The organism is Halomonas sp. B23F22_10 (assembly GCF_043496975.1).
Taxonomy (GTDB): Bacteria; Pseudomonadota; Gammaproteobacteria; order Pseudomonadales; family Halomonadaceae; genus Halomonas; species Halomonas smyrnensis.
Genome location: NZ_JBIEKF010000003.1, coordinates 164,889 through 575,820, shown reverse-complemented (window position 1 = coordinate 575,820; position 410,932 = coordinate 164,889). Strand labels below are relative to the sequence as shown.

Below are 410,932 nucleotides of genomic sequence, written 5' to 3'. Positions count from 1 at the left end.
CCTGGGCGCTGATGTCCCAGCCGGCATTAGCCGCGGTGTTGGCCGAAGCAATCGCCTCGTCGATGGTGTCTTCGCCGGTACCGCCCACATCACTCATGGTGAAGTCGTTGCCGGTGTAGTCGGCATTGCCGCCCAGCACGTTGCTGGCCAGGCTGTCGCCCGCCGCCTGCAGCTGGCTGCCGTTGATGGCATCGCTGCTGATGGCGTTCACATCTCCGTCGGCCACGTTGGCAATAACCTGATCACCGGCATCGATGCCACCGGAGGTCACGCTAGGGCCACCGGTAATGGTCATGCCGGCGGCGCCGTACTCGGTGCTGTTAGTGCCATCGTTGACGGTGAGGCCGCCGGTGTCGAGCACGCTATTGCCGGTGGTGACACTGTCCAGCTCGGTTAGGTTGCGCGCCATTACCAGGTTGAGCTGATTGCCGTCGCTATCCACGCGCAGGTTGGCGCCACTGGAAGCCTCGCCCGACGCCAGCCCACCGGAAACCGTCAACGGGGTGGTGTCTCCCAGCGTCTTATCGATGGCGCCGCCGGTGTTACCGGCAAAGCTCAGGCCGTCGGCCTGGGTCGCGATCTCATTACCGTCATAGGTGACGGTATCCCCGGCCACGACGAAGGTATCACCACCGACCGTCAGGTTGTTGGTCGTGACGCTGTCACCATCGATAACGGTATCGCTACCGACGCTGACGCTTCCGTTGACGCCGATATCCTCCGCGAGGTTGAACACCAGATCGGTGCCCGTGCGGCTGATGGCGATATTGCTGTCGGTGCTGCTGAAATCCACCGAGCCGCCGGGCGCGACATTGGCACCGGCGTCGTTGTTAGCGGTGACATCCCAGCCCTGGGCGGCATACTCGATGGCATCGTCGACGGTATCCTCACCGGTGCCACCCACATTGTTCATCGTGACCTGGTGGGTCTGCGGATCATAGGCGGCGTTGCCACCCATCACGTCGGCCACGGAACCGCCGGCAGTATCCAGGTTGTCGGCCAGTGCATCGACTGCCTGGTTGGTGCCATAAAGTTGGCTGCCGTTGACGGCGTCGGTACTGGTAGCGCTGACGCGTCCGGCGGCGACATTGGTAAGAGTACGCTCCTCACCCAAGCCCCCGACGCTAACAGTCGCTACAGGAGAGGTACCCGCGAAGTCGTAGGTATTGTTGTCGACCGTCATTTCGTCAGTGGGGACCGGCGCCGCTGTGACAGCGTTGCTCCCCAGCGCCACCGAGCCCTGGTGGTTGGCCAGGGCTCCATCGCCGATCGCCGTGGCGGACTGGGCGTCGGCGCGCGCCCCGGAGCCCATGGCCAGGGCCTCGGTGGCCTCTGCTTCGGCGCTCTGGCCAAAGGCGGCGGCGTTCAGCGCGGTGACCCCCGCGCCGGCCCCGACGGCCAGGCCGCCCTGGGCGGTGTCCGAGGCTTCGGCCCCATCGCCGATCGCCGTGGCGGACTGGGCGCGAGCCTGGGCCTCGACGCCGAGCGCCAGCGCATGCTCTTCGTCCGCACGGGCCTGATTGCCGATCGCGATACCTCCAGTGTTGCGCAGAGGGTCGAGGTTATTGGGATCTTCGAAGCCGGCCTGGGCTCCAGTGCCCATGGCGATACCGTCGCTGGCATATCCACGCGCATCCGTACCTGATGCGATGGCATTGGCTCCACTCGCGGAAGCCCTGGTGCCGCTGGCCTGAGCGCTGACACCACTGGCGCTGGCATCGGTGCCGCTGGCCTGAGCATTGGTACCGCTGGCGCTGGCATCGGTACCGCTAGCCTGAGCGTCAGCGCCACTGGCGTTGGCATCGGTGCCGCTGGCCAGAGCGTTGGCGCCACTGGCGCTGGCACGGGTGCCGCTGGCCTGGGCGCTGACACCACTCGCCCGGGAGCCTGTACCGACAGCCATGGCGTCATCCGCCGTTGCCTCGGCATTATCACCCTGAGCCATAGCTCTTTCGGCATTTACGAGGGAATTTCTGCCGATGACGATCCCTTCGCGCGCTGTCGACTGGGAGTCCGTACCAATGACGATCGAGTTTTGGACATTAGTACCATCCTGGTCGTCCGACTCAGAGCGGGTACCAATAACGATCGAGTTTGTGCCACGGCTTTGTGAGTCCGCGCCAATGGCCACGCCGCTTTCGTCGCGCGCTTCGGTCTGTTGGCTGCCGATGACGACCGCATTATCGTTTAGCGCCTGGACATCGTGGCCCAGAACGACCGAGGAAGCCCCTTCCGCCGATACGCTGGAGCCAATCGCTGTCGCATCGTCGGCCCCATTACTGGTAGAGGCATCCGGACCAATCGCTAATGACCTGACGCCTAGCGCCCCACTGTTATCCTTGTTGTTCCTGTCGGTGCCGCCGTCCTCGATACTGACATAAGACAGCAAGTTCTGATCGATCTGGTCCTGAAGATCCAGGATCACGCCATCGGCGAAGTCAGGATCCGTCAGGTCGATATTATTCACTGCATACTGTAGCTGCCGTACGTTTACCGCATCAGTGTCCTGTGCGCCATCCTCCACATTAACGATACGCCGCGTCAGGCCTGTCTCGCTATTCCCCACAGAAACGGCGCTGCCCGAGAACGCACGATTGGTGAGATAGCTACTTCCATTAACATCACTTTGTAAGGCCTGGGTGCCAGAGCCCAGGGCAACATAGCCGGTTGCTGCGTCAGCGTTTTCACCCAAGGCCACGCCTGCGCCACTCGTTGCTGCACCACTACCCAATGCAAGACCGTTGGCGCCGGAAGCGACAGCCTCGTGACCGATGGCAACGCCATCGGTACCCGCCGAGGCATCCTCGCCGATGCCGACAGCGCGATTCTTCCCTCCCCCATCAGCGTTGTTAGCATTCAAACCAATGCTGATATTACTGTCACCTTCCAGGCTGTTGCCAGCCCCGGAGCCGAAGGCAATGTTGTCGTTCCCATCGGCAGCGTTGCCCGCACTGCTTCCCATTGCCACATTACGTTGGCCGGCAACGTTCTGGCCAGCCTGGGCGCCGATGGCGATATTATTTACCTGATCGCCGGCTGAAACAGCGTTTGTACCGACGCCTGCTTCTTCACCGATCGAGATGTTGTTTGTGGCGGACGCTACGGCAGCTCTGCCTAAGGCAATGCTATCCACACCACCTGCTTGCGCCCCAGCGCCTGCGGCGAAGCTGTTGGCACCGCTTGCGGTGGCATTATTGCCGCCAGCGAAGCTGTTGGCACCGCTCGCGGTGGCGCCGGGGCCAATGCTGACGGCACTGCCCGTGGCGGTCGCGTTGCGGCCGATGCCGACCGCATCGCTTGCCGCACTGGCTCTATCACCAATGGCAACGCTGGAATCACCGGCTGCGATGGTGCCGACCCCCAGCGATACACTGTTCGTGCCCGAGGCAAGGTTGGCGCCGGACTTCAACGCATTGATAAACTGATTGACGCCGTCTTCGTCCACCGCCACACCGGCAATTTCGGTAATTTCGTTTGGACCGGTGGGGTTGTAGGTCCCATCGGTGTCGAGCGGCGTGCCGGTTGCCGTCACCGGTACGCCGTTGATTGACGTCAGGTCGGCGCCATCATTGGCCAGATCCAGAGTCGTGATGGGATCGCCAGTCGCACCAATGGAGGTAGCATTATCGCCCAGGGCTAGAGTTTGCTTGCCTAAGGCAATCGAGTTTTCGGCCTTCGCCTGCGCTTGATTGCCTATGGCCGTTCCGGACTCCAAGGCCGCATTGGCCTGGTTCCCCACCGCCAGGCTGTTACCCGCCTCGGCACGGGCCTGGTTGCCCAGGGCAATGCCGTTGTCTGCCACGTCGCTGGTCGTGGCACCCAATCCTGCGGCTAAGCTGTTGGTGCCGCCAGCGACGCTGCTAGGACCAATGGCGACGGATTCAGAGCCGTTAGCCTGAGCATCAATGTCGTCGGAATTCACACGAAAATATTTGACGCCTGGGGAGTTCTCATCGACACCCAGGTCAGTCAGAGAATCGTTGATTGTATTGATGTCGGTTTCATTGTCACCGACTCGGGTGTCGAGATTGCCAAGATCGGCATCCAGACCCGCAATATCAGTTTCATTAGTGGTAACGCGACCATCGAGGTCCGCAATATCAGTTTCATTGGTGGCAACGCGACCATCTAGGCCCGTGATGGCCGACTCATTGGCACCGACTCGGGTGTCGAGATTGCCAAGATCGGCATCCAGACCCGCAATATCAGTTTCATTAGTGGTAACGCGACCATCGAGACCCGCAATATCAGTTTCATTGGTGGCAACGCGACCATCGAGGCCCGTGATGGCCGACTCATTGGCACCGACTCGGGTGTCGAGATTGCCAAGATCGGCATCCAGGCCCGCAATATCAGATTCATTAGTGGTAACGCGACCATCGAGGCCCGCAATATCAGTTTCATTGGTGTCAACGCGACCATCGAGGCCCGTGATGGCTGACGCATTGGTACCGATGCCAGCAATATCACTGACTGTGGCAACATCCTCGCCACCCACGGTGAGCGACCCAGTGATAGTGGCGGCTCCACTCACCTCCAGAGCACTAAGAATCGCGTCGTCGTTGACCGTCAGGTTGTCGAAAGTGGCGTCCTCTGCGGTGGCCGTAGCACTCACCCCACTACCGACCAGCCCTATCGCCACGACCAAGGGGCGCAAGATGCCTACAGGTGAGGCTTTCACAGCTACCGCTGGCGCCGCCTGGAGCCGCTGCCCGCTTGACTTGCCCCTTGAGTGAGCCGCTTCCGAGGCAATTGTCAAACGCCCTAGGGTGCTGTTCCAGATAATCTTAAAGATCTTGTTCATGTTCACCTACGAATCGAAGCATCGTTTTAATTGACTGGCGCAGCCTGGACGTGTGCGGCAGCGAGCAAACCATCTCGATAGGCAATCGGCAGGCCCACGAGCCTACCTCATGCTTTTCTTTTATATTCAAATAGTTATCTTAACAGCGCATGCAGAACACCGGAGCCACCGGCAGACTGACAGCTGGTGTCTCAGTCGACATGACCCACCAGCTTTCGATTGGAGAGATCACTATCCATCAGAGCATTACGTTAAATTGCATTAGACAATATCATAGCCTCCGGAACACAACATCACTCACCTTCACAAACCCCGCTGAACACCTCATGTACACGATGGGCCCGACGAGCCAAAGGGGGCCAAGGTCAGACCAGCATCGGCGTATGGCTCTCGGGTCATGGCGAGGTACCGTAGCCCCCAGACATCCAGCGCCGGGCCCAACTCCTCCATCAGGCAAAGCGACTGGGAATGCTGCTCCCGCGTCTCACATGGACGGATGCCGTCATCGACCTCTTACGTGAGCAAGGCGGCGACCACCTCCATGAAGCGTGTCGTGCTCGCGCTGTTCGGTGGCGAGATCCATGTCGTGCCGCGAGGCCGGCCGAAGACCGACCCGCATCGGTACGGCCATCTCCGTCCTTACCCGCCGCACCAGTGGCTGACTGCCGACGACGAAGAGATCCACCGGAAAGGCGCTATGCATGGCATGCCCTACACAGCTGGCATGACTGAAGGAGGCGCGCGACTGGCCAGCAGGACATCGAAGGCCCCCGGCAAGGCCGCAAAGAGGCATGCGTGACGCCGGCGGAAAAGTGCTTGTCGAGATAGCCCTCCACTACCAACGCATGATTGCTGCCCTCAGACCCGGGTGGCGAAACGCCAGCTCAGCCCCCTTGAACACGCCAGATCATGAACAGGAGGACCGCGCCGGCCATCACCAGCAGCAACCGACACCCGGCGTTCCGTCGTGACCCGCACCTCCTCCGACCGTGAGGCGAAACAACGTAGTGAAACGCTCAGGGAGTCATCGAAGAAGAGCAATGCCAGACAGGCGAAGATCGTCTGGCCGGCTTCTTACCGGGGCATGTAACCGCCCATAAAGGTGCTCCAGCAGAATCACGAGGTACGGCATAAGAAGCGCGGTGATCATTACCTCGCGCGCTAAGGGGTAGCCCTTCTTGGACATCGGCTTGAGGCCGTGGCGTGTCCTGTCGGCGTCGAGGCCCAACCACACGGTGGCGAAGTCGAGAATCGCCGGCACGATCCGTAATGCACTCGGCACTGAGGGCAGTCTGCGCGAACCAGCCAATCCAGCGGCGGCCTTCAACGAGACCGCTCCGGAAGACCTGACGAGGGGCATGGAGAGCCACGCCACGCGCGCCCTTCAGGAGACGATGAGGCCGATGGAAAGGCGGGGATGCCAGCATGTCGGATCGACACACGGACTGCACACCGGCGCCGAGTGCAGTGCCGACGAGATGGCCAAGGGGTCATCCTGGCCAACGCCGTGGCCCCCGGGCCGGGTGGCATACGCCAAGGAGGTCACCCGGACCATGCCGCGTCTGGTCGCGCACGACAACACCTTCACACCGGCGAAACCCTCGTGGTCGATGGCAACGTCGGCTTGGCTATCTAGCCCCGCAGCCGCCCGTCCTCGAGCCGGCAGTGGCGGTCGGCCAGGGCCTCGATGTCGTCGCGGTCGTGGCTGACCAGCAGCACCGCCACGCCGGCCGCCTTCTGGCGGCGCACCAGCTCCCACAGCCCGCGCCGGGTGGCGTCGTCGAGCCCGGTGAAGGGCTCGTCGAGCAGCAGCAGCGGCGCGCCCCGCAGCAGCGCGCGCAGCAGCGCCACCCGCTGGCGCTGGCCGCCGGAGAGCTCGTCGGGCAGCCGGTCGTGGAGGCCCTCGAGGCCGACCTCGGCCAGCCCCTCGCGGATGCGCGTCTTCTGCTCGCCGGTGAGCCTCATGTCCGGCGCCAGGCCGAGGCCCACGTTGAGCCACACCGGCAGGTGATCGAACAGATTGTGCTCCTGGAAGACGGTGGTGATACCGCGCTCCCAGGGCGGCCGCGCCAGCAGGTCCTCCCCCGCCCAGTCGAGCCGCCCGCCGCCGGGCTCGAGAAAGCCGGCCAGCAGCGCCAGCAGCGTGCTCTTGCCGGACCCCGACGGCCCCTCCACCGACAGGCATTCCCCCGGCGCGAGCCGGAAGGCGAAGCGGAAGTCCGGCGTCTCGCCGGGATCGCAGCGCCTGTAGTGGAAGGTCAGGTCATGGCAGTCGAGCATCGGCGCCTCCTTGCGACGAGGCCTGTTGTGGGGGACGGCATCGGGCATCGCGCCAGGGATAGCGTGGCGTGCGCCGGGTCAGGCGGTCGAGCGCGGCGAACACCAGCGCCACCAGGGCCAGCAGCAGCAGCGCGGTGGCCGCCGCGCCCTGCCAGCGGTAGCCGCCCAGCTGCTGGAACAGCAGCATCGGCAGGGTCGGTGCCGCGGGGCTGCCGAACAGCGCGATGACGCTGAAGTCGCCCAGCGACAGCGTCATCGCGTAGGCCAGCGCCAGGGCCAGCGGGCGGCGCAGCCGCGGCCACTGCAGCCAGCGAAGCCGCGCGACGCCACGCACCCCGAGCTGGTCGGCCAGCCGCCGCTCCGGCGCCGAGAGCCCCGGCAGCGCGCCGCGGATCACCTGCATGGCGAAGGGCAGCGCCATGAAGGCGTTGACCAACACCACCAGGGCGTAGCCCTCCCAGCCGCTGCCGAGCCGCGGGCGCAGCAGCAGGAACAGCCCGGTGCCGAACACCAGCGCCGGGATCACCAGGATCAGCTGGCCGCCGCCCTCCATCAGCGCGGCGAGAAGCGGCCGCCGCCGGTCGCGCAGCCACTGGCGCCCGGCCAGCAGCGCCACGGCCAGCGCCAGCGCGCCGAGCCCGGCGCCGAGCGCCATCGAGAGGCTGCGCAGCGCCGCGGGCCACAGGCTCGCGCCGTGCGGCATTTCCGGCAGGCCGAGCACGCCGGCCACCAGCACCGCCGCCAGCGGCGGCAGCAGCAGCGCGGCCAGCCCGGTGAGCCAGAAGGCATCGGTGAGCCGCGAGAGCCCCCGGGCATCGCGGCGCCACCAGCGCCCCGCGGGCCGGCCGGGGCGCGCCCCCACCGCCAGCGACGGGGTGCCGCCGCGGGACAGCGCGAGCAGCCACAGCGACAGGCAGATCGTCAGCTGAGTCAGCGCCAGCAGCGCGGCCAGGGCCAGGTCGTGGTCGAACTTCATGGCCTGGTAGAGCGCCACTTCCAGGGTCGAGGAGGCCGGCCCGCCGCCCAGGGTCATGACGATGGCGAAGCTGGTGAAGCACAGCGTGAACACCAGCGCCGCGAGCCGCGGCAGCAGCGGCGCCAGCCGCGGCCACTCCAGCGCCCGCCACAGCGCGCCGCGAGACAGCCCCAGCTGGCCGGCCAGGCGCCACTGGGCCGCCGGCGCCTCCTCCAGGGCCTGCAGCATCAGCCGCGCGGCCAACGGCAGGTTGTAGAAGACATGGGCCAGCACGATGCCGGAGAGGCCGTAGAGATAGTCGTCGGGCAGCCCGTCGAGGAGATCGCGCAGCGGCGCCAGCCAGCCGCGCCGGCCGTGCACGGCGACCAGCCCGAACAGCGCGATCAGGCTCGGGATCACCAGCGACAGCTCCATGGCCCGCAGCAGCAGGCGACGGCCGAGGAAGCGCGGCCGCCGGGCCAGCGCCAGGGCCACGGGAATCGCCAGGCCGATCGACAGCAGCGTGGACAGGCTCGCCTGCCACAGGGTGAAGCGCAGCACGGCGGCGAGCCACGGCTCCTGCCACAGCATCGCCGGATGCAGCTCCCGGGCCTGCCACAGCAGCGCGCCGAGGCTGCCGAGCCCGAGCCCCGCCACCGCGACGAGCGCCGCGATGCCCGCTGCCAGGGGCCAGCGCGAATGCGTGGCCCAGCGCGTGGTCGGGCTCATCGGGCGGCGGCGTTGCGCCACTCGCGGATCCACTCGCGGCGATGCGCCTTCACCGCCTCAGGCGTGAAGGTCAGGCTCTCGGGGGCGATCAGCCGCTCATAGACCTCGGGCAGCTCGTCGCCGAGGTCGATGGCCGGATGCATGACGTTGCCCAGCGGAATATGGCGCTGGAAGTCCGGCGTCAGCATGAAGGCCAGGAACTCGCGGGCGAGCGCGGGATGCTCGCTGGTCGCCACCCGGGCCGCGGTCTCCACCTGCAGGTAGTGGCCGTCGTCGAACTCGGCGGCCTGGTAGCGATCGGTGCCCTCGACGGCCATGTGGTAGGCCGGCGAAGTGGCATACGACAGCACCATCGGCGCCTCGCCGTTCATGAACAGCGAGAAGTAGGCCTGGCTCCAGCCGTTGGTGACGGTCAGCACGCGCTCGTTGAGGCGCGCCCAGATCTCGGGTGCCCGCTCGCCGTAGACCTTCCTGATCCACAGCAAGAGCCCCTGGCCGGTGACGCTGGTGCGCGGGTCCTGGAGGATCACCTTGACGTCGTCCGGGGCGTCGAGCAGCGCCTCGAAGCTCCCGGGCGGCGTCTCGAGCTGCTCGGTGTCGTAGACGAAGGCGAAGTGGCCCCAGTCGTAGGGCAGGAAGGTGTCGTCGCTCCAGTCGACGGGCAGGTCGAGGGCGCCGGCGTCGACGCCGTGGGGCACCAGCAGGTCCAGCGCGCGAGCCTCGGCCATCAGGTTCATGTCCAGCCCCAGCACCACGTCGGCGGCGGTGTCCTGCCCCTCGAGACGCAGCCGCTGGAGGATGTCGACGCCGCCGGGCAGCGCGACGAACGCGAGATCGCAGCCGCAGCGGGCCTCGAAGGCCTCCTCGATGCCGGGCCCCGGTCCCCACTCGGAGACGAAGGAATCGTAGGTGTAGACGGTGAGGGTCTCGTCGGCCTGAGCGACGCCGACGGCCAGCAGCGCGGCCAGCGACGCACCGACGGCCTGAACCTTGGGAGCCATGGACATTCCTGTTTGTTCGAGAAGGAGGAAACGAGAAGTGGAGAGTCGGACACGAAAACGCGCCCGCCATTATGCCATCGGCGGGCGCGATACGGAGTAAGGACAGTCGGAGCGATCTGAATAAGCTTCGGGGCTTGTCCGGCGACAGGTCTCCGCAGGGCGCTGTAAACCCTTCCCTGGGCGCTACCTACGCCCTGCTTCGCTATCGCGTCCTGCTCCGCTTGCAGGGCCGGTGCTGGCCATCCATGGCCAGCCCGTTCGAAGCAGTGCTTCTCACCCATGGCGTAGGCCCCTCGCTACGACCTGTCCCTGGCGCCCCTTCTGGCTCGACCTCAGCGCCTTGTTATCCGAACACGACCTTCGCCACATCCCGATAATGCCCCGCGAAGTGCACCGTGACGTCCTCCTTGAGGTAGTCCGGCAGCTCCTCGTAGTCGCGGCGGTTGGCCTCGGGCAGGATCACCTCGAAGATCTCGCTGCGCCGGGCGGCGATCACCTTCTCGCGGATGCCGCCCACCGGCAGCACGTGGCCGGTCAGGGTCAGCTCGCCGGTCATCGCCAGCGGCCGGTCGATGGGCCGGTGCTTGGCCAGCGACAGCAGCGCGGTGGTCATGGTCACGCCGGCCGAGGGGCCGTCCTTGGGCGTGGCGCCCTCCGGCACGTGCAGGTGCACGAAGGCGGAGTCGAAGAAGTCCGGGTCGGCGCCGTACTCGCCGAGATGGCCCAGCGCGTAGCTGTAGGCGATGTTGGCGGACTCCTTCATCACGTCGCCGAGCTGGCCGGTGAGCTTGAAGCCGCGGTCCAGGGCGTGCACCTTGCCGGCCTCCACCGACAGGGTCGCGCCGCCCATGGCGGTCCAGGCCAGGCCGGTGACCACGCCCTCGCCCTTCATCACCTTCTCCTTGCGGAAGGTCGGCGCGCCGAGGAACTCCTCGAGGTTCTTCACCGAGACCTTGACCGTCTGCTGGTCATCCTCGAGCAGCTTGACCGCCGACTTGCGCACGATGCGGTGCAGCTGCTTCTCGAGCTGGCGCACCCCGGCCTCGCGGGCGTAGCCCTCGATCACCTGGCGCAGCGCGGCGTCGGTGAGATTGAGGCGCTTCTTGGGGATGCGATCGCGCTCGAGCAGCTTGGGCCACAGGTGATGCTTGGCGATGGCCATCTTCTCCTGGGCGATGTAGCCGGAGAGGCGAATCTGCTCCATGCGGTCGAGCAGCGCCGCCGGGATCGAGTCCAGGGTATTGGCGGTGCACACGAACAGCACCTTGGACAGGTCCAGCCGCACGTCCAGGTAGTGGTCGAGGAAGTCGACGTTCTGCTCCGGGTCGAGCACCTCGAGCAGCGCCGAGGCCGGGTCGCCCTGGAAGGACTGGCCGAGCTTGTCGATCTCGTCGAGCATGATCACCGGGTTCTCGACGCCGACCTCCTTGATCGCCTGCACCAGCTTGCCGGGCATGGCGCCGACGTAGGTGCGGCGGTGGCCCTTGATCTCGGCCTCGTCGCGCATGCCGCCCACCGAGAAGCGATAGAACTCGCGACCCAGCGCCTCGGCGATGGAGCGCCCCACGGAGGTCTTGCCGACGCCCGGCGGGCCCACCAGCAGCAGGATGGAGCCGCCGACGTCGCCCTTGAAGGTGCCCTCGGCGAGGAACTCGACGATGCGCTCCTTCACGTCCGAAAGGCCGTCGTGGTCGCGGTTCAGCACCTCGCGGGCGTGGCCCAGGTCGAGCTGGTCGTCGCTGGTCAGGCCCCAGGGCAGCGAGGTCAGCCAGTCGAGGTAGTGGCGGGTGGTGCCGTACTCCGGCGAGCCGGTCTCCAGCACCGAGAGCTTGTCGAGCTCGTCGTCGATGCGCTCCTGCACGCGCTCCGGCACCGCCTTGTCCTCGAGGCGGGCGCGGAAGGTGTCGACGTCGTTCTCGCGGTCGTCCTTGGAGATGCCCAGCTCGCGCTGGATGATCTTGAGCTGCTCGCGCAGGAAGAACTCGCGCTGGCGCTCCTGCATCTGGGCGTTGACCTGCTCGCTGATCTCGCTCTGCAGCCGGGCGACGTCGATCTCCTTGCGCAGCAGCGGCAGCACCTTCTGCATGCGCTCCATCACCGGCAGCGACTCCAGCACGTCCTGCAGCTCGGGCCCCTTGGCCGAGGTGATGGCGGCGGCGAAGTCGGTCAGCGGCCCCGGCTCGTGGGGGCTGAAGCGGTTGAGGTAGTGCTTGAGCTCCTCGCCGTAGAGCGGGTTGATCGGCAGCAGCTCCTTGATGCCGTTGATCAGCGCCATGGCGTAGGCGCGGGTCTCCTCGTCCTCGGCGTCTACCGGCTCGCGGGGATAGCTGACCTCGACCAGATAGGGCGGCTCCTTGGACAGCCAGCGCTGGATACGGAAGCGGCGCATGCCCTGGGCGATGAACTGCAGCTGCGAGTCCTCGCCCTGCAGCTTGTGCACCTTGACCGCGGTGCCCATCTCGGGGAAGTCGCCGGGGCTCAGGTCCTCGACGCCGGCCTCGCCGACGAAGGCCAGGCCGACCATGTGGTGCGGCGTGTTGCCGACCCGGCCGATGGTGTCCTCCCAGCGCTCGCGGTTGATCACCAGCGGCTGGACCTGGGCGGGGAAGAAGGGGCGGTTGTGGATCGGCAGCAGATAGAGCCGCTCGGGCAGGGTATCGCTGGCCGGCACCACCGCGTGGCCGGCGCCCTCGTCGAGGTCCAGCTCGCCATCCGTGTCGGCCTGGACCCATTCCAGGCCGTCCTGTTCGTAGCGCTGATCGTCTTCGCTCATGCGTACCTCATCCTGAAGGGACGGGACTTCTCGACCCGTGATGCTTCCGCAATGCGGGCGACGAGGCCGAACTTCAAGTCATCGCCAACGTTCGAGCACCGGCGGCAGCGGCCGGCCGTTGATTCTCACCTTGCCGCCGACCACGTCGATCTGCAGTTCCCGGGTGTCCAGCGGCAGCCCCAGCCCCAGCGCGATCACCGGCGGCAGCGGCTGCCACAGGAAGTCGCCGTCGAGCCGCTCGCGCCAGGCCGCGCGCTCCGCCTCGGTGTCCAGCGCCAGCGGCTCGAGGGCGTCGAGATCGCGGGCATCGAAGACCAGCACGCCCTCGCCGTCCAGCGACAGCCCCAGCATGGGGCTCTCCAGGTCGGCCTCGAGGATATCCAGCCGCGGCGAGTCCGCCAGCAGCGCGCGCAGCGCCGGGGTCAGCGCCTCGCTCAGGGAAGGATCATCCGCCGCGGCGTGCCCGCGGAGCGCCTCGTAGTGAAGCCGGGCCGCCAGCGCGCGCAGGGCGTCGGCGTCGAGGCGCGACAGCTCGCCGGCCAGCTCGCCGGTCAGCAGCACCTCGTCGCCGGAGAGCACCTCGCCGACGTCGAGCCGGGCCTTGAGCCGCAGCTCCTCGGCGTCCAGCACGGTGCGCGCCGTCAGGCCGAGCTGCTCGGCGTCGAAGGCCAGCTCCGGCGAGCGCCAGGCCAGGTTCTGGATCCGCAGATGATCGTGCTGGTTGAAGTGGAAGACGTCTCGGGTGTAGGCGAAGCGGCTCTCCAGCACCAGCGGGCCGGCGCTGAGGCGGCTCTCGCCGTCATCGAGGTGCAGCTCCGCCAGCCGCGCGCGCAGCCGCCAGTCGCCGACGTCGCCGTGCACGGCGACCCGGCCGCCCTGCAGGGTCAGGGTGCGATCCTGCTGGCGGAAGACCACCGGGGCGAGTTCCAGGGTGGCATCGAGGGTCGAGGAATAGGGGCGGAAGTGGGCGTCCCAGCGCGGCGGCGTGGCGCTCACCGCGCCGTGGTCGGGCTCGATCTCGGGCGTATGGGGCCGCAGGGTGCCGTCCAGGCGAGTCTCCAGCACGCCATGCCGGGCGCGATAGACGAGGTCGAGATGCCAGGCGTTGCCGAACAGCGGCGCCAGGTGGATCACGCCGTGGGAGGTCAGCCAGCCGCGCTCGACGTTGCTGCGCCGCAAGCTCAGCTCGCCGCCCTGGCGAAGCTCGGCGACGACCCGCGTCAGCTCGCGCTCGAACAGCAGGCCGGCGAGGGTCTGGGCCACGGCCCAGGCCAGGGCCAGCACCGCCAGCACCGGCACGATCAGGCGCTCCTTGCGCATCGCTCACTCCTTGTCGACGAGACGCCCTGCCCCGGGCCGAGGCGTCGACCTCAGTGGAGCCAGAACCACAGGTGCATGGTACACCAGGCATAGGCGCTGGCGAGGACGTCGTCGATCATGATGCCGAAGCCGCCGGCCACGCGGCGGTCGGCCCAGCGAATCGGCCAGGGCTTGAAGACGTCGAACACCCGGAAGACCACGAAGCCCCACAGGGCGGCCTCCCAGGAGAAGGGCACCGCCATCATGGTCAGCCAGTAGCCGACGAACTCGTCCCAGACGATGCCCGAGTGGTCGTGGACCCCGAGGTCGCGGGAGGTCTTTTCGCACAGCCAGATGCCCCACACGAAGGTGATGGCCACCACGAACAGGTACCAGCCGAGCGGCAACTCGGACATCAGCCAGTAGAAGGGAATGGCCGCCACGGTGCCGACGGTGCCCGGGGCGAAGGGGACGGCGCCGCTGCCGAACCCGAAGGCGAGGAAGTGGACCGGCCGGTGCCAGACGCTCTGGGGGGCGCGGTTCATGGCGTGTCTCCTGAGAAGTGCTGCCAGCCCGCGGCGCCGTCCGGCGCCGCGCCGGTGATGCCGGGGGCCTCGCGCACCCGGCCGATCGCGGTCAGTGCCAGGCCCTCGGCCACCAGTCGCGCCCGAGCCGGCTCGAGGTGCGCCTCGGGCAGCGTCACCAGCAGTTCGTAGTCGTCGCCGCCGCGAAGGGCCGCGTCCATGGCATCGTCGTCGCCGAGCGCCGCCGCCAGCCCCTCGGCCAGCGGCAGCGTCTCGGGCGTCAGCGCGGCGCCCACGCCGGAGGCCGCGCACAGATGACCGAGATCGGCCAGCAGGCCGTCCGAGACGTCGATCGCGGCGGAGGCCAGCTCGCGCAGCGCCAGGCCGGCGGCGAGCCGCGGCTCGGGGCGCAGGTAGCGGCGCAGCAGGGCGTCGTCGGGATCGCGCGCGCCGGCCTGCCAGCGGGCCAGGCCGCCGGCGCCGCCGCCGAGGGCGCCGGTCACCGCGATCACCTCGCCGGGCCGGGCGCCGGCGCGGGTCAGCGCCTCGCCCTCGGGCACCTCGCCCATCACCGTCACGCCCACCGCCAGCTCGCCGCGGGTGACGTCGCCGCCGGCCAGCGCCACGCCGCTGGCGTCGCACAGGGCATGAAAGCCGGCCGCGAACTCCGCGACCCAGGCGTCATCGGCCTCGGGCAGGGTCAGCGACATCAGGCACCAGCGCGCCCGGGCGCCCATGGCGGCCAGGTCGCTGAGGCTGACCGCCAGCGCCCGATGGCCGATGGCCCTGGGCGGGGCATCGGCGGGAAAGTGCACGTCGGCCACCGAGGTGTCGACGCTCACCGCCAGCTGCATGCCGGGCGTGGGCGCGAGCAGCGCGCAGTCGTCGCCGACCCCGAGGCTGACGCCGACGGCGCTGGCCGCGGGCGTCGGCGCGAGATGACGGGCGATCAGCTCGAATTCGCTGGACATCGGATCGAGGCCTTCAGCGACGACGCGCGGAGACCTCGGCGCCGCGCAGCTTGGCGGCGAGCTTGTCGAGGATGCCGTTGACGTACTTGTGCCCCTCGGTGGCGCCGAAGGACTTGGCCAGCTCGACGCCCTCGTTGATCACCGCGCGGTACGGCACCTCGGGACGCTTGGCGAGCTCGTAGGCGCCCAGGCGCAGGATCGCCAGTTCGATCAGGTCGAGGTCCTCGAGGCGGCGGTCGAGCAGCGGCGCGATGGTGGCATCGAGCTCGCGGCGATTACGCGCCACCTCGTGCAGCAGCTGGTGGAACAGCGCCAGGTCGGCGATGCCCATCACCTTGTGCCAGTTCTCGTGATCCTCCAGATCCTCGTCGGCGATCTGGCTGCGGAACTCGGCCTCGACGGCGGCGATCGGCTTCTCGGTCAGCTGCCACTGGTAGAGCCCCTGAACGGCCAGTTCACGGGCCGCATGACGGGCCAGCTGTGCCTTGGACGGCTCGCGACGCTGTTCGCTCATCAGGCGTTCTCCCCTTCACCGAAGCGGCGCAGCAGCGAGACCATCTCCATGGCCGCCATGGCCGCCTCGGTGCCCTTGTTGCCAGCCTTGGTGCCGGCACGCTCGATGGCCTGCTCGATGGAGTTGACGGTCAGCACGCCATTGGCCACCGGAGTGTCGAACTCCAGCTGCAGGCGGTTCATGGCCGAGTTGCACTCGCCGGCCACGTGCTCGAAGTGCGGCGTGCCGCCGCGGATCACCGCGCCCAAGGCAATCACCGCCTCGGGGCGGACCACCTGGAGCACGCGCTTGATGGCCAGCGGCAGCTCCCAGGCACCCGGGGTGTGGACGATGTCGATGTTCTCTTCGTCGACGCCGTGGCGCGTCAGGCTGTCGACGGCACCCTCGACCAGGCTGTCCACCACATGATGATTGAAGCGGCCCACCACGATCACGTAGCGGCCATCGACGTTGACGAAGCTGCCTTCGACTTGGGAAATCGGTTGCATGGTCTCTTTCCTGCTGAACCCGATGAAAACGGAATCGCCGGGGCGCGCGACGAACGGCGCCCCGGCGAGATGTCGGATGAGGGCGTCAGGCGCCGTCGTCACCCTCGGCGGTCGGCGCCTGGCCGGGCTCGAGGCGCTCGACCACTTCCAGGTCGAAGCCGGAGAGCGCCGAGAACTTCCACGGCGAGCTGAGCAGGCGCATGCGGCCCACGCCCAGCTCGCGCAGGATCTGCGACCCGGTGCCGATGGTGAGATAGTTGCCGGCACCGTCGGAATCGGTGGTGCGCGGCGCCCGGCGACGCTCCAGAAAGACCTCGAGCAGGTCGTGAAGATCCTGCTGCGGGCGGCCGTCGTCGAGCAGCACGAAGACGCCGTGCTCGGCGCGGGCGACCTCGGCGATCGCCTCGTGGGCGGTCCAGCTGTCGTGCTCGCCCTTCTGCAGCAGCAGCAGGTCGCGCATCACGTTGGACAGGTGCACGCGCACCGTGGTCAGCGACTCGGGCGCCGGGCGCCCCTTGACCAGCGCCAGGTGATGGGCGCCCTGGATGCGATCGCGGAACACGTGCAGCGTCAGCTCGCCGTGGGGGGTCTGTACCGGCATCGACTCCAGCGACTCGACGGTCTGCTCGTTGTGGATGCGGTAGTGGATCAGGTCGGCGATGGTGCCCATCTTCAGCCCGTGTTCGCGGGCGAAGGTCTCGAGCTCGGGGCGGCGCGCCATGCTGCCGTCCTCGCTCATCACCTCGCAGATCACGCCGCTGGGATCCAGCCCGGCCAGGGCCGACAGGTCGCAGGCGGCCTCGGTGTGGCCGGCGCGACGCAGCACGCCGCCGGGCTCGGCCATCAGCGGGAAGATATGGCCGGGCTGAACAATGTCGTTCGGCTCGGCGTCGCGGGCCACCGCCGCCTGGACGGTGCGCGCGCGGTCGGCGGCGGAGATTCCGGTGCTGACGCCCTCGGCGGCCTCGATGGAGAGCGTGAACTTGGTGCCGAAGCCGGAGCCGTTGTCGCGCACCATCAGCGGCAGCTGCAGACGCTCGCAGCGCTCGCGGGTCATCGGCAGGCAGATCAGCCCGCGGGCATGGCGCGCCATGAAGTTGATGTGCTCGGCCTCCACCTTCTCGGCGGCCATGATGATATCGCCCTCGTTCTCGCGATCCTCATCGTCCATCAGGATCACCATCCGCCCCTGGCGGATGTCCTCGATCAGTTCGGCGATGGGGGCCAGGCCCCCGGAGGAGGAGTGCTCCATGGAATCTCCATTGACTCTGCTGCGGTCGTCGCGATGCGACGACACCGAAGTCGCCGTCGGGCGTCGTCCGCTCGAAACCGCGTCAGGGTACCGTGGCGTGACCGCCGGCGCTAGTAGTGGCTCGCCCGACGACGCCCATCGGGCGGTCGGGCGGCGTACTCGGAACGGCACGTCGCGGGCGGCGCCGGGCTCAGGCGGGGCGCGCGGTGATGCGCCAGTCGCGGCCCACGGCGCGGATGTCGAGGATCTCCAGCGGCTTCTGTTCGGCCATGGTCTCGAGCCCCGGCAGCGCGAACAGCGGGCGCGCCTCGCCGCCGAGCAGGGTCGGGGCGACGAACAGCTGCATCTCGTCGACCAGTCCGGCGTCGAGCATGGCGCCGGCCAGGGTCGCGCCGGTCTCGAGCAGCGCCTCGTTGACCGCCTCGCGCTCGGCGAGATGCCCCAGCAGGGCCGCCAGATCGACGCGCCCATCCTCCCCCGCCGGCAGCACCAGCACCTCGGCACCGGCGGCCTCGAGGCGGCCCCGCCGCTCGGCGTCGTGGTCCTCGACGGTGGCCACCAGGGTGCGGCCCGGCTCGCGCAGGCAGGCCGCCGCCTCGGGCAGGCGCAGGCGGGAGTCGACCACCACGCGCAGCGGCTGGCGGGCGGCGATCGCCTCGGCGTCGGGCAGCTCGAGCTGATCGGCGCGCAGGGTCAGCCGGGAATTGTCGAAGATCACCGACTCGACGCCGGTGATCACCGCGCTGGAGCGGGCCCGCAACCGCTGCACCTGGCAGCGCGCCCGGGGCCCGGTGATCCACTGGGACTCGCCGGAGCGCATGGCGGTGCGGCCGTCGAGACTCATCGCCATCTTCAGCCGCACGAAGGGCCGGCCCCGGGACATCCGCGAGACGAAGCCGGGGTTCAGCGCCCGGGCCTGGGCCTCGAGCAGGCCGACCTCGACCTCGATGCCGGCCGCGCGCAGCCGGGCGATGCCGTTGCCGGCCACCAGCGGGTTGGGGTCGCGCATGGCCACCACCACCTTCGCCACGCCGGCCTGGACCAGCGCCTCGGCGCAGGGGCCGGTGCGGCCGTGGTGGGAGCACGGCTCCAGGGTGACGTAGGCGGTGGCGCCGCGAGCGGCCTCACCGGCGTCACGCAGGGCGTGAACCTCGGCGTGGGGCTCGCCGGCGCGCTGGTGCCAGCCCTCGCCGGCCCGGCGGCCGTCGCTGACAAGCACGCAGCCCACCCGCGGGTTGGGATCGGTGGTATAGAGGCCGCGCCGGGCCAGCACCAGGGCACGGGCCATCCAGCTCTCGGGGGAACGAACCACGGCGCTCATGATTCTCCGGATCCGTCGGGCTGGAAGCTCGGCTCCTGGGCCAGGCGATCGATCTCGGCGCGGAACTCGTCGATGTCCTGGAAGCGGCGATAGACCGAGGCGAAGCGAATGTAGGCCACCTGGTCGAGGCGCTTCAGGGCATGCATGACCTCCTCGCCGACGTTCCGGGCGTGGATCTCGCGCTCGCCGCGGGCGCGCAGGGTCTGGCGGATGCGCTCCACCGCGGCCTCGATCGACTCGGCGCTCACCGGGCGCTTCTCCAGGGCGCGCAGCATCCCGGCGCGCAGCTTGGCCTCGTCGAACAGTTCCCGGGACCCGTCCCCCTTGATCACCCGCGGCATCACCAGCTCGGCGGTCTCGTAGGTGGTGAAGCGCTCGCCGCAGGCCGCGCACTGGCGCCGCCGCCGCACCTGATCGCCGTCGACGACCAGTCGGGAATCGGTCACGCGGGTGTCGGAGGCGCCGCAGAAGGGACAGTGCATAAGCAGGGTTCCGGGAGGTCGGGGACGATGAAGGATGTCGCCACATTGTAACGGTTTTGGCCCCGCGACGCCCAGCGAACCCCGGGGCCGTCTCGCTGTCAGCAGAGGGCCACCCTTTCATGGAGGAACGCCATGCGCGCCCTGCCCCGCCGCCTGCTGCCGGCCGCCCTGCTGCTGCCCCTCGTCGCGTCCGCCGACGAACTCCCCGCCCCGCTCCAGGCCCTCGAGGCCGAAGGTCTCACGATACACGGCCGCTTCGAGGCGCCCGACGGGCTGACCGGCTACGCCGCCAGCGCCGGCGGCCAGCCGATGACGGTCTTCGTCACCGAGGGCGGCGAGCACGCGGTGATCGGCAACCTGGTAGACGCCGAGGGCGAGAACCTCTCCCGCGCGCCGCTGGATCGCCTGGTGCGCGCGCCACAGGACGCCGAGACCTGGGGCGAGCTCGAGCGGAGCGCCTGGATCGCCGACGGCCGCGACGACGCCGACCGCATCGTCTATGTGTTCACCGATCCCAACTGCCCCTACTGCCGCCAGTTCTGGCAGGCCGCCCGCCCCTGGGTCGAGGCCGGCAGGGTCCAGCTGCGCCACGTGATGGTCGGCATCCTCGCCGCCGACAGCCCGCGCAAGGCGGTCTCGCTGCTGGCCGCCGACGATCCCGCCGCGGCGCTGGCCGACCATGAGCGCGGCGATACGGTCGCGATCCTCGACGCCCTGCCCCGCCGGCTGGAGCTGGCGCTGCAGGAGAACCACAACCTGATGGACGACCTCGGCCTGGTCGCCACCCCGGGCATCGTCTATCGCCCGAACGGCCCTCAGAGCAGCGGCCGGCTGGAGACCGCCCAGGGCATGCCGCAGGAGGACACGCTGGGCGAGATCCTCGGTCCTCGCCCCTGATCGCGACGGCCCCCGATCACGCCGTGAAGGCTTGCCGTCATGTCTCCCTTTCCGTCATCCGGCCGGGCGCCGCGTTCGCCGCGGCCTCGCCTTCATGCAGCGCCTGCCAGGCATCGAAGGTGCTCAGGAACACCCGGCCGCCGAGCTCGTGGCAGAAGTCGGTGGCCGCCAGGCGATCCATCACCGGCCCCTTGACCTCGGCCAGGTGCAGCGCCACCCCGGCGTCCTTCAGCCGCCGGTTGATCGCCTCCAGGCTCTCCAGCGCCGAGGCGTCGATCACGTTGACCGCCTGGCAGGCCAGCACCATGTGCGCGAGGCCCGGCTGGCGGGCCGCCAGCGCCATCACCGTGTCCTCCAGATAGCGCGCGTTGGCGAAGTAGAGGCTCTCGTCGACGCGCAGGATGGCCAGGCGCTCGTCGGTCTCCACCTCGTCGTAGCGCTGCACGTTGCGGAAGTGCTCGCTGCCGGGCACCCGCCCCACCACGGCGCTGTGCGGGCGGCTGGTGCGGTACAGGTGCAGCCCCAGCGACAACGCCACGCCGGCCAGGATGCCGCTCTCCACGCCGTGCACCAGGGTCAGCGTCAGGGTCGCCAGCATGGCCACGCCGTCGGCCCGGGAGTAGGCCCAGGTGCGGCGGATGGCGGGCAGATCGATCAGGGTGCCCACGGCGACGATGATGGTGGCGGCGAGCGTCGCCTTGGGCAGGAAGGCCAGCGGCGCGGTCAGCGTCAGGGTCGCCACGGCGATGCCCAGCGCCGTGAAGGCGCCGGCCAGCGGCGTGGCGGCCCCGGCCTCGAAGTTGACCACCGAGCGCGAGAAGCCGCCGGACACCGGCGAGCCGCCGCTGGTGCCGGCGCCGAGGTTGGCCAGCCCCAGGGCGATCAGCTCGCGGTTCGGGTCGATGCGCTGGCGGCGCTTGGCGGCCAGGGTCTGGGCCACCGACACCGACTCCACGAAGCCCACCAGGCTGATCAGCAGCGCCGCCGGGGCCAGGTTCGACCATAGCCCCGGCTCGAGGCTCGGCAGCGCCAGCGCCGGCAGCCCGCTCGGCACCACGCCGACCAGCGCCACGCCGCGCCCGCCGAGCCCCAGCGCCCAGGCCAGCAGGGTGGTGACGATCACCGCCGAGACCGGCGCGGCCTTGGCCACGAGATCGGCGACCGTGGCCGACAGCCCCAGGCGGGAGAGCCCGCCCTTGAGATAGCGCCGGCACAGCACCAAAAAGCCCCAGACGCCTACGCCGATCGCCAGGGTGGCCGGATTGACCTCGCCCAGCGCGGCGATGAGCGCCAGGACCATCTCGACCAGGGTGTGGCCCGAGGCCTCGACGCCGAGCAGGTGACGCAGCTGGCTGGCGGCGATCAGGATCCCCGAGGCGGTGACGAAGCCCGAGATCACCGGGTGGCTCAGGAAGTTGGCGAGAAAGCCCAGCCGCAGCAGTCCCATGGCCACCAGCATCGCCCCGGAGAGCGCCGCCAGCACCAGGGCGGCGCCCACGTACTCGGCGCTGCCCGGCGTGGCGATGGTGGACAGCGCCGAGGCGGTCATCAGCGAGGCCACCGCCACCGGCCCCACCGCCAGGGTGGCGCTGGTGCCGAAGATCGCATAGAGCACCAGCGGCAGCATGCTGGCATAGAGCCCCACCTCCGGCGGCAGGCCGGCCAGCAGCGCATAGGCCAGGGCCTGGGGCACCAGCATCAGGGTGACGATCACCGCCGCCAGCAGGTCCCGGGCCAGGGTGTCGTGCCGGTAGCCGTGCAGCCAGCCGAGCAGCGGAATCCAGCGTGACGGGATCATCGGCCGCTGGCGCTCCGGGTGTCGCCGGATGCCACCCTCGGCGCCCGCCGGGCCGGCGCGGCCAGCCACTCGTGGCCCTTGAGCATCAGGTTCCAGTACAGCCAGGGCAGCTGTTTAGCCTTGAGCCACCAGGCGCGGCGGGTGGCCTTCGTGCCATCGTTGACCCAGCGCGGGAAGGTCGGCTGCAGCGTGCCGCCGTAGCCGAACTCGGCCAGCACGATGCGCCCGCGCTCCACGGTCAGCGGGCAGGAGCCGTAGCCGGTGTAGGCCGCCTCGAGCGGGGTCTCGTCCAGCGAGGCGAGCAGGTTCTCGGCCACCACCGGGGCCTGCTTGCGCACCGCCGCCGTGGTCTTGGCGTTGGGCGTGCCGCTGACGTCACCGAGGCCGAACACCGCCGGATAGCGCACGTGCTGGAGCGTCTCGGCGTCCAGGTCCAGCCAGCCGCCGCCGTTGGCGAGCCCGGACTCGGCGACGAAGCCCGGCGCCTTCTGCGGCGGCACCGCGTGCAGCATGTCGAAGCCGCGCTCCTCCTCATGCTCGCCGTCTGCGCCGCCGACCGCGAAACGGGCCGTGCGCGAGGGGCCGTCCACCGCCACGAGGCGTTCGCCGTAGGCCGCCTCGATGCCGTAGCCGTCGATGTAACGCTCAAGCGCCGGCACGTAGTCGGGCACGCCGAACAGCACGCCGCCGGCGTTGCAGAAGCGCACCTCGATGTCGTCCAGCCGCCCCTGGCGCCGCCAGTGATCGCAGGCGAGATACATCGCCTTCTGCGGCGCGCCGGCGCACTTGATCGGCATCGGCGGCTGGGTGAACAGCGCCCGACCGCGCTCGAGCGACTGCACCAGCGACCAGGTGTAGGGCGCCAGGTCGAAGCGGTAGTTGGAGGTCACGCCGTTCTCGCCGAGCGTCTCCTCCAGGCCGTCGATGGCGCCCCAGTCGAGCACCAGCCCCGGCGCCACCACCAGCCGGGCATAGCCGAGCCGCCGGCCGTCGGCCAGGGCGACCTCGGCGGCTTCGGGGTCGACGCGCTCGACCCGGGTGGCGTAGCGGGTCGCCCTGCTCGGGATGACATCGTCCATCGGGCGGCGGGTGATGTCGGCGGAGAAGACGCCGCCGCCGACCAGCGTCCAGCCGGGCTGGTAGCTGTGCATCTCGGCGGGTTCGACGATGGCGATGTCCAGGTCACCGCGACGCTTCAAGAGGCTGGCGGTGACGGCGATGCCCGCCGCGCCGCCGCCGATGACGACGACATCGTGGCGGCGTGACGGGGATTCCGGGGTCGGGTGAGGCATGGCGGGCTCCAGGTGGCGTGATCGGGATCGGGCAGCGGCTCAGAAACGGTTGAGCGGCACCTTGAGGTAGACCTGGCCGTTGTCCTCGGCCGGCGGCATCTCGCCGGCGCGCATGTTGACCTGCACCGAGGGGATGATCAGCCGCGGCATGCCCAGGGTGGCGTCGCGCTCGGTGCGCATGGTCACGAAGTCGTCCTCGTCGACGCCCTCGTGGACGTGGATGTTATGCGCGCGCTGCTCGGCCACGCTGGTCTCGTGCTGGAACGCCTCGCGATCCGGCGCCTTGTAGTCGTGGCACAGGAACAGCCGCGTCTCGTCGGGCAGCGACAGCACCTTCTGGATCGAGCGATACAGGGTGCGGGCATCGCCGCCGGGGAAGTCGCAGCGCGCGGTGCCGTAGTCGGGCATGAACAGGGTGTCGCCGACGAAGGCCGCGTCGCCGATCACGTAGGTCAGGCAGGCCGGCGTGTGGCCCGGGGTATGCAGCACCCGGCTCTCGAGGCCGCCGATGGCGAAGGTATCGCCCTCCTCGAACAGGCGGTCGAACTGGCTGCCGTCGCGGGCGAACTCGGTGCCGGCGTTGAAGGCCTTGCCGAAGATCTCCTGCACCTCGACGATGCGCGCGCCGATGCCGGTGCGGCCGCCGAGCTTCCGGTACAGATAGGGCGCCGCCGAGAGGTGGTCGGCGTGGACGTGGGTCTCGAGCACCCACTCGACGCTCAGCCCCTCGCGCTCGATGAAGTCGATGATGGCATCGGCCGAACGCACGTCGGTGTGGCCGGCGGCGTAGTCGAAGTCGAGCACCGAATCGAGGATGGCGCAGGCCGTGGAGTCCGGGTCACGGACCACATAGCTGAAGGTGTTGGTGGGCTCGTCGAAGAAGGCCGTGACGATGGGCTGCTGGGACATGGGGTGCCTCCGTTGGCAGCAGAGGGTGAAGAGCGACGGACGCGGCGCGTCCCGATGCCGGTTGGCGATAGCCGCAGCATATCAATATATTTTGTTCTAACGTTATATTTATTTTTCATATATAGCGCAGCGGCAGATAGCACTGCGCCATAGCCGGATGCCGAATGAGGGCAATCAGCCCCAGAGCCTGAGCCGTTTCGGAAGAGCTGGAGAGGAATCGGAGCGCGATGCGCCGGCGCCGGGTCGCGATCTCCGCCTCGATGCCGACGCTCACCGGCCGGGGCTTTCGCGTTCCAGGTTATCGCGCGGGTGATGGACGATGCGCCCGCCGGTGCCCGAGCCGGCGATGATGACCCCGCCGAAGCGTCGAACAGGCGGGGTTCGCGGCCGCCTATTGCCGTGAAACGGTAGCCAGAAAGCAGCGCGCCCCGCCCCGGACGAACCGGGGCGGGGCGTACGCTTGCGCGTCAGGCCTGGGTCAGGCGCCGATCAGCGGTAGACCGGCAGACGGCCGCAGACGGCCTCGACCTTGCCCTTGACCTCGGCCTCGATGGCGGAGGTGTCCTCGCCCTTGGCCAGCACGTCGAGGATGTCGCAGATCCAGCCGGCCAGCTCGCCGCACTCGGACTCGCCGAAGCCGCGGGTGGTCACCGCCGGAGTGCCGATGCGCAGGCCTGAGGTCACGAACGGGCTCTGCGGGTCGTTCGGCACGGCGTTCTTGTTGACGGTGATGTGGGCGCGGCCCAGGGCGGCGTCCGCGTCCTTGCCGGTCACGCCCTGCTTGACCAGGGACAGCAGGAACAGGTGATCCTCGGTGCCGCCGGAGACGATGTCGAAGCCGCGCTCGATGAACACGCCGGCCATGGCCTTGGCGTTCTTCAGCACCTGCTGCTGGTAGGTCTTGAACTCGGGCGCCATGGCTTCCTTGAAGCAGATCGCCTTGGCGGCGATGACGTGCTCCAGCGGGCCGCCCTGGATGCCCGGGAAGACCGCGGACTGCAGCTTCTTCTCGATGTCGGCGTTGCCCTCGGCGGACAGGATCAGGCCACCACGCGGGCCACGCAGGGTCTTGTGGGTGGTGGTGGTGACCACGTGGGCGTGGGACATCGGGCTCGGGTAGACCCCGGCGGCCACCAGGCCGGCGATGTGGGCCATGTCGACCAGCAGGTAGGCGCCCACCTCGTCGGCGATCTCGCGGAACTTGGCCCAGTCGATGATCTGGGAGTAGGCGGAGAAGCCGGCGATGATCATCTTCGGCTGGTGCTCGCGCGCCAGCTCGGCGACCTGCTCGTAGTCGATGCGGCCGTTCTCGTCGATGCCGTACTGCACGGCGTTGTAGTGCTTGCCGGAGAAGTTCGGCTTGGCGCCGTGGGTCAGGTGACCGCCGGCGTCCAGGCTCATGCCCAGCACGGTGTCGCCCGGGGTGACCAGCGCCTGGAAGACGGCGCCGTTGGCCTGGGAGCCGGAGTGCGGCTGGACGTTGGCGTAGGTGGCGCCGAACAGTTCCTTGGCGTAATCGATGGCCAGCTGCTCGACCACGTCGACGTACTCGCAGCCGCCGTAGTAGCGCTTGCCGGGATAGCCTTCCGCATACTTGTTGGTCAGCTGGCTGCCCTGGGCCTCCATGACGCGGGGGCTGGCATAGTTCTCGGAAGCGATCAGCTCGATGTGCGCTTCCTGACGCGTGCTTTCCTTCTGCATCGCATCGAACAGGGCATCATCGAAACCGGCAATCTGCATGTCACGGCTGAACATCGGCGGGAAACCTCGCATCAACGGGGAAATCGAAGGCCGCCATCATACCCCAGGGTATGGCGGCTTTCACATGAAACCCCGTCATGCGGCGCCCCATGATTTCTCATGCGCGCTTCAGAATTTCTGAAGGCTCCCTCGCCGCGCGGCTCAGCGCGTCTCCACCGACATCGAGAGCTTGCTCGGCAGGCCCAGCGGGTCGGCGGCGAGCACGTCGGCGTCGCTCTCCGGCGGCAGGGTCAGCGCCACCTCGAGCTCGCTGGCCCGGCCCTCCATCATGTCCACCAGGCCGTCCAGCAGCCGGCCGAACTCGGGCCCGAGCATGGTGCCGAAGCCCTTGGCCTGGGTGCGCGCCTGTTCGAGGAACTCGGCCTCGCTGACGCCGCGGCTGGCGGCCATCACCGCCGGCATGCGCCCGAACAGTCCCAGCTCGACGAGGGTGGTCTCGATGCGTCCGCCGAGCAGGGTGACCCCGCTCAGGTCGGTCATCTCGGCCAGATAGGCGGCCGGCTCCACGCCGTCGGGCAGGCGCACCGGCAGCTCGCTGTCGAACGTCCAGCGGAAGGCGTCGGCGGCGGTGATCGTGCCGTCGCCGGAGAGCAGGCTCTTCTGGCCCAGCGCCTCCCAGCCGCCGTCGAACTCGGCGTCCAGGCGCAGCTGCCCGCTGCCGCCGGTGAGCACGTTGCTGGCCAGGCGCAGCGGGGTGCGCTCCTCGGCCGGGGCCAGCTCGATCATCCGCGCCAGGTCCAGCTCGAGGGCCTCGAGCCGGGCGCTGCCCTCGCCGTCGTGCATGTCGCCGTCGACGCTCAGCCGCGCCAGATCGGCCACCAGATGATCGGCGACGATCGACAGGTCGTTCAGCTCGAGGCGATCCAGCGTCGTCGCCTCGGGATCGCCCGGCGGGTGGCTCAGGCCCTCGAGGCTCAGCGAGGCCAGGGTGAGGTCTCCCGCCCCGATATCCTCCAACCCCTCGGCGTGGCCCTCGATGCCGCTCATCTCCAGGCGGCCGACGCCGGTCGCCGTGAGACCCTCGGCCTCGAGCCGCTGCGCCGACAGCCAGCCGCTCGTCGGCGCCTGCGGGCTCAGGGTCTTCTTGCCGTCGGCGGAGGTGATCGCCGCCGACGCGAGCGCCAGGCGCAACCCTTCGGCGCTCAGCCCGTCGGCCTCGAAGGCCGCATCGCCCAGCCGGCCCTCGCCCCAGGGCAGCGGCCCGCCGGGGCCGTCGAGGCGCAGCCGGTCGGCGGTGAGCACGCCCGCGTCTCGGCCACCGCGCTCGAGCCGCAGCCCCTCCATGACGATCGCCTCGGGGGCCTCGTAGTCGCCCTCGACCACGTAGCGGGCGACGTCCAGCCGCGAGCCGTCGGCGTCGACGAGGCTCAGGTCCTCGGCGCGGGTCTCGCCGCCGAGCAGGCTATCGGAGACCTCGCCTACCGAGAACTCGCCGGCGGCGGCGAAGCGCTCCTGCAGGTCGGCCTCGAGGCGCTCGGCATCGGCCTGGGCCAGGCCGCACGGCAGCGCGGCGAGCACGGCGGCGAGCGCGGCGGCTCGCGACGGGGCCTTACGTATCAGGGACTTGCGCATCAAGACGTTACGTAGCAAGGGCTTGCGCATGGGGGTCACCTCCCTGGTGATCGCGCCTGGGGGCGTCAGCGCGGTTCGGCGAGACGCGCCTCGAGCAGGCGGTTGACGTGGTCCAGCACCGCCAGTCGGGCGCGGCGCTTGTCATTGGCGTCGATCAGGGCCCAGCCCCCGTCGACGTCATGAGTATGCACAAACATGTCGTCGATCGCCCGCCGGTAGTCGTCCCAGCGCTCGCGATTGCGCCAGTCCTCCTCGGTGAGCTTGTGGCGCTTGTGGGGCGTCTCGGCGCGCGAACGGAAGCGGCGCAGCTGCTCGTCCCTGTCGACCGCCAGGAACAGCTTGCCGAGCACCGCGCCGTGGGCCAGCAGCTGGCGTTCGAAGCGGCGGATCTCGTCATAGCCGCGGCGCCAGGCGGCCGGCTCGGCCAGGCCCTCGACGCGCTCCACCAGCACCCGGCCGTACCAGGAGCGGTCGAAGATCGCCACCCGGCCGTCCAGCGGCAGCCGGCGCCAGAAGCGCCAGGCCCAGGGATGGGCGCGCTCCTCGTCACTGGGCGCGGCGATGCGATGGACGCGATACTGGCGGGCATCGAGCGCCGAGGTCAGGCGATGGATGCAGCCGCCCTTGCCGGCGGCGTCCTGGCCCTCGAAGGCCAGCACCACGGGGATCCGCCGCCGCTGGACCTCGCGGGCGTTGCCGGCCAGCCGGGCCTGGGCCTCGGCGAGGCGCTCCCGGTAGGTGGCCTTGTCGATGGCCTTCCGCGACGCGGCGGCAAGGTCCGAGAGCCGCGGGGGCGCCCCGATGCCCTTGGTGGGACGAAAGCCCGGCGCCTTCACCGCGGGCAGCGGCCCGGCCATGGCCGCCACCAGCCGGTGGGCCAGGGCCTTGATCGGCGTCTCGCCGGGGCCACCGGCCAGGCGGTGCCAGGGCGCGTGATCGGCCTCGGTGGCCTCGCGCATCGCGTGGCCAAGCCTGGACAGGGCGTCGTACTGGAGATGGCGCTGCCAGTCGTGATCCTTGACCTGCCAAGCCCGTTCGGGGTCGTGCCACAGCGCCCTCAGATGGCGGCCCTGGACGTCGCGGTCGATGTCCAGCCACAGCTTGACGATCGCCACGTTCTCGGCCGCCAGCTCGGCCTCGAAGGCGCGGATCTCGGCCAGCCGGTCGCGGAAGGCGCCCTCGCCCAGGCGCTGCTCGGTGCGGGCGAACAGCGCATCGCCGTACCAGCCGTGGACGAACACCCCGACCCGCCCGCGGGCCGGCAGGCGGCGCCAGTAGCGCCACCAGTAGGGACGCTCGCGCTCCTCGCTGCTCGGCGCCAGGGCGTGCACCTCGGTCAGGCGATTCTCGAGGCGATGGTTGAGCTCGTTGATCAGCGCCGTCTTGCCGGTGGCGGCGTGGCCGGTGACCACCAGCACCACCGAGCGCGAGGCCCGGCGGGCCAGCTCCAGCTGGGCCTCGAGCAATGCATAGCGCAGCGATTCCTTCATTCCGTCTTCCTCATGCCTCGCCCAGCAGCCCCAGACTCTCGGCGGGCGCCCGTCGCCGGATGCCCCGCGACAGCCACTGGCCGATGGCGCCGACCAGCAGCGCCCCGCCCAGCGGCAGCGCCAGCCACAGCACCGGATGCCAGCGCGGGGCGAGGTCGAGCCAGCCGCCGTAGAGCCCGGCCGCGGCCAGCTCGGCCAGCGCCGCGGCCAGCAGGCCGCTGGCCAGCCCCAGCAGCGCGAACTCGGCGCCCTGCACCCGCCGCAGCAGCCGGTCGCCGGCGCCGAACACCCGCAGCAGCCCGGCCTCGTGGGCGCGCACCGGCAGGCTGGCGGCCAGGGCGGCGTGCAGCACGCTGACCCCGGCCAGCAGCACCAGCACCAGCACCAGCTCCACGGCCCGGGTGACCTGCGACAGCACCTCGCGAACCCGCTCGAGGATCGCCTCCACGTCGAGCAGGGTGACGCCGGGGAAGTCGCGCACCAGCCGGCCCGGCAGCGCGCGCTCGTCGGGCGCCAGGTGGAAGGCGGTGATGTAGCTGTGGCCGAAGCGCTCGAGCACGCCCGGCGGGAAGATCACGTAGAAGTTGGGCCGGAAGCTGTCCCAGTCCAGGTCACGCAGGCTGGTGATCTCGCCGTCGATGGTGGCGCTGCCGACGGTGAAGGTCAGCACGTCGCCGAGCTCGAGCCCCAGCCGGCCGGCCAGCCCGCTCTCCAGCGAGATCGGCACCGGCGAGGCGGCCTCGCCGCCGGACGCCGCCTCGGCGTCGAACCACTCCCCCGCCACCAGCCGGTTGCCCTCCGGCGGGTCGGCGCGCCAGGTCAGGTTGAGCTCGCGGCGCAGCGAGTTGGCGCCGCGCGCCTCCGCCGGCACCGCCTCGCGGGGCGGGGCGCCGTCGATGGCCGTGAGCCGGCCACGCACCATGGGATAGAGGTCGCTGCGCGACTCGGCGCCCTCGTTCAGGGCCGCGGCGAAGGCGTCGCGCTCGCCGGGCTGGATGTTGATGGCGAACTGGTTGGGCGTGTTCTCGGGCAGCTGCTCGCGCCAGGCGTCGAGCAGGTCGCCACGCACCAGGGCGATCATCGCCATGGCGAACAGCGCCACCGAGAACGCCAGCAGCTGGCCGAGGCTGGCGGCCCGGCGCCGCGCCAGCTGGCGCCCGCCCAGGCGCAGCGCCTGCAGGTATCCGGCCCCGCCCTGCGCCGGCAGCCGCGAGCACAGCGCCAGCACGCTGCCGAGCAGCAGACCGCCCAGGCCCCACAGCACCGCCAGCGCCAGGCCGCCGCCGAGCAGCAGCGCCAGGGCCAGGCCGGGATCGCCGGAGTAGAGCCACAGCAGCGCGCCGAACACCAGCGCCGCCGCGCCCACCACCCACCAGGCGGAGGCCGGCAGCGGGTCCAGCTCGCGTCGCAGCACCTTGAGCGCGCTGACCCGCCGCAGGCGCAGCAGGGTCGGCCCGGCGAAGCCGGCCAGTACCGCCAGCGCGGTCAGCACGCCGAGCGCCAGCGGCATCAGCCCCGGCGGCGGCAGTTCCACCGCCAGCAGCCGGCCGAGCAGGGCCAGCAGCAGCGCCTGGCCGGCCAGCCCCAGCAGCGCGCCCAGCGCCGAGGCCGCCAGCGCCAGCCACAAGAGCTGCAGGGCGAACAGCCGCACCAGCTCGGCCTGGCGGGCGCCGAAGCAGCGCAGCAGGGCCGCGGTGTCCAGATGGCGCTCCACGTAGCGTCGGGTGGCCATGGCCACCGCGACGCCAGCCAGCAGCACCGCGGCGAGCCCGGCCAGGCTCAGGTAACGGTCGGCCCGGGACAGCGCGCTGCCGAGGCGCGGCCGGTCACGACGCACGTCCTGCACCTCCACGCCCTCGCCGCGCAGCCGCTCGAGCCGAGGCGTGATCGCCTCCACGGCCTCGGGCGGGCCGGCGGCCAGCAGCTCGTACTCGATGCGCGAGCCGGGCTGGATCAGCCCGGTGGCCTCGAGATCGTCGACGTGCACCATCAGCCGCGGGTTGAAGCTGGAGAAGCCGGCCGAGGGGTCGGCCTCGCGCTCGATCACCCCGCTCACCGCAAGCTCGGCCTGGCCCAGGCGCAGGGTGTCGCCGAGCTCGAGCTCGAGCAGCTGCGCCAGGCGCGGGGCGACCCAGGCGCCGCCGCGCTCGGGCCCGCGGGGCAGCGCCTCGGGGCCGTCGCCGCGGTCGACCACGGACTCGCCGTAGTGGGGATAGGCGTCGTCGACCGCCTTCACGCCCACCGGCTGGAAGGCCTCGCCGGCGCTGACCATCGACACCATGTCGACCTGATCGGAGAGCGAGAGGCCGGCGTCCTCGAAGGCGCGGCGCAGCTCGGGATCGAAGGGTCGCGACTGCTCGAGCACCACGTCGCCGCCCAGCAGCTGGCCGGCCTGGCGGGTCAGGCCACGCTCCAGGCGGTCGAGGAAGAAGCCGATCATGGTGGCGGCGGCCACCGCCAGGGTCAGCGCCAGGAACAGCGCACGCACGTCGCCGGCCCGCAGGTCGCGCCTGAGCCCCTTCCACGACAGGCCGATGGCGTGGCGCATCATGCCTCGGCCTCCTCGCGCGCGATCGCCTCGAGTCGCCCGTCGGCGAGCCTGAGACAGCGATCGCAGCGCCGCGCCAGGGCCAGATCGTGGGTGACCAGCACCAGGGTGGTGCCGGCCTCCCGATTGAGGGCGAACAGGCTGTCGATGATGCGCTCGCCGGTGGCGGGATCGAGGTTGCCGGTGGGCTCGTCGGCGAACACCAGCTCGGCGCCGGTGACGAAGGCACGGGCCAGGGCCACGCGCTGCTGCTCGCCGCCGGAGAGCTGCTTGGGCAGGTGGTCGAGGCGCTCGCCGAGCCCCACCCGGCCGAGCCAGTCGCGGGCACGGGCCTCGGCGTCGCCGTCCGGGGCCAGCTCCAGCGGCAGCAGCACGTTCTCCAGCGCGGTCAGGGTCGGCAGCAGCTGGAAGTTCTGGAACACGAAGCCGACCCGCCCGGCGCGGAGCCCGGCACGGCCGTCCTCGTCGAGCTCGCCGAGGGGCTCGCCGAACAGCTCGAGCTCGCCGCCGCTCGGGGCATCGAGCCCGGCCAGCAGGCCGAGCAGGGTCGACTTGCCCGCCCCGCTCTGGCCGAGGATGGCCAGTGTCTCGCCGGGGAACACCTCGAGGGCAAGATCACTCAGAATGGTCAGCGAGCGTTCGCCGCTCTCCACCCGCTTGGTCAGGTGGGCAGCGCGTAGCATAGGATGAAGGTTTGCTGACGAGGAGTCGGACATGAGGTCGGTCATGAGAAAGCGCATCCCTGTTGGTCGAGCCCAAAGCGTCCTGACGGCGTGCCTGCTGTGGACGCTGCTGGTGCTGGTGGCCGCTCCGGCGGCGGCCGCCGAGCGCCCGCGGGTGCTGGTGATGGGCGACAGCCTGAGCGCCGCCTACGGCATCGAGCGCGAGGCCGGTTGGGTCAGTTTGCTGGCCCAGCGGCTGGAGGGAAAGGCCCGGGTGATCAACGCCAGCATCAGCGGCGAGACCAGCGGCGGCGGCGCGACCCGGCTGCCGGCGCTGCTCGAGGAGCACGCCCCCGACCTGGTGGTGCTGGAACTGGGCGGCAACGACGGCCTGCGCGGCCTGCCGCCGCGGCAGATGCGCGCCAACCTGGCCGGCATGATCGAGCAGAGCCAGGCCGCCGACGCCGAGGTGCTGCTGCTCGGCATCGACATTCCGCCCAACTACGGGCCGGCCTACCGCGACGCCTTCACCGGGGTCTACGCCGCTCTCGCCGAGCGCTATGACGTGCCGCTGGTCCCCTTCCTGCTGGAGGGCGTGGCGCTGGACGACTCGCTGATGCAGGACGACGGCATTCACCCCACGGCGGACGCCCAGCCCGCCCTGCTCGACAACGTCTGGCCGGCGCTGGTACCGCTGCTGGAAGAGGAAGGCGTGGCGCTGGCGGCGCGCGATCATTGAAGCGATGAGCGGTTCCGGCGCCGGCGCTCATCGCATCGGCGCAAGTTCGGTCAATCACCTGACGGCGCAGCCGGCGCCTTCTGCCACTGCTGCAGCGCCAGTCCGCCGAGGATCAGCACCAGGCCGACCAGGGTCGAGGCCAGGATCGGCTCGCCGACGACCAGGTAGAGCAGCATCAGCGACACCGGCGGCGACAGGAAGATCAGGTTGGAGACCTTGGCGGTGCGCGACACCGTGCCCACCGCCAGCTGCCACAGCACGAAGGCGATGCCCATCTCGAACAGCCCCACGTAGACCCCGGCGGCGAGCCCGTCGAGGCCGTGCCACTGGAGCCCCGGCCCGAACAGCAGCAGCCCGGTCAGCACCGGCACCCCGACGCTGAAGTTCTGCCACTGGGCCACCAGCGGCGGGCGCCGATCGCGCACGTTGAGCAGCCAGTAGAGCGCCCAGATCAGCGTCGAGACCAGCGCCAGGCCCACGCCCAGCGGGTCGGAGAAGGCCACGTCGAACACCGCACCGCGGGTGGCGATCACCCACACCCCGGCGTAGGCCACCAGCCCGGACAGCGCATCCATCAGGGTCAGGCGCTGGCCGAGGATCGGCACCGCCAGCAGCGCCATGGCCAACGCCCAGGTGTAGTTCAGTGCCATCGCCTCCTGCCCCGGCAGGCGGTCATAGGCGGCGAACAGCACCAGATAGTAGGCCACCGGATTCATCAGCCCCGCCCAGGCCGCGGTGCGCCAGCCACGCTTCAGCGCCTCGCCGAGCAGGCCCCGGCGCACCACCAGCGCGCCGATCAGCGCCCAGGACACCAGCGCCGCGAGCCACATCAGCTCCAGCGGCGTCATCCGCTCCAGCGCCACCTTGAAGGCGGTGGCCACCGTGGACCACAGCGCCACGGCGCCCAGCCCGTAGAGCATGGCGCGACGATCCGTTGTCATAAGCTCTCCCTGCCAGGTATCGAGCCGGCGGCCGGCTCAGCGATCGATGTGTCCCAGTTCCCGCGTCGGATCGAGGCGGTCGCGCACGCGCTGCTTCAGCGTCTTGCTGTCGGGGAAGCCGCCGTCGCGCTTGCGCTCCCACAGGCTCTCGTCGTCGCAGAAGATCTCGAAGTAGCCGCCGTGGGACGGCACCAGGCTGACCTCCTCGAGGTCCTCGCCGAAGGTGGAGAGCAGCTCCTGGGCATACCAGGCGCTGCGCAGCAGCCATTGGCACTGGGTGCAGTAGTGAATGCGAATACGTGACACGATGCCCTTCCTGTCGCAACAATAAGCGCTTCATCCTACCAGCGAGGAGCCCCCATGGCCGCCCCCGAGATCAGCCAGACCCGCCTCTACGAGCGGCTGACCGGCGACGAGGACAGCCGGATGTGCAAGGACATCCCCGACGAGGCCTGCCAGGAGCAGCCGCGCAACTTCTTCCTTCATCTGATGGCATCGCTGGGCAACAAGCTGGCCGACGAGCTGGCCAGCGCCCGGCTGGTGCTGCCCTGGCTGCTCGGCGCCATCGGCGCACCGGTCTGGATGGTCGGGCTGCTGGTGCCGATCCGGGAGGCCGGCGCCCTGCTGCCCCAGGTGTTCGTGGCCGGCTTCATCCGCGGCCGCCCCGAGCGCAAGGGCGTGTGGGTGGCCGGCGCCCTGCTCCAGGCGCTGGCCGCGGCCGCCCTGGCCCTGCTGGCCTGGTTCGGCCAGGGCGGGCTCGGCGGCGCCCTGGTGCTCGCCGTGCTGGTGATGCTGTCGCTGGCCAGGGGCCTGTCGTCGATCGCCACCAAGGACGTGCTGGGCAAGACCATCGCCAAGCGGCGCCGCGGCACCCTGATGGGCTGGAGCGGCAGCCTGGCCGGCGCCGCCACCCTGGCCGCCGGTCTGGTGCTGATGATCTTCAGCGACCGCCCCGGCGAGCTCGCCCTGGCCGCGCTGCTGGGGGTGGCCGCCCTGGGCTGGGGCGTGAATGCGCTGTGCGCCACGCGTATCCACGAGGTGCCCGGCGCCTCGGAAGGCGGCGACAGCATCGCCTCGACACTGCGCGAGGGCCTGCGGCTGCTGCGTCAGGACCGCACCTTCCGTTACTTCAACCTGTCCCGGGCGCTGCTGCTGTCGAGCGCCCTGGCGCTGCCCTACGTGGCCCTGCTCGGCCAGCGCCAGAGCGGCGCCGAGCTCGGCGACCTGGGCGTGCTGGTGATCGTCTCCGGCCTCGCCGGCATGGTGGCGAGCCCGCTGTGGGGCAAGCGCGCCGACGACTCCAGCCGCCGGGTCATGCGCCTCGCCGCCCTCGGCACCGCCCTGTGCTGCGCGGCCGGCGCGCTGCTGGCCTGGCTGCCGCTGTCCTGGACCGCCAGCGTCTGGCCCTATGCCGGGCTCTACGCGTTGCTGGTGATCGTCCACGCCGGGGCCCGGCTGGGGCGCAAGACCTACGTCGTCGACCTGGCCGGCGCCGAGGATCGCGCCCTCTATGTCGCGCTCTCCAACACCCTGACCGGCGTGCTGATGCTGATCGTCGGCGCTCTCGCCGGGGCGCTGGCCCAGTGGCTGGGCAGCGGCGCCCTGCTGCTGGCGCTGGGCGCCACGTCGCTGGCCGCCGCGGCCAGTGCCCAGCGCCTGCCGGAGGTCGAATGAGCGCGCCCGACATTGAAATCCGGCCGGCGGCTGGCCATGATATTCCACAAAAGGGGCATGCATGCTGCCTGCTCCACCAAGACCCCGTGACAGGAACGCCTCGATGAAACGCCCCTCCCTGATCAGCCCGGACCTGCTGGAACGCATGGTCGATGCCTCCGAGGACGGCATCGTCGTCGCCGAGCGGGAAGGCGACGAGAACATCCTGATCTACGTCAACCAGGGCTTCGAGCGCCTGACCGGCTACCGGGCCGACGAGATCCTGTATCGCGACTGCCGCTTCCTGCAGAACGACGATCGCGACCAGGCGGCCCTGGGGGAGATTCGCCAGGCCCTGGCCGAGGGGCGTCCCTGCCGCGAGGTGCTGCGCAACTACCGCAAGGACGGCACCCTGTTCCACAACGAGCTGTCGATCACCCCGGTGTTCGACGAGCAGGATGAGCTGACCTACTTCATCGGCGTGCAGAAGGACGTCACCGCGCGCGTCGAGGCCCAGCAGGAGCTGGCTCGCCTCAAGGAAGAACACGGGCTGTCCTGATCCCCTCGGCCTCCGCCGCCCCGCCGAACGCTGCCTTGCCTCGCCACGCCCCCATGCGACACGCCGTGTCGCACGGGGGCTTGCAACGAATCCCGTCCCGTCTTATACAGCCCTCAGGTGCCCGACGACGGCGCCCTGGGGCCTCGCGCAACGCGAGGTGTCGGATCCGTTTCGCCGCCCCGCGCGGCCGGCCATGGGAGGACCTCGCATGCGCCACAACAGCCATCACGAAGCACCCCTTCACGACGACGCCTATGACGACGACCACGACGAGGCCGTCAACGATGACGACTATCGCCGCGCCCGGCCGGCCAGCCGCGCCGAGCAGCGGCTGGCCAGGCGCCGTCTGGAGGCGCTGCTCGAGGAGCGACGCCTGAGGCGCAGCATCGACGACGACTGGGATCTCGACGAGGAGGAGTGAGGCGGCCGGCTGGCCTTTCCGGGGTGCGGGCTCTATCATCGTGGGCCAGCGGAGTCCGCACTCAAAACCTCCAACCCGCACTCCACAACCCGCTTTTCCAACCATTAGTGAGATTCCATGGCGCAATACGTCTACACCATGAATCGGGTGGGCAAGGTCGTTCCGCCCAAGAAACAGATTCTCAAGGACATCTCGCTGTCCTTCTTCCCCGGCGCCAAGATCGGCGTGCTCGGCCTCAACGGCGCGGGCAAGTCGACCCTGCTGCGCATCATGGCCGGCGTCGACACCGAATTCGAGGGTGAGGCCCGCCCGATGTCGGGCATCAACGTCGGCTACCTGCCCCAGGAGCCGGAGCTCGACGACGAGAAGAACGTCCGCGAGACCGTGGAAGAAGCGCTGGGCGCCATCAAGGAAGCCCAGGAGAAACTCGACGGCGTGTATGCCGCCTACGCCGAGCCGGACGCCGACTTCGACGCCCTGGCCGCGGAGCAGGCCCGCCTCGAGAACATCATCGAGGCCGCCGACGCCCATAACCTGGAGCGCAAGCTCGAGGTGGCCGCCGAGGCCCTGCGCTTGCCGCCCTGGGAGGCCCAGGTGGGCCACCTCTCCGGTGGCGAGCGCCGCCGCGTGGCGCTGTGCCGCCTGCTGCTCTCCAGCCCCGACATGCTGCTGCTCGACGAGCCGACCAACCACCTGGACGCCGAGTCCGTGGCCTGGCTCGAGCGCTTCCTGCACGACTACAGCGGCACCGTGGTGGCGATCACCCACGACCGCTACTTCCTCGACAACGTGGCCGGCTGGATCCTCGAGCTCGACCGCGGCGAGGGCATCCCCTTCGAGGGCAACTACTCCCAGTGGCTCGAGGCCAAGGAGCAGCGCCTGCAGCAGGAAGCCAAGCAGGAAGCCTCGCGCCAGAAGGCCATCAAGCACGAGCTCGAGTGGGTGCGCTCCAACGCCAAGGGCCGCCAGGCCAAGAGCAAGGCGCGTCTCAACCGCTTCGAGGAGATGCAGTCCGGCGACTTCCAGCAGCGCAACGAGACCAACGAGATCTACATTCCGCCCGGTCCGCGCCTGGGCGACAAGGTCATCGAGTTCCACGGCGTGTCCAAGGCCTTCGATGACAAGCTGCTGTACGAGAACCTGGACTTCGCGATTCCGCCCGGCGCCATCGTCGGCATCGTCGGCGGCAACGGCGCCGGCAAGTCGACCCTGTTCAAGCTGATCAACGGCACCGAACAGCCGGACACCGGCGAGGTGGTCAAGGGCGAGACCGTCGACATCGCCTACGTCGAGCAGCTGCGCGACGCGCTCGACAACAAGCAGACGGTCTGGGAAGCGGTGTCCGACGGCCAGGACATCCTCAACATCAACGGCTACGAGGTGTCCTCGCGGGCCTACGTCGGCCGCTTCAACTTCAAGGGCAACGACCAGCAGAAGCGCCTGTCAGACCTGTCCGGCGGTGAGCGCGGTCGCCTGCAGCTGGCCCAGACGCTGAAGCAGGGCGCCAACGTGCTGCTGCTCGATGAGCCGTCCAACGACCTGGACATCGAGACCCTGCGTGCCCTGGAAGAAGCCCTGCTGGCCTTCCCCGGCTGCGCCCTGGTGATCTCCCACGACCGCTGGTTCCTCGACCGCATCGCCACCCACATCCTCGCCTTCGAGGGCGAGTCGCACGTGGAGTTCTTCGAGGGCAACTACACCGAGTACGAGGCGGATCACAAGAAGCGCGTCGGTGACGAGACCCCGCATCGCATGAAGTACAAAAGGATTGATGCCTAAGCCGACAGCCTAGCGCTGGAAGCGGGACGACACCCCCACGGCCGCGAGGTCGTGGGGTTTTTGCGTTGGCCCCGGGGCTGGACAGCGGCGACCGAAGCCGCCATAAGGAGACAAGGCGGAGCGCGGCGCCGCGAATGCCGTCATCCTGGCCGCGCGAGGATCGGCCATGTCACCGAGGCTTCTGCTGCACCCCGTTCAGCTGTTCCGGCGCTTCGCCAGCAGCATCGCCTACCTGCCGACACTGGCCGCTGCGAGCTACGGCCTGTTGGGCCTCGCGATCCTGCTCAGCACCACCCTCGACGTCGGCTTTCCCGACGGCCTCGAGGCCTGGATGCCGCCGCTGCCCGACGGCGCCCGCGGGCTCTTGACCGCGCTGCTCGGCGGCATGGTCTCGCTGATGGTGTTCAGCTTCTCCATGGTCATGTCGATCCTGTCCCAGGCCGGCGGCCATTTCTCCCACAAGCTGGTGTTCGGACTGATCGGCGAGCGCCGCCATCAGCGGGTGCTGGGCCACTATCTCGGCACCATCCTGCTGCTGCTCCTGCTGCTGATGGCGCCGGACGATGCCCGGGGCTGGATGGCGCCCGCCGTCTATCTGGCCTGCGTCCTGGTCGTGCACTGCCTGGGGCTGTTCGTCTATTTCATCCACAACGCCTCGCAGTCGGTGCAGATCGACGCCGTGATCCGCGATCTGCACGACGCGACGCTGCGGGCCATGCAGCATCAGCAGGCGCGTCAGCGAGGCGAGCGCTGGCGCTTCATGGACGCGCGACCGCTGCCGCGAGCGCCCTGCCACGAGATCCGGATGCACCGGGAGGGCTATGTCCAGGGCGCCGATCTCGCCGCCATGGCGAATCTGGCGGCACGGGTGAACGGCCGGCTGCACCTGAGCTTTCGCTTCGGCGACTACCTGATCGAGGGCGCCCCGCTGGCGGTGCTGGAGGCCGAGGAGGCGCCGGATGCGGCCTGGGAGGCAGCGCTGCAGGAGTGCCTGGTGCGACTGGACGGCGAGTCGGTGAACGAGCACTACGTGCACGGCATGACGCAGCTGATGGAGGTGGCGCTCAAGGCCCTGTCGCCGGGCATCAACGATCCGGGCACGGCACGGCTGTGCCTGCATCGCCTGACCGACCTGCTGCGGCATCATCTGGCCTGGCAGCCGCCCAACGCCCTGCTCGACGCGCAGCAACGGCTGCGGGTGAGCTGGCCGCTGGAGGGCGTCGACGGCCTGCTGCATCGGCTGTTCGTGCCGCTGCTGCACTACGGCGGCGACGATCAGAGCGTGCTGCTGGGGCTGCTCAAGGCGCTGAAGGCGCTGTCACTCGAGGCCGACGGCACCCGGCTCACCGCCCTGCAGGCCATGGCCGAGCGCGTCGTGGCGCGGCTAGATAGCGTTTCCCGCCATGCCATGGACCGGGCCTTCGTCGGCGAGCGGCTGACCCGGGGACGGCACCGGCTGGCGCTGCCCCGCGAGCTGCCGTCGATACCTAGGGAAGGCGGCGATGCTCAGTAGAGCTTCGGCTCGCCCTTGGGGCGGGTCTTGAAGCGCCGATGCAGCCACAGGTACTGCTCGGGATGACGGCGGATGGCGGCCTCGATGACGGCGTTGACCTGAGTGGCATCGGCCACCTCGTCGCCGCTGGGGAAGCCGTCGAGCGCCGGCAGGTACTCCAGGGTATAGGTGCGATCATCGGGATTGCGGTGGAACACCAGCGGCATGACCGGCGCCCCGGTCATGCGGGCGATCTTGGCGGTCAGCTTGATGGTCGCCGCCTCGACGCCGAAGAAGGGGGCGAAGACGCTGGCGTCGCGGCCGAAGTCCTGGTCCGGCGAGTACCAGACGTTGTGGCCGGCCTTGAGCCGGCGCACCACGCCGCGTAGGTCGTGGCGGTCGATGGCACGGCCGAAGATCCGCGAGCGGGCGCGGGTCATGAAGCGCTCGAACAGCGGGTTGTCGTGGGGCCGATAGACCACGTCCGCGGGGAAGAACAGCGAATGAAGGGCCCCGCCCATGTCCAGGGTCGAGAAGTGGATGCCGATGATCAGCACGCCCTTGCCCTGGGCTTGGGCGCGCGCCATGTGCTCCTGGCCCTTGAAGGTCACGCGGTGGCGCAGGTGCTCGGGAGAGCGGCACCAGCCGGTGGCCGTCTCCAGGATGCCGATGCCGTTGGCGATGAAGGCCTCGCGCACCAGCCGGGCGCGCTGCTCCTCGTCCAGCTCGGGGAAGCACAGCCGGATGTTGGTCTCGGTGATGTGCCGCCGCCGCCCGGCGAAGCGCCAGGCGGCCAGGCCGATGGCCCGGCCGATCCACAGCTTGAGCCGCCACGGCAGCCAGGCGGCGACGCGCATGGCACCGATGGACAGCCAGGTCGGCCAGTAGCGGGGATGGGCGAAGGAGGTCGGTGTCTCGGTCTCGTCCTTGGACATGGGGCGCTCTTGCTCGGGTTCAGCCCCCATGATAGCGCCTCGGCACCCGTGGCAGCACCCCGGTGAGCAGCGTATAGCTGATGGTGTCGCAGTGGCGGGCCACCTCGTCCACGGACAGCACCTCACCGTTCGACGCCCGCCCCCACAGCACCACCTCGCTGCCGATATCGGCCTCGGGCAGCGCGGTCAGGTCGACGATCAGCATGTCCATGGAGACCTTGCCGGCGATGGCGGCGCGCTGCCCGTCGACCAGCACCGGCGTGCCGTCCATGGCGTGGCGATCGTAGCCGTCGCCGTAGCCGCAGGCCACGACCCCGATGCGCGAGGGCCGAGACGCCATCCAGCGGCCGCCGTAGCCCACCGGCTCGCCCGCCTCCAGCTCGCGCACGGCGATGATCTCGGAGCGCAGCGTCATCACCGCCTCGAGCCGCCGGCTGGCCTCGGTGGGCGCCTCAAGCGGATCGCTGCCATAGAGCATCACGCCGGGGCGATTCCAGGCGCCGTGGACCTCGGGGCGCGCCAGGGTCGCCGGGGAATTGGCCAGGCAGGTGGGCGCGCCGAGCCGCTCGGCCAGGGTGGCCAGCAGCGCCGACTGGCGGCGGAAGTAGGCGGTATCGACGGCGTCGGCGGTGGCGAAGTGGCTCATCAGGTGCAGGTCGGTGACGCACGCCGGCGCCTCGCTGAGCCGCCGCCAGGCCACCTCAGCCTGCTCGGGGGTGAAGCCCAGCCGGTGCATGCCGGAATCCACCTTCAGCCACACCGGAATCGGCCGCGCCGGGCGATGCGCCAGCAGCGCGTCCAGCTGCCAGTCGCTGTGCACCGCCACCCACAGGCCCAGGGCCTCGACGCGTTCGAGCTCGCTGGCCTCGAAGATGCCCTCCAGCAGCACCACCGGCGCCGCGATGCCGGCCTCGCGCAGGGTCTCGGCTTCCTCGATGCAGGCCACGGCGAAGGCCGGCGCCAGCCCTTCCAGGGCCCGCGCGCAGGCCACCGCCCCGTGGCCGTAGGCATCGGCCTTGAGCACCGCCACGGCCTGGCTGTGGGGCGCCAGCTCGCGGGCCAGGCGGTAGTTGTGGCGCAGGGCGTCCAGGTCGATGTCGGCGCGCAGCGGTCGGGCCATGCGGGGAGTCTCCGGAAGGGGAAAAAACCCATTATTTTGCAAACCGGCGCCATTTTCACGGCCCTGACGACTAAAATATTTTTATCCCACCATATTTATTACTGCTTTTTTGTATGTAAGCAGGCTTTTCAACCAAGTAGTTACTAAAAAGCAGAAAGCCAGGGCAGGGCCCTGGCTTTCGCTGGAGAAACATCGCTTCAGGAAGGCAGCGTCACTCGAATATCGCGTCGAGATCGAGCCCCTGCTTGTCGAGCATGCGGCGCAGCTTCTTCAACGCCTCGACCTGGATCTGGCGGACCCGCTCCCGGGTCAGGCCGATCTCCTCGCCGACCTGCTCGAGGGTCGAGGCCTCGTGACCGCGCAGGCCGAAGCGGCGCACCACCACCTCGCACTGCTTGTCGGTGAGCTCGGCCAGCCAGTCGTCAACGTGCTGCTTGACGTCGCCGTCCACCAGGGTCGATTCCGGCCCCAGCTCGTTGTCGTCGGTCAGGGTCTCGATCAGCGGCTTGTCGCTCTCCGCCCCCACGGGGTAGTCGACCGAGGAGACCCGCTCGTTGAGCCCCATCATCTTCTTGACGGTTTCCACCGGCTTGTCGAGATGCTCGGCGATCTCCTCGGCGGTGGCCTCGTGGTCGAGCTTCTGGGTCAGCTCGCGGGCCGCCCGCAGGTAGATGTTGAGCTCCTTGACCACGTGGATCGGCAGGCGAATCGTGCGGGTCTGATTCATCAGCGCCCGCTCGATGGTCTGGCGAATCCACCAGGTGGCGTAGGTGGAGAAACGGAAGCCGCGCTCGGGGTCGAACTTCTCGACCGCACGGATCAGCCCCAGGTTACCCTCCTCGATCAGGTCGAGCAGGGTCAGGCCGCGGTTCAGGTAGCGCCTGGCGATCTTGACCACCAGGCGCAGGTTGGACTCGATCATCCGCGACCGGCCGGCGGGATCGCCCTTGCGGGCGAGGCGGCCGTAGAAGACCTCCTCCTCCGGCGTCAGCAGCGGCGAGAAGCCGATCTCGTTGAGGTAGATCTGGGTGGCATCGAGGCTGTGATGATAGTGGCGATCCTCACGGCTCAGCGCCTTCTCGAAGGCCGCGTCCGCATCTTCGGGCGCGGCGGTCTCGAGCTCGACCTCCTGCTCACCGGCTTCTTCGGCCGATTCCATGTCCACCTCGTTCAGGTCCCGTTCAAGCATGCTCATCGATTGTTACCCCATGGTTGTATCGAGCACCGTGTCATGCTCGAAACGATCGATGTCAGAGGTTGTCATTGTATGGTGTTGCTTTGCTGACTCGAGCGGCTTGCCGACCCTTTCCTTCAACGCTTGAGCTCAACGCTTCGGCAGATACTCCAGCGGATCCTGAGGCTGGCCGTCCTTGCGCACCTCGAAGTGCAGCCTGACATCCTCGGCGTCGCTGTCGCCCATGGTGGCGATCACCTCGCCGGTCTCGACAACGTCGTTTTCCTTCACCCTCAGGCTGTCGTTGTGGGCGTAGGCACTCAGGAATTCATCGTTGTGCTTGAGCAGGATCAGGTTGCCGTACCCGCGTACGCCACTGCCCGCGTAGACCACGATGCCCGGCCCGGCCGCCTTGACAGGTTGCCCCTTTTGTCCGTCGATATCAATGCCGGCGGTGATGGTGCCACCCTCGCCGAACGTCCCGATCACATCACCGCTGGCGGGCCACTGCCAGGGCACGTCATCCACCGGCGTATAGCTGCGTGACTCGCGGGATTCGGCCTCCGGCTCGCCGGCCACCCGGGTGCCGGCATCGGCCTGCGGCCGGGCGTCGGACTCGCTCTCGGCGGCCTGTCCCGACCCGGCGTCGGAAGCCGTCTGGGCCGCGGCCTCGCCTTCCGTCCCCGCCTGATCGCGCTCCTCGCGGCTGCGGCGCTCGGCCTGGTCGCTCTCGCTCAGGGTGCCGTCGGCGCCCGGGCTCTCGGGATCGTAGACCGGCCCAGGCCCCTGGACGCCCTCGCCGTCGCTCGCCTGGCCGCCGTCGGAGGCGGCCTCGGCCTGCGCCTCGTCGCCGCTGGACTGGCTGCTGCCGTCGGGCAGCAGCCAGTCCAGCGACCCGTCATCCTGGCTCGCGCCGCCGAGCCCGGTCGCCACGGCGCCGCCGGCCGCCCCGGCGCTCACCGCCGAGCCGGCGTCGTCGCCGCGACCATCGGAGCCGGCGCCGGCACCGCCGCTCAGCGTCAGCTGCTGGCCCGGCTGGATGTTGTAGGGCGGCTCGATGCGATTGAGCCGCGCCAGGTCGCGGTAGTCCATGTCGTGGCGCCAGGCGATGCCGTAGAGGGTATCGCCGGCCTCGACGGTGTAGCTGGCCGGGCGCTCGGCCGAGCGGCTGGACGACAGGTCCTGGACCTGCACCGGCGACGGGGCCTCCTGGGAGGCGGCGCAGCCCGCCAGGGTCAGGGCCAGCCCTGAAATCAGCAAAACCTTATGCATCGGAACCTTCCTCCTTGTCCTCGTGTCGGCCGCCCAGGGCAGCGCTCTGGTCGCCATTCTGGGTCCTGCCGATGCTCCACACCAGGGCAGCACCGGCCAGCATCAGCGCCACCACCACCGCCAGATGGGCGGGATCGCCGGTGACCTCGGTAAACGCCGATGGCGTCAGATAGCGGTAGTCCAGGGGGATCATCTGGCCGTCCGGCCCGAGCTGGTAGCTCACCAGCTCGCGCCAGGGCCACAGCACCGGCAGCGAGCCGAGGATGAACCCCACCAGCAGCTGCAGGGTGGCGGTGTGAAAGCGCACCAGCAACCAGCACAGCAGCCGCGAGAAGGCGAACAGCCCGATCAGGCAGCCGCCGCCGAACAGCAGGATCGCCCCCAGGTCGAAATCGCGGATCGCATCCATCACCTTGCCATAGAGGCCCATGGTCAGCAGCAGGAAACTGCCCGAGACCCCGGGCAGCAGCATGGCGCTGATGGCGATGGCGCCGCCGGCCACCAGCATCAGTTCGGGGCTGCCCAGCCGCCCGATCAGCGGCATCAGCGCCGGCAGCAACTGGGCCAGCAGCAGCCCGATGGCCAGCGGCAGCAGGTGCCAGAATCGCCAGTCGGCGGGATGCCGGCCGACCACCAGCGCGGAGGCCGCCACCAGACCGAAGAAGAAGCCGTTGAGCGGCAACGGATGATCCTCCATCAGCCACACCACCAGGTGGGCGACGCTGATCAGGCTGGTCACGATGCCGGCCATCAGCGGCAGCAGGAAACCGAGATTGAGATGAGTGACCAGCCCGGCCATGCCGCCCTGTCGCCAGGCGCCGAAGGCGCTGGGCCCGAAGCGACGCACGGTCAGCAGCAGCTCCTCGTAGATGCCGGTGATGAAGGCGATGGTGCCGCCGGAGACGCCGGGCACCGCATCGGCGGCTCCCATGCCGGCGCCCCTCAGCAAGAGGCCTAGTTGACGCTTCAAGAACTTACTCCCTGAGAAAACACTGATGTATGACGACGCCTACGGGCGCCCCATGGCATAGATCAGCGCTTTCGCCGTTGCGGCGCCCTCCCTGACACCGGTTTCCAAGACCGCCTAGCGGATCACGCCCTCCAGCAGCGGCACGAAGCGCACCGGTTCCAGGCGCTCCTTCTCGAACCGGTCGCCCTGGCGGCGCACCCGCACCAGCCACTGGCGCCCGTCGCGCTCGGCCAGCGGCGCGATCATCACCCCGCCGTCGGCCAGCTGGGCCAGCAGCGGCTCGGGCAGCGAGCCGGCACAGGCGGTCAGCAGGATGACCTCGAAGGGCGCGGCCTCGGGCCAGCCGTGGCCGCCGTCGGCCAGGCGCAGGTGCGCGTTGTGCACGCCCAGCAGCCGCAGCCGCTCGCCGGCGCGACGATGCAGGGCATTGATCCGCTCCACCGACCAGAGTTCCGCCACCTGCCGCGCCAGCACCAGGGTCTGGTAGCCGGAGCCGGTGCCGATCTCCAGCACCCGCTCGGGCGCCTCCTCGCGCACCAGCTCGGTCATGCGCGCCACGATCCATGGCTGCGACAGGGTCTGGCCGTGGCCGATGGGCAGCGAGGTGTCCTCGTAGGCGCGATGGGACAGCGCCTCGTCGAGGAACAGGTGGCGCGGCTCCTCGGCCATGGTCTCCAGCACCCGCCGGTCGGCGATGCCCTGCCGGGCCAGACGCTCGACCATGCGGTCGCGGGTACGCTGGGAGGTCATGCCGACGCCCTTCAGCAGCTCCGGTCGCAGCCGGCGGCGGGAATCAGGTGAGTGCATCCAGCCATTCCTGAACGTCGTCGCGCGCCGCATGCCGGGTCAGGTCGAGCTGCAGCGGCGTGATGGACACGAAGCCGGCCTCCACGGCGGCGAAATCGGTATCTTCTCCGTCATCGGCGCTCTCGCCTGCGGCGGCGATCCAGTAGCGCTTGCGTCCGCGCGGGTCGAGCACCTCCAGCGGCTCGGCGGCCGGACCCCGGTAGCCCTGGCGCGTCACCTTGAGCCCGCGGATCTCCTCCCAGGGCAGGTCCGGCACGTTGACGTTGAGCAGGCTGCGCGGCGGCAGCGAGAGCCGGTCGGCGGCGCCGACCAGGCTCGCCGCCACCCGGCCGGCGGTGTCGAAGTAGCGATGGCCGACCAGCGACATGGCGATCGCCGACATGCCCAGATTGCGGCCTTCCATGGCGGCGGCCACGGTGCCGGAATAGAGCACGTCGTCGCCCAGGTTGCCGCCGTGGTTGATGCCCGAGATCACCAGGTCCGGACGCTCCTCCCAGACCCCGTTGACCCCCAGGTAGACGCAGTCCGCCGGGGTGCCGTCGACGCTGTAGAAGCCGTTGTCGAGGGTCGACAGCGCCAGCGGGCGGGTCAGGGTCAGGGAATTGCTGGCACCGCTCTTGTCGCGGTCGGGGGCCACCACGCGCAGCCGCGCATGGGGCGCCAGGGCGTCATGCAGGGCGCGCAGGCCCGGGGCATGCACCCCGTCATCATTGGACAGCAGCAGTCGACGCATCCGCGGCTCCTTGCTCGGGCCCCGGCCGGGGCGTGTGGTAACTCAGGGTCGGGTGGGCGATCAGCTCGCGCAGCACGGCGGTGGCGAAGGCCCCACGGGGCAGCGTGAAGGAGAACCAGGCCTCGCCCTCGCCGGGCGCCAGCCGCGGTGCGGCCAGGCGCAGGCGCAGCGGCCGGCGGGCGGTCTTCACTCCGGCGCGAACGAGGCCGTCGCACAGCGCGGGATGCGCCTCGGCCAGCGCCAGCTCGCGCGACTGGGCCTCGCCCTGGGCCACCGAGCGGCCCTGCCCCCAGAGCACGCCGCTCGGGTGCAGGTCGAGCCGCTCGGCGCGCTCGAGCAGCGAGTCGTCGACCGTCTCGGCCACGAACTGGCTCGACGTACCGTCGAGGATCACCGCTTCGCCCGGCAGCGGCGTCGCCCAGCTGCCCTCGGCGATGCGCGCGGCCAGCAGCTCGTTGAACAGGTAGCTGCGCGCCGCAGAGAGCAGCATGCCCTCGCGGTCGTCGCGCTTGCGCCAGCCCCGGGCCAGCACGCTGGCCGCGCGATGGAGATTGCGCCCGTCGGGGCCGAAGCGCTGCGGACCGAAGTAGTTGGCGGCGCCGTGGTGGCACAGCCAGGCCCAGCGCTCGGCGAGATGCGGGTCCTCCAGCGCCTCGCCGGTGACGCGCAGCCGGAAGCGGTTGGCGGCGTGCACGCCGCGCTTGAGCTTGCGCGGATGGCGGGTCGCCTCGAGCAGCGTCAGCGGCAGGTCGGCGAGCCGGGCCTCGAGATCGTCCGGCGCCTCGCGGCCGGGCAGATGCACCGAGAACCACTGGCGCGTCACCGCGTGACGATCCTTCATGCCGGCGTAGCCGACGTCGCGCTGGGTGACCTCGCAGGCCTTGGCCAGGCGGCGGGCGACCATGGCGGTGGTCAGGTCGCGCTTCTCGATCCACAGCCACAGGTGCTCGCCCTGCCCCTCCGGTTCAAAGCCGAGCTGCTCCTCGACCTGGAAGTCCTCCGGCGTGGCGCGGTAGCCGCCGGGGCGCGGCGCGCCGAAGTGCGCGTCCAGCACCCGCGGCCAGTTCGGCGGCCAGGCGATCGGGGCCTGCGGTCGGTCGGACGTCGCCTCAGACATCGTCGCGCTCCTGCATCAGCAGCACCACCGCCTCGGCGGCGATGCCCTCGCCGCGGCCGGTGAAGCCCAGCCGCTCGGTGGTGGTCGCCTTGACGTTGACCGCCCCGCCCGCCACCGCCAGGTCGGCGGCGATGGCCTCGGCCATGGCCTCGACGTGGGGCGAGAGCTTCGGCGCCTGGGCCATCACCGTGGCGTCCAGGTTGCCGACCCGGTAGCCCGCCGCATGCACCTGCGCGACCACCCGACGCAACAGCTCGCGGCTGTCGGCGCCGGCCCAGGCCGGATCGGTGTCGGGGAAGTGGCGGCCGATGTCGCCCAGCGCGCAGGCGCCGAGCAGGGCATCGCAGATCGCATGCAGCAGCACGTCGCCGTCGGAGTGGGCGACGAAGCCGCGGTCGAAGGGAATGGCGACGCCGCCGATCCGCAGGTGGTCGCCCTCGCCGAAGCGGTGGACGTCGAAGCCATGGCCGATTCGCATCATGCGGTGTCGTTCCTGTCGGCGGAGGGATCGGGCGCTTCCTGGGCGGCGAGGACCGCCTCGGCCAGCGCCAGATCCTCCGGATGAGTGATCTTGAGATTGTCGCGGCGCCCGCTCACCAGGCGCGGCGAGAGGCCCAGCGCTTCCACCGCCGAGGCCTCGTCGGTGACGGCGACGCCGCGATCGGCGGCCTCCTGCAAGGCCCGGCGCAGCAGCCCGTAGCCGAAGCCCTGGGGCGTCAGGGCGTGCCACAGGCCGTCCCGGGGCTCCGTGCCGCCGACCCGGCCGTCGCCGTCGTCGCGCTTCATGGTGTCGGCCACCGGCGCGGCCAGCAGCCCGCCCACGGCGTCATCGGCCACCGCAGCCGCCAGCCGGCGCAGGTCGTCGACCCGCACGCAGGGCCGGGCCACGTCGTGCACCAGCACCGGGTCGGCCGCGCCGGCCTCGTCGGCGATGGCGGCCAGGGCGTTTGTCACCGAGTCGACGCGCTCGGCGCCGCCGGGCACCCGCCGCCAGTCGGCGAAGGGCACCGCGGCCGGGTCGAAGCGTTCGTCGTCGGAGTCCAGGCACAGGCACAGCCGCGCCTCGGGGAAGGCCTCGTGGAGCCGCGCCAGGGTGCGGGCCAGCACCGTGCGCCCGGCCAGCGGCAGATACTGCTTGGGCAGCGCGGCCCCCATGCGTCGGCCGCGACCCGCGGCGGGCACCACCAGCCAGAGTCGCTCGCTCATCGCGCCGTCCCTTCGCCGTTCTCGCCGGCGTCGGGCACCCAGAAGAACTGCTCGTCGCGGCGCACCATGCCGATGTCGCTGCGCGCCCGCTCCTCGATGGCGTCGAGGCCGTTCTTGAGGTCCACCACCTCAGCGGCGAGGCGCTCGTTGCGCGCCCGCAGCGGCGCATTCTCGGCCTCCAGGCGGTCCACTCGCTGGCGCACCTCGGCCAGCTCGCGCAGTCCGCCCTCGCCGAGCCACAGGCGATACTGCAACAGCGCCTGGAGGGCGATGAGCACGATGGCCAGCCACTTGAGCATGAAGAGGGTCCGTCACCAGGGAATTCGAGGGCGTAGTATGCCATCTTCCCCGGGCCGCCTCATCCATCAAAGCCCCGGCATCCGACGGGCATCAGCCGCCGTCGTCGAGACGGAACGGCAGCGCCCGCTCGGCGGCCGCGACGTAGGCCGCCACGTGCTCGGCCTCCTCGGCGCAGAAGCGCGCCACCCCGGCACGCAGCCGCGGATCGGCGACATGGTGCAGCGAGGTCAGCCGCCGCGGCGCGAAGCCGCGGGCCAGCTTGTGCTCGCCCTGGGTGCCGGGGTCGAAGCGGGTCAGGCCACGGGCCAGACAGTGCTCGAGGCCCTGGTAGTAGCAGGCCTCGAAGTGCAGGCCGTCGGCCTCGATCTCGCTGCCCCAGTAGCGGCCGTAGAGCGTGCGACTTCCCTGCAGGCACAGCGCCGCGGCCACCGGCCGCCCCTCGAGGCGCGCCTGGACCAGCACCAATGCTTCGGGCAGGTCGCGGCGCAGCCGGGTGAAGAAGTCCCGGTTGAGATAGCCCCGCTGGCCGCGCTCGAGATAGGTGATCTGATAGCAGCGATAGAAGTGCGCCAGGTCGACCTCGCCGATCGCCTCGCCTTCCAGCCGCTGCAGGGTCAGCCCCTGCTCGGCGACCCGGCGCCGCTCGCGGCGAATGGCCTTGCGCCGCTTGGAGGTCAGGGCGGCGAGGAAGCCGTCGAAGTCGCCGTAGCCCCGATCCTGCCACTGGAACTGCACCCCGGCACGGGCGATCAGCTCGGGGCGGGCCTGGCGCCAGGCGGCGACCTCGTCTTCCTCGGCGAACAGCAGGTGCCAGCTGGACAGCGTCGCGCCTTCCCAACGCTCGGCCAGCAGGCGACGCGCCTCGCGCGGGTCGACGTCATCGGCCAGCGCCAGCCGCGGCCCGGGCGCCGGGGTGAAGGGAATGGCGCTGAGCCCCTTGGGATAATAGCGCCCGCCGGCCCGCTCCCAGGCATCGGCCCAGACCCAGTCGAAGACGTACTCGCCGTAGGAATGATGCTTGTGATAGTACGGCAGCAGCCCGACCAGCGCCTCGTCGCGCCACAGCGTCAGGTGGCGCGGCATCCAGCCGCTCTCCTCGCTCGCCGCCCCGCTAGCCTCCAGGGCGTGCAGGAACTCGTGGCGCAGGAACGGATGATCGTCGCCTACCAGGGCGTTCCAGGCCGCGGCCGGTACGGCGGCCACGGCGGACTGTTCGACGACACGCAATCGACTCATGAACTCTCCCGACAGGGCCGGCTGACGGCGGCCGGCGCAGCGCCTACCCTAGATGACAGCATGATCGGGGCACGGAGACTGCCCCGTTCCGCCCTGAGCGACGAGGGGGTCTTGACGCGCCTGTCATGGTAAATTAATTACAACTATAGCCGCATGCCCCGGCTCGCCCCCGGTTTTCGGGCGACACTTTTGTTAAACTTACGAAAATACTTCCTTCACTTTCGTTGCCGAGGTGCCCCATGGCTCACGCTTCCACGCCACTCAACGCCACCGTCCAGCAGGTCACCCAGCGCATTCGCGAGCGCAGCGCCGAGCGCCGTGCCCTCTATGAGCGGCGCATGGCCGACCAGCATCGCCGCGGCGTGCACCGCGGCGAGCTGTCCTGCGGCAACCTGGCCCACGGCTTCGCCGCCTGCGGCAGCCAGGACAAGAATTCGCTGAAGCTGATGAACGCGGCGAACCTCGGCATCATCTCGGCCTACAACGACATGCTCTCGGCCCACCAGCCGTTCGAGACCTTCCCCGAGACCATCAAGGCCGCGGCCCGCGACATGGGCTCCACCGCCCAGTTCGCCGGCGGCGTGCCGGCCATGTGCGATGGCGTCACCCAGGGCCAGCCGGGCATGGAGCTGTCGCTGTTCTCCCGCGACGTGATCGCCATGGCCACCGCCGTGGGGCTCTCGCACAACATGTTCGACGCCGCCCTCTACCTGGGCGTGTGCGACAAGATCGTGCCGGGGCTGTTCATCGCCGCGGCGCGCTTCGGCCACCTGCCGGCCATGTTCGTGCCCGCCGGCCCGATGCCGAGCGGCCTGCCCAACAAGGAGAAGGCCCGCGTGCGCCAGCTGTTCGCCGAGGGCAAGGCCAGCCGCGACGACCTGCTGGAGGCGGAGTCCGAGTCCTACCACAGTCCGGGCACCTGCACCTTCTACGGCACCGCCAACTCCAACCAGCTGATGATGGAGATGATGGGCCTGCACCTGCCGGGCACCTCCTTCGTCAACCCGGGCACCGAGATGCGCGAGGCGCTGACCCGCTTCGCCACCGAGCAGGCGATCCGCAACACCGAGCCCGGCGGCGACTATCGTCCCTTCTACCAGCAGATCGACGAACGCGCCATCGTCAACGCCGTGGTCGGCCTGCTGGCCTCCGGCGGCTCCACCAACCACACCATGCACCTGGTGGCCATGGCCGCGGCGGCCGGCATCACCCTGACCTGGGACGACTTCACCGACCTCTCGGCGGTGACGCCGAGCCTGATGAGGGTCTACCCGAACGGCCAGGCGGACATCAACCACTTCCAGGCCGCCGGCGGCATGAGCTACCTGTTCCGCGAGCTGATCAGCGCCGGCCTGATCCACAGCGACATTCCCACTGCCTTCGGCACCGACATGACCGCCTACACCCAGGAGCCCTTCCTGGAGGACGGCAAGCTGGTGTGGCGCGAGGGCCCCGAGGCCAGCCTCGATACCGAGGTGCTGCGCGGCGTGAAAGAGCCCTTCGCCCCCACCGGCGGCCTCACCGTGCTCGACGGCAACCTGGGCCGCGGCGTGATCAAGGTCTCCGCGGTGCAGGAAGAGCATCGCCTGGTCGAGGCCCCGGCGCGGATCTTCGAGGACCAGAACGAGCTCAAGGCGGCCTTCGACGCCGGCGAGCTGGACCGCGACGTGGTCGCCGTGGTGCGCTTCCAGGGCCCCAAGGCCAACGGCATGCCGGAGCTGCACAAGCTGACGCCCTTCCTCGGCGTGCTGCAGGACCGCGGCCACAAGGTGGCACTGGTCACCGACGGCCGCATGTCCGGCGCCTCCGGCAAGGTCCCGGCCGCCATCCACATCAGTCCCGAGGCGCTGGACGGCGGACCGCTGTCGAAACTGCGCGATGGTGATATCGTGCGCCTCGACGCCAATGCCGGCACCCTGGAAGCCAAGGTCGACGCCGCCACCTGGGCCGACCGCGAACAGCGCGTGGTCGAGCTGGAGCACTACCACGTCGGCCTCGGCCGCGAGCTGTTCGGGGGCTTCCGCCACCTGGCCATGCGCGGCGAGGAAGGCGCCGGGGTGTTCGGCGGCTTCGAGGCCGACGACCTGGCCCGCCAGGCCGGCCAGATCCACGACGAGGACGCCTGAGTCGTCCCCCGGATTGCCCTGTGCAACCCGGGGACGATCGTGGCCCTAGAGATCGGGAGCGGGGAACCAGGCCCCGCTCCCGCACTGTTTGCAAGAGACGAATGTGACGATGACCCGACCCGCACTGATCGGCGATATCGGGGGCACCAACGCCCGCTTCGCCCTGGTGACCCCGGGGGCCTTCGAGCCCCACGACATCCTGAGCCTGCCCTGCGCCGCCTATCCCGGCCTGGTCGAGGCCATACGCGACTACCTGGAACGGGTCGGCGCCGTGGGCGACGCCGCCCCGCTTGAGGCCTGCCTGGCCTTCGCCTGCCCGATCAACAGCGACCGGATCAAGATGACCAACAATCCCTGGTCATTCTCCCGCGCCGAGGTGCAGGAGGCGCTGGGGCTCGAGCTGTTCAAGGCGATCAACGACTTCACCGCCCAGGCCCTGGGCGTGCCCCACGTGGCCGAGGACGAACTGGTCGAGGTCCAGCCCGGCGAGGCGGTGCCCCATGCCACACGCCTGGTGATCGGCCCGGGCACCGGGCTCGGCGTGGCCGGCGTCTTCCCCGGCCGCCATGCCTGGATCCCGCTGCCCACCGAGGGCGGCCACGTGACCTTCGCCCCCACCGACGAGCGTGAACACAACCTGCTGCGCCACTTCCGCAACCGCTACGGCCGCATCTCCGTGGAGCGGCTGCTGTGCGGCCAGGGGCTGCTCGACCTCTACCTGGCGCACTGCTCGCTGAAGGGCGCCAATCCGGCCTGCACCTCGCCCGCCGAGGTCACCGAGGCGGCCGCGAGCGGCGACGCCGTGGCTCGTGATACCCTGCTGCGTTTTCTGAAGATCCTCGGCGACGTCAGCGGCGACGCCGCGCTCACCCTCGGCGCCCGGGGCGGGGTCTACCTGTGCGGCGGCATCCTCCCGCGGCTGCTCGATTGGCTGCCGCAGAGCCGCTTCCGCGAGGCCTTCGCCACCAAGGGCCGCATGAGCGTCTATACCGCCGACATCCCGGTCCGGGTGGTCACCGCCCCCTGGACGGGCCTGCTGGGCGCCGCCGAGGCCCTGCACAATGAAGAGGTCGAGTAACTCGACGGAAGAGGTCGAATCAACCGGCGCCACCGCGTCGATCGGCCCGATGGAGGAGATTGCATGATTCCCGCATCCCTGCGCGCCCTGCTGGACGCCACCGACGGTCAGCGCCGTGCCGAATGGGCCGGCCGCGAGGTCTGGCTGGCCAATGAGGCCTGGGGTGAACTCGTGGTGTCGCTTCAGGGCGCCCAGGTGCTTCACTTTCTACCTGTGTCGCCCGAAGACGCGACAGCCGCGGGCGCTTCACCGTCGCCGCTCTCTAACGCGTCCGAAGACACGCGAACGCGCACCAGCCCTCCCAGCCCGGATCAGAGCGAGGAAGCCCTGGTGCCCGGCGGCTGGCTGTGGGTCACCCCCACGCCTCAGGACAAGCCCGGCGCCATCCGCGGCGGCATTCCGCTGTGCTGGCCGTGGTTCGCCGACGAGCACACCGCCGACGAGTCCGAGGACCGCTCCGGTCCGATGCACGGCCCGGCGCGCAAGGCCGACTGGCGCCTCGACGCCGTGGACGAGCACGAGGAAGGCGTCGAGCTGCACCTCTCACCGCTGGAGCGCCTGCACTCCCAGCTGGTGCCGCGAGCGGTGATCCAGGCCAACGCCAACCGCCTACACGTCGAGCTGATCACCGAGCACCGCGGCGAGACCCCGGTGAAGATCACCGGCGCCCTGCACAGCTACCTGGCGGTGAATGACGCCCAGGCCTGCCGCGTCGAGGGGCTGGCCGGCGCCCGCTACCTGGACAAGCTCGCCGACTTCGCCGAGCGCGAACAGCAGGGCACGCTTGGCGTGCGCGGCGGCCTCGATCGCATCTACCACACCAACGCCGAGCTGGCCCTGGACGACGGCCACCGCCGCCTGCGCATCGCCCGCCAGGGCAGCGACTCCGCGGTGGTCTGGCATCCCGGCGACGATCGCCCGGCCGACACCTCCGCCGCCGCGGCCCGTCGCTTCCTGTGCGTCGAATCGGCCAACACCCGGCTCGATCCGGTGTGGCTGGTGCCCGGCGCCCAGCACCTGCTGGGCACCACCCTGTCATTGGGGGCGTCGGCATGAGCGGCCCCACCTTCGATGTGCCCTTCGCGCTGGGCATGATGAACCTGCACCAGGCGACGGAGCTGCACGCCGCCGAACGGCTGGCCGACTGGATCGAGGCGCGCCTCGATCAGGGCCTTCACTGGTTCGACCATGCCGACATCTACGGCGATCGCGCCGGCGAGCGGCTGTTCGGCGACGCGCTGCGCGCCCGCCCCGGGCTCGCCCGCCGGGTGCGGGTGGTGACCAAGACCGACATCGTCACGCCCGAGCGCGATGCCTCAGCGTTCGCCGTCAAGCACTACGACAGCTCGCCGGCCTACGTGACCCGAGCCATCGACGCCTCCCTCGAGCGGCTGGGCGTGGAGCGGCTGGACCACTTCCTGCTGCATCGCCCCGACCCGCTGATGGACGCCGAGGCCACCGGCCGCGCCCTGGACGACGCCATCGCCGCCGGCAAGATCGGCGCCGCCGGCATCTCCAACTTCCTGCCGGAGGCCTGGCGCCGGCTGCAGGCCAGCATGCACGCGCGCCTGTCGGCGCACCAGCTGCAGCTGTCGCTCGACCATAGCGCGCCGCTGTTCGACGGCCTCTACGACGCCGTGATCGGCGACGGCCAGGCCCCCATGGCCTGGTCGCCGCTGGGCGGCGGACGGGCGCTGGACGGCCCGGCGGCAGCGCTGCTGCACTCCCAGGCCGAGGTCCTCGACGTCAGCCCCGCCGGGCTGGCCCTGGCCTGGCTGCGCGCCCTGCCCGGGCGACCGCTGCCAGTGATCGGCAGCCTCAGGCCCGAGCGCATCGAGATGCTGGATCGGGACGCCTCGCTCGAGCTGTCGCGTCCGGCCTGGTTCGCGCTGCTCGAGGCCGCCCGCGGCCACGAGGTGGCCTGAGCCGCCCCATTCATCACAAGGACCCTCACCATGCTGCCCGTTATCGCCTTCGGTGAAGCCCTCGTCGACATGCTCTCCAGCCGCCTGGGCGCGGCCGACGAGGACGCGACGGAGACTCTCCTCCCCGAAGCCTTCACCCCCTACGCCGGCGGCGCGCCGGCCAACGTCGCCGTGGCCTGCGCTCGCCTCGGCGTGCCCAGCCGCTTCCTCGGTATGCTCGGCGATGACCACTTCGGCGACTTCCTGGCCGCCGAGCTGTCCGCCCAGGGCGTCGACGTCTCCGGCGTGACGCGCACCCGCGAGGCACGCACCGCCCTGGCCTTCGTCTCCCGCGACGCCGCGGGCGAGCGCACCTTCGACTTCTACCGGCCGCCCGCCGCCGACCTGCTCTACCGCCTGGAGCACCTGCCGGCCGGCGTGTTCGCCGAACCGGCGATCCTGCACCTGTGCAGCAACAGCCTGACCGACCCGGAGATCGCCGAGACCACCCTGGCGATGGCCGAGATGGCGGCCCGGGCCGGCTGTTTGATCAGCGTCGACGCCAATCTGCGCCATAACCTCTGGGCCGAAGGCCGCGCCGACAGCGCCCTGGTCACCCGGCTGCTCGACAGCGCCGACCTGCTCAAGCTGTCCCGCGAGGAGGTGGACGACCTGCGCGGCGACCACCCCGAGGACGACTGGCTGGCCGAGCGTCTGGCGGCCGGCGTCAAGCTGGCGGTGATCACCGACGGCGGCGAGCCGGTGCGCGCCCTGGGCGCGGGGCTCACGCTGGCGGTCGCCCCGCCGAAGGTCAACCCCGTCGACACGACGGCGGGAGGAGACGCCTTCATCGGCGGGCTGCTGGCGGCGCTGGCCGAGGGCGGCTTCGCCGACGGCTGGCATCAGGACACCGCGCGCCTGGAAGGCGCGCTGGCCTTCGCCTGCCGCTGTGGCGCCCACGCCGTGACCCGCCCGGGCAGCTACGTCGCGCTGCCGACCCGGGCCGATCTCGTCGAGGCCTGATCGCTCCGCCGCCTCCTCAGGAGGCGGCGCCCTCCTGCGCCCCCGCCCGCCAGCGCATCCGCCGGGGCACCGTCCGCCGCCCCGGGGCGCCCTCGCCCCGGGCCGCGGCCAGCGCACTCTCCAGCGTCGCCTCGGCCATGCGGTCGTGGTCCTGCTCGGCGGAGTTGACCGCCACCGGCAGGAACTCCAGCAGCCGGCTGTCGCCGAAGGTCGCCAGCCGCAGCGAGGCCGGCAGCCCGCCGGCCTCGAGCAGGGTATCGAGCACGCCGTCGAACAGCGAATAGGACGCCGTGACCAGCGCGTCCGGCAGCCCGTGCTCGTCGATGACCCGACGCATCAGCCGCGCGCCCTCGGCGCGATCGTAGCGCTCGCCGGACAGCATCTGGGCCATCCCCTCGCGCCCGGCCAGCGCCCGCTCGAAGCCGCTGCGCCGCTCCTCGGTGATCGACAGCCAGGGCACCGCGTCCAGCCACACCACCCGCGACCTCCCGGGCGACAGCACCGAGGCGGCGAGCCGCCCGGCGGCCTCGGCGTCGTTGCTGACCACGCTTGGGAAGCGCGCGGCATCGAAGCCGCGGTCGACGGCCACCACCGGCAGCCCCTCGGCCTGCAGCTCGGCGTAGAAGGGATCGTCCATGGGCAGGCTGCTGGCGGTGATCAGCACCTCGCAGCGCCGCGCCCGCAGCGCCAGCGCCAGGTCGCGCTCGACCTCCGGCCGGTCGTCGGAGCCGGCGATCAGCAGCTGGTAGCCCGCCTCCCGGGCACCGCGCTCCAGCCGCTTGGCCAGCCGCGCGTAGGTCACGTTCTCCAGGTCGGGCACGATCAGTCCCAGGGTCCGGCTGGAGCCACGGCGCAGCGCCGCCGCCTGGGGATCGACCCGGTAGCGATGATGTTCGACCACCGCCATCACCCGGTCGACGGTGTCCTGGCTGATGCGCCGTTTCTCGGCCTGGCCGTTGATGACATAGCTGGCCGTGGTGCGCGATACCCCGGCCAGTCGAGCGATTTCCGCGAGCGTCATGGATCCCCCTGAACTGGACGTGGCATTCTACGCGGGAGCGCCGCGCCACCATCCCCTGCCAAAGTCGTAGCTATTAAGACTTGCCAAGCCGGATCAAGCATTCCAGCATTCGTCTATCGAAGGTGACACGATTCACCTTTCCCGCACAAGCCACCGCTACGCCCCGGGAGCCATGGAATGGCCCGGCGTCGCCCCCGACGAACCGGAGACATCGATGTTGACCCTACGCCAGGATGACGTCCTACTCGGCTGCCGGGCCGAGCACTGGCGCGACGCGCTGGATCAGGCCGCCGAATCGCTGCACGCCGCCGGGCTGGTCGCCCCCGAGTATCGCGACGGCCTCCACGCCCGGGAAGCACAGTCCTCGACCTTCCTCGGCAACGCCATCGCCATTCCCCACGGCACCCCGGAGAGCCGCGAGCACGTGCACGCCACCGGCGTGCGGGTGCTGCAGTTCCCCGAGGGCATCGAGTGGCACGACGGCCAGCGCGTCCACGTGCTGGTGACCATCGCCGCCCAGAGCGACGAGCACCTCGACATCCTTCGCCAGCTGACCCACGTGCTCGACCAGGACGGCATCGCCGAACGCCTGGCCGGCGCCGAACGGGCCGCCGAGATCGCCGAGCTGCTGTCGAAGGCGGTGGTCGAGGCCCGGCTCGACGCCGACACCCTGTGCCTGGGCTTTCCCGCCCGCGACCATCACGAGCTGGCGCTGGCCGGCGCCGCCCGGCTACGCCAGGCCGAGTGCGTCGACGCCGCCTTCGTCGCCGCCGTGGCCGAGGCCGCCCCGCGCGCCCTGGGCCGCGGCCTGTGGCTGGTGGCCAGCGACCGCGGCGTCGGCGTGCCGGCGCTGGCGCTGGCCACCCCCGCCGAGCCGCTCACGGCCGACGGCGCCCCGGTGCAGGGCGTGTTCTGCCTGGCGGCCCAGGGCCAGGCCCACCGCGGCCTGCTCGAGCGCATCCTGGCGCTGCTCGAGAGCGACGCCCCCGAGACCCTGCACCGGCTCGACGCCGACGCCCTGCTGGCGCGGCTGGCCGGCGAGTCCGCCGCCGCCAGCCAGCGCCTGGCCACGGTGCTCAATGCCCACGGCCTGCACGCCCGCCCGGCCAAGCAGCTGGTCCAGGTCGCCCGCGCCCAGGGCACCGCGGTGCGCGTGCGCCTGGCCGAGGGCGGCAGCGAGGCCGTCTCGGCCGCCAGCCTGACCAAGGTCATCAACCTCGGCGCCCGCCGCGGCCAGCAGCTGATCTTCACCGCCGAGGGCGACACCGCCGAGGCCGCACTGGAGGCGGTCTGCCGGGCCGTGGAGGACGGCCTCGGCGAGCACGTCGAGCCCTTCGACGCCTACCGCGAGCCGGCAGCCACGGCACCGGAGAACGCCCCGGCGCTGGAGCCGCTGACCGACGACGTCGCCCATCCGGCGGTGGCCGCCTCGCCGGGGCTCGCCATCGCTCCGGCCTTCGTGCTGACCACGCCGAGCTTCGACTACCCGGCCCGCGCCGCCGATCCGGCCGCCGAGCGCCGCCGGCTGAATGAGGCCCTCCGCGAGGGCGGCGAGCAGCTCGAGGCACTGATCCAGCACGCCCGCGGCGGCGAGGTCTCGCAGATCCTGTCGATGCACGAGGAGATGCTCGGCGACCCGGAACTCCATCAGGCCGCCCGCGAGGGCATCGACGAGGGCGCCTCCGCCGAAGCCGCCTGGTGGGAGGCGATCGACACCGCCGCCCAGGCCCAGGAGCGCCTGGCCGACAAGCTGCTCGCCGAACGCGCCGCCGACCTGCGCGACGTCGGTCGCCGGGTGCTGGGCATCCTGTGCCGGGTCGAGCTGCCCGAGCCGCCGGATCATCCCTACATCCTGGTCACCGACGACATCGGCCCGTCCGACGTGGCGCGCCTCGACACCAGCCGCGTGCGCGGCCTGCTGACCGCCCGCGGCGGCGCCACCGCCCACAGCGCCATCCTGGCCCGGGCGCTGGGCATCCCCGCCGTGGTCGGCGCCGGCGAGCGCATCCTGTCGCTTTCCAACGGCACCGAGCTGATCCTCGACGGCGAGCGCGGCCGGGTGACTCCGGCGCCCGCCGCCGAGCGCCGTCAGGCCGCCGAGCAGCGCCTGGAAGAGCGCCGCCGCCGCGAGGCCGAGGCCTGGGAGGCCCGCTTCGAGCCGGCCCGCACCCGCGACGGCCATCGCGTCGAGGTAGCCTCCAACCTCGGCAACACCGCCCACGCCGCCGATGCCGTGGAGCGCGGCGCCGAGGGCGTCGGCCTGCTGCGCACCGAGTTCGTGTTCATGGCCCACGCCTCGCTGCCGGACCTCGCGACCCAGATCGGCGAATACCGCGAGGCCCTCGACGCCCTCGACGGCCGCCCGCTGGTGGCCCGCACCCTCGACGTGGGCGGCGACAAGCCGCTGCCCTACTGGCCGGTGCCCCAGGAGAGCAATCCCTTCCTCGGCCTGCGCGGCATCCGCCTGGCGCTGACCCGGCCCGAGGTGCTCGAGACCCAGCTCCGCGCGCTGCTGATGGCCGCCGCGCCCTCGGCCGAGCCGAAGCGCGACGCCCGGCCGCTGCGCATCATGCTGCCGATGGTCAAGGACGTGGCCGAGTTCCGCGCCGCCCGCGCCATCCTCGACCGGCTGCTCGAGGAGCTGCCGGCCGGCGAGCGCAGCGACGACATCCAACTCGGGGTGATGATCGAGGTACCCTCCAGCGCCCTGCTGGCGCCGACGCTCGCCGCCGAGGTCGACTTCTTCTCGGTCGGCACCAACGACCTGACCCAGTACACCCTGGCCATCGACCGCGACCATCCCGAGCTCTCGGCCCAGGCCGACGGCCTGCACCCGTCGGTGCTCAAGCTGATCGAGATGACCGTGGCCGCGGCCCACGCCGAAGGCAAGTGGGTCGGGGTGTGCGGCGAGCTGGCCAGTGACGCCACCGCGGTGCCGGTGCTGGTCGGCCTGGGCGTCGACGAGCTCTCGGTCAGCGCCCGCCAGGTGCCGCTGGTCAAGGCGCGGCTGCGCGAGTTCGACCTCGAGGAGGCCCGCGCCCAGGCCGCGCTGGCGCTCGCTCAGGCCACCGGCGAGGCGGTCCGCGACGCCCTGGAGGCCCGCTGATGGCCCGTCTGCTGACCCTGACCCTGAATCCGGCCCTGGACCTGTCGATATCGCTTGAGCGCCTGACGCCCGGCGAGGTCAACCGAACCAGCGCCACCCACCTCGCGGCCGCCGGCAAGGGCGTCAACGTGGCCCGAGTGCTGGCGGCCCTCGGCCATGACGTCTGCGTCTCGGGCTTCCTCGGCGCCGACAACGACGGACCCTTCCTGCGCGCCTTCGAGGCCGCAGGGCTCGAGGACGCCTTCCTGCGCGTGCCCGGCGAGACCCGCATCAACGCCAAGCTGGCCGAGGCCGACGGCCGGGTCACCGACGTCAACGGCCCGGGCCCGGCCATCAACGCCGAGGCCTGGCAGGCGCTGCACGACCGGCTCGAGACGCTGGCCGCCGATGACGCCCGCCGCCCCGAGGCGGTGGTGATCGCCGGCAGCCTGCCGCCCGGCGTCACGCCCGAGGCGCTGGCCGAGCTGATCGCGCGGCTGCGCGGCGTCGGGCTGCCGGTGTGGGTCGATACCAGCGGCCCGGCACTGGAAGCCGCCATCGCCGCCGGCCCCACCGCGGTCAAGCCCAACGAGCAGGAGCTGGCCGCCTGGGCCGGCATGCCCCTCGACGACGAGGCCGCGCGCCTGGCGGCCGCCCGCCGCCTGCACGAGGCCGGCATCGAGGAGGCGGTGCTCTCCGCCGGCGCCGAGGGCGTGCTGTGGGTCAGCCGCCGCGGCGCCTGGCAGGCGCTGCCGCCGGCCATGACCGTGGCCAGCACCGTGTGCGCCGGCGACACCCTGCTGGCCGCGCTGCTGCACGGCGTGCTCGAGGGCCACGCGCCCGACGAGGCGCTGCGCCTGGCCACCGCACTGTCCGCCGAGGCGGTCCGCCATGTCGGCGTGGGCGACGCCCGCGCCACCGATTTCCCGTCACTCCAACAACAGACGCGCGTCCACCGCCTTGGCGGCGACGACGCCGGGGGAGCCCTCGCATGAATGCCATCCTCATCACCGCCTGCCCCAGCGGCATGGCCACCACCTTCCTCGCCGCCCGGCGCCTCGAGCAGGCCGCCGAGAGGCTGGGCTGGCAGACCACCGTGGAGATGCACGGCGAGCTTGCGCCGGTGCAGCCGGTCTCCGCCGAGGCCATCGCGGCCGCCGACCTGATCGTCGTCGCCGCCGACCATGTGCCGGACCCGCAGCGCTTCAAGGGCAAGCCGCTGTTCCGCGCCACCATCGACCAGGCGCTGCCCGACCCGGGCGGCTTTCTCGAGCGCGCCCGGCGCGAGGCCGAGGCCTTCGTGCCCGGCGGCGAGACCCATGCCACCCCGGCGCCCGACACCGGCGCGGCCGGCGGCCGATCCATCGTCGCCGTCACCGCCTGCCCCACCGGGGTCGCGCACACCTTCATGGCGGCGGAAGCCCTGGCCGAGGCCGGCAAGGCGCTGGGCCATCCCATCCGCGTCGAGACCCAGGGCTCGGTGGGCGCCCAGGACCAGCTGACCGAGGCGGAGATCCGTGACGCCGAGGTGGTGATCCTGGCCTGCGACATCGAGGTCGACCCGACCCGCTTCGCCGGCAAGCGGATCTATCGCACCTCCACCGGCAGCGCGCTGAAGCAGCCGAAGCCTACCCTCGAGGCGGCGCTGGCCGAGGCCGCGGTGGAAGACGGCAGCGCCCCGGCGGCAGGCGGCGAGGCCAGGAAGAGCCTCAAGGAGCGCGGCGTCTACAAGCACCTGCTGACCGGGGTGTCCTTCATGCTGCCGATGGTGGTCGCCGGCGGCCTCTTGATCGCGCTGTCGTTCGTGTTCGGCATCGAGGCCTTCCAGGAGGAAGGCACCCTGCCCGCGGCGCTGATGCAGATCGGCGGCGGCACGGCCTTCGCGCTGATGGTGCCGGTGCTGGCCGGCTATATCGCCTATTCCATCGCCGACCGCCCCGGCATCGCCCCGGGCATGATCGGCGGCATGCTGGCCTCCGAGATCGGCGCCGGGTTCATCGGCGGCATCCTGGCCGGCTTCCTCGCCGGCTACGTGGCCAAGGCGGTGACCCGCTACGTCAGGCTGCCGGCCAGCGTCGAGTCGCTCAAGCCGATCCTGATCATCCCGCTGGTGGCGAGCCTGGTGACCGGCCTGACCATGATCTACGTGGTCGGCGAGCCGGTGGCGGCGATCCTCTCCGGGCTGACCACCTTCCTCGAGAACATGGGCTCCACCAATGCCCTGCTGCTGGGCGGGCTGCTGGGCGCCATGATGTGCTTCGACATGGGCGGACCGGTGAACAAGGCCGCCTACACCTTCGGCGTCGGCCTGCTGGCCTCCGAGACCTATGCCCCCATGGCGGCGATCATGGCCGCGGGCATGGTGCCGGCGATCGGCATGGGCATCTCGAGCTTCGTCGCCAAGTCGAAGTTCTCCGAGCCCGAGCGCGAGGCCGGCAAGGCATCGTTCGTGCTGGGCTTCTGCTTCATCAGCGAGGGGGCCATTCCCTTCGCCGCCAAGGATCCGCTGCGGGTGATCCCGGTCAGCATGGTCGGCGGCGCGGTGACCGGCGCGCTGTCGATGCTGTTCGGCGCCAAGCTGATGGCCCCCCACGGCGGCATCTTCGTGCTGCTGATCCCCAACGCCATCACTCCGGTGCTGCTGTACCTGGCGGCGATCGTCATCGGCTCGCTGATCACCGGCCTCGGCTACGCAGCGCTCAAGCGCGGCAGCCAGACGGTGGCGGTCGAGGCCGGCGCCTGACGCCTCGCTGCACGACACCCGACACGACAACGCCCCGGCAGGCCGTCTTGGCCTCCCGGGGCGTTGTCGTCTTCGGGCGAGCGTCGTGTGAGGGCTACTTCACGTGCACCGCCAGACACTCCCGCAGCATGCTGCACTCGGTCTGCTTGTGGCGGGCGAAGGCCAGCAGGGCCGTCTCGAGTTCCGGCGTGGCGTTGGTATCCAGCAGCAGGCGCGACAGGCGGCTGGCCTCGTCGGCGGCGTCCAGCGCCTCCTTCAGCGCCTGGTCGACGCCCATGGCCTCGACCGAGGGAATCGCGGACGCCTCGTCGCGGCTGACGCAGGCGGTCAGCTCCATGCGCTCTGCGGCCTCAGTCAGGGCCTCGAGCTGCTGCTCGCATTCGGCGCCAAGATCGGCCACCACGCGGCTGATGTCGGCGTGGCGCTTGGCCAGCGCCTGGGCGAGCCGGCGGTAGCGCTGCAGATCCCGACTCTCGAGGCCACTGGCCAGCGTCAGCCGATCCTGGGCGAGCAGGGTAAGCGGGGCGATATCGTTCATGGGTCGCTTCCTCGTGTTGTCGAAGGGACTGGCGCCGCGACGCGGGCGACGTCACCCTGACAAAGCAAGGGGCGGGCCAACTTCTCCATCACGCTGATTTCACGTGCATTAGACTAATGTCGATGCCTCGGGAGCGTGGACCGCGCACCGCCGTGGACGCGACACGCCCTGCCCTGATCGCCCGTGGTGCAGTCGTCTCCGGTGTCGAACTAGACCAGCTTGCCGGGGTTCATGATGCCCTGCGGATCGAGGGCCGCCTTGATCGCCCGCATCACCGCCCAGCCCTCGCCGTGCTCGGCCTCCATGTAGGCGCGCTTGCCGGAGCCGATGCCGTGCTCGCCGGTGCAGGTGCCGCCGGCGGCCAGGGCCCGGGCAACCAGCCGACGGTTGAAGGCCTCGAGGGTGGCGAGCTCCTGCTCGCTCTCGCGATCCACCATCACCACCAGATGGAAGTTGCCGTCGCCGACGTGGCCGAGCAGCGGCGCGACCAGGCCGCTCTCGCTGACGTCCTGGCGGGTCGCCTCGATGCACTCGGCCAGCCGCGAGATCGGCACGCAGATATCGGTGGCCAGGAACTCCATGCCCGGACGCAGCGCCTTGGCGGCGTAGGCCGCGTCGTGGCGCGCCTGCCACAGGGCGTTACGCTCTTCCTCCCGGGTCGCCCAGGCGAAGTCGCTGCCACCGAGCTCCTGGCACAGCTCGGCCATGGTCTCCGCCTGCTCCTTCACCCCGGCGTGGGTGCCGTGAAACTCCAGGAACAGCGTCGGCTTCTCGGCGTAGTCGAGCCCGGAGAAATCGTTCACCGCCCGCATGGCCAGCGCATCCATCAGCTCGATGCGCGCCATGGGGATGCCGTACTGGATCGAGGCGATCACCGCATCGACCGCCCCGCCGACATCCTCGAAGGCCACCGTAGCCGAGGAGATCCCCTCAGGCAGGCCGTGCAGCTTCACCGTCAGCTCGGTGATGATGCCGAGCGTGCCCTCGGCGCCGATCATCAGGTGAGTAAGATCGTAGCCGGCGGCGGACTTGCGCGCCCGGGTGCCGGTCTCGACGATGCGGCCGTCCGGCATCACCACGGTCATCGACAGCACGTTCTCGCGGATGGTGCCATAGCGCACGGTGTTGGTGCCGCTGGCCCGGGTCGAGGCCATGCCGCCCATGCTGGCGTCGGCGCCGGGGTCGACGGAGAAGAACAGCCCGGTGGCGCGCAGGTCGGTGTTGAGCTGGGTGCGGGTGACGCCGGGCTGGACGGTGGCGTCCATGTCCTCCGGGCGCACCTCGAGGATGGCGTTCATCGCCGATAGGTCGACGCACAGCCCGCCGCGCTCGGCGATCACCTGCCCCTCGACCGAGGTACCCACACCGTAGGGCACGACCGGCACACGGTGCGCGCCGCAGGCGCGTACCACCGCCGAGACCTCCTCGGTGGTGTGCGGGAAGCACACCGCGTCCGGCGCGGCGGGATGATGCCAGGACTCGTCGTGGCCGTGCTGCTCGCGAATGCCCGCCGCGGTGGTGAGACGCTCGCCGAGCAGCGGTTCGAGCTCGGCGACCAGCGCCGCCAGCGCCTCGGCTCCGGGACGCGGGCAGACGTCGGCGTGAGCGGGACCTTGGGATGGCTCGGCGGTCGGGGCAGCAGAGAAGGACATCGGGGGCTCCTGGAAGGGGTGGCGCCGGCTCGACGAGGAGCAGGCTATCGAAGACACAGCATACCGCCCCCGCGCACGCCGGGCCATCACGCTTGGCGCCTGATTTCCCCAAAAAAAAAGCCCCGGCCATGAAGCCGGGGCGCAAGGACAGCCAGTGGCTGTCGAGAGAGAACCCGATAGGGTCGACCGAAACACTCAGTGGTGGAAACGCTCCGCGGCCTCCTGGGCCAGCCTACGGATGGCGTTCCAGTCCTCGGCCTCGACCAGCGACTTCGGCGTCAGCCAGGAGCCGCCCACGCACATCACATTGGGCTGGGACAGGTAGTCGCTGGCGTTGTCCAGACTGATGCCACCGGTCGGACAGAAGCGCGCCTCGGGGATCGGGCCGGCGAAGGCCTTGAGCGCCTTGACGCCGCCGCTGGCCTCGGCGGGGAAGAACTTGAAGCGGCGATAGCCGTACTGCCAGCCGATCATCAGCTCGGAGACGGTGGCCACGCCGGGCAGCATCGGCACCGGGCTTTCCACGCCGTAGCGGTAGAGCGCCTCGGTGGTGCCCGGGGTCACCACGAAGTCGGCGCCGACCTGCTCGGCCTGGCGATACTGCGCCGGGGTCAGCACGGTGCCGATGCCGACGCTGGCCTGGGGCAGCGCCTCCTTGATGCGGCGGGTGGCCTCCAGCGCGCAGTCGGTGCGCAGGGTCACCTCGAGCACGCTGAGGCCGCCTTCGACCAGGGCGGTGGCCAGCGGCACGGCATCTTCCACGCGCTGGATGGCAAGCACCGGGATCACCTCGGCCTTGAGGCAGATGCTGTCGATCTCGGTGGTGCGGGTGGAAGGCAGCTGCTTGTCGATGGTCATGGTCATGGCTCCAGAAAGGGGTCCGGGGCTCAGGGCGCCCAGTAGATGCCGAGCGGGCCGGCCAGGAAGGCGCGGATCGGCAGCGCCCGGGTGTCGTCGCCGGCCAGCGCACGGCCCAGCACCGTGCGCTTCTCCTCGCCGGTGATGTGCAGGAAGTGACGCGGGCAGCGGTGCAGCCGGTCGGCGCTCAGGGTGATGCGCGGCTGGGGCTGGCTCGGCGTGCGCACCGCCACCACCGAATCGGCAGTGGACAGCGCCAGGCCAAGCTCCTGGCTGTCCGGGAACAGCGAGGCGGTGTGGCCGTCGCCGCCCATGCCCAGGATCACCACGCTGGCCGGCCAGGTCAGCGCCGCGAGACGCTCGCCGACCTCGGCCACGCCCTCCTCCGGGGTGGCGGCGGCGCTGGTCAGCGGCACGAAGGTGGCCGCGGCGGCCGGCCCCTGCATCAGGTGGGCGCGCACCAGGCGGGCATTGCTGTCGTCGGCGTCCTCGGCGACCCAGCGCTCGTCGGCCAGGGTCACGTCGACGCGGGACCAGGGCAGGTCCATGGCGGCCAGGGCCTCGAAGAACGGCACCGGGGTGGAACCGCCGGACACCACCAGCAGGGCGCGCTCGCGCTCGGCCAGGTCGGCCCGGAGGGCCTCGGCCACGGCCTCGGCGAGCTGCCGGGCCAGTTGCTCACGGGATTGGCTCATCTCAATCGTCCTCGTTCCTGCCGGGCTTAGTAGTCTTCATACCAGCTGCGGCCGTCCTGGGTGATCATGGCGATGGAGGCCACCGGGCCCCAGGAGCCGGCCGGGTAGCGGCGCGGCGGCTCGGCGCGGTTGTTCCAGGCCTCGATCAGGCTGTCGCACCACTGCCAGGCGTGCTCGACCTCGTCGCGGCGCACGAACAGGTACTGCTGGCCCTTCATCACCTCGAGCAGCAGGCGCTCGTAGGCGTCCGGGATCCGCGCCTTGGGGAAGGCGCTGTTGAAGTCCAGGTGAAGCGGGCCGCGGCGCAGGCGCATGCCCTTGTCCAGGCCGCTGTCCTTGGTCAGCACCTCCAGCGCGATGCCCTCTTCCGGCTGCAGGCGGATCACCAGCTTGTTGGCGGCCAGGTCGCGCTGGTCCGGATCGAAGATGTAGTGCGGCTGCTGGCGGAAGTGGATGACGATCTGCGACATCTTGCCCGGCATGCGCTTGCCGGTGCGGAGGTAGAAGGGCACGCCCGCCCAGCGCCAGTTGGCCACCTCGGTCTTCATCGCCACGAAGGTCTCGGTGTGGCTCGAGGTGTTGGCGCCTTCCTCGTCGAGGTAGCCCGGCACGGACTGGCCGTCGATGGTGCCGCCGATGTACTGGCCGCGGACCACGTCGCGCCCCAGCATCTCGTCGGTAAACGGCTTGAGCGCCTTGAGCACCTTGACCTTCTCGTCTCGGATGGCGTCGGCGTCGAGGTTGGCCGGCGGATCCATGGCGATCAGGCACACCAGCTGCAGCAGGTGGTTCTGCACCATGTCGCGCAGCTGGCCGGCCTCGTCGAAGTAGCCCCAGCGCCCCTCGATGCCGACCTTCTCGGCCACCGTGATCTCCACGTGGGAGATATGGTTCTGGTTCCACTGGGTGCCGAACAGCGGGTTGGCGAAGCGCAGCGCGATCAGGTTCTGGACCGTTTCCTTGCCCAGGTAGTGGTCGATGCGGTAGATGCTCGACTCGGGGAACACCGCGCCGATGGCGTCGTTGACCTCGGCCGAGGACGCGAGGTCATGGCCGATCGGCTTCTCCACCACCACGCGGCTCGTGGCGTCGAGGCTGCCGCTGGCGTCCAGGTGACGGCAGATGTCGCCGTAGATCTTGGCTCCCACCGACAGGTAGACCACCATCGGCTGCTCGGCGCCCTGGCGCCATTCGCGGATGCCGGCGTAGCCCTCGGGCTGGGTGAAGTCGAGCTGCAGGAAGTCGAGCCGCGCCATGAAGCGGGCCAGCGCCTCGCGGTCGAGCTCCTCGGCCTTGACGTAGGTCTTCAGGGACTTCTCGACGCGCGTCTTGAAGGCGTCCACGTCCAGCTCCTGACGGGCCAGCCCGAGCAGCCGCGTGGCGGGATCGAGCAGCCCCTCGCGCTCCAGGTGGAAGAGCGCCGGAAAGAGCTTGCGCTGGGCCAAATCGCCGAGCGCTCCGAACAGGGCCAGATCGATTGCCGTGCCGAAATCGCCGAAGGAGCCTCCTTCCTGGGGCCGCTTGTGTTGGCTCATGACCACCCTCATCTGGTTAAATTAACAAAATAATAGCCTATCGCGCCGACCATCTCCAAAAACTTCTGTAAAATTACTACTAAATGCGGAGAGGTCCGAGCGGTCACGGCTGGCCGTTACCCGCCCGCGCGCGCTAGGATAGTGGACATAATGTAGTTAAATCACCACATCATATCGACACACCGGCGGCGACCGACGCCGCTACCGCTTCACGGAGACTCCCTCGCGCATGGTCAGTCACGATCTGCTGGACCGCATTCGCCGTCGCCTCGATGAGCTCAACCGATCCGAACGCAAGGTCGCCGACGTCATCCTCGCCGACCCCACCGCCGCCACCAGCATGAGCATCGCCAGCCTGGCCCATGCGGCCTCGGTCAGTGAGCCCACGGTCAACCGCTTCTGCCGCAGCTTCGACGCCAAGGGCTATCCGGACTTCAAGATCAAGCTGGCACAGAGTCTGGCCGGCGGCACGCCCTACGTCACCCAGGCAGTGGAACCCGGCGATGCCGCGGCCGAATACACCGGCAAGATCTTCGGTGCCACCATCGCGGCGCTGGACATCGCCCGGCGCGAGGTCGACCCGGCGCGGGTCGAGCGGGTGGTCGACTACCTGACCCAGGCCAAGCAACTGCACTTCTTCGGCCTGGGCGCCTCGGGCGCGGTGGCCCAGGACGCGCAGCACAAGTTCTTCCGCTTCAACATCCCGGTGTCGGCCTATATCGACGTGCTGATGCAGCGCATGATCGCCGCCGCCTGTCACACCGGCGACGTGGTGGTGATCATGTCCTATACCGGCCGCACCCGCGAGCTGGTGGACATCGCCCAGGTGGCGCGCAACAACGGCGCCGTGGTGCTGGGCATCACCGCGCCGGACTCGCCGCTGGCCGACGAGTGCACCGAGACCCTGGCGGTCTCGGCGCCGGAGGACACCGACCACTACATGCCGATGACCTCGCGGATGATCCAGCTGGCGCTGATCGACGTGCTGGCCACCGGCGTGACCCTGCGCCGCGGCGAGGACTTCCTGCCCCATCTAAAGAAGATCAAGGACAGCCTGCGCGAGACCCGCTATCCGATGGGCGACGCAGGCTGAAGAAGATTTGCAGTGCCTGATTGGCTGTTTGAGGATGGGCTGATCCGGCAACAAGTCTCCGCGAGGACGCTGTAAACCCATCCTTGGGCGCTTCTTTTGCCATCCATGGCAAAAAAACCTCGCTTCGCCTTGTCCCCGGCGCCCATGAGAGATGGCCGGTATCAGCTCAATCGCAGCGTTGGCTCGGCGAGCCCCGGCACCGCGAGATCGGCGACGAACAGATCGCCGGCGCCGGGCTCGCGGGCCCGCTGCTCGGCGCTCATGCCCTCGCGGGCGGTGGTGATATAGAGCGAGGCCAGCCCCGGGCCGCCGAAGGCCGGGCAGGAGGGCTGGGAGACGGGAACGGAGATGGCGCCGATCTCACGGCCCTCGCGGTCCAGGCGCACCACCCGGCCGGCGCCCCACAGCGCCAGCCACATGGCGCCCTCGGCGTCGATCACCGCGCCGTCGGGATTGCCCTCGCGCCGAGTGACGTCCCCCCACGGCTCGGGCTCGCCGACCGGCCAGCCCTCGGCGTCCAGCGCCCAGCGATAGACGATGCCGCGCGCCGTGTCGGCGAAATGGGCGTGCTCGCCCTGAGGCGAGAAGCAGATCGCGTTGGGAATCGTCAGCCCGCTCCTGAGCCGCGAAAGCTCGCCGCGATGCAGCCGGTAGAGGCTGCCCGCGCCGTCCTCGGCGCCCCGGCCCATGCTCGACAGCCACAGGCTACCGTGACGGTCCACCCGCGCGTCGTTGCTGCGGGTGGCGGCGTTGTCGGCCTCGAAGCCCATCAGCCGCTCGATCGCGCCGGAGGCGGGATCCTGGCGGCTCAGGCGATCCTCGCCCACCACCAGCATCCCGCCGTCGTCGAGCGGCGCGGCCAGCGAGGCCATGTGGTCGAGGTCGATCACGCCGGTCTCGCCGCTTGCCACCTCGAGCCAGTGCAGCCGCCGGCCGAGGATGTCGCACCACACCAGGCGGCCGGAAGCGGCGTGCCACTGGGGCCCCTCGCCCAGCTCGCAGCCGCTGGCCGCCGCCATACGCGCCGCATCGCTCATGCCGCCGGATCCGCGGCCCGCCAGGCCTCGACCAGCTGGCGCGCCCGCTCGCCGACCTCCTCGGCGCCGAGGCCCGGCTTGTAGAGGGCGCTGCCGAGCCCGGCGCCGTCGACGCCGGCGGCTCGCCACTGGCCGAAGTTGTCGACGCCGATGCCGCCCACGGCATAGAGCGCGGTGCCCGCCGGCAGCACGGCGCGCACCGCCTTCATCCCTTCAAGGCCGACCTGCACCGCCGGGAACAGCTTGAGCGCCGTGGCGCCGGCATCCAGGGCGTCGAAGGCCTCGGAGGGCGTGACGATGCCGGGATAGGACGCCATGCCCAGCCGGCGAGTCTCCTCGATCACCGCCGGGCGGCAGTTGGGCGACACGATCAGCCGGCCGCCGACGGCCTGCACGTCGCGCACCTGCTCGGGCGTCAGCACGGTGCCGGCGCCCACCGCGGCACGATCGCCCAGCGCCTCGGCCAAGCGGCGGATGCTCTCCAGCGGCTCGGGGGAGTTCAGCGGCACCTCGAGGCGGTCGAGGCCGGCGGCGAGCAGCGCCTCGCCGACGTCGACGGCCTCGTCGGGGGTGATGCCGCGCAGGATACCGATCAGCGGAAGGGACATGGGACGAGACTCCTGTTCAGTCATGGTCAGGGACAGCGGACGCGAGGGCGGTGTGGGCCAGGCCGAGGCCGGCCAGCACCGCGCGCTGGTTGGCGATGATCTCGCTCGAGTGGCCCAGCGCCGAGAGCGCCAGGGCGTAGCGGCGGCACAGCGCCTCGCCGCCGATCAGCCGCACGCTCTGGCCCGCGGTGAGATCACGGCAGGCACCGGCCAGCTCCAGGCCGATGGCGAGCCCGGAGAGCCTGGCCGCCAGCACGGCGCCGCGGGCCTCGCCGTCCGGCAGGGCATCGTCGAGCAGATCCATGGCGCGCAGCCCGAACAGCGTCCGGGTGAAGGCCTCCGGCGCGGCGGCCGCCTCGGCCACCGCGGCGGTGAAGGCCTCGCGGCAGGCCGCGTCCTCGAGATCGTCCTCGCAGAGCGAGTGGGCCAGCACCGACTGGCTGGCCAGCAGGCGATAGAGCTCGCCGGTCAGGTAGGTGTGGAAGCCCTGCACGCGCCCGCCCTCGAGCGTCGCCCACTTGGCGTGGGTGCCGGGCAGGCAGACCAGGCCGGAGACGCCGGGCGCGAGGGCCGCGAGCCCGGCGAGCTGGGTCTCCTCGCCGCGCATCACGTCGAAGCCGCCGGCGTCCGCGCCCTGGCACAGGCCGGGCAGCAGGCGCACGTCGAGGCGCGCGTCCTCGACGGCCGGGCGCACCGCGCCCTCGGCCAGGGCATCGAGCGCGGTGGGCACCGGCCGGTACGGCGCCTCGCGCCAGCCCTGACGGGCGCCGGCCATGCCGCAGACCAGCACCGTGATGCGACCCTGGGCGGGCAGCCAGTCGCCGATGACGGCCAGCAGGGCCGGCTCATAGTCGGCCGGGGACAGGCCCAGCATGCCGCGGGCGGCCTCGGCCTCGGCCAGCACCTCGCCGCCCGCGCCCAGGGCCCAGGCGCGCAGGTTGCTGGAGCCCCAGTCGACGGCGACCCAGGCCAGCCGCGTGGAAATCGCTTGCGTCATCTCGGCCTCGCTTACCATTCGGCGATGGAGCCGTCGTCATGGGTCCACACCGGGTTGCGCCAGCGATGGCCCACCTTGGCGCGCTCCTCGACGAAGGCCTCGTCGATCTCCACGCCCAGCCCCGGCCCCTGGGGAATGGCGCAGAAGCCGTCCTCGATGCCGAGCGCCGACTTGTCGACCAGGTAGTCGAGCACGTCGTTGTCCTTGTTGTAGTGGATGCCCATGCTCTGTTCCTGGATGAAGGCGTTGTGGCTGACCGCATCCACGTGCAGCGAGGTGGCGAGCGTCAGCGGGCCGAGCGGGCAGTGCGGGGCCATGGCCACGTCGTGGGCGGAGGCCAGGGCGGCGATCTTCAGGCCCTCGCTGATGCCGCCGCAGTGCGAGAGGTCGGGCTGGACGATGTCGATCATGCCGTCGGCCAGCAGGTCGCGGAACTCGAAGCGGGTGTGCAGGCGCTCGCCGGTGGCCAGCGGATAGCCGAGCCCGCCGGCGATGTGCTTGAGGCAAGGCAGATGCTCGGGGGCCACCGGCTCCTCGACGAACATCGGATGGAAGGGCTCCAGCTCGCGCAGCAGCGCCTTGGCCATGGGCCGGTGCACGCGGCCGTGGAAGTCGATGCCGATGCCGACGTCCGGGCCCACCGCCTCGCGGGCCTCGGCGACCCGCGCCACGGCCTCGTCGACCTTCTTGTGGGAATCGACGATCTGCAGCTCCGGGGTGCCGTTCATCTTGAAGGCGGTGAAGCCCTGGTCGACCAGCGCCCTGGCGCCCTCGCCCACGTCGCTCGGCCGATCGCCGCCGGTCCAGGCATACATGCGCATCTTGTCCCTCACGGCGCCGCCCAGCAGCTGGTGCACGGGCACGCCCAGGTCGCGGCCCTTGAGGTCCCACAGCGCCTGGTCGATGCCGGCGATGGCGCTCATCAGGATCGGCCCGCCGCGGTAGAAGCCGGCGCGGTACAGGGTGTTCCACAGGTGCTCGATGCGGTGCGGGTCCTGGCCGATCAGGTAGTCGGACAGCTCGTGGACCGCGGCCTCGACGGTGGCGGCGCGCCCCTCGATGACCGGCTCGCCCCAGCCGTAGACGCCCTCGTCGGTCTCGATCTTGAGAAACAGCCAGCGCGGCGGCACCTGCCAGGTCTTGAGTCGGGTGATCTTCATGGATGGCTCCTTTCTGAAAGCATGAACGGTCAAGCGTGAACGGCCGCCGCGGGGCGACCGCCGGTATCAGTCGGCGCGGGCGCCGGTCTCGGTGTCGACGCCCAGGTCGCGGGCGGTGCGGCCCAGCACCTCGCGGGCGGCCCGGGCGGCGCGCGGCCCGTCGCCGCCCCTGATCGCCTCGAGCACCGCGCCGTGGCGTTCCAGGCTGTCGCCGAGGCCGTCGTCCCCGCGGGCGGGACGCTGGGAGTGCTGCACCAGGGCCAGGATCGACGGCCGCAGCAGGTGGCCCATCTGGCGCCAGATCAGGTTGTGGCTGGCCTCGTAGATGGCCTCGTGGAAGGCCACGTCGTACTCCACGTGCTGGGCGGCCTGCTGCGAGGCGTCGGCGGTCGCCGCCATGCCGCGAAAGGCCGCCTCCAGGCGGGCCAGATCGCCGGCATCGGCGGCGCGGGCGGCCAGCTCCGCCACCACCGGCTCCGCGGAGTAGCGAAAGGCCAGCAGCTCGCGCACCAGCTGCGGCTGGGGATGCGCCAGGCCGACCAGCCAGTCGCTCATCTGCGGATCGAGCAGGTGCCAGTCGCCGACCTCGCGCACCCGGGTGCCGCGCCCGGCGGTGCGCTCGAGCAGGCCGGCGGCGGTCAGGCTGGCCAGGGCGTTGCGCACCAGGTTGCGGCTGACGGCGCAGTGGGCGGCGATGTCCAGCTCCTTGGGGAAGACGTCGCCGGACTGCCAGTCGCCGCCCAGCAGCGCCCGGGCCAGTCGCCTCGCCAGCGCATCGGCATCGCCCTGATGCGGACCCAGTGCCTCGAGACTCATCGATCGCTCCCCATGGCCGAGTGGCGTCAGCGCAAAATGTCTGACATTTATCGCGAGAGTGTAAGCCCAACCACACCCCCGCGTCATGCGCCTTTGGTCCAATGGCTCCCGGTCGACGGACTTGCCATGCCCGCCACCAGCCACAACAATACCCCTCCCGATTCCTTCCAGGAGACCGCCCATGCGCTGGATCGCCGCTTCCGCCGCCGCCCTCGCCCTGCTCGCCCAGGGTGCGGCCGCCGATACCTTCCGCTTCACCGCCATCCCCGACGAGGACCAGTCGCGCCTGGTCGAGCGCTTCTCCAAGGTCGCCGACTACCTCGAGGAGCGGCTCGACGTCGAGGTGGAGTACGTGCCGGTGAAGTCCTACGGCGCGGCGGTCACCGCCTTCCGCAACGACCAGGTCCAGCTGGCCTGGTTCGGCGGTCTCTCCGGCGTCCAGGCGCGCCGCCTGGTGCCGGACTCCCAGGCCATCGCCCAGGGCGCCGAGGACGCGGCCTTCGAGACCTACTTCATCGCCCACCGGTCGACGGGGCTGGAAGAAGGGGACGAGCTGCCCGACGCGGTCGAGGACATGAGCTTCACCTTCGGCTCCAAGACCTCCACCTCCGGGCGCCTGATGCCCGAGCACTACCTGCGCCAGCGCTTCGGCGAGGCGCCGGACGAGATCTTCTCCCGGGTCGGCTTCTCCGGTGACCACTCGCGCACCATCGCCCTGGTCGAGGCCGGCACCTACGAGCTGGGCGCGGTCAACTACGCGGTGTGGGACGCCGCCGTGGAGGACGGCCGCGTCGACACCGACCAGGTGCAGGTGATCTGGACCACGCCGAGCTACCCGGACTACCAGTGGACCCTGCGCGGCGACGCCGACGAGCGCTACGGCGAGGGCTTCTCCGACCGGGTCCGCGAGGCGCTGCTGGAGATGGACGACCCCGAGCTGCTCGACAGCTTCCCCCGCTCGGCCTTCATCCCCGCCGACAACGCCATGTACGCGCCGATCGAGGACGTGGCGGAAGAGCTCGGCCTGCTGCGCTGATGGCGCCGACGGAGCCCACGCACGAGAGGCTGCTGACGCTCGATGGGGTCGATCTCGGCCACGGCGAGCGGGTGGTACTGCCCCGGGTGCATCTGCACCTGGCGCGCGGCGAGCGCGTCGCCCTGCTCGGCCCCAGCGGCGCCGGCAAGTCCACGCTGCTGGCGGCGCTGCGGGAGCGGCTTGGCGGGGCGGTCGCCTGGTGCCCGCAGCATCACGGCCTGGTGCCGGGGCTCGCGGTCTATCACAACGTCTACATGGGCCGGCTCGCCGAGCATTCGGCGCTGGCCAACCTGTGGAACCTGGTGCGGCCGCTGCGCGGCCCCTGGGGCGAGGTGGCCGCGCTGTGCAAGCGGGTCGGCCTGGACGGGCTGATGCGCCGCCCCGTGGGGCAGCTGTCCGGCGGCCAGCGCCAGCGCACCGCCATCGCCCGGGCGCTCTACCAGCAGCGGGAGGTGTTCCTCGGCGACGAGCCGGTGGCCAGCGTCGATCCCCACCAGGCCCACCGCCTGCTGGGACTGATCGAGCAGCGCCACACCACCAGCGTGATCGCCCTGCACCAGCGCGAGCTGGCGCTGACCCGCTTCGACCGCGTCTGGGGCCTGCGCGACGGCCGGCTGGTGATCGACGCCCCGGCCTCCACGCTGAGCCTTGATGACCTCGACGCCCTCTATCCGGACGCCGACGACACCGCCGCGTCAGCCGAGGCACCCGAGCCCGCGGCGCCCCCGCCGGCGTCCCTGCCCTGCTCCCGGGGTCGCGCATGAGCGATGCCGCCCTGCCGCGCCGGCCGGCCTGGCTGGCCGGCCGCGCCACCGGCCCGCGCCTGGCCCGCCATACCCTGACGCTGATCGCCCTGGCGCTGCTGCTTGCGCCGCTGGCCGATCTGTCGGTGGTCACCCGCGACCCCTGGACGGAGCTCGGACGGATGCTCCAGGGCCTGGCCTGGCCCGACTTCGCTTCCGTCGAGTCGCCCTTCCATGCCCTGGGGCTGACCGTCTCGGTGGCGCTGTGGGGCACGCTCGCGGGCGTGGTACTGGGCTTCCCGCTGGCGCTGCTGTTCGCCCGCTCGCGGCTGGTGCGCGCCGGCTGCGCCTTCGTGCGCGCCATCCACGAGCTGTTCTGGGCGCTGCTGTTCCTGCAGGTGTTCGGGCTCTCGGCACTGACCGCCCTGGCGGCGCTGGCGATTCCCTACGCCGGCATCTTCGCCAAGGTGTTCGCCGAGATCCTCGAGCAGACCCCGCGCGCGCCGGCCGATGCCCTGCCGCCCGGCGTCGGGCGGCTGTCGCGCTTCCTCTACGCCGAGCTGCCGCTGGCCTGGACCCAGCTCGCCGCCTACACCCGCTACCGCTTCGAATGCGGCCTGCGCGCCAGCGTGCTGCTGGGCTTCGTCGGCCTGCCGACGCTCGGCTTCCAGCTCGAGACGGCCTTCCGCGAAGGCCGCTACCCGGAGGCCGGCGCCCTGCTGTGGTGCTTCTACCTGCTGATCGCCACCCTGCCCTGGTGGAGCCACCGGCGGCTGGTGCCGCTGCTGCTGGTCGGCGGCGCCTTCCTGCTCGGCCCCTGGCCGGCGGTGGACGGCGGGCTCTTGTGGCGCTTCGTCAGCCAGGACCTGTGGCCCGCGCCGCTGCTGGCCGGCGACGGGGCGGGGCTGGTCGACTGGTTCGCCAGCATCCCCGAGCTCGCTCCGGCCATCGGCAACACCCTGCTGCTGGCGCTGCTCGGCACCGTCGGCGCGCTGCTGGTGGCGATGGCGCTGTGGCCGCTGGCCAGCCGCCACTTCGGCCATCCCGCGAGCCGGATGGCCGGCCGCGGGCTGCTGGTGCTGCTGCGCTCGACGCCGGAGCTGATGCTGGCCTTCGTCTTCCTGCTGCTGCTCGGCCCCTCGCTGCTGCCCGCCTGGCTGGCCCTGGCGCTGCACAACGGCGCCCTGATCGCCTTCCTCGTCGCCCGCCACGCCGACGGCCTGGAGCCCGGCATGCCGGGGCTGCCCGCCTCGGGCCGGCTGGCCTACGAGCTGCTGCCGCGGGTCTATCCGAGCCTGCTGGCCCTGCTCTACTACCGGGCCGAGGTGATCCTGCGCGAGACGGCGATCCTCGGCATGCTGGGGGTGGCGACGCTGGGCTACTACATCGACGAGAACTTCCAGTACCTGATGTTCGACACGGCGGCCTTCCTGCTGCTGGTGACCGCCGGCCTCAACATCGCCGTGGACGCGCTCTCGCGCCGGCTCAGGCCGCGGGAGGTGCCGCAGGAAGACCCCTGCCTGCGCTGAACCGATCCCTCCGCCGTCCCGCCAACGAAAAAGGCCGACGCGTTCGCGTCGGCCTTTTTCCGTTTCATGGCCGCTCCTCGGGAGCGGCGGCTCGAACGCCGGCTCAGGCGTCCTTCACCAGCGCGGTGACCGTGATCTCCACGCGCAGCTCATCGGCCGGCATCGGGGCACAGACGCAGGTGCGGGCCGGGGCATGGCCCTCGGGCACCCAGGCGTCCCACACGGCGTTCATGGCCGCGAAGTCGCCACCGTCCTTGAGATAGATCGTCGCCGAGAGCAGATGCTCGCGGTCGGAGCCGATCTCGGCGAGCAGCGCATCGACTCGCGCCAGCATGCTCTCGGTCTGCGCGGTGATATCGCCCTCGCGGGCCTCGGGGCCGGCCACCTGGCCGCACAGCCAGGCCACGCCGTTGTGGATCACGGCACGGCTCATGCGGGCCTTGGTGTCATGGCGCTGGATGGTCATGGCATCGCTCCTGAAGTCGAGAAAAACGTGCCCATGATCTTACCGCAGCACGAGGGCGGACGAGCCGTCATGCTCACCAAAATTCTTCCCCATGACAGTGATATTCGCCAACTTTTAAAACCTGGTCAGAAATATCATTCGCATGGACGGCGCAACCTTCATGCATCCCCTGTCTTCGTCGGCATCACGACCGCCGAGCGCTCGTCGCGCTGTAAGCCATTCCCCGGCGACCCGACAGAGAAGGGCGCAACGCGACATCGCCAAGAGCGCACCCGACGACCCAGAGGAGAGATCCCATGAAGCGTTCCACCATGCTGGCTGCCGTGTTCACCACCGCCATCGCCCAGGCGGGCGTCATGAGCGCCGCCCAGGCCCAGGAAGGCGAAGCCATGGAGAAGTGCTACGGCGTGGCCCTGGCCGGCCAGAACGACTGCAAGGCGGGCCCGGGCACCACCTGCGCCGGCACCTCCACCGTGGACTACCAGGGCAACGCCTGGACGCTGGTGCCGGAAGGCACCTGCACCAGTATCGAGACGCCCCACGGCATGGGCAGCCTGAGCGAGATCGAGCGTCCCTGAGCCCAGCCCCGATCGGAAGCCCTCCCGGCCCGCCGCGCGGCGGGCCGGCCCCCGAGGAGATCGCCATGTCGCTGCCCCCTTCCCTCTCATTGCCCCCCGGTGCCGTGGGCATCGGCCTCAAGCCGCAGCATGCCCCGGCGCTGCTCGCCGCGCCCCGGCGTGCGGACTTCCTGGAAATGCACGCCGAGAACCACATGAGCGCCGGCGGCCCCGACCGCGAGCGGCTCCAGGCCCTGGCCGAGCGCTACCCGCTCTCGGTGCACGGCGTGGGGCTGTCGCTGGGCGGCGCCGCACGCCCCGATGCGGCCCATCTGGCGCGGCTCGCCCGGCTGGTGGACAGGCTCCAGCCGGCGCTGGTGTCGGAACACCTGGCCTGGAGCCGGCTCGACGGCGACTGCTACAACGACCTGCTGCCGGTGCCGCTCACCGAGGAGAGCCTGGCGCTGCTCGCCCGCAATATCGACATCGTCCAGCAGGCCCTGGGGCGCCGGCTGCTGATCGAGAATCCCAGCCTCTACGTGACGATCCCGATCAACACCCTCGACGAGGCCGACTTCCTCACCGAGCTGGTGGCCCGCACCGGCTGCGGGCTGCTGCTGGATCTCAACAATGCCTATATCAGCGCGTTCAACCTGAACCGCGACCTCGACGCCTACCTGGGCGCCCTGCCCTGGCACGCCGTGGGCGAGCTGCACCTGGCCGGCCACAGCCTGGATACCGCCGTCGATCCGCCGCTGCGCATCGACGATCACGCCGGCCCTGTCACCGAGGCCGTCTGGTCGCTGTATCGCCGCTGGGCACCCTCCGCCCCCGAAGCGCCGACCCTGATCGAGTGGGACGCCGAGGTGCCGACGCTGGAACGCTGGCTCGAGGAGGCCGAGCGGGCCCGCGCTCATCGAGCCGCCGACCTGCCGGCGGCGTCGAGGGCCACGCTGACGAGGATGCCGGCATGAGCGCCCTGGCCGAGTGGCAGCGACGCTTCGCCGCCGCCCTGCGCGCCCCCGATGCCGCTCCCGTGGACGACGGGGCCGCCGAGCTGGGCCGATCCGCCGGGCTCGACGTCTATCGCAACAACGTGCGCCAGAGCCTGATCGAGGCGCTGGCCACCGCCTTTCCCCATACCCGGACGCTGCTCGGCCCGCGCTACTTCGCCGCCGCGGCCGGCGACTACGCCCGCGATCACCTGCCCCGGGAGCCGCGGCTGTCGCGCTACGGCGCCGGCTTCGCCGACTTCCTGGACGACCTGCCGCCGCTGGCCGGTTATCGCTACGCGAGCGACGTCTGCCGGCTGGAGCGCGCCCGGCTCGACGTCGGCCCTGCCGCCGAGGCGCCGGTCCTGGACGCCACCCGGCTGGCCGAGCATCCCGACCCGGCACGCCTTTGCGTGACGCCGCGGCCGGCCACCCGGCGGGTGCGCTGTCGCTTCGCGGTGGGCGCGCTGTGGCAGCGGCTGGAGCGGGGCGAGGCGCCGGGCGAATCCGTCGCCGCCGGGGAGGAGGACTGGCTGGCGGTGCGCCGCGGCGAGCAGGTGCTGCTGACGCCCGTCGACGCCGTCACCGCCGCGCTGTATGGCAGGCTTCGAGAACCTCGAGACACGGCGCTGGGCGACGCGCTGGCGGCGGTCGCCGAGGCCCACGGCGAGACGGCGGCCGGCGAGGCGCTGGGCACCCTGCTCGGCCTCGGCGCGCTGTGCGAGCGCCATGCCGCGCCCGATGATGACGAGCCGAACGAGGAGGCCGCCCCATGAACATGCCGATATCACCACTCAGGTTCTACTATCGACGCCTGGAGCCGGCCCTCGATCGGCTGCCCGTCGATCTCGTGGCCCTGCTGGCACGCCTCGTGCTCGGCAGCGTCTTCTTCCGCTCGGCGCTGACCAAGGTCGACGGCGTCACCATTAGCCAGAGCACCTTCTTCCTGTTCGAGCACGAGTACGCCCTGCCGCTGATCTCGCCGGTGCTCGCCGCCTGGCTGGCGACGCTGGCCGAGTTCGGGCTGTCGCTGCTGCTGTGGGCGGGCCTCGCGACCCGCCTGGCCGCCCTGGGGCTGCTGATCATGACGCTGGTGATCCAGACCTTCGTCTATCCCGATGCCTGGGTCACCCACGGCCTCTGGGCCACGGGACTGCTGACCCTGCTGCTGCGCGGCCCCGGCGCGCTGTCGCTGGACCGCCTGCTGGGCCGTCGGGTGTCGGCGGCCTGACGCGGCTCGCCCCGGCCAGGGCCATGCCGGGCAGCGCCTGGGGCCCTCCGCGGGGCGATGGCTCATGGTGTGCGTCCGGTGCCGACGCACAACGCTGGCAAGACGCGATGATACGAAAAGGCCCCGCCGTGGCGGGGCCCTGAAGAGCGATGACGCGGCTCAGCGCAGCAGCAGCACCGGCTCGCTGGCGTGGCGCAGCATCTCGGTGGTGGTGCTGCCCACCAGCAGGTGGCGGATGCGGGAATGGCCGTAGGCGCCCATCACCACCAGATCGATGTCGTGCTCCTGCTTGTAGGCACGCAGGGTCTCCTCCACCTCGCCGGCGCGGATCGCGCCCTCGGCCTCATGGCCGGCCTCGCGCAGGGTGGCGAGCGCCCAGTCGAGCTGGGAGCGGTTGTCGCCGGTCTCGGCGCCGACGATCACCACGTGGCAGGCGATGCCGGAGAACAGCGGGCTCTTCGCCAGCAGCTCGACGCCCTTGCGCGTGGTGTTGCTGCCGTCGAAGGCGATCATCACCTTCTCGGGGCGCTTGAAGGCCTGGGGCACCACCAGGATCGGTCGATGCTGGCCGCGCACCACCCGCTCGAGGTTGGAGCCCAGGTGCTCGCTGTCCTGATGGGCGCTGCCGCCGCGCTTTCCCACCACCAGCAGGCGGATCTCGTCCTCCAGCTCGGCGAGGGTCTCGACCAGGGTGCCGTTGCGCTGGCGGCTGCCGGGCTCCGCCACGCCGTCCGCGACGGCGCGCTCCTGGGCCGCCTTGAGCATCAGCCGGCCCTGCTCCTGGGCCACCTTGGCGCGCTGCTCGTCGAGCTGCGACAGCTCCTCGAGCAGATGCTCGCGGGAGCCGAGCCCGATGTTGCCGGAGAGATCCGCCTCGGCGGTCTGCGGATGGTTGTCGACCACGTGCAGGAAGGTCAGCGGCGCCTCGAGCGCCAGGCTGGCCCAGGCGGCGTAGTCGCAGACGCCCTCGGAAAACTGCGAGCCGTCGATGGCGGCCATCACCTGTTCTGTCATCTGTCTGTCCTGAAGCTGGCGTGGATTGTCTGGCTTTCGTTCTACACCATCCGGCCGCCCCGTCACAGGGGCGGCCGCCGACGGGCGGCTCAGTGGCCGCCCATCAGCTTCTCGACGGCTTCCGGGTCGTCGTGGATGGCATAGCGGTCGACGATGGTGGCGCTGGCCTCGTTGAGGCCGACCAGCTCGACCTCGGTGCCCTCGCGGCGGAACTTGATCACCACCCGGTCCAGCGCCTGCACGGCGGTGATGTCCCAGAAGTGCGCCCGGGACAGGTCGATGGTGACCTTCTCCACGCTCTCCTTGAAGTCGAAGGCGCGGCCGAAGCGCTCGGAGGAGGCGAAGAACACCTGCCCCACCACGCGATAGACGCGGCGGCTGCCCGCCTCGGCCTGCTCGACGCCGATGTAGAGGATGTTGCCGACCTTGTTGGCGAAGAACAGCGCCGCCAGCAGCACGCCGACGAACACGCCCATGGCCAGGTTGTGGGTGCCCACCGTGACCGCCACGGTGGCCAGCATCACCAGGTTGGAGGACAGCGGGTGCTTCTTCAGGTCGCGGATCGAGGTCCAGCTGAAGGTGCCGATGGAGACCATGATCATCACCGCCACCAGCGCCGCCATGGGGATCTGCGACACCCAGTCGGAGAGGAACACCACCATGATCAGCAGCATCACGCCGGCGAACAGGGTGGAGAGGCGACCGCGGCCGCCGGATTTGATGTTGATCACCGACTGCCCGATCATCGCGCAGCCCGCCATGCCGCCGAGCAGGCCGGTGCCGATGTTGGCGATGCCCTGGCCCTTGCACTCGCGGTTCTTGTCGCTCTCGGTGTCGGTCAGGTCGTCGACGATGGTGGCGGTCATCATCGACTCCAGCAGGCCCACCACGGTGAGCATGATGGCGTAGGGGAAGATGATCGACAGGGTCTCGAGGTTGAGCGGCACGTCCGGCCACAGGAACACCGGCAGGGTGTCGGGCAGCTCGCCCATGTCGCCCACGGTGTTGATGTCGAGGCCGGTGATCATGGCCACGGCGGTCAGCACCAGGATGCACACCAGCGGCGACGGCAGCGCCTTGCCGATCACCGGCAGGTAGGGGAAGAGATAGATGATGCCGAGGCCGGCCGCGGTCATGGCATACACGTGCCAGGTGACATTGGTCAGCTCCGGCAGCTGCGCCATGAAGATCAGGATCGCCAGGGCGTTGACGAAGCCCGTCACCACCGAGCGCGAGACGAAGCGCATCAGGTCGGCCAGGCGCAGGTAGCCGGCGACGATCTGCAGCGCGCCGGTGAGCAGGGTCGCGGCCAGCAGGTACTCGAGCCCGTGCTCCTTGACCAGCGTGACCATCAGCAGCGCCATGGCACCGGTGGCCGCCGAGATCATGCCCGGCCGGCCGCCGGCGAAGGCGATGATCACCGCCATGGAGAAGGAAGCGTAGAGGCCGATCTTGGGATCGACGCCGGCGATGATCGAGAAGGCGATGGCCTCGGGAATCAGCGCCAGGGCGACGACGATGCCCGACAGGAGATCGCCCTTGATGTTGGAGAACCAGTCTTGCTTGAGGGATCGAGTCATGCTGCGGTCCAGTCGAGGGTGGAGGTGGATGCCATGAAGGCGTCAGGGTCGTGTCATGCGCAGCCCTTCCCGGCCTCGCGAGGAGGCCGATGCCGTGGCGCCGGTCGAGCGCCGAGGCCGGTCAAGCGCGCGGTGGCGCCATGAGAAAGAAGCTGACGGTGCAAGCGGGCGCGGGGCGCCCAGGACATCGAGACGATGCCCGGCCGCGATGACATCGTGACGACATCATCGCGGCCCGAATTCGGGAGGGAAAGGCTAGGGCGGCGTGGCCAGCCCGGAACGAGAGGGCATCACGGTATGTCGGTTCCCTTGCGTTGGATCGACGAGGCACCGGGCTGATCCGGCTATCCCGTCAGGAGCGCGGGAGTCTACCAGACCCGCCGGATCGCTGCATCCGGCGAGACCCGAAGATCGACGAGGGGCGCCGGGGACAGGTCGTAGAGGGGGTTTTTGCCATGGATGGCAAAAGTAGCGCCCACGGATGGGTTCACAGCGCCCCTCGCAGACCTGTCGACGGATCAGACCCGAGGACACGATGACTGTTCATGCTGCCGCCTGCCATCACTGATTCCCCTGGTCACCGACGGCGCCGGCCATCGACTTGAAGGCGTCCACCAGGTCGATGGGCAGTGGCACCACGATGGTCGAGGCGTTCTTGTTGCTCATGTCGCTCATGGTCTGCAGGTAGCGCAGCTGCAGCGCCATCGGATTGGCGGACATGACGTTGGCGGCCTCGAGCAGCTTCTGCGAGGCCTGCAGCTCGCCCTCGGCGTGGATCACCTTGGCGCGGCGCTCGCGCTCCGCCTCGGCCTGGCGGGCGATGGCGCGGATCATGCTGTCGTCCAGGTCGACGTGCTTGATCTCCACGTTGGCCACCTTGATGCCCCAGCTCTCCGCCGAGGTGTCGATGATCTCCTGGATGTCGTCGTTGAGCCGGTCGCGCTCGGAGAGCATCTCGTCCAGGTCGTGCTTGCCGAGCACCGAACGCAGCGTGGTCTGGGCCAGCTGGCTGGTGGCGTTGACATAGTGCTCGACCTGGATGATCGCCCGCTCCGGGTCCACCACCCGGAAGTAGAGCACCGCATTCACCTTCACCGTGACGTTGTCCTGGGAGATCACGTCCTGCTCGGGCACGTCCATGGTGATCACCCGCAGATCGACCACCTGCATCTTCTGGATGCCCGGGATGATGATGAACAGCCCCGGTCCCTTCACCGCCTGGAAGCGCCCCAGGAAGAACACCACGCCGCGCTTGTACTCCGGCAGGATGCGGATCGAGGCCGCGATCAGCATCAGCACCAGCACCAGCGGCACGAGATAGGAAATCAGCATGTCGTGTCTCCATCAGTTTCGGGACGTATCGGTTTCAGGGTCGAGACATCACGCGCTATCGGCGGCCGCGGCCTGAAGCGACTCGACGTCGACGGTGAGCCCGTCGATGGCGACCACCCGCACCGTCTGTCCGCGGCGCAGCGGCTGCTCGCTGCGGGCGTTCCAGCGCTCGCCGTGCAGCCGCACATGGCCGTCGCCCTGGAAGTCCTCCAGCGCCACCGCCTCGGTGCGGATCAGCTCCTCCTGACCGGTGCGCGGCGTGCGCCGCCGCAGGCCCAGGAAGCGGGTCATCACCCACAGCATCAGGCCCGCCGCCACCAGGGCCACGCCGCCGATCAGCGGCAGGGAAATATTCAGGGTATCCGCGTCCATGAGCATCACCGATCCGATCACGAAGGCCACGATGCCGCCGATGCCCAGGATGCCGAAGCTGGGCATCAGCGCCTCGCCGACGATCAGCCCCAGCCCCACCAGGATCAGCGCCAGGCCGGCATAGTTGACGGGCAGCACCTGGAAGGCGAACAGCGCCAGCAGCAGGCAGATGATGCCGATGGTGCCCGGCACCAGGCTGCCGGGGTTGGAGAGCTCGAAGATCAGGCCGTAGAAGCCGATGATCATCAGGAAGTAGGCCACGTTGGGGTTGGTGATCACCTCCAGCAGCCGGGTGCGCCAATCGGGATCGAAGCGTTCGACGACCAGGTCCGCGGTCTGAAGCGTGACGGTGCCGTTCTCCATCACCACCTCGCGGCCGTCGAGCTGGGCGAACAGATCGTCGAGGTCGCTCGCCAGCACGTCGATGACGTTCCGCTCCAGCGCCTCCCGGGCGGTGAGATTGACCGCCTCGCGCACCGCTTCCTCGGCCCAGTCGGCGTTGCGGCCGTGGCGATCGGCCAGCGAGCGGATATAGGCCACGGCGTCCTCCAGCACCTTGCGCTCCATGGCGGTCTCGCCGCGGCGCTTGGGGGCGGCCTGCTGATCACCCGCCGCCGTGTCATCGCCCTCCCCGGCCGAGGCCTCGCCTGCCTCGTCGCCTGCCTCGTCGCCCCCCTCCGTCGCGGCGGCCGACTTCGCCTTGGCGTCGGACGTGGGCGCCGCTTCCTGCGCCTCGGCGTCGTCCGGCGCTTCCGGCTCGCCGATGCCGGGCAGCCCGCCCCCGCCGCCGATCTGCACCGGCGTGGCCGAGCCGAGATGGGTGGCCGGCGCCATGGCCGCCACGTGGCTGGCATAGAGCAGGTAGGTGCCGGCGCTGGCCGCCCGGGCCCCGCCGGGCGAGACATAGAACGCTACCGGAATCTCCGAGGACAGCATCGCCGAGATCATGTCGCGCATGGAGGCGTCGAGGCCCCCGGGCGTGTCCAGCCGTACCACCACCAGCCGCGCCTCGCGCTCGGCGGCGATCTCCAGGCCGCGCAGGAAGTAGTCACCGGTGGCCGGGCCGATGGCGCCGTCGAGCGTCATCACCAGGGCCGTGCCCCGCTCCTCCTGGGCGCTCGCCTGCCAGGCGGCGAGCCCGCCCAGCAGCAGGCAGGCCAGGCTGAACCAGAGCAGCACGCGATGCGGCAGGGACGATCGAAACATCATGGGCACCTCGCCCGGGCTCTCGGAATACGGGTGAGGGCTGGCCACACCGCGCAAGATCCCTATCATTGGCACCTGCCGATCAGTGTAGTCGTCGCACCCGAAGAAGGCTCGGCGCGGGCCTTCCCCCCGCCAGACAGCGGCATCGCCGAGACACGCGGCCGGCCGCGCAAGGCATACGCCCCGTCGATGACGCCACGAGCCTCGCCGCGAACGCGCCGATGCCCTTCCCCCTCGTTGCCCGCTGCGACTCGCGCCCTGCGGCCGGTCGCAGCGCCATCTGTCGTCGCCGTACTGCCCCGGCTCGGCCCATGGCGCGACGGAGACCCGGCGCCGGCCCACTGGCGTGATCTCCTGCGGGCCAGGCGGGCGTGCAGCCGCATCGTCGAGGTGCGTGTAAGGTGAGGCGCCCTCATGCGACCATCCATGACCATCGTCCCCGAACAAGGAGCGTCATGCCGGACACCGACTCTCGCCGCGACACGCCGCGGGTCCCGTCGACCCTCCGCGACCCGCTGGCCGCGGCCCTGGCCCGCACGGGCCTCGACGCGGGCATCGCGGCGCTGCGCCCGATGGCCGACACGGGCCTCGCCCACCACCATCTGTGGCTCGAGCGGACCGGGGGCGACTGGGTGGCGCGCCAGCCATCGGCGGGCGCAGGATGCGCGGCGGCGCGGCGAGGACTGGTCCGCGGCGCTGAGCGACGACGCCCTGATCGCCCACGTGCGCGAGCGCGTGGACCACTACCTGTCGGTGGCCGCCATCGAGCACGTGCGCGGCGAGCATCGCGACCTGCAACGCCGCCTTGCGTCCTGACGCATGCCCCCTTGCCCCCTGTTCACCTTCACCAAGAGGATCCACGATGCGCGCACCCTCTCTCCGGCTGGCCGCCCTGCTGCCGGCCCTGCTGACCAGCACGGGGCTCATGGCCGCCCCCGACCCGACCGACTGGCCGGCCGTGCTCGAGGAGGCCCGCGGCCAGACGGTCTACTGGTACGCCTGGGCCGGCGACCAGCGCACCAACGACTACATCGACTGGGTGGCCGGGCGCGTCGATGCGCGCTTCGGCATCGACCTCGAGCACGTCAAGGTCGGCAACACCGCCGAGGCGGTCTCCCGGGTGCTGGCGGAGAAGCAGGCCGGCAACGACACCGCCGGCAACGTCGACCTGATCTGGATCAACGGCGAGAACTTCGCCGCCATGAAGGAGAACGATCTGCTGTTCGGCCCCTTCGCCCGCGCGCTGCCGAACTTCGCCCTGACCCGCCCGGCGGATAACCCCGAGGTGATCACCGACTTCACCCTGCCCACCGAGGGCTACGAGTCTCCCTGGGGCCGGGCGCAGATCACCTACTACTACGACAGCGACGCCTTCCGCGGGAATGGCGACGCCCATGACACGCTCCCCCAGGACATCGAAGGGCTGCTCGCCTGGGCCAAGGCCAATCCGGGGCGCTTCACCTACCCGCGCATTCCCGACTTCACCGGCAGCACCTTCCTCAAGCAGGCGCTGATCGAGCTCACCGACCGGGACAAGGCACTCTACGCGCCGGTCGAGGAGAGCGACTTCGCTGCCGTCACCGCCCCGCTGTGGGACTACCTGGATGCCCTGCACCCGCACCTGTGGCGCGGCGGCCGCCAGTTCCCCGCCAGCGGCCCCGAGATGCGCCGCCTGATGGGCGACGGCGCGCTCTCGCTGGCCTTCACCTTCACCCCCTCGGAGCCGGCCGCGGCGGTGGCCGACTACGAGCTGCCCCCGAGCACGCGCAGCTACGTGCCCGACAGCGGCACCCTCGGCAACGTGCACTTCGTCGCCATCCCCTACAACTCGCCCCACCAGGCCGGCGCCATGGTCATCGCCGACTACCTGCTGTCCCCGGAGGCCCAGGCGACCAAGCAGGACCTCGACGTCTGGGGTGACCGCACCGTGCTCGACGTCGCCCGGCTGCCGGCAGAGGACCAGGCACGGTTCGCACTGGACGCGGAGAACCCGGCGATGCTGCCGGCGGGCGCCCTCGCGCGCACCCTGCCCGAGCCGCACCCCAGCTGGATGACGTCACTGCAGGACGCCTGGCAGGCGCGCTACGTCGGCCGATGAGGACGAGCGCTAGCCCCTGCGGTGCGGGCGAGGCGGGGCCGGCCCGATGATGCTGCGCCTCGCCCCCGCACTGATCGTCACCCTGCTGGTCGCGCCGATCCTGGCGGGCCTCGCCATGGCCCTGCTGCCGGCCTTCGGCTACCTGCCGGCGCTCGGCGGCGAGGGCCTCTCGCTGGCGCCCTGGCGGGCGCTGGCCGCCCAGCCGGGCATCGGCCGCTCGGTCGCCATCAGCTTCGCCGGCGGCCTCGTCGCCACCGCCCTGTCGCTGGCCGTGGTGCTGCTCTACCTGGCCGCGGCGAGCGGCAGCCGGCTCGATCGCTGGATCCGGCGGCTGGTCTCGCCGCTGCTCTCGATTCCCCACGCCGCCGCGGCCTTCGGGCTGGCCTTCCTGATCGCCCCCACGGGGCTGCTCGCAAGGCTGGCCTCGCCGGCACTGACCGGCTGGGAGCAGCCGCCGGACCTGCTGATCGTGCAGGATCCCTGGGGGCTCTCGCTGATCGCGGGACTCGTCATCAAGGAGGTGCCCTTCCTGCTGCTGATGAGCCTGGCCGCGCTGCCCCAGCTCGACGCCGAGCGCCGGGTGGCCATGGCCCGCTCGCTGGGCTACCGCCCCGCCATCGCCTGGCTCAAGGTGGTGGCGCCGGCGCTCTATCCGCTGATCCGCCTGCCGGTGTTCGCGGTGATCGCCTACGCCTCCTCGGTGGTGGACGTGGCGATGATCCTCGGCCCGACCCTGCCGCCGACGCTCGCCGTGTCGATCCTCACCTGGTTCAGCGACCCCGACCTCGAGCAGCGCTTCCTGGCCTCGGCCGGCGCGATCCTGCAGCTCGGCGTCACCGCCGCCGCGCTGCTGGCCTGGTGGGGGCTGGAGCGGCTCATGGCAAGGCTGATGACGGGCTGGATCGCCCGCGGCGGGCGCGCCCGGGGCGAGGCCGGCCTGCGCCTCGCCGGCAAGCTGCCGATCCTGCTCGCCACCGGGATCGCCTTCGCCGGCGTCGGCGGCCTGGCGATCACCTCGGTGGCCGGGTTCTGGCGCTTCCCCGACGCCCTGCCCCGCACCATGACGCTGGATCACTGGGCCCAGGCGCTGCCCGCCCTCGGCGAGCCCCTCGCCTCGACGGCGCTGATCGCGCTGGGCGCCACCCTGCTCGCCGCGGTGCTGGTGCTGGCGGCACTCGAGAACGAGCAGCGCACCGGGCGCACCGCCTCGAAGACGCTTTGGCTGCTCTACCTGCCGCTGATCGTGCCGCAGATCGCCTTCCTGTTCGGGCTGGTGGTGGTGATGGAACAGCTCGGTACCCGGCCGTCCCACGGCCTGATCGTCTTCGGCCACCTGCTGTTCGTGCTGCCCTACGTCTTCCTGTCGCTCTCGGAGGCCTACCGGCGGATCGACCCGCGCTGGGCCCGGCTCGCCCTGACCCTCGGCGCCTCGCCCAACGCGGTCTTCTGGCGGGTCCGGCTGCCGATGCTGCTGGCCCCGCTGCTCACCGCCTGCGCGGTGGGCCTGGCCGTGAGCATCGGCCAGTACCTCCCCACCCAGCTGCTCGGCGCGGGCCGGGCGAGCACCGTCACCACCGAGGCGGTATCGCTGGCCGCCGGCGGCAACCGCCGGGTGATCGGGGTCTGGGCGCTGGTCCAGGCGGGCCTGCCGCTGGCGGGCTTCGCGATCGCCATCGGACTGCCGAAACTGCTATGGTCACACCGCCGCGGCATGCAGGGAGCCCCATGACCACGCCCCATCGACTCGCACTTCGCGACCTCCACATCCGCCTGGGCGACACGCCCCTGGTCGCCCTCGACGCCGAGATCGGCCCGGGCGAGGTGCTCACCGTCATGGGCCCCTCCGGCTCGGGCAAGTCGACCCTGCTGGCCTTCCTGGCCGGCTTCCTGGCGCCCGAGTTCACGGCCGCGGGCCGCATCCTGCTGGACGGCCGCGACCTCACGCCCCTGCCCGCCGAACGCCGCGGCATCGGCCTGCTGTTCCAGGACCCGCTGCTCTTCCCCCACCTCTCGGTGGCCGGCAACCTGCGCTTCGGCCTCGCCGGCCCCGGCGCCGACAAGGCCGCCCGGGTCGAGCAGGCGCTCGCGCACGTCGGGCTGGCCGGATTCGGCGAGCGCGATCCGGCCACGCTCTCCGGCGGCCAGAAGGCGCGGGTGGCGCTGATGCGCCTGCTGCTCTCGGCCCCCAGCGCGGTGCTGCTCGACGAGCCCTTCTCGAAGCTCGACACCCACCTGCGCCAGGCGATGCGCCGGCTGGTCTTCGAGCACCTGCGCGAGGCCGGCCTGCCGAGCCTGCTGGTCACCCACGACCGCGAGGACGCCGAGGCCGCCGGCGGGCGGGTGATCGAGCTCTCGCCCGCGGGCCGGTGAGGCGATGCCCGGCCGATCCCTCTGGAGCACCGCGATGTCGACCCCGCTCCGGCTGAGCATTGTGCTTCCGACGCTGAACGAGGCCGCCATCATCGAGGCGACCCTGACCCACCTGCAGGCGATGAAGGCGGGCGGTATGGAGCTCCTGGTGGTCGACGGCGGCAGCCGCGACGAGACGCCGGCCTGTATCAGGGCGTCGACTGGGGCATGGATCGGGGCATGGCCCAGACCCGCGAGCGCGCCATGGCGATGGGCTGGCGCCTCGCCTGCACGGCCCGGCTCTGGAACGTCGACCGCCCCGAGGATCTCTCCCGGCTGGACCGCCTGAGCGCTTCGCTCGGCATCGACTTCCTCGCCCCCCGCCATCAGGGGCGCCGCGACTCGCGTCCCACCCTGTAAGGAAGGTCGGCACGCCACGACTCAAGACTCTCCACAATGCTTTAAACGGAGTCTCACTACACGACGGCAAAACCCTGCTGGTAGACTCGTTCCCCATCACGGCGACACGCGATGGGGATGGCGACCGAGCGATGGATGACAAGGCACACCGAATGGAGCGGCTCACGGCAGTGAGGCCGCGACTGGTCTCCTTCGCCCTCATGCATCTGCGGGATCGAAGCCGGGCAGAGGATGCCGTACAGGAGGCCATGATGTCCGCCATCGAGAAGAACGACAGCTTCGCCGGGCGCTCGGGCTACGAGACCTGGGTCTTCGGCATCCTCAAGTACAAGATCCTCGACGCCATGCGCGCCCAGAAGCGCCATGGGCAGTGGCAGCCGCTGGCGGACGAGAACGACGAGGAGGCGATCGACCGCCAGTTCCAGCAGAGCGGCCACTGGCGGCCGGATGCCAGGCCCCAGAGCTGGGGCGAGCCCGAGGCCGCCTTCGAGAGCGAGCACTTCTGGCGCGTCTTCGACGCCTGCATGATCGCCCTGCCCGACAGCGCCGCACGGATCTTCTCCCTGCGCGAGCTGATGGGCCTCTCCACCGAGGAGATCTGCCGGGAGCTCGAGATCAAGGAGAACAACTGCTGGGTCATGCTGCATCGCGCCCGGCTGAAACTGCGCGCCTGCATCGAGCAGGGCTGGCTCGAGGGAGATGCCTCATGATGATGTGCAAAGAAGCAACCCGCCTGATGTCGCTGCGCCAGGACCGCCCCCTCAGCTTCCAGGAGCGGCTCTCGCTGCGGCTGCACCTCGCCATGTGCGGCGCCTGCCGGGAGTGCAACCGGCAGTTCACGCTGCTGCACGAGGCCGGCCGGCGCTTCGGCCCCGAGGACAGCGACGAACCGCCGGCTTGAGTCAGCGGCCCGCGGCGGCCCCGGCCAGGCCCTCGAGCACGCCGGCGATCTTCTCCAGGGGCAGCTCACAGCCCTCCAGGCCGTGACGCTCGGCCAGGTAGTGGGGCGAGTTCCACTCCAGGCGCACGCCCTCGTCGGTCTCCCTCACCACCATCTTCTGCGGCAGGTCCAGCGCCGTGCTGCCCTGGCACTGCATCATGGGCGTGCCCGCCGCCGGGTTGCCGAACACGAAGGTGCGGGTCGGCGGCAGCGCGAGATCCACGCGCTGCGCATTGGCCGCATGGTCGACCACGGTCATCAGGGTCAGCCCCTTCTCCTCGATCGCCGCGCGCAGCCGCTGGTCGACGCGCTCGAACGCATCGTCCGATTCGAGATGCATGATGCCGTGGGTCTCCGCCTGCACGACCGGCGCCGCGGCCAGCAGCAGGCCCAGGGCCGCCCCGATCACTGCTCTGCTCATGATGTCTGTTCCTTCTCGTGGATGGCCCGCACAGCGTGGCCAACCCCCGCGACCCTGGCAAGTCCACCCGCCGGGGCGGCCGATCGGGGCCGCCGACGGCGGATAGGTGGGGCCCAGGGCGCGGCCGTCGGCCGACGACGCTGTAAGGATGGCCGGGCGTCCTCGACCGAGCCCGGTTCCCCGATCCCTGGAGTGCCCCCATGACGATTCGATCGCCACGCGTTTCCCCCCAGACATGCCCGGGTCGCCCGACGGGCCGCCGGCGGCTCGCCGCACTGCTGGCCGGACCGCTGCTGGCCGGGGCAGGCCTCACCGGAGCGGCCGACGACCTGCACTTCTCGCCGAAGGCGATTCACGACTGGCCGACCCGAGCCTTCGCCGGCGAGACCGAGTACCGGGTCGTCGACCTGGCGGGCACCCGGGCGCTTCGGGCCCGCGCCAGGGGGCAGGCCTCGGCCAAGTACCTGGAGCGCGAGATCGACCTCGAGGCGACGCCCTATCTGCACTGGTGCTGGCGCGTCTCGGAGACCCATCCGGGGCTCGACGAGACGCGCCAGGACGGCGACGACTACCCGGCCCGGGTCTACGTGGCCCGCAAGACGGGGCTGCTGCCCTGGCAGGTGGAGTCGGTGAACTACGTCTGGGCCTCGACCCAGCCGGCCGACAGCGCCTGGCCCAACGCCTTCACCGATCGCGCCCGGCTGTTGGCGCTGCGCAGCGGCGACGCGCGAGTCGGCGAGTGGGTGGCGGAGGTGCGCGACGTCGGCGCGGACTACCGGCGCCTGTTCGGCAGCCGCCCGGCCAGCATCGACGGCCTGGCCCTGATGAGCGACGGTGACAACGCCGGCGTCGATGCCACGGCCTGGTTCACCCACCTCGCCCTCTCCGCCTCGCCCACGCCGCCCGACTGCCCCGGATGAGGCCGGCTCAGGTCAGCCGATCGGCCAGCGCATCGAGGCCGGCCACGGTGAAGTCGGGCTCGATGCCCCAGGGGTCGAAGGGGGCCTCCGGGCTGCGCCTCACCCAGGCCGCGTGCAGGCCCGCATGACGCGCACCGATCACGTCGAAGGCGTTGCTGGAGACCAGCCAGGTATCGTCCGGCTCGGCCTCGAGGCTCTGGCGAAGGTGGAAGTAGACCGACGGATCGGGCTTGAAGCGCTTCACTTCGTCGACGCTGACGATCTCCTCGAAACGATCGCGCAGCCCCGCCGCGGAGAGCAGGCGGGTCACGGCTTCCTGGCTGCCGTTGGAGAAGGCCACGCAGCTGATGCCGGCCTCGGCCAGCCGCGCCAATGCCGGCGCGGCATCGGGGAAGGCCGGCAGCTGAGCGTAGCGGCTCATCAGGTGGTCCTTGTCGGCCTCGGACAGCCGGGTCTGCAGCGCCCGGTCGGTGTACTCGAGTGCCTCCCGGGTGCAGCGGGCGAAGTCCACGTAGGTCCCCATCAGGCCACGCCGGAAGCTGTACTCGAGCTGCTTGTCGCGCCAGCGGCGCGAGAACTCCGTCGCCTGCTCGGGGGCGGCCAGCTGCTGCTCCAGCTCGGTCACTATGCCGTGGGTATCGATCAGGGTGCCATAGACATCGAAGGCCAGTAGCGTCGCCATGGGCGTCTTCCTCCATACGAAAAACCTTCCCAAGACTGGGGCAGCATCGCGCCCGGCACAAGGGGACGAAGGGCGAGTGCGGCGCCCGGAACCAGAAACGCCGCGGGCGGGGCCGCGGCGTTTCTGGAGGCAGGAGGCGATCAGGCGGTCTGCAGCACGCCTTCGCGGGTCAGCTCGTCGGTGACCTTGTTCACCGCGCGCTCGGTGCGGGCGATGATCTCGTCGACCTCATCGCGGGTGGCGACCAGCGGCGGGGCGAAGCCGAGGATGTCACCCTGCGGCATGGCGCGGGCGATCAGGTTCTCCTCGAGGGCGGCGGCGGCGATGCGCGGCGCGACCTTGAGCGACGGATCGAAGTGGGTGCGCTTCTCCGGGTCGGCGGAGAACTCCAGCGAGGCCAGCATGCCGACGCCGCGCGCCTGGCCGACGATCGGGTGGTCGCCGAAGGTCGCGGCCATGCGCTCCTGCAGGTAGGCGCCGGTCTCGGCGGCGTTGGCGGTCAGGCCTTCGCGCTCGATGATCGCCAGGTTGGCCAGGCCGGCGGCACAGCCCAGGGCGTGGCCGGAGTAGGTCCAGCCGTGGCCGATCGGGCCGTATTCGCCGGTGCCCTGCTCGAGCACCCGCCACACGCGGTCGCCGACGATCACGGCGGAGAGCGGCTGGTAGGCGCTGGTCAGGCCCTTGGCGGTGGTCATCAGGTCCGGCTTGATGCCGTAGTGGTGGCTGCCGAAGTCGGCGCCGATGCGCCCGAAGCCGCACACCACCTCGTCGGCGATCAGCAGCACGTCGTACTTGTCGAGCACGGCCTGGATCTCGTCCCAGTAGCCTTCCGGCGGCGGCACGATGCCGCCGGTGCCGAGCACCGGCTCGCCGATGAAGGCGGCCACGGTGTCCGGGCCCTCGGCCAGGATCATCTCCTCGAGCCTGGCGGCGCAGTGCCTGGAGAACTCGCGCTCGGTCATGCCCTCCTGCTCGGCGGCGCGGTGGTAGTAGTACGGCGCCTCGGTGTGCAGGATGCCGTCCATCGGCAGGTCGAACTGGTCGTGGAAGGCCTTGAGGCCGGTCAGCGAGCCGGTGGCGATGCCGGAGCCGTGGTAGCCGCGCATGCGCGAGATGACCTTCTTCTTCTGCGGACGACCGAGCACGTTGTTGTAGTAACGCACGATCTTGAGCTGGGTCTCGTTGGCGTCACTGCCGGACATGCCGTAGTAGACCTTGGACATGCCGGGGCCGGCCAGCTCGAGGATCTTCTCGGACAGGGCGATCTGCGGCTCGTTCGAGTGCCCCACATAGGTGTGGTAGTAGGACATCTCGAGGGCCTGCTGGTAGATGGCCTCGGCCACCTCGGTGCGGCCATAGCCGATGTTGACGCAGTACAGGCCGGCGAAGCCGTCGATGAACTCGCGGCCGTCCTTGTCGACGATGTTGATGCCCTTGCCACCGGTGATCACGCGGCCCGGCGCGTCGCCGTGGGCGAAGTCGCGCAGGTGGGTGGAGGCGTGGAAGGTCACCTTGCGGTCGCGGTCGATCAGGTCCTGATGGGTGGTCATGCGTGTCTCCAGTAGGACTCCCCGACGCCGTCGGGGAGGAGGTTCGTCGTTCGTCATGCGCGGACCGGCCACCGCCGATCCTCTTCCTAAACCCGCGCCGCTCGGGCACAGCTTGCTGAAAAAACTTCTGCCTCAAAACAAGAGAGCTCTGCGAGCGACGGCCAGACAAGGCGGATCCTGGAGAGAACAGCGGAGTTTACGTTCCGTAAATGAGCATGTTCGATCGGACTCGCGCCCGAGACAGGATCCAACGCCGTATGGCCGAGCGCAGCTAGCTCCCTGATACCGAGCCCAGGGCGCCGAGACAGTAGTACTTCGTCTCCAGATACTCGTCGATGCCGGTCACGCCGCCCTCGCGGCCCAGGCCGGACTGCTTGACGCCGCCGAAGGGCACCGGCGGGCCGGTCATCTTCACCGAGTTGACCGAGACCATGCCGTACTCCAGCGCCCGCAGCAGCTTCCAGATGCGCCGGATGTCGTGGGTGTAGACGTAGGCGGCCAGGCCGTACTCGGTGTCGTTGGCCATCTCGATGACCTCGTCGTCGTCGCGGTAGGCGGTGATGCCCGCCACCGGGGCGAAGTTCTCCTCGCGCCAGACCTTCATCTGCGGCGTCACCCCGGTCAACAGGGTCGGCATGAAGAAGTTCTCGCCCGGCGCCCGGTTCTGGTCGCCGGCCACCAGGGTGGCGCCGCGGGAGACGGCGTCGTCGACGATGGCCGCGGCCTTGTCCACCGCCTGGCGGTGGATCAGCGGCCCCAGGTCGACCTCGCCGTCCAGGCCGTTGCCCACGGTCAGCGCCGCCATGCGCTCGGCGAACTGCTCGACGAAGGCGTCGTGGATCGACTCGTGCACCAGGATGCGGTTGGCCGCCAGGCAGTCCTGGCCGGCGGTCTGGAACTTGGCCGCCACGGCGGCGAAGGCCGCTTCCTTGGGGTCCATGTCCGGGCCGACGATGAAGGGCGCATTGCCGCCGAGCTCCAGCGACACCCGCTTGACGGTATGGGCGCACTGCTCGATCAGCAGCCGGCCGACCCGGGTGGAGCCGGTGAACGACAGCGCCTTGATGCGATCCTCATCGCACAAAAGCTTCGAGACCTGGGCGGCATCGCCCAGCACCACGTTGAAGATGCCGGCCGGAATGCCGGCGCGCTCGGCCAGCTCGGCCAGCGCCAGCGCCGAGAACGGCGTCTCGTGGGCCGGCTTGACGATCACCGGGCAGCCGGCGGCCATGGCGGCGGCGGCCTTGCGGGTGATCATCGCCAGCGGGAAGTTCCAGGGCGTGATCAGCGCGGCGATGCCCACCGGCTCCTTGAGCGTGCCAAGCGCGGCGTTGGGAATGTGGCTGGGAATGGTCTCGCCGAAGGTACGCTTGCCCTCCTCGGCGAACCAGCGCACGAAGCTGGCGCCGTACTCGACCTCGCCGCGGGCGTCCGGCAGCGGCTTGCCCTGCTCGCGGGTCATGATCAGCGCCAGATCCTCGCGATGGGCCTGCAGCAGGTCGTACCAGGCCAGCAGACGCTCGCAGCGCTCGTCGGCGCGCAGCGCCCGCCAGTGCACGAAGGCCGCCTCGGCGGCGTCCACGGCGGCGCCGATCTGCGCCGCCTCGAGCAGCGGAATATGGCCCAGCACCTCACCGGTGGCCGGGTCGACGACCGCATCCTCGCGGCCCTCGTCGCCGTGGGTCCACTTGCCGTCGACATAGGCGTACTGCCGGAACAGGCGCGGGTCGTCGAGCATGTTGGACAGCGTCATAAGCACCTCCCCTGAAACGCCGATGCAGGATCGTATCGGCGATGACATGGCTCCGCGGCGGTTGCCGCGCGATGAAGTCAGGGTAAGGCAGGAAGGCGGGCGGGAGTTTTTGAAGTCGAGCGCCGGAGACGTGACGTTTTTTCGTTCCGGCGCCAAAGAGTTGCGATTTTTTTCGTCCTGCCCTCAGTAGGCCGGCGGCGCTGCCAGGGCGGCCTCGGTGAACACCAGCAGGCCGAGCTCGGGGCGATAGCCGTGGATCTCCTTGACGTCCAGGGCCTGCAGGAAGTGCAGGATCTCCTCGCTGACCACCTGCCCCGGCACCAGCACCGGAAAGCCCGGCGGGTAGGGAATCACGAAGCTCGCCGAGACCACGTCGCGTCCCTGGCGCGCCTGGGCCTGCAGCTCGCCGTTGTCGAAGCGCAGGTACTCGGTGTTCTCCTCGTCGTAGCTCAGGAAGTAGGCGCTGCGGATGTCTCCCTCGGGGGTCTCGGGGCCGCGACGGAAGGCGTCGTGGAAGCGGCTGAAGTCGGGCAGCGGCGGCAGCTCCCGGGTCAGCGAGTGGACGCGGTGCTCGATGATCTTGCGTTCGGGACGGCTGCTGTCCTCCCAGCGGTTCTCGAACTCCTTGGCCAGCTTGATCAGCACGTCGAGCAGGTAGGCGATGGAGCCCCGGGTGGTGCCGATGTTGGTCATGAACAGCACGGTGTTGCGCGACGTCTTGTTGATCTGGATGCCGTACTTGTTCATCAGGTATTCGTTCTTGAAGGCGTCGCCGTCGACCCCGGTCGCGCCGATGCCGATGGTCACCCGGGAGGGGTCGACCACGAACTCGTCTCGCGCCCAGGCCTCTTCCATCTGATTCCAGCCGGTCACCGGATCGTAGTAGGACTCGACGCCGGACTCCCGATACTCCGCGGGCACCATATCGGCGTTCTTGAGCACCCGGAAATACTTCTGCAGCAGCGGATGATTATACAGCTGCTCGCGCAGTGACAGTGCCGCCTCGACCTGGGCGTGCACCAGCTCGAAGCCTTCCATCTCGGCCTGCATGCGCCCCACGTCCAGCGAGGCCAGGATCTGGTAGTTGGGCGACGTCGAGGTGTGGGTCATGTAGGCCTCGTGGAAAGGCGCCTCGACGCGCTGACGATAGTCCTGATCGTAGACGTGAATCATCGAGCCCTGACGCAGTGAGGTCAGGGTCTTGTGGGTGGAGTGGGTGGCGTAGGTGCGAATGCGCACGAGATCGGGGTCCGGCAGCAGCGGACGCTCGAGCCAGGTGGCGTCGTCGTCGGGGTCGAGGGCGTCGAACTCGGCCTTCCAGGCCGCGTACTCCTCGCGATAGGCCTCGCTGCGGTAACGGTCGCGCAGCGTGCGCGCCGCGTGCATGGCGGTGCGCGGCCGATAGGTCGGATTGAAGGAAGCGAAGGCGAACCAGGCCTCGTCCCACAGGAACACCAGATCCGGCTTGATCGCCAGGCACTCCTCCATCACCCGGCGCACGTTGTAGACCACGCCGTCGAAGGTGCAGTTGGTCAGCAGCAGCATCTTCACCCGATCGAGTTCACCGGCGCGACGATAGGCAAGCAGGGTCTTCTTGATCTCGTGCAGCGGCACCGCACCGTACATCGAGTAGTCGTTGAGGGGATAGGAATCCAGATAGCTGACGTGGGCCCCGGCCAGCACCATGCCGTAGTGGTGCGACTTGTGACAGTCGCGGTCGACCAGCACGATGTCTCGAGGCTTGATCAGCGCCTGGACCACGATCTTGTTGGCGGTCGAGGTACCGTTGGTCACGAAGAAGCTCTGGCGGGCGCCAAAGGCTCGGGCGGCGTATTCCTGGGCCTTCTTGATCGGCCCGAAGGGCTGCAGCAGCGAGTCCAGGCCACCCGAGGTCGCCGAGGTCTCGGCGAGGAAGATGTTGATGCCGTAGAAGTCGATCATGTGCCCCGCCCAGTGCGAGCGGGTCACCGACTTGCCGCGCGAGATGGGCATGGCATGGAACACGCCGGTAGGCTTCTTGCTGTACTCGCGCAGCGCATCGAAGAAGGGCGTGCGATAGCGCTCGTCGATCGCCCGCAGGATGGTGTGATGCTGCTCGATGTAGTCGGTCTCGCGGTAGAAGATCCGCTTGAAGTAGCGAATGTCGCTGCTGGCGGTACTCTCCACGTCGCCGCTGCTGACCAGGAACTGGTCCACCTCCGGACGCAGCTCCTGGATCATCGAGCTGAGCAGGATGCTGCGCTCCGCCTCGGAATGCGTCTCTATCGACTGCTCGGACAACCCCTCGAGATAGCCGCGCAGGGCGCTGAGGTTGTACTTCGACTTGAAGGGAAAGTCGAAGCGGATCAGGCAGGCCTGGATGTTGGGATTGACCAGCACCGCGATCAGGGCATCCTCGAAGCTGCGGGCGGTGACCACGTCATAGACGAAGCGGTCCTCGGGCCGGCGCAGGTTGTGGAAGGCCTCGCGCACCACCTCCTCTTCCTGGGGCGAGCAGTTGTCGACGATCAGCAACTCGAAGTAGGGCTGAGCCGAGCTGTTGGAGGCCGGGTGGCCGCGACGCAGCTGGTTCAGGGCATCCAGGGTTTCCAGATCCTCGGCATCGGCGTCGGTCTCGCTGAGGTCGACGTGGCGACGCCGGTAGGACTCGCTGATCAGCGCCCGCACCAGGCGCTTGACCACCTTTTCGAGCAGCTCGTACTCCTCGCGGTCGAACAGCGCCCAGATGTGCCGGAAATCCTCCTTTGAGGGGAAGGCGTGGTAGTCCTCGATGATCTCCAGGCGAGTCAGCTTGACGTCGATCGCCTTGACCAGCTGGCGCTCGCCTCCCTCTCCCTTGAGTCGCACCAGCTGGCCGAGGTCGCGCTTGAGCGCGTTCCAGGTATCGGCGCGCAGTTGGGAAATCTTGTGATAGAACCCCAGCGCGGTGTAGGACGTTTCGGTGTGGCTGCTCTCGTGCATGGCGGTCCCCTTAGTGGCTCTTGTTCTGCACCCTCTCAGCCCGTATAGAGCCCCCGCGCCCCGTAGCGCACGGTGATGCGTTCCTCAGAAAAGTCGTCGAAGCCCAGCTCCAGGGCGAGTCCCGGCCAGCGGAAGCCGACTCGCCCCTCGGTCGGGCGATAGACGGCGGTGTAGATGGTACCCAGGCCGCGGCCGTAGTCATGACGAAACAGCGGCGGCGAGGCGAAGGCGGAGATGAGGCGCGCCTCGCTGGTGTCCTCGTCGTCCACCAGGATCGACAGCTGGCGCTCGCGGATCAGCGTCTCCGACGCCAGGGCATGGGCGTACCACTCGATCTTCTTCTGGTGGTTGGTGGCCACCGGCACGCGACGGATGCTGGCGCGGCGGTCGGGAGCGATCATCGCCGTCACATAGCGACCGCTCCGGTCGGCGACGGTGATGTTGTAGGCCATGTGCGTCGGCACCCGCTTCAGCACCTCGGCGGCCTGGGGCACGTCGTCACAGGTCTCGAGCACGTAACGCAGGATGATCGGCGCGCCGAAGCCATCGCCCACCGCCTTGCGGCCGCCGAAGGCCAGGGAGACCGTCAGCCCGGCATCGTTCATGCCGTCGAGCACACCCCACAGGCAATCCGACATGGCGATCACCCGACGCTGGTTCCAGCGGCTGTAGAGGATGGTGCCCTCACACAGCTCCGGCGGGTAATCGTAGTTGCGGGCCAGCACCGTCGCCGACGGCCGGGCCAGCACCGCCTGGGAGCAGCCAGTGATATAGGCCGGCGGCCGGTACAGGCTCAGCAAGCGAGCGCTGAGGTCGCCCCCGCCGGCCAGCTCGCACAGGGTCCGATAGGTGTCCACCAGCTCGGGCATATGGCGACGCAAGGCGTTGTAGCAGGCCAGATAGGCCGGCCGCTCACGCTCGCCCTCGCTCAGGTACCACTGCTCGTAGGCCGGCCAGTGGTAGTCGAACAGCGACCGCCACTTGGCCCCCGGGGACGCCTCCCGCACGGTGCGAAAGTCCAGCATCTTGTCCGACCCGCCCCCCGACCCGCCCGGCGGCGGGCCAGCGTGGTGTCTCCCGCTCATAGGATCTTGAAGTTGCCGCCGCCGATGGCATGGCTGACGGCGACCTCCTCCACCACCGGATCCTGAAGGGGCTGGCCGGAGAACTCACCGCGAATGCCCTCGATCCACGCCTTGGCCCGCTCGGTGAGCTGGAAATCGTCGTCCATCAGTCGACCGCGGGTGATCAGAATCCCCAGGTCGGCCCCCTCGTAGCGGAAATCGCCCTCGCCGCTGATGCGCAGGAAGAAGGCCTCGCACTCGTTCTCGGCGGCATGAGGATGCGAATCGTAGTGGTCGTAGGCGATGCGGCCGTCCTCCCCCATTCTCCACACGCCCGAGGCCGGCGCGGCGGTCAGCAGGTCGACGCTCTCCTCGGTGTGCTTGATGACCAGCTGGCTCCAGCTGTCGATGCTCTCGGGATGCGACCAACGATCATTGATCTCGGCGATATCGAGCTCGAAGTCCAGGTCCGAGAACTCCAGCAGGTGGAACAGGAACAGCGGGATGTCGGAGTGGGCGAAGGCCGCCACGTTGGTCAGCGAGCTGGCCCCGGTGACCCGCGGGTTGAGCTCGCCGAGATAGACATCGCCGCCGTCCATGTCGATCAGGAAGTCGAGCTCGAAGTAGCCCCGGTACCCCTCCTCGCGCAGCGCCTCGCCGAACTTGAAGGTGTACTCCCGAGCCTTGTCACGCACCGACTGGCTGAAGGCCCCGGCGAACATCTCGTTGCCGCACCAGCCGCCCTTGTAGGGCGTCAGCGACTTGAAGCCGACCAGCTCGGTCATCAGCGGGCCGACCACGGTGCCGCTGCGAGTGGCACAGGCCTCGATGGCCGAGCCGCGGCAGTTGATGCGCTTCATGATCTTGACCTCGGGCTCGGCCTCGATCTCCTCGGCGACCTTGTAGTAGTCCTCCTCGCTGGCGATGAAGAAGGTGGTATGCCCCGAGTCGCCGTAGGCGGTCTGCACCACCAGGTCGGTACCAAGCTCGCGGCTGGCCTCCAGCAGCTCCTGGTAGCTGCCCACCTTGGCCAGCACGTTCGGCACGCTGGGCACCCCGGCCTTGTTGCCGATGCGCACGGTCTCGATCTTGTTGTCCATGCGCGAGCGCAGCGCCGCCGGCGGGAAGGCGACCTTGAGCCCCAGCTGGTCGCAGATCTCCTCGGTGTGCTCGTCGAACATCAGGAAGGTGGCGATACCGCCGTCATCCCCCTGGGTACGAGAGTGGATGAAGTCGATCACCTCCTTGTGCTCGAGGAGGTAGTTGTTGATGTCCTCGATGCCCTCGAAGTCGCGGGGAAACTTCTCCCGGGGCACGAAGACGTTGCGTTGACGCCGGTCGAAGCAGTCGATGTAGTTGATGTGGCGAAAGCTACCGACCCAGTCGCCGATCCCCAGCAGGTTGAAGTTGGTCGCCGAGATGAAATAGATCGGTCGCTTGTTGTTGAGAAAATGGCGACGGACATCGGCAATACTAGTTATTTTGCTGCTCATTGTGATCGCTCCCTGAAGGTCTTCGGAAGCCCCGCGTCCCGCCGCGGCAGGGGCGGAGCGCTCGGGCTGGTCGGCGCCGGCATCACCGGCGGCCGCGGACGAATGGAACAGGCGACGCAGGCCATCGAGGATTCGGGCGAACATGGGGGCTCCTCAGTTCCGGAATTGTTCCTGCGAGACGGTCAGTAATCCTCAATATTAGTTCGTTGTGGCTTTTCGAGTGGCCCCAGGGTATCGAGGAAGGGCGAGGAGCCGCCCTCGTGACGATACAGCGTGAAGTCGACGCGCCGATCCCGAAAGCTCTTGAGCGGCTGGCCGAGGCCGCGCAGGCCGGTTTCGCGCTCGCGGCGCACGCGGCCCAGGTCGACCTCCACGGGCATGATCTCCTCGCCGGTGCCGGCCTGGTGGATGACGTCGCCGGACGGCCCGACCACGATGGAGCGCCCGTTGCCGATGGCCCCCGCACCGTTGATGTCAAAGAAGTAGCACTGGTTGACCGCGGCATTGGTGCGCGCGATCGACAGCTCGATGTCGCGGTCGATGGTGTCGGTCATGGTCGGATGCAGGATCACCTCGGCGCCCATCGCCGCCAGGGTGCGGGTGGTCTCGGGGAACCACATGTCGTAGCAGATCGACACGCCGAAGCGCCCCACCTGCGGCACGTCGAAGACGACGAACTCCTCGCCGCTCTCCACGCCGGCCTCGTAGGGGCGGAACGGAAACATCTTGCGGTAGCGCGTCACGACTTCACCGCGGGGGTTGATCACCGACAGGGTGTTATAGATGGCATCACCGGCCTGCTCGAACATCGAGCCCGGAATCAGCCAGATGCGGTGCTTCTCGGCCAGGTGGCAGAACACCGCCTCGGCGTGACTGGGCATCGGCTGGGCGTGATGCGGCGAGGCGCCCAACGGCATCAGCTCGCTGAACAGCACCATCTGCACCTGGGGAAAGCGGCTCATCAGCACATCGATGCGATGGCGCATGGCGTCGGTGTTGTCACCGTGATGCAGGGCATGCATCTGGACACCGGCAATCGTGAAATAGGACATGTCATACCCTCTGCGTCAGGCGATCTCGAATCACTGCAGGCGGCCGGCGCCACGCATCGTGCTACGCCGGAGGGATCGCCCGGCGTGGGGGAAACCCCACCACTCCTCTAGCTTATGCCACGCGCGGCGGCGAGAATCAACGCAGCAGGAACGCCGCAGGCTGCCGCCCTCAGTCCGATACGAAGTCACCGGCGGCGAATCCGCTATCGGGCCGCTTGACGCGCTTGGTGACGATGTAGGTGAAATAGCGCTCGATGCCGGCGTCGGACATCAGCCAGGCGTCGATCAGGCGCTGATAGGCGTCGATGGAGGCGGCCTCGAACTTGACCAGGTAATCCACGCCGCCGCCCACGGCCACGCACTCGACGGCCTCGGGGGTGTCGCGCACCAGGGCCTCGAAGCGGGCGAAGCTCTCGGCGTTGTGGCTCTTGAGTTCGATCTGTACCCACACCGGGGTGCGCGGCCGCAGCACGTTTGGGTCGATCCGCGCCCCGTAGCCCTCGATGATGCCGGCCCTCTCCAGCCGCCGCACCCGCTCCCAGCAGGGGCTGACCGAGAGGTTGATCGCCTCGGCCAGCTTCGACTTGGTGATGCGCCCCTCGCGGGACAGGATCTCGAGGATCTTGAGATCGTAGCGATCGAGCTTCATGTCAGACCACCATCCCAGCTGATTGCGCTCGGCCATGCCGCGTTGAACAGCGTCTCAAGATGCTCATTTACCCCCCGTAAACTCCGCGCTTTCGGCGCTGTTCGCCTTGCCTGGCCGTCGCTCATTGGCGCTGGGGCTGGGTCTGACCGGCGTCGAGCGCATCGACCACCTCGGCGATCACCGCGATGGTGTCGCCCATGTTGACGTTGGCCGGGAAGCGGCGCGCCATCAGCAGGCCGTCGCGCTCGGCGCGGTACTCGATGGGCGCGGCGCCGCTGCGGGTCATGTCGTAGACCCGGGCGATCACCTGGCCGCGCTCCACCGTCTCGCCCAGCGCCACCGTCAGCTCGAGCAGCCCGGTGTGCTCACTCTGCACGTAGCAGCTGGCGTCCGGCATGTCGAGATAGACCTGGGGCTCGGTGGGCGCCTCGATCTCGCCCTCGACCAGCCCGAAGTGGACCAGGAAGTTGTGGATGCCGCGCTCGGTGATGGCCAGGCTCTGCGGCGTGGAGGTGCCGCCGCCGCCAAGCTCGGTGGCCACGAACACCTTGCCCTGGCGCTCCACGGCGGTGTCGAACAGCGCCTCGGCGTCGAGCTCGAACATGATCATGGCGTAGGGCGCGCCGAACGCCTTGGCGCCGTCCAGGGCGCGGCGCTGCTGCTCGGCGTCGTCGAGCACGTGGGAGGCGGCGAAGGGCACGATGTCCAGGGTGCGGCCGCCGGAGTGCAGGTCGAGCACCGCGTCGCTCATCGGCACCAGGATGCGGGTGAAGTAGTCGGCGATCTTCTCGGTGACGCTGCCGTCGGGGTCGCCGGGAAAGCTGCGGTTGAGGTTGCCGCCGTCCATCGGCGAGGTGCGCTTGCCGGCCTGGGCCGCCGGGGTGTTCATCATCGGCACGATGATCACCCGGCCGCTGACGTCATCGGCGGCGAGCGAGCTCGACAGCTTCTGCAGCGCGGTGATGCCCTCGTACTCGTCGCCGTGGTTGCCGCCGGTCAGCAGCGCGGTCGGGCCCTCGCCGTTCTTGACCACGGTGATCGGGATCATCACCGCCCCCCAGGCCGACTCGTCGTTGGAGATCGGCAGCTTGAGGAAACCGTGCTGAACGCCGTCGGCCTCGAAGTCGACGGTGGCGGCGATGGGGCTCGGTCGCTTGCTCATGGGATGCTCCTTACTTGACGAACAGCTGGCGGGGGAAGTCGGCCAGCGTCTCGCAGCCGTTTTCGGTGATCAGGATGCTCTCGGTGATTTCCAGGCCCCAGTCGTCGACCCACAGGCCGGGCATGAAGTGGAAGGTCATGCCCGGCTCGAGGACCGTCTCGTCGGAGGGGCGCAGGCTCATGGTGCGCTCGCCCCAGTCCGGCGGATAGCTGATGCCGATGGGATAGCCGCAGCGCGCGCCGCCGCGGTCGAAGCCGTACTTGTCCATGGCCGCGCCCAGCGCCATGGCGATGTCCGCGGTGCGGTTGCCGGGCTTGGCCACCTCGAGGCCGTGCTCGATGCCCTCGAGCAGCGCCGACTCGGCGCGCACGAACTCCGCCGGCGGCCGTCCCAGGAACACGGTGCGCGACATCGGCGCGTGGTAGCGCTTGAACACCCCGGCGATCTCGAAGAAGGTGCCCTCGCCCTCGCGGAACGGCGTGTCGTCCCAGGTCAGGTGCGGCGCGGCGGCGTCCTTGCCGGTGGGCAGCATCGGCACGATGGCCGGATAGTCGCCGCCATACACCTTGCCATGTTCGTCCTTCCAGCCCTCGATGCCGACCCGGTAGATCTCCGAGACCAGCTTGCTCTTGGGCAGGCCCGGCTCGATCACCTCGAGGATGCGCGAATGCATGCCCTCGACGATGCGCGCCGCGATGCGCATGTATTCGATCTCCTGAGCCGACTTGATCGCCCGGCACCAGTTGACCAGGCCGTTGGCGTCCATGAAGCGAGCGTGGGGCAGCTCGCGCAGCAGCGACTGATAGGCCTTGGCCGAGAAGTAGTAGTTGTCCATCTCCATGCCCACCACGCCCTGGTGCCAGCCGCGATCGGGCATGATCGACTGGGCCAGGTATTCCATGGGGTGCATGTCCGGATTCTGCACGTAGTGATCCGGGTAGTAGGTGAGGTTCTCGGGGTCCATCCAGCAGGTGCGCAGCGCCCCGTTGGCGTCCATGCGCCGGCCGTACCACACCGGCTCGCCTTCGAGCCCGAGCAGCACGCACTGGTGCACGTAGAAGGACCAGCCGTCGTAGCCGGTCAGCCAGGCCATGTTCGAGGGGTCGCTGATGATCAGCACGTCGATGCCGCGGCTCGCCATCTCGGCGCGGACCTTCCACAGTCGGCCGGCGTACTCCTCGCGAGTGAAAGGGAGGGAAACCTGAATCATGAAATCGCTCGTCCAACGATCACGTCACCGATACCGGCCATCTCCATGCCGGGAGATGCCGGGGCGCCAAGGCGGTTGACGGCCATGCGAGGGGCCGCTTGAATTGTCATGATTGATGACATCACAATGCATGACAATTTCAGTCAATGTCTTTCTGCCGATACTAGCACCCCCACTTGGCCGACGGTCAAAGGCTTTATTGGATCATGACAATCGACCTGACTCCCTTCCTTCAGGACAGCGGCCCCAAGTATCTGGCCATCGCCCGCGCGCTGTCCGAGGCGATCCGCCAGGGCGAGCTCACGCCCGGCACTCGACTGCCGCCCCACCGCCGGCTGGCCGAGACGCTGGGCGTGAGCGTGCAGACCGTCTCGCGGGCCTACGCCCAGGCCGAGAAGATGGGCCTGGTGCAGTCTCGCGTGGGCAGCGGCACCTGGATCAACGCCCTGGACGACGCCCGGGAGTCGGCCTACCTGCGCGGCCAGGAGCCGCGCCAGGAGAGCACGCTGGTCGACCTCTCCATCGCTCACCCGGTGTGTACGCCGAGCCACCAGCTGCGCTTTCGCGAGACCCTGGCCTCACTGGCCGAGCAGCTGCGCCCCGAGGTGATCGCCGCCAACCGCCCCATCGCCGGCCTGCTCCACCAGCGCGAGCGCGCCAGCGACTGGCTGGCCGATACCCTCGGCGTGCCCGGCGGCCCCGAAGACCGGGTGCTGTGCAACGGCGCCGCACACGGCCTGATGCTGGCCATCTCCACCGTGGTCCAGCACGGCGACCTGGTGCTCACCGAGGCGCTCACCGACCACGGCCTGATCGCCCTCTCGCGCACCCTGGGCTTCCAGCTGCGCGGCGTGGCCATCGACGAGCGCGGGGTGATTCCCGAAGCCCTCGACCTGGCCTGCCGGCGCCTGCGGCCGCGCGCCGTGTGCCTGACCCCGACCCAGCTCAACCCCACCGGGGCGACCATGGACGAGGCCCGACGCGATGCCGTGGCGCGGGTGCTCGACCACCACGGTGTATGGCTGATCGAGGACGACGTCCACGCGCTGCTCGAGCCACCTGGGCTCACGCCGCTGGCCGCCCGGCTGCCGCACCTGTGCTTCCACGTCACCAGCCTGACCAAGGTCGCCCTGCCGGGGCTGCGCGCCGGCTATCTGAGCGTGCCCCGCGGCCAGCTGCACCACACCCTGCCGCGCATGCGCGCCACCACCTGGATGGCCACTCCGCTGATCTTCGAGCTGGCCGACGCCTGGCTCGCCGACGGCACCCTGGCGCAGCTGGCCGACGAACAGCGCCAGCGGCTGAGCGAGCGCCAGCGCCTGGCCGGCCGCCTGCTCGGCGGCCACGAGTTCAGCGCCCGCCCCTCCAGCCTGCACCTGTGGCTGTCGTTGCCCGTGGCCTGGCGGCCCGAGGAGCTGCAGCAGCAGGCCGAGCAGGAAGGCATGACCGTCACGACCGCCACGCCCTTCATGGTCGAGCAAACTCCGGCGCCGCGACGCATCCGCCTGAGCCTCGGCGCCGAACCGGACCTCGACCGCCTGGAGGGCGCCCTGTCGCGCCTCGCCGCGCTGCTCGACGAGGCACCGCCGCCGATGCAGATCATCTACTGACACGAAGGAGAACGTCATGCGAGTCCTGGTCCACACCGACGCCGCCGAGGCCTGGCGCGAGGCCCTGGCCGAACGCCTGCCCGACGCCGAGATCCTCACCAGCGCCGCCCCCGCCGACGAGCGCCGCCGCGCCGACTACCTGGCGGCCTGGAAGCCCTCCGCCGCGCTGCTCGGCGAGCTCACCGCGCTCAAGGGCATCGTCAACCTCGGCGCCGGGGTCGACGCCCTGCTCGACAATCCCGCCCTGCCCCGGGGCGTGCCCATCGTCAAGCTGCGCGACGCCGGCATGGCCGGACCCATCGCCGACTACGCGCGCTACGGCGTGCTGCACTTCCAGCGCGACTTCGACCGCTATCGCCGCCAGCAGGCACGCACCGAGTGGCGCGAGTGTCCGCCGGTCGACAAGGCCGACTGGCCGGTGGGGGTGCTGGGACTCGGCGCCATCGGCGCCAGGGTGGCGCAGGCGCTGGCCGACGACGGCTTCCCGGTGCACGGCTGGAGCCGCTCGTCCAGGACGCTGTCCGGCGTGCGCTGCCATCACGGCGACGACGGCCTGCGTGAACTGCTGCCCGAGGTGAAGAGCCTGGTGCTGCTGCTGCCCGACACGCCGGCGACTCGCGGCATCATCGACGCCGAGGCCCTGGCCGCGCTGCCCGAGGGCGCCAGCCTGATCAACCCGGGGCGCGGCAGCCTGATCGACGAGGCGGCGCTGCTCGACGCCCTGGGCGACGGCGAGGCGGAAGGCCGGCTGCGCGGCGCGCTGCTCGACGCCTTCCCCGAGGAGCCGCTGCCGGCATCGAGCCCGCTGTGGTCGCATCCGCGGGTGCTGGTCACCCCGCACATGGCCGGCCCCACGCCGCTCGGCGAGGCGCTCGATCAGGTGGCCGAGGCGCTGCGCGCCATGGATGCCGGCGAGGACGTCGAGACCATCGACCCCGAGGCGGGTTACTGATGCCCGACACGGACGCCGCCTCGGGGCATACGCTGAAGGGAACGTCAGCGACCCCGAAGGAGGAAACGATGCCGCAAGCCCAGCTGGACTACGGCCCCGCGGACGCGCTGCTGGTGGTGGACATGCAGAACGACTTCTGCGAGGGCGGCGCCCTGGCCGTCGCCGGCGGCAACGCCCTGGTGCCGGGCATCAACGCCGAGATCGCCGCCGCCCGGGCCGGCGGCGCGCCGATCGTCGCCTCCCGGGACTGGCACCCCATCGATCATGTCAGCTTCGTCCACCGCGGCGGCCCCTGGCCGGTGCACTGCGTGCAGGACACCCCCGGCGCCGACTTCCACCCAGAGCTCGACCTCGACGCCGATACGCTCCGCGTCAGCAAGGCCACCGCCTTCGACGCCGACGCCTACTCGGCCTTCGACGGCACCGGCCTGGCCGACTACCTGCGCGAGCGCGGCGTCACCCGAGTGATCGTCTGCGGCCTGGCGCTGGACGTCTGCGTGCGCGCCACGGTGCTCGACGCCCGCCGGCACGGCTTCGAGACCCTGCTGCTCGAATCGCTCAGCGCGGCGGTGGACCCGCAGGCCGTGGCCGACTGCCGTGCCGCCTTCGACGGGGCCGGCGCCAAGGTCATGCCGTGAGGGGCGCGCCATGCCATATCGGCCCGCCGAGCGTCGACGAGCTGTCCTGCAGGCGGGACGCATGTGCCGGGCAGAAGCTCAAGCACTCCCCCGGCGGGATCCATCGGCCCGGGCGCCAGCCAGTCTTCCGCCGGATCGACGAGGCGCCCTGACGTCCTTGCCGGGGGCGGCGCCGCCTTACAGCAGCTCGTTGAAGCGCGCCAGCCAGGCCGGATGCGCCGGCCAGGCCGGGGCGGTCACCAGCTTGCCGCTGACGATGGCCTCGTCCATGCCGATCTCGGCGTAGTCGCCGCCGGCCAGGTGCACCTCCGGGGCGCAGGCGGGATAGGCCGAGACCCGGTAGTCGGCCAGCGACACCGCGGCGGCCAGCAGCTGGGCACCGTGGCAGATGGCGGCCACCGGCTTGTCGGCGTCGAAGAAGTGGCGCACCAGCTCCAGCACCCGCTCGTCCAGGCGCAGGTACTCCGGCGCCCGGCCGCCGGGAATCACCAGCGCGTCGTAGTCGCCGGCGGCGACCTCGGCGAAGGTGGCGTTGAGGGTGAAGTTGTGCCCCGGCTTCTCGGTGTAGGTCTGGTCGCCCTCGAAGTCGTGGATGGCGGTGCGGATGCTGTCGCCCTCGCGCTTCTCGGGGCACACCGCATCCACCCGGTGGCCCATGGCCTGCAGGGCCTGGAACGGCACCATGATCTCGTAGTCCTCGACGAAGTCGCCGGCGATAAGCAGCAGTCTGGCCATGACAACACCTCCTGTGAAAGACGAAAATGAAAGCCTGCCCCGCCAGCCTAACCGCTCATCGATGACGCGGCCATGCCAGCGAGGCGTCAACGAGATCACCGTCGAGCATGCCCGGCGAGAATACCGGCGGGGAACCCGGCGGCCGCCGCGCCCTCTCAATCGAGCCACCCCGATGTTCTTTCCCGCGAGGAATTCCCGATGACGTTTCGCCCACCGCGCCGCGCCCGGCTGCTGGGCCTGGCGCTGTTGATCACGGCCCTGCCGAGCCTGGCCGCCACCGCGCCCCAGCCCTTCGACGCCCGCTACCACCTGGAGGTCTCGGGCTGGCCGGATATCGATATCGACCACCGACTGTCGCAGCAGGCCGGCCACTGGCAGAGCGAGATGCGCGCCAGCCTGCCCGGCGCCAAGGGCCACGAATGGGGCCGCTTCCGGCTCGACGACGAGCGGGTCAGCTCGCTGCACTACGCCGCCGGCTACTCGCTGCTGGGCATCAGCCGCGCCTACTCGCTGGAACGGGACGATCTGGCCCCGCTGCCCGATCGCCAGAGCGCCCTGGTGGCGCTGGCCCGCCGCGTCATCGACGACGCCGACGACCAGGGCCGGCTGCGCTATCGCGACCACCGCGGCCGCGAGGAACGGCTCGACTATCGGGTGCTGGATCGCGCGCCCGTGACCCTGCCGACGGGTCGCTTCGAGGCGGTGCGCGTGGCGCTGGCCGAGCCCGACGAGGACGACCGCCGCATGGAGATCACCTTCGATGCCCGGCGCCCGGGCCTGCTGCTGGGCATGGCCTACTACCGCGACGGCGAGCGCAAGAGCCGCCTGTCGCTGACCCGGCTGGGCGACGACTGAGGCCGCTGCCCCCGCGCCAACAAGCTGCTAGAGTGGCCGATTTTGGCCGTCGCCGACGGCCAGCACGGGCAAGAATCGCGCAAGACATCGGAGAAGGAACTCTCGCATGCTCACCGGACTGCTGATCGTCCTGCTGCCACTGATCCTCGGCTATCTGGTCCGGGTGCGTCGCGACGCCGTCATGGCGGCGATCAACCGCGGCGTCAGCGCCTCGATCTACGCCATCCTGCTGCTGATGGGCGTGAGCCTGGCCGGGCTCGACGACCTCGGCGGCCAGTTCTCGCGCATGGGCGGCCAGGCGCTGCTGCTGCTCGGCGTGACCTCGGCCTTCAACCTCGTCGCCCTGGGCTGGCTGTCGCGGCGGCTGCGCCTGGCCGTGGACTCGAGCCAGGCGGTGGCCGGCGCGCCCACCAGCAAGCTGGCCGCCATGGCCGGCTCGCTGGCGCTGGTCGGGGTGGTGTTCGCCGGCATCGTGCTCGGCCTGGCGATCCATGTTCTGTTCGGCGGCGCCGAGGCGCCCTTCGCCTGGGCCGAGCGCCTGTCGGAATGGGTGCTCTACGCCCTGCTGGCGCTGATCGGCTGCCAGCTCAGGAACTCCGGCATGCCGCTCAGGCAGATCCTGCTCAACCGCCACGGGCTGGCCATCGCCGTGACCCTGGGGGCCAGCTCGTTGATCGGCGGGCTGGTCGCCGCCCCGCTGCTGGACCTTTCCTGGAACGAGGGCCTGGCCATGGCCGCCGGCTTCGGCTGGTACTCGCTGTCGGGCATCCTGATCGGCGACGCGCTGGGGCCGCTGCTCGGCGGCGTGGCCTTCTTCAACGACCTGGGCCGCGAGCTGCTGGCCTTCGTGCTGATCCCGCTGGTGATCGGCCGTCACCCGGCGCTGGCCATCGGCTACGGCGGCGCCACCTCCATGGACTTCACCCTGCCGGTGATCCAGCAGCACGGCGGCGTCAACTGCGTGCCGGTGGCGGTGGTCTCGGGCTTTATCCTCTCGCTGCTCTCGCCACCGCTGATCCTGTTCCTGCTGACACTGTAACGCTGGCCTCCGACGCCCTCCTCTCGCTGCGTGCTCCACCCTGCCCGCCGCCGATCCTGTAGTTTCTTATCCGGCGCCATTCACCATGCCCGCCCGCGCCACGGCACGGGCGGGCATACCGCCGATGATGCGGTCCTCGGTCACTGTTCATCAGCGGCATGGGCGGCTATGATAGGCTCCTAACTAAATCGATGCAGAGGCGACCCCGTATCGCCGCCAGAGAAGCGAGCCATTCCGTGTCTTCGTCACGCCGCATCACCCTGAAGGAGCTGGCCCATCACCTCGGTGTGTCCACGGCCAGCGTGTCCAACGCCTTCAACCGCCCGGACCAGCTGTCTCACGACCTGCGAGAACGGATCCTCGCCGAGGCCCACCGGCTGGGCTACCGCGGCCCCGACGCCAAGGCCCGCAGCCTGCGTACCGGCCGCTCACAGATCGTCGCGGTACTGCTTGCCGATAGCCTGGCCTACAGCCTCAACGATGCCGTGGCCAGCGAACTGCTGTCGGGCATCGCCGAGGTACTGGACGCCCATGGTCACACCCTGCTGCTATCCGGGCGACAGACGAACGATCGAATACCGGGCTCGGCGGGCATCGCCGACGGTTTCATCGTCTACGGCCTGATGCCCAGTCCCTCGCTGCTCGGCGACCTGCCCTCGCAGCACCCCCAGGTGGCGGTGGACTTCGACATCTCGGGCCAGGCCAGCGTCCACGTGGATAACGAACCCGCGGCACACGCCATCGCCTGCCATGCGCTGAGGACGCCACCGCGTCGTGCCGGCATCATCAACCTGCGCCTCACTGAGCAGGCCTGCAACGGCCGCATCGGCCCCGGACAGACCCTGCTGTCGGCCAGTCAGACCATCACCCGCGCTCGCCTGGACGGCTTCTATCGAGCCTTCGACGAGCACGGGATCGACACCACGGCGGTGCCGATGTGGAACGTGGAGGAGAACACCCACGAGGTCTGTACGCCGGTGATCGAGGGAATCCTCGATCTTCCCGACGAGGAGCGCCCCGACCTGCTGATGTGCATGTCCGACCGCATCGCCCTGACGGTACTGACCCTGGCCGAGCGGCGAGGCCTGCGGGTGCCCGAGGACCTGCGCATCACCGGCTTCGACGGCATCGCCGAGGGCCAGTATCGGGCTCCGTGCCTGACCACCGTGCGTCAGGACAGCGTCGAGAAGGGCCGCATCGCGGCACGCATGGTGCTGGGGCTGGAGCCGGAAGCGTCCCGCCTGCTCGGCACCGAGTTGCTGATCGGCGAAAGCTGCCCCTGAGCGGACTTGCACCGGAATTGCATCCTCCCGGTGACCCGGTGCGCTACGCTAGGACACTTTGCCCGTTCAGCCGAGAGCCCGTGCCATGTCCCTTCGCCACGCCCTGAACCCGGCCGTGTCCCGACTCGGCGTCAAGCTGTTCGCGATCATCCTGATCGTCAACGTCGCCATCTCGGGACTGGTCTTCATCGCCGTGTCGAGAAGCCTCGACCAGGGCTTCATCGAGTACCTGAACCGCACCCAGACCCATCGCGCCGAGACCCTGGCCACCGGGCTCGCCGACGAGTGGGCCCGGCGCGGCGACTGGCAGTGGCTGCGGCAGTCGCCGCGGGCCTGGCACCATCTGGTGCGGCGCCAGCTTTGGCCCGGCGAGGCACCGCCGGAGGGGCTCGAGAGCCGCCTGGGCGATCCCAAGGACTTCGTGCTCCATGACGCCAACGGCCTGCCGGTGATCGGCCTGCCGCCGGACAACGACCTGGAGGCCGCGGAGCTGCGCTGGCTGCCCATCGTCAGCGACGGCGAACGCGTCGGCACTCTGGGCTACCGCCCGCCGCAGCAGCTGATGGCGCGCATGGACCGCCTCTTCCTCACGCAGCAGCAGCGCAACCTGGCGATCATCGTCGCCGCCCTGGGGCTGGCCTCGCTGCTGCTCGCCGGCGGGCTGTCCTGGTGGCTGGGGCGCCGCGCCCGCGGCATGACGCTGGCCACCCGCCGGCTCACCGAGGGCGACTACAGCATCCGCCTGCCCGAGCGCGGCCGCGACGAGCTATCGAGCCTGGCGCGGGACTTCAACGTGCTGGCGGCCACCCTCGAGGCCAGCCGCGAGGCGCGCAGCCGCTGGGTCTCGGACATCGCCCACGAGCTGCGCACCCCCCTCGCCGTGCTGCGCGGCGAGATCGAGGCGATGCAGGACGGCATCCGCCCACTGGATCTGGACAGCCTCGGCTCGCTGGGCCAGGAAGTCGACCAGCTGGAGCGCCTGGTGGCCGACCTGCGGCTGCTGTCCCAGAGCGATGCCGGTGCCCTGGAGGTGCAACTGGCACCGCTGGACCTGGCCGCCAGCCTGGGCGATCGCCTCGCCGAGGCCGGCACCTGGCTGCATGATGCCGACATCACGCTCGAGACCGACATCGAAGGCCCGGCCTGGATCCGCGGCGACACCCAGCGCCTGCGCCAGCTGTGGACGAACCTGCTCGACAACACCTGCGCCTATACCCACACGCCAGGACGGCTGCGGGTCACACTCACGCAAACAGGCGACCATTACCGGCTGTGCTGGGAAGACAGCGCGCCCGGCGTGCCCGAGGCGGAGATGCCGCGGCTCACCGAGCGCCTCTACCGGGTCGAGGGCTCGCGCAATCGCGCCAGCGGCGGCAGCGGCCTGGGCCTCTCCATCGCCATGGCCCTGGCGCGCGCCCACGGCGCCGAGATGACCCCCAGTGCCTCGTCGCTCGACGGGCTATGCTGGACCCTGACCTTCCCCGCCATCGCCGATCATCAGCTCAGGGAGGAAGACGCATGAGCACAACGGAACTCGCGACCGATACCGTCCTGATCGTCGAGGACGAACCCAAGATCGCCCGCCTGGTGGCCGACTACCTGACGGGCAGCGGCTTCGCGCCGCATCACCTGGAGCACGGCGACGCCGTGATGCCCTGGCTGGAGGAGCGCGAGGCGCTGCCCGAGCTGGTGCTGCTGGACCTCATGCTGCCCGGCACCGACGGCCTGACCCTGTGCCGCGAGATCCGCCAGCGCTGGCCCGGGGTAGCGATCATCATGCTCACCGCCCGGGTCGAGGAGGTCGACCGCCTGCTGGGCCTGGAGCTCGGTGCCGACGACTACATCTGCAAGCCGTTCAGCCCCCGCGAGGTGGTGGCCCGGGCCCGGGCCGTGCTGCGCCGCAGCCGCGCCGCCACCGCGGCGCCGGAGGAGGCACCGGAGGAGGCCCAGCTGAGCCTCGACGACGAGGGCTGGCGGGCGCTGGCCGACGGCCACGACCTGGCGCTGACCGCGGTGGAGTTCCAGCTGCTGCGGGTGATGATGCACTCCCCGGGGCGCATCTTCTCCCGCGAGCAGCTGATGGATCACATGTACCGCGACCATCGCATCGTCTCCGAGCGCACCGTGGACAGCCACGTCAAGAAGCTGCGCAAGAAGATCGCCGAGGTCTGGCCCGAGCGCGAGATCATCCGCTCGGTCTACGGCGTGGGCTACAAGTACCAGCCGGAGGAATGATTCCCGGGCAGCGTCCTCGATGTTTGCACGCTGACTGCAAATCGCTTGCACGCCCAAGGGCGACAGTGAAGGCGTCCATTCGCGGCCAAAGAGGATTGCCCGAGATGAAAAAGACCAACCTGACCCGCACGCTGTTCGCCCCCGCCCTGCTCGCCGCCGCCATCGCGCCGCTGGCGTTCACTGCCAACGCCGGCCAGGGCGGCCCCCATGGCCAGCCCCAGCCGAACGGCGTCCACGCCGAGCAGCACGAGGCACTGTTCGACCGCGCCGGCATCGACGCCGAGACCCGTGACGAGCTCGCAGAGGCCGAGCAGGAACATCGCGAGGCCATGCGCGAACTGCGCCACGACTACCGCGAGCAGATCGACGAGATCCTCGACGATGAGCAGCGCGCCGCGCTGGACGAGGCCCGCCAGGAGATTCACCAGGAGCATCGCGCCGAGCGGCGAGACGCCATCGAGGCACGCATCGACGCGGTGGTCGACGGCTGGGACCTCGACGACGAGACCCGCCAGTCGCTGGACGAGCTGCGCCACGCCTTCATGGAGGATGCCCAGGCGCTGAAGGCCCAGTCGTTCGACTCCCGCGACGAACGCCGCCAGGCCTGGAAGGCGATGCGCGACCAGCACCACGATGCCTTGGCCGAGCTGCTGAGCGAGGAACAGATCGGCGAGCTGGAGCAGGCCATGCGCCCGCCCCATGACGGTCACGGCCATCGTGGCGAGCGCGGCCATCACGGCAAGCCGGGCCCGCACGGCGGTCCCGATCAGGACGAGCAGGCTGCCGAATAACGCCTTAACTTCAAAACGTTATACTCCACCCACGCCCGGCCACTGGTCGGGCGTTTTCGTGCCCGGAAGATAAAGAATACTTCGCCTTGGGCGCCTTGCTGTTGCAGGCGCCGGGGGATGTGCGTATTTTATTTGAACGTTCATTCAAAAAAAGAAGTCGCCCTGCGACAGGAGTCATTTGCGAATGTCGGATAACACCGCCCATCCCGAGCGACGAGATCGCATCAATCGCACCGTCTTTCACGGCAGCGTGGCAGGCATCCTGATCTTCCTGGTGCTGACCATGACGTTCACCGAGGAGGCCGGCGCCTTTTTCGACGCCGCCCTGGCCTGGGTGAGCGACACCTTCGGCTGGTACTACCTGCTGGCCGCCGTGGTCTACCTGGTGTTTGTGATCGCCATCGGCTGCTCCCGCGTCGGCAACATCCGACTCGGCCCGGACCACGCCCGGCCCGAGTTCTCGTTGCTGTCCTGGGCCTCGATGCTGTTCGCCGCGGGCATCGGCATCGACCTGCTGTTCTTCTGCGTGGCCGAGCCGCTGTCGCACTACCTGGCGCCGCCGGACATGGCGCCGGAGAGCGCCGCGGCCATGCGCGCCGCCGTGCCTCAGACCTTCCTCCACTGGGGCCTGTCCGGCTGGGGCATGTACGTGCTGATGGGCATGGCGCTGGCGTACTTCAGCTATCGTCATCGCCTGCCGCTGGCCATCCGCAGCGCCCTCTACCCGCTGCTCGGCAAGCGCATCAACGGCCCGATTGGCAACGCCGTGGACATCACCGCGGTGATCTCTACCGTGTTCGGCATCGCCACCAGCCTCGGCATCGGCGTGATGCAGCTGAACTACGGCCTGACCTTCATGTTCGGCGTGCCCGAGAGCCTGACGACTCAAGTGGTGCTGATCGTACTGGTGATGATCCTGGCCACCATCTCGGTGATCACCGGGGTCGAGAAGGGCATCCGCCGGCTGTCCGAATTCAACATGGCGCTGGCCGTGGCGCTGCTGCTGTTCGTGCTGTTCGCCGGCAACACCCTGCACCTGCTCGACGCCATGGTGCTCAACGCCGGCGACTACCTGAGCGGCTTTGTCGGCAAGAGCTTCGACACCTACGCCTTCGCCGGCGAGGATGCCCAACAGTGGAAGGGCTGGTGGACCATCTTCTTCTGGGGCTGGTGGATCGCCTGGACGCCCTTCGTCGGCCTGTTCCTGGCCCGCATCTCGCGCGGCCGCACCATCCGCGAGTTCGTGCTGGGCGCCCTGCTGCTGCCGCTCGGCTTCATGATGGCCTGGATGTCGATCTTCGGTAACAGCGGCATCGAGATGGTCGCCAACCAGGGCCTCGTCGAACTGGGCGAGCAGGCGCTGAACGCGCCTCAGACCACCATCTACACCTTCCTCGAGCAGTATCCCTACATCGGCATCACCGCCTCGGTGGTGACCATCCTCGGCATCGTGTTCTTCGTCACCTCCGCCGACTCCGGCGCGCTGGTGCTGGCGAACTTCACCTCCATCCTGTCGGACGTGAACCACGACGCCCCGATCCGCCTGCGCGTGTTCTGGTCGGCCACCATCGGCCTGGTGACCGTGGCCCTGCTGATGGCCGGCGGCCTCTCGGCGCTGCAGAGCGCGGTGGTGATCACCGCCCTGCCCTTCTCGCTGGTGATCTTCGCCATCATGGCCGGCATGAGCCGCGCCCTGAAGCTGGAGTGCACCAAGGCCGACACCCGTCGCCAGCTCGGCGGCACCGGCATCCAGGGCGACTGGCGCGAGCGCCTCGACCGGGCGCTGGACACCTCCAACCGCGCCGGTGCCGCCGCCACCCTCGAGCACGCCATCCGGCCGGCGCTGAACCAGTTCGCCGAGGAGCTCGAGCGTCGCGGCCAGCCGGCCACGGTGACCGAGGAAGAGGTCGAGGGCGAACCGTTGCGTCAGCTGACCCTGCAGGTGGACTTCGACGACGCCGCCAGCTTCGTCTACCAGGTGCGGGCCCACCGCCTGCGCACCCCGAGCTTCCTGCCGGTGGACGACGACTACTACGTGCGCTTCGACGTCTACCTCAACGAGGGCGGTCTGGAGCAGGATCTCAACGGCTACAGCCGCGCCCAGGTGATCCACAACGTGGTCACCGAGTACGAGAGCCACATCTACTTCCTGGCCCGCGCCGGTCAGGAAAACGCCAACGTCCAGGCGATGCCGGGCTCCGTGGGCGAGCCGCCCCAGGATCTCAATCCGGCCTGAGCCTGACGCTCCGTGCCCTGACGACGGCGACCCTCGGGTCGCCGTCGTCGTGTGTGGCCCACCCACAGGAGCGCGGTCGATGACGCCCGCGCCCGACCCGGCCCTACGTCAGGTAGAGCCGCCTCGCGCTGCCATCCCGCAACGGTTACCCTGACGGTGCCCAGCCAGGAGACCGTCATGAGCGACACCCCGCCCCTCACCGACCCGACCCGCATCCGCTACTACCACGCCCACCTCTACTACCGCGACGCCGCCGGCCTGGCCGAGGCGCGCCGCATCGCCGAGGTCGCCGCCGCGCGCTTCGAGATCCGCGTCGGGCGCTTCCACGAGCGGCCGGTGGGGCCCCATCCGCTGTGGAGCTGCCAGCTCTCCTTCGCCCCCGAGACCTTCGGTGCCTTCATCCCCTGGCTGGCGCTGAACCGCGGCTCGCTGGACGTGCTGGTCCACCTCGGCACCGACGACGATCTCTTCGATCACACCCAGGGCGCCATGTGGCTCGGCCACAGCCACCCCCTGGACCTGAGCCAGTTCGGCGACCAGACCTGACGGGAGACCGACGTGTTGACACTGCGTACCCCCCTGATCGGCCTGCTCCTGGCGGGGCTCGCCGGCTGCGGCAACGACAACGAGGTCGGCGACGTCTCGCTGGGCCTGTTCACCACCAAGGACATCAAGATCGAGAGCCTCGTCGATCCCAAGATTCCCGGCGTGACCTGCCATCTCAGCAACATCGACGCCGACCTGGACCTGGCCGATCCGTCCGACACCAGCCTGGCCTGCCGCCAGACCGGACCGATCACCGCGGACATGCTCACCGACATCGATACCTCGCCGTCCGGCGAGCTGCTCTACCGCCGCTCCCAGAGCGTGCTGTTCAAGAGCCTGAAGCTGCGCCGCATCTTTGATGCCGAGAGCCAGTCGCTGCTGTACCTGGCCTACACCACCAAGGAGAGCAGCGGCAGCTTCAAGCACGCCCTGAGCAGCGTGCCGCTGTGGGGCACCCAGGCCTGGCAGGCGGCCGCGTCTCCCTGACGCCGCTGCCCCGAGGCCGAAAAGCCCTCGCCCGAGCCAGCACGGGGCCAAAAAAAGCGGGGCGCGACCCGAGTCGCGCCCCGCCTCGTTCGGGGTCCGCTGACGACCCGCCCCACGGCGGCGTTCACGGTCTATCGTTGTCCTGCTGGACGGGGGATGCCCGCCGCCATCGGGCGGCGGACTGCGTCAGGGGGGAGTGCCCCGGGGCTGCGCCCGGGGCGGGACCTGCCGTCATCACGGCGCCATGTCGCGGGCGCGGCGATCGGCCGCCGGGGGCCTAGAAGAAACCCAGCGGATTGATGTCGTAGCTGACCAGCAGGTTCTTGGTCTGCTGATAGTGCTCGAGGGCGACCTTGTGGGTCTCGCGGCCGACGCCGGACTTCTTGTAGCCGCCGAAGGCGGCGTGGGCCGGATACTGGTGGTAGCAGTTGGTCCACACCCGGCCGGCCTGGATGCCGCGGCCCATGCGGAAGGCCACGTTCATGTCGCGACTCCAGACCCCGGCGCCGAGGCCGAACTCGGTGTCGTTGGCGATGGCCAGCGCCTCCTCCTCGTCCTTGAAGGTGGTCACCGCGACCACCGGGCCGAAGATCTCCTCCTGGAAGACGCGCATCTTGTTGTGGCCCTTGAGCAGGGTCGGCTGGATGTAATAGCCGCTGTCATAGGCCGGATCGAAGCGCTCCTTGTCGCCGCCGGTCAGGAACTCGGCACCCTCCTCGCGGGCGACGTCCATGTAGGACATGATCTTGTCGAACTGCTCCTGGGAGGCCTGGGCGCCGACCTTGACGTCGGTATCCAGCGGGTTGCCGCGGGTGATGGTCGCGACCTTCTCCATCACCTTGGCCATGAAGGCGTCGTACATCGACTCCTGGATCAGCGCCCGCGACGGGCAGGTGCACACCTCGCCCTGGTTGAAGAACGCCAGCACCAGGCCCTCGGCGGCCTTGTCGATGAACTCGGGCTCGGCGTTCATGATGTCGGCGAAGTAGATGTTCGGCGACTTGCCGCCCAGCTCCACGGTGGAGGGGATGATGTTCTCGGCGGCGCACTTGAGGATGTGCGAGCCCACCGGGGTCGAGCCGGTGAAGGCGATCTTGGCGATCCGGGTGCTGGTGGCCAGCGCCTGGCCGGCCTCGGCGCCGTAGCCGTTGACCACGTTGACCACGCCCGGCGGCAGCAGGTCACCGACCAGCTCCATCAGCTTGAGGATCGAGGCCGGGGTCTGCTCGGCGGGCTTGAGCACCACGCAGTTGCCCGCGGCCAGCGCCGGCGCCAGCTTCCACACCGCCATCAGGATGGGGAAGTTCCAGGGGATGATCTGGCCCACCACACCGAGCGGCTCGTGGAAGTGATAGGCCACCGTGTTGGCGTCGATGTCCGCCGCGGTGCCTTCCTGGGCGCGGATGCAGCCGGCGAAATAGCGGAAGTGGTCCACCGCCAGCGGCAGGTCCGCATTGAGCGTCTCGCGCACCGCCTTGCCGTTGTCCCAGGTCTCGGCCACGGCCAGCGCTTCCAGGTTCTGCTCGATGCGATCGGCGATCTTGAGCAGGATATTGCCGCGCTCGGCGGCCGAGGTCTTGCCCCAGGCCGGGGCGGCGGCGTGGGCGGCGTCCAGCGCCTTGTCGATGTCCTCGGCGGTGGAGCGGGGAATCTCGCAGAACGGCTTGCCGTTGACCGGGCTGACGTTGTCGAAGTACTGGCCCTTGACCGGCGGGACGAACTCGCCGCCGATATAGTTGCCGTAGCGCGCATCGAAGCTGACCACGGACTCGGGGCTGCCGGGGTTGGCGAAGATCATGGCGTGTCTCCAGCGGTTGTGATTATGTGAGTACCCTCCCAGTCTTGGCCAGCCCCGGCGTCTGAGACATACTGCGATGGCAGGAGAGCGCCTCCTCCTTCGGTAGGAGACCCGGAGGCACGACAGGCAGGCGGCCGAGCGATCCAAGGAGTCCCGAATGAATACCCTGATGGTGGCCGACGACCACCCGCTGTTTCGCGAGGCGATCGGCGCGGCGATCCGCGCCGGCCTGCCCAGCTGCCGGCTGCTCGAGGCCGGCAGCCTCGACGACGCCCTCAAGGGCATCGCCGAGGAAGAGGAGGACATCGACCTGCTGCTGCTCGATCTGGGCCTGCCCGACGCCGCGGGGCTGGCCGGCCTGGAACGGCTGCGCGAGGCCTGCCCGGCGCTGCCGGTGGTGGTGGTCTCCGCCGAGCGCGAACGCAACCTGATCCTCGAGTCCATCGCCCTGGGCGCGGTGGGCTACATTCCCAAGTCGACGCCGCGGCGCGCGATGCTCGAGGCCCTGCGTCAGGTGCTGAGCGGCCAGATCTACCTGCCGCCGGACATCATGCGCCGACCGCCGGCCCCGACCGCGGACGATCACGACGCCTTCGCCACGCCCGCCGCCCCGAATGCGCCCTCGCCGCTGGACAGCCTCACCGACAAGCAGCTCGAGGTGCTCGCCCGCCTCGCCCGGGGCGACGCCAACAAGGTGATCGCCCGTGACCTCGACATCGCCGAGACCACGGTCAAGACCCACGTCTCGGCGATCCTGCGCAAGCTCAACGTCGGCAGCCGGGTGCAGGCCATCCTGGCCGCCGACCAGGGCGAGCTGGCCGCCCGGCTGGCGCGCCTGTCGCCCGCGGCCCGGCACCACGACTAGGCGATGTCTGGAACGCCTAGGCGCTGCCCGCCTCCAGCCGATTCGCGATCAACAGCCTCAGCCGCAGCGGCTTCACCGGCTTGAGCAGGCAGTCGTAGCCGCGCTCCCTCGCCCGCTGCTTGAGCTCGCCGTCATGGCTGGCGGTGATCACCACCACACCGAGCCTGGGATGCCTCCGGCGCAGCCGGTCCGCCACGCTGAGCCCGTCGGGGCCGCCCGGCGCCAGGTGATAGTCGACCAGCAGCAGATCGGCACGCTCGCGGCGGCTCACCGCCTCCAGCGCCGCCGGCGTGGCCGCGCAGCGCACCCGGCAGCCCCAACCCTCCAGCAGCGCCGCCATGCCCTCGAGGATCGCCGGGTCGTCATCGAGCACCCAGATTCGCGCCCCGGACAGATCATGCATGCCCTGCGGCGCCTCCGCCGGCGGCGTCTCGATGCGCCGGCCGTAGGGCACCCGGATCGAGAACAGCGCCCCGCGCCCCGGCCGCGAGGCCAGGTGCAGCGGATGGTCGAGCATGGTGGCGATGCGATCGACGATGGCGAGCCCCAGCCCCAGGCCGCGATCGCCCTCGGCCGGCTCGGTCACGGCGCGACGGAACTCGAGGAAGATCGCCTGCTGCTGGGCCTCATCGATGCCGGGCCCGGTATCGCCGACCAGGATCTCGAGCCCATCGGGGCGGCGCCGGCAGCCCAGCAGCAGCCGGCCGCGCTCGGTGTAACGCACCGCGTTGGTCAGGAAGTTGCGCACCACCCGGGCCAGCAGCGCCAGATCGGAGCTGACCACCGCCTCGCTCGGCACGTAGCGGAACTCGAGCCCGCGGGCGCCGGCCAGCTGGCGGAATTCCTCGGCGATCACGTCGAGCAGCTCGGCCACCGGGAAGGCCGCGATGTCCGGGGTCAGCACGCCCGCGTCCAGCCTCGAGATGTCCACCAGGGTGCCGAGCAGCGACTCCACGTCCCTGAGCGAGCGGCCGATATGGCCGACCTGACGCGCCGCCGCCTCGGGCAGCGCCTGGTCCTCCAGGGCGCTGGCGAACAGCCGTGCGGCGTTGAGCGGCTGCAGCAGGTCGTGGCTCACGGCGGCCAGGAAGCGGGTCTTGGAGCGGTTGGCCGCCTCGGCCTCGGCCCGGGCCTCCTCCAGCGCCTCGAGGGTGCGATGCAGGCTGTCGGTGCGCTCGCGCACCTGCTCGGCGAGCAGCACGGCGCGCTCGAAGGCGCCGTAGGGCGCGCCGTCGGCCATGCCGGCGGATTCCACCCGCTCGATCAGCGCACCGCAGATGCGCCGCAGCCGCGCGTTCTCCTCCACCAGCGCCCGCTCGCGCTCGGTGTCGGGCTCGATGTCTGGCCGCTCAGCCCCGAGATCCAATCGCCACCCCTGTGAAGGTCTGGTTGATGTGCCGCCCCTGGTGCTGCTCGCCGTAGGTGTTGAAACCCACCACCCGGGCCTCGGCCAGCAGCCGCGAGGCGTCCTCGACCCGGCCCAGGGCCTCCAGCTCCAGGCGCCGCAGGAAGCAGTCGCAGCCGAGGATCAGTGCCGGTGGGCCGAGGCGACGCCCCAGGCCGTCCAGCACCCCGGCCAGCTCCTCGAGCATCGGCGCCGGCTGCATGGCGGTGAGCACGATGCCGTTCTCCACCGCACAGTAGAAGCGCAGCCCGCCGTCATCGTCGACCCGCTGGATCGAGCGCACGTAGTGGTCCTCGCCGATGCGCACCGCCAACGGGTGGCGGGCGAACACGCCGGCGTCCAGCGCCGCCACCGGCCGCCCCACCAGGCGCGCGTATTCCTCGGCGGCGGGCGCGGCGTTGAGCTCCAGCACCCGACGCCGCTCGCGGTCCACCGCGGTGACCACCAGCTTCTCCCGGCGAGGGCGCAGATGATGGGTGGTGAAGACCTCGAAGGGCCGGCGGCTGGCGATCATGACCACCACCGCCGAGGCGTCGTGGAAGCCGCCCTCGGCGTAGACGTAGGTGTGGCTCAGGCGGTTGTCGTCGCCGGCCGAGCCGCCGAAGTTGGGAATGCCGCCGAGCGCGGCCTCGAGGGTCGAGAGCACCTGCTCCTCGCTACTGGAGAGGCCGTCGAGCAGGGTCAACACGAAGGGGCGCGCCTCGGCGTCGGGCGCCCGGCGCCGGCAGTCGGCGAGCAGGCCGTCGACCAGCCGCTGCGCCTGGGGCAGCGCGAAGGCATCGAGATCGGCGACCCGCGCACAGCCGATGGCGAAGTCGTCGCGATCGAAGCCGATGGCCACGATGCAGCCCCGACCGTAGCCCGCCGGGGTGATCTCGCCGGCGGTGGTGCAGCCGGCCAGGGGCACGGGGGCGAAGGCTCGCTCCAGCGCCTCGCCGAGCGCCGCCAGGGGGTAGTCGGCGCTGCAGAAGAACAGCACGAAGCCGAGCCCGGGGCCGGCCAGCGCCTCGGCCAGCTCGGCGGCGGCCCGCTCGGGGTCGAGGCTGTCGCTGGCGGCCGTGCGCGGCGAGGCCGTCGGGGAAGAAGAACCGGGGGCGTCGAACATGGCAGCCTCGCGAGGACGGGATGGGCGCAGTGTAGGCGGGCGCCGCCCCGGCCCACAATGCGCGGATGGCATGAGGCCCGGCCCGCTCGTGGCGATGAGGCCGGCCTCAGGTCGCCGCGACCTCGCCGTCGAGTGCCGCCAGGGCCTCGTCCAGCCGCTGGCGCAGCGCGGCCAGGGCGGCGTCCTCGCCGTCCAGGGTGGCGTCGCGGGCGGCATGCTCCAGCCGCGCGGCCAGCGCCGCGACCCGCACGGCGCCGAGGGTGGCGGACTCGCCCTTGAGCTGATGGGCCAGATGCTGCACCCGCTCCGCTTCGCCGGCCTCGAACGCCACGGCCAGCGCCGCGAGACGGTCCGCGGCGTCCTGACGATAGCGCGCCACCAGCGTCGCCAGGGCCTCGGCGTCCAGGCTGTCGCGCAGCGCCGCCATCACTTCGTCGTCCAGGGTCGGCTCCGCCGTGGCGGGCGCGGCGTCGGGCGCCGGCATGGCCGGCCGCGGCCGGCCATCGCGGCAGGCCAGGTGACGATGCAGCACCTTGAGCAGCGAGGCCTGCAGCAGCGGCTTGGCCAGATAGCCGTTCATGCCCGCCGCCAGGCAGCGCGCCTGATCGCCCAGCGGGCCGCCCGCGGTCATCGCCACGATCGGCATGTCGGCCAGCCAGCCGCCGCGGGAGCGGATGCGCCGGGTGACCTCCAGGCCGTCCATGTCCGGCATCTGCACGTCCATGAACACCAGGTCGAAGCGCTCCCGGTCGATGCTGGCCAGGGCCTCGGCGCCGGAGCTCGCCAGGCTGGCACGACAGCCGAGCTTGGTGAGCATGGCCATTGCCACTTGCTGATTGACCGGGTTGTCCTCGACCACCAGCAGGCGGGCGTCGCACAGCGAGGCGGTGTCCATGGGCCGCGCGGACGCCGGCGCGTCCGACGGGGCGTCCGCCTCGATCAGCGGCACCCGGAACCAGCAGCGGCTGCCCTCGCCCGGCCGGCTGTCGATGCCGATCTCGCCGCCGAGCGCCTCGACCAGCCGCTTGCTGATCGCCAACCCCAGGCCGCTGCCGCCGAAGCGACGCGCCGTGCCGGGATCGCCCTGGCGAAAGGGTTCGAACAGGCGTGCCTGCTGTTCGGCCGTGATGCCGCAGCCGGTATCGCTCACCGCGAAACACAGCCGCCCCTCGTCGTCACGTTTCGCCTCCACGCGCACCGCGCCGCTATCGGTGAACTTCACGGCGTTGGACAGCAGGTTCAGCAGCACCTGGCGCAGCCGTCCGGCATCGCTGATGACATGGGCCGGCAGCGTCGTATCGAGGCCACACTCGAGCCGCAGGCCCCGAGCCTCGGCGTGGGGGCGGAACAGCGAGACCGCGCCCTCGACGAGCTCGGACAGGGCCAGGGCGCGATGCTCGAGCTCCAGACGGCCGGCCTCGATCTTGGAGAAGTCCAGGATGTCGTTGATCAGCTCCATCAGGCGACCGGCGCTCTCGTGGATGGTATCGGCGTAGTGGCGGGCACGCTCGGGCAGCGGCTGCTCCACCAGCAGGTCGCTCATGCCGATCACGCCGTTGAGCGGGGTGCGGATCTCGTGGCTGACGGTGGCCAGGAACTCCGACTTGGCCTGGCTGGCCGACTCGGCGCGCCGGGCTGTGGCCTCCAGCTCGCGGCTGAGCGATTCCAGCGCGCGGCGCGCGGCGGCGTTGTCGCGGGCCTCGCGGATCAGGAAGGCGACCACCAGCATCGCCGCCACGCTCATGCCCAGGATCAGCGCCAGCAGCAGGCCATAGAGCCACTGCAGGCGATCGCGCTCGTGGGTCGACACGCTCGCCAGGTGGCTGTTGAGGGTGATGATCAGGCGTTCGGCGGGCTGACTGATACGGCCCAGGTGTTCGATCAGGTCCTGACGCGCGACGGGCCCCAGGGCGTCGAGGACCTGCAGCCGCGTATCCAGTGCCTGCAGCTGCTGCTCGATCTCGTCGACCAGGCGGTCGGAGGCGGGAATGCGCTCGATCAGCGCGGCGATCTTGCCGCCGCGCAGCAGCATCAGCCGGCTGTAGAGCAGCTCGAAGCGCAGTCGCGCTTCATCGAGCGCCTCGGGATCGGCGTCGCTCAGGGCCAGGTAGCTGCGCAGCTCGACGGCGTCACGATCCAGCTTGTAGGCGTGCCAGACGGTGTCGCCGCCGACCCGCCACACCAGGCTGTCCTGGCGCCAGGCGACCAGCCCGACCATCAGGATGGCGGCGACGAACAGCAGCAGGGCCGCGACGACGCCGAGCTTCAGGCGCAGCGGAGAATGGCGCACCGGGCGGCTCCTCGTCGGTCAGTGGATCTCGATGCGCGCCACCTGCCAGACCGAGCGAAAGCGGATTTCCTCGTTGCGCAGTTCGGGGCGTTCATCGAAGGGATAGAGCACGAACAGCGGGCCCAGGCGGCGGATCGGCATGGGTTCGCCGTCACGCGTCATCGCCAGGATGACGCCGTAGCGGCTGAAGTCGCTGACCGGCACCTCAGCCTCGAAGCCGTTGAGCGCCATCACCCGGGCCTCGTCGCCCCGGGCCCCCACCGCCTCGAGAAGCGCCTCGCCCAGCGGCCCCGCGTAGCGGGCCGAGTCCTCGTGCCAGGGAGTATGGGTCTCGATGGTGCGCGACGGCAGCGCCTCGAGCATGGCCCGGTCGAAGCGCGCCTCGCCGTCGCCGTTGGTGCGCGAGATGTCACCGCTGACGGTCAGCATCACGCCCCCCTCGGGCTCGGGCAGGGATTCGGCGGCGGTCGCCACCAGGCTCCAGGATAGGGCCAGGATCAATGGCAGCAGGCGTCGAAGGCGCATGTCGGGGCTCCGGTTTTACGGTCTCGGCGCCAAGATTACGCGAATCCCGCCACGCCGTCAGGCGCCGGCACCCACCCCGCCCCGGCACGCCCTGCCCCGGGCACGCGCGGCGTCAGGCCGCCTCGTCCCCCTCCACGAGCTCGATCCGTACCAGGTCCTCGTAGGCATGCCAGCTGGCATGGCCGAGCACCGGCAGGATCAGCGCCAGGCCGATGTAGAAGGTGGCCACGCCGACCATCACGCAGCCGGTGATGATGGCGGCCCACAGCATCATCGGGCGCAGGTTGGAGGCCACCGCACGGATGCTGGCCTCGATGCCCTCCATGAAGGTCAGGTCCTGATCCATCAGGGTCGGAATCGCCACCACGCTGATGGCGAAGGCGCCGAAGGCCAGCAGCGCCCCGACCGCCGTGCCCACGGCCAGCATGCCGAGCCCCTCCGGGGTGGTCAGCAGCGTCGCATAGAGGGTCGCCGGGTCGGGCGCGCCGAGGCCGAAGAACAGCGCGAACAGCAGGGTGGCGAGACGAATCCAGGCGAGGAAGAAGATCATCATCATCACGCCCATCATCGCCAGCGATCCGACATGGCCGGTCCAGGCCCCGAAGGCGTCGCCGAGGGTCGGCTCGCGCCCGGCCTCCAGCGACCGGCTGATGCCGTAGGAGCCCACCGCCACCAGCGGGCCAAGGAACATGAAGCCGGCGATCAGCGGCAGCAGCCAGTGCCATAGCCCCAGCACGAAGGCCCCGGCGGTGATGGCGATGCTCAGCCCCACCCAGAACAGCCCGTAGGCCAGGCTGACCGCCGTGGCGCGTCGAAAGTCCGCGACGCCTTCGGCCAGCCAGATTCGCGGCTTGTCCATGCCGACCGACCGAATGCGGATTCGCACCCGAGAACCCTCCTTACCGCCGCTCTTCGTGGCTGCTGCACACATGGTGACACCCCCGTTTGCCGACGCTGAAGTCCCGGACTCGCCGGGCAGGACGGGCGGTCGCCAGCGATTCCAGGCCCGGCATCACGCCCCGTCACTGGTTACTCTAGCCGTTCCCCCGCGCCCCCGCCGTGATTCGGATCATGCCGCCGGATGGCAAAACCCGAGCGGTGAAACGACGACGCCCACGCCCCCGGGCGGGGACGTGGGCGTCGCGGGCGCCGGGCGCGGGCGTCAGCGCACGATCATCACCGACATCTTGCTGTGGTGCACCACGTGCTCGGCGTTGGGGCCCAGCACGTAATCGGCGAACTTGCGCTTGTTGTGGGACGCCATCACGATCAGGTCGACCTCGAGCTTCTTGGCCGCCTTGATGATCGCCTCCCAGGGCGAGCCGTCGACGATCACGCTCTGAACCTGAACATCATCCGGCACGTGCTGCTGAATGAACTCGTGCTGCGCCTTGGTCACCTCCTCATGGGCCTTGGCGGCGAAGTTCTCGGGGAAATAGGCCCCCACCAGCGGCATGCGATAGTCCGGCAACACCGTTACCACGTGCAGCGAGGCACCGAAGCTCTTGCACAGCGCCAGCGCCGTCGGCAGCGCCTTGGTCCAGGAGGACTCCTCGTTGAGGTCCACCGGCAACAGGATCTTGCTATACATGGGTCACCTCCATCAGGCAGAGACCGGCTTGCCGCCGTGATCGCGGCGCCGTCGCTGCAGCATCACCACCAGGGCCAGCACCAGGAAGGCGGGAATCCACATCCACTCCTTGGTCCAGCGATCCACCGGCGCCTGCACCTGGATGATCTCCTGGTCGAAGTCGAAGCCGAGCTTCGCCGCCTCGCTGCCGTAGGTCACCATGTCGACCACGGCACGATCGTCCTCGACGTTGAGCATCAGCCCCAGGTTCGACAGCCGATCCTCGCCGGTCTCGCCGTCCGGCACCGGCAGGGTCATGTAGGTGGTCATCGGATCGCCGTAGGCGTCCAGGCCGCTGATCTGGATCCGCAGCGAGGAATCGGGGTCCGCGTTGCCCAGCGCCTCGACGAACTGCGCCGGCGGCACGTCCTGGTAGGGATCATGGATCATGTCCATCCAGAAGCCCGGGCGGAACAGCGTGAAGGCGACCAGCAGCAGCAGCAGCGACTCGTACCAGCGATTGCGGGCAACCATGAAGCCCTGGGTCGCCGCGGCGAAGATCAGCATCGCCACCGTCGCCACCACGAAGATCAGGATGCCCTGGAGCAGCGAGACATCGATCAGCAGCAGGTCGGTGTTGAAGATGAACAGGAACGGCAGCGCCGCGGTACGCAGGCTGTAGTAGAACGCCTGGAAACCGGTGCGGATCGGGTCGCCCCCGGACACCGCGGCCGCGGCGAACGAGGCCAGCCCCACCGGCGGCGTCACGTCGGCCATGATGCCGAAGTAGAACACGAACAGGTGCACCGCGATCAGCGGCACCAGCAGGCCGTTCTGCTCGCCGAGCTGCACGATCACCGGCGCCAGCAGCGCCGACACCACGATGTAGTTGGCGGTGGTGGGCAGGCCCATGCCGAGGATCAGGCTGAGCACCGCGGTGAGCAGCAGGATCAGCAGCAGATTGCCCATGGAGAGGATCTCCACCACGTCGGCCAGCACCAGGCCCACGCCGGTCTGGGACACCGCGCCGACGATGATGCCCGCCGTGGCGGTGGCGATGCCGATGCCGATCATGTTGCGGGCACCGCCGACCAGGCCTTCCCAGAGGTCATGGAAGCCCTCGCGAACGTCCGCCGCCAGATTGCTGCGGTGGCGGAACATGGCCGTGATCGGGCGCTGGGTGATCATGATGAAGACCATGAACACCGTGGCCCAGAAGGCCGACAGCCCCGGTGACAGGCGTTCCACCATCAGGCACCAGATCAGCACGATCACCGGCAGGATGTACTGCAGGCCGACCATCACCGTGGGCCGGGTCTGGGGCAGCTTGTAGACCGGCTCGTCGGGGTCGTCGAGCTCCAGTTCCGGATAGCGCGAGGCCACCTTGAGCAGGCTCACGTAGACCGCCGCCAGGGCCACGGCCACCACCCAGGGGGTGGCATCGCCGAGCACCGGCTTGAGCCAGCCCAGGCCGTAGTAGACCACCAGTGCGGTGATCATCATCAGCAGCAGACCGGCCAGGAAGCCCACCGCCTTGCGCACCAGCGGCTTCGGCGGATTGCTGCTCTGAAGGCCCTGCATGTTGGCCTTGAGGGCCTCCAGGTGGACGATGTAGACCAGCGCGATATAGGAGATCAGCGCCGGCAGGAAGGCGTGCTTGATCACGTCCACGTAGGAGATGCCGACGTACTCGACCATCAGGAAGGCCGCGGCGCCCATCACCGGCGGCATGATCTGGCCGTTGACCGAGGACGCCACCTCCACCGCCCCGGCCTTCTCGGCGGGGAAGCCGACGCGCTTCATCATCGGCACGGTGAAGGTGCCGGTGGTCACCACGTTGGCGATCGAGGAGCCGGAGATCAGGCCGGTCATGCCGGACGCCACCACGGCGGCCTTGGCCGGCCCGCCGCGATAGTGGCCGAGCAGCGAGAAGGCGACCTTGATGAAGTAGTTGCCGGCCCCGGCCTTGTCGAGCAGGGCACCGAACAGCACGAACAGGAACACGAAGCTGGTCGACACGCCCAGCGCGATGCCGAACACCCCCTGGGTGGTCAGCCACTGGTGATTGACCAGCCCGTTGAGGCTGACCCCGCCGTGGGCGAGGATGCCCGGCATCCAGGGGCCGGCCAGGCTGTAGACGAGAAACACCAGGGCCACGATCATCAGCGGCGGCCCCAGGGCGCGGCGCGTCGCCTCGAGCAGCAGCACGATGCCGATCACGCCGACGATCACGTCCTGGGTGATCGGCGCGCCGGGGCGCTGGGACAGCTGCTCGTAGAACATGAACATGTAGGCGCCGCAGAAGGCCGCGGCGAAGGCCAGCCCCCAGTCCAGCAGCGGGATGCGATCCCGCGGCGAGCGCTTGAGGGCGGGATAGGCCATGTAGGCCAGAAACAGTGCGAAGGCCAGGTGGATGGAGCGCGCCTCGGTGGCGTTGAAGACCCCGAAGCCCAGCACGAAGGGAATCGGCGAGGCGATCCACAGCTGGAACAGCGACCAGACCGCGGCAATGCTGACCAGCAGCTTGCCCGGCGTTCCGGCCGGCTTGCGCGCCCCCGAGTCGCTGGAGGCGACCATATCCTCCAGATCGACCTCGGCGCCCGGCGCCCTTGTCTTGTCGTCAGTCATAAGCGTGCCCTGGTTGATGTGGATGACGCATGGAGTGCACGACGCTCTCTTTCACTCTTCTTTTCGGAATCACAAACGCAATGCGCGGCCCTCGGCGAGGGCCGCGCATGCCTTGGCGAATGATGCAGCTTCAGCGGCTGACGATCACTCGATCCAGCCCTGTTCGCGATAGTAGCGCGCGGCCCCCTCGTGCAGCGGTGCCGAGAGCCCCTGGGTGACCATTTCCTGCGGGTCCAGGTTGGCGAAGGCCGGGTGCAGCTGCTTGAAGCGATCGAAGTTGTCGAAGATCGCCTTGACGGTCTGGTAGACCACCTCGTCGCTGGTGTCGGAATCGGTCACGAAGGTGGCCGCCACGCCGAAGGTCTCGACGTCGTCCGGGTTACCCTTGTAGAGCCCGCCCGGAATCACCGACATGGAGTAGTAGGGATACTCCTCGACGATGCCCTGGACGTCCTCGTCGTTGAGCGCCACCAGGCGCGAATCGACGGTGGTGGTGGCTTCCTGGATGGCACCGTTGGGGTGGCCGACCACGTAAGCCATGGCGTCGATGTTGTTGTCGGCCAGGGCGGAGGCCATCTCGGCGGCGTCGAGCTGGGAGGCCAGCGAGAAGGAATCCTGGGTCCAGCCCTTGGCGTCCATCACCACTTCCATGGTGTTGCGCTGGCCGGAGCCCGGGTTGCCGATGTTGACGCGCTTGCCTTCCAGATCGTCGAGGGTCTCGATGCCGGCGTCGGCGCGGGCCAGGATGGTCAGCGGCTCGCCGTGAACGCGGAACACGGCCCGCAGCTTGTCGTAGGCCTCGTCCTCGAAGTTGCCGGTGCCGTTGTAGGCCTGGTACTGGACATCGGACTGCACCACGCCCATGTCCAGCTCGCCGGACTTGATGCCATTGACGTTGGCCACCGACCCGCCCGTGGAAGGCGCATTGCACTTGATGTTGGCGTCGTCGAGACGGTTGACCAGGCGGCAGACGGACTGGCCGACCACATAGTACACGCCGGTCTGGCCGCCGGTGCCGATGGTGATGAACTGCTCTTCGTCCTGCGCCATGGCCGGCGACGCGAACATGGCAGCACCCAGCAGCGCACCGGAGAAGGCGGCGGTGGAGAAAGCATGGCGTTTCATTGACGCACCTCGTTGACGTTGTTGGCAAAACATTTGGCAAAGCCATTCGATCGACGGCGCATCCTGAGCCAGTTCGATCTATTCGACAATACCTACTTTAGCGAAAAAACGTCTGTCCGATGGAGTTTATTGCTTCCATCCCAGTGTAGTTGCCGTCAACGCTCGTCACCCGCCGTCCTGGTCAACGCGTCGCCGGCGACGGCCGCGCAGAGTGCCCGACTTGTCGGACCGCCGGCGCGGCCGCCAGACTGAAAGGACCATGAGCGCCCACGAGGACACCCACATGCACGCCAGCGCACCCCGCATCGAATGTTGCCAGGGCGACATCGCCCGGCAGCACGACGTCGAGGCGGTGGTCAACGCCGCCAACGCCCGGCTGCGCACCGGCGGCGGCGTGGCCGGCGCCCTGCACCGTGCCGCCGGCCCCGAGCTCGCCGAGGCCTGCGCGCCCCTGGCGCCGATTCATCCCGGCGAAGCGGTGATCACCGACGCCTACGGCCTGCCCAATCGCCATGTCATCCACTGTCTGGGGCCGGTCTACGGCGTCGACGAGCCCTCCGATACGCTGCTCGCCGACTGCTACCGCAACGCGCTGGAACTGGCACAGCGGCATGGCATCGAGCGCCTCGCCTTCCCGGCGCTGTCCACCGGCGCCTTCGGCTATCCGGCCGCCGAGGCGGCGCGCATCGCCCTGTCCACCGTGCTGACCACCCTGCCCCACTGCCCGGCGATCAGGCGGGTGCGCTTCGTGCTGTTCGACGCCGCCGGCGCCGAGCTGCATCAACACACCCTGAAGACCCTGACCGAGGCCTGAACCGCAAGTACGCGAAGGCTTGTCTGAAAAGTCGGCGAGCGAAGGCGAGACAAGGCAAAAATCAGCGAAAGGCCGGAGTTTACTTGCTGTAAATGAGGACCTTGAGCTGATTTTTAACGCCGTATGGCCGAGCGCAGACATTTTTCAGGCATAGCCTAGATGTTGTAGCCGAGCAGGGTCGGCAACCACAGGGCAAGCTGCGGGAAGATCACCACCAGCGCCAGCGCGCTGGCCATGGCCGCCACGAACACCAGCGCCCAGCCCACGGTCTGCTCCAGGCGCACCCGCGCCACCTCGGTGGTGACCATCAGGTTGACCGCCACCGGCGGCGTGAACTGGCCGATGGCGATGTTCATCGCCAGCAGGATGCCGAACCACACCGGGTTCCAGCCGAAGTGCTGCATCACCGGCACCAGGATCGGCATCATGATCAGGTAGATCGAAATCGCATCCAGCAGCATGCCGGCCAGCAGCACCGCCAGCATGATCAGCACCAGCAGCAGCGTGCCGCTGTCCGACAGCCCGATCACCCACTCCGCCAGGTGGCGGAAGGTGCCCAGCATGGTGCCGGCCCAGGCGAAGATGCCGGCCAGGGCGATGATCAGCATCACCACCCCGGAGATCACCGCGGCCTCGCCGAGCAGCGCCCAGAGGTCGCGCCAGCCGAGCTCGCGGGTCAGCCACAGGCCCACCACCACGCCATAGGCCACCGCCACCACCGCCGCCTCGGTGGGCGTGAACAGCCCCGAGCGCAGCCCGCCGAGGATCAGCACCGGGGCGAACAGCGCCGGAATCGCCTGACGGAAGCTCTCGCCGATCGGCGGACGCTCCGTCTCGCCGGGCGCCTCCCAGCCGTGACGCCTCGACAGCCACCAGGCCGGCACCAGCAGCGCGGCCCCGGCCAGCATGCCCGGGAAGAGACCGGCGGCGAACAGCGCGCGCAGGTCCACGCCCGGCACCACGATGGAATACAGGATCAGCGCCACCGAGGGCGGAATCAGGATCGCCGTGGAGGCCGACGCCGCGATCAGCGTCGCCGAGAAGGGCCGGGGATAACCCGCCCTGGTCATGCTGGGCAGCATCACCATGGCCACCGCGGCCGCGTCGGCGGGGCCGGAGCCGCTCATGCCGCCCATGATCATGCACACCAGCACCGCCACCAGCGCCAGGCCGCCGTGCCGCGGGCCGATCAGCGCCTGGGCGAAACGCACCAGGCGCGCCGCCACCCCGGCGCGTTCGAAGATCAGCCCGGTGAGGATGAACAGCGGAATGGCGATCAGCGGGTACTTGGCGACGCTGTTGTAGGTGTTGGTGCCGAGCGTGGCCAGCATCGCCGGCGACAGCCCGGCGACGATGCCCACCGCCCCGGACAGCCCCAGCGAGAAGGCCACCGGTACCCCGGCGATCAGCAGGCCGGCGAAGGCCAGCAGCATCCACAGGTCAGGACTCATCGTCGAGCCCTCCGCGCAGGCGGTCGAGGGTCTGCTGGCACTGACGCCACAGCATCAGTCCGGCCAGCAGCGGCAGCCACGCCAGGTACCACCACTGGGGCAGCCCCAGGCCCGGCGACAGGGTCTCCCACTGGTATTCCTGCCACGCCAGCTGGCCGCCGTACCAGGCCACCAGCCCCAGCACGGTGAGGCCACACAGGCCCTGGAACAGGATCAGCGCGCGCCGCGGCCCCGGCGGCAGGGCCCGCTCCAGCAGCGCGATGCGGATATGGCGATGGCGGCGCAGCGCCACCGAGGCGCCGGCGAAGGTCAGCAGCACCAGCAGGAACACCGAGAACTCCTCGGTGAAGGCGAAGGAGGCGTCGGTGATGTAGCGCACCACCACGTTGGCCAGGCTGATCAGGCCGATGATCAGGATGGCCAGGGTCGCGAGCACGCGCTCGAGTCTTGCGTCGGGACGTTTCATGACGGGGGATCTTGAAGGGTGAGGAACGACGACGTCGCCCGGCCGGAGCCGGGCGACGTCTCATGGGGTGAGGCGAGCGTCAGGGCGCGTCGATGTCGCGGCGGGCGGCCTCGACGATCTCCTCGCCGATGCGCGGCACCCACCGGTCGTGGACGCTCTCGGTCGCCTCGACGAAGGCCCGGTACTGGCCGTCGTCGAGCTCGGTGACGCTCACGCCGCGCTCGCGGATCGCCGCCAGCCGGTCGGCCTGCTCGCCGCGGCTCTTGGCGATCTCCCAGGCGCCGGCCTCGACCGCGGTCTCGCGCAGCATCTGCTGCTGCTGCTCGGACAGCGAGCCCCACACCTGGCGGTTGGCGGCGAACACCAGCGGGTCGTTCATGTAGTTCCACAGCGTCAGGTGGGCCTGGCCGACCTGATCGATGCGCGCCACGTCGAACACCGACAGCGGGTTCTCCTGGCCGTCCACGGCACCGGTGGTCAGCGCCGGCTTGGCATCGGCCCAGCTCATCTGGGTCGGGTTGGCGCCCAGCGCGGAGAAGGTGTCCTGGAACAGCGGCGAGCCCACCACCCGGATCTTCAGCCCCTCGAGATCGCTCGGCGCCTCGATGTCGCCGCGGGAATTGGAGAGCTGGCGGAAGCCGTTCTCGCCCCAGCCCAGCGGCACCACGCCCTTGTCCTCGATGGCGGAGAAGATCATCTCGCCGGCTTCGCCGCCGGTCACCGCGTCCACGGCATCCTCGTCGGGCAGCAGGAACGGCAGCGAGAAGAGGTTGAGCGCCGGCACCTGGGGGGACCAGTTGATGGTCGAACCGACCGCCAGGTCGATCAGCCCGGAGCGCATGGCGGAGAATTCTCGGGTCTGGTCGCCACTGACCAGCTGGGCGTTGGGATAGACGCGCAGGGTCAGCTCGCCGTCGGAGCGTTCCTCCACCAGTTCCGCCCATTTCTCGGCGGCCTGCCCCCAGGGGAAGGCGTCGGACAGCACGGTGGAGACGGAAAGCTCGCGGGCCTGGGCGGTCAGGGTCGAGGTCAGCAGGGCGGCGCCGGCCAGGATGGCGGCGAGACGCCCGAGGGAGCGGGAGGTGGGCATAGCGTGTCCTTGTGTCCGCTTTGGCAGCGGTTATCGGCGTTGTCGGTATTTCGCAACAAAAGAATATGCCTGCAAGCCCCCGCCACGACAAGGGTCGACGATGGTCGACGCACGACGGCCACCACGAAAGGCTCCCCACGTGGCGGGGCTTGCCACCGAGCCCCTGGGCGTGGGGCTGGAGCATCAGTACCGTGAGAACACGTTCGGCCCCGAGGACAGCGACGCGTCGCTGCCCCAGGCCATGATCCGCGGGACCTCCTGATGCCGTGCCGCGCGGCACCGGCACGGCGATTCCTGCTAGGCTGTGGCTTCATTCCACGACCGATCAAGGAAGAGCCGTGCCCCTCAAGGACCTGGCCCTGGGACTGGGCGTCATCGTTATCTGGGCGCTCAACATCATCGTCATCAAGCTCGGAGTGACCGAGCTTCCCCCCTTGCTACTGACCACCGTGCGCTTCGCCCTGGTGGCCGCCCTGCTGGTGCCCTTCCATCCGGTGCCACGGGCGCGCCTGCCGTTCCTGGCGCTGCTGTCGGTGACCTTCGGCACCCTGCACTTCGCCCTGCTGTTCATCGGCCTCGGCCAGGCCGAGGCCGGCACCGGCGCCCTGCTGGTGCAGATGGGCACCCCCTTCGCCACCCTGCTGGCGGTGATCTTTCTCAAGGAGAAGCTGGGCCCGCGGCGGCTAGCGGGCCTGCTGCTGTCGTTCGCCGGCGTGGTGGTGCTGGCCGGCGGCCCGACGCTGCCCGCCCCGTTGCCTACCGCCCTGCTGCTGGCCAGCGCCCTGGCCTGGGCGGTGTCGCAGCTATTGATCAAGCAGGGGCCGCCGGTGCCGCCCATGGCGCTGGCCGGCTGGATCGCGCTGTTCGCCACCCCGCAGGTGGCGCTGGGATCCTGGTGGTTCGAGCAGGCGCACTGGGCCGCCCTGACCGAGGCCGGCTGGCGCGGCTGGGGAGCGGTGTTCTACACGGCGGTGATGTCGTCGATCGTCGCCTACGGCATCTGGTACGGCCTGCTGCGGCGCCACCCGGTCAACCGCGTGGTGCCGCTGATGCTGCTGATGCCGGTGCTGGCGGTGGCGCTGGGCGTGCTGCTGCTGGGCGACCCGCTCGGCCCCAACAAGCTGATCGGCGGCGGCCTGGTGGTGGCCGGCGTCGCGCTGATCGTGGTCCGCCTCGGCGGCCGCACGCCGCGCCGTGCACCAGAGTGATACGGACGGCTCAGCCGCTCGGCCGAGTCTCGCCGCCGGTGTCGGAGGCCTCCTGGGACTCGGCCTCGACAGCGGCCCCGTCACGGGACGGTGACTCGGCGATGGCGCATTCGCCGCCGTCGCCGGGCCAGCTGACGCAGTCGCCGACCGCGATGCCGTGCGCCTCGAAGACGCCGGCATTGACCTCCAGCGCCGCTCGATAGGACGCATCCGGGCGCGTCACCGGGCAGTCCTGGGCCGACGCCGAGGCGCAGGGCGCCATGCGGCGAATATCGACGATGCGCCCGGCCTCGTCGATGAAGGCGATATCCAGCGGAATCAGGGTGCGGTACATCCAGAAGCCGTTGCGCGACGGCTGAGTGCGGTCATAGAGGAACAGCATGCCGGCGTCCTGCGGCAGATGCTCGCGCCCCATCAGCCCCTGGGCGCGCTCGCCTGCACGGCGCGCCACCTCGACGGTCAGCCGACGGGGGCCCGCCTCGCCGTGCACCGTCAGCGGCACCCGCGGCAGGCGCGCCTCCTGGGCCATGGCGAGGCCGGTCCAGGAGGCAGCCAGAGGCAGCGCGGGCAACATGGAAAGCGCCTGGAGCAGGCGGCGACGGGTCGGATTCATGACACTCCTCTCAGGGGGATGCGGCGCGGTTGCCGAACAGGGTAGCCGATGGCGGCGCCGGGTCGCCCCGGCGCCTCATCCCTGCGCCTGGCCCAGGATCGACTTCAGATCGATGCGCGACTCCCGCGGGCTCAGATCCAGCAGCGCCTCCAGCCCAAGCAGGTGATCGTGGATCGCGCCGCGGGCGGCTTCCGCCTCGCCCGCGGCCAGCAGCTCGACCAGCCGCTCGTGCTGGGCCTCCTGATAGCAGGACGAAAGCCCCGAGCGCTTGTAGAGCGCCACCACGATGGAGGTGCGCAGCACCAGGTCGGTGAGCATGCCGCCCAGCACCCGGTTGGGCGAGTGCTCGGCCAGCAGGTGATGCAGGTTCAGCGAGTGCTCGATGCGCGCCGGCTCGTCGCCGCGGCGATGGGCCTCGGTCTCCTCGTTCGCCTGGAGCCTGAGCGCGTCCAGCGTCTCGGCGGAAAGCCGGCCGGCCAGCAGCGCGACCACCTCGCCCTCCACCAGGCGGCGGGCGGCGAAGGTCTCGCGGGTCTCCTCGATGCTCGGCGCCCGCACCCGCGCCACCTGGTTGGGGCGCTGGTCGACGACGTGCTCCGAGGCCAGCCGAGTCAGCGCCTTGCGCACCACCGAGCGGCTGACGCCGAACACCTCGCCCAGCGTCACCTCGGGCAGCTTGGTGCCCGGCGGCAGCCGCTGCATCAGCACCGCTCGGCGCACCTTGTCGGCGATATCGCGGTCGCCGACGCGGGCACCGTTCCTGACGTCGGCCTGCAACTCCTCGTGCCAGGCTTGGCTCATGACGTGGGTCTCCTGATCGTCCGCGCGGACTGTCGCATGTGGGCGGATGGCTGACTGTATCGCATACCGGCATTGTATACAGAAAATGCCCCGACCGTCGGCAACGGTCGGGGCGATATCAGGTGACGCCACGATCACCGGGGACGTTTTCGCACTAGTCGTCGCGATGCCGCTCGTTGACGTCGAGGATCTTGAGGGTATTGGTGCCACCGTGGGCGTTCATGTGATCGCCGCGGGTGAGGATGACATGATCGCCCGGCTCGGCCACGCCCTGCCCCACCAGCAGCGCCATGGCGCGGTCGTTGAGCTCGGCGGCCGACATCTCGCTGGTGTCGAAGGGCAGCGAGATCACCCCGCGATACAGCGCCATGCGCCGCTGGGCGACCGGATTGTGCGCCAGGCCGACGATCGGCAGCCCGGAACGGATGCGCGAGGCGATCAGCGGGGTGTAGCCGGTGGCGGTCATGCAGGCGATGGCGGCCACGCCCGACAGGTGGTTGGCGGCGTACATCGCCGACAGCGCGATGGTCTCGTCGATCTTCGAGAAGCCCTCGTGGATGCGGTGGCCGGAGGACTGGGCGATGCGCTCGCGCTCGGCGCCCAGGCAGACCCGGGCCATGGCCTCCACGGTCTCGACCGGGAAGTCGCCGGCGGCGGTCTCGGCGGAAAGCATCACCGCGTCGGTGGCGTCGAGCACCGCATTGGCCACGTCGAACACCTCGGCGCGGGTCGGCAAGGGCGAGTCGATCATCGACTCCATCATCTGGGTCGCGGTGATCACCGCACGGTTGTGGCTGCGGGCGTGCTTGATGATGCGTTTCTGGGTGCCGATCAGCGCCTCGTCGCCGATCTCCACGCCGAGATCGCCGCGGGCCACCATCACCGCCTCGCTGGCCTCGATGATGCCGTCGAGCGTTTCGTCGTCGGCCACCGCCTCGGCGCGCTCGAGCTTGGCCACCAGGCCGATCTCCCGACCTGCATCTCCCAGAAGGGTTCTGGCTTCCTGCATATCGGCGGCGCTGCGCGGGAAGGACACGGCCAGATAGTCGACGCCGATGGCCATGGCGGTCGCGAGGTCGGCCTTGTCCTTGTCGGTCAGCGCCGGGGCGGAGAGCCCGCCGCCCTGCTTGTTGATGCCCTTGTTGTTGGACAGCTCGCCGCCCACCACCACCGTGGTGTGGATGGCGCTGCCGTCGACGCGGGAGACGTCGAGCACCAGCCGGCCGTCATCGAGCAGCAGGCGGTCGCCGGCGCTCACGTCATCGGCCAGCTCGCGATAGTCGCAGCCGACGCGGCTGGCGTCGCCGGCCTGGCCGTCGAGGGCCACGTCGATGACGAAGGGCGCGCCTTCCTCGAGCACGACCTTGCCCTCGGTGAAGCGGGCGATGCGGATCTTCGGTCCCTGCAGGTCGCCCAGGGCGGCGACGCTGCGGCCCTGGCGGGCGGCGATCTCGCGCACCGCGCTCAGCCGGCGGCGATGGTCGTCGGGGGCGCCGTGGGAGAAGTTGAGGCGCACCACGTCGACGCCGGCGGCGATCATCTGCTCCAGCACGCCCTCCCGGTCGCTGGCGGGGCCGAGGGTGGCGACGATCTTGGTGCGGCGGATCGGCTCGTGGATCGGGGCATGGGGCGGCAGTGTCGTCATGAATTCCTCGGCAGTACCAGGAGGGCACGAAAGTCGTTGACGTTGGTGCGCGTGGGCCCGGTCACGATCAGGTCGCCCAGCGCCTCGAAGAACGAGTAGGCATCGTTGCGCGACAGATAGGCGTCGGCGTCGAGGCCGCGCTCGTTCATGCGCGTCCAGCAGCCGGGCCCGAAAATCGCCCCGGCGTTGTCCTCGGAGCCGTCGATGCCGTCGGTGTCGATGGCCAGGGCGTGAATGCCGGGGGCGCCCTCGAGGGCCGTGAACAGCCCCAGCAGATACTCGACGTTGCGCCCGCCGCGGCCGTCTCCGGCCACGGTCACGCTGGTCTCGCCGCCGGACAGGATCAGCAGCGGCCGCTCGAGCCCGACCTGGGCCTCGAGGGCCAGGCGGGCGTGCTCGCGGCCGAGCTCGCGGGCCTCGCCCTCGAGGTCGTCGCCGAGCAGGCGCACCTCGACCGCGTCGGCCTCGGCGGCGGCCCGGCCGGCCGCCAGGGCGTCCCGGGCGCGGGCCAGGATCTCGCTCTCGTCGCGGGCGAAGCCCGGATCGTCCGGCCGCGGCGCCTCGTGGTTGGCCTCCAGCTGTTGGCGCACCGCGGCGGAGACCTCGATGCCGCGCCGTTCCAGGATCGCCAGCGCCTCGTCGGGGGTGGAAGCATCGGGCAGCGTCGGCCCGGAGGCGATCAGCGAGGCCTCGTCGCCGGGCACGTCGGAGATCAGCCAGGTCAGCACCCGGGCCGGATGGGCGGCGGCGGCCAGGCGGCCGCCTTTGATCGCCGACAGATGGCGGCGCACGGTGTTGATCTCGCCGATCGGGGCGCCGCTTCTCAGCAGCGCCTTGTTGATGGCCTGCTTCTCGGCCAGGCTCACGCCGGGCGCCGGCAGGGTCATCAGCGCCGAACCGCCGCCGGAGATCAGCGCGATGACCAGATCGTCCTCGCCGAGACCGTTCACGGCCTCGAGCATGCGCCGGGCGGCCTTCTCGCTCAGGTCATCGGGCATCGGGTGCGAGGCCTCGAGGATCTCGATGCGGCGCCCGGCGTCGCCCCCTCCCGGCGGCTCCTGTTTCCGTGCGTCCGGCGCCTGGGGGCCATGGCCGTAGCGGGTCACCACCAGGCCGGACAGCGGCGCCTCGGGCTGATGGGCGTCCCAGGCGCGCTCCAGGGCGACGGCCATGGCCGCCGCCGCCTTGCCGGCGCCGACCACCAGGGTGCGGCCGGCCGGCGGCTCGGGCAGCCGGTCGGGCAGCAGGGTGTCGGGGTGCACGGCCGAGACGGCGATCTCGCCGAGCCGCTCGAGCCAGGCGCGCGCCGCCTCGGGGCGCTCGGCGAAGGCCTGCGGGGAAACGGTCCGCGGGGAAGGGGCATTCATTCAGGGGTCTCCTTGGCAAAAGGGCCCGGTGACGAGCCAGGGGTCCATAGGGGAAGACTCGCCACCGGGCAAGGAGCCGTCAAGCGACGACTCCGGCAGACGACGACCCGACGCCTGCCTTCAGGGAGCAGTCACCTCCCCATCCTCCATCGCTCGAAGACGCCGTTCGACGCCGCCGGGCGGTGGCATGGCATCACTGGCTGCCGATCTCGTGGTCGGCCAGCGCCTCCAGTGCGCGGGCGATGCCGGCGTGATCCCAGTCGGCGCCGCCGTGGGCGACGCAGGCCTGGAACAGCTGCTGGGCGTTGGCGGTGCCAGGCAGCGCGAGATCGAGGCTGCGCGCGCCTTCCAGCGCCAGGTTGAGGTCCTTCTGGTGCAGCTTGATCTTGAAGCCGGGATCGAAGGTGCGGTCGATCATGCGCTGGCCGTGGACGTCGAGGATCTTCGACTGGGCCAGGCCACCGAGCAGCGATTCGCGAACCTTGGCCACGTCGGCGCCGGCCCTGGAGGCGAACAGCAGGCCCTCGGAGACCGCCTCGATGGTCAGCGCGACGACGATCTGGTTGGCCACCTTGCAGGTCTGGCCGGCGCCGTGGCCGCCGATATGGGTGATGGTCTTGCCCATCACCTCGAGCAGCGGCTCGGCGCGGGTGAAGCCTTCCTCGGTGGCGCCGACCATGATGGTCAGGGCAGCGTTGATGGCGCCGCCCTCGCCGCCAGACACCGGAGCGTCGACGTACTCACCGCCGGCCTCATGGATGCGCCTGGCGAAGTCCTGGGTGGCCAGCGGGGCGATCGAGCTCATGTCGATCACCAGGGTGCCGGGCTTCAGCCCCTCGATGACGCCGCCCTCGCCGAACAGCACCTCCTCGACGTCCGGGGTGTCGGGGACGATGGTGATGATCACCTCGGAGGCCTCGGCGACCGCCCTGGGATTCTCGAGCTCCTGCATGCCCTTGCCGGCCAGGGTCTCGTCCAGGGGGCCGCGCTTGACGGTGGTCAGTGCGTGGCCGGCGTCCAGCAGGTGGCTCGCCATGGGACGGCCCATGATGCCCAGTCCGATAAAACCGATCTTGCTCATGATGCGTCTCCCGTTTGTCTCTGTTGTCGTCGTGATCTCGAAGGCAGCACCGCTGCCGGGTTTTCATTGGGCAGGCCTCGGCCACGCCACCAGATGATGAGCGCCGGGGGCAAGACAAAGCGAGGGTCCTACGCCAGGGATGGCGTCGGTAGCGCCCAGGGAAGGGTTCACAGCGCCCTCGCGGCGTCTTGGCACCGGGAAAGCTCATCCCGGCATCGGCACGACGCCCTCAACCTCTAGCCGCATCCAGCCAGCCAAGCCCCTCCTGGGTGCTCCCGGCCGGCTTGTACTCGGCGCCGATCCAGCCCGTATAACCCAGTCGATCGAGGTGGTCGAAGAGGAAGGGGTAGTGGATCTCGCCGGTGCCCGGCTCGTGGCGGCCCGGGTTGTCGGCCAGCTGCACGTGGGCGATGCGGTCGATGTTCGCCTCGATGGTCGGCGCCAGGTCCCCTTCCATGATCTGCATGTGATAGATGTCGTACTGCAGCTTCAGGTTGCCGCTGCCGACCTCGTCGAAGATGGCCAGGGCCTGGGCGGTGCGGTTGAGGAAGAAGCCCGGAATGTCGCGGGTGTTGATCGGCTCGGCGACCAGCAGGATGCCGGCGGCCTCGAGCCTGTCGGCGGCGAAGCGCAGGTTGTCGATCAGCGTCCGGCGGGCCTGCTCCATGCTGACGCCGGCGGGCTGGATGCCGGCCAGGCAGTTGACCTGGGTATTGCCGAGCACGCGGGCATACTCGATGGCGCGGTCGACGCCGGCGCGGAACTCCTCGACGCGGTCCGGATGACAGGCGATGCCGCGCTCGCCGGCCCCCCAGTCGCCGGCCGGCAGGTTGAACAGCACCTGGGTCAGGCCGTGGTCGTCGAGGCGCTTCTTGATCTCGGCGGCCTCGAAGTCGTAGGGAAAGAGGTATTCGACGCCCTTGAAGCCCGCGTCCGCGGCGGCCTGGAAGCGGTCGAGGAAATCCACCTCGGTGAACAACATGCTGAGATTGGCGGCGAACTTGGCCATGTGCTTCTCCCTGTGTCTTGTCGTGTGTGTCATCGATCTTGCCGATGCGCCCGCCGCCGGCCACCAGCGGCGACCAGCCTAACGCTTCCTACCGCAGGGCGGCGATGGAGCTCGGCGCATCGGCGACGCTCTCGGCCAGCGCCTCGAACTCGTTGATGCCGGTCAGGTCGGCGCCCATGGCGATGTTGGTCACCCGCTCGAGGATCACCTCGACCACCACCGGCACCCGGTACTGTTTCATCAGCTCGCGGGCCTCGGCGAAGGCCTCGCCGATCCGGCCGGGCTCGGTGACGCGGATCGCCTTGCAGCCCAGGCCCTCGACCACGGAAACATGGTCCACCCCATAGCCGTTGATCTCGGGGCAGTTGATGTTCTCGAACGACAGCTGCACCTGGTAGTCCATGTCGAAGCCGCGCTGGGCCTGGCGGATCAGCCCCAGGTAGGAGTTGTTCACCAGCACGTGGAGGTAGGGCAGGTGGAACTGCGCGCCCACGGCCAGCTCCTCGACCATGAACTGGAAGTCATAGTCGCCGGAGAGCGCGACGATCTCGGCCTCGGGATCGGCCCGACGCACCCCGAGCGCGGCCGGGATGGTCCAGCCCAGCGGGCCCGCCTGGCCGCAGTTGATCCAGTGACGCGGCCGGTAGACGTGCAAAAACTGGGCGCCGGCGATCTGCGACAGGCCGATGGTGCTGACGTAGCGGGTGTTCTTGCCGAAGGCCTTGTTCATCTCTTCAAAGACCCGCTGCGGCTTGACCGGCACCTCGTCGAAGTGGGTCTTGCGCAGCAGGGTGCGCTTGCGTTCCTGGCAGGCCTCGGCCCAGGCGCGACGATCCTTCAGCCGGCCCTCGGCCTGCCACTCACGGGCCACCTCGATGAGACGTTCGAGCGCCGGTTTGGCGTCGGAGACGATGCCGTAGTCGGGGCCGAAGATGCGGCCGATCTGGGTCGGCTCGATGTCCACGTGAACGAAGGTGCGGCCCTCGGTATAGGTCTCGAGATTGCCGGTGTGGCGGTTGGCCCAGCGGTTGCCGATGCCCATCACGAAGTCGGACGCGAGCAGGGTCGCGTTGCCGTAGCGGTGCGAGGTCTGCAGGCCGGCCATGCCCGCCATCAGCGGATGATCGTCGGGAATGGTGCCCCAGCCCATCAGGGTCGGGATGACCGGCACCCCGGTCAGCTCGGCGAATGCGGTCAGCAGCTCGCTGGCGTCGGCGTTGATGATCCCGCCCCCGGCGACCAGCAGCGGCCGCTCGGCCTCGTTGAGCATGGCCAGCGCCTTTTCGATCTGGGCGCGGCTGGCGGATGGCTTGTAGGCCGGCAGCGGCTCGTAGGTGTCCGGATCGAACTCGATCTCGGTCATTTGCACGTCGATCGGCAGGTCGAGCAGCACGGGGCCGGGACGCCCGCTGCGCATCAGCTGGAAGGCCTGCTGGAAGGCGCGCGGCACCTGGGCCGCCTCGCGCACGGTGGTGGCCCACTTGGTCACCGGACCGGCGATGGCCTGGATGTCGACGGCCTGGAAGTCTTCCTTGTGCAGCTTGCTCACCGGCGCCTGGCCGGTGATGCACAGGATCGGGATGGAATCGGCGGAGGCCGAGTAGAGGCCGGTGATCATGTCGGTGCCGGCCGGGCCGGAGGTGCCGATGCACACGCCGATGTTGCCGGGCCGGGCACGGGTGTAGCCCTCGGCCATGTGCGAGGCGCCCTCGACGTGGCGGGCCAGCACGTGGTCCACGCCGCCGACCGAGCGCATGGCGGCATAGAAGGGGTTGATGGCGGCGCCAGGCAGGCCGAAGGCAACATCGATGCCTTCCTTCCTGAGCACGTGAACGGCGGCTTCCGCGGCGGTCATGCGAGCCATGACGAGATCCTCCAGTGGCGTTGTTATATTTTCTGGAAAATATTTCTGTATACAGAGACTAGGCCCGACGCCGGCACCCCGTCAACGAATTATGGAAAATTTTTCCAATAATTCATCAAGGCGAAATAATCCCTTTTATTTCATTCAGATAAGAGAGAGTAAAACAGGAGGATTGTTGACAACGACCGTGCCGGTTCACCGGTCCCGATAACGGCCCCAGGCCCGATACAGGCGAGGGCATCGATGACCGGATCGCGAGCTGAACGAGGCCCCGGACGACGACACCCGCCAGAAGGCGGGTGTCGTCATACCGTGGCGTGCCGGGCCGATCGTGGGCTCAACGGCGCTTGCTGTACGGCAGCGCCATATGGCGGTTCACGTCCTTGTAGAGCAGGTAGCGGAAGGGCCCCGGGCCACCCGCGTAGCAGGCCTGCGGGCAGAAGGCGCGCAGCCACATGTAGTCGCCGGCCTCGACCTCGACCCACTGCTGGTTCAGGTGATAGACCGCCTTGCCCTCGAGCACATAGAGGCCGTGCTCCATGACGTGGGTCTCGTCGAACGGGATCACGCCGCCGGGCTGGAAGCTGACGATGTTGACGTGCATGTCGTGGCGCAGGTCGTCCTGGTCGACGAAGCGCGTGGTGGCCCACACCTCGTTGCAGTCCGGCATCACCGACGGCTCGATGTCGTTCTCGTTGGTGACGAAGGGCTCCGGCACCTCGATGCCGTCGACGAATTCGTAGGCCTTGCGGATCCAGTGGAAGCGCACCGGGGCATCGGACTCGTTGCGCAGCTGCCAGTCGGTGCCCGGCGGGATGAAGGCATAGCCGCCCGGCTCCATGCGGTGCGGCTCGCCGGCCAGGGTCAGGGTCATCTCGCCTTCGACCACGAACAGCACGCCCTCGGCACCCGGGTCGGTCTCGGGGCGCTCGCTGCCGCCGCCGGGCGAGACCTCCATGATGTACTGGGAGAAGGTCTCGGCGAAGCCGGACAGCGGACGCGACAGCACCCACAGGCGAGTGTTGTCCCAGTGCGGCAGCTTGCTGGCCACGATGTCGCGATAGACACCCTTGGGAATCACCGCGAAGGCCTCGGTGAACATGGCCCGGTCGGTGGTCATCACCTTCTGGCCCGGATGGCCGCCCTGGGGGGCATAGTACTGATGCGAGTGCTGGCGCTGGCTCATGAGATGTCCTCTTGTGATCTGTTGTCTTGTCCCGGGATCGACGCGCCGGCCTTACGGCAGGGTCACGCGGATGTCGATGGGGTGCTCGTCGCAGTTGTTGCCCTCGCCGCCCCGGTCGACGACCAGGAACTCGCCCTCGCGCTCCAGCACCGACTGGATGGCGTGCCAGGTGCCGGCCGCGTAGTTGACGCCCTGGCGGCCGTCGGTGACGAAGGCACGCACCTCGGCGGGGTCGATGGCCTCGCCGGGCGGGGCGACGACGACGAGAAAGCGCTCCTGGTGCAGCGGCATGAAGGCCTGGCTGCCCTGGGGGTGACGCTCCAGGAAGGCGAGCTCCAGCGGCAGCGTGACGGGCTGGCTGACGAAGATGCTGATCAATGTGCGCGCCTGCTCGCCCAGCGTCTCGACCCTCGCGAGGTCGTGATAGCGGCGGGTGCGGCCGGCGTTGATGGGGAAGTAGTCGGACGTCCGGGTGTCGATCACCTCGCCGAACGGGGCGAAGTCCTCGGGCGTCAGGGGACGGGCTTGGAGTTCGAGCATGCTGCCTCCTGTCACAGGGGAATGTGGTTTACCGGTCATGGCAAGACAATCGAGACGACCGGCCCACCTCATCGAGGCAGTGGCGTGTCGCGGCACCGAACGACGGGGACGTTGACCTTCCCGGCTGACAGCACCATCATCTTACCCCTTGAAACTATAATTTCAATATTGCACGAATGCTGAAACATTAATTGTAAAAATGTTTTCCAGGCCGCCGGACGAGACACCTTAACGCCTGATGCGACAGGCGCTCGACGGCACCTGCCCCCCTGAGGCAAGCGCACGACAGCATCGTGCAGCCCCGTCATCCCGAGTCCGCCTCGAGACGTCCAGCCTCAAGGCGGCTCGCCAGACCAACAACAACACGAGGTCCTTATGTCCCGACACACCCCTTCCAGCAGCGCAGTGGCGTCCCGAGCCCAAGGGCACAAGCGCGGCTTCCGGATCCCTCATATCTACGTGATCCTGTTCGTCTTCATCGCCTTGGCCGCCCTCGCGACCTACTTCGTGCCGGCCGGCGTCTATGAGCGCATCCCCGGCCCCAGCGGGCGCACCACCATCGATGCCGAGTCCTTCCGGTTCGTCGAGTCGACGCCCGTCGGCCTCACCGACTTCATGCTGGCCATCCCGAACGGCCTGATGAGCGCCGGCCAGGTGGTCTTCTTCACCTTCATGATCGGCGGCATGTTCATGGTGCTGCACCGCACGGGGATCATCGAGATCGGCGTCGACAAGCTGAGCCGCCGGTTCGCCAACCGGAGCCTGCTGCTGATCCCGGTGCTGATGACCGTCTTCGCCGTCATCGCCACCATCATCGGCACCCAGGAGCTGGCCCTGGTCTATGTACCGGTCATCCTGCCGCTGATGATCGCCCTGCGCTTCGACTCGGTGACCGCCGCCGCCGTGGCGCTGTGCGCGACCACCGCCGGCTTCACCACCGGCATCATCAACCCCATCAACACCGGGCTCGGCCAGCAGCTGTCCAACCTGCCGCTGTACTCGGGCTTCGGCCTTCGGGCGCTGGCCTTCATCGTGGTACTGGGCGCCGGCATCTTCTTCGTCATGCGCTATGCACGAAAGGTCCGCCGCAACCCCGAGCTCAGCCTGATGGCCGAAGACGCCACCGAAGCCGAGAAGCGCGTCCAGTTCCAGCATGCGACCGACGAGGGCGCGCTGACCGCCACGGCTCGCCAGAAGTGGGCGACGCTCGCCACCTTCGCCTTCCTCGTCCTGCTGGTGTACGGCGTGCTGGCGCAGGGCTGGTTCATGATGGAAATGGCGGGCCTGTTCATCATCATGGGCATCGCCGTCGGACTGATCGCCGGCCTGACCACCGAGGACATCTGCGAAGGCTTCAACAAGGGCTTCCGCGACGTGCTGGTCGGGGCCATGATCGCCGGCGTGGCGCGCGGCGTCGCCGTGGTGCTCGAGGACGGCCAGATCATGGATACCCTGGTCTACGGGCTGGGCAACCTGGTCGGCGAGCTGCCCACCCTGCTGTCCGCCATCGGCATGTACTTCGCCCAGCTCGGCTTCAACTTCGTGGTGCCCTCCGGCAGCGGCCAGGCCCTGGTCACCATGCCGATCATGAGCCCGCTGGCCGACTTGATCGGCGTCACCCGGCAGACCGCGGTGCTGGCCTATCAGCTCGGCGACGGCATCGGCAATATTCTCTATCCGACCTCCGGCTACTTCATGGCCACTCTGGCCATCGCCGGTGTGCCCTGGCAGAAATGGGTCAAGTTCTTCCTGCCGCTGTTCGGCATCTGGGTGCTGATCTCGCTGGGCTTCCTCGCCTTCGCCCAGGCCACCCAGTGGGTCGGCTGATCAGCCCCTAGCCCTACCCACTCTCACCATGCGCCGTGCCCCTTCGCCCGATTGTCCGGGCGAGCGGCACGGCGCCTTCGTTGAGGCGGCCCTCCGTTGAGGCGGACCTCAGCCCTTGGGGGCCGGATGATGCTCGGCCCAGTGCCGGGCGATATCCACCCGGCGGGTGACCCAGACGCGATCGTGGGCCTCGATGTGATCGAGGAAGCGCTGCAGGGCGCGGAAGCGACCGGGGCGGCCGAGCAGCCGGCAGTGCATGCCCACCGACAGCATCTTCGGCGTGTCCTCGCCTTCCGCATAGAGCACGTCGAAGGCGTCGCGCAGATAGGTGAAGAAGTGGTCCGCGGTGTTGAAGCCCTGCGGCGCGGCGAAGCGCATGTCGTTGGTGTCCAGGGTGTAGGGCACCACCAGATGGCTGTGCTCGCGGCCCTGGCTGTCGGCCTCGCGGGTCCAGAACGGCAGATCGTCGCCGTAGTAGTCGCTGTCGTAGAGGAAGCTGCCCTCGTCGAGCACCAGGCGCCGGGTATTGGGGCTGTCACGGCCGGTGTACCAGCCCAGCGGCTTCTCGCCGTAGAGCGACTGGAAGATCTCGATGGCGCGGCGCATGTGATCGCGCTCGACGCTCTCCGGCACGTTCTGGTAGTGGATCCAGCGATAGCCGTGGCAGGCGATCTCGTGGCCCAGCTCCTTGAAGGCGTGAGCCACCTCGGGGTGGCGCTCCAGCGCCATGGCCACGCCGAACACCGTCAGCGGCAGGCCGCGGCGCTCGAACTCGCGCAGGATGCGCCATACGCCGGCCCGGGAGCCGTACTCGTAGATCGACTCCATGCTCAGGTGGCGGTCCGGGTAGGCATCGGCGCCGATGATCTCGGAGAGGAACTGCTCGGAGCCCTCGTCGCCGTGAAGCACGCAGTTCTCGCCGCCCTCCTCGTAGTTGAGGACGAACTGCACGGCGATGCGCGCCTTGCCGGGCCATTTGGCCTCGGGCGGAGTGCGGCCGTAGCCGATCAGGTCACGGGGATAGTCGCGTGTCGCGGTCATGGCGACGCCTCCATGTTGTTGTAGGGGGTTGTTGTAGATCGCCTTTGTCGCCGTCGTCGCCGACGGCCCTCACGCCTCGGAGCACCATGATGAGCAATAAGTGTATACAATTAAATTCTAGGGTGTGCTCACCTTGCTTGCAAGGAGCCTGCGCCGTCCTCGGCGCAGCCCGACGCTCGCTTCGGCATCCGAGATGACAATCGCGGCGCCCATGGCGACCGCCTTCGGCCAGCCCTTGCGGCTCACCCTCTACTTTGTATACAAAAAAATCCGGATTGCCAATCCCCTCCCGGTTCTCGCCCGGACTCTCACGCGGCTCTCCATACGGCGCTCCAGAAGCACCGCCCTCCCCCACTGACGGGTCAGCGATGGCGTCCGGACGGCACAGGGCACCAAGCCCGACGGGTGATGGCCTCGATGAACGCCCGATCATCAGAAGGCTTGAGGCCCATTAAATGTATACAGCTATTGTCGCCATAAAAAAATCCTGGGGCATTCCCAAGCCACTGTTTACCAACGGGAATAAAGCACTCCACCGGCGCCGGATGCGCCTTGATTTCCGACGGGGATAGGGACTATTTTGTGTACAAAGAAAATCTCCCTTGTTCACAAAGACAATCATCGTCGGAGATCCCATGCAGATTCGCGTTATCAACCCCAACACCACCCGCGGCATGACCGAGACCATCGGCAACGCCGCCCAGGCCATCGCCTCCCCCGGCACCCTCATCAGCGCCACCCAGCCGGCCCATGGCCCGGTCTCCATCGAGAGCCACTTCGACGAGGCGATCAGCGCCACGGGCGTGCTCGAGGAAGTCGCGGCGGGCGAGCGCGATGGCGTGGACGCCTACATCATCGCCTGCTTCGGCGACCCCGGCCTGCTGGCGGCCCGGGAGCTGACCCGGGCGCCGGTCATCGGCATCGCCGAGGCGGCCTTCCACATGGCCACCCTGATCAGCACCCGCTTCTCGGTGGTCACCACCCTGGGCCGCACCGGCATCATCGCCGAGCACCTGCTCGAGCAGTATGGCTTCGGCCACCACTGCCGCCGGGTCCGCGCCGCCGAGATCCCGGTGCTCGACCTGGAGGACGACGGCGATGCGGCGCTTGCGCGGATCATCGAGGAGGGCCGCCGCGCCCGCGACGAGGACGGCATCGGCGCCCTGGTGCTGGGCTGCGGCGGCATGGCCGAGCTCACCGATGAGATCTCCGAGGCCGTGGGCCTGCCGGTGGTCGAGGGCGTGACCGCGGCGGTCAAGCTGACCGAGGCGCTGGTCGGCCTGGGGCTTTGCACCAGCAAGCATGGCGATCTGGCCTTCCCGCGGCCCAAGCCCTTCATCGGCCGCTACGCCCACTTCTCGGACCAGGACGCGTCGGGCAGCGACGAGACACGCTAAGCCCCGGCGCCGGGTAACGGCGCCCACCACCGCCTCGGGCGGACAATAACCACAATCACGGCACCCTTAGCGAGGATCCCACCATGAGCCTCTCGACTTCACGCTCCCACGCGGACGATTCCGCCCCTCACACCAAGGGGGCCGGCCACGAGTCGCTGGCTCCACAGCAGACCCGCATCATGGGCCGCGGCTCCTACCTGCTGGCCTGGTTCGGCGGCTGCGTCTCGATCGGCACCTTCACCATGGGCTCGAGCGTGGTCGGCACGCTGAACCTGCTGCAGGCGACGCTCGCGATCGCCATCGGCTGCTTCGTGATCGGCATCGCCCTGGCGCTGAACGGCGCCGCCGGCTACAAGTACGGCATTCCCTTCATGGTCCAGGCGCGCAGCGCCTTCGGCTTCTCCGGCACCCGCCTGCCGGGGCTGGTACGGGCCGTGCCGGCCATCGTCTGGTACGGCTTCCAGAGCTGGATCGGTGCCGGCGCCCTGAACATGGTCTCGGCGACCCTGTTCGGCTTCGACAACCTGATCTTCTTCTTCATCGCCTTCCAGTTCCTGCAGATCGGCCTCTCGGTGCTGGGCTTCCAGGGCATCAAGTGGCTGGAGAACATCGGCAGCGGCTTCATCCTGGCCTCGCTGGTCTACATGTTCTACAGCACCGTACAGCGCTACGGCGACGAGCTCTCGGCCAGCATGCTGACCATGGACGGCTCCTGGGGCCTGCCCTTCTGGGGCGCCACCATGCTGTTCCTGGGCATCTACAGCACCATGATGCTCAACGTCAGCGACTACTCCCGCGAGCACAAGGAAGGCAGCGGCCCGGGCCTGCTGACCACCCTCTACGCCATGTCGATCCTGCCCTGCACCCTGTTCATGGGCCTGATCGGCTACATGGTCTCCGAGGCCACCGGCGTCGCCGACCCCATCCAGGTGTTCGCCAACGCCGTGGACAACACGCCACTGCTGATGACCACCCTGCTGTTCATCGCCTTCGCCCAGGTGACCACCAACGTGCTCAACAACGTGGTGCCGCCGACCTACGTGCTGATGGACGCCTTCAAGCTGAAGTATCGCACCGCCACCGTGATCGTCGGCCTGCTGGCCTTCGCCACCTTCCCCTGGGAGCTGGTGCAACCGGACTCCGCCGACGGCCTGCAGCTGTTCGTGCAGACCTACTCCGCCTTCCTCGGCCCGATCTTCGCCATCCTGGTGGTCGACTACTACCTGGTGCGCCGCCGTACCCTGGACCTCGGCAAGCTCTATGACGCGCAGGGGCCCTACCGCGGCGTCAACCCGGCGGCCCTGATCGCCACCGCGGTGGGCATCGCCGCCGCCCTGACCTTCTCCTCCGTCTCCTGGTACGCCAGCCTGATTCCCGCCGGTGTCACCTACTTCCTGCTGATGAAGCACTGGCGCCCCTGCCAGCGCTTCCGCGACTGATCCTCGCGCCCGGGCGGCACGCCCGGGAAACGCGGCCCTCCCCTCCGGGGCGGGCCGTTTTCCTAATAACGACAACAAGGCCATCCCATGACGGACCTGAGCGACAAAGCGCTGGAAATCCGGCGCATCGATCCGCGCCTCTACAACGACGACCTGGCCCCGATCAAGAAGCGTGATCGCAACTGGGGCTGGTTCGAGATCTTCAACGTCTGGTCGAACGATATCCAGAGCCTGTTCGGCTACACCCTGGCGGCCTCGCTGTTCATCTCCTACGGGCTCAACGGCTGGGCGGTGATGGCGGCGATCATCCTCGCCGGCGTGGTGGTGATGGGCCTGGTCAACCTCACCGGCAAGCCGAGCGTCAAGTACGGCGTGCCCTTCCCGGTGATGATCCGCGCCAGCATGGGCGTGCACGGCGCCAACCTGCCGGCCATGCTGCGCGCCGTGATCGGCATCTTCTGGTACGGGGTGCAGACCTACTTCGCCTCCACCGCCATGAAGCTGCTGCTGACGTCGCTGTTCGGCGATCCGGGCGGCACCCTGCTCGGCATGTCGGCGCTGGGCTGGCTGTCGTTCGTGATCGTGTGGGCCTTCCAGATGGCGATGTTCTGGGCCGGCATCGAGCGCATCAAGCACTTCCTCAACTGGGCCGGGCCGCTGGTCTACGTGGTGATGGTGGCGCTGATGATCGTCGTCTGGGTCAAGGCCGGCGACGAGCTGCTGCCTGCGGTCGGCACCATCTTCGAGGGCCAGAGCGACTATCACGGCAGCGCGATCGGCGCCTTCCTGGCCATCACCGGCACCATGATCGCCTACTTCGCCGCGGTGGTGATCAACTTCGGCGACTTCACCCGCTTCGTGAAGAGCGAGCGCGAGATGAAGCTCGGTAACCTGGTGGGCCTGCCGCTCAACGTGGCCTTCTTCTCGTTCATCGCCCTGATCATCACCGCCGGCACCCTGGTGCTGTTCGGCGAGACGCTGACCAACCCCTCGGACATCATCGAGCGGGTCGACTCGCTGCCGCTGACCATCGTCGCCGCCCTGACCTTCTTCGCCGCCACCGTGGGCATCAACCTGGTCGCCAACTTCATTCCGCCGGCCTATGACCTGGCCAACCTGTTCCCGAGCAGGGTCAGCTTCCGCCTGGGTGGCCTGATCACCGCCATCATCGCCTTCTTCGTCGGCGCGCTGTGGGTATCCTTGATCAGCGATATCGGCGTCGCCGGCTTCGTCAACGCCCTGGGGGCCGTCGTCGCGCCCTTCTACGGCATCATCGTGGTCGACTACTACGTGGTGAAACGCCAGCGCCTGGACCTGCAGGACATGTTCTCCAGCGCCCCGGACGGCGCCTATCACTACGTGAAGGGCTGGAACAAGCGCGCCATTGCCGCCTTCACCCTGGCCGCGCTGTTCTCGATCGCCTCGGTGTGGCTGCCGGCGCTGGAGGCCCTGGGCGGCTACGCCTGGCTGGTCGGCGCCGGGCTCGGCGGCGGCTTCTACTACCTGCTGATGCGCAGCCAGCGCCTGCCGGCCGCTCAGCCCGCCTGATCCCACCGCCCGCACCGGCAACGTCCGCCTCGGCCGCTGAAATCTCAATTTCAGCGGCCGAGCTTCTATGTTAGCGTTCGAGAAAAGATCGAGGTGCCTCCCGCGACCCGATCATCACGCCTCCAGGCCAGCCAGAGGACCCGGTGATGTCCGGCTCTCATTCCCAGCCCCCGCCACGGCCTCGCTCGCTCGAGGCCCGCATCCAGGAACACCTGCCGGAGCTGCCTTCCAGCGAGCGCAAGCTCGCGGAACTGATCCTCGATTTTCCCGGCGAGCTGGCGGCCTATAACGCCACCGAGCTGGCCAAGCTGGCCGGCGTTTCCAAGGCCGCCGCCTCGCGGCTGTTCAAGCGCCTGGGCTTTCGCAACTTCGAACAGGCGCGGCGCCTGGTGCGCGACATCAAGCAGTGGGGCTCGCCCATCTACCTGCATGAGCGGGAGCAGGATTCCCCGCCCGTTCCCTCCGAGAGTCGGGCGTTTCTGGACGACCACGTCGGCGCCCTGACCCGCACCTTCGACCAGCTAGCCGATCACGACATCACGGACGTCCTCGAGCATATCGTCGACGCCAGGCGCCTGTGGCTGATGGGCTATCGCAACAGCCACTTCATGGCCGCCTACGCGCGCTGGCAGTTCATCCAGTTCCGCTCACAGGTTCACCTGCTGCCCTTGCCGGGCGAGACCCTGGGCGAGCACGTCAGCGAGTTCGCCTCCGATGACCTGCTGATCGCCATCGGCATGCGCCGCCGCGTGCCGGAGCTCGAGCGGGTGATGCAGGCCGCTCGCGAACGCGACATGCCGGTGCTGTACCTGACGGACAGCCTGGCCGGCGACACGCCGCTGGCGACCTGGACGCTGCCCTGCGATATCTCCAGCGACTTCCTCTTCCACAGCTACGTCGGCCCCGTGGGGGTGCTCCACTATCTCAGCGTCCAGGCGCTGCGGCTGGCAGGCAAGGCGGGGCGCCAACGCCTTGAAGACATCGAGATCGCCCACGAGCAGATGCGCGACTTCGAGCCCTGAGCCTGACCCCCGAGACAAGGCGCCCCCGGGCCCTGGATGACTTCCGGACACCGGGGCGCGTTGCTTCGAGGGCGTCGGTACGGGGGACTCAGCCGGAGAAGATCTCGTAGAGATCCGGGGACTCGTCCTCGGGCTCGTGGATCGACAGCGAGGCCTCGATGGCCTTGAGGTGGCGGCTCATGAAGGCGCGGGCGCGTTCGCCGTCGCCGCCTTCGAGATGGCGCAGCAGGCCGTCGTGGTCGTGGGACTCGCAGCCCAGATGGCCGGCGTTGCCGTAGACGGCGAGGATCAGCGAGGAGCGCGAGCACAGCTGCTCGACGAAGGCCGCCAGGGTGTCGTTGCCGGAGAGTCGCGCCAGTTCGCCGTGGAAGGCGGCGGAGAGCTTGATCGCGCTACTCTGCTCGCCGGCCTTGAGCGCCTGGCGCTCGCGGCGCTCCATGTCGCGCAGCCGCTCCAGGTCGGCGGCGGTGATGCGCCGGGCGACCTCCGGCATCAGCCCGCATTCGACCATCTGCCGCGCGTCGAAGACGTCCTTGGCCTCCTCGGCGGTGGGCCGGGTCACGCTGGCGCCGCGCCTCGGGGTGAGCGTCACCAGCTGCTCCAGGGCCAGGCGCTGCAGGATCTTGCGAATGCCGGTGCGGCTGATGCCGAACACCTCCGACAGGGCGTCCTCGCGCAGCCGCGCCCCCGGCTTGAGGCGGTGCTCGATGATCGCATCGCTGATCGAGCGATGGATCGCCTCGTGGCGCTCGGCGCCATCGCCGTTCTTGCCGGGACGCCCGCTCCCCGAGGCCGGCTTGCGCTCGGCATCGACCTGGCGCTGACTCATGGACTGCTCACCTCCTGACGACTCATGACGAACATTGTATACGCTTTTTCCCCAACGAGACGACCGCCGCCCGTCGGCGACGGGCGGCGGTCGATCCCGCGAGAGGTCGGGGCTCAGGGCGTCCAGGCGGCGATGCTGGCCCGTTCCTCGTCGGTCATCTGGGTCAGGTTGCCCAGCGGCATGTAGCCGCTCGCCACCACCTGCTTGACCTGATCGGCCTGGCGCAGCAGCTGCTCCCGGGTCTCCAGGGCCACGCCGGCGGGCGGCGCGGTGAAGGCCTCGTGGGTGGGTTGCTGGGCGTGGCAGGACGCACAGCGCCGCTCCATGATGCCGTGGATCTCGTCCACGGGGCCGCCGGACGCGACGGTGGCGTCCTCGGCGGCGACGGCCTGACCATCGGTCTCGACACTCGTCTCACCACCGGCCATCGGCGCGGCATTGCCGGCACCGCTCGGCGCACCGATCCACACCGCCACCAGGATCAGCGCCACCCCGGCCGCCGGATAGGCGGGCCTGGTCTGGCCGGCGTGCATCAGCACGAAGAACTGGCGGATCAGGGCGCCGGCGAAGATGAACAGCGACATGATCACCCAGGACAGCTCATGGGTGTAGGTGAAGGAGTAGTGGTTGCTGAGCATCAGCAGCACCACCGGCAGCGTGAAGTAGGTGTTGTGCACCGAGCGCTGCTTGCCGCGCTTGCCGTCGAGCGGGTTGGGCGTCTCGCCGGCCTTCATCGCCTTCACCATGCGGCGCTGGCCGGGGATGATCCAGAAGAACACGTTGGCCGACATGGCGGTGGCCATCACCGCGCCGGTGAGCAGGAAGGCCGCGCGGCCGGCGAAGATCTGGCTGCTCAGGTAGGCGACCACCACCATCAGCACCGCCACGCCGAGGCTCAGCAGGCCGTCGCGCTCCATGTTGGGGCTGATGCGCTTGCACATCTCGTTGTACACCACCCAGCCACCGAGCAGGAACGCCAGCGCCACGATGTTGGCCTGCCAGCCGGTCAGGTTGGCGGCCCATTCCCAGCTGCTGCCCGGATTGACCAGATAGAAGCCCGGATTGGCCATGTACAGCAGCACGAACAACCCGAAGCCCGACAGCCAGGTGGTGTAGGCCTTCCAGAACGACCAGTGCAGGTCCGCCGGCAGCTTGGCCGGCGCGCTGGCGTACTTCTGGTTGTGATAGAAGCCGCCGCCGTGCACGGCCCACATCTCGCCGAACACGCCCTTCTGCTGATCCTCCGCCGCCTTGGGCGGCCGCAGGCTGTTGTCGAGCATCACGAAGTAGATCGACTCGCCGATCCAGGCCACGGCGGCGATCACGTGCAGCCACCTCAGCAGGAGGTTGGCGAAGTCCAGAAAGTAGGCTTCCATCGGTCAGGCCTCGTTGGAATGGTGCGATTGTTGTTGAGGTCAGGGAACGTGCGGTGCAGAACGGGCCGAGGACAAGGCATCGCGAGGCGCCATGAATCCTTCCCTGGAGGCTACATCCGCCGTCCCTGGCGGATAACCCTCGCTCCACCTCGCCCCCGACGCCGTCATCGTCGCCTCTCAGCTGCCCCGGTAGGTGGAGTAGCTGTACGGCGACAGCAATAGCGGCACGTGATAATGCTGCGAGGCATCGGCGACGCCGAAGCGCAGCGGGATCGCATCGAGGAAGCGCGGCCCGTCCGCGGCCACGCCGCGGCGGTGCAGGTACTCGCCGGCATGGAAGAGCAGCTCGTACTCGCCGCTGACGAAGGCCTCGCCTTCCAGCAGTGGCGCGTCGCAGCGGCCGTCGTCGTTGGTCACCACCTCGCCGAGCCGCTGGCGCTCGCCGTCCGTCAGGCGGTAGATCTCGATGCGGATGCCCTCGCCCGGCAGGCCGAGGGAGGTATCCAGCACGTGGGTGGTGAGATAGCCCATCGTCGTCTCCTCGCGTGTTGTCGTGTGCCGCGTCGCCGTTCCGGACCAATACCGAACGCCGATCCGGCCGGCGTATCTTGTGATGACGCCCCATGGCGCGGGCATCACGTCTATCAACAGTTCTAGCCTTGGATAGCGTACATTTCAAACACTTTATTGTATACAGTTTTATCGCTACCCTGAGACGACCCACATCGACGTCCCTCACGGAGACACGAGCATGAACCACAAGACGCTTTCCCCGCGCCCGAGCCAGCTGGACCGCGCCGACTTCGTCGCACAGTTCGGCGATATCTACGAGCATTCGCCCTGGGTGGCCGAGCTGGCCTGGCGGCGCGGCCTCGGCGCCGAACAGGACACCCCCGCGGGCCTCGCCGCGGCCATGGGCCGAGTGCTGAACGAGGCGGAGCCGGAGCGCCAGCTCGAGGTGATCCGCGCCCACCCGGACCTCGCCGGCAAGGCCGCCATCGCCGGTGATCTCACCGACGACTCCACCCGCGAGCAGGCCGGCGCCGGGCTCGACCAGTGCACGCCCGAGGAGATGGCCCGCTTCGAGCGCCTGAACGCCGCCTACAAGCAGCGCTTCGGCTTTCCCTTCGTGATGGCGGTCAAGGGCAGCGACCGCCACACCATCCTGGCCGCCTTCGAGACGCGCCTCGAGCACGGCCTCGACGAGGAGCGCCGCACCGCCATCGAGCAGATCAACCGCATCGCCGCCTTCCGCCTGGAGGCGCGGGTGGGCTGAGCGCTCGCCGCTGCCCACCGCCTCATCAGCAAGGCGCCGCCGGAATCCCGACGGCGCCTTTTTCGTGCCGGCGGATGAGTGAAGGCGTCAGTCGCCGGCGCCGGAGGCGACGCGACCGCCGTCCACCCGGGGCTCGCCACGGGCATCCCGTTCGGCGGCGGCATCCGCCTCGGCGATGGCCTCGCGCTCCCGGGCCTCGTCGGCCAGGGTGGTGCGCGGCAGCACCAGGTTGAGCACGAAGGCGGTGATCGCCGCGACCACGATCGGCGCCCCGCCGATGACGTTCTGCAGGGTCTGCGGGAACTCGGCGATGGCCGAGGGCACCGCGGCGATGCCCAGGCTCAGCGCCAGGGCCAGCCCGACGATGGTCATGTTGCGGGCCGACATCTCGTCCTTGGTCAGCAGCTGGATGCCGGTCATGGTGATCATCCCGAACACCGTGATGGTGGCGCCGCCCAGCACCGGGTAGGGAATCGTTGTCATCAGTGCACCGAACTTGGGGCTGAAGCCGGCCAGCAACATGAAGACGCCGGCGATCGCCAGCACGACCCGGCTGATCACCCTGGTCATGGCCACGATGCCCACGTTCTGGCTGAAGGTGGAGGTCGGCAGGGCGCCGAAGAAGGCGCTGGCGGCGGTGGTCAGGCCGTTGCCGAGCAGGCCACCGGTCAGCTCCCGGGTCTTCAGCTCGCGGTTCATGCCGGCCACGCTGGTCGCCGACAGGTCGCCGATGGTCTGCACCGAGTTGATCACGCAGATCACCACCAGCGAGACGATGGCGGCGGAGTGGAACTCCATCTCGAACGGCATCAGCGTCGGCACGGCGATCCAGGCGGCGCTGGCCACCGGGCCGAAGTCGACCATGCCCAGCGGCAGCGCGACCAGGTAGCCGACCAGGAGGCCGACGATGATCGCCGACAGCTTGACCACCCCGCGGCCGAACTGGGAGGCCAGCAGCACCGTCACCAGGGTCAGCGCGCCCACGCCCCAGTTCTTCAGCTCGCCGAACTGCGGCGCGTCGACGTTGCCGCTGCCGGCGATGTAGCGGATGGCGATGTCGTACAGCGACAGCCCGATCACCAGCACCACGGTGCCCGCCACCACCGGCGGGAAGAGGTGGCGGATGTACTGGATGAAGTAGCCCACCACCATCATGGTGATGCCGCCGATCAGCTGGGCGCCGAGGATGCCCTCGATGCCGAACTGGCCGCCCACGGCGATCAGCGTCGGCACGTAGGCGAAGCCCACGCCGAAGATCGCCGGCAGCCGGGCGCCGAACTTCCACACCCCGTAGAGGTGGAACAGGGTGCAGACTCCCGAGGCCAGCACCGCGATCTGGATCAGCTGCAGCTTCTCCGCCGGGGTGGCGCCGATCACCCCGGCGATGATGATCGGTGGCGTGATGACGCCGGCGATCATCGCCAGCACGTGCTGCAGGGAGATCGGCAGCGCCTTGAGCAGGCGCGGCCGGCCGTGGAAGTCGAATAGCGAGGTGTTGTTGGCATTGCTCTGCATGGTCTCGGCCTTCGGTGTGGTGTTGTTGTGCGTTCAGCCGTCAGCGTCGCGCCGGCAGGTTGGATCCCGGCACATGGATACACATTAATCGGTATCGAGAAATACCATAGCGATTAAAACTGTATACAATCAACCAGACCTTGGACGCGAATGCCCGTCGACTGAACTAGACTCGAAACCATGCAGGCGATAGCGGAGGCCGCCATGTTTCGTGACCGCCGGGATGCCGCCGAACAGCTGGCCCATCGGCTGGCGCCCCTGAGGCAACAACGCCCCCTGGTCCTCGCCATCCCCCGCGGCGGCGTGCCCATGGGGCGGCTGATCGCCGATGCGCTGGAGGGCGAGCTGGACGTGGTGCTGGTACGCAAGCTCGGCGCGCCGGGCCAACCGGAGTACGCCATCGGCGCGGTGGGTGAAGAAGAACGCGTAAGGCTCGAGCCGGCGGCAGCCCACTATGACGAGCGGCAGATCGCCAGCGAGATCGAGACCCAGCAGGCGCGGCTGGCCGACCGCCGGCGACGCTACACTCCGGTGCGCGCGCCTATCGATCCGGCGGGGCGCGTGGTGGTGGTGGTCGACGACGGCAGCGCCACCGGTGCCACCATGGCCATGGCGCTGGAGACCCTGAAGCATCGCCGGCCGGCGCGGCTGATCGCCGCCCTGGGCGCCGCCCCGCCCGAGACCGTGGCCCGCCTGGAGGCGCTGGCCGACGAGGTGATCTGCCTGGAGGCCCCGGCCAGCTTCGGCGCCGTCGGCCGGTTCTTCGCCGATTTCGGCCAGGTCAGCGACGACGAGGTCGTGCGCCTGCTCGGCACCGAGCACGGCTGAGCCTTTGCCTGTCCGCCCACCGCTTCAAACACAAAGCGTTCAGGCACGAAAAAGGGCCATCGCATGGCGATGGCCCCAACGGCCCGGCGGGGCTCCTGTTTCGATCGGCGTCCGGCAGGCATCGAGGCCAGCCGAACGCCGCGGATGATCGTTTACTGCGAGCCGAGCGCCTTGAACTGCTGCTCGGCCAGCTTCTGGGTCTTCTGGGCGTAGTCCTGGCCCAGGCTCAACAGGGTCTCGGCGTCGGACTTCAGTCGATCGCCGAGCGACTGCATGGCCTGCTGCTGCCCCTCCAGCGTCTTCTGGACATCTTCAGCACTCTGCACCGACAGCCAGTCGCGGGCCTGGGCCAGCGTCGCCTCGGAGAGCGATTCGGCGATGCCGAACTGGGTCGCCACCAGCTTCTCGGCGGTCTCGAGGTTGAGGGCGCCATAGGCGCGCATCGGGGTCATGAAGAGGGTGTCGAACTGTTCGCCGGTCTTGGCGGTCGCTGCCTGGGTCATGCTCCACCTCCGATTGGGATGAACAGCGGGCGAAGGCCCGTGTTGCATTGCAACATAGCAGGCACTTTTGTGCACTGCAACATGCAGCATTTATCATCCCATCGAAGACTCGCCCAGACACCACTGACCGGCCTGAGAACACCCGGCCAACGTCTCTCACCCGCTGACGGAGCGATATCGTTCCCAGAAGAATGTCCCCACGACCAAAATCGAGGGGACATCATCGGGATGGAGGAGCGCTTCGGTATCAGCCGATACGTTCGAGCTCGCCGGCATGGCGATGGGCGCGTTCGACATAGCCCTGGGCGTTTTTTCTGAGGCCCTCCACCGCCTCGTCCGACAGCTCTCGCACCACCCGGGCCGGCGCGCCCACGATCAGCGAGTTGTCCGGGAAGCTCGCGCCCTCCTTGACCAGGGCCCCCGCCGCCACCAGGCAGTTACGGCCGATGACGGCGCCGTTGAGGATCACCGCCTGGATGCCGATCAGGCTGCCGTCGCCGATGGTGCAACCATGCAGCATGGCCTGGTGACCGACGGTAACGCCCTCTCCCACGACCAGCGGAAAGCCAGGGTCGGCATGCAAGACCGCCCCGTCCTGGATATTGCTGCCGACGCCGACCTCGAGACGGTCGGTGTCCCCACGCAATACCGCCTGGTACCAGACGCTGGCCTCGTGCCTGAGCGTCACCCGGCCGATCACATCGGCGGTCTCGGCCACATAGACGCCCTCCGCGATGTCCGGCGCCTGCCCTGCGTATCGATAGATCGCCATGCGGCATGTCCTCGAATCGGTGGTTCGTATGGTGCGTCGAGACCGATCAGGCCGACCGGCGCGCGAAATAGGCTTGCACCTCCGCCACCACGTGACGCACGTCTGACGTGGAGACATCCAGATGCGTGACCAGCCGCGTTCGCGGCTGCGCGGCGATCAGCACGCCGCGGGCGGCCAGAAACTCGCCCAGCGCCCGGCAGCGCGCCTCGGGCAGGGCAAGGAACACCATGTTGGTGTCGCAGGCCTGCACCTCGACACCGTCGATTCCGGCCAGCCCCTCGGCCAGTTGGCAGGCATGGGCATGGTCCTCGGCGAGCCGCTCGACGTGATGCTCCAGGGCATGCCGGCAGCCCTCCGCCAGCAACCCGACCTGACGCATGCCGCCGCCCAGCGTCTTGCGCCAGCGCCGGGCCCGAGTCGCGAAGGCCGCGTCACGCGCCAGCAGCAGCGACCCTGCCGGCGCCCCCAGTCCCTTGGAAAAGCAGACCGACACGGAATCGAAGCCGTCGCAGAGCGACGCCAGCGGCACGCCCGTCGCCACCGAAGCGTTGAACAGCCGCGCGCCATCCAGGTGGGTCGTCAGGCCATGGGCGCGTGCCAGCGCCGTGGCGCTGGCCACGTAGCCTTCGGGCAGCGCCTTGCCGCGGAAGGTGTTCTCCAGCACCAGCAGTTTCGTACGCGCATGGTGGATGTCATCGCCCTTGATCGCGGCCTGCACCTGATCCAGGGGCAGGCTGCCGTCGGCCGCATGCGCGATGGGCTGAGGCTGGATGCCGCCCAGCACGGCACCGCCGCCGCCTTCGTCCCGATAGATGTGAGAGAGCTGGCCGGCGATGACCTCCTCGCCGCGCTGGCAGTGCGTCAGCAGGGCCGCCAGGTTGCTCTGGGTCCCCGAAGGGAAGAACACCGCGGCGGCCATTCCCGCCCGCTCGGCCAACTGCTGCTCGAAGGAAGAGACGCTGGGATCGTCGCCCCAGACGTCATCGCCCACCGCCGCGCGGCTCATGGCCTCGCGCATCGCCGGCGTCGGCCGGGTCACGGTATCGCTTCGCAGATCGATCATCGCTGCATGCTCTCCTGTCGCGGTATCGGCATCAGGCCAGGGCCTGTTCGAGCAGTCGCGCCACGTGCACCGCCTCGCGAGCGGCACCATCGCGGATCTGATGGCGACAGCTGGTGCCATCGGCGACCAGCACGGCATCGTCCTCGGCGCCGCGGATCGCCGGCAGCAGCGACAGCTCGGCCATCTTCATCGAGGCATCAAAGTGCTCCGCCTCGTAGCCGAAGCTGCCGGCCATGCCGCAGCAGGAGGACTCGATGGTCTCGACCTCGAGGCCGGGGATCCAGCTCAGCACCTGCTCGATGGGCCGCACGGCATCGAAGGCCTTCTGGTGGCAATGGCCATGCAGCATGGCCCGGGCATACCCCGGTGTCTTGAGGTCGAGTGACAACTCGCCGGCCTCGCGGGCCTCGACCAGGAACTCCTCGAACAAGTAGGCCGCCTCGGACAGCACCCGGGCCTCCTCGCCGAAGCCGTACTGCAGGAACTCGTCGCGCATGCTCAACAGGCAGGAGGGTTCCAGTCCGACGACCGCCACCCCGCGCCGCACGAAGGGCATCAGGGCATCCAGGGTACGGCGGGCCTCGGCCTTGGCCTTGTCGAACTGCCCCGACGATAGATAGGTCCGGCCACAGCACAGCGGCCGCGCCCCCTTTGTCACGTTGAGGTGAACCCGGTAGCCGGCCGCCTCGAGCACCCGCTTGGCGGCGCGGGCATTGCCGCCTTCCATGTAGTTGTTGAAGGTGTCGACAAACAGCAGCACCTCGCGCGTCTCATTGGACACCCCGTCGCCGGCGGCGAGCGCGTGTGTGGCGAGAAAGTTGCCGTCGAAGGCCGGCAGGGAGCGCTCCGGCGCGAGCCCCAGCGTCTTCTTGATGCAACGCGCGACGAAAGGTACCCGTTCGGCCACGTCGAGCAGCCCCGACAGACGGCTGGCCCAGGCGGCGTAGCGGGGCATCTCGCCAATCATGCAATCTCGCAGCGACAATCCACGGACCCTGGCCCTGGCCGTGCGCGCCTCGATCTTGAACTTGGCCATGTCGACTCCGGTCGGGCAATCGCGCTTGCAGCCCTTGCAGGAGACACAGAGATCCAGGGCCTCCTTGACGTCGTCACCGGCCAAGCCCTCCTCGCCGAGCTGGCCCGAGAGCACCAGGCGTAGGGTGTTGGCACGCCCGCGGGTCAGGTGCTGCTCGTCACGGGTGATGCGATAGCTCGGGCACATGGTGCCGGCGTCGAACTTGCGACAGTGGCCGTTGTTGTTGCACATCTCCACCGCCATGGCGAGGCCATGGGTCGCGTCCCCGCCGCTGCCCTGCGCGCTCTGTTCTCCCGTCAGCGGATCGCGTTCGACGTTCCAGGCCGACCAGTCGAACACCGGCGTGAGCGGGATCGCCTGGTAGTCCTTCGGGAAGCGGAAGTAGCGCTCGTCGTCCATCTTCGGGGTATCGACGATCTTGCCCGGGTTGAACAGGTTGTCGGGATCGAAGAGGCGTTTCACCTCCTTGAAGGCGTCGTTGACCGTCTCGCCGAACTGCCAGGCCACCCATTCGCCCCGGCACAGGCCGTCGCCGTGCTCGCCGGAATAGGCGCCCTTGTACTCGCGCACCAGGGCGGAGGCCTGTTCGGCGATCTCGCGCATCTTCTCGGCGCCGTCGCGACGCATGTCCAGGATCGGCCGGACGTGCAGGGTGCCGACGCTGGCATGGGCATACCAGGTGCCCTCGGTGCCGTAGCGATGGAAGACCTCGGTCAGCTTGTCGGTGTACTCGGCCAGGTGCTCGAGGGGCACCGCGCAGTCCTCGATGAAGGAGACCGGCTTGCCGTCCCCCTTCATGCTCATCATGATGTTGAGCCCCGCCTTGCGCACGTTCCACAACGCCTTCTGCTCGGCCGGCTCGGGCATGTCGATCACGCAATCGGGCAGCCCCAGGTCGGCCAGCAGCTCGTTAAGTCGCCTGAGCGAGGCCAACTGGGCACCGTGATCCGCCCCGGCAAACTCGACCAGCAGCACCGCCTCGGGCCGGCCGATCAGCGCCTTCTCGATCACCGGACGGAAGGCCGGGTTCTCTAGCGAGAGGTCGATCATGGTGCGATCGACCAGCTCCACGGCGGTGGGATCGAGAGTGACGATGTGCTGGGTGAAGTCCATCGCCTGGTAGAAGGTCGGGAAGTTCACCACCCCGAGGACCTTGTGTTCGGGCAGCGGCGAGAGCCTGAGGGTGAGAGTCCGGCTCACCCCCAGGGTGCCCTCGGAACCCACCAACAGGTGGGCGAGGTTCGACCGGCCGTCGGGGTCGTAGGTCTTGGGGTTCTGACAGTCGAACAGGTCGAGGTTGTAGCCGCCGACACGGCGCAGCACCTTGGGGAAATGCTCACGGATCTCGGGCCCCACCCGCTCGGCGATGGCCCTCACCTCCTCGGCCAGCCGATGTGCCCGCGTGCCCGGGACCAGCTCGTCGACGAAGCCGAAGCTCGCCTCGCTGCCGTCGGCCAGCAGGGCGTCGACTCCCAGTACGTTGTGGACCATGTTGCCGTAGCGTATCGAGCGCGAGCCGCAGGAATTGTTGCCGGCCATGCCCCCCAGGGTGCACTGGGCTGCGGTGGAGACATCCACCGGATACCAGAGGCCATGGGGCTTGAGCCAGGCATTGAGATGGTCGAGCACGATGCCCGGCTCGACCACCACGGTGCGCGCCTCGGGATCGAACTCGACGATGCCATTGAGATGACGGGTGGTATCGAGGACCAGGGCTTCCCCGACCGTCTGGCCACACTGGCTGGTGCCGGCCCCGCGTGCCAGCACCGGCACCCGGGCATCGCGGGCGATGTCCAGCGCCATCCGGAGGTCCTCCTGGTGGCGGGGAATCGCCACGCCCACCGGCGTGACCTGGTAAATGGAGGCGTCGGTTGCATAGCGCCCTCGCGAAGCCTGATCGAACAGCACCTCGCCTTGCATCTCCCGCGACAACCGGGCGGCCAGCTCCGTGACCGGCTTGATCCGGGCATCGCGCGACCGGGAATGATCCTTCAGGGACGTCATGGCGGTCTCCTCGGCAGTGATCAGTGATCGGCCTTGAGCGGATGCGTGGCGAAGTATTCCAGTGCCGCGGTCACCCCGCTGCCCTTGAGGTCGACCCCGGCCAGCTTCATCCCTGCCTCGCAGCCGCCGAGGGTGGCAATCAGGGTCAGGTCGTTGCAGTCGCCGAGGTGGCCGATGCGGAACATCTTGCCCTTGGCCTTGCCCAGGCCCATGCCCAGCGACAGATCGAAGCGCTCGTAGATGATCTTGCGGATCGCATCGGCATCGACCCCCTCCGGGACCACCACCCCGGTCAGCACCGGCGAGTAGACCGCTGGGTCCTGACACTGGACCTCGAGCCCCCAGGCCTCGACCGCCGCGCGCACTCCGGCGGCCCAGCGCTGGTGGCGGGCGAACACGTGCTCCATGCCCTCCTCGAGGAGCATGTCGAGCGCCTCGTTGAGGCCGTAGAGCAGGTTGGTACTGGGGGTATAGGGCCAGTAGCCATTGCGGTTGGCCTCGAGGATCTCGTCCCAGGCCCAGAAGCTCTTGGGCATGGCGTTGCGACGGCTCGCCTCGATGGCCTTGTCGGACACCGCATTGAAGCTGATCCCCGGGGGCAGCATCAGGCCCTTCTGGGAACCGGAGATGGTCACGTCCACGCCCCACTCGTCGTGACGATAGTCGGCGCTCGCCAGGCCCGAGATGGTGTCCACCAGCAACAGCGCCGGATGTCCGGCGGCATCGATGGCGCGGCGTACCGCAGCGATGTCGCTGGTCACCCCGGTGGAGGTCTCGTTGTGGACCACGCAGACGGCCTTGATCGCGTGATCGCGATCCTCCCTGAGGCGCATCTCGATCATGTCGGCCTGCACGCCGTGGCGCCATCCCTCGTATCCCGGCAGCCCCAGGAACTCGGGCTCGAGCCCCAACCGACGCGCCATCTTCTGCCACAGGGTGGCGAAGTGCCCGGTCTCGAACATCAGCACACGGTCGCCGGGCGACAGGGTATTGGCCAGCGCCGCCTCCCAGGCGCCGGTACCGGAGGCCGGGTAGATGATCACCGGGTTGTCGGTCTTGAAGACACGCTTGACCTTGTCGAGCAGTTCGAGACCCAGGGCGCCGAACTCCGGCCCGCGGTGGTCGATGGTCGGCAGGCTCATGGCGCGCAGGATGCGATCGGGCACCGGCGACGGTCCGGGAATCTGCAGGAAGTGTCGGCCGGAAGGATGGAAGTCGAGGTTAAGCATGAGAGTCTCTCCAGGATTTTTGTATTTTGGATAATGAATTCAATATATCTCGCAAGACGTCACACGATGCAGCCGTCGCGGCGCAGGGCGTCGAGTTCCTCACGAGAGAGTCCCAGCCCCGCCAGCACCTCGTCGGTGTGCTGGGCGAACAGTGGGGCCGGCTGGCGGATCTGCGACGGGGTCCGGGAGAACTTGCTGGGGAAGCCGACGGTCTTCATCTTGCCGATTCGGGGATGGTCGAGTTCCTGCACCATGCCCCTGGCCAGGTAGTGCTCGTCCTGCATCGCCTGAGCGAAGTCGTTGATCGGCCCCGCCGGCACCCCGGCGCGGTCGCAACGCTTGAGCCAGTCGTCGACGTCGTGATCGGCCATGATCGACTCGAGGATCTCCTCCAGGGCCGCGACGTTCTGGCCACGGGCGTGATTGGTCAGGAAGCGCTCGTCGGCCATCAGGTCCTCGCGCTCCAGCACGTCCCGGGCGAAACGCTCCCAGGTGCGCTGGTTGGCGCAGCCGAGCATCAGGTAACCGTCGCGAGCCTTGATCGCCTGGTAGGGAGCCGAGACGCGATGCCGCCAACCGGTGGCCTCGGGGACCTTGCCTTCGGCGAAGTAGGCCGCCGCCTCCCAGGTGAACCAGGGCAAGCCGCACTCGGTGATGGCGATATCGATGTGCTGTCCCTCGCCGGTGTTCATCTTGTGGATGCAGGCGGCAAGGATCGAGTAGATGGCGGTCAGGCCGGCGCCGATGTCATAGACGGCGATACCGGTCTTCAGCGGGCGACGTCCCCGCTCGCCGGTCATCGACATCAGTCCGCTCATGCCCTGGGCCACCAGGTCGAAACCGCCCTTGTGGCTGCTTGGGCCGGTCTGGCCATAACCGGAGATAGAGCAGTAGACGATGCCCGGATTGATCTCCTTGATGGTCTCATAGTCGATCTTGAGCGACCGGGTGACCCCGGTCCGGTAGTTCTCGACGATGACGTCGGCCTCGCGGGCCAGGCGATAGAAGATCTCGCGCCCCCGCTCCTCCTTGAGGTTGAGCGAGATGCTCTTCTTGTTGCGGTTGATCTGCGAGAAGCAGGTCGACTCGTCGTTGACATAGGGCCCCATCTGGCGGCTGTCATCGCCCCCGTTGAGCTTCTCGACCTTGATCACCTCGGCGCCCATATCGGCCAGCACCATGGTGCAGTAGGGCCCGGCCATGATCTGTGAGACGTCCAGTACCTTGATATTCTGCAGCGGAAGCATCGGCCTTCCCCCTTGTGTTTGATATCCGACTAGCGCCCGGTCCATTCGAAGGACGTCTTGTTGACGAAGCGATCGACGGCCGCCTTGAAGTCGTCACTCATGTAGCAGGTCGCAACCCAGTCATCGCCGGCCTCCAGGGCGAGACGCCGCTGGGCCTGGACGCGCCCGACCAGCGCCTTGCTGGCCTGCAGGGTGAGAGGCGCCCGCCGGCCGAGCTCGGCCGCCACCTCGGCGACCTCCTCCGCCAGGCGTTCCGGCGTGCAGATGCCGTTGACCAGACCGGCCTGGCGCATTTCCTCGGCCTCCAGCAGCCGCCCCAGCATCAACACCTCCTTGGTGCGGGCCACCCCAAGCATGTCGACCAGGCGCGAGACGTTGGTCGTCGACAGGGTATTGCCCAGGGTCCTGGCGATGGGGACACCAAACTTCAGCGTCGGCGTGCAGTAGCGAAAATCGCAGACCATGGCCAGCGCGGCGCCGCCGCCGACGCAGGCTCCTTCGATCATGGCGATGGTCGGCTTGCCGAGGGTCTCGAGCTTGCCGACGATCCGCTCGATGCGACGCTCGTAGTCGAGCGCATCATCGGGCTCGGAAAAGCCGGCGAACTGGGTGATGTCGGTCCCGGCCACGAAGGCCTCGCCACCGACCCCGTGCAGGACGACAGCATGGACCTCCGAGTCCATGGCGAGACGCTCGCAATGACGTTCCAGGGCGTCATACATTTCCCAGGTCATGGCATTGCGACTCTCCGGGCGATTGAAGCCGATCCAGGCCACCCCATCCCGAACATCGAACAGCACACTTTCATGATTCATCGTGGACTCCCTTGGATCAGCCGTAGACGAGATTGACCAGCGCCAGGGCGAAGGCCGGCACATAGGTGTTGAGCATCAGGATCGCGAACAGCACGCCGATGAACCACAGGTTGGTTCGCGTGGTGGCCCAGATGTCCGAACGCGCGATCGAGCAGGACGCGATCAGCACACTCGCCACCGGCGGCGTCTGCTGGCCAATGGCCAGATTCAGGGTCACGATCAGCCCGAAGTGCAGCGGATCGATCCCTACCGCGGTGACCAGGGGCAGCACGATGGGCACGACCAGGATGATGGCGGCCGCAGAGTGCAGGAAGATACCCAGGATCAGGAAGATGACGTTGAGCAGCGCCAGAATGATGTACTTGTTGCTGGTCAGCTCACCGATCGAGTTGGCCATCTGCTGCGGGATCTGGGTCTCGGTGAGATACAGCCCCACCACGGCGGAGCTGGCCACCAGCAGCATCACCACGGCGGTCTGCACCCCGGCATCGACGCAGGACTTGTAGAAGATTTTCAGGTCGAACTCGCGATAGATCACCGCGCTGATGAAGATCGCCACCACCACGGCGAGAGCGGCGCCCTCGGTCGCGGTGACGATGCCGCCGAAGATCCCGCCGAGGATGATGACGGGAATGACCAGGGCCCATGCGGCACCCTTGAAGGCCTCCCAGAGGCGCTTGGTCTGAAACTTTCCTTCGGAAGGAAAGCCATGCTTGCGGGCAAGGTAGTAGCACATGGCGGCCAGGCCCATAGCGCCGAGCAGCCCTGGGAAGATGCCAGCGATGAACATCTTGACCACCGACTCACCCGACATGACCGCATAGAGAATCATCGGGATAGACGGCGGCAATATAATCGCCAGGCTGGCGGCCGACGACGAGATGGCCGCGGAGAACTCCTTGGAATAACCCTTGTCGCGCATTGCCGGAATCAGCAGACTGCCGATGGCCGACACGCCGGCCACCGCCGAGCCCGAGATCTCGGCGAAGAAGATCGAGGCGCCGATGGTGACCATCGACAGCCCGCCCTTGATGAAGCCGACCATCGCCATGGCCAGGTCGATGAGGCGGCGCGAGATGCTCGAGGCGTTCATGATCGCCCCGGCCAGGATGAACAGCGGGATCGCGATCAACGGGAACTTGGTCGCCCCGTCGAACATCACCATGCCGATGTTGGGCAAGGCGAAGACGCCGAAACTCGCCACGGTCGCCAGGGAGCCGACGATCCCCAACGCCACGGCGACCGGCACGTTGATCAGGATCAGCAGTATCAGCCCCACGAACATACCTAATATGATCATCGTTACTTCTCCAGTGGTTCGCGGATGCCCGTCAGGCCCGGCCCGTGGCCCGGCGTTCGCTGTCGATGTGTGAGCCCTCGGCGGCCGAATCCGGGTCGATGCCGGCCTCTTCGAGTTCATGGTCGACGAAGCCTTTCCCGCGGGCGCTCTCGATCACCTCGGGCAGACGCAGCAGCTGGGCGATGATGAACAGTGCCGAGCCGATGGGAATGACTGATTGGGTAAGCTGCAGCGAGACATTGGTCAGGCTGACCAGGGTGGAGCCCTCGAGGATCATCACGACCTGGTAGCCGGTGTAGGCCAGCAGCACGAAGAAAGCCGCGGTGATGGCCTCGGCCAGCAGCGCCACCGGCAGGCGGATGCTCGGGGGTGCCATGTTGATGATGCTGGGGCAGGTGATGTGCGCGCCCTTGGCCGCGGCGAGCGCCGCCCCGTAGTAGGTCAACCAGGCCAGCCCCACGGAGGCGACCTCGTCGTACCAACTGAAGGGAGAGCCCAGCAGGCGCGACATGAAACCGATGATGATGACCCCCGACAGCGCCACCACGTTCAGGAACACGATGATTTCCAGCAGCCGCTGATAGGCCGCCTTGAACTGTTTCAAGGACACGTTCGTGACCTCCGAGAAGAAAGCGGGTAGGGAAAGGGCGGGCCCCGCCGCGATGCCGTCACCTGGCCGGGCCTGCCATCGTCGCTGACTCGGAACGGGTTCAGCGCAGGGCGTCGACCTTCTCGATCATCGCCAGGCCACCGTCCACTTCGTTGCCAAACTTCTCGTAGATGCCGGAGGACTGCTCGACGAAGGCGGCCGTATCCACCTCGTTGATCTCCAAGCCCTCCTCCTCGAACTTGGCCAGCAGGCTGTCATCCAGGGCGGCGCCCTGCTCCAGGGCATATCCCTCGACCTCCTCGGCGGTCTCGACCAAGACCTGGCGCACTTCCTCGGGAAGACGATTCCAGCTGGCGCCGGCCAGCACGTAGGCCGGGGTATAGACGTGGTTGGACACGGACAGGTAGTCCTGTACCTCCTGGAAGCGCTGGGAGTAGATCTGCACCAGGGGGTTTTCCTGGCCGTCCATCGCGCCCGTCTGCAGGGCCACGAACGCCTCGGAGAGGGCCATCGGGGCAGGGTTGGCGCCGTAACTCTTGAACATCTCAACGCGCCAGACGCCGTTGGGAGTTCGCAGCTTGACGCCTTCTAGGTCGGAAGGGACATCGATGGGTCGAACGTTGTTGGTGATCTGACGGAAGCCGTTCTCCCAGATGCCGATGATCTTGTAGTTCCGGCTCTCGGCCGCCTCATAGAGCTCATCGCGCAGGAAGTCGTCACGTACCCGACGCAAGTGGTCCCGGTTCTCGATGAGATAGGGCATCTCGAACAGCGAGAACTCAGGCGCCACGCTACTCATGATCGACGACGGCAGGGACAGGTCGAGGGTGCCGAGCTTGAGCTTGTTGAGCATCTGTGAGTCATTGCCCAGCTGACTGGACCCGTAGGGCACCACCTCGGCCGTGCCTTCCAGGCGCTCGTTGGCCAGTCGCGCGAACTCGTTGGCGGTCTTCTCGAACAGCGAACCGGGCCCCCCGACGTGGCCGAACTTGATCTCGATCTCGTCGGCATTGGCGGCCTGGGCGCCAAACGCCATGATGCTGGCGGCGAGGGCTGTCTTGAGGAATCTCATTACGCACTCCACTCGTGGTTTGTTGTTGTCGTCATATCGTGGTCGCGGCCGTGTCTCGAGGCTCCTCGGTGGTACCCCAGCGACAGGCATCGATCTTTCGAGACCACGTGCACTGAATTTGAATTCAAAATTCAAAATGCGAAATTAAACTTTCGTCTCGAGGTCTTGACACTAAATAAATTACGCTTCCACAACAGCAGTTTGGGAGTGACGACGGCAAGGAAGGGAGATCAGGGAGGCTTGGGGAGGGAGCCGTGTCACGACCATCGATCACGCCGTGGCACGGCCGGGGGGGGGAGGGGCTGGTGTCAGCCGGGCTCGATCCCTGCTTCCAGGCCCGCCGCCTCGATGCCGGCGATGGCCGCCGCCTCGTCCTCGCCGGAGGAGGCACCGCTCACCCCCACGGCCCCGATGACCCGTTCATCGGGATCCAGGATCAGCACACCCCCCGCCACCGGCACGAAGCGCCCCTCGGAAGCCGCCGCGACGCTCGCCAGGAAGGCTGGACGCTCGGCGTTGCGGGCACCCACTACGCCACTGGCCGCCCCGTTGCCGAGCGCGGCGAACGCCTTGCCCTCGGCGACGGGATAGCGCAGGGGCGCGCAGCCGTCCTCGCGTTCGGCCGCTACCGGGTGGCCACCGCCATCCAGCACCACCACCGTCAGTGGCTCCATGCCCGCCTCTCTAGCCCTGGCGATAGCGCCATCGATGATGCTGCGGGCCTGTTCTCGAGCCAGCAGCACCCTGCTGCGATATACCTTGCCTGCCATGTGCAATCTCCTCTCGGTGTCGTGGTGTCGCATGCTTTCGCATGCCGACGAACGCCATCCGGCATCCCTCGATCCATCCGGATGGCTATACCTTGCGGAATTTTGAATTCATAATTCCTTTTACACGACATCAACGACTTCGTCATTATGGCTAGAATGGCTACATCGGCAGGGCCTTCAGGTCGCCGTCGAGGCAGCTCAGCAAGGAATTCGACCATGAGCAAGATCCAGCATCGCAATCTTTACCGTGAAGTGGCCGATCGCATTCGGGAGCTGATCGAGCACGGCGACCTGATACCGGGAGAGCGCATCTCCGAACGCGAGCTCTGCGAGAAGTTCGGCGTCTCTCGCACCCCACTGCGCGAGGCGCTCAAGGTGCTGGCCACGGAGGGACTGGTCGAGCTCTTGCCCAATCGCGGCGCGAGGGTGATGAGGCTGACGGTGAAGATGGTCAAGGACACCTACGACCTGATGGGCGCCCTGGAGGGCCTGTCCGGGGAATTGGCCTGTCAACAGATCAGCGATTCGGATATCGCCAAGGTCGGCGAGCTGCACGACAAGATGCTGGAGCACTATCGCCGCCGGGAGCTCACCGAGTATTTCCGCGTCAACCAGCAGATCCACGAGAAGATTCTGGCCGCTTCCGACAACGAGATCCTCATCGAGATGTACAACAATCTCAGCCACCGCGTGAAGCGCGTGCGCTACTCCAAGCAGATGAGCGATGACTTCTGGGGCCAGGCCGTGCATGACCACGAGGAGATGATCGGAGCTCTGCGCCAACGCGACGGTCGACGACTGGGCCAGATCCTGCGGGACCACCTCTGTAACAAACTCGAGGCCGCGTCACTGGCGGGCATCCTCGATGATACCCCTGATCAGGATGTGACAGCGCACTGAAATCCTCGGCAACAGGCGCCTGCTGATAATGCCATGATCTCTGCATCATTGATGGCATCGACGGTAGGAAAAAGGGTAACGACCCGCGGATACGAATCGTCATCGTGATCCACCTGAATGGCTCTCCTCCCCTTTCCCGGCAAGGCCACAGAAGGGCCGCCCGGCATGATGCATTGAGACGCGAACGGCCCTGTGGATCAGACGCACCGAGGTCATGCGGAAGACCTTTCCCTGAAAGAACGTCTTCCGCCAATGGCCTACTTTCGTTAAAGGGCGATCTCTCTCCCTCAGCGATAGGCCCCCTCGATATCGGTGACTCGCAGCGCCTCGCGGCCCAGCCCGTCGTACAGGTCGAGCATGCGCTCGCGCCAGGCATAGACCGGGTCGGCGTTGGAGACCAGATCGGCGCTGGAGACGCAGTGCGCCCACATGAAGAAGCCGAACACCAGATAGTCGGCGCCGCCCGGGGCATCGCCGTCCAGGAAGTCGGCTTCTTCCAGGCGGCCGCGCAGCGGCGCCAGGGCGGTGTCGAGCTGCGAGAGCCCCTTGGCCGGTGAGTGGAACTCCTCGAAGCTGCATCCCAGACGTGCCTCGCGGGTCTCGCGGAAGTAGGCGCGATCGTCGGGGTGAATGGCGTTGAACAGGTCCATGACGACGGTACGCAGGATCGCCGGCGCCAGGGAACGCTCGGCGTAGTGCTTGAAGAAGCGGGCACGAGCCTCGGCCGGCCCCTCACCGAGTAACGGCGACTCGGGATAGGCGCGATCCAGATAACGCATGATCTCATAGCTGTCATGGACGACCTCATCGCCATCGACCAGCACCGGCACCTGCCCCTGGCCCGAGAACGCCAGGGCCTCCTTTTCGCTGAATCGCCAGGGCCGCGTCTGGACATCGAGCCCTTTATGAGCCAAGGCGTACCGGGCGCGCCAGCAATAGGGCGAGAACCGCAGCCGTTCGTCGATGCCGCACAGATCATAGAGCTCGCGTGTCATACCAACTCCTTGTCGCTGGGGTAAAGCCCGATGATGACAGGCCGACGCCCTTCCCGCACGCCGCCGGCGACTCGTCGGCCGTTGTCTATTGGTCGAAGCATCGCGCCGGCCAACGGTCGTTCGCCTTCATCCCTCAGAGCGTTAACCCATTGATCCAAAAAAGCTTTTGTGAAACCAGAACGAGCTTCTCGATCCCGACCCTATGGTAATACCAATTTACCCTGGATGGTCAATTCGTGCCGCCGGTCGTAAGGTTCCGCGGATCGTCGCCCTCGCGCGGCCTACAACAACACCATCATCGATGAGGGACCTCATCCATGCACGACTCACTACTGGCGCTACTGGCCTTCACCCCCCTGCTGCTGGCGGGGATCCTGCTGATCGGTCTGCGCATGGCGGCACGGGTCGCCATGCCGATCGTCTTCGCCGTGACCGCCGTCATCGCCCTGTTCGCCTGGGACATGACCGCCACCCGGGTGCTGGCCTCGACCCTGCAGGGCCTGATGCTGACGGTGGCGATCCTGTGGATCATCTTCGGCGCCATCCTGCTGCTCAACACGCTCAAGCATTCCGGCGGCATCACCGCCATCCGCAACGGCTTCTCGGGCATCAGTCCGGACCGTCGCGTCCAGGCCATCATCGTCGCCTGGCTGTTCGGCTGCTTCATCGAGGGCGCCTCGGGCTTCGGCACGCCGGCCGCGGTGGCCGCCCCGCTGATGGTGGCGCTCGGCTTCCCGGCGCTGGCGGCCGTGGTCGTCGGCATGATGATCCAGTCCACCCCGGTCTCCTTCGGTGCCGTGGGCACGCCGATCGTGGTCGGCGTCTCGGGCGGCCTGGACAAGAGCAGCATCAGCGCGACCCTGGAGGCCGGCGGCGCCAGCTGGCTCGAATACTTCCACCTGGTGGCCGGCCAGGTCGCCATCATCCACGCCCTGGTCGGCATGTTCATGCCGCTGCTGATGGTCGCCGTGATGGTGCGCTTCTTCGGCGCCAACCGCTCCTGGAAGGAAGGCCTGGCCATCGCGCCCTTCGCGCTGTTCGCCGGCATCAGCTTCGTGGTGCCCTATGCGCTGGCCGGCGTGCTGCTGGGGCCGGAGTTCCCGTCGATGATCGGCGCCATGGTCGGCCTGGCCATCGTCGTGCCGGCCGCCCGCCGCGGCTTCCTGATCCCCAAGGAGAGCTGGGACTTCCCGGAATCCAACGCCTGGCCTGACCACTGGATCGGCAAGCTGGTCATCAAGACCGACGAGGTGGTCGGCAAGACGCCCATCTCCACCGCCATGGGCTGGCTGCCCTACGTGCTGCTGGCCGTGCTGCTGGTCGCCTCGCGCACCATCGACCCGCTGAAGGACGCGCTGACCTCGGTCAGCCTCGGCTGGAGCAACATCCTCGGCGAAGCCGGCGTGTCCGGCAGCATCCAGCCGCTCTACCTGCCCGGCGGCATCCTGGTGGCGGTCGTCCTGCTCACCGCGCTGCTGCACCGCATGCGCCTCGGCGAGCTGCGCGCCGCCTTCGGCGAGTCCACCCGGACCCTGGCCGGTGCCGGTTTCGTGCTGGTGTTCACCATTCCCATGGTGCGCATCCTGATCAACTCCGGCGTCAACACCGCCGATCTGGTCTCGATGCCGGTGGCCATGGCGAGCCTGGTGGCCGACGGCGTCGGCGGCATCTATCCGCTGTTCGCCCCCGCCGTGGGCGCGCTGGGGGCCTTCATCGCCGGCTCCAACACCGTGTCCAATCTGATGCTGTCGGACTTCCAGTTCAACGTGGCCCAGCAGCTCGGCGTGTCCACCGCCATGATGGTGGCCCTGCAGGCCGTCGGCGCCGCCGCCGGCAACATGATCGCCATCCATAACGTGGTCGCCGCCTCGGCCACCGTGGGCCTGCTCGGCCGCGAGGGGATCACCATCCGCAAGACCATCCTGCCGACGATCTACTACGTCCTGGCCGCGGGCCTGATCGGCCTGATCGCCATCCAGGCGTGGAGCATCACCGACCCGCTGCTGGCCCTCGGCTGAGCCGGCGACCGCCCGCGGCCCATGCCGCGGGCGGTCACCGAAGCGGCTCGTTCATTAGTCTAACGAGCCTCGGGCGCCTGGCCGGACAAGCGGCAGGCGCCTTTCACTAAGCCCTTGATTGTCCATGAACATTGGCGGAAGCCTGCGAACCCACCGCTGGCGCCAACTGGTATGACCAATGACCCAGCGTAGCCATCCGCGCCCCCGGGGTCGTATCGTTCTGCTATCAGGCATTCCTTGGCGCCCTTGCGGCCACCCGCGCTCGCGGTCCCCTGAGCGTGAACAGGGAATGGTGTGGAAAATATTTCTGTAAACGCACGAGGCGTGTTCTGATCGCTATCATGCCATCGCTGCCTCATCCGCCGGAGCCGTCATGAACATCCACTACGACGCACGACTCGATGGCGAGCTGCCCCGCCGGGACAAGGCGGAGGTGCTCGCCAGCCTGCAGCAGGCCGTTCCCGGCCTGACGCTGCTCCATCGCGAGGAAGACCTGCATCCCTTCGAATGCGACGGCCTGGCCGCCTACCGCGTCATGCCCATGCTGGTGGCTCTGCCGGAGACCCTCGATCAGGTCGAGGCGCTGCTCAAGGGCTGCCGGGCACTGGGCGTGCCGGTGGTCACCCGCGGCGCCGGCACTGGCCTCTCCGGCGGCGCCCTGCCGCTGGAGCAGGGCGTGCTGCTGGTGATGTCGCGCTTCAGCAAGATCCTCGAGGTCGACCCGGATGCCCGCATCGCCCGCGTCCAGCCCGGCGTGCGCAACCTGGCCATCTCCGAGGCCGCCGCGCCCTTTGGCCTCTACTACGCGCCGGACCCCTCCTCCCAGATCGCCTGCTCGATCGGCGGCAACGTGGCGGAGAACGCCGGCGGCGTGCACTGCCTCAAGTACGGACTGACCGTACACAACGTGATGAAGGTCGAGATCATCACCATCGAGGGCGAGCGCATGACCCTCGGCAGCGAGGCGCTGGACGCCCCGGGCTTCGACCTGCTGGCACTGTTCAACGGCTCGGAGGGCATGCTGGGCGTGGTCACCGAGATCACCGTCAAGCTGCTGCCCAAGCCCGAGACCACCAAGGTGCTGATGGCCAGCTTCGACGACGTGGGCAAGGCCGGCCGCGCCGTGGGCGATATCATCGCCGCCGGCATCATTCCCGGCGGGCTGGAGATGATGGACAACCTGGCGATCCGCGCCGCCGAGGACTTCATCCACGCCGGCTATCCGGTCGAGGCCGAGGCGATCCTGCTGTGCGAGCTGGACGGCGTGGAAGCCGACGTCGACGACGACGTCGAGCGGGTCCGCGAGGTGCTCGAGAAGGCCGGCGCCACCGACATCCAGCAGGCCCGCGACGAGGCCGAGCGCGCGCGCTTCTGGGCCGGGCGCAAGAACGCCTTCCCCGCGGTGGGCCGCATGTCGCCGGACTACTACTGCATGGACGGCACCATCCCGCGCCGCGAGCTGCCCCGCGTGCTGCAGGGCATCGCCGACCTGTCCGAGGCCTACGGGCTTAAGGTCGCCAACGTCTTCCACGCCGGCGACGGCAACATGCACCCGCTGATCCTGTTCGATGCCAACCGCGAGGGCGAGCTCGAGCAGGCCGAGGCGCTGGGCGGCAAGATCCTCGAACTGTGCGTGGAAGCCGGCGGCTCGATCACCGGCGAGCACGGCGTGGGCCGCGAGAAGATCAACCAGATGTGCGCCCAGTTCGGCAGCGACGAGCTGACCACCTTCCACGCGGTGAAGGCGGCCTTCGACCCCGAGGGCCTGCTCAACCCGGGCAAGAACATCCCGACCCTGGCGCGCTGCGCCGAGTTCGGCGCCATGCACGTGCACGGCGGCGAGCTGCCGCACCCCGAGCTGCCCCGTTTTTGAGGAATGATCATGGCCACATCCACATCCCCGCAGGACCGGGACATCAGCACCGAGCTGGGCGAGCGCGTCCGCCAGGCCAACGCCGCGGGCACGGCGCTGCGCATCGTCGGCGGTGACACCAAGGCCTTCTACGGTCGGCCCGTGGAGGGCGAGACGCTCTCCACCCGCGAGCATCGCGGCATCACCGGCTACGACCCGGTGGAGCTGATCGTCTCGGTGCGCGCCGGCACGCCGCTGGCCCAGCTGGAAGCGGCGCTGGCCGAGAACGGCCAGATGCTGCCCTTCGAGCCGCCCCACTTCGGCGACGCCGCCACCGTCGGCGGCACGGTCGCCGCCGGGCTCTCCGGCCCGCGCCGCCCCTGGGCCGGCGCCGTGCGCGACTTCGTGCTCGGCGCCCGGGTGATCACCCACACCGGCGACGAGCAGCGCTTCGGCGGCGAGGTGATGAAGAACGTCGCCGGCTACGACCTGTCGCGGCTGATGGTCGGCGCCCAGGGCGGCCTGGGGCTGCTCACCGAGGTCACGCTCAAGGTGCTGCCGCGCCCCTCCGCCCGCCACGGGCTGCGCCTCGAGATGCCGCTCGACGAGGCCCGCGAACGCCTTGCCGAATGGGGCCGCCACCCGCTGCCGCTGACCGCCGCCGCCTGGCAGGACGGCGCCCTGCACCTGCGCCTCGAAGGCGGCCCGGGCTCGGTGGCCGCCACCCGCGAGCGCCTCGGCGGCGAGGACCTCGATCCCGGCTTTTGGGACGACCTGCGCGAGCAGCGCCTGCCGCTCTTCGCCGGCGATGACGAGCGCCCGCTGTGGCGCATCTCGCTGCCCCAGCGCGCCCGGCTCGAGGCCGACGGCCTCGACGAGCAGGCCATGCTCCACGACTGGGCCGGCGCCCAGCGCTGGCTCAGGACCGAGCTGCCCGCCGAGGCCCTGCGCGAGGCCTGCGCCGCCGCCGGCGGACACGCCACCTGCCTGACGCCGGGCGCCGCCGAGCCCTTCACCCCGCTGCCCGAGGTGATGCTCAAGTATCACCGCTGCCTCAAGGCCGAGCTGGACCCGAAGGGCATCTTCAATCCGGGCCGACTCTACGCGGAGCTCTGACATGCAGACGCACTTCACCGAACAGGATCTCGAACAGCCGCACATCCGCGAGGCCGAGCGGGTGCTGCGCACCTGCGTGCACTGCGGCTTCTGCAACGCCACCTGCCCGACCTACCAGCTGCTGGGCGACGAGCGCGACGGCCCCCGCGGACGCATCTACCTGATGAAGCAGATGCTGGAGAACCCCGAGGACGACGTCGTCACCGAGGAGACCCGGCTGCACCTGGACCGCTGCCTGACCTGCCGCAACTGCGAGACCACCTGTCCGTCCGGCGTGGAATACCACAAGCTGCTCGACATCGGCCGCGCCGAGATCGAGCGCCGGGCGCCGCGGCCCGCCGCCGAGCGCGCCCTGCGCTTCGGCCTGCGCAAGGCGCTGGTCGAGCCGGCCCGCTTCCAGGCGCTGCTCAAGCTCGGCCAGACCTTCCGCCCGCTGGTGCCCGGCACGCTGCGCGACAAGATGCCGCCGGCGCCGGTGGATGCCGGCAGCCGCCCCGAGGGCCGCCGCCACGAGCGCCAGATGCTGATCCTCGAGGGCTGCGTGCAGCCGGGGCTCTCGCCCAACACCAACGCCGCCACCGCCCGGGTGCTCGACCGCCTCGGCATCGGCTTGACCCCGGCGCCGGAGGCCGGCTGCTGCGGCGCCATCGACTACCACCTCAACGCCCAGGACGCCGGTCGCGCGCGGATGCGCGCCAACATCGACGCCTGGTGGCCCCATATCGACAAGGAGGGCGAGCCCGGGGTGGAAGCCATCGTGCAGACCGCCAGCGGCTGCGGCGCCATGGTCAAGGAATACGGCGAGGTGCTGGCCGACGATCCCGACTACGCCGACAAGGCCGCGCGCATCAGCGCCCTGGCCAAGGACCTGGTGGAGATCCTGCGCGACGAGGACCTGGAGCCGCTGACCCTGCGCGAGCACAAGCGCCTGGCCTTCCATTGCCCCTGCACCCTGCAGCACGCCCAGAAGCTCGGCGGCAGCGTCGATACCGTGCTGGCCAGGCTCGGCTTCTCGCTGACCCCGGTGCAGGACGCGCACCTGTGCTGCGGCTCGGCCGGCACCTACTCGGTGACCCAGCCCGAGCTCGCCACCGAGCTGCGCGACAACAAGCTCGACGCCCTGGAGGCCGGCGATCCGGAGGTGATCGTGACCGCCAACATCGGTTGCCAGACGCATCTGAACGGTGCCGGTAGAACGCCGGTACGGCACTGGATCGAGATCGTGGACGAGGCGCTGGCGTGATCGTGACGCGCGCTCATTCCTTCAGCTGCCAGACGCATCTGAACGGTGCCGGCAGAACGCCGGCACGGCAATGGATCGAGATCGTGGACGAGGCGCTGGCGTGATCGTGACGCGCGCTCATTCCTTCAGCTGCCAGACGCTCCTGAACGGTGCCGGCAGAACGCCGGCACGGCACTGGATCGAAATCGTGGACGAGGCGCTGGCGTGATCGTGACGCGCGCTCATTCCTTCAGCTGCCAGACGCTCCTGAACGGTGCCGGCAGAACGCCGGCACGGCACTGGATCGAGATCGTGGACGAGGCGCTGGCGTGATCGTGACGACTCGGCGAGTCTCACTTGCAAGCAGTCATCGAGAAGAGGAAATTACCATGCAAACCAAAGCTGTACTGACCCTGGACGACGTCAACGCCCTGCTCGACGCAGGCCAGAAGGAAGCCGAAGCCAACGGCTGGGCCGTGACTATCGCCGTGGCCGACGACGGCGGCCATCTGCTCGGCCTGCGCCGCATGGACGGCGCACCGCCCTTCAGCGCCGGCGTCGCCACCGAGAAGGCGCGCAACGCCGCCATCGGCCGCAAGGAAACCCAGGCCTTCGAGGACATGATCAACAACGGCCGCACCGCCTTCGTCACCGCGCCGATGCAGGCGCTGTTGGCCGGCGGCGTGCCGGTGCTCGTCGACGGCCAGGTCGCCGGTAGCGTCGGCATCTCCGGCGTCAAGCCCGACCAGGACGTGCAGGTCGCCAAGGCCGCGGTGGCCGCCCTGGCTTGACTCGCCGAACGCCCCTCTGCATCGTCCCTGGAACCCCGGCCATGCCGGGGTTCCGACGTTCCGGCGCCGAAGTTTTTCCACGCGAGTCTTGCGCATTAGCCATTTTTTGAATAGGTTTTGTATAGCATTCGATGAAACGCACGGATGCCTACCACGCCCATAAAAGGACGAGAGGTGCACCATGAAACGTAACGCGACTGCTGCCATCACCCTTAGCGCACTGATGATGCTCTCAGGCTCCGCTCTGGCGGCGCATCACGAGGAACATGAGATGGCTCCCGACAACGGCGTCGACAGTGCCAATGACGTGGAGCAAGGCACCATGGAAGGTCACGACGGCGCCATGAGCGACGATGCCATCGTTGAAGAGGGGGGCACGGATAGCGCCAACGATCCCTCGCAGGAGGCCGACACTCATACCGAGGGCAGCGTCAACGACGACATGACGACCGAAGGCGGCGTGGATTCTGCCAACGACCCCGAGGACTGAGGGTCGCGCAGACCAGGGAAGGCGAATGCCCCAGACCCCGGCCACGGCCGGGGTTTTTCATTTCCGGGACGGTACCGGGCCCGGACAGGCTCAGCTGGCCATCATCCAGGCCACGAAGGCCCGCTTGGCGTCGCGCCGATCCTCCGGCTTAACGTCGATCACTCCATAGCCGTTGGCGGTGCCCAGCGAGAGCCCATGCAGTCCCGTCAGCATGCCTCGCTCGATCAGGTCGTCGACCGGCCCCTGCCCGGCGATCGGCGCTCAGCGTCAGCAGCGGCCCCTCGCCGAGGCGCTTCAGGCCGGCGTCACGGCCACCGCGGTCCCCTTCTCGGTGGTGATGATTCTGATGTGCTATACCATCATCAAGGCGTTGAACGGAGAGCTGCGCCGCCTTCCCTGATCCGTCCACGACCCATAGGCGACTCCCCCCGGTGCTGATCTTCGCGTGATGGACAGCTCCAGGGGGACCGTTGTGTTGAGTGCTCATATTGACGCCGTGAACCCAGCCTTTCCGCCATGGCAGGGCGCCGTCGTCGCATCGTCTGTCCGTGCGCATGCAATAGCTGACTTGTGAGAGACTCACGCGGCCAATGTGTTTCCATCCACAGGAGCAACCTTCATGAGTACACCAAGCGAGCCGGCTCCCCCTCCGGTGTCGGACGACATGCAGACGGACTATACCGTCGGCCAGGACAATATCGAGGGTAACCTCGGCCCCATCGGCTTCGATATCCACAACCGGGTCTTCGCCATCTCGGCGCTGGCCTCGATCGCCTTCATCGTCCTCACCCTGCTGTTTCCCGAGCGAGCCGGCAGCCTCTTCCAGTCCATCGTCAGCTTCTCCACCGGCACCCTCGACAGCTACTTCATGCTCGTGGTGGACGGCTTCATCGTCTTCAGTCTGGCGCTGGTGGTGCTGCCCTACGGCAAGGTCCGGCTGGGCGGGCCCGAGGCCACGCCGGAGTACGGCTATCTCTCCTGGTTCGCGATGCTGTTCGCCGCCGGAATCGGCATCGGGCTGCTGTTCTTCGGCGTGCTGGAACCGGTCTACCACGCCAACGTCTCCTCGCCGCTGGGCACCCCCTCGCCCTTCGGCACCGACGGCACCCTGAATCCGGACGCCATCGCCGACGCCACCGCCATGGGCCTGGCCGGCACCTACCTGCACTGGGGCATCCACGGCTGGGCCGTCTACGTGGTCATGGCACTGGCGCTGTCGATCTTCACTTACAACAAGGGCCTGCCCTTCTCGATACGCTCGGCCTTCTTCCCGATACTGGGCGACCGCGTGTGGGGCTGGCCGGGTCACCTGATCGACATCCTGGCGGTGTTCTCCACCCTGTTCGGCCTGGCCACCTCGCTCGGCCTCGGCGCCCAGCAGGCCAACGCCGGCATGAACTTCGTCTTCGGCCTCGAGGTCAGCATCACCACCCAGGTGATCGTGATCGTGGCCGTCACCGCGGTGGCGCTGGTGTCGGTGTGGCGTGGCCTGGACGGCGGCGTGAAGCGGCTCTCCGAGATCAACATGGGCATGGCCGTGCTGTTCTTCTTCTTCGTGCTGTTCGCCGGCCCGACCCTGGCCTCGCTCACCGGCTTCTGGAACGGCCTCGAGACCTACGTGACGGAGTTCCTCCCGCTGTCGGCGCCGTTCGGCCGCGAGGACGACGCCTTTCGCCAGTCCTGGACCATCTTCTACTGGGCCTGGTGGGTCAGCTGGGCGCCCTTCGTCGGCATGTTCATCGCCCGCGTCTCCCGGGGCCGCACGGTGCGCGAGTTCGTGATCTGCGTGCTGCTGATCCCGAGCCTGTTCATCTTCATCTGGATGGGCGTGTTCGGCGCCACGGCCCTCGATCAGCTCTACTCCAACCCGGCCGGCAGCCTGGTCAAGGAATACGTGATCGACAACTACAACCCCGAGCTGTCGCTGTTCGGCATGCTCAACGAGCTGCCGCTGTCGGGCCTGATGTCGACCCTGGGCATCATCCTGGCGCTGATCTTCTTCGTCACCTCATCGGACTCCGGCTCGCTGGTGATTGATACCATCACCGCCGGCGGCAAGATCGACGCGCCGCGCCCCCAGCGCATGTTCTGGGCCACGGTGGAAGGCCTGATCGCCATCGTGCTGCTGATCGGCGGCGGGCTCTCGGCGCTGCAGGCCGGGGTCACGGCCACCGCGATCCCGTTCTCGGTGGTGATGATCGTAATGTGCTACACCATCATCAAGGCGCTGAACGGCGAGCTGCGCGCCCTGCGCTGAGGCCGCTCATCCTCTGACGCCGCCCCCTGGCCAACGCCGCATCGCGGTGGCCGACCCAGGGGGCGGCTCGCGTCTGGCCCCCTGCCGTCGACGACCTTATCATCGAAGGCTCATCTTCAGGCCGCTCACGACCACCCCTTCATCGACGCGAGGATGCCATGTCACCGTTCGTCTTCCTGCTGCCGCTCGGCGCCGTGCTGATCTGGTCGGGCAACATGACCATCAATCAGCTCACCGTCGGCGCCATCGCCCCCAGCAGCATCGCCTTCCTGCGCTGGCTGCTGGCGCTGGCGGTGATGACGCCCTTCGTCGCCCCCGCCGCCTGGCGCCATCGCGCCACCATCCGCCGCGAATGGCCGAAGCTGGCGACGCTGGGCCTGCTGGGCATGGGGCTGTGGCAGGGCCTGGCCTACGTGGCCGCCGAGACCACCTCGGCCACCAACATGGGCATCCTGGCCGCCATGGTGCCGCTGATCACGGTGCTGCTCAGCGCCCTGATCCTGCACGAGCCGCCGAGCCTCGGCGGCGTGGCCGGCGGTGTACTGGCGCTCGTTGGCGTGAGCGTGCTGCTGGGCCAGGGCGAGCCGCTGTCGCTGCTCGATCTGAGGGTCGCCACCGGCGACGCCCTGATGGTGGTGGCCGCGACCTGCTACGCCCTCTACGGTGTGATGCTCAAGCGCTGGACGATCGACCTGCCGCCCTGGGTGCTGCTCTACGCCCAGGTGGTCTTCGCCGTGCTGCTGCTGCTGCCGCCCTATCTGGCGGGGCCGATGACGCCGGTCAGCGCCGACAACATCGGCCTGATCGCCTACGCCGGCATTCCCGCCTCCATCGTCACCACCTACCTGTGGATGCACGCCATCCGCCGCATCGGTGCCAACCGCTCGAGCATCTTCATCAACCTGATGCCGCTGTTTAGCGCCATCATCGCCATGCTCGCGCTGGGCGAGACCGTGTCCGCCTTCCACTTCCTGGGCGGCGCCCTGATTCTCGCCGGCGTGGTGATGGCCCAGACCCTGACGCGGCCGCTGGTCAGCCGCGAGGGGGCGCGGCGCACGGGCTAGTCGATCCCGGCCGGGCGCCCTGGACAAGGCCCGCACAGGCCCTAGGATGAAACCACAACAACCACGGAGAACGGCGGAGATGGCCGGAGGCTGGTCGAAGGACGGCGACGTCCAGCAGCAGATAGACGACAGCGTGCAGGACGAACTGGAGCGCGCCCGGCGCTCGATTCCCCGCGGCGAGAGCGCCCACGAATGTGACGAATGCGGCGACCCGATCCCCGAGGCACGGCGCCAGGCGGTGCCCGGCGTGCGGCTGTGCCTCGCCTGCCAGGCCGAGCGCGACGGGCGCCAGGGGCCGGGCGGCGGCTTCAATCGCCGCGGCAGCAAGGACAGCCAGCTGCGCTGACACGGCGGAACACGAGCTCTGGAGCCGGGAGGCGGTTCGTAGAGGGGTGTGGCGATTCTCGCGCAGGGCAAGAGTAGCGCCCAGTATCCCCACTACGCCTGTCGGCCCGAGGGCAAGAGGCTGCTAAACTGCGGCTTTCGTTCCCCGACCGGAGAGCCCGCGGCATGTCCCTCGATGATCTGCACCTCAATCTGCGCAACCTGACGCAGGACGACTACCCGCAGCTCAAGACGCTGATGGACGCCGTCTATCACGACATCGGCGGCGCCTGGCCCGAGCACACCATCGACAAGCTGATCGAGGAGTTTCCGGACGGCCAGATCGCCATCGAGGACGACGGCCAGCTGGTCGGCGTGGCGCTGACCGTGCAGGTCGACTACGACGACTTCTCCAACCCCCACCAGTACGACGACCTAATCGGCCAGCGCGAGATCATCCTCAACGATGACGAGGGCGACGCCATGTACGGCCTCGACGTGCTGATCCACCCGGACTATCGCGGCTATCGCCTGGGCCGGCGGCTCTACGAGGCGCGCAAGGACCTGTGCCGCTCGATGAATCTGCGGGCGATCCTCGCCGGCGGTCGCATCCCCCAGTACCACCAGTACGCCGACGAGCTCTCGCCCGCCGAGTACCTCGACAAGGTGGCGCGCAAGGAGATCCACGACCCCATCCTGTCGTTCCAGCTGGCCAACGACTTCCAGGTCAAGCGCCTGCTGCGCAAGTACCTGCCCGAGGACGAGAAGTCCCAGGGCTACGCGACCCTGCTGGAGTGGAACAACATCCTCTTCGAGCCCGCCGAGCGGGTGCTGGAGAGCCGCCGCACCCAGGTGCGGGTCGGCGCCGTGCAGTGGCAGATGCGCGAGTTCGACTCGGTCGAGGCGGTGCTGCAGCAGGTCGAGTACTTCGTCGACGCCCTGGCCGACTACCAGAGCGACTTCGCGGTCTTCCCCGAACTGTTCAACGCCCCGCTGATGGGCCTGCAGGATCGCGCCGCCCAGCAGGACCAGATCGCCGCCATCCGCTTCCTGGCCGGCTTCACCGAGCGCTTCAAGACCGAGCTCTCGCGCATGGCCGTGGCCTACAACATCAACATCGTGGCCGGCTCGATGATCGAGTTCGGCGAGGAGGACCGGCTCTACAACGTCGCCTACCTGTGCCACCGCGACGGCTCCGTGGAGCGCCAGGCCAAGCTGCACATCACCCCCCAGGAGCGCCGCGACTGGGTGATCGAGGGCGGCGACGAGCTGCAGGTGTTCGATACCGATGCCGGCCGGGTCGGCATCCAGATCTGCTACGACGTGGAATTCCCCGAGCTCTCGCGGCTGCTGGCCGATCAGGACATGGACATCCTGTTCGTGCCCTTCTGGACCGACACCAAGAACGGCTACCTGCGGGTGCGCCACTGCTCCCAGGCGCGGGCCATCGAGAACGAGTGCTACGTGGTGCTGTGCGGCAGCGTCGGCAACGTGCCGTCGATCGAGAACCTCGACATCCAGTACGCCCAGTCGTCGGTGTTCTCGCCGTCGGACTTCTCCTTCCCCCACGATGCCGTGCTGGCCGAGACCACGCCCAACACCGAGATGATCATGTTCTCGGACCTGGACCTGAACCGCCTCAAGGTGGTGCGCAACGAGGGCTCGGTGACCAACCTCAAGGACCGCCGCCAGGACCTGTTCGACCTGCGCCTGCGCGACTGGTCGTGGAAGTCAGGGGGCCGGCCATCCGGCGCCCGCGACACGGACGAAGGCTGAGGCCGTGCTGGAACGCCTGAAGCGCTGGCGGGCGGCACGCTTCGAGGCCCGCCATCCCTTCCCCGCGGCCGAGTGGCACGAGGCCCGGGCGCGGCTGCCGCTGCTCGCCGCGCTGCCCGACGAGGCCGCCGAACGCCTCGGGCACCGCGCCTGGCATTTTGCCCATGCCAAGCGGCTGAGCCGCCATCCCGAGCTCGACGCGTCGATCGACTTCGACGTGCCGGCACGGCTGGCCATCGCCGCCCAGGGCTGCCTGCTGACCCTGGGCTGGGACGAGGCCACCCACCGCGAGGCCTTCGCCGGGCTGCACGAGATCCTGATCGTGCCCGACGCCTTTCATCGCCGGGTGGAGGAGATGGACGAGTTCGGGGTGATGCACGAGTACGACGACGAGCGCGCCGGCGAGACCTCCCACCAGGGGCCGGTGGTGGTCGCCTATCCGGACCTGATGGCGAGCGGCGCGCTGGACGGCTTCAACGTGGTGATCCACGAGCTGGCCCACAAGCTCGACATGGCCAACTCGCTGGACGCCGACGGTTTCCCGCCGCTGCCGGCCGACATGGCCGCCCGGGACTGGCATCGCGTGTTCACCGCCGTGTGGGACGACCTCCAGGCACACCTCGCCCGCGGCGAGGCCACGCCCATCGACGACTACGCCGCCAGCCATCCCGGCGAGTGCTTCGCGGTGAGTTGCGAGACCTTCTTCGCCGCCCCCGAGGCGCTGGACGCCGCCTATCCCGAGCTCTACGCCCTGCTCGGCCGCTACTTCCGCCTCGACCCGCTGTCCTGGCGCTCGCCGCCCTCCGCCTGATCATCGCCCTCCGCCGCGTCCGTCCGCGAGCGGGCGAGCGCCGGCGGCCGGGCCGGCCAACGCAGTGCGGCCTCGAGGCCGTGCGGGTGGCAGTTGCGCAGCGTCAGCCCGGCCCGCTGGCGCTCGGCCAGCTGCTGCACGATCGCGAGCCCCAGGCCGCTGCCGGTGGTGCGCTGGTCCGCGGCGCGGCGGAAGCGTTCGGTGATGGTGGCGAGCGCCTCCTCGGGAATGCCCGGGCCGCTGTCGCGCACCGCCAGCACCGCGCCGTCGGCGGTCTCGGAGAGCGTGATCGCCACCTCGCCGTGCTCCGGGGTATAGCGCAGGGCGTTGTCCAGCAGGTTGCGGATCAGGATGCCCGCCTCCACCGGATCGGCACGCACCCATAGCGCCAGGACGCCGTGCAGGGTCATCTCCTGATGCCGGGCCTGGGCCCAGGGCCACAGCTCGGCGACCAGCTCGAGCACCAGCGGATAGAGATCGATGTCGCGGGCCTCGCGGGCCTCCCGGCGGTCCAGCCGCGCCAGCACCAGCAGCTGCTCGACCACTCGCTGCAGCCGTTCCACGCCGCGATAGGCCTTGTCCAGCGAGTCCCGCTCGCCGGCCCGGGCATTGTCGAGGTGGATCTTCAGCCCGGCCAGCGGCGTGCGCAGCTCATGGGCGGCATCGGCGGTGAAGCGCCGCTCGCGCTCGAGGGTCTCGCGCAGGCGGGCGATGAAGTCGTTGAGCGCCTCGCGCAGCCCCGACAGCTCGCGGGGCACGCCGACATCGATGAAGGCCAGGTCGCGGTCGTCGCGGCCGGCCACCTCCCGCGACAGGGTGCCGATCGGGATCAGCCCCCGGCGCACGATCCAGCCCATGGCGACCAGCAGCAGCGGCAGCGCCAGCAGCATCGGCACCAGGTTGCCGAGCGCCACCTTGCGCTCGAGCTCGTGCATGAACTCGATGCTGACCCCGGAGCGGATCCACAGCCCGCTGTCCTCGTCGAACAGCGAGAACACCCGCCAGCGGCCGCCGTCGTACTCGGCCCAGGCGTAGCCCTGCTCCTCGGGCGGCGGGAAGGGCCCGGCCCCGCTCCAGGGCGCGCCGGTCAGGTAGGGGCGGCCGTCGCGGTGCCAGAAGCCCAGCGACAGCTCGCGTTCCTCGTGATGATAGAGCGCCGCCCCCCGAGCGGCGGCCTCGCGCGGCGCCTCGCCATCCGGATAGAAGCTCGCGAGGCGCTTCGGATGGCTCATGCGCTCGGCGATCCGACGATAGGTGGCCTCGGAGTCATTCGGACCGATCAGGCTGGCCACCACCCGGTTCTGCAGGCTGAGCTGGGCGTCGAGGATCTCCTCGGTCTCGTGGGCGGTGATCAGGTAGGCGGCGGTGACGACCAGCAGCGTCACCCCGGCGAGGGCCAGCGCCAGGGTGCGGCTCAGGTAGCGGCGAATCGACCTCATGCGTCAGCGGCATTCAGCCGATAGCCGACGCCCCGGATGGTGGTGATCAGCCCCTTGTGGAACTTCTTGCGCAGGTGGTGGACATGCACCTCCACGGCGTTGGAGGCCACTTCCTCCTCCCAGCCGTAGAGCAGGTTCTCCAGCCGCGGCCGGGTCATCACACGGTCGGCGTGGCGCGCCAGCTCCAGCAGCAGCGCGTACTCGCGGCGCGTCAGCGTGATCTCCTCGCCCTGCCAGCTCACCCGGTGGCGAGCCTCGTCGATGCGCAGCTCGCCCACGTCGAGATACTGCGAGGCCCGGCCCTCGGCGCGGCGGGTCACCACCCGCAGGCGGGCCAGCAGCTCGGCGAGATCGAAGGGCTTGAGCACGTAGTCGTCGGCGCCGCCGTCGAGCCCGGCCAGGCGCGAGTCGATGTCATCGCGGGCGGTGAGGATCAGCACCGGCAGCGAGCCGCGGCCGCGCACCGCCTCGAGCACCTTCAGCCCGTCGACGTCGGGCAGGCCCAGGTCGAGCACCATCACCGAGAAATCGTCGTAGCGGGCCGCGGCCATGGCCTCGCGGCCGTTGTCCAACCAGTCGACGGCATAGCCCTCGCGCTGCAGCGCGGTCTTGATGCCGTCGCCCAGCAGCGGGTCGTCTTCCACCAGCAGCACGCGCATGCGCCTCTCCTTTGCCTGTCCCGGTCGTGACGGTGAAACCATTGTCCGGGCGATGTCTTAAGCCTTGCTTAAGCTCCCCGTTCAAGACTCGTGCACCTCTCGTCCTGCCACGCGATACGGCGCTCAATCGTCCAGCCCCTGCGCCAGCCACGCCCACAGCCGCTCGGCCTCCGGCCGCGGCTGGCGCCGGGCCGGGCGCACCAGCCAGAACCCCTCGTCGCTCTCCACCGGCCAGTCGAGCGCCGCCACCAGGTCGTCGCGCCCCTCCACCAGCCGCTGATGGGTCAGGGCCACGCCCTCGCCCAGCGCCGCGAGCGACAGCGACATGCTCTGGGTATCGCAGGTCAGCGATGCGCAGCGCGAAGCCAGGGTCGGCATCCCCACCGCCTCCAGCCAGGCCGGCCAGCCCACCTCGAACCCCACGGCGTGCAACAGGGTGTGCGCCGCCAGGTCCGACGGCGCGGTGATGCGCTCGGCCAGCGCCGGGGCACACACCGGCAGCATCGTCTCCCGGCCCAGGGAAACCGCCTCCATCCCCGGCCAGCTGCCCTGCCCGTAGCGGATCTCGAGATCGGCGCCCTCGGCGCCGAAGTCATCCGGCCAGATGGCGCTGATCAGCCTCAGCGCCACTTCGGGATGCTCGCGGCGAAAGGCGCAGATGCGCGGCGCCAGCCAGTACTGCTGCATCACCGGCGTGGTGCGCAGCGTCACCGGCGCCTCCCCGCCGCCGCCGAAGACCTCCTCGGTGCCCTCGGCCAGGCGCGTGAAGCCGTCCTGCAGGCACGGCAGCCAGGCCTGCCCGGCCGGCGTCAGGCTGAGGCTGCGCGGGTGGCGCACGAACAGCTTCTGGCCCAGGCGATCCTCGAGCAGGCGCACCCGCTGGCTGATCGCCGCCTGGGTCACGCCGAGCTCCTGGCCGGCGGCGGTGAAGCTCAGGGTGCGCGCCGCTGTCTCGAAGGCCTGCAGCCACAGCAGGGGGGGAAGCCGACTCATGAATAACCTACGTATAAATTGAATGGGGCCATAGGGGCCAGATTAATCGTTTGTCGGCGAACCGGCCAGCCGCCACCATGAGCACCTTCACAAGGGAGGAGCCGATCATGACCGATACGCCGATTGCCGACGCACGCGCCGTCCTGCCCATGGGCGAACTGACCCCCCACGCCGAGGGACCGGCGCTCATCGAGGCCACGGCGGTCGGACGACAGCTGGCCCTTGGCTGGGGCAACGGCGACCGGGCCCGGTTTCCGCTGACCTGGCTGCGCGACCACTGCGCCTGTGACGAATGCCGCCATCCGATGACCCGCGAGCGCCTCTACATGGCCCTCGAGGTGCCGGAACAGGCCCCGGCGACGGCGCTCGAGGACGGCAATCTGGTCCTCACCTGGGCCGACGGTCACGTCAGCCGCTTCGACGCCGTCTGGCTGCATCAGCGCCGCCCGGGCCAGGCGCGGGAGGATGCCGTGCCGACGCGCCGTCCCTGGGCCCACGACTACCGCCCCACCCGCGTCGACCACGCCGACTTCGTGGCCGGCGCCGAGGGCGAGCGCGCCTGGCTCACCGCCCTGCTTCGCGATGGCCTGGTGCTGCTCGAGAACGGCCCGCTGGCCGACGAGGAAGTGAGCCGCCTGGCGGGTCGCATCGGGCCGCTGCGCGCCACCAACTTCGGCGCCCGCTTCGACGTCAAGTCCAAGCCGAACCCGAACAACGCCGCCTATACCGCCATCGGCCTGGCCCTGCACACCGACCTGCCCAACTGGCGCAACCCGCCGGACATCCAGCTGCTCTACTGCCTGGAAAATGATGCCGAGGGCGGCGAGTCCACCTTCTTCGACGGCTTCGCCGCGGCGGAGGCGCTGCGCGTCGAGTCGCCCGAGGCCTTCCGGCGGCTGGCCGAGACGCCGATCGACTTCCGCTTCCAGGACGAGGAGCACGACCTGGTGTGGACCGCGCCGGTGCTCGCCCTGGACGAGCAGGGCCGGGTCGTCGAGGTCCGTCTCAACAACTGGATCCGCGACACCCTGCGCCTGCCCCTCGAGGAGATCGATGCCTGGTACGACGCCTACCGCGCGTTCTGGGCGCTGGCCCAGGATCCCGAGAACCGGCTCGAGTTCTCCCTGGCCCCGGGCGAGATGGTCGCCTTCGACAACCGCCGGGTGATGCACGGCCGCAACGCCTTCGATCCCGGTACCGGCCGGCGCCACCTGCAGGGCACTTATCTGGACCTCGACATGTGCGAATCCCGTCTGCGGGTGCTGGCCCGCGAGGCCTGATCCCCCTGCCGTCCTGGCCGTTGCCCGACACAACATCAATCCGGTAGCGGCCTCCCCCATCACAAGGAGATCCCATGCGTCTTTCGCCGACGACCCCCGCCCTGCCGCTGATCGCGCTGCCCCTGACCCTGGGCCTGGCGAGCCCGGCCCTCGCCGACGACGCGACCCTGGACATCGGCGTGCCCCCCTGGCCCGGGGTCACGGTCAAGAGCGAGATGGCAAGCCAGCTCCTCGCCCCGCTGGGCTACGAGACCCGCACCCACGACGTTGGCCTGCAGGTCGTCTACCAGGGGCTGGAGACCGGCGACATCGATGCCCTGCTCGGCGGCTGGATGCCGGCCCAGCAGAAGATGTTCGCTCCCCGCGAGGAAAGCGGGGTGATCGAGGGCCTGGTCAACAACGTCGAGGGCGCCCAGATGACGCTGGCGGTCCCGGACTACCTCCATGATCAGGGCATCACCAGCTTCGCCGACCTGGATGCCCATCGCGAGGCCTTCGACGGCAAGATCCATAGCTTCGGGGCCGGTTCCGCCGCCAGCGATAGGCTCTACCAGGCCATCGACGACGACGCCTGGGGACTGGGCGACTGGGAGGTGGTGGACACCAGCGTGATCGGCATGCTCGGCGCCGCCAGCAGCGCCATCGACCGCGAGGCGCCCATCGTCTGGGTCGGCTGGACGCCGCACTGGATGAATCTCGCGCTGCCGATGCGCTACCTCGACGATCCCAAGGATCTGTTCGGCGAGGACAACGGCGCGACCGACGTCCTGACCGTGCTGCGCAGCGACTACGGAGACGCCCATCCCAACCTGGAACGCTTCTTCGAGCAGTTCACCTTCGCCGCCGAGGAACAGAGCTGGATGATCCAGCAGTTCGGCGAGGAGGAGCGCGAGGTCGAGGCGGTCGCCCGGCAGTGGCTGCAGGAGCACCCCGAACGCGTTGCGGCCATGCTCGAGGGCGTGACCACCTCGGACGGTGACCCGGCCTGGCCGGCGGTGCAGGCCAGCCTCTGATGGCCCGGTGCAGACCGGCGGCCCGGTCCTTTGGCCGGCGCCGCCTCTGCCGTATGCTAGGGCGCGATATCCTTCAGGAAGCTCGCGCCCCATGTCCCGATCCCTCGGCCTCCTCACCGCCGTCCTGACCCTGCTCATCGCCCTGGGCCTGCTGTGGCAATGGCTGGCCATGCAGGACCTGCTCACCGTCGACAGCCTGCTGGCGCTGGCCAAGGGCTCGGTGGCCTGGCGCGACGCGCCCTGGGCGGTACTGGTGGTGATGGCGGTCTACGCCGGCGCCTCGCTGGTGATGTTCCCGCTGAGCCTGCTGGTGGCGCTGACGGGGCTGCTGTTCGGCCCCTGGTGGGGCTTCGGCTACGCGCTGGCCGGCACGCTCAGTGCCTCGGTGCTGACCTGGTGGGTGGGCCGCAAGCTGGGCCGCGATGCCCTGCTGCGCTACGGCGGACAGCGCCTCAAGGGCCTGTCGCGTTACCTCTCGGGGCGTGGCATCCGCACCATGACGCTGGTGAACCTGCTGCCGCTGGCGCCCTTCACCCTGACCAACATGATGGCCGGGGCCTTCCACCTGCGTTTTCGCGACTACATGATCGGCTCGACCCTGGGCATCCTGCCCGGGCTCGCCGGCGTGACGCTGCTCGGCAGCCAGCTCGGACAGCTGGCCGCCGCCGACAGCCGCCAGGACGTGGTCATGGCCCTCGGCGGGCTGGTGCTGGGCGCGGCGCTGCTCTACGGGCTCAAGCGCTGGGCCGATCGCCGCCGGCGGCGCTGACAGGCGCCGTCCCGGGGCATTGACGAAGGGGCCGCCGAGACGGACATTCCTGGCTCGGAAGGCGGCTTACTTGGAGGGCAGTTCGGGCTCGTCGGAACGGTTGCCGGGCCACCAGGAGGGCCGCTCCTGCTCCCACTCCTCCTGCACCAGGTGGCGCAGGATCCGCCCGCGATAGCGCAGCATCTGCCATTCGGCGCCCAGCCGGCCGCGCACGCGGTCCCAGCCGCCGTCGTCGGCGTGGGTGAAGGGCCCGCCGCTGGCGATCGCCCGCCGGTAGACGGCCAGGCAGCGCTCGGCGCAGAGCCGCTCGTCGTAGTCCGCGGCGGTGGCCAGGGCGCCGTGCTGCAGCGGCAGGCGCCGCACCGGGTCTCCGAGCGCGTCGAGGGCCGCCGCCATGGCCTCGGCGTCGTCCTCGGCCAGCAGCCGGCCGTTTTCCTCGTCCGCCACCACCTCCACCACACCCGGCGCTTCGACCGCCACCACCGGCAGGCCGGCGGCCATGGCCTCGGCCACCACCATGCCCTGGGTCTCGCTGTGGGAGGCGAAGGCGAAGACGTCCATGGCGTGATAGGCGTCGATCAGCGCCTGACCCTGCAGGCGGCCGGTGAAGTGGACGCGCTCGTCGACGCCCCACTCCTCGGCGACCATGGCCATGCCCTCGGCGGCGTCGCCGTCGCCGACCACCAGGAAGCGGGCCTCCGGCCGGGCGTCCAGCGTCCGGCACACGGCCTCGGCCAGGAACACCAGGTTCTTCTCGTGGGCCAGCCGCCCCAGATGGCCGATCACGTAGGCGCCCTCGGGAATGCCCTGCGCTTCCCGGCAGCCGGCCCCGTCGCCGCCGGTGAAGCGCGCCGTGTCCACGCCGCTCGGCACCACGCGGATCTCGGGATTGCCGTCGCGCGCCAGCAGCAGGTCGCGGATGCTCTCGCTGGGCGCGATCACGGCGTCGCACAGCCAGGTGTACTGGGTCGCCAGCGCCACGGCGAAGCGCTGCATGCGCGGCGAGTCGCCCGGCACGTAGTGGGTGTAGTGCTCGTAGAGGGTGTGGTGGGTGAACACCAGCGGCAGGCCGTAGGTCTCGGCGGCCCGGGCCGCGGTGTCGCCGAGCAGGAAGGGGTGATGCGTGTGCACCAGGTCGGGCTCGAAGGCCTCGATGGCGTCATACAGCTGGCCGGGAATCGGCACCGGCAGCGAGAAGTCGCTGCCGTTGAAGTGCTGGACCGCCGCCACCCGCACCACGTCGGCCTCGAAGTCCGGCTGTCCCTCCAGGCGCGGGGCCACCACCAGCACCTTGTGGCCGGTGGCCTGGAGCTGTCGCTTGAGTCGCTGCACGGACTCGCTGACGCCGCCGACGATGGGCAGATAGGTGTTGGTGAACATCAGCACATTCACGGTGGCGACTCTCCTTGCCTGGCTTGCGAAAGCACGTCCTGTGCCGGCACGCGTCCCGGCATCTCCTGCTCAAGATAGGCGATGAAGGCACGAATCCGCAGCGGGACGTGGCGGCGCCGATCATACACGGCATGGAAGTCCGCGCGCACGCCCTGCCACCCGGGCAGCAGTTCGACCAGCCGCCCCGCCGCCAGATCCTCGTGCACGTCCCACCAGGAGCGCAGGGCGATGCCCTGGCCGTCGCGGGCCAGGCCGCGGATCACCTCGCCGTCGTTGCTGGCCATGGGGCCGGTGACCTTCACCGCACGCTCCTCGCCGGGCGCCTCGCGGCGCTCGAAGCGCCACACCGCGTAGTCGCTGGCGATCTCGCGCAGCACCAGGCAGGCATGCCGGACCAGGTCGCCGGGCTCGCGCAGCGGCGGCATCGTCGCCACATAGCCCGGCGCCGCACACAGCACCCGCCGGCTGGCCAGGATGCGACGGGCCACCAGCCGCGAGTCCGGCGGCTCGCCGACCCGGATGCCGATGTCGATGCCCTGGTCGGCCAGCCCGAGCGGGAAGTTGGTCAGCTCGAGGCTCGCCTCCAGGCGCGGGTGCCGGGCGCGGAAGGCCGACAGCAGCGGTGCCACGTGGCGGCGCCCGAAGCCGAAGGTGGCGTTGATGCGCAGCGGCCCGGAGAGCTCGGCGCGATGGTCGCCGAGGGTCTCCTCGAGCTCCGTCAGGTCGTCGAGGATGGCCCCGCCGCGGGCCAGATAGCGCTCGCCCTCGGCGGTCAGCGTCAGGCGCCGGGTGGTGCGCGCCGCCAGCGAGACGCCCAGGCGCGCCTCGAGCCGCTGCAGGCGCTTGCTCACCGCCGACAGCGACAGCCCGAGCTCGCGGGCGGTGGCGGTCAGGCTGCCGGCCCGGGCGAGGCGCTGGAAGAAGGCCAGATCGTCGAGGGGCGTCACCGCATTCTCCACCTGAAATCAACAATGGCTTGAATGTTACCCCGATTATCTCCGCCCTGTCCGCCGCTAGACTGGGTGCAGGCTCATTCCAAGACAGGAGTTCCCATGACCCAGCGCATCGCCGTGCTCGCCGGTGACGGCATCGGCAAGGAAGTCATGCCCGAGGGCCTGCGCGCCCTGGAGGCCGCCGCCCGCCGCTTCGACCTCGACCTGACCTTCGAGGCCTTCGACTTCGCCAGCTGCGACTACTACCTCGAGCACGGCCAGATGCTGCCCGACGACTGGCACTCGACCCTGGTCGCCTTCGACGCCCTCTACTACGGCGCCATCGGCTGGCCCGAGACGGTGCCGGACCACGTCTCGCTGTGGGGCTCGCTGCTCAAGTTCCGCCGCGAGTTCGACCAGTACGTCAACCTGCGGCCGTGCCGCCTGCTGCCGGGCATCGAGAGCCCGCTGGCCGGGCGCAAACCGGGCGACATCGACTTCTACGTGGTACGCGAGAACACCGAGGGCGAGTACTCCAGCGTCGGCGGCACCATGTTCGAGGGCACCGAGCGCGAGGTGGTGATCCAGGAGACGGTGATGACCCGCACCGGGGTCGACCGGGTGCTGAAGTACGCCTTCGACCTGGCCCAGACCCGCCCACGCAAGAAGCTGACCTCGGCCACCAAGTCCAACGGCATCGCCATCACCATGCCCTGGTGGGACAGGCGCGTCGCCGCCATGGGCGAGCGCTACCCGGAGGTGGAGGTCGACCAGTTCCACATCGACATCCTCACCGCCAACTTCGTGCTGCACCCGGACTGGTTCGACGTGGTGGTGGCCAGCAACCTGTTCGGCGACATCCTCTCCGACCTGGGCCCGGCCTGCACCGGCACCATCGGCGTCGCGCCCTCGGCCAACATCAACCCCGAGGGCACCTTCCCGAGCCTGTTCGAGCCGGTCCACGGCAGCGCCCCGGACATCGCCGGGCGCGGCATCGCCAACCCCATCGGCCAGATCTGGTCCGGCGCCATGATGCTCGAGCACCTGGGCCACCCGGAGGCCGGCGCGGCCATCCTCGCCGCCATCGAGGCGGTGCTCGCCGAGGGCGACGCCGCGACGCTGACGCCGGACCTCAAGGGCCGCGGCACCACCGAGGAGCTGGGCCGCGCCATCGCCGAGCGCATCGCCGCCGACGCCTGAACGACGACGCCCCGCATGGAGCGGGGCGCCAGAAGAGCGAGGCGATGGCCGACTAGCCGGCCAGCTTCGCCGCGATGCCGGCCACGTGCTCGCCCTGGAAGCGCGCCAGCTCGAGCTCGGTATCGCTCGGCTGGCGCGAGCCGTCGCCGCCGGCCAGGGTGGCGGCACCATAGGGCGAGCCACCCTTGACCTCGGAGATGTCGAACTGCGCCTCGATGCCATAGCCCAGCGGCACGATCACCATGCCGTGGTGGGCCAGGGTCGGCCACACGCTGAGCACGGTGGACTCGTTGCCGCCGCCGGTGCCGGTGGATGTGAAGACGCTGGCCACCTTGCCGCGCAGCGCCCCCTTGGCCCACAGGCCGCCGGTCTGGTCGAAGAAGGTGCGCATCTGGCCGGACATGTTGCCGAAGCGGGTGGGCGTGCCGACGATCAGCGCATCGTAGTCGGCCAGCTCCTGGGGGCTCGCCTCGGGGGTATCGAAGGTCTGGCCGCCGGCCTTGGCAAACGCCTCGGTGCCCATGGTCTCGGGCACCCGCTTGAGGTCGACCTCGACGCCGTCGACCCGGCCGGCCCCCTCGGCCACGGCCCGGGCCAGGGTGTCGACGTGGCCGTACATCGAGTGATAGAGCACCAGTACCTTGGTCATGAATCTGCCTCCCGCGAAGGAATGTCCTGCGCGTCCAGGGCACGAGGGTGTCGCGAACGCGCCCCCTGCAGTCTAGACATCCCTCGGCGATCTGCGCCTGGTGGCGTCGCCGGATCGCGCTTATGCTGGCCGCAACGCACTCGACACGGAGGTCCCGATGCCCCATCCCACCCGTCACTGCCCCGCGCCCGACGCGCATCCGCTCGCCATGCCCCGCGCCCGGGCGCTGCTCGGCGCCGCCCTGCTGCCGCTCGGGCTCGCCGCCTGCACCGGCGTGCCCCAGGGCACCCAGCCGGTCGACGGCTTCGACGCCGAGCGCTATCTGGGCCGCTGGTACGAGGTCGCCCGCTTCGATCACTCCTTCGAGGAGGGCCTGGACTGCGTCACCGCCGACTACGCCCGCCGCGACGACGGCGGCATCCGGGTGATCAACCGCGGCGTCGACCTGGACGCCGGCGAGGTCGACGTCGCCGAGGGCAAGGCCTATCCGATCGGCGAGCCCGGCCAGGGCCGTCTCAAGGTCAGCTTCTTCGGCCCCTTCTACGCCGGCTACAACGTGCTGGCGCTGGCCGACGACTACGACTGGGCGCTGGTCGCCGGCCCCGACCGCGACTACCTGTGGATGCTCTCGCGCACCCCCGAGCTGGCGTCGGACACCTACCGCGACCTGGTCGAGCGCGCCGAGGCGCTGGACTTCCCGGTGGACGAGCTGATCGAGGTGGAACAGGGCGAGGCCGCCTGCGCGCCCTGGCGCCGCGAGAGCTGATCGCGCGCCACGCGAAAATGTACAACATACGTTTGTCGTAGTTACACATTCACGCACTTCACGTCATCCTCATGGACGCACTCCGAACCCCACACGTGCTTCACATGAGGTGACACATGACGATAGGACGCCGTCAGTTCCTGGCCGGGACCGCCGCCTTGACCGCCGCGGCGGGCTCGCCCTCGCTGTTCGCCCGCGCCGAGCCGCCCGCGCGCTATCCCAACGACTGCTGGCAGGTGCTCGACGAGCGCTTCGAGCGCTACATGCTGTTCAACTCGCCGCTGGAGCGGATCTGGAGCGGCGGGCTGTGGCTCGAGGGGCCGGCCTGGAACGCCGTGGGCCGCTACGCGGTGTTCAGCGACATTCCCCGCGCCCGCCAGATGCGCTGGGACGAGGCCAGCAACACGGTCAGCGTGCTGCGCCACGAGGTCGGCCACTCCAACGGCCACGCCTTCGACGACCGCGGCCGGCTGATGGCCTGCGAGCACTCCCCGGCCCGGGTGGTGCGCTATGAGTGGGACGGCGGCGTGACCGTGCTGGCCGACGGCTGGCAGGGCAAGCGCCTCAACGCGCCCAACGACCTGGTCACCCTGCCCGGCGGCGGCGTCATCTTCACCGACCCCGGGTACGGCGCCCACGTGGACTACGAGGGCCACAAGCGCGAGCTGGAACTCGAGCCAGCGGTCTACTACGTCGACGACACCCTGGACGAGCCACGGCGCCTGACCACCGCACCCTACAAGCCCAACGGCATCGCCCTGAGCCCGGACCGGCGCACGCTCTACGTCACCGACACCGCGCCCTCGCACCATCCCGACCAGCCCGCCGCCATCTTCCGCTTCACGCTCGCCGAGGACGGCACGGCCGTCTCCGAGGGCGAGCGCCTGCTCGAGGGCCAGGGCGAGGGCTACGACGGCATGGCCGTGGACGAGGACGGCAACCTCTGGGTGGGCACCTCCGGCGGCGAGGGCAAGGACGGCGTCAGCATCTTCACCGCCGAGGGCGAGCGCCTCGGCCGCATCCTGCTGCCCGAGGTCTGCGCCAACGTCTGCTTCACCGGCGAGGACCGCAACCGGCTGATGATGACCGCCAGCCGCTCCGTCTACACCCTCTACACCGGCGCCCGCGGCGCCTGATCCCGCCCCGCCACGCGGCTCGAGGCGCGTGCGGCGCGCCATTCATCCGGCGCCCGCCCCCGATGGCCGGGCGCCGGCTTTTCACTCAGGCACCGGCTCTTTCATCAAATCGACAGCCGGCCTTGCGGCGGCCGGCGCGGCACCGGAAGGTAGGGTCAGACTCCGTCTCCACAACGACATAACAAGGATTCTGCCCCATGCCCCGCATCACGCTGCCCGAGGCCTGTCCGGCCGCCGCCGGCCGCCCGCCGATCTCGCGAGGTCGACATGCTGGCTGAGTGGCTGTCCCTCACCCTGGACGGGGCCGCCGCCGCCCCCGAGGGCGAGCTGCCCGGCGGCCGCTACCGCATCCACGGCCCCGGCCTGCTCGAGCTCCTGCCCGCCTCGCCGTCGCCCACGGCTCCGGCGCTGGTGCTCTCCGCCGGCATCCACGGCAACGAGACCGCGCCCATCGAGCTGGTCGGCGACCTGCTGGCACGGCTGGAGGCCGGACGGCTCACGCCGGCCAGCCCGACGCTGGTGATCCTCGGCAACCTCGAGGCCATCCGCGCCGGCAGCCGCTTCGTCGAGACCAACCTCAACCGGCTGTTCCGCCGCGACCTCGGCGCCGAGGGCCATGAAGCGGACCGCGCCCGCGAGCTGATGGCCGCGGTGGACGCCTTCTTCGCGCACCACAGCGGGCGCCGCCGGATCCACCACGACCTGCACACCGCGATCCGCGACAGCCAGTATCCGCGCTTCGCCGTGGAGCCGTTCGCCGAGGCCGCCACGCCCGACGAGCAGTGGCGCTGGCTGGCGGGTGCCGACATCCAGGCGGTGCTCCACCAGCACACCCACAGCTGGACCTTCTCCCACTATTCGAAGCACTACCACGGCGCGGCGGCCTTCACCCTGGAGCTCGGCCGCGCCCTGCCCTTCGGCGAGAACGACCTGGCGCCCCTGGCGCCCATGGGCGCGCTGCTCGCGGCGTTGATCGAGAACCGCCTCCCGGCGGAACGCCCGACGGCCGACATGGCCTTCTTCCGCGTCGAACACGAGCTCAAGCGCCACGCCGAGGACTTCCGGCTGTGCTTCGCCGACGACACGCCCAACTTCACCGAGTTCGCCCCCGGCACCCGGCTGGCCGAGGATGCGATCGACGGCCCCTTCACGGTCGGCGAGGCGCCGCTGCGGGTGGTGTTCCCCAACGCCGCCGTCGAGATCGGTGCTCGCGCCGCCCTGCTGGTCAGCGCGGTCGCAGCGCCGGACGAGAGCGACTGAGCGGCACGGCAGTCTGGCAGGATGCCAGCTGACTATCGGACCAAGGTCGAACGAGCGCAGAGGCAAGAAGGCCTGCCGTTCACGGTCGAGACTGGTAGAATCGCCCCCTTTTTCACGCCGGACCGTCTCGAACGGTCTCTGGGGCCCTGCCCGAAGTCGCGTCGCCGGTGCGATTTCCGGCAGCGCCCAGGTGATCCCTTCGAACTGGAGCCTTTTCCATGGCCGACACCCCGATTCCGCTGGAAGTGCGCAACATCAAGAAGCGCTTCGGCGACAACGACGTCCTCAAGGGGCTCTCCCTGCAGGCCCACAAGGGCGACGTCATCACCCTGATCGGAGCCTCCGGCTCCGGCAAGAGCACCTTCCTGCGCTGCATGAACCTGCTCGAGCAGCCCGACGAGGGCGAGCTGATCGTCCACGGCGGGACGATCCGCTTCAAGGAGACCAAGCACGGCCGCGAGCCGGCGGACTGGAAGCAGGTCGTGGCCATGCGCGCCCGGCTCTCCATGGTGTTCCAGAGCTTCAACCTGTGGGCCCACATGACGCTGCTGGAAAACGTCATCGAGGCCCCGGTGCAGGTGCTCGGCAAGTCGAAGCAGGACGCCATCAAGCACGCCCGCGAGCTGCTCGAGCGGGTCGGCCTGGGCGAGCGCGCCGACTACTATCCGGCCCAACTCTCCGGCGGCCAGCAGCAGCGCGGCGCCATCGCCCGGGCGCTGGCCATGGACCCGGAGGTGATGCTGTTCGACGAGCCGACCTCGGCGCTCGACCCGGAGCTGGTCGGCGACGTGCTCAAGGTCATGCGCGACCTGGCCGAGGAGGGCCGCACCATGATCGTGGTCACCCACGAGATGGCCTTCGCCCGCGACGTCTCCACCCAGGTCGTCTACCTGCACCAGGGCCAGGTCGAGGAAGCCGGACCGCCCGAGCAGGTGCTGGGCAATCCGCGCTCCGAGCGTCTCAAGCAGTTCCTGGCACCCAAGCACTAAGGCGCCCGCACGAGGAGATCACCCATGATCGATCTGCACGGCTACGGCCCGCGCCTGTTCGAAGGCGCCCTGATCACCGTCGAGCTGGCGGTGCTGTCGCTGCTCCTGGCCATCGTGCTGGGGCTCACCACCGCCAGCGCCAAGATGTCCCGCCACTGGGGCCTGCGCCAGCTCGGCACCCTCTATACCACCGTCATCCGCGGCGTGCCGGACCTGGTGCTGATGATGCTGCTGTTCTTCGGCGGCCAGATCGGCATCAACATGGTCACCGACTGGCTCTACTACCAGTTCGACGTCGACATCTTCATCAACGTCAACGAGTTCGTGGCCGGCGTGGTCACCATCGGCCTGATCTTCGGCGCCTACATGGGCGAGACCTTCCGCGGCGCCTTCATGGCCGTGGACAGCGGCCAGATCGAGGCCGGCCGCGCCTACGGCATGCGCCCCTGGCTGGTGTTCCGCCGCATCCGCTTCCCGCAGATGATGCGCCACGCCCTGCCCGGCCTGTCCAACAACTGGATGGTGCTGCTCAAGACCACCGCCCTGGTCTCGGTGATCGGCCTGTCGGACATGGTCCGCGTCGCTTCCGAGGCCTCCAAGGCGACTCGCGAGCCCTTCACCTTCATGATCATCGTCGCGGCCGTCTATCTGCTGATCGCCAGCGTCTCCGAATGGGGCTTCGCCCGCCTGCAGAAGCGCTATGACATCGGCTACGGGGAGGCGAACTGATGGACGCCCTGATGAACTGGCTCGAGGCCCGGCTGGCCGACAACAGCATCTTTACCCTGCAGACGCTCGGCTACTACGGCGACGGCCTGGTCACCACCGTGCAGCTGGTGTTCCTGTCGCTGATCATCGGCGTGGTGCTGGCGGTGCCGCTGGCCATCGGCCGCGGTTCGAAGAAGGCCTGGGTGCGCCTGCCGATCTTCTTCTACTGCTACGTGTTCCGCGGCACCCCGCTGCTGGTGCAGCTCTACCTGATCTACTACGGGGTGGTGTTCGTCGAGGGCATCCAGGAGACCTGGCTGTGGGTGATCCTCGAGAAGCCCTTCGTGCCGGCGCTGATCGCCTTCACCCTGAACACCGGGGCCTACACCACCGAGATCTTCCGCGGCGCGATCAAGTCCACGCCCAGGGGCGAGATCGAGGCGGCCCGGGCCTACGGCATGTCCTGGGGACTGATGATGCGACGCATCGTGCTGCCCAGCGCCTTCCGCCGCGCCCTGCCGGCCTACGGCAACGAGGTGATCTTCATGCTCCACGCCAGCGCCATCGCCAGCGTGGTGACGCTGATGGACCTCACCGGCGCGGCCCGCTTCGTCTACGCCCGCTTCTACGCGCCCTTCGACGCCTTCCTGTTCGTGGCGGCGATCTACCTGTGCCTGACCTTCTCGATCATCTTCTTCTTCCGTCGACTGGAGAATCGGCTGCTCGCGCACCTCAAGCCGGCGGGCCACTGAGACAAGCGTCAAACGAACGTTGGGAACCAACGTTCGTTCCCGAGCTTTCGACCCGCCCGACCTTCCGCTAAGGTGGGCGGGTCATCCCGCAATCGCCGCCCACATGGCGGACCATCAACAACAAGGGGAGTCCCTCCATGAAGTTTCAGAAGATCCTGAGCCTCGGCGTGCTGAGCGCCGCCATGATCGCCGGCACCGCCAGTGCCGACGTCCGCGACATCCGCATCGGCGTCGACGTGCCCTACGAGCCGATGGAATTCCGCACCCCGGACGGCGAGCTGACCGGCTTCGACATCGACCTGGGCAATGCCCTGTGCGCCGAGATCGGCATCCAGTGCGAGTGGGTCGTCCAGGGCTGGGACGGCATCATTCCCGGGCTGAAGGCGCGCAAGTACGACGCCATCATGTCCTCGATGACCATCAACGAGCAGCGTCGCGAGCAGGTGCTGTTTTCCGATCCCTACATCACCCCGCCCTCCGCCTGGTTCGCCCCGGCTGACAGCGAGATCACCACGCCCGACACCGAGTCCCTGGACGGCAAGTCCATCGGCGTGCAGCGCGGCACCCTGCAGGACAACTACGTCACCGACATGTACGGCGACGTGGCCGACGTGAACCGCTACGCCACCGCCGACGACATGGTGCTGGACATGGATGCCGGCCGCCTGGACATCGCCTTCCTCGATTTCCCGATCGGCAAGTCCACCCTGATCGACAGCGAGGCCGGCGACTACAAGACCGTCGGCGAGACGATCAGCGAGCCGGTGGAATACTTCGGCGAAGGCTTCGGCATCGCCTTCCGCCAGCGTGACGGCGAGCTGGCCGAGGCCTTCAACGAGGCGCTCTCCACGCTCAAGGCCAACGGCACCTACGACGAGATCGAGGCCAAGTACTTCAGTGAATAAGGTCTTCAGCGAGTAAGGTCTTCGACGAGCAGGCGCCGGGACACACCGGACGCCAGGCTCCGAAACGCCAGCGGCCCCGACACTGTCGGGGCCGCTGGCGTTTCGGAGGGATATCCTCCCGCACCAACCGTATTCAAAGTCGGGGATGCACCCCCGCCACGTGGTCACCGTCGGCCGAGGCGTTGGCCACGGCGTCTTCCGGCGGGTGCGCCAGGGCATCGAGGATCCCGCACTCGGCGGCGGAATGTTGCCCCTGGCAGCGCGCGCGTAGGGCCTGCAGGGCGCCTTCCAGGGCCTGAAGCTGGGCGATGCGGGCGGCCACGTGATCGAGGTGGGCGTCGATCAGCGCGTCGGCCTCGTGGCAGGGTCGGTCGGGATGATCGTGGCAGTCCAGCAGCGCGCGGATCTCGTCGAGCGTCATGTCCAGCGCCCGGCAGTGGCGGATGAAGGCCAGCCGTTCGACGTGAGCCTCGCCGTAGAGGCGATAGTTGGCCTCGCTGCGGGCGGGTTCGGGCAGCAGCCCCTCGCGCTCGTAGTAGCGGATGGTGACGACGCGGCAGTCGGTGCGCCGCGCCAGCTCGCCGATCTTCATGAACAGGCTCCGATAAGGGCGTGGTCGGTCGTGACACTTCCTATAGTGACTATAGGCATTGCATGAGACAAGCCGACATCAACAGCTTTCACACCGATGCCGGTCGGCGACACCCTGTGCAGAAAATCGACAAGGCACCGCCAAGCCTCGAACTCGCTCGCCTGGCGCCGGTCATCGATAGGGTCACCCACCACAGGAGATCGCGATGTCCCTCGCCGCCAACGCCGATGCCAGCATCGCCCGCCCCTCCTCGGCCTGGACGGGCTGGGGCCAGTGGCTGGCGCTGATCACCATGACCCTCGATCACCTGTCGCGCTACGCGGTGCCCGAGGCCTGGGGGCTGGGCTGGATCGACTCCTCGCTGGGGCGCATCGCCTTCCCGCTGTTCGCCGCCATGGTCGCCTGGCACGGGCTGTTCAACACCCGCGATCCGCTGCGTTACGCCCGGCGCGTGCTGGTGATCGGCCTGGTCGCCCAGCTGCCCTATGCCCTGATGCCCCGCGACATCGACGGCCTGATCCTCAATATCTGCTTCACGCTGTCGCTGGGCCTGATCGGCGGTGCCTGGCTTCTGAGCCTGCCGGCACGGCGGGCGCGCGATCTCGCCGCCTGGCGGCTGACCGCCGAGACGCTGGCCGCCCTGGCGGTGTGGGCGCTGGCGGGCCGGGTCGTGGAGTATGGTCATCTGGGCCTGCTGATGATCCCGCTCTACATGCTGGCCATGCAGCGCCTGCACGCGGCCGGGGGGACGGCGGGCGAGCGCCTGCTCGGGCTCGTGTCGGCGCTGCCGGTGGTGGTCACCGCCGGGCTGATGAACAGCTCCGAGATGGCCAAGGCCTTCACCGTCGCCACCTGCCTGGCGGTCCTGCTGCTGGCCGCCGGCGCCCACCGGCTCTCGCCCCGGGTGCCGTGCTCGATGCCGCGCCGCCTGTGGCTGGCCTGGTATCCCGCCCACTTCGCGGCCATCGCGCTATGGCTGGCTATCGCCACCTGAGCCGGCCTCGCCGGCGATGACGCCGACCGCCTCCAGCACCGCGCCCGGCGAGGGTCCGGCCCGCAGCATTCGACCTCGCGGTGGCAGGCCCCGATGTCTCGACCGGCCTTCAGGGCATGCCAGCCCGCGAAGGCGCGCCGAGGCGGATCAAGCAAGCGGCTCGCGGCTGGTGCCCTCGGCCCGGCACTCGACGAGGAACACCTTGAACGCCTGCCACAGCAGGCTGCGATAGCGGTCGGGGTGCCACACCAGCGAGAAGGTGCGGCGCAGCACCAGGGCACTGTCGAGCGCCACCAGCTCGCCGCGCTCGAGCTCGCCGGCCACGCTCAGCGCCGACAGGCAGCCGAGGCCCAGGCCCGCCAGCACCGCCTGCTTGATCGCCTCGTGCTGACCCAGCGCCATGCGCACCCGGGGCGTCAGGCCCAGGTCGCGCATGGCCTGCTCGAACACCTCGCGGGTGCCGGAGCCTGGCTCGCGCAGGATCCAGCCGGCCTCGGACAGATCGCCGTCCTCGAGGCCGCCGCCGCTCGCCAGCGGGTGGCCGGGCGCGGCCACCACCACCAACCGGTCCTCGCACCAGGGTTCGCTGACCAGCGCCGGCTCGCGGCACTCGCCCTCGATCAGGCCCAGATCCGCCTCCAGCCGCAGCACGTCGCCGACCACCTCGTGGGTGTTGCGCAGCCCCAGGCGCAGCTCGGCGTGTGGATGCGCCTCGCTGAAGCGCCCCACCAGGCCGGGCAACAGGTAGGTGCCCACGGTGGCGCTGGCCGAGATGCCGAGCGTGCCGCGCAGTTCGCCTTCCGGTTCCCTAGCCGCGGCGACGAAGCCGGCCAGGCCGTCGAGCAACTCCTCGGCCCGTGGCAGCAGGCTCCGCCCGAGGTCGTTGAGTACCAGCCGACGGCCCGGGCGCTCGAACAGCGCCATGCCGAGCTGGCGTTCCAGGTCGGAGAGCGCCTGGCTGGTGGCCGACTGGGACAGCGCCAGTTCGGCGGCGGCACCGCTCACCGTGCCGCGCCGGGCCACGGCGGCGAAGACCTGGAGCTGGCGAAAGCTGACCTGTGGCGTCATATCGGTTTTTCCGAAAAGCAGGTTCGTTATTAGCTGATAACCAAAATCGCTATTAGCGCATAGCATGGCCGTCACCCACAACATCCCGGAGCGTGACCCATGTGGCAAGGCCTCGTCCTCTGTACCCTGCTGACCGCCGGCGGTACCGCCCTTTCCCGGCTGCCGATGCTCGCCGAGAGCGGGGTGAGCCCGTTGGTGATGGCCCTGCTGCTGGGCATCGTGGCCGGCAACCTGCCCCTGCCCCGGCGCCTGTCTCGCCACCTGAGCCTGGCCGGCCCGGGGCTCGCCTTCGCCACCCGCCGACTGCTGCGCGGCGGCATCGTGCTGTTCGGCCTCTCGCTGACGCTGCAGCAGGTCATCGGCCTGGGGCCGAAGGTGCTGCTGCTGGACGCGCTGGTCATCGGCGCGGTGCTGGTGACCGGCTACCTGATCGGTACCCGGTGGCTGGGGCTCGACCGCGAGACCACCCTGTTGACCAGCGCCGGTAGCGCGATCTGCGGCGCCGCCGCGGTGCTGGCCACCGAGTCGACCATTCGCTCGCGTCCCGCCGCGACCTCCATGGCGGTGGCCACGGTGGTGCTGTTCGGCTCGCTGGCGATGCTGGTCTACCCCCTGCTCTACCCGCTGCTGGGCATGGATGAACAGCTGTTCGGCATCTATATCGGCGCGACCATCCACGAGGTCGCCCAGGTGGTCGCCGCCGGCGAGGCGGTGGGCACCGATGCCCTGGCCAACGCGGTGATCGTCAAGCTGGTTCGGGTGATGCTGCTGGTGCCCTTCCTGCTGATCGTCGGCCAATGGTGGCTGCGCCGCCACGCGGCCTCAGGCGCCGAGGGCAAGGCCCGCCTGGTGATTCCCTGGTTCGCCTTCGGCTTCATGGCCATGGTGGTCTTCAACAGCGTCGTGCCCCTGCCCGCCGCGCTCCATGTGGCCCTGGTGCAGCTCGGCCAGCTGGCCCTGACCATGGCCATGGCCGCACTGGGCTTTGAGACACGCCTGGAGAAGCTCAAGGCGTTGGGCATCAAGCCCTTCATCCTGGCCCTGATCCTGTTTGCGCTGCTGGTGAGCGGTGGCGGCCTGGCCAGCTGGCTGCTGATGGGCTGACCGGCGGGGACGCTCGACGGCGCTTGACTCATCGCCATCACGCAGAAGGCCGCGCCCGAGGGCGCGGCCTTCTCCTTTCGGCCGATGAGGCGAGGCCTCACTCGAAGCTGAAGCGCGGCGCCGGGGCGTCGGGCAGCAGGGCCGCGCAGGCGCGGACCTTCTCCAGCAGCGCATCAAAGGTCGGCGCCACCAGGTTGACGTGGGCCAGCTTGCGCCCGGGGCGCTCGCCCTTGTCGTAGCGATGCAGGTGGGCGTCGTCGATCTCGAGCAGCTTCGCCGCCTCGCCCTCGCGGCCGATCACGTTGACCATGCAGGTCGGCGCGCGGGCCGCGGTGCTGCCCAGCGGCAGACCCTGGATGGCGCGCAGGTGGTTCTCGAACTGGCTGGTCACCGCGCCGTCCTGGGTCCAGTGGCCGGAGTTGTGCACCCGGGGCGCCATTTCGTTGGCCAGCAGGCCGCCGTCACGGGTCTGGAACAGCTCCAGGGTCAGCACGCCGACATAGTCGAGCTCGTCGAGCAGCGCCCGAATGTAGCCGTCGGCGGTCTGCTGGACGGCGTCGTCCAGGTCCGGCATCGGCGCGACCGAATAGCGCAGGATGCCGTCGACGTGGACGTTCTCGGCCATCGGATAGAACACCACCTCGCCGTCGCGGCCGCGCACGGCGATGATCGACACCTCGCGCACGAAATCGACGAAGGCCTCGACGATCAGCCGCGGGTGGTTGATCGAGCGCCAGGCCTCGGCGGCATCGGCCGGGTCCTTGATCACCGCCTGGCCCTTGCCGTCGTAGCCCTCGGTGACGGACTTGGCGACCACCGGCGTGCCCAGCTCGCGCACCGCGGCCTCCAGCGCCTCGGCGCTGTCCACCAGCCGATAGGCCGGGGTCGGGATGGCCAGCCGATCGAACAGCGCCTTCTCCTCGGCGCGGTGCTGGCAGACGCGGATCGCCTCGCTGCCGGGATAGACCGGCTTGCGCTCCTCGATCGCCTGGACCAGCGGCACCGGCAGGTGCTCGAACTCGTAGGTGACCAGATCGACCTTCTCGAGGAAGCGCTCGAGGTGCTTCTGATCCCCCTCTTTATCGAGGTTCAGCACCATGACGTCACCGATGCCCGCGCTGGGGTTGCCGGTGGTGTCGAGGAAGGTGAAGCGGTTGGCCAGCGGGTAGCCCGCCAGGGCCAGCATCCGGCCGAGCTGGCCGGCTCCGAGTACGCCGATGTTCATCGTGGTTGCCTCGCTCGTCACTCGCGATCAGGGAAGGGGGCGCGGGTCGGGATTGTCCAGCACCGTCTGGGTCTGCTCGGCGCGGAAGGCCTCCACGGCCTCGCGCACCTCGCCGTCCTGCAGGCCGACGATCTGGGACGCCATCAGGCCGGCGTTGGTGGCGCCGGCCTTGCCGATGGCCAGGGTGCCCACGGCGATGCCGCCGGGCATCTGCACGATCGACAGCAGCGAATCCAGCCCCTTGAGGGCCTTGGACTCCACCGGCACGCCGAGCACCGGCAGCGCGGTCTGGGAGGCCACCATGCCGGGCAGGTGGGCCGCCCCGCCGGCACCGGCGATGATGACCTGCAGGCCGCGCTCGGCGGCGGACTTGGCGTAGTCGAACAGCAGGTCCGGGGTGCGGTGGGCCGAGACGACGCGGGTCTCGTAGGGCACGCCGAGGCGCTCGAGCATGGTCACCGCATGCTCCATGACCGGCCAGTCGGACTTCGACCCCATGATCACGCCGACCCGCGGCGTCTCCTTCGATGCTGTCATCCTGGGCTCCTGAAAAACGGGAATGACACCACCTCGCAGCCGATGCCGCGGGCGGATGATGAAAATTGGAAGCCCACTATTCTAACAGAGCCGCGCCTCGCCGACCTCTCCCACAGCGCCGGGAAAGGGGGCGATCGCGGCAGGAGGTCCCGATGCGCATCGTTCCCTTGCGGCACGCCCGTCGCCACCAGGCGACAGCGGGTTTCAACCTTCCTGCAGATTGACTTGTTAGGGTGATGATCGAAGCGGTCGACAGGGACGCGACCACACACCCCCTCACGGCACACGTGTTGAAGGAGACCGAACATGAAGCGTCAACTTTTCATTGCGGCAGCCCTGACCGGCACCCTGGCGCTGGCCGGCTGTGACCAGGCCGACGACAGCGAACAGAACGCGGCCAATACCGCCACCCAGACCGAACAGACGACCGCTGGCGAACAGGTCCAGACCGACCAGCAGCAGGCCAGCAGGACCCTCGAGGGCGTGATGGAGTTCGTCGCCACCGATACGCCGCTGCCGGACGACGCGCAAGTGAAGGTCAGCTTGCTCGACGTGGCCCGGGCCGACGCGCCGGCCACCACCATCAGCGAGACCACGGTCGACGTGACCGGCAACGACCCGGTCGAGTTCAGCCTCGACTACCCGACCGCCCAGGTCGACCCGGGCCATGCCCACGCCGTGCGCGCCGAGATTCGCGACGACGACGGCAACCTGCTGTGGACCAGCCCGCAGCGCCATCAGGTCGAGGTCGGCCCGGACGCCGAGCAGGCGCCGATCACCGTGAGCCTGGAGCCGGTGGCCAGCCAGGGCTCCATCGCCGGCCAGGCGCTGGAGGACACCGAGAACGCCGCGGACCAGGCCGGCGATGCCGTGGCCGACACCACCGGTGATGCCGTCGAGGCTGCCGGCGATGCCGCCGACGCGACTCAGGACGCCGCCGGCGATGCGGTCGACGCCACCCGGGACGCCGCCGGCGATGCCGCCGAGGCGACCGAGGAGACCGCCGAGGACGCCGCCGCCGCGAGCGAAGAGGCCGCCGAGGAGGCCCACGAAGAGGTGGAGGAAATGATGGAGGACGACTCCCAGTCGGCTCAATAAGCCATCGCGCTCCATGACACGGCCCCGCCCGGATCGCCCGGGCGGGGCCGTCTGTCGTCTGGCCGTGTCTCCGGCCGCAGGGGAAGCCCTCAACCGGCCACGGCGGCCTCCCGCCTGCTAGCGACCCAGTTCCCGACCAGCGCCAGCACCATCACCGCCGCGCCGGCGGCCTCGGCGATCAGGCTCGGGTAGAAGACCCCGACGATGGCCGGCAGCAGCACCAGCCGCACCGGCGTCGACATGCGCGTGAACAGGTAGCCCTCCAGCGCCGCGGCGAAGGCGGCCAGGGCCAGGAAGGCCGTCAGCGTGGTCCAGGCCAGCAGCGGCAGCGGGCCGCCCATGATGATCTCCGGATTGAAGACCATGAACAGCGGGATCAGGTAGAGCCCCTTGGCGAACTTCCAGGCCTGGAAACCGGTATCCATCGGCTTGGCCCCGGCGATCGCCGCCCCGGCGAAGCCCGCCAGCGCGATGGGCGGGGTGACGTTGGAATCCTGGGAGTACCAGAACACCACCAGATGGGCGATCAGCAGCGGCACGCCGAACTCCGAGGTCAGCGCCGGCCCCACCAGCACGATCAGCACGATGTAGCTGGCGGTCACCGGCAGCCCCATGCCCAGCACCAGGCTGGCCAGCAGCACCATCACCAGCGCCAGCAGCAGGTTGCCGTCGGAGAACGCCATCATCATGGCCGAGAACTTGAGCCCCAGCCCGGTGAGGCCCACCACCCCGACGATGATGCCGGCCACGGCGCAGGCCATGGACACCGCCACGGCGTTGCGCGCGCCGAGCTCCAGGCCCTCGATCACCTTGAGCCCGCCGAGCTTCAGCGCCTGGACCAGCGCCGCCCCGGTGACCGGCTCGCCGCGCCTGGGCGCGACGAAGCAGAACCACACCGCGAAGCGCAGTGCCGCCACCGCCAGCATGGTAAGGATGGCGTAGTAGCCCACCCGCATCGGCGACATGTTCATCACCAGCAGCCACACCAGCACCGCCAGCGGCAGCAGGAAGTGCCAGCCGGCGCCCATCACGTCGCGCAGCTGCGGCAGCTCGCTTCTGGCCATGCCCTGCATGCCCTGCTTGAGGGCGATGATGTGCACGAACAGGTAGACGGTGCCGAAGTACATGATCGCCGGCAGGATGCTGACCTTGACCACGTCCAGGTAGGGCATCCGGGTGTACTCGGCGATCAGGAAGGCGCCGGCGCCCATCAGCGGCGGCATGATCTGGCCGCCGGTGGAGGCCGCCGCCTCGATGCCGCCGGCCTGGTGGGGCTTGTACCCCAGGCGCTTCATCAGCGGGATGGTGAAGGCGCCGGTGGTCACCACGTTGGCGATGGCGCTGCCGGAGATCGAGCCCATGCCGGCCGAGGCGATCACCGCCGCCTTGGCCGGCCCGCCGCGCTGGCGGCCGGTGGCGGCGTAGGCCAGGTCGATGAAGAACTTGCCGGCGCCGGTGATCTCGAGGAAGGCGCCGAACAGCACGAAGATGAAGATATAGGTGGCGGCCACGCCCATGGGCAGCCCGAAGATGCCCTCCTGCCCCAGGTAGAGCTGGCCGACCAGGCGATCCAGCCCGTAGCCGCGGTGCTCGAGGATGCCGGGCAGCCATTCGCCCAGCCAGGGCAGCTCGCCGCGGGGGCCGGAGAAGGCGTAGAGGATCGCCAGCACGCCGATCACCGTCATGCCGAGCCCCACCGCCCGTCGGCTGGCTTCCAGCACGGTGACGGTGGCGATGATGCCGACCGTGATGTCGGTCTGGCTCCAGAAGCCGGCGCGATTGATGATCTCGTCGAGATACAGCGCCATGTAGCCGCCGGTGATCACCGCCCCGGCGAAGAACGCCAGGTCGATCGCCCCGCCCAGGGGGCCCCGCCCGTGCCGGGCGCCGAACACCGGAAACATCAGGAACGCCAGCATCATGATCAGCGCCAGGTGGATGCTGCGCTGGTAGAACAGCCCCAGCGGCTCGATGCCGGCGGAGTAGAGCTGGAACAGCGACAGCGCCACGGCCACCAGGCTGATCAGCCACAGCACCGGGCGCGAGTGTGGCGCCTGGCTGCCGGGGACAATGGGGGATGCACCCGCTTCGCTCATGGGCGTGTCTCTCTTGTTGCAGTGGGATGGAAGCAAGCCGTTGCTCGACGCTGCGGGTCGTTCCTCATCGGGCGCCCCCGTCGTCGGGCGTCGCGGCCTCCAGGGCCAGCGTCACCCGCTCGTTGGCGGCGAGCCCACTCAGGCTCACGACCATCGGCGACTCGGCCGCCTCGGGATATCCCTCGCCGGCGGCGCAGTCCCGGGCGTTCGCCAGCAGGGTCGCCAGACTCGTGCCCTCGGGACGGCTGACCAGGCGATGATCGACACGCGGCGACCCGACCCGGAGCCGATAGGCATCGCCGGGCACCGGCTCGTCGATGGCCTCGATCCAGTAGCCGCCGTGGCCGTCGGAGACCTGGCGGCCGCGGCCGGGAATGTGGTCGAGGCCGGCGGCGAAGTCCGGCAGGTGGCTGCGCGTGAGCACCATGTGCCCGGCAACGTTGCGATAGCAGTCGAGGACGGTGAAGCCCTCCACCGAATGGTTCCAGGCCAGGCACCAGCCCTCGCCTTCCGGCATCGGCAGGCGAACCAGCGGCCGGTGCTCGGCGTCGCGGACCGTCAGCGCATGGCCGGGGCAGCCGGCCAGCGCCGGCGGCGCCAGCCCGCCGAGCAGCAGCGCCAGCGGCAGGGCCTTTGCCAGGGACCGCCACGACGACGGGGCGAGCCTGACGGCTCGCCCCGGGGTCATCGAACACCTCATCGCGGCGCCCCTCAGGGACGCTGACGGTCGGCGATCTCGGCGCCGACTTCCTCGTAGTAGCGCAGCGCGCCGGGATGGAAGGCGATCGGCGTGGACTCGACGCTGAACTCGACGGTGGTGTCGTTGGCCGCCGGATGGATGGCGATCAGCTGGTCGGTGTGCTCGAACAGCGTCTGGGTGATCCGGTAGGCCAGCTCCTCATCCATCTCGCTGCTCACCGCCAGCACGTTGGGGATGCCGATGGTCTGCACCGCCTCCTCCATGCCCTCATAGAGGCCGGTCTTGAGTTCATAGGCGGCGAACACCGGTTCCTCGGCCTGGGCGTTGGCGATCTCCTCGTCGGAGAGGCCGACCAGGCGGATGTCGCGGGTAGTGGCCAGGTTCATGATCGAGCTGGTGGGCGGCCCCACGCTCCAGAAGCCGGCGTCGATGTCGCCGTCGCGGATGGCGTCGGCGGTCTCGTTGAAGTTGAGGCGGCGGGCGTCGATGTCGTCATAGGTGATGCCGTTGGCCTCCAGCAGGGTGCTGGCGTTGATCTCGGTGCCGCTGCCCGGGGCGCCCACCGAGACGATCTTGCCCTCGAGATCGGAGAGCGACTCGATGCCGGAATCGGCCATGGTCACGATCTGCACGGCGTTGGGGTAGATCGATGCCAGGGCGCGGATGTTCTCGAGCTGGCGGCCCTCGAAGTCGCCGGTGCCGTTGTAGGCCTGGTAGACGGTGTCGGCCAGCGCCAGCGCCAGGTCGGAGTCGCCGCGCCAGACCAGCCCCATGTTCTCCACCGAGGCGCCGGTGACCTCGGCCACGGCGTCATAGCCCTCGACGTGCTCGTTGATCAGCTCGGCGAGGCCGCCGCCGTAGGGATAGTAGGTGCCGCCGGTGCCGCCGGTGGCGATGGACAGCTGCTGCTGGGCCAGGGCCGCGGGGGCCGCCACCAGCAGAGTGGCGGCGAGGGCCGTCTTGAGTGCGCGCATGAAGCCTCCTGCAGACGATGCGAGGGAATTGTTGTGCTTGTTCGAGCGATGCCGGCTCGGTCGATAACTGGCCGGCGCGCCTGGAAAAACGCTAGCAGGCCCCGCGCGTCGGGGCCACACCACCAACGTCGATACGGCGACGACTTTAGCGCTTCCTGCGCGCGGGCCGGGGCCCGCTCTTCAACGCCGTCTTCACTCGCCGACCAGCTCCTTCACCTTGGCGACGATATGCGCACCGATCGGCAGCGCCGAGGTGGCCGCCGGCGACGGCGCGTTGCCCACGTTCACCGTGCGCGGCGTGTTGACGAACAGGAAGTCGTCGATAAGCCGGCCATCCCGCGACACCGCCTGGGCGCGCACCCCGGCCGGATAGGGCTCCAGGTCCTCGAGGGTCAGGCTCGGGCAGTACTTGCGCACCAGCTCGAGATAGCCGCGCTTGTGCAGCGAGTTCTTCATCTCCACGAGCCCCGGGCGCAGGTTCCTGCCCAGCACCCGCAGGATGCCGGGATCGGTGAACATGCGCGCCAGGTCGACCGGCGAGACGTCGCGCCGGCGGTAGCCCTCGCGCTTGAACGCCAGCACGGCGTTGGGCCCCACGGTGACCGAGCCGTCGATCATGCGCGTCAGGTGCACGCCGAGAAACGGCATCGACGGGTCCGGGATCGGGTAGATCAGGTGATTGACGATGGCGTTGTGCCGCTCGGGCAGCCGGTAGTACTCGCCGCGGAAGGGGCAGATGGTGAAGCCCGGATCGCGGCCCAGCATGCGCACCACCCGGTCGGCCATCAGCCCCGAGCAGGTCACGAGATAGCGCCCGCGGAACTCGCCGGCGGCGGTCGTCACTACCACCTCCTGGCGCCGCTCCTCTAGCCCTTCGACCTCGGCGCCGTAGCGGATCTCGCCGCCCAGGCGCTCGAACTCGGCAGCCATGGCGCGGGTCACGGCGCGATAGTCGACGATGCCGCTGGAGGGCACGAAGATGCCGCCGACGCCGGTGATGTTGGGTTCGCGCTCGGCCAGTGCCTCCGGGCCCAGCCACTCGCGCTCCAGGCCATTGGCCTCGGTGCGCTCCCACAGCGCCTGCATGCGCTGCATCTCCAGGTCGTTGGTGGCCACCAGCAGCTTGCCGCAGCTGTCGTAGGGAATCTCGTGGGCGTCGCAGAAGGCCTTGGTGGCGCGGTTGCCCTCCAGGCAGAAGCGCGCCTTGAGGCTGCCCGGGGTGTAGTAGACCCCGGCATGGATCACGCCGCTGTTGTGGCCGGTCTGGTGGCAGGCCGGCTCACTCTCCTTCTCCAGCACCAGCATCCGGCGGTCCGGATAGGCCTGCTGGAGCTGCATGGCGGTGGACATGCCGAGAATGCCGCCGCCGATGATGATGAAATCGTACATGCCGTCCTCGTTCCTGCTGTAGGGGCGTCCATTAGGCGCGTTTTCCGGAGCCCTCGATAGGCCCCGGGAGCGGCCCGTGGCCCGCGGCGTCTTCAACGCTGACGCTAGCGGCGCAGCGTGGCGGCGTGAGTGAAGTAACCGCGCTGGCGCATCAGCTCGCGGCGAAGCTCAGGGTGCGACGTGAAACGATCCCGGCCGTGCAGCCAGAAGTGGTTGTTGATCAAAAGGAAGCTGCCCACCGGATTGGGCACCGAGAGGATCCCCGCGCTGCCCTCCAGCGACGCGGAGAGATCGCACAGCCAGTTGCCCTCCTCGAAGTCCTTCGGCTGCACGAACTGGTCGATGTAGGACATGACCGGCCGCCCCTCGCGATCCACGTCGAACACCGGATGGAAGACATCCGCGGCGACCTTCTTGCTCGGCGGCGCCGCCCAGCGCATCTCGCGGTGCGCCAGCGGATGGCGATAGAAGCGCTCCAGCCCCTCCCAGTCGTCCAGGTGCAGCAGCAGCGAATCGCCGCCCTGCATGTGCTGCTCGTCGATCTTCATCATCAGCACGTAGTCGGTGTCCTGCTCGACGAAGGTGCCGTCGTTGTGCAGCTCCATCACCCGATGCGGCTGGCGCAGGTAGCTGTCGGACTCGTCGACGTTCCTGACCACGAAGCGCGCATAGAACTGGCCGCTCATGGCATCGAAGTTGGAACGCCCCATCAGGTGCGCCACGGCGGTGGCGAACTTGACCATCTCCTCGGCCTGAGCGACGTCGTCCAGGCCCTCGGGCACCACCTGCAGCCCGCCGGTGGCGCGATCCACCAGGGTATTGATCAGCACCGGCTGCAGGGTGTTGCCGCACAGGTCATCGAGGATCTTCGCCACCCGGAAGCGCAGCATCGACTTGTACTCCAGCGCCTGCACCGGCCACTCGGCCACGGCCTCGACGAAGGCCTCGACGACCTCGCGGGAGAAGGTCATCTGCAGCAGGCGCGGCGACTGCGCCGACGGCGTCAGGGTGAAGCCCTGCGGATCGGCGGGCAGCGGCATGGCGAGTGCGGGAATCCGGGTCAGCGCGGTCATCGGGGTCTCCAGGGGGGCGAGGATCGATGAGTCAAAAATATCTACATTTTTATAAAACATCAACAAAATGCCGTCTTCACCCCGTAGCAGCATCGGAGAAGAGCGGCAGCACCAGCAACGAAAAGACCCCGGCCACAGGGCCGGGGTCTCGCTCAGCAGGCGGCGATGTCAGGCCCGTCAGGACGAGGCCTGGGCCAGCTCGCGCTGCATCATCCGATCGCTGTAGTCGACGCCGTAACGCGCCCGCGACCAGCCGTAGAGCGCCAGGCCGACCAGCATCCAGCCGGCGAACAGCGCCCACTCGAAGGGCGACAGGGCCGACGGGCTGCCGGGCAGGTAGAGGCCGATCAGCGCCAGGGAGAGGATCACCGACAGCGCCCCCACGGTCTTGCCACGGCGCACCTTGAAGGGCCGCACCAGTTCCGGCTCGCGGCGACGCAGCAGCACGAAGGACAGCGACACGAAGAGGTAGGCGATGACGATGCCCAGCCCGCCGGCGACCACCAGCCACACCAGGGCCGGGCGCCCCAGCAGCGGAGCGGCGGCGGACAGCGCCCCCATCACCAGCACGGCGTTGGTGGGCGTGCGATGCTCCGGGTGCAGCCGGGCCAGGAAGGCCGGCAGCATGCCGGAGTGCGCCAGGGCATAGATCGCGCGGGAACCGCCGATGAAGAAGGCGTTCCAGCTGGTGATGATGCCGGCGATGCCGGCCAGGATCATCAGGTTCTCCGCCCAGGGCGTCTGGAAGACCGCCTGCATGGCCGCCGGCACCGCCAGCGAGCTCTCGGACAGCGCCGCCGGATCCAGCATCAGCGCGGTGCCGAGGATCATGAGCCCGTACCAGAACACCGCCAGCACCACCGAGATCATCAGCACCCGGCCGATCTCCTTGAACGGCAGGTCGATCTCCTCGGCGGCCTGGGGAATGACGTCGAAGCCGACGAACATGAACGGCACCATGATGATCACCGTCATGATGCCGCCGATCACGCCGCCCTCGACGTTGAACAGCGGTTCCATGGTGGTGGTGCTGCCCTCGAACAGCGACCCGGTGATGAACATCACGCCGACCGCCAGGATCAGCAGGGTCACCACCTTCTGTACCAGCGCGGCGGTGCGCACGCCGAGGTAGTTGATCCAGGTCATCGCCAGCGCGCCGACCACGCCGACGGCCACCCAGGTCGCCTTCACGTCCCAGCCGGCGATGGTCCACATCTGCCCCACCGCATAGTCGGGAAACAGATGCTCGACCACGGTGGGCAGCGCCACCGCCTCGAAGGACACCACGCTGACATAGCCCAGGGTGATGGCCCAGGTGCACAGGAAGGAAGGGAAATGGCCCATGGCACGATAGCTGTAGACGTGCTCGCCGCCGACCTGGGGCATGGCCGAGGCAAGCTCGGCATAGGTCAGCCCCACCAGCACGATCACCGCGCCACCGATCAGGAACGCCGTGATGGCACCCAGGCTGCCCGCCGACTGAATCCAGTTGCCGGTCATCACGATCCAGCCCCAGCCGATCATCGCGCCGAAGGCCAGGGCCAGCACGTCCTTGCGCGCCAGCACACGCGAGAGGTGCGTTGTATCGCTGTTCATTTTACAGTGTCCTTGAGTCGCGACATGAAACGTTGTATTTATCAAACGCTGTTGAAAATAAACAACAATTGCGACGAATTCAAACCCTTTCCCAGGGCAAAGAAGGCCTTACCGTCGCGGTTTTCGCCATCGAGAAATCTCGTGCGCGACGCCGCCCCCTCTGCCGGCCACTCTCCCCCTTTCGGGCACTAGCGAAACGCGTCAAAAGGCTTCATGCTGTAGCGGTCGATTCTGTCCTGTGGAGCATCATGAGCACGGCAAGCTTTTCCAACGCGGAACTCCTCGACCCTCCGCGACGATGCCCTGACCTCGACGTCAGGGACCTGGAACAACGTACGCGCCTCATGCGCATCATCACCCGGCTGATCGCCGTATCGGATCTCGGCAACCGCGAGATCGCCCGCCGCGCGGGCCTGCCCATGCAGAAGATCAGCGACCTCCTCGCCGGCCGCCTGGAGCAGCTCACCCTCGATGAGCTACAGGCACTGCGCAACACCATCGACCACGAACTCACGCCACCCTAGCCGCCCGGCGATCCATTCGCCCCGCGACCAGGGTTCGGGCCGGTCCTGCCGGCCCCTCTGCCTCATGGATTCGAGATCAGGGAGATTCCCGATGCGCCACCTCTTGACCGGCCTGCTGCTGGCCGCCTCGCTGCCCGCCCTGGCCGATGGCCAGGCCACCCTCGAGAGCCGCTCCGACCAGGGCAACGCCACCATGGAAGTCAGCTGGGCGGGCGATGACCTGCGCATGGACTTCCCCCAGCAGGCCCAGGCGGGCTTCATGCTGCTCAAGAACGGCAACGGCTACATGGTGACCCAGATGCAGGGCCAGACCCTGGTCATGGACATGGCCCGCCTCAAAGAGATGGCCGAGAGCATGGGCAACGACCAGGCCATGGCCGGGCTGACCAGCCAGCAGGCCGACTCGATCGAGTCGCTCGAGGCCACCGGCGAGCAGGAAACCATCGCCGGCCTCGAGGGCGAGGTCTACCAGCTGACCTGGACCGACAAGGCGGGCAACGCCCATGACGATACCCTGGTGCTGAGCGACGACGATCAGGTCCGCGAGCTGATGAGCGCCTTCCACGCCTACCAGCGGACCATGACCGGCGAACCCGATCCCATCGCCACGGCGCTGGAGGAAGAAGGACTCGGCATGCTGCGCTTCGGCGACCGCTTCCGGATCGCCTCGCTGTCCGACGAGACGCCGGCCGCCTCGGCCTTCGATCTGCCCGAGAACGCCATGACCTTCGACGACATGATGGGCGACGCCCTCTCGCAGTGAGCGCGGCCGCCACCGGGCTTTGCCTTACCGGCCCGCCACGAACGACGCCGCCCCTCGGGGCGGCGTCGTCGTGTCTGGCATCTGTTACCCGTGGCGACGCTAGTCGGACCGGTCAGTCACCGCCCCGGTCGAGGCGGAGCTGACCGTGCGCGCGTACTTGGCCAGCACCCCGCGGGTGTAGCGCGGCGCCGGCCGCTGCCAGGCCGCGCGGCGCCGTTCGAGCTCCTCGACGGTGAGCGCGACATTGATGGTGTCGGCCTCGGCGTCGAGGGTAATGGTGTCGCCGTCCTCGACCAGCGCCAGGGGGCCGCCATCGAAGGCCTCCGGCGTCACGTGACCGACCACGAAGCCGTGGCTGCCGCCGGAGAAGCGGCCGTCGGTGATCAGGGCCACCTCGCTGCCGAGCCCGCGCCCCATGATCGCCGAGGTCGGGGTGAGCATCTCGCGCATGCCGGGCCCGCCGCGGGGCCCCTCGTAGCGGATCACCACCACGTCGCCGGCCACCACGCTGCCGTCGTTGATGCGCGCCTGGGCCTCCTCCTCGGAGCCGAACACCCGGGCCGTGCCCGAGAAGCGGGTCCCCTCCTTGCCGGTGATCTTGGCCACCGCCCCCTCCGGGGCCAGGTTGCCGTGCAGCACGCGCAGGTGGCTCTGTGCCTTCAGCGGCGCCTCGAGGGGCGCGATGATCGCCTGGTCCTCGGGATAGGGCCCCACCTTGGCCAGGTTCTCGGCCAGCGTGGCGCCGGTCACGGTCAGGCAGTCGCCATGCAAGAGCCCGGCGTCGAGCAGGATCTTCATCAGCGGCTGGATGCCGCCGATCTCGACCAGCTCGCTCATCATGTACTGGCCGCTGGGGCGCAGGTCGGCGAGCACCGGCACCCGCTTGCCGATCGCCGTGAAGTCGTCGAGGGTGATCGATACGCCGATGGCGTCGGCCATGGCGATCAGGTGCAGCACCGCATTGGTCGAGCCGCCCAGGGCGATCACCACGGTGATGGCGTTCTCGAAGGCCTCGCGGGTCATGATGTCCGAGGGCGTGATGTCGCGCTCGAGCAGCGTCAGCACCGCCTCCCCCGCCGCCCGGCTGTCGTCGCGCTTGTTGCGCGACACGGCGTTCTGCGCCGAGCTGCCGGGCAGGCTCATGCCCAGCGCCTCGATGGCCGAGGCCATGGTGTTGGCGGTATACATGCCGCCGCAGGCGCCGGGCCCGGGAATCGCCGTCTCCTCGATCCGCTTGACGTCGATGAGGTCGAGATCGCCGCGGCTGTGGGCGCCCATGGCCTCGAACACCGAGACGATGTCGGTATGCCCCTCGCCGGGCAGGATGGTGCCGCCGTAGACGAAGACACTGGGCCGGTCGAGCCGCGCCAGGCCGATCAGGCAGCCGGGCATGTTCTTGTCGCAGCCGCCGATGGCCACCAGGCCATCGAAGCCCTCGCAGCCGGCCACCGTCTCGATGGAATCGGCGATCACCTCCCGCGACACCAGCGAGTACTTCATGCCCTCGGTGCCGTTGGCGATGCCGTCGGAGATGGTGATGGTGTTGAAGATCACGCCCTTGCCACCGGCCGCATCGGCGCCGGCGCTGGCCTGCTCGGCCAGCTCGCCGATATGGCTGTTGCAGGGCGTGACGCGGCTCCAGGTGGAGGCGATGCCCACCTGGGGCCGGGTGAAGTCGTCGTCATTGAAGCCTACCGCGCGCAGCATGGCGCGGCTGGCCGACTTGCCGACGCCGTCCACCACCGGGGCGGAATGGCGGCGGCGTGGATCCTGTGGTGTATCACTCATGGCACGGCTCCTTCGTCAGGTCGGGATGACCCTCAGAGGGTGGCGGTCATCCGCCGGCCTGGCAACCGTTCAGGCCGTGCACCGCGCCGCCGGACGCCGCCAGGCCACCAGCAGCGCCACCGCACTGGAGGCCAGGAGCGCGCCGAGAAAGGGCGGCAGGGTCGGGACCCCGCCGGGGAAGCTCGCCGCCAGCAGGCCGTCGAGGGCACTGCCCGAGGCGACCCAGCCCGGCAGCACCGCCCCGGCCAGCCCGGCGAGGCCGCCGGCCAGCGCCGCCGCGGCGCTCATCCGCGCCCACAGCCCCAGCAGCACCGGCACCACGATAGCCGCGCACAAGAGATCGGCGATCAAGAACAGCCGCAGCACCGAGAGCCCCTGCAGGGCGATCGCCACCACCGGCACCATCAGCGCCACGGTGACAAGCCGCGCCGCCTTGAGCGACAGGCCACGGTGGCCGCTGCCGGCCACCACCAGCGAGGCGATGCCGTTCTGCAGGGTATCGACGCTGGAGGCCACCAGCGTCACCGCCAGCACCAGCGCCGGCAGCGCCAGCCAGCCCGGCGCCTCGGCGAGCAGCGCGAAGAACGGGATCGGCGGCTCGCCCAGCGACACCCCCGCCATGGCGGCCAGCATGCCGAGGCCGCCGACCACCGCCACCACCAGCACCGTGACGGCCCCGCCCAGCCAGGCGCCGCGTCCCAGCGCCCGGTCGTCCCGGGCCGCCCACACCCGCTGCCAGTAGCCCTGATGAAAGAGGTTGGCCGCGGTCACCGCGATCACCAGCGTCAACGCCACGGACAGGGCGTCGGCGGCGGGAATCGACGGCAGCGCGGCCCCGGCCGGCAGTTCCGGCAGCCGGGCCAGCGCCACGCCGCCCACCAGCACCAGCAGGGCCAGCAGCAGCCAGGCCTGCCAGCGATCGGTGGCCAGGCTCGCGCGCAGCCCGCCCAGCGCGGTGTAGAGCAGGGTCGCCGCCGCCACGCCGACCACTACCAGCGACACCGGGACGTCCGACAGCAGCCCGGTGATGGCGCCGATGGCGGTCAGCTCGGCGGCCAGGAAGCAGCCCATGTACAGCACCGAGACCAGCGCCACCCAGCGGCGGATGCCGGCGCCGAAGCAGGCCTCGGCGTACTCGCCGATGCTACGCCCCTCGGGCAGCCGACGGCGGATGGCCGGGCCGAAGGCGCCGAGCACGATGAACGGCAGCGCCGAGCCGATGGCATAGCCGGCCAGGCCCAGCGGGCCGACGAAGGCGCCGATCTCGGGCGGCGCGAAGAGGATCCAGGCGCCCATGCCGGAGGCCAGGAAGGAGAGCCCCAGGGTCGGGGCCGACTGGGAGTTGCGGGCGGTGACGTAGTCGTCGAGCGGACCGTCCGCCCGACGGGCACGCAGGCCCAGAACGGTGAAACACAAAAGCGCCGCGCCAAGCACGGCTGACGTCAGATAAGGCATGTCGCACTTCCTCCGCCGGCATGAACCGGATCAGGTTCCAGGGTCAGCGACGCACGCTCTCTCAGCCCCGCCGATGCCGGCGAGACTCCCCTGGCGACAGTGAATGGATGGTGGTGGCGATCCTCAAGGCAGGGCCTACATGGCCGATATCAGGATAGCCGCGCCAGCATGACACATCCTTCCCGCCATTCGAACAACCAGCCCGGGCCCCGCCGGCGACGCTTCCGGCGAGAGCCAGCTGCTGCTACACGAGAGTCAGCTGGCGCCGCTGGGTGAGCTGCTGGAGATGGCGCTGGGCTGATTCAGCGCCCTTCCCGGCAGCCAACAGGACGGCCCCGCCTCTCTCGAGACGGGGCCGTCGCTCACCGCCGAGCGGGAGGGGATCAGCTCAGCGAGATGGTGCTGTTGATACCGCCGGAGACGTTCTCGGGCTCGAACCAGCGGGCGGTGACGGTCTTGGTCTGGGTCCAGAAGGCGATGGCCTGCTTGCCGTTGGGGCCCAGGTCGCCGAGCTTGGAGCCCCGCGAACCGGTGAAGCTGAAGTAGGCCACCGGCACCGGGATCGGCACGTTGATGCCCACCTGGCCGACGTCGATCTCGGTCTCGAAGCGCCGCGCCACCCAGCCGGAGTTGGTGAAGATCGAGGTGCCGTTGCCGTTGGGGTTGGCGTTGATGAAGGCGATCGCCTCGTCGAGGGTCTCCACGCTCACCACGCACAGCACCGGACCGAAGATCTCCTCGCGGTAAATGGTCATCTCCGCGGTCACGTCGCTGAACAGGGTCGGACCGACGAAGTTGCCGTCCGGATAGCCCTCGACCTCGCAGCCGCGGCCGTCGATCAGCAACCGGGCGCCTTCCTCCTCGCCGGTGGCGATCAGGTCCTCCACCCGCGCCTGGGCGGCCGGCGAGACCAGCGGGCCGAGGTCGGCGTCGCGCTGGGTGCCGGGGCCGACCTTCATGTGGCGGGCGGCCTCGGCCAGCTCGTCCAGCCACTCGCGGGCCTCGCCCACCAGTACCACCACCGAGTTGGCCATGCAGCGCTGGCCGGCGGCGCCGAAGGCCGAGCCCAGCAGGTTGTTGATGGCCTGGCTGCGGTTGGCGTCGGGCATCACCACGCAGTGGTTCTTGGCCCCCATCATCGCCTGGGCGCGCTTGCCGGCCTCGGAGGCGCGGCGATAGAGCTGGGTGCCGACGTGGGTCGAGCCGATGAACGACATCGCCTTGATGTCCGGGTGATCGCAGAGGCGGTTGGCCACGTCCGGGCCGCCGTGCACCACGTTGAGCACGCCGTCCGGCACGCCGGCCTCGTGGGCCAGCTCGACCAGCCGCATGGTCGAGCTCGGATCCTGCTCGGAGGGCTTGAGCACGAAGGTGTTGCCGGTGGCGATGGCCAGCGGGAACATGAAGCACGGCAGCATGATCGGGAAGTTGAAGGCGGTGATCCCGGCGCCGACGCCCAGCGGCTGGTTGAGGGTGTAGACGTCGACCTCGGTGGCGGCGTTCTCGGCCAGCTCGCCGAGCTGCAGCGAGGTGATCGAGCAGGCGTGTTCCACCACCTCGAGCCCGCGCCCTACCTCGCCGGCGGCGTCGGGCAGGGTCTTGCCGTGCTCCTCGGTGATCAGCGCGGCCAGCTCCTCGGTGTGCTCGCGGATCAGCGCCTGCAGCCGCAGCATGATGCGCTGACGCTTGGCCAGCGGGGTGCGGCGCCATTCGCAGAAGGCGGCCCTGGCGCTGGCCACGGCACGATCGACCTCCTCGAGGGTGCAGAACGGCACCCGGGCGACCACCTCCTGGGTGGCCGGATTGAGCACGTCGCGCCATTCCTGGCTCTGCGAGGTGACGGCCTGGCCATCGATATACAGCGGGATCTCTCTGACGGGCATCTAGCGGCTCCTTGGCGACCCCGGGAGAGGCTTCCTGCCCTCCCCGGGCCCGCGGTTCGTGATTGTTATCCGGGGTCCGGCCCCGTCGAGGCCTCGACGGGGGCGGATCGAGAACGGCGAAACGCTCATGCAGGCTCACGATTTCCAAGCCATCGAGTGTAGGTAGGCCGCAAATCGCCAGGCAACCGGGGGGCGACCAATGGACGAGTCGCCGCCTCGCGGAACGCCTCCGCCCTGTCATCGTCGAAGGACGATAAAGGTTTGCTATCAATGTCTTCGGGAAAGAAAAATGGCGGTCTCTTGTGCCGTCACTAAACTGGTTGAGAAAGGCTGGAACCCGCTCGAAAACGGCGCTGTCGATGATCGATGACGGACCAGCGATGCGACCCCTGCTCGTCAGGAGCAGCACAACACGCGATCGAAGGAGAGCAAGATGGGTGACGCTACGCAGCAAGGCGGAGCAGGCAAGTGCCCGGTCATGCATGGCGGGATGACCGAGACCGGCGACTCGGTCATGGATTGGTGGCCGAATGCCCTGAATCTCGACATCCTGCATCAGCACGATACCAAGACGAACCCGCTGGGTGCCGACTTCGACTACCGTGAAGAACTCAAGAAGCTGGACGTCGAGGCGCTGAAGAACGACCTGCGCCAGCTGATGAACGACAGCCAGGACTGGTGGCCGAGCGACTGGGGGTCCTATGTCGGCATGTTCGCCCGCGTCGCCTGGCACGCCGCCGGCTCCTACCGCCTGGCCGATGGCCGCGGCGGCGGCGGCACCGGCAACCAGCGCTTCGCGCCGCTGAACTCCTGGCCGGACAACGTCAACACCGACAAGGGCCGCCGCCTGCTGTGGCCGATCAAGAAGAAGTACGGCAACAAGATCTCCTGGGCCGACCTCATCATCCTGTCGGGCACCATCGCCTACGAACAGGCCGGCCTGAAGACCTTCGGCTTCGCCTTCGGTCGCGAGGACATCTGGCACCCCGAGAAGGACACCTACTGGGGCGCCGAGAAGGAATGGCTCGCCCCCTCCGACGAGCGCTACGGCGACGTCGACCAGCCAGAGACCATGGAAAACCCGCTGGCCGCCGTGCAGATGGGCCTGATCTACGTGAACCCGGAAGGCGTCAACGGTCAGCCCGACCCGCTGAAGACCGCCGCCCAGGTGCGCGAGACCTTCGCTCGCATGGCGATGAACGACGAGGAGACCGCGGCGCTGACCGCCGGCGGCCACACCATCGGCAAGTGCCACGGCAACGGCAACGCGGACGATCTCTCCGAGGATCCGGAAGCGGCGGACGTCGAATACCAGGGCATCGGCTGGATGAACACCAAGGGCCGCGGCATCGGTCGTGACACCGTGGTGTCCGGCATCGAGGGCGCCTGGACCAGCCACCCGACCCAGTGGGACATGGGCTGGTTCGAGATGCTCTTCGGCTACGAGTGGGAGCTCAAGAAGTCGCCGGCCGGCGCCTGGCAGTGGATGCCCATCGACATCCGCGAGGAGCACATGCCCGCCGACGTGGAAGACCCGTCGATCAAGTGCCTGCCGATCATGACCGACGCCGACATGGCGATGAAGATGGATCCGGCCTACAACGCGATCTGTCAGAAGTTCATGGCCGACCCGGAGTACTTCTCCGAGACCTTCGCCCGCGCCTGGTTCAAGCTGACCCACCGCGACATGGGCCCCAAGGCCTGCTATCTCGGCCCGGACGTGCCGCAGGAAGACCTGATCTGGCAGGACCCCGTGCCGGCCGGCGAGACCCAGTACGACATCGGCCACCTGAAGGCCAAGATCGCGGCCGCAGGCCTGCCGATGGCCGATCTGATCGCCACCGCCTGGGACAGCGCCCGCACCTTCCGCGGTTCCGACAAGCGCGGCGGCGCCAACGGCGCCCGCATCCGCCTGGCGCCGCAGAAGGACTGGGCCGGCAACGAGCCCGAGCGCCTGGCCAAGGTGCTGTCCGTGCTCGAGCCGCTGGCCGAAGAGGCCGGTGCCTCGATCGCCGACACCATCGTGCTGGCCGGTAACGTCGGCGTGGAACAGGCCGCCAAGGCCGCCGGCACCGAGATCTCCGTGCCCTTCTCGCCGGGACGCGGCGATGCCAGCGACGAGATGACCGACGCCGACAGCTTCGAGGCGCTCGAGCCGCTCGCCGACGGTTTCCGCAACTGGCAGAAGCAGGACTATGTCGTCGCCTCCGAGGAGATGCTGCTCGACCGCGCCCAGCTGCTGGGCCTCACCGCGCCGGAAATGACCGTGCTGGTCGGCGGCATGCGGGTCCTCGGCACCAACCACGGCGGCACCCAACACGGCGTGTTGACCGACCGCGTGGGCCAGCTGACCAACGACTTCTTCGTCAACCTGACCGACATGGCCTACAGCTGGAAACCCGCGGGCCAGGGGCTCTACGAGATCCGCGACCGCAAGACCGACCAGGTGAAGTGGACCGCCACCCGCACCGACCTGGTGTTCGGCTCCAACTCCATCCTGCGCGCCTACGCCGAGGTCTACGCCCAGGACGACAGCCAGGCCAAGTTCGTCGAGGACTTCGTGGCCGCCTGGACCAAGGTGATGAACGCCGATCGCTTCGATCTGGCCTGATCGCCTCTCGCCGCCGCGCCCGCGGCGGCCCATGAAGACATCGCGCCGGCCCTCGTGGCCGGCGCGCTTCGTTGGTCCGCCCCTTTCCCCTCACCCTTCGCCCGCGGGCGCCTGGGCCGCCTCGGGCGGGCGACCCCTCGACCACCGGACCAAAGGACATTAGACGGTAGTACCAGATCCGCCTAGGCTGACCCCTTCATCGTGTCATCGCCCAGGAGCCGCCCCGTCATGTCGTCCGTTCTCGGTGTCGTTTTGCCCATCTTCGGCCTGATCCTGGCGGGCTACCTGTGCCGCCGCACCGGCCGGCTGGGCGAGACCGCCGCCGCCGAACTCAACCGCTTCGTGGTCTGGCTGTGCCTGCCGGCGCTGCTGTTCCGCACCACGGCCAGCGCCCGCTGGGAAGAGATCTGGCATCCGGGCTTCATCGCCGCCGTGACCCTGCCGACGCTGCTGCTGTTCGCGGTCACCGTGGGCTATCGCCTGCGCGGCCGGCGTCGGCTGGTCGACGCCAGCATCGACGGCCTCGGCGCCGCCTACGCCAACACCGGCTACGTGGGCATCCCGCTGAGCCTGCTGGTACTGGGCGAGGCGGGCCTGGCACCGGCGCTGGTCGCCACCCTGATCGTGGTCTGCGTGCTGTTCGCCATCGCCGTCGTCTGCATCGAGGTCGGCCTGCAGGACGAGCCCTCCTTCGCCCGAGCACTCGGCAAGGTGTTCAAGGCCCTGTCCAGGAACCCGCTGGTGGTGTCGCCGCTGCTGGGCGCGCTGTGGGCGCTCGGCGGCCCGTCGCTGGCCGGCCCCTTCGACGACTTCCTGCGCCTGCTGGGCGATGCCACCACGCCCTGCGCGCTGGTCTCGCTGGGCCTGTTCCTGGCCCAGAAGCAGAGCGGCTCCGCCGAGGGCGCCTGGGGGCTGGTCGGCCTCAAGCTGCTGGTGCATCCGCTGCTCACCTGGGTGCTGGCGTTCCACGTCTTTGCGCTGCCGCCGCTGTGGGCCAAGTCGGCGCTGCTGATGAGCGCGCTGCCCACCGGCACCGGGCCCTACATGCTGGCGGAGTTCTACGGCCGCGAGGCGGCGGTCGTCTCGCGCACCGTGCTGCTCTCGACGCTGGGCTCGGTGTTAACGCTGTCGCTGTGCCTCTATTGGATCTAGCGGCAGGCTCGAGGCGATGTGATCCGTGTTGGCGATATCACCCGGGGGCGGGAGGCCGGCGCTGCCGGTGATAGAGGCACGTCGATGCCTCGAGCGTCAAAGACGCCCGGCGAACATTCATTCAATTGCTGCAAGTATCAGGTTGGATGAATTTCAATCATCTTGAAGCCGGAAAACCTTCATTGGTGACGGGGCCTGTACGACTGCCAGAATGCGGCCTGACTCAAGACACCTGCCACCGCGGAGGCATGCATCCATGGCACACGACCTGATCACCCAACGACTCGACCGGGGCCCCCTCATCTGTGCCGAGGGCTTCCTGTTCGAGCTTGAACGGCGCGGTTATCTCTCCGCCGGCGAGTTCGTACCCGAAGTGGCGTTGCTGCGCCCGGACGCGCTGGAAGCGCTGCACCGGGACTTCCAGCATGCGGGGTCGGACGTTGTTCAGGCCTTCACCTACAACGGCCACCGCGAAAAAATGAAGGTCATCGGCAAGGAAGATTTGCTGGAACCGCTGAATCGGGCCGCGTTGAAGATTGCTCGCAAGGTGGCCGATGAAAAGGCCGGTAACCTGATGGCCGGCAACATTTCCAACAGCAACGTCTGGGACCCCGAGGATCCGGCCTCCCAGCAGAGCGTGCGCGACATGTTCGACGAGATGGTGCAGTGGGCCGACGAGGAAGGCGCCGACTTCATCATCGCGGAAACCTTCTACTATGCCGGAGAAGCCGAGGCGGCCCTGGAGGCGATCAAGGCCAAGGGGCTGCCCGCCGTCGTCACCCTGGCGCCGATGGCCGAGGATCGCATGATCGATGGCCCCGGCATCGTGGAAACCTGCCTCGCCCTGGAGCAGAAGGGCGCCAGCGTGGTCGGCCTGAACTGTTTCAGAGGGCCGGATACCATGCGGCCCTGGATCCAGCGGATTCGCGATGCCGTGGCCTGCCATGTGGCGGCGCTGCCGGTCACCTATCGCACCACCGAGCAGGAGCCGACCTTCTTCAACCTCTCCGACCCGCAGGGATGCGGCTGCCCGGCGCCCCATGGACGACCGTTCCCGACCGCCCTGGACCCGATGTTCTGCAACCGCTACGAACTCGGCGCCTTTGCTCGCGACGTTCATGCCCAGGGGGTCAACTACCTCGGCGTCTGCTGCGGCGCATCGCCGATGCACGTGCGTGAGGTCGCCATGGCGGTGGGACGCGAACCGGAAGCCGCCCAGTTTGCGGAGCGCATGGAGAACCACTTCATGTACGGCTCCCATGATCGCCTGCCGGACCACATCGCCGCCCTGGGGGATAAGGCCTGAAGGGACCGTTACCCTGAACCAGCGTACGGCAGCCAAGGAACCCGCATGGAATTCTCGCAAGGCGCCCAGGGGCGCGATCAGGCACTCGTCGAACTGTTCACGGCGACCTTCACCGCCGCCGAGGGAGCGTCGGAAGGCACGCTGATCGGCGACCTGGTGGGTAACCTGCTGTCTCGCACACCCGCGCCGGATCGGCATGTCTTCACCGCCGCGTCCGATGGTGCGGTCATCGGCGCGGCGATCTTCTCGAGGCTGACCTACGACCAGGATGAGCGAAGCGTGCTGGTGCTCGGCCCGGTAGCGGTGGCGACCGAGTGGCAAGGCCAGGGGTCGGACGGCAGCTGCTGACCCATGCCCTGCAGGCGCTGCGTGAGGCGGGCATCGACATCGCCGTGACCTATGGTGACCCGAACTACTACTCGCGAGTCGGCTTTGCGCCGGTCACCACGACCATCATCCCGGCGCCGTTCGCGCTGCAATACCCCGAGGGCTAGCTCGCACAACCCCTCACCGAGGCCGAGATGACGCCGCTGAGGGGCAGGGCCCGCTGTGTCGAGGCGTTCAACGACCCGGCCTTCTGGTGACAGACGCGCCGGGCGAGGCGTGACATGCCGACGGCCCCTGTCGCGGTGACGATGCGCTCGCGTCAGGTGCCGCAGAAGGTCCGCAGCACCCTCTCGTCGTTCTGCGGCGGGCGGGTGTAGTCGACCTCGCCGGTCGGCGCCTCGAAGGGCCGGGTGATCGCCGCCAGCAGCGCCTCGAAGGGGCCGAAGTCGTCGTTCTCGGCCGCCGCGATGGCCTCCGCCACGCGATGGTTGCGCGGGATCACCGCCGGATTCACGCCGCGCAGGCGCCGCGCCAGCTCGGCGGCATCGGCGTCCTCCCGGGACAGCCTCTCGCGCCAGCGTGACAGCCACGCCTCCGGCGCCTCACGGTCGCCGAACAGCTCGGCCGCCAGGCGCGCCTCGCCCTCGGGGCCTTCCAGGGCATCGGCCAGGCGGCGGAAGCTCAGGGTGAAGTCGGCGCGAGCGGCCTGCATCGCCGCGAGCCAGTCCTCGACCAGGGCGGCGTCGCCCTCCTCCTCCGTCACGAGGCCCAGCTTGGCCCGCATCACCCGCATCCGGCTGGCCTCGAAATGATCCTCGAAGGCCTTCAGCACCTCGGTGGCGCGCTCGATGGCCCGCTCGCGATCCTCGTCGATCAGCGCCAGCAGCGTCTCGGCGAAGCGCGCCAGGTTCCACTGGGCGATCGGTGGCTGATTGACGAAGGCGTAGCGGCCGCGCTCGTCGATGGAGCTGAACACGGTGCGCGGGTCGTAGGCGTCCATGAAGGCGCAGGGGCCATAGTCGATGGTCTCCCCGGAGATCGCCGCGTTGTCGGTGTTCATCACCCCATGGATGAAGCCGACTCCCATCCAGCGGGCGACCAGCTCGGCCTGGCGCTCCACCGTCGCCTCGAGCAGGCCCAGATAGCGCTCGCCCTCGTCCCGGTCGGCGAGATGAGGATAGTGGCGCTCGATCGCCTCGTCGGCCAGCAGCCGCACGGCCTCCTGGTCATCGCGGGCGGCGAAGTACTGGAAGGTGCCCACCCGCAGGTGGCTGACGGCGACGCGGGTCAGCACCGCGCCGGGCTCCGGCACGCGACGATAGACCGTTTCGCCGGTGGTCACCGCGGCCAGCGCCCGGGTGGTCGGCACGCCCAGGGCATGCATGGCCTCGCTGACCAGGTACTCGCGCAGCACCGGGCCCAGCGGCGCCCGGCCGTCGCCGCCGCGGGAGAACGGCGTGCGCCCGCTGCCCTTGAGCTGGAGGTCGCGCACCCGGCCGGCGCGGTCGGTCACCTCGCCCAGCAGCACCGCCCGGCCGTCGCCGAGCTGGGGCACGAAATTGCCGAACTGGTGGCCGGCGTAGGCCAACGCCACGGGCTCGGCGCCCTCGGGCAGGGCGTTGCCGGACAACAGCTCGGCGGCCCGTTCGGGGTCGAAGGCGTCCAGATCGAAGCCCAGCGACTCGGCCAGTGGCCGATTGAAGGCCACCAGCTCGGGGCGCTCGACGGGCGCCGGCTGGGCGGGCGCCCGCAGCCGGTCGGGGAAGCGCGCATAGCGCAGCGTGAAGGGGGGAAACATGGCGCCTCCTGAATGCGAATTGCCCCCAGCCTACAGCGACCGGGGGCCTGCACCCAAGGCGTATCGGCGCGATTCAGAACGGCGCTGAACGTGGAACACGCCGGGGACGGGGGGGCCTACGCCAGGGAAGGCGTCGGTAGCGCCCAGGGAGGGGTTCATAGCGCCCCTCGCAGCCCCGTCGACGGCGAACACATCGGTTCCCGTTTACAGAGAATCGACGAAGGTGGCGTGATCCCGGGCCACGCAGTCGGCGTAGCCGAAGGCCAGCGTCGAGATCATGTCCACGAAGTGCTCCTGGCCGCCCTCGACCCGGTCGGTCACCGCCCGGGCGAAGACGCCGGGAGCGTCGGGATTCAGCGCCTGGGCGCCGCGCAGGTGCTCGCGGGCCAGGATCCGGCCCCACTGCTTGGCCAGCTTGCGATAGGGCTTGTCGCCGTCGATCTTGTGGGTCGGGAAGTCCTCCTTGAACGGCGAGCGCTCGCGCACCGAGAACACCGTGTCGCCCAGATGCAGCCAGCCCAGGTAGAGGTCCGGGTGCTCGGCGATGGCGGTGAAGGCGGCGGCGTGGCGGGCGCCCTCGTGGGCGAAGGCCCGGCGCCAGTCGCGCTTCTCGGCGGCGTTCATCATCCGCCAGCCCTCGGGCGCGGTCTGCTGCTTCACGTCGAGGATCACGTCGTCGTGAACGTGGTCGCGCCCGCCCTCGATCAGCACGTAGTAGCGCTCGAGCCCCAGCGAGCCGGTGCCGGCGTCCAGGCGCCGCGCCATGTCCTTGACCCGGAAGTGATCCTCCTCGGCCTCGGCGCGGGCGCCGCGCAGCGTCTCGCGGTATTCCTCCTCCACGGCCTTGCGCAGCTGGCTGGCCAGGTGGGCCGGCAGCCGGGCCAGCTTCTCCGGGCGCTCGTCGACGGCGAAGCGCCGGCCGTCGTCGCCGAGCACGGTCCACTTGTCGAGCATCTTGGCCCGGCTCTCCTTGCGCGCCACCTTCTCCAGGAAGGGCTCCAGCGGCCCCTTGGCGGTCTCCAGGGTCACCGCCCCCGGCACCTCGCCCTCGGCGTGGTCGTCGAGCTCGTCCAGGTAGGCCTCGATGAGCGTCTCGAGCGACTTGTCGATGCCCTTGCGCGAGAGCCCGGCGTTCTCCCGCGCGTCCAGCACCAGGCTGATCGCCAGCCGCCAGAGGTCGTACTGGTAGTCGCCGACCATGGCGTCGTCGAAGTCGTCCATGCCGTAGCGCACGGCATCGTCGTGGTGGCCGTAGGCGCCGAAGTTGTAGACGTGAGCATCGCCCTGCAGCCAGGTCTGGGTCTCGGGCAGGCCGCCGTAGAGGGCGAAGCGCCAGTCGTGCCAGACGTCGCTCCAGTACAGGTGGTTGGTGCCGCGGAAGAAGCGATACGGCGACTCGGCCAGCTTGGCGTACTTGGCCTCGCGGTCGTCGTCGTCAAGCGAGGCATTGGCGGCGGTGATGGCGTCGAGCACCTGGCGGGGGCGATTGTGGCGGGTCAGCGGTGGCGTCATGAAGCTTCCTTTTCCGACATGGACGGTGCGACGAACGCCGGCGGGCGCAGCGTTCAGTCAAGCAAGCCCCGGCGTCGACGGCAAGGGTTACAAATGATCGAGCACGTCGAAGTGATCGCAGCCGGCCAGATCGGTCAGCTCGACCACGCCACCGGCGGCCTCGAGCGCGACCGCGAAGTCGCGGCCCTGGGAGCGAAACGCCGGCGGATCGCGCTCGGCGATCACCACCCGGCACGGCGGCAGCCCGGCGAGATCGCCGAAGCGCGGGCTCAGCGCCCGGGCCCGCGTCCGATCGAGGCCCAGCGGCGCGTTGATGTAGGTATCCACCAGCGGCGTGAGATCATAGACGCCGCTGACCAGCAGCAGCTCATCGACCTCTCCCTTCGCCTCGGCGGCTACCCGACACGCCAGCTGGGCGCCGGCGCTGTGGCCGCCGAGGATCACCCGCCCCGCGCCGCCGCGTGCTTCCAGCGCCTCCCGCGCCATGGCGAGCCCGCGGGCGCACTGGGCGATCATGGTCTCGATCGCGGTCCCCGGCGCCAGCCCGTAGCCCAGCGAGGCGAAGGCCATGCCCCGGGCCAGATAGCGCTCGGCGAGGAAGTCGCTGGCGGTGTGATCGAGCTCCTGCCAGTAGCCGCCGTGGATGAAGGCCATCAGCGGCCAGGAACCCCCACCCTCGCTTTCAGACATGCGTCCGCTTACGCCCTCGGGAAGGAACAGGTCCAGCCGGGCGTCGGCATCGTCACCGTCGACCAGTTCGAGCGGCCGATGGCGGGCCGCCAGCGCGCGGCCGGCGTGCGCCTGGCGCGCCAGCGTCGCCTCGACGCCACGGGCGAAGCGACTCGGCGAATAGGCATGATCCCGCGCCGCCTGCACGTCGCGACCGGCCATCAGGTCACCGCCCCGCGCACGTGGAAGCGAGGCTCGCGATACTCGCCGCCCTCGACCACCTCGCGGAAGTGCCGCGCCGCCTGCCAGACATCCTCGAAGCTCAGGTAGAGCGGCGCGAAGCCGAAGCGCATCAGCCCCGGCTCGCGGTAGTCGCCGATTACCCCGCGACCGATCAGCGCCTGGACGATGGCGTAGCCGTTGTCGGCATCCACCAGCGACACCTGGCTGCCGCGCTCGGCGGCCGGCGGGGTGATGTCCTCGATGCCGTGCGCCTCGAACAGGTCGGCCAGGCCGTCGCGGAACAGCGTGCCCAGCGCCAGGCTCTTCTCCCGCAGCGCCGCCATGTCGACATCGCCCCACATCGAAAGCGAGGCCTCCAGGGCGCTGTAGGCCAGCGCGGAGTGGGTGCCGGTACGAAAGCGGGTGATGTCGCCGGCCGGGGCATAGTCGGCGTCGAAGGCGAAGGGCGCGGCATGACCGTGCCAGCCCGAGAGCGGCTGCCAGCCCCCGTCCTGATGGTCGCGATGCACGTAGAGGAAGCCCGGCGCGCCGGGGCCACCGTTGAGATACTTGTAGGTGCAGCCCACCGCGTAGCGGGCGCCGCTGCCGGCGAGGTCCACCGGCAGCGCGCCGGCCGAGTGGGCCAGGTCCCAGATCACCTCGCCGCCGGCCTCGTGCACCCGCCGCGTGGTGGCCGCCATGTCGCGCAGCCGGCCGGTGCGATAGTTGACCTGGCTGAGCACCACCACGGCCACGCCGTCCAGGTGCTCGGCGAGCTCGGCGCCCTCGGGCAGCACGCGATGCTCGACGCCGCCGAGCCGGCAGAAGCCCTGGGCGATGTAGCCGTCGGTGGGGAAGTTGCCGCCCTCGCTGAGCACCGCGCCACGGTTGCCATCGCCGCGCCGCTCGAGGATATAGCCCAGCAGCTTGAACAGGTTGAGGGTGATGTTGTCGGTGACCACCACCTCGCCGTCGCGGGCGCCGATCACCGGCGCCAGCCGGTTGCCGAGGCGCTCCGGGGCGTCGAACCAGCCCCGGTTCCAGCCGCCGATCAGCTCGTCGCGCCACTGATCCAGGGTCGCGGCGACGGCCTCCCGGGCGGCCGTCGGCTGGGCACCGAGGGAGTTGCCGTCGAGGTAGATCACCCCGTCGGGCAGGGCAAACAGGGGCTTGAAGCCCGCCAGGGGATCGTGGCGGTCGAGCTCGCGAACGCGGTCCAGGCTGACGCTCATGTCGGGTCTCCGCAGGGTCAAGGGAAAGGCCTGCGATCATTCTAGGCGAGGACGGGCGACACCCGCCCGACCCTCGGCGCCCTCTCCGAGGCCGTCACTGCTCCCCCTCATCCCAGACGTTTCTTCTCTATTTTCGAGACACTAGCGTCCGTTGCCCGCCATCTTGATGACGATTGGACATCTTGTCGTCGAGTCAGTAGGGTAATGGCGCCTCGGCCGGTAACATCGACACCGCGCCCGAGGCGGTCACCCTTCGTGACCGACTGGTCTCGCTTCACCGCAGACTGGATCACCCCGCTTTCGACTGTCCGTCGTCGACGTCATCGATAGAGAAGGAATCCATGTCGCCCCACTACAGTGAACAGGGCCGCTGCATGCCGCGCCGCCCACCCCCAGCCTCTCCCTTCCCCGGGTAACGCCACGCGGCGCCGCCTCGAGCGGCCCGAGCGTCATTCCATCGTCGCCTCATCGGCTCACGCCCCGATGACGTCATCGCGTGCGCGATCAACACGACCCAACCGACCATCGCGTCCGGCCGGCACCCCTGCGTGGCCGTTTCGTGACGCGCCCCTTCCACTCACCGAGGGATTGCTTTTGAACAGCGCATCGCTTCATCAATTCTCGACCCCGACCATCCTCCTGTTGATGCTCGCCTTCTACGGCGGCACCTACCTGCTCACGCTCGGCATCCGCAAGAAGAAGGAAGACGCCGACGCCTTCATGGTCTCCAACCACCGCATCGGCTTCGGCATCGGCGCGGCCAGCATGACCGCCACCTGGATCTGGGCCGCCTCCTTCTACGCCGCCGCCACCTCCGGCTACACCTACGGCGTCTCCGGCCCCATCCACTACGGGCTCTGGGGCGCGCTGATGATCCTGTTCATCTACCCGTTCGGGCGCCGCTTCCGCAAGCTCGCCCCCAACGCCCACACCCTGGGCGAGCTGATCCACGCCCGCCACGGCAGCTCCAGCCAGCTGATCCTGGCGTTCTCCAACGTGCTGGGCAGCGTGATCAGCCTGATGGTCAACTTCACCGCCGCCGGCGCCCTGGTCTCGGTGCTCTCGCCGCTCTCCTTCCAGGCCGGGGTCATCATCGCCGGCGTCGGCGTGCTGCTCTACACCCTGTGGTCGGGCTTCCGCGCCTCGGTGCTGACCGACTTCGCCCAGCTGGTGGCCCTGATGGCCATCGCCGTGGTGATCATCCCCGCGGTGTTCTTCGCCATGGGCGGCCCCGGCGAGCTGGTCGCCGGCCTCGACAACCTGACCGCTGAGCAGGCCGACTTCTTCTCGATGGACGCCATCCTCAACCAGGGCGCGCCCTTCTTCGTCGCCGTGCTGGCCTACGCCATCGGCAACCAGACCATCTCCCAGCGCCTGTTCGCGGTGAACGAAGAGCACATCAAGCCGACCTTCCTCACCGCCACCGTCGGCTATGGCGCCATCGTCATCGGCCTCGGCATGATCGGCCTGATGGCCCTGACGCTGGGCATCGAGCCGCTCAATGGCGACATGAACAACCTGATCCCGCAGATGGTGTCGAGCTACCTGCCGCCGGTGTTCATCGCGCTGTTCTTCATCCTGGTGATCGGCTCGCTCTCCTCCACCGCCGACTCCGACCTCTCGGCGCTGTCGGCGATCATGATGGCCGACGTCTACGGCAAGAACCTGGCCCGCGGCAAGGCCGACCCCCAGCGCATGCTGCTGGTGGGCCGCCTGACCATGATCATCGCCACCGCGGCGGGCATCGTCTTCGCCAGCTTCTCGCTGGATATCCTGGTGATGCTGGTGTTCGTCGGCGCGCTGTGGGGCGCCATCGTCTTCCCGGTGATCGCCAGCTGCTTCTGGGACCGCATCACCAATGCGGCCTTCACCACCTCGGTGCTGGTGGCCATGGTGATGTTCTGCCTGGCCCGCTTCGAGTGGCTGCCGCTGGCGGGCGCCACCGGCCTGCTCTTCGAACTGCTGGCGAGCATCGGCGGCGGCGTGATCATCGGCCTGATGGTGTTCGGCTTCCTGGGCCGCACGATGGGCTTCCTCGCCGGCATCCTGGCACTCGCGGCCATGCTGGTCTTCGCCACCGGCTTCCTGCGCGAATACACCGTGCTGCTGGCCTCGCTGACCGCCTACGGCACCAGCACCCTGGTGTGCGTGGTGATGAGCCTCGCGAGCCGTCAGGAGCGCTTCGACTTCGCCACCATCGGCGAACGGGTCGGCGACTATGACCATATCCAGGGCGCGCCCGCGGAGGCATCGCGCCACCAGCCGACCCCGCCCAAGGACGCCGCCCCCCTGGCCGGCCAACGCTGAGCCGGGGCCCATCCACCATGGCGCCGGGTGCCGGCGCCGCCACGAGGAGAACCGCCATGAACTTGCTCTATGGCTTCTATGTGCTCGTATGGCCCGCCCTGACCCTGGGCGTGCTGGTACTGATCTGCCGCGCGGTGCTGCGCGACCGCCGCGACGCCAGGCGCGAGCAGCGCGAGCTCGTCTGACGCGGAGGTTGGCGATCCCCTGATCGCCGCCCTGCCAAGGACCCCGCCGGCCACTGCCGGCGGGGTCCTTTTCGTTCAATCCAACGACACGGGAGGCTAGACTGAGACACCGGCACCACGCGACGCCTCCGGGTCGCCTCAACGGGGGGCCAAGCCGATGACCGACGATGCCCTGGACGACTTCCGCCCGCCGGAGGCCGAGGCCCTCGGCCAGCGCCCAATGGAAGGCCACCGGGCGCGGCTGCGCTAACGGTCGACGCGCACTCGACGCACAATCAAGCAAAGACGCCGCATGACCTGCACGAAGCGTCCGGCTTGACGTCCGTTTCCGGCGAGTCTCGCCGCGCTGGCGCGTTACACTGCGATCAGGAACCGAGACCGAGGAACGCCGCCATGCTGGATGCCGCTCAGTGCCGCCAGGCGCGCCTGGCCCGGGATGCGCGCTTCGACGGCCGCTTCGTGGTCGGCGTGACCAGCACCGGCATCTACTGCCGACCGATCTGCCCGGCCATTCCGTCGAAAGACACCCGGGTGCGCTACTTCGATACGCCCCTGGCCGCCGCCGAGGCCGGCTTCCGTCCCTGCCTGCGCTGCCGGCCGGACAGCGCCCCCGACTCCCCCGCCTGGCGCGGCACCCGCACCACGCTCGAGCGAGCGCTGCGGCTGATCGACGACGGCGCCCTGGGCGACGGCTCGCTGAGCGACCTGTGCCAGCGACTCGGCGTCGGCGAGCGTCACCTGAGGCGGCTGTTCCACGACGGACTCGGCGTCTCGCCCAAGGCCTACGCCCAGTATCGCCAGTGCCTGTTCGCCAAGCAGCTGCTGCACCAGACCACGCTGCCGATCACCGACATCGCCTACGCCAGCGGCTTTCGCAGCCTGCGACGCTTCAACGATGCCTTCGTGACCCGCATCGGCCTGGCGCCGCGGGAACTGCGCCGAAGCGCCGCCGATAGCGTCAACGGCGGCCAGAACGGCGGCCAGAACGGCGAGCCGCTGACGCTGTGGCTGGCCTATCGCCCGCCCTACGCCTGGCCGGCGCTGCGCGACTTCCACGCCGGCCGTGCCATTGCCGGCCTGGAGTGGGTCGGCGAGGCATATTACGGCCGGCATATCCGCTGGGGCGGCGCGCGCGGCTCGTTCACCGCCGAACACGTCCCGCAGCGCCACGCCTTCCGGGTCCGCCTCGTGCTCGACGACCTGCGCGCACTGTCGCCGGTGGTGCGGCGCATCCGCCGGGTGCTGGACCTGGACGCCGACACCACCACCATCGAGACCCATCTGGCCGGCGCCTTCCCCGGCCTTGCACTGGTCGAGGGGCTGCGGCTGCCCGGCATCTGGTCGCCCTTCGAGGCCGGCATCCGCGCCATCCTCGGCCAGCAGGTCTCCACCGACGCCGCCCGCGGCCTGGTCACGCGACTGGTGGAGGCGCGGGGCGAGCCGACCGAGCACGGCCATCACTTCCCCGTGCCCGAGGCCATCGCCGACAGCGAACTCGACGAGCTGCGCATGCCCGGCGCCCGCAAGGCGACGCTCAGGCGCTTCGCGAGCTGGTACGCTGAAGGCGAAGCCGACGACGATCCGCAGGCCTGGACGACGCTGAAAGGCATCGGGCCCTGGACGGCGAACTACGCGGCGCTGCGCGGCACCGGCGCCCCCGATATCTGGCTTGCCGGCGATGCCGGCGTGCGCCGCGCCCTGCCCCGCCTGGCGGGCGCCGAGCCGGCCCGGGGAGCGCCCTGGCGCAGCTACCTGACCCTGCAGCTCTGGTCTTCCACCCCCTGAGGTTCATCCCCCTGAACAACAAGGAGCCAAGCCGATGACCGACGATGCCCTGGACTACTTCCGCCCGCCGGAGACCGAGGCCCTCGGCCTGATCCGCCTCGGCGCCTCCGACGCCGGGCTGACCGAGATCGCCTTCGTCATAGAAGAGGACGAGCCGGCCCGCCCCAACGCCCACACCGAGCGGGCCCGCGCCCAGCTGGCCGAATACTTCGACGGCCTCCGCCAGGCCTTCGACCTGCCGCTGGCGCCGCAGGGCACCGACTTCCAGCGCCGGGTCTGGCAGGCGCTCTCGACCATTCCCTTCGGCGAGACCCGCTGCTACGCCGAGATCGCCGAGCAGCTCGGCTGCAAGGGCGGCCAGCGCGCGGTGGGCGCGGCCAATGGCCGTAACCCGCTGGCCATCGTGGTGCCCTGCCACCGGGTGATCGGCAGCGACGGCCGTCTCACCGGCTACGCCGGCGGCATCGGCCGCAAGCAGTGGCTGCTGGCGCATGAGGCCGGCGAGATTCCCTTTTCCTTGAACTGAGCCGCGCTGAACCGAGCCCCCGGCACCGGGCTTCTCTGAACCAGGCTTCCCTGCACCGAGCCGGGCCCCGGATCGTTTCGCCGTCGCGATGCCCCGCCTCGTGCGGGCCTCGTGGCGGGCTTGCCCACGATTTTCTTCCATCCCGCCCGATCGCCCGCCACGAGCGCCTTCCGGCGTCTTTGCTGCATCGCAGCTGATGCCTTTGTCTAAGCCGCCCGGTTTGACAGTAGTATTTCACTTCGCCTATTGAAATATATATCAGCACCGCTGATAGACACTTCACACAAGAAAGCTTCGTACCACAGCCGCTCTCGCGCTGTTGCTGTAAAGAGAAGTCGCTCCCAACCAACGGCCCATAACAACAACGCCAATCTGGAGACGCCATGAAACGCTCAATGCTCCCCCTCGTCGCGGGCACCGCCCTCGCCGCCTCTCTCGCCGGCACCGCCGCCTCGGCCGACACCGTGCTGCGCGCCTCCCACCAGTTCCCCGGTGGCCAGGGCGACGTGCGCGACGAGATGGTCCAGCTGATGGCCGACAAGGTCGCCGAGGCCGACGTCGGCCTGGAGATCGAGGTCTATCCCGGCCAGTCGCTGTTCAAGGCTCGCGAGCAGTGGGCCGCGCTGTCCCGCGGGCGCCTGGACATCACCGCCCTGCCGCTCGACTACGCCAGCGGCCGCCACCCGGAGTTCTCCGCCACCCTGATGCCCGGCGTGGTGCGCAACCACGAGCACGCCCGCCGCCTCAACGACTCCGAGTTCATGGACATGATCAAGCACGTCATCCAGGAAGGCGGCGCCCGGGTGCTGGCCGATGCCTGGCTGGCCGGCGGCTTCGCCTCCAGCCAGCAGTGCATCACCTCGCCGGACACCGTCGAGGGCCAGACCTTCCGCGCCGCCGGCCCGGCCTTCGAGGAAATGCTGGCCGGCGCCGGCGCCTCGATCTCCTCCATGCCGTCGTCCGAGATCTACACCGCCCTGCAGACCGGAGTGCTGGACGCCGCCAACACCTCCTCGATGTCCTTCGTCTCGTATCGCATCTACGAGCAGGTGAGCTGCATGACCGCGCCGGGCGAGCACGCCCTGTGGTTCATGTACGAGCCGATCCTGATCTCCGAGCGCAGCTGGCAGGGCCTCAGCGAGGAACAGCAGCAGGCGCTGACCGCCGCCGGCCAGGCCGCCGAGGACTTCTTCGCCGAGGAGGCCGCCGGGCTCGACCAGAAGATGGTCGACGCCTACGAGGAGAACGGCGTCGAGGTGGTGACCATGAGCCAGGAGGACTATGACGCCTGGCTGGAGATCGCCAAGCAGACCTCCTACCAGAACTTCGCCGAGAACGTCCCCAACGGACAGGCCCTGATCGACGCCGCCCTGGCCGTCGAGTAACCGGGTTTTTGCCCCACGACACCGGCCCCGGGCCGGTGTCTCTGACTCCGGGAGGACGACATGGCCATGGCCAATACCTCACCCCTCGCCCGACGCCTGCCGCTGGTCGGCGGCTACATCCGCCTGATGGACGGCGTCTCCCGCGGCGCCGCCTACGTCGCCTGCGCGCTGTTCCTGGCCGGCGTCGGCGCCATCTGCCACATGGTCTTCGTGCGCTACGCGCTGGGCATGAGCACCAGCTGGCAGACCGAATTCACCATCTTCTCGGTCACCGGCGCCATGCTGATGGGCAGCGCCTACGTGCTGATGACCGGCGGCCACGTCGCCATCACCCTGCTGCCCGACCTGGTCGGCGGGCTCGGCCGCAGGCTCATGCTGCTGCTCGGCTCGCTGGTCGGCCTGGCCTTCTGCGCCGCGCTGGCCTACGGCAGCTGGGTCTACGTCGCCGAGGCGTATCACGGCCAGTGGACCACCGGCACGGTGTGGAACCCGCCGCTGTGGCCGGCCCTGCTGCCGGTGGCACTCGGCGCCACCCTGCTGACGCTGCAGTACGTCGCCGAACTGCTGCGCGGCGAGGAGAACTGACATGGATCCGATCACGCTGGGCATCATCGTCGCCGTCGGTCTCATCGTACTGATGGCCATCGGCACCCCCATCGCCTTCGCCCTGGGCGGCGTCTCGCTGATGGCGCTGCTCTACGACCGCGGCATGCCGGAGCTGACCTACTTCGGCGAGACCTTCTTCGAGCGCATCGCCGAGTTCGGCTTCGTCGCCATCCCGATGTTCATCCTGATGGGCGCCGCCGTGGCCTCCTCGCCCACCGGCCGCGACCTCTACCGCTCGCTGGACCTGTGGATGGGCCGCCTGCCGGCCGGGCTCGCCGTCTCCAACATCGGCGCCTGCTCGATCTTCGCCGCCCTCTCCGGCTCGTCGCCGGCCACCTGCGCGGCGATCGGCAAGATGGGCATCCCCGAGATGCGCACCCGCGGCTATCCCGACGGCGTGGCCGCCGGCTGCATCGCCGCCGGCGGCACCCTGGGCATCCTGATTCCGCCCTCGGTGACCATGATCATCTACGGCATCGCCAGCGAGACCTCCATCGGCCGCCTGTTCATCGCCGGGGTGGTGCCGGGCTTCATGCTCGCCGGGCTGTTCATGGTCTGGACGATCATCGCCTGCAAGCTGGCCGGGGGCTATCAGAACCCCGCGGCCGAGGCCGCCGGCCGGCTCAAGGAGACGGTCAAGGCCAACGTCGACTCCAACCTCAAGGCGGTGGTGCGGGTGCTGCCCTTCCTCGCCGTGGTGGCGGGCATTCTGTTCGCGCTCTACGGCGGCGTGGCCACGCCCTCCGAGGCGGCCGGCGTCGGCGCCTTCCTGTGCCTGGCACTGGCGATCCTGATCTACCGCATGTGGCAGGCCGGGCCGATCAAGCTGATCATGCGCGACTCGCTGCGCGAGAGCGTGATGATCATGCTGGTCATCGCCTGCGCCGAGGTCTTCGCCTACGCCCTGTCGTCGCTGTTCATCACCCAGACCGTGGCCGGCGCCATCGCCGATCTGGAGGTCAACCGCTGGGTGCTGATGGGCGTCATCAACGTCTTCCTGCTGGTGGCCGGCTTCTTCCTGCCGCCGGTGGCGGTGATCGTGATGACCGCGCCGATCCTGCTGCCGATCATCCTGGCCGCCGACTTCGACCCCTACTGGTTCGCGGTGGTGCTGACCATCAACCTGGAGATCGGCCTGATCACCCCGCCGGTGGGCCTCAACCTGTTCATCATCAAGGGCATCGCGCCGGACATCTCGCTGCGCAGCATCCTGACCGGCAGCCTGCCCTACGCCCTGTGCATGGTGCTGGCGATCGTGCTGCTGTGCCTGTTCCCGGGCATCGCCCTGTGGCTCCCCGACCTGATCATGGGCTGAAGGAGACGCCGCCATGAACATGACCTTCCTTCAGGAACTGCTCAACAACATCACCCAGCGCGACGCCCTGCGCTGGCGGCGTTCGGACGGCGACGACGCCCCCAACCCGGACGCGCTGGTCGAGGCCTGCCGCGCCCTGCTCGAGAGCGACGGCGAGGCCTCGAGCATCACCCTGGCCAGCCGCGCCCTGGCCATGTACGCCCGGCTCGACGCCGACCCGCGCAGGCACTTCTTCATGCGCCTGGCCGAGGAGTTCGCCGCCGACCCCGAGCGCATCGACGAAAGCTACGCCGCCTATCGCGAGACCCGCGACAACGCCTCGCTGGAGGCGCTGTTCGAGGCCTGCGAGCCGAAGCGCCAGGAGCTGTTCCGGCGCCTCAACCTGGCCCCCGAGGGCACCTACCAGCTGGTGCGCATGCGCGAGCAGCTGCTGGCCCTGCGCCGCGAGCATCCCGAGCTCGCGGCCATCGACGCCGACTTCGCCCACCTGTTCGGCTCCTGGTTCAACCGCGGTTTCCTGATGCTCAAGCGCATCGACTGGAACACCCCGGCCTCGATCCTGGAGAAGATCATCCGCTACGAGGCGGTGCACGAGATCCAGGACTGGAACGACCTGCGCCGCCGGCTCGACGCCCGCGACCGGCGCTGCTTCGCCTTCTTCCATCCGGCCACCGGCGACGAGCCGCTGATCTTCGTCGAGGTGGCGCTGTGCAAGGGGCTGCCGGAGCGCATCCAGCCGATCCTGGCCGGCGATCACGACGACAAGGGCCACGTGGAGGAACCCGAGGACGCCGACAGCGCCGCCTTCTTCGGCATCAGCAACTGCCAGGTGGGGCTGCGCGGCATCTCGTTCGGCAACTTCCTGATCAAGCAGGTGGTGCAGGAGCTCAAGCAGGAACTGCCGCAGCTCAAGCACTTCGTCACGCTCTCGCCGGTGCCGGGCTTCGCCCAGTGGCTGGCCGAGCGCCAGGACGACACCACCCTGCCGGAATCCACCCGCGAGGCGCTGGCCGAGCTCCAGGCGCCCGGCTGGCACGAAGACGCCGAGCGGGCCGAGGCGCTCAGGGCCATCGTGCGCCCGCTGGCCGCCCGCTACCTGGCCGAGGAGAAGAACCCCAGGGGCCTGCCGCTCAACCCGGTGGCCCGCTTCCACCTGGGCAACGGCGCCGAGCTGCATCGCATCAACTGGCTCGGCGATACCTCGGCCAAGGGCCTCGAGCAGGCCGCCGGGCTGATGGTCAACTACCTCTACGTGCTCAACGACATCGAGCGCAATCACGAGAACTACACCGCCAACGCCACCGTGGCGCGTTCCGGCGAGGTCAAGGACCTCGTGCGCAAGGCCCGCAAGGCGCAAGGCAAGGGAGACACCGCCAGATGACCGATAACAACAACCTGTTCAAGACCTTCGCCGCCCGCATGCAGGCCCGCGGCGACGCCGACTTCATCACCACCCGCGACGGCCGCCGCTACTCCCACGCCGACGCCCTGGCCGAGAGCGCCAGGCTGGCCGGCGCCCTGGTCGCGCTCGGCGTCTCGCCCGGCGACCGGGTCGCGGTGCAGGTCGAAAAGAGCCCCGAGGCGATCCTGCTCTACCTGGCCACGCTGCGCGCCGGGGCGGTCTACCTGCCGCTCAACACCGGCTACACCGGGGACGAGATCCGCTACTTCCTGAGCGACGCCGAACCGGCGCTGTTCGTGTGCCGCCCGGCAGTGCTCGAGGAAGCCCGCGCGCTGGCCGCCGAGACCGGCTGCCCGGCGGTCGAGACCCTCGGCACCGCCGCCGACGGTTCGCTGATGGAGCGCGCCGCGGCAGCCACGGCCTTCGACGACGCCGTGCCGCGCACGGACGACGACCTGGCGGCGATCCTCTACACCTCCGGCACCACCGGGCGCTCCAAGGGCGCGATGCTCACCCACCGCAACCTCGGCTCCAACGCCGCGGCGCTGGTCGAGGCCTGGCGCTTCACCCCCGAGGACCGGCTGATCCACGCGCTGCCGATCTTCCACACCCACGGCCTGTTCGTGGCCTGCAACGTCACCCTGATGGCCGGCTCAAGCCTGCTGTTCCTGCCGAAGTTCGACGCCGACGTGATCTTCGAGGAGCTGCCCCGCGGCACCGTGATGATGGGCGTGCCGACCTTCTACACCCGGCTGGTAGCCGACGATCGCCTCACCCCCGAGGTCACCGCCAACATGCGCCTGTTCGTCTCCGGCTCGGCGCCGCTGACCGCCGAGACCCACGAGCTGTTCGCCGAGAAGACCGGCCACGCCATCCTCGAGCGCTACGGCATGACCGAGACCAACATGAACCTCTCCAACCCCTACGACGGCGACCGCCGCGCCGGCACCGTGGGCATGCCGCTGCCCGGGGTGGAGATCCGCATCGTCGACCGTGACGGCGGCAAGGAGGTCGCCGACGGCGAGATCGGCATCCTCCAGGTGCGCGGCCCCAACGTCTTCCTCGGCTACTGGCGCAAGCCCGAAAAAACGAAGGAAGAGCTGCTCGAGGACGGCTTCTTCATCACCGGCGACCTGGTCACCCGCGACGCGCGCGGCTACGTGCAGATCGTCGGCCGCGACAAGGACCTGGTGATCTCCGGCGGCTACAACGTCTACCCCAAGGAGGTGGAGCAGGTCATCGACGAGATGGACGAGGTGCTGGAATCCGCCGTGATCGGCCTGCCCCATCCGGACTTCGGCGAAGGCGTCACCGCGACGGTGGTGTGCCAGCCCGGCGCCCGGCTCGAGGAGGCCCAGGTGATCGCCCACCTGCAGGGCCGGCTGGCCAAGTACAAGCAGCCCAAGCGGGTGTTCTTCATCGACGCCCTGCCGCGCAACACCATGGGCAAGGTGCAGAAGAACGCGCTGCGCCAGCGCTTCGACGCCACCTATCGCTAGGCCTGCGAGGCGGGCGACACCCCGCCAACACGCACACGACGGCACCGCCATGGCGGTGCCGTCGTCGTGGTGGCGGATGAGGCACCGTCGCGGTCGCGGGTCCGTGCAACCCTGCCGACGACTCAGCTGTCAGGATACAAGTCAACACGAAAGGGCTACTCCCGACGAACCGAGCCTATTACCCCATGAAAGGCGCATCCTTTCATTTCGGACTTCCCAAACGCGGCTCTTGTTATCCAGCCATGCTGAATCAAATCATTAGCAGCATCTCACTCGGCGAAAAAGACGTTGAGCACATGATCAAGATGTATTTCCATCGCTCTGCGCGCCAAAACCGGGTCGCGCTCTTCAATGGCGCGCACGATCCTCTCGTGATCTCCCTGCGAATGCTGGGCCATGTCGGTCTCCATAAACAGATCCTGTAGGCGACGGAACATGACGCCGTAGTGATGCCCCAATAGATGTTTGATCAACAACGCATAAGCAGAATTACCCGAGGCCTCGGCAATTCGGATGTGTAATAACCGATCACCGGCAATATTTCCGCCACCATGTTTATTGTCTTCGATATTGCGCGCCAATGCCTGGCGAATGGCCGCGAGGTCATCCTCATTGGCATTTTTCGCCGCAAGTGCAGCAGTTTCCGGCTCAAGGTAGCGTCGGGCCTGAAGAAGTGAAAAGGGTGGAATCTCCTCTTCAAGATTGATTTGAATCTCACTAGCAAAATCGGGGTCCAGGGCCCAGGGCTCCTTACGTGCCGCCGCCTGCATGACCGAGCCCGACGGCATAGCATCGACTTCCTTGACCAGTACCCCATGCCCCACACGCACCTCGACGAGGCCCACAACTTCCAGGGCGATCAGCGCCTCACGCACCGATGCTCGACTGACGCCCATCTGCTGGGCTAGATCTCGCTCTGGGGGTAACAGTGTCCCCGGGGGGAACTCACCGTCACTGATAAGTTGTTGCAACTGATCGGCTATTTGCCGGTACAGACGCTGTGAACGAATGGTTTGAATCGGCATCGCGTCGTCTCTCCGCACCGCGTTGCGACTAAAGTTGATGGCAATTGACTTGCCGCCGAGACATAGCCCAGTAGATGATGGCCTGACCATTGGTCAGGCCTCTGGATCTTCGAATAGCTAACCGAGGTATGTTCCCACGTTCAGCAGGGATTCGCCACACTATGAGCCTTCAACACAAGACCGCACTGGTCACAGCGGCCGGACAGGGCATCGGCCGAGCCACGGCGGAACGCTTTCTCGCCGAAGGAGCCAATGTCATCGCTACCGACATTGACCCCGGCTTGCTCGACGATCTCGAAGGTGCCTGGGTACATCGGCTAGACGTCAACCAGCACACTGACATCGCGACGCTGGCCGGTAAGTACGGCGGTATCGATATCCTGTTCAACTGCGCCGGTATGGTGCCAGGCGGCTCGATACTGGAGTGCAACGATGCCACCTGGGAGCGCAGCTTCGCCCTCAACGTGACAGCCATATTCCATATGATTCAGGAATTTCTCCCGGGCATGCTGGCGCGCGGTGGCGGCAGCATCATCAACATGGCCTCACTGGCATCGAGCATCAAGGGCGTGCCCAACCGCTTCGCCTACGGCACCACCAAGGCCGCTGTCATTGGCTTGACCAAGTCGGTAGCTGCCGACTACATGACGCAAGGCATTCGCTGCAACGCTATCTGCCCTGGCACCGTCGAATCGCCCTCTCTGCATCAACGCATCGAGGCCCAGGCCCGGCAGCAGGGGCGCGACAAGGCAGAGGTATTCCAAGACTTCATCGACCGCCAACCGATGGCTCGACTGGGGCGTCCAGAGGAAGTCGCCGCGCTTGCAACCTTCCTGGCCTCAGACGAGGCGGCGTTTATCACCGGTACTGCGCAGCTAATCGACGGTGGCTGGGCCAATTGAGCTCGTAGCCATATTCGACTCACCCACGGACCTCACAAAGGACATCGCATGAAACTGCTACGCTTCGGCCCCCCGGGCCAGGAAAAACCCGGTCTGCTGGACGCCAACGGAAAAATTCGCGACCTCTCGTCGCTGATCAAGGATGTCGCCGGCGAGTCCCTCGACGACGTCACACTGGCCAGCGTCGCGCAAGCGGATCACGAGAGCCTGCCAGAAGTTCCCGAGGGAACGCGCTTGGGGCCGTGCGTGGGTCAGGTCGGCAAGTTCATCTGCATCGGCCTCAACTACTCCGACCATGCAGCAGAGACCGGTGCCGAGGTCCCACTAGAACCCGTGGTCTTCAACAAGTGGACCAGCGCCATCTGTGGCCCCAACGATGACGTGGAAATACCACGCGACTCACAAAAGACCGATTGGGAAGTCGAGCTGGGCGTCATCATCGGTAAGGGTGGGCGCTACATCAACGAGGCCAATGCATTGGATCACGTCGCCGGCTATTGCGTGGTCAACGATGTCTCCGAGCGGGAATTCCAGCTCGAGCGCAGCGGAAGCTGGGACAAGGGCAAGGGGTGCGACACTTTCGGCCCGCTTGGCCCCTGGCTGGTCACCCGCGACGAGATCGCCGACCCCCAATCACTCGACATGTGGCTGGACGTCGACGGCAAGCGCTATCAGAGCGGTAACAGTCGCACCATGGTCTATCAGATTTCCTACTTGGTCGCGTATCTGAGCCGCTTCATGAGCCTGCAACCCGGCGATGTCATTTCCACCGGCACGCCACCGGGCGTAGGCGCGGGTCAGAGTCCGCAGGTCTTCCTCAAACCAGGCCAACGCATGCGCCTCGGAATCGAGGGGCTGGGCGAACAACACCAGCTTGTCGTGCAGGCCTGACCTCTCACAGAAACAGATAGAACGTCGTCTTTACGACCTATGTCTATGGGCGATAAGCCGCTCACAACTTGAGCCCACAGCCCCGCTGGGGCATGTTAAATGCCAATTGGCCTGACCTCTGGACTAAATGACCTTTTCTATTGGTCGGTCCATTTAACCGATAAAGGATATAATCATGCGTGCGCTTGTCTGCACTCAGCCCCACTCTCTGGAACTGCGCGAGATCCCCGAGCCCCGGTGCGCCCCGGGCGAGGCCATGATCAGAGTGCGGCGCGTCGGTATCTGTGGCACTGATATTCACGCCTATGGTGGCAACCAACCCTATTTCGAGTACCCCCGAGTACTGGGCCATGAGCTGTCAGGCGATATCGTGGCGACAGGTGAGGGAGTCGACAGCGAGCTAATCGGCCAGAGTGCATATGTCATTCCCTACCTACATTGCGGGGAATGTCGCGCCTGCCGCCAGGGCAAAACCAATTGCTGCCAGAACATGCAGGTAGTCGGAGTGCACCGCGATGGCGGCATGGCCGAATACCTCAGTGTACCCGCCGATCACTTGGTGACCTCTGACACCCTCGAGCCCGAATCCCTGGCACTGATCGAGTGTCTGGCGATCGGCGCACACGCCGTGCGCCGGGCAGCTGTCGAGGCCGAAGAGCTGGCAGTAGTGGTTGGCGCCGGCCCGATCGGAATGGGCATCCTTCAGATTGCCAAAAGCCGGGGCGCACGCACCGTGGTAGTCGACACCAACCATGAACGCCTGGCCTTCTGCCGCGACACCCTCGGTGCCGATTGCGTTCTTCATGCCCTAGACGACAACGTGGAAGAACAGCTTCTGGCACTCAACAGCGGTGCGCTGGCCGATGTGGTCTTCGACGCTACTGGCAATCCCAAGGCGATGAATCGTGGATTCGACTTCGCAGGTCACGGCGCCCGCTACGTGCTGGTCAGCGTGGTCAAGGCCGACATCGCCTTCCATGATCCGGATTTCCACAAGAAGGAACTGAGCCTGCTGGGCAGTCGCAATGCCACAAGAGAGGACTTCGAGACAGTGGCACGCCTCATGGCCGAAGGCAGACTGCAATCCACGGCCATGATCACCCACACAGGCGCCTTCGACGCACTGCCCGAGCTGATGCCCGCCTGGTGCCAGCCTGAAAGCGGTGTGATCAAGGCCATGGTGGAGCTAGATACCACGTCGCGGAAGGGGCACTCATGAACCGGACCATCGTGTCGGATACCACCCAACGCCCTTGTCTGCGCGTGCACGCCGACGACAACGTGCTGGTCGCACTGCGTGACCTGGCGGCCGGCATGGATATCGAAGACAGTGGGCAGAGCGTCACACTCTCCGAGACCGTGCGGCACAAGCACAAGTTTACGCTTCACGCCATGCGGCCCGGCGATCTCGTCGTGATGTATGGCGTAACCGTAGGACGCGTCGTCCAACCCATCGCCGAGGGGAGCGCCATCACCACGGCCAACGTCGAACACTCCACCGCCGACGCCGCCCCCCAAGATCACCGCGAGCACTGGGACGCTCCAGACGTCAGCGCGTTCACCGGGCAGACCTTCGATGGCTACCATCGCCCAGATGGTCGTGTGGGCACCGCCAACCATTGGCTGGTCGTCCCCCTGGTGTTCTGCGAGAACCGCAACATCGAAGTCCTGCGCCAATGTGTCGAGGATGCCATCGGCGACGATCCCTATCGGGACTACAAGCACATGGCCCGCAGCATGCTTCACGGCAACACGCAGGCGGCACCGGAACCGACAACCGACGCCCCCCTATTCCCGAATGTCGATGGCGTGCGCTTTTTGACCCACACGCTTGGCTGCGGCGGCACCGACGACGATGCCCAGGCGCTGTGCCAGCTACTTGCCGGCTACATCTGTCATCCAAACGTGGCCGGCGCCACAGTCCTCAGCCTGGGATGCCAGAAGGCCCAGATCGAGATGCTCAAGGAGGCGGTGGCCCAGCGCGACCCCGAGAACCTGCGCCCTGTGCACTACTTCGAGCAGCAGGCCACTGACACAGAACCCGAGCTGATTCGTCAGGCGCTGGGCAGCATTTTCGACGGCCTAAAAGCCGCCAATGCCGTCGAAAGGGGCCCAGCTCCACTTTCTGAACTTACCATCGGCGTGGAATGCGGCGGCTCCGACGGTTTCTCCGGCCTCTCGGCCAACCCGCTGGTCGGCGCTGTCATCGACCGCATGGCGGCGCTAGGTGGCAGCGGCATCCTCAGCGAGTTCCCAGAGCTGTGCGGTGTTGAGCACGAACTGGTGGCGCGTTGCCGCGATGAAGCCACAGCGTTGCGCTTTCAGCAGCTCATGGAGGCCTACCAGCGCCACGCCGCCTCGGTGGGCGCACACTTTTCCATGAACCCCTCGCCAGGCAACATTCGTGACGGTCTGATCACTGACGCCATGAAGTCTGCCGGCGCGGCCAAGAAAGGTGGCGACAGCCCCATCGTCGACGTGCTGGACTACACCGAGCCCCAGGTGCGCAAGGGCCTCAACCTGCTCTGCTCGCCGGGTAACGACGTCGAGTCAACGACCGCCCTCGTTGGATCCGGCGCCAACTTGGTGATGTTCACCACCGGCCTAGGTACCCCCACCGGCAACCCCATCACGCCGGTCTTGAAGCTCGCCAGCAACAGCGAGCTAGCAACGCGCATGAACGATGTCATCGACTTCGACGCAGGCCCCATCATTCGTGGCGAGGCAGATATCGCCGAACTCGCCGACGAACTTCTGCGCCTTTGTATCGACACTGCCTCGGGGCGTTATCGCACCAAGGCCATGCGTCTCTCGCAGCTCGATTTCATACCCTGGAAGCGCGGAGTTTCCCTGTGACAACGCCAACGCTAGCCAAGGCCGGTATCGTGCAATTCGGCACCAGCCGCTTTCTGCTGGGCCACGTGGCCGCTTTCGTGCATACCTCGCTGGAGGCCGGACATACACTTGATGACATCCTCGTGGTACAGACTTCCTCGCGCGAGGCCGGCAAGCAAAAAGCTCGCGATCTAGACACGCACCGGCAGTATCCGCTGGCGATTCGCGGTCGTCGCGGAGGTCGCGACATCGACGTCCGTGAGACCATCACCAGTGTTACCGGCTGCTGGATCGCCGACGAACAGTGGGAAGCGCTGGAAAGGCATGTCGTCGAGCACGCCCGCTTCATAGTGTCCAACACCGGTGACAGCGGCTACCGCGTCGATGACGACAGCGCCTTGGCAGACGTGCCAACAAGCTTTCCCGGCAAGCTTGCCAAGCTGCTGCATGCACGCTACTCCGCGGGGCGCAAGGGGCTGACCGTGCTGCCCTGCGAGCTGGTCAGCCGCAATGGCGAGCAGCTCCTGACCCTGGTCCGGGAACTGGCGCAGCGCGACTACTCCGATGTCGGCTTCGATACCTGGCTGACGACAAGCTGTCTTTGGGTCAACACCCTCGTCGACCGCATCGTCTCGGCGGCGTTGGAACCAGTTGGAGCTGTCGCCGAACCATATGCGCTCTGGGCCATCGAGGACCAGGCCGGCCTAGAACTGCCCTGCCAGCACCCTGATGTACAGCGCGTGACGTCCCTGGCCCCCTACGAGATGCGCAAGCTGCACATCCTGAACCTGGCACACACTTATCTCGTTCATCGCTGGCAATGTGAGCCGCAATCGAGTATTCGCTTCGTGCGGGAAGCCATGGACGTCCCTGCATGGGTAGCAGAACTACGCCAAGTACTCGACGAAGAAGTACTACCTACCCTCGCAGAACACATCAGCCTGTTCTCTCTAGAGGCCTATCGCGACGACACGCTAGAACGGTTCGCCAACCCTTATCTCGACCACGCCCTGCAGGACATCGCTCAACACCATGCCACGAAGTGCCAGCGACGTCTGCAACCCGTGGTCGAATCAGCGCGCCGACAAGGCATCGCCACGCCGCGACTCGATGAAGCCATATCGAGCGCACAATCCACGACGCATTCCCGATAACCCTACCTCAAGATCGACAATAACTAAGGAGCACGACAATGCGTTTCAAGAAACTCAATCTTATTGCCACCAGCCTATCCATCGCCGGCCTCAGCGGCTTGAACTTCGCCCAGGCTGCCACAGAAATCCGTGTCGCCTACGGCAACCAGCCGGGCGAGCCGGTCGATGTCGCCGTCAAGGAATGGGCCGAAAACGTCGAACAGGCCAGCGATGGCGAACTCACTCTCAGCACCTTCCCTGCCAGCCAGCTCGGCTCCGAGACAGATGTCATGGAACAAGCTCGTTTCGGCTCACCAATCATCACGATCACGGCCTACAGTAACTTCATGAGCTCGATTCCCGATCTGTCGGTACTGGACGCTCCCTACCTCGCTGACAGCTTCGACGACAAGCTTCAAGTCTTCGACTCCGAGTGGTTCGCCGAGCAGAGTCAGAAGGTCGAAGAAGCCGGTTATCACATCGTCATTCCCAATGCTGTATATGGCACGCGTCACCTGCTCTCTCGCGAGCCCGCCACCACACCCGAGGAACTCGAGGGTGTAAAGATCCGCGTTCAGAACTCGCCAATGTACGTCGAGGCAATGCGGTCCATGGGCGCCACGCCAACTCCCATGTCCTTGGGCGACGTCTACCCGGCACTGGCCCAGGGCATGGTCGACGGGGTCGAGAATCCGACTCCAGTCCTGTTCGGCGGTAAGTTTCAAGAAGTCGTCCAGCATCTCAATCTGACCGGCCACATGAATACCGTCGCGCCGTTCGTCACAGGCAAGTCTTTCTGGGAACAGCTCAGCGAGGAAGAGCGGAACATCCTGTCCGAAACGGGGCAAGACATGGCAGTGCATCTGCGTGAACTTGTCGAACAGGAAAGTGAAGTCGCCCTAGAGAAACTCCAAGATGCCGGCGTCGAGATCCACGAAGTAGATACACAGCCGTTTCGCGAACGCGCCGCGGAGCAAGTGCCCGCCGCTTTCCCGCAGTGGAGCGATGACCTGTACGGGAAGATTCGTCAGATTATCAACGGGTAACCATTGAACTATCACCGGCACCAAACGGTGGTGTCGGTACTCGTATCACGCACGGCAACGCCTGCGTTGCCGTGCCCGAGGAGCCTCAAATGAAACGCGTATTCCATTGGATCGACCGCATCATGCGTCTCGATGAAGTACTGGCCAGCGCGGCGCTCTTCGCGATATTTCTCGTCGCCATCGGCAACATATTCATGCGTTATCTCTTCGATACACCACTGGCCTGGACCGAGGAGGTCCTGCAACTACTCATGGTATGGGCTACCTTCCTTGGCGCCAGCGCCCTGGTAAGACGCAACGGGCATGTGGTCATCGGCATGCTATCTGACAACCTTCCTGCGTCTCTCGCCCTCTGGAACGACCGCCTCTTCAACGTTGGCATGATCTTGATCGCTGCCATAGTGCTCGGTTATTGGGGGCTTCAACTTCTGCCCTATTCCAATTTTCGCAGCACCCCTATGCTGCAGATTCCGTACATGTGGATCCACGTCGCAATCCCGGTCAGTGCTGTTGTCATGGCCTACCACTGCATCGTCCGCCTGACGCGCACTACTTAAAGGATACTCACAATGGCAGTAGGTATAGCACTCGCAGCACTGTTGCTTTTTTTTGTGCTGGGCACCCCCGTCGCCTTCGCACTTTTCCTGTCGACATTTCTGTATTTCCTGGTCGGCGCTGACCAACCCACCATGCTTCTCATTCAGCGCCTAGCCGGGGGGCTGGAGTCCATTTCTCTGCTGGCGATCCCATTTTTCATCATGGCGGGAGTGTTCATGAACTACTCCGGCATCACCGACCGGCTGCTGAAACTGGCCGAGCTCATGACCCGGCGCTTGCATGGCGGACTGGCTCAGGCCAACGTGCTGCTAAGCACCTTCATGGGCGGGCTCTCCGGCTCCAACATCGCCGATGCCGCCATGAATGCCAAGCTGATCGTGCCCAGCATGACGGCGAGCGGCTATCCCAAGCCTTTTTCAAGCTCCATAACCGCCGCCTCCTCACTCGTGACCTCAACCATTCCTCCAGGGATCGCGCTGATCGTCTACGGCTACGTCAACAACGTGTCGATCGGCCGCTTGTTCCTGGCCGGAGTGGTGCCCGGAATTCTGATGGCGGCATGCATGATGCTTCTGGTATCACGCCAATGCATTCGGCGGGGCTACCAGCCGCCACGTAAGGAACGTGTCTCACGGCGTGAATGGATCAGCGTGACACGTGCAGGCATTATCGCCTTACTCTTGCCGGTCGTGGTCATCGGTGGCATTCGCGTCGGCGTATTCACGCCAACCGAAGCCGGCGCCATGGCCGTGCTATACGCTCTGATCGTGGGGATGTTCGTCTACAAGGAAATGAACGTGGGCAACGTCGCCATGGCTACGCGAGAATCGCTATTTGCCTCGGTTAATGTACTGTTCATCATCGCCGTGGCATCGGGATTCGCTCGCTTTCTAACCTGGGAGCACATCCCCCAGGACATCGCCATGCTGCTCTCGTCCCAAGTAGGCAGCGCGGTAGCTTTCCTGCTACTCGCCAATATCATCCTGCTAGCGTTGGGAATGTTCCTGGAAGGCAACGCCATTCTCATCGTGCTATCTCCCCTGCTTGCCCCCGTGGCGGCCCAGTTCGGCATTGACCCGGTACATTTCGGCATCATCTTCATCCTCAACGCATCCATTGGCACGATCACTCCCCCCTTAGGTACAGTAATGTTCACCACCTGCAGCATTACTGGCGTCAAGGTGCCCGACTTCATACGTGCCATCATGCCCTACTGGCTATTACTGGTCGGCCTGCTCCTAGTCGTAACCTTCGTGCCGGCCGTTACCCTCGCGCTTCCCAACTCGGTCTTTTAAGCTCAAGGAAGCACACGTGGTACCTCTCGACTGCACACACTATTTATCAGCAGACCTGACAGGGAAGTTCCGTTGAGCCATATCTGGTGAGGTGCATGATCCATAGCCTGAACACTTCTTCCAGGACGTGATGGTCTGGCAGAGCTCAACCACCTGGAAACAGCCTGGCATCACTCGCCAGTGATATCTCACCCTCCCGACACACGACGGCACCGCCATGGCGGTGCCGTCATGTGTCGGGAGGGTGACAGCGCCTACACCGGCAGATGCAGGATGGCGCCGCGCAGGGCCGAGGCGTCGGCCCACAGCTTGCCGAGGGTCAGCGGCAGGGTGAAGCGCCGCCGGCCGGCGCCGCCGGGATTGAACAGCAGCCGGCCGTCGCGCCATGCGTTCCGGGCCTTGTGGGAGTGGCCGTGGAGCACGGCGGCGCAGGGCGTCTCGACAGCGAAGTCGGCGATGTCGTGCACCAGGTGCAGGCGCCAGCCGTTGACCGTGAGATCGCGATGCCAGGGCAGCCGCTCGGCCCAGCCCGCGGTGTCGACGTTGCCGCGCACGGCGAGCACCGGGGCCAGCTCGCCCAGCCGCGCGAGGATCGCCGCATCGCGGTCCCGGCTGCCCACGTCACCGAGATGCAGGATCAGCCCGCAGCCCTCGAGCATCGTCAGCGCCTCGTCGCGCAGCGTGCCGTGGGTGTCGGCGATCACACCGATCGGGGCGTCGAGCACGAAGCGCTCGTGATCCATGGAGAGCCTCCCTTCAGGTCGTTTCCAGCGCGGCATACCAGTCCGAATAGGGCGTGTTCTCGACCTTGCACTGGGTGTAGTCCGGCGCGCCGTCTTGCCACCACACCGGCCCGCGTTCGCCCAGCGCCCGCTTGGCCTCGTCGACCCGAGCGCGAGCCTCGCGCTCGGCCTGCGGGTCGTGGGCACGCTTCGCCTGGGCCACGCCGCGTCGGGCCCGCATCAGTTGCCGCACCCACGCCTCACGCTGCGCCTCGGGCAGTTCGGGATTCGTGCAGCGCCACAGGCGGCCGCGGACCACGATATAGCGTCCGTCCGGCGTGGTCAGCGGCGTCGATGAGCTCATGGTGTAAGGTGCCTCCCGGCCAGATGCGTGTTCGGGACTTGCCAGGCAAGGCCGGCATGCCTTCTCGACTCGTGCCCGCCGCGGAGGTTCATCCGGCCCTCGGCCCGCTTCATGCTCCCGGCGTTTTGCGGCACCATTGAACCCCGTTTCATCGCCGCGAAGGATTCGCCATGCGCGCCACCGCCAAGACCGAACTGACGCCCGGCTTTATGGTGATCCACGGCAATCGCCTGGAGGCGCTGCGCGACCTGGCGGTGGAATGGCTGCGCAATCACCCGCTGGGGCCGCTCGAGGACGAGGTGATCCTGGTGCAGAGCAACGGCATCAGCCAGTGGCTGAAGCTGGCGCTGGCCGCCGATCCGCCCGCCGGCGCCGGCATCGCCGCGGCAATGGACGTCACCCTGCCGGCGCGTTACCTGTGGCAGGCCTACCGCGCGGTGCTGGGTGCAGACGCTGTGCCGCCGGCCTCGCCGCTGGACAAGCCGCGCCTGATCTGGCGGCTGATGCGCCTGCTGCCGGAGCTCACGGATGACGAGACCTTCGCCCCGCTGGCGCGCTTTTTGGCCGACGACGAGGACCGCCGCAAGCGCCACCAGCTGGCCGAGCGCCTGGCCGACCTGTTCGACCAGTATCAGGTCTACCGCGCCGACTGGCTGGCCGCCTGGGCCGAGGGCCGCGACGAGCTGATCGACGCCCGCGGCCAGGCCCGGCCGCTCGCCGAGGACCAGCGCTGGCAGCCGGCCCTGTGGCGGCGCCTGCGCGACGACATCGGCGAGGACGGCCTCGCCACCAGCCGCGCCTGGGTGCATACCCGCTTCCTCGAGGCGTGCCGCACGCTCACCCCCGAAACGAGACCACAGGGCCTGCCACGCCGGGTGGTGGTATTCGGCATCTCCTCGCTGCCCCGCCAGACGCTGGAGGCGCTGGCCGCGGTGTCGAAGGTCACTCAGGTGCTGCTCTGCGTGCATAACCCCTGCCGCCACTTCTGGGCCGACATCATCGAGCACAAGGACCTGCTGCGCGCCGCCCGCCGGCGCCAGCGCCACCGCCCCGGCATGCCGCTCGCGCTCGACGACACCCAGCTGCACCTGCACGCCCAGCCGCTGCTGGCCGCCTGGGGCAAGCAGGGCCGCGACTACCTGCGCCTGCTCGACGAGTTCGACGACCAGGACGCCTACCGGGCGCTGTTCGACGCCGAGGCGATGCGCATCGACCTGTTCGACTCGCCCGCCGACGGCGAGGCGCCGGGCCTGCTGCAGCAGCTGCAGGACGACGTGCTGGAGCTGCGCCCGCCCCAGGAGACCCGCGAGGCCTGGCCGGCGGTGGACCCGGCCGTTGATCGCAGCCTGCGCTTCCACGTCGCCCACAGCGCCCTGCGCGAGGTGGAGATCCTCCACGACCAGCTGCTGGCCGCCTTCGACGCCGACCCCACGCTGCGCCCGCGGGACGTGCTGGTGATGGTGCCGGACATCGACACCTACGCCGCCGCCGTGCAGGCGGTGTTCGGCCGCCTGCCGCCGGAGGACCCGCGCCACATTCCGTTCACGCTCTCCGACCAGACCAGCCGCCATCGCCAGCCGCTGCTGGTGGCGCTGGAGGCGCTGCTGCACCTGCCGGAGGCGCGGCTGACGGTCAGCGACCTGCTGGACCTATTGGAAGTGCCCGCCCTGCGCGCCCGCTTCGGCCTGGACGCCGACGCCCTGCCGGTGCTGCGGCGCTGGATCGAAGGCGCCGGCATCCGCTGGGGGCTCGACGCCGAGCAGCGCGCCCGGCTCGACCTGCCCGGCGGGCTCACCGCCAACACCTGGGCCTTCGGCCTGCGCCGGCTGCTGCTCGGCTACGCGGTGGGCGACACCGCCGACGGCCCCTGGCATGACATCGAGCCCTATGGCGACATCGGCGGCCTGGAGGCGGCGCTGGCCGGCCCGCTGATGGACCTGCTCGACGCCCTCGAGGCCCAGTGGCGCGCGCTCACAGAGCCCGCCGACGTGCCCACCTGGTGCCGCCGCCTGCGCGGGCTGCTCGCCGCCTGCTTCGCCGCCGAGGACGAGGCCGACCTCGCCACCCTGAGCCGCCTGGAGGAGGGCCTGGAGACCTGGCAGGAAACCAGCGAGGACGCCGGCCTCACCGAGGCGCTGCCGCTCTCGGTGGTGCGCGAGCACTGGCTCGGCCAGCTCGACGAGGCCAACCTCTCCCAGCGCTTCCTGGCCGGCGCGGTGAACGTCGCCACCCTGATGCCGATGCGCGCCATCCCCTTCCGCCACGTCTGCCTCCTGGGCATGAACGACGGCGAGTACCCGCGGGTGCAGCGCCCGCTGGACATCGACCTGATGGGCCACGACTACCGTCCCGGCGACCGCTCACGCCGCGAGGACGACCGCTACCTGTTCCTCGAGGCGCTGCTCTCGGCCCGCGACAGCCTGATGGTCAGCTGGGTCGGCCGCAGCATCCACGACAACGAGCCGCGCCCGCCCTCGGTGCTGCTCGGCCAGCTGCGCGACCATCTCGCCGCCGGCTGGACACTCGCCGGCCACGAACACGAGGACGACGCCGGCCAGGCCCTGGTCGACGCCCTGACCACCGAGCACCCGCTGCAGCCGTTCAGCAGAAAATACTTCCGTGCGGGGTCGGGCACGATAGGAAGCCGCGCGGGGTCGGGCGCGGTAGAAGGCTTTTCAGATAACCCGGGCCTGTTTACCTACGCCCGCGAGTGGCGGGCGGTGCACGCCGGCCGGCCGACGCCGGAGGCCGCCACCGACGGCGAGCTGCCGCCGATCGAGCTCGACACGGCGCTGACGCTGTCGCGCCTCAGCGGCTTCCTCAAGGACCCGGTGAAGGCCTTCTTCACCACCCGGCTCGGCGTCTATCTCGAGCGCGAGGCGCTGGAGAGCCCCGACCACGAGCCCTTCGCCCTGGACGGCCTGGACCACTGGCAGCTGCAGCAGGCGCTGATCGAGGCCGGGCGCCGCGCCGTCGATGCCGCCGAGCCGCCGATGCCCGCCGTGCACGACACCCTGGCGCGGCTGGAGCGCGAGGGGCGCCTGGCCATGGGCGGCTTCGCCGAGCTGATGCGCGAGCATCTGGTCGAGCCGCTGGACGGCCTGCTCGGCGACTACGCCGACCAGCTCGAGGCCTGGCCCCACGCCTGGGAGACGCCGGCCGCCGTGTCGCTGGAGCTCGCCACCGATACCGTTCCCCTTCGCATCGAGGACTGGCTGGACGGCCTGCGCGAGAACGCCGCCGGCGAGCGCTGCCGGCTGGTGCTGATGACCAGCAGCCTGGTCAACAAGGGCAAATACCACTGGAAGCACTGGCTGGCCCCCTGGGTCGCTCACCTGGCCGGCCAGCTCGCCCTCGGCCCCATGACCACGGTGCTGCTCTCCCGCGCCGGCGGCGGCACCCTGGCGCCGTTAGAGGCGGCGGACGCTCGCGCGCATCTGGAGGCCATCGCCCGCGCCTGGCGCGCCGGCATGGCCGCGCCGCTGCCGCTGGCGCGGGACACCGCCTTCGCCTGGCACGAGAAGGGCGGCGATCCCGGCGCCCTGGCCCGCGTCTTCGGCGACGAGGCGAAAGCGGAAGAAGCCGATCACAAGGCCTGGAAGGCCGCCGTCACCGCCTTCCATGGCACCGGCTTCAACGGCGACCATGGCGAGCTTGGCCGCGATCCGTACCTCGCCCGCCAGTGGCGCGACCTCGAAGGTCTGGTGCGCCATGAGGCCGCCGGCCGGCGCTTCACCGAGCTGACCGCGGCGCTTTACGCGCCCCTTCACGATGCGGTGAAAACCAGGAAGAACGGGAGCAAGGGCCAGGGAGGCAAGGCATGAGCACAGTAGACACCCTGCACACAACCGAGACGCCTCGGCTCGATCCCGTGGCGTTGCCGCTCACCGGCAGCCGGCTGATCGAGGCCAGCGCCGGCACCGGCAAGACCTTCACCATCGCCCTGCTCTACCTGCGGCTGGTGCTCGGCCCCCGGAACGAGGACGACGCGGCCAGCTTCCCGCGGCCGCTGACGCCGCCGGAGATCCTGGTGGTCACCTTCACCAACGCCGCCACCCAGGAGCTGCGCGACCGCATCCGCGCCCGGCTGGTGGAGGCGGCGGACGCCTTTTCGCTCTCTACGTCGCCCGATGCCGCGACCGAGACGCTACTTCCGCCGGCCGACGCCGCGCCCGAGCTGTTTCCCAACGAGACCGGCGACCTGTTCGCCGAACCGGAACCGGAATTGGGGACAGACCCCGATTTCGGAGAAATCGGGGTCTGTCCCCAATTCCCCTCCAGCAGCGACCCGCTTCTGGCCCTGCGCGACAGCTACCCCCGCGAGAGCTGGCCGACCTGCGCCCGCCGGCTGCGGCTGGCCGCCGAGTGGATGGACGAGGCCGCGGTCTCCACCATCCACGCCTGGTGCCACCGCATGCTGCGCGAGCACGCCTTCGACAGCGGCAGCCTGTTCGCCCTGGAGATGGCGCTGGATCAGTCGGAGATGGACCTGGAGATCGCCCGGGACTACTGGCGCAGCTTCTACTACGACCTCGACCCCGAGGCGCTGGCCATCGTCGCCCGCTACTGGACCACGCCGGACGCCCTGAACGACACCGCCGCCCGGCTGCGCACCCACGCCGCCGCCCTGCCCGTGGCGCCGCCACCGTTTGAGGCGCTCTCGAACTACCGCGAGCAGCGCGCCGCGGCGCTGGCCGAGCTGAAGGCGCCCTGGCCGGCCTGGCTCGACGAGCTGGAAGAACTGCTCGAGGCCGCCGCCCAGCGCAAGGCCTTCAACGGCCAGAAGCTCAACGCCAGGAGCCGCGCCAACTGGCTCGCCGCCCTGCGCGACTGGGCCAATGACGCGGAGCTCGCGAGCCCCGACCTCACCCCGGCCGCCTGGAAGCGACTGACGCCGGACGGCATCGCCGAGATCTGGAAAGAAGATCCCGTGCCCAACCTGCCGGCGCTGGAGGCCCTGGCCGAGCTGCCGGAGCGGCTCGCCGAGCTGCCCGACCCCTTCGCCGACCTGCTCGCCCACGCCGTGCACTGGATGGCCGCCCGCCGCGAGACCGTGCAGCGCCGCCGCGCCGAGCTCGGCCCCGACGACCTGCTGCACCGGCTGGACGCCGCCTTCGCGGGCGAGGCCGGCGAGACGCTTTCCGCGCGCATCCGCGAGCAGTTCCCGGTGGCGCTGGTCGACGAGTTCCAGGACACCGACCCGGTGCAGTACCGGCTGTTCGACCGGGTCTATAAGATGGCGGCGAATCGAGGCGATAGCGCGGCGTCGGGCGCTGAAAATAGCGCGGCGTCGGGCGCTGAAAATAGCGCGGCTTCGGGCGCTGACAAGAGCGCGGTGCTGCTGATCGGCGACCCCAAGCAGGCGATCTACGCCTTCCGCGGCGCCGATATCCACACCTACCTCCAGGCCCGGCGCGACACTGCCGGCCGCCACGTCACGCTGGGCACCAACTTCCGCTCCGCCACGCCCATGGTCGAGGCGGTGAACCGGGTGTTCGCCCACGCCGAGCAGAGCGAATCCGGCGCCTTCCTGTTCCGCCGCGGGAACGATAACCCGGTCCCCTTCGCCCCCGTCGACGCCAACGGTCGCAAGGACTCACTCACCCGGCACGGCGCCGCACAGCCGGCGCTGACGCTCTGGCATCTGGCCAGCGACGACACCCTGCCCAAGGGCGCCTACCTGGCCGAGCTGGCCGGGCGCTGCGCCACCGAGATGGCGAGCCTGCTGCGCGAGGGCCAGGCCGGGCAGACGGGCTTTACCAAAGACGGAAAGCTCAAGCCCCTGGCGCCCTCGGACCTCGCCGTGCTGGTCAACAACGCCAGCGAGGCCCGCGCCATCCGTGCCGCCCTGCTGGCCCGCGGCATCCGCAGCGTCTATCTCTCCGACAAGGAGGGCGTGTTCGAGACCGAGGCCGCCGCCGAGCTGGAGGGGTGGCTCGCCGCCTGCGCCGCGCCGGACGACGAGCGCTGCCTGCGCGCCGCGCTGGCCACGCCGAGCCTGGGGCTCTCGCTTGCCGAGCTCGACGCCCTGAACGGCGGCCCCCAGCAGGACGAGCTGGCCTGGGAGGCGCGGGTGATGCAGTTCCGCGACTACCACCGCCAGTGGCAGCGCCGCGGCGTGCTGCCCATGCTGCACCGGCTGCTGGCCGACTTCGCCGTGCCCGGCCGGCTGCTGGCGGTGCCCGAGGGCGAGCGACGGCTCACCGACCTGCTGCACCTCGGCGAGCTGCTGCAGGAGGCCAGCACCGAGATCGACGGCGAGCACGCCCTGCTGCGCTTTCTCGCCGAGTCCCGCGCGCATCCGCACGCGCAGTCCGACACCCACCGCCTGCGCCTGGAGAGCGACGCCGACCTGGTGCAGGTGGTCACCATCCACAAGTCCAAGGGCCTGGAATACCCGCTGGTGTTCCTGCCCTTCATCGCCGCCTTCCGCCCGGTGAAGCAGGGCGACCTGCCGCTGCGCTGGCACGACGACGACGGCCACCTGCGCCTGACGCTCTCCGCCGACGAGGCCATCCTCGCCCGCGCCGACCACGAGCGCCTGGGCGAGGATCTGCGCAAGCTCTACGTCGCCCTGACCCGCGCCCGCCACGCCACCTGGCTCGGCCTGGCGCCGCTGGAGGCCATGGAGCGCAGCGCCGTCGGCCACCTGCTCAAGGGGGGCGAGGCGCTCTCGCCCGACAACCTGCGCCCGGCCCTCGAGGCGCTGGCCGATGGCGAGGGTCGGGTCGCGGTGCAGGACGCCCCCGAGGCCGATGCCACGCCGGTCGAACTCGCCGGCGACGACGCACCGCTGGGTGAGGCCCGCGCGCCCACCCGGGCGATCCGCGAGCACTGGTGGATCGCCAGCTACTCGGCGCTGCGCACCGGCGCCACGCCGGATGACGAGGGAACGGACGACGCCGCCGCCGAGGCCGAGCCGTCGCCCGAGCCCACCACCGCCGACGAGGCCACGGCAATGGAGGTGATTCACGAGCCCTTCGATGCCAGTGCCGCCACGGTGAGCGAGGGCTCGCTTCACCGCTTCCCCCGCGGGCCCTCGGCGGGCACCTTCCTGCACGGCCTGCTGGAATGGGCCGGCGAGGAGGGCTTCGCCCGGGTCGCCGAGGACGACGCGCTGCGCGCCGACACCCTGGCCCGGCGCGCCAACCGCCGCGGCTGGGAGGGCCAGATCGCCGCCCTTTCGCAGTGGCTGCCGGAGCTACTGACCACGCCGCTGCCGGTGCCGAAGCCGGGCGATGGCGAGGCCGCACCGTTGCGCCTCGATGCGCTTGCCGGCTACCGGGTCGAGCTGGAGTTCTGGTTCGCCGCGCACAGGGTCAACACCCGCAGGATGGACGCCCTCGTGAGCGCTCACACACTCGGCGGGCGGCCTCGGCCGGCGCTCGAGCCCGACACCTTGAACGGCATGCTCAAGGGCTTCATCGACCTGGTGGTGGAACACGAGGGGCGCTTCTACGTGCTCGACTGGAAGTCCAACCACCTGGGCGCGGACGATGCCGCCTACACCGAGGCGGCGATGGCGGAGGCCGTGCTCGAGAAGCGCTACGACGTGCAGTACTGCCTCTACCTGCTGGCCCTGCACCGGCTGCTCGAGGCCCGGCTGCCGGACTACGACATCGAGCGCCACCTGGGCGGGGCGCTCTACGTCTTCCTGCGCGGCACCCGCGCGCCCTCCCGCGGCGTGCACGCCGAACGCCCGCCGAGCGAGCTGATCCTCGCGCTCGATGCCCTGTTCCGCGCCGCCGAGGAGGCCAACCCATGACCCCGGATACCCCGAATCACGCTACCGATCAGGCGCCGGAATCCGCCGCCTCTGAGCGCGCGCTAATTCAAGCGCCCGAACATGCGCTGAGCGATCACGCGGCGCTGTTCGCCCTGCTCGACCGCTGGGTGGATCGCGGCTGGCTGCGCTCGCTGGACCGCGCCTTCGCCGCCTTCCTGCATCGCGAGGCGACGGCGGCCAACGGGGTAAGTGAGGCCTCACCCCTGCTGTTGCTGGCGGCGGCACTCGCCAGCCACCAGCTCGGCCGCGGCCACGTGTGCCTGGACCTGGCCCAGACGCTGGCCAACCCGGACCTGGCGCTCTCGCTGCCGCCGGAGGGAGACAGCCTGGACGACCCGCCCCCGCTGCCCAGCCGGGTGATGGCCGCGCTGGAGCTCGACGCCTGGCGCGCCGCGCTGGCCCAGCCGGAGCTCGTCGCCGAGGGCCCCGGCAGCACCCCACTGGTGCTCGCCGGCACCGATGCGCGCCCGCGGCTCTACCTGCGCCGCTATTGGCAGCACGAGCAGGATATCCACAGCCGGATCTTCGCCCGGCTCGCCGCGCCCTCCCCCGATGGTGACGGCGCAGAGGCCTTCGAGGCGCCGGACGCGGCCCGCCTGCGCCCGATCCTCGATGCGCTCTTTCCCGAGCGGGGCGATGCGCCGCCAGCCATCGACTGGCAGAAGGCCGCCTGCGCCCTGGCCGGCCGCTCGCGCTTCTCGGTAATCACCGGCGGCCCCGGCACCGGCAAGACCACCACCGTGGTGCGCCTGCTCGCCCTGCTCCAGGCGCTGGCCATGGGCAATAACGAAGACGAGGAAAGCGAAGCGGACGGCGCACCGCCCCTGCGCATCCGCCTGGCCGCGCCCACCGGCAAGGCCGCGGCGCGGCTCAACGAGTCCATCGCCGGCCAGGTGGCGCGGCTGGACCTCGACGGCCTGGCCGACGATCCCGAGCGGCTGCGCGAGGTGATTCCGAAGGACGTCAGCACGCTGCACCGGCTGCTGGGCTCGCGGCCGGACACCCGACGCTTCCGCCACGACCGCCACAACCCGCTGCCGCTGGACGTGCTGGTGGTGGACGAGGCCTCGATGGTGGACGTGGGCATGATGGCCGCGATGCTCGAGGCGCTGCCGCCCCGGGCGCGGCTGGTGCTGCTGGGCGACAAGGACCAGCTCGCCTCGGTGGAGGCCGGCTCGGTGCTCGGCGACCTGTGCGCCCGGGCCGAGAGCGGCCACTACACGCCGGCCACCGCCGAGTGGCTGAGTGAGGCCACCGGCCAGCCGCTGCCCATGGAGACGCGGGACGCCGACGGCCAGCCCCTCGACCAGGCCATCGCCATGCTGCGCGTTAGCCACCGCTTCACCGCCGACAGCGGCATCGGCCAGCTGGCCGCAGCGATCAACCTGGAAGCCGAACCCGCCGCCAAGCGCCGCGCCATCGGCGACGCCCTGAGCGCCGGCTTCGCGGACCTCTCGCACCACAAGCTTGCCGCCGACGACGAGCGCGGCCTGGCTCGCCTGGCGGTGACCGGCTGCCCCGAGCGCTTCGCTCGCCATCAGCCCGGCGCCCGCGCCGCCATCGCGCCGCCGATGGGCTACCGCCACTTCCTGAGCGTGATAGCCGAGGGCCGCCCGGGGGACGACGCGGATCAGGACGCCTTCGATGACTGGGCCCGCGCCGTTCTGGCGGCCCACGGCGACTTCCAGCTGCTGTGCGCGCTGCGCCGCGGCCCCTGGGGCGTGGAAGGCCTGAACGAGCGGGTGCGCCAGGCGCTGGAGCGGGAGAAACTGATCGACAGCCAGGACGGCCGCCAGCGCTGGTACCCCGGCCGCCCGGTGCTGGTGACCAAGAACGACTACGGCCTGGGGCTGATGAACGGCGATATCGGCATCACCCTGGATATGCCGCGCCCGGATGCAAAGCACTCTTCACAGCGCCCGAACAATGCGCCTGCCGACAACCGCCGCCTGCTGCGGGTGGCCTTCCCCGCCGGCGACGGCACCGACCGCATCAAGTGGGTGTTGCCCTCGCGCCTGCAGGCGGTGGAGACGGTGTTCGCGATGACGGTGCACAAGTCCCAGGGCTCGGAGTTCACCCACGCCGCCCTGGTGCTGCCCGACGCGCCGAACCCCATCCTCACTCGGGAGCTGGTCTACACCGGCATCACCCGCGCCCGCCACTGGCTGACGCTGGTGGAAACCGGCCGCGGCCAGCTGATGGACGCGGCGCAGCGGCGGGTAATGCGGGTGAGTGGGCTGGGAGCGTCCGGGAAGGCATGAGCATCAGTCGGAATCTGGCACCTGACGCTCACTGCCCTGGTGACCATAAATCACCACGCTCACTCTTTCTTCATGGTTTTCCGAGGAAAGGGTGAATTTATTACCAAAGAAAAGCGTCGCTTCCCCCACTTCATTCGCCGACATGTGGCAGACCTCCCCACCAAACACGACACCGGGCTCTCGAAACGGCGTCATGCTTCTTGATGGCTTGCACTCGACGCTTGCCACGTTGGGTGCCGATGTCTTGACCCCAGGATAGTAACCCCACCACCCGGGAAATCCGTTCCCGACCGACAAGATCTCAACCACCTCCCCCTTCTCGACCCGAAGCAAGGGGGCGTCGCTCGACGCGTCTAACTGGGTGACATAGCTGTTCCTTACCCCTGCACATCCTTGTAGAAAAGACACAGCGGTAGCAACAAGGATCATGGTTTTTATATTTCTTTTCATTCATTTTCCCTTATAAAAAGAATAGCAGAAATACTGACGTCGCGAGCTTCATGTTAAAGCGAGAAATACCCCCCCACATTGCAGGAGACCTGACGACTCGATACTAGCACGCGGCCTGCTGCAGGCAGCCTTTTCTACCAGCGATAGCACCGAGCCCATCAAGTGGGTGCTGCCCAACGCGCCGAACTCCATCCTCACCCGGGAGCTGGTCTACACCGGCATCACCCGCGCCCGCCACTGGCTAACGCTGGTGGAAACCGGCCGCGGCCAGTTGATGGACGTGGCGCAGCGGCGAGTGATGCGCGTTAGTGGGCTGGGGAGTTGATAACCATAAGCTCCCTTATTAAAGCCGACTTGTAGGTCAGCTTTCGGCCAGAAGCGATATTTAAAAGCAACTTGAAGAAAAGCTCGCTTCGATTGCTCGCTTTTATGTCAAGCCACAGAAACTTTAATTAAAAAAATAAAAAACCACTAAAAACCATCAACCAAGGCCATTCCCCCTCAGAAAATCCACGTTGGTTTTCCGCATATAAAATTGCACACCCTCGTACATCCCATTTACCCTTTATAGCAATAGTCGATGACTTCTTTGAACCCCACTTCTTCACGCGCCAGCCTAACTTCCAACTCATTCAGGCGTTCAACGCTGGACAATTCATCACTTGACGAAATCTTAACCGAGAAATCAGATTTGTAACCTTTCCCAACCCTCGACAGCTCAATACTTAGCTGTTTCAAAATTTCGTCTCTTAGCAATAGTTGGTTTCGGCGAAAGCGGATGAGCCTGTGACAATCGAAGAAATCTGATCGCTTTGACGAGTCATGTTTCCTACCGTTCCATCCGGTGCTTTGCGTGGCACGATACAAAGCACGATCTTGTATTTCCCTCCAAACTCGAAAATCGAAATAGGTAGTCGGATTCGGATTCTCATACGTCGCCTGAGGGTGAAAATTGGTTGCCTCAAACTCGTGCTTATCAATGACGGCCAAGGTTTTATTCTGTGCGTTTAGCATGCGCTTGAATGATATGGGCATATCAAAGCGCATGAGTTTGGCTCCATCCAAGATCCGCACTTCCCTTGGCAGTTGTTCATCATCTCGGCCCCAGTGTCTTTCTCTAAATTTTGGCAACCACTGAATATGCGTACCAAAGAGACGCACAACACCGGCTGATCTAAACGAAACTACGTGAACTTTTTCATCACCTTCATCTTTGTAAAGAAAATAAAATGCTCTACCGAACCAAATTAGCGACTGACCTATCTCTTCCACTAATTCACGTATTTTTTTGTCAATCGAATGTGATGCGTATCTCGTCCTAGCATTGGAAAGTAGTTTTTCCACAACTTCCTCGGAATTCGAAACAATCTCAAAAAAATCACCATCCCGATAGTTTGATGGATAAAAAATTCTCGCAAAGTCCTCATCAAACATACGGCGATTGAAATTTGAGCTTTTTGTATCAGAATTAACAAACAGGCGATCAATCAAGCCAACCTCATCTTCACAATAGTGATTTCGGCGCGAAGGCTCAGATCTAAAAATTTTCACAACATTACTCCTCGCCATCTTTACTAAAACGATCAGCAAGGGCGGTTATTTGATCATCAACCTCAAAGTCCATAATTTCTATTTCTGGAATAACGTGTAACGCAAAAAATAGATGGGAAGCATCAGAAAGTGACATTAGAAACTCTCTCACAATTTCATTCGGGTGCTGGCTCCCTCTCCCCATACTCATTTGGTCCCCATACCCATCATTTCTCACGCGATTTTCGAACGACATTTTCCAATTAGTCCTGATTAGACTCCGCGGAGACGCCCTCATACTAAACCTGAACGGATTTGACAACAGCAACATCCGCTTAAGGTATTTTTGCTTATCAGAAGAACGCTTAACCCAAGAATCAAATTGTGCAAGGGCACTCTCCGACAATTTATCATTCTCAAAATAAGCACCATAGAGAATTGCAAACCCCAAGACAGACGCCAAGTCATTAATAACTGTAGAAATGAGATGAAGTCTAAATTCGTCATTTACATCAAAATCTGGATCCACAAACTTCGAATCCGCTGCTAGAAACGCTAACCCAAGAAACATCGGGACAACCTTTCCTAGCTTACTTTCTTCATTATGTTCAATCGCGCTTATGCAAGACTCGGCCAATTCGAAATAGATTTGCCCAAAGTGATCGGGGACTTCGTCGTTATGTTTTGGTTCAAATATATGCCCCACCATACTTCCATTGCTGAGCCTAGATATTGCACCATCTCTCGCAAAAGAAAACTGATCGGTCATCTCAGCGAAATTGATTTCGCATAACGCGTATTGCTCTTCACTGTAATGTCTATAACTCTGATATCGATCCACAAGGTGTTCAAGCTCATCAAACCAAGCCGGCAACTTCCAATGGCTATGCAAGCTTGCAAGGACAACCTGCGTTGCAGCCTCTGACATTTCCAAGCTTGCCATCAAATCCACAAAATCGGGGATCATATTTTGATAGAAATCGCATACAGCAGGCAGTACGTTTGAGTAGTGCAGTAAAAGCTTTTGGACAGCCAACTGTTGGACATATTTTGGCTTGGACAGTCGCTGTCCTTCGACATCTTTTTCAAATTCAATGCGTTCAACTATAAAATCGAGCTCAGCTTGAAGAAAGGCGGGCAAACGGCGTAGAGATTTCTTACTCCACTCATCCGCCTCAAAAAACTGCTTTAGCTCTTTTTCAAAGGTAATCATTCTGCGTAAAGTTTCTAAACAGAGATTATTCCCCAGCGCAGCCCATGTGTCTGCCAACCCAATTTTAAGCTTTGCTGTTTCAGCATCCGCCACATTGACCGATGAACGAAAAGCTTGCTCAATGACACTCTTGAACCTTTTAACCTCCTGCATTCCAACATCAAAATGAAACCATACTGCATAGTCTGATAGGCGGGTTGAGAAACGGCCAATTAGTTGCAATGAAAGATCGAAGTCACCAACTTCTAATGCTAGCTCAATGTGACTTGCCAACCTATTAACGATCTCGTTTTCAAGCCACCGATGATCTGGCTTTTCTTCCATCAGCATTTCCTGGCTGCTCGTTTTCAGCGCCCTAGAAGTCGTACTATCACCAGCTAAAAACCATTGCTTGTGCTTATTTCTCCGCGGAAACCAGTAGCTCTCTTGATCAATAGCGTGTTTCTGACGAAGGTAGTGCAAAAGCAAGGCTGTGTAAGCATCACTAAGTGCAGGAAGATTGTCTTGCAAGCTCTCCTTTTCTGCCTTAATACGATCATCAATATAGGAAAGCTGCTCAAGTGCTTGTCGCGCAGCCCTAGAATGATGATTGGCCAAAAAAATTGAATTTCGGTGGCTTGCAGCACCTTCAATGTGGCGAACAAGACTGGGAATAATTTCGCTTTGAACCAGCACTTTTAGATCAAAAAAGTTAAACAACCTCTGACCCAATGGAAACAACGCCAAAGCGCTCAATAAAGTCAAAATTGTACCGAAGCAATAAACTAAGAAACCAGGTTCTAAACCAAACGAATTCAAGCCAGTCGCTACTAAACAGAAAATCGTCGTAAGCACTAAAAGCCGAGAATATAAACTTCCTACCTGCTCATTGGTGAGCATTCGTATGATATCACGGCGAAGCCTAGTGTATCCGGCGCTTAGAATAATGCCAATTGTAGCGAAATATATCGAAAATATTGCGGTAAGCAGCTGAGAATACAGCCTAAGCTGATCGATATTAAAACCTTTATCATCATCACTTAGTTCTGGGATCCAAGACAGGTTGTCACTAATATAACTCTCGATAAAACTTAGAACAACCAAAACCAAAACGACCCAAAACAGACTTTTCAAGCCGACCCATGCAATAGAGAATAAAATACCGAAATTTGTCTTTGCTTCGGTGGCTGAGACGCTTCCCTTATGCGCACTTCGCTCGAACAAAAAACCTATCTTCACCAACCATGTTCTGAAATACCAAAACCAAGGCTTAGAGCTTAAAAAAACCTTTATCCGATCAATCAAAATTCACTCACCCTCAATGCTCACTACTCACATATGGCTGACAAAAAACCAATTGAAAAAAATTGGCAAAATATCCCGGCCAACGCTTAGGCACCCAAAACTATTTCCACGCCCTCCACTTAACAATACCAACATAGAAGTGAGCAATGACGCTAATTTTTTATCATTTTTAACCAGTGCTCACACTTATTTCCAAAAAGTTTAACCCCAATAAAACCCAATAAACCAAACAGATTTCTTCAGTATTGTGGCTGCAATAAGCAGCAACATATTTTTCAACATAAAACTCAGCAGCAGGCATATCATTGAGGGTCATAGATATCTCCACTTTATTCAAAACTATTTCGCCGAAGTATCAACGGCTCGTCAGAAATATCTGCTTGGAAGAGCACATATAGTTGGTACCAGCCCGGCTTTCATAAGCTTTAGCCAGATATTGACGATGTTGATAGCTACGCTTGCGCAATTCGATAGCTTTACGGGTATCAGCAATCAGGGGGTCGCCACCACGTATGCACACCCGCAGAGACTGCGGATGCCGTAGAGTGCAAGATTCAGTGATTTGATCGGCCATCGGCAGTTCCCTTGCTATTGGCTGATCCATCAGCGTAGGGCGATAGAGACAGAATGTCAGCGCTTGAGGACAATTTTTCTTAGGTCAATTGGTCTAGGTTCGTCCTACCCTGACCACGCCTCGCTCGCTCACAACAGACAACCACGCGCTTGGCGCGAAGGTCCCCGTCCGCCATGATGGTGGCCTTTATCAGCTGCGGGAGACTTCGGGATGAACCAGACACCACGCGCGCCGGCGCCGCTGACGGAGATCGGCGGCCGCTCCGTGCTGTTCGTGATGGCGGCGGACGCGGAATACGGCCCGCATCTGAAGGAGCGGTTCGTTGCCTTCATGACCGGCGTGGGGCCGGTGGAGGCGGCGGTGGAGCTCACCGCGGCGCTGGCGGAGCTTGCGGCGCGCGGGCAACGGCCGGACCTGGTGGTGTCGCTGGGCTCGGCGGGCAGCCGGGCGCTCGAGCAGACCGAGGTCTATCAGGCCACCTCGGTGGCCTACCGCGACATGGACGCCTCGCCGCTGGGCTTCCAGAAGGGCGTCACGCCCTTCCTCGACCTGCCGGACATCCTGCCCCTGCCGCTGCGCATTCCGGGGATTCACGAGGCGTCGCTCTCCACCGGCGCCAACATCGTCTCGGGCGCGGCCTATGCGGCCATCGCCGCCGACATGGTGGACATGGAGAGCTACGCCTGCCTGCGCGCCTGCACCCGCTTCGGCGTGCCGCTGGTGGTGCTGCGCGGCATCTCGGACGGCAAGGCGGAGCTCAACCACGTCGACGACTGGACGGAGTATCTCCATGTGATCGACGAGAGGCTGGCCGCCGCGGTGGATAGGCTGGGCGAGGCGCTCGGCGAGGGCTTGTTACCGGGCTGAGGCGCCACCGTCGAGGCCAGGGCGCGGCGCGTCACGGCGTGGGCACCAGCGCCATGTGCAGCAGCGGATAGGGCTTGCCCAAGCCGTCGAGCGGCGAGCGGTCGGTGACGGAAAAACCCTTGTGGCGGTAGAAGCCCAGCGCCTGCGGGTTCTGTTCGTTGACGTCCACCCGGGAGGCGTTCTGGGCGGTCACCGCGTCATCCAGCAGCAAGGCGCCGATGCCGGCGCCGCGCGCCTGGGGCGCGACGAACAGCATCTCGATCTTGCCGCCTTGCACGCCGCAGAAGCCCAGGATGTCACCGCCCTCGCCCTTGACGCAGGTCAGGTCGACGGCGCCGAAATACTGCTCGTAGATGAGCGGCTTCAGCTCCAGCAGGTCGTCTTCCCGCAGGAAGTCGTGCGTTGCCCTGACCGAGGCCTCCCAGACCTCCAGCAGCTCGCGGTAGTCTTCCTTTTCCACACTCTCGACGTACATCCCACACTCCCCTGTTTCTTATTCCCTATCCGCCATGGCGTCGTGCGCCGCCTCGTGGCGGCCGGGTCGAGACAAGGGCCCGGCGCTCGGGCGACGTCGCAGCGGCTGGCGCGCCGATAAAAGACGCCATGCCGCCCACTGCTGTCAACCGACGCCACCGTATCCCGCACTCGTGGAGGCCATTCCCATGACATCGCCGAATCCCCTGACCGACCGGCTGGGCATCCAGCCAATCATCCAGGCGCCCATGGCCGGCGTGGCCACGCCGGCGCTGGCGGCGGCCGTGTCGAATGCCGGCGGCCTGGGCTCGCTGGGCATCGGCGCCAGCGGCGTCGACAAGGCTAGGGCGATGATCGAGCGCACCCGGGCGCTGACGCCCCGCCCGTTCAACGTCAACGTCTTCTGCCATGCGCCCGCGCAGCGCGACCCGGCCCGGGAGGCGGCCTGGCTGTCGCACCTGGCGCCGCTGTTCCGGGAATATGACCGCGAGCCGCCGGCGGGGCTCGACGAGATCTACCGCAGCTTCGTGGAGGACGAGGCGGCCTTCGAGATGCTGCTCGAGACGCGCCCCGCCGTGGTCAGCTTTCACTTCGGCTTGCCGCCCGAGGAGTGGATACGCGCGCTGCGGGAGGCCGGCATCTACACGCTGGCGACGGCGACCAACCTGCGGGAGGCGCGCGAGATCCAGGCGCGAGGCGTCGACGCCATCGTGGCCCAGGGCGATGAGGCGGGCGGGCACCGCGGCTGCTTCGACCCGGCGGCGGACGATGAGCGGCTGAGCACCGCCGTGCTCGTTCGCCGGTTGGTCAGGGAGATGGACCTGCCGATCGTCGCGGCCGGCGGCATCATGGATGGCCAGGGCATTCGCTCGGCCCTGGCGCTGGGCGCCTGCGCCGCCCAGCTGGGAACGGCCTTTATCCTGTGCCCGGAATCGGCGGCCAACGAGGGCTATCGCGCGGCCCTCAAGAGCGAGCGCGCCGAGACGACCCGCATGACCACGGCGCTGTCCGGGCGCCCGGCGCGCGGCATCCTCAATCGCCTGATGCGCCATGCCGAGGCCACGCCCGGGGCCACGCACAGGGCCATGCCCAGAGTCAGGCCGCCCGCCTATCCAGTGGCGTACGACGCGGCCAAGCGGCTCAACGCGGCGGCGGCCGAGCGCGGCGATCATGACTTCGCGGCCCACTGGGCCGGACAGGGCGCGCCGCTGGCGCGCGAACTCCCCGCCGGCGAGCTGGTGAGCCGGCTGCTTCGGGAGTGGCGAGGCGGCGCCTGACGGCACGGGCACGGCCGTTCCGGAGTGCCCGGCGGCGGCGCCGTCGTTGAGCACGCCCGGGGTGTCGGCGGCTGGCCGAGGCTTTAGGATGAGAGGCGACCCTTCGGCATCGAGCTCAAGGAGGCGCCATGCCTGCCACGCGCACGACCTCGCCCGCCCTGGAACGGGCCCACCTGGTGTGGGACCTGTTCATCATCGCGCTGGTGATCGCCAACCTGGGGCTGCTGCTGTTCGACAGCCTGTTCCTGCTGCCGCCGCTGAACGCCGCCTTCGAGGCCGTGGCCCCCGGGCTGTACGGCGCCTACGAACGGCACATCCACGCCAACTTCCTCACCATCGACCTGGCGTTCGTCGGCATCTTCCTGATCGACGTGATGCTGGGCTGGGCGGTGGCCATCGCCGAGCGCCACTATCACCGCTGGTTCTTCTACCCCTTCGTGCACTGGTACGACGTGCTCGGCTGCATCCCGCTGGGCGGCTTCCGGCTGCTGCGCATCCTGCGCGTGATCTCGCTGCTGCATCGCCTGCAGCGCATGGGCCTGATCGACGTGCGCCGCTGGTACCTCTACGGCGTGGCCGCCAAGTACTACGACATCCTGCTGGAGGAGCTCACCGACCGCATCGCCATCCGCATGCTGGACAACGTGCAGCAGGAGATCCGCGCCGGCGACGGGCTCTCGGCGCCGGTGATCGAACGCGTGGTGCAGCCGCGCAAGCAGGCGCTGATCCGCGAGATCAGCCAGCGGCTGGAGGCCATGGCCGGCGACGCCTACGACCGCAACCGCGACGACACCCTGCGCTACGTGCGCGGGCTGGTCGGCCGCACCCTGGCCGAGAGCCCGGAGCTCAGGCGGCTCGCGCGCCTGCCGATGGGCGGCCCGCTGACCCGCGGGCTCGAGGCCTCGCTCTCCGACCTGGCCTGCCACCTGGTCGACGAGGCGCTGGCGGGCCTCACGTCGTCGGAGTTCTCCGCCCTGGTGGAACACCTGGCCGAGAGCGGCTTCGATGCCTGGCTGCGCACCGACCCCGAGACCGAACGGATCACCGAGCAGGTGCTGGTGGACATGCTGGACCTGCTCAAGGAGCAGATCGCGGTGAAGGGCTGGCAGCACAAGTACCAGTGAGGCGGCGCCGCGTCGGTGCGCGGCGCCGGCAAGGAAGGCGGTGGCCCGCGCCCTCGGACGCGGCCCCGGGAAAGCGCGGGGCCGCGTGGCCCCGCGGTCACGCCAGCCGCTTGAGCAGGGCCCGGGCCACGGCCTCGGAGCTGGCGGGGTTCTGGCCGGTGATCAGGCGGCCGTCCTCGACGCAGTAGGACTGCCAGTCCTCGCCCTTCTCGTAGCGGGCGCCCAGGCGCTGGAACTCGTCCTCGATCAGGAACGGCACCACCTCGGTCAGGCCGACGCCGGCTTCCTCGCCGTTGGTGAAGCCGGTGACCCGGCGATCCCGGATCAGCGGGGCGCCATCGGCGGCCTTCACGTGACGCAGCACGCCCGGGGCGTGGCAGACGAAGCTGATCGGCTTGCCGGCGCGCTCGAAGGCTTCGATCAGCTCGATCGACGTGCGCGACTCGGCCAGGTCCCACAGCGGGCCATGGCCGCCCGGGTAGAACACCGCATCGAAGTCGGCCTCGTTCACCTCGTCCAGGCGCACGGTGCCGGCCAGGGCATGCTGGGCCTGCGCGTCCTCGCGGAAGCGTTCGGTGGCCGGGGTCTGGAAGTCCGGCAGTTCGCTGTTGGGGTCCAGCGGCGGCTGGCCGCCCTCGGGCGAGGCCAGCACCAGCTCGGCGCCGGCGTCACGGAAGGCATAGTACGGGGCGGCGAATTCCTCGAGCCAGAAGCCGGTCTTGTGGCCGGTGTCGCCCAGCGCGTCGTGGGATGTCAGCACCATCAGGATCTTCATCGGTCACCTCTCGGTCGTGTCATTCGGCGGTCGGGCGGCAGGCTCAGCCCTCGAGCAGGGCCTTGAGCTCGGCGTACTTGTCATCATAGGGCGCGCGCAGCCGCAGGTTGCCAAGGCCTTCCTCGCTCTGCACCACCAGCGGCTTGGCGTGGGAGAAGCGGCGGAAGCCATGCACGCCATGGTAGGCGCCGATGCCGGAGGGGCCGACGCCACCGAACGGCAGCGAATCGATGGACACGTGGGCCATCACGTCGTTGACCACCAGCGCGCCGGAGATGGTGCTCTCGGCGAAGGCCCGCTGCGCCTCGGTGTCCTCGCTGAAGTAGTAGGCCGCCAGGGGGCGCGGGTTGCCGGTGATATAGGCCACCGCCTCACGCTCCTGGTCGTAGGTGCGGATCGGCAGCAGCGGCCCGAAGATCTCCTCCTGCATGATGGCCATGTCGTCGGTCGCGCCGATCACCAGGTGCGGGGCGATCTTGCGGCTGTCTTCCCGGTAGGCCGGCTCGTCCTCGGGCCCCAGGTTGACGATCTCGGCGCCCTTCTCGCGGGCATCCTCCAGCAGCGAGATCAGCCGCTGGTAGTGCCGGTCGCTGACGATGGCGGTGTAGTCGTCGTTGTGCTGGACGCTCGGGTAGCTGCGGGCGAGGAAGTCCCGGGCCAGGGCGGTGAAGTCCCGCGTCTGCTCTTCCGGCAGCAGCACGTAATCGGGCGCGATGCAGATCTGGCCGGCGTTGAAGGTCTTGCCGGTCAGGGTGCGCTCCACGGCCTTGGTCAGGTCGGCCTCGCGGGACACCAGCACCGGCGACTTGCCGCCGAGCTCCAGCGTCACGGGCACCAGGTTGTCGGCGGCGGCGCGCATCACGTGGCGACCCACCGCGGTGCTGCCGGTGAACACCAGGTGATCGAACGGCAGCGTGCTGAAGGCCTGGGCCACGTCGGCCTCGCCCAGCACCACGGCCAGCTCCTCGGGACCGTAGTAGCGCCCGATCAGCTCGGCCAGCAGATCGGAGGTCCTCGGCGTCAGTTCGGAGGGCTTGAGCATGGCGGTGTTGCCGGCGGCGAACACCCCGGCCAGCGGGCCGAAGGCCAGATTGATCGGGAAGTTCCAGGGACTGATGACGCCGACCACGCCCAGCGGCTGATAGTGGATCTCGGTGGTCATGCCGGGGTCGGGGGCTTCCGCGGTCTCGGCCTGCATCCACTCGTCGACGTGGTCGATGGCGTGCTGCAGCATCTTGATGCTGCCGGCCAGGTCGGAGGAGCCGGCCTGGAAGTGGCTGCGATGGCCGAAGTCGTCGCTCATCGCCTGGATCAGCGCCTCGTGGTGGTCACGGATCAGGCGGATGCCGCGCTGCAGGCGGTCCTTGCGCAGGGCCGCGTCGGCGGTGCCGGCCGCGGCCTGGCGCTGCTTCATGCTGTTCAGGACCTTGAGCAGATCGTGGCGCGTGTTCTCGCTGGACATGATTCCTCCTGCCGTCGGGGCGTGGATGACGTTCGATGTCGGCATCCTAGGCCTGACGGGTGTCGGAGGGGTAACAATGCTAGGCTGCCGGGGTCATAAGAAAATTTATGGATCGGCCATGTCCCTGACCCGCATGCGCACCTTCATCGAGGTGTATCGCCAGTGCTCCATCAGCGGCGCGGCGCGAGCGCTGAATCTCACTCAGCCCGCCGTCTCGCAGCACATCGCCGGGCTCGAGGTCGCCGTCGGCCGGCCGCTGTTCGAGCGCTCGCCGACCGGCGTGACGCCGACCGCCGCCGCCGAGGCGCTGGCCATGGACATCGGCGACAAGCTGGACGCCGCCGAGGCCGCCCTGGCCTCGGCGCGGGCCCGGTCGATGGATATCTCGGGGGTGCTGCAGCTGGTCGGGCATGCCGATGTGATGGCCGAGATTCTCGGCCAGCGGCTGCTGCCGCTGCTCGAGGCGGGCGTGAGGGTGCGCCTGCATAGCGGTGGCGGCGACATGGTGACCAGCATGCTGCTGGAAGGCCACTGCGACCTGGGCATCTCGGCTCACCCGGTGGTCGACGGCCGCCTGAAGAGCGAGCCGCTCTTCACCAGCCGGGTACTGCCCGTGGCCGCGCCAGCGGTGGCGGCACGGCTGGCGGCGTCCGACGACTTCGCCGGCGACATCCGCGAGACCCCGCTGCTGGCCTACGACCTGGAACTGTCGATGATCGAGCGCTGGCTGCAAAAGAACCGGATCGGCGCCGACGACCTGGTGCCCTACGTGGTCAACCAGGACCTGAGGGCCCAGCGTCAGCTGCTCATGCAGGGCTTCGGCTGGTCGGTGATGCCGGAGTACCTCTGCCGCCAGCAGATGGCCCGGGGCGAGCTGGCCGAGATCGCCTCCCCCGTGGGCACCCACGAGATCCACTACTACCTGGTATGGAGGCCGCAGGCCCTGCGCCAGGCGCGGGTCGCCCACGCCCGCCAGACCCTGCTGCAGCAACTGCGCCTGCCCGAGTGAGGCGCACGGGCCGGCCCGGCCGGCCGTTGTCGTCAGCCGCCCCCCGGCGGCTGACGCGACCTCTCTCGAGCCCCGAGGCCGCGCGGATCGCCAGAGGCGTTACCGGGCACTCTGGCGGGAGTGCTCCGCCGGGCCTTCTTCGGAAGCGGTATCGGCGGACGCCTCGGCAAGCGCCTCCTGCTCTTGCGACTCTTGCGACTCTTGCGACTCTTGCGACTCTTGCGACTCTTGCGACTCTTGCGATTCTTGCGGCTCTTCCGGATCCTCCAGCGGCTCGCCCTCCTCGTTCTGCAGCTGTTGGTCGTAGGCCGCCTGCAGGCCGGTATCCTCCTCGGCTTCCGCGTCCTCGTCCGCTTGCTCGATATGGCCCGGATAGAAGGGCGACAGGATGGCCACCAGGATGCCCAGCGCGGCGAACATGGAGAACGCCGTCGCATAGCCGAAGGCATTGACCAGCCCGCCGACCACCGGCGAGCCGGTGGCCTGCCCCAGCGACACCGCCATGAAGGGCAGCACCGGCCCCACCGACAGCCGGCCCGGCAGCAGGCGGATGCCGGTCATCAGATACAGCCCCGTCAGGCTCATGTAGGCCAGGCCGAAGACCAGCGCGGAGAACGCCGCCAGCGGCGTCTGGGCGGGGCTGGCCGCGAGCAGCGCCAGGCTGGCGGCCAGCATCATCAGCATCAGCGCGTGAGTGATCGGCGGGTTGTTGCGGTCGGCCAGGTCGGCCACCACGGCGCCGCCGAGGCCGGCGATGCCCACCGCCAGCCACAGCCAACCGGTGGAGGCCGGCGGCAGGCCGCCGAGGGTGACGACCAGGTCGGGCGCGAAGATCCAGTAGGCGGACGAGACGAAGCCCATCACGAAGGAGAACAGCGACAGCCGCACCAGCCGCGACCAGGGCAGCTCGGGGAGCGGCGGTGGCGGCGCGGCGTTCGAGGGCACGATGCGCGACACCGAGGGCAGCAACCACCAGGCGGCGATCACGCCGATGGCGGTGCAGATCGCGAACGAGAGATAGGCCAGCCGCCAGGCGCCGACCATGAACAGCACCGTGGGCACGGCGACGATCACGCCGATGCTGGTGCCGGCGTTCATCACCGAGCTGACCCGCCCGTGCAGCGAGCGCCTCACCATCGCCTGCATGGCGGCCGAGAGGGCCGGCATCATCAGGCCGGTGCAGATGCCGCAGGCGAACACGCCGCTGCCCAGCATCAGCGCGTCGGAGGCCTGGCTGATCAGCCCCAGGCCGACGACGCCGAACAGGCCGGACAGCACCGCCGTGTTGCGGGCGCCGAGATGGTCGGTGATGAAGGGCGCGACCACCGTGGACAGCAGGAAGCTGATCAGCGGCAGCGCGCCGATGATGCCGATGGCGTAGGGCGTGAGCTCCAGCGCGTCGCGGATCTGCGGCACGAACAGGCCGAAGGCGAAGCGCGCCAGGCCGTAGCTGATCGCGACCAGCGCCGCCCCGAGAATTGCGAACCTCGTGCTCGTAAGAGACTTCATGGTACCTCCGCCAGGCTCGCCGGGCTGATGATCAGTGGAGGGTCGGCGCCGCACGGCACCGACGAGACATATGCCGATACGCGCGACCTTGCCAGTTCCCGGGGGGGATATGCCACCCTGTAACGACCACATCGTGTTGCCCCGCGACGGGCACGAGCGAATCGTGATTCACGCGCCCACGGAAAGGAGTCTTCCCATGAGCGACCGGAATGCCTACGAACAGAAGCTGCGCGCCAAGCTGGACGAGCTGCAGGCCGAGGTGGACAAGCTGAAGGCCCGTGCCAGGGGCGCCGAGGCCGACCAGCGCATCGAGCACGAGAAGGAAGTCGACGAGCTCGAGGCCAGGCGTGACGAGATGCGCCAGAAGCTCGACGAACTGCGCGACTCCAGCGACGACGCCTGGGACGACCTCAAGGCCGGCGCGGAAAGCGCCTGGAGCTCGCTGAGCGATTCCCTCGAGAAGGCTCGCTCACGCTTCAAGTGATGCGCCGTGCCTCCACCGGCTAGCCCCACGCCCCGGCCCTTCCTGGTCGGGGCGTTGTCGTGTCGCCTTCCGCCGCGGCGCCGGGCGTGGTGGAATGCTCTTCCTTCCGCCACTGCGATGACGGGGCCGCGAGCCGCCGATGAAACGCTACGAGACATTCGCCGACCGGATCGCCGAGCTGATCCGCGAGGGCGTGCTGGCCCCGGGCGAGCGGGTGCCCTCGGTGCGCCAGGCCAGTCGCCAGTACGGCATCAGCCACTCCACCGTCTTCCAGGCCTACTATCTGCTGGAGGATCGCGGGCTGATCGTGGCCAGGTCGCGCTCCGGCTATTACGTGCGCGAGCAGGCCCGGCGGGTGCTGCACGAGCCGCGCATGACGCCGAGCCGGCAGGAGAGCGCCGACGTGGCCGTCAGCGAGCTGGTGTTCTCGGTGCTCGACTCGCTCCAGGACCCCGACACCGTGCCGTTCGGCTCGGCCTTCCCCAGCCCGGAGCTGTTCCCGCTCGCCCGGCTGGCCCGCAGCATGGCCAAGGGCCTGCGCGGGATGAGCGGCGGCGACGTGCTGCGCGACATGACGACGGGCGACGCCGACCTGCGCCGCCAGATCGTGCTGCGCTACACGCTGAAGGGGATGCCGCTGCCGCCCGAGGAGCTGGTGATCACCAGCGGCGCCATGGAGGCGCTGAACCTGGGCTTGCAGTGCGTGACCGAGCCCGGGGACCTGGTCGCCATCGAGTCACCGGCCTTCTACGCCAGCCTGCAGATCCTCGAGCGCCTGAAGCTCAGGGCGGTGGAGATTCCCGTGCACCCGCGCGAGGGCGTCGACCTGGACGTGCTGGCGGACAGCCTGGCGCGGCTGCCGATCAAGGCCTGCTGGTTCATGAGCCATCTGCAGAACCCGCTGGGCGCGAGCCTGGACGACGACAAGAAACGCGCGCTCTACGCGCTGATCAAGCGCCACCAGGTGCCGCTGATCGAGGACGACGCCTACGCGGAGCTGCACTTCGCCACCACGCCGCCGAAGCCGGTGAAGCAGTTCGACGACGAGGGCCTGGTCATCCACTGCGGCTCGTTCTCGAAGAGCCTGGCGCCGGGGTATCGGGTCGGCTGGGTGGCGGCCGGGCGCTTCGCGGAGGCGATCTCGCGGCTCAAGCTGATGACGACCATCTCGCCCTCGGTGCCGGCCCAGACGGCCATCGCCGACTATCTTCAGCATGGCGGCTATGACCGCCACCTGCGCCAGCTTCGCCATGCCCTGGAGACCCAGCAGGGCCGGATGCTGGCCGCGGCCGCGCATCACTTCCCGGCCGAGACCCGGGCCACCCGCCCGGCCGGCGGCTACTTCCTGTGGTTCGAACTGCCCGAACGGGTGGACTCGCTGCGCCTGTTCCATCTGGCCCGGGAGCGTGGCATCAGCCTGGCACCGGGGCCGATCTTCTCCGCCACCCAGGGCTTTCGCCACTGCCTGCGCCTGAGCTACGGCCATCCCTGGACGCCGCGCAGCGAGGCGGCCATGGCGACGCTGGGCGAGCTGATCGACGCCTTCTGAACTCAGGCGCGCGGCGCCTCGTGCAGGCGCCGGTGCAGCCGGCCGATCTGCTGGAGATCATGCAGGTAGAGGTCGAGCTTCGAGACGGCGAAGGCCAGCAGCGCCGAGGCATAGACCAGCGACGTCAGCACGGCCAGGTTGTTGGCCCAGGCCAGCGCCGGCACCGCCACCGGATAGGCCGCGGTGAAGATGCTCATCCCGCCCCAGAACAGCGCCATCAGGCTGCAGGCCATGACCAGCACCAGCATCGGCCCGCGCCGATAGCGCCGCGGCGGGCGGGTCTTCCAGCCCGGCAGGTGCGCCACGGTCAGCTCGCCGCGGGTGTCGATGCGCCCGCGCCGGCGCAGCAGCGGCTCGGCGAAGGCCTTCCGCCGGCCCGGCGCCAGCGCCGCCAGCACCAGCCGCGGATCGACGCCGCCGCCGAAGATACGGGCCACCGCCTGCTCGAACCCTGCCGAGGGCCGGCCGTCGCGGCACTCCTCGGCCGCGGCGCAAAGCGTCGTCAGCGCCTGGTTGACCCGCTCCGGGCGCTCCTCCTCGTCCTCGAAGTTGATCGCGTAGTGCACGCTGTACACCTGATGCAGCGCGAACGTCACACCGACGAAGATCAGGAAGAACGCGACGTAGATCATCATGACACCCCTCAAACCCTGGAAACCGGCCCGCGTCCCGCGGCCCCTGTCGTGGGCGGTCAAGATGACAGAACGGCCGGGGCCATAACAGGGGCAGAAGGTCACGAAAAAAGGGGATCAGTTCAGGCAAGGCCAAGCATCAAGGCCCGAGGGCCTGCAAGAACACTGCGACATGGCCGTGCCCCCTTCGGCGATCCATCGCCGGCCGCGGCAGCGTCAGACGCTAAGCCTGGAGGTGTCTACGAAACCCGAGGCGATCCAGTTACACCGCGCCGCGCAGGCGCCAATTCAGTCGCCCGATCTGCTTGCGATCCTGCCGATAGAGATCGAGCGTCGAGGCCAGCAGCACCGAAGCAGCGACCGGCCGTTTCGCATTGATGATAGTAAGAGAAAAGTAGTGACTTCACCCCGAGTTCTTTAGCCGAAAGTTGACTGGCGGAAGGACAAACATGTGGAAAGGCTCATCCCGCCCACAGATAGAGCGCCCCGTCTCGAATCGCAATTTCCACCATCTCGAGTCGCCGTCCCGGACATGGCCCTGCCACGCAGAGCCCATCCTCGAGCCGAAACAACGCGCCATGGGCGAAACAGGTGATATGGCGACCGTCGCTGCTCAGAAACCGGTCCTTCTTCCACGCCATGCGCGCACCCGCCACATGCGGGCAGGCATTACGATAGGCCACCACGCTCGCCTGCCCCGTCCTCACCACGAAAAGGCTGTCTCTCCCCTGGCCTTGCGGGTCGAACCCTCTCGACTCGCCAATCGGGATAACGTCCAGCGTGGCCAGGAAGACCCACCGCAGCGGCATCGGTTACTTGCCCTTCCCCGGAGGGGGGCCACCCATCGGGGCCCACTTGGGTGTGCTCTGGAACAGAAACAGCTGGGAATTTTCGGCATTGGAAATCGCCTCACGCGGCGTCCAGTGCTCGTCATGCTTGTCCATGTCGGCGTCATACTCGACATGCACGCCCATCGGTGAATTGAAATACCAGAACCAATTGGAGCCGAACTTATGCTTGCCTGGGCCCCAGAAGCTCTCATAGCCCTTGTTGACCATGCGCGTGCCCGCCAGCATCAACTCGGTGGGCCCCTGCATGTGGAACGCCACATGCTCGAGCCCCTGCATGTAATCCGGAGTCTGGATCAGGAAAAGGACATGGTGATCGTCATTGGCCCGGGGGCGCAGGAAAGGACCGGTGTTGGTGAAGTGATCGGTGACCATGAAGCCCAGCCGCTCGATGTAGAAGCGCTGCATGCGCTGCATATCCGGCGTGAAGAACACCACGTGGGAGAGGGTCCTTGGGAGCGCCGAGGCGTTCTCATCGGCACCGATTTGATTGGCTCCACGTGCCGGATTCGCTCCCGGGGAGTTTATCCGTTCGGCCGCCAGATCGAGCGGGCGACGTACCGTGACCTGGAAAGCAATCTCGAAACCCACATCGTCCTGGCAGGTGATTCTACCATCCGGCGCGACCTGGACGTCACGGTCCCGGGACAGCTCTTCGGCAATGGCCTCCAACGCCTGCTGATCCTCCACTCCCCATACGGTCTGACGCAGACTGTTGGCGGTCGGCAAGGGCGCCGGCAATGCCTTCGCATCACGTCGATGAATGCAAATGGCCGTGCCATCCAGGGCCTCGAATCGCAGGCTGCCATCTGCCTGCTGGCGCTCCTTGAGACCGAAGTCTAACAGAAACGTCCTCGACGCCTCGACATCGTCGACGCCAAACACGACCTCATCAGGTCCAATGATCCGCATAACTTCCTCGTTAACTGAATTATTGGTGTTAGGAGAAGTAACTCTACTGCTCCGATGAGGCAAAGCTATGAGGAACGCTTGAGGGTGAAAAATTGTTTTGCGTGATCCAACCAATGGATCATTTCAATGAATGACCAAAGTCTTATTTATTTATGTCGCCCATGGCTATATTCATAATATCAATTTCACAGCTTTATGCCATCCAAGGCATAAATTCCCGCACAACTACGACAACCATTTTGTGACACGCTATGCACTTCAATAAGCTGGATCTCAACCTGCTAGTGGCACTCGACCACATGCTGACGCTCAAGTCCGTGAGCCGTGCGTCAGAGCGTATGAGCCTGACCCAGTCGGCCATGTCGAACGCTCTCACTCGTCTCAGGACCTATTTCGATGACCCGCTGCTGGTTCAGGTAGGGCGGCGAATGGAGCTCACGCCACGAGCGCAAGCCATGCAACATTCGGTGAGAGATATCCTGGTGCGTATCGAGGCCACCGTCGCCACAGACCTGACCTTCGATCCGAGCCAGTCGACCCGAGACTTTCGCATCATCCTGTCGGACTTCACCATGTCGACCCTGATGCCCAGGGTACTGGAGCTGGCGGACAGGGTGTCGTCGAGCATCCGCTTTCAGTTTCTTCCTCAGGTCGAGTCTCCCTATCAGGCCATCGAGAAGGGGGACGCGGACGTACTGGTGGCTCCCGCACCGCTGACCTCGCCCGAACACCCCAGCGAGTACCTGTTCAGCGAAGAATACGTCTGTATCACCTGCGCCAGCAGTCGCCACCATGGCGAGCCCATGACCATGGAGCGCTACGCCGGAGCGCGTCATGTGAAGATGGAGCCCACTACCGGCGCAGCGACCTTCGAGCAGCAATGGCTGGAAAAAAAAGGCATCCATCGTGATATCTCGCTGACCAGCTACACCTTCGCATCGCTGCCTCAGCTCATCCTGGGAAGCGATCGGATAGCGACCGTGCACAAGCACATGGCCCTGCAATATCAATCCCTGATCGGCGTCGATATCCACCCGCTCCCCTTCGACATGCCGTTGCTGGAAGAACGCATCCAGTGGCATGCCTATCGCGACCAGGACCCCGGCATCCGCTGGCTGACTGACCTGATGCAAAGCGCTGCGTCATCGATGTCATCCAGCCACCTATCATCGCCCTAACCCCCAACGATGGGTCCCTCGATTCTTATCACGATGACTCACTGAATAATTTCGTAACGGGAGGTAATTGACATGACAAACGACAAGATCCTCGTGACAGGCGGCGGCATAGGCGGCCTGACCGCTGCCATCGCTCTTCGACGCAAGGATTTCTCGGTCACGCTGGTCGAAAAATCGCCCGAATGGCCAGCCAGTGGCGTGGGTATCATCCAACAGTTCAATGTCCTTAGGGCCATGCAGGAGCTGGACATTCTCGATGATTACCTGGCGCAGTCCTATGGCTTTGATACCACCATGGGCTTCGGGCCGAGAGGGGACTCTCTCTTTTCCTTCAAGGCACCCCGACTGGCCGGGGAGCACTTGCCTTCCAATGTCGGCATTCAACGTACGTCACTGCAGAACATTCTCGCCGGCAAGGCACGGGAACTCGGTACCGACATTCGCCTGGGTACCATCGTGGAAAAATGGACGGATACCGGGGCCGGCGTCGAAGCCACCTTGAGTGATGGCACCAGCGACACCTTTCATGTGCTGGTGGGGGCCGATGGCATCTTTTCGCAAACCCGCCAAGCGCTTTTCCCGCAGGCACCACAGCCTCGCTATACCGGCCAATGGGTGTGGCGCTACAACATTCCGCGCCCGGCGGAAGTCACGGGAATCCAGCTTTATTACGGTCGAGTCAATGCCGGCCTCACCCCGCTTTCCGCCGACCTCATGTATCTGTTCATGCTCAGCGAAGAGCCGGTTGGTTTCCAGTTCGAACGCGATAATGCCTGCACCATGATGCATAAGCGAGCCTTACATGCAGCACCGCAGATTCAAAGGCTGATGGACAACGTGACCGAAAACGCCGGCGTTGTCGCCAAGCCGCTTGAAGCGATCTTCCTGGAAGAGGCATGGCATAAAGGACGCGTTGCACTGCTAGGCGATGCCGTCCATGCGTCGACCCCCCATCTCGCCCAGGGTGCCGGCATGGCCATCGAAGATGCCGTCGTCCTGGCCGACGAACTGGCGACCGGAGACGCCCCGGATCTGGCGCTGACCCGTTACCGTAACCGGCGCATCGAGCGCTGTCGTTTCGTCAACTTTAACTCGCTGGCGATCGGAGACATGCAGATGGGTAAACGCCAGGACGTCGACCCTGCGGAGATCAACCGCCAGTGCATGACTCTCATGGCCGAGCCGATTTGACACCATTCCCCATCCAGCAAGGAGCGAAGCCGAATGGCATTGTTCAACTATTTTCCCAACTATGTATGGAACCTTTCCGTTGCCATCGCCATGGAAAGCGGCGCCAAGCTTGGCGACATCATGGACATGTGCCAGCCCCTTCTCGAGGCTTCCACGGAAGGCGAGGACGTGGGCACGCAGGAGTTCATGCGAGAATGGGTTCGCAAGGCTGACCAGCTGGTTTCTCTGGCCAACGAGGACACCGCCAGGAACCACGGCTTCTCCGCCAGCGACAAGTTACACCGTGCATCACTGTATTACCTGATCGCCGAACGCATGCAGACCCAGGGTTCCAGGGACCGGCTTGAGACCTTTCTCAAGGGGCGAAAAGCGTTCGACGAGGGGGCGCGCCTGGGCAGCCTCAACGTCACCCGCCATGAGATCCCCTACGGTGACAAGCATATCGCCGTACTCTTGAGTCATGCCCAAGGGGTGGAAGGGCCAGCGCCAGCCGTCGTGTTCCTCAACGGCCTGGATAGCTGCAAGGAACTGCTGTGGTGGTCACGCTTGCCCGAAGAACTGGCTCGTCGAGGCATCAGCTGTCTTTGCGTGGATCAGCCCGGGACCGGCGAGAGTCTGCGCCTGCAGGATCTTCCTGCCACCTGGCAGGCCGAACAATGGGGGACCCCCGTGTACGAATGGCTCGCCGACCAGCCCGGGATCGACCCCGACCGAATCGGGATTACCGGGATTTCGCTGGGCGGCTATTACGCACCGCGGGTATGCGCCATGGAACCTCGCTTTGCCTCCGGGGCAGTATGGGGGGCAAATCACAACTGGGCTGAAGTGCAACATAAACGCCTTCAGCGCGAAGGCGAAAACCCTGTCCCCCATTACTGGAACCATGTGCAATGGGTCTTTGGCACCAACGACCGAGATGAGTTCTTACGGCGTGCCGAAGGCATGACCCTGAATGGCGTCATGGAGCGTATCAAGGTGCCGTTCCTGGTCACGCACGGCGCCAAGGATCGCCAGATCAGTCTCGACTACGCGCATCAATCCTACGAGCAGCTGACCAATTCACCGCGCCGTGAGTTGAAGATATTCACCGAAAGAGAGGGTGGTGTGGAGCATGTCGGTGCCGACAACATGAACTTCGGAAGACACTATATTGCCGACTGGTTCGCCAAAACACTGGGTGGAAAGACAGCCTGATCAAGGAGAAACCTTGCGACTTTAGGCGCAAGGTTTTTATTTATTCGCGCATTTACGCCATCAATATTTGATATGCAATAAAGTGGTTTTTAACCACTCCCCGTGAGAATTAATGTGGATAAAGACCCTGCATTCACGCCGTGCACAGGTCACTTGTTTGCCATGCAAACAAATTCAAAAAGCTGAATTCAATATTCATCAGCACAATAATGACAGAGAGCTCACGATGATAAAGCATGCCCTGATAGTGGGAGCATCTGCGGTAACCCTACTTTCCGCACATCAGACACTTGCTCAGCAACCACAGGCCACTTCCCCGACAACCGGCGAGTCTCGCCCCCCTCAGCTCTCCCAGGGGGCCCGCTCGCTGATCAACCTCGGAAACGCTGGACTTCTTTCCCCTTTCTTTTCCAATGAAAAATTTGGGACTGCCCAATCGCGCATGGGATCAGCGCGTTTCGCGTACGGCGCCAAAAACAGTAATCCGAACCTCGATGATTTTCGTGAAGGAAACAATATTCTAATTACACCTGTTAACCTTATGCTAGAACTCCCTTCCTCGTCAGGATCCAGCTATTTACGGATCAACGGAGCACGTACGGAAGGAGATGCCGACCCACACTCACTGAACCTTGGCAGCGAACTCTATCATGCCGAACTTGAGCTTCTGCACCTGCCTAACGAGAATGTCATGTGGGGGATCGGATTAGTCGCCAATAATTTCGAAAGTGAAGACCAGAACAGTGGCACTGAGGTTATTCGCGACAGCCGGGGCCTGCGCCTTGACTATTTACATAAGTTTACCGACCACTGGGGCATCACTACCCGTGGCATGTATCTCTGGGGCGAAACAGAGAATCGTGCCTACAACATTCCAACTCCCCACGGTCCAGCGGACCTGCAAAAGAAACAGGATGACGACCGCTATTATTTACAGGCTGACGTCGTGGGCTCGTGGCTGGGAGACAACACCCGCTGGCTTCCCGATGGCACCCTCGCCCACCCACGCTTCGGCGCTCTCTACCATCACAGTGATCTCGGCCGGACCACGCCCCGTCTGGGCCACATGGAACTGCCGGAGACCACCGGTGTCGACGGTGCCGACGAGGACTTTGGCTTGGCTTGGGCGCATTTCAAGCTTCAGCGCGCTCCGCAAGCAACGCCGAAGTTTCAGTGGCTCCCCAGCGTCATGGTCGGCGTCGAGCACGAATACGAGAACTCCCTGGACAACATCAACGACGAGGCCACCTATGCCGTGGTCGGCGCCGGCATCACCGCGACGATTCACGGGCAAGGGCTTTTCGCTCACTACAGGCGCCACCAGGGCATCAATGATGACAGAAAAAGCAATGTTTTCGTCACTGGAATAACATTGTCGTTCTGACCAAACCACATATCCCTAGTTACAAGGACACCCTTATGAAAAACCTGCTTAACTCATGCCTAGTCTTGCTCGCTTTTTTTTGTGTTTCTGACACTATTATAGCACAACAAAAAGAGCATGACTCAAATAGTAACGTGAGCTTCGTCACCCTGGGAACCGGCGGCGGACCAATCATTCGTGAGCAGCGTTCCGAGTCAGCCAATGCTATTCTAGTTAATGGACAAACTTACCTCTTTGACACGGGGTCTGGCACTGAACGTCAAATGGTGAAATCAGGAATCCCGATGGAATCGGTCCAGGCCATCTTCCTCTCTCATCACCACGTTGACCATAATGCAGATCTTGGACAACTGATCACCAGCCGTTGGGTTTTCAATCACACCACCTCTCTTCCTATCATCGGGCCTCCCGGAACCGTCAACATGGTGGAAAACTTGACTAAAGCCTTTTATGCCACGGAAATGGCCCCAATTGGAACTTCAAACTCAGTACACAAGCCCCCCCTGGCAGATACCGTAAATCCGCAAGACCTTGCTTCAAACATGACCGAGCCCACTGAAGTCTATCGTGATTCCAATATCCGCGTACTTGCCATTACAAACCAACACTATCACTTCCCTCAGAATAGTGCCGAAGCTAAGTACTCACGCTCCTATGCCTACCGTATTGAGACGCCTCAACGCAGCTATGTCTACACCGGCGATACCGGCCCTTCCGAAAATGTGATCGAGCTCGCCCATGGCGCTGACGTGTTGGTCAGTGAGGTAATCGACCTAAACCGCATGAGCAGGGTGCTCCGGCACGCTAAGGATATTCCCGAAGAGGCTCTCCAGCCCATGATCCAGCACATGCAAGAAAATCATCTGACTCCGGAAGAAGTAGGCAAGATGGCTGCTGAGGCCGGTGTCGGACAGGTAGTACTCACCCATATCGCTCCAGGACTTGATGGTGAAACGGGGTTGAGCAGTTATACACGCGGAGTCAGTGAGCTATTTGAAGGCCCCGTGACGCTGGCCGAAGACCTTGATCGCTACTGAGTTTATTTCATCGGGCAACTCCAACATAACCGGGAGATCACCATGCTCACACGAGGAAAGACCCTGATCGACCTGGCGGTAAGCCTAACCGACGGCATTGCCTCGGACCCGCCGGGACTGGGACCGCAGATCGACTACATCGACCATGATCAGGGCGCCAGGGATTTCAAGGACATCTTCGGCATCCCTGTCGACCAGCAACTGGACGGCAAGGGCGCTGCCGTCGAGCGTTGCGTGATAAGCACGCACAACGGGACTCATATGGATGCTCCCTGGCACTACCACCCCACTATGGACGGCGGCAAACCAGCGATGACCATCGACGAGGTGCCACTGGAGTGGTGTATTGGTCCCGGCATCAAACTCGACTTTCGGCACCTCCCGGACGGCCACTTGGTGAGTGCCGCCGAGGTCGCCGCCGAACTGGAACGTATCGATCACGAACTGAGCCCCGGTGATATCGTGCTCGTCAACACCCGGGCCGGAGAGCGCTACGGCGAGGACGACTACGTGGCCTCGGGTTGCGGCATGGGCCGAGAAGCCACGCTGTATCTGACACGACGCGGCGTGAAAATTGCCGGCACGGATGCCTGGAGCTGGGACCCGCCTCTAGCCAGTCAGGTGGCACGCGTACGCGAAACCGGCGATGCCTCGCTGTTCTGGGAAGGCCACAAGGTGGGTGCGGAAACCGTGTTCTGCCACATGGAAAAGCTGGCCAACCTCCATCAACTGCCGTCTACCGGTTTCGACGTCATGTGCCTGCCAGTAAAGATTGCCCGCGCTTCGGCTGGCTGGTGCCGGCCAGTGGCGTTGGTGACCACGCAAGAAGGGAGTGAGTGATGCGATTTGCGACTCTTGCCAATGGCCATCCCGATGGTCGCCTGCACCTGGTTTGCCGCCACAACGCCATGATGGTGCCCGCGGAAGCGGCCTCGACGCTACAGCAAGCGCTGGAACGGTGGGATGAACTGGCGCCACGCCTGGAACATCAATATCAGCAGCTTAACGAAGGCCGCGCAGAGGGCATGGGGCCATTCGACCCCGACCAGGCGTTGGCCCCTCTCCCGCGCGCGTGGCAATGGCTGGATGGCTCGGCCTTCGATAGTCACGGCGAACTGATGGAGCGGGTCTTCAAGCTGGAGGCGCGCCATGCCTTGGGACGGCCGTTGATGTACCAGGGGATCTCCGATCGCTTCCTGTCACCCGCCGAACCAAGCGTCTTCCCCTCGGAGCAGGACAACATCGATTTCGAAGGCGAGTTTGCCGTCATCACCGGAGCGGTGGAGATGTCCGCCGATGCCGATACCGGCATGAACGCGATACGCCTGCTCGTTCAGGTCAATGACTGGAGCCTGCGCTATTTGGGGCCGATCGAGATGAAGACCGGCTTCGGCATGGTCCAGTGCAAGCCTCGCTGTTCCATGGCCCCGATCGCCGTGACCCCCGATGAACTGGGGCCAAGCTGGCGAGAGGGACGTGTCGCCCTGGATCTGCGGATTGCCCTCAACGGCGAGCCGTTTGGTCATCCCAACGGCCACGCCATGTCGGTCGGCTTCCATGAACTGGTCGCCCATGCGGCCTATTCCCGAGACCTACCCGCCGGCACGGTAATTGGCTCGGGCACCGTGTCCAACCCCGATTACCGTGAGGTCGGCTCCGCCTGCATCGCCGAGCGTCGCGCCATCGAGATCGACGATTCGGGGGAGGCCCGCGCCCCCTTCCTCCGCTTTGGTGACGAGGTGCACATGGAGGCCCGCCAGGCAGACGGCAGCCCCCTATTCGGCGCCATCAGCCAGCGTGTCGCCGCTCGGTAGCCAGACTGCAGGGCGGGACACCGCCCTCTCCCCGATACGCTCGGTGCCTCGATTTTCCACGGTGGGTACCGGGCCTGTGTACCATCCCCACAACAACAAGCCGGTGACGAGCCATGCCAACTGAACTGAAACGCACTATCAGACGGGAAACCCTGGTCGCGACCGTGATCAGCGCCCTGATCAGCGCCGCCTTCGTCTTTGCCCTCTTCGGCGGCCGCGACCCGGCTCCCTTGTGGGGCGCCCGCGGGGCCGCCATCGATTTTTTGCCGCAGACGTTCATGCTGTCGCTGATGAGCGCCCTAATCCCGGCCCTGGTCATGCAGCGCAAAGTGGCACGGGGCCAACTTGAAGCCTTGCCCGGCCGCACCCGGGGGCTGCCTCGCCAGCCGATCGTCCGCAGCTTGTTGCTCGCGCTCCTGGCCACCCTGGTCGGCGGTCTCTGCGGGACCGCGGTGACCTGGATGATCGCCGGGCCCTCCATCGCCTTCGCGACACTGCTGGAGATCAAAGTGATCTACGGCGGCCTGATCGCCGCGGCAGTGGCGAGGACCAGCATGGGCATTACCCTCGCTCATGCATGGCGCCTTGATAGCCGCCGACCCCGATCTCGCTCTGCCGAAGCTTCTAACCCTGAGAATGCACAAGGCCCGCACCTCCGCTGATAATTGCCTAGGATGATGATCATGCTCATCGTATTGCGACAGCCTCGGGGCTGACCTGTCTCGACCTGAATAAACGCCCGGCGTGCCCTGGCACTGCTGATGATCGATAAAATTGTGTAGCAACTCGGCGCAGGCCTTCTCTAGGCCTATCGCCACAAAGATGCACGATCTGGATGACAGATGCGCCGAGGTCTTAACAGACTCTTAACTCGATAAAAAAAGGGATCAGTTTAGTCTACCGCCGACCATCAAGATCCGGTCATTCCGTCAGCCGACGATCTGGCGATCCTGCGTCCTGGAAAGCAGCACGACGGCGCAGATGGCCCCGAGCAAGGCCAGCGCCATGTCCGACTGGGTATCCCAGACGTAGCCTTGAGTGCCCAGGAAGGCGTCGGCCGCTTCGCGGGACGCCAGCGCCACCCACCATTCGATGAGCTCGTAGAAGGCGCTGATGGCCAGCACCACGGAAACCACGAACAGCCTGAGCCACCATCGCCCGTTGACCACGCGTTTTCTGATGAGGAGCTCCCTGGCGATCAGCGCCGGCACGAAGCCCTGAAAGAAGTGGCCCAACTTCATCGTTGTTGCGCTCGACCCCGCCATCGAAGAAAGGCACCTCGGCGTAAGTGTAATGCCCGCCGATAATCAGCAGATGCAGTGCACCAAGATCAGCGAGTACACCAAGGACATCCGCCGGAAGATGCAGCAGGTGCCCCACAGGGCGGCGGCGCCGAGACCGGCCGGGAGCACCTCTAGCCACCAGGTGGCAATATCCGCGGGATGGATGCCCGACCAGACCAGCACCGCGGCAAAGACACCTGCCCAGATGTACTTGATCGCGGTCTTCTCGCTGGACGACGGGCCCCGGCCGACGCCAGCCGCTGGGCGACGATGCGCCGCCGTTGACAGCGCCTGCGGACAGGGTCACGGCATGGTGTGCGACACCGGCTCCCGCCGATCGGCCGCATGATTCACTCTTAGCCGAGCACCCTGCTCCCGACAAGTCAGCGTAACAAGGAGGGCTGACCGCCTGGCACTTACTTCATCTCGAAGCCGCGCTTGACCAGGAAGTCGCGCATGTGGGGACGCAGCTTGGTGTCGAACAGCGGCTCGAGGCTCTTCGACCAGTTGGTGTCCTTGGTGCCGCCGGTGCGCTCGCCGTAGTAGCGGTGCATCTCGTCGTCGTAGGCGTCGACCTGTTCGCGATCGTCGGTGTAGCGGTCTTCCTTGAGGATCGCCTCGACCGGCAGGCGCGGCTTCACGTCCGGGTCGTGGGCGGGGTAGCCGATGCACATGCCGAACACCGGATAGACATGCTCCGGCAGCTCGAGCAGCTCGCTGACGGCCTGCGGGTTGTTGCGGATGCCGCCGATGTAGCAGATGCCGAGCCCCTCGGACTCGGCGGCCACGGCCACGTTCTGCGCCATCAGCGCGGTGTCGACGCTGGCCACCAGCAGCTGCTCGGTCATGCCGCGCACGACGTTGGCGCCGGTGCGCTCGGAGGCGTCGGTGGGCCGCTTCATGTCGGCGCAGAACACCAGGAAGTCGGAGGCGCTGGCGACGTAGCCCTGGCCGCCGGCCAGCTCGGCGATCTGCTCGCGCTTGGCCGGGGTGGTCACGTGGATGACGCTGTAGGCCTGCACGTGGTTGGAGGACGCGGCGGCCTGGCCGGCGCTGACCAGCTCCCGCAGCAGCTCGGGCGGCAGCTTCTGGTCGGTGAACTTGCGCACCGAGCGGTGGGACTTCAGCAGTTCGATGGTCGGATTCATGGGGCCTCGCGGAATGCGTGTTCGGATGGTTCGGGGTCGGGCGGATCGCCGAGCCCGCCAAGACCCGTCCAAGATACTTAACATGCTCACGACATGCCAACATGGGCGCCATCGCCTCGGCCTATCGGCGACCGGCGCCTACCGGCAGGATCGGCACGAGCGTCCTCGGGCACTATAGTAGGGGCCATGCCGCAACGAAGGGAGGAAGCCACGCCATGTCGTTGACCTTCAAGCCCCGACCGCGCGGCGGCCGCTGGCCGGCCGCCCTGGCCTGGCTGGCCGTGCTGCTGCTGGCGATGGCCGCGGCGCTGATGGCCGGCGCGGGGCCGGCCTATCGCCTGGAATGGCTGTCGCTCGGGCAGTCGTTCTCGCTATTGCATCGCGCCGCCCTGCTGGCCGTGGGCGCGGCGCTCGTCGCCGTGGCGGCCTTGCTGGTCGCCGTGGTCTGTCGGCGCGCCAGGCCGGTGCTGGCGAGCCTGCTGGTGATCGGGGCGGGGGTGGCGATCGTCGCGCAGCCGCTGCAGATGCGCGAGCTGGCCCGCAGCGTGCCGCCGATCCACGACATCACCACCGACCTCGCCGACCCGCCGGCCTTCGAGGCGCTGGCAGAGGCGCGCCGGGCGGCGCCCAACGCGCTCGACTATCCCCCCGCCTTTGCCGAGGCCCAGCGTGAGGGCTATCCGAATCTGGGGCCGGTGGAGATCCCGCGGCCGCTGCCGGCGGTGCGCGACGCCGCCGAGGCCCTGGCCCGGGAACGCGGCTGGTCGATTGCGGCCGTGAGCGAGCGCCGGCTCGAGGCGATGGCGACCACCCGCTGGTTCGGCTTCGAGGACGATATCGTGATCCGGCTGACGCCGAGTGCGGCGGGTACCACGGTGGACATGCGCTCGGCCTCGCGCCTCGGCCAGAGCGACCTGGGCACCAATGCCGCACGCATCCAGACCATCCTCGAGGCGCTGACGGCCCGGCTCGCGCCCTGATCCTTCTGCGGGCCGATTCGTCACCGATTCTTGAACACGCTACCATCATGCCCCCGCGAGACGCCGGTCTCGCGGGCCGCTGCAGCGGTCCACCATCATTCACAGGGAGCATCCTTCATGGCGGCCACGTACCGCGCCCCGGGTCAGATCATCACCTCGTTGCTGGATACCGACTGGTACAAGCTCACCATGATGCAGGGGGTTCACCACAACTACCCCAATGCCAGCGTGACCTGGGAATTCCGCTGCCGCGACGCCGAGGACCTGCGCCCCTATCTCGACGAGATCCGCGCCCAGATCGACGGCCTGGCCTCGCTGTCGCTGAGCGAGGCGGAATCCGCCTACCTGAGCGACTTCGCCTACATGTCGCCGGACTTCGTGCGCTTCCTGGAGCTGTACCGCTTCCGCCCCGAGTACGTGGACCTGCACATGGAGGGCAGCGAGCTGTGCATCCTCATCGACGGCCCCTGGACGCACAGCATCCTGTTCGAGATCGTGATCCTCGCCATCATCAGCGAGGTGCGCAATCACACCCTGAACCCCGCGGCCAGCGTCGATCAGGCCGTGTCGCAGCTGCGCACGAAGATGGATCGGCTGCGCCGCGACTACACGCCGGCCCAGCTGGCGGACTTCCGGCTGGCCGACTTCGGCACCCGGCGGCGGCTCTCCCAGCCGGTGCAGGAGGCCATCGTCGAGGTGCTGACCGAGGAGTTCCCCGGCCAGTTCGTCGGCACCAGCAACGTCGACATCGCCCGGCGCCACGGCCTGGCGCCGATGGGCACCATGGCCCACGAGTGGGTGATGGCCCACCAGCAGCTCGGCAGCCGGCTGGTGGACAGCCAGCGCACCGCGCTGGAGGCCTGGGTGCAGGAATACCGCGGCCACCTGGGCGTGGCGCTGACCGACACCATCAACCTCGACGCCTTCCTGGCCGACTTCGATCTGTACTTCGCCAAGCTGTTCGACGGCCTGCGGCACGACAGCGGCGATCCCATGGTGTTCGCCGAGAAGTGCATCCGCCACTATGAGACGCTCGGCATCGACCCGCGCGGCAAGACGCTGATCTTCAGCGACGCCCTGACCTTCGACTCGGCGATGGGCATCAAGACCGCGCTGGACGGGCGCATCCGCACCAGTTTCGGCATCGGCACCAGCCTCACCTGCGACCTGCCGGACGTGAAGCCGATGAACATGGTGATCAAGATGGTGGCCTGCAACGGCCAGCCGGTGGCCAAGATCTCCGATGCCCCGGGCAAGATGCTGTCCCGGGACGAGGCCTATGTGCGCTACCTGAAGAGCGTCTTCGGGGTGACCGCCTGAACCGCCTCGCCCAACCGGGAGAAGCGGGCAGGAGGCGAGACGCGAAACCTGGACCGAATGCGAATCGCACGCGAAGGCAATCTCAAGCCATTGATATGCAGAGAAAAATTGACCAATCCCGCGCCCCGGACTAGGATGCGCAGCTGATACGTCACGTCGACAGGGAAGAACGCTCATGCAAGGCCATCAAGAGATCATCGACGCCCTGAACGGCCTGCTCGCCGCCGAGCTCGCCGCCATGGATCAGTACTTCGTGCACGCCGAGATGTATGCCGACATGGGGCTGACCAAGCTCCACGAGCGCATCGACCACGAGTTCTACGACGAGAAGGGCCACGCCCAGAAGCTGATCGAGCGCATCCTGATGCTCGAAGGCAAGCCGGACATCCACACCCGCACCCAAGTGCGCATCGGCAAGGACGTGGAAGAGATGCTCGGCTACGACCTGCAGCTCGAGTACGAGGTCGGCGACGCCCTCAAGGCCGCCATCGCCCTGTGCGAGCGCGAGCGCGACTTCAACACCCGCGCCATCCTGCTGCCGCTGCTCTCCGACACCGAGGAAGATCACGCCCACTGGCTGGAACAGCAGCTGCGCCTGATCAAACTAGTCGGCCGCGAGAACTACCTCGTCGCCCAGATGTAGGCCGCTCGGGCCGGCTCCCTCGGCCCGGCCGCCTTCGCTCAGGGGCTCAGGCCATAGCGCCGGGCGGCGCGTCGCAGGCGCCAGATGGTGATCAGGTTGGTGACGAGGATCAGCGTCTCGGCGAGGGTGCCGCCGATGGAGCCGGCCAGCAGATTGCTGATCACCCAGCAGAAGGCCGCCGCGGCCAGCACCCCGCGCATGGCGACGCCGCGCAGCATGAACATGCCCCAGCTGCCGAGCAGTCCGGCCAGCAGCGCCGGCAGGTCGCTCGGGCCACTCCAGGTCAGCAGCGCGACCGCCAGGGTCGCGACGAGCACCCCGGCCATCACCGCCACGTTGCCCGGGTAGCGACGCACCAGGGCGATGCGCAGCACGATCAGCGCCGAGATGCCCGCCGCCACCCAGCTCTGGAACAGCGCGAACTGGGCGGCGAAGGCCACGTTGGCGAACAGCAGCAGCACAAACAGCCGATCGTCGCGCCGGCTGGCGAAGCCGGCCACGCACAGCGCCAGGGCCACCAGGCTGACGCCCTGCCCCAGCCACTCCCTCGTCGCCAGCCCGCTCAGGCCGAATGCTTCCATGCGTGCCTCCCTTCACCGCGATGTCCTCTGGCATCGCGTCAGGCTAGCATGCCGCGCCGGCGCTCAGGGCTCACCCGCGTCACCGCGCCGAAACGCGGCCTCCCCGGCGACAGCCGCCTCGCCCTCTGGCCAAGCCGGCTGCGGCGCGGTAGAATTGTTAGGTAGCGAACTATGATCTGGCTAGCACCGGCGCATGGTTTGCTGTTTCCTTCGATATTGGGCCGGCCTCCACCAGGGGGCCGGCCCTCTTTTTGTCTGTCATGCCGGGCCCTCGCCGCGCTTCCGCTCACACGAGCCCCGACGTTCGCCTTTCGGCGGGCACCGTCGTTGTCAGGCCGGGTCGTGGTGGTGGCCGTCGCGTTCGTCGACGGCGCGCCGGAACTCCTCCCGCCAGGCCTCGGCCTGGAGCGCCGGGTCCTGCGGCAAGCGCCCCAGCTCGACGGCCAGCGCGAAGAAGCCCTCGCGCGGCAGGCCCTCGCCCTGCCGGCTGACCACCAGCGCGGCGATGAAGGGACGGCCGGCGGCGGCGTCCTCCCGCATCAGCTGTTCCAGGGCCAGCGCCACGCGGCGGATGGTCCGCGGCGGGGTGAGCGCCAGGGCCTCGGCGAGCCGCTGGTAGGTCAGCGGCAGCTCGACCTCGGGGACGGTCTCGAGCAGCCGGCGGGCGCGGGCCGGCAGGGAAGCATCGGCATCGTGCATGGGCATGAATCCTTTCCTTCGGGGGACGACAGGGAAAACGGACGATGGTGCGTCGGGATGATGGCGCCCGCAACGCCCCGCGTCGAAGCGTTGAGGCCCCATCTTGTACAACGCCGAGCCATCATGAAAAATAAGCAAATTATTCTTTCATCATCGACGAATCGGCGTGTCGGCTCAGGGTGCACGGGAAGACATCGGCACCCTGAGCGCCCAAGGCGTGCCCCCCATGGCGGCAGGGCGACCCGTTCGCTCGCCCAACCGAGGATGACCGCATGCCGCTGACCCTGACCCGCTCCGACAACGTGCCCCGGCTGATCCGTGCCGCCCCGATCGGCATCTGCATCACCAACGAGGCGGGCATCCTCGAGATGGTCAACCCGGCCTTCTGCGAGTTCTACGGCTACGCGGAGGAGGAGCTGCTGGGCCGCTCCTTTGCCCTGGTGGTGCCCGAGGCCGAGCGCGAGACCATGCTCAGGCGGCATCGATGCTTCATGCAGGGCGACGAGGAGCATGATGAGCGTCAGGAATGGGAGGTGGTCGGTCGCGACGGCGAGACGCACAGCATCATCGCCGAGTCGTCGCGCCTGAAGGACGATGCCGGGCGGCTCAAGCGCGTCATCTTCATCACCGACATCACCGAGCGCAAGGCCCTGGAGCGGCGCCTCGACTTCCTGGCCCGCCACGACGAGCTGACCGGCCTGCTCAACCGCCGCGCCGGCATGGCGCGGCTGGGCGAGGAGATCGCGCGCGCCCACCGGCAGGGTAGCCCGCTGTGCGTGGCCATCATCGATCTGGACAACTTCAAGCAGATCAACGACCGCCACGGCCACGCCACCGGCGACGAGGTACTGTGCGACGTGGCCGCGAGGCTGGGCGGCGAGCTGCGCGACTATGACGTGCTGGCCCGGCTGGGCGGCGAGGAATTTCTGGTGATCCTGCCCGGCGCCACCCAGGAGCAGGCCCATGAGAGCCTCGAACGCCTGCGCACGCGGATCGCGAGTGCGTCACCGGGCCGATCGGACCTCTCCGTCACGCTCTCCGCCGGCATCGCCGCGCTGCGCGCCGACGAGGCCTGCCATGTGCTGCTGGAGCGCGCCGACCGGGCGCTCTATCGCGCCAAGCAGGACGGCCGCAACCGGACCCAGGCGGGCTGAGCGGCCTCAGGCCAGCACCGCCTCGAGCTCGCGCTCGCCGTCCAGCAGCGGGTACTCGCGGCCGTTCGCCGCCTTGCCCTGCACCAGATGCAGCAGCGCATGGGCAACGTTGGCCCGGGAGACCTCGTTGTTGCCGCCGGTTTCCTCCAGCGAGGCGGCGACGCGCCGGGTGGCCGGCTCATCGGTGAGACGGCCCGGCTTGAGGATCGCCCAGGGCACCTCGGCGGCCTTGAGATAGGCATCGGCGGCGCGCTTGGCGGCGAGATAGGGGCGCAGCGCCTCCGGCCCGGCCAGCGGGTCGTCGACGCGCAGGGCGCTGACCATCACGAAGCGCTCGAGCCCCAGCTCGGCGGCCAGATCCACCACGCGCATGGCACCGTTGAGGTCGATCAGCAGCGTCTTGTCGGGGCCGGTGTGCGGCCCGGAGCCGGCGGTGAACACCACCCGGTCGCAGCCCTCGAAGGCGTGACGCAGCTCGCCCTCCAGGTCGCCGATCACGCTCTCGATGCCCCGCGCCTCGAACCAGGCACGCTGGTCGTCATTGCGCACCATCGCCCGAACGGGCTCGCCGGCCTGCCGGGCCAGCTCGCAGAACAGGCGGCCGATCTGGCCGTTGGCGCCAATCACCAGTGTGGTCATGGAAGGTCCCTCGTGTGCCATGGATGTCAGACAGCAATGCGGGCCGGCCCGCCGCGATTCAAGGGCGGAGCGGGAAATCCGCCGTCGACTGGCCGCCCGGCCCCCGGTGACGTACCCTGCGGCCTCGTTTTCACCGCTTTCCATCCCCGTTTTCATTCACCCGACTTTGCGGACAACACCTAGAGGAGCGGCGCCTTGCAACCCGAGGACCTGCAACGCCTGGTCACCCAGCGCATGCCCTTCGGCAAGTACGAAGGCACCCTGATCGCCGATCTTCCCGGCCCCTATCTCGCCTGGTTCGCCCGCGAGGGCTTCCCGGCGGGACAGATCGGCCAGCTGCTGCAGCTGATGCACGAGATCGACCACAACGGCCTCGGCGAGCTGCTCGAACCGCTGCGCCAGCGCGGCTGAACGGCCGCTCCATCCGCCGATTTCCCGATTCATCTCCCTCTTCATCCAGTCACCGCGAGGACACCATGCTGCGTATCTCCAATACCGTGGAAGTACCCGAACACGAGATCGAGATTCACCAGATCCGCGCCCAGGGCGCGGGCGGGCAGAACGTCAACAAGGTCGCCTCGGCGGTGCATCTGCGCTTCGACATCCCCGCCTCCAGCCTGCCGGAGTTCTACAAGGAACGCCTGCTGGCGCTGTCCGACCAGCGCATCAGCAAGGACGGGGTGATCGTGATCAAGGCCCAGGAGCACCGCACCCTGGAGCTCAACAAGGAAGATGCCCTGAACCGGCTGCGCGAGCTGATCCGCCAGGCCATCCAGCAGCGCAAGGCGCGCAAGCCGACCAAGCCGACCAAGGGCTCACAGCGCCGCCGGGTCGACAAGAAGGTCAAGAAGGGCCAGACCAAGGCGCTGCGCGGCAAGGTGAAGCTCTGAGCGACACGGAGCCGGCCGGCCCGGGGCACCGGCCATGAGGGCCAAGCTCGCTCAGCGGAAGGTGTCGCAGACGGCACTCTGCGCCGACGGGTCGTGATGCTCGGTATGCGTCACCGGCCCGTCGCCGGGCGCGATGGGCACGCTCCACTGGTGATCGTGCTGCATGGGATCGCAGTTGCCGGCGGTGCCGCCGCCGAAGTTGGCATCGATCCAGTAGTGCACGGCGTACTGGCCGTCGGCCACCAGCGCGCGCTGGAAGGTGACGGAGAAGCTCGGGTCGTCCTCGCCGGACACCTTGCCGGTCTCCACCGCGATGGTCTCGTCGAGGGCCGTGTCGACCAGCGCCGCCTGGATCGCCTGGCCGCCGTGGGGCCCCTGGAAGCTGGCATCGCCCTGGAAGACCAGGTCCCGCCCCTCGCTGGCGAGCGCCGTGCCGGCGAACAGCGGCAGCGTCAGCAGCAGGCCGCGGCCGAGCCGGGCGGCGAAGGATGTGGTGGGCATGGCGTGAACCTCCCTATGCAGTCTTCAGGGCAAGCACAATGGCCCCTTCAGCATAGTGCCCCGCCCCGCCGCCTGCCGACGGCGAGCTTTTCCATGCGCCATGACTTATATTCTATGCGCCGCCGGGTGCCGCGAGCCCCCCGCTCCACCGTGCCGGCGCGCGCCTGACGCCCCCTCGTCTCGGTCGGATTGAAACAACCGTTTGCATCCTGGCGGCGATCGACTAGACTCGTTTTCGAACAGTGTTTTTAAACACCGGATCCCTCCATGGAAAGGAGCCCCTCCTCGTGTCACCCATCGTCTTCCGCCGTCGCCGCGAGGTCATGCCATGACCACCGATGCACTGCTGATCCAGGTCCTGCTCTACGTCTTCCTGCCGCTCTGGGGCATCGCCGGCTTCGTCGACTGGTGCTGCCATCGTGCCACCCGTATCGAGGCCACCTCGGGGCTCAAGGAATCGCTGGTCCACTCGCTGATGGGCCTCCAGGTCGGCGCGCCGATCCTTCTGTGCCTGCTCTTTGAAGTCAACGTGCTGGTGCTGCTGATCTGCCTGGCGGCCTGGGTGCTGCACGAGCTGGTGGCGCACTGGGACGTCCACTACGCCGCCCCGCGCCGCCACATCAGCATCTGGGAGATGCACGCCCACAACTACCTGGCCAGCCTACCGCTCTACATGCTGGCGCTGATCGCGGTGCTCAACGGCCCGGTGGTGGCGGACCTGCTGACGCTGGACTGGGCCGGCCAGCTGTCGCTGGTCCCCTTGACCGTGCCCCACGGCGGCGCCGGCTACCTGCCGTTCTATCTCACCTTCATGGCGGTGCTGGCGATCTTCCCCTACGCCGAGGAGAACCTGCGCTGCCTGGTCTACACCCTGAAGCACCGGGGGTCGGCATGAGCGTCTACATCACCAGCACCGGCCATCACCTGCCCGGCGAGCCGGTGGACAACGACCGCATCGAGGAGGTGCTGGGTCGGGTCCACGGCAAGCCCAGCCGGCTCAAGCGGCGCATCCTCGAGGCCAACGGCATCCAGACTCGCCACTATGCGATCGATGCCGAGCATCGCACCACGATCAGCAACGGCGAGATGGCCGCCCTGGCCGGCCGCGACTGCCTGGACCGGGGCTATGTGCCCGACGCCCGCCTCGACATGCTCAGCGTGGCCACCAGCCAGGGGGACCTGGTGCTGCCGGGCTTCGGCAGCATGGTGCAGGCGGAGCTGGGCCTGCCGAGCCTGGAGCTGCACACCAGCCACGGCATCTGTTCGAGCAGCATGATGGCGCTGAAGGCCGCCTGGACGGCGATCCGCGCCGGCGAGCACGGCAATGCGCTGGTGGTCGCCAGCGAGCTGGCCTCGCGGCTGTTCAAGGCCAGCCGCTTCGAGGCCGCCGGGGCGACGCCGGACTTCAACGCCGAGTTCCTGCGCTGGATGCTCTCCGACGGCGCCGGCGCCCTGCTGCTGGAGGATCGCCCGCGCGGCCTCAGCTTCCGCATCGACTGGATCCGCGGCGTGTCCCACGCCGACGCCTTCCCGGTGTGCATGAGCGTGGGCCGACCCAACGGCCAGGGGCGCCACCCGAGCTGGCAGGACTACCCCACCTACGCCGAGGCAGAGGCCGACGGCGCGCTGCTGATCCGCCAGGACGTGCGGCTGCTCGACCACCTGGTGAAGCTCGGCGTCGACGGCCTGCTACGGCTGATCGACGAGGGCCGAGTGAGGGTCGACGAGGTCGACCATCTGCTGTGTCACTACTCCTCGCATCACTTCCGCGGCCAGATCTTCGACATGCTGACCCAGGCCGGCGCCGCCATTCCCGAGGAGAAGTGGTACACCAACCTCTACACCCGCGGTAACACCGGCTGCGCCTCGCTGTTCATCATGCTCGACGAGTTCCGCCGCACCCGCCAGCTCGCCGAGGGCGAGACCCTGCTGTGCTTCGTGCCCGAGAGCGGGCGCTTCAACAACGTCTACATGCACCTCACCGTGGTCAGGGAGGCCACCTCATGAGCGACAAGGTCACCACCTCCGAGGGCCAGGCCTGCCTGCAGGGCCTGATGCGCGTCTGGTTCGACTTCGAGCGCCAGCTCGGCCGGGTGCCGATCCTCCAGCGCCTGGAGCGCGACCGCTTCACCGACGAGGACTACCGCCGGCTGCTGTGCCACCTGCGCCAGCAGGTGATCGAGGGCGCGCGCTGGATCACCCGCGGCGCCTCGAGCTTCGAGCGCGACTTCGCCGACGTGCGCTCGATGGTGATCGAGCACGCCCGGGAGGAGCACCGCGACTACGAGATGCTGGAGGCCGACTACGTGGAGGCCGGCGGCGAGCGCGAGACGATCGTTCACGCCGAGCGCAACGCCGGCAGCGAGGCGCTGCATGCCTTCATGATGCATCGCGCCAGCCAGCCCAATCCCGTCGACCTGATCGGCGCCATGTGGATCATCGAGGGGCTCGGCCACAAGATGGCCGACGACTGGGCCCGACGCATCGACGCGGCCCTCGGCGGCGACGGCGGCGCCACCCGCTTCATGCGCTATCACGGTGCCAACGACGACGCCCACCTGGACAAGCTCTACGCGCTGCTCGACCGGGTCTGCCGCGACGAGGCCCAGCGCCGGGCGATCCTGCGCACCGCCCGGGTGGTGGCGCGGCTCTATGCCCTGCAGCTCGAGGAGATCGACCATGAGCCGGCGTAGCCCCTTCCTGCGCGCCCTGGAGGCCGACGACACCCTGCCCATCGAGCGCGAGGCGCTGCGGCTCTGGCTCGACGACATGGAGCGCCCCACCCGCTGGTCGCTGCGCCCGCTGCTGCAGCTGGTGCTGGGCGCGCTGCTGCACCTGACCTGGTTCCTCAAGCGGCTGCCGCTGCCCCAGTTCCGCGCCCACGGCCTGCTGCAGCGGCTGATCTGCTGGTTCTGCCGCCACGTGGTCAGCCCCGAGGCCAACCTGCTGATCCTGCGCCACTACGCCACCGAATCGAACGTCATCAACTTCCTGATCGACAACGGCGCCGCCGGCGAGGTCGAGCCGCTGGCGCTGTATCCGCGGCGCATCGAGGACATGCTCACGGCGAGCTTCGTCGACCACGACCAGGAGCTGTTCCGGGCCATCGCCGAGCTCGGCGAGCGCGGCCAGGACAGCGCGCCGCGCCCGCCCGAGGCGCTGCGCTGGGAACACTGGCGGCCGCTGGACATGACCGAGTTCACGGTCGAGCGCCGGCGCACCCAGGTGCTCGACTTCGAGAGCGCCCACGTGCTGTTCATGTGCCTGTTCTGCCTGCTGCTGACCCGCGAGGAGTACCGCGACGCCATCAACGGCTTCAACCTCGACCAGTCCATCGCGCTGCGCATCGGCCGCATGATCGGCGATCCGACCCTGGCCGAGCTGGCCTACAACAAGTACCCGCACTACCTGGTCGGGCCCTGGAATCTCAGCCAGCGCTTCCTGATGCACGGCTTCTTCACCGAGCACCTCTACGCCCGCCTGGAGACGCTCCGCCGGGAGCAGGGCCTCGGCCAGAAGGAGGAGACGGCGTGACTTTCCCCGGCGGCGCAGTACTATGAATCCGGTGCATCGCGCACCCGGACTCAAAAAGAACGCAAGGGAACTGGACTATGCTGTCATCAACTCATCGCAAGGCTGCACTCGTGGCCCTTCCGCTGCTGTGTCTCAGCGCCGGCGTCCAGGCGCTGGACTGGCAGGCCACCCCGACCTACGGCACCGTGAACCTCAACTCCGGCTTCCAGCCCGACCCGCACGTGACCTCGCTCACCGCCGGCGGCAGCCGCTCGGCGAGCGAGGCGGGGCCCAACTGCAGCGGTTACGTCAGCGGCGACCCCGACCTGGACCTGAACTACCAGGCCGGCCAGTACACCCTGAGCATCTACGCCGAAGCCCAGCAAGACATCACCCTGGTGGTCTACGATGCCGCCGGCAACTGGCACTGCAACGATGACTACTCCACCGCCGCCGGCACCAACCCCGGCATCAAGTGGAACGACCCGCCCTCCGGCAACTACAACATTTGGGTCGGCACCTACGCGTCCGGCGACCTGCCCCAGGCCAACCTCTACGTCTCCGAGGCCAGCCCGTCCTGGAGCGGCGCCGGCGTCTCCAGTGGTTCGAGCCGTTCGAGCAACGGCATCGAATGGGGCGACAACACCAGCCGCTGGGCCAACGACGGCGAATGCGACGACCCGCGTTTCGCCGGCCCGGGCGTGCACTCGCTCAACATCGACGAGGATCGCTACCACGACGCCAACGACTGCCGCTCGCTCTACGAGCAGGGCCAGGTCTACCTGAAGTGATGCCTGCCGGGCGCCGGCAGCCGTCGGCGCCCGACCGTCCCACCGGCGGCCTCAGGGGTTCTTGACCCGCCATATCCGCCGCCCCGGCAACACCAGCAGGGTAGGTATCATCGCTCGGTCATCCTTCGACGGGACAATGTCGGCATCTTGCGGCATGGGCCGGCGTTTGCCCCCCGGCCGCGGCCGTCTGCCAGCTCGTCTTGCCACATCCTGTCCGGAGCGATCATGTCCCCTGCCTCCCGCGTCGCCGACGTCTTCCGCGCCTTCCTGCTACTGGGCCTGACCGCCTTCGGCGGCCCCGTCGCCCACCTGGGCTATTTCCGCCAGGAGTTCGTGGTGCGACGCCGCTGGCTCGACGAGCACGCCTACGCCGATCTGGTGGCGCTGTGCCAGTTCCTGCCGGGCCCGGCCAGCAGCCAGGTCGGCTTCGCCCTGGGCCTCTTGCGCGGCGGCCCGCTGGGCGCCCTGGCCGCCTGGGCGGCCTTCACCCTGCCCTCGGCGCTGCTGCTGATGGCCTTCGCGCTGGGCGCGGCAAGCCTGTCCGGCCCGATGGGCGACGGCCTGCTGCATGGCCTGAAGGTGGTCGCGGTGGCCATCGTCGCCCATGCCGTCTGGGGCATGGCGATCCGCCTGTGTCCCGACCGGCGCCGCGCCACCATCGCCGTGGCCGCGACGCTGCTGGTGCTGGCGGTGAACGGCCCCGCGGGCCAGCTGCTGGCCATCGTGCTCGGCGGCCTGGCCGGCGGGCTGATCTGCCGCGAGGCCGCCCAGGCCACACCGGCGGTGTTGAACGTGGGCCTGAGTCAGCGCACCGGCGCACTCTGCCTGCTGGCCTTCGCCGGCCTGCTGGTCGGACTGCCGCTGCTGGCCCAGGCGGGCGTCGGTCAGGGCATCGCCCTGGTGGACGCCTTCTATCGCTCGGGGGCGCTGGTTTTCGGCGGCGGCCACGTGGTGCTGCCGCTGCTTCAGGCCGAGGTGGTGCCACCGGGCTGGGTGTCGCCGGACGACTTCCTGACCGGCTACGGCGCGGCCCAGGCGGTGCCGGGGCCGCTGTTCACCTTCTCGGCCTATCTGGGCATGGTCACCGGCGGGGTGCCCGGCGCGCTTCTGGCCCTGGGGGCGATCTTCCTGCCGGGCATGCTGCTGCTCGCGGGGGCGATACCGTTCTGGAGCGCCCTGCGCGCCCGGCCGGGGCTGCAGGCGGCGATGCGCGGCGCCAACGCCGCGGTGGTGGGCCTGCTGGCGGCGACGCTGTATCGGCCGGTATGGACGAGCGCCGTCCTGGGGCCGGCGGAGTTCGCGCTGGCCCTGGTGGGCTTTCTGCTGCTGACGGTATGGCAGCGCCCGGCCTGGTGGGTGGTGCTGCTGTGCGGCCTGGGCGGCATGCTGCTGGGACTGCCGTCGTCGCCCTGACCGTGCGAGGCCAGACGCGTGGCCCCAGACGCAAGGACCGCCCCGAAGGGCGGTCCTGTCGCATGCGGTGAGGCGAGTGCGATGCGGCGATGCGAACGAGGCTCAGGCCTCGGCGTCGTGGGCCGCCTTGAGGCGATAGAACTCCTCGACCACGGCGTCCATGGTGCAGGCGTCATAGTCGCACAGGCCGCTGACTACCAGCTTCTTGGAGCCGGTGCCGACCTCCTCGCCGCCGGCCATGATGCGAAACTCGAGCAGCGCATCGCCACGCTTGCCGATGACTTCCAGCGAGGCGTCGGCCAGTTCCAGGCCGGGCTCGATGCCATCCAGGCGCTCCAGCGAGAACCCCATGCTGTCGTAGATCACCAGCGGGCGCTTGGGATTGAACATCACCCCGCGGTCTTCCATCAGCGGCTTCAGATAGTGCGGGAAGTTCTTGCCGGAGAAGGCCACGTAGCAGCGGGTGAAGGCCTCGACCACGGCCTCGTCGTGGGTGATGTCGCCGCTGCGCTCCACCTCGAGATAGCACTTGCCGCCGTCGTCGCGCACGCGGATCCGGCCGTCGTCGTCTTCGTCGAAGGCCAGCGGCACCTCGGCGCCGACCATGCTCAGGAAACGGAAGGTCATGTGCTGGGAGAGGCCGAAGCGAGCCAGCACCAGGGCAAAGAGCAGGTCGCCGGGCACGCAGAAACGACGCGCGTCCGGGTTGTGAATGGGGTTGAAGTCACCGGCGACGCGCTTGGCGAAACGGCTGGCCTGCTCGGCGGTGATGCAGAGCCGCGAGTCCGTGCGCGAGTGGTAATCATCGAGAAACATGCGTCGAGAGCCTGCCCTGAAGTCGTTAGCGATGCGGTTCCGGTCAGCGCCGGAGGAGGCAGATGATGCCACAAAATTTCCCTCTTCGGGCGCTCAATGCCGACATCCGGTGTCGACCTTAGCGTTGATACGCAGCGCCACCCCCTACCAAAGGGGCAATCCCGTCGACGGCGCGCCTCAGTAGTCTGTAGGAGACACCTCATTTTCCGGATGCTTCACACACTCTTCGCTACGGGATGCTCGTCGCCATGCAGACACTCCACCGTTCGCCTCCTGCTCGATTCCCTGCCCCTCGCTGGCTGGCCCTCGCGCCGCTGCCGTTTCTCGCCTCTCCCGCCACTGCCGCCACCGGCTCGATGGACCTGACGCAGTCGTTCGTCGGCGGCCTGGCGGTGATGATCTTCGTGCTGGCCTACTCGCTGGTCATGGCCGAGGAAAAGATCCACATGCGCAAGTCGAAACCGGTGCTGGTGGCGGCCGGCCTGATATGGGGGCTGATCGGCTGGGTCTACGTGCAGTCCGGCATGTCGAGCGAGTCCGAGCACGCCTTCCGCATGACCCTGCTCGAGTTCACCGAACTGATGCTGTTCCTGCTGGTGGCGATGACCTACATCAACGCCATGGACGAACGCGGCGTCTTCGACGCCCTGCGCGCCTGGATGGTGCGCAAGGGCTTCAGCTACCGCACCCTGTTCTGGATGACCGGCCTGCTGTCGTTCGTGATCTCGCCGGTGGCCGACAACCTGACCACGGCGCTGCTGATGTGCGCCGTGGTCACCAAGGTCGCCGAGGGCGACAAGGCCTTCATCAACCTGGCCTGCATCAACATCGTGGTGGCGGCCAACGCCGGCGGCGCCTTCAGCCCCTTCGGCGACATCACCACCCTGATGGTGTGGCAGGCCGGCATCGTGCACTTCCAGGAGTTCTTCGCCCTGCTGGTACCGTCGCTGGTGAACTTCCTGATTCCCGCCACGGTGATGAGTCTGTTCATCGAGAATCGCGTACCGGCCAGCCTCGAGGAAGACGTGTTCCTCAAGCGCGGGGCGCGACGTATCATCGTGCTGTTCTTGCTCACCGTGAGCACCGCCGTGGCCTGCCACACCCTGCTGCATCTGCCGCCGGTGCTGGGCATGATGACCGGGCTCGGCTACCTGCAGTTCTTCGGCTATTACCTGCGACAGACCCTGCCGCGCTCGATCGAGCGCAAGCGCACCCTCTACACCCAGCGCGGCGACTGGAAGATGCTCGAGCAGCTGGGCAGCGTGGTACCCTTCGACGTCTACAAGCGGGTGGCGCGGGCCGAGTGGGACACCCTGCTGTTCTTCTACGGCGTGGTGATGTGCGTGGGCGGCCTGGGCTTCATGGGCTATCTGGCGCTGCTGTCCGATGCCCTCTACACCGGCTGGAACGCCACCGGTGCCAACATCGTGCTCGGCGTGATCTCGGCGGTGGTCGACAACATCCCGGTGATGTTCGCGGTGCTGACCATGGAGCCGGACATGTCCCACGGCCACTGGCTGCTGATCACGCTGACCGCCGGGGTCGGCGGCAGCCTGCTGTCGGTGGGCTCCGCGGCCGGGGTCGCGCTGATGGGCCAGGCGCGAGGTAACTACACTTTTATGGGCCACCTGCGCTGGACGCCCGTGATCGCCCTGGGCTACGCCGCCAGCGTGGCCACGCACCTGTGGATCAACGCCGGCAGCTTCGGCGTCTATGGCTGAGGCCAGGCCCGTCGTCGGGGCCGCCGGGGCGCCTCCGGGAGGCCGCCGCACCGTGAGTGCATTATCTTTTCGTCATGCACTGAATGACGGTAAGCTGTGCGCAACGCTCATCGCGCCCCAGGCCGGCCCACTCGCCCGGCCGAGGGTCGCCGCGAGCGACATAACGACAACGCCCGACGAGTCGCCAGGGAGATAGCGCCATCGTCCTCATCCCGCATTCCTTCAGCGCCAGTGTCCCGATGGCGCCCGATCCTGACCGGCCGGCGTTGCGGCGTGAGTCGCCGTGTCCGCTGCGACGCTCCTCCAGCGCGAGCCCGGCTCACGTCATCATGGGGAGGGGCTGAATGCTCGGACGTCTGATACAGGCCCTCGGACTATGGCTGCTGCTGGGGCTCGCGCCCTCGGCGGCGGCTCAGGATAACGGCGAGGATCCGCAGGCGGTGCTGCTGGTCGCCCACCCGGGCGTCACCACGCATCGTCTGCCCCGCGACGCCGCCCGGGCGCTGTTCGCCATGCGCCAGCGCACCTGGCCCAACGGCCAGGCCACCCGCATCTTCGTGCTGCCCAATCGCCACCCCGTGCACGCCCGTTTCGTCAAGCAGCGCCTGTCGGTCTATCCCCACCAGCTGCAGCTGGCCTGGGACCGCGCGGTGTTTTCCGGAACGGGGCAGGCACCCGAGCGGGTGAGCACTCAGGCCGAGATGCTCGAACAGATCGCCAGCACCCCAGGCGCCCTGGGCTATCTGGAAAGGGAGAAGCTGGATGAGCGTGTCCAAGTCATTACCATGGAATAAGCCATGCACCGCAGGGGCTCTCGGTGCGGTGCTGCTGGCCGCCGTCGCTCCGGCACACGCCAGAGAGGGCGAGGTGCTGGACACGCTGCAGCTGCACGGCTTCTTGAGCCAGGCGCTGGTGATCACCGACGACAACAACTTCTTCGGCCCCAGCAGCAAACACGGCGGCAGCCTGGAGTTCACCGAGCTTGGGGCCAACGTCTCGCTGCGTCCCCACGAGGACGTGCTGATCGCGGCCCAGGTGCTCAGCCGCCGGGCCGGCGGCGAGAGCAGCGACGCCGAACCGAAGCTGGACTACGGCCTGATCGATTATCAGCTGCTGTCCAACCGGCAGCGCAACGTCGGCGTGCAACTGGGCCGCTTCAAGAACCCCTTCGGCTTCTACAACCAGACCCGGGACGTGGCCTTCACGCGCCCCGGCATCCTGCTGCCGCAGTCGATCTACTTCGATCGCACCCGCTCGCTGGCCCTTTCCGCGGACGGGGTGCTGAGCTACTACGAGGAACGTCTGCCTCAGGGCACCTTGAGCTTCCAGGCGGGCGTCGGCCGCGTCCAGGCCGGCGACGACCTGCTCGAGACCCTTCGCCTGGACCGCTTCCCCGGCGATCTTGAGCCGCACACCTCCGCCATCGGCCAGGTCCGCTACGAGCACGACGGGGGACGCATCGTCGCGGCCCTGAGCACGGCCGACGTCGGCGCCCATTTCGACTCGCGCCAGCCCGGGCTCAGCGATGGCGACTTCTACTTCCGGCCCTGGGTGCTGTCACTGCAGTACAACGCCGAGCTCTGGAGCCTCACCGCCGAGTACGCGCTGCGCAACTCCGGCCTGGAAGGCTTCAACGACCCGCGCTTCAACTTCGATACCACCGGCGAGAGCTGGTACCTGCAGTACCAGCGGCGCTTCCTCGACGACTGGCAGTGGCTGGTACGCTACGACCATCTCCTGGCCAACCGCGACGATCCCTCCGGTGACGATTTCGCCGCCAGCGGCGCCGGCCCGGACCACTCGCAGTTCGCCCGGGACTGGACCTTCGGCCTGCAATGGACGCCCACACCGCGGATCATGCTGGCCGGCGAATATCACTACATCGACGGCACCGGCTGGCTGCCGGCCCAGGACAACCCCGAACCATCGGACACGGACCGCTACTGGAACATGCTGCTGTTCCAGGTCGCGTTCCGCTTCTAGCGCTCTCCGGACGCCTCCTTCATGACAGCCAAGGAACCGGCGCAATGACCCTGCCCTCGCTGTTTCGCCAGCGCCGACCGCTGAGCCTGACCTGGCGCGTGATCGCGCTCAGCAGCCTGCTGCTGCTGGTACTGGTCTCGCTGTTCACCTGGCTGGGCCATACCACGCTGACCCGCCAGTTCCAGGAAGGTCGCCTGCAGCAGCATGCGCTCCATCACCGCGAGGTGCGCCTGATCCTGCAGCGCTCGGAGGAAGAACTGCGCCAACTGGCCGGCCTGGCCGCGGCGTCCTCGGGCTTGGGCGAGGCCCTGGAAGCCGATGATCACGCCGCCGTACGTGCCTCGCTGGCGGCCCAATGGCCGAGCCTGCAGCTGGACGCGGGCATCGACGAGATCCGGATCTTCGACGACCGGGGCGAGGCGATGGCGAGCTGGGGGAATTCGCCGGAGCACGGCAGACCCCTCCAGAGCTGGATCGCACAGGTGTTCCGCACAGAGACACCGTTGACGACCCTGCGCTGTGACGTCGACTGCCGCCAGTATGCCGCCGTGCCGGTGCTGATCGACGGGCGCAGCGTGGGCCTGGTCATCCTGTCCCGCACGCTCGCCGACGTGATTCTCCAGGTCAAGTCGGTCTCGAACAGCGAGGTAGCGCTGCTGGGCGCGTCTTCTGGCTCCAGCAACGACGCCGTGCCGGCGCGTCGGCTGTCCGGCTGGCAAGGCCAGCTGCTGGCCCTGACCAAGGAGCAGCCGGGCCTGTCGCTGCTGCGACGGGCCGCCCAGCGGGTGTCGCTGGACACCCTCGCCGACGGCCCGTTACAGCTGCCCCACGAGCAGCGTCTGAAGGAACTGTCGGCCATCCCCGTGACCCGGATTCGATCCGCTGACGATGCCGGCTATCTGCTGCTGATCTCGGATATCACCGCCCAGGTGAATTCCATCAACCAAGACACGCGGATCCTGCTGGGTGCCGGGGTCGCCGGCTGGCTCGCCGCCGAGCTGCTGCTGCTGGCCATCCTGCTGGGCCCCATGGCGCGGCTGCGGCGGGTCGCCGGCGTGCTGCCGGCCCTGGCCCGGGGCGGCTTCGCCGAGGCGCGCCGCACCATCCCCGCCGCGCCCGGACGCTGGCCCGACGAGATCGACGTGCTGGAGGGCACCACCGTCGAGCTCTCCCACCAGCTCGAGCGACTCGAGGGCGAGGTTCAGGCCCGGGGCGAACAGCTCGCCGAGCGCGTCGACGAACTGGCCAGGGAGCGCGACTTCGTCGGCGGCCTGCTCGATACCGCCCGGGTGTTCATCATCGCCCAGGACGCCGCCAGGCGGATCAGCCTGGTCAATGCCTATACCCTGTCGATCCTCGACGTCGAGGAGGCGACGCTGATCGGGCGTCACTTCGACGACCTCTTCCCGCTCCCCGGACATTCGCCGATCGCGGATGCCGGCAGCACCGAGGAGGAGGAGCGCACCCTGCTCACCGTCGATGGCCAGGTGCATACCATCATCTGGTATCACGCGCCCCTGACCAGCGGCGGCGACACGGGCATGGCGCGCCTCTCGGTGGGGCTCGACATCACCGAGCGCAAGGCCGCCGAGGGCCACCTGACCTGGCTGGCCGAGCGCGACCCGCTCACCGAACTCTACAATCGTCGCCACTTCCAGGAGACCGTCCAGACGGCCCTCGAACGCGGCGGCCACGGCGCCTTGCTGCTGCTCGACCTGGACCAGTTCAAGGTGGTCAACGAGCTGAGCGGCCACCACGCCGGCGACCGGCTGCTGCGCGAGGTCGCCGACGCGCTGCAGTTCCATCTCGGCCGGCGCGGCAGCCTGGCGCGGCTGGGCGGCGACGAGTTTGCCCTGCTGCTCGAAGGCGCCGATGCCGAGCAGGCGATCGGCGTGGCACAGCAGTGCAACCAGCTCCTCGAGGGCATGCACTTCCGGGCCGGCGGGCGGCGTCACCGGGCCATCGCCAGCATCGGTGTCGTCCAGTATCCCGCCCACGGCGATACCCCCGCCGACCTGCTGGCCAGCGCCGACGTCGCCATGTACAAGGCCAAGGAACACGGCCACCAGCGCTGGCACCTGCTGTCCACGCTGGAGAATGCCAAGAGCGAGCTGAAGGAGCGCGTCTACTGGGTCGAGCGGCTGCGCAAGGCCCTGCAGGAAGACGATTTCGTGCTGATGGTGCAGCCGATCATGCGGCTCGCGGATCGCGACGTGAAGCACTACGAGGTGCTGATCCGAATGCGCGAGGAGGACGGCAGCCTGATCTCGCCCGCCCACTTCATCCCGGTCGCCGAGCGCAACGGCATGATCGTCCAGCTGGACCGCTGGGTGCTGCGCCACAGCCTGCAGGCCCTTCAACGGCTTCAAGCGAAGGGCATCAGCCTGGCGGTCAATCTCTCCGGACAGTCACTGCACGACAAGGGAATCGAGCATTTCCTCGCCGAGGAGCTGGCCAGCAGCGGCGCCGACCCGCATCATCTGATTCTCGAGGTCACGGAGACCGCGGCGGTCACCGACTTCTCCACGGCCCGAGGCGTGCTGCAGGCGATGCGCGACCTGGGCTGCCGCAGTGCCCTCGACGACTTCGGCGTCGGCTTCAGCAGCTTCCACTACCTGGGCCAGCTGCCGGTCGATTACATCAAGATCGACGGTTCCTTCATCCGCCACCTGACCGATAGCCCCGACAATCGCGTCATCGTCCGGGCCATCGCCGATCTCGCGGCAGGCTTCGGCAAGCAGACCATCGCCGAATTCGTCGATAACGACGAGGTGCTGCCGCTGCTGGATGCCTACGGCATCACCTACGGGCAAGGCTTTCATCTCGGGCGGCCGCGACCGCTGGAGACCCTGCTCGACGACGGCACCTGATCGGGGCCACGCTCCGCCAACCAGAACTCAACGACACAGGGATGCCATGCCATGTCCTCGACCACCGCGAAGGAGACGCCACGCCGCACACGGATCTCCCCTCACCTCTTCGAGCGGTTCCAGCAGACCTTCGCCTTCCGGCTCGCCGATGACGACGAGACGCGACGCCGCCTCTTCCGACTGCGTCACGATGTCTACTGTGAGGAGCTGGGGTACGAGGCACCGGCGGATCCGGTGCATCACCTGGAATTCGATGCCCACGACGAGCACGCCATCCTGTGCCTGATCGAACATCGCGAGACCGGCCTCTCGGCGGGCTGCATGCGTCTGGTGCTGCCGAGGGCCACCCGGCATGACGGCGTCCCCCGCCTGCCGCTCGAGGACTATGCCGGCGACAGCCTGGACCACCCGACGCTTCACCCCCAGCGCTTCACCCACCACTCGGTCTGCGAGGTATCGCGACTGGCGGTCTCGCCGCTGTTTCGCCGGCACTCGACCCAGGAGGAGATCGAGGGCCTGCTGCATGACCAGCACGTCTTCACCCCCGAGCAGCGCGAGACCTTTCCGCTGATCGTGATCGGCCTCTTCCTCGCCACCTACGCCTTGCTGGGCCTGTCCGGTCGCCCGCATGCCTTCGCCATGATGGAGCCACGACTGCCGCGGTTGCTGTCGATGTCGGGCTTCCTGTTCACCCCGGTCGGCCGGGTCATCGATTTCCATGGCAATCGCGGCGCCTTCTACATCGACCAGCGCCGGGTCGAGGGGGACATGAACCGCGACCTGCTGCCGCTCTATCGCGACATCAAGCGCACGCTGGCCTCGCAGCTGGAAGGCGCCCTGCCCCGGCAGGCCCTCGGCGCCCCGTCCTGACGGCCGGACGACAGGATCGGCCCCGGATAGAGCCGCTCCGGCCAATCCAGCAGCATGATCGCCAGCACGTTGCGATGCTCGCCGTACTCGAGATCGGTGCCGCCCCACTCCGAGGGCACCATCCCGGCGACGGGATCATAGGCCGCCACCAGCGCCTCGCGCAGGCGCGTCACGGCCGGCGCCTGCTCCCGACCGGCCAGCAGGAAACTGATGCCCACCTCGGTATAGATATCCGCCTTGGTATCGGCCAGGATTCGCGCCAGATCGTCGGCGAAGCCGTCGAGGACCCAGGCGAACTCCTCCGCCGAGACCGGTCGCTGATAGTAGTCGCTGGCGGCGATCACGAAGTGGGTCATGCCGTAGATCTTGTTGCGGAACAGCCCCCGGTCGAGCGAGGCGTCCCGGGACGGCGGGAAACGCTGCCGAAAGGCGGCGATGGCCTCACCACGCAGATCCGCCACGCCCAGATTCTCCAGGTAGTAGACCAGGTTGGCGACCTGGGCGGCGTAGACATCGAGCACCTCCGGATCGGTCACGAAGGCCTGGAAGTCGACGCCCGAGAGGTACGCCAGCGCCCGACGGTAGCCCGGCAGGTCTCGCTCGTTGAGCAGCTCGTGGAAGTGCGCCTGGGTCAGGTCGAAGGCCAGCCCCTTGGCGTAGTGGATCTCGCCCCAATCGGCCAGCATGCGCTTGCGCCGGCGCTGCTTGGCGGTGCGTTCGGGGTAGCCCTCGATGCCCTCGCGGCTGCGACGCGCCACATAGCCGGGCTCATCCAGCCTGGCGATCTCCTCGCGCAGCGACGCCACCAGCCGCTCACCGTAGGCTCGATTGAGGGGCAACCAGCGCTCGTCGCCGGTGATGCGATACAGCCGCTGGGCATAGTGGCGCTGCTTGCCTGCCGAAAGGCTCGGCAGGGCCCGTTCGTAGGTGGCGCGAATCTCGGCGGCCACCGTCTCGTCGCTGGGTCTCGGGGCGGGGTCGAGGGCGCAGCCGGCCAGCAGCAGTGCCAGCCCCCAGCCGACCAGCCAGCGCCATGAGGCGTGCCGGTTCATGACGACCTCCTGCGGCGGCGTGACCGCTCCGGGGGAATCAGCTTGACCCGTGCCTTGGGCCGGCGCGGCGGCTCGAGCGGCGGTGCGACGTCGTCCGTCTCGCTCGGCGCGGGCGGCGGCGCCACCGTCACCCAGGCGAAGACCGGCAGGGCGAGATGCCAGTGGATGGCCGACAGCCGCAGGCCCAGCGTGGTGGCAAGCGAAGCCACCACGTTCAGCGCGAAGGGCGTGCCCAGCGCTTCCAGGACCACCAGCACAACGCCGCCGGCAATGGCAGCGGTGGCATAGATCTCCTGGCGCAGCACCATGGGCACGCGGCGCGCCAGCACGTCACGCATCATGCCGCCGGCCACCCCGGTCAGCAGCCCCATCAGCACCGCCACCACGCCGGGCGCCTCCAGCGTCAGGGCCTTGTGGGTACCGATCACGGTAAACAGCGCCAGGCCGAAGGCATCGGCCACCGGCAGGAAGCCCCGCGACAGGCGATGGATGTAGTGGAAGCCGAGCACCGACAGCCCCACCGTGGCCAGGATCACCCACAGGTAGGCGGGATCGCCGACCCAGAACACCGGCCGCACCCCGAGCACCAGGTCGCGCAGGGTGCCGCCGCCGATCCCGGTCACCGCCGCCAGCACCAGCATGCCGAAGGGATCCATGCGCGAACGGCAGGCGAGGATCACCCCCGAGAGGGCGAAGACGATCACCCCCGCCATGTCCAGCCAGTAGACCAGCCCCGTCACGTCGTCGCTCCTTGCTCTCGTGCCTCGTCTGGACTCAGGATACGCGATATGCGGTGGCGCGGCGTAGCATCGCCGCCAGGCGTGGTATTGAGCCCTAGTGGCGTGCGTCGGCCAGCGGCGCTCCCCACTCCGGCACCGTCGCCTCGGCGTGCCCCTGCTCGATGGCGTCGGCCTCCGCCGCCGCATGGCGGGCGCCCACCCCCTAGGCCGGGCGCGGCCGGGTCACCCTGGGGATGTCACCGAGATGAGGCCGGGGGTATGCTTCATGCATTATGCTTAAATCATGTCATCGTTCGCCAAGGCCCCATTCCCGATGCCGTTTTCGTTGCCGCCTCCTGTCTGCCGTCCTCTCGCCGCTGCCGGCTTCCTGCTGACCGGTCTCGGGCTCGTGCTGCTGCTCGCCGGCTGCACCCTCAACACCTACCCGGACGGTCACCGCGAGACCGTGCTCGGCGTGCCGAGCGAGGAAGGCCCGACGCGGTATTCCCCGGGGGTGATCGTCGATGAGCAGGGCGAGTCGCGGGCGATCACCGATGCCCCGGACTGACGCCCGCCGCGCCAGCGACCGGAGCGCCCCTTGAACACGCACTGTCGGAGGCCTCGCCGGCCCCACGAGGAACCGCCATGGAATGGACCCCCGCCACGCTGTGGCTCGCCGCCGCCCTGGTGCTCGGCCTGGCCGAGCTGACCTCCGGCGCCCTGTTGCTGCTGGCGCTGGCCCTCGCCGCCGCCCTGACCGCGGCCGCCACCGCCCTGTTCGGGCTGCCCGTCAGCGGCCAGCTGCTGGCCATGGGCATCCTCGCCGGAGTGCTGGTGCCGCTGACCATCAAGGTGATCCGCCCGCGCTTCTCGCCCCGAGGGGTGGCCTACGGCACCACCGGCAGCGGCGTGGAGAGGGGCAAGCGCTACCTGACCCTCGAGCGCGACTTCGACGGCGCCTCGGGGCTCAAGATCAACGGCGACTTCTACCGCCTGCGCGTCGACGGCAGCACCACCACTCGCCTGCCGCCCGGCACCGCGGTCATCTTCAAGGAATTCGATGGCACCACCGCCATCGTCACGCCGGTCGAGACCGGCGCCTCATCACAGGAGCAGTGAACATGGAGCTTCCGTTGAGCCCGGGGCTGATACTCAGCCTGATTTTCGTCGTCATGGGCATCGTGATCATCGCCAAGGGGCTGGTGATCGTGCGCCAGTCCGAGGTCATGGTGATCGAGCGGCTGGGGTCGTTCAGCCGGGTGCTGGAGAGCGGCATCAACATCATCATTCCCTTCATCGAGCAGCCCCGCGCCATCACCATGATCCGTTACAAGAAGATGGGCGAGGAGTACCTACCGCTGACCAGCGACGAGGTGCGCATCGATCGCCGCGAGACGGTGATGGACTTCCCCGGCCAGCCGGTGGTCACCACCGACAACGTCACCGTGACCATCAACGGCGCCCTCTACTACCAGATCATCGACCCCAAGCGAGCGGTCTACGAGGTCGAGAACATGAGTCAAGCGGTGGAGGTGCTGGCCAAGACCACCCTGCGCTCGGTGGTCGGCAAGATGGAGCTCGACAAGCTGTTCGAGTCCCGGGCCGAGGTCAACAACGAGATCCAGGCCTCGATGGAGGAACCGGCCTCCAAGTGGGGGGTGAAGATCTCGCGGGTCGAGGTGCAGGACATCGCCATGCCCGAGGAGGTCGAGTCCGCCATGCGCCTGCAGATGGCCGCCGAGCGCAAGCGCCGCGCCACCGTCACCGAGGCCGAGGGCGAGAAGTCCGCGGCCATCGCCATGGCCCAGGGCCAGCGTGAATCGGCGATCCTCAACGCCCAGGGCGACAAGGAATCCGCCATCCTGCGCGCCCAGGGCGAGCAGGAGTCGATCCGACTGGTGCTCAACGCCATCGGCGAGAACGAGGAGAACAAGCGCACCGTGGTCGGCTACCTGCTCGGCCAGAGCTACATCAAGGCATTGCCGACCATGGCCAAGGACGGCGAGCGGGTCTTCGTGCCCTACGAGTCCACCGCGCTGCTGGGCTCGATGGGCATGTTCCGCGAGCTGGCCGGCTCCCCGGAGGACGCCGTGCGCCAGCATCTCGACGCAAACACCGACCAGACAGGCCTGCGCAGCGGCATGCTGGGCGGGGCAGGCAGCGCCGGCTGACGATGTTCGACTTCAAGGAACTCGAAGCCTTCGTGTGGATCGTGCGCCTCGGCTCCTTCCGGCTGGCGGCGCATCACCTGCACCTGACCCAGCCGTCGGTGTCCGACCGCATCGGCAAGCTCGAGGCGCTGATCGGCGAGCGTCTGCTGGAGCGCTCCCAGCGCCCGGTCAAGCCCACCGCCAAGGGCCGCCAGTTCTACCGCCATGCCGAGCAGCTGCTCGAGGCACGCCAGCAGGCGCTCACGATGCTGGAGCTGGAGACGCCCTTCCAGGGCACCCTGCGCCTGGGGGTGGTGGAAACCGTGGCCCACAGCTGGCTACCCGATTTCCTGGCCGAGCTGGCCAGACGCTTCCCCGAGATGACGCTCGAGCTCGAGGTGGACAGGTCGCCGGGGCTCGCCGACAAGCTCGCCCAGCACGACATCGACCTGGCCTTCCTGATGGGCCCGGTGAATATCGAGAACGTGCTCAACCGCTACCTGTGCCATTACACCATGGGCCTGGTGGCGAGCCCCGCCCTGGGCTTCGACCCGGCCTTCTTCTCGCTGCCGCGCCTGGGCCAGACCCCGCTGATCACCTTCGCCCGTCACACCCGCCCCTACCACGAGCTGGGCTCGCTGCTGCACCAGCAGGGGATCGATGACGTCAAGCTGCACTGCTCGAGCTCGCTGTGGACCATCGTGCGCATGACCCTCGACGGGCTCGGCATCGGCGCCATTCCGCCACGCATCGTGAAGGAGGAACTGGCCAGCGGCGCGTTGGTCCAGCTGCCCTGCCAACTGCCCGCCCTGACCTTCACCGCCTGTTGGCCCCAGCACCTCGACGGCACCCTGGCGGAGGGCGTCACCGAGCTTGCCATCGAGATCGCCCAGCGCGATCAGGCGGCCCACGAGGACGGCTGATCCGGCGGCATGAAAGGTTTTGCCGATCAAAAAGTATCGTAAGAATCGATTTGATTTATCAAAGGCGGATTCCTATCGTGAAGGCATAATCACAAACAGAAGATATCGCCATGCCTTCTTCTTCCTCGATGGCCTCGGCAAGCCCCGCCGAATGCCGCCAGGCGATTCGCCGCGGAGAGTGGACGCGTCACACCAGCGGCCTGGCCGCCGGCTACGCCCAGGCCAACCTGGTGATCCTGCCGGCGCAGTATGCCGACGACTTCATGCGCTTCTGCCTGATGAATCCCAAGCCCTGCCCGCTGCTGGACGTGACCCGTCCCGGCGACCCGGTGCCCCACGGCCTGGGCGAGGGGATCGACCTGCGCCACGACCTGCCCCGCTACCGGCTCTATCGCCACGGCGCCCTGGACGGCGAGTGCAGCGACATCGCCGAGCTGTGGCAGGACGACTTCGTCGGCTTCTCGATCGGCTGTTCCTTCTCGTTCGAGGAGGCGCTGATCAATGATGGCCTCGACGTGCGCCACGTCACCCATGACCGCAACGTGCCGATGTATCGCACCAACCGCGCCCTGACCCCGAGCGGCGCCTTTCGCGGCGAGCTGGTGGTGTCGATGCGCCCCTTCCCGGCCGCCCAGGCGATCCGTGCCATCCAGCTCACCACCGACATGCCGCGGGTCCATGGCGCCCCGATCCATCTCGGCCACCCGGAGCTGCTCGGCATCGAGGATCTGGCCGCCCCGGACTTCGGCGAGCCGCCGGTGCTGCACGACGACGACCTGCCGGTGTTCTGGGCCTGCGGCGTGACCCCGCAGCTCGCCATCGAACAGGCGAAACTGCCGCTGGTGATCACCCACAGCCCGGGCCACATGCTGATCACCGACCTGCCCAACCAGCAGCTGAAGTTCGGCTGAGGCGGGCCGCTCGTTCTCGGGGCCGGCTCGACCCCGCATCCTCGGGCATCGCGATCCGCCGCTTTACAACGGCAACCGTCCACCACGACAACACGACATAACAGCAACAAGAGGGAAGCTCCCATGACCGCATTCCGTCGTCCCGACTCTGCCTGTCGCCCGACCCGCCTGGCCTCCCGCCTGGTCGGCCTCGGCCTGATCGGCCTCGCCGCCTCGGCCAGCGCCGAGACCTCCCTCAACGTGGTCGGCAGCTGGAGCAGCCTCGAGCTGCACCGCCAGTTCGAGAAGCCCTTCTGGAGCGAGACCCTGCCCGCGCAGAGCAACGGCGAGATCGCCACCCAGGTCACCACCCACGACCAGATGGGCATCACCGGCGGCGACGTCTTCCGCTACCTGGGCGATGGCCTCTTCGATGTGGGCATGACGGTGGCCGACTACACCGTGGGCGACGCCCCGGCCCTCGAGGGCCTGGACCTGCCGATGATGGCCAGCGACATCGACTCCGCCCAGCGGGTCGCCGACGCCTTCCGCCCGCTGGCCGAGTCGACCATGAACGAGCGCTTCAACAGCCACGTGCTGGCCATCGTGCCCTACCCGGCCCAGGTGCTGTTCTGCAACACCCCGATCGAGGGCGTCGAGAGCCTGACCGACAAGAAGGTCCGCGCCAGCGGCCGCTCGACCGGCGAGTTCATCGAGGCGCTGGGCGCCCAGAGCCTCAACATCGCCTTCAACGAGGTGCCGGGCTCGCTGGAGCGCGGCGTGATCGACTGCGCGGTGACCGGCTCCCTGTCCGGCTACAGCGCCGGCTGGCACGAGGTCTCGAGCCACCTGCTGGCGCTGCCGATGGGCGGCTGGGACTACGTGATCACCGCCATCAACCTCGACAAGTGGAACGGCCTCGACGAGACCACCCAGGAACAGATCCAGTCGAGCCTCGACAGCGAGTTCGTCGCCCCGGTATGGGACAACGCCCGCACCGAGACCGCGCGCGGCATCGCCTGCCTGACCGGCCAGGGCGAGTGCCCGCTGGGCGACCCCGCCGGCATGACCCTGGTGAACGCCACCGAGGATGACCTGGCCGCCGCCCGCCAGGCCCTCGAGAACACCGTGCTGCCCGCCTGGGCCGCCCGTGTCGATGCCGACACCCTTGAGGCCTGGAACTCAAGCGTGGGCCAGGTCGTCGACCTGACCGCCACCGCGCCCTGAATGGCCGTTCGCCGCCCCGCGCTGGCGGGGCGGCCAACCCTCGAGGTACTCCCATGACGACGCTCCTTTCCGCGCTCGATGCCGTGGTCGCCGCCACGCGCCTCGTGTCCCGATTCGCCGCCCGCCTGATGGGCCTCGCCCTGCTGGCGGTGGTGCTGTTCATCGGCGCCGAGATCCTGATGCGCCAGCTGTTCGGCCACGCCCTCTCCGGGGTCCACGAGTATTCCGGCTATGTGCTGGCGGTGCTCTCCGCCTGGGGGCTCTCGCACACCCTGCTGGAACGCGCCCATATCCGCATCGACGTGGTCCACGGCCAGCTCTCGCCGCGCTCGCGCCAGGCGCTCGACATCATCGCCCTGCTGGCCCTGAACCTGGTCGCCTGGACCATCGCTCTCAACGCCTATCCGGTGCTGGCCAAGTCGCTGGCCAACGGCACCACCGCCAACACCCCGCTGGCCACTCCGCTGTGGATTCCGCAGCTGGTCTGGCTGGCCGGCTATGCGTGGTTCGCGATCACCACCAGCGTGCTCGGCGTGCGCGTGCTGGCCGCGCTGTTCACCCGTGACGCCGCCACCATCGAGGCCCTGGCCGGTCCGGACAAGGGCGACACCGCCCGGGAGGCCACCTGATGCTTGCCTTTCTCTCCATCGGTATCCTGAGCCTGCTGCTGGCCGGGATTCCGGTCGCCGTGACGCTGTTCCTGCTGGCCTTCGGCGTCGATCAGTTCTTCTCGATCTTCCCGCTGACCAAGGCGCTGGGGCAGAACCTGTGGTCCGCCGCCGACTCCTTCCTGCTGATCGCGATCCCGCTGTTCGTGCTGATGGGCGAGATCATCGTGCGCGCCGGCATCGCCGAGAAGGCCTACCGGGCCATGGATCACTGGCTGTCCTGGCTGCCGGGCGGCCTGCTGCACGCCAACATCACCACCTCGGCGCTGTTCTCGGCCACCTCCGGGTCCTCGGTGGCCACCGCCGCCACCGTCTCCACCGTGGCCCTGCCCCAGGGCAAGACGCTGGGCTACGATGCCAAGCTGTTCTGCGGCAGCATCGCCGCCGGCGGCACCCTGGGCATCCTGATCCCGCCCTCGATCAACCTGATCGTCTACGGCTTTCTCACCGAGACCTCGATCCCGCAGCTGTTCATGGCCGGCCTGGTGCCGGGGCTGGGGCTGGCGCTCCTGTTCATGATCGCCTCGCTGCTGCTGTGCCTGTGGAAGCCTGCGCTTGGCGGCCCCAGCAACGTGGTCTCCTGGGCCACCCGCCTCAACAGCCTCAAGTTCCTGCTGCCGCTGCTGGCGCTGTTCCTGGTGATCGTCGGCTCGATCTACCTGGGCTGGGCGACCCCCACCGAGGCCGCCGCCATCGGCGTGATCGCCTCGATGGGGCTGGCCGCCCTCAACCGCACCCTGGATCGCAGGATGCTGATGGCCGCCCTCGACGGCACCATCAAGACCAGCTCGATGATCCTGTTCATCATCCTGGCCGCCTCCTTCCTCAACTTCGCGCTGGCCTCCTCGGGCATGGTGCAGCAGCTCACCGGCCTGCTGAACGCCTACGACCTGTCGCCCTTCGCGCTGCTGATGGCGGTGATCGTGCTGTTCATCGTGCTGGGCTTCTTCATCGAGACCCTGTCGCTGATGGTGATCACCATCCCCATCGTCACCCCGCTGATCATCGCCGCCGGCTTCGACAAGGTGTGGTTCGGCATCGTGATGATCCTGTTCGTGGAGCTGGCGCTGATCACCCCCCCGGTGGGCCTCAACCTCTACATCGTCCAGGCCTCGCGCCGCGGCGAGGCCTTCTCCGAGGTGATCATCGGCACCCTGCCGTATCTCGCCGCCATGCTGGTGATGGCCGTGCTGCTGGTGAGCTTCCCGTCCATCGCTCTGTGGCTGCCCCAGACCCTGAGCCAGTAGCCCCGACGCGATCGCCCCGAATCGATCGTCCCGATCCCGGGCGCCGGCCCACCGGCCGGCGCTCCCGACAACAAGACCGGAGTCCTTCATGCTGAGTTTCACCCATGCCGACGGCACCCTCACCCTGACCCCCGAGCGCCTGGCGATTGCCGGCTGGGCCGGCCGCGACCAGGCCGGCGTGCAGCACCACATCGACGAACTGGCGGAGCTCGGCGTCAAGCCGCCCTCCACCACCCCGCTGTTCTACCGGGGCGGGGTCGAGCTGCTGACCCAGCAGGAGAAGGTACAGATGCTCGGTACCCATGGATCCGGCGAGGTCGAGGCCTGCCTGATCAGCGACGCCGAGGGCACCCTGTGGGTGACCCTGGCCTCTGACCACACCGACCGCCAGCTGGAGGCCGTCGGCGTCGCCGAATCCAAGCAGCTGTGCGCCAAGCCGATCGGCCGCGAGGTGTGGCGCTACGAGGAGGTACGCGACCACTGGGACCGCCTGGAGCTTTCCAGCGAGATCGAGGAGGACGGCCGCACCGTCACCTATCAGCAGGGCACCCTGGCCGAGCTGCTCGATGTGCCGGACCTGCTGGAGAAGCTGCCCCCGGCGCTGGCGGCGAACGGCGGCCTAGCCCCCAACAGCGTGCTGCTGTGCGGGACCGTGCCGGCCATCGGCGGCATCCGTCCCAGCAAGCCCTTCACCATGCACCTGACCGACCCGGTACTCGGCCGCACCCTCAGCCACCATTATCGGGTCGAGGCCCTGGAGGTGGCGCAATGAACGAGCCTTCCCTCACGACCTCCCAGGCGATGGCGGATGCCTTCTGGGCCCGCCCGCCGGCAAAGCGTCGGCTGTCCGATCTCGCCGTCGCCTTCGAGGCCGGCGACTTCGGCTACCGCGAGGCCGGCGAGGCGCTGAACCGGCGCGCCGCGGCTCTCGATGAGATCGCCCGCGAGACCTTCGTCGAGCACGCACCCGAGCGCCTCACGGCCCAGGGCGAGGCCCAGCAGGCCCTGCAGGCGGCCGGCGAGGCGCCGCGCGCCCTGTCCGGCGTGCCGGTCAGCATCAAGGATCTGTTCGACGTGCGCGGCGAGGTGACCCGCGCCGGGTCGCGGGTGCTCGAGGCGAATCCCCCGGCGACCCAGGACGCCCCCGCCGTGGCCCGCCTGCGCCAGGCCGGCGCCCTGCTCGCCGGACGCACCACCATGAGCGAGTTCGCCTTCTCCGGCCTGGGGCTCAACCCCCACGTCGGCACCCCGCCCAACCCCCATGACGCCGCCCGCATCACCGGGGGCTCGACCTCGGGCGGGGCCGCCTCGGTGGCCTTCGGCCTGGCGGCGGCGGCGCTCGGCAGCGATACCGGCGGCTCCCTGCGTATCCCGGCGGCCTTCTGCGGGCTGGTGGGCTTCAAGCCGAGCCAGGCGAGCGTGCCCGGCGAAGGGGCCTACCCGCTGTCGCCGAGCCTCGACTGCGTGGGCCCCATCGCCCCGAGTGTCGCCTGCTGCGCCACCCTGTGGCAGGCCCTGAGCGGCCAGGCGCCGCGGCTGGACCCCACACCCCGCCCGCTGCGCCTGGCGATACCCGACGGCGCCCTGCTCCAGGGGCTCGACGACGCCGTCGCCGTCGCCTTCGAGGAGGCCGTGGCCAGCCTGCATCGCCTCGGCTGGCACCTCGAGCGCCTGCCGCTGGCCGCGGTGGAGGATGCCCACGCCATCAACCAGCAGGGCGGGCTGGTGGTGCCGGAGGCCGCCGCCCTGCACCGCGAGCAGCTGGGCGACCGAGAGGCCGACTACGACCCCTTCATCGCCGAGCGACTGCGCGGCGGCCGCGAGGTGCTGGCGAGCGACTACCTGGACCGGCTCTGGCAGCGCCCCGGCCTGCAGGCCCGCTTCGCCGCGGAACTGACAGGCTTCGACGCGGTGCTGCTGCCCACCGTGGCCATGCTGCCCCCCGAGCGCCGAGCGCTGGAAACCGACGCCGAGGCCTTCCAGGCCGCCAATCGCCGCGCCCTGCGCAACACCAGCGTCTTCAACTACCTGGACGCCAGCGCCATCTCGCTGCCCTACACCGCGGCCGACGCCGAGCTGCCGATCGGCCTGATGCTGGCCCGCCCCCGGGGCGAGGACGCCGCGCTGCTGCAGGCCGCCAGCGTCGTGGAGACCGTGTTGCAAGGTCACGACTGATCCCCTCGAGGAAGGACATGACCACCATGATGCTGCCGATTGCGCCACTCTCCCCGAGTGCGTTCTCCCCTTACGGCAAGGTACTGGGCTGGCCGGAGGATCTCGCACGACGCGAGCCGAGACACAGCTCCCCCAGCAGCGATTTCGTCCACCAGCTCAGCTTCGATACCGGCGCCGATGGAGGGCCCGCCGAGGTACTCTGGGTGAATTATCGCGATGGCGCGTCGCGCATCGACCGGCTGGAGATGCACCGATTGACCCACCAGGCCGTGGTGCCGATCCACGGCGGCGATCTCGTGCAGATCGTATGTCTCGATCGGGACGATGCACCGGACATCGATTCGCTGAGGGCCTTTCACCTGCCTCAGGGCCTGGGCATTGCCATGTCTCCGGGCTGCTGGCACACCACCAGGCTGCTCGACAGGGAGGCGCCGGTGACGGCACTGATGCTGACCCGTCATTCCACCACTCGGGATCTGGTCGCCATGCTGAACGAGCAAACCACCGGCCGTGAGAGCCTGCTGCGGCCGCTATCGATCACGGTCGAGCTGGAGGCATGACGATAGGGCCGTCAACGCGAGGCGCGAAAAACGACAGGCCGGGTCGGCTCGACGCCTCCCCGGCCTTGTCGTGTCTGGCGGCGCGCGATCCCCTCAGCCGAGCTGGAAGGGGTAGACGCTGCCGAGACGTAGGATGCCGGTGAGCTCGTCCAGGGCGGCGAGGGTCTCGCTGGCGAGCGCCGGGTCGGCCAGGTCGGCCGGGGCCAGGCGGTCGCGATAGTGACGCTCGACCCAGGCGACGAGCTCGCCGTGCAGGGCGTCGTCCAGCAGCACCCGGCCGGAGAGCGCGGCGCGCTCGGCCGCGGAGAGCGCCACCCGCAGCCGCAGGCAGGCGGGGCCGCCGCCGTTGCGCATCGACTGCTTGACGTCCTTCACCACCACCTCGGAGATCGGGTTGTGGCCCGCCAGCAGGTGATCCTGCAGGCAGCGCCACACCGCCTCGCGCTCCTGGCATTCGCCGGGCACCACCAGCGTCATGGTGCCGTCCGGGTTGCTGAGCAGCTGGGAGTTGAACAGGTACGAGGCCACGGCGTCGTCCAGGCTCACCGCCTCCACCGGCACCCGCACCGGAATCAGCGGCGAGGCCATGCGCTCGCGCAGCGCGTCCAGGGTGCCCTGCTCGTCGCGGAAGGCAACCTCGTGATAGAGCAGCACCGGGCCGTTGCCCACCGCGATGACGTCGTTGTGGAAGACGCCGGCGTCGATGGCCTCGGGATGCTGCTGGGCGAACACCGTCTGCGCATCGCTTAGGCCGTGCTGACGGGCCACCGCCTGGCTGGCCTCGAGGGTCTGGCGGGCCGGATAGCGCCGCGGCGCAATGCCGTCGCCGCCGAACGCCTGACGGCCATAGACGTAGAGGTGCACGCCCGGCTCCCCGTGCTCGCCGGCCAGCCGGGTGTGGTTGGCCGCACCCTCGTCGGAGAAGGCCGGCGTCGCCGGCAGCACCGGATGGTGGGCGAAGCGGGCCTCGTCGGCGAAGATCGACGCCAGCACCCGGCCGGTGGTGGCCGGCTCCAGGTAGCGGTGGAAGCTCGACTGCAGGTTGGCCGGCGTGAAGTGCGCCCGCCCGTCCGGCGCGTCGACGCTCGGCGTCACCGTGGCGGCGTTGGCGGTCCACATGCTGGAGGCCGAACACACCGCACGCAGCAGCTGGGGCGCCTCGTCGGCGGCCCGGGACAGCACCCGGGCATCGCTGCCGGCGAAGCCGAGCTCGCGCAGCGCGCCCAGGTCCGGGCGCTGCTGGGGCGGCAGCACGCCCTGGGCGTAGCCTGAGTCCATCAGCGACTTCATCTTCTCGAGGCCCTGCAGCGCGGCCTCGCGGGGGTTGGCCACCAGACCCTCGTGGCTCATCGAGGCCACGTTGCCGTGGGCCAGGCCCGAGTAGTTGTGGGTCGGGCCCACCAGGCCATCGAAGTTGATCTCGCGCATGCTCATATCGGGTTCCCGGTTCACAGCGTCACCCCCGGCGGCAGCTTGTCGGGCAGGCTCAGCGCCTCACTCTCCATGGAGGCCACCGGATAGGCGCAGTAATCGGCCGTGGTCTTGTAAGAGCGCGCTGGGAGCGCCTGCGGAGCGATGGGCATCAGTATCCGAGTCACAGCGTCACCCCCGGCGGCAGCTTGTCGGGCAGGCTCAGCGCCTCACTCTCCATGGAGGCCACCGGATAGGCGCAGTAGTCGGCCGCGTAGTAGGCGCTGGGGCGATGGTTGCCGCTGTCGCCCACGCCGCCGAAGGGGGCATCGCCGGAGGCGCCGGTGGTCTGGCGGTTCCAGTTGACGATGCCGGCGCGGATGCGCAGCAGGAAGTCGTCCCAGTCCTCGCGCTCGCCGCCGATCAGCCCGGCGGAGAGGCCGTAACGGGTGTCGTTGGCCAGTGCCATCGCCTCGTCCCAGTCGCGGTAGCGGTGGACCTTGAGCAGCGGGCCGAAGTGCTCCTCGTCGGGCACCTCGAGGCCGGTGACGTCGATCAGCGCAGGCGTGAGCAGGCTGGTGTTCTCCTCCAGGCGCTGCATGCGCGCGAGCACGCTGCCGCCGCGGGCCTCGAGGTCGTCCTGGGCCGCCAGCAGGCCGTCGGCGGCGGCCACGCTGACCAGGCCGCCATAGAACGGCGCCTGCTCGCTGAACTGGCCGGCCACGCGCAGCCGCGAGATGGCATCGGACAGGGCGTCCAGCAGGCGGTCGCCCACCTGCCCCTGCGGCACGATCAGCCGGCGGGCGCAGGTGCAGCGCTGGCCGCCGGACAGGAAGGCCGACTGCAGGATGGTCAGCACGGCGGCGTCCTGATCGGGCACGTCCTTGATCACCAGCGGGTTGTTGCCGCCGAGCTCGAGGGCCAGGATCTTGTCCATCTGGCCGGCTAACTGCCGGTGCAGCAGGCCGCCGACCTTGGCGCTGCCGGTGAACAGCAGGCCGTCGATGCCGCCATGGGAGGACAGCGCCTGCCCCACCGGGGCCGCGCCCTGCACCAGGTTGATCACGCCCTCGGGCAGGCCGGCCTCGCGCCAGCACTGCAGCGTCAGGTCGGCGGTCAGCGGGGTCTGCTCGCTGGGCTTGAAGACCACGGTGTTGCCGGCCAGCAGCGCCGGCACCATGTGGCCGTTGGGCAGGTGGCCGGGGAAGTTGTAGGGGCCGAACACCGCCATCACGCCGTGGGGCCGATGGCGCAGCACCGCCCGGGCCTCGCCCAGGTCGCGCTCGCGCTCGCCGGTGCGCTCCTGGTAGGCACGGATCGAGATCGCCACCTTGCCGATCATCGCGCCGACCTCGGTGCGCGCCTCCCACAGCGGCTTGCCGGTCTCGCCGGCGATCGCCGTGGCCAGGTCCTCGCGGTGGCTCTCCAGCACCTCACGGAAGCGCTCGACCAGCGCCTGGCGCTGCCCGAACGTGCGCCGCGCCCAGGCCGGGAAGGCGGCGCGGGCGGCCTCGACGGCGGCGCCCACCTGGGCCTCGGAGGCGGCGTGGCCCTGCCACAGCGCCTCGCCCGAGACCGGGTCCTGCTTGGCGAAGCCCTCGGCCTCGCCGTCCTGCCACTCGCCGCCGATCAGCAGCCGTTGCGTCGCCTTCATCACGCCTCCTCGTCGCTATCCAGAATGCGCAGGGTGTCGCCGGCGCCGACCTCGAGGCGTGCCGCCTCGGCCTCGCTCAGCGTCACCACGCCGTCGTCGTCGGGTCCGCGGCCCAGCCAGGCCGCGCGGAAGCCGGCCATGGAGGTGGTCGCGGCCAGCCAGCGCGGCCGTTCGGCCCGCTCGGGCTCGCCGGCCTTGATCTCCACGCGGCAGGTCCGCGACAGGCGCACGCCGCGCACGTCGTCGATATAGGCCTCCACGGTGGGGCCGCCATCGAAGATGTCGATGAACCCTTCCCAGCGCAGGCCCTCCTTCCTGAGCATCGCCAGCGCCGGGCGGGTGTGCTCGTGGACCTCGCCGATGCAGGCCCGGGCCTCCTCGGAGAGGAAGGGGGTGTAGATCGGGAACTTGGGCATCAGCTCGCCGATGAAGCTCTTCTGGCCCAGCCCGGTGAGCCGGTCGGCCTCGTTGAAGTCCATGGGGAAGAAGTTGCTGCCCAGGCACTCCCAGAACGGGCTCCTGCCCTCGGCGTCGAACCTGCCGCGCATCTCGGCCAGCACCTTGTCGGGGAAGCTGTCGCGGAACTGGGCCATGAACAGCCAGCGCACCATCGACAGCAGCGCGCCGTTGCGCTCGTGCCGGCGGTCGCCGCCGCGGTACTCGGGACGCAGGAACAGCGACGCCACCTCGGCGTCGCCGGTGTGATCCGAGCTCAGGAACAGGGTGTCGATGGTACGGTGAAGGTCGAGCTGCACCGAGGAGTGCGCCAGGGTACCCAGACGGTAGTGATAGAAGGGCACCTCGCGGCCCACCTGGCCCTCGATGGCGCAGCAGCCGGCCAGCTTGCCGCTGGCCTCGTCCTCGAGCACGAAGAAGTAGAGGCGCTGGTCCACCGGCGTCTGCTGGGCGAAGGCGCTGACCGCGGTGTCGATCTTGGCGGCCAGGAAGTCGCGGTTGTCGGGCAGCGAGGTGAAGCCCACCCCGGTCTCCCGGGCCACCGCCTGCAGCTCGTCCAAGTCGGACGGGGCGATCGGTCGAATGCGCATCACAGCTCTCCCTCGTCGTAGCCCGGGTCGTGGGCGTCACCCGGCAGACCCAGCGGCGCGGCCAGCACGGCGCGGCCCTCCTCCACGCCGAGCCGCTCGGCGTGCTCCGGCGACAGCATCAACTGGCCGGTGGGCGACAGCGCATAGCGCGCCACCACGCAGCGGAAGTCGCCGAGGCGCTGGTTGGCGACCATCGCCGGCTCGGCGTCGGGCAGCGAGTGGGCCGGGCGGATGCGCACCGGGTGCCAGGCGGCGCGGCGGAAGCTCTCGAGCCGCTCGCGCTCGGCCTTGATCACCGGGCCGGCGTCGAAGATGTCGACGTGGCGCGAGCGCAGGAAGCCCTCGGCCAGCATCTCGTCGAGCGCCGCCTCGTGGTCCGGGTGCTCACGGCCGATGGCGGCCCGCGCCTGGGGCGTCAGCAGCGCCAGATAGAGCGGGAACTGGGGCATCACCTCGGCGATGAAGCTCTTCGAGCGCACCCCGGCCACGTAGTTGATGTCCTGGTAGTCGCGCTGGAAGAAGTGGCGCCCCACGCTGTTCCAGAACGGCGACTGCTGGTCGTCGTCCAGGAAGCCGGGGAAGGCCATGGCCAGGATCTCGGCGAAGCGCTCCGGGTACTGGGCGATGAACATCAGCCGCGCCCGGCGCAGCAGGCTCTCGGCGCTGGTGCCGCGGTAGCGCGGGTCCAGCGAGTAGGCGCACAGCAGGCTGGCCTCGGAGACCTCGTGAGACAGCGACAGGGTCTGCACCTCGCGGCGCACGTCGAGCTGCTGCGAGGCGTGGATCAGGGTTTCCTGGCGATAGGTGTAGTAGGCCTCCCGGGCGCCGGCCTGGGCTCGCACGGTGGCGGTGCCCACCACCTCGCCGCGCTCCAGGTCCTCGAGCACGAAGGTGTAGTGCTCGTCGCCGGGGAATTCCACCTCGGCCTCGAAGGCCCGCTGGGAGCGCATGATGCGCTCCTCGAGGCGGTCTCGATGGGCCGGCAGGTTGGTCAGGCGCGGCGTGGCGTTGCCCGCCAGCCGCTCCAGGGCCGGCAGATCCGCCGGCCGGGTGGGACGTACGACCAGCATGGCTTGGCCTCCCGCGGATGATTCCGATGCGTCCATGGCGTGGCCGCGGCTCACTCGGACGCCACCAGCCGGGCGATGGCCCGCTCCAGGCGCGCCATGCCCTCGGCGATGTCGGCCTCGGGGATCACCAGCGACGGCGCCATGCGCAGCACGTTGGGGCCGGCGACCAGCGCCATCAGGCCCTCCTCGATGGCCAGCGGCAGGATGTCCTTGGCGCGGCCCTCGTAGGCGTCGGTCATCTCGGCGCCGATCAGCAGGCCCATGCCGCGAACTTCCTTGAACACGCCGTGCTTGCGGTTGATGGTCTCGAGATGCTCGCGGAACAGGTCGTGGCGGCGCTTGACGCCCTCCAGCACCTCGGGGGTGTCGATGTGCTCCACGGCGGCCAGGGCCACGGCGGAGGCCAGGGCATTGCCGCCGTAGGTGGAGCCGTGGGTGCCGATGGCCATGGCCGGGGCGATGCGGTCGGTGGTCAGCATGGCGCCCACCGGGAAGCCGCCGCCCAGCGACTTGGCGCTGGTCAGGATGTCCGGCGTCACGCCGTACTCCATGTAGGCGAACAGCGAGCCGGTGCGGCCGACGCCGGTCTGCACCTCGTCGAAGATCAGCAGCGCATCGTGCCGGTCGCACAGCTCGCGCAGGCCCTGCAGGAAGTCCGGCGTGGCGGGCAGGATGCCGCCCTCGCCCTGCATCGGCTCGACCATCACCGCGCAGGTGTCGTCGCCCATCAGCTCGCGCACCGCCTCGAGATCGTTGAACTCGGCGTGGACGATGCCGCCCGGCACCGGGCCGAAGCCCTGGGAGTACTTGGGCTGGCCGCCGACGCTGACGGTGAAGAAGGTGCGGCCGTGGAATGACTGGCGGAAGGAGATGATCTTGTCCTTCTGCTCGCCGTGGGTGTTGTAGGCCCAGCGGCGCGCCAGCTTCAGCGCGGCCTCGTTGGCCTCGCCGCCGGAGGAACACAGGTAGACCTTGTCGGCGAAGGTGCGCTCGACCAGCGAACCCGCCAGCTTCAGCGCCGGCTCGTTGGTGTAGACGTTGGACAGGTGCCAGACCTTGTCGGCCTGTTCCTTGAGCGCATTGACCAGCACCGGGTGGCAGTGGCCCAGGGAGTTCACCGCGATGCCGCCGGCGAAGTCGATGTACTCACGGCCCTCCTGATCCCACAGTCGGCTGCCCTCGCCACGCACCGGAATGGCTTTCTGCGGCGAGTAGTTGGGCACCATGTACTGGTCGAAATCGCTGCGGGTCGGGGTGTGGGTCATGACGTTCTCCGTGGTCTCGAGCCGAACTCGTTCAGGATGAATCGGGGATCATTCGAGTATAGGGAGCCCCCTGGCGAGGGGCTTTCAGCAATGGGACGACGACTTGTGAAAAAGGCAGCAACGCCGGACCGGGGGAATCGGCTAAGGTAGGAAGCGTCGACAGCAGGCGACTGCGAGGAGAAACGCCCCATGCTCAACACCACCGCCTGGAATCGGCGACGCTACGACGCCTATGCGCCGATCTACGACGCCGTGGCCGAGCGTGCCTTCCGCCGCGCCCGGCAGGCCGCGCTGACACAGGTGCACTGGCGCCCCGGCCTGCGCGTGCTGCTGGTGGGCGCCGGCACCGGGCTCGACCTGCCCTGGCTGCCGCGGGACATCGAGCTGCACGCCACCGATCTCAGCCCGGCCATGGTCCGGCGCCTCGAACGGCGCGCCGAGGCGCTGCGCCGCGACGTCCAGGCCGAGGTGATGGACGCCGAGGCCCTCGACTATCCCGATGGCCACTTCGACGTGGTGGTGATGCACCTGATCCTGGCGGTGATGCCCGACCCGGCCCGCGGCCTCGCCGAGGCGTACCGGGTGCTGGCCGATGACGGCCAGCTGTGTGTGATGGACAAGTTCCAGGCCGACGCGCGTCCGGCCGGGCTCGGCCGTCGCGCGCTGAACCTCCTCACCTCGGCCATCGCCACCGACATCACCCGCCAGGCCGGCCGCTGCTGGAAGGGGCCGGCTTCGCCATCGAGGCCGACCGGCCGGTGATGATGGGGTCGCTGTTCCGTGCCCTGCTGGCGCGCAAAGGCGCCGCCCCCGACCTCAGCCCAGGCGCTCCTCCCGGGGCGTGATGCCGAAGTGGTTGCGGTAGGCGGTGGAGAAGTGGGCCGCCGAGGAGAAGCCGGTCTGCAGGGCGATCTCGCCGGCCGGCCGGTCGCTCTCGCGCAGATGCTTGCGGGCCTGCTGCAGGCGCAGGTTGAGGTAGTAGCGGCTGGGCACCGCCTGCAGGTGCTTCTTGAACAGCCGCTCTAGCTGGCGCCGCGAGATGCCGAGATGCTCGGCCAGCTCGTGGGTGGTCAGCGGCTCCTCGATGTTGGACTCCATCAGCGCCACCGCGTCGATCAGGCTCTGCGGGGCATTGCCCAGCCGGGTGCGCAGCGGCACCTGCTGGGGCTCGTCGCCCATGCGGATGCGCTCGAGCACGAAATGCTCGGAGATGCGCTCGGCCAGCTCTGCCCCCTGCTGGGCGCCGATCAGCGTCATCATCATGTCCATGGCGGCGGTGCCGCCGCCGCAGGTCAGGCGATCGCGGTCGATCTCGAACAGCTGCTGGGAGAGCCGCACCCGGGGATGGTCATGGGCGAAGGCCTCAAAGCGCGTCCATGGCAGGGTCGCCCGGTAGCCTTCGAGCACGCCGGCCCGGGCCAGCACCTCGGTGCCGCCGCCGATGCCGCCCAGCACCACCCGGGCGGCGGCCAGGCGACGCAACCACTCGAGCAGCCCCTCGGGCACGCTGCCGGCGAGCGGCCCGGGGGCGCAGACCAGCAGCATGTCGAGGGCCTGGTCCGGCTCGCCGGCCGACGCCTCGGGCACCAGCGCCTGGCCGGCGGCACTGGGCACCGGACGCTCGTCGATCGCATAGGTAGAGAGCCGATAGAGGCTGCGCTCCGCCAGGCGGTTGGCCACCACCAGCGGCTCGGTGGCACAGGCCTGGGCGAGCAGCGAGAAGCCGGGCAGCACCACCACGCCCACGTGCCGGGACAGCGGCACGGCGGATGCAACGGGCGGGGCATCGGGCATGGGGCACTCTCGAGAACGGGAAAAGCCCCATTCTAGGCCGAAGGCGTCGGGCGTAACAGCCGTGCGGACACGCCGACGCCGGGCACAGGGCCCGGCGTCGTGCACGATGGCGGCTCAGTCGGCCAGGCCGATCACCAGCAGGCCGACGATCACCACGGCCACCACCACGATCAGCGCGGGAAGCAGCCAGGCCATGCCGCTGTCGGGCTCGCGGGCCTCGGGCTGCTCCACGTCCGGCTCGGGGTGGTCGTAGTCCTCGGGCTGGCTGACCTCGTGCAGGTGTGTCAGCTCCTCGTCCGGCGTCTTGCTTTCCCGTGACTCCATGGGCACCTCCCGGGCGCGTGGGTCGGAAAACGGGACGCCGGCGCGCCGGCCCCCGTTACAGGTTCACGACATCGAAGTCCCGCTCGGTCGCCACGTCGGCGTCGTAGTCGACGTCGTCGCGCTCGAAGCCGAACAGCTTCAGGAACTCGTGCTTGTAGCCAGCATAGTCGGTGATGTCGAACAGGTTGTCGGTGGTCACCTGCGGCCACAGGTCCTTGCAGGCCTGCTGGACGTCGTCGCGCAGCTCCCAGTCGTCCAGGCGCAGGCGGCCGGCCTCGTCGGTGTCGGCGCTGCCCTGACCTTCACCAAGATACAGGCGCTCGCCGAACAGGCGGTTGAGCTGGTCGATGGTGCCCTCGTGCAGGCCCTGCTCCTTCATCACCTTGTAGACCATGGCGATGTAGAGCGGCATGACCGGGATGGCCGCGCTGGCCTGGGTGACCACGGACTTGAGCACCGCCACGTTGGCGCTGCCGCCCTGCTTGGCCAGGCGCTTGTTGATCTCGCCGGCGGCGCGATCCAGATCTTCCTTGGCCTTGCCCAGGGCGCCATGCCAGTAGATCGGCCAGGTGATCTCGGTGCCGATGTAGCTGAAGGCCACCGACTTGGCGCCTTCGGCCAGCACGCCGGCCTTGTCCAGGGCGTCGATCCACAGCTCCCAGTCCTCGCCGCCCATCACCGCGGTGGTGTCGTCGATCTCCTGCTGGGTCGCCGGCTCCACCTCGGCCTCGATGATGGCGTCCTTGTTGGTGTCGATGGCGGTGGCGCGGTAGGTCTCGCCGATCGGCTTGAGGCTGGAGCGCTTCATCTCACCGCTGTCCGGCAGCTTGCGCACCGGCGAGGCCAGCGAGTAGACCACCAGGTCGACCTGACCCATGTCCTTCTTGATCAGCTCGATGGCCTGCTCGCGGGCCTCGTGGGAGAAGGCGTCGCCGTTGATGGACTTGCTGTACAGCCCTTCCTGCTTGGCGAACTTGTCGAAGGCGGCGGCGTTGTACCAGCCGGCGGTGCCCGGCTTCTTCTCGGTGCCCGGCTTCTCGAAGAACACGCCCAGGGTGTCGGCACCGTAGCCGAAGGCCGCGGTGATGCGCGCGGAGAGGCCATAGCCGCTGGAGGCCCCGATCACCAGGACCTTCTTCGGCCCGGCGCTCTTGTCCAGGTTGCGGGCGCGGGTCGCCTCGATCTGCTCGAGCACGTTCTGCTCGCAGCCGACGGGGTGGGTGGTGGTGCAGATGAAACCGCGGACCTTGGGCTTGATGATCACGTTAGACCTCTTGGCGTTCGCAGCGGGGCGGCGGACAACCGCCGCCCCGGTGAAAGGAAATTCGTTCGTGGCGACATTCTAGCGGCCTCGTCCGGCGCTGTCCGCCCTTGAGCGCGGCCGCCGGCTGGGGCAGGATGCTGGCCATCCCCCACCCTCAGGAGATCCCATGGACGCACAGACCCTCGTCGACACGCGCGGCGACCTCTGGCTGGCGCTGGCGCCGCTGTGGCTGGAGCGCGAACCGCGGGAGACCGACTACGCGCGCATGATCGAGGAGATCGAGCGCCACGGCCTGAGCGAGCGCGAGCTGGAATGGGTGTTCCGCCTGGAGCTGGCCCCGGTGCTGACCCGCCAGCAGATGTCGGTGGCCGGCGAATGGCGCGAGTTCGACGACTACCGGCTGATGAAGCGCCTGGTGGCCCACAACCTGCGGCTGACCGGCTGGCGCCGCCGGACCTGGGCGCTGTTCTCGGGGCTGACCACCATGATGGCCCGCCATCGCTTCAACGAGCTGATGGAGCGACTGATGATCGCCCGCGGCCAGGACGTGCCTTCCTGACGCCCCCGAAACGCTGTCGCCCCATCCGCCGCTGTGCCAGTCTGTGACAGGCGAGCCGGCGCCGCCGGCATGACGTCCCGACACGGAGGTAGCGCCCCATGGACACCCGCCTCATGGATCACCGCCACGGCTACGGCCTGGTCACCCGCACGTTTCACTGGCTGATGGCCCTGCTGCTGCTGTGGCAGGCCGTCTCGGTGGTGCTGCGGGTGACGGTCGACGACACGCCGCTGGCCGACTTCTTCTTCGGCTACCACTTCTCCAACGGCGTGCTGATCCTCGCCCTGGCGGTGCTGCGCGGCGCCTGGGGGCTGCTCAACCTGTCGCGCCGGCCGCCGCACGACCGCCCCATCGAACGCCTGGCCGCCCTCGCCCACGTGGCGATGTACGCGCTGCTGATCGTGGTGCCCGGCGTGGCCCTGATCCGCGCCTTCGGCTCCGACCGGGCCTTCTCGGCCCTGGGCCTGTCGATCTTCGAGGGGCACGAGACCGAGATCGAATGGATGACCGGCCTCGGCAGCCAGTGGCACGGGCTGCTGGGCTGGACGCTGCTCGCCCTGATCGTCGGCCACATCGTCATGGCCTGGGTGCATACCCGCGTGTGGAAGGAGCCGCTGATCCGCCGCATGACCCGCGGCAGCGACCAGGAATAGTCCGCCGGGCGGCTCAGGTCTCGTCGAGGGCCCGCTCCAGCGCCTCGACCAGCACCGCCTCGCCGTCCCGCGGCGAGAAGCGACGGATCACCCGGCCGTCGCGGCCGACCAGGAACTTGGTGAAGTTCCACTTGATCATCCCCGTGCCCAATATTCCGGGCGCCTGGCGCTTGAGCTCGACGAACAGCGGATGCGTGCCGCCGCCGTTGACCCGCACCTTCTCCATCAGCGGGAAGGTCACGCCGTATTCCCGCTCGCCGAAGGCACAGAAGGCCTGGGCCGACTCCGGCGACTGGCGGGCGAACTGGTTACAGGGAAAGGCCAGCACGGTGAAACCGCGGTCGCGGTAGCGACGATAGAGCCGCTCGAGGTCGCGCAGCTGGGGCGTGAAACCACACTGGCTCGCCACGTTGACGACCAGCAGCACCTGGCCGCGCAGGGCGCGCAGGTTGAAGGGCTCGCCACGGGAGGTGTGGCAGTCGTGATCATGGATGCTCATGGCGCGTGCTCGCAGTCTGTGCTTTCACGATGACACGCCGTGTGGCGCGGCGCCAGTCCCGGCGCGCCCGCCCGAGAGCGGCGTGCAGGCGGTGCGCGGCCTCGCGCCGTTCGGACGCGTCGAGCGGTGCGTAGAGCCACTGTTCCAGGGCCTCGGCGGCCGTCTCCAGCGCCGGCCCGGCGGCGTCCCTGTCCCGCGCGACCCGCCGGAGATGCGCCGCCGGCGACTCGCCGGGACGCAGCGGATAGCCGCGCCGCCCGAGCCAGGCCTGGAAGGCCGCGAGGCGGCGGGTCTCGTCCCGCCGCCCGCGCCACCCTCGCCGCCAGCCGTGCCACCCGAGTGCGCCCCCCGCCACGGCGAGCAGCGCCAGCGCGGCGAGGCCCACGACACGCCAGGGGCCGAGCGCGACCAGGGCCCTGCCCAGCTGCGCCAGCGTCTCGGTCAGCTCCGCCATCAGCCGCTCCCGGGCCGCGCCCCGATAGTCGATCACCCCGCGCTGCCACTGGTACTCCAGGCGCTCCCATTCGAGGCGCATCCCGTTGAGCCAGCCGACGCCGCGATAGCGCAGCGGCGAGAAGGGCGAATCGGCCAGGAAGGCCTCGCGCCCGTCGCTCACCGCCGCCGCGCCCTGCTCGATGCGCTCCGGGGCGATGGCCGCGGTGGGATCGAGGCGCTGCCAGGCGCCGTCCTGCCACACCTCCACCCAGGCGTGGGCGTCGTAGTCGCGCACCATGAAGTGGCCGTCGGGATGGCGCTCGCCGCCCAGGAACCCCGCCACCAGCCGGGCCGGGATGCCGGCCATGCGCGCCATCACGGCGGTGGCCGAGGCGTAGTGGGAGCAGTAGCCGGCCCGGGCCTCGAACAGGAAATCGTCGACCCGATGCGGGCCGGTGAGCCGCGGCGGCGACAGCGTATAGCGATACGGCGCCTGGCCGAAGCGCGCCAGCACGGCGTCGAGGTAGCGCCGCGGGTCGCCGTCGCTCTGGCGCCACAGCCGCCGCGCCAGTGCGCGGGTGCGCGGGTTGGTGTCGGTCGGCAGCAGCCGGAACCAGCGGGTGTCGGCGGGATCGGCGTAGGCCGGCGCCGCACCGCTGCTCTCGAGGTCCAGCAGCGCGCGGCTACGCAGCGCCTCGCGACCGGCCAGGGTGCCGTCGGCCAGGAAGCGCTGGGGCTCGCCGGCGCGCAGCGGCGTGCCCAGGCTCGGCCGCCAGGGGCGGCTGTCGGGCTCCAGCAGCAGCGCGTAGTCGTAGCGTGGCGGATCCTGCCCTGCCCAGGCGCTGGCCCGACCCTCGCGCACGAAGCGCGACAGCGGTCGCTCCAGGGTCGCGGCCTGCTGCGACGGCGAGACCCGGCTCCAGCTGATGCCGTCGAAGTGCGACAGCGTGTAGACGCGCCAGTAGCGCTCGCCGGGCGGCGGCGCCTGGCCGCGGAACTCGGCGCGGAAGGCCCGGGCGTCGCTGCGCGACAGCTCGGCGATGTCGCCGGGCGAGACGCTGTCGGAGAGCCCGGTGGCGGCCCGCGGGGTCTCCGGCATGTGCCACAGCGGCGGCAGCCGCGGCACGACCAGAAACAGCGCCACCATCAGCGGCGCCGAGAGGCCCAGCAGCCAGCCGACCTCGCTCCAGGCCCGGCGGCGGCTGCGCGCTCCGGACAGCCACATCAGCGACTGCAGTTGCCAGGCCAGGGCGACGAACGCCGCCAGCGCCAGCGGCAGGCCCTGGCCGTGGAGGAAGGCCACGCCGGTGGCCACCAGGCCGATCGCCACCACCACCCGGGCGTCGCGCCGGTCGTGGGTCTCCAGCAGCTTGAGCAGGTAGACGCCCAGCAGCAGGCCGATCAGCGCCCGCATCTCGCCGAGGCTGCCGTACTGGCCCCACAGCGCCGCCACCAGCGCGCCCACCGCGGCCAGCCGCAGCAAGAGCCCGGCCCGCGGGGCGTCGCGGCGCAGCTGGCGGTAGCGGTAGCCGGCCACCACCACCGCCACGCCGGCGAACCAGGCCGGCATCCAGGCCAGATGCAGCGCCAGCACCAGGCACTGGCCGACGAACAGCCGCCACAGCATGGCGCCGCTCAGCCCGCGCCCGTCGGCCAGCACCGCCGGGGCCTCGGCAGAACGAGGCCGTGACGCCCGGCTCATGGCGAGGCCTCCCCGTCCGCCGCGGGCCGGCAGCGGGCCAGGGCGTCGAGCGCCGCGCGGCGATGGGCCTCGCCCTGCCCCGGCGCCAGCGTCCGGTCCGGCAGGCGCAGGCCGAAGCGCTCGCCGGCGCGATGATGGGCCAGCACCCGGGCGCACAGCCAGGACAGCCGGCGTTCCGGGTCGCCGCTGCCGTCGGCGTAGTCGAGCCACACAGCGTCCCGCGGGGGCGCCTCGAAGGCCTTGCTGGCCAATGTGCCGGTGCGGCTCCACTGCTTCCAGGCCAGCCGCGCCGGCCCGTCGCCGGGCGCCGCGCGTCGCAGGCCGGCGAAGTCCTCCTCCTCGCGGCCGGGGCCGCCGTCGGCGCGGTACGTCTCGGCCTCGCCCAGCGGCTGCGGCCAGATCACCAGCTCGTGCTCATGGGCCTGCCAGGCCAGGGCGCGCACCAGCCCCAGCGGCCAGCGGCTCTCGAGGCTCAGCGTGGGCACGCGCCACACCCCGCGCGTCGGCGTGGGCACACACAGCTCGCCCTCGCCGCGGCCGTCCTCGACGTCGAACCGGGCCCGCTCGCGGTTGCAGCGCACCTGCAGCGCGGTGCGCGGCCGGCGGGACTCGGCGATCACGCCCAGCCGCGCCGCGCCGCCGGCGAAGGCCTCGGCGGGCAGGCGCAGGCTCAGGCGCACGCCGAGCAGGTTGCGCCAGGCGCGCAGCAGCACCGCCACGCCCAGGGCGAACAGCCAGAAGGCCAGCGCATGGATCAGGCTGTTCTGGTAGTTGATGCCGAGCAGCATCAGCAGCACGATGAGCACCGCCCAGCCCAGCCCGAAGCGAGTCGGCAGCAGGAACAGCCGCCGCTGGGGCAGCGGCGCGCCGAGCGGGGCGGCCAGGCGATGCCACCCGTTCCGCGGCCAGGCGCGGCGCCGCCAACTCATCCCAGCACCGGCACCCGGCCCAGCAGCCGATGGGCCAGCGCCTCGCCCTCGTTACGCCGGCCGCCGAGGCGGTGGGCCACCACCGGCGCCCACACCGCCTGGACGTCCTCGGGCAGCACGTGGTCGCGCCCGGCGAGCATCGCCCAGGCCCGGGCGGCCCGCAGCAGCGCCAGGGCGCCGCGCGGCGACAGCCCCCAGCCGGCCTCGGGATGCTCGCGACTGGCGGCGGTCAGCGCCTGCACGTAGTCGAGCAGCGGCTCGGCCACGTGCAGCCGCTCGCAGCGCGCCTGCCAGTGGCGCAGGGTCTCGGCGTCGAGCAGCGCCGGCAGCTCGCCCAGGGTCGAACGCCCGGCCTGGCCGCGCAGGATTTCGCGCTCGGCGCGGGCATCGGGGTAGCCCAGCGACAGCCGCATCAGGAAGCGGTCGAGCTGGGACTCGGGCAGCGGGAAGGTGCCGGCCTGCTCCTGGGGATTCTGGGTGGCGATGACGAAGAAGGGATCGGGCAGCGTCCGGGTCTCGCCCTCCACGGTGACGCGGCCCTCCTCCATGGCCTCGAGCAGCGCGCTCTGGGTCTTGGGCGTGGCGCGGTTGATCTCGTCGGCCAGCACCAGGCCGTGGAACACCGGCCCGGGATGGAAGCGGAAGCTGGCCTCGCGGGGATCGAACACCGAGACGCCGAGCACGTCGGCGGGCAGCAGGTCGCTGGTGAACTGCAGGCGCTGCATGTCGAGCCCGGTGACCCGCGCCAGCGCCTGGGCCAGGGTGGTCTTGCCGAGCCCGGGCAGATCCTCGATCAGCAGGTGGCCGCGGGCCAGCAGGGCGCACAGCGCCAGGCGCACCTCGCGCGGCTTGCCCAGCACCACGCCCTCCAGGGCGGCCAGCACCGCCGCCAGCCGTTCGCCGTCGACGGGGCGGTTCACGCGCCCGCCTCCAGCCAGCCGCGCTGCCACAGGGCCTCCACCGCCTGGCGGGTGTCCGGGGTCACGTCGTCCAGCGCCAGCGCCTCCTCGGGCGGGCACCAGAAGGCGTCGGCGACCTCCTCGGCCTGGAGCGTGAGCGGGCCGTCGTAGTCGACCAGGTAGGCGCTGCCGAAGATGTGATGGCCGTCGGCGTCGTAGACGAACTCCAGCACGTGGCGCAGCGGCTCGCCGACGATGCCCAGCTCCTCGGCCAGCTCGCGGCGGGCGGCCAGATGCACCGGCTCGCCGGCCCCGACCACGCCGCCGGCGGCCAGGTCCAGCCCGCCGGGGAACACCTCCTTGGTCAGGGTGCGACGCTGCACGCACAGCTCGCCGGCGGCGTTGCGCACCACGATGTAGGTGGCGCGATGCCAGTAGCGATAGCGGCGCATGGTGGCCCGGGACGCGCTGCCGCAGGGCCGGTTGCGGGCGTCCACCAGCTGGATGCTCTCGTCGGCGATGCGGGGGGCGGGCAGCGGCGCGGGCGCCAGGGCGTCGTCGGTCATCACGGCTCTCCGGGGAAATGTCTTCAGCCTACTCAGTCAGGCCCGGAGCGTCACGCGTCATCGGCTCACGCCGGCCCCGTGTCCAGGGTGCACTATCCTCATCCACGCAGGCGCGGCGTTAGAGTCGAGGCGACGCCGCCATCCGCACTCTCTCCCGGAGCCCGCCATGACCGACTCGCATCAGCATCGCCCCCGCGTCGACCTCGACAACGAGGCCATCCACTGGGACCAGGACTTGAGCTACGGCCAGTACCTGGGCCTGGAGACCCTGCTCGACTGCCAGCATCCTCGCTCCCGCCAGCACGACGAGATGCTGTTCATCGTCATCCACCAGGCCTCGGAGCTGTGGATGAAGCTGTGCCTGCACGAGACCCACGGCGCCGCCGACTGCATCCGCCACGACGAGCTGCGCCCGGCGTTCAAGATGCTGACCCGGGTCGCCCGCATCCAGGAGCAGCTGATCAAGGCCTGGGAGGTGCTGGTGACCATGACGCCGGCGGACTACTCGAGCTTTCGCGACGAGCTGGGCCAGAGCTCGGGCTTCCAGTCCTTCCAGTACCGCGAACTCGAGTTCCTGCTCGGCAACAAGAACGCCAGGATGGTCGAGGCCCACCGCGCTCACCCCGGCCACCACGCCCACCTGACCGCGGTGCTGCAGGCGCCGAGCCTCTACGACATCGTGCTGCAGCGCCTCGCCGCGCGCGGCTTCGCCATTCCCGACGGCCACCTGGCGCGCGACTGGGCCGAGCCCTATGCCGCCTCGCCCGAGGTCGAGGCCGCCTGGGCGGCGGTCTACCGCGACACCGCCACCCACTGGGACCTCTACGAGCTGGCCGAGAAGCTGGTCGACCTGGAGTACAACTTCCAGAAGTGGCGCTTCAGCCACATGAAGACGGTGGAGCGCATCATCGGCTATCGCCGCGGCACCGGCGGCACCGCCGGGGTCAACTACCTGGTCAAGGCGCTGGATCTGCAGTTCTTCCCCGAACTGTGGTCGGTGCGCACCTCGCTCTAGGGAGAGGCCGGGCGGCTTTGACCGGCTCGCCGCCAGCCGCCATGCTCAGGGGAGTCCGCCTGCCGGAGGTCCGTCATGCACGATCACGCGCCCCGCGACCGGCTGGCCACCCATGCGGTGACCAATCAGCCGCCCCCGCCCGAAGACCGCGACGCCCTCGCCGACGACATCCCGCTGCGGGAGACGCTCGCGCGGGAGGCGCCGGACTGGGTCGCCCGCCGCCTGGCCTCGCTGGGCCGCGAGGTGGGCAGCCGGCGGGTGCAGGCGCTGGGCGAGGCGGCGAATCGCCACCCGCCCGAGCTCAGGCTGTTCGACCGCCACGGCCGGCGCCTCGACGAGGTCGCCTACCACCCCGCCTATCACGAGCTGATGCACCTGGCGCTGGATCACGGCTGGCACGCCGTGGCCTGGCAGGAGGAAGGCCGCGGCGGCCATCAGGCCCACGTCGCCGCCCTCTACCTGCTGACCCAGGCCGAACCGGGCTTCTGCTGCCCGGTGACCATGACCCACGCCGCCCTGCCGGCGCTGCGCGCCTCGCCCGAGGCCATGACCGAGTGGGCGCCGAAGCTGCTGGCCTGGGACTACGACCCGCGCCCGCTGCCCGCGGCGCACAAGAGCGCCCTGACCCTCGGCATGGCGATGACCGAGAAGCAGGGCGGCAGCGACGTGCGCGCCAACACCACCCGGGCGCAAGCCACCGTCGACGGCTGGCGGCTGACCGGCCACAAGTGGTTCTGCAGCGCGCCCATGTCCGACGCCTTCATTACCCTGGCGCAGACCGACGACGGCCTCGGCTGCTTCCTGGTGCCGCGCTTCGCCCCGGACGGCACGCGCAACCCGATCGAGCTGCAGCGCCTCAAGGACAAGTGCGGCAACCGCGCCAACGCCTCGGCGGAGATCGAGTACCGCGACGCCTGGGCCCGGCCGCTGGGCGAGCCCGGCCGCGGCGTGGCGACCATCCTGGCGATGGTGCAGCAGACCCGGCTGGACGCCGCCACCGCGCCGGTGGCGATGATGCGCCAGGGGCTGGTCGAGGCCTGGCGCTTCGCCCGGCATCGCCGGGCCTTCGGCCGGCGGCTGGCCGAGCAGCCGCTGATGCGCACGCTGATCGCCGACATGGGCCTGGAGGTGGAAGCCGGCGTGGCGCTGACGCTGCGCACCGCCCGGGCCTTCGACGGCGCCGCGCGAGGCGACGACCACGAACGCGCCCTGGCCCGGCTGCTGCCGGCGCTGGCCAAGTACTGGCACAACAAGCGCGCGCCGGGCTTCCTGGCCGAGGCCATGGAGTGCCTCGGCGGCATCGGCTACGTGGAGGAAACGCCGCTGGCGCGGCTCTACCGCGAGGCCCCGGTCAACTCGATCTGGGAGGGCTCGGGTAACGTGATCTGCCTGGACGTGCTGCGCGTGCTCGGCCGCCATCCCGAGTCGCTGGCCGCGCTGCGCGAGGAGTTCGATGCGGTGCAGGGCGAGTCCGCCGAGCTCGACGCCGCCCTGGCCGAGCTCGAAGGCCTGATCGGCGAGTCGCCCGAGACGCTCGAGCCCCGCGCCCGCTGGCTGACCCAGCGCCTGGCCCAGTGCCTGCAGGCCGCGCTGCTGCTGCGCCACGCCCCGCCGGCGGTGGGCCACGGCTTCTGCCGCGGCCGGCTGGGCGAGCGGGTCGGCGGCGCCTACGGGGTGCTGCCGGCCGAGGCGCGCGTGGACGAGATCCTGGCCCGCCTGCCGAGCTGACGGAGCCGGACCGCTCCCCATCGATCGGCTGGCCGGCGTGACGACGGTAGCGGGGCTCCATGCCCCGTGTCCGAGGCGTTACCGCTAGGGCGTCACGACCGCGCTACACGATCGGCCCCGCCACCACGCGCAGCGCCAGCCCCAGCAGCAGCACGCCGGTGATGCGATTGATCCAGTGCGCCCGGGCCTGCAGCCAGGGCAGCACCCGCGAGTGGGAGAGTCCGACGGCCACCAGCACGTACCAGCCGCCGTCGATGACCACCGCCGTCAGCACGATGATCGCCCGGGCGGCCAGGCTCATGTCCGGCGTCACGAACTGGCTGAGCAGGGCCACGAAGAACAGGATCAGCTTGGGATTGCCGAGTGCCACCAGCATGCCGTCGCGGGCCGCCTGGCGCCGGGTGGTGGCCATCGCCTGGGCGTCCAGCGCCCCGCCGCGGCCGGCCCGCAGCGCCTTGAAGCCGAGCCACGCCAGATAGGCCGCCCCGCCCCAGGTGATGGCCTGGAACAGCGTCGGGAAGCGCACGATCAGCGCCCCCAGGCCCCACACGGTCAGCAGCGCATAGAGGCCCACCCCCAGCGCGTGGGTGAGCGCCGCCATGATCCCCTGCACGCGACCGCCGCCCAGGGTATGGCGCAGCACCAGCGCCAGGCTCGGCCCGGGCGACATCGCCCCCATGGCACAGATCGCGGCCAGCGACATCCATAGCGAAAACGGCATGACGGACTCCTCGACTCGCTCAGAAGGTGGTCAGTGGTGCGGCGTAGCGTCCCGCTCGTCCTCTGCCTGGCCATGGCGCGGCAGCACGGTGAGGGCTTTGGCGACCTCGTCCATGTCGAGATCGGCGAGATGCTGGCCGGTGACGATCATTGCGCTGTGCTCCGCCAGAGGCCGCCAGCGTCGCTGTGGCCTCGCAAAGAGCCCCAGCGTCGGGCGATTCCAGGCGCTGGCCATGTGCAGCACCGCCGTATCGGGCGTGATCACCAGGGCGGCATGCTTCACGATCGCCGCGCTGTGCGGCAGGCTGACGGCCATCGGCAGAATCCTGGCCACGGGCGTTGCGGCCGCCAGCTGTCGCGCCTTCTTCTCGCCATCGGGGCCGAAGACCATCAGCACCGGCAAACCATGAACCTGCCACAGTAGCTCACAGAGGCACTGCCCCTGAGACACGGACAGCTGACGAGCCGGATGACTGCCATCCAGGTTCAGCGCCACATAAGGCCCCAAGGCCTCCACGCTACGCCTGACCCGGCGCTCGTCATCGGCGGCAAGCGGAAACTCGTAGCCGCCCGGCACGTCGGCAATGCCCGCCTCTCGCATGAGGGCCGCCCAGCAGTGAGGCCGCGCACCGCCCTGCTCATGCAGGGACCTGGCGCCCCCAGCTAACGGCGCGTAGCAGCGCAGCACTGGTCCCGCCAGCTGCAGGTTGCAGCGCGCCCGCAGGGTACCGACGAACCGACTCGCCGCGGCGCTGTCGCGCATGGTGCCCTCCACGCACAGATCGGTGGAGCCGTGGCGGGAAACGAGGTCACGCGCTACCTCCCGAGCCAGCCGCGGGCTCTCGCCATCGGCGAGGGTCACCACCTCGACGCGTGGGTCGTTCAACCAGCGAAACACGATCTCGTTATAGACCGAGGCCACGATCACGATGCGAGGCACGTCTCGCGCCTGCAGGGCCCGAATGACCGGGAACACGGCCATGCCATCACCGATGCGCTTGGGGACGAAAAGTACCGCGGTATTCAGCGTCTCCGGTACGCAAGGTGCCGACGCGTAGTCGTAACGGCATCGCCGATAGTACCGTCGCACCGTTCGAAGGGGGTGGCGCCATAGCTGACGAGCAATATTCATGAGAAAACCATAAATTAAAGTAGCTGATCAGTCGTGATGGAGGAAATAAGCAGACGTTTTCCGTACCCCTTTCTTCGGCACCGAACGTTGGCCCTGCTAGGGTTCGCGAACCGCGAGGCGTGATCGCCGATCGGAGGCCTGCGACAGCGCAAGGAATTGATCCTCAAGCCCCGCATTCCAGAGAATGTGCGGCGAGTACCATACAATATCGCCGCACCCGGTGACAGGATCGTGCGAAGTATACATCGACCTTGGGAACGGAATGCGGCTGAATCCTTGCACTACTCTTGCTGGAGACAGGATTCTTCCCCTTCCCTGCCCTCCTTAAAGAATTAGGAAACGCATGACCGACGACGCCCAGCAAGTACCTCCCCAGGAAGGCCCCGGCAGCCTGACGAGGCTGATCACCCAGGTGCAGCAGGCCGGTGAACAGCGCGACGACGTGAGCCTGGAGGCGATCCTCGATACGGTCGGCCGGCGCAGCTTCGCGCCCTTCCTGCTGGTCGCCGGGCTCGTCACCCTGGCGCCGGTGATCGGCGACATTCCCGGCGTGCCTACCCTGATGGCCACGCTGGTGGTGCTGGTGGCCGCCCAGTTGCTGGTGGGGCGCGAGCACTTCTGGCTGCCGCGCTTCCTGCTCGAGCGCCGGGTCTCCCGGTCGCGGTTCGTGCGGGTCACCGACTGGATGGCGCGCCCCGCCCGCTGGGTCGATCGCTACCTGCGCACGCGACTGGTCTGGCTCACCCGCGCCCCGGCCCACCTGCCGGTGGCCCTGACCTGCCTGCTGATCGGCCTGGCCATGCCACCGATGGAGCTGGTGCCCTTCTCCGCCAACGGCGGCGGCCTGGCGCTGACGCTCTTCGGCCTGGCGCTGCTCGCCGAGGACGGCCTGATGGCACTGGTGGCCTACCTGCTGACCGGCACCACCCTGGCGCTGGTGGTCATCGGCCTCGCCTGACACTTCGACCGTGGAGCCCACGATGCCAAGATCCGATTCCCGACTGACGCGGGGCGTGGCCCTCGCGGCCGGTGCCGGCTATGCCGCCAAGGGCATCGTCTACCTGCTGGTGGGCGGCCTGGCCTTCCTGGCGGCGGTCGGCCTGGGCGGCGACAACGTCGGCACCAAGGAGGCCCTTTTCGGCCTGGCCCGCCAGCCCTTGGGCGACCTGATGATCATCGCGCTGGGGGCGGGGCTCGCCGCCTATGCCGCCTGGCGCCTGCTCCAGGCTGTGCTGGACACCGAGGACGCCGGGCACGGCCCCAAGGGGCTGGTCACCCGGCTGGGCTTTGTGATCAGCAGCCTCATCCATGCCAGCCTCAGCGTCTACTGCCTCGACCTACTGCGCGACGTCGCCGATGCCTCGGGCAGCAATACGGCCAGCGACCGCACTGCCCTGGTGATGAGCCACCAGGGCGGGCTCTATGTGATCTTCGCCGTCGGCCTGGTGTTCATCGCCATCGGCCTGCGCCAGCTGTGGCGGGCCCTCCGTCAGACCTACCTCAAGAACTGGTACCGCCAGGATCTGGGGCCGCTACAGCAGCGGCTGGCCGACATCATCACCTGCTGGGGACTCTCCGCCCGCGGCCTGGTGTTCCAGGTGATCGGCCTGTTCCTGTGTCTCGCGGCCTGGCGCACCGACCCGAGCGAGGCCCAGGGCCTAGGCGGCGCGCTCAACGTGCTGGCCGCCCAGCCCTTCGGCCCCTGGCTGCTCGGCGCGGTGGCCCTCGGCCTGGCCAGCTATGGTCTCTACTGCCTGATCAACGCCGTCATTCGCGACACCAGCCTCGACTGAAACGACTCCACCGAGGCGGCGAACACTCACTGCGCCACCCCTGCGATAGGCGACATGAAAAAACAGCGGCCCGATACAGGGCCGCCGTTCAACAGGGATGGGTGTCGTACGGCCATCGCCAATGCTCGGTGACGATGACGATCCGGCAGGCACCGCACAGGGAAGAAAAAAGCCGCCCTGAGGGGGCGGCGAGAGACCGTGACTAACAATGAGGAGGAGCTGGCAGCCGCTGACCCTAGCGGCCGTCAGCCGTGGCGGTTCATCAACGCCACGTCCTCAACGTAAATCCTCCTCGCCGCCCCGTCAATGAAAATGCGAATGTTTTTTATTTATTGCACGAGCTCGGCGACGCGCTCCCCGGCCGGGAAGCGGGCCTAAGAAAAGCGGCCGGAGAAGGCCGTCAAGGGATACGAGGATGTGCCGAACCGGAGAGGAAACGACATCCTTCCGATATTCACACGTCGCGGGAGCCGCAGTAATTCAATAAAGACTGATGAGTAAACTTGGCCTGGGCTTTCGATAGCGCACGTTCACCGGGGGCTCGGCACGAAGAGGGGCAGGACGATAAGCGCAGCGCGGCGATGACCTGCGTTGACACCTTGCCGATACGGGAAGGCGACCAGACACCCGGACTCCATTACCGCGCACGGACGTCTATCGCGTAGGGCAGCGAGCTTTTTAATAGCGCATTTCCAGCACGAGAGCTGCGCCTATCAGTTCGCGTCAAACGTAAAGCGTTTCAGGTCACCATCCTGAAACCTATGGCTGGATCAGACGAGATTTCCCATCTTCCAGGGCAAGCACCTGACTCCTTGACCGAGTAGATCAAGACCTAGTGAAGCGCTCTCGTGATACAGTCAAGTGTTTATCGAGCTCTCGCTCGGCCATGAAGGCATTTCGTTTGAGTGCGTTGGCGATATCGTAGTGACCGGCATTAGACTGGCCGAAAGTCCGAGTCATGTTATTGCGAGCCAGGCGGATCTTGTCAGCCACCAGCCGATAGGAATCGATCAGGTACTGGTTGCCCGACGACTGTATCAAGGTCATGTGATACTGATAGTCGAAAGCCTCATAACGCATCCAGTCCTCGTCCTCCATCGCCTCATCCATGTGGTGACACAGCTTCAGCAAGTCGTCGGAGAGCTTGAACACATCTCTAGCCATTCTCAGTGCTCCGACCTCCATCATCTTGCGAAAGGCCATCAACTGCTCGAGCTCGGCGAGAGTCGGATTCCAGATGCGATTGCCGCTCTTGGGCGAGATGGTAATCAGCCCTTCGTGCTCTAGCCGCTTCAACGCCTCACCCACCGGGCTGCGACCGATCCCCAGTCCCTCGGTCAACTCTTTAATCGAGATCTTCTGATCCAGGGCGTAGGTGCCGTTGAGCACACGATCCTTGATGATGCTGTATGCCTGCTGCGACATCGTCTCGGCGGTGCCACTCATCTTCCATCTCCTCGTCATCATTCTCCCGAGCAACCAGCGATCACGCTAACGGGCTCGGTGCCACTGGCACCGAGCCCGTTCGATCAGCGATCGATTGCGACCCTCAGCCGAGCTCGGCCCGAGTGACAGGTCCATCATCCGGCGACCCGATCCCCTCGGTGACCGGGGTCAAATACTTCCTGCCGTCGATATCCCTGACTGCCGTCTCGTTAAACAGGTCTCGATCCAGCATCAGCATGAAACTGCGTCCCACGATCGCGATAACAAAGCACAGCGGAAAGCCAGTCAGGATCGAGATCGTCTGCAGCGGCGTCAAGCTCTCAGGGTTGAGAAAGTACAACGCCATGGAGACCAGCCCGACCAGCACCAGCCAGAACGACGCATTATAGCGGGATGCCTCCTGTTCGGGGAGCAGTGTCTTCTGGGTAGCCGAAGCCAGCGAGTACCCCACGGCACATTGACCGCTAACGTAGGACAGAAGAGCCACCAGTCCGAACACCACGATGAAAAGCCCCGCGGCCGGTAGCTGTTCAAGCATGACCTTGACCACTTCGCCACGCCCGGCATCGTTCATCACGCCGATAAGATCTAGTTGGCCGCTGGTCTGGAGATGAATACCAAAGGCCGGAAACACCATATAGAAGACCATGCAGCCCAGCGACCCTGCCGCCAGGCCAGCGAAGACGATGCCGCGAATGGTGCGCCCCCGGGAGATCTTGGCGATGAACAGCCCATAAGGCAGGGCATACACCACCCACCAGGAGAAGTAGAAGATCGTCCAGGCCTGAGGGAAGCCGGTATCGCGGATCACGTCCGTAGCGAAGCTCATATAGACGAAGTTCTGCAGCATCAGGCCGAGACCATCCACCGACTGATTGAGGGTGAAAGACAGCGGGCCGCACACTAGCACGCCCAGCAGCAGGGCAATATCCAGTCGGACGTTGAAGTTGGATAGACGTGCCACGCCCCTCTGCAGACCGAGTATCAGCGCCATCATGGGAATGAAGGTCCACAGAAAGATCACGAAGACATCCAATATGGCGCTGCCCGCTTCCATGCCGAAGGCGTAGGCGAAGGTGCTCGAGATCAGCGGCGTACCCAGCGCGATCGAAGTCATGACACCACCGATGATGCCGAACATGTAGAGGAAGTTGATGGCATGCCCGATCAGGCCATCGGTCCAGCGCCCCAAGACCGGACGGGTCAGCTCGCTGAGCTTCAAGTTGCGCTGCTTGCGCACGTACATGGCGTAACCGATCGGCACCGCGCAGGCGATGTACCAGGCCCAGGCAGATGGCCCCCAGTGGAACATACCGAATGCGCTGGCCCAACGCGCCGCCTCGGCGCTGCCGGGCTCGGCACCGAAGGGTGGCGACTGCATGATCCATATCCACTCCGCGGCGCTGAGGTACAAGAGGCTGCCCCCGGTACCGGAGGTGAATATCATTCCCAGCCAGGTCAGCGTCGAGAATTCGGGACGTGTGTCTCGATCTCCGAGCACTACCTTGCCATAGCGGGACATGGCCAGGTACAGGCAGAAGCTCATCGCACCGACGGTCGCCAGCAGAAAGAACCAGCCGAGCTCGTTGGTGGTGAAGGCATGAATTTCGTGGAGCAGCTCGCCGCTTCTCTCGGGCCAGACGGAGAAGACGACGGCCAGCACCAGAGTGAGCACAAGGGCCGGCATGAACACCGCCAGATCAATGCCGGCGATTTCCTTTCTTATTTTCTGTTGAAGCATGGGCATAGCCTTTCAGGTTGAAATGAAAGCCCCGCGGGACGGGATCAAAATCTCGCAATCTAACATGCTAGATAAAACCTCGGCTTTCAACATGAAACTCTCCAAACCCTTCTCGCTCGCACGGGAAACAGGACGCCAATTCGTATATTTTTCATAATTTTCAATTAGTTATTTTTTCACTGCCAAGCGGAAAGCACCCCGAAATGCGACCAAGGTCGAATAACAGTTTCGACAGCACAGCAAATTCCCGCCTTCACACCCCTCAATCTAAAATGCTAGATTTGCCGCATCGTTGCCTTACCTGACTGGAGCAAGCACATGGTTTCCGAGGCCGACATCATCATCATTGGCGCGGGCTCCGCCGGCTGCGTGCTAGCCGAGCGGCTGTCACAGGATCCTGACAAGCGGGTGCTGGTGATCGAGGCGGGCTCTCGTGGCAATAGCCCGACGATCTCGGTACCGGCGGGATTCGTCTACCACTTCAACGGCTCGCGCTATAACTACTGCTATCGCTCGGAGCCGGAACCGGAGCTGGGCCACCAGCAGGTCTATCAGCCCAGGGGCAAGGGGGTCGGGGGTTCCGGAGCGATCAACGCCATGATCTATGTGCGCGGTGAACCCCAGGACTTCGATGACTGGGCCGAGGTCAGTTCGCCACGCTGGTCCTACGAGGCGGTACTGCCCTATTTTCAGCGCCTGGAGCGCCATTACAGCGCGGATGTCAGCCAGCATGGTCGCGATGGCCGTATCGGCATTCGCTCCACCCGTGATAGCGCCCCGGACCTGTGCCATGCCTTCTTCGGCGCCTGTGACGCCATAGGCCTACCCTACAACCCTGACTTCAACGGCGAGCGACTCGACGGATACGGCTTCTACGACATGAACGTGCGCGGCGGCCTGCGCTCCTCCAGTGCCCGGGAGTATCTGGTGCCGGCACTCAAACGCTCCAACCTGTCACTGATGACGGGAACCCAGGCAAGGCGTCTGGTATTCGAAGGACAGCGCGCGGTCGGCCTCGAGATCCAGCGGGCCGGCGTACGCCGCATCATCAAGGCCCGCCAGGAAATCATCCTGTGCGCCGGAGCCGTGGATTCCCCCAAGCTGCTTCAGCTGTCGGGAGTGGGCGACGCCGATGCCCTGGCCGCATTGGGCATCGCCAGCATTATCGACAATCCAAACGTGGGTCAGAATCTCCAGGACCACCTGTGTGGAAGCCTGTTCTATCACAGTCGCGAACCGACCCTGAACATCACGCTCAATAGCCCCATGGGCAAGCTCGCCGCGGGCTGGAGCTACCTCACCAGGCGCCAGGGACCGCTGGCCTTCGGGGTCAAGCACGCCGGCGCCTTCGTCCCTATGGATGAAGCCCCCCTCCAGGAGCACGTCCAGCAACCCTCCCATGGCAGCGCCAAGGCACAGGTATTCTTCAACCCCATTTCCTATGCACTGCCGGAAGCCTCGGGAGGCAAGCTCAAGCTCCACAAGCACGCGGAAGTCTCGCTGTTCTACAACGTCTGCCGCCCGCATAGCCGAGGATCCATCACCCTGAAAAGCGCGGATCCCGATGAGGCCCCGGCGATTCGCAACCGCTATCTGTCCGATCCGCGGGACAGGACGGAGCTGCTCGAGGCCTTTCGCCAGGTACGCAGGCTGGCCAGCGCGGGACCTCTCGAGGACATCCTGATCGATCATCGCGGCTACGCGGACATGCACAGCGACGAGGCCATCCTCGCCGACTTCGCGGCCTCCTGCGGTTCCATCTACCACCTCTGCGGCAGCTGCGCCATGGGCACCAGCATCGACAACTCGGTGGTCGATCCTTCGCTGCAAGTACACGGCGCCGAGGGCCTGCGGGTCGTCGACGCCTCCGTTTTTCCCAATATCACCTCCGGCAACACCCAGGCCCCCACCCTGATGGTGGCCGAGGTGGCCGCCGACATCATCCGCCAGTCCTGGAATACATGAATGAAGATCATCAAGGTAGAGTCCTTCCACACCGAGGACGTGGGCATCGTCCGGGTCACCATGGCCGACGGCAGCCAGGGCCTGGGGCAGGTATCCACCTATAATGCCGATATCAGCGTCGAGGTCATGCACCGCCAGGTAGTACCCTGGTTCGAAGGCCGCGAGATCAACGGCATCGATGATATCGCCGACGGCGTGGCGTTGGTGCTGGAGCGCCAGCACAAGTTTCTCGGTTCCTATCTCTACCGCGCCCTGTGCGGTGTCGAGACCGCACTGTGGGACTGGCTAGGCAAGTCGCAAGGCAAGAGCGTGTGCGAGCTGCTCGGCGGCACGCCTCGCCCCCTGCGGGTCTACGCCTCCAGCATGAAGCGCGATATCACCCCCGAGCAGGAAGCCGAACGCTTCCTGCGACTGCAGGATCGCCACGGCTACGACGCCTTCAAGTTCCGTGTCGGCGCCGAATGCGGACGCAACCTGGACGAATGGCCAGGCCGCACCGAGGCCATCATCCCGACCATTCGTCGCGCCCTGGGCCCCGACGTGGACCTGCTGGCCGATGCCAACAGCGGCTTCCGTCCCGAGCGCGCCATCGAGGTCGGTCGCCTGCTCCAGGACAACGGCATCCAGCACTTCGAAGAGCCCTGCCCCTACTGGGAGATGGACTGGACCCGCCGGGTCACCGCGGCGCTATCACTGGACGTGACCGGCGGCGAGCAGGATCACTATCTGCCGGCCTGGCAGAAGATGATCGATGACCGCGTGGTCGACGTGTTGCAGCCCGACATCTGCTACATGGGCGGCATCACCCGCACCCTGCAAGTGGTGGAGATGGCGCGCAAGGCCGGACGCGTCGTCACCCCCCACACCGCCAACCTGAGCCTGGTGACCATCTTCACCCTGCACCTGCAGGGCGCCATCGACAATGCTGGCCCCTATCTCGAGTTTTCCATCGAGGAAGACGACTACTACCCGTGGCAGTACGGCATCTACGACAACTTCCCGGTGGCCAAGGATGGCAAGGTCGCCATCCCCGACGAGCCGGGCTGGGGCATTCGCGTGCGCCAGGACTGGCTGCAATCCGCCCACTACCGAGCGAGCGAACTCTCATGACTGCACTCAAGACTCTCTGCGATCAGGCCGGCGTGGTTGATCCGACGCCGCACCTGACACCGCGTCACTTCATCGACGGCCAGTGGCAGGCGTCCACTGCCGGCGAGACCATCGAGGTCACGGATCCGGGCAGCGAGAGCGTGATCGCCCACATCGCCCGGGGCACCCCCGAGGACGTCGAGGCCGCCATCGCCGGCAGCCAGCGCGCCTTTGACCAGTGGCGGCGCCTGGCACCGGCGGCGCGGGCCGAGCACCTGTTTCGCCTGGCCGACACGGTCCGCCACCACAGCGAACTGCTGTCGGTGATCGAATGCCTGGATTCAGGCAAGCCCTACGCCGAGGCCGAGGCCGACATTCAAGGCGCCGCCTCTCAACTGGCCTACTACGCGGGGCTCGCCGACAAGATCGAAGGCACCACCACCCCGCTGGGCGAGGGCTTCGTCTCGATCAATCGGCGCGAACCGGTGGGCGTGACCGCCCACGTCGCACCGTGGAACTTCCCCTTGCTGACCGCGGTACGCGGCCTTGCCCCGGCCCTGGCGGCGGGCTGCACCGCGGTGATCAAGCCCTCCGAGCTGACCTCCCTGTCCACCCTGACCCTGGCATCCCTGTTCAGCGAGGCCGGCCTGCCCGACGGCGTGGTCAACGTGGTCACCGGCTACGGCCAGGAAATCGGCGACGCTCTCACCGCCCACCGACTGGTCCAGCACGTGACCTTCACCGGCTCGGTCGCCACCGGCAAGCACGTGATGAAGTCCGCCGCGGACAACGTCTCGAGCGTGCTGCTGGAACTCGGCGGCAAGTCGCCCGCAGTGGTACTGGAAGATGCCGATATCGACAAGGTCGCCGAGGACATGGTCTGGGCCATCTACTACAACGCCGGCCAGGTCTGCACCGCCGGCTCGCGACTGGTGATTCACGAGTCGCAGCACGAGGCCTTCATGCAGGCCTTCCTGCCACGGGTGAAAGACCTAACACTGGGACATGGTCTCAAGGGACGGGACATCGGCGCCATCAACTCCGCCGACCACCTGGCCAAGATCGCGTCCTATGTCGATGATGCCAAGGCCCGCGGCCTGACCCTCCGCTGCGGCGGCAAGGTGACCCGTGATCCCGAGAGCGGCAAGGGCCTGTTCTTCGAGCCCACCGTGATCGATCGTCTGGAGCGAGATGACCGACTGGTGCAGGAAGAGATCTTCGGCCCGGTGCTGGCGGTACAGGTGGTCGGCAGCGACGAGGAAGCCCTCTCGATTGCCAATGGCACCGACTACGGCCTTGCCGCCTGCGTCTACAGCCGCGACGTCTCCCGGGCACTGCGCCTGGCCGCCGAGATCGATGCCGGCCAGGTCACCATCAACCAGTACTTTGCCGGCGGCATATACGCCCCGGTGGGCGGGACCAAGCACTCAGGCTTCGGTCGCGAGAAAGGGCCGCTGGCACTGGACAACTACCTGCGCAACAAGAACGTGACCGTCAAGCTTTAAACAAGAAGTTATTTTCTTCCGAGACCACAGCATGAAATACAAAGCAATACTTGGCGAAAGTGAAGTAAAGAGAATTCTCGACACCACCCAGCAGGAAGCTCTTGAAAATGGCTGGGCTGTAACCATAGCCATAACAGATGACGGTGGTCATCTTTTGGGACTCCTGCGCATGGATGGCGCGGCGCCCATGTCTTCTCATGTAGCAGAAGAGAAAGCACGCTCCGCCGCTCTAGGCAGGAAGGAAACGCATGTTTTCGAGGAAATGATCAACACGGGCCGCCACGCTTTCCTGTCGGCCCCGTTGAAAGGACTCATGACCGGCGGAGCCCCTATTTTAGTCGATGACAAAGTGATAGGCGCTATTGGTGTATCAGGCGTAACCCCTGAACAGGATGCACAGGTAGCCAATGCCGCTCATGGCGCCATACTTTGATACAACAGCCGCACCAACATGGCTAGTTAAGGCGGAAACTCCAGTCATACATTGAATTGAATAACGCCCCAGGTGCTCTTGAACTCCTTCCTGGGCGCTGCTCACCCTGTAAAATTAATACCGGGTGAGCAGAAACCAAGCGAGATTCACACTCTCACTCCGTCGCTTTTTTGGCGACTTCAAACTTGGGGCTTTGGATTCAGGAATCGATGTGGCCTCATGAGACCGTAAGAAGGCTTCCGCATAAGGTCTGACGGTGTATACGAAGCACGGGGCAATTCAGGGCACTGAACACCTCGTGCTCGTAGTCTTGCAGAAGCATCTTTAGGTACTGGAACGCGAACGCCGGCCGTAGAATCTTGCGCCCCTAGGCCAAGCGGCAAGAGCACGACCACGGTGCGGGACCTGCTGGGGCACTCGAGCCTGATCGTGACCAGTCGATACAGCCACATGTTCGACGCTGGCATCGATGATATTGGCGCGCGGCTACCGTCGCTGAATGCGACCATCTGCGACCAAACACCGAGGAGGGGAGGACTGCAAAGAAGGGATAAATGCTGATAAGCATTTGATTCTTAAGTGGTACCGGTGGTCGGACTCGAACCGACAAGGGCTTGCACCCGGCGGATTTTGAATCCGCTGCGTAGCCTTTCAAATCAGCAACTTGATATAGGCAATCGAAAAAATCCCAATACTCGTCCCAATACTCGAAAAGTGCTTGGACGCTCCCGCATGCCACTCGTTGCCAAGTGGCTCAGCTTGTCAGGACGCATGATGGGTCAGGTCATGGAAGTGAATGCCGGTCGCCTTGATAACGGCGGTCATGGTCCGAAGGGTCGGATTGCCCTTCGGTGACAGCGCCCGGTACAGGCTTTCGCGTGAGACCTTGGCACGCTCAGCCACAGCGGCCATTCCGCCCTGGGCTTCCACTACGTGGCGAAGCGCCATCAGGAAGGCTGATTCGCCGCCCTCTTCGTCCAGCTCGTCAAAGGCGGTGCGCAGGTAATCGAGCGCCATGGCAGGATCATCGCGCAGCATTTGGGTTACAGCATCGTCATGGCTTTTCATGTCCGGGCTCTCCTTCGGTGGTCTACCAGAAACGCTTTCGCCTGCTCTATGTCGGCTTGCTGGCGCTTCTTGGTGCCTCCAATCAGCAACATCACCAGGCGCCGGCCAACCTTGGCGTAATACACGCGGTAGCCAGGCCCGTAGTCAATTCGCAGCTCTAGCACTCCATCGCCCACGGCCTTGGCATCACCGGCATTGCCAGCCGCCAGCCTGTTCAGGCGGGTCAGCACGCGCATGGCGGCCATACGGTCCTTGGCTTTGGTCGCCTCCAGCCAGGCTTGAAAGGGGTCATGGCCGTCAACGGTCAGGTAGTGCGTCAGCTCCATCATTGGAACATTGTAGCTTAAAAGCTACGGAAGGGAATCAGGCGTGACGCGCAGGGCTCACCCTATACGTCCGGCGCGTCCGGTTTGTCCGTATCGTCTGTAGGGCGTCCAAGGCGTCATGGCGACGGCTGCCAGGCTGACGTTTTCTGTAGCGGCCTCGCCTGTTTTGGCCTGCAACCAGGGCGGCGCGAATACTTAACATTCCTCAACATCGTTTCGCCACCTTCGCCACCCCTAAACCGCTCAACCATGCGGGTTTAGGGCAGGTGGTGGTGACGATCATGAAATGCCGAAAAAAAGCCAGTGACCGGGACTCTGCGTCCCCGTGGCAGGGGGTAGGGCCGGCGACAAGGACCCGCGATTTATTGTCAGCCAGCGCCCAAGCCTCACCCTGTTTCCCCTGTTGCCTTTCGGGCGGGCATCGCTCCAGGGCCTCGTGCTCAGCATGCGTTCTGCTGGAAACCAAGGTGGAAACCGAAGTGGAAGCAGGCGATGCGGGCCGGTGGCGAGCCTCACTCCCGTTCTAGGCCCTCACGCGCGTAGTGATAGGGGAAAAGTCTTCACGGCTCCTGTTGTTCGCTTGTTCCGATCAGTACAGGGAGTGGGTTGGACTACAAGTTTTTCCAAGTCTCGACTGAGGTTTTATGAGGTTCCGATTTCAGGTTTTATCAGGTCCCAATGACAGGTTTTGACAGGTTTCGATGCTGACATTTGCTAACAGCTCTCGGGCGCCTCAAGGTCAACAAAGGTCAACACGCGGCCCGACTGCGCACCGATGGTGCGTACCGGGTGCGCACCGCTGCGAACCTATCCCGCGAACCAGGGTGCGAACCGGCATCGACCTGAGCATTCCTTAGCATCGGCTGGCCGGGGCGGGTGGTAACGGAAAGTCACGCTGCCACCCTGGCCAGCCTCACGCGCGTTATGACGTCAGAAAAACCTTCCCGGCCTCACGCGCGCAGTGACCGGGGAAAACCTTCGCGGTCCGCTTCCCCGCGTACTGCTCCGAAAACTCCCCGTGCGTGACAGCAGTGCGTGAGACGTGCGCGAACCTAAGCGCTGCCGGTCTCCTTTTTAGGGACTCCGAAAACCACCAGGCCGGCATCGCGCCAGCCGTCTCGGGTTATACCGCCTCGCTAGCATCCGCGTCTCCAAGGTCTATGCTTGGCGGCTCCAGGTCGATTGCAGGCAGAGTCGTGTCCAGCTCAATCAGCGTATCTAGGTCGATGGTCAGCGGCTCATCATCCATGGGTCAGGCCCTTTTATAGTCGGGAAATACAAGGCCCCAGCGATTGCCGGGGCCGATGCTCGTCAAGGTGGGGTTAAGGGTCAGTGCAGCGGCTTGGGTGGGGTGGTGCGTAGCTGGTCCGCTATGCCCATCGTCTCGGCATGGGCCAGCAAGTCCTCCTCGCTGGCGCCCAGCGCCTGGGCAATGTCGGCTAGGTTGAACAGGGGCCGCCCTTCCTCATCGACGCCTGACGCCTTCAGGGACGGAAAGAACTTGGCCATGCCCTCGTGCAGCGTCTCCAGGATCGGGCCGCGCAGGAACATGGGGTGCGCCTCGTCATGCGCCCGCTGGATCATCGCTTCGGCATCGTCCGGGGCCACGTCATCGAAGAATTGGCTTCGGGCCACTCGCTCAACATCGGCAAGCGCTTCCCTCACGATGGGCTCCATCGGCTCCTGCAAGCGGTCTGCCGGGATGCCAATGATATGGGCGGCCCATGTCTGACCGGGGCTCAGGTGGCCAATGCCAAGGCCATGCGCGGCGGCCTGGGTCATGGTCTCGTGGGTAATGGTGTCGGTCATGATGGCGTACTCCAGGTCAGGCGGCGGGCGGGGGTGTGGTCATGTCGTCCAGCAAGGCATTCACCATGCCGGCCAGGGTCTTCAGTCGAACCCTGACCAATCCGGCCAAGGCACCTCCGGGCATCCGGGTGTCGATCTCCTCCAGCACCGCCGCGCAGCCCATTAGGGCGTTGTGGTCGGGCGCATGCTCCAGGGTGGCCAGCACCCGCTCGGCTTCGGGTACGGTGTCAGCCTTCATGCCGCGAAGACTGGCCAGCAGTCGGGACGCTTCCCGCGTGGCGTCGTCGGTCCTCATGGGCGAACCCTCCTAAGCACGGTGTTAGCAGCACGCCTGCCGGCGTTCGTCTTGCGTTGCGGGGCCGGCTCGGCAGCGGCGCCACTCGCCCACGCCTCGACATAACGATGGGCCAGCCGCATGGCCTCGTCAGGCGCCAGCCCTGACAGTCGCGTCACCAGATACCTACGGTCATCCAGCGCCAGCTCACAATGGCGGTCAATATGCGCCAGCCAGGGCGTCAGGGGTTCGACATTGGCAACTGGGGCCGTTGGGTCAGGAAGTGCCGGCCAGACCGCCTTGGCGGCTTCCAGAGCCTTAGCATTGCTTAGCAACCGGAATGCCTGCCGGCGAGCCGTGGCCAGGTCGGGCGCCACCTCGAAGGCGTCATCTATCACCGCCACCAGCTCGGCTCTTACTTGCCGGCTCAGGGGCATCAGCCGTGCCCTTAGCTGCGTCACCAGCTCGGGGCCAAGATCACGACCGGCATCGGCCAAGGCGGCCAACAGGGTCTCTACCTCACCTGGCGGAGACTCTTCCCCGCCTTCCTGCACTTTGTGGTGTCCCATGTGTCCCACATGTCCCAGAGGCTCAACCATGCGGGTTGCAGCCGGGACACGTGCCGGAACCATGGTGTCCCAAGGTGTCCCAGCGAAGGCGTGATATACGTCATCCAGGCTCATGACTCCCCCTCCTCGCTATCGGCGGGACGAATCGCAAACAGCCGGGGCCTACCGCCATTCACTCGCACGCGAACCGACCGTGCATTGGCCTCCCGCTCCACAATCCAGCCGGCGACCTCCAGAGCATCAAGGCCGCGCTTCAGGTCGAAGCTTCCCAGCGCTTCTGTCAGTCCACTTGTGGTGAACAGGTAGACGCGGCCTTGGGCGTCTTCACGCCACCAGCCGGCGCGATTGTGGACCGCGTGGGCGTGGTGACTGGGCTCGGGGCTCACGCTGCCAAACCGGGCGTCTCCGTGGCGACCGATGAAGTCACTGACGTTGGCCAGGATTTGCTCATGCTCCGTGCGCACGCCTCCTTGCCCGGCTGACCACGCCTGGAACGCCTCGATAGCGGCGGCCATGGCCTCGCCTTGCCGCCAGCCTGCCAATCCGTATTCGGCGGCCAGCTCGCCAGCCAGGCCGATCAGCGCCAGCACCTTGGCGGCTCGACCTTGCAGCGGGTGGGTAGTAGCGAACCCGTCTACCTGGGCGAAGCGGTCCACCTCGCCGGCCAGGTCGCGCTCCTCGCTCACCAGGCGCTCGATGAAGGCGGGGCCAAGCTGGCCATAGTGGCGCGTCACCTCCGTTTTCAGATGGTCGGCAAAGGCCCGACCGTCTCGCAGGTGGTGCAGGGCATCGAAGGCGCCGTGCTGGCGCTTGGCCGGTATGTCCAGTAACCGGACCATTTGCCCGGCCTTTGGGCGCTTGCCGGCCTCGCTCATGTGAGCGGCCAGGGTATGCTCGCCACTGCTAAGCACCGCGATACGCCAGCGGTGCGGGCGTCGGGCCGTGCCGTTACGGCTGGCGCGGGCCTTGCCGGTGCCGTTGCCCAAGGCGTAGACGGTGGCGCCGATCTCCCGGCCATCCGCTTCCCCTATCTCGTCGAGCACCAGGGCGGTATCGCTCAGGGCGGCGGCGATGCCTTCCAGGCCGTTCCCCGTGGCTCGCCAGGTGCGCTTGAAGTCGGGGCTTCCCCAGACACTGGCCGCCACCTCTAGGGCCGTGGTCTTGCCGTTGGATGAATCGCCCACCAGGTGGATGCCGGCTGTCTGCCGGTGGGTCAGGTGCAGTAGCGGCCCCGTCAGGGCGGCGGAGACCGCCAGCACCAATAGCGGGTTGTCGCTGCACAGGCTGCCCACTTGCTGGCGCCAGCTCTCCAGGGTGCCAGCGGCGGCATAGTCGCCTTGTCCGGCGTGCTCGCTCTGGAAGGTAATCCGGCTGGCCAGCGTTCCGGTGGCGATGGTCCGGCGCGGCATGACGAAGGCCCGACCTTCCTCCAGTTGATGCCAGCCCACTCGGGTAGCGGCTATCACCTTGGTCTCGGGGGCCGCTTGGGCAAGCCACTTGGTCAGCCAGCGGTGGGCGTCGGGGTTGATCCTCACCCCCATGTCCAACAGCTCGCCGCGCATCTCCTCGCCGCTGCCCTTCAGCAGCCGTTGGGGCATGGCCCATTCCCGCCAGGCGCCATAGGGCGGCTTGAAGCGCAGTAGCAGGCCGTGATTATCCCCGCGCTCGTCATGGGTGGCGGCCAGGCACTCGATGGGGCTGCATACCCACACGTCGAACGGCTCAGGATCGCCGTCACCCTTGGGCTGGCGCTGGCCGTGGTAGTAGAGGCCAGCCGGGCCGTATTGGGTACGCGTCAGGTGAGTGGCGAAGCTGGGGCGCTTCGGTTCGCTCACTTCTTCCGGCTCGTCTTGGTTATCGGGGCTCTCCTCATGCCCGATGGGACACCTTGGGACACCTCCTTTTTTGGACGTGTCCCGGCTGTAGCCCCCGTCATTACTGGGCTGGGACACCTGGGACACCTGGGACACGTGTTTTTGCAGGTGGCCGGGGTCGGTCTCTGTCGCTACCGGATCGCCGAACAGGTCTTGGGTATCGGCGCAGCTAGTCGTCATGGTGGCTACCTCCCTTCCGGCACTGGCGCACGTCGGCAAAGTCGGTACACGCCTCGCAGCCATCGCAGAACGTCGGCATCAGCAGATGGGCGTCGATGGCCAGGGCGGCATGGCGGGCGGCTACGCGTCCCTTGTTGGGCTTGCCCTTGGCCGGCAAGTGGCGGTCATCATCACCGCCGATGGTGATAACCACTTCCTCGGGGAGTCGCTGGCGCAAACGGCGAGCGACCGGCGCCAGGTTGTCGGCATTACGAGCCACCACCACAGGGCAGCCCATGGCCTCATGCAAGGCGGCGGCGGTAGACCAGCCCTCGGCTATCAGGACGTGGTTAGCGCCAGCCAGGTGGCCTATCAGACTGGCCACACCCCGCACACGACCACCCGGCAGGGGGCGCTTAGCGCCATCGGGATAGATGCGCTCCAGGTTGACCAGCTCGCCATCGAAGAACAGCGGCATCAGCAGCATGTCGCCGCGCTGGCGCAGGTTGTAGGGCGGTAGGGCCTTGCGCTCCAGGTAGGGAAAAGCAGGGTCTGCCGGCTTGGCCTTAGCCCACCAGCGCAACGCTTGCGCCCTGGCTTCGGCCTCCCGCTGGCGGCGCTCCCGCTCCCGACGCTCACGCGCCTGCATGGCCTCCAGCCGGGCAGCGGCTGCCGCCGCTGGATCGTGGGGACCGTCGAGCGTCACGGTCTCGCTCACGTCCAGGTGCCAGATACCGAAGCTGGCCGCCTCGGGGGAGTGGATGCGATACCAGCCGTTGGCATTGCCCTTGGACTTGTCCGGCGTGTCGAACCGCTCGAACCGGCCCGATGTCTTGGGCGCCAGCGTCACCCCATGACAGGCCAGTGCTTCAGCCAGTGCGGCCTCGATGGTGCTATGCTTGGGGGGCGCTTTGGGCGGCGCTTCGACATGGGCCTGGTTTCTTTCGGGGAGCCGGGCCTTTTGCGTGGTGTCGGTCATTCATCGCCCTCCCGGCCAAGGATCTCGGACCCAATGTAGGCGGCGCGGTCGTTCAGGCTATCGGCCACGATCTTGAGCGCCTGGGTCAGCCCCTCATGTTGATAGCCACTCAGCTCGATGCCGCCATCTCCGAGCACATCGGCAATGGCGGAGACGGCATAGCTGGCGTCTTCCATGGCACGGGCGTTACCGCTAAAGGCGGCGCGGTTCAGCATCAGTTGTTCTTGAGCACTCATGACGCCACCTCCTCGCCGGCAGCGCGGGCGTCCAGGTGGTGGGCTTTCTGCATGTGGTGGTTGTAGCGCTTGAGCCGGACGGCGGCGCTTGAGTCTGAAAACAACGCGGCTTTCGCCATCGCTCGATGTGCGGCGGCGCGTGATTTAGACGGACTGAGGGTGGGGAATAGGCGTAATGCCATGGGTGAGACTCCTAGAGTTGTGGAGTCGTCCCCGGCTGCGGCCAAACAGCGGATGGGGGCGACTGTACGCGGGTTGGCCGACCGGGACTCTAGGAACCCGGCACGCTCGAAAGCGTCCCACGCACAGCCGCCATAACGCATAGCGGGCACAAAAATAGCGCCTGCTATGGAAGGGGCGCTTGTGCGCCTAGAGTCATTCGACCGGCCAAGGTCGGCTCCCGATTTTGCGGAAGCATTGCCAGAATAGAGGCAGGCAGTAGCACGCGCAAGCATCAGGACGCCTCCCGCTGGGCGTGTTCCCAGCTCTCGACGTCAGCCAGTGACCAGCGGGTCAGGTTGCCGCCCAGCTTTACCGGCTTGGGGAAGCGGTCTTCACGCGCCCAACGCCAGATAGTTGCTTCATGGGTGCCGTAACGGTGGGCAAGTTGCTTGACGGTCAGCCAGGTGTTGCTCGCGTCCTGGCTGACCATAGCGGTGGGGTGTGTAGCAGTAGCCATGTGGCATTGCCTCGTGTGGTGTGTTCACGGGCAGCATGGCGGGGCGCTCTAGCTCATTGTCCCAAATGGAATGACTGGCGTTCCTTTTGGGCTCCAGATAGGGGTAAGTCGAATCACTGACGTTCGGTCGCTCGCTCTTCACGGGCGGCATGAATTTCCTTCACCGTATCGGCTATCGGATCTTTGTCCAGCTTCAGACCATGACGGTCCAGGATCGCTTGAAGCATATTGGCGGCTTTATATGGCTCGGCTGGTATTTCACCGCCCATGGCCGCAAGCGCAAGCGCCTCAATGAGCGTCAGATAGGTTTGCCGGCGGCGGTGATGTAGGGGTTTAGGCTTTTCTTTCTCTTTCGGCTCCTCCTGCTGTACCAGCGATTGAGAAACCGGCATGACACGCAGGGCTTCGGGAATATCACTATCCATAGCACCTGACGCCTTTAACCAGTCATATACCTTTTGGCGTTCAAGGTTTAAGCGAACCCAGTCATAGGGATGCGTCTTCCAGCGGTCATCAAAAGAAGGCTCCCAGCACCATTCATCTGAAAAATGATCGCCATTTTCGTCCACCGAGTTGTCGGGTGTATATATTTCGGCCCAATACTCCTCTAGCTCCCCCTTTTGCGCCGCCAGCACTATTACCCGATGCCACTCTTTTTGCTCTTCAGTGTCGGCATAACCGACGGGACCGAACTCGAAATGGTTTACGTCATAGCCGGTAAGAAGAATCGAAACTTCCACGCTGCTCAGGCGGCTCTTGATATGCCATGGCGATAATGCCATTGCGCTACTCCTTTGCGCTCACTCCAGAAAAGATTGGCCGGCTGGCGCGGTGGAGTCGCCGCGTATTCGGGTGTACGGCCCTAGCCGGCCAAAACGGTTAATCGGGGGTGGCCTCCCGGCGAATCGCCGTCACCTTGTCTTGGCTGGCGCTGGCGCTGGCGGGAGTGGCCAGGAACGTGGCCCATTGCTCCATGACGCGGGTGCGCTTGGCTAGCAGGTCGCCACGACGATAGGCGGCTTCAGCTTGATTACCGATGGCATGAGCCAGAATCATCTCGGACACGTCGTGTGGGGTGGCGGTGCGCTCGCTCAACCAATCGCGCAGGGTGGATCGGAAGCCGTGGACGGTGGTTTGCTCGCCATCCCCCATGGCGGTCAGTAGATCGCCCATGGCGCGGTCGGATAGCTTGCGGCCATGCGAACGGGTGAACACATAGCCTTCGCCCTGGGGCAGCGATTCCAGCAACTCAACAGCGGCTGGCGCCAGCGGCACACGATGTTGGCGACGGCCCTTCATGCGCTCGGGGGGAATCGTCCAGGTACTGGCGGCCAGGTCGATCTCCTCCCAGCGGGCGCCCAGCACCTCGCCGGCACGACTACCGGTCAGGATGGTGAAGGCAAGGGCCTTGGCCGGCACGTCCTCTCGCTCACGCAACCGTGACCAGAACTCGGGCATGGCGTCGATGGGCATGGCCCGGTGGTGGGCCTTCTTCTTGATCTTGGTCGGCGCAGGTAGCACCGCGTCCAGGTTATGGCGCCAGGTGGCCGGGTTAGGGCCAGAGCGGTGGCCGTGGGCAGTGGCCCATGCCAGTACAGCCTCGATACGCTGGCGCACCCGTGCGGCGGTGGTGGGCTTGGTCTGCCAAATCGGCTCTAGGCATTGGACGACATGCGCCAGCTCAATATCAGCCACGGACATCGTGCCCAATACCGGGTTGGCGTAGCTCTCTATAGTGGTTGCCCACTGCCGGGCGTGCTTGGCGTTGCTAGCCTCAGCCTGCTTCACCTTGATAACGGCCTTTGCTGCCAGCTCGAACGTTAGGCGGCGCCTCTCAGCGGCCTGTCGGGCTTGCTTGGCGGCCTTACGCTCCGTTATTGGGTCTATGCCCTCGGAAAGCTTCTCCCGGATCGCTCGGGCCTTCTCTCGGGCACTGGCCAGGTTCGTATCGGGAAAGGCACCCAGCCCAACATCGCGGTAAACGGCAAAGGGCTTGCCGCCGCTGGATAGTCGTTTCTCCCCGGTGGGGTAGCGCAGTATCCACGACCGGCCACCGGTTTGGGTGACGCGCAGAAACAGGCCATCGACACCGCCCACCGCATGGCGGCCAGGGGTGACAAGGCGCTTTACTTCAAGTGCAGATAGCTCGCGGGCTTTTCTCGGCATGGCTCAGTCCCAATACCCGTCCCAATATAGAAACGTTATTGGATGCTAGGCGATGCCACGCGATGCTACAAGGAAGGAGGGATAACTTACTGATAATGCTGGTACCGGTGGTCGGACTCGAACCGACAAGGGGTCGCCCCCGGCGGATTTTGAATCCGCTGCGTCTACCAATTCCGCCACACCGGCAACGGCGCAGTATTATACGTGGGCCGGGCGGGAGGTCAATCGCGACCCCTGACTTCGCGGCGGCGACAGGGTATCCTAGGCGGCTTGCCAAGGCTCGGCCGAGCCGCCCTTCTCACTCCCACCATCCGGACGTTTCACTCCATGCAGCGCGCCGATTTTCACTACGAGCTTCCCGAGGCGCTGATCGCCCGCTATCCCTCCGAGCAACGCAGCGACTGCCGGCTGCTGTGCGTCGACGGCGAGAGCGGATCGCTCGCGCACCGCCGCTTCCCCGACCTGCTCGAGACGCTCGATCCGGGCGATCTGCTGGTGTTCAACGACACCCGGGTGATCCCGGCCCGGCTGCACGGCCACAAGGCCAGCGGCGGGCGCGTCGAGATGCTGCTGGAGCGTCCGCTGGACGCCCATCGCGGCCTGGCCCACCTGCGCTCGAGCAAGTCGCCGAAGCCCGGCACCGAAATCGCGTTCGAAGGCGGCATCCGCGCCGTGGTCGAGGGCCGCCGCGAGGCGCTGTTCGAGCTGCGATTCCTCGGCGAGACGCCGCTGGTGGAGCTGCTGGAGCGGCACGGCCACATGCCGCTGCCGCCCTACATCACCCGCGAGGACGAGCTCTCCGACCGCGAGCGCTACCAGACCGTCTACGCCCGCCGCGAGGGCGCGGTGGCGGCCCCCACCGCGGGGCTGCACTTCGACGAGCCGCTGCTCGAGGCCCTGGCCGAGAAGGGCGTGGACAGCGCCTTCGTCACCCTGCACGTGGGCGCCGGTACCTTCCAGCCGGTGCGCGCCGACGACATCCGCGACCACGAGATGCACAGCGAGTGGATCGAGGTCTCCGAGGCGGCCTGCGAGCAGGTGCGCGCCGCCCGCGCCCGGGGCAACCGCGTCATCGCGGTGGGCACCACCAGCGTGCGCTGCCTGGAGTCGGCCTGCCTGCAGAGCGACGACGGCGAGATCGCGCCCTATAGTGGCGAGACCGACATCTTCATCTATCCCGGCTACGACTGGCGGGTGGTCGACGCCCTGATCACCAACTTCCACCTGCCCGAATCGACCCTGCTGATGCTGGTGTCCTCCTTCGCCGGCTATGACACCGTGATGCACGCCTACCGCGAGGCGGTGCGCGAAGAGTACGCCTTCTTCAGCTACGGCGACGCGATGCTGCTGACGCGCGCCCGCTGACCCGAGCCGCTCGGCCGTGCGCCGGCCGACCGCTTCGACGAATTTCGAGAGACCCCATGCGAGACGAATGCTTCATGAACTTCGAGCACCTGGCCAGTGATGGCCGGGCGCGCCGCGGCCGCCTGACCTTCCCCCGCGGAACGGTCGAGACGCCCGCCTTCATGCCGGTCGGCACCTACGGCACCGTCAAGGGCATGACGCCCGAGTCGGTGAAGGAGATCGGCGCCGAGATCATCCTCGGCAACACCTTTCACCTGTGGCTGCGCCCGGGCACCGAGGTCATCGAGGAGCACGGCGACCTGCACGACTTCGCCCAGTGGGACAAGCCGATCCTCACCGACTCCGGCGGCTTCCAGGTCTTCTCGCTCGGCGAGATGCGCAAGATCACCGAGCAGGGCGTGCACTTCCGCTCGCCGGTGGACGGCTCCAAGGTGTTCATGGGCCCCGAGGAATCGATGGCCGTGCAGCGCTCGCTGGGCTCGGACATCGTGATGATCTTCGACGAGTGCACGCCCTACCCGGCGACCGTGGAGGAAGCCAGGAAATCGATGGAAATGTCGCTGCGCTGGGCCCAGCGTTCCCGCGACGCCCACGGCGACTCGCCCTCGGCGCTGTTCGGCATCATCCAGGGCGGCATGTATCCCGAGCTGCGCGAGAAGTCGCTCGAGGGCCTCGAGAAGATCGGCTTCGACGGCTACGCCATCGGCGGGCTGTCGGTGGGCGAGCCCAAGGAAGAGATGATCAAGGTGCTCGACTACCTGCCCGAGTGGATGCCGGCCGACAAGCCGCGCTACCTGATGGGCGTGGGCAAGCCGGAGGACCTGGTGGAAGGCGTGCGCCGCGGCGTCGACATGTTCGACTGTGTGATGCCGACCCGCAACGCCCGCAACGGCCACCTGTTCACCGATGAAGGCACGGTCAAGATCCGCAACGCCAAGCACCGCCACGACACCCGTCCGCTGGACGAGGCGTGTGACTGCTACACCTGCCGCAACTTCTCCCGCGCCTACCTGCATCACCTCGACCGCTGCGGCGAGATGCTCGGCTCGATGCTCAATACCATCCACAATCTGCGCCATTACCAGCGCCTGATGGCTGGTTTGCGCGGTGCTATCGAAGCGGGTACATTGGCGAACTTCGTGGAAGGGTTCTACGCGCAGCGCGGTCTGCCGGTTCCCCCCGCTCCGAATTGATCGACGGCCGGCCCGGGTGGCCGGCCGTCGAGCGCCGCTGGAAGGCGTCTTGTTTCCCCGCGACTCAGGAGATCGTCGTACATGCTGGACTTCCTCATTTCCCCGGCCATGGCCCAGGACGCTGGCGCCGCTCCGGGCGGTGGCATCGCCCAGATCGTGATGCTGGTCGGCTTCGTGCTGATCTTCTACTTCCTGCTGTGGCGCCCCCAGGCCAAGCGGGCCAAGCAGCACAAGCAGCTGATCGCCGGCCTGTCCAAGGGTGACGAGATCGTCATCGGCGGCGGCATCATGGGCCGCATCACCAAGGTCAGCGACGACAGCGAGTTCCTGGCCATGGAAATCGCCGAAGGCACCGAGGTCAGCGTCCAGAAGACCGCCGTGGCGTCCGTTCTGCCCAAGGGCACGCTCAAGTCCATCTGATCGGATGCCCCGCGCCCGCACGACCACCCGGCCGTGCGGGCTGCCCTGCGACCACCGAGGCGGGGCCCGGCCGACCGGCTCCGCCCGGTGCTCGTGATGGCGCAGCGTCCGTCCCATCATCAGCAACCTGAGGGCAGGGCCCCCATGCTCAATCGTTATCCCCTGTGGAAGTATCTGCTGATACTCCTCGTGCTCTCCGTCGGCCTGATCTACTCTCTCCCCAACCTCTTTCCCGAGGATCCGGCGGTACAGATCAGCAGTGACGGGGGCGACTTCACTCTCGACGAGCGCCAGCTCGAGCGCCTCGAGAGCTCCCTGACCGACGCCGACATCGACATCCGCTCCGTCGAACGCGACGCCGGCAGCGTCCTGATCCGCCTCGACAACGCCGACGAACAGATCCAGGCTCGCGACATGCTCAGCGAGGCCCTGGGCGACGACTACGTCGTGGCGCTGAACCTGGCCGAGTCCACGCCGAGCTGGCTGGAATCGCTGGCCGCCTCCCCCATGACCCTGGGCCTGGACCTGCGCGGCGGCGTGCACTTCCTGCTCGAGGTCGACATGGAAGCGGCGCTGACCCAGCGCCTCGAGGTCAACGCCAGCGCCATGCGCGAGACCCTGCGCGACGAACGGATCCGCTACCGCAACACCGAGGTCGAGGAACGCTCGATCGCCATGGACTTCATGAACGAGGAAGACCGCGACGAGGCCCGCAGCCTGATCAGCCGCGACTTCCCCGAGTTCGAGTACAGCGACCTCGAGCGCGACCGCGGCGCCGGCCTGGCCATGACGCTGACCGATACCGCCGTGCAGGAAATCCAGGACTACGCGGTCAACCAGAACCTGACCACGCTGCGCAATCGCGTCAACGAGCTGGGCGTGGCCGAGCCGCTGGTGCAGCGCCAGGGGCCGGCGCGCATCGTCGTCGAGCTGCCCGGCGTGCAGGACACCGCCGCGGCCAAGCGCATCGTCGGCGCCACCGCCAACCTGGAGTTCCGCCTCGAGGCGCGCCCGGACACCCCGGAGGCCGAGACCGAGAGCTACGAATTCCGCAACGAGGCGCGTACCGCCAGCCTGATGCGTGACGTCATCATCACCGGCGACAGCGTCTCGAATGCCAACCGCAGCTTCGACGAGAACGGTCGCCCCCAGGTGAACATCAACCTGGACGGCACCGGCGGCACCCTGATGAACCGCGCCACCCGCACCAACATCGGGCGCAACATGGCGGTGCTGTTCATCGAGCACAAGACCCGCGAGCGCACGGTGATGGAGGACGGCGAGGAGACCGTCGTTCGCTCGCCCTACACCGAGCGCAGCATCATCAGCCTGGCCACCATCCAGAGCGCGCTGGGCAACAGCTTCCGCATCACCGGGCTCGACTCGCCCACCGAGGCGGCCGACCTGGCGCTGCTGCTGCGTTCAGGCTCCCTGGCCGCACCGATCTACTTCGCCCAGGAACGCACCATCGGGCCGAGCCTCGGCGAGAAGAACATCGAGCGCGGCATCCTCTCGGTGCAGATCGGCCTGCTGCTGGTCGTGGCCTTCATGCTGATCCGCTACAAGGTGTTCGGGGTGATCGCCAACGTCGCACTGGCCTTCAACCTGGTGCTGCTGGTGGCGGCCATGTCGTTGCTCGGCGCCACGCTGACGCTGCCCGGCATCGCCGGTATCGTGCTGACCCTGGGCATGGCGGTGGACGCCAACGTGCTGATCTTCGAGCGCATACGCGAGGAGATGCGCGGCGGGCTCTCGGCCCAGCAGGCCATCCACGCCGGCTACGAGCGCGCCTTCACCTCGATCGTGGACGCCAACATCACCACCCTGCTGGTGGCGCTGATCCTGTTCTCGATCGGCACCGGCCCGGTCAAGGGCTTCGCCGTGACGCTGTCGCTGGGCATCCTGACCTCGCTGTTCACCTCGCTGATGGTGACCCGCGCCATGGTCAACCTGTGGTACGGCCGCAAGCCCGTGAAGAAGCTCTGGATTTAGGAGAAGGCCATGCAATCGTTCATCAATCGACAGCTCGACTTCATGGGCAAACGCCGGCTGGCCTTCATCGCCTCCGGGCTGATGCTGCTGGCGTCGGTCGCCGCCCTGCTGATCAACGGGCTCAACCTGGGCCTGGACTTCACCGGCGGCACCCTGGTCGAGGTCCGCTACGCCACCGCGCCGGCGCTGGCCAGCGTGCGTGAGGCCCTGGAGGCCGCCGGCTTCCAGGACGTGGCGGTGCAGACCTTCGGCGCCTCCACCGAGGTGCTGATCCGCCTGCAGCAGGCCTTCGACGCCGGCGTCGGCGACCAGGTGGTCGACCTGCTGAAGCAGGGCGGCGCCAGCGTCGAGCTGGTGCGCGCCGAGTTCGTCGGCGCCCAGGTCGGCGACCAGCTCCGCGACCAGAGCGGCATGGGCATGCTGGTGGCGCTGGGCATCGTGATGCTCTACGTCGCCTTTCGCTTCCAGTACAAGTTCGCCCTCGGCGCCCTGCTGGCCCTGATCCACGACGTGGTGATCGTGATCGGCGCCTTCGCCCTGTTCGGCTTCGAGTTCGACCTCACGGTGCTGGCGGCGGTGCTGGCGGTGATCGGCTACTCGCTCAACGACACCATCGTGGTCTACGATCGCATCCGCGAGAACATCCGCAAGTCGCGCATCGACGACATGCCGGCGATCTTCAACGAGGCGATCAACCAGACCCTGTCGCGGACCCTGGCCACCTCCGGCACCACCCTGCTGGTGCTGCTGGCGCTGGTGACCCTGGGCGGCGACATGATCCACAACTTCGCCGTGGCGCTGATCATCGGCATCGGTGTCGGTACCTTCTCGTCGATCTACGTGGCCGCGGCCCTGCTGCTGCCGCTGAAGCTCAGCCGCGAAGACCTGATCCCGACCAAGAAGGAAGACCCGGAGGCCGAGGAGCTGCCCTGACGGCCGGCCGCCTCGCGCCCAGCAAAAAGCCACCCCTCGGGGTGGCTTTTTTCGTTGTGGCGGTGGGCCAGGCGGAGACGAGGCTCAGGCCTCGGCCGTCTCCCGGGCGCGGCGCACCGCGCCGGCCAGCGAGCGGGTCAGCTCGAGCACGCCGCGCGAGGCCTCGGCGGGGCTCTCGGCCGCGGCCACGGTGTCGGTCAGCGCCGAGCCGACCACCACCGCGTCGGCGAAGCGGGCGATGCGCTCGGCCTGCTCGGGGGTACGGATACCGAAGCCGACGCCGATCGGCAGATCGGAGTGCGCGCGGATGGCCTCGACCTCCTGCGCCACGCGCTCGGCGGACGGCGCGGCGGCGCCGGTCACGCCGGTGCTGGAGACGTAGTAGAGGAAGCCCGAGGTGTTCTCGAGCACCAGCGGCAGGCGCTTGGCATCGGTGGTCGGGGTCGCCAGGCGGATGAAGTCGAGGCCGTGGGCCTTTGCCGGCAGGCACAGCTCGGCGTCGTGCTCCGGCGGCAGGTCGACCACGATCAGTCCGTCCACGCCGGCCTCGGCGGCCTCACTGAGGAAGGCCTCGACGCCCATGCAGTAGATGGGGTTGTAGTAGCCCATCAGCACCACCGGCGTGGCGTCGTCGCGCTCACGCAGGACGCGCACCATGTCCAGGGTCCTGGCCATGGTCTGCCCGCCCTCCAGGGCACGCAGCGTGGAGGCCTGGATGGAGGGGCCGTCCGCCATCGGGTCGGTGAACGGCATGCCCAGCTCGATCACGTCGGCGCCCGCCTCGGGCAGCGCCAGCAGGGTCTCGAGGCTGGTGGCGTAGTCGGGATCGCCGGCACTGATGAAGGTGACGAGGCCGGCGCGGTCGGCGGCCTTGAGCGCGTCGAAGCGGCGCGCGATGCGGTCGTGGCGTTGGGTCATCGTCTCTCTCCTCAGTCTGCCAGCTCGTCGGCCAGGCGTTCGGTGACGGTGGTCATGTCCTTGTCGCCGCGCCCGCTCAGGTTCAGCACCATCACGTGGTCCTCGGGCAGCGTCGGCGCCAGCTTGATCGCGTGGGCGATGGCGTGGGACGACTCCAGCGCCGGGATGATGCCTTCCAGACGGCACAGGGTCTTGAAGGCGTCGAGCGCCTCGTCGTCGGTCACGGCGACGTACTCGGCGCGGCCGACCTCGTGCAGCCAGGCGTGCTCGGGGCCGATGCCCGGGTAGTCGAGGCCCGCCGAGATCGAGTGAGCGTCGGTGATCTGGCCCTCGGCGGACTGCAGCAGGAAGGTGCGGTTGCCGTGCAGCACGCCGGGGCTGCCGCCCTGCAGGCTGGCCGCGTGCTTGCCGGTCTCCAGCCCTTCGCCGGCGGCTTCCACGCCGATCAGGCGCACGCTCTCGTCCGCGAGGAAGGGGTGGAACAGGCCCATGGCGTTGGAGCCGCCGCCGATGCAGGCCACCAGCGAATCGGGCAGCCGGCCCTCCTTCTCGGCGAGCTGCTCGCGCGCCTCCTGGCCGATCACGGACTGGAAGTCGCGCACCATGGCCGGATACGGGTGCGGGCCGGCCACGGTGCCGATGATGTAGAAGGTGTCCGCGACGTTGGTCACCCAGTCGCGCAGGGCGTCGTTCATCGCATCCTTCAGGGTGCCGGTGCCGCTGGTCACCGGGATCACCCTGGCGCCCAGCAGCTTCATGCGCTGCACGTTGGGCTGCTGGCGATCGATGTCGGTGCTGCCCATGTAGATGATGCATTCCATGCCGAAGCGGGCCGCCACGGTGGCGGTGGCCACGCCGTGCATGCCGGCGCCGGTCTCGGCGATGATGCGCCGCTTGCCCATGCGCCGGGCCAGCAGCACCTGGCCGATGCAGTTGTTGATCTTGTGCGCGCCGGTATGCATCAGGTCTTCGCGCTTGAGATAGATCCGCGCGCCGCCGAGCGCCTCGGTCAGCCGCTCGGCGAGGTACAGCGGGCTCTCGCGACCGATGTAGTCGCGGCGCAGCGCGTCCAGCTCGGCGTTGAAGTCGGGATCCTGCTTGGCCGACTCATAAGCTTCCTGAAGCTCGAGGATCAGCGGCATCAGGGTTTCGGCGACGAAGCGGCCACCGAAGCGGCCGAAGAAGCCATCGGCATCGGGGGCGATCTCGGCGGTGGGGTGTGGCAGACCCATGGTGACGACTCCTGACGATCAATGGGGAATGGCCACCACGATAAATCGCGCCGCCCCCTGTGATAAGCGATCATTGCTCGCTAATCTGTGAGAAAAGCTGACATGTCAGGAGCCCGCCTTGAGTGATCGACTGCCCTCGCTGAATGCCCTGCGCGCCTTCGACGAGACGGCCCGCACGCTGAGCGTCACGCGCGCCGCCGAGGCGCTTCACGTCACCCATGGGGCGGTCAGCCGCCAGCTCAAGCAGCTCGAGGAACAGCTCGGCGTGACGCTGTTCCGGCGCCAGGGCCGCGGCCTGGCGCTGACCCAGGAGGGCGAGCTGCTGCGTGCCTCGACCTCACAGGCCTTCGAGCGCCTCGGTCAGGCCTGCACTCAGCTGCGCCGGCGCGCCTCGGAGGCGCCGCTGGTGCTCGGCTGCCCGGGTAGCTTCTTGGCCCGCTGGTTCATTCCCCGGCTGGATCGGCTGAAGGCCCAGTGCCCGGAGCTGAACCTGCACCTGACCGCCGACGAGGAGGTGGCCGGCCGGCTCGGCACCGACGTCGACGCCGTGCTGCGCTTCGCCGAGCCGCCCTGGCCCGACGGGGTGCGGGTGGTCGAGCTGGCGCCGGAGCGCATGGGGCCGGTGCTGGCGCCGGAGCGGCTCGACGCGCCCTCCTCCGATGCCCCCCCACCCGCCGCCGACCTGGCCACGCTGCCGATGCTGCACACCCGGTCGCGGCCCCAGGCCTGGTCGCAGTGGTTCGCGGCCAGGGGGCTGGACCCCGCGACGATGCGCCACGACCAGTCCTTCGAGCACCTCCACTACATGCTCGAGGCGGCACTGGTCGGCCTGGGCGTGGCCATCGCGCCGTCCTACCTGGTGGAGGAGGACCTGCGCACCGGCCGGCTGATCGCGCCCTGGGGCTTCATCGAGACCCCGGCCCGGCTCGGGCTGTGGCTGCCGGCGGGCGCCCCGCGCCGGGACATCGATCGGCTGGTCGAGTGGCTGCAGCAGGAACTGGCCCGCGCCACCCACTGACGAGGCAGTCTCGCCCGCCAGGCAGCAAAAAGCCCCCGGGGTCGCCGGGGGCTTCTCGGTCCGCGTGCCGCCGGGTGGACGGCGTCGGGGGTCGCCTGGGGAATGCCTAGGCGACGCCCTGCGCCTCGTCGGCCGCATCGGGGGCGAAGACTTCGCGGGCATGATGATAGAGCACCCCGGCGTAGCCGTTGCGCTGCATCACCTTGAGGATCTTGGCCGGATTCTCGTCGGCCAGGGCGCGACGCAGCTTGTCATGCTGCTCGTCGTCCAGCGCCTCGTGCCAGTGGTAGGGCTCGCCATTCGCGCTGGCCGCCTCGGCGCGACGGATCAGGTCCATCTCGACCCGGCCGCCGTAGCGGTACAGCAGGTCATAGCCTTCCTGGAGGTGCAGGGCCGGCACGTCGCACGGTTTCTCCAGGCTTTCCAGCACGTTGTAGTAGTAATAGCTGAGCGGTTCCATCATCACTCCTCTCGCGAATGAGGGGCATGGCCCGGCCGGTGGAGAGCGGGTGGCCGGGGTGCATGGAGCCGGGGCGAAAAATGCCGCCGACCTCCCCAAAGCTACACCCAGTGACGCGCGCAGAACAGTCTCGAGAACGTCATACTTCTGTCGCTGTTGCCCGGAAACGCGAGACGCCCCCGCGGCAAGGCCGCGGGGGCGTCTCGATATCCGCCGACGTCGTCAGGCGCCGAGGCTCAGAAGTGCGGCTTGAGCTGCTTCAGCAGGGCCTTGAACATCCGCGGCCCGGCGGCCATCAGCTGACCATCGGTGGTCACCGAGGGCTGGCCGTCCGGCGTGCCCTGCAGGGCACCGGTCTCCTTGAGCAGCAGCGAGCCGACCAGCAGGTCCTGCTCGTCGATACCCATCACGAAGGCGGCGTCGACGCGGCCGGCGGCCAGCTCGGCGAGGTCCAGCAGGCCGCAGCCGGAGGCGCGCATCAGGTCCACCTGCGGCGCCAGCTGCTGGGTGACGGTCAGGTAGGACGGCAGCTGGCGCTCGCGCACCCAGCTCTCCGGCAGGCTCATGGCGATGCGGGAGCCGGGAATCGCGGTGGCCTTGGAGACGCGCAGGCGCTTGCCGTTGAGCTGGGCACCGCGGCCACGGCTGACCAGGTACTCGTCATCGCTGAAGGGGCAGATCACCACCGCATGCTCCGGGCGGCCCTTGACCAGGCACACCAGCGACAGCGCGAAGCTCGGCGCGGCGACGGCCAGGTTGGAATAGCCGTGGAAGGGTTCGATGCGCCACAGCACGTCGGCGCCCTCGCCTTCGCCGGCGCGGTGCGGCGTGTAGCGGCCGACGACGCCGTGCTGGGGGTAGCCACGGGACAGCTGGCGGGTGATCAGCGCCTCGGCGTTGCGGGCGGTGTCCTCGAGCAACTTGTCGAGATTGTGTTCTTCGTGGGCGTTCTCGATACGCTCACGGATACGCAGAAACTGTTCGCCGGCGCTGCGTGCGGCACGCAGGGCGTACTGGACCATCGGATGCATGATCGGGCCTTGGGGAGTCGGTGGTGTTAAAGAACGGAGATCGGCGCGCATCCTAGCAGAAGCACGGGTGCCGCGCCACGCAAAGCCACGCCATGCTAGACTCTCGCTCCTCCACCATCGACGCAATACCAGGCAGGCTCTCCCCATGCTCGAGCGCATCCGCATCGTCCTGATCGGCACCAGCCATCCCGGCAACATCGGCGGCACCGCCCGCGCCATGCACAACATGGGCCTGGCGGACCTGGCCCTGGTGGCGCCGCGCTGCGAGCCGCTCACCGCCGATACCGTCTCCCGCGCCTCCGGCGCCGATGCGCTGGTCCACGCCGCCCGCACCGTGGAGACCCTGGAGGAGGCGGTCGCCGACTGCACCCTGGTGGTCGGTGCCAGCGCCCGCTCGCGCACCCTGCCCTGGCCGATGATCACGCCCCGCGCGCTGGGCGAGCGGCTGCCCGAGGAGCTGGCCGCCGCGGACGGCCGCGTGGCGCTGGTCTTCGGCCGCGAGGACAGCGGCCTGACCAACGCCGAGCTGCAGCGCTGCCACGCCCACGTGCACATCCCCACCAACCCCGACTTCAGCTCGCTGAACCTGGCCGCGGCGGTGCAGGTGCTGGCCTACGAGTGCCGGCTGGCGTGGATGGCACACGGCGAGGCGCCGGCGGAGCAGGACGACGCCCAGCCGCTGGCCAGCCACGAGGAGCTGGAGCACTACTTCACGCACCTCGAGCGCACCCTGATCGCGATCGGCTTCCATGACCCGGCCCAGCCCCGCCAGCTGATGGCGCGGCTGCGTCGCTTCACGCTGCGCGCGCGCCCGGAGCGCATGGAGCTCAACATCCTGCGCGGCATCCTCTCGAACACCGAGAAGCTCGCCCGGCCGGAGCAGCCGGCCACCGGCGAGCGCGCCTCGCGCGGGCCCGAGCGCGACTGACGCGATGCCGGGGCACGGCGGGCCACGGCTTGAAGCCGGCCCGCCGCACCCCCACTATTAAGAGGTTCCTCGCTCCCGTTCGGCCGCTTGCCCCGCAACGCCTGGCTCTTCAACCAAGGACCCGCCGCATGTTTCAACGTCTGCGCGAAGACATCAACAGCGTATTCGACCGTGACCCGGCGGCGCGCAACTTCCTGGAAGTGCTCACCAACTATCCCGGACTGCACGCCCTGCTCGTCCATCGGCTCAGCCACCGGCTGTGGCAGAAGAACCTCAAGTGGCTGGCACGCACCCTGTCGAGCCTGGCGCGCTGGTTCACCGGCATCGAGATCCACCCCGGGGCGACCATCGGCCGGCGCTTCTTCATCGACCATGGCATGGGCGTGGTGATCGGCGAGACCGCCGAGGTCGGCGACGACGTCACCCTCTATCAGGGCGTGACCCTGGGCGGCACCAGCTGGAACAAGGGCAAGCGCCACCCGACCCTGGAGGACGGCGTGATCGTCGGCGCCGGGGCCAAGATCCTCGGCCCGTTCACCGTCGGCGCCGGGGCCAAGGTCGGCTCCAACGCCGTGATCACCAAGGAGGTGCCGACCGGCGCCACCGTGGTCGGCATCCCCGGCAAGGTGGTCAAGCGCGACGAGCCCGACACCGTCACCCCGCTCGAGGTCGATCCCGAGCGCCGCGAGGCCATGCGCCGCAAGTTCGGCTTCGACGCCTACGGCGTCAGCCAGGACATGCCGGACCCGGTGGCCCGCTCGATGCAGGCCATGCTCGATCACATGCACGCGGTGGACGAGCGCCTCGAGCGCATGTGCACCACCCTGCGCCACATCGACGCCGGCTTCCGCGACAGCCACCTGCCCGAGCTGCGCGACGAGGACTTCGCCAATATCCTCGCCGACGTCGACAGCTGCTGCGGCCCGCAGCAGGACGACAAGGCCGCGGACGAACGAGGCGACGCCGACGGCGAGCGGCGGGAGCGCGCCGCACGCCACCGCCAGAATGGTTGACCGCCATACTCGGGTTTCCCCATAATATTGACCCGATCCGACGCCGCCGGGATCGGCCCGCCTCGCGGCTGGCCGAGGTCCGCGCCGGCCCCGAGGTAATGCCCCCATGCGCCTGACCACCAAGGGACGCTACGCCGTCACCGCCATGCTCGACCTGGCCATGCACGCCGACGAGGGTCCGACCAGCCTCGCCGACATCTCGCGTCGCCAGGAAATCTCGCTGTCCTATCTCGAGCAGCTGTTCGCCCGCCTGCGGCGCGGCGGCCTGGTGGACAGCGTGCGCGGTCCGGGCGGCGGCTACCTGCTGGCGCTGGCGCCGGACGCCATCTCGGTGGCCCGGGTGATCGATGCGGTCAACGAATCGGTCGACGCCACCCGCTGCGGCGGGCTGTCGGACTGTCAGCAGGGCGACACCTGCCTGACCCACCATCTGTGGAACGAGCTGTCCGACCAGATTCACGGCTACCTCGAAGGCGTGACCCTGGGCCAGCTGGCCGGTCGCGAGGCCTTCCAGCGCATCGCCGAACGCCAGCGGCGCCGCCTCGACGACGACCAGATCCCCACCGTCTCGCCCTGAACCCCTTACCGGTCCGATTCCATGAGCGCATCCGTCTACCTCGATTATGCCGCCACCACCCCCGTCGACCCGCGGGTCGCCGAGGTGATGAGCCGCTATCTGACCCTGGAAGGCACCTTCGCCAACCCGGCCTCGCGCAGCCACATGCCCGGCTGGCAGGCCGAACAGGCGGTGGAGAGCGCACGCCGCCAGGTCGCCGACCTGATCGGCGCCGACCCGCGCGAGATTGTCTGGACCAGCGGCGCCACCGAGGCCGACAACCTGGCGCTGACCGGCTACCTGCGCGCCAATCGCGAGCGCGGCCGTCATCTGGTGACCTCCACCATCGAACACAAGGCCGTGGTCGACACCGCCCATGCGCTCGAGCGGGAAGGCTTCGAGGTGACCTGGCTTGAGCCCGAGTCCGACGGCCGCATCACCCCCGAGGCGCTGCGGGGCGCCATGCGCGAGGACACCGTGCTGGTGTCGTTGATGGCGGTGAACAACGAGCTCGGCACCCTCAACGACATCGCCGCGCTGGCCGAGGTCGCCCACGCCGGCGGCGCGGTCTTCCACACCGATGCCGCCCAGGCCACCGGCCGCATCGCCCTCGACGTGGCGGCCCAGGGCATCGACCTGATGTCGCTGTCCGGGCACAAGGCCTACGGCCCCAAGGGGGTCGGCGCGCTCTACGTGAAGCGCGACCCGGACCTGCGCCTCGAGGCGCTGATCCACGGCGGCGGCCACGAGCGCGGCATGCGCTCGGGCACCCTGCCGACCCATCAGATCGCCGGCATGGGCGAGGCCTTCGCCATCGCCGGCCGCGAGGGCGAGGACGACCAGGCCCGCATCGCCGCCCTGCGCGACCGCTTCCTGGCCGGGCTCGAGGACCTCGAGGGCGTGCACCGCAACACCGCCAGCGCCCAGGCGGTGCCCAACATCCTCAACCTGGCCTTCGAGGGCGTCGACGGCGAGTCGCTGCTGATGGCGCTGCGCGAGATCGCGCTGTCCACCGGCTCGGCCTGCAACTCCGCCAGCGTCGAGCCATCCTATGTCCTGAAGGGCATCGGCGTGCCGCGCCGCCTGGCGCTGGCCTCACTACGCTTCAGCTTCGGCCGTTTCACCACCGAGGCCGACATCGACCGCACCCTGGAGGCCCTGCGCCACGCCCTGACCGGGCTGCGCCGCTGACGACAGGCTCGGCCCACGCCGGTTTGCCGTCGACGAACCTCCGATTCCGCAGGAGAACCACAATGGCGACACTTTCGATCACCACCGCCGCCGCCGACCAGATCCGCCGGGTGCTCGACGAGCGCGGCCACGGCCTGGGCCTGCGGGTCTCGGTCAAGCCCAGCGGCTGCTCCGGCTACAGCTACGTGCTCGACTTCGCCGACGAGGCGGCGGGCGACGACATCATCGTCGAGGAGCACGGCGTGAGGGTCTACGTGGCCCCGGACGCGCTGGAAGTGCTCGACGGCAGCGAGGTGGACTACGTCTCGGAAGGGCTCAACCGCTACTTCCGCTTCAACAATCCCAACGTCAAGGACGAGTGCGGCTGCGGCGAAAGCTTCAGCGTCTGAGCCCGCCGCGCGATTGTCCATCGCCGCTCGGGGACGGTATACTCTGCGCCCAATTCGGCGCCCGGCGCCGAGATGACTCTTTACTCCGGCCTCGCGCCACCCCGGCCCTCCCGGGGTGGCGCGAGGCCGTCAACGCTCGTGACGTCCCAGACTGGAGAACGCACCCATGGCTACTGAACGCACCCTGTCCATCATCAAGCCCGATGCCGTCGCCAAGAACGCCATCGGCGAGATCGAGAGCCGCTTCGAGAAGGCCGGCCTGAAGATCGTTGCCGCCAAGATGCTGCAGCTGTCCCAGGAGCAGGCCGAAGGCTTCTACGCCGAGCACAGCGAGCGTCCGTTCTTCGGCGCCCTGGTCGGCTTCATGACCTCCGGCCCGGTCGTCGTGCAGGTGCTGGAAGGCGAGAACGCCATCGCCGCCAATCGCGACCTGATGGGCGCCACCAACCCGAAGGAAGCCGAAGCCGGCACCATCCGCGCCGACTTCGCCGAGTCCATCGACGCCAACGCCGTCCACGGTTCCGACTCTCCGGAATCCGCGGCCCGCGAAATCGCGTACTTCTTCGAAGACAGCGAGATCTGCTCCCGCTAAGGGAAGCCGATTCGTCGCGGCGCGCGCGCCTCGATGACCCACGCCGGCCGTTCCCGGCCGGCCTCATGGCCGCCGCGCCCTGAATCGCCTCTTCCCCGGGCAGCCTCACTGCCGCGCGGGGGCCTCTTCCGGCCCCCGCACCCAGCCCCACCGACGCCGCTGACCGCCCATGACCGACACCACCGCACCCCAACGCTCCAATCTGCTCGGCATGACGCGCGAGGAGATGGAAGCCTTCTTCCTGTCCATCGGCGAGAAGAAGTTCCGCGCCGCCCAGGTGATGAAGTGGATTCACCACGAGGGCTGCGACGACTTCGCGTCCATGACCAACCTGTCCAAGGCGCTGCGCACGCGTCTCGAGGAAGTCGCCGAGATCCGCGGCCCCGGCGTGGTCTACGAGGGCACCTCCAGCGATGGCACCCGCAAGTGGGTGCTGGAAGTGGAGGACGGCAGCTACGTGGAAACCGTGCTGATCCCCGCCGAGAACGGCAAGCGCCGCACCCTGTGTGTCTCCTCCCAGGTCGGCTGCTCGCTGGACTGCAGCTTCTGCTCCACCGGCAAGCAGGGCTTCCAGCGCAACCTCACCGCCGCCGAGATCATCGGCCAGGTGTGGGTCGCCAGCAACAGCTTCGGCCCGCGCAAGGACACCGCCAATCGTCCGGTCACCAACGTGGTGATGATGGGCATGGGCGAACCGCTACTGAATTACGACAACGTCGTGCCGGCCATGAAGCTGATGCTCGACGACAACGGCTACAGCCTCTCCAAGCGCCGCGTCACGCTCTCCACCTCGGGCGTGGTGCCGATGCTCGACCGCCTCGGCGACGAGCTCGACGTGAGCCTGGCCATCTCGCTGCACGCCGCCAACGACGAGCTGCGCAACGAGCTGGTGCCGCTCAACCGCAAGTACAACATCCGTACCCTGCTCGACGCCTGCCAGCGCTACCTGGGCAAGTGCGACGACACCCGCGTGGTGACCATCGAGTACACCCTGATCAAGGACGTCAACGATCAGCAGCAGCACGCCCGGGAGCTCGCCGAGCTGCTCAAGGAGCTGCCGTGCAAGATCAACCTGATCCCGTTCAACCCGTTCCCGCACTCGGGCTACGAGAAGCCGTCGCGCAACCAGACCATGCGTTTCCAGCAGTGGCTGGCCGACCTGGGCTACACCGCCCCGGTCCGCTCCACCCGCGGCGATGACATCGACGCCGCCTGCGGCCAGCTGGTGGGCCGGGTCAAGGATCGCACCAAGCGCCACGCGCGCTACATCCAGTCGATCCAGATCGACGCCGACTGAGCTCCGGGAGCGCCTTGACTTCAACCGGGCACGACGCTTTGATGGTCGGGCCTTTTTCACCAACGGCCGACAGGCCCCGTGCCGCCGCCCAGCGAGGATGCCATGACACGCCGCCCGCCCGGTTTTCGACAGTTATCCGTCACCGTCGTCCTGGCGAGCGCCCTCTGGCTGACCGGCTGTGCCACCCAGCCCGGCGCGACCACGCCCGCGGCCGAGAGCGGCGATCCCGTCGCCGCCTATACCCGGCTCGGCACCGCCTACCTGGAGCGCAACAACCTGCCTCGCGCGCTGTCGGCCCTGGACCGCGCCCTGGAGATCGATGCCGATGCCCCCGAGGCGCTGCAGGCCATGGCCATCGTCTACCAGCGCCAGGGCGAGGACGCGCTCGCCGACGAGACCTTCCGGCGGGCGCTCGACGCCGATCCCGACCTGACACGGGCGCGCAACAACTATGCCGCCTTCCTGTATGATCAGGGGCGCATCCGCGAGGCCTGCCACCAGCTCGAGCAGGCCGCCGCCGACACCCAGTACGCCAATCGCGCCCAGCTGTTCACCAACCTTGGTCAGTGCCAGCGACGCCTCGGCGACGCCGAGGCCGCCCGCCGCAGCCTGCAGCGGGCCCAGAGCATCGATCCGCGGCGCGCGGACAGCTATCTGCGCCTCGCCCAGCTCGAAGTCGACCAGGGCCGCTACGCGATCGCCGAGCAGCAGCTCGAGAGCTACCTGCGCCTAGCCGGCCCCTCGCCGGCGACGCGGCAGCTGTCGGCGGACCTGGCGGGCGCGCGTGGCGGGCGGTCGGCGGTATCCGGTGACGCACCCTGACCCCGTTTTCCCATGAAGGATGCTACGCCATGAGCGACACCCCTTATTCGGAGCCCGACGTTGCCGCCTCGCCCGGCGAGCTGCTGCGCCGCCAGCGCGAAGCCATGGCGCTGTCGCGCGATGAGGTCGCCGAGGCCCTGAATCTGCGTCCGGCCGTGATCGACGGCCTGGAACGCGACGACTACGAAGAGGTGCCGATCGCCACCTATCGTCGCGGCTACCTGCGCAGCTACGCCAACCTGCTGGGCATCGACCCCGCGCCGGTGCTGGCCGCCTACCGGGCCCGCAGCGGCGGCGAGGAGCAGGAGAGCAAGGTCACCCCGGTGCACGTGGTCAACAAGCCGCCCTCGAAGCTCGGCGCCTGGCTGTTCCGGCTGGCCACCCTGCTGGTGATCGCCGGCATGGTCGGCCTGACCCTGATGTGGTGGCAGAGCCGCGGCGGCAGCGAGCCGCCCACGCCGGGCGACAACGCCCCGGTGGCGGTGGACAGCCTCGACGGCACCACCATCACCGAGGGTGGCGACGCCCCCGGCGACGAGCTCGACGAGCGCACCGGCGACTGGACCCAGGAGGTCGCCGCCACCCGCGCCGAGGAGGCCGACGCCGAGACTGACGCCGGCACCGACGCCGCCGACAGCGCGGGCGAGCCCGCCGCCGACGGCGACGAGCCGGCCACCGCCGATGCCGATGTCGCGGCCGACGACAGCAGCGCCGCCGGCGACGACGGCAGCGAGACCGCCGCCGAACCGGCCGCCGAGCCGTCCACAGACCCGGGGGTGCTGGAGCTGACCTTCAACGAGCAGTCCTGGACCGAGATCTTCGACGCCACCGACGCCCGCGTCTTCGTCGGCCTCCAGCAGCCCGGCACCTCGGCCACCGTCGAGGGCGAACCGCCCTTCCGCCTGACCGTCGGCAACGCCACCGGCGTCGAGCTGACCTGGCGCGGCGAGCCCGTGGACCTGACCACGCGCACCGGCGCCAACAACGTCGCCCGCTTCACTCTGGGAGAATGAGTCCGACCATGCACGCTACATCGCCCATTACCCGTCGCCAGTCACGCCGCATCCATGTCGGCAAGGTGCCGGTCGGCGGCGGCGCCCCCATCTCCGTCCAGAGCATGACCAACACCGACACGCTCGACGTGGCGGCCACCGTGGCGCAGATCCGCCAGCTGGAAACGGCCGGCGCCGACATCGTGCGCGTCTCGGTGCCGACCATGGACGCCGCCGAGGCCTTCGGCCGCATCAAGCGCGAGGTCGACGTCCCGCTGGTCGCGGATATCCACTTCGACTACCGCATCGCCCTGCGCGTCGCCGAGCTCGGCGTCGACTGCCTGCGCATCAACCCCGGCAACATCGGCCGCGAGGATCGCGTCCAGGCCGTGGTCAGCGCCGCCCGCGACAACGGCATCCCGATCCGCATCGGCGTCAACGCCGGTTCGCTGGAGAAGGACCTGCAGAAGAAGTACGGCGAGCCGACCCCGGAAGCGCTGGTCGAGTCCGCAATGCGCCACATCGACCACCTCGAGCGCCTCGATTTCCCCGACTTCAAGGTCAGCGTCAAGGCCTCCGACGTGTTCATGGCCGTGGCCGCCTACCGCGATCTCGCCACCCGCATCGAGCAGCCGCTGCACCTCGGCATCACCGAGGCCGGCGGGCTGCGCTCGGGCACCGTCAAGTCGTCCATCGGCCTCGGCATGCTGCTGATGGACGGCATCGGCGACACCATCCGCGTGTCGCTGGCGGCCGATCCAGTCGAGGAGATCAAGGTCGGCTTCGACATGCTCAAGAGCCTGCGCCTGCGGGCCAAGGGCATCAACTTCGTCGCCTGCCCGAGCTGCTCGCGCCAGAATTTCGACGTCATCGGCACCATGAACGAACTCGAGGAACGCCTCGACGACGTGCTCACGCCGCTCGACGTCTCGGTCATCGGCTGCGTCGTCAACGGCCCGGGCGAGGCCAAGGAAAGCGACATCGGCCTGACCGGCGGCAGCCCCGCCAACCTCGTCTACATCGACGGCAAGCCCGCCAGCAAGCTGCGCAACGACCACCTGGTCGACGACCTCGAGCGGATGATCCGCGACAAGGTCCGCGAGAAAGAGCAAGCCGAGCAGGATGTCATCGCCCGGGACGCCTGAGGCGTACCGACAAGGAGCCAGCATTGAGCAAGAAGATCCAGGCCATTCGTGGCATGAACGACCTGCTGCCGGAGCAGTCCCCGCTGTGGCAGTACTTCGAGGGCCAGGTGCGCACCCTCATGAGCCGTTACGGCTATGACGAGATCCGCACCCCCATCGTCGAGCAGACCGCGCTGTTCAAGCGCTCCATCGGCGAGGTCACCGACATCGTCGAGAAGGAGATGTACACCTTCGAGGACCGCAACGGCGACAGCCTGACGCTGCGTCCCGAGGGCACCGCGAGCTGCGTGCGCGCCGCCATGGAGCATGGCCTGCTGCACAACCAGACCCAGCGGCTGTGGTACCAGGGCCCGATGTTCCGCCACGAGCGCCCGCAGAAGGGCCGCTACCGGCAGTTCCATCAGGTCGGCGTGGAGACCTTCGGCCTCGAGGGCCCGGACATCGACGCCGAGCTGATCCTGCTCTCGGCGCGGCTGTGGAAGCAGCTCGGCCTGTTCGAGCACGTCACCCTGGAGCTCAATTCCCTGGGCTCGCCGGAGGCGCGCGCCGCCTACCGCGACACCCTGGTGGCCTACTTCCAGCAGCACCTGGACGTGCTCGACGAGGACTCCCGCCGCCGGCTCGAGACCAACCCGCTGCGCATCCTCGACTCCAAGAACCCGGACATGGCCCCGATGCTGGCCGACGCGCCGCGGCTGATGGACCACCTGGACGACGAATCGAAGCGGCACTTCGAGCGCCTGACCGCCATGCTCGACGCCGCCGGCATCGCCTACGTGGTCAACCCGCGGCTGGTCCGCGGCCTGGACTACTACTCGCGCACCGTCTTCGAGTGGACCACCACCGCGCTGGGCAGCCAGGGCACGGTGTGCGCCGGCGGCCGCTACGACGGCCTGGTCGAGCAGCTCGGCGGCAAGGCCGTGCCGGCGGTCGGCTTCGCCATGGGCATCGAGCGCCTGATCCTGCTGCTCGACACCCTGGACCTCGTCCCCGACGAGGCCCGTGGCGACCTGGACGTCTACCTGCTGCCGATGAGCGACGCCACCGAGTCGGCCGCCCTGCTGCTGGGCGAGCGCCTGCGCGAGGCGCGGCCCGAACTCGGCGTGCAGCTGCACTGCGGCGGCGGCAGCTTCAAGAGCCGCATCAAGAAGGCCGACAAGAGCGGCGCCCGCCTGGCCCTGCTGCTGGGCGAGGACGAGCTGGCCGAGAACGCCGTGACGCTCAAGTTCCTGCGCGAGGACCGCGAACAGCAGCGCCTCGACCAGGACGCCCTCGCCGATACCCTCGCCTCCCTGCTGGCAGGCGACGCCTGACGCTCTGGAACCGACAAGGAGACCGCCCGTGGCGGAGATGAGAACGGAAGAAGAACAGGTCGAAGCGATCAAGCGCTGGTGGAAGGAGAACGGCACCTCGCTGATCGCCGGCGCGGCGATCGCCGCCGCCGGGGTCTTCGGCTGGAACGCCTGGCAGGACTACCAGACCGGCCAGGCCGAGGCGGCCTCGGCCACCTACCAGCAGGTGCTGACCCTGAGCAGCCAGGACAGCCTGGATGACGGCGCCCGCCAGCGCATCGACGAGCTGACGACGAGCCTGGTCGAGGATCACGGCGACAGCCTCTACGCCGACCTGGCACGCTTGATGGACGCCCGCGCGGCCGTGGGCGCCGGCGAGCTGGACGCCGCCGAAGCCACCCTGGAGGCGCTGGTCGCCGAGGGCGGCCGCCCCTACCTGCAGGGCGTGGCGCGGTTGCGCCTGGCGCGCCTGCAGCTGGCCGGCGACGACGCCGAGGCGGCGCTGGCGACCCTCGACGGCGACCTGCCGTCGCCGCTGGCCGCCCAGCGCGCCGACATCCGCGGCGACGCCCATCTGGCGCTCGGCGACCGCGACGCCGCCCGCGAGGCCTGGCAGGAAGCCCTGAGCCTCTCCGAGACCGGCGACCAGCCGCTCTACGGCGTGCAACTCAAACTGGACGATCTGGGCGTCGAGGAGACCTCATGAGCAAGACCACACTCGCCATCGCCGCCACCGCCGCGCTCGGCCTGCTGACCGGCTGCGCCGGCCAGGTGGAGCCCGAGTATCCGCCCAAGGAGCTCGGCGACACCGCCAACACCACCAGCGTCGAGACCCTGTGGGAAGGGCAGGTCGGCGACGGCATCGGTCAGGGCGGCTATCCGCTGGCCCCGACCCGGGACGGCGACCTGCTGTTCGCCGCCGACCAGAGTGGCCTGGTCGAGGCCATCGACGCCGACAGCGGCGAGCCGCGCTGGCGCATCGAGCTCGATGCCGCCACCTCCAGCGGCCTCACCGCCGTGGCCGGCCAGGTCTATCTCGGCACCCGCAACGGCGAGGTGCTGGCCCTGGACCAGTCCGACGGCGAGGTGCTGTGGCGCACCCGCGTCAACAGCGAGGTGCTGGCCGCGCCCCAGGCCAACCGCCAGCTGCTGGTGGTGCAGGCCGTGGACGGCAGCGTGACCGCCCTGGACCGCGAAAGCGGCGCCGAGCGCTGGGTCTACAGCGGCAGCCGCCCCGCCCTGACCCTGCGCAGCACCGGCACCCCGCGGGTGATCGACCAGGTGACCTTCGCCGGCCTGGCCAACGGCCGCCTGGTCACCCTCGACAACCGCGGCGGCCAGCCGCTGTGGCAGCGCCGCATCGCCGTGCCCGAAGGCCGCAGCGAGATCGAGCGGCTGGTCGACCTGGCCGGCCAGCCGCTGCTGACCCAGGACGGCCGGCTGTTCGTGACCAGCTACAACGGCCGCCTGGCGGCCCTGCAGGCCACCACCGGCGAGATCCTCTGGGCCCGCGACATCTCCAGCTATCGCAGCCCGATCATGGTCGGCGACTTCCTGTTCGTGGTCGACGAGGCCAGTCACGTGATCGCGCTCAACGCCGCCAGCGGCGAGACCCTGTGGCGGCTCGACGAGCTCGAGGGCCGCGAGCTGACCGACCCCGCCTTCGCCGACGGCCGCCTGGTGGTGGGCGACTTCGAGGGCTACCTTCACCTGATCGACGCCCGCGAAGGCGGCCTGGTCGGTCGCACCGAGATCGACGACGCCATCAGCGTGGCCCCGCTCACCGACGGCAAGCGCATCTACGCCCTGGCCGACGACGGCAGCCTCGAGGCCCTGGAACTGCAACCATGAATCCCGTGATCGCACTGGTCGGCCGCCCCAATGTGGGCAAGTCGACCCTCTTCAACCGCCTGACGCGCACCCGCGACGCCCTGGTGGCCGACTTCCCGGGCCTGACCCGGGATCGCAAGTACGGCAACGGCGCGCTCGGCGGCAAGGCCTATACGGTGATCGACACCGGCGGCATCAGCGGCGACGAGGAAGGCATCGACGCGGCCATGGCCGAGCAGTCGCTGCAGGCCATCGACGAGGCCGACATCGTGCTGTTCCTGGTCGACGGCCGCAGCGGGTTGAACGTGGCCGATGAAGCCATCGCCAACCACCTGCGCATCAACCAGAAGAAGACCTGGCTGGTGGTCAACAAGACCGACGGCCTGGAAGAGCACTCCGCCATGGCGGACTTCTGGCAGCTCGGCCTCGGCGATCCGCATCCGATCGCCGCCGCCCACGGCCGCAACGTCACCGCGCTGATCGACGAGGTGCTTACGCCCTTCCCCGAGCGCGACGCCGACATCCCGCTCGACACCGGCACCAAGGGCATCCGCATCGGCGTGATCGGCCGTCCCAACGTCGGCAAGTCGACGCTGGTCAATCGCCTGCTCGGCGAGGAGCGGGTGGTGGTCTTCGACGAGGCCGGCACCACCCGCGACGCCATCGAGATTCCCTTCGAGCGGCGCGGCGAGCCCTACGTGCTGGTCGACACCGCCGGCGTGCGGCGGCGCAAGAACGTCAGCCAGACCGCCGAGAAGTTCTCGATCATCAAGACCCTCGAGGCGATCAAGGAGTGCCATGTTGCCGTCATGGTGCTCGACGCCCGTTCGGGCTTGGTGGAACAGGACCTGCACCTGCTCGACTACGTGCTGACCAGCGGCCGCGCCCTGGTGCTGGCGGTCAACAAGTGGGACGGCCTGGAGAGCGAGGCCAAGGACAAGATGCGCGCCCAGATCAAGCGCCGCCTGGGCTTCGCCGACTACGCCGACCTGCACTTCATCTCGGCACTGCACGGCACCGCGGTGGGCGATCTCTACCCGTCCATCGAGCGCGCCTTCGCCTCGGCCAACAGCCACTGGTCGACCAACCGCCTGACCAACATCCTGCACGACGCCGTGGAGCAGCATCCGGCGCCGATGATCCATGGCCGCCGCATCAAGCTGCGCATGGCCCACCAGGGCGGCAGCAACCCGCCGATCATCGTCGTGCACGGCAACCAGACCGAATCGCTGTCCGAGGCCTACAAGCGCTACCTGACCAACACCTTCCGCAAGGTGCTCAAGGTCCGCGGCACGCCGATGCGCTTCGAGTTCCGCTCGGGCAAGAACCCCTACGACCACATGGCCGGCGCCAGCGACCGCGAGAAGGCCAAGAAGCGCGAGCTCGACCGCACCAAGGAATCGCGCCGCGGTCGTCGCTGACGTCGCCCGGCGACGACAGGCAGCGTCGCCATCCGTCGACGCTCGACGCGCGGGCGAATCTCGCCGATAGCACGCTCGCCGATAGCGCAGACCGCCGGCCCTCGGGCCGGCGGTCTGCGTCTGTCCCCCCGAGGCGGTCGCCGCTGCTCGACCTGGCCCGGCAGATGGCCCGCACCGGCGACCTGCCGCAGGGCAGCGAGCTGGCGATCACGCCGGGCGATCAGCCTTGGTTATCGGAACCCTGATCGTAGAGGCGCTGGCGGCCGATCCACTGGCAGGCGAACTGCCAGGCCACCCGGCCGCTGCGTCCGCCGCGCAGGGTGGCGTAGCGCACCGCCTCGGCCCGCGCCTCGTCGCGCCAGTCGTCCGCCTCGCCGAGGCGCCGCGTCCAGTGCTCGCAGGCCTCGAGGTAGGCGTCCTGGGAGAACGGATGGAAGGCCAGCCATAGCCCGAAGCGGTCGGACAGCGAGATCTTCTCCTCGACGGCGTCGCCGTGGTGGAGCTCCTCGCCGACCAGGCGGGTGGCATCGTTGTCGGCCATCGACTCCGGCAGCAGGTGGCGGCGGTTGGAGGTGGCGTAGAGCAGCACGTTCTCGGGCGGGCCGGTCAGGGTGCCGTCGAGCACGCTCTTCAGCGCCTTGTAGGCGTCGTCGTTCTGCTCGAAGGAGAGATCGTCGCAATAGACCACGAATCGGTGCGGCAGATGGCGCAGCTGGGCCACCAGCGACGGCAGCGCGCCGAGATCGTGGCGATCCACCTGCACCAGCCGCAGCCCCTCGCCGCCCAGGCCATTGAGCAGCGCCCGCACCAGCGACGACTTGCCACTGCCCCGGGCGCCCCACAGCAGCGCGTGGTTGGCCGGATGACCGCGCAGGAAGGCGCGGGTATTGTCGACCAGCTGGCGCTTCTGACGCTCGATGCCGAGCAGGTCGTCGAGGGCCAGGGCGTCGCGCGGCGGCACCGGCACCAGCCGCCCGCCCAGGGCGTGGCGCTCCCATAGCGCGGCCACGTCGCGCGTCCAGTCGACCGCCTCGGCGGCCGGCGGCAGCCAGGGCTCGACGCGAGCCAGCAGCGACAGCAGGCGCTGCGACAATTCATCGTCCATGAGCGTCCTCCATGATTGCAGGTTTTGTGGTTGATCTTGCAGGCGTGGGGGGTATCTTGTGGCGAACCCTTATTCGCCGTCCAGTGGCCCTGCCACGGCCGGCCCCAGGAGGACTCCGATGCGCTGGATTCACTGTCTCGCCGTGGGCACGCTCAGCGTCGCCCTGGCCGCCTGCACCACCTCACCCACCGGGCGCTCGCAGCTGACCCTGATGTCAGACGATCAGCTCGACCAGATGGGCGCCCAGGCCTTCGCCCAGTATCAGCAGGACCGTACCACCGTGGACGGCGCCCCTTACCGGCTCGCTCAATGCATCACCCGGGAGATCGTCGCCACCCTGCCGGCCGAGCTGCAGCAGGAGAACTGGCAGGTGCGGGTGTTCGAGGACGACTCGGCCAACGCCTTCGCGCTGCCCGGCGGCTACGTGGGCGTGAACACCGGGCTGCTCGAGATCACCGAGAATCAGGACCAGCTGGCCGCGGTCATCGGCCACGAGATCGGCCACGTGCTGGCCCACCACGCCAACGAGCGCGCCTCGACCCAGAGCGCCACCAACCTCGGCCTCTCGGTGCTGTCCTCGGCCGCCGGCCTGGAAGGCGCCGGCGGTGAGCAGGTGATGGCGGCGCTGGGCATGGGCGCCCAGTACGGCATCCTGCTGCCCTTCTCGCGCAGCCACGAGAGCGAGGCCGACACCATCGGCCTGAAGCTGATGGCCGATGCCGGCTTCGACCCGCGGGCCAGCGTCGCGCTGTGGCAGAACATGGCCAACGCCGGCGGCGGCCAGCCGCCGGAGTGGATGTCCACCCACCCCAGCCACGGCAACCGCATCTCGGGGCTCGAATCCGGCATGAACGAGGCGATGCAGCGCTATCAGCAGGCCGGGCGGGCGCCGAACTGCGGACAGCCCTGAGCGGGTAGAGAGCCCTGAGCGGGTAGAGAGCCTTGAGCGGATAGAGAGCCCTGACCCAGCCCCCCTATCGAGCCACATATAAAAACGCCCCGAGCCGTCGTCCGGCTCGGGGCGTCTTGGATCGCGGCCCGGTGGCGCTACAGCGCCCGGCGCAGCGACTCCAGCAGCGTGGCCACGTCCGGGCGTACCCCGCGCCACAGAGAGAAGGACTCGGCCGCCTGGCCCACCAGCATGCCCAGGCCGTCGATGGTGGCCGCGCCGCGCTCGGCGGCCCAGCGCAGGAAGACCGTCGGCTCGGCGCCATACATCATGTCATAGGCGGTGGCGCCGGGGGCGAACAGGTCGTTCGGCAGCGGCGGCAGGTCGCCGCCGAGGCTGGCGCTGGTGCCGTTGACCACCACGTCGAAGGGGCCTTCCACCGATTCGAAGCCGCCGCCGCTCACCCGCCCCAGATCCGCGAAGTCCGCGGCCAGGGCGCCGGCCTTGTCGGCGGTGCGGTTGGCGATGTGCAGGCTCGCCGGGGCCTCGGCGAGCAGCGGTTCCAGCACGCCGCGCACCGCACCGCCGGCGCCGAGCACCAGGATACGCGCGCCGGCAAGCGTCACCCCGCGGCGCTTGAGGTCGCCGACCAGCCCGGCGCCGTCGGTGGTGTCGCCCCGGGTGCGGCCGTCAGCCTCGAGGATCAGGGTGTTCACCGCGCCGGCGCGCTCGGCCCGGGGAGTGAGCGCGTCGCACAGCCGGTAGGCCGTTTCCTTGAACGGCACGGTGACATTGGCGCCGCGCCCGCCCGCCTCGACGAAACGCCTCCAGGCGCCGGCGAAGTCGTCCAGCGGCGCCTCGATGGCGGTGTATTCGAGCGCCTCGCCGGTCTGCTCAGCGAAGGCGGCGTGGATGGCCGGTGACTTCGAGTGGCCGATCGGGTGGCCGAAGACGCAGTAGCGGTCCGTCATGCCGGGTTCTCCTTGTCCTGCTCGCCCAGCCAGTCCCTGGGCGCCAGGTAGTTGTCGTAGAGGTCCGCCTCGGGGCTGCCGGCTTCCGGCGTCCAGGCATATTCCCAGCGCGCCAGCGGCGGCATCGACATCAGGATCGATTCGGTGCGCCCGCCGCTCTGCAGGCCGAACAGGGTGCCGCGGTCCCAGACCAGGTTGAACTCCACGTAGCGGCCGCGGCGGTAGAGCTGGAAGTCGCGCTCACGCTGGCCATAGGCGGTCTCGCGGCGGCGCCGGACGATCGGCAGGTAGGCCTCGAGGAAGCTGTCGCCGACCGCGCGCTGGAAGGCGAAGCAGTCGTCGAAGCCGCCCTCGTTGAGGTCGTCGAAGAACAGCCCGCCGACGCCGCGGGTCTCGTCGCGGTGCTTGAGAGTGAAGTAGTCGTCGCACCAGGCCTTGTAGCGCGGATAGACGTCGTCGCCGAAGGGCGCGCAGGCATCCCGGGCCACCCGGTGCCAGTGGCGCACGTCCTCGAGCACCGGGTAGAAGGGCGTCAGATCGTAGCCGCCGCCGAACCACCACACCGGGTCTTCGCCTTCCTTCTCGGCGATCAGGAAGCGCACATTGCCGTGGCTGGTGGGCACGTGGGGATTGGTCGGGTGCAGCACCCAGGACACGCCCACCGCGTGGAAGCCGCGGCCGGCGAGCTCGGGCCGGGCGGCGGTGGCCGAGGGCGGCAGGGTCGCGCCATGGACGTGGGAGAAGTTGACGCCGCCCTTCTCGAACACGGCGCCGTCTTCGATCACCCGCGAGCGGCCGCCGCCGCCCTCGGCGCGCTCCCAGGCGTCCTCGCGGAAGCTCGCCTGGCCGTCCTCGGCGGCCAGCGCCTCGCACAGCCGGTCCTGAAGGTCGAGCAGATAGGTCTTCACGGGGTCGAGATGGGCGTAGGCCACGGGGCCTCCTTGATCGGCAGTGAAGCGGGGAGTCAGTCGCGCAGCACGCGGCCGGTGACCAGGTCGCGGATGGTGCTGGGGCGGTCGTGGCCGCCCAGGGGGCCGTCGAGCACGGCATCGAGCTCGCCGCCGGTCCCCTCACCAAAGACGGCATGGATCTCGTCGGCGCTCATCGCCGAGGGCTCGCCGGCGCGATTGGCCGAGGTCGAGACGATGGGGCCGCCGAAGGCACGGCACAGGGCGGCGACCAGGGGGTGGTCGCTGATCCTGAGCGCCACCCGGTCGTGCTCGCCGCGCACCAGAGGGTGCGCCCGGCCATTGTCCGGCACCAGCCAGGTGGTCGGCGTGTCGCGGGGCTCGGCGAGGACCTGCCGTCGGGCGTCGTCGAGGCCCTCCAGCCAGGGCGCCAGCTGGGCGACATCCGCGGCCACCAGGATCACGCCCTTGGCCGGGTCGCGGCGCTTGAGGTCCAAGAGCCTTGTCAGGGCGGTGGCATCGTCGGGGTCGCAGCCGAGGCCCCAGACGGCCTCGGTGGGATAGGCGATCACGCCGCCGGCGCGCAGGGCGGCCACGGCGGCGTCGAGGGAGGTTTCCTGGGTCATGGTGGAGGATCCGGCGGTGTCCGACATGGGCCGGGATTCTACCACGCTCCCCCGGGGCCCGGCAGGCGCACCCAGCCGCCGGCGGCGGGGCCGGCGCGCCCCTCCAGCTCGAGGGCCAGCAGCCGGCGCTGGCACTCGGCCACCGACAGTCCGGTGAGGTTCACCAGGGCATCGACCGGCGTCGGGGTATCGCTGAGCCAGGCCAGCAGCGGGTCGTCGGCGCCCGCGGTGGCCGCCGGCTCGGCTCGCACGGGCGGTGGCTCCACCGGCGCGCTCCAGGCCGGCAGCTCGGCGAGGATGTCGTCGACGTCGCGCACCAGCACCGCGCCGTCGCGCAGCAGCCCCAGGCAGCCGCGCGCCTGGGGGTTGTGGATCGAGCCCGGCACGGCGAACACCTCGCGGCTCTGCTCGCCGGCCAGCCGGGCGCTGACCAGCGAGCCGCTGCGCTCGGCGGCCTCCACCACCAGCACGCCGCGGGACAGCCCGGTGACGATGCGATTGCGGCGCGGGAAGAAGGCCGGGTGGGGCTTGGTGCCGGGCGGATGCTCGGACAGCAGCAGGCCGCCCGGCCCACGCAGTCGCTCGTGCAGGGCGCGGTGGCGGGCCGGATAGATGACGTCCACCCCGCCGCCGAGCACCGCCACGCTGCGCCCGCCGGCCTCCAGCGCCGCCTGCTGGGCGGCACCGTCGATGCCCAGCGCCATGCCACTGACCACGCCCCAGCCGCGCTCGGCCAGCGCCCGGGCGAAGCCGGCGGCGTTGGCGAGCCCCTCCCGGGTCGGCTTGCGGGTACCGACCATGGCCAGCCGCGGCGGCGCCAGCGCGCCGAGATCGCCCCAGGCCCACAGCACCGGCGGCGGATCGGCGATCTGGGCCAGTGGCGCCGGCCAGTCGGGATGATCGGGATGCAGCAGCGCCCGGCCGGGGGCCTCGGCGAGCCAGGCCTCGTCGGCGTCGAGCGAGGCCGTCAGCGGGCTCCTGGCGGGATAGTCGAGCCACAGTCGCAGGGCCTTGGCCGCCGAGGCCGGCATCACCGCCAGCCAGCCCTCGGGCCAGGCCGGGGCGCGGGCGGCGAGTTCGGCCAGCCCCGCGGGCCCGAGGCCGGGCAGGCGCGACAGCAGCAGCCACTCTCTGGCCATCGGCATGGTGGTGGCCTAGCGCTGCGCCGTGTCCGGCCCGGCGCCCGGGGTGTGCAGGCGATCGCCCACCGCCAGGGTGCGCGAGGCCTCCATCACCAGGCCGTAGCTCATCTTCTCGTAGGGCCGCACGACCATCACCAGGCCGGCGCCCTCGCCGGGCAGGCGCAGCATCTCGCCGGTACGCGGGTCGCTGACCAGCTCGCCGCGCTGCTCCACCGCCAGCACGTGGCCGGGCGCCAGGCCGTCGCGGGTGCCGCGGTCCAGCGCGACCATCTGCAGCCGACCGATGAAGCGCACGCCCCCGGGCACCGACAGGATGCGACCGTCGACCCGACGCTCCGGCGCCCGCGGCTGGAACGCGGTGACCAGGCCTCGGTCTTCCAGCGGCAGGAGGATGTCGCCGTTGCGGATCTCCTGGCTGGCCTTGGTGGCCTCGAGCACCGCGATGTCGTCCTCCTGGCGCCTCTGGCGGGCCTCGCCCACGCTCTCGAGCTCGAGGCCCAGCACCTCGCCGGTGGCCTCGTCGAGATAGCGGTCGCCGGGGCGATAGATGCCGACGCGGCCGCCGGCCGGCACCTCGCCGCGGGCATAGAAGCGATCGCCGGCGCCGCTGATCAGCCGCCGGTCGTCGCCGCCCACCACGTAGGCCAGCTCGGCGAGGGTCTCGGGATCGTCGATGACCCGGTGCTCGCGGGTGAACAGGCGCACCGCCTCCAGCGGAATCGGTTCGATGGCCTCGCGCCGCGGAACGGTGCGCATCTCGGGCGACAGGCGCACCACGCCCTGGCCGCGCTCCAGCCCCAGGCAGGGCCGTCCGCCGCAGTCATGCAGGGTGACGATGTCGCCGGGATAGATCAGGTGCGGGTTCTCGATCTGGGGATTGACCTGCCACACCTCGGGCCACTGCCAGGGGTGCTGCAGGAAGCGGCCGGAGATGCCCCACAGGGTGTCGCCCCGCACCACGGTATAGCGATCCGGCGCGTCGCCCCGCAGCCCGTCGTCCCAGGTCAGCCCCTGCGCCTGGACGGCACCGACCGTCGTCACGCCCAGCGCCAGTGCCCCCAGCCAGCGCTTCACGAGCCCGCTGCGTCCGATCTGCTTCATTCCCTTGCTCCCTGGCCGATGATCGCGGCGGCACCGGGAACCTCGCCATCGTGGTATAGTCTGATGCTATTGATGCGATGCGCGAAGCGCGGTTTCCCGGCACGCCGCAGGCTTCTAGAATAGTCGTGATTTCCGAATGACAGCACAACGGTGACACCAACGCCATGGCCAAACTCCCCATTCTCGAATTCCCCGACGAGCGGCTCCGCACCAAGGCGGCCCCGGTCGAGACGGTCGACGACGAGGTGCGCCAGCTGGTCGACGACATGCTCGAGACCATGTACGCCGCCCCCGGCATCGGCCTGGCGGCGACGCAGGTGGATGCGCATCGTCGGGTCATCGTGATCGACGTCAGCGAGGATCAGAGCACGCCGCTGGTGCTGATCAACCCCGAGTACACCCCGATCGGCGAGGAACGCGAGCCGATGCAGGAGGGCTGCCTGTCGGTGCCCGAGTACTACGCCGAGGTGCCACGGGCGCTGAAGGTCCGGCTCAAGGCGCTGGATCGCGACGGCCAGCCCTACGAGCTGGAAGCCGACGGCCTGCTGGCCCACTGCATCCAGCACGAATACGACCACCTCGAGGGCGTGCTGTTCGTCGACTACCTCTCGCCGCTCAAGCGCGACCGGGTGATGAAGAAGATGCAGAAGCGCCACCGGCTGACCCAGCCGGCCTGAGCCGCCTCGATGCCCTTCGCGACATGAAGGCCGGTGCCCGGATGGGCGCCGGCCTTCGTCGTTTGGGCCCGGCTCCGTTATCATGGGCGGCATTCATTCCGGCAAGGCCCCGAACCCATGTCCCGACCCCTGCGCGTCATCTTCGCCGGCACGCCCGACTTCGCCGCCGAAAGCCTGGCGGCGTTGCTGGCGAGCTCCCATCGCGTCGTCGCCGTCTATACCCAGCCCGACCGCCCCGCCGGCCGCGGCCGCAAGCTCACCCCGAGCCCGGTCAAGGCACTGGCCCAGGAGCAAGGGCTGCCGGTCTACCAGCCGGCGTCGCTGAAGACGCCCGAGGCCCAGGCCGAGCTGGCGGCCCTCGAGGCCGACATCATGGTGGTGGTGGCCTACGGCCTGATCCTGCCCAAGGCGGTGCTCGACACCCCGCGCCTCGGCTGCATCAACGTCCACGCCTCGCTGCTGCCGCGCTGGCGCGGCGCCGCGCCCATCCAGCGCGCCATCGAGGCCGGCGACGCCGAGAGCGGCGTGACCATCATGCAGATGGACGAAGGGCTCGACACCGGCGCCATGTTGCACATCGCCCGCACGCCGATCACCGCCGCCACCACCGGCGGCAACCTGCACGATGCCCTGGCCGCCCAGGGCGGGCGAGCCATGGTCGAGACGCTGGACGCGCTGGCCGGCGACGGCCTCGCGGCCACGCCCCAGCCCGAGGACGGCGTCACCTACGCCGCCAAGCTGTCCAAGGCCGAGGCCGAGCTGGACTTCCGCGAGGCCGCCGAGGCCCTGGCCGCGCGCATCCGCGCCTTCAATCCCTGGCCGGTAGCCTGGTGCGCGCTGGGCGACGACCGCCTGCGCCTGCTGATGGCCGACGCCCGGGCCACCCCCGGCGACGAAGGCGCCGAACCCGGCACCCTGCTGCCCCATGACAACGACGCCCTGCGCATCGCCTGCGGCGAGCGCGGCGACCAGGTCCTTCGCGTGACCCGGGCCCAGCTGCCCGGCGGCAAGCCCCTCGACGTGCGCGAGCTGCTCAAGGCTCGCGCGGAGCGCTTCGCGCCCGGCAGCCGCCTGGGCCGGCCGAACCAGGAGACATCCGCATGAACCAGCCGCGCCATTCCTCCCGCTCTCCCGACAACGGCCAGGCGGTGCGCGCCGCGGCCGCCCGCGCCCTGGTGCCGGTGATCACCGGCCGCGGCTCGCTCAGCAGCCTCGACGACCATCAGGTGGTGTCCCGTGACCGCGGCCTGTTCAAGGAGCTGTGCTTCGGCAGCTGCCGCGCCCTGTGCCGCCTCGAGGCGCTCGCCGGCAAGCTGCTGGACAAGCCGTTCAAGACCCGCGATGCCGACGTCCAGGCGCTGCTGCTGGTGGGCATCTACCAGCTGCTCTACATGCGTATCCCGCCCCACGCCGCGGTGGGCGAGACCGCCGGCGCCGCGCGGCTGATCAACAAGCCCTGGGCCACCCGGGTGCTCAACGGCTGCCTGCGCCGCCTGCAGCGCGAGGCCGGCCCCCTGCAGGCCGAGGTCGACCGCGACCCGGCGGTGGCGCTGCTGCATCCGAAGTGGTGGCTGAAGGCCTTCCGCCAGGCCTGGCCGGACGACTGGCGGGCGATCTGCGAGGCCAACAACCTGCCGGGGCCGATGACGCTGCGCGTCAACCGCCGCCACGGCGACCGCGAGAGCTACCTCGAGCGCCTCGATGCGCCGGACATCGGCGCCCGCCTGTGCCTGCACTCGCCCGAGGGCCTGACCCTCGACGAGCCCTGCGACGTCGGCCAGCTGCCCGGCTTCAAGGAAGGCTTGGTCAGCGTGCAGGACGAGGCGGCCCAGCTCGCCGCCGAGCTGCTCGGCCCGACGCTCGCCCCGCGCCCCGGCGCCCGGGTGCTGGACGCCTGCTGCGCGCCGGGCGGCAAGACCGCCCACCTGCTCGAGCTGTTCGACGTCGACCTGCAGGCCATCGACAGCGACGACACCCGCCTGGCGCGGGTCGAGGACACCCTGTCGCGGCTCGGCCTGGAGGCCGATCTGGCCCACGGCGACGCCACCCGGCGCGACTGGTGGGACGGCACGCCCTTCGACGCCGTGCTGCTCGACGCCCCCTGCTCCGGCAGCGGCGTGATCCGCCGCCATCCGGACATCAAGCGCCTGCGCCGCCACTCGGACATCGCCAAGCTGGCCGAGCTCCAGGCCCGGCTGCTCGACAACCTCTGGCCGCTGCTGGCGCCGGGCGGCACCCTGCTCTACGCCACCTGCTCGGTGCTGCCCGAGGAGAACGCCGACCAGGTCGCCGCCTTCCTCGCCCGCACGCCGGACGCCGAGGTGACTACCCCGGAAGGCGTGGCCTGGGGCCGCCCCGCCGGCGCCGGCCGCCAGCTGATGCCGAGCGCCGACAGCCATGACGGCTTCTTCTATGCCAGACTGAGGAAGCGGGCCGACTGAGCGGCCCGAGGATGCCGGCCGGGCCGCCCGCGCCGGCATGCGTGCCATTTCCCCGCTGCCAGAGGACGACACCATGAACCACACCTACAAGCACATCGAGCTGACCGGCAGCTCCGAGACCAGCATCGAGGATGCCGTGCAGGGCGCGCTGACCAAGGCCTCGGAGAGCCTGCACGGCATGCGCTGGTTCGAGGTCATCGACACCCGCGGTCACATCGAGCACGGCCGGGTGGCCCACTGGCAGGTCACGATCAAGGTCGGCTTCACCCTGGACTGAGCGCCATTCGACTCTGTTCATCCCCTCACGGCTGGTTTAGGCTTGCCGCCCACCCAGAGACGGCGCTCGCGCGGCGCCGTCCGTCTTGCTGCGGACTGTGACACGCGATGAAGATCATTATCCTCGGCGCCGGCCAGGTCGGCGGAACCCTGGCCGAACACCTGGCGCACGAAGAGAACGAGATCACGGTGGTGGACACCGATGCCAAGAAGCTCCGCGAGCTTCATACCCGGCTCGACATCCGCACCGTGACCGGCGCCGGCTCCTACCCAATGGTGCTGCGTCAGGCGGGCTGCGAGGACGCCGACATGCTGATCGCGGTGACCAACTCCGACGAGGTGAACATGATCGCCTGTCAGGTCGCCTACACGCTGTTCCGCACGCCGACCAAGATCGCCCGCGTCCGCGCCACCGCCTACCTGACCCGCAAGGGGCTGTTCGCCCACGAGGCGGTGCCCATCGACGTGCTGATCAGCCCCGAGCAGGTGGTCACCGACCATATTCGCCGGCTGATCGAGCACCCCGGCGCGCTGCAGGTGCTGGAATTCGCCGGCGGCCAGGTCCAGCTGGTGGCGGTGAAGGCCTTCTACGGTGGCCCGCTGGTCGGCCAGGAGCTCGGCTTCCTGCGCCGCCACATGCCCAGCGTGGACACCCGGGTGGCGGCCATCTATCGCCGCAACCGGCCGATCATCCCGCGCGGCGATACCGTCATCGAGGCCGACGACGAGGTGTTCTTCATCGCCGACCGCCGCGACATCCGCGCGGTGATGAGCGAGCTCCGGCGCCTCGAGCGCGACTTCCGCCGGGTGATCATCGCCGGCGGCGGCAACATCGGCGAGCGCCTCGCCGAACACCTCGAGCACAGCCATCAGGTCAAGATCGTCGAGCACAGCATCGAGCGCTGCACCCAGCTCTCCGAGCGCCTCGACCGCACCGTGGTGCTGCACGGCAGCGCCACCAGCAAGCGCCTGCTGGAGGAAGAGAACATCGAGGACTGCGACATCTTCTGCGCGCTGACCAACGATGACGAGGTCAACATCATGTCGTCGATGCTGGCCAAGCGCATGGGCGCCAAGAAGGTCCTCACCCTGATCAACAACGCCGCCTACGTCGACCTGGTCCAGGGCGGCGAGATCGACATCGCCATCTCGCCGCAGCAGGCCACCATCGGCAGCCTGCTGACCCACGTGCGCCGCGGCGACATCGTCAACGTGCACTCGCTGCGCCGCGGCGCCGCCGAGGCCATCGAGGCCATCGCCCACGGCGACCAGCAGTCGTCCAAGGTGGTCGGCCGCGCCATCGGCGAGATCGACCTGCCGCGGGGCACCACCATCGGTGCCGTGGTGCGCGGCAAGGAAGTGCTGATCGCCCACGACGACGTGGTCATCCAGTCCGGCGACCACCTGATCCTGTTCGTCATCGACAAGCGCCGCATCCGCGACGTGGAGCGGCTCTTCCAGGTCGGCCTGACCTTCTTCTGAGCCGCCGCCAGCCAGCACGCGAGGGAATCCGCATGACACACCAGCCATCGTTCGATGACGCCGTTCGCCGCCCGATCGCCCGCGCCGCGGAGGCGCACTCGTGAGCCTGCTGGCGAGGCGGACGGCCATCCAGCGGGTGCGCCACTGGGCGCCGGTGTTCAAGGTACTGGCCCTGCTGTGGCTAGTGCTGGCGGCCTTCATGCTGGTGCCCTGGCTGGTGCTGCTGGTGGAGGGCGACGTGGACGCCATGGCGTTCGGCATGTCGATCCTGATCATGATCGGCTCATCGGCGGCGATACTGCTCTCGACCCTGCGGGTGGAGGTCAGCTTCAAGCCCTGGCAGATGTTCGTGCTGACCTCGCTGAGCTGGGTCTCGATCAGCGGCTTCGCCAGCCTGCCGCTGGTGCTGGGCGCCACCCAGCTGTCGTTCTCCAACGCGGTGTTCGAGTCGGTCTCGGGGATCACCACCACCGGCTCCACCATCCTCAGCAACATCGACGACCTCTCCGACGGCCTCAAGCTGTGGCGCGGCCTGATGCAGTGGCTGGGCGGGGTCGGCATCATCGTGATGGGCATCGCCATCCTGCCGTTCCTCAAGGTCGGCGGCATGCGGCTGTTCCACACCGAGTCATCGGACTGGTCCGACAAGGTGATGCCCCGCACCGGTGGCATCGCCAAGGCCACGCTGGTGATCTACTGCGGCATGACCCTGACCGCGGTCGCGAGCTACTGGCTGGGCGGCATGGCGCCGCTGGACGCCATCGTCCACGCCATGACCTCGGTGGCCACCGGCGGCTTCGCCAACTCGGACGCCTCCTTCGGCGCCTACGCCGATCGGCCGCACCTGATGTGGATGGGCAGCCTGTTCATGCTCGGCGGCGCGCTGCCCTTCGTGATCTACATCCGGGTGCTGCGCGGCGCCCGCATGGCACTGTGGCAGGACCAGCAGGTGCGCGGCCTGCTGGGCCTGCTGGCGATGGTCATCCTGATGCTCACCGCCTGGCGCATCTGGCAGGGCCGTGACGCCTTCGAGGCCCTCACCCAGGTGACCTTCAACGTCGTCTCGGTGGTCACCACCACCGGCTATGCCGCCGACGACTACGCGGCCTGGGGCAGCCTGTCCGCCGTGGCCTTCTTCTATCTCAGCTTCATCGGCGGCTGCAGCGGTTCCACCAGCGGCGGCATGAAGGTGTTCCGCTTCCAGGTCGCGTCCATCCTGCTGCGCAACCAGCTGCGCTTCCTGGTGCACGCCAACGGCGTCTTCTCCGCCCGCTACAACGGTCACCCGCTGACCGACGACGTGACCCGCGGCGTCATCGCCTTCTCGTTCTTCTTCTTCCTGACCATCGCCGGGCTGGCGCTGGGGCTGTCGCTGCTCGGCCTGGACCTGGTCACCGCGCTTTCCGGCGCGGTCACCGCGGTCGCCAACGTCGGCCCCGG

Annotated in this window: 376 protein-coding genes, 1 tRNA gene, 4 pseudogenes and 1 riboswitch (1 of these 382 running past the window's edge); of the genes and pseudogenes, 190 read left to right on the top strand and 191 right to left on the bottom strand. The window is 68.4% G+C overall.

Annotated features, from left to right (window positions below):
* A partial coding sequence (locus ACGTNF_RS09775) for an ESPR-type extended signal peptide-containing protein (RefSeq protein WP_394601538.1) occupies nt 1-4,804 on the bottom strand: 4,804 nt, incomplete at its 3' end.
* Nucleotides 4,805-5,345: 541 nt separating this feature from the next.
* On the opposite strand from ACGTNF_RS09775, the gene ACGTNF_RS09770 reads away from it, so the two are divergent.
* Nucleotides 5,346-5,603 (top strand): hypothetical protein, encoded by a 258-nt coding sequence (locus tag ACGTNF_RS09770; protein ID WP_394601537.1) that lies wholly within the window; start codon nt 5,346-5,348, stop codon nt 5,601-5,603.
* A 225-nt stretch (nt 5,604-5,828) separates the two neighbouring features.
* On the opposite strand, the gene ACGTNF_RS09765 is transcribed toward ACGTNF_RS09770, so the two are convergent.
* From ACGTNF_RS09765 to nrdR, 13 genes are all read right to left on the bottom strand, one after another.
* Nucleotides 5,829-6,131 carry a hypothetical protein gene (locus tag ACGTNF_RS09765; protein ID WP_394601536.1) on the bottom strand — a complete coding sequence of 101 codons (303 nt, stop codon included), beginning with the start codon at nt 6,129-6,131 and terminating at the stop codon, nt 5,829-5,831.
* Nucleotides 6,132-6,436: 305 nt separating this feature from the next.
* Nucleotides 6,437-7,084: an ATP-binding cassette domain-containing protein gene (locus tag ACGTNF_RS09760; RefSeq protein WP_394601535.1), complete on the bottom strand. Its 648-nt coding sequence runs from the start codon at nt 7,082-7,084 to the stop codon at nt 6,437-6,439.
* Nucleotides 7,068-8,768: a thiamine/thiamine pyrophosphate ABC transporter permease gene (gene thiP, locus ACGTNF_RS09755; RefSeq protein WP_394601534.1), complete on the bottom strand. Its 1,701-nt coding sequence runs from the start codon at nt 8,766-8,768 to the stop codon at nt 7,068-7,070. Before thiP ends, ACGTNF_RS09760 begins: the two co-directional genes overlap by 17 nt.
* Complete coding sequence (gene thiB / locus ACGTNF_RS09750) at nt 8,765-9,769, bottom strand: thiamine ABC transporter substrate binding subunit (RefSeq protein ID WP_394601533.1); 1,005 nt, start codon at nt 9,767-9,769, stop codon at nt 8,765-8,767. The genes thiP and thiB overlap by 4 nt, the downstream gene beginning before the upstream one ends.
* A 343-nt stretch (nt 9,770-10,112) precedes the next feature.
* Nucleotides 10,113-12,542: an endopeptidase La gene (gene lon / locus ACGTNF_RS09745; RefSeq protein ID WP_016856162.1), complete on the bottom strand. Its 2,430-nt coding sequence runs from the start codon at nt 12,540-12,542 to the stop codon at nt 10,113-10,115.
* Between the two features lie 78 nt (nt 12,543-12,620).
* Complete coding sequence (locus ACGTNF_RS09740; protein WP_394601532.1) at nt 12,621-13,862, bottom strand: DUF945 family protein; 1,242 nt, start codon at nt 13,860-13,862, stop codon at nt 12,621-12,623.
* Between the two features lie 50 nt (nt 13,863-13,912).
* The gene (locus tag ACGTNF_RS09735) at nt 13,913-14,386 is read right to left on the bottom strand and encodes a phosphatidylglycerophosphatase A family protein (protein WP_016856164.1); all 474 of its coding nucleotides are present in this window, start codon (nt 14,384-14,386) and stop codon (nt 13,913-13,915) included.
* Nucleotides 14,383-15,336: a thiamine-phosphate kinase gene (thiL, locus tag ACGTNF_RS09730; RefSeq protein WP_394601531.1), complete on the bottom strand. Its 954-nt coding sequence runs from the start codon at nt 15,334-15,336 to the stop codon at nt 14,383-14,385. The genes ACGTNF_RS09735 and thiL overlap by 4 nt, the downstream gene beginning before the upstream one ends.
* A gap of 13 nt (nt 15,337-15,349) precedes the next feature.
* Nucleotides 15,350-15,850, bottom strand: coding sequence for a transcription antitermination factor NusB (gene nusB, locus ACGTNF_RS09725; protein ID WP_016856623.1), 501 nt, complete (start codon nt 15,848-15,850; stop codon nt 15,350-15,352).
* Entirely contained in the window at nt 15,850-16,338 is a 489-nt protein-coding gene (gene ribH, locus ACGTNF_RS09720) for a 6,7-dimethyl-8-ribityllumazine synthase (protein ID WP_016856622.1), read from the bottom strand. The genes nusB and ribH overlap by 1 nt, the downstream gene beginning before the upstream one ends.
* Nucleotides 16,339-16,423: 85 nt before the next feature.
* The gene (ribBA, locus tag ACGTNF_RS09715; RefSeq protein ID WP_394601530.1) at nt 16,424-17,590 is read right to left on the bottom strand and encodes a bifunctional 3,4-dihydroxy-2-butanone-4-phosphate synthase/GTP cyclohydrolase II; all 1,167 of its coding nucleotides are present in this window, start codon (nt 17,588-17,590) and stop codon (nt 16,424-16,426) included.
* Between the two features lie 190 nt (nt 17,591-17,780).
* Entirely contained in the window at nt 17,781-18,911 is a 1,131-nt protein-coding gene (gene ribD / locus ACGTNF_RS09710) for a bifunctional diaminohydroxyphosphoribosylaminopyrimidine deaminase/5-amino-6-(5-phosphoribosylamino)uracil reductase RibD (protein ID WP_394601529.1), read from the bottom strand.
* Entirely contained in the window at nt 18,908-19,393 is a 486-nt protein-coding gene (gene nrdR / locus ACGTNF_RS09705) for a transcriptional regulator NrdR (RefSeq protein ID WP_394601528.1), read from the bottom strand. Before nrdR ends, ribD begins: the two co-directional genes overlap by 4 nt.
* Nucleotides 19,394-19,525: 132 nt before the next feature.
* Between nrdR and dsbG the strand changes: the two genes are divergently transcribed.
* Nucleotides 19,526-20,290, top strand: a complete 765-nt coding sequence (gene dsbG / locus ACGTNF_RS09700) for a thiol:disulfide interchange protein DsbG (protein WP_394601527.1) — start codon at nt 19,526-19,528, stop codon at nt 20,288-20,290.
* 37 nt (nt 20,291-20,327) lie between these two features.
* On the opposite strand, the gene ACGTNF_RS09695 is transcribed toward dsbG, so the two are convergent.
* The 8 genes from ACGTNF_RS09695 to ACGTNF_RS09660 all read right to left on the bottom strand — a co-directional run bounded on the left by ACGTNF_RS09695 (nt 20,328) and on the right by ACGTNF_RS09660 (nt 32,376).
* Entirely contained in the window at nt 20,328-22,088 is a 1,761-nt protein-coding gene (locus ACGTNF_RS09695; protein ID WP_394601526.1) for a SulP family inorganic anion transporter, read from the bottom strand.
* Complete coding sequence (locus tag ACGTNF_RS09690) at nt 22,085-23,380, bottom strand: NAD(P)/FAD-dependent oxidoreductase (RefSeq protein ID WP_394601525.1); 1,296 nt, start codon at nt 23,378-23,380, stop codon at nt 22,085-22,087. Before ACGTNF_RS09690 ends, ACGTNF_RS09695 begins: the two co-directional genes overlap by 4 nt.
* Nucleotides 23,381-23,419: 39 nt before the next feature.
* Nucleotides 23,420-24,289 carry an MBL fold metallo-hydrolase gene (locus tag ACGTNF_RS09685; protein WP_394601524.1) on the bottom strand — a complete coding sequence of 290 codons (870 nt, stop codon included), beginning with the start codon at nt 24,287-24,289 and terminating at the stop codon, nt 23,420-23,422.
* 489 nt (nt 24,290-24,778) lie between these two features.
* Nucleotides 24,779-26,044 (bottom strand): serine hydroxymethyltransferase, encoded by a 1,266-nt coding sequence (glyA, locus tag ACGTNF_RS09680; RefSeq protein WP_016856611.1) that lies wholly within the window; start codon nt 26,042-26,044, stop codon nt 24,779-24,781.
* Nucleotides 26,045-26,191: 147 nt separating this feature from the next.
* A complete protein-coding gene (locus ACGTNF_RS09675) occupies nt 26,192-27,652 on the bottom strand; it encodes a hypothetical protein (RefSeq protein ID WP_394601523.1) in 1,461 nt (486 codons plus the stop codon).
* Between the two features lie 35 nt (nt 27,653-27,687).
* Nucleotides 27,688-29,112, bottom strand: a complete 1,425-nt coding sequence (locus ACGTNF_RS09670; RefSeq protein ID WP_394601522.1) for a polyphosphate kinase — start codon at nt 29,110-29,112, stop codon at nt 27,688-27,690.
* A 10-nt stretch (nt 29,113-29,122) separates the two neighbouring features.
* The gene (locus ACGTNF_RS09665; RefSeq protein ID WP_394601550.1) at nt 29,123-31,660 is read right to left on the bottom strand and encodes an ABC transporter permease; all 2,538 of its coding nucleotides are present in this window, start codon (nt 31,658-31,660) and stop codon (nt 29,123-29,125) included.
* Nucleotides 31,660-32,376, bottom strand: coding sequence for an ABC transporter ATP-binding protein (locus ACGTNF_RS09660; RefSeq protein WP_394601549.1), 717 nt, complete (start codon nt 32,374-32,376; stop codon nt 31,660-31,662). Before ACGTNF_RS09660 ends, ACGTNF_RS09665 begins: the two co-directional genes overlap by 1 nt.
* Before the next feature lie 10 nt (nt 32,377-32,386).
* Here ACGTNF_RS09660 and ACGTNF_RS09655 point away from each other — a divergent pair, with 10 nt between their 5' ends.
* Nucleotides 32,387-33,061, top strand: a complete 675-nt coding sequence (locus tag ACGTNF_RS09655; protein ID WP_394601521.1) for an arylesterase — start codon at nt 32,387-32,389, stop codon at nt 33,059-33,061.
* Nucleotides 33,062-33,111: 50 nt separating this feature from the next.
* Here the strand turns inward: ACGTNF_RS09655 and ACGTNF_RS09650 are convergent, their stop codons facing one another.
* Nucleotides 33,112-34,002, bottom strand: coding sequence for a DMT family transporter (locus ACGTNF_RS09650; protein WP_394601520.1), 891 nt, complete (start codon nt 34,000-34,002; stop codon nt 33,112-33,114).
* A 36-nt stretch (nt 34,003-34,038) separates the two neighbouring features.
* On the bottom strand, nt 34,039-34,308 hold the full coding sequence (locus ACGTNF_RS09645) for an Rdx family protein (protein WP_152478241.1): 270 nt from the start codon (nt 34,306-34,308) through the stop codon (nt 34,039-34,041).
* A 54-nt stretch (nt 34,309-34,362) separates the two neighbouring features.
* Between ACGTNF_RS09645 and ACGTNF_RS09640 the strand changes: the two genes are divergently transcribed.
* The 5 genes from ACGTNF_RS09640 to ACGTNF_RS09620 all read left to right on the top strand — a co-directional run bounded on the left by ACGTNF_RS09640 (nt 34,363) and on the right by ACGTNF_RS09620 (nt 39,927).
* Nucleotides 34,363-35,676, top strand: a complete 1,314-nt coding sequence (locus ACGTNF_RS09640; RefSeq protein WP_394601519.1) for an MFS transporter — start codon at nt 34,363-34,365, stop codon at nt 35,674-35,676.
* Between the two features lie 103 nt (nt 35,677-35,779).
* Nucleotides 35,780-36,214, top strand: coding sequence for a PAS domain S-box protein (locus ACGTNF_RS09635; RefSeq protein WP_394601518.1), 435 nt, complete (start codon nt 35,780-35,782; stop codon nt 36,212-36,214).
* A 208-nt stretch (nt 36,215-36,422) separates the two neighbouring features.
* Entirely contained in the window at nt 36,423-36,635 is a 213-nt protein-coding gene (locus ACGTNF_RS09630) for a PA3496 family putative envelope integrity protein (protein WP_394601517.1), read from the top strand.
* Nucleotides 36,636-36,752: 117 nt separating this feature from the next.
* Nucleotides 36,753-38,414: an energy-dependent translational throttle protein EttA gene (gene ettA, locus ACGTNF_RS09625; RefSeq protein ID WP_394601516.1), complete on the top strand. Its 1,662-nt coding sequence runs from the start codon at nt 36,753-36,755 to the stop codon at nt 38,412-38,414.
* Nucleotides 38,415-38,580: 166 nt separating this feature from the next.
* Nucleotides 38,581-39,927: a DUF2254 domain-containing protein gene (locus ACGTNF_RS09620; protein WP_394601515.1), complete on the top strand. Its 1,347-nt coding sequence runs from the start codon at nt 38,581-38,583 to the stop codon at nt 39,925-39,927.
* On the opposite strand, the gene lpxL is transcribed toward ACGTNF_RS09620, so the two are convergent.
* The 12 genes from lpxL to ACGTNF_RS09560 form a co-directional block, all read right to left on the bottom strand.
* A complete protein-coding gene (gene lpxL, locus ACGTNF_RS09615) occupies nt 39,921-40,841 on the bottom strand; it encodes an LpxL/LpxP family Kdo(2)-lipid IV(A) lauroyl/palmitoleoyl acyltransferase (RefSeq protein WP_394601514.1) in 921 nt (306 codons plus the stop codon). The genes ACGTNF_RS09620 and lpxL overlap by 7 nt on opposite strands.
* Nucleotides 40,842-40,860: 19 nt before the next feature.
* Nucleotides 40,861-41,961, bottom strand: coding sequence for an alanine racemase (gene alr / locus ACGTNF_RS09610; protein ID WP_394601512.1), 1,101 nt, complete (start codon nt 41,959-41,961; stop codon nt 40,861-40,863).
* Nucleotides 41,962-42,172: 211 nt separating this feature from the next.
* Entirely contained in the window at nt 42,173-43,156 is a 984-nt protein-coding gene (gene rpoS, locus ACGTNF_RS09605) for an RNA polymerase sigma factor RpoS (protein WP_026068617.1), read from the bottom strand.
* Between the two features lie 129 nt (nt 43,157-43,285).
* On the bottom strand, nt 43,286-44,407 hold the full coding sequence (locus ACGTNF_RS09600) for a peptidoglycan DD-metalloendopeptidase family protein (protein ID WP_394601511.1): 1,122 nt from the start codon (nt 44,405-44,407) through the stop codon (nt 43,286-43,288).
* Entirely contained in the window at nt 44,400-45,377 is a 978-nt protein-coding gene (locus tag ACGTNF_RS09595) for a DUF368 domain-containing protein (protein ID WP_394601510.1), read from the bottom strand. Before ACGTNF_RS09595 ends, ACGTNF_RS09600 begins: the two co-directional genes overlap by 8 nt.
* Nucleotides 45,378-45,491: 114 nt before the next feature.
* Entirely contained in the window at nt 45,492-46,184 is a 693-nt protein-coding gene (locus tag ACGTNF_RS09590) for a protein-L-isoaspartate(D-aspartate) O-methyltransferase (protein WP_394601509.1), read from the bottom strand.
* The gene (gene surE / locus ACGTNF_RS09585) at nt 46,171-46,917 is read right to left on the bottom strand and encodes a 5'/3'-nucleotidase SurE (protein WP_394601508.1); all 747 of its coding nucleotides are present in this window, start codon (nt 46,915-46,917) and stop codon (nt 46,171-46,173) included. The genes ACGTNF_RS09590 and surE overlap by 14 nt, the downstream gene beginning before the upstream one ends.
* The gene (gene truD, locus ACGTNF_RS09580; protein ID WP_394601507.1) at nt 46,892-48,034 is read right to left on the bottom strand and encodes a tRNA pseudouridine(13) synthase TruD; all 1,143 of its coding nucleotides are present in this window, start codon (nt 48,032-48,034) and stop codon (nt 46,892-46,894) included. Before truD ends, surE begins: the two co-directional genes overlap by 26 nt.
* Nucleotides 48,027-48,512 (bottom strand): 2-C-methyl-D-erythritol 2,4-cyclodiphosphate synthase, encoded by a 486-nt coding sequence (gene ispF / locus ACGTNF_RS09575; protein ID WP_394601548.1) that lies wholly within the window; start codon nt 48,510-48,512, stop codon nt 48,027-48,029. Before ispF ends, truD begins: the two co-directional genes overlap by 8 nt.
* On the bottom strand, nt 48,512-49,240 hold the full coding sequence (gene ispD, locus ACGTNF_RS09570; protein ID WP_394601506.1) for a 2-C-methyl-D-erythritol 4-phosphate cytidylyltransferase: 729 nt from the start codon (nt 49,238-49,240) through the stop codon (nt 48,512-48,514). The genes ispF and ispD overlap by 1 nt, the downstream gene beginning before the upstream one ends.
* On the bottom strand, nt 49,237-49,539 hold the full coding sequence (ftsB, locus tag ACGTNF_RS09565) for a cell division protein FtsB (RefSeq protein ID WP_016856500.1): 303 nt from the start codon (nt 49,537-49,539) through the stop codon (nt 49,237-49,239). Before ftsB ends, ispD begins: the two co-directional genes overlap by 4 nt.
* 91 nt (nt 49,540-49,630) lie before the next feature.
* Nucleotides 49,631-50,776: a GNAT family N-acetyltransferase gene (locus tag ACGTNF_RS09560; RefSeq protein ID WP_394601505.1), complete on the bottom strand. Its 1,146-nt coding sequence runs from the start codon at nt 50,774-50,776 to the stop codon at nt 49,631-49,633.
* Between the two features lie 239 nt (nt 50,777-51,015).
* On the opposite strand from ACGTNF_RS09560, the gene edd reads away from it, so the two are divergent.
* The 5 genes from edd (at nt 51,016) to ACGTNF_RS09535 (ending at nt 56,907) form a co-directional block, all read left to right on the top strand.
* Nucleotides 51,016-52,902, top strand: coding sequence for a phosphogluconate dehydratase (gene edd / locus ACGTNF_RS09555; RefSeq protein ID WP_394601504.1), 1,887 nt, complete (start codon nt 51,016-51,018; stop codon nt 52,900-52,902).
* A gap of 109 nt (nt 52,903-53,011) precedes the next feature.
* Entirely contained in the window at nt 53,012-53,980 is a 969-nt protein-coding gene (gene glk, locus ACGTNF_RS09550) for a glucokinase (protein WP_394601503.1), read from the top strand.
* Between the two features lie 63 nt (nt 53,981-54,043).
* Nucleotides 54,044-55,036: a D-hexose-6-phosphate mutarotase gene (locus tag ACGTNF_RS09545; RefSeq protein WP_394601502.1), complete on the top strand. Its 993-nt coding sequence runs from the start codon at nt 54,044-54,046 to the stop codon at nt 55,034-55,036.
* Complete coding sequence (locus tag ACGTNF_RS09540) at nt 55,033-55,905, top strand: aldo/keto reductase (RefSeq protein WP_394601501.1); 873 nt, start codon at nt 55,033-55,035, stop codon at nt 55,903-55,905. The genes ACGTNF_RS09545 and ACGTNF_RS09540 overlap by 4 nt, the downstream gene beginning before the upstream one ends.
* 30 nt (nt 55,906-55,935) lie before the next feature.
* A complete protein-coding gene (locus ACGTNF_RS09535; RefSeq protein WP_394601500.1) occupies nt 55,936-56,907 on the top strand; it encodes a carbohydrate kinase family protein in 972 nt (323 codons plus the stop codon).
* A 16-nt stretch (nt 56,908-56,923) separates the two neighbouring features.
* Here the strand turns inward: ACGTNF_RS09535 and cra are convergent, their stop codons facing one another.
* A complete protein-coding gene (cra, locus tag ACGTNF_RS09530) occupies nt 56,924-57,928 on the bottom strand; it encodes a catabolite repressor/activator (RefSeq protein ID WP_394601499.1) in 1,005 nt (334 codons plus the stop codon).
* Between the two features lie 214 nt (nt 57,929-58,142).
* Between cra and ptsP the strand changes: the two genes are divergently transcribed.
* Genes ptsP through ACGTNF_RS09515 form a run of 3 tightly spaced genes read left to right on the top strand, consistent with a single transcriptional unit; the run spans nt 58,143 to nt 63,756 of the window.
* Nucleotides 58,143-61,034: a phosphoenolpyruvate--protein phosphotransferase gene (gene ptsP / locus ACGTNF_RS09525; RefSeq protein ID WP_394601498.1), complete on the top strand. Its 2,892-nt coding sequence runs from the start codon at nt 58,143-58,145 to the stop codon at nt 61,032-61,034.
* Entirely contained in the window at nt 61,034-62,008 is a 975-nt protein-coding gene (pfkB, locus tag ACGTNF_RS09520; protein ID WP_394601497.1) for a 1-phosphofructokinase, read from the top strand. The genes ptsP and pfkB overlap by 1 nt, the downstream gene beginning before the upstream one ends.
* Nucleotides 62,005-63,756 carry a PTS fructose-like transporter subunit IIB gene (locus ACGTNF_RS09515; RefSeq protein WP_394601496.1) on the top strand — a complete coding sequence of 584 codons (1,752 nt, stop codon included), beginning with the start codon at nt 62,005-62,007 and terminating at the stop codon, nt 63,754-63,756. Before pfkB ends, ACGTNF_RS09515 begins: the two co-directional genes overlap by 4 nt.
* A gap of 94 nt (nt 63,757-63,850) precedes the next feature.
* Here ACGTNF_RS09515 and ACGTNF_RS09510 read toward each other — a convergent pair whose 3' ends face one another.
* The 5 genes from ACGTNF_RS09510 to zwf all read right to left on the bottom strand — a co-directional run bounded on the left by ACGTNF_RS09510 (nt 63,851) and on the right by zwf (nt 69,034).
* The gene (locus tag ACGTNF_RS09510) at nt 63,851-64,294 is read right to left on the bottom strand and encodes a hypothetical protein (RefSeq protein ID WP_394601495.1); all 444 of its coding nucleotides are present in this window, start codon (nt 64,292-64,294) and stop codon (nt 63,851-63,853) included.
* A gap of 209 nt (nt 64,295-64,503) precedes the next feature.
* Nucleotides 64,504-65,946, bottom strand: a complete 1,443-nt coding sequence (locus ACGTNF_RS09505) for an FAD-binding oxidoreductase (protein WP_394601494.1) — start codon at nt 65,944-65,946, stop codon at nt 64,504-64,506.
* Nucleotides 65,947-66,141: 195 nt separating this feature from the next.
* Nucleotides 66,142-66,804: a bifunctional 4-hydroxy-2-oxoglutarate aldolase/2-dehydro-3-deoxy-phosphogluconate aldolase gene (locus ACGTNF_RS09500; protein ID WP_394601493.1), complete on the bottom strand. Its 663-nt coding sequence runs from the start codon at nt 66,802-66,804 to the stop codon at nt 66,142-66,144.
* A gap of 29 nt (nt 66,805-66,833) precedes the next feature.
* The gene (gene pgl / locus ACGTNF_RS09495) at nt 66,834-67,499 is read right to left on the bottom strand and encodes a 6-phosphogluconolactonase (RefSeq protein WP_394601492.1); all 666 of its coding nucleotides are present in this window, start codon (nt 67,497-67,499) and stop codon (nt 66,834-66,836) included.
* A gap of 26 nt (nt 67,500-67,525) precedes the next feature.
* The gene (gene zwf / locus ACGTNF_RS09490) at nt 67,526-69,034 is read right to left on the bottom strand and encodes a glucose-6-phosphate dehydrogenase (protein WP_394601491.1); all 1,509 of its coding nucleotides are present in this window, start codon (nt 69,032-69,034) and stop codon (nt 67,526-67,528) included.
* Nucleotides 69,035-69,263: 229 nt separating this feature from the next.
* Here zwf and ACGTNF_RS09485 point away from each other — a divergent pair, with 229 nt between their 5' ends.
* Nucleotides 69,264-70,127, top strand: a complete 864-nt coding sequence (locus ACGTNF_RS09485) for a MurR/RpiR family transcriptional regulator (RefSeq protein ID WP_394601490.1) — start codon at nt 69,264-69,266, stop codon at nt 70,125-70,127.
* 161 nt (nt 70,128-70,288) lie between these two features.
* On the opposite strand, the gene ACGTNF_RS09480 is transcribed toward ACGTNF_RS09485, so the two are convergent.
* The 5 genes from ACGTNF_RS09480 to ACGTNF_RS09460 form a co-directional block, all read right to left on the bottom strand.
* Nucleotides 70,289-71,164, bottom strand: a complete 876-nt coding sequence (locus ACGTNF_RS09480) for an SMP-30/gluconolactonase/LRE family protein (protein WP_394601489.1) — start codon at nt 71,162-71,164, stop codon at nt 70,289-70,291.
* Nucleotides 71,161-71,772, bottom strand: coding sequence for a 2-dehydro-3-deoxy-6-phosphogalactonate aldolase (locus tag ACGTNF_RS09475; protein ID WP_394601488.1), 612 nt, complete (start codon nt 71,770-71,772; stop codon nt 71,161-71,163). The genes ACGTNF_RS09480 and ACGTNF_RS09475 overlap by 4 nt, the downstream gene beginning before the upstream one ends.
* A gap of 16 nt (nt 71,773-71,788) precedes the next feature.
* On the bottom strand, nt 71,789-72,769 hold the full coding sequence (locus tag ACGTNF_RS09470; RefSeq protein ID WP_394601487.1) for a 2-dehydro-3-deoxygalactonokinase: 981 nt from the start codon (nt 72,767-72,769) through the stop codon (nt 71,789-71,791).
* Between the two features lie 11 nt (nt 72,770-72,780).
* Nucleotides 72,781-73,929 (bottom strand): galactonate dehydratase, encoded by a 1,149-nt coding sequence (dgoD, locus tag ACGTNF_RS09465; protein WP_394601486.1) that lies wholly within the window; start codon nt 73,927-73,929, stop codon nt 72,781-72,783.
* Nucleotides 73,930-73,995: 66 nt separating this feature from the next.
* Nucleotides 73,996-74,745, bottom strand: coding sequence for a FadR/GntR family transcriptional regulator (locus ACGTNF_RS09460; RefSeq protein WP_394601485.1), 750 nt, complete (start codon nt 74,743-74,745; stop codon nt 73,996-73,998).
* Nucleotides 74,746-74,926: 181 nt separating this feature from the next.
* Here ACGTNF_RS09460 and ACGTNF_RS09455 point away from each other — a divergent pair, with 181 nt between their 5' ends.
* The 3 genes from ACGTNF_RS09455 to ACGTNF_RS09445 are packed head-to-tail and all read left to right on the top strand — an operon-like array spanning nt 74,927 to nt 78,053.
* Nucleotides 74,927-75,781, top strand: coding sequence for a putative selenate ABC transporter substrate-binding protein (locus ACGTNF_RS09455; RefSeq protein WP_394601484.1), 855 nt, complete (start codon nt 74,927-74,929; stop codon nt 75,779-75,781).
* Nucleotides 75,781-76,545 carry an ATP-binding cassette domain-containing protein gene (locus tag ACGTNF_RS09450; RefSeq protein ID WP_394601483.1) on the top strand — a complete coding sequence of 255 codons (765 nt, stop codon included), beginning with the start codon at nt 75,781-75,783 and terminating at the stop codon, nt 76,543-76,545. The genes ACGTNF_RS09455 and ACGTNF_RS09450 overlap by 1 nt, the downstream gene beginning before the upstream one ends.
* Entirely contained in the window at nt 76,542-78,053 is a 1,512-nt protein-coding gene (locus tag ACGTNF_RS09445) for a PhnE/PtxC family ABC transporter permease (protein WP_394601482.1), read from the top strand. Before ACGTNF_RS09450 ends, ACGTNF_RS09445 begins: the two co-directional genes overlap by 4 nt.
* Nucleotides 78,054-78,156: 103 nt before the next feature.
* Here the strand turns inward: ACGTNF_RS09445 and ACGTNF_RS09440 are convergent, their stop codons facing one another.
* Entirely contained in the window at nt 78,157-78,519 is a 363-nt protein-coding gene (locus ACGTNF_RS09440) for a RidA family protein (protein ID WP_394601481.1), read from the bottom strand.
* A gap of 296 nt (nt 78,520-78,815) precedes the next feature.
* On the opposite strand from ACGTNF_RS09440, the gene ACGTNF_RS09435 reads away from it, so the two are divergent.
* The 4 genes from ACGTNF_RS09435 to ACGTNF_RS09420 all read left to right on the top strand — a co-directional run bounded on the left by ACGTNF_RS09435 (nt 78,816) and on the right by ACGTNF_RS09420 (nt 81,299).
* Nucleotides 78,816-79,097 (top strand): BufA1 family periplasmic bufferin-type metallophore, encoded by a 282-nt coding sequence (locus ACGTNF_RS09435; RefSeq protein ID WP_394601480.1) that lies wholly within the window; start codon nt 78,816-78,818, stop codon nt 79,095-79,097.
* Between the two features lie 65 nt (nt 79,098-79,162).
* Entirely contained in the window at nt 79,163-80,050 is an 888-nt protein-coding gene (gene bufB / locus ACGTNF_RS09430; RefSeq protein WP_394601479.1) for an MNIO family bufferin maturase, read from the top strand.
* Nucleotides 80,047-80,844, top strand: a complete 798-nt coding sequence (locus ACGTNF_RS09425) for an HvfC/BufC family peptide modification chaperone (protein WP_394601478.1) — start codon at nt 80,047-80,049, stop codon at nt 80,842-80,844. Before bufB ends, ACGTNF_RS09425 begins: the two co-directional genes overlap by 4 nt.
* A complete protein-coding gene (locus tag ACGTNF_RS09420; RefSeq protein WP_394601477.1) occupies nt 80,841-81,299 on the top strand; it encodes a DoxX family protein in 459 nt (152 codons plus the stop codon). The genes ACGTNF_RS09425 and ACGTNF_RS09420 overlap by 4 nt, the downstream gene beginning before the upstream one ends.
* A 159-nt stretch (nt 81,300-81,458) precedes the next feature.
* Here the strand turns inward: ACGTNF_RS09420 and ACGTNF_RS09415 are convergent, their stop codons facing one another.
* The 4 genes from ACGTNF_RS09415 to ACGTNF_RS09400 all read right to left on the bottom strand — a co-directional run bounded on the left by ACGTNF_RS09415 (nt 81,459) and on the right by ACGTNF_RS09400 (nt 86,803).
* On the bottom strand, nt 81,459-82,313 hold the full coding sequence (locus ACGTNF_RS09415) for a universal stress protein (protein WP_394601476.1): 855 nt from the start codon (nt 82,311-82,313) through the stop codon (nt 81,459-81,461).
* Nucleotides 82,314-82,402: 89 nt separating this feature from the next.
* On the bottom strand, nt 82,403-83,893 hold the full coding sequence (locus ACGTNF_RS09410; protein WP_394601475.1) for a SulP family inorganic anion transporter: 1,491 nt from the start codon (nt 83,891-83,893) through the stop codon (nt 82,403-82,405).
* 561 nt (nt 83,894-84,454) lie between these two features.
* Entirely contained in the window at nt 84,455-85,225 is a 771-nt protein-coding gene (locus tag ACGTNF_RS09405) for a slipin family protein (RefSeq protein ID WP_394601473.1), read from the bottom strand.
* Nucleotides 85,226-85,273: 48 nt separating this feature from the next.
* Nucleotides 85,274-86,803 (bottom strand): NfeD family protein, encoded by a 1,530-nt coding sequence (locus ACGTNF_RS09400; protein ID WP_394601472.1) that lies wholly within the window; start codon nt 86,801-86,803, stop codon nt 85,274-85,276.
* Nucleotides 86,804-87,665: 862 nt separating this feature from the next.
* Here ACGTNF_RS09400 and ACGTNF_RS09395 point away from each other — a divergent pair.
* From ACGTNF_RS09395 to ACGTNF_RS09365, 7 genes and pseudogenes are all read left to right on the top strand, one after another.
* Nucleotides 87,666-88,901 (top strand): ABC transporter substrate-binding protein, encoded by a 1,236-nt coding sequence (locus ACGTNF_RS09395; RefSeq protein ID WP_394601471.1) that lies wholly within the window; start codon nt 87,666-87,668, stop codon nt 88,899-88,901.
* A gap of 49 nt (nt 88,902-88,950) precedes the next feature.
* Complete coding sequence (locus tag ACGTNF_RS09390; RefSeq protein ID WP_394601547.1) at nt 88,951-90,630, top strand: ABC transporter permease; 1,680 nt, start codon at nt 88,951-88,953, stop codon at nt 90,628-90,630.
* A complete protein-coding gene (locus tag ACGTNF_RS09385; RefSeq protein ID WP_394601470.1) occupies nt 90,627-91,271 on the top strand; it encodes an ATP-binding cassette domain-containing protein in 645 nt (214 codons plus the stop codon). Before ACGTNF_RS09390 ends, ACGTNF_RS09385 begins: the two co-directional genes overlap by 4 nt.
* Before the next feature lie 4 nt (nt 91,272-91,275).
* A pseudogene (locus ACGTNF_RS09380) lies at nt 91,276-91,452 on the top strand (glycosyltransferase); the annotation flags it as partial.
* A gap of 38 nt (nt 91,453-91,490) precedes the next feature.
* A complete protein-coding gene (locus ACGTNF_RS09375) occupies nt 91,491-91,670 on the top strand; it encodes a hypothetical protein (protein ID WP_394601551.1) in 180 nt (59 codons plus the stop codon).
* Nucleotides 91,671-91,801: 131 nt separating this feature from the next.
* Nucleotides 91,802-92,380, top strand: coding sequence for a sigma-70 family RNA polymerase sigma factor (locus ACGTNF_RS09370; protein WP_026068524.1), 579 nt, complete (start codon nt 91,802-91,804; stop codon nt 92,378-92,380).
* Nucleotides 92,377-92,571, top strand: a complete 195-nt coding sequence (locus ACGTNF_RS09365) for a zf-HC2 domain-containing protein (protein ID WP_016855720.1) — start codon at nt 92,377-92,379, stop codon at nt 92,569-92,571. Before ACGTNF_RS09370 ends, ACGTNF_RS09365 begins: the two co-directional genes overlap by 4 nt.
* Before the next feature lies 1 nt (nt 92,572).
* Here ACGTNF_RS09365 and ACGTNF_RS09360 read toward each other — a convergent pair whose 3' ends face one another.
* Complete coding sequence (locus tag ACGTNF_RS09360) at nt 92,573-93,031, bottom strand: DUF302 domain-containing protein (RefSeq protein WP_394601469.1); 459 nt, start codon at nt 93,029-93,031, stop codon at nt 92,573-92,575.
* Nucleotides 93,032-93,231: 200 nt separating this feature from the next.
* Between ACGTNF_RS09360 and ACGTNF_RS09355 the strand changes: the two genes are divergently transcribed.
* Entirely contained in the window at nt 93,232-93,951 is a 720-nt protein-coding gene (locus tag ACGTNF_RS09355) for a DUF3047 domain-containing protein (protein WP_394601468.1), read from the top strand.
* Between the two features lie 7 nt (nt 93,952-93,958).
* Here ACGTNF_RS09355 and ACGTNF_RS09350 read toward each other — a convergent pair whose 3' ends face one another.
* The 10 genes from ACGTNF_RS09350 to doeA all read right to left on the bottom strand — a co-directional run bounded on the left by ACGTNF_RS09350 (nt 93,959) and on the right by doeA (nt 107,527).
* Nucleotides 93,959-94,633: a haloacid dehalogenase type II gene (locus ACGTNF_RS09350; protein ID WP_016855717.1), complete on the bottom strand. Its 675-nt coding sequence runs from the start codon at nt 94,631-94,633 to the stop codon at nt 93,959-93,961.
* A gap of 140 nt (nt 94,634-94,773) precedes the next feature.
* Complete coding sequence (locus ACGTNF_RS09345) at nt 94,774-96,183, bottom strand: aminotransferase (RefSeq protein WP_394601467.1); 1,410 nt, start codon at nt 96,181-96,183, stop codon at nt 94,774-94,776.
* A 271-nt stretch (nt 96,184-96,454) separates the two neighbouring features.
* Nucleotides 96,455-97,936 carry an NAD-dependent succinate-semialdehyde dehydrogenase gene (locus tag ACGTNF_RS09340; protein ID WP_394601466.1) on the bottom strand — a complete coding sequence of 494 codons (1,482 nt, stop codon included), beginning with the start codon at nt 97,934-97,936 and terminating at the stop codon, nt 96,455-96,457.
* A 183-nt stretch (nt 97,937-98,119) separates the two neighbouring features.
* Nucleotides 98,120-100,897, bottom strand: coding sequence for an aminotransferase class I/II-fold pyridoxal phosphate-dependent enzyme (locus ACGTNF_RS09335; protein WP_016855714.1), 2,778 nt, complete (start codon nt 100,895-100,897; stop codon nt 98,120-98,122).
* Between the two features lie 35 nt (nt 100,898-100,932).
* A complete protein-coding gene (locus tag ACGTNF_RS09330) occupies nt 100,933-101,922 on the bottom strand; it encodes a C45 family autoproteolytic acyltransferase/hydrolase (RefSeq protein WP_394601465.1) in 990 nt (329 codons plus the stop codon).
* 56 nt (nt 101,923-101,978) lie between these two features.
* Nucleotides 101,979-103,598 (bottom strand): biotin carboxylase, encoded by a 1,620-nt coding sequence (locus ACGTNF_RS09325; protein WP_394601464.1) that lies wholly within the window; start codon nt 103,596-103,598, stop codon nt 101,979-101,981.
* A 38-nt stretch (nt 103,599-103,636) separates the two neighbouring features.
* Nucleotides 103,637-104,506 carry a carbon-nitrogen hydrolase family protein gene (locus ACGTNF_RS09320; RefSeq protein ID WP_394601463.1) on the bottom strand — a complete coding sequence of 290 codons (870 nt, stop codon included), beginning with the start codon at nt 104,504-104,506 and terminating at the stop codon, nt 103,637-103,639.
* A gap of 169 nt (nt 104,507-104,675) precedes the next feature.
* Nucleotides 104,676-105,155: an Lrp/AsnC family transcriptional regulator gene (locus ACGTNF_RS09315; protein WP_394601462.1), complete on the bottom strand. Its 480-nt coding sequence runs from the start codon at nt 105,153-105,155 to the stop codon at nt 104,676-104,678.
* Nucleotides 105,156-105,276: 121 nt separating this feature from the next.
* Complete coding sequence (gene doeB / locus ACGTNF_RS09310) at nt 105,277-106,317, bottom strand: N(2)-acetyl-L-2,4-diaminobutanoate deacetylase DoeB (RefSeq protein WP_394601461.1); 1,041 nt, start codon at nt 106,315-106,317, stop codon at nt 105,277-105,279.
* Nucleotides 106,318-106,327: 10 nt separating this feature from the next.
* Entirely contained in the window at nt 106,328-107,527 is a 1,200-nt protein-coding gene (gene doeA / locus ACGTNF_RS09305; RefSeq protein WP_016855708.1) for an ectoine hydrolase DoeA, read from the bottom strand.
* A 206-nt stretch (nt 107,528-107,733) separates the two neighbouring features.
* On the opposite strand from doeA, the gene ehuR reads away from it, so the two are divergent.
* The 3 genes from ehuR to ACGTNF_RS09290 all read left to right on the top strand — a co-directional run bounded on the left by ehuR (nt 107,734) and on the right by ACGTNF_RS09290 (nt 110,727).
* Entirely contained in the window at nt 107,734-109,137 is a 1,404-nt protein-coding gene (gene ehuR / locus ACGTNF_RS09300; protein WP_394601460.1) for a MocR-like ectoine utilization transcription factor EhuR, read from the top strand.
* A gap of 16 nt (nt 109,138-109,153) precedes the next feature.
* A complete protein-coding gene (locus ACGTNF_RS09295) occupies nt 109,154-110,089 on the top strand; it encodes a 2-hydroxyacid dehydrogenase (protein ID WP_394601459.1) in 936 nt (311 codons plus the stop codon).
* A gap of 68 nt (nt 110,090-110,157) precedes the next feature.
* Nucleotides 110,158-110,727, top strand: coding sequence for a nicotinamidase (locus ACGTNF_RS09290; protein ID WP_394601458.1), 570 nt, complete (start codon nt 110,158-110,160; stop codon nt 110,725-110,727).
* 177 nt (nt 110,728-110,904) lie between these two features.
* On the opposite strand, the gene ACGTNF_RS09285 is transcribed toward ACGTNF_RS09290, so the two are convergent.
* On the bottom strand, nt 110,905-111,462 hold the full coding sequence (locus ACGTNF_RS09285; RefSeq protein ID WP_016855704.1) for a DJ-1/PfpI family protein: 558 nt from the start codon (nt 111,460-111,462) through the stop codon (nt 110,905-110,907).
* Nucleotides 111,463-111,660: 198 nt separating this feature from the next.
* On the opposite strand from ACGTNF_RS09285, the gene ACGTNF_RS09280 reads away from it, so the two are divergent.
* The 9 genes from ACGTNF_RS09280 (at nt 111,661) to ACGTNF_RS09240 (ending at nt 120,933) form a co-directional block, all read left to right on the top strand.
* Nucleotides 111,661-112,317, top strand: a complete 657-nt coding sequence (locus tag ACGTNF_RS09280) for a hypothetical protein (protein WP_394601457.1) — start codon at nt 111,661-111,663, stop codon at nt 112,315-112,317.
* 106 nt (nt 112,318-112,423) lie between these two features.
* Nucleotides 112,424-113,356 carry a LysO family transporter gene (locus ACGTNF_RS09275; protein ID WP_394601456.1) on the top strand — a complete coding sequence of 311 codons (933 nt, stop codon included), beginning with the start codon at nt 112,424-112,426 and terminating at the stop codon, nt 113,354-113,356.
* Between the two features lie 236 nt (nt 113,357-113,592).
* Nucleotides 113,593-114,639 (top strand): LacI family DNA-binding transcriptional regulator, encoded by a 1,047-nt coding sequence (locus ACGTNF_RS09270; protein WP_394601455.1) that lies wholly within the window; start codon nt 113,593-113,595, stop codon nt 114,637-114,639.
* A gap of 85 nt (nt 114,640-114,724) precedes the next feature.
* Nucleotides 114,725-116,161 carry an ATP-binding protein gene (locus ACGTNF_RS09265; RefSeq protein ID WP_394601454.1) on the top strand — a complete coding sequence of 479 codons (1,437 nt, stop codon included), beginning with the start codon at nt 114,725-114,727 and terminating at the stop codon, nt 116,159-116,161.
* Nucleotides 116,158-116,874 carry a response regulator gene (locus tag ACGTNF_RS09260; protein ID WP_394601453.1) on the top strand — a complete coding sequence of 239 codons (717 nt, stop codon included), beginning with the start codon at nt 116,158-116,160 and terminating at the stop codon, nt 116,872-116,874. Before ACGTNF_RS09265 ends, ACGTNF_RS09260 begins: the two co-directional genes overlap by 4 nt.
* A gap of 104 nt (nt 116,875-116,978) precedes the next feature.
* Nucleotides 116,979-117,665, top strand: a complete 687-nt coding sequence (locus ACGTNF_RS09255; protein ID WP_394601452.1) for a Spy/CpxP family protein refolding chaperone — start codon at nt 116,979-116,981, stop codon at nt 117,663-117,665.
* Between the two features lie 184 nt (nt 117,666-117,849).
* Nucleotides 117,850-119,901: a choline BCCT transporter BetT gene (gene betT, locus ACGTNF_RS09250; protein ID WP_394601451.1), complete on the top strand. Its 2,052-nt coding sequence runs from the start codon at nt 117,850-117,852 to the stop codon at nt 119,899-119,901.
* 177 nt (nt 119,902-120,078) lie between these two features.
* Nucleotides 120,079-120,447, top strand: a complete 369-nt coding sequence (locus ACGTNF_RS09245; RefSeq protein ID WP_394601450.1) for a DOPA 4,5-dioxygenase family protein — start codon at nt 120,079-120,081, stop codon at nt 120,445-120,447.
* Nucleotides 120,448-120,459: 12 nt separating this feature from the next.
* Nucleotides 120,460-120,933 carry a CreA family protein gene (locus ACGTNF_RS09240; RefSeq protein WP_394601449.1) on the top strand — a complete coding sequence of 158 codons (474 nt, stop codon included), beginning with the start codon at nt 120,460-120,462 and terminating at the stop codon, nt 120,931-120,933.
* A gap of 277 nt (nt 120,934-121,210) precedes the next feature.
* Here ACGTNF_RS09240 and exaC read toward each other — a convergent pair whose 3' ends face one another.
* Nucleotides 121,211-122,731, bottom strand: a complete 1,521-nt coding sequence (exaC, locus tag ACGTNF_RS09235; RefSeq protein WP_152478180.1) for an acetaldehyde dehydrogenase ExaC — start codon at nt 122,729-122,731, stop codon at nt 121,211-121,213.
* A 157-nt stretch (nt 122,732-122,888) separates the two neighbouring features.
* Between exaC and ACGTNF_RS09230 the strand changes: the two genes are divergently transcribed.
* Nucleotides 122,889-123,596, top strand: coding sequence for a LuxR C-terminal-related transcriptional regulator (locus ACGTNF_RS09230; protein WP_394601448.1), 708 nt, complete (start codon nt 122,889-122,891; stop codon nt 123,594-123,596).
* 16 nt (nt 123,597-123,612) lie between these two features.
* Here ACGTNF_RS09230 and ACGTNF_RS09225 read toward each other — a convergent pair whose 3' ends face one another.
* From ACGTNF_RS09225 to ACGTNF_RS09190, 8 genes are all read right to left on the bottom strand, one after another.
* Complete coding sequence (locus ACGTNF_RS09225; RefSeq protein ID WP_394601447.1) at nt 123,613-124,962, bottom strand: hybrid sensor histidine kinase/response regulator; 1,350 nt, start codon at nt 124,960-124,962, stop codon at nt 123,613-123,615.
* A complete protein-coding gene (gene nosP / locus ACGTNF_RS09220; protein WP_394601446.1) occupies nt 124,946-126,106 on the bottom strand; it encodes a nitric oxide-sensing protein NosP in 1,161 nt (386 codons plus the stop codon). Before nosP ends, ACGTNF_RS09225 begins: the two co-directional genes overlap by 17 nt.
* Nucleotides 126,107-126,212: 106 nt before the next feature.
* Entirely contained in the window at nt 126,213-128,396 is a 2,184-nt protein-coding gene (locus ACGTNF_RS09215) for an ATP-binding protein (RefSeq protein ID WP_394601445.1), read from the bottom strand.
* A gap of 18 nt (nt 128,397-128,414) precedes the next feature.
* Nucleotides 128,415-128,921 (bottom strand): putative pterin-binding protein, encoded by a 507-nt coding sequence (locus ACGTNF_RS09210; RefSeq protein ID WP_394601444.1) that lies wholly within the window; start codon nt 128,919-128,921, stop codon nt 128,415-128,417.
* A 112-nt stretch (nt 128,922-129,033) separates the two neighbouring features.
* Complete coding sequence (locus ACGTNF_RS09205) at nt 129,034-129,852, bottom strand: DUF2189 domain-containing protein (protein ID WP_152478174.1); 819 nt, start codon at nt 129,850-129,852, stop codon at nt 129,034-129,036.
* A gap of 231 nt (nt 129,853-130,083) precedes the next feature.
* A complete protein-coding gene (locus ACGTNF_RS09200; protein WP_394601443.1) occupies nt 130,084-130,512 on the bottom strand; it encodes a universal stress protein in 429 nt (142 codons plus the stop codon).
* Between the two features lie 12 nt (nt 130,513-130,524).
* Complete coding sequence (locus tag ACGTNF_RS09195) at nt 130,525-133,119, bottom strand: TRAP transporter permease (protein ID WP_394601442.1); 2,595 nt, start codon at nt 133,117-133,119, stop codon at nt 130,525-130,527.
* A gap of 144 nt (nt 133,120-133,263) precedes the next feature.
* On the bottom strand, nt 133,264-134,244 hold the full coding sequence (locus ACGTNF_RS09190) for a TAXI family TRAP transporter solute-binding subunit (RefSeq protein WP_394601441.1): 981 nt from the start codon (nt 134,242-134,244) through the stop codon (nt 133,264-133,266).
* 259 nt (nt 134,245-134,503) lie between these two features.
* On the opposite strand from ACGTNF_RS09190, the gene ACGTNF_RS09185 reads away from it, so the two are divergent.
* Entirely contained in the window at nt 134,504-135,058 is a 555-nt protein-coding gene (locus tag ACGTNF_RS09185; RefSeq protein WP_394601440.1) for a macro domain-containing protein, read from the top strand.
* Between the two features lie 155 nt (nt 135,059-135,213).
* Here the strand turns inward: ACGTNF_RS09185 and ACGTNF_RS09180 are convergent, their stop codons facing one another.
* The 3 genes from ACGTNF_RS09180 to ACGTNF_RS09170 all read right to left on the bottom strand — a co-directional run bounded on the left by ACGTNF_RS09180 (nt 135,214) and on the right by ACGTNF_RS09170 (nt 138,065).
* Nucleotides 135,214-136,509 carry a TRAP transporter large permease gene (locus tag ACGTNF_RS09180; protein WP_394601439.1) on the bottom strand — a complete coding sequence of 432 codons (1,296 nt, stop codon included), beginning with the start codon at nt 136,507-136,509 and terminating at the stop codon, nt 135,214-135,216.
* Nucleotides 136,499-136,975 (bottom strand): TRAP transporter small permease, encoded by a 477-nt coding sequence (locus ACGTNF_RS09175; RefSeq protein ID WP_394601438.1) that lies wholly within the window; start codon nt 136,973-136,975, stop codon nt 136,499-136,501. Before ACGTNF_RS09175 ends, ACGTNF_RS09180 begins: the two co-directional genes overlap by 11 nt.
* Nucleotides 136,976-137,054: 79 nt before the next feature.
* Complete coding sequence (locus tag ACGTNF_RS09170) at nt 137,055-138,065, bottom strand: DctP family TRAP transporter solute-binding subunit (protein WP_394601437.1); 1,011 nt, start codon at nt 138,063-138,065, stop codon at nt 137,055-137,057.
* 139 nt (nt 138,066-138,204) lie between these two features.
* Between ACGTNF_RS09170 and ACGTNF_RS09165 the strand changes: the two genes are divergently transcribed.
* Together ACGTNF_RS09165 and ACGTNF_RS09160 are read left to right on the top strand one after the other, a co-directional pair.
* Complete coding sequence (locus ACGTNF_RS09165; protein ID WP_394601436.1) at nt 138,205-138,327, top strand: hypothetical protein; 123 nt, start codon at nt 138,205-138,207, stop codon at nt 138,325-138,327.
* A 76-nt stretch (nt 138,328-138,403) separates the two neighbouring features.
* Complete coding sequence (locus ACGTNF_RS09160; protein WP_394601435.1) at nt 138,404-139,273, top strand: DMT family transporter; 870 nt, start codon at nt 138,404-138,406, stop codon at nt 139,271-139,273.
* 10 nt (nt 139,274-139,283) lie between these two features.
* Here the strand turns inward: ACGTNF_RS09160 and ACGTNF_RS09155 are convergent, their stop codons facing one another.
* From ACGTNF_RS09155 to ACGTNF_RS09115, 9 genes are all read right to left on the bottom strand, one after another.
* Entirely contained in the window at nt 139,284-139,886 is a 603-nt protein-coding gene (locus tag ACGTNF_RS09155; RefSeq protein WP_394601434.1) for a DUF192 domain-containing protein, read from the bottom strand.
* Between the two features lie 75 nt (nt 139,887-139,961).
* The gene (locus ACGTNF_RS09150; RefSeq protein ID WP_394601433.1) at nt 139,962-140,687 is read right to left on the bottom strand and encodes a GntR family transcriptional regulator; all 726 of its coding nucleotides are present in this window, start codon (nt 140,685-140,687) and stop codon (nt 139,962-139,964) included.
* 154 nt (nt 140,688-140,841) lie between these two features.
* Nucleotides 140,842-142,332 carry a pyruvate kinase gene (gene pyk / locus ACGTNF_RS09145; RefSeq protein WP_394601432.1) on the bottom strand — a complete coding sequence of 497 codons (1,491 nt, stop codon included), beginning with the start codon at nt 142,330-142,332 and terminating at the stop codon, nt 140,842-140,844.
* The gene (locus ACGTNF_RS09140; RefSeq protein ID WP_394601431.1) at nt 142,329-143,699 is read right to left on the bottom strand and encodes a glycerate kinase type-2 family protein; all 1,371 of its coding nucleotides are present in this window, start codon (nt 143,697-143,699) and stop codon (nt 142,329-142,331) included. The genes pyk and ACGTNF_RS09140 overlap by 4 nt, the downstream gene beginning before the upstream one ends.
* A gap of 193 nt (nt 143,700-143,892) precedes the next feature.
* Nucleotides 143,893-144,780 carry a 2-hydroxy-3-oxopropionate reductase gene (locus ACGTNF_RS09135; RefSeq protein ID WP_394601430.1) on the bottom strand — a complete coding sequence of 296 codons (888 nt, stop codon included), beginning with the start codon at nt 144,778-144,780 and terminating at the stop codon, nt 143,893-143,895.
* 229 nt (nt 144,781-145,009) lie between these two features.
* Nucleotides 145,010-145,789, bottom strand: a complete 780-nt coding sequence (gene hyi / locus ACGTNF_RS09130) for a hydroxypyruvate isomerase (RefSeq protein WP_394601429.1) — start codon at nt 145,787-145,789, stop codon at nt 145,010-145,012.
* 88 nt (nt 145,790-145,877) lie between these two features.
* Complete coding sequence (gene gcl / locus ACGTNF_RS09125) at nt 145,878-147,653, bottom strand: glyoxylate carboligase (protein WP_394601428.1); 1,776 nt, start codon at nt 147,651-147,653, stop codon at nt 145,878-145,880.
* 337 nt (nt 147,654-147,990) lie between these two features.
* Nucleotides 147,991-148,839 carry a bifunctional allantoicase/(S)-ureidoglycine aminohydrolase gene (locus ACGTNF_RS09120; RefSeq protein ID WP_152478158.1) on the bottom strand — a complete coding sequence of 283 codons (849 nt, stop codon included), beginning with the start codon at nt 148,837-148,839 and terminating at the stop codon, nt 147,991-147,993.
* Nucleotides 148,840-148,890: 51 nt separating this feature from the next.
* Complete coding sequence (locus tag ACGTNF_RS09115; RefSeq protein WP_394601427.1) at nt 148,891-149,379, bottom strand: ureidoglycolate lyase; 489 nt, start codon at nt 149,377-149,379, stop codon at nt 148,891-148,893.
* A 375-nt stretch (nt 149,380-149,754) separates the two neighbouring features.
* On the opposite strand from ACGTNF_RS09115, the gene ACGTNF_RS09110 reads away from it, so the two are divergent.
* Nucleotides 149,755-151,206 (top strand): YfcC family protein, encoded by a 1,452-nt coding sequence (locus ACGTNF_RS09110; protein WP_394601426.1) that lies wholly within the window; start codon nt 149,755-149,757, stop codon nt 151,204-151,206.
* Between the two features lie 108 nt (nt 151,207-151,314).
* On the opposite strand, the gene puuE is transcribed toward ACGTNF_RS09110, so the two are convergent.
* Nucleotides 151,315-152,247: an allantoinase PuuE gene (gene puuE / locus ACGTNF_RS09105; protein ID WP_394601425.1), complete on the bottom strand. Its 933-nt coding sequence runs from the start codon at nt 152,245-152,247 to the stop codon at nt 151,315-151,317.
* Between the two features lie 635 nt (nt 152,248-152,882).
* Here puuE and ACGTNF_RS09100 point away from each other — a divergent pair.
* From ACGTNF_RS09100 to ACGTNF_RS09085, 4 genes are all read left to right on the top strand, one after another.
* Nucleotides 152,883-153,644: an aspartate/glutamate racemase family protein gene (locus ACGTNF_RS09100; protein ID WP_394601424.1), complete on the top strand. Its 762-nt coding sequence runs from the start codon at nt 152,883-152,885 to the stop codon at nt 153,642-153,644.
* A gap of 83 nt (nt 153,645-153,727) precedes the next feature.
* Entirely contained in the window at nt 153,728-155,083 is a 1,356-nt protein-coding gene (locus ACGTNF_RS09095; RefSeq protein WP_394601423.1) for an NCS1 family transporter, read from the top strand.
* 87 nt (nt 155,084-155,170) lie between these two features.
* On the top strand, nt 155,171-156,631 hold the full coding sequence (locus ACGTNF_RS09090; RefSeq protein WP_394601422.1) for an NCS1 family nucleobase:cation symporter-1: 1,461 nt from the start codon (nt 155,171-155,173) through the stop codon (nt 156,629-156,631).
* A 146-nt stretch (nt 156,632-156,777) separates the two neighbouring features.
* Nucleotides 156,778-157,653 (top strand): MurR/RpiR family transcriptional regulator, encoded by an 876-nt coding sequence (locus ACGTNF_RS09085; RefSeq protein ID WP_394601421.1) that lies wholly within the window; start codon nt 156,778-156,780, stop codon nt 157,651-157,653.
* A gap of 88 nt (nt 157,654-157,741) precedes the next feature.
* Here ACGTNF_RS09085 and ACGTNF_RS09080 read toward each other — a convergent pair whose 3' ends face one another.
* The 3 genes from ACGTNF_RS09080 to uraH form a co-directional block, all read right to left on the bottom strand.
* Nucleotides 157,742-158,482: a GntR family transcriptional regulator gene (locus ACGTNF_RS09080; RefSeq protein ID WP_016855759.1), complete on the bottom strand. Its 741-nt coding sequence runs from the start codon at nt 158,480-158,482 to the stop codon at nt 157,742-157,744.
* Between the two features lie 113 nt (nt 158,483-158,595).
* Nucleotides 158,596-159,858 carry a urate hydroxylase PuuD gene (locus ACGTNF_RS09075; protein WP_394601420.1) on the bottom strand — a complete coding sequence of 421 codons (1,263 nt, stop codon included), beginning with the start codon at nt 159,856-159,858 and terminating at the stop codon, nt 158,596-158,598.
* Between the two features lie 177 nt (nt 159,859-160,035).
* Nucleotides 160,036-160,389 carry a hydroxyisourate hydrolase gene (uraH, locus tag ACGTNF_RS09070; RefSeq protein WP_394601419.1) on the bottom strand — a complete coding sequence of 118 codons (354 nt, stop codon included), beginning with the start codon at nt 160,387-160,389 and terminating at the stop codon, nt 160,036-160,038.
* Between the two features lie 220 nt (nt 160,390-160,609).
* Between uraH and uraD the strand changes: the two genes are divergently transcribed.
* On the top strand, nt 160,610-161,134 hold the full coding sequence (uraD, locus tag ACGTNF_RS09065) for a 2-oxo-4-hydroxy-4-carboxy-5-ureidoimidazoline decarboxylase (RefSeq protein WP_394601418.1): 525 nt from the start codon (nt 160,610-160,612) through the stop codon (nt 161,132-161,134).
* Between the two features lie 87 nt (nt 161,135-161,221).
* Here the strand turns inward: uraD and ACGTNF_RS09060 are convergent, their stop codons facing one another.
* Nucleotides 161,222-162,649, bottom strand: coding sequence for a uracil-xanthine permease family protein (locus tag ACGTNF_RS09060; protein WP_394601417.1), 1,428 nt, complete (start codon nt 162,647-162,649; stop codon nt 161,222-161,224).
* 204 nt (nt 162,650-162,853) lie between these two features.
* Between ACGTNF_RS09060 and ACGTNF_RS09055 the strand changes: the two genes are divergently transcribed.
* Nucleotides 162,854-163,477: a phosphoribosyltransferase gene (locus ACGTNF_RS09055; RefSeq protein WP_394601416.1), complete on the top strand. Its 624-nt coding sequence runs from the start codon at nt 162,854-162,856 to the stop codon at nt 163,475-163,477.
* A gap of 152 nt (nt 163,478-163,629) precedes the next feature.
* Here the strand turns inward: ACGTNF_RS09055 and ACGTNF_RS09050 are convergent, their stop codons facing one another.
* The 11 genes from ACGTNF_RS09050 to ACGTNF_RS09000 form a co-directional block, all read right to left on the bottom strand.
* Nucleotides 163,630-163,980: a phasin family protein gene (locus tag ACGTNF_RS09050; RefSeq protein ID WP_394601415.1), complete on the bottom strand. Its 351-nt coding sequence runs from the start codon at nt 163,978-163,980 to the stop codon at nt 163,630-163,632.
* A gap of 247 nt (nt 163,981-164,227) precedes the next feature.
* The gene (locus ACGTNF_RS09045; RefSeq protein WP_394601414.1) at nt 164,228-164,752 is read right to left on the bottom strand and encodes a gamma carbonic anhydrase family protein; all 525 of its coding nucleotides are present in this window, start codon (nt 164,750-164,752) and stop codon (nt 164,228-164,230) included.
* A 46-nt stretch (nt 164,753-164,798) separates the two neighbouring features.
* On the bottom strand, nt 164,799-165,815 hold the full coding sequence (gene ltaE / locus ACGTNF_RS09040) for a low-specificity L-threonine aldolase (RefSeq protein ID WP_394601413.1): 1,017 nt from the start codon (nt 165,813-165,815) through the stop codon (nt 164,799-164,801).
* Nucleotides 165,816-165,846: 31 nt separating this feature from the next.
* Complete coding sequence (locus ACGTNF_RS09035; RefSeq protein ID WP_394601412.1) at nt 165,847-168,855, bottom strand: FAD-binding and (Fe-S)-binding domain-containing protein; 3,009 nt, start codon at nt 168,853-168,855, stop codon at nt 165,847-165,849.
* A 20-nt stretch (nt 168,856-168,875) separates the two neighbouring features.
* Entirely contained in the window at nt 168,876-170,084 is a 1,209-nt protein-coding gene (locus tag ACGTNF_RS09030; protein ID WP_394601411.1) for a pyridoxal-phosphate-dependent aminotransferase family protein, read from the bottom strand.
* Nucleotides 170,085-170,143: 59 nt separating this feature from the next.
* On the bottom strand, nt 170,144-171,331 hold the full coding sequence (locus ACGTNF_RS09025; protein ID WP_394601410.1) for a CaiB/BaiF CoA transferase family protein: 1,188 nt from the start codon (nt 171,329-171,331) through the stop codon (nt 170,144-170,146).
* A gap of 29 nt (nt 171,332-171,360) precedes the next feature.
* The gene (locus ACGTNF_RS09020) at nt 171,361-172,146 is read right to left on the bottom strand and encodes an enoyl-CoA hydratase/isomerase family protein (RefSeq protein ID WP_394601409.1); all 786 of its coding nucleotides are present in this window, start codon (nt 172,144-172,146) and stop codon (nt 171,361-171,363) included.
* Between the two features lie 16 nt (nt 172,147-172,162).
* On the bottom strand, nt 172,163-173,446 hold the full coding sequence (locus ACGTNF_RS09015; RefSeq protein WP_394601408.1) for a TRAP transporter large permease: 1,284 nt from the start codon (nt 173,444-173,446) through the stop codon (nt 172,163-172,165).
* 31 nt (nt 173,447-173,477) lie between these two features.
* Nucleotides 173,478-174,056, bottom strand: coding sequence for a TRAP transporter small permease (locus tag ACGTNF_RS09010; RefSeq protein WP_394601407.1), 579 nt, complete (start codon nt 174,054-174,056; stop codon nt 173,478-173,480).
* A gap of 100 nt (nt 174,057-174,156) precedes the next feature.
* Entirely contained in the window at nt 174,157-175,128 is a 972-nt protein-coding gene (locus ACGTNF_RS09005; protein ID WP_394601406.1) for a TRAP transporter substrate-binding protein, read from the bottom strand.
* Nucleotides 175,129-175,436: 308 nt separating this feature from the next.
* Nucleotides 175,437-175,898 (bottom strand): GlcG/HbpS family heme-binding protein, encoded by a 462-nt coding sequence (locus ACGTNF_RS09000; protein WP_394601405.1) that lies wholly within the window; start codon nt 175,896-175,898, stop codon nt 175,437-175,439.
* A 216-nt stretch (nt 175,899-176,114) separates the two neighbouring features.
* On the opposite strand from ACGTNF_RS09000, the gene ACGTNF_RS08995 reads away from it, so the two are divergent.
* Entirely contained in the window at nt 176,115-176,798 is a 684-nt protein-coding gene (locus ACGTNF_RS08995; protein ID WP_394601404.1) for a GntR family transcriptional regulator, read from the top strand.
* Between the two features lie 287 nt (nt 176,799-177,085).
* Here the strand turns inward: ACGTNF_RS08995 and ACGTNF_RS08990 are convergent, their stop codons facing one another.
* Nucleotides 177,086-177,793, bottom strand: coding sequence for a glutathione S-transferase N-terminal domain-containing protein (locus ACGTNF_RS08990; protein ID WP_394601403.1), 708 nt, complete (start codon nt 177,791-177,793; stop codon nt 177,086-177,088).
* Between the two features lie 317 nt (nt 177,794-178,110).
* Between ACGTNF_RS08990 and ACGTNF_RS08985 the strand changes: the two genes are divergently transcribed.
* The 6 genes from ACGTNF_RS08985 to ACGTNF_RS08960 all read left to right on the top strand — a co-directional run bounded on the left by ACGTNF_RS08985 (nt 178,111) and on the right by ACGTNF_RS08960 (nt 185,282).
* Nucleotides 178,111-179,811 carry an L-lactate permease gene (locus ACGTNF_RS08985; protein ID WP_394601402.1) on the top strand — a complete coding sequence of 567 codons (1,701 nt, stop codon included), beginning with the start codon at nt 178,111-178,113 and terminating at the stop codon, nt 179,809-179,811.
* Nucleotides 179,812-180,184: 373 nt separating this feature from the next.
* On the top strand, nt 180,185-181,684 hold the full coding sequence (glcD, locus tag ACGTNF_RS08980) for a glycolate oxidase subunit GlcD (protein WP_394601401.1): 1,500 nt from the start codon (nt 180,185-180,187) through the stop codon (nt 181,682-181,684).
* 9 nt (nt 181,685-181,693) lie between these two features.
* A complete protein-coding gene (gene glcE, locus ACGTNF_RS08975) occupies nt 181,694-182,779 on the top strand; it encodes a glycolate oxidase subunit GlcE (protein ID WP_394601400.1) in 1,086 nt (361 codons plus the stop codon).
* A gap of 1 nt (nt 182,780) precedes the next feature.
* Nucleotides 182,781-184,022, top strand: coding sequence for a glycolate oxidase subunit GlcF (gene glcF / locus ACGTNF_RS08970; RefSeq protein WP_152478143.1), 1,242 nt, complete (start codon nt 182,781-182,783; stop codon nt 184,020-184,022).
* A 368-nt stretch (nt 184,023-184,390) separates the two neighbouring features.
* Nucleotides 184,391-184,792, top strand: a complete 402-nt coding sequence (locus ACGTNF_RS08965) for a heme-binding protein (RefSeq protein ID WP_394601399.1) — start codon at nt 184,391-184,393, stop codon at nt 184,790-184,792.
* A 181-nt stretch (nt 184,793-184,973) separates the two neighbouring features.
* The gene (locus ACGTNF_RS08960; RefSeq protein WP_394601398.1) at nt 184,974-185,282 is read left to right on the top strand and encodes a hypothetical protein; all 309 of its coding nucleotides are present in this window, start codon (nt 184,974-184,976) and stop codon (nt 185,280-185,282) included.
* Between the two features lie 90 nt (nt 185,283-185,372).
* Here the strand turns inward: ACGTNF_RS08960 and ACGTNF_RS08955 are convergent, their stop codons facing one another.
* A complete protein-coding gene (locus ACGTNF_RS08955; protein ID WP_394601397.1) occupies nt 185,373-185,495 on the bottom strand; it encodes a hypothetical protein in 123 nt (40 codons plus the stop codon).
* Here ACGTNF_RS08955 and ACGTNF_RS08950 point away from each other — a divergent pair.
* The 6 genes from ACGTNF_RS08950 to ACGTNF_RS08925 all read left to right on the top strand — a co-directional run bounded on the left by ACGTNF_RS08950 (nt 185,494) and on the right by ACGTNF_RS08925 (nt 191,514).
* Entirely contained in the window at nt 185,494-185,682 is a 189-nt protein-coding gene (locus ACGTNF_RS08950; protein WP_394601396.1) for a hypothetical protein, read from the top strand. The two genes, ACGTNF_RS08955 and ACGTNF_RS08950, sit on opposite strands and share 2 nt — an antisense overlap.
* A gap of 219 nt (nt 185,683-185,901) precedes the next feature.
* Nucleotides 185,902-187,539 carry a BCCT family transporter gene (locus ACGTNF_RS08945; protein ID WP_394601395.1) on the top strand — a complete coding sequence of 546 codons (1,638 nt, stop codon included), beginning with the start codon at nt 185,902-185,904 and terminating at the stop codon, nt 187,537-187,539.
* Nucleotides 187,540-187,697: 158 nt separating this feature from the next.
* On the top strand, nt 187,698-188,603 hold the full coding sequence (locus ACGTNF_RS08940; RefSeq protein ID WP_394601394.1) for a DMT family transporter: 906 nt from the start codon (nt 187,698-187,700) through the stop codon (nt 188,601-188,603).
* 79 nt (nt 188,604-188,682) lie between these two features.
* Nucleotides 188,683-188,949: a DksA/TraR family C4-type zinc finger protein gene (locus tag ACGTNF_RS08935; protein WP_394601393.1), complete on the top strand. Its 267-nt coding sequence runs from the start codon at nt 188,683-188,685 to the stop codon at nt 188,947-188,949.
* A 164-nt stretch (nt 188,950-189,113) separates the two neighbouring features.
* The gene (locus ACGTNF_RS08930) at nt 189,114-190,703 is read left to right on the top strand and encodes a GNAT family N-acetyltransferase (protein WP_394601392.1); all 1,590 of its coding nucleotides are present in this window, start codon (nt 189,114-189,116) and stop codon (nt 190,701-190,703) included.
* Between the two features lie 4 nt (nt 190,704-190,707).
* Nucleotides 190,708-191,514, top strand: a complete 807-nt coding sequence (locus ACGTNF_RS08925) for a M90 family metallopeptidase (protein ID WP_394601391.1) — start codon at nt 190,708-190,710, stop codon at nt 191,512-191,514.
* Here ACGTNF_RS08925 and ACGTNF_RS08920 read toward each other — a convergent pair.
* The 3 genes from ACGTNF_RS08920 to ACGTNF_RS08910 form a co-directional block, all read right to left on the bottom strand.
* Entirely contained in the window at nt 191,466-192,953 is a 1,488-nt protein-coding gene (locus ACGTNF_RS08920; RefSeq protein WP_394601390.1) for an ATP-binding protein, read from the bottom strand. The two genes, ACGTNF_RS08925 and ACGTNF_RS08920, sit on opposite strands and share 49 nt — an antisense overlap.
* Nucleotides 192,950-193,612, bottom strand: a complete 663-nt coding sequence (locus ACGTNF_RS08915) for a response regulator (RefSeq protein ID WP_394601389.1) — start codon at nt 193,610-193,612, stop codon at nt 192,950-192,952. Before ACGTNF_RS08915 ends, ACGTNF_RS08920 begins: the two co-directional genes overlap by 4 nt.
* 123 nt (nt 193,613-193,735) lie before the next feature.
* A complete protein-coding gene (locus ACGTNF_RS08910; protein WP_394601388.1) occupies nt 193,736-194,605 on the bottom strand; it encodes a LysR substrate-binding domain-containing protein in 870 nt (289 codons plus the stop codon).
* 107 nt (nt 194,606-194,712) lie between these two features.
* Here ACGTNF_RS08910 and ACGTNF_RS08905 point away from each other — a divergent pair, with 107 nt between their 5' ends.
* From ACGTNF_RS08905 to ACGTNF_RS08895, 3 genes are all read left to right on the top strand, one after another.
* On the top strand, nt 194,713-195,885 hold the full coding sequence (locus tag ACGTNF_RS08905) for a TauD/TfdA family dioxygenase (protein WP_394601387.1): 1,173 nt from the start codon (nt 194,713-194,715) through the stop codon (nt 195,883-195,885).
* Nucleotides 195,886-195,959: 74 nt separating this feature from the next.
* Nucleotides 195,960-196,898 (top strand): glycine betaine ABC transporter substrate-binding protein, encoded by a 939-nt coding sequence (locus tag ACGTNF_RS08900; RefSeq protein WP_394601386.1) that lies wholly within the window; start codon nt 195,960-195,962, stop codon nt 196,896-196,898.
* 91 nt (nt 196,899-196,989) lie between these two features.
* Complete coding sequence (locus ACGTNF_RS08895) at nt 196,990-197,667, top strand: TVP38/TMEM64 family protein (RefSeq protein ID WP_394601385.1); 678 nt, start codon at nt 196,990-196,992, stop codon at nt 197,665-197,667.
* A gap of 66 nt (nt 197,668-197,733) precedes the next feature.
* Here ACGTNF_RS08895 and ACGTNF_RS08890 read toward each other — a convergent pair whose 3' ends face one another.
* Both ACGTNF_RS08890 and ACGTNF_RS08885 read right to left on the bottom strand, forming a co-directional pair.
* Nucleotides 197,734-199,059: a glycosyltransferase gene (locus tag ACGTNF_RS08890; RefSeq protein ID WP_394601384.1), complete on the bottom strand. Its 1,326-nt coding sequence runs from the start codon at nt 199,057-199,059 to the stop codon at nt 197,734-197,736.
* Entirely contained in the window at nt 199,056-200,006 is a 951-nt protein-coding gene (locus ACGTNF_RS08885; protein ID WP_394601383.1) for a LysR family transcriptional regulator, read from the bottom strand. The genes ACGTNF_RS08890 and ACGTNF_RS08885 overlap by 4 nt, the downstream gene beginning before the upstream one ends.
* Nucleotides 200,007-200,111: 105 nt before the next feature.
* Here ACGTNF_RS08885 and ACGTNF_RS08880 point away from each other — a divergent pair, with 105 nt between their 5' ends.
* Complete coding sequence (locus ACGTNF_RS08880; RefSeq protein ID WP_394601382.1) at nt 200,112-201,191, top strand: tartrate dehydrogenase; 1,080 nt, start codon at nt 200,112-200,114, stop codon at nt 201,189-201,191.
* A gap of 52 nt (nt 201,192-201,243) precedes the next feature.
* Here ACGTNF_RS08880 and wrbA read toward each other — a convergent pair whose 3' ends face one another.
* Nucleotides 201,244-201,840, bottom strand: a complete 597-nt coding sequence (wrbA, locus tag ACGTNF_RS08875) for an NAD(P)H:quinone oxidoreductase (RefSeq protein WP_394601381.1) — start codon at nt 201,838-201,840, stop codon at nt 201,244-201,246.
* 157 nt (nt 201,841-201,997) lie between these two features.
* Here wrbA and ACGTNF_RS08870 point away from each other — a divergent pair, with 157 nt between their 5' ends.
* The 7 genes from ACGTNF_RS08870 to ACGTNF_RS08840 all read left to right on the top strand — a co-directional run bounded on the left by ACGTNF_RS08870 (nt 201,998) and on the right by ACGTNF_RS08840 (nt 208,356).
* Nucleotides 201,998-202,606: a lipocalin family protein gene (locus ACGTNF_RS08870; RefSeq protein WP_444875011.1), complete on the top strand. Its 609-nt coding sequence runs from the start codon at nt 201,998-202,000 to the stop codon at nt 202,604-202,606.
* A 116-nt stretch (nt 202,607-202,722) separates the two neighbouring features.
* Nucleotides 202,723-203,742 carry an SMP-30/gluconolactonase/LRE family protein gene (locus ACGTNF_RS08865; RefSeq protein ID WP_394601380.1) on the top strand — a complete coding sequence of 340 codons (1,020 nt, stop codon included), beginning with the start codon at nt 202,723-202,725 and terminating at the stop codon, nt 203,740-203,742.
* Nucleotides 203,743-204,009: 267 nt separating this feature from the next.
* Nucleotides 204,010-205,002, top strand: a complete 993-nt coding sequence (locus ACGTNF_RS08860; protein WP_394601379.1) for a succinylglutamate desuccinylase — start codon at nt 204,010-204,012, stop codon at nt 205,000-205,002.
* 218 nt (nt 205,003-205,220) lie between these two features.
* Nucleotides 205,221-205,991, top strand: a complete 771-nt coding sequence (locus ACGTNF_RS08855; protein ID WP_394601378.1) for an ABC transporter ATP-binding protein — start codon at nt 205,221-205,223, stop codon at nt 205,989-205,991.
* 24 nt (nt 205,992-206,015) lie between these two features.
* Nucleotides 206,016-206,720 carry an ABC transporter permease gene (locus ACGTNF_RS08850; RefSeq protein WP_394601377.1) on the top strand — a complete coding sequence of 235 codons (705 nt, stop codon included), beginning with the start codon at nt 206,016-206,018 and terminating at the stop codon, nt 206,718-206,720.
* Nucleotides 206,720-207,451: an ABC transporter permease gene (locus ACGTNF_RS08845; protein WP_152478120.1), complete on the top strand. Its 732-nt coding sequence runs from the start codon at nt 206,720-206,722 to the stop codon at nt 207,449-207,451. The genes ACGTNF_RS08850 and ACGTNF_RS08845 overlap by 1 nt, the downstream gene beginning before the upstream one ends.
* Before the next feature lie 137 nt (nt 207,452-207,588).
* Entirely contained in the window at nt 207,589-208,356 is a 768-nt protein-coding gene (locus ACGTNF_RS08840) for a transporter substrate-binding domain-containing protein (RefSeq protein ID WP_394601376.1), read from the top strand.
* Nucleotides 208,357-208,489: 133 nt separating this feature from the next.
* Here ACGTNF_RS08840 and cadR read toward each other — a convergent pair whose 3' ends face one another.
* The gene (gene cadR, locus ACGTNF_RS08835) at nt 208,490-208,948 is read right to left on the bottom strand and encodes a Cd(II)/Pb(II)-responsive transcriptional regulator (protein ID WP_016855804.1); all 459 of its coding nucleotides are present in this window, start codon (nt 208,946-208,948) and stop codon (nt 208,490-208,492) included.
* A 205-nt stretch (nt 208,949-209,153) separates the two neighbouring features.
* On the opposite strand from cadR, the gene ACGTNF_RS08830 reads away from it, so the two are divergent.
* Nucleotides 209,154-209,942: a TraX family protein gene (locus ACGTNF_RS08830; protein ID WP_394601375.1), complete on the top strand. Its 789-nt coding sequence runs from the start codon at nt 209,154-209,156 to the stop codon at nt 209,940-209,942.
* Between the two features lie 147 nt (nt 209,943-210,089).
* Here the strand turns inward: ACGTNF_RS08830 and ACGTNF_RS08825 are convergent, their stop codons facing one another.
* Complete coding sequence (locus ACGTNF_RS08825) at nt 210,090-211,010, bottom strand: LysR substrate-binding domain-containing protein (protein ID WP_394601374.1); 921 nt, start codon at nt 211,008-211,010, stop codon at nt 210,090-210,092.
* Between the two features lie 99 nt (nt 211,011-211,109).
* On the opposite strand from ACGTNF_RS08825, the gene ACGTNF_RS08820 reads away from it, so the two are divergent.
* Complete coding sequence (locus tag ACGTNF_RS08820) at nt 211,110-212,114, top strand: YeiH family protein (RefSeq protein WP_394601373.1); 1,005 nt, start codon at nt 211,110-211,112, stop codon at nt 212,112-212,114.
* Nucleotides 212,115-212,211: 97 nt separating this feature from the next.
* Here ACGTNF_RS08820 and ACGTNF_RS08815 read toward each other — a convergent pair whose 3' ends face one another.
* Both ACGTNF_RS08815 and purE read right to left on the bottom strand, forming a co-directional pair.
* The gene (locus tag ACGTNF_RS08815; RefSeq protein WP_394601372.1) at nt 212,212-213,339 is read right to left on the bottom strand and encodes a 5-(carboxyamino)imidazole ribonucleotide synthase; all 1,128 of its coding nucleotides are present in this window, start codon (nt 213,337-213,339) and stop codon (nt 212,212-212,214) included.
* 27 nt (nt 213,340-213,366) lie between these two features.
* Complete coding sequence (gene purE / locus ACGTNF_RS08810; protein ID WP_016855809.1) at nt 213,367-213,876, bottom strand: 5-(carboxyamino)imidazole ribonucleotide mutase; 510 nt, start codon at nt 213,874-213,876, stop codon at nt 213,367-213,369.
* A 306-nt stretch (nt 213,877-214,182) separates the two neighbouring features.
* Here purE and ACGTNF_RS08805 point away from each other — a divergent pair, with 306 nt between their 5' ends.
* A complete protein-coding gene (locus ACGTNF_RS08805; RefSeq protein ID WP_394601371.1) occupies nt 214,183-214,974 on the top strand; it encodes a YbaY family lipoprotein in 792 nt (263 codons plus the stop codon).
* 89 nt (nt 214,975-215,063) lie between these two features.
* On the opposite strand, the gene ACGTNF_RS08800 is transcribed toward ACGTNF_RS08805, so the two are convergent.
* From ACGTNF_RS08800 to ACGTNF_RS08775, 6 genes are all read right to left on the bottom strand, one after another.
* Entirely contained in the window at nt 215,064-217,070 is a 2,007-nt protein-coding gene (locus tag ACGTNF_RS08800; protein WP_394601370.1) for a TRAP transporter permease, read from the bottom strand.
* A gap of 64 nt (nt 217,071-217,134) precedes the next feature.
* Nucleotides 217,135-217,758, bottom strand: a complete 624-nt coding sequence (locus ACGTNF_RS08795; protein WP_394601369.1) for a DUF1850 domain-containing protein — start codon at nt 217,756-217,758, stop codon at nt 217,135-217,137.
* A gap of 23 nt (nt 217,759-217,781) precedes the next feature.
* Nucleotides 217,782-218,744: a TAXI family TRAP transporter solute-binding subunit gene (locus ACGTNF_RS08790; RefSeq protein WP_394601368.1), complete on the bottom strand. Its 963-nt coding sequence runs from the start codon at nt 218,742-218,744 to the stop codon at nt 217,782-217,784.
* Between the two features lie 192 nt (nt 218,745-218,936).
* Nucleotides 218,937-220,133 carry an L-2-hydroxyglutarate dehydrogenase gene (gene lhgD / locus ACGTNF_RS08785; RefSeq protein ID WP_394601367.1) on the bottom strand — a complete coding sequence of 399 codons (1,197 nt, stop codon included), beginning with the start codon at nt 220,131-220,133 and terminating at the stop codon, nt 218,937-218,939.
* Nucleotides 220,134-220,237: 104 nt separating this feature from the next.
* Nucleotides 220,238-221,206, bottom strand: coding sequence for a glutarate dioxygenase GlaH (gene glaH, locus ACGTNF_RS08780; protein ID WP_394601366.1), 969 nt, complete (start codon nt 221,204-221,206; stop codon nt 220,238-220,240).
* 177 nt (nt 221,207-221,383) lie between these two features.
* Nucleotides 221,384-222,802 carry an APC family permease gene (locus ACGTNF_RS08775; RefSeq protein WP_394601365.1) on the bottom strand — a complete coding sequence of 473 codons (1,419 nt, stop codon included), beginning with the start codon at nt 222,800-222,802 and terminating at the stop codon, nt 221,384-221,386.
* Between the two features lie 248 nt (nt 222,803-223,050).
* Between ACGTNF_RS08775 and ACGTNF_RS08770 the strand changes: the two genes are divergently transcribed.
* Both ACGTNF_RS08770 and ACGTNF_RS08765 read left to right on the top strand, forming a co-directional pair.
* Nucleotides 223,051-223,326 carry an XRE family transcriptional regulator gene (locus ACGTNF_RS08770; protein ID WP_026068532.1) on the top strand — a complete coding sequence of 92 codons (276 nt, stop codon included), beginning with the start codon at nt 223,051-223,053 and terminating at the stop codon, nt 223,324-223,326.
* 91 nt (nt 223,327-223,417) lie between these two features.
* On the top strand, nt 223,418-224,089 hold the full coding sequence (locus ACGTNF_RS08765) for a hypothetical protein (RefSeq protein ID WP_394601364.1): 672 nt from the start codon (nt 223,418-223,420) through the stop codon (nt 224,087-224,089).
* Between the two features lie 99 nt (nt 224,090-224,188).
* On the opposite strand, the gene ilvD is transcribed toward ACGTNF_RS08765, so the two are convergent.
* The 3 genes from ilvD to ACGTNF_RS08750 form a co-directional block, all read right to left on the bottom strand.
* Nucleotides 224,189-225,877, bottom strand: a complete 1,689-nt coding sequence (gene ilvD, locus ACGTNF_RS08760) for a dihydroxy-acid dehydratase (protein WP_394601363.1) — start codon at nt 225,875-225,877, stop codon at nt 224,189-224,191.
* Between the two features lie 69 nt (nt 225,878-225,946).
* Complete coding sequence (locus ACGTNF_RS08755) at nt 225,947-227,332, bottom strand: sodium:solute symporter family transporter (RefSeq protein WP_394601362.1); 1,386 nt, start codon at nt 227,330-227,332, stop codon at nt 225,947-225,949.
* Nucleotides 227,322-227,434: riboswitch (TPP riboswitch) on the bottom strand. Its footprint overlaps the gene before it by 11 nt.
* Before the next feature lie 281 nt (nt 227,435-227,715).
* Nucleotides 227,716-229,215, bottom strand: coding sequence for a CoA-acylating methylmalonate-semialdehyde dehydrogenase (locus tag ACGTNF_RS08750; RefSeq protein WP_394601361.1), 1,500 nt, complete (start codon nt 229,213-229,215; stop codon nt 227,716-227,718).
* A gap of 433 nt (nt 229,216-229,648) precedes the next feature.
* Here ACGTNF_RS08750 and katG point away from each other — a divergent pair, with 433 nt between their 5' ends.
* The 5 genes from katG to ACGTNF_RS08725 all read left to right on the top strand — a co-directional run bounded on the left by katG (nt 229,649) and on the right by ACGTNF_RS08725 (nt 234,778).
* Nucleotides 229,649-231,826, top strand: a complete 2,178-nt coding sequence (gene katG / locus ACGTNF_RS08745; RefSeq protein ID WP_394601360.1) for a catalase/peroxidase HPI — start codon at nt 229,649-229,651, stop codon at nt 231,824-231,826.
* A gap of 228 nt (nt 231,827-232,054) precedes the next feature.
* Nucleotides 232,055-232,978, top strand: a complete 924-nt coding sequence (locus ACGTNF_RS08740) for an AEC family transporter (protein ID WP_394601359.1) — start codon at nt 232,055-232,057, stop codon at nt 232,976-232,978.
* Between the two features lie 256 nt (nt 232,979-233,234).
* On the top strand, nt 233,235-234,284 hold the full coding sequence (locus tag ACGTNF_RS08735; RefSeq protein WP_394601358.1) for a homocysteine S-methyltransferase family protein: 1,050 nt from the start codon (nt 233,235-233,237) through the stop codon (nt 234,282-234,284).
* Nucleotides 234,285-234,329: 45 nt separating this feature from the next.
* Nucleotides 234,330-234,632: a GNAT family N-acetyltransferase gene (locus ACGTNF_RS08730; protein WP_394601357.1), complete on the top strand. Its 303-nt coding sequence runs from the start codon at nt 234,330-234,332 to the stop codon at nt 234,630-234,632.
* Nucleotides 234,599-234,778 (top strand): GNAT family N-acetyltransferase, encoded by a 180-nt coding sequence (locus ACGTNF_RS08725; protein ID WP_394601356.1) that lies wholly within the window; start codon nt 234,599-234,601, stop codon nt 234,776-234,778. Before ACGTNF_RS08730 ends, ACGTNF_RS08725 begins: the two co-directional genes overlap by 34 nt.
* A gap of 152 nt (nt 234,779-234,930) precedes the next feature.
* Here ACGTNF_RS08725 and ACGTNF_RS08720 read toward each other — a convergent pair whose 3' ends face one another.
* The 4 genes from ACGTNF_RS08720 to kynU all read right to left on the bottom strand — a co-directional run bounded on the left by ACGTNF_RS08720 (nt 234,931) and on the right by kynU (nt 240,044).
* A complete protein-coding gene (locus tag ACGTNF_RS08720) occupies nt 234,931-236,409 on the bottom strand; it encodes a protein adenylyltransferase SelO (RefSeq protein ID WP_394601355.1) in 1,479 nt (492 codons plus the stop codon).
* Between the two features lie 204 nt (nt 236,410-236,613).
* Nucleotides 236,614-237,921 (bottom strand): DUF2252 domain-containing protein, encoded by a 1,308-nt coding sequence (locus ACGTNF_RS08715; protein WP_394601354.1) that lies wholly within the window; start codon nt 237,919-237,921, stop codon nt 236,614-236,616.
* Between the two features lie 87 nt (nt 237,922-238,008).
* On the bottom strand, nt 238,009-238,812 hold the full coding sequence (locus ACGTNF_RS08710; protein ID WP_394601353.1) for an alpha/beta hydrolase: 804 nt from the start codon (nt 238,810-238,812) through the stop codon (nt 238,009-238,011).
* Complete coding sequence (gene kynU, locus ACGTNF_RS08705) at nt 238,812-240,044, bottom strand: kynureninase (RefSeq protein ID WP_394601352.1); 1,233 nt, start codon at nt 240,042-240,044, stop codon at nt 238,812-238,814. Before kynU ends, ACGTNF_RS08710 begins: the two co-directional genes overlap by 1 nt.
* Before the next feature lie 594 nt (nt 240,045-240,638).
* On the opposite strand from kynU, the gene ACGTNF_RS08700 reads away from it, so the two are divergent.
* From ACGTNF_RS08700 to ACGTNF_RS08660, 9 genes are all read left to right on the top strand, one after another.
* Nucleotides 240,639-242,351: a sodium:solute symporter family protein gene (locus ACGTNF_RS08700; RefSeq protein WP_394601351.1), complete on the top strand. Its 1,713-nt coding sequence runs from the start codon at nt 240,639-240,641 to the stop codon at nt 242,349-242,351.
* A 56-nt stretch (nt 242,352-242,407) separates the two neighbouring features.
* Nucleotides 242,408-242,536, top strand: coding sequence for a putative transporter small subunit (locus ACGTNF_RS08695; RefSeq protein WP_016855834.1), 129 nt, complete (start codon nt 242,408-242,410; stop codon nt 242,534-242,536).
* 393 nt (nt 242,537-242,929) lie between these two features.
* Nucleotides 242,930-244,321 (top strand): DNA-3-methyladenine glycosylase 2 family protein, encoded by a 1,392-nt coding sequence (locus ACGTNF_RS08690; protein ID WP_394601350.1) that lies wholly within the window; start codon nt 242,930-242,932, stop codon nt 244,319-244,321.
* Between the two features lie 34 nt (nt 244,322-244,355).
* On the top strand, nt 244,356-244,847 hold the full coding sequence (locus ACGTNF_RS08685; protein ID WP_394601349.1) for a methylated-DNA--[protein]-cysteine S-methyltransferase: 492 nt from the start codon (nt 244,356-244,358) through the stop codon (nt 244,845-244,847).
* Nucleotides 244,848-245,230: 383 nt separating this feature from the next.
* Nucleotides 245,231-246,232 (top strand): TRAP transporter substrate-binding protein DctP, encoded by a 1,002-nt coding sequence (gene dctP, locus ACGTNF_RS08680; protein WP_394601348.1) that lies wholly within the window; start codon nt 245,231-245,233, stop codon nt 246,230-246,232.
* Between the two features lie 60 nt (nt 246,233-246,292).
* On the top strand, nt 246,293-246,817 hold the full coding sequence (locus tag ACGTNF_RS08675) for a TRAP transporter small permease subunit (RefSeq protein WP_016855838.1): 525 nt from the start codon (nt 246,293-246,295) through the stop codon (nt 246,815-246,817).
* Between the two features lies 1 nt (nt 246,818).
* Entirely contained in the window at nt 246,819-248,153 is a 1,335-nt protein-coding gene (locus tag ACGTNF_RS08670) for a TRAP transporter large permease (RefSeq protein WP_016855839.1), read from the top strand.
* 13 nt (nt 248,154-248,166) lie between these two features.
* The gene (locus ACGTNF_RS08665) at nt 248,167-249,534 is read left to right on the top strand and encodes a malonyl-CoA decarboxylase (protein WP_394601347.1); all 1,368 of its coding nucleotides are present in this window, start codon (nt 248,167-248,169) and stop codon (nt 249,532-249,534) included.
* Nucleotides 249,531-251,054: a malonate--CoA ligase gene (locus tag ACGTNF_RS08660; RefSeq protein WP_394601346.1), complete on the top strand. Its 1,524-nt coding sequence runs from the start codon at nt 249,531-249,533 to the stop codon at nt 251,052-251,054. Before ACGTNF_RS08665 ends, ACGTNF_RS08660 begins: the two co-directional genes overlap by 4 nt.
* A gap of 269 nt (nt 251,055-251,323) precedes the next feature.
* Here the strand turns inward: ACGTNF_RS08660 and ACGTNF_RS08655 are convergent, their stop codons facing one another.
* On the bottom strand, nt 251,324-252,079 hold the full coding sequence (locus tag ACGTNF_RS08655; RefSeq protein ID WP_394601345.1) for a FadR/GntR family transcriptional regulator: 756 nt from the start codon (nt 252,077-252,079) through the stop codon (nt 251,324-251,326).
* 161 nt (nt 252,080-252,240) lie between these two features.
* Between ACGTNF_RS08655 and ACGTNF_RS08650 the strand changes: the two genes are divergently transcribed.
* From ACGTNF_RS08650 to ACGTNF_RS08615, 8 genes are all read left to right on the top strand, one after another.
* On the top strand, nt 252,241-252,981 hold the full coding sequence (locus ACGTNF_RS08650; protein ID WP_394601344.1) for an SDR family oxidoreductase: 741 nt from the start codon (nt 252,241-252,243) through the stop codon (nt 252,979-252,981).
* 48 nt (nt 252,982-253,029) lie between these two features.
* Nucleotides 253,030-253,872, top strand: coding sequence for a fumarylacetoacetate hydrolase family protein (locus tag ACGTNF_RS08645; protein WP_394601343.1), 843 nt, complete (start codon nt 253,030-253,032; stop codon nt 253,870-253,872).
* A gap of 175 nt (nt 253,873-254,047) precedes the next feature.
* Complete coding sequence (locus ACGTNF_RS08640; protein ID WP_394601342.1) at nt 254,048-255,091, top strand: zinc-binding alcohol dehydrogenase family protein; 1,044 nt, start codon at nt 254,048-254,050, stop codon at nt 255,089-255,091.
* Complete coding sequence (locus tag ACGTNF_RS08635; protein ID WP_394601341.1) at nt 255,088-256,728, top strand: UxaA family hydrolase; 1,641 nt, start codon at nt 255,088-255,090, stop codon at nt 256,726-256,728. Before ACGTNF_RS08640 ends, ACGTNF_RS08635 begins: the two co-directional genes overlap by 4 nt.
* 29 nt (nt 256,729-256,757) lie before the next feature.
* Complete coding sequence (locus ACGTNF_RS08630; protein ID WP_394601340.1) at nt 256,758-257,861, top strand: mannitol dehydrogenase family protein; 1,104 nt, start codon at nt 256,758-256,760, stop codon at nt 257,859-257,861.
* A 38-nt stretch (nt 257,862-257,899) separates the two neighbouring features.
* Nucleotides 257,900-258,886 carry a C4-dicarboxylate TRAP transporter substrate-binding protein gene (locus tag ACGTNF_RS08625; protein ID WP_394601339.1) on the top strand — a complete coding sequence of 329 codons (987 nt, stop codon included), beginning with the start codon at nt 257,900-257,902 and terminating at the stop codon, nt 258,884-258,886.
* 89 nt (nt 258,887-258,975) lie between these two features.
* Entirely contained in the window at nt 258,976-259,443 is a 468-nt protein-coding gene (locus tag ACGTNF_RS08620; RefSeq protein WP_394601338.1) for a TRAP transporter small permease, read from the top strand.
* Between the two features lie 12 nt (nt 259,444-259,455).
* Entirely contained in the window at nt 259,456-260,739 is a 1,284-nt protein-coding gene (locus tag ACGTNF_RS08615) for a TRAP transporter large permease (protein WP_394601337.1), read from the top strand.
* Nucleotides 260,740-260,993: 254 nt separating this feature from the next.
* Here the strand turns inward: ACGTNF_RS08615 and ACGTNF_RS08610 are convergent, their stop codons facing one another.
* Together ACGTNF_RS08610 and ACGTNF_RS08605 are read right to left on the bottom strand one after the other, a co-directional pair.
* Complete coding sequence (locus ACGTNF_RS08610) at nt 260,994-261,482, bottom strand: metallophosphoesterase family protein (RefSeq protein ID WP_394601336.1); 489 nt, start codon at nt 261,480-261,482, stop codon at nt 260,994-260,996.
* Between the two features lie 13 nt (nt 261,483-261,495).
* The gene (locus ACGTNF_RS08605; protein WP_394601335.1) at nt 261,496-261,825 is read right to left on the bottom strand and encodes a hypothetical protein; all 330 of its coding nucleotides are present in this window, start codon (nt 261,823-261,825) and stop codon (nt 261,496-261,498) included.
* A gap of 170 nt (nt 261,826-261,995) precedes the next feature.
* On the opposite strand from ACGTNF_RS08605, the gene recC reads away from it, so the two are divergent.
* Genes recC through recD form a run of 3 tightly spaced genes read left to right on the top strand, consistent with a single transcriptional unit; the run spans nt 261,996 to nt 271,872 of the window.
* Complete coding sequence (gene recC, locus ACGTNF_RS08600; protein ID WP_394601334.1) at nt 261,996-265,649, top strand: exodeoxyribonuclease V subunit gamma; 3,654 nt, start codon at nt 261,996-261,998, stop codon at nt 265,647-265,649.
* A complete protein-coding gene (gene recB / locus ACGTNF_RS08595; RefSeq protein WP_394601333.1) occupies nt 265,646-269,590 on the top strand; it encodes an exodeoxyribonuclease V subunit beta in 3,945 nt (1,314 codons plus the stop codon). The genes recC and recB overlap by 4 nt, the downstream gene beginning before the upstream one ends.
* Nucleotides 269,587-271,872 (top strand): exodeoxyribonuclease V subunit alpha, encoded by a 2,286-nt coding sequence (gene recD, locus ACGTNF_RS08590; protein WP_394601332.1) that lies wholly within the window; start codon nt 269,587-269,589, stop codon nt 271,870-271,872. Before recB ends, recD begins: the two co-directional genes overlap by 4 nt.
* 3 nt (nt 271,873-271,875) lie before the next feature.
* Here recD and ACGTNF_RS08585 read toward each other — a convergent pair whose 3' ends face one another.
* Nucleotides 271,876-272,322 carry a hypothetical protein gene (locus ACGTNF_RS08585; protein WP_394601331.1) on the bottom strand — a complete coding sequence of 149 codons (447 nt, stop codon included), beginning with the start codon at nt 272,320-272,322 and terminating at the stop codon, nt 271,876-271,878.
* 115 nt (nt 272,323-272,437) lie between these two features.
* Here ACGTNF_RS08585 and ACGTNF_RS08580 point away from each other — a divergent pair.
* A pseudogene (locus tag ACGTNF_RS08580) lies at nt 272,438-272,647 on the top strand (ATP-binding domain-containing protein); the annotation flags it as partial.
* Nucleotides 272,648-272,880: 233 nt separating this feature from the next.
* Here ACGTNF_RS08580 and ACGTNF_RS08575 read toward each other — a convergent pair.
* The 4 genes from ACGTNF_RS08575 to ACGTNF_RS08560 form a co-directional block, all read right to left on the bottom strand.
* The gene (locus tag ACGTNF_RS08575) at nt 272,881-273,873 is read right to left on the bottom strand and encodes a hypothetical protein (RefSeq protein WP_394601330.1); all 993 of its coding nucleotides are present in this window, start codon (nt 273,871-273,873) and stop codon (nt 272,881-272,883) included.
* A 4-nt stretch (nt 273,874-273,877) separates the two neighbouring features.
* The gene (locus ACGTNF_RS08570; RefSeq protein ID WP_394601329.1) at nt 273,878-276,283 is read right to left on the bottom strand and encodes a hypothetical protein; all 2,406 of its coding nucleotides are present in this window, start codon (nt 276,281-276,283) and stop codon (nt 273,878-273,880) included.
* A gap of 235 nt (nt 276,284-276,518) precedes the next feature.
* Entirely contained in the window at nt 276,519-276,665 is a 147-nt protein-coding gene (locus ACGTNF_RS08565) for a hypothetical protein (protein ID WP_394601328.1), read from the bottom strand.
* Nucleotides 276,666-276,704: 39 nt separating this feature from the next.
* Nucleotides 276,705-276,923 carry a hypothetical protein gene (locus ACGTNF_RS08560; RefSeq protein WP_394601327.1) on the bottom strand — a complete coding sequence of 73 codons (219 nt, stop codon included), beginning with the start codon at nt 276,921-276,923 and terminating at the stop codon, nt 276,705-276,707.
* Between the two features lie 210 nt (nt 276,924-277,133).
* On the opposite strand from ACGTNF_RS08560, the gene ACGTNF_RS08555 reads away from it, so the two are divergent.
* A complete protein-coding gene (locus tag ACGTNF_RS08555) occupies nt 277,134-277,790 on the top strand; it encodes a 5'-methylthioadenosine/S-adenosylhomocysteine nucleosidase (protein WP_394601326.1) in 657 nt (218 codons plus the stop codon).
* A gap of 31 nt (nt 277,791-277,821) precedes the next feature.
* Here ACGTNF_RS08555 and ACGTNF_RS08550 read toward each other — a convergent pair whose 3' ends face one another.
* Nucleotides 277,822-278,265 (bottom strand): GNAT family N-acetyltransferase, encoded by a 444-nt coding sequence (locus ACGTNF_RS08550; protein WP_394601325.1) that lies wholly within the window; start codon nt 278,263-278,265, stop codon nt 277,822-277,824.
* Nucleotides 278,266-278,452: 187 nt separating this feature from the next.
* On the opposite strand from ACGTNF_RS08550, the gene ACGTNF_RS08545 reads away from it, so the two are divergent.
* Entirely contained in the window at nt 278,453-279,541 is a 1,089-nt protein-coding gene (locus tag ACGTNF_RS08545; RefSeq protein ID WP_394601324.1) for an NAD(P)H-dependent flavin oxidoreductase, read from the top strand.
* A gap of 128 nt (nt 279,542-279,669) precedes the next feature.
* On the top strand, nt 279,670-280,665 hold the full coding sequence (locus ACGTNF_RS08540) for an ion transporter (RefSeq protein ID WP_394601323.1): 996 nt from the start codon (nt 279,670-279,672) through the stop codon (nt 280,663-280,665).
* 97 nt (nt 280,666-280,762) lie between these two features.
* Here ACGTNF_RS08540 and ACGTNF_RS08535 read toward each other — a convergent pair whose 3' ends face one another.
* Nucleotides 280,763-281,440, bottom strand: a complete 678-nt coding sequence (locus tag ACGTNF_RS08535) for a type 1 glutamine amidotransferase domain-containing protein (RefSeq protein WP_394601322.1) — start codon at nt 281,438-281,440, stop codon at nt 280,763-280,765.
* A gap of 43 nt (nt 281,441-281,483) precedes the next feature.
* Nucleotides 281,484-282,902 (bottom strand): coniferyl aldehyde dehydrogenase, encoded by a 1,419-nt coding sequence (locus ACGTNF_RS08530; protein WP_394601321.1) that lies wholly within the window; start codon nt 282,900-282,902, stop codon nt 281,484-281,486.
* A gap of 118 nt (nt 282,903-283,020) precedes the next feature.
* Here ACGTNF_RS08530 and ACGTNF_RS08525 point away from each other — a divergent pair, with 118 nt between their 5' ends.
* The gene (locus tag ACGTNF_RS08525) at nt 283,021-283,911 is read left to right on the top strand and encodes a LysR family transcriptional regulator (RefSeq protein ID WP_016855070.1); all 891 of its coding nucleotides are present in this window, start codon (nt 283,021-283,023) and stop codon (nt 283,909-283,911) included.
* A 99-nt stretch (nt 283,912-284,010) separates the two neighbouring features.
* Here the strand turns inward: ACGTNF_RS08525 and ACGTNF_RS08520 are convergent, their stop codons facing one another.
* Complete coding sequence (locus tag ACGTNF_RS08520) at nt 284,011-285,420, bottom strand: MFS transporter (RefSeq protein WP_394601320.1); 1,410 nt, start codon at nt 285,418-285,420, stop codon at nt 284,011-284,013.
* Nucleotides 285,421-285,616: 196 nt separating this feature from the next.
* On the opposite strand from ACGTNF_RS08520, the gene ACGTNF_RS08515 reads away from it, so the two are divergent.
* Together ACGTNF_RS08515 and mapR are read left to right on the top strand one after the other, a co-directional pair.
* On the top strand, nt 285,617-285,904 hold the full coding sequence (locus ACGTNF_RS08515) for a sll1863 family stress response protein (RefSeq protein ID WP_394601319.1): 288 nt from the start codon (nt 285,617-285,619) through the stop codon (nt 285,902-285,904).
* Between the two features lie 139 nt (nt 285,905-286,043).
* Nucleotides 286,044-287,453, top strand: a complete 1,410-nt coding sequence (mapR, locus tag ACGTNF_RS08510; protein WP_394601318.1) for a GntR family transcriptional regulator MpaR — start codon at nt 286,044-286,046, stop codon at nt 287,451-287,453.
* Nucleotides 287,454-287,455: 2 nt separating this feature from the next.
* Here the strand turns inward: mapR and ACGTNF_RS08505 are convergent, their stop codons facing one another.
* The 3 genes from ACGTNF_RS08505 to ACGTNF_RS08495 form a co-directional block, all read right to left on the bottom strand.
* The gene (locus ACGTNF_RS08505) at nt 287,456-288,088 is read right to left on the bottom strand and encodes a hypothetical protein (RefSeq protein ID WP_394601317.1); all 633 of its coding nucleotides are present in this window, start codon (nt 288,086-288,088) and stop codon (nt 287,456-287,458) included.
* A 458-nt stretch (nt 288,089-288,546) separates the two neighbouring features.
* Nucleotides 288,547-288,894 (bottom strand): Rieske (2Fe-2S) protein, encoded by a 348-nt coding sequence (locus ACGTNF_RS08500; RefSeq protein ID WP_394601316.1) that lies wholly within the window; start codon nt 288,892-288,894, stop codon nt 288,547-288,549.
* Nucleotides 288,895-288,897: 3 nt separating this feature from the next.
* Nucleotides 288,898-289,845 (bottom strand): VOC family protein, encoded by a 948-nt coding sequence (locus ACGTNF_RS08495; protein WP_394601315.1) that lies wholly within the window; start codon nt 289,843-289,845, stop codon nt 288,898-288,900.
* Nucleotides 289,846-290,096: 251 nt separating this feature from the next.
* Between ACGTNF_RS08495 and ACGTNF_RS08490 the strand changes: the two genes are divergently transcribed.
* The 8 genes from ACGTNF_RS08490 (at nt 290,097) to ACGTNF_RS08455 (ending at nt 298,305) form a co-directional block, all read left to right on the top strand.
* Nucleotides 290,097-291,023: a LysR substrate-binding domain-containing protein gene (locus ACGTNF_RS08490; protein WP_394601314.1), complete on the top strand. Its 927-nt coding sequence runs from the start codon at nt 290,097-290,099 to the stop codon at nt 291,021-291,023.
* 72 nt (nt 291,024-291,095) lie between these two features.
* On the top strand, nt 291,096-292,214 hold the full coding sequence (locus ACGTNF_RS08485; RefSeq protein ID WP_394601313.1) for an FAD-dependent oxidoreductase: 1,119 nt from the start codon (nt 291,096-291,098) through the stop codon (nt 292,212-292,214).
* A gap of 33 nt (nt 292,215-292,247) precedes the next feature.
* Nucleotides 292,248-293,408, top strand: a complete 1,161-nt coding sequence (locus ACGTNF_RS08480; protein ID WP_394601312.1) for an alpha/beta hydrolase family protein — start codon at nt 292,248-292,250, stop codon at nt 293,406-293,408.
* A gap of 112 nt (nt 293,409-293,520) precedes the next feature.
* On the top strand, nt 293,521-294,792 hold the full coding sequence (locus ACGTNF_RS08475; RefSeq protein WP_394601311.1) for a hypothetical protein: 1,272 nt from the start codon (nt 293,521-293,523) through the stop codon (nt 294,790-294,792).
* Nucleotides 294,793-294,827: 35 nt separating this feature from the next.
* Nucleotides 294,828-295,829: an MBL fold metallo-hydrolase gene (locus ACGTNF_RS08470; protein WP_394601310.1), complete on the top strand. Its 1,002-nt coding sequence runs from the start codon at nt 294,828-294,830 to the stop codon at nt 295,827-295,829.
* A 42-nt stretch (nt 295,830-295,871) separates the two neighbouring features.
* Nucleotides 295,872-296,669: a cyclase family protein gene (locus ACGTNF_RS08465; RefSeq protein WP_394601309.1), complete on the top strand. Its 798-nt coding sequence runs from the start codon at nt 295,872-295,874 to the stop codon at nt 296,667-296,669.
* Nucleotides 296,669-297,643, top strand: a complete 975-nt coding sequence (locus tag ACGTNF_RS08460; RefSeq protein WP_394601308.1) for a fumarylacetoacetate hydrolase family protein — start codon at nt 296,669-296,671, stop codon at nt 297,641-297,643. The genes ACGTNF_RS08465 and ACGTNF_RS08460 overlap by 1 nt, the downstream gene beginning before the upstream one ends.
* A gap of 113 nt (nt 297,644-297,756) precedes the next feature.
* Entirely contained in the window at nt 297,757-298,305 is a 549-nt protein-coding gene (locus tag ACGTNF_RS08455) for a hypothetical protein (RefSeq protein WP_394601307.1), read from the top strand.
* 267 nt (nt 298,306-298,572) lie between these two features.
* Here the strand turns inward: ACGTNF_RS08455 and ACGTNF_RS16295 are convergent.
* Nucleotides 298,573-299,133 (bottom strand): annotated as a pseudogene (locus tag ACGTNF_RS16295) (DUF2238 domain-containing protein).
* Between the two features lie 209 nt (nt 299,134-299,342).
* Nucleotides 299,343-300,074, bottom strand: coding sequence for an oxygen-insensitive NADPH nitroreductase (gene nfsA / locus ACGTNF_RS08445; RefSeq protein WP_394601305.1), 732 nt, complete (start codon nt 300,072-300,074; stop codon nt 299,343-299,345).
* Between the two features lie 215 nt (nt 300,075-300,289).
* Between nfsA and ACGTNF_RS08440 the strand changes: the two genes are divergently transcribed.
* From ACGTNF_RS08440 to bfr, 3 genes are all read left to right on the top strand, one after another.
* A complete protein-coding gene (locus ACGTNF_RS08440; RefSeq protein WP_394601304.1) occupies nt 300,290-301,054 on the top strand; it encodes a DUF1499 domain-containing protein in 765 nt (254 codons plus the stop codon).
* Between the two features lie 117 nt (nt 301,055-301,171).
* A complete protein-coding gene (pncB, locus tag ACGTNF_RS08435; protein ID WP_394601303.1) occupies nt 301,172-302,374 on the top strand; it encodes a nicotinate phosphoribosyltransferase in 1,203 nt (400 codons plus the stop codon).
* 175 nt (nt 302,375-302,549) lie between these two features.
* Nucleotides 302,550-303,017, top strand: coding sequence for a bacterioferritin (bfr, locus tag ACGTNF_RS08430; protein WP_394601302.1), 468 nt, complete (start codon nt 302,550-302,552; stop codon nt 303,015-303,017).
* 38 nt (nt 303,018-303,055) lie between these two features.
* On the opposite strand, the gene ACGTNF_RS08425 is transcribed toward bfr, so the two are convergent.
* Nucleotides 303,056-303,598 carry a YgjV family protein gene (locus ACGTNF_RS08425; RefSeq protein WP_394601301.1) on the bottom strand — a complete coding sequence of 181 codons (543 nt, stop codon included), beginning with the start codon at nt 303,596-303,598 and terminating at the stop codon, nt 303,056-303,058.
* A gap of 330 nt (nt 303,599-303,928) precedes the next feature.
* A complete protein-coding gene (locus tag ACGTNF_RS08420; RefSeq protein WP_394601300.1) occupies nt 303,929-304,303 on the bottom strand; it encodes a hypothetical protein in 375 nt (124 codons plus the stop codon).
* Nucleotides 304,304-304,569: 266 nt separating this feature from the next.
* Here ACGTNF_RS08420 and ACGTNF_RS08415 point away from each other — a divergent pair, with 266 nt between their 5' ends.
* Nucleotides 304,570-305,451, top strand: coding sequence for a GGDEF domain-containing protein (locus ACGTNF_RS08415; RefSeq protein ID WP_394601299.1), 882 nt, complete (start codon nt 304,570-304,572; stop codon nt 305,449-305,451).
* A 6-nt stretch (nt 305,452-305,457) separates the two neighbouring features.
* On the opposite strand, the gene ACGTNF_RS08410 is transcribed toward ACGTNF_RS08415, so the two are convergent.
* Nucleotides 305,458-306,090 carry an SDR family oxidoreductase gene (locus ACGTNF_RS08410; RefSeq protein ID WP_394601298.1) on the bottom strand — a complete coding sequence of 211 codons (633 nt, stop codon included), beginning with the start codon at nt 306,088-306,090 and terminating at the stop codon, nt 305,458-305,460.
* A 195-nt stretch (nt 306,091-306,285) separates the two neighbouring features.
* On the opposite strand from ACGTNF_RS08410, the gene ACGTNF_RS08405 reads away from it, so the two are divergent.
* Together ACGTNF_RS08405 and arfB are read left to right on the top strand one after the other, a co-directional pair.
* Nucleotides 306,286-306,501: a DUF3820 family protein gene (locus ACGTNF_RS08405; protein WP_016855083.1), complete on the top strand. Its 216-nt coding sequence runs from the start codon at nt 306,286-306,288 to the stop codon at nt 306,499-306,501.
* A 65-nt stretch (nt 306,502-306,566) separates the two neighbouring features.
* Nucleotides 306,567-306,980 (top strand): alternative ribosome rescue aminoacyl-tRNA hydrolase ArfB, encoded by a 414-nt coding sequence (arfB, locus tag ACGTNF_RS08400; RefSeq protein WP_394601297.1) that lies wholly within the window; start codon nt 306,567-306,569, stop codon nt 306,978-306,980.
* 51 nt (nt 306,981-307,031) lie between these two features.
* On the opposite strand, the gene ACGTNF_RS08395 is transcribed toward arfB, so the two are convergent.
* Complete coding sequence (locus ACGTNF_RS08395) at nt 307,032-307,481, bottom strand: hypothetical protein (protein ID WP_394601296.1); 450 nt, start codon at nt 307,479-307,481, stop codon at nt 307,032-307,034.
* 328 nt (nt 307,482-307,809) lie between these two features.
* Here ACGTNF_RS08395 and ACGTNF_RS08390 point away from each other — a divergent pair, with 328 nt between their 5' ends.
* The 6 genes from ACGTNF_RS08390 (at nt 307,810) to chrA (ending at nt 313,198) form a co-directional block, all read left to right on the top strand.
* Nucleotides 307,810-308,376, top strand: a complete 567-nt coding sequence (locus tag ACGTNF_RS08390; protein ID WP_394601295.1) for a diguanylate cyclase — start codon at nt 307,810-307,812, stop codon at nt 308,374-308,376.
* Nucleotides 308,373-309,488, top strand: a complete 1,116-nt coding sequence (locus tag ACGTNF_RS08385; protein WP_394601294.1) for a beta-ketoacyl-ACP synthase III — start codon at nt 308,373-308,375, stop codon at nt 309,486-309,488. Before ACGTNF_RS08390 ends, ACGTNF_RS08385 begins: the two co-directional genes overlap by 4 nt.
* Nucleotides 309,485-310,174 carry a hypothetical protein gene (locus ACGTNF_RS08380; protein ID WP_394601293.1) on the top strand — a complete coding sequence of 230 codons (690 nt, stop codon included), beginning with the start codon at nt 309,485-309,487 and terminating at the stop codon, nt 310,172-310,174. The genes ACGTNF_RS08385 and ACGTNF_RS08380 overlap by 4 nt, the downstream gene beginning before the upstream one ends.
* Entirely contained in the window at nt 310,161-311,015 is an 855-nt protein-coding gene (locus ACGTNF_RS08375; protein ID WP_394601292.1) for a DUF6999 family protein, read from the top strand. The genes ACGTNF_RS08380 and ACGTNF_RS08375 overlap by 14 nt, the downstream gene beginning before the upstream one ends.
* Before the next feature lie 110 nt (nt 311,016-311,125).
* Nucleotides 311,126-311,785, top strand: coding sequence for a hypothetical protein (locus tag ACGTNF_RS08370; RefSeq protein WP_394601291.1), 660 nt, complete (start codon nt 311,126-311,128; stop codon nt 311,783-311,785).
* A gap of 225 nt (nt 311,786-312,010) precedes the next feature.
* Nucleotides 312,011-313,198, top strand: coding sequence for a chromate efflux transporter (gene chrA / locus ACGTNF_RS08365; protein ID WP_394601290.1), 1,188 nt, complete (start codon nt 312,011-312,013; stop codon nt 313,196-313,198).
* 102 nt (nt 313,199-313,300) lie between these two features.
* On the opposite strand, the gene ACGTNF_RS08360 is transcribed toward chrA, so the two are convergent.
* Nucleotides 313,301-314,014 carry a DUF3581 domain-containing protein gene (locus ACGTNF_RS08360; protein WP_016855092.1) on the bottom strand — a complete coding sequence of 238 codons (714 nt, stop codon included), beginning with the start codon at nt 314,012-314,014 and terminating at the stop codon, nt 313,301-313,303.
* Between the two features lie 248 nt (nt 314,015-314,262).
* Between ACGTNF_RS08360 and nhaD the strand changes: the two genes are divergently transcribed.
* From nhaD to ACGTNF_RS08335, 5 genes are all read left to right on the top strand, one after another.
* Nucleotides 314,263-315,735: a sodium:proton antiporter NhaD gene (gene nhaD, locus ACGTNF_RS08355; RefSeq protein WP_394601289.1), complete on the top strand. Its 1,473-nt coding sequence runs from the start codon at nt 314,263-314,265 to the stop codon at nt 315,733-315,735.
* 344 nt (nt 315,736-316,079) lie between these two features.
* The gene (locus ACGTNF_RS08350) at nt 316,080-316,529 is read left to right on the top strand and encodes a hypothetical protein (RefSeq protein ID WP_394601288.1); all 450 of its coding nucleotides are present in this window, start codon (nt 316,080-316,082) and stop codon (nt 316,527-316,529) included.
* The gene (locus ACGTNF_RS08345; RefSeq protein WP_394601287.1) at nt 316,498-317,718 is read left to right on the top strand and encodes a TonB-dependent receptor; all 1,221 of its coding nucleotides are present in this window, start codon (nt 316,498-316,500) and stop codon (nt 317,716-317,718) included. Before ACGTNF_RS08350 ends, ACGTNF_RS08345 begins: the two co-directional genes overlap by 32 nt.
* Nucleotides 317,719-317,762: 44 nt before the next feature.
* The gene (locus ACGTNF_RS08340; protein WP_394601286.1) at nt 317,763-320,588 is read left to right on the top strand and encodes a bifunctional diguanylate cyclase/phosphodiesterase; all 2,826 of its coding nucleotides are present in this window, start codon (nt 317,763-317,765) and stop codon (nt 320,586-320,588) included.
* A 51-nt stretch (nt 320,589-320,639) separates the two neighbouring features.
* Nucleotides 320,640-321,458, top strand: coding sequence for a PEP-CTERM/exosortase system-associated acyltransferase (locus tag ACGTNF_RS08335; RefSeq protein ID WP_394601285.1), 819 nt, complete (start codon nt 320,640-320,642; stop codon nt 321,456-321,458).
* On the opposite strand, the gene ACGTNF_RS08330 is transcribed toward ACGTNF_RS08335, so the two are convergent.
* Together ACGTNF_RS08330 and ACGTNF_RS08325 are read right to left on the bottom strand one after the other, a co-directional pair.
* Nucleotides 321,380-322,510, bottom strand: coding sequence for a DUF3541 domain-containing protein (locus ACGTNF_RS08330; RefSeq protein WP_394601284.1), 1,131 nt, complete (start codon nt 322,508-322,510; stop codon nt 321,380-321,382). The genes ACGTNF_RS08335 and ACGTNF_RS08330 overlap by 79 nt on opposite strands.
* Entirely contained in the window at nt 322,507-323,250 is a 744-nt protein-coding gene (locus ACGTNF_RS08325) for a trimeric intracellular cation channel family protein (RefSeq protein WP_394601283.1), read from the bottom strand. Before ACGTNF_RS08325 ends, ACGTNF_RS08330 begins: the two co-directional genes overlap by 4 nt.
* Before the next feature lie 313 nt (nt 323,251-323,563).
* On the opposite strand from ACGTNF_RS08325, the gene ACGTNF_RS08320 reads away from it, so the two are divergent.
* The 11 genes from ACGTNF_RS08320 (at nt 323,564) to ACGTNF_RS08270 (ending at nt 333,069) form a co-directional block, all read left to right on the top strand.
* Nucleotides 323,564-323,797 carry a hypothetical protein gene (locus tag ACGTNF_RS08320; protein ID WP_394601282.1) on the top strand — a complete coding sequence of 78 codons (234 nt, stop codon included), beginning with the start codon at nt 323,564-323,566 and terminating at the stop codon, nt 323,795-323,797.
* A 77-nt stretch (nt 323,798-323,874) separates the two neighbouring features.
* Nucleotides 323,875-324,348, top strand: coding sequence for a nodulation efficiency, NfeD-like protein (locus ACGTNF_RS08315; protein ID WP_394601281.1), 474 nt, complete (start codon nt 323,875-323,877; stop codon nt 324,346-324,348).
* Nucleotides 324,349-324,350: 2 nt separating this feature from the next.
* The gene (locus ACGTNF_RS08310) at nt 324,351-325,400 is read left to right on the top strand and encodes an SPFH domain-containing protein (protein ID WP_394601280.1); all 1,050 of its coding nucleotides are present in this window, start codon (nt 324,351-324,353) and stop codon (nt 325,398-325,400) included.
* A gap of 2 nt (nt 325,401-325,402) precedes the next feature.
* Nucleotides 325,403-326,302 carry a LysR family transcriptional regulator gene (locus tag ACGTNF_RS08305; RefSeq protein ID WP_172977642.1) on the top strand — a complete coding sequence of 300 codons (900 nt, stop codon included), beginning with the start codon at nt 325,403-325,405 and terminating at the stop codon, nt 326,300-326,302.
* Nucleotides 326,303-326,412: 110 nt separating this feature from the next.
* Nucleotides 326,413-327,213 (top strand): putative hydro-lyase, encoded by an 801-nt coding sequence (locus ACGTNF_RS08300; RefSeq protein WP_394601279.1) that lies wholly within the window; start codon nt 326,413-326,415, stop codon nt 327,211-327,213.
* 123 nt (nt 327,214-327,336) lie between these two features.
* The gene (locus ACGTNF_RS08295; protein WP_394601278.1) at nt 327,337-328,419 is read left to right on the top strand and encodes a TRAP transporter substrate-binding protein; all 1,083 of its coding nucleotides are present in this window, start codon (nt 327,337-327,339) and stop codon (nt 328,417-328,419) included.
* A gap of 53 nt (nt 328,420-328,472) precedes the next feature.
* Nucleotides 328,473-329,048 carry a TRAP transporter small permease subunit gene (locus tag ACGTNF_RS08290; protein WP_394601277.1) on the top strand — a complete coding sequence of 192 codons (576 nt, stop codon included), beginning with the start codon at nt 328,473-328,475 and terminating at the stop codon, nt 329,046-329,048.
* Nucleotides 329,048-330,334, top strand: coding sequence for a TRAP transporter large permease (locus tag ACGTNF_RS08285; protein WP_394601276.1), 1,287 nt, complete (start codon nt 329,048-329,050; stop codon nt 330,332-330,334). The genes ACGTNF_RS08290 and ACGTNF_RS08285 overlap by 1 nt, the downstream gene beginning before the upstream one ends.
* Nucleotides 330,335-330,422: 88 nt before the next feature.
* Entirely contained in the window at nt 330,423-331,106 is a 684-nt protein-coding gene (locus tag ACGTNF_RS08280; RefSeq protein WP_016855104.1) for a DUF2848 domain-containing protein, read from the top strand.
* Nucleotides 331,103-332,509: an amidase gene (locus ACGTNF_RS08275; protein WP_394601275.1), complete on the top strand. Its 1,407-nt coding sequence runs from the start codon at nt 331,103-331,105 to the stop codon at nt 332,507-332,509. Before ACGTNF_RS08280 ends, ACGTNF_RS08275 begins: the two co-directional genes overlap by 4 nt.
* Before the next feature lie 17 nt (nt 332,510-332,526).
* Nucleotides 332,527-333,069 carry an ureidoglycolate lyase gene (locus ACGTNF_RS08270; protein WP_394601274.1) on the top strand — a complete coding sequence of 181 codons (543 nt, stop codon included), beginning with the start codon at nt 332,527-332,529 and terminating at the stop codon, nt 333,067-333,069.
* Between the two features lie 93 nt (nt 333,070-333,162).
* On the opposite strand, the gene astB is transcribed toward ACGTNF_RS08270, so the two are convergent.
* Genes astB through ACGTNF_RS08240 form a run of 6 tightly spaced genes read right to left on the bottom strand, consistent with a single transcriptional unit; the run spans nt 333,163 to nt 339,514 of the window.
* Nucleotides 333,163-334,503: an N-succinylarginine dihydrolase gene (gene astB, locus ACGTNF_RS08265; protein ID WP_394601273.1), complete on the bottom strand. Its 1,341-nt coding sequence runs from the start codon at nt 334,501-334,503 to the stop codon at nt 333,163-333,165.
* A gap of 14 nt (nt 334,504-334,517) precedes the next feature.
* On the bottom strand, nt 334,518-334,652 hold the full coding sequence (locus tag ACGTNF_RS08260) for a hypothetical protein (RefSeq protein WP_394601272.1): 135 nt from the start codon (nt 334,650-334,652) through the stop codon (nt 334,518-334,520).
* An 11-nt stretch (nt 334,653-334,663) separates the two neighbouring features.
* On the bottom strand, nt 334,664-336,133 hold the full coding sequence (gene astD, locus ACGTNF_RS08255) for a succinylglutamate-semialdehyde dehydrogenase (RefSeq protein ID WP_394601271.1): 1,470 nt from the start codon (nt 336,131-336,133) through the stop codon (nt 334,664-334,666).
* On the bottom strand, nt 336,133-337,179 hold the full coding sequence (gene astA, locus ACGTNF_RS08250) for an arginine N-succinyltransferase (protein WP_394601270.1): 1,047 nt from the start codon (nt 337,177-337,179) through the stop codon (nt 336,133-336,135). The genes astD and astA (ACGTNF_RS08250) overlap by 1 nt, the downstream gene beginning before the upstream one ends.
* Nucleotides 337,179-338,249: an arginine N-succinyltransferase gene (gene astA / locus ACGTNF_RS08245; protein WP_016855110.1), complete on the bottom strand. Its 1,071-nt coding sequence runs from the start codon at nt 338,247-338,249 to the stop codon at nt 337,179-337,181. The genes astA (ACGTNF_RS08250) and astA (ACGTNF_RS08245) overlap by 1 nt, the downstream gene beginning before the upstream one ends.
* A gap of 50 nt (nt 338,250-338,299) precedes the next feature.
* On the bottom strand, nt 338,300-339,514 hold the full coding sequence (locus tag ACGTNF_RS08240) for an aspartate aminotransferase family protein (RefSeq protein WP_394601269.1): 1,215 nt from the start codon (nt 339,512-339,514) through the stop codon (nt 338,300-338,302).
* Between the two features lie 189 nt (nt 339,515-339,703).
* Here ACGTNF_RS08240 and ACGTNF_RS08235 point away from each other — a divergent pair.
* A pseudogene (locus ACGTNF_RS08235) lies at nt 339,704-340,359 on the top strand (class I SAM-dependent methyltransferase).
* On the opposite strand, the gene ACGTNF_RS08230 reads toward ACGTNF_RS08235, so the two are convergent.
* The 3 genes from ACGTNF_RS08230 to fabV all read right to left on the bottom strand — a co-directional run bounded on the left by ACGTNF_RS08230 (nt 340,331) and on the right by fabV (nt 342,896).
* Nucleotides 340,331-341,308 (bottom strand): GlxA family transcriptional regulator, encoded by a 978-nt coding sequence (locus ACGTNF_RS08230; RefSeq protein ID WP_394601268.1) that lies wholly within the window; start codon nt 341,306-341,308, stop codon nt 340,331-340,333. The pseudogene ACGTNF_RS08235 and the gene ACGTNF_RS08230 overlap by 29 nt on opposite strands.
* A gap of 114 nt (nt 341,309-341,422) precedes the next feature.
* The gene (locus ACGTNF_RS08225) at nt 341,423-341,632 is read right to left on the bottom strand and encodes a hypothetical protein (protein ID WP_016855117.1); all 210 of its coding nucleotides are present in this window, start codon (nt 341,630-341,632) and stop codon (nt 341,423-341,425) included.
* A gap of 55 nt (nt 341,633-341,687) precedes the next feature.
* The gene (fabV, locus tag ACGTNF_RS08220; protein WP_394601267.1) at nt 341,688-342,896 is read right to left on the bottom strand and encodes an enoyl-ACP reductase FabV; all 1,209 of its coding nucleotides are present in this window, start codon (nt 342,894-342,896) and stop codon (nt 341,688-341,690) included.
* Between the two features lie 166 nt (nt 342,897-343,062).
* Here fabV and ACGTNF_RS08215 point away from each other — a divergent pair, with 166 nt between their 5' ends.
* Together ACGTNF_RS08215 and ACGTNF_RS08210 are read left to right on the top strand one after the other, a co-directional pair.
* Nucleotides 343,063-343,455, top strand: a complete 393-nt coding sequence (locus ACGTNF_RS08215) for a DUF7079 family protein (protein ID WP_016855119.1) — start codon at nt 343,063-343,065, stop codon at nt 343,453-343,455.
* Between the two features lie 98 nt (nt 343,456-343,553).
* Nucleotides 343,554-344,108 (top strand): cytochrome b, encoded by a 555-nt coding sequence (locus ACGTNF_RS08210; RefSeq protein WP_394601266.1) that lies wholly within the window; start codon nt 343,554-343,556, stop codon nt 344,106-344,108.
* Between the two features lie 13 nt (nt 344,109-344,121).
* Here the strand turns inward: ACGTNF_RS08210 and ACGTNF_RS08205 are convergent, their stop codons facing one another.
* Genes ACGTNF_RS08205 through ACGTNF_RS08185 form a run of 5 tightly spaced genes read right to left on the bottom strand, consistent with a single transcriptional unit; the run spans nt 344,122 to nt 349,138 of the window.
* Nucleotides 344,122-344,607: a glutathione peroxidase gene (locus ACGTNF_RS08205; RefSeq protein WP_016855121.1), complete on the bottom strand. Its 486-nt coding sequence runs from the start codon at nt 344,605-344,607 to the stop codon at nt 344,122-344,124.
* Nucleotides 344,594-346,744 (bottom strand): transglutaminase TgpA family protein, encoded by a 2,151-nt coding sequence (locus ACGTNF_RS08200; RefSeq protein ID WP_394601265.1) that lies wholly within the window; start codon nt 346,742-346,744, stop codon nt 344,594-344,596. Before ACGTNF_RS08200 ends, ACGTNF_RS08205 begins: the two co-directional genes overlap by 14 nt.
* Nucleotides 346,741-347,673 (bottom strand): DUF58 domain-containing protein, encoded by a 933-nt coding sequence (locus ACGTNF_RS08195; RefSeq protein ID WP_394601264.1) that lies wholly within the window; start codon nt 347,671-347,673, stop codon nt 346,741-346,743. The genes ACGTNF_RS08200 and ACGTNF_RS08195 overlap by 4 nt, the downstream gene beginning before the upstream one ends.
* Nucleotides 347,670-348,593 carry an AAA family ATPase gene (locus tag ACGTNF_RS08190; RefSeq protein WP_394601263.1) on the bottom strand — a complete coding sequence of 308 codons (924 nt, stop codon included), beginning with the start codon at nt 348,591-348,593 and terminating at the stop codon, nt 347,670-347,672. The genes ACGTNF_RS08195 and ACGTNF_RS08190 overlap by 4 nt, the downstream gene beginning before the upstream one ends.
* Complete coding sequence (locus ACGTNF_RS08185) at nt 348,590-349,138, bottom strand: NUDIX hydrolase (RefSeq protein WP_394601262.1); 549 nt, start codon at nt 349,136-349,138, stop codon at nt 348,590-348,592. Before ACGTNF_RS08185 ends, ACGTNF_RS08190 begins: the two co-directional genes overlap by 4 nt.
* Nucleotides 349,139-349,304: 166 nt before the next feature.
* Between ACGTNF_RS08185 and kynA the strand changes: the two genes are divergently transcribed.
* Both kynA and ACGTNF_RS08175 read left to right on the top strand, forming a co-directional pair.
* Entirely contained in the window at nt 349,305-350,153 is an 849-nt protein-coding gene (gene kynA, locus ACGTNF_RS08180; protein ID WP_394601261.1) for a tryptophan 2,3-dioxygenase, read from the top strand.
* A 75-nt stretch (nt 350,154-350,228) separates the two neighbouring features.
* Nucleotides 350,229-351,881: an acyl-CoA dehydrogenase family protein gene (locus tag ACGTNF_RS08175; protein ID WP_394601260.1), complete on the top strand. Its 1,653-nt coding sequence runs from the start codon at nt 350,229-350,231 to the stop codon at nt 351,879-351,881.
* Nucleotides 351,882-351,984: 103 nt separating this feature from the next.
* Here the strand turns inward: ACGTNF_RS08175 and ACGTNF_RS08170 are convergent, their stop codons facing one another.
* Complete coding sequence (locus ACGTNF_RS08170) at nt 351,985-352,602, bottom strand: LysE family translocator (protein WP_394601259.1); 618 nt, start codon at nt 352,600-352,602, stop codon at nt 351,985-351,987.
* A gap of 30 nt (nt 352,603-352,632) precedes the next feature.
* On the bottom strand, nt 352,633-353,733 hold the full coding sequence (locus ACGTNF_RS08165) for a glycosyltransferase family 9 protein (protein ID WP_394601258.1): 1,101 nt from the start codon (nt 353,731-353,733) through the stop codon (nt 352,633-352,635).
* 343 nt (nt 353,734-354,076) lie between these two features.
* Here ACGTNF_RS08165 and ACGTNF_RS08160 point away from each other — a divergent pair, with 343 nt between their 5' ends.
* Both ACGTNF_RS08160 and ACGTNF_RS08155 read left to right on the top strand, forming a co-directional pair.
* Complete coding sequence (locus ACGTNF_RS08160) at nt 354,077-354,691, top strand: exopolysaccharide biosynthesis protein (protein ID WP_394601257.1); 615 nt, start codon at nt 354,077-354,079, stop codon at nt 354,689-354,691.
* A 22-nt stretch (nt 354,692-354,713) separates the two neighbouring features.
* The gene (locus tag ACGTNF_RS08155) at nt 354,714-355,526 is read left to right on the top strand and encodes a DUF1206 domain-containing protein (RefSeq protein ID WP_394601256.1); all 813 of its coding nucleotides are present in this window, start codon (nt 354,714-354,716) and stop codon (nt 355,524-355,526) included.
* Nucleotides 355,527-356,351: 825 nt separating this feature from the next.
* Here the strand turns inward: ACGTNF_RS08155 and ACGTNF_RS08150 are convergent.
* Together ACGTNF_RS08150 and ACGTNF_RS08145 are read right to left on the bottom strand one after the other, a co-directional pair.
* Entirely contained in the window at nt 356,352-356,972 is a 621-nt protein-coding gene (locus tag ACGTNF_RS08150) for a GntR family transcriptional regulator (RefSeq protein ID WP_172977637.1), read from the bottom strand.
* A gap of 103 nt (nt 356,973-357,075) precedes the next feature.
* The gene (locus tag ACGTNF_RS08145; RefSeq protein ID WP_394601255.1) at nt 357,076-358,713 is read right to left on the bottom strand and encodes a BCCT family transporter; all 1,638 of its coding nucleotides are present in this window, start codon (nt 358,711-358,713) and stop codon (nt 357,076-357,078) included.
* A 318-nt stretch (nt 358,714-359,031) separates the two neighbouring features.
* Between ACGTNF_RS08145 and ACGTNF_RS08140 the strand changes: the two genes are divergently transcribed.
* The 4 genes from ACGTNF_RS08140 to ACGTNF_RS08125 are packed head-to-tail and all read left to right on the top strand — an operon-like array spanning nt 359,032 to nt 363,705.
* Nucleotides 359,032-360,678 (top strand): GMC family oxidoreductase, encoded by a 1,647-nt coding sequence (locus ACGTNF_RS08140; protein ID WP_394601254.1) that lies wholly within the window; start codon nt 359,032-359,034, stop codon nt 360,676-360,678.
* Complete coding sequence (locus ACGTNF_RS08135; RefSeq protein WP_394601253.1) at nt 360,679-361,788, top strand: mandelate racemase/muconate lactonizing enzyme family protein; 1,110 nt, start codon at nt 360,679-360,681, stop codon at nt 361,786-361,788.
* Entirely contained in the window at nt 361,785-363,272 is a 1,488-nt protein-coding gene (locus ACGTNF_RS08130; RefSeq protein WP_394601252.1) for an aldehyde dehydrogenase family protein, read from the top strand. Before ACGTNF_RS08135 ends, ACGTNF_RS08130 begins: the two co-directional genes overlap by 4 nt.
* Nucleotides 363,273-363,303: 31 nt before the next feature.
* Nucleotides 363,304-363,705, top strand: a complete 402-nt coding sequence (locus ACGTNF_RS08125; protein ID WP_394601251.1) for a heme-binding protein — start codon at nt 363,304-363,306, stop codon at nt 363,703-363,705.
* 762 nt (nt 363,706-364,467) lie between these two features.
* Here ACGTNF_RS08125 and ACGTNF_RS08120 read toward each other — a convergent pair.
* From ACGTNF_RS08120 to ACGTNF_RS08060, 13 genes are all read right to left on the bottom strand, one after another.
* Nucleotides 364,468-364,773 (bottom strand): addiction module antidote protein, encoded by a 306-nt coding sequence (locus ACGTNF_RS08120; RefSeq protein WP_394601250.1) that lies wholly within the window; start codon nt 364,771-364,773, stop codon nt 364,468-364,470.
* Complete coding sequence (locus ACGTNF_RS08115; protein WP_444875010.1) at nt 364,770-365,099, bottom strand: type II toxin-antitoxin system RelE/ParE family toxin; 330 nt, start codon at nt 365,097-365,099, stop codon at nt 364,770-364,772. Before ACGTNF_RS08115 ends, ACGTNF_RS08120 begins: the two co-directional genes overlap by 4 nt.
* A 1,329-nt stretch (nt 365,100-366,428) precedes the next feature.
* Nucleotides 366,429-366,908: a hypothetical protein gene (locus tag ACGTNF_RS08110; protein WP_394601248.1), complete on the bottom strand. Its 480-nt coding sequence runs from the start codon at nt 366,906-366,908 to the stop codon at nt 366,429-366,431.
* A 16-nt stretch (nt 366,909-366,924) separates the two neighbouring features.
* Nucleotides 366,925-367,203, bottom strand: a complete 279-nt coding sequence (locus ACGTNF_RS08105; RefSeq protein ID WP_394601247.1) for a hypothetical protein — start codon at nt 367,201-367,203, stop codon at nt 366,925-366,927.
* Nucleotides 367,200-367,865 (bottom strand): hypothetical protein, encoded by a 666-nt coding sequence (locus ACGTNF_RS08100; protein ID WP_394601246.1) that lies wholly within the window; start codon nt 367,863-367,865, stop codon nt 367,200-367,202. The genes ACGTNF_RS08105 and ACGTNF_RS08100 overlap by 4 nt, the downstream gene beginning before the upstream one ends.
* Nucleotides 367,862-369,805, bottom strand: coding sequence for a DUF927 domain-containing protein (locus ACGTNF_RS08095; RefSeq protein WP_394601245.1), 1,944 nt, complete (start codon nt 369,803-369,805; stop codon nt 367,862-367,864). The genes ACGTNF_RS08100 and ACGTNF_RS08095 overlap by 4 nt, the downstream gene beginning before the upstream one ends.
* The gene (locus tag ACGTNF_RS08090) at nt 369,795-370,763 is read right to left on the bottom strand and encodes a toprim domain-containing protein (protein WP_394601244.1); all 969 of its coding nucleotides are present in this window, start codon (nt 370,761-370,763) and stop codon (nt 369,795-369,797) included. Before ACGTNF_RS08090 ends, ACGTNF_RS08095 begins: the two co-directional genes overlap by 11 nt.
* Nucleotides 370,760-370,999, bottom strand: coding sequence for a hypothetical protein (locus tag ACGTNF_RS08085; protein WP_394601243.1), 240 nt, complete (start codon nt 370,997-370,999; stop codon nt 370,760-370,762). Before ACGTNF_RS08085 ends, ACGTNF_RS08090 begins: the two co-directional genes overlap by 4 nt.
* Nucleotides 370,996-371,181, bottom strand: coding sequence for a hypothetical protein (locus tag ACGTNF_RS08080; RefSeq protein WP_394601242.1), 186 nt, complete (start codon nt 371,179-371,181; stop codon nt 370,996-370,998). The genes ACGTNF_RS08085 and ACGTNF_RS08080 overlap by 4 nt, the downstream gene beginning before the upstream one ends.
* Before the next feature lie 272 nt (nt 371,182-371,453).
* On the bottom strand, nt 371,454-371,678 hold the full coding sequence (locus tag ACGTNF_RS08075; RefSeq protein ID WP_394601241.1) for a helix-turn-helix transcriptional regulator: 225 nt from the start codon (nt 371,676-371,678) through the stop codon (nt 371,454-371,456).
* Between the two features lie 113 nt (nt 371,679-371,791).
* On the bottom strand, nt 371,792-372,460 hold the full coding sequence (locus tag ACGTNF_RS08070) for a hypothetical protein (RefSeq protein ID WP_394601240.1): 669 nt from the start codon (nt 372,458-372,460) through the stop codon (nt 371,792-371,794).
* 97 nt (nt 372,461-372,557) lie between these two features.
* Entirely contained in the window at nt 372,558-373,844 is a 1,287-nt protein-coding gene (locus ACGTNF_RS08065; RefSeq protein ID WP_394601239.1) for a tyrosine-type recombinase/integrase, read from the bottom strand.
* Nucleotides 373,845-373,943: 99 nt separating this feature from the next.
* Nucleotides 373,944-374,030, bottom strand: a tRNA-Leu gene (locus ACGTNF_RS08060).
* A 141-nt stretch (nt 374,031-374,171) separates the two neighbouring features.
* Between ACGTNF_RS08060 and queA the strand changes: the two genes are divergently transcribed.
* The 5 genes from queA to secF all read left to right on the top strand — a co-directional run bounded on the left by queA (nt 374,172) and on the right by secF (nt 379,747).
* Complete coding sequence (gene queA, locus ACGTNF_RS08055; RefSeq protein ID WP_394601238.1) at nt 374,172-375,209, top strand: tRNA preQ1(34) S-adenosylmethionine ribosyltransferase-isomerase QueA; 1,038 nt, start codon at nt 374,172-374,174, stop codon at nt 375,207-375,209.
* Between the two features lie 74 nt (nt 375,210-375,283).
* Nucleotides 375,284-376,402, top strand: coding sequence for a tRNA guanosine(34) transglycosylase Tgt (gene tgt / locus ACGTNF_RS08050; protein ID WP_444875012.1), 1,119 nt, complete (start codon nt 375,284-375,286; stop codon nt 376,400-376,402).
* 81 nt (nt 376,403-376,483) lie between these two features.
* Nucleotides 376,484-376,822, top strand: a complete 339-nt coding sequence (gene yajC / locus ACGTNF_RS08045) for a preprotein translocase subunit YajC (RefSeq protein ID WP_016855151.1) — start codon at nt 376,484-376,486, stop codon at nt 376,820-376,822.
* Between the two features lie 144 nt (nt 376,823-376,966).
* Complete coding sequence (gene secD / locus ACGTNF_RS08040; RefSeq protein WP_394601236.1) at nt 376,967-378,814, top strand: protein translocase subunit SecD; 1,848 nt, start codon at nt 376,967-376,969, stop codon at nt 378,812-378,814.
* Between the two features lie 9 nt (nt 378,815-378,823).
* Nucleotides 378,824-379,747, top strand: coding sequence for a protein translocase subunit SecF (secF, locus tag ACGTNF_RS08035; RefSeq protein WP_394601235.1), 924 nt, complete (start codon nt 378,824-378,826; stop codon nt 379,745-379,747).
* Between the two features lie 84 nt (nt 379,748-379,831).
* Here secF and trpA read toward each other — a convergent pair whose 3' ends face one another.
* Nucleotides 379,832-380,665, bottom strand: a complete 834-nt coding sequence (trpA, locus tag ACGTNF_RS08030; RefSeq protein WP_394601234.1) for a tryptophan synthase subunit alpha — start codon at nt 380,663-380,665, stop codon at nt 379,832-379,834.
* A gap of 11 nt (nt 380,666-380,676) precedes the next feature.
* The gene (gene trpB / locus ACGTNF_RS08025) at nt 380,677-381,897 is read right to left on the bottom strand and encodes a tryptophan synthase subunit beta (protein WP_394601233.1); all 1,221 of its coding nucleotides are present in this window, start codon (nt 381,895-381,897) and stop codon (nt 380,677-380,679) included.
* 118 nt (nt 381,898-382,015) lie between these two features.
* Between trpB and ACGTNF_RS08020 the strand changes: the two genes are divergently transcribed.
* On the top strand, nt 382,016-382,915 hold the full coding sequence (locus tag ACGTNF_RS08020; protein ID WP_394601232.1) for a LysR family transcriptional regulator: 900 nt from the start codon (nt 382,016-382,018) through the stop codon (nt 382,913-382,915).
* 106 nt (nt 382,916-383,021) lie between these two features.
* On the opposite strand, the gene ACGTNF_RS08015 is transcribed toward ACGTNF_RS08020, so the two are convergent.
* The gene (locus ACGTNF_RS08015; protein WP_394601231.1) at nt 383,022-383,375 is read right to left on the bottom strand and encodes a hypothetical protein; all 354 of its coding nucleotides are present in this window, start codon (nt 383,373-383,375) and stop codon (nt 383,022-383,024) included.
* Nucleotides 383,376-383,611: 236 nt separating this feature from the next.
* Nucleotides 383,612-384,406, bottom strand: coding sequence for an inositol monophosphatase family protein (locus tag ACGTNF_RS08010; RefSeq protein WP_394601230.1), 795 nt, complete (start codon nt 384,404-384,406; stop codon nt 383,612-383,614).
* A gap of 145 nt (nt 384,407-384,551) precedes the next feature.
* Here ACGTNF_RS08010 and trmJ point away from each other — a divergent pair, with 145 nt between their 5' ends.
* From trmJ to der, 14 genes are all read left to right on the top strand, one after another.
* The gene (trmJ, locus tag ACGTNF_RS08005) at nt 384,552-385,334 is read left to right on the top strand and encodes a tRNA (cytosine(32)/uridine(32)-2'-O)-methyltransferase TrmJ (RefSeq protein ID WP_394601229.1); all 783 of its coding nucleotides are present in this window, start codon (nt 384,552-384,554) and stop codon (nt 385,332-385,334) included.
* A 128-nt stretch (nt 385,335-385,462) separates the two neighbouring features.
* Complete coding sequence (gene cysE, locus ACGTNF_RS08000) at nt 385,463-386,347, top strand: serine O-acetyltransferase (RefSeq protein WP_394601228.1); 885 nt, start codon at nt 385,463-385,465, stop codon at nt 386,345-386,347.
* 106 nt (nt 386,348-386,453) lie between these two features.
* Nucleotides 386,454-386,924 (top strand): Rrf2 family transcriptional regulator, encoded by a 471-nt coding sequence (locus ACGTNF_RS07995; protein WP_016855161.1) that lies wholly within the window; start codon nt 386,454-386,456, stop codon nt 386,922-386,924.
* A gap of 21 nt (nt 386,925-386,945) precedes the next feature.
* Nucleotides 386,946-388,094 (top strand): aminotransferase class V-fold PLP-dependent enzyme, encoded by a 1,149-nt coding sequence (locus ACGTNF_RS07990; protein ID WP_394601227.1) that lies wholly within the window; start codon nt 386,946-386,948, stop codon nt 388,092-388,094.
* A gap of 62 nt (nt 388,095-388,156) precedes the next feature.
* Nucleotides 388,157-388,483 (top strand): HesB/IscA family protein, encoded by a 327-nt coding sequence (locus tag ACGTNF_RS07985; protein WP_016855163.1) that lies wholly within the window; start codon nt 388,157-388,159, stop codon nt 388,481-388,483.
* A gap of 166 nt (nt 388,484-388,649) precedes the next feature.
* Complete coding sequence (gene ndk, locus ACGTNF_RS07980; protein ID WP_035593920.1) at nt 388,650-389,075, top strand: nucleoside-diphosphate kinase; 426 nt, start codon at nt 388,650-388,652, stop codon at nt 389,073-389,075.
* A 169-nt stretch (nt 389,076-389,244) separates the two neighbouring features.
* The gene (gene rlmN / locus ACGTNF_RS07975) at nt 389,245-390,372 is read left to right on the top strand and encodes a dual-specificity RNA methyltransferase RlmN (protein WP_394601226.1); all 1,128 of its coding nucleotides are present in this window, start codon (nt 389,245-389,247) and stop codon (nt 390,370-390,372) included.
* 102 nt (nt 390,373-390,474) lie between these two features.
* Entirely contained in the window at nt 390,475-391,194 is a 720-nt protein-coding gene (gene pilW / locus ACGTNF_RS07970; protein ID WP_394601225.1) for a type IV pilus biogenesis/stability protein PilW, read from the top strand.
* Between the two features lie 29 nt (nt 391,195-391,223).
* On the top strand, nt 391,224-392,207 hold the full coding sequence (locus ACGTNF_RS07965) for a RodZ domain-containing protein (protein ID WP_394601224.1): 984 nt from the start codon (nt 391,224-391,226) through the stop codon (nt 392,205-392,207).
* 8 nt (nt 392,208-392,215) lie between these two features.
* A complete protein-coding gene (gene ispG, locus ACGTNF_RS07960; RefSeq protein WP_152477988.1) occupies nt 392,216-393,331 on the top strand; it encodes a flavodoxin-dependent (E)-4-hydroxy-3-methylbut-2-enyl-diphosphate synthase in 1,116 nt (371 codons plus the stop codon).
* 23 nt (nt 393,332-393,354) lie between these two features.
* On the top strand, nt 393,355-394,644 hold the full coding sequence (gene hisS / locus ACGTNF_RS07955; RefSeq protein WP_394601223.1) for a histidine--tRNA ligase: 1,290 nt from the start codon (nt 393,355-393,357) through the stop codon (nt 394,642-394,644).
* Nucleotides 394,645-394,672: 28 nt separating this feature from the next.
* The gene (locus ACGTNF_RS07950; RefSeq protein ID WP_394601222.1) at nt 394,673-395,329 is read left to right on the top strand and encodes a YfgM family protein; all 657 of its coding nucleotides are present in this window, start codon (nt 394,673-394,675) and stop codon (nt 395,327-395,329) included.
* Complete coding sequence (gene bamB / locus ACGTNF_RS07945) at nt 395,326-396,474, top strand: outer membrane protein assembly factor BamB (RefSeq protein ID WP_394601221.1); 1,149 nt, start codon at nt 395,326-395,328, stop codon at nt 396,472-396,474. The genes ACGTNF_RS07950 and bamB overlap by 4 nt, the downstream gene beginning before the upstream one ends.
* Nucleotides 396,471-397,874: a ribosome biogenesis GTPase Der gene (gene der / locus ACGTNF_RS07940; protein WP_394601220.1), complete on the top strand. Its 1,404-nt coding sequence runs from the start codon at nt 396,471-396,473 to the stop codon at nt 397,872-397,874. Before bamB ends, der begins: the two co-directional genes overlap by 4 nt.
* Before the next feature lie 220 nt (nt 397,875-398,094).
* On the opposite strand, the gene ACGTNF_RS07935 is transcribed toward der, so the two are convergent.
* Nucleotides 398,095-398,979 carry an ATP-binding protein gene (locus tag ACGTNF_RS07935; RefSeq protein ID WP_152477987.1) on the bottom strand — a complete coding sequence of 295 codons (885 nt, stop codon included), beginning with the start codon at nt 398,977-398,979 and terminating at the stop codon, nt 398,095-398,097.
* A 118-nt stretch (nt 398,980-399,097) separates the two neighbouring features.
* On the opposite strand from ACGTNF_RS07935, the gene ACGTNF_RS07930 reads away from it, so the two are divergent.
* Nucleotides 399,098-399,889: a M48 family metallopeptidase gene (locus ACGTNF_RS07930; protein ID WP_394601219.1), complete on the top strand. Its 792-nt coding sequence runs from the start codon at nt 399,098-399,100 to the stop codon at nt 399,887-399,889.
* Between the two features lie 137 nt (nt 399,890-400,026).
* Here ACGTNF_RS07930 and aroE read toward each other — a convergent pair whose 3' ends face one another.
* Genes aroE through ACGTNF_RS07905 form a run of 5 tightly spaced genes read right to left on the bottom strand, consistent with a single transcriptional unit; the run spans nt 400,027 to nt 404,616 of the window.
* Nucleotides 400,027-400,839 (bottom strand): shikimate dehydrogenase, encoded by an 813-nt coding sequence (gene aroE / locus ACGTNF_RS07925; protein ID WP_394601218.1) that lies wholly within the window; start codon nt 400,837-400,839, stop codon nt 400,027-400,029.
* Nucleotides 400,836-401,771: an oxygen-dependent coproporphyrinogen oxidase gene (gene hemF, locus ACGTNF_RS07920; RefSeq protein WP_394601217.1), complete on the bottom strand. Its 936-nt coding sequence runs from the start codon at nt 401,769-401,771 to the stop codon at nt 400,836-400,838. The genes aroE and hemF overlap by 4 nt, the downstream gene beginning before the upstream one ends.
* A 32-nt stretch (nt 401,772-401,803) precedes the next feature.
* Complete coding sequence (gene tsaC / locus ACGTNF_RS07915) at nt 401,804-402,373, bottom strand: L-threonylcarbamoyladenylate synthase type 1 TsaC (RefSeq protein ID WP_394601216.1); 570 nt, start codon at nt 402,371-402,373, stop codon at nt 401,804-401,806.
* A 38-nt stretch (nt 402,374-402,411) separates the two neighbouring features.
* Nucleotides 402,412-403,518, bottom strand: coding sequence for a DNA-processing protein DprA (gene dprA, locus ACGTNF_RS07910; RefSeq protein WP_394601215.1), 1,107 nt, complete (start codon nt 403,516-403,518; stop codon nt 402,412-402,414).
* 9 nt (nt 403,519-403,527) lie between these two features.
* Complete coding sequence (locus tag ACGTNF_RS07905; RefSeq protein ID WP_394601214.1) at nt 403,528-404,616, bottom strand: LysM peptidoglycan-binding domain-containing protein; 1,089 nt, start codon at nt 404,614-404,616, stop codon at nt 403,528-403,530.
* 164 nt (nt 404,617-404,780) lie between these two features.
* Here ACGTNF_RS07905 and def point away from each other — a divergent pair, with 164 nt between their 5' ends.
* The 6 genes from def to ACGTNF_RS07875 form a co-directional block, all read left to right on the top strand.
* Entirely contained in the window at nt 404,781-405,293 is a 513-nt protein-coding gene (gene def / locus ACGTNF_RS07900; protein WP_016855180.1) for a peptide deformylase, read from the top strand.
* A gap of 117 nt (nt 405,294-405,410) precedes the next feature.
* A complete protein-coding gene (gene fmt / locus ACGTNF_RS07895) occupies nt 405,411-406,397 on the top strand; it encodes a methionyl-tRNA formyltransferase (RefSeq protein ID WP_394601213.1) in 987 nt (328 codons plus the stop codon).
* Nucleotides 406,394-407,734, top strand: a complete 1,341-nt coding sequence (gene rsmB, locus ACGTNF_RS07890; protein WP_394601212.1) for a 16S rRNA (cytosine(967)-C(5))-methyltransferase RsmB — start codon at nt 406,394-406,396, stop codon at nt 407,732-407,734. Before fmt ends, rsmB begins: the two co-directional genes overlap by 4 nt.
* 73 nt (nt 407,735-407,807) lie before the next feature.
* Nucleotides 407,808-408,011 carry a dodecin gene (locus tag ACGTNF_RS07885; RefSeq protein WP_026068441.1) on the top strand — a complete coding sequence of 68 codons (204 nt, stop codon included), beginning with the start codon at nt 407,808-407,810 and terminating at the stop codon, nt 408,009-408,011.
* Nucleotides 408,012-408,118: 107 nt separating this feature from the next.
* Nucleotides 408,119-409,492 carry a Trk system potassium transporter TrkA gene (gene trkA / locus ACGTNF_RS07880; RefSeq protein WP_016855184.1) on the top strand — a complete coding sequence of 458 codons (1,374 nt, stop codon included), beginning with the start codon at nt 408,119-408,121 and terminating at the stop codon, nt 409,490-409,492.
* 106 nt (nt 409,493-409,598) lie between these two features.
* Nucleotides 409,599-410,932, top strand: partial view of a TrkH family potassium uptake protein gene (locus tag ACGTNF_RS07875; RefSeq protein ID WP_394601545.1) — the 5' portion only. Its footprint extends 145 nt past the window's final position; 1,334 of the gene's 1,479 nt are visible here — the first part of the coding sequence; it begins with the start codon at nt 409,599-409,601; its stop codon lies off the right edge, out of view.

Bases quoted from the DNA above. Each gene is read 5' to 3' on its own strand.
- ACGTNF_RS07965 (WP_394601224.1), top strand. From the start codon at position 391,224: ATGAGCGACACCCCTTATTCGGAGCCCGACGTTGCCGCCTCGCCCGGC.
- ACGTNF_RS09505 (WP_394601494.1), bottom strand. From the start codon at position 65,946: ATGTCCTTCTCTGCTGCCCCGACCGCCGAGCCATCCCAAGGTCCCGCT.
- ACGTNF_RS08850 (WP_394601377.1), top strand. From the start codon at position 206,016: ATGATCGATCTGCACGGCTACGGCCCGCGCCTGTTCGAAGGCGCCCTG.
- ACGTNF_RS08110 (WP_394601248.1), bottom strand. From the start codon at position 366,908: ATGACCGACACCATTACCCACGAGACCATGACCCAGGCCGCCGCGCAT.
- ACGTNF_RS08695 (WP_016855834.1), top strand. From the start codon at position 242,408: ATGAACTTGCTCTATGGCTTCTATGTGCTCGTATGGCCCGCCCTGACC.
- ACGTNF_RS09695 (WP_394601526.1), bottom strand. From the start codon at position 22,088: ATGATCCCGTCACGCTGGATTCCGCTGCTCGGCTGGCTGCACGGCTAC.
- ACGTNF_RS09155 (WP_394601434.1), bottom strand. From the start codon at position 139,886: ATGAATCCGACCCGTCGCCGCCTGCTCCAGGCGCTTTCCATGTTGCCC.
- ACGTNF_RS08620 (WP_394601338.1), top strand. From the start codon at position 258,976: ATGAAACGCGTATTCCATTGGATCGACCGCATCATGCGTCTCGATGAA.
- ACGTNF_RS08720 (WP_394601355.1), bottom strand. From the start codon at position 236,409: ATGTTTCCCCCCTTCACGCTGCGCTATGCGCGCTTCCCCGACCGGCTG.
- ACGTNF_RS08155 (WP_394601256.1), top strand. From the start codon at position 354,714: ATGCCAAGATCCGATTCCCGACTGACGCGGGGCGTGGCCCTCGCGGCC.
- lon (WP_016856162.1), bottom strand. From the start codon at position 12,542: ATGAGCGAAGACGATCAGCGCTACGAACAGGACGGCCTGGAATGGGTC.
- ACGTNF_RS08640 (WP_394601342.1), top strand. From the start codon at position 254,048: ATGCGTGCGCTTGTCTGCACTCAGCCCCACTCTCTGGAACTGCGCGAG.
- ACGTNF_RS09255 (WP_394601452.1), top strand. From the start codon at position 116,979: ATGAAAAAGACCAACCTGACCCGCACGCTGTTCGCCCCCGCCCTGCTC.
- ndk (WP_035593920.1), top strand. From the start codon at position 388,650: ATGGCTACTGAACGCACCCTGTCCATCATCAAGCCCGATGCCGTCGCC.
- ACGTNF_RS09400 (WP_394601472.1), bottom strand. From the start codon at position 86,803: ATGTTTCGATCGTCCCTGCCGCATCGCGTGCTGCTCTGGTTCAGCCTG.
- astD (WP_394601271.1), bottom strand. From the start codon at position 336,133: ATGAAGGCGACGCAACGGCTGCTGATCGGCGGCGAGTGGCAGGACGGC.
- ACGTNF_RS09265 (WP_394601454.1), top strand. From the start codon at position 114,725: ATGTCCCTTCGCCACGCCCTGAACCCGGCCGTGTCCCGACTCGGCGTC.
- ACGTNF_RS09035 (WP_394601412.1), bottom strand. From the start codon at position 168,855: ATGACGTCCCTGAAGGATCATTCCCGGTCGCGCGATGCCCGGATCAAG.
- cysE (WP_394601228.1), top strand. From the start codon at position 385,463: ATGTTTCAACGTCTGCGCGAAGACATCAACAGCGTATTCGACCGTGAC.
- ehuR (WP_394601460.1), top strand. From the start codon at position 107,734: ATGACAATCGACCTGACTCCCTTCCTTCAGGACAGCGGCCCCAAGTAT.
- ACGTNF_RS09445 (WP_394601482.1), top strand. From the start codon at position 76,542: ATGAGCGATGCCGCCCTGCCGCGCCGGCCGGCCTGGCTGGCCGGCCGC.
- ACGTNF_RS09135 (WP_394601430.1), bottom strand. From the start codon at position 144,780: ATGAGCAAGATCGGTTTTATCGGACTGGGCATCATGGGCCGTCCCATG.
- ACGTNF_RS09415 (WP_394601476.1), bottom strand. From the start codon at position 82,313: ATGACAGAACAGGTGATGGCCGCCATCGACGGCTCGCAGTTTTCCGAG.
- ACGTNF_RS08900 (WP_394601386.1), top strand. From the start codon at position 195,960: ATGCGTCTTTCGCCGACGACCCCCGCCCTGCCGCTGATCGCGCTGCCC.
- ACGTNF_RS08965 (WP_394601399.1), top strand. From the start codon at position 184,391: ATGCAAACCAAAGCTGTACTGACCCTGGACGACGTCAACGCCCTGCTC.
- ACGTNF_RS09670 (WP_394601522.1), bottom strand. From the start codon at position 29,112: ATGAAGGAATCGCTGCGCTATGCATTGCTCGAGGCCCAGCTGGAGCTG.
- ACGTNF_RS09140 (WP_394601431.1), bottom strand. From the start codon at position 143,699: ATGAATGCCCCTTCCCCGCGGACCGTTTCCCCGCAGGCCTTCGCCGAG.
- glcE (WP_394601400.1), top strand. From the start codon at position 181,694: ATGGCCACATCCACATCCCCGCAGGACCGGGACATCAGCACCGAGCTG.
- ACGTNF_RS09245 (WP_394601450.1), top strand. From the start codon at position 120,079: ATGAGCGACACCCCGCCCCTCACCGACCCGACCCGCATCCGCTACTAC.
- ACGTNF_RS09420 (WP_394601477.1), top strand. From the start codon at position 80,841: ATGAACATGCCGATATCACCACTCAGGTTCTACTATCGACGCCTGGAG.
- ACGTNF_RS08145 (WP_394601255.1), bottom strand. From the start codon at position 358,713: ATGCTTCAACAGAAAATAAGAAAGGAAATCGCCGGCATTGATCTGGCG.
- astB (WP_394601273.1), bottom strand. From the start codon at position 334,503: ATGAGCATGCGCGAGATCAACTTCGATGGCCTGGTGGGCCCGACCCAC.
- ACGTNF_RS08230 (WP_394601268.1), bottom strand. From the start codon at position 341,308: ATGCCCGATGCCCCGCCCGTTGCATCCGCCGTGCCGCTGTCCCGGCAC.
- ACGTNF_RS08715 (WP_394601354.1), bottom strand. From the start codon at position 237,921: ATGACGCCACCGCTGACCCGCCACAATCGCCCCCGCCAGGTGCTCGAC.
- pncB (WP_394601303.1), top strand. From the start codon at position 301,172: ATGGCGGCCACGTACCGCGCCCCGGGTCAGATCATCACCTCGTTGCTG.
- ACGTNF_RS08185 (WP_394601262.1), bottom strand. From the start codon at position 349,138: ATGACCGACGACGCCCTGGCGCCCGCGCCGCTGCCCGCCCCCCGCATC.
- ACGTNF_RS09150 (WP_394601433.1), bottom strand. From the start codon at position 140,687: ATGAGCCAAGCCTGGCACGAGGAGTTGCAGGCCGACGTCAGGAACGGT.
- ACGTNF_RS09230 (WP_394601448.1), top strand. From the start codon at position 122,889: ATGAATACCCTGATGGTGGCCGACGACCACCCGCTGTTTCGCGAGGCG.
- ACGTNF_RS08270 (WP_394601274.1), top strand. From the start codon at position 332,527: ATGACCACCATGATGCTGCCGATTGCGCCACTCTCCCCGAGTGCGTTC.
- ACGTNF_RS08165 (WP_394601258.1), bottom strand. From the start codon at position 353,733: ATGAATATTGCTCGTCAGCTATGGCGCCACCCCCTTCGAACGGTGCGA.
- nfsA (WP_394601305.1), bottom strand. From the start codon at position 300,074: ATGAATCCGACCATCGAACTGCTGAAGTCCCACCGCTCGGTGCGCAAG.
- ACGTNF_RS08625 (WP_394601339.1), top strand. From the start codon at position 257,900: ATGCGTTTCAAGAAACTCAATCTTATTGCCACCAGCCTATCCATCGCC.
- ACGTNF_RS09045 (WP_394601414.1), bottom strand. From the start codon at position 164,752: ATGGCGATCTATCGATACGCAGGGCAGGCGCCGGACATCGCGGAGGGC.
- ACGTNF_RS09760 (WP_394601535.1), bottom strand. From the start codon at position 7,084: ATGCTCGACTGCCATGACCTGACCTTCCACTACAGGCGCTGCGATCCC.
- ACGTNF_RS08140 (WP_394601254.1), top strand. From the start codon at position 359,032: ATGGTTTCCGAGGCCGACATCATCATCATTGGCGCGGGCTCCGCCGGC.
- ACGTNF_RS09455 (WP_394601484.1), top strand. From the start codon at position 74,927: ATGCGCTGGATCGCCGCTTCCGCCGCCGCCCTCGCCCTGCTCGCCCAG.
- ACGTNF_RS08085 (WP_394601243.1), bottom strand. From the start codon at position 370,999: ATGAGTGCTCAAGAACAACTGATGCTGAACCGCGCCGCCTTTAGCGGT.
- ACGTNF_RS09410 (WP_394601475.1), bottom strand. From the start codon at position 83,893: ATGACTCGATCCCTCAAGCAAGACTGGTTCTCCAACATCAAGGGCGAT.
- ptsP (WP_394601498.1), top strand. From the start codon at position 58,143: ATGTTGACCCTACGCCAGGATGACGTCCTACTCGGCTGCCGGGCCGAG.
- ACGTNF_RS09365 (WP_016855720.1), top strand. From the start codon at position 92,377: ATGATGATGTGCAAAGAAGCAACCCGCCTGATGTCGCTGCGCCAGGAC.
- glyA (WP_016856611.1), bottom strand. From the start codon at position 26,044: ATGTTCAGCCGTGACATGCAGATTGCCGGTTTCGATGATGCCCTGTTC.
- chrA (WP_394601290.1), top strand. From the start codon at position 312,011: ATGTCCCCTGCCTCCCGCGTCGCCGACGTCTTCCGCGCCTTCCTGCTA.
- ACGTNF_RS08120 (WP_394601250.1), bottom strand. From the start codon at position 364,773: ATGAAAAGCCATGACGATGCTGTAACCCAAATGCTGCGCGATGATCCT.
- ACGTNF_RS08150 (WP_172977637.1), bottom strand. From the start codon at position 356,972: ATGAGTGGCACCGCCGAGACGATGTCGCAGCAGGCATACAGCATCATC.
- ACGTNF_RS08280 (WP_016855104.1), top strand. From the start codon at position 330,423: ATGCTGAGTTTCACCCATGCCGACGGCACCCTCACCCTGACCCCCGAG.
- ACGTNF_RS08295 (WP_394601278.1), top strand. From the start codon at position 327,337: ATGACCGCATTCCGTCGTCCCGACTCTGCCTGTCGCCCGACCCGCCTG.
- ACGTNF_RS08515 (WP_394601319.1), top strand. From the start codon at position 285,617: ATGAGCGACCGGAATGCCTACGAACAGAAGCTGCGCGCCAAGCTGGAC.
- ACGTNF_RS08410 (WP_394601298.1), bottom strand. From the start codon at position 306,090: ATGACCACACTGGTGATTGGCGCCAACGGCCAGATCGGCCGCCTGTTC.
- ribH (WP_016856622.1), bottom strand. From the start codon at position 16,338: ATGCAACCGATTTCCCAAGTCGAAGGCAGCTTCGTCAACGTCGATGGC.
- ACGTNF_RS08490 (WP_394601314.1), top strand. From the start codon at position 290,097: ATGCACTTCAATAAGCTGGATCTCAACCTGCTAGTGGCACTCGACCAC.
- ACGTNF_RS08460 (WP_394601308.1), top strand. From the start codon at position 296,669: ATGCGATTTGCGACTCTTGCCAATGGCCATCCCGATGGTCGCCTGCAC.
- ACGTNF_RS07985 (WP_016855163.1), top strand. From the start codon at position 388,157: ATGGCGACACTTTCGATCACCACCGCCGCCGCCGACCAGATCCGCCGG.
- ACGTNF_RS08200 (WP_394601265.1), bottom strand. From the start codon at position 346,744: ATGAGCCGGGCGTCACGGCCTCGTTCTGCCGAGGCCCCGGCGGTGCTG.
- ACGTNF_RS08845 (WP_152478120.1), top strand. From the start codon at position 206,720: ATGGACGCCCTGATGAACTGGCTCGAGGCCCGGCTGGCCGACAACAGC.
- ACGTNF_RS08465 (WP_394601309.1), top strand. From the start codon at position 295,872: ATGCTCACACGAGGAAAGACCCTGATCGACCTGGCGGTAAGCCTAACC.
- ACGTNF_RS09005 (WP_394601406.1), bottom strand. From the start codon at position 175,128: ATGAGATTCCTCAAGACAGCCCTCGCCGCCAGCATCATGGCGTTTGGC.
- ACGTNF_RS08945 (WP_394601395.1), top strand. From the start codon at position 185,902: ATGAGTACACCAAGCGAGCCGGCTCCCCCTCCGGTGTCGGACGACATG.
- surE (WP_394601508.1), bottom strand. From the start codon at position 46,917: ATGCGTCGACTGCTGCTGTCCAATGATGACGGGGTGCATGCCCCGGGC.
- ACGTNF_RS08375 (WP_394601292.1), top strand. From the start codon at position 310,161: ATGAGCCGGCGTAGCCCCTTCCTGCGCGCCCTGGAGGCCGACGACACC.
- ACGTNF_RS08540 (WP_394601323.1), top strand. From the start codon at position 279,670: ATGCCTGCCACGCGCACGACCTCGCCCGCCCTGGAACGGGCCCACCTG.
- ACGTNF_RS09290 (WP_394601458.1), top strand. From the start codon at position 110,158: ATGCCGCAAGCCCAGCTGGACTACGGCCCCGCGGACGCGCTGCTGGTG.
- cadR (WP_016855804.1), bottom strand. From the start codon at position 208,948: ATGAAGATCGGCGAGCTGGCGCGGCGCACCGACTGCCGCGTCGTCACC.
- tsaC (WP_394601216.1), bottom strand. From the start codon at position 402,373: ATGACCCAGGAAACCTCCCTCGACGCCGCCGTGGCCGCCCTGCGCGCC.
- ACGTNF_RS09350 (WP_016855717.1), bottom strand. From the start codon at position 94,633: ATGGCGACGCTACTGGCCTTCGATGTCTATGGCACCCTGATCGATACC.
- ACGTNF_RS08685 (WP_394601349.1), top strand. From the start codon at position 244,356: ATGACCGACGATGCCCTGGACTACTTCCGCCCGCCGGAGACCGAGGCC.
- ACGTNF_RS09425 (WP_394601478.1), top strand. From the start codon at position 80,047: ATGAGCGCCCTGGCCGAGTGGCAGCGACGCTTCGCCGCCGCCCTGCGC.
- ACGTNF_RS09000 (WP_394601405.1), bottom strand. From the start codon at position 175,898: ATGGCAGGCAAGGTATATCGCAGCAGGGTGCTGCTGGCTCGAGAACAG.
- ACGTNF_RS08535 (WP_394601322.1), bottom strand. From the start codon at position 281,440: ATGAAGATCCTGATGGTGCTGACATCCCACGACGCGCTGGGCGACACC.
- ACGTNF_RS09500 (WP_394601493.1), bottom strand. From the start codon at position 66,804: ATGACCATCGACAAGCAGCTGCCTTCCACCCGCACCACCGAGATCGAC.
- ACGTNF_RS08475 (WP_394601311.1), top strand. From the start codon at position 293,521: ATGTGGATAAAGACCCTGCATTCACGCCGTGCACAGGTCACTTGTTTG.
- ACGTNF_RS08240 (WP_394601269.1), bottom strand. From the start codon at position 339,514: ATGACCCACACCCCGACCCGCAGCGATTTCGACCAGTACATGGTGCCC.
- ACGTNF_RS08940 (WP_394601394.1), top strand. From the start codon at position 187,698: ATGTCACCGTTCGTCTTCCTGCTGCCGCTCGGCGCCGTGCTGATCTGG.
- ACGTNF_RS09770 (WP_394601537.1), top strand. From the start codon at position 5,346: ATGAAGCGTGTCGTGCTCGCGCTGTTCGGTGGCGAGATCCATGTCGTG.
- ACGTNF_RS08905 (WP_394601387.1), top strand. From the start codon at position 194,713: ATGACCGATACGCCGATTGCCGACGCACGCGCCGTCCTGCCCATGGGC.
- purE (WP_016855809.1), bottom strand. From the start codon at position 213,876: ATGACAGCATCGAAGGAGACGCCGCGGGTCGGCGTGATCATGGGGTCG.
- ACGTNF_RS08170 (WP_394601259.1), bottom strand. From the start codon at position 352,602: ATGCCGTTTTCGCTATGGATGTCGCTGGCCGCGATCTGTGCCATGGGG.
- ACGTNF_RS09170 (WP_394601437.1), bottom strand. From the start codon at position 138,065: ATGCCCACCTCCCGCTCCCTCGGGCGTCTCGCCGCCATCCTGGCCGGC.
- kynU (WP_394601352.1), bottom strand. From the start codon at position 240,044: ATGAGCGTCAGCCTGGACCGCGTTCGCGAGCTCGACCGCCACGATCCC.
- ACGTNF_RS08710 (WP_394601353.1), bottom strand. From the start codon at position 238,812: ATGGCCGGTCGCGACGTGCAGGCGGCGCGGGATCATGCCTATTCGCCG.
- ACGTNF_RS08075 (WP_394601241.1), bottom strand. From the start codon at position 371,678: ATGGCTACTGCTACACACCCCACCGCTATGGTCAGCCAGGACGCGAGC.
- ACGTNF_RS08420 (WP_394601300.1), bottom strand. From the start codon at position 304,303: ATGCCCATGCACGATGCCGATGCTTCCCTGCCGGCCCGCGCCCGCCGG.
- ACGTNF_RS08960 (WP_394601398.1), top strand. From the start codon at position 184,974: ATGAAACGTAACGCGACTGCTGCCATCACCCTTAGCGCACTGATGATG.
- ACGTNF_RS09355 (WP_394601468.1), top strand. From the start codon at position 93,232: ATGACGATTCGATCGCCACGCGTTTCCCCCCAGACATGCCCGGGTCGC.
- ACGTNF_RS09200 (WP_394601443.1), bottom strand. From the start codon at position 130,512: ATGTATAGCAAGATCCTGTTGCCGGTGGACCTCAACGAGGAGTCCTCC.
- nhaD (WP_394601289.1), top strand. From the start codon at position 314,263: ATGCAGACACTCCACCGTTCGCCTCCTGCTCGATTCCCTGCCCCTCGC.
- ACGTNF_RS09175 (WP_394601438.1), bottom strand. From the start codon at position 136,975: ATGAAACGTCCCGACGCAAGACTCGAGCGCGTGCTCGCGACCCTGGCC.
- ACGTNF_RS08605 (WP_394601335.1), bottom strand. From the start codon at position 261,825: ATGAGCTCATCGACGCCGCTGACCACGCCGGACGGACGCTATATCGTG.
- ACGTNF_RS08805 (WP_394601371.1), top strand. From the start codon at position 214,183: ATGAAGCGTCAACTTTTCATTGCGGCAGCCCTGACCGGCACCCTGGCG.
- ACGTNF_RS08950 (WP_394601396.1), top strand. From the start codon at position 185,494: ATGCCTCGCTCGATCAGGTCGTCGACCGGCCCCTGCCCGGCGATCGGC.
- ACGTNF_RS08105 (WP_394601247.1), bottom strand. From the start codon at position 367,203: ATGAGGACCGACGACGCCACGCGGGAAGCGTCCCGACTGCTGGCCAGT.
- ACGTNF_RS09340 (WP_394601466.1), bottom strand. From the start codon at position 97,936: ATGACGCTGTCCAACATGCTCGACGACCCGCGCCTGTTCCGGCAGTAC.
- ispD (WP_394601506.1), bottom strand. From the start codon at position 49,240: ATGAGCGAGCGACTCTGGCTGGTGGTGCCCGCCGCGGGTCGCGGCCGA.
- nusB (WP_016856623.1), bottom strand. From the start codon at position 15,850: ATGAGCGAACAGCGTCGCGAGCCGTCCAAGGCACAGCTGGCCCGTCAT.
- ACGTNF_RS08735 (WP_394601358.1), top strand. From the start codon at position 233,235: ATGGCACACGACCTGATCACCCAACGACTCGACCGGGGCCCCCTCATC.
- ACGTNF_RS08615 (WP_394601337.1), top strand. From the start codon at position 259,456: ATGGCAGTAGGTATAGCACTCGCAGCACTGTTGCTTTTTTTTGTGCTG.
- ACGTNF_RS08395 (WP_394601296.1), bottom strand. From the start codon at position 307,481: ATGCCCACCACATCCTTCGCCGCCCGGCTCGGCCGCGGCCTGCTGCTG.
- ACGTNF_RS09485 (WP_394601490.1), top strand. From the start codon at position 69,264: ATGGTCAGTCACGATCTGCTGGACCGCATTCGCCGTCGCCTCGATGAG.
- ACGTNF_RS08520 (WP_394601320.1), bottom strand. From the start codon at position 285,420: ATGAAGTCTCTTACGAGCACGAGGTTCGCAATTCTCGGGGCGGCGCTG.
- ACGTNF_RS08175 (WP_394601260.1), top strand. From the start codon at position 350,229: ATGCACGATCACGCGCCCCGCGACCGGCTGGCCACCCATGCGGTGACC.
- ACGTNF_RS09060 (WP_394601417.1), bottom strand. From the start codon at position 162,649: ATGCAGAGCAATGCCAACAACACCTCGCTATTCGACTTCCACGGCCGG.
- ACGTNF_RS09100 (WP_394601424.1), top strand. From the start codon at position 152,883: ATGCAGATTCGCGTTATCAACCCCAACACCACCCGCGGCATGACCGAG.
- ACGTNF_RS07930 (WP_394601219.1), top strand. From the start codon at position 399,098: ATGCGCTGGATTCACTGTCTCGCCGTGGGCACGCTCAGCGTCGCCCTG.
- queA (WP_394601238.1), top strand. From the start codon at position 374,172: ATGCAGCGCGCCGATTTTCACTACGAGCTTCCCGAGGCGCTGATCGCC.
- ACGTNF_RS08755 (WP_394601362.1), bottom strand. From the start codon at position 227,332: ATGCCTTATCTGACGTCAGCCGTGCTTGGCGCGGCGCTTTTGTGTTTC.
- ACGTNF_RS09390 (WP_394601547.1), top strand. From the start codon at position 88,951: ATGCTGCGCCTCGCCCCCGCACTGATCGTCACCCTGCTGGTCGCGCCG.
- dprA (WP_394601215.1), bottom strand. From the start codon at position 403,518: ATGCCGATGGCCAGAGAGTGGCTGCTGCTGTCGCGCCTGCCCGGCCTC.
- puuE (WP_394601425.1), bottom strand. From the start codon at position 152,247: ATGACCGCGACACGCGACTATCCCCGTGACCTGATCGGCTACGGCCGC.
- recD (WP_394601332.1), top strand. From the start codon at position 269,587: ATGACCCCGGATACCCCGAATCACGCTACCGATCAGGCGCCGGAATCC.
- ACGTNF_RS09285 (WP_016855704.1), bottom strand. From the start codon at position 111,462: ATGGCCAGACTGCTGCTTATCGCCGGCGACTTCGTCGAGGACTACGAG.
- ACGTNF_RS08930 (WP_394601392.1), top strand. From the start codon at position 189,114: ATGTCCCTCGATGATCTGCACCTCAATCTGCGCAACCTGACGCAGGAC.
- ACGTNF_RS08815 (WP_394601372.1), bottom strand. From the start codon at position 213,339: ATGAACATCGGCGTACTCGGAGCCGGCCAGCTCGGCCGGATGCTGGCC.
- ACGTNF_RS08880 (WP_394601382.1), top strand. From the start codon at position 200,112: ATGACCCAGCGCATCGCCGTGCTCGCCGGTGACGGCATCGGCAAGGAA.
- ACGTNF_RS09475 (WP_394601488.1), bottom strand. From the start codon at position 71,772: ATGTCCCTTCCGCTGATCGGTATCCTGCGCGGCATCACCCCCGACGAG.
- exaC (WP_152478180.1), bottom strand. From the start codon at position 122,731: ATGATCTTCGCCAACCCCGGCAGCCCCGAGTCCGTGGTCAGCTTCGAT.
- ACGTNF_RS08670 (WP_016855839.1), top strand. From the start codon at position 246,819: ATGGATCCGATCACGCTGGGCATCATCGTCGCCGTCGGTCTCATCGTA.
- ACGTNF_RS08080 (WP_394601242.1), bottom strand. From the start codon at position 371,181: ATGGCATTACGCCTATTCCCCACCCTCAGTCCGTCTAAATCACGCGCC.
- ACGTNF_RS08750 (WP_394601361.1), bottom strand. From the start codon at position 229,215: ATGCCCGTCAGAGAGATCCCGCTGTATATCGATGGCCAGGCCGTCACC.
- ACGTNF_RS09620 (WP_394601515.1), top strand. From the start codon at position 38,581: ATGTCACCGAGGCTTCTGCTGCACCCCGTTCAGCTGTTCCGGCGCTTC.
- ACGTNF_RS08840 (WP_394601376.1), top strand. From the start codon at position 207,589: ATGAAGTTTCAGAAGATCCTGAGCCTCGGCGTGCTGAGCGCCGCCATG.
- ACGTNF_RS08740 (WP_394601359.1), top strand. From the start codon at position 232,055: ATGTCGTCCGTTCTCGGTGTCGTTTTGCCCATCTTCGGCCTGATCCTG.
- ilvD (WP_394601363.1), bottom strand. From the start codon at position 225,877: ATGAGTGATACACCACAGGATCCACGCCGCCGCCATTCCGCCCCGGTG.
- ACGTNF_RS09560 (WP_394601505.1), bottom strand. From the start codon at position 50,776: ATGAGTCGATTGCGTGTCGTCGAACAGTCCGCCGTGGCCGCCGTACCG.
- ACGTNF_RS08795 (WP_394601369.1), bottom strand. From the start codon at position 217,758: ATGACCCCGGGGCGAGCCGTCAGGCTCGCCCCGTCGTCGTGGCGGTCC.
- ACGTNF_RS08775 (WP_394601365.1), bottom strand. From the start codon at position 222,802: ATGAACAGCGATACAACGCACCTCTCGCGTGTGCTGGCGCGCAAGGAC.
- ACGTNF_RS08440 (WP_394601304.1), top strand. From the start codon at position 300,290: ATGTCGTTGACCTTCAAGCCCCGACCGCGCGGCGGCCGCTGGCCGGCC.
- trkA (WP_016855184.1), top strand. From the start codon at position 408,119: ATGAAGATCATTATCCTCGGCGCCGGCCAGGTCGGCGGAACCCTGGCC.
- ACGTNF_RS09315 (WP_394601462.1), bottom strand. From the start codon at position 105,155: ATGAAGCTCGATCGCTACGATCTCAAGATCCTCGAGATCCTGTCCCGC.
- ACGTNF_RS09600 (WP_394601511.1), bottom strand. From the start codon at position 44,407: ATGCATAAGGTTTTGCTGATTTCAGGGCTGGCCCTGACCCTGGCGGGC.
- ACGTNF_RS09510 (WP_394601495.1), bottom strand. From the start codon at position 64,294: ATGAACGATATCGCCCCGCTTACCCTGCTCGCCCAGGATCGGCTGACG.
- ACGTNF_RS08870 (WP_444875011.1), top strand. From the start codon at position 201,998: ATGCCCCATCCCACCCGTCACTGCCCCGCGCCCGACGCGCATCCGCTC.
- der (WP_394601220.1), top strand. From the start codon at position 396,471: ATGAATCCCGTGATCGCACTGGTCGGCCGCCCCAATGTGGGCAAGTCG.
- ACGTNF_RS09515 (WP_394601496.1), top strand. From the start codon at position 62,005: ATGAATGCCATCCTCATCACCGCCTGCCCCAGCGGCATGGCCACCACC.
- ACGTNF_RS09295 (WP_394601459.1), top strand. From the start codon at position 109,154: ATGCGAGTCCTGGTCCACACCGACGCCGCCGAGGCCTGGCGCGAGGCC.
- ACGTNF_RS09395 (WP_394601471.1), top strand. From the start codon at position 87,666: ATGCGCGCACCCTCTCTCCGGCTGGCCGCCCTGCTGCCGGCCCTGCTG.
- ACGTNF_RS09030 (WP_394601411.1), bottom strand. From the start codon at position 170,084: ATGCTTAACCTCGACTTCCATCCTTCCGGCCGACACTTCCTGCAGATT.
- ACGTNF_RS09360 (WP_394601469.1), bottom strand. From the start codon at position 93,031: ATGAGCAGAGCAGTGATCGGGGCGGCCCTGGGCCTGCTGCTGGCCGCG.
- ACGTNF_RS08335 (WP_394601285.1), top strand. From the start codon at position 320,640: ATGTCCTCGACCACCGCGAAGGAGACGCCACGCCGCACACGGATCTCC.
- ACGTNF_RS08800 (WP_394601370.1), bottom strand. From the start codon at position 217,070: ATGAGCGAAGCGGGTGCATCCCCCATTGTCCCCGGCAGCCAGGCGCCA.
- ACGTNF_RS08525 (WP_016855070.1), top strand. From the start codon at position 283,021: ATGTCCCTGACCCGCATGCGCACCTTCATCGAGGTGTATCGCCAGTGC.
- ACGTNF_RS08205 (WP_016855121.1), bottom strand. From the start codon at position 344,607: ATGAGCATCCATGATCACGACTGCCACACCTCCCGTGGCGAGCCCTTC.
- ACGTNF_RS09190 (WP_394601441.1), bottom strand. From the start codon at position 134,244: ATGAAACGCCATGCTTTCTCCACCGCCGCCTTCTCCGGTGCGCTGCTG.
- betT (WP_394601451.1), top strand. From the start codon at position 117,850: ATGTCGGATAACACCGCCCATCCCGAGCGACGAGATCGCATCAATCGC.
- ACGTNF_RS08195 (WP_394601264.1), bottom strand. From the start codon at position 347,673: ATGAGTTGGCGGCGCCGCGCCTGGCCGCGGAACGGGTGGCATCGCCTG.
- ACGTNF_RS08690 (WP_394601350.1), top strand. From the start codon at position 242,930: ATGCTGGATGCCGCTCAGTGCCGCCAGGCGCGCCTGGCCCGGGATGCG.
- ACGTNF_RS09185 (WP_394601440.1), top strand. From the start codon at position 134,504: ATGAGCGCCCACGAGGACACCCACATGCACGCCAGCGCACCCCGCATC.
- fmt (WP_394601213.1), top strand. From the start codon at position 405,411: ATGTCCCGACCCCTGCGCGTCATCTTCGCCGGCACGCCCGACTTCGCC.
- ACGTNF_RS09210 (WP_394601444.1), bottom strand. From the start codon at position 128,921: ATGCGCCTTCGACGCCTGCTGCCATTGATCCTGGCCCTATCCTGGAGC.
- ispF (WP_394601548.1), bottom strand. From the start codon at position 48,512: ATGCGAATCGGCCATGGCTTCGACGTCCACCGCTTCGGCGAGGGCGAC.
- ACGTNF_RS09375 (WP_394601551.1), top strand. From the start codon at position 91,491: ATGGCCCAGACCCGCGAGCGCGCCATGGCGATGGGCTGGCGCCTCGCC.
- zwf (WP_394601491.1), bottom strand. From the start codon at position 69,034: ATGAGCCAACACAAGCGGCCCCAGGAAGGAGGCTCCTTCGGCGATTTC.
- kynA (WP_394601261.1), top strand. From the start codon at position 349,305: ATGACCGACTCGCATCAGCATCGCCCCCGCGTCGACCTCGACAACGAG.
- ACGTNF_RS07935 (WP_152477987.1), bottom strand. From the start codon at position 398,979: ATGGACGATGAATTGTCGCAGCGCCTGCTGTCGCTGCTGGCTCGCGTC.
- ACGTNF_RS09345 (WP_394601467.1), bottom strand. From the start codon at position 96,183: ATGACCACCCATCAGGACCTGATCGACCGCGACCGCAAGGTGACCTTC.
- ACGTNF_RS08920 (WP_394601390.1), bottom strand. From the start codon at position 192,953: ATGAGGTCGATTCGCCGCTACCTGAGCCGCACCCTGGCGCTGGCCCTC.
- ACGTNF_RS08855 (WP_394601378.1), top strand. From the start codon at position 205,221: ATGGCCGACACCCCGATTCCGCTGGAAGTGCGCAACATCAAGAAGCGC.
- ACGTNF_RS08330 (WP_394601284.1), bottom strand. From the start codon at position 322,510: ATGAACCGGCACGCCTCATGGCGCTGGCTGGTCGGCTGGGGGCTGGCA.
- pgl (WP_394601492.1), bottom strand. From the start codon at position 67,499: ATGAGCCAATCCCGTGAGCAACTGGCCCGGCAGCTCGCCGAGGCCGTG.
- recB (WP_394601333.1), top strand. From the start codon at position 265,646: ATGAGCACAGTAGACACCCTGCACACAACCGAGACGCCTCGGCTCGAT.
- ACGTNF_RS09650 (WP_394601520.1), bottom strand. From the start codon at position 34,002: ATGACAACGGATCGTCGCGCCATGCTCTACGGGCTGGGCGCCGTGGCG.
- ACGTNF_RS08665 (WP_394601347.1), top strand. From the start codon at position 248,167: ATGAACATGACCTTCCTTCAGGAACTGCTCAACAACATCACCCAGCGC.
- ACGTNF_RS09180 (WP_394601439.1), bottom strand. From the start codon at position 136,509: ATGAGTCCTGACCTGTGGATGCTGCTGGCCTTCGCCGGCCTGCTGATC.
- ACGTNF_RS09050 (WP_394601415.1), bottom strand. From the start codon at position 163,980: ATGACCCAGGCAGCGACCGCCAAGACCGGCGAACAGTTCGACACCCTC.
- ACGTNF_RS08530 (WP_394601321.1), bottom strand. From the start codon at position 282,902: ATGTCCAGCGAGAACACGCGCCACGATCTGCTCAAGGTCCTGAACAGC.
- ACGTNF_RS08345 (WP_394601287.1), top strand. From the start codon at position 316,498: ATGAGCGTGTCCAAGTCATTACCATGGAATAAGCCATGCACCGCAGGG.
- ACGTNF_RS08010 (WP_394601230.1), bottom strand. From the start codon at position 384,406: ATGCATCCGATGGTCCAGTACGCCCTGCGTGCCGCACGCAGCGCCGGC.
- secF (WP_394601235.1), top strand. From the start codon at position 378,824: ATGCAATCGTTCATCAATCGACAGCTCGACTTCATGGGCAAACGCCGG.
- ACGTNF_RS08990 (WP_394601403.1), bottom strand. From the start codon at position 177,793: ATGACACGCGAGCTCTATGATCTGTGCGGCATCGACGAACGGCTGCGG.
- ACGTNF_RS09630 (WP_394601517.1), top strand. From the start codon at position 36,423: ATGCGCCACAACAGCCATCACGAAGCACCCCTTCACGACGACGCCTAT.
- ACGTNF_RS08215 (WP_016855119.1), top strand. From the start codon at position 343,063: ATGGACGCACAGACCCTCGTCGACACGCGCGGCGACCTCTGGCTGGCG.
- ACGTNF_RS09080 (WP_016855759.1), bottom strand. From the start codon at position 158,482: ATGAGTCAGCGCCAGGTCGATGCCGAGCGCAAGCCGGCCTCGGGGAGC.
- ACGTNF_RS09090 (WP_394601422.1), top strand. From the start codon at position 155,171: ATGACGGACCTGAGCGACAAAGCGCTGGAAATCCGGCGCATCGATCCG.
- ACGTNF_RS09740 (WP_394601532.1), bottom strand. From the start codon at position 13,862: ATGCGCAAGGAGCGCCTGATCGTGCCGGTGCTGGCGGTGCTGGCCCTG.
- ACGTNF_RS08565 (WP_394601328.1), bottom strand. From the start codon at position 276,665: ATGACCCTCAATGATATGCCTGCTGCTGAGTTTTATGTTGAAAAATAT.
- ACGTNF_RS08115 (WP_444875010.1), bottom strand. From the start codon at position 365,099: ATGGAGCTGACGCACTACCTGACCGTTGACGGCCATGACCCCTTTCAA.
- rlmN (WP_394601226.1), top strand. From the start codon at position 389,245: ATGACCGACACCACCGCACCCCAACGCTCCAATCTGCTCGGCATGACG.
- ACGTNF_RS08865 (WP_394601380.1), top strand. From the start codon at position 202,723: ATGACGATAGGACGCCGTCAGTTCCTGGCCGGGACCGCCGCCTTGACC.
- ACGTNF_RS08560 (WP_394601327.1), bottom strand. From the start codon at position 276,923: ATGGCCGATCAAATCACTGAATCTTGCACTCTACGGCATCCGCAGTCT.
- ACGTNF_RS09095 (WP_394601423.1), top strand. From the start codon at position 153,728: ATGAGCCTCTCGACTTCACGCTCCCACGCGGACGATTCCGCCCCTCAC.
- ACGTNF_RS08390 (WP_394601295.1), top strand. From the start codon at position 307,810: ATGACCACCGATGCACTGCTGATCCAGGTCCTGCTCTACGTCTTCCTG.
- ACGTNF_RS07990 (WP_394601227.1), top strand. From the start codon at position 386,946: ATGAGCGCATCCGTCTACCTCGATTATGCCGCCACCACCCCCGTCGAC.
- ACGTNF_RS08915 (WP_394601389.1), bottom strand. From the start codon at position 193,612: ATGCGCGTGCTGCTGGTGGAAGACGACCCGCTGCTGGGCGACGGCATC.
- ACGTNF_RS08125 (WP_394601251.1), top strand. From the start codon at position 363,304: ATGAAATACAAAGCAATACTTGGCGAAAGTGAAGTAAAGAGAATTCTC.
- bufB (WP_394601479.1), top strand. From the start codon at position 79,163: ATGTCGCTGCCCCCTTCCCTCTCATTGCCCCCCGGTGCCGTGGGCATC.
- dsbG (WP_394601527.1), top strand. From the start codon at position 19,526: ATGCGCGCCCTGCCCCGCCGCCTGCTGCCGGCCGCCCTGCTGCTGCCC.
- cra (WP_394601499.1), bottom strand. From the start codon at position 57,928: ATGACGCTCGCGGAAATCGCTCGACTGGCCGGGGTATCGCGCACCACG.
- recC (WP_394601334.1), top strand. From the start codon at position 261,996: ATGCGCGCCACCGCCAAGACCGAACTGACGCCCGGCTTTATGGTGATC.
- thiB (WP_394601533.1), bottom strand. From the start codon at position 9,769: ATGGCTCCCAAGGTTCAGGCCGTCGGTGCGTCGCTGGCCGCGCTGCTG.
- ACGTNF_RS08985 (WP_394601402.1), top strand. From the start codon at position 178,111: ATGCACGACTCACTACTGGCGCTACTGGCCTTCACCCCCCTGCTGCTG.
- ACGTNF_RS08160 (WP_394601257.1), top strand. From the start codon at position 354,077: ATGACCGACGACGCCCAGCAAGTACCTCCCCAGGAAGGCCCCGGCAGC.
- ACGTNF_RS08380 (WP_394601293.1), top strand. From the start codon at position 309,485: ATGAGCGACAAGGTCACCACCTCCGAGGGCCAGGCCTGCCTGCAGGGC.
- trpB (WP_394601233.1), bottom strand. From the start codon at position 381,897: ATGGGTCTGCCACACCCCACCGCCGAGATCGCCCCCGATGCCGATGGC.
- ACGTNF_RS09330 (WP_394601465.1), bottom strand. From the start codon at position 101,922: ATGCTGGACTTTCGCACCGTGCGGGAGGCGTCCCCGGGGGCCAAGTGG.
- ACGTNF_RS08545 (WP_394601324.1), top strand. From the start codon at position 278,453: ATGACATCGCCGAATCCCCTGACCGACCGGCTGGGCATCCAGCCAATC.
- ACGTNF_RS09280 (WP_394601457.1), top strand. From the start codon at position 111,661: ATGACGTTTCGCCCACCGCGCCGCGCCCGGCTGCTGGGCCTGGCGCTG.
- ACGTNF_RS09115 (WP_394601427.1), bottom strand. From the start codon at position 149,379: ATGCTCGAACTCCAAGCCCGTCCCCTGACGCCCGAGGACTTCGCCCCG.
- ACGTNF_RS08415 (WP_394601299.1), top strand. From the start codon at position 304,570: ATGCCGCTGACCCTGACCCGCTCCGACAACGTGCCCCGGCTGATCCGT.
- ACGTNF_RS09275 (WP_394601456.1), top strand. From the start codon at position 112,424: ATGCTCACCGGACTGCTGATCGTCCTGCTGCCACTGATCCTCGGCTAT.
- ACGTNF_RS07885 (WP_026068441.1), top strand. From the start codon at position 407,808: ATGAACCACACCTACAAGCACATCGAGCTGACCGGCAGCTCCGAGACC.
- katG (WP_394601360.1), top strand. From the start codon at position 229,649: ATGGGTGACGCTACGCAGCAAGGCGGAGCAGGCAAGTGCCCGGTCATG.
- ACGTNF_RS08585 (WP_394601331.1), bottom strand. From the start codon at position 272,322: ATGAAAAGAAATATAAAAACCATGATCCTTGTTGCTACCGCTGTGTCT.
- pilW (WP_394601225.1), top strand. From the start codon at position 390,475: ATGACACGCCGCCCGCCCGGTTTTCGACAGTTATCCGTCACCGTCGTC.
- ACGTNF_RS09545 (WP_394601502.1), top strand. From the start codon at position 54,044: ATGATTCCCGCATCCCTGCGCGCCCTGCTGGACGCCACCGACGGTCAG.
- ACGTNF_RS08480 (WP_394601312.1), top strand. From the start codon at position 292,248: ATGGCATTGTTCAACTATTTTCCCAACTATGTATGGAACCTTTCCGTT.
- alr (WP_394601512.1), bottom strand. From the start codon at position 41,961: ATGGCCCGACCGCTGCGCGCCGACATCGACCTGGACGCCCTGCGCCAC.
- ACGTNF_RS09735 (WP_016856164.1), bottom strand. From the start codon at position 14,386: ATGAACCGCGCCCCCCAGAGCGTCTGGCACCGGCCGGTCCACTTCCTC.
- ACGTNF_RS08550 (WP_394601325.1), bottom strand. From the start codon at position 278,265: ATGTACGTCGAGAGTGTGGAAAAGGAAGACTACCGCGAGCTGCTGGAG.
- ACGTNF_RS08100 (WP_394601246.1), bottom strand. From the start codon at position 367,865: ATGAGCCTGGATGACGTATATCACGCCTTCGCTGGGACACCTTGGGAC.
- dctP (WP_394601348.1), top strand. From the start codon at position 245,231: ATGAAACGCTCAATGCTCCCCCTCGTCGCGGGCACCGCCCTCGCCGCC.
- ACGTNF_RS08500 (WP_394601316.1), bottom strand. From the start codon at position 288,894: ATGCCGCTGCGGTGGGTCTTCCTGGCCACGCTGGACGTTATCCCGATT.
- ACGTNF_RS08495 (WP_394601315.1), bottom strand. From the start codon at position 289,845: ATGCGGATCATTGGACCTGATGAGGTCGTGTTTGGCGTCGACGATGTC.
- ACGTNF_RS08350 (WP_394601288.1), top strand. From the start codon at position 316,080: ATGCTCGGACGTCTGATACAGGCCCTCGGACTATGGCTGCTGCTGGGG.
- pyk (WP_394601432.1), bottom strand. From the start codon at position 142,332: ATGACGACACTGCCGCCCCATGCCCCGATCCACGAGCCGATCCGCCGC.
- ACGTNF_RS09450 (WP_394601483.1), top strand. From the start codon at position 75,781: ATGGCGCCGACGGAGCCCACGCACGAGAGGCTGCTGACGCTCGATGGG.
- ispG (WP_152477988.1), top strand. From the start codon at position 392,216: ATGCACGCTACATCGCCCATTACCCGTCGCCAGTCACGCCGCATCCAT.
- bfr (WP_394601302.1), top strand. From the start codon at position 302,550: ATGCAAGGCCATCAAGAGATCATCGACGCCCTGAACGGCCTGCTCGCC.
- ACGTNF_RS08485 (WP_394601313.1), top strand. From the start codon at position 291,096: ATGACAAACGACAAGATCCTCGTGACAGGCGGCGGCATAGGCGGCCTG.
- ACGTNF_RS08730 (WP_394601357.1), top strand. From the start codon at position 234,330: ATGGAATTCTCGCAAGGCGCCCAGGGGCGCGATCAGGCACTCGTCGAA.
- pfkB (WP_394601497.1), top strand. From the start codon at position 61,034: ATGGCCCGTCTGCTGACCCTGACCCTGAATCCGGCCCTGGACCTGTCG.
- ACGTNF_RS09075 (WP_394601420.1), bottom strand. From the start codon at position 159,858: ATGGAAGCCTACTTTCTGGACTTCGCCAACCTCCTGCTGAGGTGGCTG.
- ACGTNF_RS09325 (WP_394601464.1), bottom strand. From the start codon at position 103,598: ATGTTCGCCCGAATCCTCGATGGCCTGCGTCGCCTGTTCCATTCGTCC.
- ACGTNF_RS09690 (WP_394601525.1), bottom strand. From the start codon at position 23,380: ATGCCTCACCCGACCCCGGAATCCCCGTCACGCCGCCACGATGTCGTC.
- ACGTNF_RS08225 (WP_016855117.1), bottom strand. From the start codon at position 341,632: ATGGAGTCACGGGAAAGCAAGACGCCGGACGAGGAGCTGACACACCTG.
- ACGTNF_RS09055 (WP_394601416.1), top strand. From the start codon at position 162,854: ATGTTTCGTGACCGCCGGGATGCCGCCGAACAGCTGGCCCATCGGCTG.
- mapR (WP_394601318.1), top strand. From the start codon at position 286,044: ATGAAACGCTACGAGACATTCGCCGACCGGATCGCCGAGCTGATCCGC.
- ACGTNF_RS08320 (WP_394601282.1), top strand. From the start codon at position 323,564: ATGCCGTTTTCGTTGCCGCCTCCTGTCTGCCGTCCTCTCGCCGCTGCC.
- ACGTNF_RS09025 (WP_394601410.1), bottom strand. From the start codon at position 171,331: ATGCTTCCGCTGCAGAATATCAAGGTACTGGACGTCTCACAGATCATG.
- ACGTNF_RS08770 (WP_026068532.1), top strand. From the start codon at position 223,051: ATGAGCACGGCAAGCTTTTCCAACGCGGAACTCCTCGACCCTCCGCGA.
- ACGTNF_RS08385 (WP_394601294.1), top strand. From the start codon at position 308,373: ATGAGCGTCTACATCACCAGCACCGGCCATCACCTGCCCGGCGAGCCG.
- ACGTNF_RS09110 (WP_394601426.1), top strand. From the start codon at position 149,755: ATGTCCCGACACACCCCTTCCAGCAGCGCAGTGGCGTCCCGAGCCCAA.
- hyi (WP_394601429.1), bottom strand. From the start codon at position 145,789: ATGGCCAAGTTCGCCGCCAATCTCAGCATGTTGTTCACCGAGGTGGAT.
- lhgD (WP_394601367.1), bottom strand. From the start codon at position 220,133: ATGTACGATTTCATCATCATCGGCGGCGGCATTCTCGGCATGTCCACC.
- glcF (WP_152478143.1), top strand. From the start codon at position 182,781: ATGCAGACGCACTTCACCGAACAGGATCTCGAACAGCCGCACATCCGC.
- ACGTNF_RS09540 (WP_394601501.1), top strand. From the start codon at position 55,033: ATGAGCGGCCCCACCTTCGATGTGCCCTTCGCGCTGGGCATGATGAAC.
- ACGTNF_RS08650 (WP_394601344.1), top strand. From the start codon at position 252,241: ATGAGCCTTCAACACAAGACCGCACTGGTCACAGCGGCCGGACAGGGC.
- ACGTNF_RS08455 (WP_394601307.1), top strand. From the start codon at position 297,757: ATGCCAACTGAACTGAAACGCACTATCAGACGGGAAACCCTGGTCGCG.
- ACGTNF_RS09015 (WP_394601408.1), bottom strand. From the start codon at position 173,446: ATGATCATATTAGGTATGTTCGTGGGGCTGATACTGCTGATCCTGATC.
- ACGTNF_RS08505 (WP_394601317.1), bottom strand. From the start codon at position 288,088: ATGATGATCTACGTCGCGTTCTTCCTGATCTTCGTCGGTGTGACGTTC.
- ACGTNF_RS07905 (WP_394601214.1), bottom strand. From the start codon at position 404,616: ATGAAGCAGATCGGACGCAGCGGGCTCGTGAAGCGCTGGCTGGGGGCA.
- ACGTNF_RS08315 (WP_394601281.1), top strand. From the start codon at position 323,875: ATGGAATGGACCCCCGCCACGCTGTGGCTCGCCGCCGCCCTGGTGCTC.
- nrdR (WP_394601528.1), bottom strand. From the start codon at position 19,393: ATGCACTGTCCCTTCTGCGGCGCCTCCGACACCCGCGTGACCGATTCC.
- lpxL (WP_394601514.1), bottom strand. From the start codon at position 40,841: ATGTCCAAGGACGAGACCGAGACACCGACCTCCTTCGCCCATCCCCGC.
- ACGTNF_RS08425 (WP_394601301.1), bottom strand. From the start codon at position 303,598: ATGGAAGCATTCGGCCTGAGCGGGCTGGCGACGAGGGAGTGGCTGGGG.
- ACGTNF_RS09685 (WP_394601524.1), bottom strand. From the start codon at position 24,289: ATGTCCCAGCAGCCCATCGTCACGGCCTTCTTCGACGAGCCCACCAAC.
- aroE (WP_394601218.1), bottom strand. From the start codon at position 400,839: ATGACGGACCGCTACTGCGTCTTCGGCCACCCGATCGGCCACTCGAAG.
- ribBA (WP_394601530.1), bottom strand. From the start codon at position 17,590: ATGGAGCACTCCTCCTCCGGGGGCCTGGCCCCCATCGCCGAACTGATC.
- ACGTNF_RS09195 (WP_394601442.1), bottom strand. From the start codon at position 133,119: ATGACTGACGACAAGACAAGGGCGCCGGGCGCCGAGGTCGATCTGGAG.
- uraD (WP_394601418.1), top strand. From the start codon at position 160,610: ATGAACCACAAGACGCTTTCCCCGCGCCCGAGCCAGCTGGACCGCGCC.
- ACGTNF_RS09085 (WP_394601421.1), top strand. From the start codon at position 156,778: ATGTCCGGCTCTCATTCCCAGCCCCCGCCACGGCCTCGCTCGCTCGAG.
- ACGTNF_RS08210 (WP_394601266.1), top strand. From the start codon at position 343,554: ATGGACACCCGCCTCATGGATCACCGCCACGGCTACGGCCTGGTCACC.
- thiL (WP_394601531.1), bottom strand. From the start codon at position 15,336: ATGTCCAGCGAATTCGAGCTGATCGCCCGTCATCTCGCGCCGACGCCC.
- ACGTNF_RS09675 (WP_394601523.1), bottom strand. From the start codon at position 27,652: ATGCGCAAGCCCTTGCTACGTAACGTCTTGATGCGCAAGTCCCTGATA.
- ACGTNF_RS08095 (WP_394601245.1), bottom strand. From the start codon at position 369,805: ATGACGACTAGCTGCGCCGATACCCAAGACCTGTTCGGCGATCCGGTA.
- ACGTNF_RS09335 (WP_016855714.1), bottom strand. From the start codon at position 100,897: ATGCACGAGAGCAGCCACACCGAAACGTCCTACACCGCGCTGGGGTTC.
- ettA (WP_394601516.1), top strand. From the start codon at position 36,753: ATGGCGCAATACGTCTACACCATGAATCGGGTGGGCAAGGTCGTTCCG.
- ACGTNF_RS08015 (WP_394601231.1), bottom strand. From the start codon at position 383,375: ATGGAACCGCTCAGCTATTACTACTACAACGTGCTGGAAAGCCTGGAG.
- ACGTNF_RS09655 (WP_394601521.1), top strand. From the start codon at position 32,387: ATGAGAAAGCGCATCCCTGTTGGTCGAGCCCAAAGCGTCCTGACGGCG.
- ACGTNF_RS09480 (WP_394601489.1), bottom strand. From the start codon at position 71,164: ATGAGCGATGCGGCGCGTATGGCGGCGGCCAGCGGCTGCGAGCTGGGC.
- wrbA (WP_394601381.1), bottom strand. From the start codon at position 201,840: ATGACCAAGGTACTGGTGCTCTATCACTCGATGTACGGCCACGTCGAC.
- secD (WP_394601236.1), top strand. From the start codon at position 376,967: ATGCTCAATCGTTATCCCCTGTGGAAGTATCTGCTGATACTCCTCGTG.
- glaH (WP_394601366.1), bottom strand. From the start codon at position 221,206: ATGACCGCGCTGACCCGGATTCCCGCACTCGCCATGCCGCTGCCCGCC.
- ACGTNF_RS08655 (WP_394601345.1), bottom strand. From the start codon at position 252,079: ATGCCGATTCAAACCATTCGTTCACAGCGTCTGTACCGGCAAATAGCC.
- yajC (WP_016855151.1), top strand. From the start codon at position 376,484: ATGCTGGACTTCCTCATTTCCCCGGCCATGGCCCAGGACGCTGGCGCC.
- ACGTNF_RS08825 (WP_394601374.1), bottom strand. From the start codon at position 211,010: ATGACGCCACAGGTCAGCTTTCGCCAGCTCCAGGTCTTCGCCGCCGTG.
- ribD (WP_394601529.1), bottom strand. From the start codon at position 18,911: ATGAGCGCCGTGGTTCGTTCCCCCGAGAGCTGGATGGCCCGTGCCCTG.
- ACGTNF_RS09020 (WP_394601409.1), bottom strand. From the start codon at position 172,146: ATGAATCATGAAAGTGTGCTGTTCGATGTTCGGGATGGGGTGGCCTGG.
- gcl (WP_394601428.1), bottom strand. From the start codon at position 147,653: ATGGCTCGCATGACCGCCGCGGAAGCCGCCGTTCACGTGCTCAGGAAG.
- ACGTNF_RS08070 (WP_394601240.1), bottom strand. From the start codon at position 372,460: ATGGCATTATCGCCATGGCATATCAAGAGCCGCCTGAGCAGCGTGGAA.
- glk (WP_394601503.1), top strand. From the start codon at position 53,012: ATGACCCGACCCGCACTGATCGGCGATATCGGGGGCACCAACGCCCGC.
- ACGTNF_RS08820 (WP_394601373.1), top strand. From the start codon at position 211,110: ATGTGGCAAGGCCTCGTCCTCTGTACCCTGCTGACCGCCGGCGGTACC.
- bamB (WP_394601221.1), top strand. From the start codon at position 395,326: ATGAGCAAGACCACACTCGCCATCGCCGCCACCGCCGCGCTCGGCCTG.
- rpoS (WP_026068617.1), bottom strand. From the start codon at position 43,156: ATGAGCATGCTTGAACGGGACCTGAACGAGGTGGACATGGAATCGGCC.
- ACGTNF_RS09535 (WP_394601500.1), top strand. From the start codon at position 55,936: ATGCTGCCCGTTATCGCCTTCGGTGAAGCCCTCGTCGACATGCTCTCC.
- ACGTNF_RS08310 (WP_394601280.1), top strand. From the start codon at position 324,351: ATGGAGCTTCCGTTGAGCCCGGGGCTGATACTCAGCCTGATTTTCGTC.
- ltaE (WP_394601413.1), bottom strand. From the start codon at position 165,815: ATGATCGATCTGCGAAGCGATACCGTGACCCGGCCGACGCCGGCGATG.
- thiP (WP_394601534.1), bottom strand. From the start codon at position 8,768: ATGAGCCCGACCACGCGCTGGGCCACGCATTCGCGCTGGCCCCTGGCA.
- ACGTNF_RS08285 (WP_394601276.1), top strand. From the start codon at position 329,048: ATGCTTGCCTTTCTCTCCATCGGTATCCTGAGCCTGCTGCTGGCCGGG.
- ACGTNF_RS08860 (WP_394601379.1), top strand. From the start codon at position 204,010: ATGCTGGCTGAGTGGCTGTCCCTCACCCTGGACGGGGCCGCCGCCGCC.
- ACGTNF_RS08090 (WP_394601244.1), bottom strand. From the start codon at position 370,763: ATGACCGACACCACGCAAAAGGCCCGGCTCCCCGAAAGAAACCAGGCC.
- ACGTNF_RS08305 (WP_172977642.1), top strand. From the start codon at position 325,403: ATGTTCGACTTCAAGGAACTCGAAGCCTTCGTGTGGATCGTGCGCCTC.
- ACGTNF_RS08290 (WP_394601277.1), top strand. From the start codon at position 328,473: ATGACGACGCTCCTTTCCGCGCTCGATGCCGTGGTCGCCGCCACGCGC.
- ACGTNF_RS08130 (WP_394601252.1), top strand. From the start codon at position 361,785: ATGACTGCACTCAAGACTCTCTGCGATCAGGCCGGCGTGGTTGATCCG.
- rsmB (WP_394601212.1), top strand. From the start codon at position 406,394: ATGAACCAGCCGCGCCATTCCTCCCGCTCTCCCGACAACGGCCAGGCG.
- ACGTNF_RS09320 (WP_394601463.1), bottom strand. From the start codon at position 104,506: ATGTCCTATTTCACGATTGCCGGTGTCCAGATGCATGCCCTGCATCAC.
- trpA (WP_394601234.1), bottom strand. From the start codon at position 380,665: ATGACCCAACGCCACGACCGCATCGCGCGCCGCTTCGACGCGCTCAAG.
- ACGTNF_RS09440 (WP_394601481.1), bottom strand. From the start codon at position 78,519: ATGACCATCCAGCGCCATGACACCAAGGCCCGCATGAGCCGTGCCGTG.
- ACGTNF_RS09435 (WP_394601480.1), top strand. From the start codon at position 78,816: ATGAAGCGTTCCACCATGCTGGCTGCCGTGTTCACCACCGCCATCGCC.
- ACGTNF_RS08635 (WP_394601341.1), top strand. From the start codon at position 255,088: ATGAACCGGACCATCGTGTCGGATACCACCCAACGCCCTTGTCTGCGC.
- ACGTNF_RS09460 (WP_394601485.1), bottom strand. From the start codon at position 74,745: ATGAGTCTCGAGGCACTGGGTCCGCATCAGGGCGATGCCGATGCGCTG.
- ACGTNF_RS08340 (WP_394601286.1), top strand. From the start codon at position 317,763: ATGACCCTGCCCTCGCTGTTTCGCCAGCGCCGACCGCTGAGCCTGACC.
- ACGTNF_RS08910 (WP_394601388.1), bottom strand. From the start codon at position 194,605: ATGAGTCGGCTTCCCCCCCTGCTGTGGCTGCAGGCCTTCGAGACAGCG.
- ACGTNF_RS07995 (WP_016855161.1), top strand. From the start codon at position 386,454: ATGCGCCTGACCACCAAGGGACGCTACGCCGTCACCGCCATGCTCGAC.
- ACGTNF_RS09260 (WP_394601453.1), top strand. From the start codon at position 116,158: ATGAGCACAACGGAACTCGCGACCGATACCGTCCTGATCGTCGAGGAC.
- ftsB (WP_016856500.1), bottom strand. From the start codon at position 49,539: ATGCTCAAGTGGCTGGCCATCGTGCTCATCGCCCTCCAGGCGCTGTTG.
- ACGTNF_RS09120 (WP_152478158.1), bottom strand. From the start codon at position 148,839: ATGAGCCAGCGCCAGCACTCGCATCAGTACTATGCCCCCCAGGGCGGC.
- astA (WP_016855110.1), bottom strand. From the start codon at position 338,249: ATGCTGGTCGTACGTCCCACCCGGCCGGCGGATCTGCCGGCCCTGGAG.
- ACGTNF_RS08260 (WP_394601272.1), bottom strand. From the start codon at position 334,652: ATGCCCATCGCTCCGCAGGCGCTCCCAGCGCGCTCTTACAAGACCACG.
- def (WP_016855180.1), top strand. From the start codon at position 404,781: ATGGCCAAACTCCCCATTCTCGAATTCCCCGACGAGCGGCTCCGCACC.
- ACGTNF_RS08135 (WP_394601253.1), top strand. From the start codon at position 360,679: ATGAAGATCATCAAGGTAGAGTCCTTCCACACCGAGGACGTGGGCATC.
- ACGTNF_RS08645 (WP_394601343.1), top strand. From the start codon at position 253,030: ATGAAACTGCTACGCTTCGGCCCCCCGGGCCAGGAAAAACCCGGTCTG.
- ACGTNF_RS08935 (WP_394601393.1), top strand. From the start codon at position 188,683: ATGGCCGGAGGCTGGTCGAAGGACGGCGACGTCCAGCAGCAGATAGAC.
- nosP (WP_394601446.1), bottom strand. From the start codon at position 126,106: ATGTTCGACGCCCCCGGTTCTTCTTCCCCGACGGCCTCGCCGCGCACG.
- ACGTNF_RS08360 (WP_016855092.1), bottom strand. From the start codon at position 314,014: ATGTTTCTCGATGATTACCACTCGCGCACGGACTCGCGGCTCTGCATC.
- ACGTNF_RS09635 (WP_394601518.1), top strand. From the start codon at position 35,780: ATGAAACGCCCCTCCCTGATCAGCCCGGACCTGCTGGAACGCATGGTC.
- ACGTNF_RS08300 (WP_394601279.1), top strand. From the start codon at position 326,413: ATGCCTTCTTCTTCCTCGATGGCCTCGGCAAGCCCCGCCGAATGCCGC.
- ACGTNF_RS08675 (WP_016855838.1), top strand. From the start codon at position 246,293: ATGGCCATGGCCAATACCTCACCCCTCGCCCGACGCCTGCCGCTGGTC.
- truD (WP_394601507.1), bottom strand. From the start codon at position 48,034: ATGTCTGAGGCGACGTCCGACCGACCGCAGGCCCCGATCGCCTGGCCG.
- ACGTNF_RS08275 (WP_394601275.1), top strand. From the start codon at position 331,103: ATGAACGAGCCTTCCCTCACGACCTCCCAGGCGATGGCGGATGCCTTC.
- ACGTNF_RS09660 (WP_394601549.1), bottom strand. From the start codon at position 32,376: ATGTCCGACTCCTCGTCAGCAAACCTTCATCCTATGCTACGCGCTGCC.
- ACGTNF_RS08065 (WP_394601239.1), bottom strand. From the start codon at position 373,844: ATGCCGAGAAAAGCCCGCGAGCTATCTGCACTTGAAGTAAAGCGCCTT.
- ACGTNF_RS08470 (WP_394601310.1), top strand. From the start codon at position 294,828: ATGAAAAACCTGCTTAACTCATGCCTAGTCTTGCTCGCTTTTTTTTGT.
- trmJ (WP_394601229.1), top strand. From the start codon at position 384,552: ATGCTCGAGCGCATCCGCATCGTCCTGATCGGCACCAGCCATCCCGGC.
- ACGTNF_RS09665 (WP_394601550.1), bottom strand. From the start codon at position 31,660: ATGCGCCACGCCATCGGCCTGTCGTGGAAGGGGCTCAGGCGCGACCTG.
- glcD (WP_394601401.1), top strand. From the start codon at position 180,185: ATGAACATCCACTACGACGCACGACTCGATGGCGAGCTGCCCCGCCGG.
- doeA (WP_016855708.1), bottom strand. From the start codon at position 107,527: ATGATTCAGGTTTCCCTCCCTTTCACTCGCGAGGAGTACGCCGGCCGA.
- ACGTNF_RS08995 (WP_394601404.1), top strand. From the start codon at position 176,115: ATGAGCAAGATCCAGCATCGCAATCTTTACCGTGAAGTGGCCGATCGC.
- ACGTNF_RS08790 (WP_394601368.1), bottom strand. From the start codon at position 218,744: ATGCGCGCACTCAAGACGGCCCTCGCCGCCACTCTGCTGGTGGCGGCC.
- uraH (WP_394601419.1), bottom strand. From the start codon at position 160,389: ATGGGCTATCTCACCACCCACGTGCTGGATACCTCCCTCGGCCTGCCG.
- ACGTNF_RS09370 (WP_026068524.1), top strand. From the start codon at position 91,802: ATGGATGACAAGGCACACCGAATGGAGCGGCTCACGGCAGTGAGGCCG.
- ACGTNF_RS09385 (WP_394601470.1), top strand. From the start codon at position 90,627: ATGACCACGCCCCATCGACTCGCACTTCGCGACCTCCACATCCGCCTG.
- astA (WP_394601270.1), bottom strand. From the start codon at position 337,179: ATGCGCATTCGACCGATCGCCCCGTCCGACTTGGACGAGCTGCAGGCG.
- ACGTNF_RS08660 (WP_394601346.1), top strand. From the start codon at position 249,531: ATGACCGATAACAACAACCTGTTCAAGACCTTCGCCGCCCGCATGCAG.
- ACGTNF_RS08955 (WP_394601397.1), bottom strand. From the start codon at position 185,495: ATGCTGACGGGACTGCATGGGCTCTCGCTGGGCACCGCCAACGGCTAT.
- edd (WP_394601504.1), top strand. From the start codon at position 51,016: ATGGCTCACGCTTCCACGCCACTCAACGCCACCGTCCAGCAGGTCACC.
- ACGTNF_RS09590 (WP_394601509.1), bottom strand. From the start codon at position 46,184: ATGCACTCACCTGATTCCCGCCGCCGGCTGCGACCGGAGCTGCTGAAG.
- arfB (WP_394601297.1), top strand. From the start codon at position 306,567: ATGCTGCGTATCTCCAATACCGTGGAAGTACCCGAACACGAGATCGAG.
- ACGTNF_RS09640 (WP_394601519.1), top strand. From the start codon at position 34,363: ATGGCCGCCCCCGAGATCAGCCAGACCCGCCTCTACGAGCGGCTGACC.
- ACGTNF_RS08830 (WP_394601375.1), top strand. From the start codon at position 209,154: ATGTCCCTCGCCGCCAACGCCGATGCCAGCATCGCCCGCCCCTCCTCG.
- ACGTNF_RS08895 (WP_394601385.1), top strand. From the start codon at position 196,990: ATGTCCCGATCCCTCGGCCTCCTCACCGCCGTCCTGACCCTGCTCATC.
- ACGTNF_RS09405 (WP_394601473.1), bottom strand. From the start codon at position 85,225: ATGCTGATTTCCTATCTCGTGCCGCTGGTGCTGGTGCTGATGCTGATC.
- ACGTNF_RS08765 (WP_394601364.1), top strand. From the start codon at position 223,418: ATGCGCCACCTCTTGACCGGCCTGCTGCTGGCCGCCTCGCTGCCCGCC.
- tgt (WP_444875012.1), top strand. From the start codon at position 375,284: ATGAACTTCGAGCACCTGGCCAGTGATGGCCGGGCGCGCCGCGGCCGC.
- dgoD (WP_394601486.1), bottom strand. From the start codon at position 73,929: ATGAAGATCACCCGACTCAAGACCTGGCAGGTGCCGCCGCGCTGGCTG.
- ACGTNF_RS08555 (WP_394601326.1), top strand. From the start codon at position 277,134: ATGAACCAGACACCACGCGCGCCGGCGCCGCTGACGGAGATCGGCGGC.
- ACGTNF_RS09470 (WP_394601487.1), bottom strand. From the start codon at position 72,769: ATGACGCAAGCGATTTCCACGCGGCTGGCCTGGGTCGCCGTCGACTGG.
- doeB (WP_394601461.1), bottom strand. From the start codon at position 106,317: ATGAGCAAGCGACCGAGCCCCATCGCCGCCACCGTCGACTTCGAGGCC.
- ACGTNF_RS09205 (WP_152478174.1), bottom strand. From the start codon at position 129,852: ATGTGTGCAGCAGCCACGAAGAGCGGCGGTAAGGAGGGTTCTCGGGTG.
- ACGTNF_RS08610 (WP_394601336.1), bottom strand. From the start codon at position 261,482: ATGGATCACGAGCGCTTCGTGCTCGACGCCCCGATCGGTGTGATCGCC.